A 461,373-nucleotide genomic window follows, 5' to 3' on the forward strand; every position below is an offset into this window, starting at 1 on the left:
GAAATGGAAGCTTTCTCGAGTAAATGATGCCCTGAAGCAGCTACTATTTTTAATTCTTCTTTCATAAGCGGCTCCACATGTAAAGTATCTTCTGTTTTACATTCGTCCAAAATAAATGCAAGATCGACTTTTCCCTCCATCAATTGTTCCTTCGCATCTTTATTGGAATGCGCTGGTTTAAATATAAGCTTTATTTGAGGAAATTGTGCTTTAAACCTCTTTAATATAGAAGGAAGTCTATATGTACATTGACTCTCTTGCGCACCGATTATTAACGTACCTGCTATTTCTTCATCATCTTTCACAGCCATTTTTGCTTCGTTGCTGAGCGCAATCATCTTGTCGGCATATAGTTGAAACTTCCTACCTGCTTCAGTTAAGAAAAGGCGTTTTCCTAATCTTTCAAATAACGGCGTACCTAACTCAGCTTCTAACGTTTTAATTTGCGCTGTCACACTCGATTGAGCAAAGTTTAATTTCTTCGCAGTTTGTGTAAAATTCAAAGTATCCGCCGCTACTTTAAATGTAATTAATTGTTTTATCTCCATTTATCGTCCCTCTTTTCAATCGATATTCCCGATTGATTTCATCGAAATAATCCTCTTTGTCTATTGATATTTGTATTGTATGATAAAGAGCATCTACAAACAATAAAAATGGAGGTATTCCATATGAAAGCACTTTGTTTCGAACAGTTCGGAAATCCGGATGTACTACAATATAAAGAACTAAATGATCCAATCATAAATCCAAATGAAATTATTGTCCGCACGAAAGCAATCGGTTTAAATTTCGCCGACATTTATAGACGCCGCGGTGATTATCATCTCGCTGGTACCCCGCCTTTTATATTAGGTTATGAAGGGGCTGGCATTGTTGAAAAAGTAGGAGCTGACGTTACGAATATTAATCCTGGAGATCGTATTGCATTTGCTGATGTCCCATTTGCAAATGCAGAGCTAGTTGCTGTTCCGTCTGAGAAAGCAATTAAGCTTTTAGATTCTATCTCTTTTGAAACAGCCGCTTCTGTCTTATTGCAAGGTCTAACCGCACATTATTTAACGAAAGATAGCTATGAGATAAAACAAGGTGATATAGCTTTAGTACACGCTGCAGCTGGTGGTGTTGGGCAACTTCTTATTCAAATAATTAAACTACTAGGCGGAAAAGTAATCGGCCTAACGTCATCAAAAGAAAAAGCAAAGATAGCTACATTAGCTGGTGCTGATCACGTTTTTTTATATACGGAAGCATGGCATACAAAAGTAGTTGAAATAACAAATGGTGATGGAGTAAATGTTGTATATGAATCAGTAGGTTCTACATTAGAGGAGAGTTTTAATGCTACTAAAACTGGCGGTACTGTCGTATTTTACGGAATGGCCGGCGGTAATCCTGCGCCAGTTGATCCACGTATGCTTATGGATACTTCGAAAACTTTAACTGGCGGAGACCTTTGGAACGTGCTTACATCTTATGAAGAGAGAATAGAACGCTCCTCTCAATTATTCGAATGGATTGCGACCGAAAAATTAAAGATCGCAAGTTCTACTACATTCTCTTTACAAGATGGTGCCCGTGCTCATGAATTATTAGAGAGCCGAAAAAGCACAGGGAAGATTTTATTGATCCCATAATCGTTCCAATAAAAAAGGAAGCTAGAATGTATTTCTTTGCTTCCTTTTTTAACGTTATTTATGTTCAATTGTAAAGTGATAATAAAGTTATTTAATTCTGATCTAAAAATATAAGAGCCTGGCTACAAATCATATTGTAGTAAAGCTCTTTAAAGTTGTTTAATTTCTAACCATTTAAATGTGCTTGTAGACAAAAATTAATAATAAAGTTGTTTAAATCTTGTTCAACTAAAGCACCCGTTAGTTCAATAAGAAAAAATTATCTATTATTATTAAAGTGGCCCCCCTTCAAAACCAATAGGCCATCCATCGTTTTTAAATTTTACTTTATACTGAAACTCAAAGTGACCATCATAAATAAAAGCTAAACTAAACCCAGAAAATATATAATCGTCAAAATTAACCATCTTTCCAAAAAATATTGTGGATAGATAGTAGTTCTTCATTTCTTGATTAGGGAAGAATTTCTGTAAATATTTTAATGCACAGCTTATATGTAGATGGAGTTCATCGAATGTTTTTTCTGCCATTTCGATAATCTCCATATCGGGATTTTCATTATTCCCCTGAATAATAATCTCCACATCTTCCCATTCTCCGATATTAATACTATAAAACCACCGTTTTTGAATGAGATACTTCTCTTTTTCGTATACAGGGGGATTAACTAGTTTTAATTTTTTTACCTCATCTTTAGTTAACGGTTTATCAAGAATAAGCTTTTTATGCAAAATTTCTTTGATATTAGAGACAATATATTTAGATTTGTTTAATTCTAAAGAGTCCATTTTCCACCTCATAAACTATAAAATAAAGTAAATTCCCCCTTAAGTATATCATCATCCTTATTCAACTATCCTGCACCGTTAATTCAATAAGAATTAAACAACTTTATTATTTTCAAAGGACTTTATTGTAAATTAAACAACTTTATTATCTCTTAACATCAATCTCGCTTCTTTTCAATAACCCTGTTATTTATATTTTTTCTCTACGCTTCTCTTTCTAGGCCCCTCATTTTTAAGTTTATATAATAAATGAATCTAAATATTAAAGGAAAGAACAAACCTCCTGATATCAACGATCCAATAAATACAGTATCAATAAAAGAAAGAATCCCAAATAATAGCATTCCAAAAAAATAAAATACAACTGCACTCCAATAAATAAAACGTGGAAACTTAGTTTGGAACGAATCACCTTTTTCACACGGTTTCCCAAATAACAAATGAACGAATTTAATCAACATAATCACTTCTCCATATAATTGTTAATATTCTTTTCTTCTTAGAATTGAACATAAATCACATACCATGTACCACCCATATTCACACATTCCTTACTTTGTTTTATCCCACTTTAATGGGCAGTAAGACCCCCACCTCAAAATGCAGCGAAAGCAAAGAAGTTAGGTGGGGGTCGGGCTGCCCATTAAAGTCCGATTGGTGAGGGCTGATAATCAGTGGGGGATGAAGAAAACCCCACTGATTAAAGTTTCACTTTATTTCTCGTATACTTACTTTAGATTCCGAGATGAAATGTAAGGCTAATGTCCCTCCAATACACTGCAAACTAATTTGTTGTTCCTACTCTCTAATTATACCATTACAATAATTTTCATAGTTCATTTTTAACGGAATATTCCGATTCGAATTAATAAATGATATATAAAAAAATAAAAAGGAAGCTAGAGTTCTCTACCTTCCTTTTCTTATTTTTATATTTCCACACTTTCTTTCCCTTTTGCAACGTAACTCATATCTCCAACAGACTCGACTGTGTATGTTCCATCTTGATATACAATCTTCGTCACGCTAGCATTTTCCACTCCAAGTTTTGTTTTGCTACTGTCTAACATTTCTATTAAGGTAGTAATCAAAAGCCCATGAACGACAACTAAAACGTTACCGCCACCATTTGCAGCAGATTCTTCACTAATTTTATCTATCTCTGTTTTTATACGAGTAGAAAACAATTCCCAATCTTCCGCCTGTTTTGTCGGATCTGCTACTCTAATAAGATTAATCACTTCTTGAATAGAAAGCTTCAAGAGTTCTTCTGGTGATGCAACGCCTGCAGCTTTTCCAACCACATCCCACATATTCTCAAGTTTTTCACCTTCAAAAATACCGAAATTTAATTCTCGCAAATCTTTTCTTTGCTCAAGTTTTACTTTTGATTGCTCACTATATTTTAATACTAAATTAGCAGTTTCAATTGCGCGGCCGCTATCACTACTATATGCGTTCATAAAATGAATATCTTTTAATCCTGTTCCTAAATTTGTGGCAACTTCAACACCTTTTTCTACTAAAGGAGAATCTGCCCAACCTTGCGCGCGATGATTCGTATTTAATATTGTTTTACCGTGTCTTGTAACATATAACGTCACTACATTCTCATTGCTATCTGTTTCTCGCTTATTCATTTCATTCTCTCCCTTTACGTTTCTATATCAATTTTACCACCTCAATTATTCATTGAGCAAAATATACGTCAGTAGATCCGCTTAATAAAAAAAGCTATCTTTCTGTATATCCATACAAAAAGATAGCATCTTTTATGATTACATTTCTTAACCGGTACTCCTACTCAGCAAAAGCACTCGAATATTGTACAATTCCTTCTACACCTCGAAGAGCATTTTCTGTTAATTCCTTTATCATAAATACCTCTTCAGGCACTTCAAACGGTGCTTTTACATTCCACTCACTTGCTTTCTTAAAACCAAATTTCGGGTAGTACTCTGGATGTCCTAATACTACAACTGATCCGTATCCAAGTTCTTTCGCTTTTTCTAAAGCAGCCGTGATCAGTTTTCCACCAATTCCTTTCTTCTGATGACCCCTAGCAACTGAAACTGGTGCAAGTGCTAACGATTCTACAGAAGTTCCACCTTGTTCTATTGTAATTTTCGATAACATAATGTGACCAACTATATCTTCATCTACCGCAACAATTGATAACTCCGGAACAAATGCTTCACATTCTCTAATACGTTTTACAAGTTCATGTTCTGTTTTATCACTAAATTCTTCAAGTGAAAATACTTCTTTTACGACTTCTTCTGTTTTTCTATAATCATTTTTTTGTTCTTGTCTAATCGTTACCATTTTAACTTATCCTCTATTCTTTCTTATTTCTTTTTGAATTTTACGCAGTGCTTTTTTCGATCCGCGCTCAATATCATGTTGCATTTTTCTCTCTTTATAATCGACAAATAGTGTATTTAAATCGTATCCCTCTGGGTATAATTCCTTCGCTGCTACCTCTAAATTCATACGTTTTACATTTACTTCAACGAATTCACCGTTATAATATACAACAACGTTATAAAAATTATCTTTTTCCTTATAGATGATACCAAAATCATCATAATCTAATAAATTCACACGATCGCCGATTTTGTACTCATAATGAAATTCTCTTTTTTCTTGTACAAATTTCGGTTTTCTAATTTTACTTTCATTCACTTTTTCTAAGGCGTACTCTTTATTTCCCATGTACTCTTTCGCTCTTTTCAGCACATGTTCTTTTACGCTCATTTTATTCGCAATCCAAAGTGCATTACTTTCTCCTGATTTTCCGATAACTAATTTATAAAGCGGCTCTAGCGTTTCACTATTAAACTGCATCGCTGCATTCATAAAGTCATCGTGCATTTCTGAGAATCGTTTAATTTCTCCGTAATGCGTACTCGCAACGGTAATACATCCCGCAAGGTACAACTCTTCTAAAATAGAAATTGCAAGTGCTGCTCCTTCATTCGGTTCAGTCCCGCTTCCTATTTCATCAAATAATAACAACGTATTATTATTTGACATCCTCATAATCTCAGAAAGATTTTTCATATGAGATGAAAATGTACTTAGTGCATTTTCGATACTTTGATTATCACCAATATCTACAAATACATTTTCAAAAATAGCGATTTCTGTACCTTTATCTCCTGCAATATGAAGACCTGACATTGTAGCTAATGTTAACAATCCAATCGTTTTTAACACAATTGTCTTTCCGCCCGCATTCGGCCCTGTAATAATTAAACTACGATACTCTTGACCAATTTCAAAATTTAAGGGTACAACTTGCCCTGTTAAAAGCGGATGCTTACAATTCACTAAATGAATGTAGCCATGATCATTTAACTTCGGCTCTATTCCATCAATTGATTTACTAAACTTCGCTTTTGCAAATACCATATCATACTGACTAATTAGCTCCATGTTAATCTTTATACTATAAATGTTTTCTAACACCATTCCTGATAAAGTCGCTAAAATTTGATATTCTTCAACCGCTTCTTCTGCTTTCAAACCCGCTAGTTCCGCATTCAATTTCGTAACCGTATGCGGTTCTATAAATACAGTAGAACCTTTTGCCGAGGCTTCAATAATACTTCCAGCAACTTGGTTTTTATAGGAAGATTTAATTGGAATCGTATAACGGTCATCCTTTTTACTAATAAAGAATTCCTGAATGAATTTCTTATTTGCACTACTATTTAAAAACTTCGTTAAACGTTCTTTTATTTTCCCATCTACAGAATCGATATTATTTCGAATTCGTTTTAACTCTTTACTTGCAGCTGCATCAATACTATTTCCTTTAATTGAAAAGTTAATTTCCTCTTCAATACTTTTATATTCAGTCATTGAATTTGCATAAGAAGCTAATACTGGTGCAAAAAATTCTTTATCTAACATAAACTTTTTAATCTTTCTACATCCGCGTAAAAAGTCTGAAACACTGACTAATTCTTCTGGATCTAAAATCATCCCTTTTTCTAATTTTTGAATTGTACTAGCAATATTAGAAATGCCGAAGAAAGGAACATGCCCTTCTGCATCTAATATAGCTCGTGCTTCTGTCGTTTCATTCAACCGATTTCTCACTACTTTTATACTCGTACTCGGCTCTAATTTGTTTAATAATTCCTTACCTAATCCACTTACACAATAAGATTTCACTATATCCTTTAATTCGTTATATTGTAGCTTTTCAAAAGTCATCGTATTCATTTTGTTTCTCCTCACTATGATTGATTTTTATCATAAATGAAGATACCTACTCATTAGATTCCAATGAGTCATATATAAAATCCCATAATTATACAATAAAAACATATACAAAAAAGCTGCGGGGATACCGCAGCTTTTACATTTACAAGGCATTTGTAATAACATATGAGGAAATAAGCCATAAAAAAATAGATGGCAGTCCCTTATTACACGCTTTATAAAGTATTGTAGGTATCTTCATAGGTTTTGAAATAAATGCATGACAAAATTAGGGGTATGATGTACATAAAAATCCCCTGGTCTTATCCGATTTATTTCATTAAATTTTTCCTATTTAGTACCTACCGCACTCACAAAAAGCACCTCTCATTAATTTATATTATAGTCATTGAAATCTAATTTATTGAAATCATCATACTATATGTTACGTGAGAAGTAAAGGTGTCATACTTTTATAACTATACAGAATGTAAAAAGGAAGAGGAAAACTTATATTTCAGTCTACCTCTTCTTTTTCATCACCAAATTACTGCTGAACATATATGGAAACTGATCCTCCACTTACTTGGAACTGCCCCCATCCGTCCTTATTAATTGTTACAGTATTTGTTTGATTACCCGTAATATCGTACCATACTTCCCCTGCGTTATTCTTTCCAACATCCATCCACTTTGCCCCTCCTGGTCCATCAGAGATTAATGTTGCTAAACCAGAATTAGCATGTACACTATCACCTTCTCTTGTCCAGCCAATCACATCTGGATGATCAAAATAATCACGCTGCGTACCATATGCAAAGTTTTTTCGTGCCGTCAAAATCGGATCAATTTTGTCCTTTAACGCTGGAATTTCATAGTTACTATTTCCTTTTGTACCATAGTAATCACCATAGAAAACAGAAGGATACCCCTCTGCACGCGTTAAAATAAATGCATATGCCAGCGGCTTGAACCAAGGGCTCACTACAGATTCCAATGACTGACCAGGCTGTGAATCATGATTTTCAACTAGAGTAACCGCAAGTGTAGGATGATTCGCAACTACCGTTCCTTTTAAAATATTTCTCATATCATAATTTCCATTTCCTGTTGAAGCATAATGAAAATTATAATGAAGTGGTGCATCGAACACAGATTGATTATAATTAACCTTCGCTAAATAATTATTTAAAGTCTGGATATCATTTTGCCAATATTCAGCTACTGTAAACATTTCTTTCCCTGTTTGCTGTCTAACGTGATTTACCCAATCGAGCAAATATTCATGATCAATATGTTTAACAGCATCTAAACGAAAACCATCTAAATTTAATTCATTCGCATACCACGTTCCCCATTTTTTCATTTCATTCGCAACATCTGGATGACCAAAATCAAGATCCGCATACATCAAATAATCATAATTCCCATTCTCGCTAGACACTTCCCAGTCCCATGCTTTACCTATGCCCCTAAATTTATAAATTCGGTTTAATTTCCTTCTTTCATCCCAATCCGTTCCGTCAAAATGATACCATTTCCATTTGAAATTAGAATAAGAATCTCCACGCCCTGGAAAGTTAAATCCCGTCCACGCACTAATTTCATAATCACCTGATACTTCAATATTCCGATTGCTCGGGTCTACCTCAACTGCTGTAACAGTTTCTGTATAATCAGCCCCACCTTTATGATTCATAACTACATCACCGTATACATCGATGTTTTTCTTATGTAAAGCGTCAATTGCAAATTTCAATTGTGCTTTCGTCCCATATTTCGTCCGCACTGTGCCCTTTTGATTGAATTCCCCCAGATCATATAAATCATATGCTCCATATCCTACGTCATTTTGCGTAGTTCCTTTATATGCAGGTGGTATCCAAACAGATGTAATTCCTTTTTCCGCTAAATTTTCAGCATCAGTACGCAAACGATTCCAATGATTCCCATCATTCGGAGCATACCACTCAAAATACTGCATTAACGTTCCATTGTTAACTGTGTCTGCATATGCTTTACTCCCCTCATATATACTAGATAAAAACATAAAAACTGACAATCCGACTATTGTTATTCTTTTAAACATCTGTACACCATCCCCTTCCAAGAAAGCGTTTGCATAGTTTATCAGAATTATTATAATATTCGTCCCACCGTTAGTAAAGTAGCAATCTCTCACTCTCCCATATTATTTTTAGTCTAATTTCAAATATTCAACGTAGTTTTAATTTCACATCCTATTCAAGATTGTTTACAATTTACCTATAAAAGCATAACGGAGGGGTTTCGATGACAGACTTTCAAAAACAATTTTTCGCACGATTACATATAGAAGAAAAAGACACAGTTTCATTTGAAGATTTATCTAACATTATGTACGCAATGGCACAAACTGTTCCTTTTGAAAACTTAAATATTCTCGAAAAGAATTTTAAAGAAATATCAAAAGAAAATTTGAAAGAGAAAATTTTAGTAAATAACCGTGGCGGTCTTTGTTATGAACTCAATCCTACTATGTATTACTTCCTGAAAGATTCTGGATTCGATGTTCATCTCGTTTCAGGAACAGTTTATAACGCTGCAAACTCCATATGGGCTGTTGATTCTGGCCATATCGCAATCGTTTTAACACATCATAATGAACTTTATTTAATTGAAGTAGGATTCGGATCATACTTACCTCTTGCCCCTGTCCCTTTCTCAGGTGAAGTCATTCACTCTGTTACAGGAGATTATCGTATTCGTAAAGAAATGACCGAAAAGGGAAACTACATTTTAGAGATGCGGAAAAACAATGAGTTCTTGGATCAATCTTCTGCTGATGATTGGACGTTAGGCTATGCATTTTATATAGAAGAAGTGGATGAAGAAAAAGCAAATACAGCACAAAAAATTATCGTTGAACATGAAGGATCACCCTTTAATAAAGTACCTCTTATTGTAAAACTAACTGAAGATGGGCATGCCTCTTTAACGAAAGATAGCCTTACAGTAGCGAAAAATGGTAAAAAAACGAAAGAAACCGTTACAAACATGCAATATACAAACCTTTTACATTCAAAATTCGGAATTACACTCTAAGTAAGTAAGCCTTGTTATTTTAGCAGGGCTTTTCAATTTTCAGCAGGGATTTTTTGCAATTTGTTGTATTTCATAGTTATATAGAAATATAACTACATGTTTAGAAAGGAAATGATTATGACAGAACTTAAAGATCGATTACAAGTAGCTGATATAGAAAAATGGGATTTAACAGACATTTACCATACAATTGAAGATTGGGAAAGTGATTTTCATAAAATTGAAGTATTAACGAAGGAATTACACGAGTTTAATGGAAATATTCACGACGGCAATAGTTTATTAGCTTATTTAACGAAGAGTGAAGAAATTTCTAGCATAATATCTTTAATGTTCGCTTATGCACGATTACAATCTGACCTTGATACACGCGATACTGACGCGCAATCTCTTGTCGATAAAGTATCACAATTACACGTGAAAGTAAGTGCAGCGAAATCTTTCTTTTCCCCCTTCTTACTTAGCATAGACGAAAACACATTACATTCTTACATAGAAGAAACAGAAGGCTTACAATATTATAAAGAAGACTTATTTGAATTATACCGTTATAAAAAACACGTATTAAATAAGGACCAAGAAGAAATTTTATCACAAATGGGTGAAGCTCTTTCTTCTCCACAGCACACATTTGGTATGTTAAATAATGCAGATATATTATTTGGTGAAGTGACGACTGACGATGGAGAAAAAGTGAACTTAACACGCGGAATGTATGCAAAGTTAATAGAAGATACGAATCGTGAAAAGCGTAAAGAAGCTTATAAAGCATATTACAAACCATATGTTCAGTTAAAGAATTCCATCGCATCTACTTTATCCGCTGCTATTAAAAATAATGTTACTGTTTCGAAATTAAGAAACTATCCATCAGCGCTAGAGAAATCATTATTTGGCGATATGGTTCCAAAAGAAGTATATGAAAACCTAATTGATACAACGAAAAAAAACATTCAAACATTACATACATACAATGAAATTCGAAAAGAAAAATTAAACGTAGATGAACTAAGACAATACGACTTAGGCGTCGATTTAGTAGAAGGTGCAAAACAAGACATCCCATATAGTGAAGCATTTGACATTATGATTGCATCACTAGCTCCTTTAGGAGAAGAATATATTGAGACATTAAAAAGTTTTAAAGATAAAAGATATATAGACGTAAGAGAAACACCAGGGAAACGTTCTGGTGCTTATAACTTTGGTGTATACGGCGTTCATCCTTTCATTCTTTTAAATCATCACGATGATTTAAACAGCCTGTTCACTCTTACTCATGAATGCGGTCACGGTATGCATACGCACTATTCACATGGATACCAACCAAGAATTTCTGCACATTATTCTATCTTTGTCGCAGAAGTCGCTTCTACAGTAAATGAAGTGTTATTAATTCACTATTTATTAAAAGAAGCAAAAGATACGAACGTGCGTAACCATTTAGTTAACCATTTTATTGAGAAATTTAAAGGTACTTTCTTTACACAAATTATGTTTGCAGAATTTGAAAAAATCACACATGAAATGGCTGAACAAGGTAAACCATTACATGCACAAGTCTTCAGTGAAATTTATGAAAAGCTATTTAAAGAATATAACGGTGATTCACTTGTATTTGATGAAGAAGTAAAATACGGATGGGCTAGAATCCCTCATTTCTATCGCCCGTTTTACGTATACAAATATGCAACTGGATTCGCATCTGCCATTCAAATCGCTGATAAACTATTAAGCCGTGATCCGGATGCTCAGAAAAATTATATTGAATTCCTTAAAGGCGGAAGTTCAGACTACCCATTAAACTTATTGAAAAAAGCTGGCGTCGATTTAACAACGCCAGAACCGATTGAAAGTGCATTAAAACAATTCACTCAACTTGTTGAGGAGTTTTCAACATTATAAAAAGCATGCAGAGTATATACTCTGCATGCTTTTTATTTGAATTACTCTATTCTATATGCTGCTGCGTCACACAATGAATCATACCACCGTATGCATACAATTCGTTAACATATATACCGACAATTCTTCTCCCTGGAAATTGACCTTCAATGATTTGAAGCCCTAATTTATCATGTTCATCACCGTATATAGGTACCAATACAACTTCATTACCAATGTAAAAATTTAAGTACGATCCTTTACAATCTGCTTCTTTTACCACTTTTCTTGTTACTGGTACTGGAATGAGCTGAAATGGCTTTCCATCTATATTTTTCGCTTGCCGTAATTCTTGATAATGCTTTTCATACGCCTCCAAAAGGTATGGCTCTCCTTCATCGAAAGGATCATATTCATACAGTATCGTATTTTCATTTACAAACCGTGCCGCGCCATCAATATGATAATCCGTATCTTCATCATAATTATCTTCTCCGCGTATACCAGTTATCCATATAAAATTTGTTACTCCTAAATATTTCGTTAACTCCATTTCAATTTCTTTCTGACTTAGTGTGGGATTTCGATTTTCATTTATAATAGACGTTTTCGCCGCCATTAAGGTCCCGTTTCCGTTTATCTCAATTCCCCCACCCTCTAGACAGACACTAGATTCAACTTTTGGAATACGATACATTTCACTTATTTTATTCGGAATATTAGCGTCTTTTTGGTACGGATATTTATTTCCCCAACCATTAAATATCCAGTGCGTTAGGCAGCGATTCCCTTCCTTATCCGTTACAAAGATTGGTCCGTTATCTCGTATCCAAATATCATCAGTTTCTTGAATTAAGAAATCAATTTTATCCATATTTACATTAGCTTCAATTAACTTCGATTGGACATGTATTTTCTCTTCTTCATCACATACAACAATATGGACATTTTCTCCATAGTGAAGCTCCTTTGCCATCGATATCCAAATATCATCTAACTTAGCTCTGTAGCCTTCACCTCTATGTGCTTTATCATGTGGCCATTGGAGCCATGTACCTTCATGTTTCTCCCATTCCGCAGGCATATAAAACAAACTATTCTCTATATTTCTCATACGTGTTCACCCCTTATATGAATGTACGTACAGTCTATACTTTGACATCGTGTTAAGGTCAACAGGAATATCTTCATTTACTTGTAGCAACTTTATAAGGTGATTCTTTACTTCTCCTTTTTATTATGATAAATTGCTTTCATACATAGAATAAGGATTGACATAATGTTAATGTCAATCCTTATTCTCATTCTATTTTCGTAACTAAAAAACAAATTTGTGTCACATACTCTTCTGCTAAACAATCACATTCAGGTCCCTTTATATAAACTTCATATGGCGAATTAATTATTACATACCCATTTCTTTCAATCCATTCTTCTAACGCTATATAAGCGTAACCTATATAGTCGTAACTTCCATAATGCATAGTAGTAACGATATGATGTGGACTTAGTTGTTTCATTTCATACTCTTGTGCTACGTCTTCATCATTCCCCTGCATAACCGGAATTCTTAACTCAATATCACTGTTACTTGGAATATATTCTTCATCATAAAAGACTGCAGATGGAGAACCAGCTATTTGAAAGTTATTTTTTTGTACCTCTTCATATAAGTCATAAAAATAATCATCCATATCATCTATATCTATTTTTACTCTTTGAGTAATTAACGTTACTTCGTTCCTCATTCCCATTAATATATCGTAACTTCTATGGCGAGCAATATTTAGACTACTATTCACCATTACCATTTCATTCATTTCTGAAATAACCTGTAAGTTTTGCTTCACTTCCTGAGACAACTCGATAATTTGTGATTGTATATGCTGAACAAACGAATCTTGATCCGATGACTGCAAAACAATTTTAATTTTTGGAAGAGGAAATTTATACTCCCTTAGCTTTTTTATTTTCAATGCTACTTCCAGCTGCTCTTGTTCATAATACCTATACCCATTAACCGGATTCACATATGCCGGTTTTAATATCTCCTCTTTGTCATAATGTCTTAACATCCGCGTACTCATTTTACAAATCCGAGAAAACTCAGCGATGGTATACATATCAATACTCCTTGAATATATTTTCTTTTCATTACTTATTTATTAAAACCAATCAAAAATCTTCTTCATTGAAAAATTTTCATTCTGATTTTTCAATCTTCTCATTTTCGAAGGTAACAAATGACTTGGACAATACCACGTTAAACAATTCATCGCGCCTCCCATTGTTGATATTTCTCCTACATGAATTTGAATAACTTGTTTCTCCGTATACTGTTGAATATATCGTAAAACTTCCTCATCTTTAGCTAGCCCAAACTTAGGAACATAAAGAGCATCACATGATTCTAACATATTTATATACAACCCTTTTGCCGATGCTATCTCTTGATCATATTGTCCTTTCTCTGTATATGATGAAGGAACAACTATAAATTCAGCTTCTGGCATTTGTTCTTTAATAATCTCTTGAACACTATATCTAAATTCATGATCTCCTAAAAAATCACTAATAAACATTGTATGTTCATCAATAAATTTAACCATTCCGTCTGCGTGTGCTAGTACATCCCCTTCCTCAGCAGGAATAATAATAACTCGGCTCACATCTAAATCCCATTCTAACTGCTCAATAATTTCCTCTTCTATCCAATCATCGTTATCATCAAATATGCGTTCTGTTAATATTACAGTATCTTTTTTATTCCAAATAAGATTACCACCATCTAATATTAATGGGGATTTTACATATTCAAAGTCATTCTTTTTCAACCATTTATTAAATTGTTGATCTAAATATCGCCCTTGATCATTTGGCAAATAATTTGGTCGATATTTAAATTTAACTAGATGATTTGTGACAACCGGTGCAACATCTCTTAGCCAAATATCATCATACTCAAAACAGCTCGTATGAAAGTCTTGTTCTTCAACAGATAAAGATATAAGTTGATCCGCAATTGATTTCTTTTCATTTAAACATTCATTAAAGTAAATCAAGTCTTCATAAAATGGTTGATAATATTCATTTAATTCGTCTGGTATTGCAGTAAAAATAATGCCATTATGTTTTTGTTCCATATTATTTACCTCGCTTTTTAATAGTAGTTACATAACTGATTTTACAAAGCCAACTATTCCTAAATTTATGTCTTTTTTCGTTACAACTCATGCAACATGTACATTTTATGAATGGATTATAGCATGGAGAAATATTATATATTTATATAAAAAATATAAGGCTGACGTTAAGCCTTATATTGACTCTTGACAAGTTTTTTAAATACCATATTTTAAAACAACAATAAATGATTAAATGATAACTCGATTCATTACCATCCAATTTCAGTTCTTGTATAAACTGAATGACTTCTTTCATAAGAAACACACTTAGAATAACCCCTAAGCAAATTAAAGCTAGATTTAAAATGTACTGTAAAACGATAGGGAAATACGAAAACACTATTTTAAAATTCTTTAACACAAACATTTTTCTCCTTTACCATATAAAACGAAAAGCGAATATACACTATAATCAATTTATCATTATATTAAATTTTATTATTATAAATAATAAGGAACGACAAAATAGGTAATAAGATTCCACCTATTTTGTCTATATAGCAGAACAACGAAATTACAATCAATTACTTCAATGCAATGGGTTGTTGTTGTGTCACACAATGAATCATACCGCCGTTTTTATACAACTCTCTCACATCAATACCGACTACTTTATGACCTGGGTATAACTTCTGAATCGTATCGTTTGCGATTTTATCATTCGGATCATTATAATTAGGCACTAATACAACTGTATTTCCGATATAATAATTGATATATGCCCCCTTATAATCGAGAGTTTTTCCATTTTCTAAAGCAACCTTTTCTTTACTAAGCGGTAAGTATTCATACTTATATTTCTGTCCTGAAGCATTTTTTGCATCTAACAATGTATCCATATCTTTATTAGATAAACCCCATTCGGCTAGGTCATCTTCTTTCATCGTTACAATGGTAGATTTATTATGGAATTTAGCAAATCCATCAATATGAAAGTCCGTAATATCTAAATTAGGTACTCCGTCTAACCAAATAAAGTTTGATACCCCAAGGTCACTTATATATTTTTCAATTTCCTTTTCTGATAAATCAGGATTTCTATTTTTATTCGTTACTGCACTTCGAGTTAATAAAGCAGTCCCATTGCTGTCTAATTCAATTGCGCCGCCTTCAAGGACAAATTCCCCCCAATCAACTCTTTCAATTCCTGATTGTTTACTGACATTCTTACGTATTTGAGCATCATTTTTATAAGGTGTTTTCTTCCCCCAACCATTAAATGCTGGATCTAATATTTTGAGATTTTTATTGCTGTCATAAACAAAAATTGGTCCACTGTCCCTTGCCCATACATCATCAGTAGGCGCGATAAAGAAATCAATCTTCTCCATATTTAGCCCTTCATCTGTTAAAAGGTTATTGATTCTTTCTTTTTCTTCCTGGTCATATGCAACAATGTGGACTTTCTCACCCTCAGTTAAAGCACTTGCCATCTTAACCCAAATAGGTTCAACTTCCTTCTTATACTCTTCACCATATGTGTATTCATGTGGCCATTGCAGCCATGTACCTTCATGTTTATCTTTTTCATCTGGCATCGTATATTTCCCAGCATTTTTCTGTGCCTCTACTTTTTCCCCTTCTTTCCCTTTAACATTTTCATTGTTACCCTCAAAAGAGCACCCACTAATAATCGTTGTAGATAATGTAGCTATTAAACAAAACTTTATTGCTTTTTTCATTTTTTCAACCTCCTGTTCTTGTCTTCAATAATGTAAAGCTTCACATAGTGTGAAGCTCAAGCTTTTTTATCAATGTAAAAATTACCAATTTTTCTTTGCATTACTTAGCATTTAACTATCTATTTAGATTTATTCATATACAAATCACCTTTCTTACCTATTTATCCCGCTATTTATGGGCAGTAAGACCCCCACCTCAAAATTCAGCGGAAGCAAAGAAGTTAGGTGGGGGCCCTGTTGCCCGTAAAAGCCAGATTGATGAGGGCTTCTACTCAGTGGGGGATGAACAAAGCCCCTCCACTGAGTAAATTTTCACTTTATTCAGTAAGTAAAACTTTACAAAATAAAAAAATCGGTATTGATAATTACATATCAATACCGATTTTTTATAATTATTTTCCTTCTATTAAATCATTCGCCATTTTCCTAAATTCTTGATTAAATGCATCATTCATACCATTTTGGACGTTAGAAAATAATATGACAAACGTTCGTTTATCCCAGTTAAAATTATTAAAAGTGTTCCAGCCAGCTAATACACCGTGGTTATGATAATAATCTGGATAAATATAGAAACTAAATCCATATTTTCTTGCAGGTGATGCAGAAAACATATCTGATACACTTTGTTTAGAAAGTAGTTTACCATCCATAATAGCTTCATCTAACTTTTTCATATCTTCAACAGTCGTATACATTTCACCACAACCATACAGCCAGTTCATTTTTAAGCGAGGTGTGGCTATTAACTTATTATCTTTTTTCGTATACCCTTCTGCTAAGAAAATATCTTCTGGGAGTGTTGCGCCCATTCCAGATTCATTCATTCCAACAGGAGTCAAAATATTTTCTTTCACATATTCAGCAAGTGGTTTATTTGATATTTTTTCTACAATATATGCAAGCACCATATAATTATAATCTGTATATTTCCATCCTGTCCCTGCTGGAAATTGTAACGTTTGTGCCCCAATCCACGTTACTAATTTTAACCGTGATGCTGCGTCAACACTACCTTGTCCCTGTTCTGGTAATCCAGACGTATGTGTTAACAAGTTTCGTAACGTAATGTTTTTATCTGCTGGAAACGATGGGATATATTTATTTACATTGTCTTCAATGTTCAACTTCCCTTTTTCTTTTAGTTGCATAATAGATATTGCAACAACTGTTTTCGTAATAGAGCCAATGCGATATTTCGTTCTTGGCGTTGTTAATACTTGATCTTTCACATTCGCATAACCGTAGCCTTTTCGTAAAATGACATGACCTTTACTTGCTACAAGAACACTCCCATTAAATCCTTTATCTTTTAAGTACTGATCTAGTTTTCCAGCTGCAATTTCATAACGCTTTTTCTCATTCGCATCAATTTCCTGCTTAACATCTTTTTGCTTACTATTTACATTAGAAAATGCCTTTGCATCATATTTTTTTCCTTTATTTGCATGTATTAGTGTAACAACACTTCCACAAAAAACAGCAAAAATAAAGAAAATGATTAACCATTTCTTTAACATACTAGGAACCCTCTTTTATCTAGTTTCACTTAACGTATATCCATTCTATTTTATATCTTTTAATTATCAAGTATATTATAATATTATTTAATATTCACTCTGTTAAAACTAGATTCCTTTTTCTCATTTTCAATTTTGACTACTCTCTATTGTATTTCTTTCTTGCAAAATTTCCAACATACAATCGGATGCATTACACTATAATTTCAAATTCTTTTGTAACATTTGTTACATACTAAAAAGAATGGAGATGTACTATGAAAAACACCGATAAACGCAATCGTTTAGATGATAAGATGTTTCATTATCGGATAACAAAAAATAACATGTTATTAATTGAATATTACGGAAAATAGATTGTGATATTAAAAGGAAATGATGCTGAAAAATTTTTAAATAAAATAAATCATGCAAATAACGATAAAGAAAAACAGGTAATTATGGCTAAAATTACAGGTAATTTCAAAAGAGGCAATGAACGAAATTGAAAACGAATCTCATTTACATTTTGATTATACAACAAATAAAAAAAGAAATGTCGCTCATTCAACATTTCTTTAGACTTTCTTCATAAAAAATTTACATTGCTACCATTCCTTCATTTTCTATACTTCCTATATAAGCTGACCGCTGAAATAGTTAGTAATACAACTATGCATAACCACGCATACGTATATCCCTTCTTATCTACAATATAACCAAATAAAGCAGGCGCAACAATAATGGCAATTTGATTTAATGTAAGTGCAAAACTCACTGTCATCCCTACTGATTCTTCACTTGCTGATTCCGCAACTTCAGCTATATAAAGACTAAACCATCCAATTGAAAAGAAACCTAACAATGCACTTACACCATACAATACATTCGTTATTGTATGTATGCTCATTACTAATATTAGAATGAAGAAAATAGAAATACAAACAGTTATAAATAAGGGGATACGCCGATTTCCCTTATAAAACAAATCACTAGTAGCTGCTAATATAACCCTACCAACCATTCCAGAAAAGAACATAACGGAAAATACTTTTCCAGCTAAAATTGGCGTGATTGATTGTTTCAATACTAAAAATTTTATAAAGTGTGCAACTAACACCATTTGCAATGAAATCATACAAATGCCAGTTATATAAATTGCATACAACTCTTTTTTACACATCACTTCTTTTAACTGCATCCAAAAAGAAAGTTTACTACGTTCTTGTTTAACTTTCTCTTGAATATATGGTTCCTTATAAAATATAAAAAATAAAAACCCTCCAATTATACAAATACATGCAATGCTATTTACCGCGTAAGCCATATTATATTTTATTGTAAGAAACGGGATCAACACTCCCGCTAATGTACCACCAATCGGTATACCGGCTTGTCTAATTCCCATCGCTAACCCGCGATTTTCTTTTGAGAACCACTTCATTATCACCTTACTTCCTCCTGGCTGCGAAACACTATAAAACGTTCCTACTAATAAAAGTACAAAAAGTAACCCATTAAATCCATTGACCATATTAGTCAGTAAAAACGAACCTCCTAATAAAAATGAACTTATCGAAATTAACAACTTTTCATTGTATTGATCAAGTAGCCGCCCGACAAAAAGCATACAAAATAGCGGCCCTATATTTACAACACTTACTAACAATCCGATCTCCGTATTCGTAAGTGCATATTCTTCTTTCCAAAATAAAGCAAACGCTCCAACACCATACGTTATAAGTGTTGCTGTTGTTTGAGCAACCGTCGCAAAAATTAACATAACCCACTTATAAGTACTATTCACCCTTTCTTCCATTAACACAATGATCCCTCCATCCCCTTCCATTGTATGAAAGTTCTGATATTATATAAAATAAAGATTTATCATGTAATCCATCAAAAAAAATGATACCTTTTCTGGAGGGATGATACTTGGATATAAAAGATTTAACTGTATTTTTCGAAGTTGCGAAAGAAAAAAACATATCTCACGCAGCTCAAAATTTAAACTATGTACAGTCTGGCGTAACAATGCGTATGAAACAACTAGAAAACGAATTAGGTGTGCCTTTATTTTACCGAAACGGAAAAGGTGTAACTTTAACTTCTAACGGTGAGATTTTATTAACATACGCCAAACAAATTATCCACTTAATGGATCAATCTGTTAAAGCAGTTCAAAGTAATGGGATTGAACCAAGAGGCACTTTAAAAATTGGATGTACAGAATCTACAACCGCTGTAAGACTTCCATCTATATTAACGGCCTATTATGAAAAATATCCAAAAATCGAATTGATTTTAGAATCAAATACGACAGAACAATTGATTAGGCTTGTACTAGAACGAAAACTGGATGGAGCGTTTATAGCTGGCTCTACTCAGCATGCCGAACTTCATACAAATATATTTCGTGAAGAAGAATTAGTTCTCATTAGCAAAAAGCCTTTATCTTCCTTTAAAGACATAGGAGACATGAATTTACTTGCATTTAGTCACGGGTGCTATTATAGAAATTTATTAGAAGATTGGCTTCAAGAAGAAGGAATTTCACCTAAGCGAGTATTTGAGTTTGGAACAATTGAAGCGATACTCGCATGTGTAAAATCAGGTATGGGCATAGCAATTATGATGAAGTCTATTTTAAATGGTCATCAACATGACGTATCATTCAACCCTTTACCAAATAGCTTCAAAAAAGTTCCTACTACTTTTATTACTAGAAAAGATATATATCACTCTGCTGCATTACAAAAATTTATGGAGATGACTCACAATGCGTGAAAAGAAAATACGTGGTATGAAACGAAAAACAAACACTATGATAAAGCGAATTGAGGAACATACAAAAACGTTCCCTTCTACTTTCTATAACGATGAATATTGGAATATGCTATTGCCAGTTTCGCAAGCTTTTATTGACTCTCGTAAAACACCTAGAAAAGTAAAACGGTTATGTATTCAAACCTTATTAAATCAAGCAAATCATTTAATAAATATGAAACCAAGCGATACACATACATATCGAGTTGTTGTTTTAATTTCTATAAATAATTTGTGGGATTCGCAAATCATTATATTTAAAAATGAGGACTACTTTCATAATTTCTTTAATAGAAATAGTGAATTTCAAAAATGGATTCTTCTTTCAAATGAAATTGATTTTTGGGAGACATGGGAAATGTCAGTTTGTCATTCCTTCAAAACGCTTCACTTTCAAGAAATTATTTATGATGTAGATGAATGCTATGAAAAAGAGATTACATTTATCGGGGAGTTAAATTAAAAAGGGTATACCTAAAACACTGGTATACCCTTTTCCACTTATTTTCCCTTCAATACACTATGTAATCGATCCGGATAATTTGTAAACATTCCTGTAGCACCCCATTTGATTAACAGTCTCATATCGGGTTTCTCATTAATTGTATAAGGGTGAATTAACAGTCCATTTTTCCTAGCCATTTTCATATATGACTCATCAATAATTAGTTCTCCGTTATCATTACGTAAGTTTGGTCCAATACCAGCTGCATACTTTTTAATTTCTTGAAAATCATCATTTGTTACACTTTTCGGTTCATGTGTAATACCAGACCATTCAACAATTTCATTGTTTTCATTTGGATAATACCAAAGCAATTGAACTAACGGAATATTTTCATTCATACTATGAATCTTTTTCAAACTATCTTTACTAAATGATTGAATCATAACACGGCTAGAAGACATGTTTTGGCCTACTAAATTATATTTTTGTAACAACGCCAACAATTTCTCTTCCATTCCTGGATACACATCTGGTGATTTTGTTTCAATATAATACTTCATACTTCTTCCATACTTTTGGAAGATTTCTTCAAGAGTTGGAACCTTTTGCCCAACATACTCTTGCTTAGCCTTTTCTGGATACGCTTTATTAAACCATGATCCAGCATCTAAACTCTTTATTTCGCTTAACGTTTTATCTCGTACTTCGCCTGTTCCATTTGTAGTGCGATCAACTGCTGTATCATGCATTGCAATTAATTGGCCATCCTTTGTTAATTGAATATCTAACTCTAAATAATCCGCTTTCATTTTTTTCACTAGATCATAAGAAGCAAAAGTATGCTCAGGTGCATGTCCACTTGCTCCGCGATGTGCAATATTTAAAAACTTATTCGTATTCCATTCATGCTTTCCTTCTGCTTTCGCATGAACAGCTCCCCCAGCAAAGATGCTTCCTGTCATAAAGAAAATAACTAAAACGCTAATAATCTTTCTCATCCTTCAAACCCTTCCTACGTTGCAAATTTCAACAAGCTAATGAGATTTACACGAAATAGAAGACACACTTTCATTATTTTTATAAACCTATATTAAAATTCCAATCTTACAAATGTTTTCTATATTATTAATATAGAAAACTAGTATTATCCTATTTAATTTCTATAGCCCTCCTTTTCACATGTAACTCCCTATTTTGTACGGTTCATTCAATAAAAAAAGCCATAAATTATTTAGAATACACTCCTGTATCCCTAAATAAATTTATGGCTTTTCTCAAATATCTCCGGCCTCTATTAACTTGTCGAATTTAATCATATCAAACCTATTGAAATTTGTGAATATTTTTTTCAGTACAGTGAAGTACATAAAACAATATTTCTGTAGTTACTTAAAAATCACATAATAAATTTCTCATTACCTCTTCCAATACTATATCTGGATTTACTACCGTTTTTTCCGAACGCCATCCGATAAAGCCATCTGGTCTAATTAATACAGCACCTCCATTCTCTATACCATATAATTTGCTAAAAATATCTTCTGGAACAATAAAGTCTCCACTTAAGCCAACACGATACCCTTTTAGATGTATTCCTAATTTAGCTGAAACAGCATGTGCTGCCTCAGCCCAAGAACTATTTTCTACTCCTGTAAGTAATACAAAACTGTTACCGAATAAGTCTAATGTAGAAACTTTCTTCCCCTCATACGTTCCCCATAAATGTGGCGCTCGCGTTCCAGGTCTTCCGTTCAACTCTATGCTATCCATTCTATGCGGAGTGACTGAATCATCTATAATCGCCTCTGAACAATACTGATATCCAACTGTAACAGCTAAACCATCCATATTATTCAAACTGCCTTCCTCTCTATTCGCAGCACGAAACAGTAAACTACTTGCATAAGCTGTCGTTAATTTTGCAACAGAGTGTCTCTCCTCATGATATGTTTCTAACAATTTTGGTTTTGCCTTCCCTTTTATAACAGCCGCTAATTTCCAAGCTAGATTGTGCGCATCTTGTATTCCTGTATTTGAACCAAATCCTCCTGTTGGCGGCATAATATGTGCAGAATCGCCAACTAAAAAGGTTCGATTTCCTTGAAATTTCACCGCTGTACTTTCAGCGGCTTCCCACGGTAAAACACTTAATATTTTTGATTCAACATTTGTACTTCCAATTGCTATTTGAATAATTTGTTTACAACGTTCTATAGTGAAGTCCTCTAGCCCCTCTCCTTTTAATGGATCGTAGGCTACATGATAAATCCATTTTTTTACGTTATCAACCGGGATAAGTGCACCAAGAACCTCCGGATGAAGTACCATCGAAAAACCGAATGCATCTCCTTGTATAAACTCACTTAAATCAGCTTCAAAATAAATATTCATATAATAGCCACCAATGGTTCCACGACCCTCAGTTTTAATCCCTAACTGCTCACGTATTTTACTTTTCGCTCCATCCGCTGCAATTAAATAGTCACAATGTATGACACTTTCTTTTTCTGTTTCACGATTTCGAATCGTTGCTTTTACCCCGTTTTCATTTTGTTCAAATGAAACTAATTCATGATAAAAAGATAGTTGCTCGCCTAATGTTTTCGCTTCTTGTAACATCATCTCTTCTAAAATAATTTGATAACACGCAGTTTGTTTTGATGGACTAATCTTTTCTATTTTTTGAAGTAACTCTTCATCGTTTCCGTATTGCGTCGCTCTCATTTGTTCCAATTCTTCTTTATTCGCCTCAGTTATTGTATGAACCGCTATTCTTCCTCTGCAGTTCTCTAATGCTTTACCTGCCAATTTAATTCTTTTTTCCAAACCTAATTCTCGAAATAACTCCATTGTACGTAAAGTAAGACCGCCTGCTTTCGGATGAATGGCAGTAGACGGATGCCTTTCAATAAGTAAGTACTCAATATTATGTTTTGCAAGAAATAACGCAGACGCTAACCCAGATAATCCCCCTCCAACAATTAAAACTGGTACATAATTCGATTTCATATATTTACCCTCCACATCATTGTTCTGAGCTCAGTGACATAAATATAATCAAAAAAAACATTAAAATATAGACTTATATTTCATTTTGAATTATCATATAGATAGATTACGCCCCAAAATTCCTTTTACCTTTTCATACATCTATAATCCACCTGAATTGTGTCTGTATGAAAGTGTAAAACAAAAGAATGTACTTTACGTTGAACCATGTTCTATCGTAAAAATCAAAAATAATACAAACATTATAAGCGGTCGTAACCTTATGGATTATACAAGGTTACGACCGCTTATTTTATTGTTACATCATTTTTTGTTTTTAAAACTTCATCTATTGTGTTATGTAATCCTTCCAATCCCTTTTCTATCTCCCTATAATTTTCAACAATAAAAAATTCATTCGTCTCGATTTTCTTTCTCAATATTGCACCTCATACAACAATCATGTAGCATTACCGTATCGAAGTAATGGTTCATCATCTTAAACCTTTCGACTAATTACCTGGAGGCAAAGTGATTGAAATGAATAAACAAGAACAATTAAATATTATAAAAAAAGATTTTATTGATTCTCAAAAAGTATTATTGGCAATTGGTGATGAAACACGTCAAGCTATTTTATTAGTGCTAATGGAAACGGAATGTCAAACAGGATTACGTGTAGGAGAAATTACGAAGCAAACACACCTTTCCCGTCCAGCAGTATCACATCACCTTAAGATTTTACGAGAAGCTGGCATTATTTTAATGAGAAAAGAAGGTACAAAGAATTTTTATTATATTGATATACGTACAAAATTAGGTTTATTAAAAAATCTTGTATTAGATATTGAGAAGCTATTGCAAAACTTTTATTAAAACTTGGAGGTATAAGAAATGAAAGCAATGATAATTGATAGATATGGAAAAGTCCCAATGCGTATGGCAGAGGTACCTACTCCTGAAATTAATGGGTATGAAGTGCTCGCAGAAATTCATGCAGCTAGTATTAACCCAATTGATTTTAAAATACGTGATGGAAAAGTAAAGATGTTACTGAAATATGAAATGCCTCTAATCCTTGGTAATGACTTTTCCGGTGTCATCGTTAAGGTTGGATCGCAAGTAACTCGTTTTAAAGTCGGCGATGCAATATATGCACGTCCAAGAAAAAATAAGATCGGTACTTTCGCGGAATATATAGCCATTCATGAGGATGATATAGCTTTAAAACCAAAAAATTTAAGTTTTGAGGAAGCGGCGTCGATTCCACTCGTTGGCTTAACATCCTATCAAGCACTACATGATATTATGCATTTACAAAAAGGACAAAAAATATTAATTCACGCTGGGTCCGGTGGTGTTGGTACTTTCGCAATTCAGTTAGCAAAAATAATGGGTGCTACTGTTACAACGACTGCTAGTGAAGCTGGTACAAATTTAGTAACGTCTCTTGGCGCAGATCAAATTATTAATTACAAAACAGAAAAATTTGAAGAAATACTCAAAAATTATGATGCAGTATTTGATACAATCGGCGGAACAACACTTGAAAAATCATTCAATATTATAAAAAGCGGAGGAAACATTGTTTCAGTTTCAGGTATGCCGAATGCTCGCTTCGGTAAAGAATTTGGTTCAGGCTTCTTTAAAACTCTCTTATTTTCATTAGCCAGCAAAAAACTTACTGCACTTGAAAAAAAGCATAATGCTCAATATTCATTTTTATTTATGAAGCCAAGCGGGGATCAATTACGTACTATTGCAAACTATATTGAAGCCGGAAAAATCAAACCGGTAATCGATCGAGTTTTCCCTTTTGAAGATGCTCAAAAAGCAATGGAATATTCAGAGTCTGGAAGAGCAAAAGGAAAAATAATTGTAAAAATTAAATAATAATAAAAACCTCCATTTTCTTAAAATGGAGGTTTTAAATTTGCTGTTAAATAGACATAGTGCAATGAAGTCCTTACAATAGATTGCAAGGGGAAATATTATATTATACTTTTAGTTAACTTTACAAAGAATACATACGTACAAATACATAACTTAAAATACAAAAAGGAGGAGATACAATGACTAAAAATAATGAAACAGGTTGGAATTTAGATAATAGTTATACGACTTTACCACAATCATTTTATACAGAAATCCCCCCTACTCCCGTAAGTTCACCGGAGTTAGTTAAACTAAACCATTCATTAGCGATATCTCTTGGCTTGACCCCTGAAGAACTGAAAAAGGAAGCTGAAATTGCTATTTTCGCTGGTAATGCACTCCCAGAAGGAGCTCATCCATTAGCTCAAGCATATGCTGGCCATCAATTCGGACATTTTAATATGTTAGGCGACGGTCGTGCTCTTTTAATTGGCGAACAAATTACTCCTTCAGGTGAGCGTTTCGATATTCAACTGAAAGGTTCTGGCCCTACTCCCTATTCACGCCGAGGAGATGGCCGTGCTGCACTCGGTCCGATGCTACGTGAATATATCATTAGTGAGGCAATGTATGCACTTGATATTCCGACTACTCGTAGTTTAGCAGTTGTCACAACTGGTGAAGCAACATATCGTGAAACAAAGTTACCTGGAGCAATTTTAACTAGAGTAGCTAGTAGCCATATACGCGTCGGTACATTTCAATATGCTGCAGCTCGTGGTTCAATAGAGGACCTGAAATCACTAGCTGACTATACGATAAAAAGGCATTACCCAGAAATTGAATCCCATGAAAACCGATATACTGCATTACTACAAGCAGTCATTAAAAGACAAGCTAGTCTTATCGCAAAATGGCAACTTGTTGGATTTATTCACGGTGTAATGAACACTGACAATATAACGATTAGTGGCGAAACAATTGATTACGGTCCTTGTGCATTTATGGACAATTACGATCAAGGAACCGTATTTAGCTCTATTGACACACAAGGCCGTTATGCATATGGAAATCAACCATATATGGCCGCATGGGACCTCGCTCGATTAGCAGAATCTTTAATACCAATTCTGCACGAAGATGAAGAAGAAGCATTAAAAATCGCCCAAGACGAAATTTCGAAATTTAGCGTACAGTATGAAAACCAATGGTTCCTTGGAATGAAAAAGAAATTAGGACTATTTAGTAACGAAGAACAAGATCAATCACTTATTGAGCAACTTTTAAAAATGATGGAGAAATATAAAGCGGATTACACAAATACATTCCGTTCATTAACTCTTGATGCTATCGAAAATACAGCTCTATTTGAAAGTCCTGAATATAAAGATTGGTACAAACTGTGGCAATCTCGATTAAAAAGACAAGAACAATCGAAAGAAAACGCCTACGAAATGATGAAAAATAATAACCCATCAATCATCCCGAGGAACCATCGTGTAGAAGAAGCACTAGAAGCAGCTGTTACAAATGGAGACTATAGCGTAATGGAGAAACTTCTTGAAGCTTTATCAAACCCTTATGCGTATTCTACAGATCAAGAAGAATACTGCATTCCGCCTGCACCGACGAATCGCCCTTATCGTACTTTTTGTGGGACTTGATTGTTTAATATGTAAAAAGGTGCGTTCATATAAATTGTGTGAACGCACCCTTTTTATATCCCCCCACTCAACTAAAACTTTAAAATGCACATCCCCCGATGCCATTTCTTTAATCCAAAACAAATTCTACACTATTCCAATAGACTTACTCGTAAGCTTGTTAAACAAATATTGAGAAATATAAAACATCATTTCTAAATATTTTTATTTTTGATACTATATTTTATAAGAATATTCAAAAAGTGAGGGGATTTCATGAACGTTCAACTACAAGGTAATGAACAAATTACAAAATTATTTAATGACTGGTATAGAGCTATGTTACAGCATCAAACTACCCATGCAACAAAAATAAAAAAAGATATTGAAAATATCATCTCTAATTCAGAAGAAGATACAAACCTACAATTGTATTATTCACTTTTTAATTTCAGATACAAAATTTTAACAGATGGTTTAAATATTAATAAAGATGATTTTAATAAAATTGATTCTTTCCCACTTCCAGAGAATGGGCTATTTTCTTATTATTATCATTTTTTTAAGGCTATTCACAATACAATTATTGGAAAATACAATACAGCAAAACACCTTTTCGAGAACGCTAAAAAGCTGCTAATACACGTATCTGACGAACTAGAGAATGCTGAATTTAACTACCGCTTAGCTTCCTATTATTATCAAACATATCAACCATTAGTAGCAATCCAATCTGCAAATGAAGCTAAAGCGATTTTTTCAAAACATATAAACTGTGAAATTAATGTTGCTTTGTGTGATAACATCTTTGGTTTATCTTGTATTGATTTAAAACAGTTTGAACAAGCTGAAATTAGACTTGATTCAGCATTAAATATTCTACAGAAGTATTCAGAGGAGACTTTATCATTAAGAGTACGACATAATTTAGCTTGGCTATATGCAAGTCAAAACCTTTCAGAGTTAGCAATGCGTCATATTTCAGAGGTTACAACTAAGCAACCAAATCACTTTAAAGCACTTTTTGTTGAAGCACGTGAATACTACAAGCTTGGAGAATATACTCAGGCTAAAGAACTTATAAAAAAAGGATTAAACATTTCAAATAAACTAGAAAACAAAGAGTTTCAATATCGTTTCATGATTTTAAGAGAACTAAATAATAAAACTTCTATAAATGATTTAGAAATGATAATTTTGGAAGGAATTTCTTACTTTAAAACAGAAAACCTTTGGGAATGTATACAAGAGTACACTGATGTTCTAGCAAATATGTTTTATGAAAAAGAAGACCATATAAAAGCTAGTCAATACTTTTACATGGCCAATCAAGCAAGAAAAAAACATGAAGAAAAGGGAGCTTTGATATAATGAAAAAGATTAAATTGAGCATCATTGGCTTAGCTGTTATTAGCATCACAACTCTTGGATTAAGCTTCACCTCAGAAACACCGAAAACACAGTTAGGATATGTAGCATTAAACATTGGGGACACCCCTGCACCACAAAGACCTGACCTTGTTCAATCCGTTGACGTAAGTAAAGACTACAACTCAACAACAACTGAAAAAGCACTTTAAAAAACGGAAGACCTTCAATTAAGAAGGTCTTTTTAAATACGCTTATTTAGAATATTTCCCTTTCATGTAGGCTTTATTTTCTCATCAACTCCGCAATCCTCTTACTCTCCTCACTACCAACTTTCTCAAGTTTCTCCACAACTAAATTCTGTCTCTCTACAGAATGATTTTGACTTAACTTCGCTTTTCCTTCTATTTTATTTATCTTTATTTTGAATCCAACTATTCCCTTACTTAATCCTCCCATATAATTCGGATCTACATCATTAAGTGAGTAGGTGCTCTCTGGATCTTCATATTTATTTACTAAATCTTGAAGAGAATCTACTAATGTCTTCTCATCTTCAACAATTTCTAATTCACCATATACATGCACTGCAACGTAATTCCATGTTGGTACTGCATTGTTTGTTTCATACCATGACGGAGAGATGTAACTATGTGGTCCTTGAAATATAGCTAGTACTTGCTGAGTCCCAATATCTTTCCACTGTTCATTCGGCCGTGCGAAGTGACCATGTAAAGTAAGGGTCTCCCTATTTAATAACAACGGCAAGTGCGTTGCATATGGTTCTCCGTTATGTTGAGAAAATAATGTCGCAAAGCTATTTTGTTCCATTATTTCGTACTTCATCTCTTCATCTTGTATTGCGAAATATTTTGGTATGTACATAAGCTCCCTCTTTTCCGCTCTTTTCTATTTTATTTCCTATTATATTTAGTAACCGCATCAATCAACAGGGCCAGTTTGTATTTGTTTTATAATGGCAGCTTTCTATTTCAAAACAATAGGCAGCATGTATTCCATGCTGCTTTAGTTTATTTTTTCTAATATATTTGTAATAAATACGGTCTTACCCTCAATATAACTAGATCGATTTTTCGACTCTCTTGCTAACTCTTCCTTCAAGTTTCCATACTCATTAGCTACTTCAGTATGTTCACGAAGGTAATCTCGAAACACTATATGCCTTCTCAACTCTTCACTATTTTTATCACACACATATAAATGATGTTCCATCCAAACTGTATTTCCCTCGTTCCATGGAACGAACGTATCCTTTCTTCCAAACGCCTCTCTTCCTTTAAAGCTCCATTCTAACTGATGATAGTACCCTATCTTCTCAAGTTTTTTTACTACCTCATGAAAAATTTCGTACTCTTCTATTACAACATCAATATCTAGTATTGGTTTTGATGCAAGCCCTTTAACAGATGTACTCCCAACATGTTCAATAGATACAATACTGTCTTCCATCACATCGTTAATGAGAGTTTGTAGCTTATTAAATTCACTTTCCCATTTGACATTATATTCTTCGATAGCAATTCTCTGCTTCAACGTACCCCTCTTCTCAAAACAAATTATAACCTCTGAATATGAGTATCCTTAAAATCCGTCTCATATTTCAATCCATATCCAAACATTCGATCCATTCCAATATGTGCTGTCCATATTAAGCCAATCATTATAACGGTATCTATCTTAAAATAGACACCTATTAGAACAATTAATATGGATATGATATATGTGTGACATACATTATATATTTTCGCACCAACGTGATTATTAATCCCATATGCTAACATTGATAGATCCGGCGCTAAAAGGAATACAAAAAATATAATCCAACTAAACTCATATATCGAATACATATAAATCGTGGCTAAAAATACAACCATTCCTTCAAAATGTACAATACGTTTTTGCATTATTTATCATTCCTATTTTTCTATATTTATTGATACATTTTCATCGCTGAAAGTATTCTTTGTATTTTTTGACCAGATGGTTGCTAATATTGGCCCTGCAATGTTATGCCATACTGCCGCTAATACACTTGGGAGTGCAGCAACCGGTCCAAAATGTGCTGTCGCCAGCGCAACACCTAAACCTGAATTTTGCATTCCTACTTCTATTGAAATAGCCCTTCTTGTCCCTTCGTCTAGTCCAAGTACGAACGCAGTTATATATCCGAGCAAAAAACCGAAAGCATTATGGAGCATCACCGCAATAAAGATAAGAAGTCCTGAAGAAGTAATGCTACTTACATTTGCTGAAACAACTGCAGAAACAATTATGATAATTGCTACAACTGATATTAAAGGAATAACAGTCATTCCTTTATTAACGATATGAGGGAAAAACTTTTTCACTACTAGTCCTAAAATAATAGGCACAATAATGACTTGTACGATAGAAAGAAACATGGACATAGCATTTACTGGCATCCATTGCCCTGCAAGTAATAGTAGAATGAGCGGTGTAGCAATTGGTGCTAGTAACGTTGATACTGAAGTCATTGCAATAGACAACGCTAAGTTCCCTTTTGCTAAATAAACCATAACATTTGATGCAGTGCCACCCGGTACTGAACCGAGCAACACTAACCCAGCTGCTAATTCCGCTGGCAGATTCATAACGTAGGCTAGTACGTATGCGACAAGTGGCATAATAATAAACTGAGCACATACACCGATAATAACTGGTAATGGTTTTGTAGCTATGATTTTGAAATCAACAGCCTTCAATGTTAATCCCATCCCAAACATGACAACCCCAAGTAAAATCGTTATGTAACTAGTTAACCCGAGAAATGGCGCGGGAATGAAATATGCAATAGCTGCAATACAAATAACCCAAAATGCAAAATACTTTCCAGCTATATTACTTATCGCTTCTAGTACTTTCATCCACTCAGCCCCTATCTTTTAATTGAAACACCTTTTTCGGATTCAAAATATTTTGCGGATCAAGAACTTTCTTTATTTTCTCCATTACAAATAATGCCGCCCCATGTTCTTCTTCTTGATACTTTCGTTTTCCGATTCCAACGCCATGTTCTCCTGTACACGTTCCTCCTCGTTTAAGAGCATACTGAACGATACTTTCATTTATTTCGTCTGCCTTCTTCACTTCCTCCTTATCATTTGTGTCAATCATTAAGAGTACATGGAAATTCCCATCCCCAACATGACCGAGAATACCGCCAATAAGCCCTACTTTATGTAATACCTCTTTCGCATGTTGAATCGCTCCAGCTAATTCCGAAATTGGTACACATACGTCTGTACTCATTAGCTTTTTACCAGGATAACTATGCACGTAAGAGTACGCTAAGTTATGTCTTGCATCCCACAGCTTATTTCTCGCTGCTGTTTCCGTCTCAAACGCAATTTCTATACATTTATGATCAAGAACGATTTCTTTCGTAAATTCAATATCTTGCTTTAACCCTGCTTCATTGCCGTGAAACTCTAAAAACAGTGTCGGTTCTTCTCTGTAACTTGTTTCATTGTAATAATTTACTTGTTTCATAGATAATTCATCAACGAGTTCAATTCTCGCGATTGGAATACCTGCTTGTAATATGTTAATTACAGCTTCTACTGCATCATTTATAGTTGGAAACGATGCCCTCGCAGCCATAACATGTTCTGGTATACCGTATACTTTTAAAGTTAACTCCGTGAAACATCCAAGTGTTCCTTCTGAGCCTATGAAAATACCATTTAAATGATAACCTGATGATGACTTCGCCGCTAAATTCCCGGTATGTATTACTCCTCCATCAGCAAGAACGACTTCTAAATCTCGAACTTGATCACGCATTACCCCATACTTTACCGCTGTCGTTCCGCTCGCATTTGTAGCAGCCATTCCTCCTAACGTTGCATCAGCTCCTGGGTCTACACTAAAAAATAATCCATACTTTTTCAATTCTTTATTAAGCTGAGAGCGCGTCACCCCTGGCTGTACTCTCACAAGAAAATCCTTTTCTCTTATTTCAAGTATTTTGTTCATAAGAGAAAAGTCCATTGTAATTCCTTTTTCGTAAGGAATTACATGTCCCTCTAAACTGGACCCTACTCCAAATGGAACGACAGCTGTTCCGTGCTGAATCGCTATTTTCATTATCGCGCTAACTTCTTCGGTCGTTTTTGGAAAAACAACTACATCAGGCAAACTACTACTATGGTAAGATTCATCTTTACTATGTAACTCTCGTACTGTCATATTTATTACTACTCGATCTTCAGGAAGTATGCCTTTTAATTCATTTACTACATGTTCAATTGTTATTTCCATAATCAACTCTCCTTTTTAATTTTAAAACAAGTATACCATCTTTATACGAAATAATTAGAAAAATAAGATTATTAAACCTGAACATACAAAAAAGAACCTGCAGCACACGCTACAAGTTCTTTTTCACTACATTTTAAACGATTTCTTTATTAACAACATAAACCAAATTAAAGTAACTGCCATCAACGAATGAGAAAATCCTACAATATAAGTTAACCCTTTAAAGTCAGCTCCATTTAACTGAAGAAGCCCTCTCGCTGCTAGCGAACCTAACATTAATGTTAATGCAATATTATGTAAAACAAACCACTTATTAAACCCTTGCACTTCATGAAACGCGAATACTTTTGCTAATCCTAAAGCAATTAAAAAGAAGAAAAAGCCAAGTACAAGTGTATGCGTATGCAAAAGATTTAACAAAGTAGATCCTAAAATCCCTTTATACTTACCATACTCCCTAGCGAAAATCCCTGATAATAAACCGATAATCAAATACGTAAACGATGCATTATATAATTTCTTCATTATGTACCTCCTTGAGTAGAATGTATAGTGTGTCATATTTAGTAATAATGATAGTTATATAGTAAAAACTCCTAGTCACCTAGGAGTCATTGTATAAGCATCTCACTCTTTACAATCAATCCTAATTATAAGATATCTCTCTATACAAAACAAACGAACTTTATGTGAACAAACACCCCCATTAAAATATGTTGCACTTTTGTTTTACACAATCCATACTAATTGTTATAACTTTTTAAAGGTGGTGTAATTATTGATAGTTCTTGAAACTGAACGTCTTAATCTTCGCTGGTTTGATATAAAAGACGCTCCTTTTATTCTTGAGTTAGTAAACGATCCTGCATGGATTCAGTTTATCGGTGACAAAGGAGTTAGTAACTTAGAAGATGCAAAAAATTATATTGTAAACGGTCCCATCGATATGTATAACAAACTTGGATTCGGCCTTTACTTAGTAGAACGAAAAAAAGATCTCACTCCACTTGGTATGTGTGGCCTTATTAAAAGAGATTCATTAGAAGACGTTGATATCGGGTTTGCCTTTTTAGAGACATTCCGTTCAAAAGGATATGGCTACGAGTCAGCTTCTGCGATAATCGAATACGGTGTACAAAAGCTCGGCATGAAACGAATTGTAGCAATTACTTCTGTAGATAACATCGCCTCAGGAAAGCTTTTAGAAAAAGTAGGATTACGATTTGAGAAAATCATTTCAGATTCAGGAGAAGATTTAAAATTATTTGGGTATAACGCATAGTAAAGAAGGTCGCCGTGAATGGTGACCTTCTTTACTATTTTACTGATCTCGTCATAATACTTTTAGTTCCATTTATAGTTTTGCAGTAATTCTTGTGATTACTACTATGCCTTTCATATCACATTTTTTGGAAATTCATAGAAATAAAACTTTCACATTTAAATAAATTATATTAATATATCAAATAAAGGAAGTGAGAATAAATGGAACAACCGCTATTTTTATTAGTTCTTCAATTCATTGCATTCATATTAATCATTTGTATCGTATATGGAATGTTGTACAATACCGTATTAAATTTAAATATGCCTAAATGGACTGCACATATAGTAGCTACGGTCTTTTCCCTTGGTATTACCTATCAAGCTTTTATAAATTTTATTTGAAAAACTTTTGTAGCAATTACTTCTATTGTTGATGCAGTAAAGCTTTTAGAAAAAGCAGGATTGCAATTTGAGAGGGTTATTTCAAGATCAGAAAACGTAACCATTTTTTATAAAGTCTTTCCAGCGCAAAATAGTGAAGAAGTTAGTTCCGCTGAAAGTGTGTTTGCATAAAAAGAAATGAATTTAATTGATGCTACAAAAATTTTATTTTAATTCTGGTTCTATTGTTTGGAATCGTTCTAGGGTACCATTTGTGTGGACTTTAAAAATTTTCATTTGCGCACCAAAATGTTGCGTTAAGTAAAATGTATCACCAGTTATTAAATTTCCAATCTTCCAATCAGGTTGATATGTACTTTCCATGGAACTTTCTAAATCCCCATTCATTATTAAATTGATATATAATGAAGATGAACTACTCAACATTTTCGTTAAAGATAGTCTATCAACCTCTAACTACCTAATGAACTCAAGTAAACACATCTTCAGTCATTTTAAGAGGTACAAAAGGCACCCTTTCGGGTGATTTTTGTATAAAAATTCTTTTTTTATATTCGATACCAACCACGAACCTTTTTAAAATAATAGTATCATTATGTCTCCTTTTTAGAGATTATTTTTAATTACCTTTAATTTTTTGCACCAGAACCGGAAAATCCCTGACTACTCGAAATATCAACTATCAGGTGCTAATATTCAATAACGCGTACTGAAAATGATTAAACATTTTTATAAACCCGTGGAACATTTAAGAAATCAATTTTTCTCTTATCGAAATTTAATTAGCTTACAGTAATACAGTGGTCATATATTTTTAAGAATAACGGAAGAATATATAGAAATTGCTACAGAAATGTGAAGTTTAATTAATTTAGGAGGAACAAACTTGTTTAATCAGCTTGTAAAAGTTATACCGAATTTATTTACGATTGGAAATTTATTGTGCGGTGTTTTCTCAATCACCTTGAATATGAGTGAATATTTAGGAACAGCCTCCATTCTCATTTTCTTTTCAGCTGTTTTAGATTTTCTTGATGGAAGAATTGCGAGAAAATTAAAAGTGAACAGTGAGTTTGGCGTAGAATTGGATTCCTTAGCTGATATTGTTAGTTTCGGCGTCGCTCCTGCGCTTTTATTTCATACGATAGCAACACCTTCTATTTTAACTTCTTTGGCATTTATCCTATTCCCAACAATGGGTGCTTTAAGATTAGCTAAATTTAGTATTAAACCAACTATTGGATATTTTAAGGGATTACCTATTCCAGCTGCAGGATTATCATTGGCTGGTATGGCATTGTTTTCATATAGTAATGCATGGATTACTTTAATCCTCGCCCTCTTAATGGTAAGTCCCATTAGGTTTAAAAAATTTTAATGAAGGTCACGCCCAACGCCATTAAGGAGCATTTCAAATGGATTTAACGCGTCAATACGTATAAAAAAGCGGGACAATAATATTAAATTAGGTGCCCTTCGTAAAAATTAAAACCTTGTATTTATGGCTATTGGGTTAATCCATCGATATGTTATTCTGAAACGTCAGTCCACTTTTAACAGGAGCTCCCTTTATCAAGAGAGCTCCTGTTCTTATTTCTTCTTCTTTTCTGTCGGTTGGCTTTGTTTAGCAAAATTAGATGAATCATCAAAATTCGGTTGCTTTTTACCAGCATTATTACTTCTACCTTTTCCCATATGTAATGCACCTCCCCTCCCCCTTACTATTCCCAATAAAAAAATTCTCTTGCATCCAAGAGAATTTTAAATTGGGTTCTTATTGATAATACCTAAGTACTTCCAACACTGCCATTCCATAAAAGATGGATCCAATGTTAAATTATTTAATGCTAAAACAAATATTACATTTTCATATTTAACTGGATAATCAATTAATAATCCTAATGTATTTCCTGAATCTGCGACAATTATGATTCCCTTTTCTAACACGTCATCTATAACTTCTTTTAATTATTCTTACCTAGCATATAATATTTTCCTACACATTGAGATTGCATGTTGTATAAGGAAGCCCTTCTTCTTTCCATGCAAGAAATCCTCCCTTTAAATTCACTACTTCCTTTATACCAGCTCTTTGTAAAATACTAGCTGCTATAGCGGAACGTAATCCGGTTCGACATTGCAAAACTATTGGAAAATCTTTCGGTATATAATCTAGTTGTTCAAATAGATTACCTAAAGTGATATGTATTGCATCATGAAGGTGTCCTTCCTCCCACTCTTTTTTACTACGCACATCGATAACCTTAACGCTTCCAACTTTTATATGCGGATATAATTCAATCGATGTTTTTTCTTTGTAACTTTCAAATCTATCAAGTCTTTGTATTACTTTTAAGGGTGCAAAAGCAATAATATTATCTAACCCAATAGATTCAAATTCTCTAATAACCGCCTCTACTTTAACCTTTTCCTCATCTAGAATTATTAAAGTTTCTTTTTTATAATCTAATAACCATCCACACCAAGTTGTGAAAGAATTGTTATAAGGTATGTTAATTGACTTCTCGATATGACCTGCAGCAAAACTCTCTACATCCCTTATATCAACTATTTGATGAACGCTCTTCAAAATTTCTTGAAGTTCTTCTACTGTATTAATAGCAGTACTTTTTCTCTTCTTACGAATTGGCGGACCATACTTATTTAAATTCTTCATTAATGAAAAATACTTTGGAGGCTCTGGCTGTCCTGTCAATAAAGTCGATATAAAATCACTTTCTTCATTACACTGAAATGCCCAATTGAACATCTTTTCATAACCTAATGTAGAAGTTGGAATTGCTCCTAATGCTTTTCCACATGCGCTTCCCGCACCATGTGATGGCCATATTTGCAAATAATCAGGAAGTATTTTTATTTTTTGTATAGAATCAAATAATTGTTTCGCTCCTATTTTTGCAGTATCTTTCATACCGACAGCAGTTTCTAATAAATCCGGCCTTCCTATATCTCCTACAAATATAAAATCACCTGTGAATATCCCTATCGGCTTATCATTCGTATAATTATTTTGACTTGTATCCGTTACTAAAAAAGAAATACTTTCAGGCGTATGCCCTGGGGTGTGAATTACATTAAATTTTATATGACCTACTTTAAACTCTGTGCCCTCTCTAACCAATTTGTATCGACCTTCGTTAAGATGTTGATATTTCCAATCACAATCTCCTTCATCAGATACATATAAATTTGCATGGTAAAGATTAGAAAGTTCTCTAGACCCAGAAAGAAAATCAGCATGAATATGAGTCTCAGCCGCAGCAATTACTTCCATCCCCTCTTTCTTAGCAAATTCTATATATTGTTCTATATAGCGACTGGGATCAATAACGATTGCTACGCCTTCTTTCTGACAACCGACTAAATAGGAAGCATGTGCTAATTTTTCATCATAAAAATATTTTAAAAGCATAGCTATTCCCTCCAATTAGTTATTTCAAATTAATTTTCAATTTTTGTAACCACTTTTTATCTTCTCCTATAGAATCCCTTTCAACATTAAATTCCAATACATATATGGCAACATATATCTTTTAAGTAAAAACATACTATACCGTTCTTTCGCTTGATTAAATGGAAACGTTTCTTGAGGCTCATGTTCATAGTTAAATTCAGCAAGTATAAGACTTTTATATCCTGTAACAATCGGACATGATGTATATCCATCATATTTAGCCTGTAAATCTCTTCCGCTAAGTACGTCCATAATATTTTGTTTTAAGACGGGTATTTGTTTTCGAATTGCTGCTCCAGTTTTAGAGGTAGGTAAATTGGTACAATCTCCAAGTCCAAAAATATTTTTATATTGCACATGCTGCAAAGTATAAGGGCTTATATCTACCCACCCCTGATGATCACTTATCTCACTCTCTTTAATAAAATTAGGTGGCCCCATTGGCGGAACAACATGTATCATACTATATGGTACGGTTTCTCTTTTTAGTGTTTGCGTATCTTCAAAAATTGCCTCTCTCTTTTCGGCGATAATTTCCACTAGATTTTTATTATAATTCGTTATAATTTGCTTTCTTTCTAGTACTTGTTCTAAAGTATTTGCATATCGTGGAACCTGAAATATGTTATTGTTTGCAGAATAAAATATTACTTTACTTCTGTTTCTTACACCACTATTACAAAAATACTCCTCTGCTAAGTACATAATTTTTTGTGGAGCACCACCGCATTTAATAGGAGTATTAGGGTGGGTAAAAAGCGCATTTCCTCCTTTAAATTTTTCGATTTCTCTCCAAGTGGAATCAACATATGTATAAGAATAATTGCTACATACCCCATTAGTGCCAATAGACTCTTTTAAGCCTTTAATACTGTCCCAATTTATTTGTATACCAGCTGCTACAATAAGAATTTCATACTCAAGTAGCAGTCCGTCATCTAAAAGTATCTTATTTTCAGATGGAAATAACTTAACAACACTTTTAGGGATCCACGTTGCCCCTTTTGGAATAAGCGATTCCTGATTACGCATCGTACTTTCCTTTGAAACAATTCCTCCCCCCACTAAACTCCATAGTGGCTGAAAGTAATGTTTTTTTGATGGATCAATAATTGCTATACTTTCTTTCAATAGGGGTACATTTCGTAATAAATGTGCAGTAGAAGATAGTCCTGCTGTCCCAGCACCAATTACAATAATTTTATAACTATCTCTGGTCTTCATTATCCTCTTCCTATCTAAAATTGATTTTTAAATTAACTAATTAGTAGCCATTTTTTCATCGTAGTAACATTATTATAAGTTAAAAACATCATAGTTTTATCTGATTCAAATGAAAATTTTGTTAATTTTACCATTAACATTACTATATGCGTGAATCCCCTATGTTACTTCCATATTTTAGTTTTAATATTAAAACTAAATATTGTTATATAAAATAATACATTAAAATACTTTTCATGAATCCGGATAAGTAATGTTTAAAAAACAACAATTTTACTACAGTAATCAAGAACAGTTTTCTAAATTAAGTTACTGCAGAAAATATAACTCTGGCGCAATATCCCTACCAGCTTTCATTCCAATAGTAACTCCATGATATAACATCAAAGATGAAATCCCTCAACTTAGGGATTTGACTTTTTAAATTTATACAAATGTCTTAGCTCTATGTACTGTGATATATAGGTCCACATCAATATGTTATTGCATCATATACTGAACAGATAATTTAAATTACTTTTATAAAGGATGATGAGGATGAACCTAGAAGATATACAAAAATCCTATGGCGTAATTGTAAGTTTAGGAGGATTGTGTCAAGTCACCAACCAAATCAAAAGACACAATTTAAGAACATTTTCTGGACCTTTAGATTGGTTTTATTATCCATCACTTTCAGATGTAAACAGATTACTTCAAAATCGATTTAAAAAATTTATGAAGTTGGAAAATATGATTATAGAAGGTTCAGAAAGTTACGGTCTTATTGAATCAGAATTTGATAATCAAATTAAATGGGCAGAACGAATTACCTACTGTATAAAGGACACTTATTATAATTGTTTTTCAATGCATGATTTTCCTATTAATTCAGAAAAGGATTTGAAATCAACCTATCCTTCTTTTAAAGCTAAATTAGACACTAGAATTAATCAATTCCTTGAAAAAATAAATAGTAGTGAATCCATTTTATTCATTAGAATTTGGGGAAATCGAGATGAAGCGGTTGAATTACAAAACGTATTATCTAAAATTACAAATAAGGATTTTAATATCCTTATTGTTAATTTCAAGGAGGGTATATCTAATATTGTTGAACAAAATTGGGGAATATCGCGGGTTTGTTCAATTGAACTCCCACGTTATCAGGATAGATGGGAAGGTGATGATTCCGATTGGGATGTTATTTTAAACAAAATAACATTAACTTAATAATTTTCTTCTTACTTTTAACATGATTTGGCCCGTAAAATCAAATAGGTGTAGAGAAATAAAATTCCTGTCTAATTGATACACACTTAATTAACAAAACGTTCATATAATAATTCGTAAGTCCTTCTTTATTGAATAAATAGTTCTTTACAAAATTAGTTCTATCACTAGAGCACCTTTATGCGGTGCTCTTTTTTGAATTTATAAAATGTAAAAATAGTTGTTCCATTTTCCTTCAAATGGCTAATTCCCTTTGTTATTCTTCTGTTGATTTCTGTATAATCATTTATGCGATCAGCATATTCTGCTTATGTAGTGCATTCACGACTACTTACTTCCATACTTTATCTTATATTTTGTCTTCTTGGATATTTCATTATAAGCTTCTTCAATTCCCTTGATTTCCTTCCCCTTCTTTTATCTTAAGAACAAGCAATTTCTTTCATTAATATTAAATAAACTAAAGCATAGATTTTAAAAGAACCTAATTTACATATAATTAATGATAAACTACAATGTGTATTCTCCACGTTTAATCAGCATCTGAATTATAAATCTAACATATTTTTTTTAGTTGATTGTCATTATGGTACAACCGTGTATACATTTACCAAACAAATTACATAGTTTAAATTAGTAAAATATATAGAGAGGAAGGAAATAAATCTATGAAAGTCATAATTTTGTGTGGCGGAAAAGGGCTTCGGATGCAAGGAATTTTAGAGGACATTCCCAAACCATTAGTTCGAGTTCAAGGAAAGCCTCTCCTCTTGCATATAATGAATTGGTATAGAAAATATGGACATTCTGATTTCATTTTGCCCTTAGGATATAAAGGTGAGAAAATTAAGGAATATTTTATGGACTTTAGCTGGAAAGAGAATGACTTTAGTTTGAATTTTAAAACCAGTCAATATACGCTACTTCAGAAATTAGAAAATTGGAATATACACTTTATAGATACAGGAATTGATACAATGACCGGGGCAAGACTAAAAAAACTTGAATCCTTTGTACAGGGTGAAACCTTTTTATTAACTTATGGTGACGGATTAGCCAATATAGATATTGATCAACTAATAGCATTCCATAAAGAAAAAGGAAAAATTGCTACATTAACTGGAATTAAAAAAAATAGTCAATACGGCCTATTGGCGGTCGAAGATGGAATTGCTATTGATTTTAAAGAAAAACCATTACTTGATGAAGTAATTAATGGCGGTTTTTTTGTATTTAACAAAGAAATATTCGATTATTTAAGTAATAATGATGATTGTGTTCTAGAAGAAGATCCTCTTCGAAATTTAATAAAAGACAATGAGCTCGCAGTCTATGAACACAATGACTTTTGGGCTAGTGTCGATACACCTAAAGATTTAAAAACTGTAAATGAAAGTTGGAATCCAAATAAATTTTAGTGGAGAGGACTGAATAAGCATTGAACTCTAATGATAAAAAAATAAGTTTACCTCGATTGTATATCCCCTCTAATGAGAAAATAGTTAACCCACTTTCAACAGGAATTAAAGCTTCAAATCTCTCCAAAAAAAATACTCAAAAAAGAATTGATCCCCAATTCTATAATCAACAACATGATCTAAATAATCATTTCTGCGTCATTGTAGGTAGTGAGTATGTCTTGAAAATTATTGCTTTACAGCAATCATTAATGCAGTACTCAGAAAAATTCACATTGTGGATTTGTTGTATAGATCCTTTTGTATATTCACTATTAAAAGAAATGAGTTTAATTAATGTAAACCTTTTACAAGTTGAAGAATTGGAAGATCGTGAATTAAAAGCAATTAAGAGAAAAAGAAAAGTAAATGAATATTGTTGGACTTTAAAATCTGTCTTGATAGAATATTTATTGGTCAATTATGATTTACCATCTATTCTATATTGTGATGGTGATTTATGCTTTTTCTCTGACCCTAATATTATTTTTGAGGAATGGGGTGACCATTCTATTTTCCTAACCCCCCAAAGAGATCGTGATTGGGTAGAAAAAATGTATGGAAAATATCAGGCTGGTCTAATTGGATTTAAGAATGATCTCTATGGACTAAAAAGTGTAAGATGGTGGAAAAATAAATGTATAGATTGGTGCAGTGCCGAGGCTGAGGAGGGGAAATTTGGAGACCAAAAGTATTTAGATTATATCCCTATATATTTTCCAAAAGTAAAAATTTCAAATAACTTAGGTATAAATGCTGCGCCTTGGAACTGTATATATAATAACGATTATAAAATTGACAAGACTAAAAACGATATATTTATTGAAAACGACAAACTAGTTGTTTACCATTTTGCATGTATTACTATCTTTACTGAAAATGATTTTGATCTTTGGTCTTTGGGAGAAATTTCAATACCCAATAATATATTAAACCATATTTACACTCCATATTTAGAGAGAATTCAATTTGTTTTAAAGCAATTAAAGGATAAATTCCATAAAGATACTAAACAATTTTTAAGTAAAAAAGATATAAATAAAGCTCAAACTTTATATAAAGATTCACAATTAAGAAGAAAAATGAATCAATCCAATCATTTTATGAACTTTTCCATGATTATAAGTAAAGAACGATTAATTCAAGGATTGACCTCTTATTATTCCTTAGAAAATTTCAACGCTAAATTTACTGTATGGATCTGTTGTATGGATGATTTAACTTATCAAATATTAGAGAAATTAAAATTAAAGCACGCCATACTAATTCCGGTAAAAGAAATTGAAAATCATGAACTCCTCAGTATAAAAAATGATAGAAGTTTACAAGAGTATTGTTGGACATTAAAAGCGCCCCTATGTCTACATGTCCTTAGTCTTTATCCGGAAGTTGATCACATTATATATTGTGATGCTGATATGTATTTCTTTACAGCACCTAATATCATTCTTGATGAATGGTGGAAGTACTCTGTATTTCTTTGCCCTCAAAGAAGCTCTACTGAAATTGAAAGCATACACGGTATATACCAAGCTGGTTTAGTAGGCTTCAAAAATGATCAAAATAGTAAAGAAATTTTAACATGGTGGAAAGATAAATGCCTAGAATATTGCAATAATCAATATGATGTTGAAATGAATAGATGGGGTGACCAAAAATATTTAAATCACATTCCTAACATCTTTTCTAATATAAAAATCATGACTCATAAAGGTATTGATGCAGCACCTTGGAATGTCATTTTAAATAGCAGTTCTATATCCAAAACAGATAATAAAGTTTTTATTGATCAAGATGAATTAATAGCTTTTCATTTTGGAAGTATGCAAATTATTAATCCAAATGAGTTCGATTTATGGAAACAAGAAACTTTAGAATTACCTCCAGCAGTTTTAGATTATATATACATTCCTTATATTGAACAATTGAACAAGACATGTCATACCCTTCATAATACTTTTCAAAAATCTCCCTCCTCTTTATTTGCTGACCAAATTGATACAACAACAATAAAAAATTATTTTAAATACCCCTCCCCTCATCACAATTAAGACTGATACTTTCCTTATTTAAAAATAAATCTATTTATTTCAGCAACTAAAAATACATCTTAATAAAGGATAGATTATCACTATGATTGCTTCATTTAAAAATAAAACTTTCCTTATTACTGGTGGATACGGTTTTATTGGTTCTCACTTGGCACGAAGACTTTTAAATTTACAAGCAAAAATTGTTCTTTTCATAAGAACACCATCAAATTCTTGGAGACTAAAGGATATTCTAAAATATATTGAAACCTATGAAATAGATATACGAGATAAAAAACAAGTACAAGATGCAATAAAGAAAATTAATCCCGATTATATCTTTCACCTGGCAGCCTATGGTGTAAATTCTGCCCATACAGATTACATCCATGCTATAGAAACAAATGTTATAGGGACTTGTAACATTATTCAAGCAGCAAAATTGGTGAATTGTAAAAAAATCATCAATTTTGGGAGTAGTTCTGAATACGGTAACAAGATGGAACCTATTCATGAAAATATGTTACTAACTCCTGTGGACATCTATGGAAGTACCAAAGCTGCTGCTACTATACTCGCCCATCAAATTGCTAGCGAAAACAATATTAATCTTATAACATTAAGACCTTTTGGCATATTCGGAGAAGGCGAAGAGCCGCATAAAATTTTTAGCTATATAATCTTGCGAGTATTACAAAACAAAGATGTAAATTTAACTTTATGTAATCAATTAAGAGATTATTGTTATATAGAAAATGTAATAGATGCCTGTATCCTAGCAGTAGAAAATACTACTGTACAAAATGAAATCTTTAATATTGGGAGCGGCACTATTCACCCCTTGAAACATTATGTAGAATTATTATTCAAACATTTGAAAACCAATTCCAGACCAAATTACGGTGCAATTTCCTCTAGAACAAATGAAAGATGGGTTCCTGAAGCAGATGTGCAAAAAATAAAAAACTCTCTTTCCTGGGAACCTAGAATTAATATTGAAGAAGGAATTATAAAAACTATTAATTGGTATAAAAATAATAAACATTTATACCTAACCCCCTAAAAATAGGGTACTAAAGGAGGTGGACTAATTGTTAAACCGAAACTTTAATAATGCTTTTTACGGAAAAAGAATTTTAATTACTGGACATACTGGTTTTAAAGGTTCTTGGTTATCCCTATGGTTGAATGAATTAGGTGCTGCTGTAATCGGATATTCATTAGATCCTAAAAATAAAAATGATAACTTTAACATTACTAACCTTCAAAATAATATAATTGATATTCGTGGAGACATTAGAGATTTTAATAAATTAAATAAGGTTTTTACAGATTATAAACCTGAAATTGTATTCCATTTAGCTGCCCAACCTCTAGTTAAGTATTCATATGAATATCCTAGAGAAACATACGAGGTAAACGTTGTAGGAACTATGAATGTACTAGAGGCAATTCGATTACATGAATCAGCTAAAATAGGAATTATGGTGACAAGTGACAAGTGCTATGAGAATAAAGAATGGCCTTGGGGTTATCGTGAAATTGACCCTATGGGCGGCCATGACATATATAGCTCAAGCAAAGGATGCTGCGAACTTTTAATTTCTTCCTATCGTAATTCTTACTTTTCAGAAGAAAAATTTTCTCAACACAAGAAAATAATTGCAAGTGTTCGAGCTGGTAATGTAATTGGTGGTGGTGATTGGTCAATAGATAGAATTATTCCCGATTGTATACGAGCATTAGAATCAAACAAAAAGATTATTATTAGAAATCCTACTGCTATTAGACCCTGGCAACATGTACTAGAACCTTTAAGCGGGTATTTACTCCTTACAGAAAAAATTATAAATAATGGTATCCTTTTTTCAGGAGCATGGAACTTCGGGCCATCCCTAAGCAATATTGTTTCAGTAGAAAAATTAGTGACCAGTTTACTAGATATTTGGAGCTGCGGGGATTGGACAGCAGAAAATATAGATCCAATAAATTTTCATGAAGCAAATTTACTAAACCTTGACATTAGCAAAGCAAAATTCAATCTTAATTGGCAGCCAAAATGGTCCCTACAACAGACTTTAGAAAATACAATAGAATGGTATAAACATTATAATTCTTACACCAGTTCTGAGATGAGAAATCTATGTATTAGCCAAATCAAACAATATTGCATGCTTTGAACTACTCCCACTTACCCATACTTGCTGTGAGTTCCTTATGGAGGGAGTCTTCTTGGTTAAAATAATAAAAGATACATTAATTTTTATAGTCTAAATTATAAACCTACTATACCTAAAATTATGTGATTGTCCATTAACAAAAATTTTATTTCTTCGGTTATTTCAAATCAACTATTGACATTATATTGAAGAATAAAGGAATCACGTATTTTTCTAGTGATTCCCTTGTTCTGAGAAAATAATGTCTTGCTTTAACGACAATACAGTATATGTGATTATTAATTTATTTGTTCTAGTTATGAAAAAATCTATTCCTGTCAAAAGAGCTTTCTTCAAAGAAAAACTTCCTTTTTTTCTACTTATCCTACTCGAAAAGTAAATAATGTTATTTTTCAGATGATTACATCTACTATTTATAGAATTACACTGAGCTTTAACAAGTTTATGCTTATATATTGATTCTCTTATTTATTATCACCAATGTTGATGAATTTATGCATAGCTTATTCTATACACAAATAGCTTTTTGAATTATCTTTTCAGAATAAATAAAGGAGACTTTCTCTTTTATGCACTTTCCCCTTACCATTCTTAAATTTCCCTTTAATCAACAATAAGAACAAATCTTCAATATAGTACATCTTCTTTGAACTACCCCCACTTTCACTTCGTTTAGAAGTGAGGGATTCCTAAGTAAAGAGTTCTATCGAACTCTAATTGATTAGGCTAACCCCGCAGTCCTTGCGGTTAGAAGCCTTATCGCTTCACTCTTTAGATTGATACTTGCGTTAATATCCCTATCATGGTGTGTACGACAAGAAGGACAGTCCCATTCACGTAGGTTTAGATTTTTAACGTCTTTATTTTGATATCCACAACAAGAACATAATTGGCTGGAAGCAAATGTTTTCGATACGACAATGACTTGTTTGCCATACCATTTTGCTTTGTATTCTAACATTGATCGAAATTGCAACCAAGATACCTCACTAATTGCTTTTGCTAACTTATGATTCTTTAACATATTCGATACTTGCAAATCCTCTATACCGATAACATCGTGGTTTTTGATGATTTCAGTTGAAATTTTGTCCAAGTAATCTTTTCTAGTATTTGATATGTATTCATGAATTCTAGCTACCTTTACTCGTTGTTTATTCCAGCGAGAAGATCCTTTCATTCTTCTAGAAAGAACACGCTGTGCTTTCGCCAACTTATCTTCTAATGATCGGAAAAATTTCGGATTTTCATAGTGTGTTCCATCTGACAAAATAGCGAAATCTTTTAGTCCTACATCTATTCCAATGTAAGAATGTGTTTTCGGAAGTTCTTGTACTTCTGTTTCAACTAATAGTGACACAAAATATCTACCAGAAGGGTTCTGTCTAACTGTAGCATTTACAATACGCCCCTCTACTTCGCGACTTTTGGCAAATCGAACAAGGCCTAGTTTCGGCAACTTTATTTTGTTCCCTACAACGGCAATGTTTTCATTTGTTTGTTTTGTGGTATAAGATTGTACGTTGTTCTTCTTAGATTTAAAGCGCGGTGCGCTGTTTTGTTTTTTGAAAAAGCGCGTATAAGCATCCGCAAGGTTGCGAACAGACGACTGAATCGCAATACTATCCACTTCTTTTAGCCAAACAAGCTCTTTCTTCATGGCAGGTAGTTTGGCAGAGCATATACCATAGGTCAAGCCTTTTCCTGTCTCTTTGTATGCGTGATCCCATAAGGATAGAAAATGATTGAATACAAAGCGAGAACACCCAATCGTTTTGTTGATTAGAATTGCTTGTGCTTGATTTGGATAGATACGAAACTTATAGGCTTTATTAATCATTATTTGATTCACCTCCATTTCGGTATATGACTATTATACACCAAACATACATTCGATAGATAGTAGAGTAATACTTTCTATATGTCGAACAATTAAGATGGCTTCCTGCCATCTCTTGTTCGAGGCCAATTCATCTCCCGCCTACTCACTGGACTGTGACCCTTCACGCTCCTTGAGGAAGGAGTCTTCTTGGCTAAAATGATAAAATAAAACAAAACCATACATAAGATAATTTTACTATTACAAATAATGACATAGTCTGTTTCACCTTTTACATTATCTAAAAAAGAACTTGTAGGAATTCTTACAAGTTCTTTTTTATTTCCTTTATTCTCTTCTTATTTACATACGCAAGATTTATACATTTGGTGGTGATACATACTATATTTATCCGATAAAATAATCTAAAAATTAACACATAATTGATCGTTTTAAGAAAAAGAGATTTCATAAATCTTCAATCACAGTTTCTTAGTTCACCTAATAGAACGTATAAAGACTCATATCATCTTTTGATTATTTTTGGATGTTTTATTCTACGTATATTCGACACAAATTGATTGTTTTTTATGAATTTTCTTGAAAAATATTGTAATATCACTCCATTTTTTCTTCTATTTTGTTATGATGTTTATAATTAAATTGGATTAGGATTTTTTTAGAAAATGGGGGCGTATATTATGAGTGTCTCAGTAAAAGGAAATGAGCAATTAACCTCTCTATTGAACGACTGGTATCGATCTATGCTATCTCAGCAAGTTATAAAAGCTACTAATCTAAAAAAGAAAATTGATGAAAAAATTAATAAGTTAAGCATTGAACCGAATCAAGAGCATCAGGATCAAAATTTGTTACTATACTATTCACTACTCGAATTTCGTTACAAGGTCTTAACAGATAGCCTTGGTATTCAACAAAATAGTTTTGATACTATTAGCGATTATGATATGCCTACAGATCAATTTCTACAATTCTATTATCATTTTTTCAAATCCATTCATTCCACTTTTATATCAAATTATACTGAGGCAGAGGAACATTATAAACTAGCAGAAAAAATATTGGTAGCTATACCAGATGAAATTGAACACGCCGAATTTTACTATAGAATTGCTACTTTCTATCACCATACCTATAACAATCTCGCTTCTATCGAATACGCAAATAAATCGAGAGCAATCTTTTCAAAGTATGAAGGTTATGAAGTAAAAACAGCCTTTTGTAATAGTTTGCTAGGTGGTTGCTGCATCTATTTAAAACAGTACGAACAAGCAGAAGAATATCTACATTGTGCAATTGATTTACTACAAAAAAATAGGGAAGAAGATTCCTTGTTATACGTAAAAAATACTATGGGGTGGCTGTATTCTGATCAAAGTATGTCTACTTTAGCTATTCGTCACCTTTCAGAAGTAACAGAGAAAATCCCTACACACTTCAAGGCCATCTTCCTACAAGCTAAGGAACATTATAAGTTAGGAGAACAATCAACGGCCAGCCAACTCATTGATAAGGGTCTACAGATTTGCAGAGAAATTCATAACGAAGAATACACACACCACTTCTCTATTTTAAAAAAATTAAACGAAAATATTCCATTGGAAGAATTAGAAAAAATCATTCAAGAAGGAATCTTATACTTTGAGGAAGAAGAATTATGGGAATATGTTGTCGAATACGCCGAATTATTTGCCACAAAATGTAGACAATTAGAGAACCACCAAAAAGTAAGTGACTATTTCCATATTTGTTATCAAGCAAGACAAAAATCAATCGCAAAAGGAGTGTTAAAATAATGAAAAAAATTAGCTTATTATTATCAGGCATTGCTTTTATTGGGGTATTAACGGTGGGAATTTTTCAGTTTTCTAAAACAGATCAGCTTGCTACTCATGGGCATTATCCTGCTCCTTCATATAGTGTTGGCGATTATAGTGGTGCACCACCACAAATTTAATGTAAATGTATTTAAAAACCCTCCAAATGGAGGGTTTTTAAATGGCTTATCTGCCTGTTCAATACGCATAGAGAGTACATATTATACTTATTTACTATGTTATAAGATTTTTCATTTCCACTCTGTAACAAGATTCTAGCATTCTCTCCTAGAATCTCAACTTAAATCTTAAATCCACCAATTAACTCTTGAAGTTCTTCCGCCATCTGTGCTAATTGTATTGCTGAAGAATTTATCTCTTCCATAGAAGCATGTTGTTCCTCAGATGAACCAGCTATCGTTTGCATACTTGAAGAATTTTCTTTTACAGCCATAGCTATTTGATCAATCGATGTATCAACTTTCATTGCATCAGTTGTCATTTTATTTGATAGTTCTACCATACCATGCACTTTTGATACAATATCATTTGCAGATTTTGAAATCTCATAAAAACTTTGTTTTGTATCATTCGCAACCTTAATTCCCGACTGTACTTCTACGCCTACTTCATTCATAGCTTTTACAGTCTCATGTACGTCTGCTTGTATTTCCTTAATTAAACTTCCAATTTCCATTGAAGATTCGGATGATTGCTCCGCCAACTTTCTAACTTCATCAGCAACAATTGCAAACCCTCTCCCCTGTTCCCCAGCTCTAGCTGCTTCAATCGCTGCATTCAATGCTAATAAATTTGTTTGTTCCGCAATATTTTGAATCGCTTCTAATATACTGCCAATTTGCTGTGATTTCTTATCTAATAATTTTATGACATTATCGGATTGAGAAACAGAGTGATGGATAGACTGCATTTGTGTTACAGTTTGTTCTACTAATTGTTCACCTTCATTGGCTTTTTGTTTAGTGTATATGGATGAAGCCGATACTTCAGAAGCATTCTCAGCTACGTATTGAATATTTCGTGTTACCTCACCAATTAATTCAGCTCCAGACTCAACTTCATTATTTTGAACCTCTGCACTGTTCGAGATTTCTTCCATCTCTTTTGTAATTTGTTCTGTCGCAACACTTGCTTGCTCTACACTAGCAGTTAGTTCCTCAGAAGACGCAGCTACATGTCCTGCAGATGTGTTAATTTGAGAAATAATATTACGTAACGACTCTGCCATTGTATTGAAACTACCACCTAATTGACCAAGTTCATCCTTTGAACGAATATCTATTTTCTCGGTTAAATCTCCTTGACTAATTCTTTGAGCTGAAATGACTAATTGTCTTAGTGGAGTAATTATAGATTTGAGTATGAATAGAATTACAATTCCACCTAACAATAATGAAGCACCTATTATAGTGAGCGTTTTATAAAAAATAGGATTGGTAGCTTCTTCAATTTCTTTCGTAGGCATTACGCCAGCTATTTTCCAACCTGTTTTTTTATTTGTCTTAAAGCTTATGTTTCGATCTTCACCATTGAGGCTATAAGTAATTACTCCATCTTCTGTCTTGTACAATTCATCCACTAAAGTTTTATCTAATTTCTCTCCAGGTTTTAGTGATGGATGAACAACTATAGTTTTATCTTGACTAACTATAGATACAAATCCTTGCTTCCCAATTTTTATCATTTTGGATGTTTTTACGATATCTTTAATATTCAAATCTACGCCAATGACACCACTTTTATCTGCATTCTGCTTTGCAATTGCAATTACCATATTTCCTGTAGACTTTGATTTATAGGGAGATGAAACAATAATCTCTCCATTTGCTTTTACTGCATCCTTATACCAACTACTTTCTAACGGATTAAACCCTTCTGGTATTTTTCCAACAGGTGCATGAATAAATTGATTGTTACTGGATGCCGTATAAATCGTTTCTATCTCTGGATGTAACTGTATATATTGATCAAATTTATTCTGTACATTTTGCGATTGTTCAGGATTATAATCCCCTTGTGTGAGTACCTTTGCAAAATGAGTGATATCTGTATGCTTATTTTCTAATTCATCATCAACAATCTTATCTAAAATACTTATATTATCTTTTGCAGATTGTAGAATTGTTTCATTAAGATCTGTTTTTGCTTTATTATAAGATGATACTCCTACGATAAGGCTTGGTATAATTAATATTGCTATAAATGCCATAGACAACTTCGTTTTAAGCTTTATTTGCCCCAATCTTTCTTTTATATTAAACACTAGCTACTTCTCCTTTTCATTTTTACTACTTATATAGTTTATTTAAATTTTTCTCCTTTACTTTTCCACATTCATTTATGGTACCATTCGAAATGAAACCACAATTACATCCTATTATCCATACTTTATAATTTAAAGATTTAATTTTCACAGACAGAGTTTTATCTGTTCTCCTTTCGAATATGTTATTTTTCTAGATTCAGCAATTATTAGACTACGAATTATTCCAAATAAACTTGATGCAACAAATACTTCATTTAAAAAATAATTATTGGATTTGTTTGGATAAAAATCTAGTTTAGCGCTAATCCAATCGGATGAAATTCTTACCATAATACATTCACTAAACATAAATAAGTAAATTTATTTCTTTTAATACTTATATTTAACTGCCTTTTAACCATTCTAACTGTATTATTTCATCGTTTTATCTATTTATTACAACCACTTTTGTTTTATTAAATCACTAAACTATAAATTCTAAATAGGAGAATAAAATAAATTAGAGAATTACATTGTAACATATATATATAAGTTGTTAATATTAAAATTTAAAACTTTACTATTTTTCATATGCAATATTACATGCGAAAAGCCATAATTTTTTTGTTATACTATGCATGTGGATTTTTCATCCAAAATCCACCCAAACGCATATTTATGTATATGCCACCCTAATTGATGAAAGTGAGAAGAGTGTTTATCATTTTTCTCACTTTTTTATTTAGGCTCTGTTAATATTGATTATTGATAAAAAGTATTAAATAAGGGAAGACACCTTAGAGTTGGTGCTTCCCTTATTTGTTGATTATTCAAATCTAAAATAGGTATTTTCTAAACCTATTCTTTGCTTTAATGTTCTGCCCAAAGCATAATTATTTGGTAATTCTTTTTCAATGACACAAATAATATAACCTGCTTTTCCTGTTGTTAAATTAGTTAGTTGTAAGTAGTTAGTGTTGTCGTAGATATAAGAAATAATATATTCATAGAAATTATTTTCTTTATCTTCTCTATTCATACCAACATTGTACAACCTAACTCTTGCTCCTACCCAAATTTCCTCATCATCATCAACATTACTTAAAGGCATCCATTTCGAGTTATCCAATATTTCACCCTTTTCTTAATTCATTCGTTTATACACGAATGTTGCTAGACACAAACTATCATAAGCATCCGTCATTTCATTGATTAGACGACCACCGACAGAGAAAAAAGACTCAACATAGCTTTTTACCCATTGAAACACTTGCTCTTTTAGTTATTTTTACATTTTGAATCTAAGAAAATGAATTCCCTTATAAAAACTCTAACAGAGAATCTTCCTTCCAAATTTCACCTAGGGAATTATTTGTTTTCCAAAAAAACTACCAACATCTTTATCAACTCATTTTAGAATATTTAAACAATAATTCCATATACATTACCTGCATAAATTATTCATTTTCTTTTATATAAGACCTACCTTTTTACTTTTAATAGATTATTAGACATTGGATTATTATACATAAATCCCAAAAACATGCGGTATTTTGTAGAATTTTGTCTATCAATATGTATGTACACCCTTTTGTAGTGGATATAGACTGTGAGGTGTAAGGAGATACCTTACAAAATAATAAAAAGGAGATTATAGAATGAGTAGATTAACAAAATTCTCAAAGTTAGTATTTGCAACTTTAATCGCGGGAAGTAGTCTAAGCACCTTTGTTTCGTCACACAGTGTACAAGCTGACACCTTAGATCCTAATTACCAAGACAATATAAAATTCATACCACCTTCTAGTGCTAGGCCAAAATTGGAACAAAAAAACACTATTGTTCCAGAAGCAAAAGTTGTTAAAGACCATTATGTAAAGTACTCTAAAGCACATTTCCAAACTAAAGAAAGTATACCAAAAGAGATTTATTATTCTTCAGAAGGCTTTAAGGGCTATATACAGGCAAGTACCGTTTGGGATATGGGAGATCATTTCGCAACACTATATTCCGGAACCGTTATTCGATGTTAGACTTTTAATCCATTCTCCCCTAATGCTTAAAATGGTTAATAACTCACTGCCAATACTGTAATATCTATTGTTCATAAAATAAACCACAAAATCTTTCGATTTCATGGTTTATCAAATATAAAGATAATGCTAAACGAATACTCTAACATTACCTTCCCCAAAGTTAATTATAGAGTATTTTCAAAAAAAAGACACTCTTGTAGTGTCTTTTTTATAGTATTTTAAAAAGAATTCCACCTACTAACACCTTTTTGTTGCGCCTATTCGTTTATTTCAATATGATACTTTTCCATCTCGTATATGCAATAGACAATGATAGCTAAACTCCAACTGACACTATAATAATTATGTGTGTAGAAGTCATAGCCCGCTTTAATACCTTTCTCTATTACAACTAATGTAAATCCTAAAGCCACCCATCTGTTAATTTTCATCTTTATAAACGTTAAAGAGATAATTATTAAAAATAAAATATTTGTAAGATGATTTATCATTAGCTCATATTTTTGAATGTATACTGCCATTATACAAGCAACGATATTAGTCGCAATGCCAAAGGCAATCACCGCTCCCCAAACCCTGTCCGAAAGTCCCACTCCTGAGTCAGTCCCTTCCTAAACAAATATCCCTTTCTTTAATTCGTTCCTACACCCTATTCAAGATATGCTAAATTATCCTTGTCTGATGAATATCTATTTATCTTTTCATATAGAGCAAACAAAATCTTTACTCATAATTTTTTCTTTATTAGACAAACTATGTCTAAGCCGTTTGAACTAGCGGCTTCACTCTTCTGGTAATGGGATAGCACAATTTATTGAATTGACTAACTCATTCAACCCACTGGCACCGGCAGGCAACAAAATAGTTGTCTGCCATTTTCATGTATACTTTTTCTAATTTCATTTCAAACCAAGTGTGTGCTGTACTGATTTCAAAAGGACAGAATTTCATTTTTTAAAATGTAAAAAGATGAGGTCCTGTCTACTTTTGGTATAGGACTTTTTCTTTTCACACATACTATTTTTGAACCTGTTTACCAATACGTGTCCTAATGGTGTCTTGAATTCCTCCTAAAAAGGGCTGCAGATACGACTGCATGCCCTTTTATTTACGTTGTTTCTCTATATTGAATAAAATAATTAAAAACTAAAAATGTAATATTACATATTTTTTCTGTTCAGATTATGTTAGGATTTACTTCGTAGTCGAATTATGGTTTCGTATCTAATTCAGCAATATGTGAACTGTTTACCTAAAGAAAAGACACCCAAAAGGTGTCTTTTCTTCTTTTAATCTAAAAAATATTTTTTCTTTTCAGTAAGATCCAATTATCCCTCTAACCTAGACCTCATAATTAAAGGCAATTTAATCATGGTACTCAAGAGTTTTCATCCATTTCAATATACCTATAGCTTAATTTAAAATCACATTTCCAGCACTATATTTGCTTTCCTACAGATTTTCTGTCTTGTTCTTAATTCTGTCAAAATCCTCATGTAGCTATACAAAGAATATATGCTACTATGATATTAAGAAACTATGCGTTCCCTTAACCCTGTATCCGGCCCTGTATTTATTACAGGGTCTTTGTTTATTTTATTTACTTTTATTGGCTTATAAGGGTTAATACACAACCAATTTCAATTAAAACCGTTTAAATGTTAGTTAAAATTTGAAATAATATATCTATTAACTTTTTTAACAAATGTAATCTAATATTAAATTTCTAAATCTATACTGTACTATACACCAGTTAACACTATATAAATAGTATTAACTATCTTAATTGAATATTAGTAATAGTAAGTATAAACATTATCAATTTACTACATCTTACATTTATGTAAAAATAAATACATGTTAAGCTTTTTCAAAATCTTTCCCCTAATAAAGATTTGAAGTAGCATTTCATGATTCTCCTTACTGTTAATATGCCTTGAAAAAGAACCCTATAGGGTTCTTTTTCTTCTCATTATAACCTCAGTAAGTCCATGCAAAAAGGACTGCTAATTATTTGCAGCCCTTTTACACGTTAATATACACTTGTATTACATGCTTAAAACTTTATTGTATTAGGTATTTATACCAACTAAACATGCCATTATCATTTAGATATATAACACTTCAAAGTTTAGAAGTATACAATAACAAATCTTTCCCAACTTCCAGCTACATAACTAGTAGCTGTTAATTCTCTACCACCATTTGCTGATATATATCTACCATTACTTAGTGCTTGTAATACATATATCCTATTGTCTCCACCATTATATAAGATAAACTTTTCCAGAAATATCTGGTTTATCCTCAAATAGAAAATCTTTATCTTTTGCCCATTTATCAGGTGCTAAACGTACATATTCAATATTAGCTTCTTTTGCACTTTTATAGTTTTCAGGTAATGACGTACTATTCATGAAATTAGTACCCTTTCTTTTCGAATCCCAAAAACTAATTTTTGAATCGCCCTTGTGGTATGTATCAGCTCTTACATTCATTTCCTGTACTCCAAAACTCATCATGCCTAATAACGCAACAATTGGCAAAACTTTTTTCACAACTTTTCCTTCTTTCTCTTTATATTTAACACACATAACATACCTTTGTTTTGTTACAGGAATATGGCAATTTTCCAAAAATACCTTTTAAATTTATACATTGGTAGTTCATTCATAAAAAAAGAAAGAGATAATTAGAACGTTGCTTCATTTTAAAAGAAACAAAAAAGGAATCCTTTACGGATTCCTTTTTGCAATGCACTCTTTTTCAAATGGTACATTTTGCACCTACTTTTAGTATAACTTATAATTCCTATAAAATAAATAAGATTAATTGAAATTCAATTCAAATTATGATAAAAAACATAATTAAGAAGCGCAGATAACTAAATATTATCCCTTTTATTAAATAAAAAAGATTAAATAATTCCCCCGCCAAACTAGGACCCCTTTACACTTTTTACGAATATTGTTATAATTAGATAAATCAAAGCATTACCCCATTAACAAAGGGACTCCATAATTGGAATCCCTTTGTTAATTAGCTATTAAAAATGATAGCATGTGATTATTGTATAATTTCTTCCTTTTTTAGATCTGCATATTCTTCTACGAAATCCCATAAACCTTGCTTTTCGAAGTAAGAAATACTTTTTCACTTCTTCCAAGAGTTTAATTGCTTCATCTTCATTAAGAGAACGTAAAATATTGAAATGATATACATACTCTTCATTTCCTAATTCCATACAAACTGCTAATCCTTTTTCAATAAGTTCTTTTACAATATTTGTTTTTCTTAGCTTATAATGTTCACGCGCTTGTAAGAACAATGCTTTAAAATGGGCAATATTCTTCTCTGTCACTTCTGATAAATGACGAATTGCTAATTTAGATAAGTTTTGAGTTGCATATAATAGTCCTAAATTATGCCTTACTATTAAAATCAATTTGTCTTCATTATGTTTTTGCAAAAGGTCAATGGAACGATTGAAATGTTCTTCCGCTTTTTCAAATTGCTTTAAGAATATACGAGCTGTCCCTAATGCGGTTTCACAAGAAGCAACTTTCACCTCATATCCCATTAGCCCTAAATACAAGGAATATAGATACTTATTTTACTTTCAAAGGCTGAAACCTTGCTGCATAACTACTGAAAATAAACATAAGAAAGACGTTCAAATCCATATGGATAGAACGTCTTTTCACTTTATTTCATACATATACTGATTTTTCACTTATTCATTTTGTATTGTACTTAAAAAACCAATGAATTCATCATCATTTACAGGTTTACTGTAGTAATAGCCTTGAATTAGATAGCATGCATTACGCTGTAATACCGTTAATTGTTCCTTCGTTTCTACCCCTTCTGCTATCACTTTCATGTTTAAAGTATGAGCAAGTGAAATAATGGTTTGTATAATTTCATCTCCATCAGTAGAAGTTCCAATCCTATTAACAAATTCTCTTGGAATTTTCAAAGTATCAATTGGATAAAGAGGCAGATACGCTAATGAAGAATAACCTGTACCAAAATCGTCAATTGATAAATGTACACCATATGATTTTAATGCTTTTAACTTCGATAAGGTTTCCTTTTCATCTACCATTGCTATTCGCTCTGTTAATTCCAAATCAATCGAATTAGCAGGTACTCCTATCTCTTCTATGGTAGATATAATGGTTTGAACAAAATCTTTCTGTTCAAACTCTATAGCTGATAAATTTATCCCCATCTTTAGATTTGAAAAGCCCGTAGAATGCCATTCTTTCAGTTGTTGACACGCTTTCTGTAACGTCCACTTCCCAATTGAAATAATCTGCGCCGTTTCTTCTGCGATAGGTATAAACTCAAAAGGAGAAATCAGCCCAAGCTCTGGATGTTGCCAACGTATTAAAGCCTCTGCACCAATAACCTTACCTGCCTTACTATCAATTTGTGGTTGATACAATAAAAACAACTCATTATTTTCAATTGCATTTGGTAAATCCTGTTCTAATTGTAATCGACGAGTTACTTTTTGAGATAATGTCTCGTCATACATACAAACAGCATTGTTACCTTTTTCCTTTGCGCTATACATAGCGATATCAGCGTGTTGTAAAAGTGTAGTAGTATTTATTCCTCCAAATGGATACACTGCTATTCCTATACTAAGAGATAAGTAAAAACTATGCTGATTTACTACAAATGGTTCTTCAGTTATACGAAATAGAGTTTTACACAAATCCAATAGCTGTTGCTCTGTTTGGTTATGGACAATGATCGCAAACTCATCACCACCTATTCTTGCTAGAGAAATAGTCGGTGACAGACATGTCCTAAAACGTTTGGCAACTTCTTTTAAAACCTTGTCACCAATCGAATGACCCAATGTATCATTAATAGTCTTAAAGCGATTTAAATCAATATACAGGAGCCCAAACTTATCCTGTGTTTTTTGTGCACGCTTAATAGATCTATCTAATTCTTGTTGGAAGAATATACGATTTCCAATCTCCGTCACCGTATCATGGAATGCAAGGTAATTTATCTCTTCCTGTTGTTGTTTCATCCTTGTTATGTCTTTTACCATTACATAGCTCCCAAAGGTTTGTCCTTCTATCATAATAGGAACTATAGTGACATACCAAAAGAGTATATCCTTCTCATTGTTATTTTTCACACGTAACTGTAGTGAAGATGAACTACATCGTTTCCCTTTCTTTATAGCTGCTTCCAATTCAGATTTATCTTCATCTAAAAAAATAGAGAAGCACTCTTTCCCTATCAATGCAGCACTTTCTTTTCCTAGTAACATACTTCCAGCCTGGTTTATATTTAATACGATACCGTTTGAATCAATCGTTAAAATAGGATCCGGATGATACTCATATAATGACTTAAATCTCTCTTGATTTTTTACTAAATCATTAGATTTATTTATTAAATCCCTTGTTCTTTGAGATACTGTTTGTTCTAATTGATTATTAAACACTTTTAATGTTTTAGTTAACTCTTTGTTTTGCATTCGTACGATTGTATGACGAATCAGTACAAATACAAAAGCAATACAATTTCCCGTAATTAATGTAGCTGAAGAAGTTTGCTCTTTCAAAGTAAAGCCAATTAAGACTGCAACTGCAAGATAAGGGAATATACCAAGAAGTTTCTCTCCAAATGTCGGATTAATAATAAAATAATTTCTTTTAGAAGAAGTATTCTTTGGGATTGTAGCAGCAATAGCGATAAATAATAGGAAAACTCTATACAAACACCTTAAAAATATAACTGAACGCTCTGACAAATCACCTTGTAAGTAAAAATACAAATAGTCCGTAATAGCCAATCCAGTTAATACTAGGATAAAAATAAACAATTTACTTTTTGCATTGAAAATAGCAGGTCGAAAGATCAGTGTAACTCCAAGTAATAGAAGCAATAAATCTATAATCGGAAAAATAAATGAGAGAAAAACATCTCCAATTGATAAGAATAAAATATTTGCAGATGGTTTATTAAATAGGTACCACTCTAATGTAAAAATAGCAGTAACAACAATGCATAAATCACAAAGTAAATACGTTTTCTCCCATTTGTTACATTCCATCATAATTTTATAAAAGAACGCAAAAAGAAAGAAGAATAAGAAAAACAGTAGAAATACATCAGAAATATTAAAATTTTGTATTGGTAATTCTACATTAAGTACTTGAAAAGCGGATATGAAATTCCCTATCAAAAAACACCCTATTGCAATAGTAATGCAAACCCAGAATACTCCTAACTTAATTTTTTGGGATAATATAGAATACAGTAATGAGATAAATACAGTAGTTTCAACGACTAAAGATGATAGTCGGATATTAAAATCTGATACGAAATAATGATTCGGAAAAACAAATAAAAATATAAAGCAAAAGCTTATATAAGTTATTAAAGCCAATATCAATACATAAAATTGCACATATGCATGCTTACGCAATGGACTCACCTTCTTGAGTTTTTCTATACTTTTATTAAAAAATGGCTTGATGGTAGCACAAGTCCTACTAATTAAAATGTGTGCTACCTATTATCCATATTATGACCTTTTTAAAAGATTTCTTTCTACACACAACAATCTTATTAACTTTTTGTAGATGTTTACAATTACCAATACTGAGGATTCTAAAAAGGATAAGCTGAAAAATGTAATTTTTTAAGTATTTGCGCGTCGTAAATTTGGCGGGTACAACTTATCTACTCTTTACATATGAGATAGAATCTACTCCTCTATTGGATTATAGTTGCTATCTGTCACACTTAAAAAGGAATGAAAATATACTATCATTAAAATAGAAATTCAAATTAGTTTACGAAACCAACTGTAACTATTATAGTTACACAAAAAGTTGATGTCAATTTCATATCCTCCCTTTTTAACGGACAAAAGACATGACCTATTGAACAAAAATGTGATGTTTATAAAAAGGGCGGTAAAGTTTTATCTCCTTACTCAAAGAATTATAAATGATTTAGTATTAGATGAAATTGAAGCTAATATTGCATCTCCCTAAAAAGAATGTTACTCTAAAAATAGAATTATGAAAGGAATGATGGATGAATAATGATTAACTAATTTATATTTTAAGTTGAATTTTATAACTTCAAACTACAAAATATAGGGTTAGTCTATCCATTTTTAAAATTCAGTTCATACTTTATTTGTCATGATTCAAATGATTAATAAGTACTTATTAAGTATAGACGAAAGACTAATCCTTCCGATTACAAATTGGGGGATTTTTTTATTCCTGTTTGTCTTAGTTGAAACTTACTAATTGTTAAATGTACTTCACAAATAAAGGAGCGAGAAAAATGAGTACTTCAGATACTATTGTTACACATGTAATGCTCTATATAAGTCGTTAATATCCATCAAACTTATATAGAGGAATTAAAAAATGGATGGATGTTCCGACTTTATATGAAACGTTTCGATATATAAAGGAGGAATTATTATGTCAATGATAAAGGTCCAAGACTTAACTTTTTCATACCCAGGTAGCTTTGATAATATTTTTGAAAGTGTAAACTTCCAAATAGATACGGATTGGAAGCTGGGATTTATCGGTAGAAACGGACGAGGTAAAACGACATTCTTTAATTTATTGTTAGGGAATTATGAGTATAGCGGGAAAATCCTTGCTTCAGTAGAATTCAATTACTTCCCCTACTCTGTTTCAGATAAGAACAAATTCACTCATGAAATCCTTGAAGAAATTTGTCCCCAAGCCGCAGATTGGGAACTTCTACGTGAGATATCCTATTTAAATGTTGATGCTGAGGTCATGTACAGACCATTTAAAACATTATCAAATGGGGAACAAACAAAAGTGTTGCTTGCTGCATTGTTTTTAAATGCGGGTCAATTTCTATTAATTGATGAACCAACAAATCACTTAGATACAGATGCACGAAAGATAGTCTCCGATTATCTAAGGAAGAAAAAAGGATTTATTTTAATTTCACATGACAGAATCTTTTTAGATGGGTGCGTTGACCATATCCTATCTATTAATAGAGCAAATATTGAAGTTCAAAGTGGTAACTATTCTTCTTGGAAGTTAAATTTTGATAGACAGCAAGAACACGAGAAGGCTACAAATGAGCGTCTACAAAAAGACATAGGGCGATTAAAACAGTCTTCCAAACGTTCAGCAAGTTGGTCTCATGACGTGGAAGCTTCAAAAAATGGAACGAGGAATTCAGGCTCTAAGTTGGATAAGGGGTTTGTAGGACATAAAGCAGCGAAGATGATGAAAAGAGCAAAAAACCTTGAATCAAGGCAACAAAAAGCTATTGAGGAAAAATCAAAATTACTAAAAAATGTGGAAAAAACTGAGTCATTAAAATTGGAACAATTGCAATTTAAATCAAATGAATTGGTTACTTTAGTTGACGTGTCCGTTAAGTACAATGATCAAATTGTGAATGAGCCGATTAGCTTCATAGTTGAACAAGGTGACCGAATTGTACTTGATGGAACGAATGGGAGCGGAAAAAGTAGTATCCTAAAACTAATTCTAGGACATCCGATACAGCATACAGGCTTAGTTACTTTAGGTACAGGACTCATCATTTCCTATGTCCAACAAGATACTTCTCATTTGAAGGGATCACTATCAGGCTTTATTGAAGAGCACAAGATTGATGAAACCTTATTTAAGTCCATCCTAAGTAAGATGGACTTTGACCGAATTCAATTTGAAAAAGATATATCTCATTATTCTGGTGGACAAAAGAAAAAACTGCTTATCGCTAAAAGTTTATGTGAAAAAGCTCATATATATATATGGGACGAACCACTAAATTTTATAGATATCTATTCCCGCATGCAGATTGAAGAACTTATTCAACAATTTAATCCCACAATGGTTATTGTTGAGCATGATAAAATATTTCAACAAACAGTTGCAACGAAAACTATATCTATGTAGCTCAAAACGAATACTTGAAAATATAATCATTAACTTGAGTCCTTGAATTATAAAAACTTTAATGAATTGATAAAAAAAGCCTAATTTCTCTACAATACATTGAGAAATTAGGCTTTAAATAGTAATAATAGAATTCATAAACACTGAATAATTTACACATTAAGTTTATCTGTTAATGCAGTAACAATCCTGTCCACTAAGTCTTCGGGTAATCCATATTCCTTATTAACTACAGCCTGTATACTAGCAAAAGAACTTTCATTGTATTTTGATTGCCTTTTTCCTCTACTATCTTTCTCTTTATTTATGAAGTTTTCACGAGATTCATAGTTCATCTTATCTGATTCTTTACCAATAGATTGATTGGTGTAAATTATAAAGATACCTAACATCATAATTACACAAATGAAAATCCCTACTAATTTAAGTCTCATTATTCATTTCCTTCCTGCAACTCTTACTGTTTCTCGTTCATAATATCTCAACCATATCAAATTCATATTAATTTGAAGTAAAATTTTGTTCTTAACATATTTCTTAATAGAAAGACTGTATATCCTTCTATTTGTTTGACATCATTAAGATGCTCACAAATAGAAATAAATTCTATTCCTATATATAGATAAATAATCTAAAAATTTATATAATAAGATTAGAAGTGTAGCATATTATTATTATTGAAAGGTCTTGGTATAATGCTAGGCATTAATGTAAAAAAAACAAATGAAGAGTTAATTATTTCATGGCAATTGGCGGAGATTACAATTCCATTACGTGATGTGATTGAGGTTACCGAAGATGCTACCTATGCTGGTGTTGAAGAAGTAGATGTAATACGTATTGGAACAGCTTATGGGACAACAGACCGTATTTTAATTAAAACAGTAAAACAAAATTATGTATTGTTTACTACAAATAAAGTTGCTATTTTAAATGCCATTCACGCTTAAATATAGGAGTCTTCTTGGCTAAAATGATAAAAATAAGCACATCTTGTTATAAAAACAGATGTGCTTATTTTTTAGTTTTTATGCGTTTTTACGTTTTAAGAAAATAACTCCACCAGCAATTAACAGTAATGCTCCTGCAGCCATAGAAATCCAACTTGTAAGATTAGTACCTGTTTGCGGTAACCATCCAATTTTAGATTGAATTTCTTTCTTAAGTTGTGGTTGTTCTTTTACTTGCTCGTTAGGTTGCTCTGGTGTTGGCGTATTTTCATCTGAATTTGGCTGTTCTGGTTTAGGTTGTTCCGATTTTCCCTCTTTAAATTTCACTGTTTGTCCCTTATCTTCAATTTCAGCGTGAATAGCTACTAATATATTATCTTGATACAGTTCTTCAAATACTACTACTTCTTTACCTTGTAATGCAGAAGCATTAAATGTGAAATCTAGTGTGATAGAACCATTTTTCTCTTTAGCAGTAAACTTAGATTCTACTGTTACTTCTTTACCATCAACTAATAATGGTTTGTTGGTTGCTTTATCCATTAGTTTGCCTTTTACTACGTATTCTTTACCCACGATTAAGTCTTTGTATTCCACTTTATCTTGGATTGTTACAGATTTAGAAGCATCTAACTCTTTAGAACCATCAGCTTTATTTGTTGCTGTCGTTTTAATAGAAGGTTCTACAAATCGAACTGTTTGACCTACATCGTTAATGTCAGCATGAGTTGCAATTACTTGACCTTCATGTAATAAATCTTCAAACACGACTACTTCTCTTCCTTGCTGTTCAGCACCAACAAAAGTAAAGTCTAATGTTACAAACCCATTCTTTTCTTTTGCAGTAAACTTCGTTTCAGCTGTTACTTCTTTACCATCAATTAATAATGGTTTGTTAATAGCTTTGTTCATTAGTTTACCTTTTACAGTGTACTCTTTACCTACAACTAAGTTAGTATACTCCACTTTGTCTTGAATAGTGATAGAATCCTTTGAATGAATCTCTTTTCCACCATCAGCTTTATTTGTTGCTGTCGTTTTTACTGATGGCTTAACGAACTTAACTGTTTGACCTTTATCATTGATATCAGCATGTGTCGTAACAACTTTTCCGTCTTTCAGTAACTCTTCAAATACTACTACTTCTTTTTCTTCTAAACCAGTTGCATCAAATGTGAAGTCTAATGTAATAGAACCATTTGCTTCTTTTGGTGTAAACTTCGTTTCAGCTGTTACTTCTTTACCATTTACAACGAATGATTTATTAGTCTTTTTATCCATTAATTTACCTTTTAAAGTGTACTCTTTACCTACTTGTAGGTCTTTGAATTCCACTTTATCTTGGATTGTTACAGACTTAGAAGTGTGCATTTCTTTTGTACCATCTTTTTTATCAGATGCTGTTGTTTTAATTGAAGGAATCTTCTCATCTTTGACAACGTGTTTAATGATTTGACCATTCTCTTTAATTTCAAAAGAAAACGTCTCTTCATTTAAGATATAACCGTTTGGTGCAACAGTTTCTTTATATGTGTATTTTCCAAATGGTAGCTTTTCAAATTTAGCGATACCTTTATCATCTGTTTTACCTTTTACTACTTCTTTTCCTGCTTCGTTATAAATTGTAAATTCTGCATTTGGAAGCTTGTTATTTCCATCAGCCACATCTACCTTTGTAATTTCTAGATCACCTTTGATAAGATGATTAACTGCCAATAACTCAATAATCTTTCCATGTTCCTTTATTTCGAACGTAATCGGTTCTTTAACAAGAACGTAACCATTTGGAGAAGCCTTTTCTACAAATGAATATTTACCATACGCTAAATCTTTGACGTTAATCTCACCATTTTTATCTGTCTTATATTCCCCAACTACTTTTCCACTTGCATCTTTTAGCTCGAATGCTGCACCTTCTAATTTTTTACTAATATCTTCATTATCTACTTTTAGTAATTTTACACTACCTTTCACTTCGGTATTTTCCACTGTAAAAGTAAGTGTTTTATTGTGCTCTTTAATTTCAAAAGGATACTTTGTTTTATTTCCAATATATCCATTAGGTGTTTTTGTCTCTAAGAAATAATATTTACCATACGTAAGATCTTCAACGTTTGCAATTCCATTTTCTTTTGTTACTACTTTTTTCACTTCTTTTCCATCTTCAGTGAAGACTGTGAATTCAACATTTGGTAAAATCTTTCCTGAATCACTAAGCTTTTTAATTTCGATGTTACCTTTTACTTTGTTATTTACTATTTGGACAGCTCCTGTTTCCCCTGTCTTAACTTCAATAGTTTGTGGTTTATCATCTGAAACATAGCCTGTTGGTGCTTTAATTTCTTTTAATGTGTAAGTACCAATTGGTAAGTTGTTTAATTCTGCCATACCATCAGCACCAGTCGTGATTTTTCCGACTGATTCATTATTTGCATTAAAGACCTCAAATACTGCACCAGCTAAAACTTCTCCATTTTCTCCAACTTTTTTAATTTTTAAAGAACCAGCTGCTTCCCAATTTACTGCAAGATCACTACTAAGCTTTTCTTCATTTCTTTCTAATAGTACTGTAGCATTCTGAACAGTATCCGTACCACGGTAAGCAATTGCTTGAACTTTAGTTAAATTAGCAGCAACACTTAAATTAAATTCACCCGTTTTTGTATTTTTAGGAATTTGGATACGAAATTTTTCTCCAACTGAAAGCTGATCTTTCACTTCTCCATTTTCACTAACAATTCTAACTCCATTAGGTGCATTTTTCGCTACTACTTTATAAGAACCACTCTTAGCATTTGTTTGTACTGTATATAGATTCGTTTCGAAGAATTCACCTTTTAATTCTGCTTTTTGTTTTTCAGCTGGGATAACATTCATATAAATATCTTGCGTATCCCCACTATTATTAGCAGCATTAATAATTGTCTTAGCTGCTTTTTCAACATTTTTATTCTCATGTTTTAATTCATTTACATTGAGTTGACCTAATGCATTCCAAACCGCAAGTTGCGTTGCATAATGCGCTTCATTTTTATTAGCTACTCCCAGCTGTTCAGCACTTTTTTGCGGGAAACCATTTAATAAGACTCTATATACTACATTATCTGTTTTCCCCATTTCAGGAAGATCTTCACCATTTGGTGATTTTAATCCAAGGGTTAAGCAATAAGCAATTTGACCACTTGAATTTTTAATCATTTCAGTGCGAATGTACTTACCTAGACTATTACTATAACTCCAGTCCATTGAATATTTCTCATGCGTCATAACCTCTGCACTAGCCCTAGGTAAAAATACATTAAGGAATAATGCCAGTACTGATAATAATGTAAAAACTCTTATAATGACTCTCTTACCCAATTTTGTAACCTCCCTAGAATAAATTAATCCGAGTATATATCGCAATATCTAAAACATTCACGATCGACCCAATTATCATTATAAAACAATAAATTACAAATATTAAATAATTTTAATAAAATAGTCAAAAAATTTACACATTTTATTATTTATCAAGTTTTTTAACGAATTTACTATATACAAATTCTAAAACACGCCTACAATTTAAAAGACAAATATGTATGTTAAATATATAAATAGCAATTCCTTTACTCCAGTTATTAAGCTTTCCCCTATTAAAAATAGCCTTTTCATTTTCTTGTTAACCTGAGTAATTTATACACCTCTTTTAATCTATTACACTCCTCCATTTAAATATAAAGGTGACTTCTCGTTCAAATAATAAAGTGAAACTTTAATTCGCCCGATTCCCACCTAACTTCTTTGCTTTCATTGAATTTTTGGGCGGGAGTCTTACTGCCCAAAAATAACGGGATATATTATGCAATATTGCATTTGATAATCATTTTCATTGTAACTATAATGATTACAGAATTACTATTAATCTAATATTCTACATGGAGGTTTTATTATGTTTAAAAAAATTATTGTATCTTCTATGGCGCTTACTATGTTCGGTGGAGCTGCAACTATGCTAGAGGCACCTACTGCTCAAGCAGCTTCTTATAACTCAACGTCATCCTCTTACTTTGATGTCACTCCTGAAGAGGCCGTGGCTTTCTATCAATCTCAAGACTATAAAAAATTAAAAGTATTTTTGGATGACTTTGAAGCTAGAAACCCTTATACTCCAGGTGGAGGCTACGCTCAAGGGAGTGTACGTATGCAAAAATTCAACGATGCTCTTAGAGATGCCAAATTAACAAATGTCTACCAAGAATTTATTAGAATCTCATACTACAATCATTATCCAGAACCAAAATAATAACAACGGATTAAATGTTTATTATTTCTATAACTTAGCCTAATTTTAAATGTATAACCTAAAAATAATTACTAAAAACCACTCATATAAGGGTGGTTTTTCTATTTCCCCATATAATTTAGCGGAATGTTACATCATCTTTATTTTAATATCTTTTATAGTAGCCATTCTCTCGTTGACACAATCTAGTAGGTTAGCAATGGGGATATCAAAATATATTTATAATTATTTTCTGTTTAATAGCAAAAAACGAACACCCTCTCACAATTAGATAAGGTGCTCGTTTTCATTTTTATCGGTAATTCTCAATTCATTTTAGCTTCTTTCCAATAAGCAAAGATTAAATTAACTTAAAAACAAAGCGTTTTAAATTTAATTCATAGATCTTACTGAAACTTGGAATTGCCCCTTAGAACCATCATCATTTGAAACGTAAATTTTATATGTTCCATTCGGTAATGGAGATAAAGCATTCCGTACATTTGTAACATTAATTTGTTGTTCTCCAGGTTTTATATAACCACCAACAATTAGCTCTGTATTTGGACCTTTTACACTATATCCCATTGTATTTTGACCATTATTTTTCATAGAAAAGCTTAAGTCAGTACTCCCATCATATACGAAAGAAGTTACAGCCTCGCCACTATAATCCATTGTTTGGGTTAATAATAAGTCTGCAGAAACATGTTCAACTACATGAATTGGATCATTCGTTTTGTGTACTTCTTCAGCATAAGTATTATTCCCTAACACACCAAGTGTTAATGCTGAAACTACTCCACAACTAAGCGCTAGTTTATTTAACTTCATTTTAAGTTCCCCCTTGATGTTTGTATTCTATTACCATCATACATCCTTTTCCAAGTGCGTTTTTATGTAATAATTCATATCTATAAACCTATATATCTTAACTTTTCAACTTAATAGTTATTGAGAAAGCCACATAGATAAAGTTACAATATTGCACTTCATAAAAAACATGTGAATTTTAAAGTCTTTTTCTAACAAAGTTTTATACGAGTAAGTACCAAAATACTCAAATGAATAGCATTTCTATTTCAGATAAAATGTACTAATAAAATTTTTCTAAAATTTCACTTTGTAATTTGATATATTCCATGTTAATATAACGAAGGCTACAAAACAGGAGTCACCACGCATATCATTTTCACAGAATATTCATACTTAAAAAGACTTATTTTATCAGTAACTCAATCCAAATTTCACCTATACAAAAGTTAGTTTATAATTTCATATGTACATAAATTTAAATAGATTTTTTATCTATTATTTTTTCTATTTTCCTTATCAATTTTAATACGAGTAATATGACAGCACTTTTCAAGTACCCTTCTTTTTTTAGATAAAAAGTCTACTAATACTAAACATCTATGTCCAACTCATACATAATTCTACTTACAAACTATCGGAGATGCAAAACTATGGGAATTTCTACTCTTTTATTAAATACCTTTATTATAATAATTTGTATCCTTAGCTATCACGTATTTTGGCTAGAGTTTAAAGAAAAAATAACATGTAATAATATGTTATTTTCTATCCTTTCCTCCATTGCTATTATTTTTTGTATGACTTTTCCTTTTCATTTACATGTGGGATTTATTTATGATTTACGTTTTATTCCTATAATATTAGTTTTTCTATATGGAAATACAAAAAACATTGTTTTTATAGGAATTTTATATCTTTCTTACCGGTTTTACTTAGGCGGAAATGGCGTTCTTCCATCATTTATTATCTTTACTATCATTTCTGTTATAACAATGCTCTCTCGTTACTTATTACCTATGTATTTTAAAGAAAAAAAGATATTATTAAGCTTACTTCTTATTTTAGTATGTACAGCTTCCCTTTCTATTTGCGGTATTGTAACTCAAATAAATACAGGAGGTAAAATAGACTCTACTCTCATAGAATTTTTATTAAATTATATAGTCATTAATATTTTCACAGTATTATTATCAGTTTATTTTATAGAGGAAATGATTGAGAAATATAAAATGAAAGAAAAACTGCAACGGGCTGAAAAATTTTATATAGCTAGCGAACTAGCAGCGTCAATTGCACACGAAATCCACAATCCACTAACCACGGTACATGGATTCACTCAATTATTAAATGAAAAACATGCCTCTAAGCTATCTCAGGATCAATACTTAGAAATCATGTTAATTGAAATGCAGCAAATACAATCTACTATTAATAACTATTTATCTTTAACCAAACCACAGAACACCCTAAAAGAAAAAATAGATATTAATCACATTTTAAATCAGGTGAAAGATACTATTTCACCACTCGCTCTATCATACAAAGTTGAAATCAAACAAAATAGTACAGATTCCTTTTATATAAATGGGGACCCCGAAAAATTCAAACTCTGTCTAAACAACATCATCCAAAACGGAATTGAGGCTATGAAAAATGGTGGATTATTACAAATAAATATACAAAAAGTAAAAGGAAATATCATAATTGATATTATTGATTCAGGAATTGGGATGTCATCTCAACAAATAAAACGAATTGCTTTGCCATTCTATTCAACAACAGAAAAAGGAACTGGGCTTGGTACTATGATTGCTTATAGTATTATTAGAGAATTAAACGGAGATATAGAAATAGAGAGTGAATTAGGTAAAGGGACACGCTTTTCTATTAGTATCCCTTGCTAATGTGATAACAATTTTCTGTTTAGTTAATTACATAAATGAATTTTAAGAATCCCGCTAGCTAGCTTATTTATTAATTATCTTAAATTCATATGCGTTAATTAAATATAATAAGGATCAGAGCCTATCTATTGTTACAGATACACTCTGATCCTTTAGTTTAATTCAATTAAAAACACTTAATATTTATAACTTTTCTTACATCGTGATGAAATACTAGTTCATCAATTTTATCTTATTTACTGATTAGATTGGTTTAATATAAATATAACATCTCGCGACACTTAATTTGTTATTATCATTAGAGACATTGCCTGCAGTTGTTTTTTCATTAAAGTACAGACCTTTTTCCATTCATTGAACAAGACAACTCCCCTTTTACTACTTCACTTCCACCGTATAATTCCCTGTCCCCCCGCCATACTGATACACATGTAAATAATACTTCCCTGGATACGTATAGTAACTACCTACTAGTTTACTCCCTTGTTGCTGAGCATACGTAACATAATTATTTAAATCTGCTTCAGAATAAAGTACCCAGTTCATTCCGATATTATTTTCATTCGTTACGTTAATTTGAAGGTTTTTAGCAGTCTCCACATTAATTTCAAAGAAATCACTTGTATCGCCATTTCCTAAACTAGCACGTAAAACTTGATTTAACTGCAATTTGTTTGCTGTTTGGAATGAGTTATTCGGTTCTTTTTCTACACTGTTATCTTCTTTCTTTTGAACAGTTACAGTCGCTGTAGCAGTATTAGTTGCTCCTTTATCGTCTGTTACCGTTAATTTCGTCGTATACGTTCCTTCTTTTGTATATACGTGAGTTGGATTTTGCTCATTACTTACTGCTCCATCACCAAACTCCCATTTATACGAAGTAATTTTCCCGTCTTCATCTTTTGATCCGTCGCTTGTAAATGAAATTGCTTCATTTACATTTCCGCTATACGGACCGTTTATAACTGCAACTGGTGCTTTATTCTCTGCACCTTCTTCTGTATTAATACCGTGGAACACAACATCATATTCAAATTGTCCTGATGTATTCACGCGATAATTTACGAAGTATGCTGTTACTGTTTTATAGCCTGTCCATTCCTTTGCACTTAAACGTTTTAACGTATCATTAACGTTTTGTGTAATTGTTTTCCAATGTTCATATTCTCCTTTTGCTGCAGTTCCTGTATATGTTCCTTGTAGTGTGAATGTATTAAAGAACTGTGATTTATTTTTCTTCACTGATACATTTTTCAATTTTGCTTCCGCTGTTATTTCTGCTGCAATATCTGAAACTGGCTTCGATGCATGATTCGCTAAATAATCGTCTGATACTAATGGCACATTATATTTCTCACGATTATCAACTAGCATTTGCATATAGTCTTGATATTCTTTATTTAAATTCGCATCTTTACTTAATGTAGAGCGATATGCATCATATGCTGTTACATCATTTTTCCTAATAAGATCATGTATTTTATCGAACATATCATATCTCTTATTGTACATATATGATTGTAAAGCAAAGGAATAATTATAGAAATCCCACGTTCCATACTTTGCATTTAACGTTCGCTCTGCCGTATAACGCTCTGCTGGATTTGAAGATAATCCTCCTATAATACTCTTTCTCGGTACAACATTATCCGTTCTCGTTGCCCCTGCAAAAAATTCAGCATTTCCTTCTTCAAACCAAGATAATCTTTCATTTTCATATATTTTCCCTTGTCCCCATAACCCTGGTACTTCATATCTACCTTGTAAATAATGCGTGAACTCGTGTCTGAATAATTCTTCTAAACTATAAATACTTTCTTCTGGCGTACGCTCATAAGTAAAGAACGTACCTGTTCCTTCTATATAAAGACCACCGTTATTCGTTTCATAACCGTACAATTGACGATTAAATTGATATTCTGCTGGGCTATTATAAATAACCATCGTTAATACATCATCAGGATTTCCTTTTTCTAAAGGTTGATCACTTTCAACCGTACGATGGAATTGTGCCTTTACTTCTTTTGCCGCCCAATATAAACGTTTTACTTTTTCTTCTGTCACTTTATCTCCAGCTTTTAAAACAATTGCCCCATCATCAAACGTATACGTTTTTGGCAAATATTTTTTCTTTCCATCTTCTCTTATTTGATCTAAATTCACCACTTTACCATTTGCATCTTTTCCGCCATAATTTGTTGCAATTTGCTCAGCAGCTACGAAATATTGCTCCCCTAAATACGGATACATTTTCATCGCATCTGTTACAACTTGTAACCCTTTCGTTCCTGTACTATGGAACGTACCGAGTCTACCTGTATAATAAATGCCATTATTAATAAGCCAACCGTTTTTTGCTGTAATCGTTCCCATTAATGCAAAACGACTTAATTCATTAATATAACTATCTATTTTCTGATACCATACTGTATCTTTCGGTGCTTTCCTCGTATCGTACAAATACGATTGAATGTCGTAATCAACACCTTGCATAATATCGTAAATAGCATTTCCAGCTGAAAGATTATCTGCTAATGTAGAAAAATTATCATTATATTGTTTAAAAATCTTTGCAGCCGATGTTATCGTTTCCACATCGCTCGAAGCGTTTCCTATTAACTTTCCGTATGATGATACCACTCTATTTTGCTCTAATGTACCCAGCTTGAAATTTGAATTGTTAGCCATCGCTTTTAATGCAGGTAAGCATTTATCATGATAACTCCGTTCATTTAATTTACTAAGTTCCGAATTATAAAATCCTAAATAAAATCCTGAACGTAATACCTCTACTAATGTCTCAATCCCTTTTGAATCATCCTTCGTATAGGCTTGTCCTTGCTGCTTCAATTTATCAATAATCGCCTGCACCCTACTATCATTTTGATAGAATGCTAGACTGTCTGTATTAAACTGAAATAGCCCCGTAATTTGCTCCCAATCAATTGTTACAAGTAAATCTACTAACTGCTGATTGCTTAATTGATTTAATTCAGCAATTGTATAAGTTTTCGCTACAGCTAATTGCTTACTTTCTTTTTTCACCTCAGGTGGTCTTTGTGATAAATCGGCAAATTGTAACCTTTTCTCAAAAGACTTGCTTTCGAGCACTTTCGATGAATGAGCTAATTCTTGTACTGGTAGTTGTACACCGACTGGCTCCATTTTTAGCACATTTCGATAAGAAACTTGCTCTCCCTTAGTATCTTCTGCCAAACTTACCCCTTGAAAACTCCCTAACATTAAACTAGCAAAACTTACCCCTACTAACATTTTCTTTGAATAGCCTTTCATGCTCTCCCCTACCTTACATTTTTAGTGTCCCGCTCCATTATTTTACTATTTTTACTTTTTGTCCTGTATTGAGAAAAAAACAAGGTAACGTTCACACATGTATCCATTCCCTGTAAAATTAACGCTTGACTTTCCGTGCATTTTATATCAAAAAAAGATAGATAATAGCAAAATTTCTGCTACATCTATCCTCGTTTTCAACACTATGATTTTAACTTTATAAACGTAACTTCCGGTAATGTTTGCATATGCTGAATAAACTCATTCTTTTCTTCTGACGATATATTTTTCAGTTGCATCCCTACCTTATAAACAGTTTCTGTACTTTGCTGTGAAGCTTCCACCTCATATGAGAGTATTGGGATGTCTTTCACTTGTAGTGTTTCTAATATTTGTTGTACCGCTTCATGTTTATTTACAAACATTTGCACTGTTATATTTTGTGGAAATAAAAATTGCACCTTAAAAATACGACTTACAATTTCTAAACCAATTAAAACGAGAATCGTCGCTCCAATGCCTACTACATACATTCCCGCTCCAATTGCTAATCCTATACCGGCAGTAGCCCATAAACCAGCCGCGGTCGTTAATCCTTTCACCGCCTGCTTTTGAATAATAATTGTGCCTGCACCTAAAAAACCAACTCCACTAACGACTTGTGCTGCAATACGACTTGGGTCTAGAGACATATGCTCCTCAAACACAATATCTGAAAAGGCATATTTCGAAACAACCATTATTAACGCACTTCCTACCGCTACGAGGAAATGAGTCTTTAATCCAGCTTCTTTCGATCGAATTTCTCTTTCAATACCAATCATTGCTCCTAACAAGCCAGCAACACCGATTCGTATAATAAAATCAAAATCTACACTCACGGGCACTTCCCCCTTTCATTCATTATAGATAGATAAAACAAAAATTATCACAAATATCCATTTATCAACATGAAGGAATACTACTAAAATACACTTAATACTCCGACTGTTTTATGTTAATATTTAAAATATTAACATAAAATAAATAACTTCTAATTTTAAACCTCCACTAATTTTCTAAAAAAACAAAGATGGATTACATGAAATTAGGTTGAGAAACTTCAGAAAACGCTTTCATTTTGTATCATAATTTTTTATAAATACTACATAAACAAAGGAGCTTACTAACAATGAACGTCTCATTACTTACGCCTACTACTGATTTACAAGAAGAATACTTAGATTTCTATAACGAATGGAAAGATAGCGGTGAAACAATGATCCCGTGGGTTATCTCAAAAAATTCTGCCAACTTCCCAGCTATGGTTCAAGAACTTCTCGATGCGCATAAAGGAATAAATATCCCTAAAAATTGGGTACCAGACTCTACATATTGGCTTGTTACAGATGAAAATAAAATTGTCGGAGCTGTTAATATACGTCATAGTTTAACCAAACATTTATTTAACGCTGGCGGTCATATCGGTTATGGCATTCGCCCTTCTGAAAGAAGAAAAGGTTATGCTACGAAATTACTAGCATTATCATTAGAAAAAACGAAGGAATTAGACATCACGAAAGTACTTGTCGTTTGCGACGCAGTGAATACCGCTTCTGAAAAAACGATTTTACATAACGGCGGACTTCGTGATGATGATTTCACTGAGGAAGATGGGAATGTAGTAAGAAGATATTGGATTGAGCTATGAATGATCACAAATAAGCGAGAAAGTGATTATACACTTTCTCGCTTATTTTACACTGCTTCTATTTCAAACTGCACTGTAATACCACTTGGATCTACCACCACAAACCCATTTGTAGTTTCATTTATTTCATGTTGTTTTTCTATTAATCTTTCTTTCACTTCATCTAACGCTTCTTTATACGGTAGTACAATCGTATACACTTTTAGCCCAGTTGCATGTACTGGTGGGTGTGGGTTGTTTACTCCGTTCCACGTATTTGCACCAATATGGTGATGATATTCCCCTGCTGAAATAAATAAGCAATCCTCTTCACGCTGTTGTACTTCAAAACCTACTGTTTCCACATAAAATTCATGTGATTTCTCTACATCAGCTATTCGTAAATGTACGTGCCCAACGACAGTATTAGCAGGCAAACCATCAAACTCATAATCAACGAGTGTTGCCAATTCTTTTAAATCAAGTGGTGTACTTCCTCCTGGCCCTTCTCCCCATTGATCGTGCGGACGGTCTGCATAAATTTCAATACCATTCCCCTCTAAATCTTGCAAATAAAAAGCTTCGCTATATGTATGATCACTTGCACTATTAAACCTTGAAATTGGTAAAATTTCATTTGAATATGTATAACGCCCTTCTTGCTCATCCGGGCTGTCAATTACATTTTTATTACGAAGAACCCCAAATAGCGCAGAAGCAAAAGCTTCACGAGTCGGAACTAAAAAGGCTACATGATATATACCAGTCGTACGCGGTTCTTGCAGTACCCCGTCCTCTAACTTTTCAAGAACAAGTAACGCGTTCTTTCCACCTTTTCCAGATAAATATGCTTTATTCCCCTCTTGCTTAATTACCTCTAATCCTACAACATTTTCATAAAAAGCAATTTGACGCTCTAAATCTTTCACTTTAAATTCAATATGACCAATACGTGTTTTCGGATGAATTTGTACCATGAATAACTCCATCTCCTTATCCCTATATTTTTCCATTACATATAACCGTTACTATGAAGGATACAACTAAAATCATCCTATGTAAATAAGAAAAGTCAGAATTTACATACATTTTTATTTTCATAATAAAAAAGCCACCTTTTCTAAATTTCAGAAAAGGTGGCTTTATAACTCTTATCTCATTTTATGTACTTCAGCAACTAGTTTTCCACCCTGAATGCCCATATAAAGCTTCACAGGTGCATCATTCGTATTTTCAAATACTAAATCTAAATATGGATATGCAATTGTAGCATCTCTTCCTTGTGGAACATAACCTACCGTTTTAGAATGTGTAGTTCTCTCCACCATTTTCAGGCCAGCTTGATCTGCTGCATTGTATAAAGTTGAAGATGTTTGACAAACACCACCACCATATCCATCTACTAATTTACCATCAACTATTTCTTTCCCTAATTGATATCCTTTATCTGGTGTTGTATCACCGATTAATGAATTAAAAGAGAAACGGTCTCCTTTTGCTAACACAACTCCATTTATGCTCGCTGCTGACAAACGAATATTCTCAATACGGCCACCTGTTGAACCACCTAAGTTCGTTTCATATCTACCAATTACCGTACCATTTCCTTGCGCATCACTTAATGTTGCGACTGGTTTTTTCTCCACGATCGGCAACTGATACGTAGCATCCCACATACCAACGTTTAACAATTTATCTACTAATTCTTTTTCCATTAATTCATAAGAAGGTTTTCCTTCTTGCCAACTTCCATCAGGTGCTATACGTGAAGGAACCATTTTTTTGTCGACGCTTTTTCCAACCTCACCAACAACCTTTGTTACAGACTTTTTAAATTTCGCTTCATCTTCAAAATAGCCTAAACCAGATAAATCTAATTTTTTCACTTCAGTACCAGTTCGACCATCAACTAAACTAATAGTATCCTGTACTTCTGCTTTAGCCTCTACAGTGTGCCCACCAATATCACTTACCAATGCAACATCACTTACTTTTGCACCACAGCCACTCATTATAGCTACACATAACACCCCAACTAATATACCCTTTACTTTACGGAACAATATACTCTCTCCCTTTCCCCAACATCACTATTATGTATTTATTTCATTTTTATGTATGTTTTGTTACAATCATTTTACAATATGTTTATAAAATGTTACAAGTTATTTTTCACTCTATATAAATTACTCTTTTCTTTTATAAATGTCTATACATATTTACATAAAAGTTTGAGTTTGATAGAATTGTAACTTTTATGTAAACTCCCCCTTTTATCCAGTATATACCATTAAACAAAAGAAATACAAATCAAAAACCCTCAAGCTATTTTTTATAAAGTGAAATTGTAATCAGTGGGGGTTTTACGGGCATCCCGACCTTCTTTGTTTCTGCTGAATTTTGACATGGGGGTCTTATTGCCCAGCAAATAGCGGGATAAAGAGAAATCCCGTCAACATAAATAGGTATTTGCCGTGCCACCGCTCCGCTTTTGCACATACATTATGGTGTATTCAACCTATTTTAAAGAAATGGAGGATGTTATTATGTATCCCTACAATCCATATGATCCATATAATCAATATGCGTACCAACAACCACAGTATGACTTACAAACACAATATCAATCTTATATAGATCAAGCAGAGCACACGAATCCATACGACCAAAATAGACAATTCCAACTTCCAATCTCTTTTCCTGGCACTGGAAATCGTCAATTAGAAAGACGCGTAAATGAGCTTGAACAAAGAGTACGTCAACTAGAAAATACAGTTGAGCGCCATACACGTAGACTCAACCGCTTAAACCAACGTTTACGCACAGTAGAAAACAGACTAAATATTCCTTTCGCAGCATTAGAAGACGGATTTTAATTGAAAAAATAAAAATTATATAAGGAAGGGGCTCCCCCTTCCTTATATAAATTGACGAAAGTTTTTTCCATCTCTATACTGATAAGAGTTAATGAAATGAAACAAGGTGATAAATATGGATTTTGAAATAAATTATCTTTCCTTTTATGTTGTACAAGTAGAAGGAAAAGGTGAAGCAGTTGATAAACGCTACAAACATTTTCAAACTTTAGACGCTGAAGAATATGAAGATAGCTCCTTAAAAGAATTTTTGAATGGTGAGTTATTAAAAATATCGAAGCGAAAAGTAGAACGTCATGCAAAAACAGAACAAGCCCCAACAAAAATTGGTCGCTTTATTGTAGAAGAAGGGCACGAACTTGATTCAAACCCTCATTACAACCTTTTTAATCGTATTCGCTTTGCAGAAACAAAAGAAAACTTTAAAGATATGAGCGAACCTCTCGTTTATACATATCTTGACACAAGCGCTGTACGTGGTGGTGTATTTTTAATTGCTCAGGCAAAACTACGCAAATACTTTGATGATCCATTCGTATTCGTAATGAAATGCGACTTTGAACCAAAGGTTGCTTCTATTTCTGATGAATCAACACTGATTCGTAACGTTGAAATGGCCATCACAACAAAGAATATGAAATCTATCCAATATCCGTACATGCCTGAAGAAGGGATGGTTGAAGTAGGCGAACTAAAAATTCATCAAGCATCACACGCCCGTTATTTTGAAGACTTCTTAAAATTCGTCGAGTATGAACGCTCTATGCCTGAAATTATGAAAACACAAGTAATGGACATGGTATATGACCAAATTGAAGATGTATTTGAAGAAGGTACGGAAGAACGCGAACAATTCGACCAAGCAATGGAAGTATGGGCTGCCAGTCCGAAACGCGAAATTATGGAACAATTTTCAACCGAAGAAGTAATGGAAGCTACCGCTCAAATCGTTGAGCATGCTCCTGAAGTGGAATTAAAACTAAAAGCCGATCATATCTCTGTGAAGGCGTTGCTTGCGGATTTCGGGGATCAAATACATATTGCGAAGGTAAATGATCGATATGTACTTATGATTGAAGCAGACACACTTACATTTGAAAAAGGCTTCTCTCCTATTGAGTTTCTGAAGCCGGATGAGCTGCAAGATGTGATTGAGCGGATTGAGAATAAGCAGCAGTATTCGTTTGATCCGAGCGGTATTGAATAAAGTGAAACTTTAATCAGTGGGGTTTTGTTCATCCCCCACTAATTATTAACCCTCACCAATCGGGCTTTTACGGGATAAATACTTCCATATAACTGTTGTTACTGGGCGCTTTTAATAAGCGCTCTTTTATTTATATTAAAAACCGACTCTACTAAGAATCGATTTTTCTGCTTTATAATAAAACATGTTTATTTTCAAATTTTTTTGATGCAAGATGACATTTGTTGCAGAATCAAATACATCCCTTCCTTGTTATACAAGCTTATTTCCATTAGAAATATCTACTTCAATATTTCTAGTTGACCAAGTCCTTCTATAAGTTGTTAAGATGCAAAATTCACTTTACTACTTCAAATTTATTGTACTCGTAAAAAGATAATTGAAAACGATATTCCGGATGTTCTCTCACCCAATCGTAGGCTTCTTCTAAAATTTCCATTTTGTTTTGCAAGTCATTAAGTTCACTACATTCGTCCCTTTTCTGTTTGCACAGAGGGCAGAATCCATTCACTATTTCCGCACTCGTCGCCCTAATAGTTTTACTTTCTAAATCAACTACTAGACGAAGAATAACAGAATGCTCTTCTTTTGTAGTCACCTTCATTTCAGCAATCCGATCCTCATTCCAAAAGACACCGTTTAATTCCATCTTTACTGTGACATCTTTAATATCCAAGTCTACCACTATCACACCTCCCTTGTACAAAACTCAATCTTACTCTTCTATTTTAAACTTTAATACACCACAACTTAAAGAGATATTAAGTTTTTTCCAATCCTTCTTTACTATGAAAGAAAGTGTAGTTAATGCTAATTGTGTGGTAAATATTATCCAAAAAACTAAAACAGTTAAAATGTTAAAGATTGTTTCCATTAAACTACACTCTTTTCTTTATATATATTTTTATTTTATTAATACGGTTTAAAACTCTTATTACGTCTTAACACTCCCAAAGCAATTATAATGCACCATCACAACAACAAGTTGATGCCTATTTAATATCAATACGCTGTTATTACATGTATGTAGTTAGAGATGGAGGAGAAATTCATTTAACCTCTGTATTCTCCTCCATCTCAGCCAAATACCTAATCTGCCGTTCCGCTTTTCTCACTGCTGTACGAAAATGTTTTTTCAGGAGTTCTACTGTATTTTCACTTATATAATATCTTTCCGTTATACTTTCCCACGTGTCACTACTTTCAAATGTACTCCATTCAAATGGGCGTTCTGTATTTTTCTTTAGTTCTTTAAACACCCATTTTCGCATCTTTTTTTTCGCTTTTTCTGTTAGTTTTCCGTTTTTTACAAGTTCAAGTTCACCATGTCTTTTGTATCGCTTATTAATATCTCTCTCGCTATACACTTTAAGAAGTATATTTGCTGTATTTTCAGCATCTGCTAAAGCACGGTGCTGTTTTCCTTCCCACGTTAAAGCGAGCTGTTCTACCGCAAATTGTAAACTTGGCGTATGTTCAAACAATTCCTCATATGCTTGGAAAACAAATTTTTGCAAATCAATTCTATTTTCTTTTTCTATACTTGGGCATTCAACACCATATAATGTACAATCATGAGATAGAAAGCGATAATCTTCTTTTCCCCATGAAACAAATATAGAACCTTCGCCGATGAACTGAATAAATTTCTCTATAATTCGAGGGAATTTTTCTACACCCATTAAATCTTTTTTCGTAATACCGGTTAATTTTGTTGTATGACGAGTTAATCGTGCACTTGGTTTTACTAACTCCGAAAATTCTTCAATTATCTTCATCGTACCTATTTCTATTTTTACAGCTCCGATATCAACTATTTCTGACGGATCTTCTGATTTATACGGTCTGAAATTCCTCTCAATATCAAACACAATAAAATGTGTAGCGTTTTTCAATTTATTTACCTCTTTCTAAATTCCTTTTCACACAAACACTTTATTTTCAGTATTTATTTATTCATGTACTTTATACAAAAATACTCCGAATAAATAAATGAAAATTCAGTCTCGTTATGATATGTAAGTAGGAGGACATCTATAAAAATGCAAAAAAAAAGAAGGGCGAGCCCTTCTTTTTTCAAAAATTACTTCTTGTTTACGTTAGTAGCTTGAGGTCCACGGTTACCTTGTTCTACTTCGAAAGTAACTTCTTGACCTTCTTCTAAAGTTTTGAAGCCTTCGCCTTGGATAGCTGAGAAATGAACGAATACGTCTTCTCCGCCTTCAACTTCGATGAAACCGAAACCTTTTTCTGAGTTAAACCATTTTACTTTACCGTTTTGCATGAAAAAAATCCTCCTACAATGTACCTATATGTACATATTCATTTTCAACCACCTTACAATAATAAGCCAGATATTAAAAAACTGCAACCCCTGAGGAGATTTAACATTGCTATCCTCCTCGGAAGTTACAGCTCATTTAAATCTCTATATTATTAAAAGTAAAATGGTTTAAATACACTATATCATATCAATATAATAAAAGTAAAGTTTTTTTCTTAAATTATTTTTTGTTCCCACTGCATTGCTTTTAATTCACCTGATCCGGCTACTACATAACCATCTTTTTGATTAACAATGCGCCATCCGTGCCCTTTAACTGAATCACATACTGTAACAATACCTTCTTCAAGAAGCACACGGCACACACTACTAATACCCGCCTTATTTTGCGTTGAAGTTGTATATAAAACATGTTGATCTACACTTAAGTCTAAATAACTACTTGCTTTCTGCTCACTTTGACATGTGTGCCAATATATTTTTTCACTTGCAATACTTTCATCTATTTTACAATAAGAAATATTCCCGCTAACTCCCTTGCACGATCCACTTGCCGCTACTAAATAAGAATTGTGTAAAGTCAACGCGGAGATCATTTGATTCATCGCAATTTTAATCCTCTTTAATTTACGTGTCTTCAAATCAAAGAGCCAAACACCACCATATTTAGCATGTATTTTCGTACCAATAAATAAGTAATGTTTATATAAAAATAACGATCGAATAGACGGTGCCGCACTGCCATACTCAAGAAACGGATGAATAGTTTCCCATGTCGAACCGAAATTATTAGAAAGATACAGCATTTTTTCTCCATGAGCAACAACAGTTCCTTGTACATTGCTACATACATTCCAACTCGTTGCTTTTGTTGGAAAACGCTGAATTGTCCAGTTCTCTCCACCATTCATACTACGAATAAAAATCCCTTCGTCACCTACACCATAAACTACATTATCTTCGCTATGTAAATCCCTAATTCGTTTTTGAAAACCATTTAAAATTCGTTTCCATTCTCCGTCTTGTTCAACAAATAAGCCATTATATGTAGTAGCTAACAACAGTTTTCCATCTCTTAACTTTGTAATAGCAGTTGCACTTAACATTGTCTCCACGTTGACACTCCCATTCTTAGAACTTCTCAGCAAATGCAATTGCAAAATTACTGCATTTTTCAACATCCTCTTCATCTTCTGGAGCTAATTCAATTTTCAGCCCTTCTTGTACAAGCTCTGCACCGCGTTCCACAAGACGTTCTTCAAATATCGTTACCGCTTCACAAAACAGTTCATACGCCGTATCACCCGATCCGAATACCGCTACCTTTTTCCCAGCTAAATCTATATTTTCTAAGTCATCATGAAAATCTTCCGCTTCAAATGGTAATTCACCATCGCCCCACGTATAAGATCCTAAAATGATTCCATCATAAGCTAATAATTCTTCAGCATCCATGCCTTCCATTTCTTGCAATACTACTTCATGATCAAAAGCATCTAAACTAACTTTAATTAAATCAGCAATACTCTCTGTATTTCCTGACATACTTGCATAAGCTATTAAAATTTTTGCCACTTTGGCATCCCCCTCTAACAATAAATGATTCTCATTCTCATTATATTAATAATGAGAATCAATTTCAATTTATTTTTTCTACTTTTATTTACATTTCACATTACTTATTTCAAATAAAGTGAAACTTTAATCAGCGGGGTATTCATCCCCCACCTAACTTCTTTGTTTCCGCTGAATTTTGAGGCGGGGGTCTTACTGCCCGGCAAATAGCGGGATAAAGTGAAAGTTTAATGAGTCCTCACCAATCAAGCTTTTTCAGACAGCCCACAAAGAGCGGAATAAATAAAAAAGCACAGATGACTATACAATCATCTGTGCTTTTTTATTACTTTTTAAAAATACCAAACGGCTTTCCAACTGGTAAAACAACTTTTCCGAAGTGTGTGTTTAACACTGCTGCTGCTGAACCGTAGAAAGATAACAATGAAATAAGAAGTTCAGAATATGCTGCTAAATTATGCATTGCGTGCGGCATAACACCTAAAGTACTTAATGAAAGACCAATAAATAAGAAATCAATAAGGACGAAGATCATAAATAATACTTTATGTGTTTCCATTGCACCAATCGTCATAAAGATTGTGAAAATCAAATATCCGATAAAGGCTACACCAAGCTGTTTTGAATCTGCAGCTTGTGCTAATTTTTCGCCAAATACTCCAAGTTGAATTAACCAAGTCATTCCAACACCTAACCAAAATAGGCCGTACGCACCAAATGCTGTCGTACCGAATGTATTGTTATGCTTTGCATCGTGAATGCAAGCAAAGATTTGTGCGAATCCTCCTAAAAAGATTGCCCATGGTAATACAAGTGAAACGCCATCTGTTAAGCCTAACTTTTGAGATGATGCTACAAGTGTTACCATCGCTAATCCAAATAGACCAATTCCAGATGGATCCGCTGTTGTCATTTTCACATGATGTGTAGTAGTTTGATTGCTCATATAAACCTCCTGATTATAAACATACTCGAATACAATACTTAAATCAGAAGCCTATGTCAATGGTTTTTTTTGTATGTTGTCAGACGTTATATTTTATAATGACTAAATATATTTTCGACCACTTCATAAGGTTTTATATTCACTTTTTCCAACTCGTTTATCGGTAGCCATAACGGAATATAACTTCCTCTATCTTCCCACTGAAATTCCTCAGCTGTTCCGCTTCCGAACACTCCGCCTGTAATATAGGCAGCATAATAATATTCATTTCCTTTATATTTTACCTTTGCAATAAGGTGCTCCACTTTTATATGTACCCCTAATTCTTCGTATACCTCTCTTTTCATTGCTTCTTCAGGCGTTTCACCTTCCTCAATCCCTCCGCCCGGAAAAACATAATATGTTTCCTCTTCTCGAATACGTTTTATAAGAGCGATTTTTCCTTCCTGTACAATGATAGCCGCCCCGCGATTTCTTATCATTTTATTACCTCAATACAAATCGCAACTGTTCCCCACTCTTTTTCTTGTTCTTTCGTATATATTTTGTATGTACTTTCTAACATTTCCTCTAAACTATCATTTTCACAATCCAATAATTTTTTATCGATTTGTTCATACATAGCTTTAAAGCTCTCGTATCGCTTTATTTCCGTTACTTTTACCGTCATCATTTCTTTTGTCGTAAGATTCGTAAATACGATTTCATCACCTTTGTTTATTAGTTGACGTTTTTCATCGTATAGGCGTACTTCATATACTTTTTTTCCTGATTGAATTGACTGAAACGGTTTATTATATAAACCCATTTCGTATCGCATACATCCCACTTCCTTTTGTTCATTTCACCTATTAATACAGTTCACATTACTACATCTTGCATATAATATTCCATACGTATCACTTAATTGAGAAAGGAGGCTGAAGAAGCATGTTATATTTAAATCAAAAACCTGAATATAATAAATATGATATTGGTGATTATACTTATAGTAAAGTAGGGCCAACCATTTTTTCTTGGAACGATGAAACAAAATTAAAAATAGGTAAGTTTTGTTCATTAGCAGAAGAAGTCGTTTTCATACTTGGCGGTGAACATCGCGCAGACTGGATAACAACTTATCCATTTAATGCACTTTTTGATGAAGGAGCACATATTACTGGTCACCCTTCTTCAAAAGGTGATATCGTAGTCGGCAATGATGTATGGATTGGTTATCAATCCTGCATTTTATCTGGGGTTACAATTGGTAACGGGGCCATTATCGGCGCCAGGAGCATTGTTACAAAAGATGTACCCCCGTATGCAATTGTAGCTGGTAATCCTGCAAAATTTGTTCGATATCGTTTCCCGCAAGAAACGATTGACAAACTAGAGAATCTCGCATGGTGGGACTGGGACATTTCTGTTATAAAAGGAGCCATTCCATTACTACTCTCCGACAAAATCGACGAATTTTTCACCTCACCCGAAAAAGAATCTACATGATCAATACAGAAAGAGCATCCTTTTTTCCGGATGCTCTTTCTGTATTTATTTTTTATTTATTTGCAAATGATTACACGGAGAACATTGAAAAGGAATTTTCCTTAAGCAATTAAGATTCGTTTCACAAATTTGTTCTATCGTTGGAACAAATGGAATGACAACTATGTTACTTTCTACCATTTGTGTAACAGGTGGCAATACTGTGCCTACTTGATGTTCGAAACGAATACTCGCTTGATTTATATAATTTCCTGAACCATTTGGCGCGCTCTGCACTACTACTTGGAACGAAACTGTCCGTGCTTCACCTGGATTTAAATTTCCTATAATAAAACCTGATACTGGGTTTACATTTGGCACTAGCGTATTATCAATCGTTACAGTTCCAAGGACAAATTGAACACTACTATCTAACATATCTTGAAAACGAATATTTTGTATTGCTGTATCCCCCGTATTTGTAATAACTGTCGTAAACGTAATAACATCGCCAATTGTTGCTGCCTGTAAATTTGCCGTTTTTACGACTGTCGTTGAGACATTTTGAGGAATAAACGGGATAACAACTGTATTGCTATCACCTTCAACTACTACTGGCGGCTCATTCGGATTTACAGTTGCGAGCCCATTTGCTATAGCAGTATTTGTAACTAAATTATTTATTTGTCCTCCTGTTATTACAACTTGGAAATTAATAATTGCTGCATCATTTGGCTGAAAATCACCTAACGGAATACCAGTATTCGGGTTAGCGAATGGAAAAGGTACATCATTTACCGTTACCGTGCCATTTATAAATAGCGTATTCGGATCAATGATATCTGTTAACACAATGTTGGTCACAGGGACTGTACTATCATTTATAACAGCGATTCCGTAAGTGACAACATCCCCTATCATTGCTACTTCAAAGTTTGCTCCTTTTGCAACAAATAAGATTGCAGTATTTACCGTCACTATAACTGTATTGCTCGTATCCATCACTGTAACTGGCGGCTCCCCTGGTACTAAAATATATTCTGCTAACGCCCCAGCAACGTTCACTACTGTACCACCATCTGGAAAGCTCGTAATCGTAGCTTCATATGTTACAATCGCCGTCTCACCGACTGGAATGTCTACAATCGTAAATCCAACCTGCGGATTTACTCCCGGACGAGCTACTCCATTTACAGTTACACTATTTGGTACAAAAACAGCTTCCGGAGATAGGACATCAATAAATTGAATATTCATCGCATCAGCAGTACCAGTATTTAATATTCGAACCGTATACTTTACTGTTTCTCCTACTCCAACAATTGAATGATCTACTTCTTTTTGCATATCTAAACTGCCTCTATTTACTGGTGTGACTGTCGTATTACTTGAATTCGTAATTGTAAACGGAGGTTCTCCTGGAATTAATTCAAAATCACCCGTTACTCTTGCTGTATTCATAATGCTACTAGAAGGCGGAACTGCGATTACATTTACTTCAAATGTAATTAATACGCTATCCCCTACTGCAAGATTAGGCAATACAAAGCCTACAAATGGATCTAAACCTACTTGCGGAATCCCATTTATTTGTACACTTCCAGGAACGAATTCTAAACTAGGTGATGGAACATCGCTAAACTGAACATTCGTTGCTGTTACCGTTCCCGTATTTGTAACTTGCACACTATACGTTAACGTATCTCCTAATCGTGTCGCTTCTTTATTTACAGATTTTATAACGCTGAATCGTCCTCTATTCACTCTAGTTATCGTCGTATTACTCAGCTCTGTTACTACAACCGGTGGCTCTCCTGGCACTAAAGTAAAGCTTCCTGATATATTTGCAACGTTCGTAATTGTTCCTGATGACGGGATGTTTGTAACTGTCGCTTGAAACGTCACTATAACTGTTTCACCTACCGGTATATCTCCAACTCCAAATCCAGTAATCGGATTTAAGTTTGGTTGCGGGGCTCCATTTATCGTTACACTATTTGATACAAATGACGCACCTGTTGAAATCGTATCAATAAACTGAACATTGTTAGCTGTTACTGTTCCTGTATTCGTTATTTGGACCGTATACGTTAATATATCTCCAACGAGAGTAGCAACCCTATTTACTTGTTTAATAACATTAAATTGCCCTCTATTTACAGTTGTAAGTGTTGTATTGCTCGATTGGTTTACTATAACTGGTGGTTCTCCTGGTACTAATACAAAACTTCCCGTTACATTTGCCGTATTGGCAATTGTTCCGTTTGTCGGCACACTAACAACAGTTACTTGGAATGTGACTTCTACACTTTCACCTGGATTTATATCTGGAAGCGGGAATCCATTATTCGGATTGAATCCAGGTTGTAACACACCGTCTATCATTACACTGTTCGGCACGAATGCTATAGAGGAAGGTAATACATCACTATATTGAACATTTGTCGCTATCACTGTTCCTGTATTTTGAACTACTGTTGTATATGTGATTGTATCGTCTACTGCAACAACCGGCTGACTTACTGATTTTAAAACATTCAAACCAGATTCATTGATTTCTGTTAATGTCGTATTACTTGTCGTTGTTTCCGTAATAGGCGGTTCTGTTTCACTTACAGCAAATGTAGCTGTAACGTCTACAAAATTAACAATCGTTCCACCTTCTGGTATGCTTGTAACCACTTCCTGATATGTGACAAGTACAAAATCATCGACAGGTATATCTGGAACTGTAAAACCAATGAAAGGATCTAATCCTGGTGCTGGTACCCCGTTTATGCTCACACTTCCTGGTACAAATGCTACACCCGCGGAAGTAGTATCGATAAATTGAACATTCGTCGCTGGCACTGTTCCGAAATTAAAAATCAATACATCATACGTTAATATTTCTCCTACCGTCGCTACTTCTTTATCTACTAGTTTCAATGGAAAAATAAACGCTATATTAATTGTCGTAACGACTAAATTTGTTAATATCGTTTCCGTAATCGGTGGTTCCTGCGGATTTGGTTGTGAAGTAAATGTAACATCTGCATCATTTAATATGACTTCATTATCTGGAATTTCTGTAATCGTCACTTGGAATGTGACCTCAATACTTCCACCAGCGATTAATAATGGAGTAACTGTAAATCCTATTTCTGGATTTAATCCTGGTTGCTGCACTCCACCTATCGTTACACTATTGTCAACAAACGTCGTCCCTTCTGGAATGACATCTTGGAAGAGTACATCTGTAACAGGGATAATTCCTACATTCGTTATTAGCACTGTATACGTTAATACATCCCCGACAGCCCCAGTTGCAACATCAACTGTTTTTGTTGCTGTTACTTCACCAGGAGGAGGTAACGGTATTGTAACTACCGTTGTATTACTTGAATTCGTTGTTGTTACAGGTGGTTGTAAAGGATTTAATAAGAAAGTGGCTGTAGCAGATGCTGTATTTAATACTGCTCCACGTGTAGACGTTGCAACTACCGTAACTTGGAACGTTACTGTCAATGCTGTTCCAGCTGCAATATTAGGAAGCTGGAAACCAACATTTGGGTCAAATCCAGGTTGTGGCGTTCCATTTATCGTTACACTATTTGCTACAAATGTTGTTTCTGGAGAAACTGGATCAAGGAAAGAGACATTCGTTGCTGTTACTGTACCGTTATTTCGAATGACAACAGAATACGTGTAAGTTTCTCCAAGTGCTGCTTGTTGTACAGATGAAGATTTTTGTATATTTAACTGCGCTGTGTTTACTTGCGTCACTACAAAATTACTATTTGTAACAGTCGTTATTGGAGGGTTTGCTGGATTTATAAGAAAACTTGCAGTAACGTTCGATTGGTTTCTTATATTTCCACCGCTCGGAACACTCGTCACTGTAACTTGAAACGTAATCGTAGCCGTTTGTCCGACCGGAATATTTGGTACCGGGAAACCTGCCATAGGATCCGCGCCTTGCTGTACGACTCCATTTATCGTCACACTATTTGCTACAAAGGCAGTACCAGACGGAATTGGATCTTGAAAAACAATATTCGTTGCAGGAACAGTTCCTGTATTTTGAATAAGAATCGTATACGTTAACGTATCTCCTACACCAGCTTGTGGTGTATTTACACTCTTCATTACATTAAGTGATCCTACATTCACTCGCGTCACAACAATATTACTAATCGTTACAATTGTAATTGGTGGCTGGAGAGGACTTACTTGGAAATCAGCAGTGACATTCGCATTATTCGGAAGAACTCTATTTAGTGGTACACTCGTGATTGTCACTTGAAAAGTGACCGTCACCATACCTCCTACCGGAATATTAGCAAGTGGAAATCCAGTTGTCGGGTTTAAACCTGGTTGAGGTGTCCCGTTTATTGTTACACTATTCGCTACAAAAGTGGTTCCAACCGGAATCGGATCAAGGAATGATACATTTGTCGCTGCCACCGTTCCACTATTTTGTATACGAACTGTATACGTTAACGTATCTCCTACACCGGCTTCAGTAGCACTTACACTTTTCATTACATTTAACCCTGAAGAATTCACGATCGTCATAACAGTATTACTTGGTACTGTTACAGTAATCGGTGGCTCTGTTGGATTTACAAGGAAATCTCCAGTTACATTCGCATTATTTACAACATTATTTCCTTGGGGAATTTCATCAATTAATACTTCAAATGTAACAATAACACTGGCGCCAGTAGGCAAATTATTTAATGGGAATCCAAGTTCTGGATCTGCCCCTTCTTGTAAAACACCATTCACAACTACACTATTTTCAATAAATAATGTCCCTTGTGGAATTGAATCTTGGAAAAATACATTTGTAGCTGGTACACTACCTGCATTTATAACTTCGATTGTATATACTAAAACATCTCCTACCGTTGCAACATCCGTATTCACTGCTTTCACAACTTCAAAGTTTCCTGATTGTACTGTCGTATTCACAACATTACTCGGTACATTGATTGTTACTGGTGGTTCATTCGGATTCACTTGAAAGCTTGCTGTTACATTTGCTTGATTTAAAATATCTTCATTTTCTGGATTCTGTACAATTACTACGTCAAATGTGACTACAACTGTTTGAGCCGCAGGAATATTCGGAAGAGAGAATCCTGTATTCGGATTTAGTCCACTTTGCTGTACTCCATTAATTGTTACAGAATTTGCAACAAATGAAACAGCAGAAGAAATAGGGTCTTGGAAAAATACATTTGTTAACGGAACGTTCCCTGTATTTTGGACGGCAATTGTGTATGTTAAAGTATCCCCTACCGCCGCTTGCGTTGTATTCACTTCTTTTATTACATTCAAACCACCTGTATTAACTTGTGTCACAACTGTATTCGTTAGTCTATTAATCGTTATCGGCGGCTGATTTGGAATAACGACAAAATTAGCAGACACATTTCCGCGATTCGGAATCGTACCTCCTGACGGCGTAGATGTTACTCGTACTTGAAATGTAACAGTCCTACTTCCGCCAGGAGATATATTAGCTACCGTAAACCCACTCGCTGGATTTGCCCCAGGTTGTGAAACCCCATCCACAGTCACACTATTTGCGATAAAAGTCGTTCCAATTGGGATCGGATCTTGAAAAATAACGTTCGTCGCAAGTACATTTCCTGTATTTTCAATTGTAATAGTGTACGTAAGAACGTCATTCACTGTCGCAAAAGCTCTATCTACTGTTTTTCTCGTTCTTATATCAGCTATGTTAATGGTAGTAACTACAGTGTTACTTGTCGCTTGCCCTGAAACTGGTTGTTGACCAGGCACTGGAGTAAAGGTAAATGTAGCACTTGCACGATTCGGAATTGGATTGACAAGAGGATTAGATGTTACTCGAACTTGAAAGCGAACTACAGTCGTTTGCGATGCATTAATACTTCCAAGATTAATACTACTTGCTGGATTCGCTCCTGGACGCGCTACTCCATTTACTGTAACGCTATTTGCGACAAATGTTGTTCCAGCAGGGATACTATCAACAAAAATAACATTGTTCGCAGTGACGTTTCCATTATTTGTGACATTAACTGTGTACGTTAATACATCATTAAGCGTTGCCGTCTGTAAATCTACAGATTTCTGCATACTTATGGTTGCTTGATTCACTGTCGTTTGTACTGTGTTTGAAGAAGACGTACTTGTAATAGGAGGACTACCAACGAAAGGACGGAATTGATATGACACCATTGCACGATTTAAAATAGGATTGGGATTCGGGAATGATGTTATTCGAACTTGAAATGTAACAATTCTTTGCGTGTTATTTGGGATTGTACCTAAATTAATTCCATTAGCAGGGTTTGCATTCGGCTGTGTTACTCCCTCTACCGTAACACTACCTGCAACAAACGTCGTTCCGTTCGGAATACTATCACGTAATACAACGTTTTCTGCACTTCCTGTTCCTGTATTTGGGACCGTAATCGTATAAGTGAGAGTATCCCCTACCCCTGCGACTGTTCTATTAACTGATTTAACAGGATTAATAATTGGACCTGTTGCATCAATTTGAACACCAAAACCAGCTGCAGCGTATCCATCTCCATTTGTAACGAAGCGAACAGTTGCTGACGTTTGATTATTTACTAATGATGCAGAGGCATTTACATTCGTAATATCCCACCCTTGTCTTCGGATCGCTAAAGCTATCCCTAACGGCTGATTCAAATTTCCAAATGTCCCGGTTGTATCTAACTCTCCAATGTCATTACAAATTTGAGACTGGAAGAAATTATTCGCAGGGTTTCTCGGTCCGAATAATGCAACTGTAGCATTTGCATTCGGTCCAAAGCGAAGTTGATCTCCAACAATGTTAGAATCGCCTTCTTGAGCAGTTACGAGCACTCTTCCTGTAACAGCTCCTGTTGCCGGCGTAGCAAATCCTGAAATAGTAGCATCAACTGGTGGTGATGAAGCATCAATAATTTCTTGGCCTGCATATACTGACAAATTTCGAAGTGGTAAACTTGCATTTTGATACACAACCTCAAGCGTCCATCCAGCTGAACGACTGATTGTCGGGTCGGCTGAAGTTCTGGCAGCAGGCACAGCACCCGTTGTATATGTGCCTGCCCCACCTGCACTAACAAGATTCGTTACATTGGCAGAGCGAGCATAATAAAACTGATTTCCTACTGAACCTTGCTGCGCGGTAGCAGGATCTGGCGTAACAGAAAACGTCCCTGCTGGCGTTGTAAATGTAATGTTATCATTTAAAAATGGTAAAACATCTTCCGTATCAGTCCGGAAAGTACCAGCCCAAACTAATTCTGCATATAACACACTGCTTCCCGCTGGAAGATTTAAAATTGCACTTGAAGAATTCAATTGCCATTCATCTGTTGTCCCTGCTGGGAATCCTGGTACTTGCAATGCTGTATTTACTGTCGTAAACACAGCAAGTGTACCAAAAATATTACCTGGTGCAGGTGATGTAGGGCTAAGTCCCAGCGTATTCCCAGTAAACGTGACGGCACCAGGTACCGTTGTCGTAAAACGATTTATAAAAGGCACACAATCATCTCATTTCATTTATAGTAAAAAGTGCTCTATACTATAAAATGTAGACAACCTATGTGATGTACGTTGTCCAACAAAATTCCGCACATATGAGAGGAGTTTATAAAACTATGCGCTACGTTATCATAACAGGAACTTCACAAGGTTTAGGTGAGGCAATCGCTACGCAATTATTAGAAGAAAGTACAACTGTCATCTCTATTTCTAGAAGAGAAAATAAAGAGCTTACTAAACTTGCAGAGCAATATAATAGCAATTGTGTTTTCCACTCCTTAGATCTTCAAGATGTACATAATTTAGAAACGAACTTTAACAAAATCATTTCATCTATTCAAGAAGACAGTGTATCTTCTATTCATTTAATTAATAATGCGGGTACAGTTGCTCCTATGAAGCCAATTGAAAAAGCAGAAAGCGAACAATTCATTACGAACGTTCACATTAATTTACTTGCTCCTATAATTCTTACATCTACGTTTATGAAACATACGAAAGACTGGAAAGTAGATAAACGCGTTATTAACATTTCATCTGGTGCAGGAAAAAACCCTTACTTTGGCTGGGGCGCTTATTGTACAACGAAAGCTGGTGTAAATATGTTTACACAGTGCGTAGCAACTGAAGAAGTGGAAAAAGAATATCCAGTAAAAATCGTCGCTTTTGCACCTGGCGTTGTTGATACAAATATGCAATCACAAATTCGTGAAACAAATAAAGAAGATTTCATAAATTTGGACCGCTTCATTGCATTAAAAGAAGAAGGAAAACTATTATCACCTGAATATGTTGCGAAAGCTATTCGTAACTTACTAGAAACTGAGGACTTTCCTCAAGGCGAGGTTATTAGAATTGATGAATAACAAAAAGGCGTGCTATTTTAACACGCCTTTTTGTTCTACTTCTCTAAAAATATAAGCATAGACTCCGCAATTTGCTCATAACCAATTTCTTGATAAATTTTATTCGATGTCGGATTCGCTAAATCAGTATATAACGTAGTCGTCTTGTACCCTTCATCTAACATACGTTGACTAAGTGCCGCTACACACTTAGATGCGTATCCCTTTTTCCTTGCTTCTTTCAGCGTATATACGAAATTAACTGTTATATTATTTTTAGTTGGTCTCGTTTTTGCAGCTACAGAAACGAGTTTCCCATCCACTTCCAAACCAAACAGTCGATTTGTAGTTATTAATGTATGCGCAGTTTGTTTTGCTTCTTCTTTCGTAGTAGGAAGCTTTACGTCTTCACAAAATTGATATATCCACTGTTCTATTAATGGTAATTCATCATTATTTACCGCCCGGAAAAGTCCATCCGCATTACACTTCTTCTTTACTCTGTTGAGCTCATACACACCTTGTTCCATTGTAATATTCGTTTTCTTATTTTCTAATACCGCAATCTCTTCCGCTAATTTCTGTACAATTTTCTTATTACCGATCAATCCAGGAATATCCGGGTATACTTTCGTTAACTCTTTTGCAAGTTCCTCAATAGCTACTCCCGAAATTTCAGAAGTTGCAACAATGATTTGTTTCTTCTCTTCTGTTTGTAGAAATACAACCGCAATTTCTTCTCCTTGTTTCGCTATCCCCATAAATATCGGTTCTTGGACCATTTGTAATACACCTAATATGAGATTGTTTTCCTGCTCATTCTTTTCTAGAAATGGTGTAACATCTTCTTTAAAATGAAAAATCTCTTCATATACATGTAATTGAATCATCGACAATCTCTTCTCTCTATTTATATTTTAATTAAGTATTGGCGATTAATTCATTAAATCCTTCTTTTACAATTCTATAATATTAGAAACTAATATATTTAAATCATTTTCAGTTTGTAAAATCCTCTGTTTTTCCTTTTCAAATACATCTTCTTCTTTTCGAAATGACTCTTTTCGATTTTGAATCATACGATTCATTTCTTTTTTACTCGGTCCACCGTATACATTTCTTTTTTGAATAAAAGCTTCTGGCGATATGACTTCTTTCCACTCTTTTTCTAATAAATTTATTTTAAAATGTTCTTGCAAGTATATATTTACATCTTTGAAATGTAATTCATGTAGCTCCTTTTTCTGCCCCAATGACATATTTGCAATAACACTTGCTGCATGATGAGCATGCCGAAATGGAATTTCATAATTTTTTGTTAAAACATCGGCGAAATCCGTTATCGTTATTGCATGTTTATAGGAACGACTTTTTAACGTTTCTTCTTCTACTTTCATCGTTCGGATCACTGCATTCATCATACAAAAAACACGAATTGCCTTTTCAATCCCTTTATATAAATATGGCTGCAAGTCATCTTCCGTATCGACAATATCACCAAATGGTGTATTATGAATCATTTGAAATACTGTAAATGCTTCTCCTAAAGCACTACTCGTAATCGCACGAGCGTGTTCAATTGAAACCGGATTTCGTTTTTGCGGCATAATACTACTGATTTGTACATATGGCTTTGCAACAGTAATACCGTCATATTCTTTCGTTGCTAACAACAAAAAGTCATGAATCCATCTACTCGTATTCGTCATCATTACCATAAGTAGCGAACTAACTTCTAATAAATAATCCGCTCCGGCAACAGCATCATATGAGTTCTCAATTACATTTGTAAATCCAAGTAGATGAGCAACTCGTTCTCGTTTAATCGGGAAACTTGTTGTAGAGAGTGCAGCCGCCCCCATTGGAGACTGATTTAAAAGCTGGTACGTTTTTTTCATTCTTTCTAAATCTCTTTGCATCGTATCATAGATTGCTAACGTATAATGACCAAATGTTGTTGGCTGTGCCGGTTGTGTATGTGTATAAGCTGGCATGATTGTTTCCTTATAATCAGCAGCAAGTTGTAGTACACTTTCTTGCAATAACAAATGCTGTTCCATTAATCGTAATACATATCGCCTTAAACTCATGCGATACATCGTTACACCCATATCATTTCTACTTCTACCAATATGCATATTACTTACAAAATCGCATTTCGCTTCTTGAGAAATTAAATGTTCGACTAAAAAAAGAGATCTTCATGCTGCTCTGTATAGAGCAATTGCTCTTCTGGAATTCCCTCTACCTTTTTTAATGCGTGTAATATAACTTTAGCTTCTTCCTTTTTCATTAAATTTTCTTCCGTTAGCATCGCAATATGTGCTTTATGCACTTGAAACATATCTTTCAATAAATAATTTCGTTGAAAATCAAATACATGCTGTAATACACAATCCACATATGTTTTTCCAGGGAAATCAGCGCCTTCACTCTTTATAAACTCTTCTTTACTCTGTTTCATCACCTTTTCCCCTCTCACCTAAGTATTACTACCCATCATACCCAGAGATAGAAAAAAAGTGCTTGTACATAAAAATAAACTCGGTGCTCTCTGCACCGAGTTTATTTAATAAAAGTCGCATCATACTTATCACTTTGCAACACTTGGAAATGTAAGTTTGCTAAATGTTTCCGTATTTCTGCACTATCGTCTTCATTTAAATTATTCGCCAAAAACACAATCTCCGTACAGTTTCCACGTTTATCCATAGCGTAAACTGCTTTTGTAACCGTCCATGGTGTGTAACCATTCTTTTGCCCAGCATGTCTGAATGTTTTACGGTATTTCTTGGCACTCATGTCTGTTTCAACGATATTTGCCCACACTTTTTCTTCAGCCTCTGTCAAGCCACCTTTATGGTTTGCCTTTTGAAGTAATACCATATAATCATTTGCAGAAGCTGCTGGTAATCTATCTGACCAAATTTTGTCGTAACGTTCCTCTAAATAAAGCGGAATTTCCTTCTGTAATAATGGTCCCTTCTTCTTTAAGCGTTCATGAATAACCATCGCATATTCACGATATTGCTCTTGAGACATTTCTTTTAACTTTTTCTCTATTTTATATTTTGGAACATGTAATTCTTTATGCAAATATCCCGGGATATACAAAGATGAAACGATTGGAAATAGTGGTTGATGTGCAGGAAGTGATAAACTTTGTAAATTTCGATTGATGTTATCTAATCCTAACAATTCCATTAAGTATTCAGCATTTGCATTCGAACTAAACTTAACCATTCCTTTTGCCACTTCTTCTAAAGAAACCGCTCCTTCAGTTATCTTGCCCGTCTTCTCCAAATACCTTTGCCATCTATCTTGTGCACCACCATCTGTATTCGGTACATAATAGCGATTCACATCATTAATCGATACGAAACTAGACGAATCAATTTTCCCTTCAGTAACTTGTTTCGTATATTCAAGCGCCACAATTAATTTCATCGTACTAGCAACTGGCAATACAACATTTGGGTTTACAGAATAGACAACTTTATCATTTCTCTTTACTAGAAGCGCACTATTTTTTTCATCTTTGTGTTCTTCAATAAAAGATGCAATATACTGTGCATCATCATTATTTGAACTCCACACTTTTTTCACTAAAAAGTTACCCGATATTAGCAAAACGAAAATACCCACAACCACTGCGCATACTATAGTTTTTTTCAAGTAAAATTCCTCTCCTATTGTGTAACTCTTCTCTCTATCTTTAAAAAACAAAATAATGGAGATGGTTATTTAAATAACCATCTCCATTATTTTAACTTGTATACTCCTATTATGTCTACGTCATGATTTTCACAAAATCCTCAAGGAATTTTTTATAATGTAATGACCAACCAATTCGCATCCAATTTTTTAATGCTTTTGCATCAGGTTGAGGACGGAAATCTGCAATACTTTCTCCTTTTGCTATTCCCACTGTATCTACATCGACACGGCGATACACATAATCCAATATTGAAGGATTTGCGGCAACCATCATTGTAACGACGTCATGTACTGGACTTCCTTTTATTTTCGGATTTAATTTTCTATAAGCTTTATAATAATACGTAAAAATCGGTTCAATTAATTTATTAAAACTTGTTTTAGAATGTTTCGTAATATACTTTACCATTTCTGGCGTAATAATAGCTTCAGATGTAACATTGAGCGGCACCAGTGTCACATTCTTGGCATTTTGCATAACTAATTGCGACGCAATCGGATCACCATGAAAATTCGCCTCTGCGACTGGTGTAACATTGCCTGGCATTAAGAAAGCACCCCCCATTATATAATATTCTTTCACATACTTCATCATTGGCTTTTCTAAAATAAATGCTGTCGCTAATGTTGTTGATCTACCAGCATCGACTATTATTAATTCTCCTTTATATTTTTCAAGAATGTCAAAAAACTCACAAAAAGGCTTTATATTTGGAGAAAGATTTTTCGGTGGTCGAATTGGTCCTAAACCTTCCGCCCCATGAATTTCTGGATAATACGTTGTAATATCTCCAGATAAAGGGATTTTCGCACCATTAATAACAGGTATATCTTCCCTACCTGCTAACTGTAATAAATATGCCGCATTACTTGTCGCCTTTTCTTGCGTTACATTTCCATATCCTGTAACTACACCAACAATATCAATATCAGGATGCAACAATCCATACATAATTGCTAAAGAGTCATCAATTCCTGGGTCTCCTAAAAATAATACTTTTTTCATCGACCTCAACTCCATCCCCTCAGTTGTTATTAATTTATGAATAACCGTGGATATACAGAATAAAAAATGAACAAATTCACACAAAAAAACGCAGTCTTATAAGGACTACGTTCTTCAGCTAACCTATACTGTTTTTTTTACAGCACTCATACTTCCAATGATGTAAGCGATAAACGCAAAACAAATCGGGAAGACAACTGTATGTATACCGAACGGATTTGGATAGAAAAGATGAATACACATATATGAGCCTACCCCAACTAAAATAGACGCAAGCGCTCCTGTAGCATTTCCTTTCCTCCAATATAACCCTAATACGATTGGCCAAATGAATGCAGCTTCTAATCCACCGAAAGAAAATAAATTTAGCCATATTAAAAAATCTGGTGGTTTAATTGCCGCTGCATAAACGAGTAGTCCTACAATACCAGTAATCCACAAACTTCCTTTTTTTATCGTACTGTCTGCTGCATCTTTATTTATGTAATTTACGTATATATCTTTAATAATTGACGAGCTTACAAGTAATAATAAAGAATTTACTGTAGACATAATCGCTGCCATCGGTGCAGCTAAGAAAACTCCAGCTAACCAAGGTGGCAACACTTCCATCGCAAGTAGCGGCATTACTTTATCTGGTACCATTATACCTGGAAGTACTACTCTTGCAAATACACCCGTTAAATGCATACCAATCATAATTGTACCCACAACAATCGTCCCAATTATTAACGCTTGATGCATCGCTTTTGAATTTTTATAAGACATGGCACGCACGCTAATTTGCGGTAAACCGACAACGCCAATTCCAATTAAAATCCAAAATGATGTAACATATGATTTCGTTAAACTGCCATCTGCTCCGAATGGTGTAATTAACTTTGGATTAATTTGAACAAGTTCCTGCATAATCTTTTCAATTCCACCACCAGCAATGACAGTAGCAATTAAAATGATTGTTGTTCCAACTAACATAATGATTCCTAATAATGTATCTGATAGAGCAACTGCACGAAATCCACCAATTAATACGTACACAAGTACAGAAAAAGTAAATAAAAATAGTGCTGTTGTATACGATAGCCCCGTTAGTGACTCGATTAATCGTCCACCACCGACCCACTGGGCTACTGTCGCTGAAAATAAAAAGATAATAATACATAACGCAGAAAGTATAACAACTGCTTTATTATTGTATCTCCCTTTTAAATAATCGATAAGAGTAATTGCTTCCATCTTCCTAGCGATAATTGCAAACTTTTTACCGATAACCGTTAAAACGATATACCCTGTTACAACTTGAATCGCAGATAACAGTACCCATCCAAGACCCATATTGTAAGCAATACCAGGGCCACCAATAAAGCTACTTGCACTACCGTACGTAGCAATCATTGTCATCGCTAATAATAAACCGCCTAGCTCACGCCCACCAAGAAAATATTCTTGCAAAAATTTATTATGAGCAGTTGCTTGCACGCGTCTTGAAGCATATACACCAATTAAAAATACAACGATAAACGAAATTATCATTGGAATGATTACATACCAATTCATCTATTATTCCTCACTTTTTTCTTCCTCATCGAGTGAAATATCTTGAAATACAAAACGAACAACTAAACTAAGTAAAATAACCATAACGATAAATCCAACGATACAGCTATAAAAAAACCATGCGGGAAAACCTAATACATATGTATATTCATTCGGATTTTTACTACCAAGCCCATAAGCAAATCCGTACCAAATTATAAAATTAATAATAGCAAGTCCAAGACCAATTAACGCTTCTCTATGGGCTATTCGAAAGCGTGGATCATCATGATAATCTTTCATTTTTACCCCTCCTCTCACGATGTATTATTGTACCATTGTTCTTCTAGTTTTTCCTACTAGAAAGCAAAAACAAGCAGGATTTTTTTATAATCATATAGAAGATTCTCTTACATTACATATTTTTTACAATTGTAACACAAATGAAATTTGAATTTTCAGTATTTCTTAATTATGATTTTAATTAGAGGCTTTCCATCTAGTTTCCACATCCTTGATTTCGGAATAAGCGCCGTCTCGTACTGCGTTTACATTATATTTTCAAGGGGGTTATACAATGAGTCAACTAGCTGTAAATCTTCATGAAAAGGTAGAGAAGTTTCTTCAAGGTACAAAAAAGTTATATGTGAATGGATCTTTCATTGAAAGCGCTTCCGGTAAAACATTTAAAACACCTAACCCAGCAACTGGTGAAACACTTGCCGTCGTTTCTGAAGCTGGTCGCGAAGATATTCATAAAGCTGTAGTCGCAGCTCGTATGGCTTTTGACGAAGGTCCTTGGTCTCGTATGAGCACTGCTGAGCGAAGCCGTCTCATGTACAAGTTAGCTGATTTAATGGAAGAACATAAAGAAGAGCTTGCACAGCTCGAAACATTAGATAACGGAAAGCCAATCCGTGAAACAATGGCAGCAGACATCCCACTTGCAATTGAGCATATGCGCTATTACGCTGGCTGGGCTACGAAAATCGTTGGTCAAACAATTCCTGTTTCCGGTGATTACTTTAACTATACACGCCATGAAGCTGTTGGTGTCGTTGGTCAAATTATTCCTTGGAACTTCCCGCTTCTTATGGCAATGTGGAAAATGGGAGCAGCGCTTGCTACAGGATGTACAATCGTTTTAAAACCTGCAGAACAAACTCCACTATCTGCTTTATACTTAGCTGAATTAATTGAAGAAGCTGGATTCCCGAAAGGTGTTATTAATATCGTACCTGGATTCGGTGAATCAGCTGGACAAGCTCTCGTTAATCATCCACTCGTTGATAAAATTGCATTTACCGGTTCTACTCCTGTCGGTAAACAAATTATGCGACAAGCATCCGAATCATTAAAACGCGTTACACTTGAGTTAGGCGGTAAATCACCAAATATCATCTTGCCGGATGCTGATTTATCTCGCGCGATTCCTGGTGCACTTTCTGGTGTTATGTTTAACCAAGGACAAGTATGCTCTGCTGGATCACGCTTATTTGTTCCGAAGAAAATGTATGATAATGTCATGGCTGATCTCGTCCTCTATTCTAAAAAACTAAATCAAGGTGTCGGTCTTAACCCTGAAACGACAATTGGTCCTCTCGTTTCTGAAGAACAACAAAAACGTGTAATGGGCTACATTGAAAAAGGGATTGAAGAAGGCGCTGAAGTACTTTGCGGAGGAAGTAATCCATTCAATCAAGGCTACTTCGTTTCTCCTACAGTATTCGCTGACGTAAATGATGAAATGACGATCGCAAAAGAAGAAATTTTCGGTCCAGTTATTTCTGCAATACCATTTAACGATATTGATGAAGTAATTGAACGTGCAAATAAATCACAATTCGGCTTAGCGGCTGGTGTGTGGACAGAAAATGTTAAAACAGCACACTATGTTGCAAGTAAAGTACGTGCAGGTACAGTGTGGGTAAACTGTTATAACGTGTTTGATGCAGCATCTCCATTTGGAGGATTTAAACAATCTGGTCTTGGCCGTGAAATGGGATCTTATGCATTAAATAACTATACAGAAGTAAAGAGCGTTTGGCTTAACTTAAATTAATGAGAAAGAACCTGACCTATCCGGTCAGGTTCTTTTCATTATGTATTCCTTTAAACTTGCAGTCCTCCGCTCACATTTAATACTTCACCTGTAATATAAGATGCGTATTCTGATGCTAAAAAGGCTGCTGCGTTCGCAATATCTTCTGGCGTTCCAATTCTACCAACTGGAATAGCGCCAACCATCTTTTCTTTCACTTTATCTGGTATCGTTTTGGTCATATCTGTATCCATAAACCCCGGACAAATCGCATTACAAGTAATACCGAAACTTCCAACTTCTTTCGCTGCTGTTTTTGTTAATCCTACAACTCCAGCTTTCGTTGCAGCATAATTTGCCTGTCCAATATTCCCCTCTCTACTTATAGAAGAAATATTAATAATTCTTCCATATCCTTGTTGTCTCATATAAAGAAGTGCTGGTTGCATACAATAAAAAACACCAGTTAAATTCACTTGTAATACTTGTTCCCAAGCAGATTTCTCCATTTTATGTAACATTGCGTCTCTTGTAATTCCAGCATTATTCACCAAAATATGTAATGTACCAAATTTTTGAACTGCATATTCAATTAACGACTTTGCTTCATTTTGATTACTCACATCACATCGATATGAGCACACTTTATATCCTTCATCTGATAACTCACGTGTCGTTTTTTGTAGCTTCTCTTCATTTACATCGCTAATTAATACTTTCGCCCCTAGCTTTGCATAAACCTTTGCAATCTCTTTTCCAATTCCCTGTGCAGCTCCTGTTACAACAGCTGTTTTCCCATTTAAAAACTCCATTCCTATCCCCCATTTCTATTACTTATACTGTATATTTCGGCTTTTTACTTTCCAACTCCTCTTTGTATAAAAAAGTCTATTTGTGTCAAACTAACTTTGCAACGTCGCATAAAGTGAAACTTTAATTAGTGGGAAGTTTGTTCATCCCCCACTGATTATCAGCCCTCACCAATCGGGCATTTACGGACAGTTAATCTCCCACCTAGCTTCTTTGTTCCATCTGAGTTTTAAGGTGGGGGTTTTACTACCCGTTATGCGGGATAAAGTGCAAGGAGATTGTGTCGAATGAATAAAAAGAATTTCAAACAAAGCAAAGCAACTGATGGCATTGATGTTGAGTTCTCTCGCGAACTCGCTGACCACAATGACTTAGAAGCAAACGCACGTGCAAATGCCGCTGATGCACGTCAAAAGCGCCAACCAACCGAAAAATAAGGTACATCACAACCTTATTCTTTTCAAAAGGGACCTACTACCCAACAAAATAAACCGAGAGACATCTCTCGGTTTATTTTCTATATTTTTTTGCATAATGAGCCAAAGTAAGCAACGGATATATATGAGCATAACTATGATAACGAATATAAAACCCACCTGGTAAACCTGTTCCAGTAGGATATTTTTCATTTATATAAGGGTTGGAGAGCAAATATGAAATACCTTTTCGAATAACTGACGTTTCTTTATCATAGTAAGAAATGAGGGCATCTAAAGCCCATGCTGTTTGGGATGGTGTACTAAATGGTAAAGTAACGAACCTTTTCTCCACACTACTGTGGCAAGATTCTCCCCAGCCACCATCTTCATGCTGTATATGTTCAAGCCATAAAGCTGCTCGTTTCAATGATGGATCGCTAGATGGTATTCCTAGTGACCGTAAACCAGTCAACACTGCCCACGTACCATATATATAACAAATTCCCCATTTCCCATACCACGATCCATTTTCCTCTTGTGCATTCATTAACCAATTTATCGCACTTTGTTTTTGTTTCTCAGGCAATTCGTTTTGTGCATACGTCCCGAAAAACTCTAGCACTCTCCCTGTAATATCTGGTGTAGAAGGATCTGTAATCATATCACTTGCATTTTCGATTGGTAAATTTGCTAATATACGGCTCGTTACCCCTTTTTCAAAAGCCCCCCAACCACCATCATTATTTTGCAATCCTTTAACCCAATTAACCGCTCGCTTCCAAGCATTATCTACATTTTCGTTCCCTCTACTTCGCGCCAACGCTCTTAACACAGCAGTTGTATCATCAATATCTGGAATCGTCGTATTCACATCCGAAAAGCCCCAACCACCCGGAAAGAGATCCGGTGCATGTACACTCCAATCTACTTTCTTCGTTTGCTGTTTTCTTAGTAAATATGCTGATGCATTGTGAATCACTTTACTTGCTTTCGGAACTTGAGCTTCTTGCAAAGCATAACTGAGTAAAGCTGTATCCCATATAGTTGAGGGAGAGTTTTGCAAATGGCTCCCTCTCTCCATCTTCCATATATAAGATGTAATTCCCATTATAGCCTTCTCAATAATTGGTGATTGAATAGAATGTCCTAATGCAAGTAAAGCATAAATCATATAAAACGAGGCAGTTGCGTAGCTATATAATGTTCCATTTTCATCAATACGCTCTTTCATAAAACGTTCTACTTCCTCATATCCTTTATGATGCAAAGAAAGTGGATACGTTATAATTTTCTTCACGTCACTTACTAACGTTTGAAAAACTGGAGACCGATCCTCTCGAAACCATTCTCCGCCCCCGCCTGCAATGTGATTTAAATTTGGCAATAACTTTTTCCCTACTCGAAATCTTTTATTTAAACACAACATCATCGGAATTAAATGAATACGTGCTGAGCTACTCAATTCAAATATACTGAGAGGGGAATCATTCTGCAGAAACATAATTGGTGTTGGCAAATGAAAAAGAGAAGGATATTCATATTCTCCATGAATCGCTAATAAAAACTTCGTCATAAAATGAGCACGTGCTACCCCACCGCGCTCATTTATAAACATTTCCGCTCGCTTCATATTCGCATCTTCTTTTGTATATTTTTCCGATGCAAGTAAGGCAGCATAAGATTGAATTGTAGCAGATAAATTACCACCCACTTCATCTTCATACAATTTCCATGTTCCTTCATTTGTTTGGAGTGATGCTAATCTTTTTACAAACGGTTCTATCTCTTTATCTCTACCTAATAATTTTAATAAAAAAATCATATGACAATCTGTTAGTGGCGCTCCTTCAAAACAAAACCGCCACGTACCATCTTGCCGTTGCATTGTTTGAAGTGCAGTTGTTCTTCTCACTATTTCTTTATGCACTTTTTCATATAATAACAAGTTACTCACCCACCCTTTCGAAATCCGTATAACGATATTCAAAAAGGTAGCTGAATATGTATAAAAACAAAGAAAAGCAGAACATATAAAATGTTCTGCTCATAAACAATACCCTACTCCGACAATAATTCCTAATAAAGCACCGACTACTACTTCATACGGTGTATGCCCAACAAGTTCATTTAACTTCTTATATTCTGTTTCTCTACCGTGAAAAAAGTCATTCAATATTTTTGCTTGTTTACTTACTGCAAGCCTTACTCCTGAAGCATCATACATAACAATAATGGCAAAAATAGTAGTAACCGCAAACATCGAGCTTTCCACACCTTCCACTACTCCAACTCCTGTAGCAAGCGCTGTAACTGTTGAAGCATGAGAACTTGGCATCCCACCTGAAGCAAAAAACTTTGCAAAATCAAATTCACCTGTTTTAACTAATTTAAAGACTACTTTCGTTAATTGTGCTAAAAACCATGAAATTACAGCTGCCATAAGCGGATCATTATGTAAAATTGTTTCCATGTTCTCAGCTCCTTACTAGCTATAATGGAAATCCTATATAGTATCAGTATAAAGAAAAATGCGTAGAAAATACTACGCATTATGATACTTTTGCTGATTTATTTTTTATAAATTTCGGTTGTTTCTGCACTAAAAACTTAGTCTTCGCTACCGAGAATACAAATAATGCAACCCATATACAGAAAAATGCAATCATATGAGTAGATGTGAAATGTTCACCAAATACGAATACACCTAAAATTAAGCTAATTGTTGGTGCAATATATTGTAAAAAACCTACCATATAAAGCGGAATAAGTTGGGCTCCTTTTGCAAAATAAAAAAGTGGTAGAGCTGTAACAATACCCGCTCCTATTAATAGTAATGTCGATAACATTGAGATAGAGCCAAATGAGCCGAAACCATGTACTCCTGTCATTACTAGATAAATAATCGCAAACGGCGTCACTAACATCGTTTCCATCGTAAGTCCAATTGTCGCATCATAGTTTAACAATTTTTTCGTTAATCCATATAATCCAAATGAAAAGGCAAGTGAAAGAGAAACCCACGGAATAGATCCGAAACGTACTGTTAAAATGATAACCCCCACTCCAGCTAAACCAACTGCAACATATTGCCAGAAGTTTAACTTTTCCTTTAAAACGACTGTACCAAGTAAAATACTAATAAGCGGATTAATATAATAGCCAAGACTCGCTTCAATAACATGATTATGATTAACGGCCCATATGTAAACAAACCAGTTTCCGCTAATCAAGACTGAAGCTATTGTTAATGACATTAATAATTTAGGTCGTTTAAAAAGATTCACAAATTCCCCAATAAACTGGCGAAACCTCTTCGTAACACCTAATACGAGTAACATAAAAACAAACGCCCAAACGATGCGGTGTGCTAATATTTCATCTGCTGGAACTTCCTCAACCCATTTCCAATAGATTGGTAGTATTCCCCACATCGTGTAAGCACCAGCCGCATATAGTATCCCTTTTTTTTGCTCTGCTGATTGACTCCCCATCTTCCTTTTTCTCCTCTTCTCATTTTTTCTCCATTATACAGTCTCACATGCTCACTTTACCAATAATCAATCTGCATTTCTTTCGACATTTCTCATACAACGAATAATAAACATACCGTTATCACAACAAGTAACGGTATGCCGAAAACAAATTTCTTTTTATGAGTTTTATGATGAAACATATACATTCCGATCCAAGCTCCAACTGCTCCCCCAGCTGTCGCCGATAAAAACAACGTACTTTCTGGCGTTCTCCACTGTTTCTTCTTTGCTTTTCGTTTATCAAGCCCCATAAGGCTAAAAGCTATAACGTTAATAATAAGAAAATAAATCCATTTCATCGCTTTCTCTCCTTATGAAAAATTCGATTAATAGTAACACGAAAAAACGACGGAAACAACTGAAGAACTCTTTTTATCCAACTAGTTTCATTCCTTTTTCTTAATTAGTTACCTTCATATTTACATAACCAACTAAAATCGCAGTTAAAGCATTTAATATTGAAAAATGTTATGTGCAGAATCTTATATTTCATTACATTCATCCACTACCATATCATCGAAAAAACTTCCCTCAATCTCCTTCTCATCAAAATGAAGAACCATAATTAACCCTACATATAAAGAAACGAAATTTAAAAACCATTCCCCATTCTCATCTTTCTTAGCTAAGCATTTAAATATCTCTTGAAATTGCATACGCTCATCTGTCGCAACAACCGGTCGTACGCCAAAATATTTCAATACAAGATGTAGGTTGAGCTGCACGGATAATGATAAAATATACTTTAATAACTCGGTATAATGAGCAACATTTTTTTGACTATATAACTTCACAAGCTCTTGATGTAAAGTAGAAATTGATAATTCTTCTTTAGTCACTTTTGTTGCTTCTATCATTTCAATCATCTTTTTCATATCCATTCCATTTACCCCTTCAGTTACAAAACAAAAGCCAAAGTATACTTATTTTATAATCAACAATAATTGAGTATCTCTCGTCTCTCTTTCTTCTTCACTTACTAAGTCATACTTTTTTAAAAGATGAAATACATCATTTAATATTTCTTGTGAGTGATTACCTTGTAAAAAATTTTTTACCCCTTTAAAAATCTCTTCAGGTAAAAAACTCTTTTGACTTTCAAGCTTATTCATCACATCTTCAATAGAATGATCAATGTTACATGCCATACTAAACTTCCCCCTCTATCCTCTATAAATAATATCCTCAGCTAACGATGTAAACACTTCTCCAACAAGAGAATCTTCATCATATACAGATGAACCATTATTTTCTTCACGTTTCGCAAAAGGTATTTGGGCAATTACTTCTGTTTGCAATTGTTCTGCAAGCATTTCGCCACCGCCTTTTCCGAAGAGATAATTTTTCGATCCATCTTGTTCTTCATAATAAGCCATATTTTCCACAATACCTAAAATCTCATGCTTCGTATGTTTTGCCATTACACCGACTCTTGAAGCAACGAATGAAGCTACATTGTGCGGAGTTGTAACAATTATTTCTTTCGCTTGCGGAATCATCGCTGCAACATCGATCGCAACATCTCCTGTACCTGGTGGTAAATCAAGTAATAAATAATCTAATTCTCCCCAGTGCGTATTCGCAAGGAAATTTTGAATCCATTTATTTAGCATCGGTCCGCGCCACATAACTAGGTTATTTCCTTCTGTAAAAAATCCCATCGACATGATTTTAACACCGTGACTAATGACTGGAATTGCCGTTTGATCAATCATCGTTGGTTTCTTAATCGTTTCCATCATAGCTGGAATACTAAAACCATATATATCTGCATCTAATATCCCCACCTTTTTGCCCATACGTGCTAGTGCAGTTGCAAGATTAATTGTCACCGTTGATTTTCCAACTCCGCCTTTTCCGCTCGTTACAGTAATAAAACGTACTCCTGAATCCGGGAGAAGCATGCTCGGCATACCAGTTTCTGTTCTAGTATTTTTCTTTAATTTCTCTGTTAAAGCTGTACGTTCTTCTTGTGTCATAGAACCAAATGTTACCTCCACTTTAGAGGCACCAATTGCGTGAAGTGATTCTTCAATATCTTGTTGAATTTTTGCTTTTAACGGACAACCTTGGATTGTTAGTACTACTTCAAGTTTAACCTCTGTTCCGTTCATTTGTATATTTCTAACCATATTTAATTCTACAACACTTTTGTGTAACTCTGGATCCTCTACATGTTTTAATGCATTCATTATTTGTTCTTGAGTAAGCATAGAACTCATCCCTTCTCTTATTCTAATTTATATACAACATTTTCTTGGCGCTTCATCTGGTGAAAAAGCTTATCATCCACCGCTAACAGGCGGGATTAATGCGACTATATCTCCAGCTTTTATCATCTCTTCATTCATTACAAACTCTTCGTTAACAGCGACCATCACTTTCTCCAACGATTGTAAACAATAGCTGGCTTTGAGCCATTCTTTTAATTGTTGCACTGTCATTTCTTGCTTTTCTGAAATCACTAATCGATCCGATCCAACTTCCTCACGCAAATTTGCAAACAATAAAATTATAATCATTTTCTCATTCTTCCTTCTTTGGTTTTCCTTCTGGATATGGTGTATTTTCAAGTTGATCTCCAATCCACATCGTTCCATCTTCCCAAAATTCTTTTTTCCAAATTGGAACAATTCGTTTTATACGTTCAATCGCGTACTCATTCGCTTCATAAGCTACTTTACGATGCGGTGATGAAACTGCAATGACTACCGCAATATCCATTATTTCTAGCCGCCCTACACGGTGCGTAATTGCTACTTTTGTATCCGGCCATCTTTCACTAATTTCTTCTCCAATTCTCATAAGTTGTTTTACTGCCATCGGTTTATATGCTTCATACTCTAAATGTAGCGTTCGTTTTCCTTTTGTTAATTCTCTCACCGTACCAATAAATGTTGTAATCGCACCTGCTTCTCTTCTTGCGACTTTATTCGTTACTTCTTCAACTAAAATCGGATTATCTACAATCTCAAATAGCACTTGTTCCATTAAAACCACCTCTCACTTTATGAAATGTCCAAGGCCATTCACTACCTTCGTTATCTTCTAATAAAAGAACATCGACAAACATATCTTTTTTATATCCTCTTGTCCCGCCCGGCAATACGATAAACGCGTTGGATTCTGCCAATGAAGAAACTGAGCTAGATTTATCAAACCCTGATGGATAAGCGATTAATTTCCCCTCATCATATTGCAATTTTGCTCGTACAAATCTTATAAATGGATTCGGTTTTAGAAAATCTTCTCCTAATAACGCTTTTTCTCTTTTTAAATGTACTTTTTCACTAAACATATACGTCCGAATACACGGTCTTACGAATAATTCAAACCCTACGTAACAAGCTGATGGATTTCCTGATAAACCAAATAATAACTTGCCATTTAATTGTGCTACAGTCGTAACACTTCCTGGTCGCATTGCAACTTTATTAAAAAGAACAGATGCACCTAACTTTTCGTAAATAGCTGGTAAATAATCATAATCTCCTACTGATACACCGCCCGTTGTAATTAACATATCTACTTGGCCAAGCGCTTCTTTCACAGCTGTAAAACACGTATTAAAATCATCACTAAACTTCCCAAAATATTTTACTCTTCCGCCCGCTCTTCGAATTTGAGACAATATCATGTACGTATTACTGTTTCGGATTTTCCCTGGCTGTAATGAATCATTAACATCCAGTAATTCACTCCCAGTCGCTAACAGTCCAATTACAGGCTTTCTCGCAACTGGTACTTCACTATAACCGAATGTAGCAAGAAGAGCTGAAATACCTGGATTAATGTACGATCCTTTCTTTGCAAGAACCGTTCCTTTACGAGCATCTTCACCTTGAAAAGAAATATTGTCGCCCTTTTTGAATGATCGCTTCACTTCCATATAATTGTTGCCATTCTTCTCATATTGACGAGTCAGCTCTAACATAACAACCGCATCACACCCATTCGGAATTTGTGCTCCCGTCATAATTCGAACTGCTTGAAACGGAACTACTTTCTCATGGAATAGCGATCCTGCACCAATTTCACCCACTACTTCAAATACAATTGGCGTTTCATAACTTGCTAAATTAGTATCTTCTGCTCGAATAGCAAATCCGTCATACGGCGAACGATTAAATGACGGTACATCATGGTCAGCTACTAAATTCTCCGCTAATATACGTCCATAAGCTAATTCAATTGGTAATAGCTCCTTTAAGCCTTTATCAGCAAATCCCATCACTTTACGAACAGCTTCTTCAACCGTAATTGGCACTCTTCTTTCCATTGTTGACACCCTCTCTATTAACCGAATACGCGATAATATAGTTGTTTCGCTTTCGAAATATCATTTGTACCATGAATAAAAACACGACCATCTCGAAAAACAACCACGCGGTAATCCTCGAATTGGCAAGATAGTAAATACGGATTCCGATCTACTTTTCCCAGTTTTTGTAATACTTTTTCTATATCATCAAAATTGTATTTCCTATTGTCTACTGTTCTAATTTGAACTGTATTTCTTCCGCATAAAACAGCTGCTTTCGTTTGATTTTCGTATGATAAATAAGGATAAGTTCGATTCAAACCGCATGAGAGACAAGTGTCTGTTTTTATTTTCCCTAATTTTATAAAATGATTTTGATTACTCCATATATCAAACATGAAAAATGTTTTTCTAATTGCTGAGAAATCTTCCACTAAAATTTTGAGTGCTTCTGCCACTTGATATGCTGCGACGATTTGAACAGTCGGGCTAATAATTCCAGCGGTATCACATGTCACACCTGTAACAGGAATATTTTTCAGCATACAATGTAAACACGGTGTCTCTTGCGGAATAATTGTATAACTCATACCATACGATCCAACGCAAGAACCATATACCCACGGAATATTATGTTTTTGTGATAAATCATTTATTACAAATCGAATATCAAAATTATCTGTTGCATCAATGATTACATCTACATTTTTTAATAGACCTTCCATATTTTCTGAAGTTGCATCCATTACGAAAGCATGTATTTGTACTTCCGAATTAATTTGTTCTAACCGATTTTTTGCAGCAATTGCTTTCGGCATTTTCTCTCTCGCATCTTGTTCAGAGTACAATTGTTGCCTTTGTAAATTACTCCATTCAACGTAGTCACGATCAATAATCGTCAACTTGCCAACACCTGCACGTACGAAACTTTCGGCACTTGCACTTCCTAATGCGCCTGCCCCTACAATTAACACATGTTTATTTCGAATTTTTTCTTGTCCTTTACTCCCAACTGGTTTGAACAACTGTTGTCGTGAATACCGATCAGCCATTACATCCCCTTCCTCTCAAGAACTCTATTTCATATTAGAATGTTGTTTCTGATAACAAGCAAAGTAAGCAAAACCAACAAACCCAGCTCCTCCAATTACATTTCCGATAAAAACAGGAACAAAATTTTTAGCCAGATCCATCCACGTTAGATGACCAGCAAAAATAACAGCGGAAATGACAAACATATTTGCTACTACTTGCTGAAATCCAATCACTACAAATGCCATAATTGGAATCCAAATTCCGATGATTTTTCCGACAAAATCACTCGTCCCGTAAGCAAGCCAAAGAGCAAGACAGACGAGCCAATTACAACCAATTGCTAAAATCAAAGTTCTCCCAAATGATTCATGTAACTTCCCTTCCGCTATCGCTACCGTTTTATTTAAATACTCTCCCTCTGTTAATCCGCCAAGATGTCCAAAGCAATACGCAACGAAAATTGCCCCAATAAAATTCATAAGAGTAATCCAAACCCAGTTATTCAGTACACTTATCAATGTAATTTTCTTTGCATAAAGCGCCATAGACAGTGACATCATATTTCCCGTAATTAATTCTCCTCCTGCTAATACTACGAGCATGAGTCCAACAGGAAATACTGCTCCTCCTAAAACATTCACTAGACTTCCCCAGCGCTCAGGTAAATTCCCTAAAACTCGAATGTTAAGTAAAAAACCTATCGCAATAAACGCTCCTCCTAAAAAACCGAGAATAAGCATCGCTGGCAATGTCTGTCTTACTTTTTGAACACCGGCCTCAATGACAAGCTCAGCAATTTGTTCCGGCTTATGAAATGCCATTACCCATTCCTCCATTTTCTCCAAATAAAAAAGCAGCTTCAAAAAACCTCCTCAAAATAAAGGTTTTTGAATGCTGCTTAATTTCTCTGCACATCTTTTACAGAGATATCAATCATCACTTTTACTATAAAATAGAAAATCCACAACTCTTGTAAATTTTCCATTTTTCACTATGAAGCTAGCTTTATATATTAACCACCGATATGTGACATTTCAATTTTAGGCATTGTTTTCTTATTTGTATGATTTAAGCGTTCATCTGAATAACGATCTTCCCTATTATTCCATATATCGCGTACTACATCTGTAATGTCCTCATCTGTATGTTCAGAACGAAGCAATTCTCTTAAATCATTTCCTTTAGAAGCAAATAAGCAAGTATATAATTTTCCTTCTGCAGAAATACGAGCTCTCGTACATGATGAGCAAAAAGAATCTGTTACTGATGAAATAATACCTATTTCCTCATCGCTTCCTATATAACGATACCTAGTAGCCACTTCACCAGAATAATTTGCTTCTATCCGTTCTAACGGCATAACTTGATGAATCGTATCTACTATTTCTTGTTTAGAGACGACCTCTTTTAAATCCCAACCATTATAATTTCCAACATCCATATACTCAATAAAACGAAGAATATGCTTATTTTCCTTAAAATATTGCGCCATCTGCAAAATGTCCTGTTCGTTTTTTCCCTTTTGAACGACCATGTTTATTTTAATTTTCATTCCAACTTCAGCTGCAGCCTGTATTCCTTCCAGAACCCTTTGCACTTTGCTCCTATTACCATTTAAATAGAAAAACCGCTCTTCTTCTAAGGAATCTAAGCTAACTGTTACACGTGATAGTCCCGCCTTATATAAATCAGGAGCAAACTTTTTGAGTAACGATCCATTGGTTGTTAAACCGATATCTTCTACACCATCAATTTTATTAAGGCGCTCAATAAGCTTTGGAAGCCCTCTTCGAAGTAACGGTTCTCCGCCCGTAATCCGTAATTTTCTCACACCTAAAGAAACGAAAATACGTGTTATCCTTTCAATTTCATCAAAAGATAAAATTTTATCATTAGACAAAAACGAGTAATCAGGACCAAATATTTCTTCTGGCATACAATATCGACAGCGAAAATTACAGCGATCAGTAACTGAAATACGTAAATCCTTTAACGGACGTTGCAACTTGTCTAATGTAACTGATTTCATCTTCATTGCCTCACTTTTATTTTATATTTAAAACACGTTCTGGATGGGTATATACATTTAAGGAGTGATTACGAATAAATCCTATTGTCGTAATACCTAAATCTTCCGCTAGTTGCAAAGCTAACTCAGTTGGAGCTGATTTTGATAGTATAATTTCACAACCGATTTTTGCAACTTTCAATAATATTTCCGAAGAAATACGACCACTAAAAACAATGATTTTATCTTTTATAGAAATAGCGTTTCTTAAACAATAACCGTAAATTTTGTCTAATGCATTATGCCTACCAATATCCATTCGACTTAAAATAATACCATTCACATCACATAAAGCTGCATTATGAACCCCACCAGTATGATGAAACGTATCCGCAGATTGCTGCATTTCTTTCATTAACCGAAAACAATCCTCTGCAGCAACCTGTACATGGACACCCTTCATTTTTTTTGCACTTAGTGCATCATTTGCAAAAACAAACCCTTGCCTACTCATACCACAACAAGACGTAATATAGCGTTTATTTTGCATTTGTTCATAATACGGATTTACTTTTGTCGTTGTTACATGCACAAATCCTTCTTTCTCCTGCACCCATACACTATCAATATCTTCATACTTCCGAATGATTCCTTCAGACGCTAAGAAGCCTATTACCATATCTTCTATATATTCTGGAGTACTAACCATTGTAACAAACTCCTGTCCGTTCATTTTAATGGTGACAGGAAACTCTGTTACAATGCTGTCCTCTATATGTTTAAATGCTCCTTGTTCATAACGAAAGATTTCTCTTTCTACCTGTATCGGTTTCACGATCAGTATCCTTCTCTCACGTTATATTTTTATCAAAAACAAATACAGAAACTGCAATATCTTCTTCTACTTTCATATCCGAAAACAAATTCACTAATTTCGCTCCAACAAGTTCCTCCAAATGTTCACGTGAATTCACAGCATACACTTCTTGAATCATTTTCGTTCTAGCCATATGAACCATTTCCGCACCGTCCATCGTACTTGAAATAAATTTTTCAGTAGGTGTTAAGTTTCCATAAAGAGTCGCTATAGCCATATTTTCCGCAAAAACAGTATGAATTCGTTCTGGTCCTTTTCCGAAAAGTTCCTTTCGAAGTTTTCGTATCATATCATTAAATTCATGTACTTTTTTTGACATACAATTATACCTCCCAAAAGCCTCATTTTACTTTATTATATATTTTACCAAAATGAGCCTTCCGCCCAAACTATTTCGTACAAATATTTGGGCAGAAAGGTTCACTTCATGAAGTTTATTCGTCTTTTAACCCTTTCCCCATACCTTTTAAGAAATGAAGCCCAAACCCGATAGCACGGTTAATATCTGGGTCTTTCAATACTTTCATAAGATCGAATACCCCTACTTTTTTATTACTTTCTAGATGTTCATTACCTTCTTCTAGTCCGACTAATAAACTACCTATAAGCTTTTTCGTAAGTTCTGGGTCAAGTTCAGTTAACGCACCTGCAGCACCCATCATATTATTAATTAAATTTGTAACAGGCTCACGAGTTACTTGACCTAGAACAATTTTCGCAATTGGTTCTTTCGCTTTTAGCATTGAATTTGCAGCTTCTAGCATTCCAATGTCTTTTAATTCTCCTACTATATTAAACATCTGATTTAGAGCTTCCTCATTATTAGTTAGAAGCTCTTTTAAATCATCTAACTTTTGCTGTTTTATTTCTTCCTCAGTTAATTCTTGTTTTTGAATCATTTTTATAGGTGCAGCCATAGTTTTCTCCTCCTACTTATCCGTTAAATGCACATACCCTGGACGTGCCCACTTACGATGTACCTCAATGCCAGCTTGAGGGTGACGTTTTTTATTGCGTGGGTTCGCTTTTGGCATCGGATTTTCGCCGTCAACTTCTAACACTTCCATACGTACTTTCGTTTGTTTATACGCAGGTGTATTCGTACGTACATCCACAGCAGGACCTGTTAAGAAATTAATTGCTGTTTCGTTATCTGTAGAGTTCATCGGTAAATATAACTCATTCGCTTTTACACGATCTGTAACGAGTGCACGTAATTTTAATGCTCCAAAAGGAGAGACAAGACGAACTAACGAACCTGTTTTTACGCCACGTTCTTTTGCAAGGTCTGGAGAGATTTCAACGAAAACACCAGGTACTTTCGTTTGAATACCTGTTGATTTATTTGTCATATTCCCTTCATGGAAATGCTCAAGCATACGACCGTTGTTAATGTGAAGGTCAAACTCGGCTGGAAATTCAGCTGGACGTACCCAGCCAGCAATCGCAAAACGAGCTTTTTTATCTGGGAAGTTAAATCCATCTTGGAACAGAAGTGGTGTATTTGTTCCATCAAAACTTCCCCAATGGAAACTGTTCCACCCTTCAAGCACTTCATAGCTCGCTTGCGAGAACAATGGTGATAAACTTGCCATTTCAGCAAAGATTTCACTTGGGTGGCTATAATTCCAGTTTGCACCTAGTTTATTCGCAACTTCCTGGACGATCCACCAGTCTGGTTTCGCATCTCCTAGCGTAGGAAGAACTTGATATAATCTTTGGACACGGCGCTCTGTATTTGTGAAAGTACCTTCTTTCTCAAGAGATGGCGCTGCTGGTAATACAACATCTGCATATTGAGCAGTTTTAGAAAGGAAAACATCTTGCACAACGAAGAAATCAAGGCTCGATAACACTTCATGTACATGATTTGCATTAGAATCTACAAGAGCCATATCTTCTCCGACAAGATACATTGCTTTCATTTTTCCTTCGTCAATTGCGTGAAGCATTTCAATATTATTAAGACCTGGTTCACTATCAATTTTCACTCCGTAAGCAGTTTCAAATTTCGCACGTTCCATTTCGTTAGTAACGTGCTGATATCCTGGAAGCCATCCTGGTAAAGTCCCCATATCACAAGCACCTTGTACGTTATTGTGACCTCGAAGTGGGTATGCACCTGCTCCTGGACGACGATAGTTCCCTGTTGCAAGAAGTAAGTTTGAAATTGCAGCGGAAGTATCAGAACCACCTGTATTTTGCGTTACCCCCATACCCCAAAGGATACATGTACCATCTGCATCACGAATCATTTCAGCCATTTGAATAAGTGTTTCTTTTGAAATACCTGTTACTTCTTCTGCATATTCAAGTGTATATTCTTCTAGGCTTTCTTTGAAATCTTCAAAGAAGTTTACATTCTCATTAATAAATTCCTGATCATGCCAACCTTGATCGATCATATATTTCGTAACAGCCATTAACCAAACTTGATCTGTTCCTTGTTTTGGACTAATAAAGACATCTGATCGCTCTGCCATTTCGGTTTTACGAAGATCAGCTACAATTAACTTTTGTCCGTGTAATTTATGTGCACGTTTAATACGTGTAGCTAGAACAGGATGCCCTTCTGTCGGATTACATCCTACAATAATAACAAGACCAGATTGCGCAATATCTTTAATCGTTCCGGCATCACCGCCCATACCAATTGTACGGAACAAACCATCCGTTGCTGGTGATTGGCAATAACGTGAGCAGTTATCAATATTATTCGTTCCAAATACTTGTCGAGCTAATTTTTGAATTACATAATTGTCTTCATTTGTAATTTTAGAGGAAGAAATAAATCCGATAGAACCTTTACCGTACTCTTCTTTAATAGCACCTAATTTATTTGCAACTACATTCAGTGCTTCTTCCCATGTAGATTCAACAAACGTTCCATTTTTACGAATTAAAGGTTTTGTTATTCGTTCTTTAGAATTTACGAAATCCCAACCAAATTTCCCTTTTACACAAGTGGAAATTGCGTTAACTGGTGCATCTGAAGATGGCTGTACTTTAAGGATTTTACGCCCCTTCGTCCACACTTCAAACGAACAACCTACACCACAAAATGTACATACTGTTTTCGTTTTCTTCGTACGAGTATCACGCATGGCCGCTTCCACTTCTGATACCGCAAAAATACCGCTATATCCAGGCTCAACTTCTTTAATTAAATCTACCATCGGTTCAAGAATATCTGGTTTCAATCCCGTCATAAATCCAGCTTCACCGAGCATCGTTTTCTCCATTAAAGCGTTACAAGGACAAATCGTTACACATTGACCACAGCTAACGCATGAAGAATCATTAATATTTACTCCTTCATCCCAAATAACTCGTGGGCGTTCCGCTTCCCAGTCTATCGATAACGTTTCATTTACTTGTAAGTTTTGACACACCTCAACGCATTGACCGCATGCAATACATTGATTAGGATCATAGCGATAAAACGGATGCGTCATATCAACTTCACTTACATCTACTTTCGGTTCATACGGATATTTTTGATGTTCAATTTCCATTAATTCTGCTGTATTATGCAGTTTACAGTTCCCATTGTTGTTGTCACATACTGTACAGTATAATAAATGATTTTCTAGTAACCGATCCATCGCCTCTGTTTGTGCTTCTTTTGCGCGAACAGAAGCACGTTCAATGCTCATACCTTCCGTTGCTATCGTCGAACAAGAACGCATTAACTTTCCGTCAACTTCTACAATACAAGTGTCACATGTTTGAATAGGATCTACCTCTGGCACATAACAAATTTGCGGATGTTCAATCCCGTTCTCATTAATAACACCCAATATCGTTGAACCGGGCTCCGCTGTATACTTTTTTCCGTCAATTGTAATATGAACCATGTTGTTATTCATGGTCTTTCCCCCTTTTTGAGAATAAAAAAACTCCACCACGAAAATATACGCACCACATTTCGGCACGTTATTATCATGGTGGAGTAGTTTATTAGCACATCTTGCTAAAATACCAATCCATTTATTCATAAATAAAACGATAGAGTCATAACAGGTCATATCACGATTCCATCTTTAACACTATAATTATAGCGTTAAAGTTAAAAATATACAATATAAAATTTAAACTACGCATATGTCAGCTTGTAACTATCCATAATAACCCATATAAAACATAACAAGGAGTAAGCGAACAAATGGGGTCTTTTAATAAATGGATTCGTGGTGAAAAATCTTTTTCTACCCAAGAGCAAGCTGATTACGCATTAAATAAATCTATCTCTTCTTCCCTTTCCCTTAATTTAAAGCACTTGTCCAAACTGTTTAGCGATATTCCAGAATTAATAACACGCACTTTTCCATTAAAAAACGGACAGGAAGCTGCACTTATATATATGGAAGGACTTGTAGACAAAACTGTTATTAACGTAAACATTCTTCGTCCTCTCTTATTTAAAGAGTGGAATGAAGACGATTTTTGGGAAGCTTCTGTTTCTATCGGAAATATAAAAAAAGTTCAACAGTGGACAGACATTGAACAATCTCTTTTACACGGCAAAAGTATTTTATTTATAAACGGGCAACTATCCGCTTTAGAGCTTGATACGCAAGCGGCACCAAAAAGGAGTATTGAAGAACCTACAACAGAGAGCTCCATAAAAAGCTCACACGAAGGATTTAATGAAGTAGCGAGCGACAGCCTTGCACTTATTCGTCGATATATTCCAAATCGCGAATTGAAAGTGAAGGAATTCACTGTTGGTGAACGAGCTACTTCAAAGGTTTTTTTGCTTTATCTAGCAGATGTTGCGAACGAAAATGTCGTAAAAGAAATGGCATCCCGTATCGAGTCAGTAAAAGTTGATGCGATTCTTACTACTGGTGAATTAGAGGGGTTTGTTGAAGATAATTCCTTTACTCTCTTTCCGCAATTATCAATAACTGAACGTCCTGACACAACAGCACATCATATTCTAGATGGGCGAATTGCCGTTATTGTAGATCGCTCACCAGGCGTATTAATAGGACCTATGACCTTTTCATCCTTTTTCCAGACGATAGATGATTACAGCTTCAGACCTATGATTCCATCTTTTATACGACTCCTTCGTTTCACTGGGCTATTTATTGCAATATTTGCTCCTGCTCTTTATATTGCTATGATTTCCTTCCATTATGAAGTGATTCCGCTCAAATTGTTGTTAACGATTGGAGAATCTCGAGCCAAAATTCCTTTCCCCCCCATATTAGAAGCTTTATTAATGGAATTAGTTCTCGAAATGCTCCGAGAAGCAGCGATTCGGCTCCCTGGACCTGTTGGACAAACAATCGGCGTCGTAGGAGGAATTGTAATTGGACAAGCTGCGGTTCAAGCTGGGATTGTTAGTAACGTTATGGTTATCGTCGTATCAATTACTGCGGTTGCCTCTTTCATTATTCCCAACTTAGAAATGTCAGCAGGAATTCGGCTTCTTCGATTCCCAATGATGATAGCCGCCTCTTTATTTGGCGTCATTGGAATTATGGTTGGAATGGCAATTATTATCATCCATATTCTTTCTATGGAATCACTTGGTGTGCCATATGGTAGTCCTTTTTCTCCGTCATATGCTTCGGATTTAAAAGATACCCTTGTACGTTTCCCATGGAAAATTATGAAGAAACGGCCACTATCTCTACAATTAAAACAAGATAACCGGCAAAGAGAGGTTGAGGAAAAGGAGGAGAATAAGTGACAAAACGTGCAAAGAGGGAGATCACTTTATTTCAATACATTTTAACTATTAGTGGTGTTCAAGTTGGGTTCGGCGTACTTACACTTCCGCGTGAAGTTGCACAAGGAGCGAATACAGATGGCTGGATGTCTATTATTATCGGATGTATCATTACCACTTTAGTCAGTCTATGTATTGTAAAAATCATGGAAAAACATCCAGGATATACTTTACTTGATGTGCTGATACGTTATCTTGGAAAATGGCTAGGAAGAGTAGTAATGATTTTTTGGATTTTATATGCTGTACTCGCAGCTGTTTCCTTAATTTTTTCCCTCTTATACGTTATTCATATTTGGATTTTACCTAGATCTCCTATGTCTTTAATTATGATTTTGTTATCCATTCCAATGCTTATGCTTGCATGTAAAGGGGCACTTATTATTAGTCGCTTTGCTGTTTTTACTGTCATCTTTACACTTTGGATGCCATTATTATTATTTATTCCTCTTAAAGATGGGCATTTTATATATCTTCTTCCTCTCATCAAGGAAGGATGGCTACCAATTCTAAACACCGTGAAATCAACTATCATTGCGTTTCTCGGATTCGAGTTTGCATTTGTCCTTTATCCTTATTTAACTAACAAAGCATCTGCAAAAAAAGGAATTATTATTGCGAATTTGATTACGTTATTTATTTATCTTCAAATCACGTTCGTTTCTTTTATTTATTTTAGTCCAGATGGTATAACAAAGTTTTTATGGCCGACTCTTTCTCTTGTTACACCGTTTCACTTCTCATTTCTTGAGCGATTTGAAATTATCTTTTTATCATTTTATCTCTTTATTATTTTTGATTCCTGTATTCCTTATATTTTCACTGCTTCAGATGGAATTAATCAATTACTTAACAAAAAAGGGAGTTCATTACCTATTTATTTTTTATTATTCGGGTGTATTTTCATCTTATTCTTTTATATCCCTTCTTCTTATCAGATAAGTGCGTTGCGGGAATTTTGGGGAACTGCTAGTTATTTTATTGTTTTTCTATTCCCGATTGTATTTCTCTTATACATGACACTTTATCAGCATTGGAAAAGGAGAAAAGTTTAAATGAGACGCTTTATTCGTTTTATTATATTTTATTTTCTCATAATTTTTTTAGCAGGTTGTGAAGATCGGCTTGATTTAGAAAAACAATCCATCTCATTAATTTACGGTTTTGACGCAAAAGCAAAAGGAAAATTAATTGTGTATCACGTAAATCCTATTTTTAATGAAGATGTAGAGAAAAAGTACGAAATTCATGAAGCGAAAGTACATACACCCCGAGAAGCAAAAGATACGTTTAACAGTTCAAGCAGCGGTTTAGTGTCCACAGAAAAGTTACAGCTCATATTGTTTAGCACGAATTTTTTAAAACAAGAAGGAGCTATGCCTTATCTGGATGTTTGGTATCGCGATCCTAAAAATACAGGAAATATGCGCATGGTGGCAGTAGATGGCCCCGTTTCTTCTGTTATATATAATAATTTCAAAGATAAGCCTGCTCTTCCTGAATATTTAACAGATTTAATTAATACGAACAAACTATACAATCGGACCGTGTTTACGACATTCCATGAATTTCATAGACAAACTTTTAATAAAGGGGTAACTCCTGCTATTTCAGAAATAAAAAAAGGGAAGAAAGATGTTATTGTTACTGGTTCGGCACTATTAACCTCTCGTGGAGCTTATAAGATGTCTTTAAATCGCTATGAAAGTGCCCTTCTTCTTATGGTGCAAAAGAAAGCTAATATACCCGTTTCACTTACAATGAAAATCCCCTCTAATTTAGTTGAAAGTAATAGCCATCTAAAAGATACAAAGGGCAACGATTTTATAACAATAAACGTTCTTAGTATGAATCATGATATCGGTACAGACTATAGCGATAACCGATTCAAATTTAATATTAAAATGGATTTAAAAATTGCCGTATCTGAACTTACATTCAACATGGATATGGATAGTGATAGAAAAAAATTAACTTCTCTTATTACAAAACAACTAAACAAAGATTTAAACGAATTAATTCACAAAATTCAAAAACAGCAACTCGATCCATTCGGATTTGGTGATTATGCGAGAGCATTTCGCTATAAAGAATGGAAACAAGTTGAAGATGATTGGCCAAGTGCCTTTTCAAAAGCTAATGTGAAAGTGGCACCAACTATTAAAATTTTAGAAAATGGGATTATTAAATAGAAAAAACACGCTGCTTGCTCTCATACGTCTAAAGAGCAAGTAGCGTGTTATCATTTTTATTTTGAAGCTTCCTATACAGTTATACTTCTGTTTCTGGTTCTTCGTTTTCCGCTTGTTCCAATCCTTGCTGCTCTGCAAGTTCAGCTGAAATCATTCCATAATAAATTTCTGGATACAATCCAAATATTTGATATACACTTCCTAAAAACGGCATCAGAATCCCTCTTTTCTAAAGTTGTATTGCCACTTTTAAGGATTCCCTTTTCATTCATTATACATTCGTTTTTGGCGTTTCTTCTTCATCTTGAACACTTAATAAATTTTGCCATTTTTTATACGGAGCGCTATTTGGATCTACATATCCTTTTGCATGCGAGCGATCCCACAATTGTTTAATAAACATTTCTTTCTCTTTCTTTGCCACCATATCGGCACCTGTACCGTAATAGTTCTGGAAATACAACTCGATTTCATCGAGGAATAGTCTTAATAATTCATCTGATGTTTCTTCTAATGTCGGATCATACTTTGCTTCACGGTCATACATTAAAATCATATCTAAAAGATTGTGGACATGTTCTTTTCTAAGCCATCTTACATCTTGGGCTCCTAATACGAACGGATGTGTATATAAATGTCCACCTTGTATCATCGCCTTTTCTTGCTCTTCTTCAAATCGTGACAAGATGTTTTCATAAATAAACGGATTATGAAGCAATGCTCTGTGTAATTTATAACTTTCGCTTGAAATATTTTTCCCCATCGACTGAATTAAAAAGCTACGTCCTACACCGTTATATTGATACACAAATTGTCCATCAACAGCAACTAAACTAATCCAGCGATACATATATGCGTATAGTAATGCACGATTACATTTATCATAATCTAATTTTGTTTGAGTCGCGTTTAAATCTGGCATAAAGGCTGGTAAGTGCCAATACTTATCTAAATGCGGCGTTAAACTAGATTTTTTACTATTTAATTTATTTACACGGCGATAATACGATTGGAAATAGTCACCTTTATCATTCATAAATCCGTTTGAAATATGTCCTGATGATAATTTAGGAAAATCTTGCAGCGATAAGCCGTAATGCGCTCGATAACAGATTACTTCAAATGGCGAAAAGGCTTCATGTACTGTATCTTTTTCTTTAAACATTTCTTGAATTAATTCCTCTTGCAGCTCTTTCTTTAAAGAAGGATGTATACCCCAATATTGTAATTCCCTATGATGAGCAACTTTCGGAACGAATGGACTCGCTAAATGGAACAGGTCTTCAATTTTTTCACGAACGTATTCATCGCGATCACGTTTCTTATAATCTGCTTCTTTTCGCAACGCTTCAATGATATTCAGTTCTAATTTATCACGATAGCGTACTTGCAGTTCGTCATAACAATAGCTCAGTATATGTTCTCGGTAGAAATCCTCTACCTTTTTCGACTGAATCTCTTCTGTTTTCGCATCACGACAATATTCACCGTACAAACTCATATAAATTTCCGCTGATATATCTTTCGGTAGTACACCTAAATTTAAATGTTGCTGCATATCTTGCCATATCTTTTCTTGCAGCTGTTCCTCAGCTAATACATATACATTCGTCGGGTTTGTTTTCCCTTCAAATTCCTTACTGCGCTTTTGGATCTCAAACAGTAAATTTTCACGTGTTTCATGTAAATTATCAAAAAATCTTTCCCAATATTGAATCATTTTATTAACTGCTTGATATAGCGATTGATATACAAGTTCTAATAGCATTTCTTTTCGATATTCATTTAATTTGTGTACATATTGCGTTACGATGTCTTCAAATTCTCTTTTGAATAAACGTTGCTGATTATTAATCATTTTTCCGAACCAGCCTTGTTGTTGAGCAATTTCTACTCGGCGTACAGCCGTTATCGTTCCATCGATATTACCCACATTAAATTTTTTATCGTAGTTTTGAATTACATTACGCTTTTGTTCATTATTTTCATGTAGTCGATTCATTTTTTCCACTAACTGCTTTCGAATTTCATATAACATAAAACGTGCTGCTACTGGGTGAACTGGATCTGTTTTCTTTAAAAACCATGTATTTAATTGATAGGACTGCCCTTCAGAACCACTTGGTGAAAAGCGGTCTGATTCAATCATGTCATATAAAAGTGTCGTTACATGTTCATGTACACGGCTCGGAATTGCATACGCATATAAACGAACCGCATGATCCACTCTTGCCACTTCACCTTTCATTTGTTCCATCATTTTCAGTTTCGCAGCTGAAATTTTACACTCATGTTGCAGACGATTTAATTCCTCATCTTTTTGCACCGTTCGTTGTACATAACTTTCTACAGCTTCTAAAAACAGTTTTGATTTCGCAACTCCGATCTTACCACCCTCTGCTCCTTCACGTGTTTCATTGTACATTTGTCTATAGAAAATATGAGCTTGCTCTGGACGGGTAGCAAGATGCTCCAAGTCCTCTAAATAACTTTTACCTCTCTCCGGCTTTTCACGTTGCATCCCACGTTTTACATCTTGATCGTATCTTTGCTTCTTCTCTTGAAACAGTTGATCTAAATGAAGCCACGATTCATCTAAACCTTGCACCGCCCATTTTAAAGCACAATATTTTAACACATGTTCATATGGATAAATGAGTTTTGCCGTTCCTGCCCCGCAATATCGCCCTTTTCCGCTTGATTCTGCTAATTGCTGAATTTGATTGTCTTCCTGTGCAAAATGACTTGTGGACATCGGGCTAAATAACTGTAAATAAATTGTATTTGCCATCTGTTCCATATAATCTGATAAATTGTGTAAATGGTGTCCATGTAGGTTTTCATAATCGTATAAGAAACAATAATTGTACGGTAAATGATGTTGTTTAATTGTATGATTCGTTCTTCCGTCTTCATCTACTTGATCAGGGCGATACTCTAATTCAATTGTTACACCGCCGCGTTTTGATAATTCTCCAGTAGAACCGAGCGTAATAGCATGTAATTCTTTTAACGATGCATAGCCGTTCGCTTGCACCGTTTCAAACTCTTTCGCACTAACTGTTCTCGTCTTTACTAAAACATCCGGCATTAAAAACGCACCGCGTATTAAAATGTTATGATGCTGCAATTTTTTCCGAAGCATTTCACGTAAATATAATGCAATTTGCAGAAACATCCCCGAACCTGTTCCGCCTGCTAGTGATGTTACTATAATGACACGCACACCATATTCTGTTTGATCACTTGTAACCGGAAAAATTTTCTCAATTTCTTGCCAAAAGGACGTTAATTTATCTTCTTTCATCGCAGCACGTAACGCTAAACGTGAAATGACGCGTAACTGTCCTGCTCCTTCTGTTAATGGTTTATCAAGTATAGTCGGATCCATCGGAAACCACTCTGGGATTGTTGGATCTCCTGCAATATACTCCCTGGGCGTTTTACTAGAACTCGTTTGTGTCTTAAACTTTCGAATATGATCAAATTTACTCAATGTATTCACATCTGTATCAAATACGTGCATTGCTACCTTTTTCCGGCGCTCTTCAGGTAATTTTTCATATATTTGATGCGTCACAGTACTACCGATTCCACCTAAACCAATTAATATTGTTGGAACTTGTAATGTCATGTGAACCACCTTCCTATTCTTGCTTGTTTGAAAAAAGGGAAAGAGAATCCATACTCCATCCCCTTCTTATCCCTACCTACTATTCACATTCGTACTTGTAAATCTCTTTACCATATCCTCTATCAATTAGTAAAAGTTCATTTGGATATAGTGTCTTATGTTCCATTCCTACTTCATCCTCTGTTATAAACATTCCATCAATAATCATTCCAACTACTTGTGATTCTTTCGCTACAAAGACAGATTTCGAACCTTTCTTCGCTATAAACGTAACGGATTGCACTGTTTTTCTTTCTGCTCTAAATGGGATACCAAAATAATGGTTCCACCATTTATTTCGAAGTAATTCTGGTTCAGATTGATATAGCCAATCTTTCGCTACCTCTTGATCCCATTCATAATACAGTAGTGCTTTCCGGTGAAATCTTGGCCGAACAATCCATCCTAAAACAATGATTCCTACTACTAGTAGTAATAAAGTGATAGGAATGACAAACTTAAAAATAAGCGCATATTTTTCATAAAACGGAGCATCTTGAATATGGAATGTTATGTTTTTCTTTACTTCTTGTAATTTTGAATCCTGCATTACGATGGTAGCTTCTACGGTGCCGGTATCTGTAAAATTAAATGTGTCGGAGTAATAGGGACGAGGATAAACATAGATTTGATTTCCATGTTGCTTTATTTCATAATTGATTGATTGTTTAGATGTGACACCAGTAGATTTTAATAGTTTTTTTACAGCTTCTTCTGTCATTGACTTGCCATCTAACTGTGGTTGTAAAACAAATGGTTTACTATTCTCTAAATTTGTCACTTTTTCTTCATAATCTTTTGTAACAGTTTGAAGTGATAATTTCGGTTTCTCAGCTGTTTCAATTTTAAATTCTTTCGTCTGTCTATAAAACCCCTTTATATTCATATGAACTTTCCCGCGTACTAACCCTTTACCAAGCTTCGTTTCGTAATAAAACACATGCCTCTTATCATCCCACTTCATTGCATATTGTTTTCCGTCTATTTCTACTTCTGCCTGAAAGTAAGAAGACTGAACTGGCAACTCCGTAGGCTTTGCTTCAATAACAGCAGTAACACCTTCGTACATTTTCTCTACATTTTTTTGACTACTATCATCTTTGTCATAAGTAGAAACCGTATAATTAAGCGCTGGTTCAACTAGTACTTGTAGTCCTTCTTTCTCAATGTCCTGGTCCACTTCTATCGTATAAGTTCCTGGTTTAATAACTTCCTCATTTTCCGTACTTATATGAACTATATTTCCGAACAATTTTGCTTCTCCTGGTGCATGTATGGAAAAAGAAGATTGCAATTGTAATGGTTTAGAAATTTGTGTGACCTGATAATCGGGCAGAGAAGGCGATTGTCGTACAAGCGTCATACGCTTTAATGGAAACGGTGTTGTAATCTCTACTCTTTTCCCCACTACTTTCGTTTTTACAATCGATTCAACAGAGGAGAATGGATCACGATTTGCAACTAATGCTGCCACTTGATTTACACTTTTTACAATGCCATCTTCTCCGCTTGACGGCATCGTAACACCATTTATCTCTTTCTTCCATATTTCCTTGAACGTATTTAGTTGTTCTTTTTCTTGTTGTCCTAAATCTTCTTCCATCGTAATTAAGACTGGATGTAACGATATCTTTTTTGCATCCATTTCTTTCTTAAACTGGGCTAATTTCTGCAAAATTTGTTCTTTTCCGCCAACCTTATCTTTCTCTAAATCATTAAATGCCCCGTCAGTTAATACAATAAGCCAAAATTCACGTTTTCCATCTATATCTGCTTCCTTTTTTATAGATTGCATCGCCGTTTCTACCGCGCTAAATGGAGTATTTAAATACGTTTTCCATGCTCCAATTCCCTCAATTTCTGTTTGCCTTTTATCCTTCGTTAACGAAATGTTTAATGGCTCATTCGGCTTACTCATTGGAACGTAAGAAAATTTATCTTTTTCATCCAATAGCGCAACTAAACTTTGCAAAGCATAATTGGCATATTTCCAGCGATCGTTATTTCTCATGCTGCCCGAATCGTCATATACAAGTGAAACGACCCTTTCCTTTGCCTCCTCTCCTTTTGCAAAAGCTGATAAAGGTAAACATATAAATAGAAACAACATGAACGTGGCACAAATTCGGATTTTCATGATGAGGCTTCGCCACCTTTGTAGACAAATTCCTATGTTTAAATTTATGAGAGGAAACAAGATATATGACTTGTATTTTAGGACAACGAACCCAGCATAATTTTATTATGTAAACAGTTATAAGAACTGAATATTATTCCTTCTAGCGTTTTCTATCCGATACTATAAGTAAAAAAGCCTGTTTAAGCTCCACACTTAAAACAGACTTTTCCTACTTTTTATTTTAAAAACACATAACAAAAAGTTTGATTTTTGACTTAACACATCACTTCTATTGTAAATCCACCAGGTGCTTCAACGTAAAACGTATACGCATGGACATGCTTAGGAGGCTCGACCAAAAATCCATCTTCCTTCAATCTTTGATTTATCTTATCTACTTGTTCTTCACTTTCTTGTGGAAATCCTACGTGAAATGTTCTTGGATACTGAACTTCTTTTCCTTTCATTAAAGTTAGTATAAATCCATCATTATCATGCATAACTGCAAAGCCATTTCCCCTTGTTCCACTACAAATTAGACCAAAATACTTCTCTAAAAACTCTCTAGCTGCTGTTACATCTGTAACTGTTAAATTAAGATGTTTAATTCCCAATCCTTCACCTTCTTTCTTAATTTTCTAACATTTTATCATACAAATAAAAAACACGCCTTCCACAGCGTGTTTCATTGCTTTACATACACTTCAACAATCGGATTCTCTTTATTATCCGCATGCAAGCGTATATTCTCTTCACTTGTATTATAAATACTAGCTAATAACATTATCGTTAACACATTAGGTGTCTTCGCATCACTTCCGTATTTTCTCTCAAGCGCTTCCTTATATTCAAAATCTAAATCCCCCTGCACATATGTATACACTTCAAAACCATCTTCTAAATTGCAAACTACTGTATCAATAATATCTGCCCCTACTTGCTTCTTCATTTCCTCTCGTAACGCTTCAATAAAATCTTCCCACGGTACTTCGTATGTCTGAAACTGATCTGTAGATTTCATGCCTTTTCCTCCTTATATATCCTCTTCTTATATTTCCCCTTTCCTATAACAATTATGATAGATAGGGCATTCGTACAAGCCGCACTTGTCCCCCTTACATATCGTATTACTGTAATGCGGAAGGAGAAAAGAATATGCATAGACAAAAATGTTATGATACATGCCAACGTTATTTCGGAAAAGTTGTTCGGATTGAAGACCGTGATGGCCGTATACATTTAGGTAAAATAATCGATGTGACACAAAACTCTGTATGGATCGAACCGGTGCAACAGCGCTCATCTTTTGATTCAGGGTTCGGATACTACGACGCTTATGCAAACGGTGGTTGTGACCTTTGTGGAGGCCTTAGCAGGTGTGATAGTTGTGGATTCGGATGCGGTGGTGGATTCAGCAGCTGCGGATGTGGTGGTCGTGGTTGTAGTAGTTGTGGTTGCGGCGGCTGGGGAGGCGGCGGTTGTGGCTGGGGTGTTGAACTCGGATTTGGTTTCATCTTCGGAATTACATTAGCTGCATTATTTTTCATTTAACATAGTAAAGAGTTGGCTACCTTTAGCCAACTCTTTTTCTTTATTTTTCACATATAAAAATACGATGCCCTAAAATGTATTGGTACATAAGCCGTACATTTTCATGCTGTATCCACGCCTCATATAACTCATTCGGAATATGTGAGGATACATTCCATTCTGGCTCTTCTACATAGCCAGAGATTGTTTCTGCAATCGTGCCACCACCAGCAATTGTAATTCTTTTAAAATTTGCTTTCTGAAATAATTGTACCCACTCCTTCTCAGTTAATAGTTCTTTCATGCCATATAATTGGGCGATTTTTTCTTCCTCACCCTTATCAATGTGCCTATCAATAATCATTTCAATGACAACAAGCTTACCGTCCTGCTGTAATACACGATAACACTCCGAGATAACCCTTTCTTTGTCTGTAAAAGCGATGATTGATTCTCCAAGTACGAACTCAAATGAGTTATTCAAACACGGTAAATGCTCTACACTTCCTTCAATTAATTGTATATCTAACCCTTCAAACAACCATCTATCTTTTGCCTTTTGAATCATAATTTCATTCTTTTCAACAGTTGTTACTTTATAACCAAATTCCCTTGTCATATATGCCGCTGTTTTTCCCGTACCGCAACCTATTTCAAGGACATTCGCTCCATATTTAAAAGGCAGTTGTGCTAACAATTGTTTTGTTAACGTAAAACCACCAGGATGAGCACTTCCTATTCCGTAATAAGCTAGGAAATCGATGTATGTGTTTCGCTTCATGGGATTCTCCCTTTTTTATTTTATATATTCGAGCACGGAAGAAAAGTGCATAGAAAAAGGGGCGTATTGTACGCCCCCCATCTTACTTATCCTCTGTAATATATGCCCATTTATAGCTGTAGTCTCCACCAACTGGATGGTGAACAATACCTTTTACTTTCTGTCTTTGAACGATAGCATCACCACGTTGATATAATGGTGCAATTGCTGCATCTTCCAATAACATTTTCTCCGCTTTCAGTAAGCTATCCCAACGCTCTTTCGTTTTCGTTAATAGCTCACCTTTACCTTTTTGTACAATTTCATCATATTTAGGATTTGAATATCCTGTTTGGTTATGAGGGCCATTTGTAACGAACATATCAATGAATGTCATTGGATCTAAGTAGTCAGGTCCCCAACCAGCGTAAGATAAATCATAATCTAGATCTGATTCTAATTTTAACTTTTGTTTAAATGGCTGGTTTTTCAAATTCACTGTTAAACCTGGTAAGTTTTTCTCAAGTTCTCCTTTTAAGAATTCTCCTACTTTTTTCGCACCATCACCATCATAGTTTAATAGTTCTACTGTAATTGCATCTTTTCCAAGTTCTTTTTTCGCTTTTTCCCAATGCTCTTTTGCTTTTTTCACATCTGTTTTTAAAATATCTCCATTTTCTTTACGGAAGTCTTTTCCATCTGGGCTCTTAGCAAATTCTTTTGGTACTAAGTAATCTGCCGGTGTAGATCCGTCATTTAAAATAACGTTCGTTAAGCCTTTTTTATCATACGCTTTTGCAATCGCTAAACGTAGATCTTTGCTCTTTAACACTGTATCTTGCCCACCACGTTTTTGGTTTAAGCGTAAGAAGTACGTTGACGGTGTTTTTTGTGTAAAGAAGTCGGGGTTTGATTTATATTTGTCAACAAATTCAGATGTAAGTCCTGAACGATCGATTTGTCCACTTTCATATAAGTTAACACGTGTACCACTATCTTTTACTACGTTAAAGTTGATTTCATCTAACTTCACTGTTTTATTATCCCAATATTGTGCATTTTTCTTTAACTTCCAACCTTCTTCATGTTTCCAGTCTGTCAATGTAAACGGTCCGTTGTATAACGTCGTATCTGATTCTAAACCGTACTTTTCACCTTTTTCTTTTACAAATTTCTCGTTTAATGGATAAAATGTTCCAAATGAAGTTAATTCTACAAAGTAAGGAACTGGATTTTCTAATTCTACTTCTAACGTATAGTCATCTACAGCTTTTACTCCTAACGTATCTAGTTCAGCTTTTCCTTCATTAATCGCTTGTGCATTTTTCAAATCAAACATAATGTATGCATATTCTGCTGCTGTATTTTTATCTACCGCACGTTTCCAAGCAAACACGAAATCTTTCGCTGTTACAGGCTCTCCATTTGACCATTTTGCATTTTTATTTAATGTAAATGTATACTTTTTACCATCATCACTCTTTTTATATGATTCAGCAACTCCTGGTGTTGCTTTATTATCTTTATCAAGTCGATATAAACCTTCCATTACGTTGTTTAAAGCTAGAAACGATACTTGGTCTGTCGCTTTAGCAGAGTCCATAGATGGAATCTCTTGAGACTCTGTTAAATTAAGCACTTGCTTCGCCGCTAGCTTTCCGCCTTCTTTTTCACCACTTTTCGGTGTTGTGCTTGCCTTCTCTTTATCTCCTGATCCAGAGCAAGCTGTTAATGCCATACTCATTACTAAAACTGGTGCTACGACCGCTGTCAATTTTTTCATCTTTTTTCTCTTCATTTTTTGTACCCTCCCCAATTATATGTACGATATTAACATTTAGAATTTCTCTACTAACTTTCGTTATCAGAAAATTCTTATTAATTAATATTCTACTATTTTTTAAAAATTTGTAAAGTATTTTTGTAAATTTTCTAAATATTTATTTTTTTATTATAGTAACTTGTTGTTTTAACTACTATATGAATTATCCCCGTCTACTTATATGTAAACATCCCTCCCCTTATTCCAATCTATTACTACGTTCTATATTTTTCTTATTAGCATGAGGTCTCTTACTATCATCTGTCTTACTACTTACTGACCTCTCTAAATTCCTCCGATAGAACCTTCCTAATTACCTACCCGATTCTCAATAGGCTAACGAGATTTATTCCCTTATACATACTAAAAAGCATTTCAAAAGCAGCTCAGCCACTTTTGAAATGCTTTCACTTTATTTTTTTCCGCCATCCTCAGTTACATACGCCCACTTAAAGCTATATTCTGGACTGATGTTATGTTTCACAATTCCTTTTACATTCGGTTTCATTACATACGATCTTCCTGTTTGATATAAAGGAACTAACCCTGCATCTTCTTCAAGGAATAATTTTTCAGCTTTCCCTAACGTTTCCCAGCGTTTTTTCGCATCACTCATTAATTCATTACCTGCTTTTCCTACCATTTCATCGTATTTTGGATTTGAATAACTCATTTGGTTGTACGGGCTCTTCGATTCAAACATATCAATAAATGTCATTGGATCCGCATAGTCTGGACTCCAACCTGCATAAGAAATTTCATAATCTTGCGCAGTTTCTAATTTTAATTTTTGTTTGAACGGCTGAATTTTCGTATTAATCGTTACACCTTTTAAATTTTTCTCAATTTGATCTTTTACATAGTCAGCAATCTTTTTCGCAGTTCCATCATCATAGCTTAGCAATTCAATTGTAACTTGATCTTTTCCAAGTTCTTTTTTCGCTTCTTCCCACGCTGCTGCTCCTTTTTTCGGATTATATTTCAGACCATTTTTAAATGTATCTTGATAATCTTTACCATCTGGCCCTGTCGCAAGTCCTTTTGGAACCAATTGATCTGTTGCTTTTGAACCATTATTTAAAATTACATTTGCCAATCCTTTTTTATCAACTGATAATGCAATTGCTTCACGAAGTTTTTTGCTCTTTAAAGGCGTATCTTGTCCGTTACGTTTTTGATTTAAACGTAAGAAGAATGTACTTGATTCCGCATACTCACCATATTCTTCTTTGTTCGATTTATATTTATCTACAAACTCTCCTGATAGTAATGTAAAATCAATTGATCCTGTATCATATAAGTTTACTTTCGTTGCAACCTCTTTTACTACACTATAGTTAATTTCTTCTAATTTCACAGTCTTTTTATCCCAGTACTTATCATTTTTCTTCAGCTGCCAACCTTGTTCATGTTTCCATGAAGACATAACGAATGGACCATTATACACAGTTGTATCTGCTTCTAAACCGTACTTATCACCTTTTTCTTTTACGAATTTTTCATTTAATGGATAGTATGATGGGAATGCTAATAAATTTAAGAAATACGGTACCGGTTTTTCTAATTCTACTTCTAGCGTGTAATCATCTACCGCCTTCGCCCCTAATTCAGTTACAGGTTTTTCTCCTTTATTAATTGCTTCTGCATTTTTAATATAGTAAGCAATAAATGCATATTCTGCCGCAGTATTCTTATCAAGTAAGCGCTTCCATGCAAAAACGAAATCTTTCGCTGTTACAGGATCACCATTTGACCATTTTGCATCTTTTCGCAGTTTAAACGTATACTTTTTACCATCTTCACTTTTCGTACTAGACTCTGCCGCAGCAGGAATTGGCTTATTATCTTTATCAAGGCGATATAGGCCTTCCATCGTGTTCCCTAAAATTTGCGAACCTAATGTATCAGTAGATTTAGAAGTATCCATCGTCGGAATTTCTTGGTTTTCCGTACGATTTAATACTTGTTTCGCTGCATATTTAATATCAGATTTTTTTTCTTCCCCACTATTTGATGTAGTAGTCGTTTTCTTTTCCCCACCTGACCCAGAACATGCTGTCAATGCAACACTCATCGCTAAAACTGGTACTACAACTGCCGTTAACTTTTTCATCTTTTTTCTCTTCATTTTTGTACCCTCCCTAATTATATGTACATTACCAACCCTTGAGAGACCCCTTACTAAAGATTATTTTTTCAGAAAATTACAACTAATGTTATTCTACTCTTTTTTTCGTATTTGTAAATAGTTTAATTTTAAATATTCTGATTTTTTTAATTTAGTAGGATTTATCCCCCATCTACTATATGTATATACTATACACCTTATTCGCCTCTATTTAACCACACTAAAAATTAGTATTTTAAGCTCACAAAAAAGCATTTAAAAGTAGCTAAGCCACTTTTAAATGCTTTTTCAACTCTATTATTTTTCAGTTACATATGCCCACTTAAAGCTAAATTCTGGACTGATATTATGTTTTACTACACCTTTTACATTTGGTTGTAAAACATAAGAATCTCCACGTTGATATAAAGGTACAATCGCTACATCTTCTTCAAGTAATGTTTTTTCAGCTTTTCCTAACTCTTCCCAACGTTTCTTTGCATCGCTCATTAATTCCGTTCCAGCTTTTTTCACCATGCCGTCATATTTAGGATCAGAGAAGCTCATTTGGTTATGAGAATGTCCAGTCTCAAACATATCTAAGAACGTCATTGGATCTGCATAATCCGGATTCCATCCGCCATACGAAATATCATATTGTTGTTCAGTTTCTAATTTTAGTTTTTGCTTAAATGGCTGAAGTTTAATGTTAACTGTTACACCTTTTAAGTTCTTCTCAATTTGGTCCTTAATATATTCTCCAACTTTTTTCGCATTACCAGTATCATAGTTTAAGAATTCAATTGTAACTTGGTCTTTACCTAGCTCTTTTTTCGCTTCTTCCCAAGCTGCAGCAGCTTTTTTAGCATTTGGTTTTAAACCATTTTTAAACGTTTCTTGGAAGTCTTTACCGTCTGGTCCAGTTGCTAAACCTTTTGGTACTAAGAAGTCAGCTTCTTTTGATCCATCATTTAAAATTACGTTTGCTAAATTCTTTTTATCAACTGATAGTGCAATTGCTTCACGTAACTTTTTACTCTTTAATGGTGTATCTTGTCCATCACGTTTTTGGTTCATACGAATGAAATACGTACTCACTTGTGAATATGTTCCGAATTCATCTTTCTTATTTCTGTATTTATCTACGAACTCTCCAGTTAATAAAGCAAAGTCAACTTGACCGCTATCATATAAATTGATAAGAGTTGCTGGTTCTTTAACAACACTGAAGTTAACTTCTTCAAGTTTTACAGTCTTTTTATCCCAATATTGATCATTTTTCTTTAATTGCCATCCTTGTTCATGCTTCCAATCTTTAAGAACGAACGGTCCATTATAAACTGTTGTATCAGACTCTATACCGAACTTCTCGCCCTTTTCTTTAACGAACTTTTCGTTTAATGGATAATATGATGGGAATGCTACTAAGTTTAAGAAGTACGGTACTGCTTGCTCTAACTCAACTTCAAGCGTAAGATCATCTACTGCTTTTACTCCTAATTCAGTTACAGGTTTTTCTCCTTTATTTACTACTTCTGCATTTTTAATCGGGAATGCGATAAATGCATACTCAGCAGCTGTTTTTGGATCTAATAGACGTTGCCAAGCATATACGAAATCTTTCGCCGTTACTGGATCTCCATTTGACCATTTTGCATCTTTACGTAGTTTAAATGTATATTTTTTACCATCTTCACTTTTCGTGCTAGATTCTGCTGCAGCTGGAATAGGCTTATTATCTTTATCAAGACGATATAATCCTTCCATCGTATTCCCTAGCATTTGTGAAGATACTGTATCTGTTGATTTAGAAGAATCCATCGTTGGAATCTCTTGGTTTACTGTTCGATTCAACACTTGTTTTGCCGCTAATTTTCCCTCTGACTTGCTATCTCCACTTGAGTTTGTGCTTGTCTTTTTATCTCCGCCTGATGTAGAACATGCTGTTAGTGCCATGCTCATTGCTAAAACCGGTACTACAACTGCTGTTAGTTTTTTCATTTGTTTCTTTTTCATTTTGTACCCTCCCTAATTCTTAACGATAGCTATTAAAGAATTTTCTGATAATTCTGTTTTTCTCTATATATTTATCAGACGATTCTTACTAATTCTTATTCTACTAATTTTTTAATTTTTGTAAAGTATTATTATTGAAAATTTTTAAAAAATTATTTTTTTACAGTAATATTCATAAAAATTCCATATGTTGTTCAAACCTTATTTCGCATTCATACACATTCGTTGTTTTAATCACTTCGATCTCATTTACCGCTTGAATACTTGTTAATTATTGCTAATAAATAATGCATATATCTAAAAACATCTTTTCTACAAAAATAAAAAAGTCAGCAAAGCTGACTTTTTACCTGGCCATTTTTTCTCGTTTCATTTCCTCTACTACTCTCGTATACTTCTCATCATCAAATTCATTTTCACTTTTTGCAACAACTACAGTTGCAATACCGTTACCAATTAAATTAACGATAGCACGTGCTTCTGACATGAAACGATCTACACCAAGTAATAACGCTAAACCTTCTAATGGGATAACATTCATTGCAGATAGAGTAGATGCTAGTACAATGAATCCCCCGCCGGTTACTGCTGCTGCTCCTTTAGATGTAACTAATAAAATAGCTATTATTGTTAATTGTTGACCTAGTGAAAGATCGACGTGGAAAACTTGTGCTAAAAATATAGTAGCCATCGATAAATAAATCGTTGTTCCATCTAAGTTAAAAGAATAGCCTGTTGGAATGACTAAACCTACTACCGGTTTCGAACACCCGAAGTCTTCCATCTTTGTCATCATTCGCGGCAGTACTGATTCTGACGATGATGTCCCGAGAACAATAAGTAATTCTTCTTTAATATGCGCTAAATATTTCCACAAACTAAATTTATACAGTTTACAAATAAAATTTAAAACAATAAAAACAAATAATGCCATTGTCGCATATACACAAATCATTAATTTGCCAAGTGGTATGAGCGTGCTTAAACCATACTTCCCAATTGTAAATGCCATCCCACCGAATGCTCCAACCGGTGCTAATTTCATTACAATTGATAAAATGTTAAAAAATACTTTCGATAATCTTTCAAAAAAATCAATAACCGGTTGTCCATTTTTCCCTAACATCGTTAATCCTGCGCCGAATAAAATGGAGAAGAATAACACTTGTAAAATATCACCTTTTGCAAATGCTTCAAACATGTTAGACGGCACAATATGTAAAAAGAAATCCATCCATTTCATTTCTTGCCCGCTTTGTACATATTGTGAAACATCTCCGCCTTTTAGTTTTGAGGGATCTAATCCATCTCCGGGACGCACAACATTTGCTACGATGATACCAATAATTAAAGCAGCTGTTGTAACAATTTCAAAATATAGTAGTGCCTTCCCACCAACACGGCCTACCTTTTTCATACTTCCCATACTTGCAATACCGAGTACAATTGTTAAAAAGATAATCGGTGCAATAACCATTTTAATCATATTGATGAATGTTTCACCAATTGGCTTCATTTGTTGTCCAACACTCGGCCAAATTGCCCCTACTGCAATACCACAAATAATGGCCACAATAACTTGGAATGTTAAATTCTTTGCAATTCTCATTTTTGCTACTCCCCTGTATTTTCATTTCTCCCAAACTATTTTAAGCAATAACATTTATTCTATATGGTAGCCCCCTTGCTACTTAACTTGAACCCTACTATTATGTTACACTATTAACTAAAATTTTAAAATAGTATATAACATTAAAAACTAAATGTCATACCATTAGACAAAAATAAAAAAGCAGACATTTCGTCTGCTTTAATTCTCCTCAATTTGCTTTTCACTTAATCCTAGATGTGTTCTAAGAGTATTACTCAAACTCTGTAGATCTTTTTTATTAGGATTATAATAATATACACGTTGCCCGTTTGGGCCATTAGGTAAGTATAAATCATCACCAGCTAATTGTATTTTTTCAACTGAACCGTTTAAACCGTATTTATAAAAAGATAAAATATCATCCATTACTAAATTTGTTTTAAAATCACCATCAACCGCCTCAACTATTTTTTCTAACTTCGCAATCGATCCTACACTTTTTAATTTACTTAAAATCGCTTCAATAACAAGTTGTTGGCGTTGTCCTCTCATTGCATCACTATCAATATGGCGCGTTCTTGCTAGTGCAAGTGCTTCTTCCCCATTTAATTTTTGTAATCCTTTTTTCAAATGAATCGCTTCAGGTTCATCTTTACTATTTTGCTCCGTAAATTCAACTGGGACATCCACTTCAATACCATCTAACCCATCAACAATTTTAGTAAAGGAACCAAAATTAAATTTCACAAAATAATCAACAGGCACCTGTAACAATTTTTCTACCGCTTCCACAGAAGCTTGCGGTCCTCCATCTTTACCATTTTTAACGAAACCACTTCCGTATGCATGGGTTATTTTATCTTTTTTCTTTTCAACTGGAACATATGTATATGTATCACGCGGTATACTCGTTAATTTCACTGTTTTATCATCTTTATTAAAAGTCGCTAACAATAATGCGTCTGTATGAAATGCACCATTATATTCCTTTTGTCGTTCTTGATTTTCATCAATTCCCATAATTAAAAGTGAAACATGATTTGCAATTGGCTTTACAGATTTCTCACGTAAATTGGATTTTTCGCCTCGTGCTAAATTCAAATTAGATTTTTGTACGAGACTAGAAGTTTTCATATATACATAGGCTCCATAGCCAATTCCACCAAATAGTAATACCGCCAGTAGTAAACTTATTATCTTTTTCTTTTTATATTTTTGCTTATTTTTCTCTTCTCTTAAAGATGAATGATTCCCCATTTACTCTCCTCCTGTTTCTATTCACCCAATATGTTTTTCATTTTTTCATATTTAGCGCTATCCTTTTGAAACATACTTTCTTTCAATCCCTTATCTATTTGTATCCATTCAGTCGTAACTGAATATTGAATCAAGCCTTCTTGAAAACTAAGAAATTTCAACATAATCCCTGTATTTTTCTCCACAACCATTTCGAATTTCCCTCTTAAATCTTCAGAGGTGCTAACAGGCATCTCTATGTTGATAACTCCTTCAATTTTGTAACAATCTAATCCAAGATATTTCGTTTCTTTATAATTCCAATCTTTATATCGAATTAACAAATCTGCGAATTCTGATTGAATACTATATTTAGCTAGCCCTACATATTCATCATCATATCTCTTTTTCTCATCTGATTTTCTCACTAACCTTTCCGTAGGATTTAATTTTAATAGTTCATTGTTTCTTTCTTTTGGGTTCCATTTTGTCTCTTTATAGGTATACTTCTCATCATCAAACTCTTTTTTCTTGCCCTCGTTATATATAATTGTTCGTTTTTTCGCTAGTTTATCTTCTTTCGAAGAGATACCTCTTTGTTTCTCCGTATCAATCGCATACTTATATGTTGTAGCAATTCTTGATGAGCTAGAATATTCCTCAAATTGTCCTGAAATATTTTTAAAATAATCAATAGAATCTAGCATTTTTTGATGAATCTTTTCTTTATCTGGATAATGTACATTCGATTTTATTTCTTCTTCATTTTCAAAATCAGAAAACGCTTTTTTCTTTACATATTCAAATACTCCACCATTTTGCGCAAAACTTTGTATAGAAAACTCAGACATAGATACCACTGAAAGTATACAAACCGCTGCACTAATTATCATCATATGAATTTTGTAACTCTTCTTTTTTACCTTAAGATTATGTAGCGTACCATTAATCTTTTCATTTAACTCTGGAGGTACTATAACATTTTCATCTTTTATTCTCTTTTTTAATTTCTCATCAAATAATTTTTCATTATCCATCCTTTACACCCCCTATTCCATCTTTAATCGTTTTTGTAGTTGTTCCCTCGCGCGTGACAATCTTGATTTCACTGTTCCTTTCGGTATTTCTAACAGCTTTGCTATACTCACTTGATTCATGTCTTCATAGTAATAAAGCACCGTAACAGCTCTTAATTCTTCATGTAACGACTGAATCGCATTACACAAATCTATATCTTCATACTGATCACACGCACTCATATTGTAATCATTCTCTTCTGTCACAATTACATTTTTATACGCTCTAATAATATTGTTACACTCATTTATTAGTATTCGAATTAACCAAGTTTGAAAAAATTCTTCTTTCTTTAATTTTTTTATATTTTCATAGGCTTTTAAAATTGTTGTCTGTATCGCATCCTCTATATTTGTCTCATCACGTAACATCGCCTTTGCTATTCGATACATCTTCACTTTTTCTGTATGTATAAGCGCTACAAAGGCTTCATGATCACCTTTTTTCGCTAAAGAAACATCCGTTTCTTCTTTTATAATCATTTTATATAAAGGGATTACTTTCACAATCGCTCCTCCTGTTTCATCCTCACTTCATCACTTCCAATTTAACTTTACATGTATTAGACGTATGAACCTAGAAAAAGGTTCACTTTTTTGAATATTTTCGTAATTAAAAAGATAAATATCCTTTATAAGTATGCAATAAACATACTAGTTTAAATTTACAAATAAAAAAAGCCCACTTTCTCAGTGGACTTTCTACTCTATAACGGTAAATCCCTCTTCCTAAATACTACAATCGCTACGATAAAAATACAAAGCGCTACAGCAGTTAAACTTATACTTACCGGCCATATATTATATGATCCTTCAGCAATTTCTTTCGGACGAAACAGCGTGAATAATGATAGGTTTTTCATCCATTCTAACTTATCACTTAACTTCCCTACCATATCTAATACGAAAAATAAGATAGTTAAACTCGCTGAATAACTTAGTGCTTTTCTTTCGTCATTACATATACAAGAAAAGAAAAATGAATAGGCACTAACGACTAAAAATATGAGTCCTCCGACTACATTTATCTTCAAAAATAATTCTTTATTTAAGTTATTATCCTCTAAAAACCATTCAGCACCTACTATACCCGCTACATACGTAACCGCTACAATAATCAGTAGTCCTAATATAAGAATAGCCGCTTGCGTAATTGCGATTCGTACTCTAGATACAGGCGTTGCTAGCAAGTATGCCATTGCTCCTTTATCTACATGACGAGCAATTAAATGTGTCGCAACTGTTACGCAAAAAATTGTTAAAATGATAATAAACAATAGACTATAGTATTCGCCCGCTAGAAAATCCATTACGTTTTGAATCGGACTTTCCATACCAACGATTTTTTTCACACTATCAGGCATGGCACCTATTAATTCATTTAGCCCTTTTGCTGATACCATTGACGGGAATATCCAAATTAATAACCACAGATATAAAGCTGCACCAGACGCATAACTCAAAATACTTTTTTGTGTTTCTTTCAAACTAGCTAAAAATAATTGCTTATTCATGCGTTATCCCTTCTTTCTTATCGTAATAATGCATAAATAAATGTTCTAAATCCATCGCTCTCGTTTGAAGTGCCGTTACATTGTAGTTTGAAAGTGTTTGTAAAACAGTTTGATAGTTTCCTTGTACAATGATAGATGCCTCTCTGCCTTTTACCGCTTCAAATTGCAAATTACACTTTGTAAGAGACTCAATCTCTTCTTGTGATGATACTGTTACATCTATCACCTGTCTTCTCATACTTTGTAAATCGTGAATATTTTCAACCGTTACGAGTCGACCATCTTTAATAATAGCTACTCTGTCACAAGTTCTCTCAATTTCAGTGAAAATATGCGAAGACATAAGAATTGTTTTTCCTCTTTGCTTTTCCTCTAATATTAAATCTATAAACACTTGCTGCATAAGTGGATCAAGTCCAGATGTTGGCTCATCTAAAATTAACACCTCTGGATCGTGCATAAATGCAGCGACTATCCCTACTTTTTGCTTCATTCCTTTAGACATTTTGCGAATCTGTGTTTTCACATCAAATTGCAGACGCTCTATTAGTTCATCTCGTCTTTTTGTATCCTTTAATCCACGCATTCCTTGCATTAATTTTAAAAACTCTAATCCGTTCATTCCTTCAATAAAAGAAATTTCACCCGGTAGATAACCAACTTCCCTTTGAATTTTCGCTGCTTCATTCCAACAATCTAATCCAAAAATTGTCGCTTTACCAGCTGTCGGTTTTATAAATCCCATTAAATTACGAATCGTCGTTGATTTTCCAGCACCATTTGGGCCTAAATAACCAAATACTTCTCCCTTTTTTACATCAAATGTAATATGAAACAAACCTTTTCCATTCGAAAACTGTTTTGTGACATCTTGAACTGAAATCATAATTCCACCTCATTTTTTGAAATATTTAATATGTGATATTTCAAAATTATTGTACTCCTCATCTTCCATATTCGCAACAACTTTTTGAAATATTTATTAGTTCATATTTCAAAATTATTGTTTTCCATTATTTTTTCTTGTATATTTTAAGTGAGGTGATTGCATTGAACGGCTTTGAAAGAGTAAAAGAAAAGAAAAAACGTGCCATTAAAGAAGCAGCATTCGTATTATTTTCAGAACGTGGATTTAATGAAGTGAAAATAGAACATATCGCAAAAGAAGCCAACGTTTCTCAAGTTACAATTTATAATCATTTCGGAAGTAAAGATGCGTTATTTAGGGAGCTTATACAAGAATTTATCATATCTGAATTTCAATATTATAAAGATCTTGCAGAAGAAAAATTACCTTTTCATGATATGATGCAAAAAATGATTGTAAGAAAAATGAATACTGGCGGGTTATTTCAACCTGATATGTTACTGCAAATGATGCAAAGAGACGAAGAACTCCGAAAGTTTATTTATAGTTATCAAAATGAAAAAATCTTGCCCTGGTATTTAGAAATATTAGAACGAGCTCAGCGCAAAAACGAAATTAATCCACACCTTACTAAAGAAATGATGTTACTTTACATTCAAATGTTTACTAAATTAGGTGATGATTTTGGGGCACAACTTCTTGAAGGAAATCGCGAAAAACATATACAAGATATAGTCACTATGTTCTTCTATGGTCTTTCTGTTCCACAAAAATAAAAAAGACACGAATTTCGTGTCTTTTTATTTTATAGAAATGACTCTACCTTTTTCACTGCTTTCAATCGCTAATTGAATCAGTTTAATAACATCTAAACCTTCTTTTGCTGTTACAGGTAGTTTCTCACCATTTAATATACTATCTCGCACACCTTTATAATAATTGTCATAACAACCGACTTCTGTTGGAATACGCTCTAAGTTTTCTTCTGTTTCTAAAGTAGCAAAATTCTCTTCATCGTCTACTCCATAACCGTTATCACCTGGCTTCATTCCATTTTTTAATTGCTCTTCCTGCGAATCCATACCGTACTTCACGATAGAACCTTTCTCTCCATGCACTATAAAATGCGGTCCAGCTTTTTTCACATAACTGCTACTACGTAAAATGACACGTTTAACTCCGTAATGAAGTACTATGTGGAAATAATCATCCACCTCTGCACCTGGTCGTTGTTTTATTACATCTGCACTTATCGCATCTGGTTTCCCGAATATTGATAACGCTTGGTCAATTAAATGCGACCCTAAATCGTATAATATACCGGAGCCTGGTAGATTTTTTTCTCTCCATCGATCACGTACATGTGGACGGAAACGATCAAAATTCGATTCATATGCGTATACATTCCCTACTCTGTTTTCTCCTAACAATTTCTTAATTGTTAAGAAATCATTATCAAAACGACGATTATGATATACGCTTAACATTACATTATGCTGCTCTGCTAATGAAATAAGCTTTTCCCCTTCTTCAATTGAGACAACAAATGGTTTTTCTACAACAACATGCTTACCGTTTAAAATTGCTTCTTTTACATATGGAAAATGAGTTGTATTAGGTGATGTAATAACAACTAAGTCAACATCAGCTCGCTTCACCAATTCATCAATTGTACTAACAACATTAGCATTTGGTAATGTTTCTTTTACTACCTCTTCTTTTGAGGATAATACAGCACGAATATCATATTCTTCTATCGTTTGTAATAGTGGGATATGAAATGTCGTACTAGAAAAACCAAATCCTACAATCCCTACACCTATTTTTTTCATGTTACCCCTCCATTTGTCCCGCTTTAACGGGCAGTAAGATTCCTAACCCAAAATTCAGCGAAAGCTAAGGAATTAGGTGAGAAATCAACTGCTTGTTAAAGCCCGATTGGTTCAACTAATAATCAGTGTGGATAAAGAAAATCCCCATTGATTAAAGTTTCACTTTATGAGAACAATTTCATTCGGTTATTATAACAAGATTATTATTATTTACATAATAAATTGCCTAGAAAAAAGCATCTTGCTATTATTCATAGCAAGATGCCCTCTTTATTCTGGTCTTTTCTTCGTCCACGTTTCTACTACTTCACCAGTATCATTAACATCTAGCACTAGGCTACCATTACTATACCGGTCTTTATTTCGATACGCTTTCGGATCAATCTCTTCTACAATGTTTTTCTCTGTCTTCATGTAAACTAATTCATCGTCCCGAACAATTTCAATACCGACAATGCGGTACGGATTACGTTTTAATTCTTTGAAAATAACAAGACCTCGTTTCGCCCTCGTTGATTTTTCAATTTCTGATGCTTTTAGACGTTTTACAGCACCGCGCTGTGTTACGAGAATAAGTTGATCTTTGTCACCATTTAACGGTTTACCAGAAGCGACATAGTCATCTTCTTTTAAATTAATTGCTTTCACGCCAGCAGCTCTTACACCGACTGGACTTACTTCATCTTCATGGAAAATAAGTGCATATGCACCGTGTGTAGCAAGAACGATATCACTCGTTCCATCTGTCGCAAATATATCGACAACTTCATCATCTTTTTTCAAGTTTACAGCAACGAATGCCCTTGAATAACGCTGAACTTTATATTGATTTAATTCTGTTTTCTTTATCATACCATTTCTTGTTACAAATACGATAAATCGTTTTTCTTCCTCAAAGTTCGGTACAACCGTTGCCCAAATGATTGTTTCATCCCGGTCGAGTGAAACGATATTAGCAACGTGCTGACCTAAATCTTTCCAACGAATATCTGGCATTTCGTATACTGGCAGATATATATAGTTTCCTTTATTCGTAAATAAGAGGACTGTCTCTGTCGTATTCGTATCGAATCGTTCAAGTAAGATGTCACCCTCTTTCATACCGAAGTCTTTGCCGTTTGAGGCATTATGTGAGCGCCATCCAGTACGTTTCACATATCCTTCTTTCGTTACAGTAACGATGACATCTTCTTGTGGGATCATCACTTCTACATCGATTTTAATTTCCTCGATTTGATCTTCAATAATCGCGCGTCGATCATCACTATATGTTTTCTTAACTCTCTTTAAATCTGTTTTAATTACTTGAAGTAATCTTTTTTCACTTTGTAAAATTGCCTGTAGCTCAATAATTTTCTTATTAAGCTCATCTGCTTCTTCTTGTAACGCCGTAATGTCTGTATTCGTTAAGCGATATAATTGCAAGGAAACAATTGCTTCTGCCTGTGCTTCTGTAAAGCCAAATTTTGCACTTAAATTATCTTTCGCGTTACGTTTATCTTTTGAAGCTCTAATTGTTTCAATTACTTGGTCTAAAATCGATAATGCTTTCTTTAAACCTTCTACAATATGTTGACGATTTTCTGCTTTTCTTAATTCATATTGCGAACGTCTCGTAATAACCTCTTTTTGATGTCCAATATAAGCATCTAAAATTTTCGGTAATGTCATAAGTGTTGGACGACGATTATTGATCGCTACCATATTAAAGTTATATGGAATTTGCAAATCTGTATTTTTATATAAATAATTTAAAATACCTTCAGCGTTTGCTTCTTTCTTTAATTCAACAACAATTCGTAAACCAGTACGATCTGTCTCATCACGCACTTCAGCAATACCATCTAACTTTTTATCTAGACGTAATTCATCCATTTTCTTTACAAGATTTGCCTTATTCACTTCGTAAGGAATTTCAGTGATTACAATTTGTTGTTTCCCACCGCGCACTGTTTCAACTTCTGCTTTTCCGCGAATAATAATTTTACCTTTACCTGTTTCATACGCCTTTTTAATACCATCAATCCCCTGAATAATACCGCCTGTTGGGAAATCTGGTCCTTTCATAACTGTTAATAAATCATCAACAGTACTATTTGGCTTATCAATACGCATCATTGTAGCATCAATAACTTCTCCAAGATGATGCGGAGGAATTTCTGTTGCATAACCAGCGGAAATCCCTGTAGATCCGTTCACTAATAAATTCGGGAACGCTGCTGGTAATACAACCGGTTCTTCACTCGTATCATCAAAGTTTGACACGAATTCAACTGTTTCTTTATCAAGATCACGTAATAATTCAGATGCGATTGGTGATAAACGAGCTTCCGTATAACGCATCGCTGCCGCTGGGTCCCCATCAACACTACCGTTATTACCATGCATTTCAACTAAAACATTTCGTACTTTCCAAGTTTGGCTTAAGCGTACCATTGCTTCATATACAGAGGAATCTCCATGTGGATGATAATTACCGATAACATTACCTACTGTTTTAGCTGATTTACGAAACGCTTTATCATGTACATTACCTTCTACATACATAGAATATAAAATACGTCTTTGTACTGGCTTTAAGCCATCACGTGCATCTGGAAGTGCACGATCTTGAATAATATATTTACTATAACGTGCAAATCGATCACCTAACACGTCTTCAAGCGGGAGGTCATGAAACTTCTCTGCTTGCATGTTATTCCACCTCCGTCTCCATAATCATTTCATTTTCTAAAATATTTCCTTCTTCTTGCATACCAAACTGTACATTACGTTCAATCCATTTACGGCGCGGTTCTACTTTATCGCCCATTAATGTTGTAACGCGACGCTCTGCTCTTGCTGCATCATCAATTTTCACGCGAATTAATGTACGCGTTTCAGGATTCATTGTTGTTTCCCATAATTGATCCGCATTCATTTCACCAAGTCCTTTATAACGTTGTAACATATAGCCTTTTCCAACTTTTTTCGTTACACCGTCTAATTCCTCATCTGACCAAGCGTATTCAATTATCTCACTCTTACCTTTTCCTTTACTTACTTTGTATAAAGGAGGAAGTGCGATAAACACTTTACCAGCTTCGATAAGTGGCTTCATATATCTGTAGAAGAACGTTAATAACAATACTTGAATATGAGCCCCATCCGTATCGGCATCGGTCATAATTACAACTTTATCGTAGTTAATATCTTCAACATCAAATTCATTTCCTACACCGCCGCCAATCGCATAAATGATTGTATTAATCTCTTCATTTTTAAAAATATCAGCAAGCTTTGCTTTTTCTGTATTAATTACTTTACCACGTAACGGTAATACGGCCTGGAAACGTCGGTCTCGCCCTTGTTTCGCAGAACCACCGGCAGAGTCACCCTCTACTAGGTACAGTTCATTTTTTTGCGGGTTACGTGATTGTGCAGGTGTTAATTTCCCGCTTAACGTACCTTCTGATTTTTTCTTTTTCTTACCACTACGCGCTTCTTCTCTTGCTTTACGGGCTGCTTCACGGGCTTGTGCTGCTTTAATTGCTTTTCTCACAAGAAGTGTAGCTACATCAGGATTTTCTTCTAAAAAGTATGCTAAATGCTCAGATACAATGGCATCAATTGAAGAACGCGCTTCACTTGTACCTAGTTTTCCTTTCGTTTGCCCTTCAAACTGAAGCACTTCTTCTGGTACACGTACCGAAACGATAGCCGCTACACCTTCACGAATATCTGTGCCTTCTAAGTTTTTATCTTTTTCTTTTAATAGTGCTACTTTACGAGCATACTCGTTAAACACACGCGTCATCGCTGTTTTAAATCCAGCTTCGTGTGTTCCACCATCTTTTGTACGTACGTTATTTACAAACGATAAAATGTTTTCTGAGTAGCCATCGTTAAATTGAAATGCTAGTTCTGCTTCAATTCCATTTTGTTCACCAGTGAAATATACAACTGGATGAATGGAATCTTTTTCTTCGTTTAAATATGAAACGAAAGCTTCAATTCCCGTTTCATAATGAAATACATCCTCTAAATCATTTCGCTCATCTTTTATCGAGATTTTCATTCCTTTTAATAAGAATGCAGATTCACGTAATCTCTCACATAATGTTTCATAATTATAATTTGTTGTGCTGAAAATCGTTGTATCTGGTTTGAAATGCATCGTAGTACCAGACTCTTTCGTCTTCCCGATTTTCTCAAGCGTCGTTACAGGAACACCGCCATTTTCAAAGCGTTGTTCGTAAATATTTCCGTCACGCTTAATCGTTACGACTAACCATTCTGATAAGGCATTTACAACCGATGCCCCAACACCGTGCAAACCACCACTCGTTTTGTAACCACCTTGACCAAACTTACCACCGGCATGAAGTACAGTTAAAATAACTTCAGGTGTAGGTTTCCCAAGTTTATGCATTCCCGTAGGCATTCCTCGCCCTTTATCTATAACGCTAATACTATTATCTTTATGTATTACGACTGAAATTTCGTCGCCAAATCCCGCTAACGCTTCGTCAACGGAGTTATCTACTATTTCATATACTAAATGATGCAATCCACGGCTGTCCGTGCTCCCGATATACATACCCGGGCGTTTTCGAACGGCTTCAAGTCCTTCTAACACTTGAATCGCATCTTCATTATATTGGAACTGATGCTTCGCCAAACTCCTTGCCCCTTTCCTAATCCAAAATCAGAACATATGTTTCTATTATAGAATAACGCCTCGACTATAGTTTTGGCAAGTTATCTTATCTCTTTTATATACCATTTTCAATAGAAAAATCCTTGTTTTCTCACAAGGATTCCTCTAGGCTACTATTTCAGAAAAATAATCGTTTGTCAACGAGAAATGGATATGTATTCCAAGATTACACATTCCAAACCTTTATTATGATCCAAATGATCAAGATCCAAAATGGGATTACAAATAACAACCCCCAAAAACAGCCTTTAAAAAATCTCATGATGAACACCTCGTTCATCGGCCCTACTTATCTATAATGAGGGCTGAATCAATCTTTCTACCTTTAAATCTATACTATTTTGTCATCGCATGTTCTACTTTAATACAACGATCCATTATTACAGTATAGTCTTTTTCTTTTAAAAATTTATATGTATCCTCATCTTGTACTCCTAATTGTGCCCAAAAAACATCTGCATCAATCTCTACGAATTCTTTTGCAACATCCATTAAAAACTCTGAGCGACGAAATACATTTACTATGTCAACGTGTTCCTTAATATCCTTTAGTGAAGAAACTGCCTTTTCTCCAAGCACCTCATCTACTGTTGGATTAACTGGAATAATGCGGTATCCAGCATCTTGCATTGCTTTTGAAACCATATACGATGTACGTTCTGGCTTATCTGATAATCCAACAACCGCAATTGTTTTGCTTTTCTTTAACACTTCACCAATTTCCGTACGAGTTGGGTTTTCAATTGTCATAATTAATCCCTCCTATTCCTTTAGTATAGCCGATAAAGAAAGTCTCTTTCAATATGAAAGAGACTTTCTTTTATTTCAATTATTGATTCTTTGTAGCTGAATTATCTGCTAAAGTAGCCGATTTCGTCATTTTTTGACCGTTACGGTAGAATGTAACTTCTACTTTCTCGCCTACTTTTTTCTTTTCATATAAATATTTACGGAATTGAAGCGCATTCTCTACTTTTTGATTATCTAATGCTACTACGATATCATATTGCTCTAAACCAGCTTTTTCAGCCGGTGATATTGGGTAAATTTTACCTAATACAACACCATTAGTTACTTCTTTCGGTACTTTCAATTGATTGACTGCATAAGCTTGCACATCTTCTAATGAAACGACACCTACTCCAAGCGCTGGACGTTTCACTACTCCGTCTTTTTCAAGTGATTCAATAACTGGCTTTGCGATATTAATTGGAATAGCAAATCCAATTCCTTCAACTTCTTGTTGTGCAATTTTACTTGAGTTAATCCCAATTATTTCACCATTTTGGTTAAATAATGCACCACCACTGTTACCAGGGTTAATCGCTGCATCTGTTTGAATAACTTGTGCTTGCCAATCTGGTCGTTTATCGCCATCAATATCAACTGGAATTTCACGTTCTTTACTACTGATTATACCTTCCGTTACACTTCCATCAAAACCTAGTGGGTTACCGATTGCAATTGCTTTTTCACCCGCGCGGATTTTACTTGAGTCACCTAAAGTTGCAACTTTATTCACATTAGCCCCGTCAATTTCAACAACAGCTAAGTCTAACCAAGGATCTTTCCCTACTAACTTTGCATCTACCTTTTTACCATCACTTAGTTTTACAGCAAGTTTATTTGCACCATCTACTACGTGGTTGTTTGTTACGATATATGCTTTATTCCCTGCTTTTTTATAAATAACACCTGATCCTGAACCAGCTTGTTGTTCTTGACCTGTCGGTTGCATTGCAAATGGATCAACACTTTGTTGCATATTAATAACACCTACAACAACATCTTTCGCCCCTTCAATCATACCAGGTAAATCAGTTTCATTTTTCGCTTTATTTACAACAGGAACTACAGTACCTTCTACTTTTGAATCCGAACTAAATGATGATACTGGCGCTCCATTATTTTGAGCCCATGGCATATATGGTGCTGCAAAACTAATCGAAACCGCTCCGACTACAGCCCCCACTAAACCTGTGAAGAAATAGCCTTTTTTACTACCTGATTTTCTCACTTCTCTCGTTTCACTATGCTCTTCATTTAAATTTGGTCCGTCGTAATATCCCATGTTTTATTTCCCCTCTCTGGTGAATTCGTATTTTCAGTATAGTCACGTTTTGTGTCCTTCTTGTGAACTCATCGTGAAATCTAATTAAAAAATACTCCTATCTAACATTGTAGACAAAAAAAGTATTTTTTGTACATTCTACCTTCAAAAGAGAGTATAAAATCGCCATTTCCCTAGGCTAAATTACACAAATCGTTCTAGATTATTCTTCAAATTTATAACCAACTCGAATAACAGTACCGATATGCTTCGCTTTATCTCCTAGCTTATTTCGAAGTTTTTTAATATGGGTATCAACCGTTCTGTCATCACCGTAATAGTCATATCCCCATAACTGATCTAATAAATGTTGACGTGATAACACGATTCCTTTGTTCTCCATTAAATACACAAGAAGTTCAAATTCTTTATGTGTCAATATAATTTCTTCTCCATCTACTAAAACAGTTCTAGATAGACGATTTACTTCTATTCCAGCTAAAGACATAGCATTTTCTTCCGCTACTCCTACCGCACCATCCGCACGTTTCAATAACGTCTTTGCGCGAGCTACTAATACTTTCGGGCTAAATGGTTTCGTTACATACTCGTCTGCACCTAATTCGAAACCTAGCAATGTATCATCCTCATCCGAACGTGCTGTCAACATAATAATTGGTACTGCTGATTCTTTTCTAATTCTTCTACAAACAGACCATCCATCTATTTCCGGTAACATAATATCTAACATAATTAAATCAATTTCATGCTCTGCAAATAACTCTAACGCTTTTTTTCCATCTTCTGCTTCGATTACTTCAAAGCCTTCATTACGAAAATAATCACTAACAATTTCACGTAATCTTCTTTCATCTTCAACAAGCAATACTGTTTTATTCATATAATCTATCCCGCCTTTTTACTCTTTCAATCGAATAATACGTTGATTGGAGCTTCCGCGAAATGGAAGTGTTAAATCTTTTTTCTCAATTTCAAACCTTCCATCGACTAAAACATCCCCATAATGTAACAACTCTATCATATCATTATTTTGAGAACTCTGTATCTCTTCTAACGTATAACCTGTATACATCCATAGGTTTTTTTTCAAATCTTTCACGATTTTTGCTACCTTTTTCACTTCAGCAGCTTGAAAAAATGGATCTCCACCTGAAAATGTTACATCAGTTAATGGATTACTTGCAATCTCTTTCACAATTTCTTCTACTGTCATTTCCGTTCCATTGCAAATATTCCACGATTTCGGATTATGGCAACCAACGCAACGATGCGGACAGCCCGCAAAAAACACGACTGTCCGCAATCCTTCTCCATCTACTACACTATCATGAATAATATTCATCACTTTCATTTATGTTTCACCCGATCTATCTCTTCACTACGTTTCGCACTATTCCACTTCGACATATCTCCTACAAGATAGCCTGTTATACGGCGAATTCTTTCTATATTAGCCTCATCTTTATTCCCGCAACTTGGACATTCATTCCCAATAACCCCGTGATAACTACAGCACTTACAACGGTCAACAGGATGATTAATTGAACCGTATCCAATGCCATGTTCTGCCATGGCTTGTACAATTTGTTTTAATGCCTTTTTGTTATGCATTGCTGCTCCATCTAGTTCAATATAAGTAATGTGTCCTCCATTACAGAGAGCATGGAACGGGCCTTCTAAACGGATTTTATTTATCGCTTGAATGTTATAATAAACTGGAATATGGAATGAATTCGTATAGTAATTATGGTTCGTTATACCGTTAATTTCACCAAATTCTTCTCTATCTTTTTTCACAAACTTCCCTGATAATCCTTCTGCTGGAGTTGCAATTACTGAGAAATTCAGTTGATGTTCTTCTGTCGCTTTATCCATTCTATCTCTCATAAAGGAAATAATTTCATACCCAAGTTTCCATGATTCTCCATCTTCCCCATGATGCTTTCCTGTTAAAGCTACTAAACATTCCGCAAGACCGATAAAACCAATACTTAACGTCCCTTGTTTTAAAATCGAGGCTACGGAGTCTTCAGGCTGCAACGTTTCTCCACCACGCCATACACCTTGTGAATATAAAAACTGAAAATCTCTTGCTCGCTTCGTACATTGATACGCATATCTTTCTAATAGCTGCTTAATTCCTAAATCTAAATAATAGTTTAGCGCTTCAAAAAACGCTTCTTTTGAACCACTAATTAACGCTAATTTCACTAAATTAATAGACGTAAATGATAAATTCCCTCTACCAATCGCTGTTTCTTCTCCATGTATATTAGACATAACACGGGTACGACATCCCATGTAACATACTTCACTTTCCGGTCTTCCATCATAATGCACTGCATTAAACGGAGCATCTAAAAATGAAAAGTTAGGGAATAATCGCTCTGCCGTTGTCTCTAATGCTAATTCAAATAAATCGTAGTTCGGATCACTTTCTTCAAAATTCACACCTTTTTTCATCTTGAAAATTTGAATCGGAAAAATCGGTGTCTCTCCTTTACCAAGTCCAGCTTGTGTCGCTTTTAAAAGTTGTTTAATTAACATTCTTCCTTCTTTTGATGTATCTGTTCCATAATTAATAGAAATAAACGGTACTTGTCCTCCGCCCCTACTATGCATACTATTCGAATTATGAACGAAAGCCTCACACGCTTGATACGTATCATTTTCCGTTTCTTTCCATGCAAATTCTTCTATTTGTTCTTTCGTAAGCGGATATGATTGTAATCGTTTTTTATGTCTCTCAATTGTTTTTCGTACATAAGGTGCTAAATCAATATCAAAGAGTGCAAACGATTGACCACCATGCTGCATATTTTGATTCGCTTGAAAAATAATAGACGAAAGAGCCAATGCACTTTTAATGTCTTGCGGTTGTCTCATATGTCCATGTCCAGTATGAAAACCGTTAGCAAGCATTTGTGCTAACGGAATTTGTGAACAAGTCGTCGTTCCTGTCGCATAAAAATCTAAATCATGTGGATATAATATATTTTCATTTATCGCTTTTTTCACTTGATCTGACAATAAATTCTCAACAGCATAATATTTTGCACTCTCAGATGCGAACGTTCCCATTACGCCCATTGGAGAGCGGCCGTCTACATTTGCATTTTCTTGCATTAAATCTTGTTCATTGCCGTGGACTATTGTCTCGAACACTTTCATTAATTCTTCTTCTCCACGTGTATTATTTTGTAACATTTATAACCCTCCACCAATATGTTGTTATCTTTTGATTAAAATGTTACTACATATAGTCTTACTGTTTCTGTGAGAAATGTAACATTACTGTGAAATTTTTTTCACGAAATAATGAATTTTTCATTTACAAAAAAGAAATGTGCTCTTTACAAATGTATGGTACAATATACGGGAAAAACTCTTTTTACCCTTTATCAACACATTTGAATAAAGGAGACTGAACTTATGGTTACTACATATCTTTTATTTATCGTTGCCTACTTACTTGGCTCGATTCCATTTGCACTAGTTGTTGGAAAAATCGGCTACGGAATCGATATTCGTGAGCACGGGAGCGGTAATCTAGGCGGAACAAACACATTCCGCACATTAGGGAAAAAAGCAGGTTTTACCGTTACAATTGCTGACATTTTAAAAGGGACATTAGCAACAAGTCTACCAATGATTTTCGGATTAGATATTCATCCACTATGGTTCGGGTTAGCGGCTGTTCTTGGACATGTCTATCCAATCTTCGCGAAATTCCGCGGTGGTAAAGCAGTTGCAACTTCTGCTGGGGTGCTATTATGCTATTCACCAGTTGTTTTTGCAATATTGGCTGTTGTATTTTTCACCCTTTTATTTACAACAAGATACGTATCACTTTCTTCTATGGTAACAGCAGTTGTTGCTGTTATTGCATCCATTGTTAGCGGGGATAAAATCTTCATTATTGCGATGTGTTTATTAGCAGGTATGGTTATTTATAAACACCGTGCAAATATCGGACGAATTATAAATAAAACTGAACCAAAAGCAAACTTTTCAAAAAAGCAAAAATAAGATCGTAACCCACATAACGCAAAAAGAAAACGTGAAGCATATTAATAGCGTCTTTTTGCGTTATTTTTTATACTAAAGAAAAAGCAACATAATTTGGAGGAACTATACATGAATCTTTCCGTAACAAAAGAAGCAGCACAATGGTATAAAAATGAATTAAACTTACAATCAAATGAAACACTACGCTTTTTCGTACAATACGGTGGTTGCAGTACTGTGCAAAAAGGACTTTCTTTAGGGATTCGTAAAGATGATCCTGCACATCCTGCTGTTCAAATTCAAGAAGAAGGTATTAACTTCTTTATTGAAGGCGATGATGAATGGTTCTTCGATGGACATAATTTATCTGTTACACTTAACGAAGGTGACGACTTCCCACAATTTAATTATGAAAAATAAAAAAACGTGGCTTCTGCCACGCTTTTTTATTTTTTCTTAATTTCCTCATATTTCGCATACCACTCAGGATATAACTTTTTAAATGATACAGGGCGGAACCCTTCTTTTTTCGCACAAATATTCGTCGTACTTGCAGTAATACAAAGTTCACCATCACCATTATATATTTCATATCCATATACAACGCGAAGTGGGCTGACAGTATCTACCCATGTTTTTACGATTGCTTTTTCTCCGTAACGCATCGCTTTACGGTATGAAATTTGTAAATCTAACACAGGAGAAATAATTCCTTCTTTCTCCATTTCAACATATGAAAAACCTAAATCTTGTATAAGTTTCGTGCGACCTAACTCAAGCCACACTAAGTAGTTTGAATGGTAAACAACACCCATTTGATCTGTTTCCGCATAACGGATTTCAACTTCATGTTCTGCTACAAACATATGTATATTCGCCTTCTTTCACTTCTGCTACCTTGCATACATTTAATCATAATACAGTGACATCAAAAATAAAATAAAAATAGTGAATCTTTTCCCGAAAGGAGCAAGCATATGATTCAAATTGTAACGGTTCGTAGCGGTGATAGCGTATATAGCTTGGCATCAAAATATGGATCAACACCTGACGAAATAGTAAAAGACAATGGACTAAATCCCGCTGAAACGCTCGTTGTTGGTCAGGCACTTATCGTTAATACGAAAGGAAATAATTATTATGTACAGCCTGGTGACAGCCTCTATCGGATTTCTCAAACATATAATGTCCCCCTCGCTAGTTTAGCTAAAGTTAATAATTTATCTTTAAAATCTATTCTCCATGTCGGACAACAATTATATGTACCAAAAGGCACAAAACGAGCTGTAGAATCCATCGCTTATTTACAACCTTCCACTATACCGATTAAAGAGAGTTTAGTTAATGCTACACGTGCCATCAATCCATTTTTAACATATTTAGCTTATTTTAGTTTTGAGGCAAAAAGAGATGGCACATTAAAAGAACCTACTGAAACAGCTAAAATTGCTAATATTGCAACGCAAGGGCAAACAATCCCTATGCTCGTTATTACAAATATTGAAAATGGTAATTTCAGTGCCGATCTAACATCGGTTATTTTACGCGACGCAACGATTCAAAACAAATTTATTACTAACATTTTGCAAACAGCTGAAAAATATGGCATGCGAGACATTCATTTCGATTTCGAGAGTATAGCACCCGAAGACCGCGAGGCGTATAATCGCTTTTTACGAAATGTAAAAACACGCTTACCTAGCGGGTACACATTAAGCACAACTCTCGTACCGAAGACAAGTTCAAATCAAAAGGGAAAGTTTTTCGAAGCCCATGATTATAAAGCGCAAGGGCAAATTGTTGATTTCGTCGTCATTATGACATATGACTGGGGTTGGCAGGGCGGGCCACCAATGGCAATCTCTCCTATCGGTCCTGTAAAAGAAGTACTTCAATACGCAAAATCTCAAATGCCTCCCCAAAAAATTATGATGGGGCAAAACTTATACGGATTCGATTGGAAACTTCCGTTCAAACAAGGGAATCCACCAGCAAAAGCAGTTAGCTCTGTCGCAGCTGTTGCACTTGCTCGTAAATATAATGTTCCTATCCGCTATGATTTCACAGCTCAAGCTCCACATTTTAATTACTTTGACGAAAATGGCGTACAACATGAAGTTTGGTTTGAAGATGCGAGGTCTATTCAAAGTAAATTCAATTTAATGAAAGAGCAGGGCATTGGCGGTATTAGTTATTGGAAGATTGGCTTGCCATTTCCACAAAATTGGCGTTTACTTGTTGAAAACTTTACGATTACGAAAAAGGGCTGACAAAAGTCAGCCCTTTTTGTACATTTTGTTAAGATTCATCTTTGATTTCACTTTTTAATGAGTCAATACTTTCTAAACGTCTTTGATTTTTTGCTTCAATAGCAGCACGATCTTTTTCATTAGAAAGTTCCGCTGTTTCTTTTGCTTCATTAAAGTTATCAACTGTATTTTGCACCATTTCTTGTAACTTTTCAGCGTTGTCACTTCGATTATCTGGATTTGGCATGTACTTCCCTCCTAATATTGTATATACACACCATCTTAAATTACCTATCTTTCCTCAAATTTATACATAAAAAAGGAGAATGTAATATTCTCCTTTTCTTTAACCATTATCAACAATCGGTTGTTTACCTGTTTGATCTTGCATTTGCTTTCCTTTATTTCCACCAGCTTTTTTTGATTGTGTTCCAATATGATTCGGTGCAAAGTCTTTTGAATTTTTTTTCGGATTACCCATTACTATCGCCTCCTTAACACTAGTATCGTACTAGTGTTAAGAATTATTCAGCTTGCTTAAAAAGTTTCATTTCATAACGTTTTTCAATGCGCTCTTCAATGCGATCAATTGCCTCACGATCGCTTAATAATTGTTGTTTATTTTCATTTACAAGTTCTTCAAACGATTTACGGCGACTTCTTCTCATGTTGTTCACCCTCTCTCCTTCGCTTTCTTATTACATAGTATGAGCAAACAAAAAACTCTTTAATCAGATTTGCAAGAAAATTTTATGTTTTAGTACTCCTAAAAAAACTCCGTGTACAATATATTGCACACGGAGTTTTTTATACCATAATATTTAAATACTCTTTCAACTTTTCATCTGCATTCATTTCATTTTCTTTATAATCATGAAGCGCCTGTAATACAAAATCATACTGCTCTAAAATATAACTTTCTAATTTCATAACATCCTCTAAGCTATTAAGCATAATTCTCGTATTACCAACTTCACTTTTTAACGCCGGTTCACATTTTAAACTTGTACATATTTCTTTCACATCTTCTTCTAATATCTCTGTTAATACATATTTCTTTCGCCCTTTTACCTTTAATCTCATAACTGGATAAAAAGCTTTTATATCTAAATAACTTCCTACGTTCATACAACGTAGCCATTCTACATTACGTTTATTACATGCAAGTATTTCTTTGACCGCTTCATATACCGCAGTTTCATCAAGCATAGCCTTATTTACTTTTCGTTTCCCTTCTTCTTCAATAGCTGCACACTTTTGATAAACAGCAGCACACGTAATGCAATCGTCAAATGCATTATGAGAGCTTAAACGAATTCCCAGCATTCGTTTTAACGTTTCAAGTTTATGATTAGGCGCATGCTTCATGTATTTCTTTGCTAAAAATACAGTATCAATTACTTTATTTTTAGGTTCAGGCAACCCAAGCATATTTACATTACTTTTCAAAAAGCGCATATCAAAAGAAGCATTATGGGCCACAATAACATTTGTATGTAAAAATGCTAAAAATAAAGGTAACACTTCTTCAATCGTCGGTGCATCTGAAACGCGATAATTAGTAATACCTGTTAAACTCGTTATTCGGTCCGGAATTGGCCGCTCTGGATTCACGTATGAAACAAATTGATCTACTAATTCATGATTACGATATTTCACTGCTGCAACTTGAATAATTTTATCATTATAAGGGTTAAATCCTGTTGTTTCAAAATCAATTACAACATAATCTAACGGTAAGGATACATTCCCCACTCCATACACTCCTTTATCTCTAAACGTTTATATTTCTTACATCATATCATGAAGTTATTACTACTTGAAAAAGAAAAGGCAGAAATGGGAACTCTCCACCTCTACCTTTTCACCATTATTTTAATTTAGCAACTCTTTTCTCCATCTCTTTTTGCGTCATCGGCCCAATAAACTTATCTTGAATGACACCTTTTGTATCTATAAAATACGAAGTTGGAATCGTAATTACTTTATACGCTGTTGTCACATCAATGTTCTTGTCCAATAAAATAGGAAAAGTAATTCCTTTTTCTTTAGCAAAATTGCTTACCTTTTCTACTCCCCCACCTTTTTCTGAAGGCGTATAATTTATTGCTAAAATTTCTACGTTCTCTTTATGTTCTTTATAGAAAGCTTCCATATCCGGCATTTCTTGCTGACATGGTCCACACCACGTTGCCCAAAAGTTTACAATCACTTTCTTTCCTTTTAAATCTGATAACTTTACATTCGTTCCATCTAAATTCGTTAATGTAAAGTCTGGTGCACTCTTCCCTATTTCAATACCATTACTTGCAATCATCTCTTTCATAGCAGCTTCACTTTTTTCTTGCTTCACTTTTACCGCCTGCTCTTTATGACCAAACTGTTCATAAGCTGCATATCCCGCTAAACAAAGTAACACTACAATAATCGTAAGCTTCCGCCACATTTTATATCACCCTAACGTATTATCTTCTTTTAACACATTCATCAAAATACTATATACCTTATTTTAGCTTATACGGACAAGCTTGGAAATATTCACAATCGAAATAATTAGAATATTCTTATTAAAAGTGCAATTTTATCATATAATTAGAAAAGCAGATGAAGTGTTGCTTATCTAATTATGGACCCATTCACCTTTTTCCTCTCATAGTTATAAACCTACAACAAAAGGGGATTGTTTATGAATTCATTCGAAAAAACAACATTATATATTCTTAGTTTTCTTTTATACCCAGTCGGTATTATTACATGGATCATTTCACTCTTTAGTAAAGATCTTGAAAAAAAGAAAATAGGACGTATTTGTCTCTACGTCTCTCTAGTCTCATTCGTCCTTTTCTTAATTCTTGGAATTGCCACTTTCCTTATGACTGCTACTTTTAACGTTGATCTAAATCACTCCGAATCTATCGAGTATCAACTAAATGACACTGAATAAAGATTAGAGCATTGCTCTTATCTTTATTCACATCTCTTAAAAAATGAATGACTATGTATTAATTTTTCTGGACCCTCACATGCAACAATATTTCCTTCTTTCATTATGACAATACGATCTGCTAGTACCACCCTCTCTACATCATGTGTTGCCACAATTCTCGTTACATCTCTTCCTATCCCTTCAATCATATTCCAAACCAGTTCTTGATTGCCCGGATCTAACCCAGCCGTCGGTTCATCTAAAATAATAAGAGTTGGATTTGATACAATCGCGCGCAATAATGCAAGACGTTTTCTTTCGCCTCCCGAAAACTCTTCACCGCTTTTATGTAGCACAGTTTGACTCCCTTCAGGTAACCCTCTAATAATCGGCGTTACATTTATAAGTTCACTATTTTTTTCTAACTGATTTTCTAAACCCTCTTCCCCGAAATACATATTCTCTGTTACCGTCGTTCGGAAAAAACGTGGTTCTTGCCACACTGTAGTCATACGAGCTTCATTACCATAATAAGCAATGCTACCGTTAGATGGTTTATACAAGCCCGTTATTAACTTTAAAAGCGTTGTTTTTCCTGCACCGCTTTCTCCCACAATCATAACGAGTTCACCAGGACGAATTTGCAAATTAATATTATGAATTCTGCATTTCTCTTCGTCATTCTCCTGAAATGAAACATTTGTTATCCTGATCCCCATCGCTCTTTCTACATTGCTATCTACTGCTCGTTTATTTAAAAAGCAAAAAGCTCTATTTGCCGAAGCGACTGCAACTTGTGTCATTATTAATAAATCGCCCACATAACGGACAGGGAAAAAGAGCATCTCAATTGTCGCTAACACTGCAATGAGTGAACCAACTTCTATTTCTCCCCTCATTATTTTTTGTGCACCTATAATGAGAACAACAATATATGCTCCTGTTTCAATCACCGTTCCAACTACTCCAATGCAATGTTGCATCATCGTCTTCTTTACTTCTGATTTATACGATTGTGCCGTTACTCTTTTAAATAAGCGAATTGCCCATTTTTCTTTTTGTAAACTCCGCAAATCTTGTATCCCCTTTACAAACTGTGACACCATCTCTACAACACTTGAGTGATTTTTTTGAGAAACGCTTGCAATATCTCTTACCTTTTCTCCCATCAGTATTGGAACAATTGTACTTAAAAATAAAAACGGAGTTACCCACAATATAAACTGTATATCTATATGTTGTAGTGCTATGAAAGCTCCAATAAATTGGGCAATAGCGTGTATATATTCTATTAATATAGAGCCATATAATCTGACCCAGTTCGGAATATCAGACACGACCAAAGTTTCTAACTCTCCTTGTTTGATTTTCTCACTCTCTTCAAACGGTAATAGGAAAAATTGGCGCAATACATCTATACGCTTCTCTCGTAATATTCGCTGACTCGCTTTTGAGCTTACATAATCAAATGAAAGATTGTTCACCCACATCAACAAACGGCTAGCTGTAAACAAAGTAATGTAAAGATACGCTCCTTTCAGCTCTCGTTGAATCAGGTTATCTACAATTAGTCCCATGAATAGTGGACGGGAGAGATTTAAAATAGCTGCAAAAAGCCCACTGCATACAGCTGCTATTACTAATATTTTTTCTTTCTGTAACGGTAACAAAATTCTTTTATATTCTTTCATGACGTTTCCTCCATTGTTTATAGTAAAAAGAAAGGGATGAAACCAAATGGTTTCATCCCTTTCCATAAAATAAGGAAGCTAACAATTGTTAGCTTCCTTATCATTCATTTCAATTATTTAGTTCGACACTTTAGACTCTTCAATTTTCTCACGAAGAACCATTTGCAGAATACCACCGTGACGGTAGTAGTCAATTTCAACTTCACTATCGAAACGAGCTACTACTTCAAATTGTTTTTCGTTGCCATCTAGATCAGTTGCAACTACTTTTACAAGATCGCGTGGTCTAACTGTTTTGTCAATTTGAATTTCAAATGACTCGTTACCAACAAGACCTAACGTTTCAGCGCTTTCGCCATCTTTAAATTGAAGTGGTAACACACCCATTAACACTAAGTTACTGCGGTGAATACGCTCGAAGCTTTCTGCGATTACTGCTTTAATACCTAATAAATTTGTACCTTTTGCAGCCCAGTCACGAGAACTTCCCATACCGTAATCTTTACCAGCCACAACTAAAAGGCCTGTGCCATCTTCTTTATATTTCATAGCAGCATCATAGATAGATGTTACTTCACCAGTTGGCCAATATGTTGTATATCCGCCTTCTGTTCCTGGTGCGATTTGGTTTTTAATACGGATGTTCGCGAATGTACCACGCATCATAACTTCATGGTTACCACGACGAGAACCGTAAGAGTTGAAGTCAACTGGTTGTACGCCGTTTTCTAATAAGTAGCGTCCAGCTGGTGTGTGCTTACCGATTGAACCTGCTGGTGAAATGTGGTCTGTCGTTACAGAATCACCAAATTTACCAACTACGCGTAAGCCTGATAACGTTTCAACTTCACCTGGCTCTTTAGATAATCCTTCAAAGAATGGTGGGTTTTGAATGTATGTTGAATCATTATCCCAAGTATATAAAGCTTCATTTGAAGTTTGGATTTCATTCCAACGCTCATTGCTATTAAATACTTGTGCATATTCTTTCTTGAACAGTTCAGATGTAACAACGCTTTGAACTACATCTTCAATTTCTTTAGCTGATGGCCAAATATCGTTGAAGTAAACAGCATTGCCATTTGCATCTTTACCAATTTCATCATTTTTCAGGTCAATATCAACAGTACCTGCAAGTGCATATGCCACAACAAGTGGTGGTGATGCTAAGTAGTTCGCTTTTACAAGCGGGTGAATACGACCTTCAAAGTTACGGTTACCAGATAAAACAGATGTTACTAGTAAATCGTTTGCTGCGATTGCTTCTTCTAATTCTGGCGCTAATGGGCCAGAGTTACCGATACAAGTCGTACAGCCGTAACCAACTGTTTGGAAACCTAATTGATCTAAATATGTTGTTAAACCTGATTTATCTAAGTACTCAGTAACAACTTTAGATCCTGGTGCTAATGATGTTTTTACGTACTCAGGTACTTTAAGTCCTTTTTCAATTGCTTTCTTCGCAACTAAACCTGCCCCAATTAATACGTATGGGTTTGATGTATTTGTACAACTTGTAATTGCAGCAATTGCAATTGCACCTGTTTTCATCGTTACTTCTTTATCTTCTAATGTAACCTTCACTTCTTTATCGAACTCTTGCTCATTAAATCCAAGTCCTTGTGTTCCAACTGGTGCTACAACAGCTTTGTGGAACGCATCTTTCATATCTGAAAGTGGAATTAAATCTTGTGGGCGTTTCGGTCCAGAAAGGTTAGATTCAATTGTATTTAAATCAATTTCAACAAGATCAGTGTAAATTGGATCTTTGCTGTCTGCTGTATAGAATAAACCGTTCGCTTTACAGTATTCTTCAACAACGCGAATTTGCTCTTCATCTCTACCTGTTAAACGTAAGTATTCTAATGAAATATCGTCGATTGGGAAGAATCCACAAGTTGCGCCGTATTCTGGTGCCATGTTTGAAATTGTTGCACGGTCAGCTAAAGGCATACTCTTTAGTCCGTTACCGAAGAACTCAACGAATTTACCAACTACACCTTTTTGACGTAATACTTGCGTTACTTTTAATGCAACGTCAGTTGCTGTAGTACCACTTGGAAGTGTACCGGTTAATTTCACACCGATTACTTCAGGTACTGGGAAGTATGAAGGCTGTCCAAGCATCCCTGCTTCTGCTTCAATACCACCAACGCCCCATCCAAGAACACCGATACCATTAATCATTGTTGTATGTGAGTCTGTTCCAACTAATGAATCTGGGTATGCAACTAAGTCACCTTCAGCATTTTTCACAGCATGAACAACTGGTGCTAAATATTCAAGGTTTACTTGGTGTACAATACCTGTAGCTGGTGGAACTGCACGATAGTTATCAAATGATTTTTGTGCCCAGCTTAAAAATTTATAACGTTCTTCATTACGTTTAAACTCTAAGTCCATGTTGAATGCAAGCGCGTCTGCCGTACCCGCTCTATCAACCTGTACAGAGTGATCAATTACAAGGTCTACAGTAATTTCCGGATTAATTTTATCAGGATCCCCACCCATGTCTGCCATTGCTTTACGAAGCGAAGCCAAATCAACAACAGCTGGAACACCAGTGAAATCTTGTAAAATTACACGAGATGGTTTAAATGGAACATCGATATCTTGCACATCTTTCGTTCCCCATTTCGCTAAATTTGTAACATGCTCTTCTGTGATTACACGTCCGTCTACTTGACGAAGTACTGATTCAAGTAAAACTTTCACGGAATATGGTAATTGAGATACGTTGCCAACCCCTGCGTTTTCAAGCGCTTTCAAATCATAATAATGATACGTTTTTCCATCTACTTCAAAAGTTGCGCGTGATTGAAATGGATTATGTTTGACCATTATGTTTCCCCCCTGTTAAACGTGACTAAGTTGTCTGAATATAAAATGTAGACAAACTTTTCAATACCTTACGATAATATCTTATTACAACTTTCTAAATAAGTAAATAATAAGAAACTTATAGATTATCATAAGTTTTCTTTATGTTTCTAAATTTGAATAGTGTTCATGTTCCTTATGAATACTATTACCATAAAGTAAAGTGCTCTATTAGCGCTTTCTTTACAGTTCATACATACTATGAACTGCTCATCATGCAACTTATAAAAAAAAGTTATAGAGGTGAAATAAAATGGGTAAAAGAAAAGCAAATCATACTATTTCAGGAATGAATGCGGCATCTGCACAAGGACAAGGCGCTGGTTATAACGAAGAGTTTGCAAATGAAAACTTAACTGCTGCAGAACGACAAAATAATAAGAAACGCAAAAAGAATCAGTAACGAAAAATCCCAAAAGGTTCATTTTCCTTTTGGGATTTTTTCTAATGTTTATAACGTAGTAATTCCGAAACCGTTACAAATCGATATCCTTGTTTTTTTAGCTCAGGTAAAATTTTTGCTAGCGCTGCTACTGTTTGACTACGATCATTTCCTCCATCATGTAACAATACGATATCGCCACTTTTAGCATTTTTTACTACATGATTTACGATAGATTCAACCCCTGGATTTGCCCAATCACGCGGGTCTTGATGCCACGACCATAGAACGGTTTGATAACCAGCTTCTTTCGCTGTTTTAAATACAGCATCGTTAATATATCCGCCAGGAGGACGGAATAGCAAAGGTTCTTTCACCCATTTTTCGAAAAATTTCTTTCCATCTAAAATATCATTTTCTAATTTTTCATCTGATGAATTACTCGCATACAAATGATTCATCGTATGATTTCCAATTTCATGTCCCTCTTTTAACACCTGTTTCACTAAATATGGATTGCGCTGCACTCGAAATCCAATCATAAAAAATGTTGCTTCTGCTTTATATTGACGTAATAAATGTAAAACTTGCGGTGTATAAGTTGGATCTGGGCCATCATCAAATGTAATGGCAATAATCTTTTCATTATTAGGTACTTCCCACGTTACATAGCCAGTTGGTTCTAGCTCTTTTCTGAGCAACATTTTCGCTTCCACTTTTTCAACTTGAAATATATGTACTGCGCATAATAAAGAAAAAACGAATAGAAAAATTTTCTGTTTTCGCATAATGTTCATTAAAGTAAGAGGTTGTCAAATACACAACAACCTCATTTACTTTTCTAATTGATCTACATGTTGCATAATATTTTGGAGATTATTTTCGTATTGCTCAAGTTGTGGGCGTTGTGTTTCCGAAGCTACTTCTAACGCATTTTGAATCTGTTCATACGCCTCCTGAACCTCTTGGCGTAACTCTTTTAAATCATGACCGTAGTTTGGATCATTTTTCACAATGTTGTTATATGCATGTTCTGCTTGTGTAACTCCTTGCTGCGCTGCTTGAAAAGCTTGCTGTTTATCTTTATGATATGGCATTATATAATCCCCTTTCCATAATAGTTAGTCCCAATTATCTTTACCTTTTTTTCTAAAAACATTCTCGTATAAATTTGCAAACTTCTCTCATTCTAAAGAGAAAGAGGAGGTGTCACATACAATGAGCAAAAACAATCGTGAAGCAAAAGAAAAAAAGGGACAACCTGAACCATTAAGCGGATCTCATAAAGTAAAAAACCGTAACCATTCACGCCAAAAACATCATGCACATCATGATATGTAAAACAAAAGGTTCACAATAGCTGCCTTTACCACATACAATGTTTATATTTTTCCATTTATTCTTCACCCCTACTTCATTCATGCATAACATAGTATGAATTGAGATTTTACGGAGGGTGTCTTACATGGGCAAGAAAAAGAAGGATTGTCTTTTTCATGTTGATGGTTTCGAAGAATGGATGGATCAGTTTTGTTCTGACTCTTGTAGTAACTTTAGTTTCCCAAATCAAATTCATATTGACCTTTGCGAAACTGAACAAGAATACATTTTGGAAACAGATGTACCAAATGCCAATGAACAAAATGTAGTCATTAAAAAGATGGAGACAGGCCTAAACATTTGCATACTTCATAAAAACATTTCTTTGCAGCGAACTATTCCTTTACCCGCTAATGTTATTTATAAGAAGATGCTAGCCTGCTTAGAGAATGGTTTTTTGGCCATTCATATTTCCAAAAATGAAGTTGCTGATAAACATGAAAAGAAAGTTCTTTTTTCAAATTAAGAGTTAATATAATACAAACATAAGCCCCAGTTGGTTACTGGGGCTTATGTTATTTCGCATGCATCTCTATATTAGAATTTCTATCATATCTTTTTTTCGATAAACCTTTTGTAACTAAAAGCACAGGAAATGCCACAGTTGAAAATATAGCTAGTGCTGAAAATACTGCAAACCCATTTTGGTACCCGTAGTAATCGAGAAGTACTCCTCCAAACCACGGACCTATTACTGCTCCAATTCCCGAAAAACCCATCGCACCGAAGTATGTTCCTTTTAGATGCGCAACAGCAATATCATCAATAAATACATCCGTCATTGAAAACATTAAGACTTCTCCAATTGTAAAAATAATTGTACAAACGGCAGCACCTAGCAGAGATTCTACTACTCCAAATCCAAATAATCCTCCGCTCACAAATAAAGTTCCCACCATAATGGATACTAACGGTGTATACTTTTTACAAATTTGAATAACAGGGTATTGAATTACGACTACAACAATCGCATTTAAAGCTAGCATATATGAAAATAATTTCACTCCATCCTGAAATATATGTGCATTTGCAAAATATTGAGATACTGTTGTCGTTAAATGAGAAAAACCACAATTACTCAAAATAATACCAACTAGTGCAACTAAAAATACGACATCCTTTCGCAAAATACGAATTGCCTTTAACATTGTGACAGGCTTTTCTGTATTTACTTTCTTTTTTTCAATCGGATACTTCTTAAATTGGAACGCTAATATAGCTGTATATAAAATGTATACTCCAGCTGCTACTAAAAATGGAATTGTTGATTTTGCGCTTCCAATCTGTAACCCGACAAGTGGGCCAATCGCTACTCCAACATTGATTGCACCGTAACGCAAATTATATACGAGTAAACGATACTCAGGTTTCGTTAAATCTGATAATAACGCTCTTGATGTTGGCTCAAAAAATGACCTACATAATCCATTCAAAGCATTTAATAAAAAGAAACTTAAAACATGATCTGCAAGTGAAAAACCAATGAATACAAAGACCCAAACGATCATGGACCATATTATAATCATATTTCGACCGAATCGATCTGATAAATTCCCTCCGATAAAACTAGCAAACACTCCAACAAGTGCACTCGTTCCGATAATAGCACCTGTCATTCCAGCTGATACACCTTTCACAGTCGTTAAATAAATTGCTAAAAAAGGAATACTCATTGACGTGGCGAACCTCGCAAATAAAGTCCCTATTATAATTGTCATTCCTAACGGATGAATATTTTGCAACTTCCCCTTCATCTTAAAAACCTACTCTCCCTGTTCTTACATAAAAAAAGAAAGCAAAGGATCTGCTTTCTTTTCCCTTTTTATACTTGCGCTGTTGATACCCGCGCTGTTCTCGTTATATCCATATCTATGCCATATGTAAACTGTAATTCTTTACAAACATCTTTAATTAATATTGCAACATTATATTTCTCATTAAATTGTAAAACGATGTTCTCCACTTCTTCATATGTATACTTATATTCGCCTGTAATGACACTTTTTAGATCAAAGCATTCGTTAATACAAAGTTGTACAAGTAGCTGGTCATATTTCTCTATTACATCTTCTTTCTTCCAAAGTAACTCTTTTACATATAACCGATCAAACTTCACACTTTCTCGATTACAATCCGTTAAAATCCGGGTCATTTCATTTAATTCTCGATACAATTCAGAAATATTTTTGCTTAAACTAAGCAGTTTATCTACGCCATTTTCATATAACATATTTATTCCACCCCCGCATTTTCTTCTTATTATAGCAAGAAAATTCTAAAAATAGTTTCTTTCTTCTGAAATATTAGGAAACTAATTTCAATTGCTTTACAATGAAACTAGTTAATGCGAGAGGAGAAAGAAAATTGGAGCACAAATTATATTACACTGACGCTTATAAGCAAGAATTTACTACTAAAATTATAAAGCAAGATTATGATAAAGACGGTAACTTATACGTTGTTTTAAACGAAACCGCATTTTATCCGACTGGTGGCGGACAACCACATGACACTGGAACTTTAAATGGTATTGCTGTACTTGATGTTGAAGAAGTCGACGAAGAAATCCGCCACTTCATTGCAGAACAATTACACACAGAAGACGTAGAAGGTAAAATCAATTGGGAGCGCCGGTTTGATCATATGCAGCAACATGCAGCTCAGCACATTTTATCTGCTGCTTTTTGGGACTATTTCAACATACCTACGATTGGATTCCATCTTGGAAAAGAAACGATAACAATTGATTTAGAAACAGAAAACCTGCATGCAGAAACGGTTGAAAAGGCAGTACAAATTGCCAATAAAATCGTTTTTGAAAACCACCCAATCCGTATAGAGTGGATGAACTTAGAAGAAGCAAAAACATTACCTCTTCGTAAAGAACCAACTATGACAGAGAATATACGTGTTGTTATTATCGAAAATTACGACTACAATGGCTGTGGTGGAACCCATCCGAAATGCACTGGTGAAGTTGGTCCTATTCAAGTACTAGGATGGGAGCGCAATAAAGGTGGTATACGCTTAACCTTTATCGCTGGTTGGCGTACACTTAAATTAATGGGGCAACAGCAACAAATTATGAAAGATGTTTCCAAACAATTAAACAGTAGCGAAACTGATATCCCAGCAAAAGTAGCACAGCTTCTTACCTCTCAAAAGGAAAACGAAAAAACAATACAAACAATGAATGAAAAATTATTATTTGCAGAGGCAAATGAATTACTGCAACAGCCCACCGAAATACATGCTGGGTTACTTATTTCTAAAGCATTTACAGATCGTTCTATGCAAGAAATTGCAAAACTATCAGCTATCATTACAGAACAACAAGAGCATGCAATTACGTATTTCGTCATCGAAAATGATGACAAACTACAATGTATTCTCGCTTGCGGAAAAACAGTAACGCTCGATATGAATGCTCTTTTAAAAGATGCTCTTCCTGCAATTGAAGGAAAAGGTGGCGGAAATAAAAAGAGTGCACGCGGCGGCGGAAAAGCGGTGATGAACGGGGACGAGTTTTTAAATCAGCTTGTCTCTTCTTTACAGTCAGCAGTGTAAAACATGTTTATGAAGGATAGCTAACGGCTATCCTTCAACTATATTTACAGGCCTATATGTTGTTTCAACCCTTGATAACTTCCTGCATTTGCAAAACCGCCACTTATAAGATTGATAAAAGTTTCCGAAAAACCATAATAACTTAATTCGTTAATCGGTACCATTTGCACATCATGAATCGGATTATGATCGAACTCGTTAGAAGGTAGTGTAATTTCACCTTCAATCCTTTCAAGCAGAAACGTAATATGTAACAAAGATGGACTAGCATCTGGTTTATCACAAACATAGAGTAGCTTCTTAATTTTAACTTCTAATCCCGTTTCTTCTCTCATTTCTCGAATCATAGCTTCTTCTAACGTTTCACCATTCTCTACCCTTCCTCCAGGTAAAGACCAATCGCGATTAGCCACTTTTTGCTTTACTAGCAATACTTTTTCATCTTCAATTAAAATTCCCGTAACACGAACTTGCATTACATTTTCCATATGTAATCTCCTCTTCCTGTTATATTTACAAATTAATCCTTCCACAAAGAGAACATACGTTTTATAATTAAAGAAAATTATGGAAGAAAGAAGTTGTTATATTCATGCGTCCACCTTTAACAAAATCTATATCACTTGAAGATTTTCAAAACTATTATTGGTTAAAAGCAGAACTGCAAACATTTTGTCGCGAGCATGGTTTGCCAGCTAGTGGCTCTAAGACCGAAATAACCGAGCGTATCTCACATTATTTAACTACGGGGAAAGTCTTAAAAAACAGCTCTGTGCAAAAAGTGAGCAAAGCTCCCCTCTCTTATAAAGACCTTTCTCTTCAAACGATTATTACTAAAAATCACCGCTGTAGCGAAGGTGTTCGTGCTTTTTTCAAAGAAAAAATCGGAACAAACTTCCGCTTTACAGTAGCTCTTCAAAAGTTTTTTAAAGAGAATGTTGGAAAAACATATGAAGATGCGATAACATTTTGGTATGAAGAAAACGAACGAAAAAAAGATCCTACTTATAAAACAACGATCAGCGCGCAATTTGAATACAATCGCTTTACTCGGGACTTTTTCGAAGATCCAAATAATAAAGGAAAAGCAAAAGCTGATGCGATTGCTGCTTGGAATGAAATAAAAACAAAACCTGGTAGCAATGCTTATGTTCCTCAAAAAGTAGAAAACTAGAGTGAATTCATTAAAAATCAAATTCTAAAACAAATTTTAAATTTACTCCTAGGACATTATATATATGTTTTAGGAGTGAATATACAATATAACTAATCATACAAATCGATTTATCCGGTGCACTATCCTTCCCTTTCTTCATTTTCTCATCACATATCTTCTCTAATACCTTAAGTCCTTTATCTTCTCCAAACTTTTTCTCCTCCAATGACGAAGAGAAGTATTTATTCTCCATTTGTATGCTCCTTATTAGCAAATACAGCTTCTAAAATTAAGGACATAATCCTATATAGCAAAAACATACAAGCATACTCATAAACAACAACATATATTTAAATATACCTTTATATGAAAGGCTGGGATATACCATGAATAAAGTTATTTGTTGCACTCCATCAGCAATAATAAAAGATAAAATTTGCATTCCTTGGTCTATCACAGGTGGAGAGATGGGAATACAGACTATATATACTAACAATTTGTTAAATCATATTTCTTCAACTGGATATATCAAATACGAGACAGGTGTTCAAGAAATAGGTGTTACTTTCTTTCAAGATACAAATGTCTTAAACTCAATCATAATTCAACCTGGAAGTACTAGTAATTTTACAATTAAAAATTTTACTAGTATCCAAATAACAACTGGATCTGGTCTACATCAAGGTGAATTTTGCATCACAGTTTCATATCAATTGTAGACAATAAAACATCCAAACCTCCTATTATTCTCTATATTTGATAAGAGGCTTTCAATGAGAATTAAAATAAGATAGATATAAATGAATACGCCTGCCCTACACTTCAAACATTCTAATTTTCTACTTTCTCAAATAATAGCGCAATCCCTATCCCGCCTCCAATTCCTAATGTAGCAATTCCATATTTCATAGACTCTCTTTGTGCCTGATAAAACAAACGTGTTACAAGCATAGCCCCAGATGCACCGTACGGATGACCGAGCGCAATTGCCCCACCATTTACATTTAATTTTTCATACGGAATTTGTAACTCTTTTGCGCAAGCAACAACTTTTGAGGCGAATGCTTCATTTATTTCAAAATAATCGATGTCCTCTATTTTTACATTCATTTCATTTAATAATTTGTTCACCGCAAATATCGGACCAGTTCCTGGAAGATTTGGATTCACTCCCACTACAGCACTACGAACGAAACGAAGGACAGGTTTATAACCTAACTTTAGGGCTTGTCCCTCTTCCATTACAAGAACAGCACATGCCCCATCATTTACACCACATGAATTACCTGCCGTCACTGTTCCATTTTGTAAAAATGCGGGTTTTGTTCTTTTAATGATTCGTTCATAATTCATTTCTAGCTTTATAGATTCATCTAATAATCCATTAAAAGAAAATATTTCATCATGTATATAGCCTTTTTCTAACGCTTGCAGTGTCCGTTTATAACTAAGACAAGCGTACTCGTCTTGCATTTCTCTCGTTATGTTATAACGCTCCGCAACATATTCAGCCGCTACTCCCATGTCAGGATCACCAATTGTTTCAGGTGAAAATCGTGCTCTTTTTTGAAAAGGTGACGTACTTGTACTCTCTACTCCTCCGGCGATATAGCACTTACCTGCCCCTCCTTGAATGAGATGACACGCAGTTCGAATTGCTTCTAAACCAGCACCACATTGCCGATCAATCGTTACACCAGGAATATGATAGCCAAGTCCTGCCGCTAAAGCAGATAGTCTCGCAACATTCCCTCCTGGCCCAACAACATTACCTAATATAACATCGTCTATCTCTCTCTCAATTCCTCTACTTAAAAACGTAAGAAGCGGCGTTGCTAATTGCTGAACTTCATACTCTTTTAACATCCCATTCTTCTTACCGATAGGTGTTCTTTTCGCCTCTACAATAACTGCTCTATTCATATATTTTCTCCCTGTTTTCAATCCTACTTTTTGCTTCCATACGAGCGATTTTCCCACTATTTGTATAAGGTATTCTATCTACAAAATGCCATTCTTTCGGTATTTTAAACGAGGATAATCGTTGTAAGCAAAAACTCTTTAATTGTTGTTTCGTAGCACTTCCTTTTACGATCGCGACGGGCTTTTCACCCCAGTAACTATCTTTCACACCAATTACAACTATTTCATCAACAGCTGGGTGTTCATGTAATACACTTTCTATTTCTTCTGGATAAATATTGATTCCTCCAAATAAAATCATATTCTTCTCTCTACCAACAATATATATAAAGCCTTCTTCATCTTCATAGCCTACATCTCGCACTGTCATCCAGCCTTCTGCATTCAACTCCTGTGTTAAAACCCCATCTATTATGTATCCCATAAAAAACTGATCACTTTTCACATAAACAGTTCCTATCTCGCCTTTTTGTACTTCTTCGCCTGCTTCATTACATATTCGAACTTGCACATTATGACAAGGTTTTCCTACTGAATTTAGCCTTCTTTCGCTTTCTGCATCGACTAGTGCTGTTACAAAACTTAACTCTGATGCACCATAAAATTCATATCTTTTCGCATAAGGAAATATATTCTTTATTTTTTCTTTCGCTTCAGCTTCCCATTTCGCTCCTGATGAAATAATTTTCATTTTATTTTCTATTAATCTATTTTCTTTATATAAAGATTCAAGCATTGTCGGAACTGTATACATAACCGATATATTTTCAGTTTCTAGCTTATCTAATACTTGATTCGGAATGAACTTTCTCATAATGTGCACCGTTTGTCCTACATATAATGCACTTATTGCCCCGTATAAGAAAAGAGAATGAACGAGCGTCCCAGCTATTAAAATTGAATCCTCCATTTTCATATGAAAATCATGTACATTACAATCAAAACTATGAACCCACGATTGCTGTGCGCGTAAAAATGCTTTTGCTTTTCCAGTTGATCCTGATGTAAATCCCATATAAAAGGGAGCATTTCGTAAACTTTCTACAGTGGAATGTGTAGGAAGATATTTCTCCATCATTCTTTTCCACTCATCAATTTCAATTACTCTTCCTTCTTCATGCGGTAAATCATTTACCTTATATCTTTCTGTCACAATCATATCCGGATTACTGATTTCAATTCTTTCTCTGAGCTCATCTTGTTTCCACTTTATATCTAACGGAACACAAACCCACCCGGCCATAGCAGCACCAGCAAATAGTTGTAAAAACTCTATATGATTTTCTAATAGGATTGCTATTGTTTTATTTTTTGATTCTGTTGCATGCAACCAGTTGGCTACTTTACAAACTGATTCGAACCACTCTTTATATGTTAAAACTCTATCATTTTCCTTTATCGCTATTTTATTTGGTTGTAAAGAGGCTTGCTTTTTGTATTTTTTTGTAACACCCATATGAGACGTCCTTTCTTTACAAAAATAATAAAAAGAAACACGCAATGTACGTGTTTCTTCCCTTTATCATCCCGCATTTGTATATTTTCCATTCTTTAAAGCGGGTGTAATAATATGTTTCAATGAACGATGTAATTTTGTTACGAGAACTGCCGCAATAATTGCTTTTATACAATCCCCTGGTAAAAACACAGCACTCACTTTCATTGTCTCCCATACAGAAACATCCATTAAAAACGCTTGTACAATAATACCAAATACATAAACTACGAAAATACCACCAATTATATTAATACATAATACTTTTATAATAGAAACTTCACGTAAACGCTCAATTAAATAACCAATAACAAACGCTCCAATGATGTAACCAAGTAAATATCCTGCACTTGGCCCAACAAATACACCAAGGCCACCGCGGCCACCAGCAAGTAATGGTGCTCCAACTCCTACAATAAGTAAGAAAATAAGCTGACTTAATGCACCAAGGCGTGACCCTAACAACCCACCCGCAAGCATAACACCGAGTGATTGCAATGTAATCGGAACTGGTGTAATAGAAAGAGCAATCGGAGGTATTAACCCTAACACTCCCATAATAGAACTAAATAAAGCGACGAAAACTAAATTTTTTGTATTCATATTTGCTTCTCCTATTTGTAAACTTAAAATTGTTTTTAGATAACATATCATAAAAATCATATTATCTTTCCACTCCTCTTTTGTCAACCGTTAACGTATTAGAGTTTACAAATAGGAGTTCACTTATTTCTCTCTATGCAAATGCTCCAGTTCTTTCCGAAGCGCCTGTTTTAAAAACTTCCCAACAGATGTTTTCGGTATTTCTTCCATAAAGACAATATCGTCTGGCAACCACCACTTCGCAAACTGTGGTTTTAAAAACTCATATATTTCTTCTTTTGTAACCGTACTATTTTTCTTTTGAACAACGCAGGCAATTGGTCGCTCTTGCCACTGAGGGTGAGGAACTGCAACGACAGCCGCTTCAAATATAGCATCATGTGCCATTAAAGTATTTTCAAGATCGACCGAAGAAATCCATTCTCCCCCGCTTTTAATAACATCCTTCGTACGGTCAACAATTTTCACGCAACCTTCCTCATCCACTGTGACAACATCACCAGTATATAACCATCCATCGCGAAAACCTTCAACAGTACGATCATCGTTATAATAGCTTTCAGCGATCCAAGGTGCTCGTAAACATAATTCTCCCATCTCAGTACCATCCCACTTCACTTCACCATTTGTACCGACTACTTTCATCTCGACACCAGGTACAAGATATCCTTGTTTGGAGCGAATTTCTAGTTGCTCTTCATACGATAATTCCGTTTCATAACTTTTTAAACGTGCAAGTGTTACGAGTGGACTCGTTTCAGTCATACCATATGCATGTATGAACGGAACATTATGTTTCTGTTCAAATGCTTTAATAACACTTTTCGGCGCCGCTGCACCTCCGCATAGTATTCTCGTCATACTAGATAAATCGTAACTATTATTTTCTAACTCTTGTAATACGCCGAGCCAAATTGTCGGCACACCCGCAGCTAACGTCACTTTTTCTGATTGAATCATTTCTAATAAAATTTTCGGAGTAAACATCGGTCCAGGAAGAACTTGTTTTGATCCAAACCAAGTAGCCGCAAAAGGAAGTCCCCAAGCGTTCACATGAAACATCGGGACGATTGCCATTGCTGCATCACTTTCCGATAAAGCAGCTGTATCAGCTAAACCGAGTGCCATACAGTGTAATACAGTACTACGATGCGTATATACAACACCTTTCGGATTTCCTGTAGTCGCTGACGTATAACACATACCAGCTGGTGTATTTTCATCAATATCTTTTACAAATTGGAAATTTGGATCGCCTTCTTCTAATAGCTTTTCATAATGATATACAGGCTTCAGCGTAGTATTTGGGAGTTCATCTTTATCAGTCATAATAATGTAAGCTTGTACAGTTGATAATTGTGATTGAATATTTTCAACAAGCGGTACGAGATCTTCATCTATAAGTAGAATTCGGTCTTCTGCGTGCTGAATAATGTATGAAATATGTTGAGGAGATAAACGAATGTTAATTGTGTGCAAAACAGAAGCAATACCTGGAATAGCAAAATACGCTTCCACATGCCGATGATGGTTCCACGCTAATGTTCCTACACGTTCACCTACTTTAATTCCAAGCCTTTTCAACGCACTGGAAAGTCTTCTCGTCCTTTCCCCTAATTGCTTATACGTTAACGTTGTAACTGTATCATGCGTCCGTGAAACAATTTCTTTCTTCGAAAACAGTTTCTCTGCTCTTTCCATCATAGAACTAATTGTTAGCGGTACATTCATCATCATATTGGTTATGTCCCCCTTTAAAACGTTTTCATTTTCCGTTTATTATAACAGACTTCTACAAATGATTACGATATTTTTCTGTATTTTCTGAATTATTTCTTTGGAAATAATTCAGAACGATAAAAAACATGTTTTGAATACATTGATTCGAAACATGTTTTTTATTTTTTATAAACTATCTACCTTTTTCCTTACTTTCTTTTTCAATTTAAAAATAAAACGATTACTGTATTCCTTATTTTCTACTAAAATCCGATACGTCTCTAACACCCCTAACACACGAACAAAAAGATAAACTCCGATAGCAATAAGTACAACACAATAAGGATAATACTGTACGAGTTCTCCTGAGGTAATTCGTTTTTTCTCAAATAAAAACGGTATCGCTCCTGCTGCAATAAAACAAAATCCAACGATCACTACTGCCGTATACTTGTTCTTAATAGTCGCATATCTTTTGGTCAATTCTTTTAGAAAGTTTTGATCAAATAGTAGTTCTTCCTTTTTCAATACATTGTATCGACTCTCTTCTATCGTTACAGATGCCATCATTGCTCCAATCCCAAGCACTGCAATGATAATGACAAGAAACGTAGACATTGTCGCATTTTCTTTAAATAATAAGTACGGTATTGTAGATAAAATAAGCAAACTAAATCCTAACGCAATATATTTAGAAATTTTTGTCCATACACTACATACCCTTCTGCCATTTCCTTACTTACATAGTAACCATTTTCCTTTTCGTTACTTTGCTCTGCAGTTTCTTTTAATAAATAGTCGAGTGATACTTCAAATACATTTCCAATCATTATTAATTTTTCAGTTTCAGGAAAACCTTGACCGTTTTCCCATTTACTAACTGCTTGCCTTGTGGTATTTAATTTTTCAGCTAATGCTTCTTGAGAAAGGCCCTTTTCCTTTCTTAATCTAAAAAGCTTTTCACCAAATCCCATATGTGTGTCCCCCTTTGTTTTCTTACCTAAATTGTATGTAAACATTGCCCTTATCTCTATCTTCCTGCGGTTGCACTTTGTCAACTTGCGGTTGCGATTGTGTTATATAGCGTTTTTTTCTATACTTAGAACGTTAATAAAAATAGCGCTTCCTAATAGTCCATTTGTTGTTATCAAAATAAAAAAACTCCTTAATTCATTTAAAGGAGTTTTCAATGTAAGATATTTCATTGATTCATATATCTTTCTCTAGATATAAAATACCTTTTTGTATCACGATTCTTACCTTTAATAAACATATCCTTCTGAATTGTATATTTGTACTCCATATTCAAACGTTTCATTAATTTTTCAGATGCTTCATTTTCTGAATCACATCCCGCTTCAATACTATTAAGATGCAATTCATGAAAACCATAGTAGAAAAAAGCTAACACAGCCTCCGTAGCTAATCCTCTTCCCCAATATTTTCGAGATAAGGCGTATGCAATTTCTGCTGTATGTGTGACCAAATCATATTTTATAAATCCACACGTGCCTATAAGTTTTTTTTCCTCTTTTAATACAATTCCAAGAGGTGCTACTTGCCCTCCATTGTACTGACCCACAATTTCTTCTATATAGTTATATGTGTCACATAACGATCGATGAGCATCCCATACAGTAAAAGTTGTCATCTCTTTATCTGTAGCATACTCATATATATGTAAACTATCACTCATATTCATTTTCCTTAACATAAGTCGTTTCGTATACAAAGTTGGATATGACCACTTCTCAATAATCATAACGGTTTCTGTTTAAACCTTTCATAATTCCTTACCTTTAATAAAAGGATATTCCCACAATCTGTACAAATATAAGCATCCACCGGCGAAGATGTGAACATCGTTTCCTTTTTCCGTATTTGTGCATATCCGACAAACTCACCTTCTCCTATATTTTGAGAACCACAATTAGAGCATGTCTGCACGGCTTTTTGTTTCATGAGAGCACCACCTTTAATCTGTTTCTACTCCCTTCGACAGTTCACTTCCATTTCCCTTCCAAAAAACCTCTTATTCTCTCACATTTCAACAGGAATCTCAAAACAAAAATCGTATATGTACTATGAAATATATTTATTAACGGAGGAATTTTATGACTACTGTTATGACACTCGATATGGCAACAGAAATTGAAAATGCAGAAATTGATATGCTCTCTTCTAAATTAGAGAGACTACAAACAATGAGCGGAAACCCAATGCAAGTGCAAATGAAAAAATTCGGTAGTGCCACTGCCTTTTCATCAAAAATAATTGCTGGTCCTGCTTTTAATACGGTAAAAGGTATTACATTTACAAATACAGATGAGTTAGATGAAATTATCTCTTATTATCAATCACTACAAATCACTTGTCGTTTTGAAATTACCCCAGCACAAGGTACAACTGAATTATTTCAATACTTATCTCAAAAAGGGTTTTATCAATCTAGCTTCCATACTGCTTTGTATAGTATACCGAGAGAGGGTTCATCACTTCTTCCTTCTAATATTACAATACGAAAACTAAAAGAAAATGATTTTGATATTTTTGCAGACATTTATGTACGTGGATTTAATATGCCATCCTTTACAACAGATGGTGTGCGCCAAAATAATGAAATTCTTTACAATGAACCAGGATGGCATTTTTTCATAGCTGAAGTTCAAAATATCCCTGCCGGTATTGGTGTACTGTATATAAATAAGGGTGTCGCATCATTAGCTGCTTCTGCTACTTTGCTAGAATTTCAACGTAACGGCTGTCATACTGCATTAATTCAAAAAAGAATAGAAAAAGCTATAGCGACAAATTGTCATTTAATAGTTGGCCAAGCCCGCTTTGGTAGCCGCAGTCAAAATAACATGGAACGGGCCCATATGAAAATTGCTTATACAAAATCAATATGGACCGCAAAAGACATATTATAATTTACTTTCTTTCTCCTTCCGTTACATTTTTAAACATTTTATGACAATTCCTTTTCTATCCTATTAATCATTTGAATATTCCAACTAGATTTGTTACGCTATTACTAGATACATCATTCAACTTGCAATATGAAAAGAGAATTCTAATCAAACTACAAGGAGGAGAAATGTATGACTAAACATGATCATGGTTTAAAAGAAAAAGTAGAAGGTGCCATTGATAAGGTAAAAGGTGAAGTAAAAGAAGTTGTCGGGAAAGTAACTGACAATAAGAAATTACAAGCTGAAGGAAAATGGGATAAGGTGAAAGGCACCTCCAAAGATACAGTTGGTAATGTGAAAGAAAAAGTACATGAATATAAGGAACATAAGAAAGAAAAATAAAAAAGAGCCCATCGGCTCTTTTTTTATTTCCCTTCATTCTTCTCTAACACGTATAAATCTTCTTCGATATTCGTTAATTTCTCACTTACAAGCTTTCTTGCATCTCCAATTGCTTGATTGTATGCAAATGGTCCAACTAATTTAATCATTTCTTCTATTAAACGCTCTGCTTGGAAACGTCCAATTTCATCTAGATCTTCTTCCATGAAAAATTGCTGAATTTGCGCTACAAGCTCTTCTTTTTTATCATTTGGTATTTTTATATTCATCATCGTTGTTACTCCTCTATATTTAAGATAATATCTTCCTTAACTCTACCATAGAAAAACGATTACCAGGACAGCTTTTTGTAACTCCTTCTAACTCCCTATGACCTAGTATATTTTTTTCCTTTATAGCAAATTGCTTCATAAACATTTTGCATAAAGAATATAATGCATTCACTTGTGCAGGAGTTGGATCGTATTTATCGAAATTTCCCGTCATACATATTCCAATTGTATAACGGTTATGGTCTTTCGCATGCGCTCCAATATGTAAACCTCGTCCTTCCACTACAGTTCCATCTTCTTCAATAAAATAATTGTAACCAATCCCGCTCCACCCCCGTACTTTTTGATGAAATTCATGCGTTTTATACACGTCCCATCCATCTTCAGCTGTATGGTGAATAATCAGTTGATTTACTTTTTCTAAAGGAACTAATTCATCTTGAAATGTTAGATTGACACATTTAATTTCCATTTGAACTGCCTCCTCTTAAAAATCAATCATAATAATCGTTTTATCATCTGGCCTTATTCTCTTTTCCGCTTCTAGCTCTTCAATGATTGCTACATATTCGTTTATACTATTCTTTCTTATATATGCAACAGTTTGTTCTAATGACCAATCTGGGTGGAATAACCCGTCTGAACAAATAAAAATTCCACTCACTTCATCTATATGTAATTCACCATGTTGTAAATAATGTATCGCTTCTTTCATTCCATTTGCAACTGAATAACCATTTGGCATATTTGCAAGATAACGATTGTATTTTAACTGTTCTCGCACATCTTGAAAAACATATTCTTCTGGTACAGATAACCCTTTTTTACGATCTTCTTCCCTCTTCCTTTTTGCTCGTTTACTAATTCCTTCAACTGTGTCTTTCGTTAATACTTGCATCGTTCCATTTTGAAAAGTTGCGACAATCATACAGTCCCCTAATTGTGCATATTCAATTTTCTCACCAACTATTTGAACTGCCGCGATACATGTGCACCACAAATGCTCTTTTTTTCCCGTGTCTACTTCATATTCTAACATTTTGCTTTGCAATGCTTCATTTGCTTTGGCAACTGCAAATTGTAAACTATGATTCTCTCGTAATGCAGTAAAATAACTTGCAAATAAATGCGAAGCGATGTATGCTCCATTATGTCCCTTTTCATCACGAAACGGGACAAGTGGTGTTGCACCGTCACATACACCATAAATCTTTTTTTCTTTATTACAAAAATAAGAATCCTCACATTCTTGCTTCAACGGGCTTTTCTGTTGATAGGTTTTTATCTTCACAACTGTATCCCCTTTCAAATGATAAAATACTCAAATTCTTTTGATTAATCTAATTTACCAAAATAAACTGTTTTTACCCAAAACTTTCAATATCATATATAATCTTGAAATAATATGAATTTTTCAGTGAAGGACGGGAAAGAAATGGTCAGATTCCTTGGTGTTATTATCGGTTCTATTATTATTGCGGTTGCCTTTAATCTTTTCCTTATCCCCCACAAAATTTTAAGTAGTGGAATTGGCGGAATTGCTATTATTTTAGGGATTGTAACCCCTGTAAACACAGGTATTATTAACTTTGTATTAAACTTACCTATCCTTATTTTAGGGTACATAGGCCTTGGAAAAAAAGTAATTTTTAACACAGTTGTCTCTGTAGTTGTATTATCTGTTGCATTATACTACGTTCCAGTAAAAGTCGTAGCAACAGATCCATTGTTATCTTCTATCTTCGGAGGTGTCATCGCCGGAGCTGGTATTGGTCTTGTTTTTAACTGTAATGGATCCACTGGTGGATTTGATATTATCGGTATGCTTTTATCCCGCAAGCGAGATATTAAACTTGGCGGATTCCTTATTGTTTTAAATGCAGTCGTTGTAATAATCGCAGGATTCTTCTTCACTTGGGATGTTGCACTTACAAGCTTACTTTCAATTTATGTAACTGGTAAAGTAATTGATGCTGTTCATACAAAACATCGTAAAGTTACACTTATGATTGTAACAAATGAAGCAGAAAAAATGAAAAAACAGCTTCTTTCAACTGTTGTACGTGGAATAACGTTACTTGATGGCGAAGGCGCTTATTCAAGCGAGAAAAAGCGTGTACTTATGACGGTCGTTTCTCGTGAAGAATTAGCAAGTATGAAACTTACAATTTCTGAAATTGACCCGAATGCATTCGTTAATATTACAGAAACTGTAGAAGTGTTAGGACTTTTCAGAAGAAGTTAAAGACTAGGTGGGAATACACCTAGTCTTTATTTTGCATAAATTCAATTCTGTTTCCAAACGGATCTGATACGTAAAATCGAATTACATCTGGTCGTGCATAATCATCAATCACTTTTACACCTTGCTCTATAAGTGTTTGCTTAAATTCATTAATTTCATTCACATAAAAAGCTGGATGAGCCTTTTTAGCTGGTGTAAAGTTCCGCTCGACACCAATATGGATTTCTTGATTTCCACATTTAAACCAACATCCACCTCGTTTTTTCAACTCTTCTGGCTTTGGAATTTCTACCATACCAACCTTATTCCCATAAAAATCACGCGCCTCTTCTTCACACCCTACAGGTGCAGCTACTTGCACGTGATCAATCCCTTGAATATAATTTTTCATTTTCTCTTCCCCTCCTCTACCCTAATGTTATACGGAAAACAGCCGTCTGTAACTTACAAAAGGGTTATAAAACAATATAAGCTCCCCTTATTACCATCCTGCATTCACTTTGCAAAAAAAATAAAAAAACAAAATTTATTCTATAACTTCCATTTTTTATAGAAATACACATCACATCTATATTATAGTTATGAATAGACAAATCTTTTTAGATGCTATTTGTACGGAGGAACTATTATGAGTCGTAAAAAATATTCACCAACTCAAAAAAAACGTCATCCGAACATTTCTAGACGTTTGCGAAACCATATACAAGATCGTTCATTAACAGAAATGTACGCATCTCTGTTCGAACATAATCCTGATAGTATTATTTCATTAAATTTAGAAGGAGTTATTCTACATATAAATCCTTCTGCCGAAAGAATATTAGGTTACACTTCTTTAGAATTAGAACAGAAAAATATTACCTCTATTTTAGGAGCCCATATTTCTGAGCAAGTATTACAAAATATAAAGAATACTGAAGCGGATAATCAACAAGAGTATATCTTATCTATTTATCATAAAAATGGATTCTTATTAGATGTTGTGACAAAACTAGTTCCTATTTTTGTTCAAAATCGTCTTACTGGTGTATACGCTATTATGAAGCCACTTGAAAAATCAGAAAGAATTGAGAATATGCTAAAAGAAAGTGAGAAGAGATTACGTACATTAGTAAACTCCATGCCTGCGTTTGTTATATTTAAAGATCATGAAGGGCGCTGGCTTGAGGCAAATGACTACGCACTTTCTTGCTTCAACTTCCATCATGTACCTTACCACGGGAAAAAAGATAGCGAACTCATTCAATATAATGAAGCATACCGAGAAGCTTTTTTACATTGTGAAGAAATCGATGAACTAGCATGGCAACAAAGACAAATTCTTCATGGCGAGGAATTTATTATACATAGAGATGATTTCGATCTAATCTTAAGTATATCAAAAGTTCCGCTTTATCATCCTGATGGTTCTCGCAAAGGTCTTATCGTGATGGGGAGAGATGTTACTGAGCTAAAAGAAACTGAAAAGTTACTACGAAAATCTGAGAAACTCGCAGTAGTTGGACAACTGACAGCTGGAATTGCCCATGAAATTCGAAATCCACTCACTTCCCTAAAGGGTTTTCTAACATTGCTCCTCCCTGAAATAAATGAGGAGCAAAAATGGTATATCGATGTTATGTTAAGTGAGATTTCACAAATGGAATCCATCACGAGTCAATTTATGGCGATGTCTAAGCCACAAGTATTATCTATCCAAACTTGTAACATACAAACTTTAATTGAAGAGGTAGTTACATTTATTTTACCGACTGCAATTATGCATAGCGTTCATATCATCATGGATCATTTTGATTACGTATATGATATTCAATGTGACGGCAACCAATTAAAACAAGTTTTTATAAACATATTAAAAAATGCGATAGAAGCGATGCCAAATGGCGGAAATATTTTCATCCAAACAAAACCATTAGAGGATAATTTCATCTTAATACGAATTATCGATGAAGGTTGTGGCATTCCAGAAGATCGTATCTCCCGTCTAGGCGAACCTTTTTATAGTTTAAAAGAAAAAGGCACAGGACTAGGATTAATGATGTGTTACAAAATAATTGAAGAACATCATGGTAAATTACACATTTCAAGCGAATTAAATAAAGGTACAATTGTTGATATTGAGCTACCACTTTCTTCATCCCATCTTGCAATCCAGTCTTAAATAAAAAAGAAGCATCTGCTAATCGTTAGCAGATGCTTCTTTTTTAAAATACTTTGTCATACCACTCTTTTGCTTTTTCTACTTCACCCATCGTTAATTGATGCCCTCGATTTTCCCAATGCATTGTTACATTCGCGTTTGCATTTTCTAATAGTATCTTCAATTCCTCTGACTCTGCTGATGAACAAATTGGATCATTTGTCCCAGCAGCAATAAACACAAATTTACCTGCTAAATTTGCTAATTGCATTCCTCTTCTTGGTACCATTGGGTGATGAAGTACAGCACCTTTCAATGCATTTTCGTAATGGAATAATAAGCTTGCTGCGATATTTGCCCCATTCGAATAACCGATAGCTACAATGTTATTTCTATCGAATTTATATTCTTTAGCCGCTTCATCTAAAAATTCATTTAATTCCTTCGTACGGAAAATTAAATCCTCTTCATCAAAAATGCCCTCTGCTAATCGGCGGAAGAAACGCGGCATCCCATTCTCTAACACATTTCCCCTAACGCTTAATACCGACGCTTCCGGATCAACTATTTCTGCAAGTGGTAGTAAATCTAATTCATTACCACCTGTACCATGAAGTAATAACAACACTGGTTTTGACGTATCTTTTCCTTTTTGAAAAACATGTTTCATCATAATCCTGTTCCCCCTTCAATCACTTTAATCTAAATTTCTCACTTCAAATGGTAAAAGCGTTTGTTCAATCTGTTTTCTATGTTGTTCATATTGTTCCGGTAACTTTAATTCCTCACCCATCGTCTCTAACGATTCATCATGAGCGAAACCAGGAGGATCTGTTGCAATTTCAAATAAGATTTCACCATGTTCTCTAAAATAAATCGCGTTAAAATAATTTCGATCTTGTACAGGAGTTACGTGATATCCAAAACGCGACACATGCTCTTTCCAGTCTAGCTGATCAGCATCGTCACTCGCTCTCCAGGCAATATGATGAACTGTGCCAACGCCCATTTGGCCACGACCGATTGTTGATAATTTCAAATCAATAATATTTCCAATGTCAGCAGAAGAACGGAATCGAACAAATTCACCCTCTTCTCCAATTTTCTCAAGACCCATAATATGTTCTAACAATTCAGCTGTTTTTTGAGGCTGTGTAGATAAAAGAACAGCACCTCCAAACCCTTTAATTGCTACTTCTGGTGTAACTTCTCCAAAACTCCAATTATTTAATTCGCCTTTTTCTCTTTCAACTAATTCTATATGCAAACCATGCGGATCATCAAATTCTAAATACTGCTCTCCAAAACGAGTCATTTTTGTATACGAAACATCGAACTTTTCTAATCTATTTTCCCAAAACTCCATTGCACCTTTTGGTACAACGTAAGACGTAATTCCTACTTGACCATCTCCAATAATACCTTGACGAGCACCTGCCCATGGGAAAAACGTAATAATTGTTCCAGGCTTTCCTCCTTCATTTCCAAAATAAAGATGGTACGTACCTGGATCATCAAAATTCACTGTTTGTTTCACTAAACGTAACCCCAATACACCAGCATAAAAATCTACATTTTCTTGTGGATGCCCTACAATCGCTGTAATATGATGGATTCCCATTGTTTTCTTTTCCATTTCTTCCACTCCTTTTTTATTTCATTATAAAAATTCTTTTACATTTAAATTCATTATTAATTTTGTCCATGCTACAAAGTAAAATCCGTCATTATAATTTTATCTCGAATTCGAGATATTAATCACAAAATTACGTATCGGTGTCTAATCTATTGAATTATCTTGAATTCAAGATAATTCGTAAAAAATATTTGTTCGATTTATAACCATAATAAATTTTTATTATGAACATTCTTTATCTCGAACTTAAGATTTATTATAAGTTACTTATTTTTTATTGTCAATAAGTCCTTACTTTCATTTTACATGTAAAAAGAGTAAACGCTATTCACCGTTTACTCTTTTTGCAAATCATTTCTTTTCTTCTTCCAGTACTGCTTCCATCTCATTAAATTCACGATGAACTGCCTTAACGGGTTCTTTCGTTAATAAACTTACAACGATAACAGTTAATAAACTACAGAAGAATCCAGGTACCATTTCATACATAATTGCTTTTAAACTTGGAATTTGTACCCATGCTATAACAACTACTGCACCAACAATCATCCCTGCAAGAACACCCCATTTGTTTGTCCTTTTCCAATATAAACTTAATAAAATGGCTGGTCCGAATGCTGAACCAAATCCAGCCCAAGCATAACCGACAAGTGTTAAAATTGTATCACTTGGATGATACGCTAAAACAACTGCGATCATAGCTACTACTAATACTGATAATCTACCGATAAATACAAGTTCTTTGTCACTTGCGTTACGACGGAAAAATGTTTTATAAAAGTCTTCCGTTACTGCACTTGAAATAACAAGTAATTGTGAGGAAATACTACTCATAATCGAAGCCAAAATAGCTGATAATAAAAATCCTGTAATATACGGATGGAATAAAATATTTGAGAATGTTACAAAGACCATTTCTGGGTCTTGTAATGTCGTATTATTTTTAGCATAATAGGCGATACCAATTAGACCAGTAAGCATTGCACCTATAATTGAAATCGTCATCCAACCGATACCGATTCTACGAGAAGTTTTTAAATCTTTAATAGAGGTAATTGCCATAAAGCGGACAATAATATGTGGTTGACCAAAATATCCAAGGCCCCATGCTAAAAATGAAATAATACCAAGTATTGTGGTTCCTTTAAACATATCTAAATGCGATGCATCGACTTGCTTAATGGTATTAAATGTTTCTGTTATACCACCGACATCCGTAAAGGCAACAATTGGCACTAGTACAAGCGCAATAAACATAATACAACCTTGCACAAAGTCCGTCCAACTTACGGCTAGAAAGCCACCAAATAGTGTATACGCAACAACGACACCGACAGTTACAAATAAACCAATTTTATAATCAAGGTTAAAAGAATTTTCAAACAAACGTCCACCCGAAACTAAACCAGCCGACGCATAAAATGTGAAAAATACTAAAATGACGACAGCGGAGACAAAACGAAGTATTTTCGTACGATCTTTAAACCGATTCTCTAAAAAGTCTGGAATCGTAATTGAATCATTTGCCACTTCTGTATACGTTCGTAAACGCGGGGCAATGATTAAATAGTTTGCATACGCACCTATTAATAAACCTATCGCAATCCATACACTTGATAATCCTGTTGCATACATCGCACCAGGTAATCCCATTAACATCCAACCACTCATGTCAGAAGCACCAGCTGATAAAGCTGTAACTGCTGGACCGAGTCCCCTCCCGCCTAACATATAATCTGATAAATCGGATGTCTTCTTATAAGACCAATAACCGATATACAACATACCTGCCATATAAATAGCAAGCGAAACCATAATCTCAATCTTCACCGAATCTCTCCCTTAGTTACATAAGCCATTCAAAATTTCGAAAAATGACTTTTTCTATTTTCTTGTTTTCGCTTATGGTTCCCTACCTTACCAAACATTTTTTGTTCTTTCAAGTGAACAAGCCCTTTTCACTACATGTGAAAACCTCTATAAACGCCTTTATCCCAGTGGATTACCCGGGTTTTAAAATAAATTAAAGTAAAAATATTCAGGAAATAAAACGTCATTTTTTCATACCTTGTTTTCATTCTTTTATCAGAAAAATTTTTTAAAGAAAAAAGCCATACGAATGTATGACTTTTAATCTATTAAACATAGCTTATTTTCTATTTACTAGTAGGAAACAATTGTGAAAGAGGAACGATCCGTCCCACCTCATCTTTAAACACAATATGCTCTCTCGTGAAATGGCGCGGACTCTTTACCCCCGCTGCTGCTGCAAGTGAGAATAAACTGTACCTCATACTAACAACATAATTCATTACGCGCCATTTCTTCTCATACGGATCTAGCGCTTTTTGATAATGCGGATTTGTCGTCGCAACTCCAGATGGACATTGCCCCGAATTACATTGAAGCGCCATAATACAGCCACTTGCCATCATAAATCCGCGTGCTGAATTTACGGCATCTGCTCCAATTGCTAAAGCAATCGCCACCTTATCTGGTGTAATTAATTTCCCTGAGGCAAACACTTTGAATTTGTCCCGAACACCATAATGATTCGCTGTATCAATACAAGTTAGTAACGCTGGAATAAGCGGCATCCCCATACTATCTGCCATCGATTTATACGTTGCTCCTGATCCACCTTCTGAACCATCAATTGTAATGAAATCTGGATAGATGTTTAACTCTTGCATCGTTTTGAATAAGTCTTCTAGCGGCTTTTGCTGTCCTATTACAATTTTCATACCGACTGGTTTACCGCCGTTTTCTTGCAAACGCTGAATAAAATAAAGTGTATCTGCTGCATTATTTAAAAATGAAAATCGATTCGGTGAATTAATTGTCTTGCCTTCTCGTACATTCCGGACAAAAGCAATCTTTGCATTTACTTTTTGTCCTTCTAGATGACCACCACGTATTTTCGCACCTTGCCCAAATTTCAATTCGAATGCTCTAATATTACTTTCTTTCGCTTTCTCCATGAATTTTCCCATTGAAAAATTACCGTCTTCATCACGGTATCCAAATAACCCTGGACCAATTTGCGCAACGATATTCGCTCCTGTATGTAAATGTTCTGGAATAACGCCACCTTCACCCGTATTAATCCACGATCCGCCTGCCATTTTTGCTCCAAAACCACTCGCTAAAATATAATTTTCTCCAATCGCACCGTAAGAAGTCGCAGATGCACCAAACATGCCATGTAGCTTCCACGGATATTTACGGTTCTCACCGACTATAATTGCATCATCTTCTTCGTACAGCCAAAGATTCGTTGTATCCGCTGTTAATTTTTCTCTTCTTGAAAATAACCCTTCTTTATGAATCACGTACTTTTTACCTTCCCGCTCTTGCGTGAGATTCACACTTAATTCCTCAGTTAATATCGGAAATAATGTATTAGCAATATAATATCCAGAAGCTTCAAAATCTCGTTTTGATCCAAAACCAAGTATTTCAGAGCGATATTTCGCTAAAAACATAACACTTTGAAAATCATAACGTGAGAAAGGCTTTCCATCCGTATCATGATCAAACCAATATTGTCGAAATTCAGGCCCTATCTTTTCCAGTAAGTAGCGCATTCTTCCTAAGTATGGATGTAATTTTAAAATAGAATGGTGTGTTCGTTTTTTTATAAAAAATGTAATGATAAAAAAGACGATTAAAAGCAACATTAAAAATAGTAATATACTAATAATAACGAGTAGCGTTTCACTCATCCCGCTTCCCCCTATGAAATTCCATAATAAAAGGAGAACACTCGATGTGCTCTCCTTTTATCTTTATTCATACTAACGTAGCAAGATGCTCTTTCACGTCATATTCAACTAAACTTTCAGCGTGTTTAATTCGATGAACAAAGTCTGGATTAGCAATTAACGGTCTTCCGAATGCCGCTACATCAATCGTTCCTTCTTGCAACGCTTCTTCGGCCTCTTTCGGATTTAAATTACCAACCCCAACAATCGTACCATCCCAATATTTTCTTACTAGTTGATGAAAATTCTTTCCATCAGCAATCTCTTGCGTATAATTCATCGTTGAAGGATGGATCATCGTTAACCCAACCTCTTTAAACATATTTATGAACGTTTCAATTGCAAACTCAGGATCTTCCCACATATAAGTAGGATTATCACCTTTGAAAGCAGAGAAACGAAGAAGTGTTTTATTAGCTCCAACAGCTTCTATTACAGCCGCCGTTACTTCTTTCATAAACGTTAACCTTTGTTTTAAATCACCGCCATATTTATCTGTTCGCTTATTCGCAAACTCATACGTAAATTGATCGATTAAATATCCGTGTGCACCGTGAATTTCTACTCCATCAAATCCAGCTTCGATCGCATTTTTCGCAGCTTGTGCGTATTGACCGATCACTTCTTGTATTTCTTCTAACGTCATTGCTGCTGGCGTATCAAACGGTTTACGAAAGCGTGGAACATTTCCCTCTGCAGCGATAGCCGATGGTGCTTGTGGCATTTGACCACCAATTATTTCATGATGACTCATACGCCCAACATGCCATATTTGAGCAATAATCGTCCCGCCTTCTTTATGTACTGCCTCTGTAACAGGTTTCCAAGAATCGATTTGTTCTTGTGTATAAATACCTGGTACTCCTGGGTTTCCTTTTGCTCTCGGACTAATGACAATTCCTTCTGTAATAATTAGTCCAATTCCATCCGCAGCACGTTTTCTGTAGTACTCCACTACATCAGCACCAACTACTCCAGTCTCATTATCTGCAAAGCATCTTGTCATCGGCGCCATCACTATACGATTACGAAGAGACCAAGCTCCAACTTGAATTGGATCAAACAACTTTGTTTCTTCAACGTTTTCAAAAAATCCCCCAGCATTTACATTTGTTCCTTCATAAATACTCGCTGCTTTATTACTTGAACTTGTCATTTTTCTTCCCCCCTAAAAAATCTTACTATAATCGCATCATACTTACTTTTAGATAGTAACGTCAATTTTTACGAATTTACAATAAAAAATTCGAATATCCAAAAAATAAAATGCTGTAAATAATATTAAAAAGGTTTCCTTAGGAGGAAACCTTTTTTGTTGACCATATATGGCTGTCAATTCGTTTATCTCTTTAGTAAAAAACACCTTATCAATAGAAGTGAAAATGGTTCAGTATTCTTCTAAAAATAATAACTTATATACCTAAAACAATGAAAGCCCTACCTCTCTTTCATCCTTACGGCTCCTCGTCCGTGCCAGTGTGAATCAGGATTGCAAAAATCAAGTAACTATTTTATCGAAGTATTCAATTAAACTTCGAACATTCATAAATGAAATTAAAAAATAAAAATGGATTTGATTGTAGTAATAACAATAGAGGTAATGCTCTAAAAGTGGTTTGAAAGAGTTGAATGTCTTTGAAATGATAAATTTTCTATAATTATGTTCCCAAAAAATTCAAGATCTTTTTTGGGATATAATACATTATTTGTAATGAACCTTAACAAAAGCTTTTTATCTGATTTTCTGTGATACCTTCAATTAATCCCAGTTCACTAATCAAAAATTCATATGCGTTATCTAACATCTTCTTTTCGCTTGCATTAAGTGCTTTTTCTTTCTGTATACGCATTAAATCACGCACAACTTCAGCACCTTCTTGCATTTTACCCGTCTTTATTTTATCAGTGTTCAATTTATACCTTTGTTTCCACGTAAGTAATCTATCTGATTCCCCATGTTGAAAAATATCCATTATGTGTGCTAATGCGGTTATATCCGTAACTGGTCGTATATTCGAATTCAATATTCTCCCTGTTGGAATCATTAGTTCCATATTACTAGCCGACATTTTTATAACATAATACTGTTGTTTTTCTCCTGAGATTTCCTTCTCTTCTATGGCTTTAATTATACCTGCTCCCTGCATTGGATAAACAATGTTATCGCCAATTTGAAACAAATAATCCACCTCCATATATGGTAACCTTATCAAGTTTAACACACTTTTAGTTTTTTGGCAAAATTTTTATTTTATCATAAAATCATTTTACGCGTCAACACTTCAGAAGCAAGAAATTAAATTTACACAATACACTATAAAAATCGCAATTCCATTAACGGTTCCACACACATTCATTCTCCTTTAACACAAAAACACATCACTACATTTCAGTAGTAATGTGTTTTTGATAAGGCATAAATAAATATCTACTTTTCCGTCTATATACTAACCTGCTTACTAACCGTTTCCCTCGCTAAAAGAAAACTCATAATCACTTGCGCTGCTACTCTACTCGTCATATCTCTGAAATCAAGAGTTGGATCAATCTCTACTATATCCATCCCTTGAACGAGCGGTTCTTTACCAAGGAATTCAATCGCATCTAGTAAAGTCGTACTATCCATTCCACCAGGCCCAATTGCTGGACAACCTGGTGCAAACGCTTGGTCTAGCACATCCATATCAAGAGAAATATAAATAGAAGTCACACCTTGATTTCTTAATACTTCAATACTTTCCGTGATAATATCTTTTATTTCTCGCTCTCGTACGTCTTTCATTGTATACACTGTTACACCATGCTCTATTGCATATTCATGGTACGCACGTGCATTAGAAAAATTACGAATTCCAATTTGAACAAGTTGTTTCCCTGCAATGACATCATTTTCTAGTAAACTACGGAATGGTGTACCATTTGACGGGCCTCCATCATCTAAATTACGTAAATCATGATGAGCATCAAATTGAATAATTCCGACCTTTCCTTTACTGTTTGCAAAACCTGTTATACTCGGAAAACTAATCGAGTGGTCACCGCCAAGAACGATTGGTATCATGTTCGGGTTTACTTTCGTTACATGCCCAACTGTTTTCGCAATTCGTTTATGACTTTCTTTTATATCCGTCACATGCATCGTAATATCGCCGCAATCATATAAGACACTTTCTTTCATATCGTGTTCTTCTGTAATTGCATATGTGCTATATGCATCTAACATCGCACGAATTGTCTTTGGAGCAAAACTTGCTCCTGAATGACTAATAGATGGTTTAGAAAGGGGTGCTCCAATTAAGGCAGCACCGAATATTTCTACGCCTTCCTCCCAATCTTTAATCATCTCACTCCATTTTGTCACTTCACGATCAATAAACTTTGCATTTTTCTTTAAATAGTGGCCGTGCTCCACGATTGTTCACCTCTTGTATATGCAATATTACCATTCTTCCATACTGTATTCACATGACTTACGCCGTAATGATACGGTACGTAAGCATAATTGTAAGCATCCCATAAAACTAAATCTGCCTTACGACCAACTCTAATTTTCCCAGCTACATCACCGCGGTTAATGGCATATGATGAGTTAACTGTTACGGCATTCCAAACTTCTTCTGGTGTCATTTTCAGTTTTAGCATCGCAATGCTCATAATAAGCTGAATATTTTCAGTTGGACAGCTACCTGGGTTAAAGTCTGTAGCTAACGCAACTGCAACACCTTCATCAATCATTTTACGACCGCGAGCAAAACTTTCTTTATTTAAATAGAAAGTTGTTCCTGGTAATAAAGTGGCTACTGTACTCGAGTTTGCAAGCATTTCAATTCCTTTATCAGAAGCGCCAACTAAATGGTCTGCTGATGCTGCACCGATTTCTGCCGCTGCTTCCGCACCACCAAGAGGGTCGATTTCATCTGCATGAATTTTCACATCAAAGCCAAGCTCTTTCGCTTTTAATAAAAACTCTTTTGACTCTTCGACAGAGAACACACCTGTTTCACAGAAAATATCAACGAACTCCGCTAATTGCTTCTCTTTCATTTCTGGTAGTAGGTCTAACATCCATTGTAAAAATTCTTTCGATTTACCTTTATACTCTTTCGGAACTGCATGAGCACCTAAAAATGTTGAAACTAAATCGATCGGATGCTCTTTTTGTAATTGTGCTGTTGCCTCTAATTGCTTCCATTCCGTCTCATCATCTAATCCGTAACCACTCTTCGCTTCTACAGTAGTAACTCCGAAAGATAGCATACGGTCTAAATGGAATTTCGCTTTTTGAACAAGTTCTTCTTTCGACGCCTGTTTCGTTGCATTTACAGTTGAAAGAATACCGCCGCCTTTTTCCAAAATTTCTAAGTACGGAACTCCTTGTAATTTTAGTGCGATTTCATTTTCACGAGATCCACCAAATACCAGATGAGTATGCGGATCAACAAGACCAGGAGAAACCATTTTCCCGCCGCAATCAATAACTTCTTTCGCCTGAAGTCCTTTCGCTTCTTCCACTGTTCCAACGAAAGTGATTACACCATTTTCAATTCCAACCGCACCGTTTTCGATAACAGGAAGCGTGTTCATCGCTTCCCGTCTTAACAAGCCATCTTCTTGATCCATTGTTAGTAATTGACCGATATTTATTAGTAAAGTGTCCAGCATGTTTTCTCCTCCTTATTTCATCATTGGAATGTTAACGCCTTTTTCTTTCGCAGTTTCCACTGCCAAGTCATATCCTGCATCCACGTGACGAACAACACCCATACCAGGGTCAGAAGTTAATACACGCTCAATACGTTTTGCTGCTGCTTCTGTTCCATCTGCAACGATAACCATTCCAGCGTGAAGTGAATATCCCATACCAACGCCGCCACCGTGGTGAACAGACACCCAGCTTGCACCGTTTACACTATTAATTAATGCATTTAAAATTGGCCAATCTGCTACTGCATCACTACCGTCTTTCATCGCTTCTGTTTCACGGTTTGGAGATGCTACTGATCCACAATCTAAATGGTCACGACCGATAACGATTGGTGCTGATAATTCACCATTTGCAACCATTTCATTAATGATGCGACCAAATTTCGCACGCTCACCGTAACCTAACCAACAAATACGTGATGGAAGTCCTTGGAACTCAACTTGTTGACGTGCCATACGAATCCAGTTACATAAATGTTCATTATCAGCGAACTCACGTAAAATTACTTCGTCTGTTTTATAAATATCTTCTGGATCACCAGAAAGTGCCACCCAGCGGAATGGTCCTTTTCCTTCACAGAATAATGGACGAATAAATGCAGGAACGAATCCTGGGAAATCGAAAGCATTTTTCAAACCTTCATCGAAAGCAACTTGGCGAATATTATTTCCATAATCAAATGTAATTGCGCCTTTTTCTTGCATCGCAAGCATTGCTTCCACATGTTTTGTCATACTTTCTTTTGATAATTGTACGTAACGTTCTGGATTTTCTTCACGAAGTTTCGCTGCTTCTTCTAACGTGTAACCTACTGGAATATAACCGTTTAATGGATCATGAGCAGATGTTTGATCCGTAACTAAATCTGGCGTAATATTACGCTTCACTAGTTCTGGTAAAATCTCTGCCGCATTTCCTAACAAGCCAATTGAAATTGGTTCTTTCTTCTCTTTATACTCGTTCGCAACAGTTAATGCTTCTTCTAATGATTCTGTGTACATGTCACAATATCTCTTTTCAATACGACGATCGATACTACGCTTATCTACATCAATAGCAATGACAACACCGCCATTCATCGTTACAGCAAGAGGTTGTGCACCACCCATACCACCTAAGCCAGCAGTAAGTGTTAATGTACCTTTTAATGAACCATCGAAATGTTGACGAGCCGCTTCACCAAATGTTTCATATGTTCCTTGTAGAATCCCTTGCGTTCCAATGTAAATCCAGCTACCAGCTGTCATTTGTCCGTACATCATAAGACCTTTTTTCTCTAGTTCTCGGAAGTGATCCCAGTTTGCCCATTTCGGTACTAAGTTTGAGTTCGCTAACAGAACGCGAGGTGCATCTTCATGTGATTTAAAAATGGCAACTGGTTTTCCTGATTGAACAAGTAACGTTTCATCACTTTCTAACGTTTTTAATGAATCTACAATCGCCTGATAGCTTTCCCAGTTACGAGCTGCACGGCCAATTCCGCCATATACAACTAATTCTTCTGGTTTTTCAGCAACTTCAGGATCTAAATTGTTCATTAACATACGAAGTGCAGCTTCTTGCACCCATCCTTTCGTTTGTAACTCTGTACCTCTTGGCGCGCGAATTGTTTGTTGTACTTTTTCCATTTCAATCTCTCCCTTTTCTCATTTTATAGTGCTGCGTTTACATCTAATCTTTCTTTTATCGAATAATTCGTTTTTAACCAATGCGCAATATTTTCAATATCTGTTGAGAATATACGGTCATTTTTAATAGATGGCACCTGCTGACGACCTTGGTGGTAGAAGCTCTTCGTCACTGTACTCATGTTTTCAATTCCGCGATATTCTGCTGCTTGCATTGCACAAATCATCTCAATAGAAAGAACACGTCTTGCATTTTGAATAATTTGATGTGCATGGCGTGAAGCAATTGTTCCCATACTTACATGATCTTCTTGGTTAGCAGAAGACGGAATTGAATCTACACTCGCCGGATGTGCTAACGTTTTATTTTCAGAAACAAGCGACGCTGCAGCATATTGCATAATCATTGCACCTGACTGTAGTCCTGGTTCTGGACTTAAAAATGGTGGTAAATCATTTAATTGCGGGTTTACTAAACGCTCAATACGGCGCTCCGAAATATTTGCAAGTTCCGCCATTCCTACTTTTAAGAAGTCCATCGCAAACGCAATCGGTTGACCATGGAAGTTACCACCTGAAATTACTTTTTCTCCGCCATCAAAAATTAGCGGATTATCTGTTGCTGCATTCATTTCAATTTCTAATTTTTCTTTTACATAATTTAAAACTTGCCAAGAAGCACCGTGTACTTGCGGGATACAACGAAGTGAATAGGCATCCTGTACACGTAATTCTCCTTGTTTTGTTGTTAATTTACTATCGTGAAGGATGTCACGAATTCTGCTCGCTACTTCCACTTGCTCTTTATAACCACGTGCTTTATGAACATTTTCATCAAATGCATCAATAATGCCTTGTAACCCTTCAATTGTCATCGAAGCAATTAGTTCAGCTTGATACGCCGTTGCTTCTGCTTCTATATAAGAAAGAACTCCTTGTGCTGTCATCGCCTGCGTACCATTAATTAACGCAAGACCTTCTTTCGCTTCAAGTTCAATTGGCTCAAGCCCTTCTTCTGTAAGAGCAACCATTGCATGAACGCGTTTCCCCTTATAGAACACTTCACCTTCGCCTAATAATACGAGCGCAAGATGAGATAAAGGTGCTAAATCGCCACTTGCACCAAGTGAGCCTTGTTGCGGAACGACTGGATGAATTTTACGGTTTACAAACTCAAGAAGCATATTTACAACGAGCGGCCTTACGCCTGATACTCCTTTAAGCATCGTGTTCGCTCGTAAAATTAACATTCCGCGTGATACTTCTTCCGGGAATGGATCACCAATCCCGCATGCATGTGACTGAATTAAATTATGTTGAAGTGCCTTTACATCATCTTTTTGGATAAGCACATCACTAAACTTTCCAAATCCAGTTGTAATACCGTAAACGACTTTTCCGTCCTCTACAATTTTCTCAACTACTTCGCGGCACTCCGCTACCTTTTGCATACTAGTTGGACAAGCTGTTACACCTTCTCCTTCCAGTAATAACTTCTTCATTTCTTCAACTGTCAATGTATGTCCTGTTAACGTAATCATCATTTTTCCTCCTTAAAAAGGCAAAAGGGGACCTTATCTTTTTAAGACAGACTTCTGTCCTAAAAAAGTAAGGCCCCCTTCTAACTAATAGACTATGGGCAAATCATATGTGATTAATTCCTAAACCAATCGCCTCATGCTCAGATCCTTTTACAGGTGCACCAATCGTTCCATATAATGCAACAGCAACCCATTCGCCTTCTTTTTTTCCGTCGTATGGTGTACCGCGCACAATCGCAAAACGAAGTCCTACTGTACGAAGAACGTCTGCTAACTGAATTTGACCTCTCGTCACTCCGTACAAAGCTTCCATAATTGCATGATAAAGTGCATGTGTTTCTCTGTAAACGTCTGTTTCAATAACTTGGTTGCTTTTAGCCGCTGTTTCCATTGCTGCGACAACCTTTTGCGAATTCATCGAACCCACTTTCCCCGTACAATACTTCCAACCTTTTGGAATGGATAATACAGGACTTTCATTCTCATCCGCAAGTGCCAACAGCATGGCCATACGACCAATTCGATGTGTTCCTTGAAGAAGCATGTGACTCTCTCATTTCTTTTGAATTATTTGAATATTACTTAATTTAAGAATATATGAAAACGTTTAAATCGTCAATAGTTTAAAATCATATTCAAACATTTTTTTCATCCCCATAATTTTGTGTACACAAATGATTTACACAAAATTTCCAAGCATGCTATAGTCTCACTAACAGATGCAAAGGGGCGAAATTTCAGTGGCAAAACGAAAAGATATTCATTTTCGAATTGAAGAGAAATTACTTAAAAGGTTTGAATCAGCACTCCATTACGAAGGTTTAAAGAAAACAGATATATTAACACATGCAATCCAACAATTTTGCACAAAGGTGGAATGTGACAAAATGAATGATGTAAAACGTCAGTATAACGTTAGCAACCATTTACAAACACGCATCGACACACATACACATTACGAAGAAAAACACGTAGATTTAGATAAGATCGTCATTGAACATTTACAACTTCAAGGGGAAGAAAATATATTAGAGGTTGGGTGCGCTAGCGGAAAATTCCTTTCCCTTTTACAAACAAATGGTCATAAAGGCACATTAACCGGGTTTGATCAATCCGAAGCTATGCTTGCTGAAGCTGCTAAAACAAATAACTTAATAGAATGGAAACGAGGGGATGCTAGTAAACTTCCTTTCGAAACAAATTGTTATGACCTAATAATTGCAAGACATATGTTATACCATGTGAAAGATGTTGAAAAAACAGTTCAAGGCTTTTATAAAGTCATTCGTCCTGGCGGAACACTTTTAGCTACAACAAATTCTAAAGTTTCATTACCTCGTATAGTTGAAATGTGTAACAACATGCTTGACGCATTTGATCTACCGAAAACATCACCAGCAGTCTCTCCATTTTGTTTAGAAAATGGTAAAGTGATAGTAGCATCTGCTTTTCCAACGGTTGAAGAAACAGTTATTCATAATGCGCTCGTTTTTCATCACGCTACCCCAATAGTAAGCTATATTTCCAGCATGTTTCCATCGCTAAATATACCCGATAATATGTATCTTCAAGCCGAGATGAAAGAATGGCTAACAAAAGAAATCAACAAGGAATTATCTCTCCATAACGGTATATGGCGCGATCCAAAAACGTTAGTAATTTATCGGTGTAAAAAAGAAAAAAGCTAGCATTTGCTAGCTTTTACACGTTTTCTCGTAAAAGTTTCTCCATTACTACATTGCCTTTACCACAATAAAAATCTGTATTATGTTCGTCTGCCACTCCAAAATAAGAGGCAATTGCTATTCCAAATGGTACAAATGCATGCCCTTGTGCTGTAATGATATTTGAGTGTTGCACAACTTCTTCATACACGAAATTTTCTACTGGAAAACAATCAAATTTTTGATAATCTATAGTCGCAGTATAAGAAATCCCTTTAAATAACCCTGCTTTTGCTAGTGCATACGGTCCAGCACAAATTGCCGCCACTAATTTTTCTTGTTCATGAAATTGACGAATGATTGGAAAAAGAGGTTTTGCATCTTCCAACTGTCCTTCTTCTCCACCTGGAATAAGTATCCCCTCATACCCATCTACACGTGCTTCACTCACTTCTATATGCGGCTGCACTTGCAATCCAGTTTCACTTATAACCAATTCTTTAGTTAAGCCCGCTGTAATGATTTCATATTTATTTTTCAGCAATGCCGTTGCTACTGTTATTTCAAACTCTGCAAATGTTGGGTATACAAATAAAAGTATTTTTTTCATAGCTCTCTCTCCTTTAACCAGTCCATAAAATATACCTCTAAATCGTCCACTGTTAATCTATTCGTGTCCACATAAGTTACAGGAAATTGTTTATACCAGTCTTTTTCAGTTTCTACTAATTTAAATTGCTCCTCAAACGTACTTCTGTTTCTTGTTCTATCATTATTTTTTCTATCATATACATTCTTTTTCGTAACATCTAAGTAAAAAATCACATCCGAACGGCATGCTCTTAATTTATATAATTCATCTTTCAATTCAGTTTCTATATCCCACTCTTCTCCTATAATCGTTGGATAAAAGAGTGTAAAAAACTCAATGTCTTCTGGTCCGCGATCAAAAATTACGACTGAATCTTTCACATTTTGAAACTCCTTTATTTTCGCTTCTCTACAATTGGATATGGATTTTCATATATAACTCGAAACCCTCTCTTTTCTAACCTTTTTGCTAATGTTGTTTTTCCGCTAGCCATCGGCCCTTGCAGTGAAATTACGTATGCCACGCCTCTCATTCCCTTACACTTTAGTACACCTATAATATACAGAATCTTGAAAACTCTCAACATTATATATATCATCTTGTTTCTTATTCTTATCTAACTTATAATGAAAAATAGAGATTATGACGGACGCATCAATAATGTAAGCTTGGAAATCCAAGCTTACATTATTTTTTGCTTTCCCTTTTCTAATAAAAAGAGTATACTAGATTAGAACGTATGTTCTTAATAATTACATACAGTAAGGAGATAGAACAATGGTATACGACACAAAAGCAATTTCTTGGAATGAATCTTTAAAACAACTTCAACGCCGCTATACAAACAAACAAGTTGACCGAAAAGAATTTGAGGATATTGAACTGATGGAATTCTTCCGCGATAACGACTACATTTCTTTACCTACACATATAAGCGGCCTATCAAAAACACGTTTTACTTCTTACTCTATTTTCACAACTGAAGATAAAGATCGTAAAGTTGGCACACTTATTATTGAGTATGTTGAAGACGATAATAATAATTTATGTGTTGAACAACTATACTTCGTTTAAACTATAACGCTTGGTCAAAATGACCAAGCGTTCTTGCTTTCTATGAATCTCACTGTATATAATATGAATAAAAGAAAACCGCTATCATTAAGGGGGGATATGCTTGCTCGAAGGATGGTTCAGTTGGTTCATTGTATTATGGACGGTTATTTTGTTAGGGCTTATGTCTATCGGTGGATACTTTATGTTCAGAAAATTCCTGAAACGATTACCAAAAGAAGACGGCATGTCCATTTTGGATTGGGAAGAACACTACATAAATAAAACGAGACATTTATGGGCTGATGAACAAAAACAATTGTTAGAAGAGCTTGTAAGTCCTGTTCCAGAACTATTTCGTGATGTTGCAAAATCAAAGATTGCTGGAAAAATCGGGGAACTTGCATTACAAGAAAATGCCTCTCAAATTACACAAGACTTAATTATTAAGGGATATATCATTGCCACACCAAAGCGTGATCATAAATTTTTAATAAAAAAACTACAAGAAAAAAAGATTGATTATTCTAACTATCGATCTTTACTCGCAAAGTAACTTCATATTATTTTCGATAAAAAAGACAGCGCCTTTGACGCTGTCTTTTTATTTGGTACATATACAGTTTTTAAGTTAGCTTCATATCTTTTTCATTATAAAAACCATCTTCTTTTTCCATTTCCTTCTGTAATTTCGTAAAGGAACGATACATTGCAATTCTCCATGACACAATCATCGCAAACGCAAGTAAGAAGAACATGCCACTAAGTTGTCCTAAATCAAGAGATTGACTTAAGTAGGTTTTAAATACAATCCGCACTACAAGTAATCCAATTAATATGAAAACAAAGGCTTTTGAACGCTTCAAATAAATCTCTTGTCCTCTAATTTCAAATTTAGATGTTTTAATAAGAAAAATAGAGAAAATCAAACCGACACCAATTGCTTCTAACATTTCTGCTGGAGTTAATCGAAATTCAGGAAAAACATACATCAATGCACCCGTACTCATAAAAAATGGTGGAAGTATAATTTTTTTCAATGTTGCAGGTTTCTTAGCTGCTTTTAAACGAATAAACATCGCACCGACAGCCATACAAACAGCAACGATACTTGATAAAAGAACTATGTTCATATTTTCTCATCCTTTTTTGTGGCTATATGCAAAATATACTTTCATTATATGCTTTTCCGTTAGTATTTCCAACATTTTCGCAGAATAATACTAAAAACCAGTAAAACCACCAAATAAACTTGAGAAATATACGATAATTTTCGTCATCCAGTTAAAGTATAGGAAGACACCCATAACAATCATAATATATCCTCCGACTTTCATGAAGGCCATACTATTTCTTTTAATCCAAGACATTTTCGTAATAAAGAATGACAGTACGAAAAACGGGATTGCAAATCCAAGTATGTAAGCAATCATATATATCATTGCTGATTCTGGATTTGTTGCTGCTAATCCAATTACAGACACTAGAATTGGTCCGGTACATGGCGTCCACCCTGCTGCAAAAGCTAATCCGATTAGTACTGATCCAAAATAGCCACTTGGACGATTTTTAAATGTAAATTTACGGTCTTGCATTAAAAATTTCGGCTTAAACACCCCGACAATAATTAAGCCGAACACGATGATAAATATACCACCTAACTGTCTGATTAAATCTTTATAGTCAGTAAAGATTCCTCCAATAAAACTTGTACCAAATCCAATTGCAATAAATATAATTGAAAATCCAAGTAAGAAAAACGCTGTATGTATCATACTTCTTTTGCGAAGCATTGCATTTTCTTCTTTCAATTCAGAAACCGACATACCTGTTATGTACGATAAAAATGCCGGATAAAGCGGTAAGCAACATGGGGAAATAAATGATAAGAACCCGGCGCCAAACGCTAAAAAAATACTAATATCTTGCATCATTCCACTCCTCTCCCTAAATATTGTAACAAAAACACATAAAAATACTATGAACAATTCGTGAAATCACTTTTACAACGTGGCAATAAGAAAAACCGCACTTCCTCACAGTTTCTAATAAAACGTTTTCATTTCCTTCTATTATATAGAAAAAAACCAAATGGATTATAAAACTCCTTTAATTGTTATTACCATAACAAAGGTAACATAGTTTCTCAAATAATTAGCACGTTACTAGTACGTCTATATACATATTGGTTTAAAAAATATTTTTTTCAAATGCTATCTCTATACAATGCAAAGTTTATTTTATAATACTTCTACTATTAAAAATTTCAAGATTATGCATAAATATCATACTTTTATTATTATTCTATAAAATGTCATACTTTTCTTTCATTTGACCCTTTATTTCTAATTTTGTATACTTCCCTCTAGTTATATATTTTCGATACGGAATAACTTCATATAGATGGGAGGAATTTTTCATGCTTCGTTATTCTCTTTTAGTTTTATTAGGAGCGTGTAGTTATGGAATTTTAGCTATTTTTGTTAAGCTTGCATATGCAGAAGGATTTTCACTTGGAGAGGTAATTGGCAGCCAATATTTGTTCGGTTGGATTATTTTGCTTGCTATTACACTTCTATTTTCTAGACATCGCGTTCCTTTAAAGCAAGCATTACTTTTATTCGTTGCAGGAACATCTGCAAGTTTTACCGGAATTTTTTATTATGCTTCATTAAAAACTGTACCAGCTTCTATTGCAATTATTCTTTTATTCCAATTCGTTTGGGTCGGAATTATCATTGAAGCAGTCGCAACAAAAACATTACCTTCAAGAGAAAAAGTTATTTCTGTTATTTTCTTACTTGTAGGGACATTTTTATCAAGTGGTTTACTTGAACAATCAGTAGGTGCTTTCGATACGACTGGGGTCATTTTAGGTTTATTATCTGCTGTTACATTCGCAACATACATTTTCGTAAGCGGAAAAGTTGCTGTTGAAGTACCTTCATTACCGCGCGGTGTTCTCTTAATGACTGGTGCTTTAACTTTAGTCATGATTGTATTCCCACCAACATTTATTTTTAATGGTGCCATTTCTCAAGGTCTTTGGAAATACGGTTTAGGATTAGGAACATTTAGTATCGTAATTCCATCTATTGCCTTTACAATCGGTATTCCAAAAATCGGTTCTGGCTTAGCAACTATTCTTGGTGCAGCGGAACTACCAGTTACAACAATTATGTCAGTATTCGTTTTAAAAGAGGCTGTACTATCTTCACAATGGTTCGGTGTATCACTTATTTTAATCGGGATTGCAATCCCGCAAATTGCATACGCAATGCGTGGACGTTATCGTAAACATCATACGCATAAAAAAGTCGCAGCATAAAGTGAAACTTTAATTAGTTGAATCAATCGGGCTTTTATGGGATAAACGAGAGAGGATTTTCATTTGAGAATCCTCTCTTTTATTGTTGTATACTTATGATAAATATTTTGCTGAAGAAAGAAGGCATACTACATGGTATCTATTTCAAATCAACTAAAAGAAAAACTTATTTCCATCCGTCGACATTTACATGAGTATCCAGAACTATCATATGAAGAGTTCGAAACAACAAAAGCAATAAAAAATTGGTTAGAAGAAAAAAACATTACTATCATTGATTCCAATTTAGAAACAGGAATTATCGCTGAAGTGTCTGGTAATAAAAACGGACCAATTGTAGCAGTTCGTGCTGATATTGATGCCCTTCCTATTCAAGAAGAAACACAATTGTCCTATGCATCTAAAGTACGAGGGAAAATGCATGCTTGTGGACACGATTTTCATACAGCTGCCATTTTAGGTACTGCTTTCTTATTAAAAGAAAGAGAATCTTCCCTAAATGGAACGGTTCGCTTCATATTCCAACCAGGTGAAGAAAGTAGTAATGGCGCTTGCAAAGTTATTGATGCTGGACATTTACGTAATGTGCAAGCGATTTTCGGCATGCATAATAAACCTGATTTACCAGTAGGTACAATTGGCATTAAAGATGGTCCACTGATGGCCGGAGTTGATCGATTTGAAATTGAAATTCACGGAGTTGGTACACACGCGGCTGTACCAGATGCTGGAGTAGATCCTATTGTCGCATCCTCTCAAATTGTGATGGCACTGCAAACAATTGTAAGCCGAAATATAAGTTCATCTCAAAATGCAGTTGTGAGTGTTACAAATATCCATGCAGGAAATACGTGGAACGTGATTCCTGAAAAAGCTACGTTAGAAGGAACGATTCGCACATTCCAAGCTGAAACACGTGAAAAGATTCCAGCACTCATGGAGCGTATTATTAAAGGTGTATCTGATGCATTAGGTGTAAAAACGAAATTCCGTTTTTATTCAGGTCCTCCTGCTGTTCACAACGATAAAGCTCTTACAGACTTATCTACTCAAGTTGCCACAAAGATGAATCTTAATATCATCTCGCCTAGTCCGTCAATGGCTGGAGAAGATTTCTCATTTTACCAACAGGAAATACCAGGTTCATTCGTCTTTATGGGAACGAGTGGTACACATGAATGGCATCATCCTGCTTTTACAATTAATGAAGAGGCACTGCCTATAAGTGCAGAATACTTTGCTTTACTAGCCGAAAGAGCACTTAAACAATTCTCATAAAAAAAGCCGTTCAAAGTGCATCTCAGCACCCTGAACGGCTTTTCTTATTAAGTTAAATCACGTTTTAAAAACACAGTATATGAAATACATAAAAATACGAACAAATAAAGTAACAACATACATGATGCAAACGGGAATGTTACTCCATCAATAAAACTTCCATTCTTTGAAATACTATATAAATCTGTGTTTGCTGGCAATAAATATTTCGCCCAGTTATATCTAGTGGCTGCTAATAGCGCAATATTGCCTGATAAAGCAAGGAATAGTGAAATACCAATTGCACCTCCACTAGATCTCGTTAACACAGAAATCATAAATGCAAACGATGCGTACACAACCGTTGGTAACCACGATAAAACATAATATTTACTTGCTTCTACAAAAATGTTTTGTTTTATTATATTTCCATCTTGGAAAATAAACTCACTCCATGCAGGCTGTTGGAATTTATAAATAACAAGTCCACATAAAGCGGAGAAGATCATATTAAATATAAATAATAAAGCTGCAAATATAACGATTGCTAAAAATTTTGCTGTTAAAATTTTAAAGCGACTCGCTGGTCGTATCGTTAAAAATTTATATGTTCCCCAGCTATATTCATTCGCAAAAATTGTACTTGCATACACGAGGATAAATGGGAGCAAAATTGGAAATACGATAAAACCTGTATCTCTCATGAAAGAAAGTGGAGAACTGCTTGCCGGTGCTGTATCCGTATCTAAATGCTTCATCTTAAGCTGGTATTCTTTTACAAGCTCATCCCCTGATTTTTCTGCTAAAATAGCTTCTTTTTTCATGCCAAGCTTTTTCTCAATTTCTACAGTTCGTTCTGTATAATCTACTTTCCATCCTTTTGTTTCCGGTTCAAAATACTTTACCGTAACCCATCCTAATCCGATTATTAATACTGCAATAACTGCAAATGGAATAATCGTTCGCTTCCGCTTAAATATTTTATACAGTTCGTTATATACTAAATTAAACAATATCTTTTCCCCCTGTTAATTCTAAAAATTGCTCTTCTAACGTTTTTCTTTCTTCATATACACGATACACTTGAATATTTTTCTCAAGCAATGTACGAATAACATTTGGGATTTCTTCATCTTTTACATTAATAAGTAATTCATTATCTTTTACTAAAACATCATGCCCTAATATTTCTGCTGCTTTATTCGCATCATCTACACGTATACGGATCGTCTCCATCTCTTCGCTTTGGCTATGCTGAATATTTTGCGTAGCCACATATTGCCCGTGCTGAATAATGATAACTCTGTCACACATTAATTCAACTTCTGAAAGTAAGTGACTTGATACAAGTACAGCTTTTCCTTGTTCATGTGCAATTTTTTTTATGTACATTCTCATTTCATGTATTCCACTAGGGTCTAATCCATTTGTCGGTTCATCTAGTATCAGCACATCTGGATCGTGAATAAGCGCCTGAGCGATTCCTAAACGTTGTCTCATGCCGAGTGAATATGCTTTTACTTTACGATCAATTACTTGTCCCATCCCTAACAATTTCACTACTTCATCGATACGTTCTTCGGTCACATTACCATTCATTCGTCCGAAATATGTTAAATTTTCATAGCCGCTTAAAAAAGGATAAAATTCAGGTGTCTCAATTACCGCTCCAATTTTCGCAGCGGTTTTTTCGAATTGCTGTTTCACAGATTGACCATCAATCCATACTTCACCTTCGGTCATACGGATCATACCAACCATCATTCTCATTAAAGTCGTTTTTCCAGCACCGTTTGGTCCGAGTAAACCGACAACCTCGCCTTTTTTCACTTCAAAACTAATATTTTGTACAAGTGTCTTTGATCCGATTCGCTTCGTTAACCGATCGACTTTTACAATTGATTGTTCATTTGTCATTCTATACAACCTTTCCTTCCCATTCTTTGTCAGGTCTTTTCACTGTAACATGATTATTTTTATGTGTAAAATAGAAAAAAGCATGATTTCTCATGCCCTTTCTTTAAACCGCAACGAATTTTCATCTTTTAAACTTCGAACAAATCGATAACATTGCATCATCGATATTAAAACGACAGTCATCATAATTATACTAATAATTACAACTGCATATATTGTAATTGGCGCACTATTTATTCCTTGTATCCCTGCGACTTTCATAAAGATAACCGTGAATAATTTCAAAAATAGCATCCCATTAATTAATCCAAAAACAAATGCTGCTCCATAAATGAATAATTGCTCCTGACATAATACACATAGTACCTCTTTTCTTTTCATATTTTCTGCTACATAAGATATAAACTCCTCCCTCCTCACATGCAAAAGGGAGTACATCATTTTATATGTAGTAAAAATACATATGAAAATTAGTACAATAAAAAGTGTGTAAAAATACATTTGAAATACAAATGCATCCCCTACTTTCAAAATAGCTCCTTCATTAAATTGTAACGATATCATAAAAAACAAAATCATAGTACTCATAGCAATCCACATAAATTGCTTCATCCTTTTGGTAGCAAATGTTCTAATATTTTTTCTCGCTAACCGACATAAAGACATAAAATTCTTCCCCTACCTTATTACATACGCATTCTATACTACTAGTGTATAAAAATATGACATTTTAAACATCGCACTACAATCGGAATTTCTTCTAAGTCTTTAGTCCTAGAAAACGAAATAATAAAAATCACATTTAGAATATAATTGTAAAAAGGAGGAGATTGCATGCGTATAAAATTACTATTAATCTTGTCTTTATTATTATTCACAAGTTGTAGCCAACTAAAAAACAATGAAGTTGCCATTGTTGAGCCATACAAATTAACAACAGAGCAGGCTTCTATTTTACAAATGACTCCTTTTCAAGAAGGAAATAGCATATTTTATAACGTTACGCTAAAAAATGAGAAAGATGAAATAAATGCTACGATTGATTATTATAACAATGGTAAAAAAACAAAAGAAATTGCTAATATAGCTACATCACATTTTTCAAAAAAGAAAGTAAAGCTTTCTTTTTTACCACCACATTTCCAATTCGATAAAGATATACAAGAAAAAAGGCAGTGGTATATGAATATTGATGGTGGTTCAACGCTTGTTCATGAAGAAGCACCACCAAGCGTAAATAGCTCCGCAACTACTACAATCCCATCTATAAAAAATTTAAAATACAATCAAAAAACAACTTTAGCTGCTGTAATCCAAACAAGTAAAGAAACTGTAAGCGTTCCTACCATTGATGAAGAAACAGGTATTGATCTACTCTTAAAAGAAAATGAACACGTTTATCTATTTAGTATCGAGCTAAAAAAAGAACAATAAAGCGGAAATGCAACTTAAGTTGCATTTCCGCTTTATTGTTTAATAAGGTGTACTTTTATGGATTTGAATTAAATCCATTTTCTGCTACTACTATTATTCATCTTCTACTTCTATTCTTTTCTTCTCTCTTGCAATTTTTAAAAACTCTAGCAACTCTGGATTACTATTCATTTTTTTATAAGCCACTGACATTTCTGCAACAAAATTAGAATCATATAACTCTTTATATACAACTTCTGTTTTATATAACTTATTTGCCGACACGGGTATTACTGTAATTCCAATCCCTGCTGCTACAAGCCCCATAACTGTTTGATACTCTGTTGCTTCTTGTACAATACGCGGACTAAATCCAACTTCTCTGCAAAGAGATAAAATTGTATCATACAAAGCTGGCCATACTGGTCTCGTAATAAATACAAACGGCTCATCTCGTAAATCTTCTATATGTATTTCATCTTTCTCTGCAAGTGGATGTGCCTTTGGTAAACATAAGGTGCAAGATAACCTTTGAATTGGCTCTAATTCTAATAATTGCGTTGGAATTGGTGGACGTAAAAAGCCAATATCGATACGGTTATCATGAAGTGCATGAACTTGATCTGGTGTTGACAATTCATGTAATGCAACAGACACTCTCGGAAATTTCTTTCTATATTCCCTAACAATTGATGGTAAAATATCATATATCGCCGCACCTACAAAACCAATTGAAAGTGATCCTACTTCTCCCCTTTGCGCACTTTGTGCAACTTCTACTGCTTTTTCAATTTGTTCAAACGCCTTTTTTACTTCTTTTAAAAACATTTCTCCTGCTTCTGTTAGTTCAACCTTTCTTTTCGTTCTTGAAAATAATGTAACTCCCATTTCTTTTTCTAATTGCTGTATTTGTTGACTAAGTGGTGGTTGTGTCATTTGTAAACGAGCAGCCGCCCGTCCAAAGTGTAACTCTTCTGCCACAACAACAAAATATTGCAAATGCCGTAATTCCATTTTTGGACACCCTTTTCACTTTCGATTAATATGTCTTATATATTAATAACATATAATTTATATATTAGACAAATATTTTGAATGAACGTATAGTAGAAATTGTTAATTCTTTTTTACAATTTTTATGTAACAAAAGAAAGAGGTGGTTACTGTATGAAATGGTGGAAGTTAAGCGGACAAATTTTATTACTATTTTGTTTCGCTTGGACAGGTGAATGGATTGCAAAACAGGCACACCTCCCAGTTCCAGGAAGTATAATCGGTATTTTCTTATTATTAATTTCATTAAAATTTAACCTAGTTAAAAAAGAATGGATACAGGACGGAGCAGATTTTTTATTAAAAGAACTTATTTTATTTTTCATCCCTTCTGCAGTCGCTGTCATACGTTACAGAGATACACTAACACAATATGGAATCGATCTCATTTTAATTATTATGATTAGCACTCTTTGCGTTACCTTAGTTACAGGACTTTTAACAGAATTGCTACTAAAGCGGAAAGGATCAACGCAATGATCGGATTTCTTTGTTTACTATTAACACTATTCACATATTGGCTATCAAAAAAAATGTATCAACGCTGGAATTGGAGTCTACTTTCTCCTCTTCTCGTCTGTCCCATTATTTTAATTGCTTTATTGCTCGGATTAGATACACCTTATGAAACATATGAATCTGGTGGTCATTGGTTAACTGAATTATTAAAACCCGCAACAGTTGCTTTTGCATGGCCAATCTATAAATACTTTGATTTATTAAAGAAACATGGAATGGCTATCTTACTTAATGTCATTGTCGGTTCGTTTTTATCAGTCATTACTTCAGCACTACTAGCAAATTATTTTCAAATTGATTCATCACTAGAACATAGTTTAGCGCCACATATCGTAACAACACCAATCGCAATGGCTATTTCAGAAATGATTGGTGGTATGTCACAATTAACTGCTGTATTTGTCGTTTTAACTGCCTTAACAGGAGCATTGCTCGGTCCTTCTCTCATACGTATTTGCCGTATTAAAACAGCAATCGCAAAAGGTATTATGTTAGGAACGAGCGCAAATGGAACCGGTACATCAAAAGCATTCGAAATCGGTCCTGTGGAAGGAACAATCGCAAGTTTATCCATGCTTTTAACAGCAGGCGCTAGTTTAGTTATCGTTCCGCTTTTCTTGTCTTGGATACATTAAAGAAGCAAGTATTTACATACTTGCTTCTTTATCTATATATCGGCACAGCAATTCATAATCCTCTGGAAAAGCTAAACACAATTGTTCAACTTCATGTATCCCTTTCCAAGCAATTTCATGTATTAACTCATCAGGATCTTGGATTTTCATATTACCGCCTATTTGTTTAACAAAATAATAATGGACATACACTGGAACACCGTATGTAATACCCTCTTTTTCATATATTTTATTTACAACTTCCACATTGTAACCTGTTTCTTCCCAAACTTCCCTGATACAACATTCTTCTAGTGTCTCTCCCTTTTCAAGTCCTCCACTTGGGACAGACCACCTTTTTTCTTCTCCCTCTTTGCCCTGCAGTACCATTAAAACTTCCTTTCTTTCATTTACACATACCGCTGCACTACCTATCCATCTCTCCATAAACATCCCTCCCCTACTAAAATTCGCCCTCTTTTTTATTTTCCCCTTGAAAAAAAGAGGAAAAAAATAAAACAATGACGAAAGATTACATCAACTTCATAGGCAATCCCTTCTTAGAAATTAAAACTGGAAGGATGAAAATATGATTTCTAATTATGTTGTGGAATGTGTCTTTTGTGAAGAAAATCGAAAGCCTCGCCAAGCTATTGTCACAGTTCCCGCGACTACTCAGCTACTAGCCCTTGAAAAAGTGCGCGCGGAATGCAAACGTCGCTTCGGAAAAACTGTATTATTGCAAACAGAAATTAAAGAAGAAATAATTTTTGAACAAAAAGAAAGCTGACCATAAATTGGTCAGCTTTCATATCCGATCATATTTTCACATGAAGATTAGGGGCATCCTCTTTAAGGATCGGGATTTTCCCATTATGTACGTTCCATAATGGTCATCGAACAATATATTTCTATACAATTAACTATTGAATAGAATAGGGCAAAACTTGTTCGCATTTTTAGAAAAGGGATAGGGATATAATTCAAGTAGTACTTCGAATACTCGAACTTTACACTCATAATATTAAAACAAATCCTTTTATATGGGAAATATGAATTACCTACATAATTCATTCGTAAAATATATTAATAGTTTGCTATATTAATTTTATCCTGCTATTTGTAAGCAGTAACCCCCTACTTATTATAATTTCACTTTATTCCATCAATAGCATACATCCAGCTAAAACCGGTGTCATAATCATCGAAAACCTCAAAAGCATTCGCGGTGCATAATTTGTAAACTTCGCGCCAATGTATGCCCCTAACATGGTCCCAATTAATACTTGCAATAACAATATATAATCTAAATATCCTTCCGAACTATATCCTAGCCCGCCTCCAATTGCAATCGGTAATATAACAAGCATTGTTGTCCCTACAGATTGCTGAATCGTTAGTCCAAATAGAACCATTAATCCAAGCTGAATAAACGGTGCAGAACCAATCCCAAATGAACCAGCCATCATTCCAGTAACTAATCCAAGGCATATACATTTCAACAAGTAGTTCATGGAAAACTCTTTATGCTTATATAAAGATGACTGTTCTTTGTTTTGGAACATAATTAATTTAATAAACATAAAAATTGCCGATAAAAATAACATCCCAGCTGTAAACCAATGAAGAAGATGTGCTGGTATAAGTGAACCAAATTTAGAACCAATATAAGAGCCAATTGCGCCAAATCCCCCAACAATCCCGCCTATAATAAATGCAACATTGCCTTCACGGTAATGACTGACAACACCTGATAATGTCGTAAATGCCATTGCAGTTAAAGATGTTGCAAGAGCAACATGAATAGGAATATGAAATACTAAAGTGAGTATCGCGATAATAAACCCAGCTCCTCCAGCTCCAACAAATCCTAATAAAATACCCATTACTAACATTGTTATAATAATTGCCACAGACTTTCCCTCCAGTAACACAATTATCCATCATATTTATCCTTACATACAAATAAAAAGCATCCTAGACGGATGCTTTTTATTTCAAAAATATGTACTTAATCTTGATTAATCAAAATAACCGCTGGACCAGCTACTACTACTCCAGCTACTTCTATTTTTTCAAATTCCTTTACTGTAATAGATATAACTCCTTCTCTTTCCATCAATTCTTTACTCAGGACATCAGTCGGGATTGCTTTCACCGTCTTACCTCCTTTTCATTTATACAATATGATAAATTGAAACTTTCATCATTGGGTTTTTGTCCGTACTTATTGATTATTAACGCTCACCAATCGGGCGAATAATCACCCAATGCATCTATATATATGCATCACCTCCGCTTTCATTCCTTATTCCACTCAAAAACCTTCTCCCCCTTCCGTGACATATTGAAAAATAAAAAAGAAGCTATAACATATAGCTTCCCTCTACGTTTCTTTAATCTTTATGCACCGTATATTCCATGACTTTACCATCTCTATCAAATTGTAAAATAAGCTGTTCGCTATCTATTGGAATAAAGCCACGTTCAGTCCCAAGATAATACAAAGTGATAACTCCTTCTTCCCCACTTCTCGTTTCCGTTGGGGCTCCTAACAATTGTGTAATTTCTTCATTTGATTTCCCTATTAATTTATATTTTTGTAATAGATCATCTACCATATGTACCCGCTTATCTGCATGATTTAACCATCTATTTTGATTAAACTTTGATGTATATTCATTTACACTTAGTTGTACAGTGCACACTATTAATGGTATGAGTGCTACTATTAAAACCCCCAACATTTGCTTCTTTTCTTCATTACGATTTTTAGAAACATATAAAATAACCCTTTGAATCATAACTAATAAAACAAATGGTATGAATACTACAAAAATGCTCCTTACACTTAAGGGTATATGGACCCTATCAATGACGAATATAAATACAATGTACATTACTATATACAAACAAAAATAGACATATAAAATGCCACGTAGCATAGCGTTCAGAAAGATCTCCCCTTTTAACTCACAATATAATTCATCAGGCTAATCATTTCTCGAATTTGTTCTAATTCTTGCTCTGTATATACTACTTTCCCTGTTAAGATTTCATTTCTAAAGAACATTACAATTTGCTCCCGATCTTTTAATCTAGGTGTTTCCTCACTAGAAAGGTCTACTATTGCTTTTCCATTTTTATTATAAAAATATACAACTGGTTTTACCTTTTCTTTTATACTATTAGCCTGCATTTCATTCAAACAATTGTATAAAATTTGAGATAGTTTCTTCGCCTTATATACTGGATTCCCTTCATTTTTCACTTGTATAGTTGATGAATCTTTACCTACTATATATTCAAATGTTTCTTCTTTATCAACTTCTTGTTGATACTTACCCATTTCATCAATCATAAATGAATATATACCAGCATTTTCTTTCGTTAAACCATGAATTAATTTCTCGTTCCATTCTTTCGTCTCCAGTAGATAAATACCAGTTTTGCACAAGATAAGATGATGGATTCGATTATCGTTTATTTCACTATTATTTTTAATAAAAACATTCGGCATGACTTGAAATTCAGCATCTAATATGATGCCTTGCTCTATGAATCCTCGCTTCATATAATGTAATGTTTCGTACGTATTCATTTCAGCACCGTTTTTAGTATATTCTCGTAAATTTGCAATTAATTTTTGAAACATATGTATTTCGTTATTATGTTTATTTTGCATTTCACTACGTTCTTTACTATGCTGCACAGCTAATTGATTTTTCATCATACGCATATTTTCAATTTCTCTATTTGCACTTACTTGTAAATCATTGTATTTTTTCTGTTCCATATTTTTTAAATTATTTTGTTGTTCTTTATGCTCTATCACCGTAGCTGCAATTTCATTTTTATACGTTTCAATCGCTTGTTTCTTTTCAAATTCTACTTGCTGACTCTCTGATTCTAACTGTTTATTTTTATAAAACAGCACAAATACTACAGCTAATAATATTAAAACCGCACCTATTAGCACATAATTCATATTTTTACCCCTTTATTTCATTTTCGATTATTTTTTATAAATATATCTACTATAGTATACTATGGTTTCGATATAGACTTTGTAAAAGTTGTATATTTTTAATAAAAGGCACCTCTGACGGGGCACCTTTTATTTTCACTCTATTGTACACCATACTGAATATAACTCGGATCGTAGTATATCCATTGATTTGTCCCTAAGCAAAGCCATCCATCTTGCTTACTCCATACTCGATACGATTCACCATGATGTAACTGTCTTATAACATTTCCATTTAATGATGGAGCATCACGCAAATTTACATTATCACCAGTAATAGTCGCCACATAATGTTTATACTGAATATAACTCGGATCATTATATACCCACTGATTTGTCCCTAAACAAAGCCATCCATCTTGTTCTCCCCAAACTTCATATGTTTCGCCACGATTCAATTGGCGAATTACACTAGACTGCAAAGATGGTCCACTTCTCAAATTCACATTATCTCCATTAATTATAGCAACCCCGTACACTGGAGTTGCATTATTAGGCGGGGAAACATTACCTCCACCACTTGCTCCATTCCCTTTTAAAGCTTCTAATGAAACTGCAGCTGATACATCACAATTTCCTACGCCTGAAATTTGTCCAGAATCTGTGTACTGCCACGCTGTCCACGCTGTCCATCCACCCGCATCAGCAGGCGGTGTACTCGAGTATTTAGCAATCCAAAGCGGTATATCACTTAATCCGCTAATTCCGAACTCATTAATATACCAAACTCCTGTATATAACATTACATCTTTTCCAGTAGCCTGTTTCACATAATTTATGAAGCTTCTTGCCCAATTCGATATAGCGTTACCAGTTAAATTACTGTTGCTCGGATCTGTTGGTGATTCTAAATCCAGAACTGGCATTAAGTCTGTCTGGTTATTTTGTAATATACTCACAAAATATTTCGCCTCTGAAATTGCATCATTTTGTTCTGGGCGTGCAAAATGGTATGCACCAATTAATACATTCGCATTTCGTGCTGCTTGTACATTCTTAGTAAAAGTAGGATCAATGTAGTTTACACCTTCTGTCGCTTTTGCATACGCTGCTGGAATTCCAGATGCCTTCACTGCATTCCAATCAATATTCCCTTCCCAATGAGACACATCAATAAACGTAACATTTGAACCTGATCTGTTTTGCATATAAAATCTCCTATCAATTTTTTTACTTCGTATACATACAATATGTACAAGTTTCATAAGAGGACACAACATTTATGCTATAGAAACAAAGAGTAAACATATTTTGTATACAAAATAAAAAAGACCTTGTATTACAAGGCCTTTTGCAAACTCACTTTATTTTGTAGCAAGTACATATTATAATACAAACCTTGCTCACTTAGTAATTCTTGATGTGTTCCTCTTTCTACTATCTCTCCATCATGCATCACAAAAATTTGATCTGCATCTTGAATTGTAGATAACCTATGCGCAATGGCTATCGTCGTTCTACCTTTTCGCATTTGTTGCAACGCTGTTTGAATAGCCTCTTCTGTTTCTGTATCGATATTAGCTGTTGCTTCATCTAATACTAATACTTTCGGATTCGTTGCTATCGTTCTAGCAAAAGCAATTAATTGTCGTTGACCGCTTGAAAATGCTGCACCTCTTTCTACTACTTCTGTTTCATACTGTTTTGGTAACTTTTCAATAAACGTATTCGCTTGCACAAATCGAGCAGCTTCTTTTACTTCTTCATCCGTAATTTCTTCATTATACATACGAATATTTTGCTTTACATTTCCAGCAAATAAAAATGCATCTTGCAATACGAGTCCTATTTTCTTTCTAATTTCTCGTTCTTCAAATTTTTCTAAATCTACACCGTCTATTACAATATTTCCTGACTTAATATTATAAAATCGCATTAACAAATTCATAATCGTACTTTTTCCGCTACCAGTATGCCCAACAAAAGCAACCGTTTGCCCTTGTTTCACGTGAAATGATACATTTTTTAAAACGTCACGCTTTCCATCATATGAAAAAGTAACATTTTTAAATTCAATATCCCCATCCACAACTTGAGGATTCTCATTGCCTTTTTGAACCGGTGCTAAATCTTTCTCGTCCATTAAATGAAATACACGTGATGACGAAACAAGTGCCTGTTGGAAAAAGGACAATTTCATCATCATCTCATTTACAGGTTGGAAAAAACGATGTATATAGTTAACAAAAGCATATAAAACTCCTACTTCAACAGGGCTCTTTAAAGCATCAATCCCAAATAAACCTAGTACTAACGCAATAGCTACAATATGCACTAAATCCGTAGCCGGTCGTAAAAGTAATGCGTCTAACTTCAAAGTACGTCGCCCTGCACTATAATGTTTATTATTCACTTCTTCAAACTCTTTTCTCATACGTTTTTCTTGTCTGAACACTTGAACAATATTCATTCCTTGTATGGACTCGTTCAATTTTGCATTTAACACGCTTAATTGATTACGTACTTCTAAATAAAAAGCTGCACTTTTCCGGCGATATAATACCATAATCGCAAACATGATCGGAATTAATACGAGAGAAAATAGCGCTAATTTTACATCTAATAAAAACATCGCTATTAAAATACCTACTAAAAAGACTACATTTTTCACAAATGTTGATAATACACTAACATAAAAATCTTTAATCGCTTCCGTATCATTCGTTATACGAGATACGAGCGTACCAATTGGCGTACGATCAAAGAAACTTAATGACAGCTTTTGAACATGTTCATATACTTCGACTCGCATATCTTGAACAATCTTAAAAGCAATGTTCTGAAAGTACAATAGATTTAAATACGTAAATAATACTTTTAATAAATGAGCAACTATGTAAATTACAAATAAAGTAACGAGCGCTGATCGTTCAAAATCCCGCGGTACTAGGTGTTCATCGAGGAATTGTTTAATTAAAAAAGGCCCCATCATTTCCGTTACTGTCGCACCAACTAAAAAGATAAATGCTAAAGATAGCAACCCTTTATATGGCTTCATATAAGAAAGCAATCTACTTAAATCACTTCGCTTCTTCTCTACCATCATACGCCTCCTTTCTCGACTAAAGCTTCTAATTGCTGGCTTTCATACATTTCCTTATACCAGCCGTTTTCCTTCATTAATTCCTCATGTGTACCTCTTTGTACAATTCTACCTTCATCAACAACAAGAATAAGATTGGCATGCTGAATTGCACTTAATCGGTGTGCAGTAATAATCGTCGTTTTCCCTGCTCTTTCCCTCTTTAAGGCACTTAAAATCGTCTCTTCTGTTTTTGCATCTACTGCTGATAAACAATCATCCAAAATTAATATTTCAGCATTTGTTAATAAAGCACGAGCAATAGAGATTCGCTGTTTTTGACCACCAGATAACGAAACACCTCTTTCCCCTACTACTGTTTCATATCCTTCTGAAAATTGGAGGATGTCATTATGAATACAAGCAATCTCTGCAGCTTGGGTAATTTCATTATATGTAGCATCCGCCTTTCCAAAGGCAATATTCTCACCAATACTTGCTGAAAATAAAAAATGATCTTGCGGCACGTATGAAATGGCAGAACGGACACCATGAAGTGTTATATCTCGAATATCTCGCTCCCCAATTTTTAATTCACCATTAAAATGATCATACTCACGGATTAAACATTTTAATAAAGTCGTTTTCCCTGCGCCTGTACGTCCTACAACTCCTAGCGTTTCACCCTTCTTCAAATCAAAGTGAATATCGTTTAAATGTAACAATTCATTTTTCTTATACGAAAATGAATCAACGGCAAACGAAACATTACCGCTCGCTATTGTATGTACAGCATTTTCGCTATTTACTACATCTGATTTTTGTGAAAGAATTTTTTCTACACGGTCATATGAAGCACGCCCACGCTCCATAATATTGAATAACCATCCAAACGCTAACATTGGCCAAACAAGGGTACCTAAATATGTCGTAAATGTAACGAGATCACCTACTGTTAATTCACCTCTTACAACTAATACCGATCCATAACATACTGCGATTAAAAAAGAAAATCCAACGATAAGAGAGATTGTCGGATCAAATAACGAATCAATACGTGCAACTAACACATTTTTATGTACAACATCTTCTGATTTTCTTCGAAACGCCTGCAAATCTTCTTTCTCTTGTCCAAGCGAGCGAATCACTTTCATTCCACTCATACTCTCTTGCACTTTATCATTGATTTCCGAAAACGATTGCTGTGCTTTATGAAACCTTTTATGTAATAAAGTTCCATAATAATTTGTCGAAATAGCTACAATCGGCATTGGAATTAAACTTAATAATGTTAACTTCCAACTAATTGTAAAACCCATCGCTACGAGTACACATCCTCCGACAGCTAATGAGTCAACAAGCGTCAAAACACCTGCTCCAGCAGTTTGCTGGATCGCTTGAATATCATTGGTCGCATGTGCCATTAAATCACCTGTTCGATTTGACTGATAGAAAGATGGACTCATCTTTGTAAAATGTTCATATAAATTTTTTCGTAATTGGCGAGCTAATTTTAATGAAGACCCGAAAATCATAATACGCCATATGTAACGTAATATGTACATCGTAATACCTACAATTACTAATAGTACAACCCATTTTAGTAACTTATCGGTCGTCAATGTTCCATCATTAATTTCATCTACAACGATTCCAATTACTTTTGGTGCTACAAGTTCTAAAAGTGCAACGCCAAACAATAAAATAATTCCAGTTATGTACGCTCGTTTTTCTTGTTTAAAAAACCACGCTAAATTCATAAACACTTTCATTTTTTTCCTCCTCCCTTAAAATGAGCGATGTTTTCAGTTTACCAAAAATACAGAATTTTTAAAAGTTTTAAAAACTATAACTAACAAAAAGAAAGACACTCTTAGCGAGTGTCTTTTAGCGCTTATTTCATTTGTTGCTTGTTCATTGCGCTCATCATTTGATTGATTTTCTTTTGGGAAGGTTTTTGTCCCATTTGCATCATCATCATTTTTAACATTTGTTCGTTAATTGGTGGATTTTTTTGTAAGTAATTCATCATATATTTGCGGGCAATGAAAAATCCTAACGCCACGCCTGCTACTAGTGCTACTACGCCCACTAGAATACCTAACCAAATTGGCATATATTTTCCTCCTTCATGTTGTCTACCTTACAGTGTACTAAAACCTTTTCAATAAGACAAGATACAATTCGACATTTTTTACACATATGTTCGTACTTGTTTTAGAGGATTCAGCCATCCGTACTTTGTATTTTCATAATCCATAGCTAAAAATGTTAATTCACACTTTCTTAACACCTCAAAGAATGTCGTTTCCATAGAGACATTTCCAGAGGTATTCATACGAATATAGTGCGGTTTCACCATTATTTCGCCGTACTCCGCTCCCGTATAAAGTGTATGTGTATGATGTGTTCTATCATATTTACCAAGAACGCGCAAAGCTTGTTCTAATTTATGATGAATTTTCATTACTTGCAATGGCATCGTTATATACATCATTTGCTTATATAACACTTTTTTCTCCGAAAGGGACCCAGATTCTGAAAATCGAGCAAATAAATCAAAAAACAAATATTCACGACCAAAATAAGCTTTCGCAATATCCTCTTGAATTAAATACAATTCATACGTTTTCATTTTTCCACTCCCAATCTGGACAACCTTTTCTCTTCATTATATATAAGAAAATTTGCAATGATTGTCTGACTGCGGAGAGATAAAAAACTTTTTCTGTCGAAAAAACTCATTTACATAGAAAAACCTCTCCATGCCGGAGAGATTTTTCTGAAATCATTAAAGCATTTCTTTTACTTTACGAACAACGTTCTCTACAGTAAATCCATACTCTTCCATAATCTTCTCACCAGGAGCAGAAGCACCGAATGTATCGATACCTAACACATCTCCTTCAAGACCTACGTAACGGTGCCATCCGAATGTAGCACCCATTTCGATTGCGAAACGTTTTGTTACTGCTTTTGGTAATACAGATTCTTTGTACTCTGCAGTTTGAGCTTCGAAGCGATCCATAGATGGCATGCTGACAACAGCTGCGTCAACGCCGTCTACTGCTAATGCTTTTTGAGCTTCAACAGCTAGGCTTACTTCAGATCCAGTTGCAAGTAAGATTACATCAGCCGTTTCTTTCTTGCTTGCAGAAACTACATATGCACCTTTTGCTACTTTTTCATACGTATCATCTTTTGCACCTTCTAATGTTGGAAGGTCTTGACGAGTTAATACTAAAGCAGTTGGTTTGTTTGTAGATTCTAAAGCTAGTCTCCAAGCTGCAACAGATTCGTTACCATCAGCAGGACGGATAACAGAAACGTTTGGCATTGCACGAAGCGCTGCTAATTGCTCGATTGGTTCATGCGTTGGACCATCTTCACCAACAGCGATACTGTCATGTGTGAATACATACGTTACTGGCAATTGCATTAATGCTGCAAGGCGAATTGCTGGGCGTAAGTAATCAGAGAATACGAAGAACGTACCACCGTAAGTTTTTAAACCGCCATGTAGTGCAATACCGTTCATTGCTGCACCCATTGCGAACTCACGTACACCGTACCAAATGTTTTTACCGCTGTAATCATCTCTTGTAAAGTCTTTTTCATTATTCATGTATGTTTTGTTAGAACCAGCAAGGTCAGCAGATCCACCGAAGAATGATGGCACAGACTCTGCAATTGCATTAATTACAGCACCAGAAGAATTACGAGTTGCTGCTTTTGATCCTAATTCATAAGTTGGTAGGTTTTGCTCCCAACCTTCCGGAAGTTGACCGTTCATTGCTGCTTGGAATTCGTTTGCTAATTCTGGGTATGCTTGTGCATATTCACCTAGCATCGTGTTCCACTCTGCTTGCGCAGTTTCACCAACATCTTGTACTGTTTTACGGAAGTTGTCATATACCTCTTCTGCTACGTGGAAGTCTTGCTCAGCAGTCCAAGCATATGCTTCTTTCGTTAATTTTGTTTCTTCTACACCAAGTGGAGAACCATGTGAAGCTGATTTTCCTGATTTGTTTGGAGAACCGAAACCAATTGTCGTTCTTACTTCAATTAGCGTTGGGCGTTTTTCGTCAGCTTTCGCTTCTTCAATTGCTTTCGCGATTGCTTCAATATCGTTTCCATCCTCAACACGGATTACTTGCCATCCGTATGCTTTGTAACGATCTTCTACACTTTCAGAGAATGAACGATTTAAATCGCCATCTAATGAAATATCGTTTGAATCATAAAGCACAACAAGACGACCTAATTGTAAATGAGCAGCTAATGAAGATGCTTCAGCAGAAACGCCCTCCATTAAATCTCCATCACCACAAATAGCGTATGTATAATGATCTACTACATTATACGCATCACGGTTATATTTAGCAGCTAAATGTCTTTCAGCCATTGCCATACCTACAGCAGTTGCAATACCTTGTCCAAGTGGACCAGTCGTTGCATCTACACCAGCTGTATGACCGTACTCAGGATGTCCTGGAGTTTTGCTTCCCCATTGACGGAAGTTCTTTAAGTCATCCATTGTTACATCATAACCAGATAGGTGAAGTAGGCTGTATAATAACATTGAACCATGACCTGCAGATAATACGAAACGATCACGGTTAAACCACGTTGGGTTATTTGGATTGTGTTTCATAAATTGAGTCCATAATGTATAAGCCATTGGTGCTGCACCCATTGGCATTCCTGGGTGACCAGAGTTTGCTTTTTCAATCGCATCGATGGATAATGTGCGAATCGTGTTGATAGAAAGTTGTTCGATTGAATGTGACATGCTATTCTTCCCTTCGCTTATATTAGTAAACGTTTTATACATTTATATGATAGCTTCCCACGCAAGATTATACAACATGTATCGACAAATATGTTGATATTTTTTTGATTTTTTATAAAAAAATCAATGTTTCCGGGAATGTATGGGCATTCAATATGACATACTTTTTCATTATTTTTATTTTAAAAAGAAAGTGAATTATCTGTATATTTATACAAATTTCTTCTATACTTACTTTTTTAAATACGTTTTTAAAAACATAAAAAAGCATCTAACTTCGATGCTTTTCAAATAAGTTAAACAATCCGTTTCCGAATCGAACTTGAAATCCAATCAATTATAATTACCATTAAAATGATACCTAATAAAATAATCCCAACACGAGACCAATTCCGTGAACTCAGCGCAAAAATTAAAGGTGTACCAATCCCTCCTGCTCCAATAACCCCTAAAATCGCAGCGGATCGTACATTAATTTCAAATCTGTATAACGTATACGATAGAAAATCCGGTAACACTTGTGGTAACACTGCATACCAAAGTATTTGAAAACGGTTTGCTCCTGTTGCTAGTAACGCTTCCGTCGGTCCTTTATCTATGTTTTCAATTCCTTCTGAATATAGTTTCCCTAACATTCCAATAGAATGTAATCCTAAGGCTAATACTCCTGCAAAAGAGCCTGGACCAACAGCTTTTATAAATAAAAGAGCCATAACTAATTCAGGAAACGTACGAACAAAACTAAGTACAAATTTCCCAGATCCTGAAGTTAATTTTCCACTCCTCATATTCGTTGCCGCCCAAAAGGCAAACGGAACAGATAAAAATGCAGAAATAAATGTACCTAATATCGCAATTGCCAACGTATCAATTAATCCATGTAATAAATCTTCACCATCTGGCAAAGATACATACGACCAGTCTGGATTCAATATCCCTGTCATAATTGCTTTCGTGATTTCACCTGCTGTGTCCTTTATCCCCTCTAATGGCACTCCTGAAAAGGCCCATGCATATACAACTGTAAGTGCTATTAAAATAATCCAGCGATATATACTCGGTTTCTTCGGTTTTTGCACAATCATCGTCGTTCTATTCATTATAGTTTCTCCCGCAACAATGTACTAATGTAGTCAATTAACAAAACAACAATAAGGGTATAAATAATTATAGAAGCAGTTTGTTTATATTGTAAAAATCCAAGTGTACGATCATAATATAATCCAATACCACCTGCTCCTACTAAACCTAGGACAGCCGCTGCACGTACATTCACCTCAAATGTATATAGTACATAGGAAACAAAGTGTGCTTTTACTTGTGGAATGACTCCATAAACAATCCATTGCACCTTATTAGCCCCTACAGCTGTCATCGCTTCTAGTGGGCCCGGGTCAATTGATTCAATTGATTCATACAACAATTTCGCCACGAGCCCAATTGAGAAAAAAGTAAGAGCTAAAATACCCGGAAGTGGTCCTATTCCAAAAATAGCTACGAAAATTGCCGCTAATAATAAATCTGGTATCGTTCGAATAAAATTTAAAATCAATCAAGCTGGACTGTATAAAAATGTACTAGTAAACACATTACTTGCCGCAAACAGTGCAAGTGGAATAGCTAAAATCGCTCCTAAAGTCGTCCCAATAATCGCCATACGTATTGTATCTAACATTGCTGTTGTAATAACTTGAAAATAACTCCAATCTGGCGGCACCATTTCTTTTAACAAATCCATCATATTAGGAAAACCAACTACTAGCTTTGAAAATGATGCGTCGACCTGTATACTACTTCCCCACAACAGTAAAATGACTAGAATAAACGTTAACATATGTTTTAACTTACTCGGCGGCTTCGGTATCGATTTCGAATATATCGTTACGTCACTCATTTAACTGCCACCTCTAACAATTCATTTTTCTGTGCTACATCTCCATAAATTTCAGCAAATTTTTCATCTGTCGCCTCTTCTACTGAACCATCAAAAACAATTTCTCCTGCATGTAATCCAATAATACGTGTCGCATATTGCCTAGCTAAATCAATAGAATGCAAATTCACAATTGTTGTAATTCCAAAATCTTCATTGATTTTTTTCAAATCATTTAATACTTGCTTTGTCGTAAGTGGATCTAACGATGCAACAGGCTCATCTGCCAATATGATTTTTGCTTCTTGTGCCAATGCTCTAGCTATTGATACACGTTGCTGTTGTCCTCCTGATAATTCATCAGCACGTGCATATGCTTTTTCTAAAATATTCACTCTTTTTAACGCTTGAAATGCGAGCTCCACATCTTCTTTCGGAAACAAACCTAACGTTGTACGTAATGTGGAATGATATCCAATACGACCAGCTAATACATTTTTTAATACTGTTGATCGCTTTACAAGATTAAAACTTTGGAAGATCATACCGATATCCCGGCGCATACGCCTTAATTCTTTTCCTTTCGCAGCAGTAATAGACTCACCTTCAATAATGATTTCTCCTTCGGTAATCTCATGAAGACGATTTACGGATCTGAGAAGTGTAGATTTTCCAGCTCCAGACAGCCCTACCATTACAACAAACTCACCTTTTTGAATTTTCAAGTTTATATTATTCAATCCTTTTGTACCATTTGGATACACTTTGGAGACATTTCGAAACTCTATCACACATCTTACCTACCTTCTATGTATTCAAAACGGCAAACTAACTGAAAACATCCCCTTTCAGCTAGCTGCCATTTTCATATGTATTATTGCGTTTTTACTTTCTTCCCATATTCACGAACGATATCAAATTTACTATCATCAGATTTAACATATCCTTCATGTGAATATACTTCTTTAATGATTTTGTGACCTTCCTCATTCTTTCCAATTTCAATGAAAGCATCTTGTAATTTCTTGCTCCACTCTGCATCTAAATCAGATCGTACAGAAATTGTATCGTTCGGAATTTTCTCAGTAAATTTCACTATTTTCGTTTGATCAAATATATTCGGATAATCTTTTTTTACAATATTACGAGCATCTTGGAATACAACAGCTGCATCTACGTCACCATTTAAAAGAGCAATAAGCGACTGATCGTGACCTTTTAATGTAACAGGTTTCACATCTTTTAACGGATCAATTCCCTCTTTTAATAGAACAGCTGCAGGCCATACATACCCTGCTGATGATGTTACATCTTGATAACCAATCTTTTTACCTTTTAAATCTTTTACACTATTTATATTAGAGTCTTTTTTAACAACAAACTCAGATTTATAATAATCTACTAAATCTTTTGTAGGAGCTCCTGTTTCATCATCTACTCCAAAACGTTGTGCTTGTAAAATTACATTTGCAGCCTTCTTTTCATGTGCTAATACGTACGCTGTTGGCGGTAAAAATCCTACATCTACTTGTTTAGATGCCATCGCTTCTACAATTGTATTGTAGTTCGTTGAAATACTAACTTTTACTGGAATATTTAACTTATCACTTAATAGCTTCTCAAGCGGTTTTGCCTTCGCCTCTAACGTATCCGCATTTTGAGAAGGAACAAATTGAACATTTAAAGTCTTCGGTACATACCCTTTTTTCGTATCTTCATTTTTACTTGCACTTGACTCTTTCGTCCCGCAGCCACTTAATAATCCCGCTGCTAGTACAACTGTTGTGCTCATTGCAAAAACTTTTTTCAACATATTAATGCCTCCATTTTTCATTGTTATAAAATAACCTTTCATAAACATGAAGAAATATATCACATATTTTTACAAATAATTGATTATTTACAGAATCTTTACACATTCTATACACTCACATTAAAATTCTCTTCACATATTTGATATGATGAATTGGAAGATAACAATAGAAAAGGTGAGTCATATTGGAACAAAATCAAACTGTAACTTTAAACATCTTATTAACAAGCGATATACATGGCACTGTTTATCCTATTCACTACCAAGATAACTCCCCAGCAGAACTTGGTTTAGCTAAAATTTCTACTCTTATAAAAAAAGAACGTTCCCAAAATAGAAACGTTCTTTTAATTGATAATGGCGACTTTATTCAAGGAACACCATTTACTTATCATTATGTTACATACGAAAAAAACAAAAAAAACCCAATGTCCTTATTAGCGAATTACTTACAGTATGACGCTGCAATTATCGGCAATCATGAATTTAATTACGGGATGGATATATTAAATAATGCTGTGACTACTGCGAACTTCCCGTACCTATCAGCAAACATTTTAGATAAAAACAGTAAAAAACCTTATTTCGGAAAACCTTATATAATCAAACAGATTGAATCCAATATAAAAATTGCTATTTTAGGGGTAACAACACATTACATCCCAAATTGGGAACAGTCCCATCACATTAAAGATTTACTATTTGAAGATGCATTAAAGACTACAAAAGAATGGGTTTCTTATATTCGCGAACATGAGAAACCAGATTTACTAGTCGTAGCGTATCACGGGGGAGTTGAACGAGATTTACAAACCGGGGTACCGACTGAAGTGTTAACAGGAGAAAACCAAGGATATGCAATGTGCCATGAAATTGAAGGCATAGATATTTTATTAACAGGCCACCAACACCGGGAAATTGCTCACACAATGGCTAACGGTGTAACAATTTTACAGACCGGATGTAATGGAAACTCAGTTGGAAAAGTAAAAATAACATTCGAAAAAACAAAACATAAATGGGTGAAAAAAGAGAGGTCTTCTGAATTATTATCTGTACAAGGAGTTGAGGCTGACCAAGATGCACTTTCATTGGTAGCCGATTACGAAGAGAAAACACAAAAGTGGCTTGATCAACCTATTGGAATCATTCAGGGAGATATGCAAATTTCAGATGCTATGCAAACTCGTTTGCATGATCATCCTTTTATCGAATTCATAAATAAAATACAGATGGATATAGCTAATGTATCAATTTCTTGTACAAGTTTGTTCCATAATACATCTCCAGGTTTCCCGGAACATGTAACAATGCGTGACATCGTTTCTAATTATATTTATCCAAACACATTAAAAGTAATTAGAATAACTGGAGCAGATATAAAAAACGCTCTTGAACTCTCTGCTTCTTATTTCACATTAAAAACAGATGGATCCATCACCGTAAGTCCTACCTATATAGAACCAAAGCCACAACATTATAATTATGATATGTGGGAAGGGATTTCATACGTATTAAACATTTCAAAACCAATTGGTGAAAGAGTAGAATCTTTACAGCATAACAGTGCTCCTCTTAATATGAATGAAGAATATGACGTTGTAATGAATAATTATCGTGCAAGTGGCGGGGGAAATTTCTTTATGTTTCAAAATAAACCAGTAGTAAAAGATATACCCACAGATATGTCTGAACTTATCGCTAATTATATATTGGAACATAAAACGATAGAAGCAACAGTTAATAACAACTGGAAAGTTATTAAATAACGATTTTTACAAATAAAAAAGATGGGCTTCGCCCATCTTTTAATTTAATTTTGCATTATCTTGCTTTTTTAAAGCTTTTAATTTCGTCGGTGTAACATCTGTACCTTCTTCGTTAACAACTTTAATACCTTTAAGTTCGTTTAACATATTTTGACGAAATCCTTTTAAATATTGTTCACGTAGCGATTGACGCTCACGTTGCTCTTCTTCAGTTAAACCTTCAGCTTTTGCTTTTTTCGCTAAGAAGTTAATGCGTTCAACGAGTTCGTGATTAATCATCTCGAATCCCCCTTCTAATCAAAACTGATTATTATCATACAATAGTTACTCTTCTTTATCAAGCAATTGCTTCGTATACTCTACATATCTACGATGTACAGTCGCCTTTGAAACATCATGACCAAATCCACGTAATGTTGCTGCAATTTCTTCAAACGTGAGTTCACTTTTTCGTAAACGTACAATTTCCTCAATTGGCACTTCTTTTTTCTCTCTTCCTACACTTAAATGACGATTTTTTAAATTATTTTCTGGACGATAACCTTTTTCTACTGCACGTTGCATACCTCGTTTAATTTTCAAATTATGAATCTTTCTTTGATATTCTTCAACAATACCAATAATATCTAATACCATCGAATCAGAATCCGACAATTGTAATTCACCATTATGTGTATGCGTATATACTTTTATGCCTTCTTTATGTAAACAATGCATTAATGCGATCTTCGCATTTCCTCTACCAAGGCGCGTTTCATCTTGTATAAGTAACACATCGATTTGTTCGTCTCGAATTGTATCCAACACCTCTAATATACCGTCACGTTCAATTATATATCCACTAGCCTGCTCTTCAATCACCTTAGTAACATTCATTTGATAGCGCTCAGCTAAATGCAATAATTCATCTTTTTGACGTAATAATGATGTTTCTTGCGCTTCTTTCGTTGTACTCACACGTGCATAAATAATTGCATTCATTTTGAACCCCTCTTTCTCCCTATTATTTCCCTATAGTGTAACATAAATCCGCCATTTGTTCGAACTTATGTTTGTAGAATGTTTTTTCACATGTTATACTTATTAATAAGAAAAATGAAAGAAAACGAGGTGTTAGAAAACATGGAAAAGTTAACGAAACGCCAGCAAGACATTCTCGACTTTATTAAGCTAAAAGTACAAGAAAAAGGATATCCACCTTCCGTACGTGAAATTGGTCAAGCAGTCGGCCTCGCTTCTAGTTCTACAGTGCACGGACATTTATCACGATTAGAAGAAAAAGGATACATTCGACGCGATCCAACAAAACCACGTGCCATTGAAATTTTAGGTGAAGACCGAATGGATACGGAAACACAATCTGTTATTCAAGTTCCAATTGTCGGAAAAGTTACTGCTGGTTTACCAATTACAGCGGTTGAAAGCGTAGAGGAACATTTCCCACTTCCAGCTAGTATTGTCGCTGGAGCAGACCAAGTGTTCATGTTACGTATTTCTGGAGATAGTATGATTGAAGCTGGTATTTTCGATGGAGATCTAGTTGTTGTTCGCCAACAACAGTCTGCATATAATGGTGAAATTGTAGTCGCTTTAACAGAAGATAATGAAGCAACTGTTAAACGTTTCTATAAAGAAAAAGACCATTTCCGTTTACAACCAGAAAATTCTTCATTAGAACCTATCATTTTAAAACAAGTGTCAGTTATCGGGAAAGTAATTGGCGTATATCGTGACTTACATTAAAAAATAATAAAAAGAAGATAATTACCTTATTTATATACGGTAATTATCTTCTTTTTTGTATTTTGATAGATTTCCATGCATTCTATTTCTTATTAACGAGTTTTAATCGTCACATCTCCAGCAGCCGTTTTACCACTAATCTTTTTACTACCATTTCCAATTGTTACGTTTTTATTTTCTTCATTAAAAATTGTTACATCTCCGGCAGCACTTTGCCCAGTAATTACCGCATCTTGTGGTTTTTCCGATAAAGTAATATCTATATCTCCCGCAGTTAAACTTGCTTCTAGATTATACTTAGAATCATGATCTTGAATATTTATTTCCCCACTTGTTGTTTTTGCGGTCACTTTCCCTAATACCTTCTTAAAATTCACCTCACCAGCTTTTGTCGATCCCTCCACATTCTTAGCCGTTATTTGTTTCAACTCTACTTCTCCAGCAAGTGTTCTAACACTTACGCTATCACTTTTCACATCACTCATTTCGATTTGTCCAGCAGATGAATTTACTTTTACATCTTGGTAAGAGCGTTCGGGCACAAGGAGAGTCAATTTAGACGTTTGAAACCTAAAATCGTAAAAAGAAAAATCAAATGAAGCACCTTTTTCTCTTTCCCCAATAACTTTTAATGTGTCACCATCTTCTGCGATACGAATCTCTTGTTTACGTACATCTCCTGATTGCTTGATATAAAAAGAAGAGTCAGGAGATTTTTGGACAATAATATCCCCGGCATCTAACTTAACTTCTATATTTTTTAATGTTTCGTTTTTAATTACATTTTCTTTATCGCCTTTTTTAGCAGTTTGTACTGCTTTTTCATATGTTTGGGAAATTCCTATTACTCCAATAATGATACAAGCAATAGCGATTAAAAATAGTTTTTTCATCATTTACTCTCCTTTTATCATTTTGAAGTTCCATATTACATATCGTACACACAATCTCTTAAACCACTTTGTACTATAAAAAGCGATAATACATAACAATAAACCTACTCCAACAAACGTTATACTAACGAAAAGATCCAACCATATAAAAGTACCCATAAATACTTTTCCAATAACGAAAAATGGTGTTACTACACTAGCAATACCACCGATCCAAAAAGAAAATATAAAAGCAATAATTGCGACTAACGGTCCTAACACAATAATAAAATTAAACAAACTAAGTCCAATCGCTGCCATAACAGCTCTTGTCACATTTGAAGTCGATGGATTTTTTTTCATTTCATCGAAGCGATACATCGCAAGTAATTCTTTCGCTATTACTTTCGGAGAACCAAGGCCTTGTATTATTTCTGATTCAGTTTTCCCCTCTTCTAGTCCAAACTGAAAGTGCTCTTCATAATCCAATAAAATATCTTGCCTCTCTTCCTCTGGTAACTTTCTAAGATAACTTGATAATTCTTTAAGAAACCCTTCTTTACTCATCCCATTCCACCCCTTCAATAATTTCTTGTACCCCTTTCGCAAAATCACACCATTCTGTTACTAACAAATGAAATTGCGTCTCCCCTTGCTCTGTTAATTGATAATATTTACGAGGTGGCCCTTCCGTAGATTCCTTTAAATACGTTTGAAAATACCCTTCTTTCGTCAAACGACGTAATAAAGGGTATACTGACCCTTCCGATATTAAAAATTTATTAGAAATTTGCTGAACAAGTTCATAACCGTAACTATCTTTACGTTTTACAAGTGCTAATACACAAAGTTCAAGCACACCTTTTTTAAACTGAACGTTCAAGTGCCATCCTCCTTCCCTATCTCAGTACTGTTCAATACACGGTACCTAATTTATCCATAATATACCACTTAGTATTATTTATTGCAAGGTACTAAGCTATATTTATTCCCTAAATTTAGAAAGCGAACTAACAAATCCCTGAATAAGACTGTGTTATAACTAAGCATTCTTCAAGGTTTCATTTCATTTACATTAAATATTAGACTTCATTCACTCTTTCCTCTTGAAGAATCCACTACAACCTTATTCACTATAGCTAATGAGAAAAAGCCCCAATACTTATCGGTATTAGGGCTTTTTCTCATTATTATATATTAATTGAATCTCTATTTGAGAACCTACATACGCGACAAATAATTTAATATCATATTTTATTTCTCATCCCCGTTTCCCAATATTTTTTGCTTAACATCTGATAAATCCTTTGACAACGAACTAAATGCTTTTGCTTGTTCTTCAATGACCTGTTGATTTTTTTCAATAACTTTTTGATATTGTTCTTCGCGCTGTTCATTCTTTTTTTGCGTAGTAAACAGCATCCACACAAATAAAGCTGCGAATGCTCCTTGTTGAATCATTGAATTGAAGATTTGTTCTTCCATCGTTCTCATCTCCTTTTCAAAAATTAAAAAGAATCACACGAGTGACCCTACTCTAATATCCTTATCTCACATTAAAATGTTCTTCTTTTACCCATGTATTTTTTCCAATATCGATATAACCATCTTTTCTTGCAAAAATCCCATATGGATAAGATCCATCTACATTTCCTTTATAATTTCCATTTGGACCATCATATGTGTTAATACCATAACCTGCTGGATATTTTGAATAAGCATGGAACCACTCTACTTCAAAGTGTTCTTCTTTTGCCCATGCTTCCCAACCTAGGCACAACATATTTTCATTCCCACCATACCAAGCAGCATCTATAATTAAATATGGCGTTTTTGTATTAATGACATGACCTGTGAACCAGGCATCTTTTCCAGGGCCACTATATAAATTGATACCCGATCCTTCTGGGTATTTAGATGTTGCGATACCTAGCCCTTTTGGTTGTAGTGGTTTATTAGAAGGATCTGTTGTACCACCACCGTCTCCTTTTCCTAAGTAATCTAATGGATTCACAGCATTACTCTTATTAACGTTCCAAGACCCTTTATGCAATTCAAAATGTAGATGTTGACCAGTAACTTCTCCCGTGCTACCCATAACTCCAATAGTTTGTCCTTGCGTAACATAATCACCTTCTTTCACCGTTCGAGAACCGCTACGCATATGAGTATATACTGTTTCCCATGTAACCCCATCAATAGTGTGCACAATCATAATACATTCACCATAACTAGATGAAACATAAGAACGACTAACTCGTCCGCTAGCCGCTGCATAAATCGGATGATAACCCGATTCAGCCAGATCTATCCCATGATGATCTGGTCTACTCCCCCTAAAACCACTTGTTACTCTCGTTGTATCGGTTGGATAAATAAATTTTGCCATAATAATCTTCCTTCCTATTTATAAGTGATATAAAAAGGCACTTATAAAAGCACCCTTTCATAACATTTTTTCTTTATATTTAAATTTAATATTTATAATCGCAGAATAAGAAACCCTTTGTTATTACCTTACATTAAAATGTTCTTCTTTTACCCATGTATTTTGTCCAATATCGATATAGCCATCTTTTCTCGCAAAAACGCCATATGGATAAGATCCATCTACATTTCCTTTATAATTTCCATTTGGACCATCATATGTGTTAATACCATAACCTGCTGGATATTTTGAATAAGCATGGAACCACTCTACTTCAAAGTGTTCTTCTTTTGCCCATGCTTCCCAACCTAGGCACAACATATTTTCATTCCCACCATACCAAGCAGCATCTATAATTAAATATGGCATTTTTGTATTAATGACATGACCTGTGAACCAAGCATCTTTTCCAGGGCCACTATATAAATTGATACCCGATCCTTCTGGGTATTTAGACGTTGCAATTCCTAGTCCTTTTGGTTGTAACGGTTTATTGTCACCACCATCAGTTCCTCCGTTAAAATCAACATATTGCTTAACAATTTCAGAGTAGAAGAAATTCCCCCCATTTTTATATCGATAACCACCATTGTAGGCAACAGCGATAGGGTGACTATATTTCACCATAGCACCAGTTGTATTTCCGAGTGATGGAGCAACAACCGTTTTAGAATACAAATCTGCTACCGGTAATGAATGCTGTTTATTGTTAGAAGCTAACCAGCGAAGGTAAGCTCGTCCAAAATTATACGATTGAACAATGGCACTTAAATCTGTAATACCATTTTTCTTTGCATCATCAAAAGCTCCCTTTAAATGCTTTACTCCGTAATAAATTGAATCCTTAGGATTTTTAATTGTATTCATTGGCCAACCTTGTGATTCACTGGACTGCATAATATCGGGGGTTGTTTCAGAGTTCCCTCCACTTTCCACCATAATAATTCCAAGTACGTAAGGAACTAACTCAGGTACTCCTTGTGCGGAACATTCGCTTTCTACCATTGATTGCCAACGTAACACTTGTTGTGGCAAATTCTTTGTTTTGACTGAAGCAGCTAATAAATTCATCATTAAACATCTCCTTATTTGCTATTATTTTCGCCTGTAAACCTACTACTTTACTAAATATAACCGGAAGCTAAATGCCCATTTATCTATAAAATCACTTCATGTTACTCACCTTCTTTCACAACAAAAAGAGCAACCATAAAAATAGTTGCCCTTTCGTCGAAATCTTATATTACTACTATAAATCACTTTTTCAATACTTTCTGTACACTGCATGTATCCTACAAAAAGGTAACACTAAAATCCATCTAAAAACTTGACAATCTTCCTTATTTCAGCGTGTTTTCGGCGTATATAGCCTGTACTATAATGTAATTCAAACGCAATTTGCTCTAAAGTCATTCCATCAACATATTTCATTTTAAGTATTTGATGATCCAGTCCTGTAAACTTATTAATCAAAAGCTTTAAATCACACTCTCCATTCATTTTATGAGCTAATTCATATTCAATTGCTTCAATACGCCCTTCTACCTTAGCCCCTTCCGATTCAGCGGTTAATCTTACATTTTGCAAATCACCGCTAATCCAACGCTTCAATTCGGCTTTTGATTTATCTAAGTTGTATTCTAAATAAGCAATTTCTTCTTCTAACTTCTTATAATCTTTGAGCCATTCGAACACTTACTGATTCACCCACTTCCGTTCTTTTTACAAAGTCTCTTAACACTAATTTAATAGAATGAATATGCTTATTAGCTTTTTCAATCTTTATTACTTGTAAATTATCTTTCATTTTATAAACACAACCCTTTCCTAACATTTTTTACCCTCTATTGATAAGTTCATTACATCTTTAGAATTCCGATATCGTAAGTAATTCCTGAATCCTTTTGAAAAAACTTCTAACAGTCCCCATAGAACCTTAAGAAAGAAACTGAAATTACAAATGGTTCATACTTGATCCAAACATTCACTACTATCTTTATAATACTGTTCACTATGCATTGGGAATCTTTAAAGAATATAATTGTATTATTATTTTATTAACATAACATATTTTAAAATAACAAAATCACCTAACATTTTTTCTTATGACTTATATTTATTTAACACTTCTTGTAATCTCTCACGCTCTTCATCAGTAGACTGCACGGTTTTTCTTTCCCCTTCTAGATTTGTTGATTCATCATCTTTATATAACCAATCGGGTACAATCTCTTTTCTATTTGAATACTTCCTACCTGTCTCGTTATATTTCTTTTTCTTGCTCATTTCGAAACGTCTATCTAGTGTAGCCACATCAACTAATGTTTTAACTTCTTGCTCCTTCCAATTCCTCAATATAGCCTTAATGTAGTTCCATCTTGGTGCATTCTCATCAACGGCTTTATTAATTGCATGCTGAATTAACTCATCACTAAACAAATTACAAAAATCCCCCAACTCTGCAATTGCAATTTCACTTAACGGAATGCCCATCCCCTTAATAAAGTTACAACTTACTTTAACCCTCTCATTGATGAATACACGAGAGTCTAATTTATCCATATCATCATAATGATTAGTATTTTGTATATTATTATTTCGTTTATTAGTAATTAGTCTATTAGTATTTATTAGTGTCTGATTTTCCACATATAGCTTTACCACATCTTGGTTTTCCACTTGTGGCATGTTCCTTTGTGGCGTTTCGTAAATTTCCGTATCCCACCTTGTAATTTTTTGGGTATTCCCATCACGAACAGGATAACGTTTTACATAACCTAATTCTTTTAATTCCTTAAAACCTGTACGGAGCGAATCTTCTCCATCCTTAGCATGTCGAGCTAATTCGCTAATATGAAAAGTCCAATCGTCTGGTAATGTAAGCGCATAGGCTAAGATTCCTTTCGCTTTCCATGACAACCTTTCATCTTTTAAACCAGTATTATTTATAACGGAATAATTACTATCTTTTTTCACTCGAATAATCCCCATACTAGCCACCTCATAAATTCTCAAAAACGGTATTCAATGTTATACTTATCTAGAGATATTTTTTCTTATAGAATCCGCTGCAACGGATTCTTTTCTTATGCATTCATTCAAAACAATCATGCTATCCATATCTATTTTCTTCTAAACCTCTCTTATTCCTCAAATTCAACATCCACTTGAATTTCGATATTCATTGGAATTTCTTGTGTTATACGAATCACATTTTGACTCATTCCTTTTTGAATAAGCTTTCTAACCTGCTCTTTTGCATCTTCTTTTGTTTTAAATTCACTGACAGTTGGTAACCCTGCTAAACTGCTAGTAATCACTAAAATCTTTCTTTGCATGTTCTTTCCTCCTACTGAATGTCTGCCATATTTATTTGTGAGTTTTTAACTGTAATTTCTTCATTTAAAACAGTTGGAATTGAATATTCTTCATTAATAATTTGTATTGCTCTATCCAAATGATGACGCTTAATAGCTTTATAACTATTCACACCAAATTCCCGATGTAACTGACTGTAAATGTCTCTATATAACTTCCTTCTAAGGCCGATATCCTGATAAGAATTTGAATTTTTACCTCCCAATAACATAACACCTAACCTTTTTACAGCCCTTGTTATTTCTTCACACTCGATAGCATAAAGCGGCGTATTTTCTCGCAATCCCCTCACCTCAGACTTAATCTCTTGTATCTCCTGAGTATGCCCTTCTAACGCAGCAAATGTTAACTTTAAACCCCCCATTGGATCCTTTGGCACATTTTGTTGATTTTGTATATACTGCTTCATTCGTTTGAACTCTTTCATAAATTTAATTTTCATTCCAACCGCTTCTCTACTGGTATATCCCATAACAAGTAACGTGAATGCTTCTTCTGTTAAATCATATTTAGAGATTCGCCTGTTCTTTGAATTAACATAAGTGGACTCGTGAAAATTTTCTCCTCCAAACTCTTCATCTACATATACAATTTGTTTTCGAACTTCCTTCAAAACGTCCAAGTGATTTTTTTTGAATATCTTCGCAATTACCAAACTATCCGTTACTACTTTGCCATCAACTTCAAATACTAATGAACTATGTACTGATGAGTCAGTTAATTGCCCCATCCTCATCTCCTCCTCACTACTAATTTTGGGCTATCTTTATTGCATTGAGATAATTTCGCACTACCCATAATTCGTTACTTTCTTTTTACAGATTAACTAGTTATCGGAATTTAAATTAAATACTTTGATATGAACCCTCTTATTAAATCATCATTCAATAATTCGATTATAGCGTTACATTTTAAGTAAATCTCCTCCGATTTCAATTCGCTTCATTTTCTTCAAATTCAAAAAGATATTCCAAACTATGTTCTGGAAAAAAAGTTTTCTTAATTTCAAAAGCTTCATCATAATAAAAACGAAATTTACCATTTATTTTGTCGCTCACTGTTGCGTGGCGAAGTTTCAGATGCGAAGAAATTTGTGTAATCATAATTCTTTTTCTCGCCATCTCTGCACGCAAATTCGGATACATTGACTCACCACCTTTTTGTACGATATTGCGTTCATTTCCATTTAAATATAAACTCAATTTCGTATTTAGTCAATAAAATAACGTATTAAAATACTCAATTTCGTATACTTTTCTATTTACTAACAAATCTAGTTAGGTTATGATATATACAGAAATACGCAATATCGTATACATTTTAATAAGAAAGATGGTGAAAGTAATGAAAAAAGCAGAGGTTGTAACACGCTTAATAAAAGAAGCTGGCTATAGCAAAAGAGCCTTCGCCGAAAAAATAGGTCTCCCCCCCACAACACTGCAATCCATGTTATCAAGAGGGATTGGCAAAGCATCTGTTGATAATGTGATAAAAGTTTGTAAGGGATTAGGAATCACTACTGATGATTTAGAAAGACTCGCAACTCAAGAGGACAATACTGTTAAAGAAGAAGTTTCTATTTATGAAACCATCCAAAACGATCAATCAAATATTATTCATATTCCTATCATTGGTTCGGTAGCCGCCGGTACACCTATATTCGCCGAAGAAAATATTGAAGGCTATTTACCAATGCTAAGTACATTTTTAAACAAGCGTAAAAAGTATTTTTATCTTACTGTAAAAGGCACTAGCATGAATCTCGAATTCCCTGATGGTTCTTATGTTTTAGTAGAGGAAACTCCTTATGTTGAAAACGGACAAATTGCCGTTGTAAAAGTCAATGGTTATGATGCTACCGTGAAAAAGATTTCAAAATCCGGAAGCATCATTACTTTAATACCATTGAGTAATGACCCTATCCACGAACCAAAAACTTACGACCTTTCAGCTGAAGATGTAAAAATAATTGGTCGCGTTGTACAGGCAGTAAAGAATTATTAAGTTATAGCACAAGTGATTTAAAAAAAGATAAAATCAATTCTTTTGAAAAAATTTTCTTAGTAACAGGATTCAAGAAACCAAAAATAATCCATTATCTAGTAGTTAATATATCCAATAAGTTCACTTAAAAAAGCCCTGATACCGTAGTATCAAGGCTTTTTTATTTCACAAATTATATAAAACTTACGTTTATCTGATAATGTTTTTCTATGATTTCACTACTTGTTATTAATTATTAGCTTTTATGTGGCTGTTTTTCATTTTGCAACCACATAAAAGTGTAATAATTGGGAATTAAAAAACCCTTGATACGAGTTGTATCAAGGGTTCAAGCCTCTTAGTATAGAGACATATATTGATCGCGTTCCCATTGGTGAACTTGTGTTCTAAATATATCCCACTCAATCTCTTTCGCTTCGATGAAGTGCTCAAGTAAGTGTTCTCCTAGTGCACCGCATACTACTTCATTAGATTGTAATGTAACTAATGCTTGCGCTAATGTTGCTGGTAAGTCAACGATACCTGCTTCTTCGCGCTCTTCTTTTGTCATTACATAGATGTTACGATCTACTGCTGCTGGTGGAGTTAATTTGTTTTTAATTCCATCAAGACCTGCAGCTAATAATGTAGCCATTACTAAATATGGGTTTGCAGCCGGGTCAACACTACGCACTTCTACGCGTGTACTAATACCACGAGATGCAGGGATACGTACTAACGGGCTACGGTTTTGTGCAGACCATGCTACGTAACAAGGCGCTTCATATCCAGGTACTAGACGTTTGTATGAGTTTACAGTTGGGTTTGCTATCGCTGTAAATGCTGGTGCATGTTTTAAAATACCTGCGATGAAGTGACGAGCATCATCACTTAATTGTAAGTCACCGTTTGCATCAAAGAATACGTTCTCACCGTTTTTAAATAATGATAAGTTACAGTGCATACCTGAACCGTTCACACCGTATAGTGGTTTTGGCATAAACGTTGCGTGTAAACCATGTTTACGAGCAATTGTTTTTACAACAAGTTTGAATGTTTGAATGTCATCACATGAGCGAATTGCATTTGCATATTTAAAGTCAATTTCGTGCTGCCCTGGAGCAACCTCATGGTGAGATGCTTCAATTTCAAATCCCATTTCTTCAAGTTCAAGAACGATATCACGACGACAGTTTTCCCCTAGATCCATCGGCGCAAGGTCGAAGTATCCACCGTTATCGTTTAGTTCTAATGTTGGATTTCCTTTTTCATCAACCTTAAATAGGAAGAATTCTGGCTCTGGTCCAAGATTGAAGTCTGAAAATCCTAAAGCTTCCATTTCTTTTAACACACGTTTTAAGTTGTTACGTGGGTCTCCATCAAATGGAGTGCCATCTGCATTGTAAATATCACAGATTAGTCGAGCTACTTTACCTTTTTCAGCTGTCCAAGGGAAAATTACCCAAGTGTCTAAATCAGGATATAAATACATATCAGATTCTTCAATACGTACGAAACCTTCAATCGAAGATCCATCAAACATCATTTTGTTATCAAGAGCTTTCGTTAATTGTCTCACTGGAATCTCTACGTTTTTAATTACCCCTAAAAGGTCCGTAAATTGTAAACGGATATACTTTACATTCTCTTCTTTCGCCAAACGGAAAATATCTTCTTTTGTGTATCTAGACATTATAAATTCCTCCTTAGTCCCTCTAATCGCCTTCAGAATCAGTTATCTTTAGTGAAAAAATCTTGAAATGTCACCTTGTCGCAATGAAGTTCGATTGAATCTACCTGTATGTTGTAGTTCGTCTCGAAGTATTTTGCGAAGCTCAGTTTTTGAAATTTCTTTCGTTTCTTCTTTTACTTTCACTGCTTCTGTTTGATTTTCTTTCATTAGTAACACTTGTTTAATACCAGCCATATTCAAGCCTTGATCTAACAAATCTTTAATTTCTAACAACTTATCTACATCGTTAAATGAAAATAATCTACGATTCCCCTTTGTACGGGTTGGAGAAACAAGATTATGCTCTTCATAGTAGCGAATTTGACGTGCAGACAATTGTGTTAAATCCATAACAATACCAATAGGAAACAGCGGGGCAGAACGTCTATCTTCTTTCATTTTTCAGTTCCTCCTTCGCCTTAACTGCTTCTCATTTTATACTATGTTATGTTTAGTGTCAATAGATGTTAGCTTTTCTTACATGATTTTTTATAAATTTTTTTATGAATTTTTTCATTCTTTTTTCTAATCGCATAAATCATTACTTTTATACGAAAAAAGCTGCCGAAATCGACAGCTTCCCTTTAAGAAATTGTTAATAAATTCTTTTCAATCAATTCGTCAATCGCAGAACAAATCGCAATTTTAACATGCGAATACGTTAAGCCACCTTGCACATACGCAACATATGGCGGTCTAATTGGACCATCAGCAGACAATTCAATACTTGCACCTTGAATAAATGTTCCCGCAGCCATAATTACATCATCTTCATAACCTGGCATATAGTTTGCATACGGAGTAAAATGCGAATTAATTGGAGATGCATATTGAATCGCTTGGCAGAAGGCAATCATACGGTCTTTATCATCAAATTGAACAGATTGAATTAAGTCTGTTCTTGGTGCATTCCACGCTGGTGACGTGTTCATTCCTAACTTTTCTAAAAACGCAGCTGTAAAAATTGCACCTTTCAGCGCTTGTCCTGCAACATGTGGCGCTAAGAAGAACCCTTGATACATTTCTTGCAGACTGTATAAAGACGCTCCAGCTTCAGCGCCAATTCCCGGAGATGTTAAACGATATGCACACGCTTCAACATACTGTTCTTTCCCGACAATATAACCACCAGTTTTAACAATTCCGCCGCCCGGGTTTTTAATAAGCGAACCCGCCATTAAATCTGCACCAACATGACATGGCTCTTGCTCTTCAATAAACTCGCCATAACAGTTATCTACAAACACAACAACATCAGGTTTAATTTCTTTAACAAACGCGATCATCTCTTTAATTTGAGAAATAGTAAACGACGGACGAGTAGCATAACCTTTCGAGCGCTGAATACCGATCATTTTCGTATTATTATGAATCGCTGCTGCAACAGCCTCAAAATCAACAAGCCCAGCTTCAGTTAGCGGAACTGCATTGTAACCGATATTATATTCTTTAAATGAACCTACACCTTTCCCACGTACACCAACAATTTCCTCTAACGTATCATACGGTTTCCCAGTGATATACAATAACTCATCTCCCGGGCGTAAAATACCAAATAAAGCTGTAGAGATAGCGTGAGTACCTGAAATAATTTGCGGACGAACAAGTCCAGCTTCCGCCCCAAATACATCAGCATACACTTTTTCTAACGTATCACGGCCAATATCATCATAACCATAACCTGTTGTCGGGATAAAATGCGAGTCACTAATTTTATGTTTACGAAAACTTTCTAATACACGAAACTGATTGCTTTCAATTACTTCATCCGCACGTTTATGTACTTCTGTAATCTGACTCTCTACTTCTTTTACGATTGGAGCAATTTTTTCTCCATTTTTCAAACGATCAAACATTTTTATTGTCTCCTTCTTCCACTAAAAATCTCTTTAATTGCACATTAAGCGATGAATGAGTAAAAATATACCCTGCACAATCATATACAAATTTATCTTCTAGAAACTCCATCTTTGCTAATAGAGTTTCCGTCTTTAAAAGCGTTAACAACTTACCTTCACTCGGAGGGATTTCCACTCGATAACAATCCATTTCTTTCTTCATCTTCGTTTCTATCGCTTCTTTTATACGCAATAAATCATTTTCTTCAAAAGCACTAGTCATTAAGAAATCACTTTTCGGAAACGGAATAAAGTTTTGATGTAATTCATCTTTTTTATTATATAACGTAATAATAGGAATATGGTTAATTTCAAGTTCTGATAATAATTGTTTTACTGTTTTTTCATGCCCTATGTAGTTAGGATCCGCGGAATCAACTACATGTAAAATGACATCTGCTTCCCCCGCTTCTTCCAGCGTTGAACGAAAAGCAGCGATTAATGAAGTGGGTAAATCTTGTATAAAACCAACAGTATCAGTTAGTAATACTGTATAACCAGAAGGTAACGGCATCTTCCTCGTCGTTGGGTCTAATGTTGCAAACAGAAGGTTTTCTTCAAACGTATCAGCTTCCGTTAATCTATTAAACAGTGTCGATTTCCCTGCATTTGTATACCCTATTAACGAAACTTGAAATACTTTATTATCTTTTCTTCTCTCACGATATCTTTTTCGATGTTCCACAACAACTGCAAGTTGTTTCTTTATTTCATCAATACGGGATCGAATATGACGACGATCCGTCTCTAATTTCGTCTCACCCGGTCCTCTCGTTCCAATACCACCACCAAGACGCGATAAGGACAATCCTTGCCCCATAAGACGCGGCATTGTATATTGCAACTGAGCTAATTCTACTTGAAGCTTACCTTCCCTCGACTTCGCACGTTGCGCAAAAATATCCAGTATTAGTTGCGTTCGATCAATTACTCTCGCATCTAATACTGAGGATAAATTCCGAATTTGACTCGGCGTTAATTCATTATTAAATACAATAACATCCGGCTCTAACTCTTCAGTTAACATTGTAAGCTCTTCTAATTTCCCTTTACCTATGTAAGTTGCCGGATGAAACTTTGGTCGTTTTTGCGTTGTTGACACTAACAATTCTGCTCGTGCAGTCTTCGCTAGTGATGCAAGCTCTTTCATGGAATGCATAAATTTCTCATCATCATCTTGTGGCAATTGACAGCCTACTAATATGACTTTTTCTTTTTCTTCCATCAAATATGTTCACTCATCCTTTTCGAAATTTAAACCTTCTAATATAATAGCAGAGGAAGCACATTTCATCTAGTTAGCGGGGGAGAAAATTCATGGCATGGGAGATTTTTAGCATCATAGGCACAATTGCTTTCGCACTAAGCGGAGCCATTGTTGCAATGGAAGAGGATTATGATATTTTCGGGGTGTATATTTTAGGAATGGCAACCGCATTTGGGGGAGGTGCCCTTCGTAATTTATTAATCGGTTATCCGATTGTCGCGTTTTGGCAACAAGACATGTTATTCCAAATCGCACTTTTATCAATGACTATTATTTTTCTTTTTCCAAATAAGTTAATTAGACATTGGAAAAAGTGGGAAAATATCACTGACGCTATCGGTTTATCAGCATTTGCTGTACAAGGAGCATTATATGCCCAAAAATTAAATTTACCAATTAGCGCCACAATTGTAGCAGCTGTTTTAACTGGTATCGGCGGCGGTATCATTCGCGATCTTTTAGCCCGCAGAAAACCTCTCGTTCTTCGAGCTGAAGTATATGCCTTTTGGACAATTTTAGCAGGTTTCTTAATTGGAGCTCAAATTATTGTTAGCGATTGGGCTCTTTACATTCTATTCATTTTAATTGTTTGCTTCCGCATGGTTTCTATTCATTACAAATGGCATTTACCGCACAGACGTATCGAAACGAAAGAACGTTCAATGCATAAATAGCAATCTAACCTCTTTACATATCGTAAAGAGGTTTTTCTTTTCTAACGATTTTTTCTTTATATAATGTTTATACTAATTTTTAAAGTGAGGTGAATACAAATGACAAACCACGTTAATAAAGGAGCTCAAAAAAGCTCAGTAAATCAATTTGGACACGATCCTAATTCAGCACACGAAAAGAGCGCTAAAATGGAACACTTCCATAAAACACACCAAGAAAAAGCAAAAAAAGAGTAAACGAACTTATACACAAAAATCGACGCACAGTTTATGTACTGTGCGTCTCCTCTTCGAGCATTAAATCCATACTCGATATTCCAATTAAATCATTTTTATCATACGCATCTTCTTGCAACAACCGCATCGCCTGTGTACGAATTGATTTTTCAACAATATTCCGTACATATCGCCCATTACTAAACGATGTAATTTGCGACGAATACTTCACCGCATGTAAATGATCCCTAAATTTCCATTCAGCTTCTTTTGATAACTGATATTCACGATCTTCATACATTCTCTTCCCAATTTCCAATAGCTGATTTACCGAGTAATCCGCAAACTCAATAATAAATGGAAAACGAGATTGAAGCCCTGGATTTAATGAAAGAAAGTGATTCATCTCTCTTGAATATCCAGCTAAAATCAATACAAAACCATGTTGTTTATCTTCCATATGTTTTACAAGCGTATCAATTGCTTCTTTTCCAAAGTCCTTCTCTCCTCCTCGAGCTAAAGAATACGCCTCATCAATAAATAAAATACCTCCCATTGCTTTTTTTATTAAATCTCTTGTTTTTTGGGCTGTATGGCCGATGTACTCTCCTACAAGGTCAGCACGTTCAGCTTCAACCAAGTGGCCTTTCGATAGAATATTCATCTCAAACAGCAATTTTCCTATCATTCTAGCAACAGTTGTCTTCCCTGTACCTGGATTCCCTTTAAACAGCATATGAAGTACTTGCTTCTCTGACTTCAATCCCTTTTCTTGTCTTTTTTTATTCACATAAATCCAAGCATATATTTCTTTTATTATCTTTTTTATATCCTCCATCCCAACAAGCTTCCCCATCTCTTCTTCAATTCTCTGCAGCATTTCATGTTTAATTGCAGTTTCATTTGAAATTACCGTTTTATTTTCTGCGGCTGGCAAAGAAATTTTCTTTCGATGGTTTAACACAATATTAATTTGATTGTTGTTTTTCTTTCGCATCGATTGTTCCATACAATCACCTCATTTTATCCACTCACCAAATATTATTATTCCTGTCCCCCTTGTAAATGCCTATTTTCAGAAAAGTTTGCTATAATATAAGAAATAATTAAGGTGGTGGGACTATGGAGACAACGGAATTCCATGATACAATACAAGCCTTTTCTATTTTTTTATTGAATAAAGGCCGAAAACCCTCAACTATTAAACGTTATGTTTATGACATTGAAGACTTCGGACATTGGTTAGAAAAAAACAAAAAGCTCCCTTCCAGTAATATATGGGCTACACTTTGTACAAAAGACTACGAAGATTACTTTTCCGATTTAAAAACGAATCGACATTACTCAGAAAAAACGATGCATCGTGTATTTATTGTACTAAATAGAATGCATCATTTTCTAAACATTCCTAATCCATTGAAGAATATGGAAATATCTATTCAACCAGACCGTACACTTCGTAACGAAGATTTCATTTCACCTGATGAAGAAAAAAGGTTAAAGTATATAGTCACTTCATTAGAAGGACTTTCAGAAAAACAACTTCCTGTGCGCCCTTTATTAATGGATCGCAATATTGCTATTTTAAATCTATTGATTGACTACGGTTTATCCTTACAGGAACTTACAGCATTAACAATGCATCACGTTCACTTTGAAACTAATACATTATCAATCCCAGCAACCGCAGGTGTAGAAAGAACAATTACATTAGCAAAAGAAGACAAAAAACAACTATATAATTATTACAAAAGCATCCCAGAACCAGTTCGTCCTAAATACCATAGTGATGATCCATTATTTGTCGCATTCGATTTTAACCGTGGAACATACAGGTGGGTATATGAAAATGATGCACCAAAGGCATTAACGGAAATTGCTATACAAAAAATGATTCGCCTCGAAGTGGCTAGAGCCAATTTACGTAAAGGAATTTCAGGACAACATTTTCGTAACACCTATATTTTAAACTTAATAAAAAAAGAAACTCCTGAATCAGAAATTATAAAACTCGCTGGATTCAAATCAAAAATTTCCTTAAAGCGATATTATCAATACGCAGAAAATAGAAAAAACGCCTTATTGTAAGGCGTTTTTTCTATTTTTTCTTTAAACAAACGATTTTACTATGACCATTTAACTAATTTCTGCATCTACTATGATGAGTTTCGTTCACATTTTCGTGAGAAAGGAGAGATTTAATGTCTCGTTATAACGACAATCAAAACAAATTCTCCAAACCATGCTTTCCAAGTAGCGCCGGACGAATCCCAAATACTCCATCAATCCCAATTACTAAAGCTCAGCTTAGAACATTTCGTGCGATTATTATTGATTTAACAAAAATAATCCCAAAACTTTTCGCAAATCCATCTCCCCAAAATATTGAAGATCTAATCGATACATTGAACCTACTAAGTAAATTTATTTGTTCACTAGATGCTACTTCCTCCCTGAAAGCACAAGGGTTAGCTATTATTAAAAACTTAATAACTATATTAAGAAATCCAACCTTTGTAGCAAGCGCTGTATTTATTGAGCTTCAAAATCTCATTAACTATTTACTATACATTACAAAATTATTCCGAATTGACCCTTGCACACTTCAAGAGCTCCTTAAATTAATAGCAGCATTACAAACTGCTCTAGTTAATTCTGCTTCGTTCATTCAAGGACCTACCGGACCTACCGGACCTACTGGACCAGCAGGCGCTACTGGTGCCACTGGGCCTCGAGGTAACACGGGCGCTACTGGCGCTACCGGTGCCACTGGGCCTCGAGGTAACACGGGCGCTACTGGCGCTACCGGTGCCACTGGACCTCGAGGTAACACGGGCGCTACTGGCGCTACTGGGCCTCGAGGTAATACGGGCGCTACCGGTGCCACTGGACCTCAAGGTAACACGGGCGCTACTGGCGCTACCGGTGCCACCGGGCCTCGAGGTAACACAGGCGCTACCGGCGCTACTGGGCCTCAAGGTAACACTGGTGTTACCGGCGCTACTGGGCCTCAAGGTAACACGGGCGCTACTGGCGCTACCGGTGCCACTGGACCTCAAGGTAACACGGGTGCTACTGGCGCTACCGGTGCCACTGGACCTCGAGGTAACACGGGCGCTACTGGCGCTACCGGTGCCACTGGACCTCAAGGTAACACGGGTGCTACTGGCGCTACCGGTGCCACTGGCGCTACCGGTGCCACTGGCGCTACCGGTGCCACTGGCGCTACTGGTATAGGAGTTACCGGACCTACTGGACCTTCTGGCGGGCCTCCTGGACCTACTGGACCTCAGGGACCTCAAGGTAACACAGGTGCTACTGGACCGCAAGGTGTTCAAGGTAACACAGGTGCTACTGGACCTCAAGGTGCTCAAGGTAACACAGGTGCTACTGGCGCTACTGGACCTCAGGGTGCTCAAGGTAACACTGGTGCTACTGGCGCTACTGGACCTCAGGGTGTTCAAGGTAACACTGGTGCTACTGGCGCTACTGGGCCTCAAGGTGTTCAAGGTAACACTGGTGCTACTGGTGCCACTGGACCTCAAGGTGCTCAAGGTAACACTGGCGCTACCGGACCTCAAGGTGTTCAAGGTAACACTGGTGCTACTGGCGCTACCGGTGCCACTGGACCTCAAGGTGCTCAAGGTAACACTGGCGCTACCGGACCTCAAGGTGCTCAAGGTAACACCGGCGCTACCGGTGCCACTGGACCTCAAGGTGTTCAAGGTAACACTGGTGCTACTGGACCTCAAGGTGCTCAAGGTAACACGGGCGCTACCGGACCTCAAGGTGTTCAAGGTAACACTGGTGCTACTGGCGCTACTGGACCTCAGGGACCTCAAGGTAACACTGGCGCTACCGGACCTCAAGGTGTTCAAGGTAACACGGGTGCTACCGGCGCTACTGGTGCCACTGGACCTCAAGGTGTTCAAGGTAACACGGGTGCTACTGGACCTCAAGGTGCTCAAGGTAACACTGGTGCTACCGGCGCTACTGGACCTCAAGGTGCTCAAGGTAACACGGGTGCTACTGGCGCTACCGGTGCCACTGGACCTCAAGGTGCTCAAGGTAACACAGGTGCTACTGGCGCTACTGGACCTCAGGGACCTCAAGGTAACACTGGCGCTACCGGACCTCAAGGCGCTCAAGGTAACACGGGTGCTACTGGCGCTACTGGCGCTACTGGACCTCAGGGACCTCAAGGTAACACGGGTGCTACTGGACCTCAAGGTGTTCAAGGTAACACTGGCGCTACCGGACCTCAAGGCATTCAAGGACCAACGGGTGCTACTGGTGCTACTGGCATAGGAGTTACTGGACCTACTGGACCTTCTGGTGGACCTACCGGACCTACTGGGCCTACTGGACCTAGCTTCCCTATAGCAACAATTGTTGTAACAAACAATATTCAGCAAACAGTACTGCAATTTAATAATTTTATTTTTAGTACTGCAATTAACGTAAACAATATTATCTTCAACGGCACAGATACAGTTACTGTTATTAATGGTGGTATTTATGTAATTAGCGTATCCATTTCTACAACTGCGCCAGGATGCGCTCCACTCGGAGTAGGAATTTCAATTAATGGAGCAGTCGCAACTGATAATTTCTCTTCAAATTTAATAGGCGACTCACTTTCATTTACTACAATAGAAACATTAGCAGCTGGTGCAAGAATTTCTGTTCAATCTACTCTTAATGAGATTACGATCCCTGCGACAGGAAATACTAACATCCGCCTTACTGTATTTAGAATCGCTTAAATTTCATCATATATTGTTTATGACAAATAAAAAAGAGCGAGGAAACTGAACTGCACCCCAATTGTTAGACACAGTCTAACAATTGGAGGTGCAGTTTTTCTATGGCTAAATTTACAGCTGATGAAAAAATACAAATCGTTCTACGTTATTTGAACGGGAATGAAAGTTATCGAGAAATGGGTAGATCGCTCGGTATAAGTGACACAATCATTTTGAATTGGGTAAACCAATATAAACAGAATGGTCTGGAAGCTTTTCTAAAACGATGTACAAATTACACACAACAATTTAAACTAGACGTACTAAACTTTATGATTGAAAACGGTATGTCCTTATTTGAGACGGCAGCTATTTTTAATATTCCTGCCCCTTCAACGATTTCTGTTTGGAAAAAACAGCTTGAAACACAAGGAATTGATGCCCTTCAATCTAAGAAAAAGGGGCGTCCATCCATGAAAAAAGATTCAAATAAACAATTAAAACAACCTTTAGCTGAAGGGTCAGTCGAAGCACTTGAAGCACGCATTAAACAGCTTGAGATGGAAAATGAGTACTTAAAAAAGTTAAATGCCTTAGTTCAAAACAAGGAAAAATCACAAAACAAGACAAAGCGCAAGTAGTCTATGAATTAAGGCATAAATATTCGGTGAAGGCACTTGTGGAGCTAGCTACTATTCCTCGAAGCACGTATTATGATTTAGTAAAGAAAATGAATCGTCCAGATGTAGATGCCGATTTGAAAGCTGAGATTAAAGCGATTTATGAGGAAAATGAAGGTCGTTATGGTTACCGTCGCATTCGTGATGAATTAACGAATCGTGGCCAGAAAGTGAACCACAAGAAGGTTCAGCGCATTATGAAAGAGCTTGGGTTAAAGTGTGTCGTGCGTATGAAGAAATATAAATCCTATAAAGGAAAAGTCGGTAGAATCGCACCTAATATTTTAGAGCGTAATTTTCATACAGATGCACCGAATCAAAAGTGGGTAACAGACATCACAGAGTTTAAATTGTTTGGAGAAAAACTGTATGTATCACCTGTATTAGATTTGTATAATGGTGAAATTATTACCTATACAATTGGTTCTAGACCGACGTATTCGCTTGTTTCAGACATGTTAGAGAAAGCATTGGAACGTTTACCTGAAACCCACCAGCTACTGATGCATTCGGATCAAGGATGGCATTATCAAATGGGACAGTACGTCCAGACACTTGAATCAAGAGCTATCGTCCAGAGTATGTCTCGAAAAGGCAACTGTTACGACAACGCAGTAATAGAAAATTTCTTTGGGATTATGAAGTCAGAGTTCCTATACATAAAAGAATTTGAAAATGTAGAGCATTTTAAAATAGAATTAAAAAAATATATAGATTATTATAATACGAAACGGATTAAGGCAAAATTAAAAATGAGTCCGGTACAATACCGGACTCACTTTTATCAAGCTGCCTAATGAAATAACCGTGTCTAACTTTTAGGGGTCACTTCAAATTCGCTCTTTTTTTGTTATGTACAATAATTCATTACTACTCTAATTCAATTGAAACATTTTTTTGTGGTACAAATGTAGAAATTGCATGTTTATAAATAAGCTGTTGCTTACCTTCTGTTTCCAGCAGGACTGTAAAATTATCAAATCCTTTAATTAGTCCACGAAGCTGGAAACCATTTAATAAGTACAGCGTAACAAACGTATTTTCTTTACGGAGTTGATTTAAAAACTGATCTTGAATATTGATTGATTGCTTCATGTCGAATCCTCCTCTTTTTCTCTACTTACTATTATTCGACTTTACTTGTAACTTTCCTTCTATGTATCGTAAAATTTCTGACGTTTTTTCACCGTTTGTAACATCAAACCACGTGACATCCATTTTATTACGGAACCACGTTAATTGACGCTTTGCATAACGACGCGAATTCGTCTTTAATTGTGATACCGCATCTTCTAAAGAGACTCGATTCTCAAAATAATCATAGATTTCTTTATATCCAATCGCTTGAATAGATTGACAATCTCGTATCCCTCTATTATACAGCCCTTCTACTTCCTCTAATAGGCCTTGTTCCATCATCAAATCCACTCGTAAGTTAATGCGATCGTATAGCATTTCTCGATCCATTGTCAAGCCAATTAATGAAACATCATAGAGTAACTCTTTTTCTTGTTTCTCAATTTGGTCACTCATTTTTTCACCCGTTGTGTGGAAAATTTCTAACGCCCGAATGACACGTCGTACATTATTTGCATGAATACGCTCCGCACTTTCTGGATCTACTTCTTGCAATTTTTTATGTACATATTCCACACCGCGTTCTAAAGCTAACTTTTCCATTTGCTCTCGGTATATCACATCACCAGCATCATCTGTAAACTGATAATCGAATAAAACAGATTGTATATAAAGACCGGTCCCACCAACTATAATTGGTAATTTACCACGTTCTGTAATTTCTCGAATATGCTTGCGAACACGTTCTTGAAATTCCGCGACAGAAAATGAATCTTCCGGATTTTTTATATCGACCATATAATGTGGAATTCCGTCCATCTCTGCTTTTGTTACCTTTGCAGTTCCAATATCCATCGCTCGATAGATCTGCATGGAATCACCACTAATAATTTCACCGTTCAACGCTTTGGCAAGATCGATACTTAACTTCGTCTTTCCAACAGCAGTTGGTCCAATGATGACAGCAACTTTTTCGCGTTGCACTTCTACCATATCATTCAACTCTCTTTATGTAATATACTCCATCTATTGATTATACCCAATCTTACCAATTTTAACGGCATGATTGCAAGTTCTTTCATTTCGGTACATGAAATTATATAGAAAAAAGAACATAGTTTGTCCAATTCTGCATATACATGATAAAAATAGTTTCGAGAGGATGAGTTAACTATGAAACAATCCACCATCAATTTTTCATCTTTGACAAAAGACCTCATTTTGGCTACTTCTACAAAAGAACAAAATTGTTCACAAGAGGAATTATACTTCGCCCTAAATTGTTTACTACGGGCTTTTCATTCTACTCTCCATGAAACAACATTGCATCCAGAAAATAAAAATACAGAATATATACAAACGCAATTTTGCAGTGCATATAAAATTATTACAGGTAAAACTATTTATCCATTTCAATAATCCATAAAAAGCGGCTGCTTACATAAATTCAAGCAACCGCTTTTTATATTAATATCGATAACCTATTGTATAACTTTCACTTTTACAGATTTGCGCCCCCAGCTATTAGCACTACCATCTGAACCGACTAATACATCAATACGGTTTCCTTTAATCGCACCACCAGTGTCTCCAGCAATCGCTTCTCCATATCCTTCTACCCATACTTTTGATCCAAGCGGAATTACTTTCGGATCAACAGCAATTACTTTCATATTTGGATTTGCTGTTAAATCATGCCCCATCGCAGTTAATACACGACCACCATACGAACCATTCTCACTCGGATCTGCTGTATATGCCGTCGCTTCTACTGTAATTTCACGACCACCAGTAGGCACACTTGTTTCAGTAGATTTTGCAACTGGTTTTGCAGCCGGTTTTTCTTTTACCACAGGTTTACTTGATTCTACATTCTTAATAGAATCGTTACTCTTAACAGACTCTTTATTCTTAACTACTGTATTATTTTTAACCGGCGTATTGGTTCTAGCTGGCGCTTCTTCTTGAGCTACAACCTCTTTCTTTTCGATTACAGGTGCCGTTCCTGTTAAATATGGCACGTGAACATATCCGACTTTTCCATTGTAGTCGAATTGTAACCATTCATTTTGAACTTGATTCGTCGTTTCAATCACATCATCTTTATTAAGTTTACCTAAAATTTCAGAATCAGTATTCGCTCCAGCACGAATATTTAATACGCCCGCCGTTACATAATATGTGCTCTTTGTAAACTCGGCACTTACAAACGCTTCCTTGCCGTTCAACTTAATTTTTGTCCATCCATTTTCTGTATTTATAACATCTAGTGTATTCCCACTTAACACTTTACCTACAAGCTTTGACTCTACATTTGGGTTTTCTCTAACATTTAATACGTCTGTTGTTACAATTGTTTCCGCTTTAGCAGAACCCACAAAAATCCCAAGACCAAAAACTGCTGCTGTTGCTATACCTAATAATTTTTTCATGAATAGCCTCCATTTGCTTTGTTTTCGTATTTTCATTATAGCAACAGATTTTTAGAAATTTTAGAAATCACACAATTACAAAGCATTCGTAATATACGATTAACGAGTTGTAACATAAATTTCCATATTAATAAAATGTATTTCTAATACAATCTCCAATGGTGTTCATATATTTTTCATATACGAGCACAAGAACTTTTTTCCAGAAAAAATTACAGTGTTACTTTTTTGTTACAAAAAATTCAGGTTTTATTACATCTTTTACCAAAAAACATTAATATTTAATTGTTAACCTATTTTTTTGTAATAAAAAGAGAGCAGCTACTAATGAAGTGACCCCTAAAAGTTAGACACGGTTATTTCATTAGGCAGCTTGATAAAAGTGAGTCCGGTATTGTACCGGGCTCATTTTTAATTTTGCCTTAATCCGTTTCGTATTATAATAATCTATATATTTTTCTAATTCTATTTTAAAGTGCTCTACATTTTCAAATTCTTTTATGTAGAGGAACTCCGACTTCATAATCCCAAAGAAATTTTCTATTACTGCGTTGTCGTAACAGTTGCCTTTTCGAGACATACTCTGGACGATAGCTCTTGATTCAAGTGTCCGGACGTACTGTCCCATTTGATAATGCCATCCTTGATCCGAATGCATCAGTAGCTGGTGGGTTTCAGGTAAACGTTCCAATGCTTTCTCTAACATGTCTGAAACAAGCGAATACGTCGGTCTAGAACCAATTGTATAGGTAATAATTTCACCATTATACAAATCTAATACAGGTGATACATACAGTTTTTCTCCAAACAATTTAAACTCTGTGATGTCTGTTACCCACTTTTGATTCGGTGCATCTGTATGAAAATTACGCTCTAAAATATTAGGTGCGATTCTACCGACTTTTCCTTTATAGGATTTATATTTCTTCATACGCACGACACACTTTAACCCAAGCTCTTTCATAATGCGCTGAACCTTCTTGTGGTTCACTTTCTGGCCACGATTCGTTAATTCATCACGAATGCGACGGTAACCATAACGACCTTCATTTTCCTCATAAATCGCTTTAATCTCAGCTTTCAAATCGGCATCTACATCTGGACGATTCATTTTCTTTACTAAATCATAATACGTGCTTCGAGGAATAGTAGCTAGCTCCACAAGTGCCTTCACCGAATATTTATGCCTTAATTCATAGACTACTTGCGCTTTGTCTTGTTTTGTGATTTTTCCTTGTTTTGAACTAAGGCATTTAACTTTTTTAAGTACTCATTTTCCATCTCAAGCTGTTTAATGCGTGCTTCAAGTGCTTCGACTGACCCTTCAGCTAAAGGTTGTTTTAATTGTTTATTTGAATCTTTTTTCATGGATGGACGCCCCTTTTTCTTAGATTGAAGGGCATCAATTCCTTGTGTTTCAAGCTGTTTTTTCCAAACAGAAATCGTTGAAGGGGCAGGAATATTAAAAATAGCTGCCGTCTCAAATAAGGACATACCGTTTTCAATCATAAAGTTTAGTACGTCTAGTTTAAATTGTTGTGTGTAATTTGTACATCGTTTTAGAAAAGCTTCCAGACCATTCTGTTTATATTGGTTTACCCAATTCAAAATGATTGTGTCACTTATACCGAGCGATCTACCCATTTCTCGATAACTTTCATTCCCGTTCAAATAACGTAGAACGATTTGTATTTTTTCATCAGCTGTAAATTTAGCCATAGAAAAACTGCACCTCCAATTGTTAGACTGTGTCTAACAATTGGGGTGCAGTTCATAAAGCTGCTCTCTTTTCACTTGTTATTGAACTTTCTTTTTCCAAACACCTAGCATAATAGCCGAGACAATCGTTCCAATTAATATAGAGAAAATATATAGTAACGGTTTATTTACTAACGCTATTACAAATAATCCACCATGCGGTGCTGGTAATGTAATTTGGAATAACATAGATAACGCACCTGCAATACTTGAACCAACAACACAACTTACGATTACTCGAACCGGATCTGCAGCTGCAAACGGAATCGCACCTTCTGTAATGAACGATGCTCCCATAATATAATTTGTTAAACCAGATTTACGTTCCGCTTCTGTAAACTTTGATTTAAAGAATGTAGTTGCAAATGCAATCGCAAGTGGCGGTACCATACCACCAGCCATAACTGCTGAGTGCACTCCAAAATTCTGTGCTTCTATTGCAGCAATACCAAACGTAAATGCCGCTTTATTAATTGGACCACCCATATCAATTGCCATCATACCACCTAAAATAAGACCTAGTAATATAGCATTCGTACCGTTTAAACCATTTAACCACCCTGTCAACATTTCATTTAATGCTACTACAGGCGGAATCACTGCTTTTTGCATTACAACTCCTGTAATCAATAATCCAAAGACTGGATATAACAAAACAGGTTTAATTCCTTCTAATTGTACTGGTAGTCCTGAAAATAATCTTTTCAACCCTAAAACAACATATCCAGCTAAGAAACCAGCAATTAATCCACCTAAAAAGCCAGCATTCGCATTCGCCGCTAAAAATCCACCTACAACACCAGGCATAAAACCAGGACGATCAGCAATAGAACTTGCAATAAATCCAGCTAAAATTGGTACAAGGAATAAAAACGCACCTGTTTTTCCCCCACCAATTGACATGAACAATTCAGCTAAAGGACCTTCCGCCTTTATACCACCAAACGAAAACGCTAGCGCTATTAAAATCCCGCCGCCAACAACGAATGGAAGCATATTACTTACGCCATTCATTAAATGCTTATAAATTCCTAATCCTTTTTCTTTTTCCGTACTTTCTGCCTTTCCATCTTCTTTTACACCTTTAAAGATTGGTGCATCTTGCTTTACAGCTCGATTAAGAAGTGTTTCCGTTTTTCTAATCCCATCAGCGACTGGTACTTGAATGACATGCTTCCCAGCAAAACGGTTCATTTCTACTTGTTTATCTGCTGCTACGATAATAGCTGTTGCTCGTTCAATGTCTTCTTTTGTTAAACCGTTTTTTATACCTGTTGATCCGTTCGTTTCAACTTTAATTGCGATTCCTAGCTCTGCTGCTTTTGCTTTCAAGCTATCTGCGGCCATATACGTGTGAGCGATTCCAGTTGGGCAAGCCGTAACTGCCAATACGTACGGTTCATTTCCTTCTGGTTTGGCGACTTCAATCTCTTCTTCTTTTTCATTCTCTTTTTCATCAAATAGTTGAAGAAGCTCACTTTCATCCTTCGCTTCTAATAGTTGCTTGCGAAACCCTTCATCCATTAATAATGTCGATAAACGAGACAACGTTTCTAAATGAGTATTATTCGCTCCTTCACTTGCAGCAATCATAAAGAATAAGTGTGCAGGCTGTCCGTCGAGCGACTCATAATTGATACCGCTTACACTTCTACCAAAACAAATCGATGGTTGTTTAACAGCCTTTGTCTTCGCATGAGGTATTGCAATACCTTCCCCTATTCCAGTCGTACTTTGGGACTCCCGCTTTAAAATAGCTTCTTTAAATTCCATTTTACTATTTAAACGATTTGCCCCATTTAATTTCTCAACTAATTCATCTATGACAGCTTCTTTATTTGAAGCTGTCAAATCCATAATGACTGTATCCCTTTTTAATAGTTCTGTAATTTTCATATGTTGCTTCCCCCTATCGCTTAGCTACAATTACTTGCGACAATAATTCTTCTACTTTTTCCTTCTTACATAAATCAGCTGAAAATGCTGTTGCACTCCCTGTTGCAACGCCGTATTGAAATGCCTTTTCAATATCTTTTGTCTGTTCATATTTGCCTACAAACCCTGCAACAAGAGAATCTCCGGCCCCAACTGAATTAATTACAACACCTTTTGGAACAGTCGCTTCATATATACCTTCTGCCGTAAATAATAAAGCTCCCTCTCCAGCCATCGATACGATAACGTGTTTTATACCTTGTTCAATTAATTTTCTCCCATAAGGTAAAACGTCCTCTACTGTTGAAAGCTCCACTCCAAACAACTCACCAAGTTCATGATGGTTTGGCTTAATTAAAAATGGCTTATTTTTAATTACATGCTGCAGTGCACTTCCGCTTGCATCGACTACTACTCGAATACCTTTTTCAGCTCCGAGCGCTGCGATTGATTCATAAAAGGTAGTTGGGATAGATGCAGGTACACTTCCAGCTAGCACAACGCAATCTCCCTGCTTCATACTTTCGATTTGTTTCATTAATTGTTCAAATTGCTCATTTGTCACATTAGGACCTTGCCCATTTAATTCTGTCTCTTCTTGCCCTTTTATTTTCACATTAATTCGGGAATCTCCGTCTACTTGGATGAAGTTTGTCATTACGCCTTCCGCCTGTAATACACCTTTAATAAATTGACCGGTGAATCCACCAGTAAATCCAAGTGCTACATTTTCCACACCTAAACGATGGAGAACGCGAGAAACATTAATCCCTTTTCCTCCAGGAAACTTCATATCTTTCTCTGCTCGATTGACTGCGCCTAAATCAAAGGAATTAACTTGTACTACATAATCAATAGATGGGTTTAAAGTAACTGTATAGATCATTGTTTATCAGCCTCAATTACATTGGTTTGTCTTTTATATTTTTCTAAATCAATTTCTAAATGGTTTGTAATAATATTTGCTTCTTCAACATTTGCAATTTTCGCAAATGCAACTTCTGAAAACTTACTTTCATCAATTAAGAAATATCCTTCGTTTGCTAATGTTAATGCCATTTGTTTTAAGAGCGCTTCTTCTGGATCTGGCGTTGTAAAGCCAAGCTGTTCATGTACACCATTTGCACCTAAAAAACATTTATCAAAACGATACTTCTGCATACTTTCCTGTGCCATAGCACCGATTAAAGCTTTCGTCCTACTCTTCATCATTCCACCTAGTAAATACGCACGAATATTATTTTCAACTAAAGCTTCAATATGCATAAGTCCATTCGTAACGACAGTCACATCTTTATTTATTAAAAATGGAATCATTTCAAATGTTGTACTTCCTGCATCTAAATAAATACAATCACCTTGTTCAATAACGCTAGCCGCATAATTAGCAATTTGTTGTTTTATTTGAATGTTTTTGGATGATTTTTCAACCATCGTTGGTTCTTGCCCTTTTCCTGTTAAAACAGCGGCACCACCATGAACTCTTTTTAATAACCTTTGCTTTTCCAATTGTGCTAAATCACGGCGAATTGTCGACTCAGAGCTTTCTGTTCTTTCAACTAATTGCTGTAATTTTACAACTTTCTGTTCTTTTACAAGTTGCAATATCATTTGATGACGTTCAGGAGTTAACATTTTATTCACCTCTTCTTTGATTACAGTATAATGAAAACGGTCACAAAAATCAACCATAAACAATCAAAAAAAATTAAAAACAATCAAAAACAACCATAAACATTTATAAACAGCAAAAAGAAACCTATTCGATTAAACAATCAAATAGGTTTCTTTTCTAAATTCACTTATAAAGAAGCTTTATATATACTTAAAACATCGTCTTTATTTAATTTTTTAAAGTTACCAAATTCACCATAAGCCATTGCTTTATCCGCCATTAAATCAATTTCATTTTCTCCAATAGCATAATCAGATAATGTTACTGGTGCCTCAATTGAAGTCCAAAATTGACGTAACGCCTGAATTCCTTCTAACGCAATTTCTCGCTCAGTCTTTCCATCTGTTTCTACATTGAATACGCGAATAGCAAACTGTTTAAAACGACTTACATTTTCATCTACGACATGCTTCATCCAGTTAGGGAATAGAATTGCTAAGCCGCCTCCATGCGGTATATCATGAACAGCAGAAACTGCATGCTCAATATTATGAGTTGCCCAGTCCCCTTTAACTCCCATCGCTAAAATGCCGTTTAACGCCATAGTACCACAATATAAAATAGTTTCTCTATGCTCATAATTTTCTAAATCACTTAAAAGCTTAGGAGCTGTCTCAATTACTGTTTTTAAAACAGATTCACAATAACGATCTTGTAGTTCTGTATTCGTTCCGTTGTGGAAATATTGCTCTAATACGTGCGACATAATATCTACCATACCGTAAATTGTTTGATCCCTCGGCACAGACGCAGTATGAACTGGATCTAAAATTGAAAACTGCGGGAAAGTAACCGGGCTACCCCATCCATACTTTTCATTCGTTTCCCAGTTTGTAATTACCGAGCCTGCATTCATTTCAGATCCTGTTGCTGCAAGAGTAAGTACAGTACCAAATGGTAATGCCTCACTAGCAAAAGCTTTTTTCGTTACAATATCCCATACATCTCCATCGTACTTACTACCAGCAGCAATTGCCTTCGTACAGTCGATTACACTTCCTCCGCCAACTGCTAAAATAAATTCAACACCATTCTCTTTACAAATTTGAATCCCTTTCTTTACAGTCGATACACGAGGATTCGGTTCAACGCCTGTCAATTCAAATACTTCTGCATTTATATCTTTTAAAATAGAAATTACATTATCATAAATACCGTTTCTTTTAATACTGCCTCCTCCGTATACGAGAAGAACTTTTTTACCGAACTGTGGAATTTCAGTTTTCAACTGTTCTAATTGCCCTTTACCGAAAATAAGTTTCGTTGGATTACGAAATACAAAATTTTGCATATTCCTTTACCATCCCTTCTATATGAAAAGTAACTATACTTTTGTATACCATATTTTTTTCATTTCACAAAAATATTTGCCTAACAAAAAAATCCCAGCCTACAGGCTGAGATTTTTTATTGATAATAAGGTGAGATCATTAAGTAAACTATAACACCAGATAAACTTACATATAACCAAATCGGCATCGTCCAACGTACAATTTTACGATGACGTGTTAATTGATTTGTAAAACCAAATACAAGTGCAAACAATGCAAGCGGTACAATAATTGCTGCCAGGATAATATGTGTAATTAAAATGATGAAATACACATATTTAATGAATCCTTCTCCGCCAAAATGTGTTGCTGGCGCTAAGTAATGATACGATAAATAAGAAACACAAAATAGCAACGTCGTTGTAAATGCTGCCAGGATGAAACCACGGTGCATTTTCACATTCTTCTTAATAATAGAGTATAGAGCTGCTAATAAGAATACGAACGTAAAGCTATTAAAAATTGCATTTAACATTGGTAAAATTGTTACATCAAAATGTAATTCTCCTTCATAGCCAACAGGTCCAAAGAACAAAAATAAAATAATCGCATTTACAATTACAGAAAGCGTTATCACAATAGGAGCATAGCTTTTCTGATTTGTTGATTGATCCACCAAAATGGTCACTCCCTCTTCCTTCAAATATGTATACGTAACCTCACTATTTTAACATACTATTCACAGTGTAAATGTGACAATAGTTTGACACAGCAAGATAAGACAAAGAAAAAAATCCTTCTTAATAAAACTTCTTAAGAAGGATTTTATCGCTTTATTATTCAAATAGCAACGAGATTAGTTTTTGTTAAAAAATGTATCGCTATATGCTTGAAAAATTTCAGACACTTGATATCCCATTAAAGAAATTGCTGTTAATGAAAAGAAACCAATCATAAGAAATCGAAACCACATATAAATCTCCTCCTTGTATTTAGCTTAAAAAACATTCGCTATATTACAAGTTGAGTGGCACTCTTCATCGTCACTTTCCTTTTTCCTTACAATTGCTGTAATAAATCGAATCATAAAGAAAATAACAAAAGGAATTTGTTCGTAATTCACATTGGCATAGTTTAGCAACGGCTCGCGCTGCATATCGAACGGGGATGAGAAGGAATAGAACATACCTTGCTCTTCCATATATACAATTACAATTTTCATGCAAAATACGATTCCTAGAAACGAAACAATATCTTGCCATTCTGTCGTATATAACAGGTTATACAGCTCTAATACGTACTCTTCCATCATCATCCCCCCTTCCTTTTTTACCATTTTGCTCGCCTTCGTATAAAAAGTCAAGAAAAAAGTTTATATTCACTATGACAATAGTAATTACTTTTTTCTATGATTATATATGATTCTTTTATAGTAATGATTAGGTGTAACTCTCTCCGAAAATAAGAAAATTAGAATCGAACGGATTCCTCATTCTTACTTTTAGGCTTCAAAATTGTGCTATTTTTATTTCTATTAAAAATAAAATAAGAAAGTATGATAAGAACAGTAACAAACATTGTTAAAAGTGCTTGTGAACGTAAAGTATCAATTGCGAACATCGCAACTAAAACTGCTATGATAGCAGCAATTGTAACATACGTTACATACGGAAAAAGCCACATTTTCACTTTCAAATTTTGTTGTTCTACTTTTCCCATTTTTTTACGCATCTTTAAATGCGAAACTGCAATAACGAGATAAACTAGTAACGCAATCCCGCCAGATGCATTCACTAAAAACAAAAAGACTTTATCTGGAGAAATATAACTAAAAACAACGCCAATATAAGCGAAGAACGTTCCGAATAAAACGGCCCGAACTGGAACACCACTACTGTTCAATTTCAAAAACGCCTTTGGAGCATCTCCTCTTTCTGCCATCGAAAAAAGCATTCTTGAGTTTGTATATAAACCCGAATTTAAACAAGAGAGTACAGCTGTTAAAACGATAAAATTCATAATTTGTGCCGCAGCTGGTATTCCTATATGTTCCAGTACAGCTACAAATGGACTTTTTAATATGTTTGCTGAATTCCATGGCAGTAGCGTAACAACTACCGCTATAGACCCAATAAAAAATACAAGAATACGCCAAATCACACTGTTTGTTGCTGTTTTTACTGCTTTTACAGGTTCTGCAGATTCACCTGCGGCTACTGCTACAATCTCTGATCCCATAAATGAAAATATAACGACAGTAATTCCAAGCAGTACCGAACTTATACCGTTTGGCATAAATCCACCTTGTCCAATTAAATTCGAAGTGCCGGGTGCTTCTGTTCCTGGAACAAATCCTAAAATAACAGCAAGACCTAGACAAAGGAACAAAACAATACTTATTACTTTAATAAAAGAAAACCAATATTCAAACTCTCCAAATGATTTCACCGAAAAAACGTTCGTCAGCGTTAATAAAATTGTTAATATTAAACTTAATAACCAAAGCGGTATTTGTGGAATCCAATATTGGATAATACCAGCACCTGCTGTGGCTTCTATTGCAATAACAATTACCCAAAAAAACCAGTATAACCAGCCTATTGTATAACCCGCCCAAGGACCAATCGCTTCTCTTGCATACGTTGCAAATGAACCACTTGTCGGATTAACAGCTGCCATTTCTCCTAGCATTCTCATGACGAAAATGACTAGAAGTCCTGCTAATGCATATGAAACGATAGAACCTGGTCCTGCCGAATGTACAACTGCACCACTTCCAACAAACAAACCAGCCCCTATTACGCCGCCAATTGAAATCATTGTAATGTGGCGTATTTTGAGGTCTTTCTTTAGATTTTTATCCAAATCTTGTACATCCCCTTCCAAACTAAATTTTGAAATTTATGTAAGAGTACTGTGCGAAAGATTTTGTCCTATACTTTAAAATATATCAAAATATTCTGAATTTAACAATTATAATTCAACCTCCTTCAAAAATTATTACATTAGGTTTAATACTTTCCCATACACAATTGTTGAGAAAATTATATTCTCCTTACAAAAGAAAGAATTTTCAGATATCATTGAATAAACAAGATTATACATCTAGACAACTTTTTGTATAGGAGTGTTGATATGTTAAACAAGTTCAAATTTTTTTGTTGTATTTTAGTAATGTTCTTACTTCTATCGCTATCCCCTTTCCAAGCACAAGCAGCAAACAATTTAGGTTCAAAATTACTCGTTGGATACTGGCATAACTTTGATAACGGTACTGGCATTATTAAATTAAAAGACGTTTCACCAAAATGGGATGTAATCAATGTATCTTTTGGTGAAACTGGTGGTGATCGTTCCACTGTTGAATTTTCTCCTGTGTATGGTACAGATGCAGAATTCAAATCAGATATTTCTTATTTAAAAAGTAAAGGAAAGAAAGTAGTTCTTTCAATAGGTGGACAAAATGGGGTCGTTTTACTTCCTGACAATGCCGCTAAGGATCGTTTTATTAATTCCATACAATCTCTGATCGATAAATACGGTTTTGACGGAATAGATATTGACCTTGAATCAGGTATTTACTTAAACGGAAATGACACTAACTTCAAAAACCCAACTACCCCTCAAATCGTAAATCTTATTTCAGCTATTCGAACAATCTCAGATCATTATGGTCCAGATTTTCTATTAAGCATGGCCCCTGAAACAGCTTATGTTCAAGGCGGATATAGCACATATGGAAGCATATGGGGTGCATATTTACCAATTATTTACGGAGTGAAAGATAAACTAACATACATTCACGTTCAACACTACAACGCTGGTAGCGGGATTGGAATGGACGGTAATAACTACAATCAAGGTACTGCAGACTACGAGGTCGCTATGGCAGATATGCTCTTACATGGTTTTCCTGTAGGTGGTAATGCAAATAACATTTTCCCAGCTCTTCGTTCAGATCAAGTCATGATTGGGCTTCCAGCAGCACCAGCGGCAGCTCCAAGTGGTGGATACATTTCGCCAACTGAAATGAAAAAAGCTTTAAATTATATCATTAAAGGAGTTCCATTCGGAGGAAAGTATAAACTTTCTAATCAGAGTGGCTATCCTGCATTCCGCGGCCTAATGTCTTGGTCTATTAATTGGGATGCAAAAAACAACTTCGAATTCTCAAATAACTATAGAACATATTTTGATAGTCTTTCCTTGCAAAAATAACAAAGTAAAACTATAATTAGCCCTCATCAATCGGACATTTATGGGCAATCCATGCAGGATAAAAACAGCAATAGGTCCCTTTATAGGTCCTATTGTTGTTTTTTATTTATGAAAATTACTTTGTCACATCTAAAGTTTTAAGAAACTGTTTTCCATCGACCAACATCGCACGTTCCTCTGAATCATATTGTTAAATATTCTAGTCACTCTTTTGCTTCAACACAAAAACTGAAAGTTCAGGTACACTACAAAATCTAACAGGCATCCTAGTAGTCCCAATGCCACGATTTACATATAAATATAACTGCTTACTCTTCCCCTCTACTTCATACATACCTTCAACATAGCTCTCAGCTAGTTTGGTAGTAATTAACGGACCTACAAAAGGGATTTGGACTTGCCCTCCGTGACTATGTCCTGACAGTTGAAGATCAACTGGGTAACGATTTATTTTGGTTACAACATCCGGCTCATGTACTAATAACATGTTGAAATCATTTTGTTTCAAGTTTTTTAAAGTTAAATCTATTTTCGGCTTCCCTAATAGAAAATCATCCAAACCTGATATTGTAATATATTTGCCGTTTTCCACTTTAATTTTCTGCACTTCATTTACTAATACAGAAAAACCAGCTTCCTCCATATATTTTTTGTAAAATAGACTACCGCCCCCGCCCCTATCATGATTCCCAAACACAGCATATTTCCCTAAGGGAGCGTGAATTTTCTGCAAAATAGCCTTCGCTTCTTCTCTTTCCGCACTATAAGACCCAAATTTATCTATTAAATCTCCGGTAAAAACTACTATATCTGGATGTAATTCATTCATCTTCTCCACTAAATGTTCAAGTTGCTTCAGTGTAAACTCTGGCCCTAAATGTACATCTGAAAACTGTAATATTTTTTTATTATTAAATTCTTTAGGAATTGCAGAAGCTTCTATTTCATTCCACGTAACTGTTACTAATTTTCTTTCTATTTCTGTCGCATAATAATACAAACTTACTGGTATCATTAATATACTTATAAAACTAATAATAAATATCTTTATGATTGATTTTTTTCGTTCTTTTTTTACATGATTCGTATTCATGTTTTCACCTCTAGAAACACTTTAAATCCTTATTGTTACATTAATGTGACAACATGAATACTATTCTTATTATGTAATTCCTTCCCTATTCACTTTGACAATTTTATACAGAAGTCATAACATATTTTTATAATACATATATTTTTGAATCTTTTTCTATTCATTCCATTATTTTATTACGGAGGGGTTATTCATGTCTGTATTTACACCAGAAGAAATTACGGAACTTGCTGCGAATTCAGGAAGGAAAAAAGCTCATTTATCATTGCTCCCTATGCTAATTCTTGGTTTTTTTGGTGGTGCTTTTATCGCATTAGGGTATTTACTCGATATTCATGTTATTGGGACAATGCCAAAATATTGGGGATCATTTTCTAGTTTTCTAGGCGCTGCTGTATTTCCTATTGGTCTTATTCTCGTTATTCTTGCAGGCGGTGAACTAGTAACCGGTAACATGATGACAGTTTCTATGGCCTGGCTCCAAAAGAAAATTACTTTATTTTATTTCATACGAAATTTAGTTATTGTTACATTTAGCAATTTCATAGGGGCTGTATTTGTAGCCTACTTTTTCGGTCATATCGTTGGCTTAACTGAGGGAGCTTTTTTAGCGAAAACTATTTCTATCGCTCAAGCGAAACTACAAGATACGCCATTGCAAGCATTTATTTCTGCAATCGGATGTAATTGGCTCGTTTGTTTAGCTGTTTGGCTCAGTATGGGAAGTAAAGAATTTATCGGAAAGATTATCGGTATTTGGTTCCCGGTTATGACTTTTGTTGCGATTGGATTTCAACACGTTGTAGCCAATATGTTTGTCATCCCAGCCGCGATTTTTGCCGGTCATTTCACTTGGGCTGAATATTTTCCAAACTTTATTTTTGTTTTCTTTGGAAATTTAGTAGGAGGTATGTTATTTGTAGCACTACCTTACTTCATATCTTATAATAAGAAACTACCTGCTCATCAAGAGAAGACTGAAATGAAGAACAAATCTCTGTCCGCTTAAATGGAATGTCTATAAAGTGCCCTAAAAAATATTACAAATTTCATTTTTTTTGCGAATATATGTACGTACACTTGTTCTCGAATGTTTTATACGTTATAATAACAACTTAAATAGCATTATTTACATATGAGGTGAAAAACATGAACAAAACAGAATTAATTAAAAACGTAGCACAAAATGCTGAGATTTCTCAAAAAGAAGCTACTGTAGTTGTACAAACTGTAGTAGAATCAATCACTAACACTTTAGCTGCTGGTGAAAAAGTACAACTTATCGGATTCGGTACATTCGAAGTTCGCGAAAGAGCTGCTCGTACAGGCCGTAACCCACAAACTGGTGAAGAAATGCAAATCGCAGCTTCTAAAGTACCTGCTTTCAAAGCTGGTAAAGAACTAAAAGAAGCTGTAAAATAATGAAAAATATCCTTCTCATTTATGAGAAGGATATTTTTTTCATAACATAATTAATAAAAATCTGACCATTATGTTGTTTCTTTTGTTCTTTTATGCAAATAAAATCTTTACTTTCAAAAAAAGGTTTTGCGGTAATGCTCGCCTCTGTATATATCTCCCTATGTCCCAAATTCACTGCTTCTTTTTCTAACTTCTGTAGTATGTATGAAGCGACTCTTTTCCCTTGATAATCTTTATGCGTAAATAAACGATCTACGTAACGATCATCGTTATAATCCCCAAACCCGACTATCACACCTTTATGATCCGCTACATAGCTAATATTCTTTTCTAAAGACTGTAACCAATTTTCTCTATCTAGTCGCTCCGGTGCCCACGCCTGTAGCTGTAACTCATTATAATCTTTTGCATTAACCTTATGAACTGTTTCATAGAACAATTGTAATACTTGATCTAAATCTTCTTTCTGGAATGTTCTAATTATAATATCTTTTAACATATATAAGTCTCCTTACGAAACTACCTCTTAACTTTTCTACTACATACGATTCTATATTTCTGCTTTATTATATCGTTTTAATTTCTATACGAACAAAAAAACAATACTTATTCAAGTATTGTTTTTTAATTCTATTCAATTACTTAATGTAGCTTTTTAAGGTTTTAATTTAACTCTTTGTAATCGTAATGCATTTAATACAACGGATACAGAACTAAATGCCATCGCTGCTCCAGCAACCCAAGGGGCTAAAAAACCTAATGCCGCAATTGGAATTCCTAACGCGTTATAAGCTAATGCCCAGAATAAATTTTGTTTAATATTTCTTATCGTCATTTTACTCATAAAGATCGCATCAGCAATACTATTTAAGTCACCGCGGATTAACGTTATATCCGCTGCTTCCATCGCTACATCCGTTCCCGTTCCAATTGCCATACCAATGTTCGCTGTAGCAAGAGCAGGAGCATCATTTATCCCGTCTCCAACCATCGCTACTTTCTTACCATTTGCTTGCAGTTTTTTCACTTCTTCTGCTTTTCCTTCTGGCAATACTTCTGCAATTACGTGATCAATACCAACTTGCTTTGCAATTGCCTGAGCAGTTTGTGTATTATCTCCTGTAATCATCACAACGTCTAGACCCATTTTTTTCAGTCTTGCGATAGCTGCTTTTGAAGTATCTTTCACAGTATCTGCAACGGCAAATATACCAGCATATTCTTTATCGATTGCAATAAGCATTGCTGTTTTTCCTTCTCGTTCTAGCGCTTCCATTGATTTAGAAACTTCTTCAATATCAATATTGAATTTCTTCATTAATCGACGTGTACCAATTAATAAGTGTTTTCCTTCTACAACTGATTCGATACCAAATCCCGGAATCGCTTCAAACGTTTCTGAACTTGGGATATCAATTTTCTTTTCTTTAATTCCTTCTACAATCGCTTCTGCAAGTGGATGTTCAGAATTTCTTTCTGCTGCCCCTACTAATCTAAGCAGTTCATTTTCATTGAATCCATCTGCTACAATTACATCTGTTAACACCGGCTTCCCATTTGTCACTGTACCCGTTTTATCTAAAATAACCGTATCTAATCTGTGCGTTGCTTCTAAATGCTCTCCACCTTTAAATAAAATACCATACTCTGCTGATCTTCCTGATCCTGCCATAATAGATGTAGGCGTTGCAAGACCTAATGCACATGGACAAGCGATAACAAGTACTGCTATCATTTTCTCAAGTGCTCCGCCAAAATCACCAGGTGTAACAAATATCATCCATACTGCAAATGTGATAATCGCAATCACAACTACAACCGGTACGAAAATACCTGAAATTTGATCTGCTACCCTTTGAATAGGAGCTTTTGAACCCTGTGCCTCTTCTACTACTTTAATAATTTGAGCTAATGCAGTATCTCTTCCTACCTTAGTTGCTTTCACTTTTAAAAATCCATTTTTATTTATTGTAGAACCTATTACTACATCCCCAATTGACTTATCAACAGGAATACTTTCACCCGTTAACATCGATTCATCAATCGCTGACTTTCCTTCGACAATCTCACCATCTACTGGTATTTTTTCACCAGGCTTTACATAGACGATATCACCAGCTACTACTTCTTCAATCAAAATTTTTATTTCTGTTCCACCTCGCACAACTGTAGCTGTCTTCGCTTGTAAACCCATCAATTTTTTAATTGCTTCTGATGAGCGCCCTTTTGCTTTCGCTTCAAATAATTTACCTAAAATAATTAATGTAATAAGTACCGCACTCGTTTCAAAATATAAATCTGTCATATGTTCCGAAGAACCAATAGATTGAATACTTAAATATACACTATAAAAATAAGCGGCCGACGTTCCAAGCGCCACGAGAACATCCATATTCGCACTTTTATTACGTAACGCTTTATAAGCCCCAACATAAAACTGCCCACCAATGATAAATTGAACAGGAGTTGCAAGTGCTAGTTGCACCCAAGGGTTCATTAACATATCTGGTAAATAAATAAACGACGTAAATGAGAAATGACTAACCATTGCCCACAATAATGGGAAAGATAAAATAAACGAAATAATAAACTTCTTCTTTTGTCTTTCAATTTCTTGTAATCGATGATCAGTTGATGCATCTTGATCATCTGGTTTCACTTCTAATTTATATCCTAGCTTCGTAATCGCGCTCTTCATTTCATTTACATTAACTTCATCATGATTAAAGTCTACTGTAGCTGATTCTAAAGCAAAATTTACTGTCGCTTTGTTCACACCATCTAACTTATTTAAACGCTTTTCAACTCTATTTGCACATGCTGCACATGTCATTCCTGAAACAGTAAATTCAGCTTTATCACTTACAATTCCATATCCTAACGATTCAACTTTTTCTTTAAATTGTTGCAGATTTGTTTTAGTTGGATCGTACATTATTTTTGTTTTTTCAAGCGCAAAATTTACATTTGCCTCATGAACACCTTCTACTTTTTTTAGACCTTTTTCAATTCTATTTGCACATGCCGCACATGTCATTCCTGATATTTGAAGATTGGCCTCTTTTTGTTCATTCATGTCTCTCACCTCTATATACCCTTATGAGGTATAATTATTAGCAAAATAAATCGTACTTCGTTTAAAGTACGATTTATTTCCATATCTAAAAATAATTACTGAACATCGTATCCTTGGTCTTCGATTACAGCAACGATATCTTTTAATGTTACGGCAGACGAGTCGATAGTAACTTCAACAGTTCCTTCTGCTAATTGAACCTTCACTTGTTCAACACCGTTTAGCTCTTTCACACTGCTTTCGATAGCATTTACACAATGTCCACAAGACATACCTTCAACTTGTAATGTTAACTGTTCCATTTAAAATCCTCCTCTTGTTTCTTCATTATTTGTTAATCACAATTACATCTTACCATACCCCCCTAAGGTAATCAATGGTTTTGTATCATGATTTTTCAATTATTTTCTAAAAGTTTATTTTACACACACTTTTTCACATCAATACCCCGAAATCTTATTATGAAGGTAAACAAAAAAAACAAGCCAGTGACATACTAGCTTGTTTTTACGCTTTTGAAAAACGTTCAAATACAGTCATTAATTCTTCAATTGCTTCGTCACCATTGCCATCTTTAATAGCACCTGAAACACAATGACTTGTATGGTTTTTTAATACACCCATTCCTACTTTTTTCATCGCTGCATTAATCGCTGAAATTTGCACTAAAATATCCACACAATAGCGATCATTTTCAATCATATTTTGAATACCGCGGACCTGTCCTTCAATCCTCTTTAATCTATTTATAATTTGTTCTTTTTCTTTTTCTGATCTATGTGTTACCGCTTCATGCTCTTTATGACCCATATTATCACCTTCTTAAAGTTTCTCTTCATCCAATAAAACAATTGCTTTTACGAGTATACCAATTATAGCATTAATTATCTATGTATGATACCCCATATGAGTATATTTCCGCTTTATGATTATTCTTAACAACTCATTAGCTTCTTAATCTCAATTTTCAGTATACCCTTTCTTTTTGTCAAAAAAATCATTATATCTCTCATCAAAGTTCAATAAAAAGAAACAAGAATAAGCGGGGATTACCCGCCCCCGCTTATTCTTTGTCTATAATATTAAAAACTTAATTTTCAGCTATTTAATCCAACAATTTTTTCTTTCCATATATGATTATTGCTGATCGCATACTTTTGTATCATTCACTACTGAAGTTCCTTCAACGGTTACCGTATGAAAACAGTCATTTACTCGAACTGTTACAACATTATCTTGCCGATCAATGATATGATATTCATTAAAATTTTTATTCAGAGCACTGCGAATTTGTTCTCCTTCATAAATTGGGATGCCATGCGATAAAACCCAAATAAGTCCAGCGATAGCAAGAATAGTTTTCATACGATCTACCTCCTTGGGAATATAGTGAACTTTTAATCCATACTTTTTCAGCTCTACAAATCATGATCGGAATAAACCAAGCCTTTTTGGAAATAAGTTCATTTCGTCTATTTTATGTTTATGCTAATTGTGACCGTTTTGTGACAACTTTTTGTCTCTTTAGACGAAAAGTTGAAACAAAACTTTCAAAAAGGACAATTCTACATATCAAAAAAGGTTATGGAATGTTTCATCCATAACCTTTTTTCCTATACGTAACTAATAAATCTCAATCCTTTACTTAAAGAAGTCGGCACAACAGATGCATGATTCTCCCCTTCAGCTTCATAAAACTTAAATTTAAGTTTATCGTGGTTTACTTGGAGAAGGCGCTCTGATAATTCATTTGCGCCTACAACCATATGCTCTCGTTCTAGTGACCCAACTGTAAGGAACACTCCTGTTTCAAACTTAGCATTGTTTAATTCATGTATAAGGTTCTCTTCTTTTTCAAGTACGGATTGGTTATTCCACCATATAGATGGACTACTAATAAAATAATTTTGAAAAGCATTTAAGTTTGTAAATAGTATATAAAGAGCAAATAGTCCACCTAAAGAATGTCCAAATAACGTTTGCTTACTTTTATCGATCTCAAAATTCTTTTCAATTTGTGGTTTCAGTTCTTCTTCAATAAAAGTAAAGAAATTATGTGCTCCTCCTGTTTTAGGCCACGGTTTACCGTCTGGTTTTAAAGGGGCATCTTTTGAAATTACGCTAGGCGTAAAATCATAACATCTTTCTTCCCCTGAAAATGCGCCTTCAATTGGATAACCCAATCCTACTATAACAGCTGGTGAAACACCGGTTTTTTCCGCTCTTACTGATTGTATTTTAACTGCTTCATGAAATGTTTGAAAAAAGGCATTGCCATCTAATACATAAATGACAGGATATCCTGAATCCGGTGCTGGTTGCCTCGGCTTTGAAATATGAATTTGATATTCCTTACCTTCTAATTTTGAATACATTTTCCACTGTTCTGTATTAGATGTTATAATCTGCTGTTTTTCAACTGTAGTATTCACCCTATCCCCCCCTTTTTAACTTGTTACATATATTTCGATTTTTTCTTCTTGAGATACAACGCTATCATAACCGAAACAAACAGGAGCCCCGTTATACGGATCTATCATGACACGTGCATCAATATGAAATACTTCTTTTAACACTTCATTTGTAATGATTTCTTCTGGGCTACCAGTTGTAACAATTTCTCCTTCCTTCATTGCAATAATTTCATCTGAAAACCTTGCTGCATGGTTAATATCATGTAATACCATAACAACCGTACAATTATGTTCTTTATTTAACTTCTCCACAATTTGTAATACATCTAATTGATGAGACATATCAAGGTATGTAGTTGGCTCATCTAATAGCAACACTTCTGTCTCTTGTGCTAATGCCATCGCTAGCCATACCTTTTGTCTTTGACCACCTGATAAATTTGCAATTTGTCTCGTTCGAAATTCAGAAGTTTTCGTTATATTTAATGCCCAATCAATCATTTCTTTATCTTTTGTCGTTAACTTATTTACGTTATTTCGATGTGGATAGCGTCCATAAGAAATTAATTCTTCCACTTTAAGTTCACCTGGTGCAATTGGAGTTTGCGGGAGTAAAGCTAACTGCTTCGCAATTTCTTTCGTTGAAATTGTATGTAAATCTTGCCCTTGTAAATATACTTTTCCGCTTTTTTGTTTTAAAATTCTTCCCATTGTTTTTAACAATGTTGATTTACCGCAACCGTTCGGACCTATAATTGTCGTTACTTTTCCTTCTTGTATTTCCACATTTAAATCGCGAAACACTGTAAGCTTTTCATAACTTGTTTCTAAATTTTTTGCACTTAAAATACTCACTTTTATTCCTCCTCTTACGCTTTCGCCTTATAAAGTAAATATAAGAAATACGGTACACCGACAATAGAAATAACGATTCCAACTGGTAACTCTACAGGTGTGAAAACTGTTTTTGCAATAAAGTCTGAGGCAACTACAAGAAACATTCCGATTACGCCGCACGTGGGAATTATATACTTATGTTGAATACCGACAAGTCTTTTCGCTATATGCGGTGCCATTAAGCCAATAAAACCGATACTCCCTGAAACAGCAACACATGCACTCACAAGCCCGATACTGCTTAATAATAAAATCGATTTCTCTCTTTCTACTGAAACACCTAAACTTGTAATACTCGTTTCTTCCAATTGAAATAAATCTAGTAAATATGCTTTCTTTTGTATAAGTGGAATTAAAATAATAAGCCATGGTAACATAGCCACAATATACTTCCAGTTCGCACTATATATGCTTCCAGAAACCCACACTGCAGCCATCTCGAAATCAGTTGACTTCATTTTGAGTGATAAGTACATAGAAAAGGCCCCAAATCCTGATCCAATTGCAATCCCTGTTAATAAAAGTCGCTGCGAATCTAATTTACCGTTTTTCCAAGAAAAAAGATAGATGATAATAGCAGCACCTAATCCGCCGACTAAACCAAACATTGGCATCATCATAATAGAAACCCAGTCTGTGCTTTTTAATTGTCCTTGAAAGAAAAACATAAAAATGACGATCGCTGTTCCCGCACCGGCATTTACTCCTAAAATACCTGGGTCTGCCAATCCATTTCTCGTAATCCCTTGAATAACGGCACCCGCAACACCAAGGCCTAATCCTACTAATCCAGCAATTACGATACGTGGAAGACGAAACTCAAAAATAACTAAATCATGTTCTGGTACTGGATCAATTCTAAAAAGTGTTTTAAACACATCTGTAATCGTAATGTCGAACGTACCATTTGTTAAACTAATATAAATAGCACATAGTATTAAAAATATAATAATCCCCATCGTCATTCCGAAACGTTGACTTGAACTTTTAAGCATGTCTCTCTCCTCCTCTTGTACGGATTAAATAAAGGAAGAAAGGAATTCCAATTAAAGATGTTACGACTCCAATTGGCGTTTCAAATGGATAATTTACAAATCTACTTAAAACATCACATAACGCTAAGAAAACCCCACCAATAACGCCTGCACATGGCAATATCCATTTATAATCTACTCCAATTATAAAGCGGGTAATGTGCGGAATAATTAAACCTACAAAACCAACTTTTCCTACTAAAGCAACTGCTGTTCCTGTTAAAAAAATTACCGATAAAATTGCCATCGCTTTAACTAGTTTTGTACGCTGTCCTAAATTAATAGAAACCTCTTCGCCTAATGAAAGAATGGTAATAGATTTTGATATTAACAATGCTAAAATTATTCCAATTATCCCAAACGGTATCGTGATTTTAATGATATTAGGATCTACTTGATCTAACTTTGCATTAAACCAAAAACTAACATTTTGAGAAATTTGGAAATACGAAGCCATGGCAGCCGATACACTGCTTAAAAATGTTCCAATAACTGTTCCGATAATTGCTAACCTAACTGGTGATAAGCCATTTTGAAGGAGCGAACCAAAACCAAACACGATACCGGCTCCGAGTGCAGAACCAATCATTGAACATACAACCATACCAATTGATGACATTCCTGGAAGAAAAATCATACAAAGTGTAATAACAAAGGCAGCACCATCCGTCACACCCATAATAGAAGGGGATGCAAGATAGTTTCTTGTCATCCCCTGCATAAGTGCTCCTGATATGGCTAGAAATGCTCCGACTAAAAGAGCTGCAACTACCCTTGGTAAACGTGAAGTAATAATAATATTATGATTTACATCACTTGAATCAAAATGAAATAATGCGTTCCACACTGTTTCAGCATCAATACTTTTCGCCCCATACAAAATCGAAAGTATAACTGTAAATAAGATGAGTATGGGTGCTATACATAATATAGTTACTGGTACTGCATTTGTTTTCTGCATATCATTCAACGCACCTTACTTATTGTATTATTTAGATAAATTTTTCACTGCTTCTTTTAAGAAGGCAGTTTTACTCCAAGCAGTACCACCTTGTGCCATTGGATCTACAACGTTTACAAATACTTTCTTTTCCTTCGCAGCATTCATACTTTGCCAAATTGGATTACTTTCAATTTCTTCTAACACTTTTGGATTTTTATTTTCACTTGCCTCATATTGTAAGAAAATATAATCTGGGTTAAGTTCAGCAAGTTTTTCAAATGAAATTTTCTCTTGTGCTTTTACAGTTTTCAATTGTTCTGGAGCAGTTAGTCCAAGATCTTTATAAATTACAGGGTTGAAGTATACTCCTTCTGGATATAGGAATAATTCATTTGCTCTTAGTCTAATGACAAGTACTTTTTTATCTTTTAACTTATCTCCTAGTTTTGCTTTTGCTTTTTCAGCGTCTGAATTGTAGTCTTTAATAATTTTTTCTGCTTTATCTTTTTTACCAGTTAATTCTCCCATTAACTTTAAGTTATCTTCCCAATTTGTTGAAACGTGTGATACCGGGAATGTAGGAGCTACTTTCGTAAACTTTTCAGCTGTTTCTGCTGGGAATTTCGTACTTGATGTAATCACATCTGGTTTTAATTGTAGTAATGTTTCGAAATTGGGTTGCATTTTCTCACCAACAGATTTCGCACCTTCTAACTCTTTTTCCAGGTACTTTGGTAGTTTACCACCTACAGTAATGGCACCAACTGGTTTAATTCCAAGTACTGCCGCATCTTCCATTGACTCTAAACTAGCTGTCGCAATTTTATCTACTTTTGCTGGCACTGTATATTCTTTACCTAAATATGTAATTTTTCGTTTTTCATCTTTTTTCGTTTCCGTAGCTTTTGTCTGTTGTTTTTGCTCGCCTGAAGTTTTATCCGCACTATTACATGCCGCTAAACCTACACTTAAAACTGTAACCATCCCTAAAGTAAATAATTTCTTGTTCATCTTTATATGTCTCCTCTCAAATTTTCAAACTATATTCTCAATAGAATTTAACTATATGAATCTTATCCCATATATATATTTCATTAGATTAATAATTTTATCCAGAACTCATTCACGTTCACTTCCCCTAGACTATAATTCTTTTACGCCTTCATCACTTGATAATCTTTTTCACTGATAATGATTATCGTTACTAAGTATATATTTAATATGAAATTATTTCAAGAATGATTTGAAAAATTTTAACAAACTGAATTAAAAAAAGAAGTATCTCCCTAATATTAGGGAGATACTTCTTTTTTTAGAAATTTATATGCAATTCAACTGGACAATGGTCTGATCCCATCACTTCACTATTAATTTTCGCTTCTGTTATTTGGTCTTTCATTCTTTCCAAAACAACAAAATAATCTAAACGCCATCCGATATTTTCACCTTTGTAATCTTGCTCTTACATTTATGAATACATACATACGCACTTTATTCAGGTTATACTAATTTCAGAGGTGATGTTCTTTGCATAATGAAGGAGTTATATTAACAAATGAGTATTGGCAAGCAATTATTCATAATGATTCTTCCTATGATAGCAAATTCTTTTATGCTGTGAAATCAACTGGAATTTTTTGCAGGCCATCATGCAAATCAAGAATACCGAATAGAAACAATGTACGAATTTTTCATCATGCAGAGCAAGCATTAAGCGAAAACTTTCGCCCGTGCAAACGTTGTAAGCCAAATGGGATCACTTTACCTAATGAAGAGTGGGTAGAACCAATTAAAGACTATATCGAAAAGCATTATGACGAATCCTTAACTCTCGACATGCTTGCGGAAATGTGTCACGGTAGCCCTTTTCATTTACAGCGTACTTTCAAAAGAATAATAGGGCTAACTCCTATAGAATATATACAACAATTCAGGGTTCTTAAAGCAACCAAATACCTTTTACACACAAATCAATCTATTAAAGAAATTAGTACTGCTGTCGGGATAGAAAACCCAGAGTATTTCGCAACTTTATTTAAAAAGAAAACCGGATTTACTCCTACTGAATATCGAAAAAAGAACGAAATGAAAGAGGGATACGATAATGAATTCCTACAAAAATAATTATATATATTGGACGCTACTTACACATAAAAATTGGCGATTTCATATTGCTGCAACTGAAAATGGACTATGTTTCATTGGATCACAAGACGAAAATTTTGAAGAATTAAATATATGGGCTAGAAAAAAACTGCCCCAACATATATTGATTCATAGTCCAGATTACTTGCAAATATATACGCAAGAAGTTATCGAGTATTTAGAAAACAAGCGAGAAACTTTTACATTTCCTATCGATGCTTATGGAACTAATTTTCAATTATCTGTTTGGAATACGGTACGTGAAATTCCTTATGGAAAGACATATTCTTATACAGAAATTGCTGAAAAAATTCAAAAACCTAAAGCTGTGCGCGCCGTTGCTTCTGCTATTGCTGCTAACCCTCTCCTTATTACTATTCCTTGTCACCGTGTTATTGGGAAGAATGGGAAACTAACCGGATTTAGGGGTGGATTAGAAATGAAGAAAAAATTGCTTACATTAGAAAAGTTATAGGTGGAATTCATATGACAGCAGAATATAATAGCGCATTATCTATAGCAGTTCCAAAAGAATTTTGTTTCCAAGAAAATTTACGTTATCTATCACGTTCTAACAATGAATGTATGTTTCATATTGAAGACAATAAAATTTATAAAGTTATCCCTGTTCAAGATGTAAATCCTTTAGTTGAAATTAGTTTGAATACTGATGGCAATATTCAAATACGTTTTTTAGGAGAGTTATATACTCATGAAAGATGGGTAAGCGATGCTGTAGCTAACTATGTAAAAGAATGGTTTGATTTAACTACTGATTTAGCTCCCTTTTATACATTAGCTAAACATGATTTACTCCTTCAAGGACCAATTGAACAATATTATGGCCTTCGTAATTTAGGTATTCCAGACTTATTTGAGGCACTTTCCTGGGGAATTATCGGTCAACAAATTAACTTAACATATGCTTATACGCTAAAAAGAAGATTAGTTGAGCAATTTGGCAGTTATGTAGAATGGGACGGTAGAAAGCATTGGATATTCCCATCACCTGAAACAATTGCAAATCTACATGTAGAAGATCTCCAACAATTAAAAATGACGACTAGAAAATGTGAATATTTAATCGGTATTGCGAAGCTTATTACAGAGAGAAAACTATCAAAAGAGGATTTACTGCAAACACAAGATGTAAAGGTTGCTGAGAAACAATTAACCGCTATCCATGGTATAGGACCATGGACTGCCAACTATGTTTTAATGCGTTGTTTAAGATTTCCTTCAGCTTTTCCAATTGATGATGTTGGTCTCCATAATGCAATTAAATTTATAACAGGTTCCGAAAATAAACCGACTAAAAATGAAATAAAAGGTTTCGCGGCAAACTGGGCTAATTGGGAGTCTTATGCGACTTTTTATTTGTGGCGAGTACTATATTAAAAAAACCAAGTAGCACATTCGTACTACTTGGTTCTTTTTTAAGCTTGCTCCTCAAAACGTCTTGCAATTTCCACAATAACTTGAACGGCTTTTTCCATAGTATCTACCGAAACATATTCAAATTTACCGTGATAATTTTCACCACCAGTGAAAATGTTCGGCGTCGGTAATCCCATATATGATAATTGTGATCCATCTGTGCCTCCGCGAATCGGATGAATATTTGGTTCAATGTCTAAACTTTTCATTGCTTCATATGCAATATCAACAATTTCTCTTACCGGTTCAATTTTTTCAAGCATGTTATAGTATTGATCGTTCATTTCTAAAACGACTGCATCTTCGCCATACTTTTCTTGCATAGTCTTCACAATATTTTTAACGTTATTTTTACGCGCCTCAAAATTTTCACGATCAAAGTCTCGAATAATATAATACGCTTTACTTTGCTCAACATCACCATTTAAAGAAAGTAAATGATAGAATCCTTCATAGCCTTCTGTATATTCTGGCGCCTCTTCTACTGGTAAATACCCGTTAAACTCCATAGCCAGTTTAGTAGCATTGCGCATTTTATTTTTCGCTGTTCCAGGATGTGTATTCGTTCCGTTAAACGTTAACTTAGCACCTGCAGCATTAAAACTTTCATACTCTAAACCACCTAATGGACCTCCATCCATCGTATAAGCGAATGATGCACCAAACGCTTCTACATCAAAATGCGCTGGCCCACGACCAATTTCTTCATCCGGTGTAAATGCTACTCTTATTTTCCCGTGCTTAATTTGCGGATTATGTATTAAATGGTTCATTGCAACCATAATTTCTGTAAGACCAGCTTTATCATCTGCTCCTAGAAGTGTTGTACCATCAGTTGTAATAATGGTATGTCCTTTATATGATGGTAATTCCGGGAACTGCTCTGGTGTTAACACAACATTTAGCTCTTCATTTAACGTAATTGCATTACCATCAAAATTTTCATGAATTTGTGGTTTGACGTTTTTCCCTGTAAAGTCTGTTGCTGTATCTAAATGGGCTAAAAATCCAATTACAGGAACATCCTTGTCCGTATTAGCTGGAAGTGTTGCCATTACATAGCCATTATCATCCATCGTTACTTCTGTTAAACCAATTTCTTTTAGCTCTTCCACTAATAACTTACCAAACTCAATTTGTCCTGGTGTTGTTGGTACTGTATGGCTTTCTTCATTTGATTGCGTATCAATTTTTACATATCTCGTAAATCTTTCAATAAGTTCTTGTTTCAAGTTCATTCACTCCCTTTTATGTTTCTCCCTCCATTATAATCCTTAAAACGAAATATTTTAACTTTTTTGACTGTGAAGATGTATATTTCATTTACATTGTTAACACTTTTAAACGCATGATAAAAAGACATAATATTTGTACATTAAGACCGTAACAGGTAACATACATAATTATAAAATATGGGAGGTTTTAAAGATGAGGCTAACTCTCTTTCGCTATTTTCTTTTTTTCTTAGGATTAATTTTCTTTGGCCTTGGAAACGCTCTCGCAGTCAAAGTTAAATTTCTCGGCTTGCACCCCTGGGAAGTTTTAAATATGGCTCTCTACCAAAAGTTTGGATGGACCATCGGTACGTGGAGTGTCATATGTGGGTTATGTCTCGTTCTAATATCTTTACTAGTAGATCGAAAATATATAAATGTGGGGACATTTTTGAATGCACTACTTATCGGTCCCATTATGGACTTTTTCTTACAATCAAACATGCTTCCAGAAGCTAGTAATTATTTATGGATAAACTTACTCATTTTATTTTCTGGTATTGCCATTACAGGTATCGGTGGAGGTATGTACGTTGCAGCTGGGATTGGCGCTGGACCCCGTGATGGATTCATGCTTACTATTTCAGACAAAACAGGACTTTCTATTAGCCGTGCTAGAATCATAGTAGAATGTATTGTACTAGTTATTGGATTTATGCTAGGAGGTCCTGTTTTCATCGTAACTTTTCTGTACACCTTTATTCAAAGTCCAATCTTTCAGCAATCATTTAAGATGTTTCAAACACTTTTACATACTTTACATGGCAAAAAGAAAATTAGTGAACATCTTTAAAGTACAGCTTAATACAAATAAATCCACCCTATTTACGACTCTCACCGTAAATAGGGTGTTTCTGTTTTTATCTCGCAATTTAAGAATATATACTACTCATTTACAATAAAAGTATATACATCATCATAAATACAGCCATTTACTTTAATCACATACTTCCCAGGTTTATTAAAACTAATTGTGTATTTATTTAACTGAATTGCTTCTTTATCTCCAGAAAGAATATCAATACTTCTGCCACTTAATACATACAATTCATTTAGATTCATCGTTACATCAATTGTATTGAAATTTTCTACTTTCACTTGCTGTGCTTCCGCAACGCTTACACTTGGTTCTAAAAACAGTAGTCCACTTAATCCAATCGTCCCCGCTAAAGCAACTCCCGCAAACTTTTTAATCTGTTTCATTACAATGACCTCCTTATAGATTTTGCGTAAAGGCAATGTCTCCCTTACACCACAAAGCCTATATGTAATGAAATGAAAAGTAAACGGGGACTGTAAGACAAAATTCTACATCTTTTTCTCCTATTGAATATAAATCCAACGTTTGGAGTTTTGACACATTTAAAATTGTTTCCCTAAACCAATTTCTCCATAATTTATTCAAAGACTGAATAATTACTTATTGATTTAACATTCTAAAAATAGTTGATAAAGATGCTTTCTATTCAAAAAAAAGACTTTGCTATAAAAGTAACTTTTACAACAAAATCCATGCAACTAATTTTATTCCTCTTTCCATAATCTCTCTACATTCATTAATTGTTCTTCTTTAAACTCCATCTTATATATATCCGGTTTTGACGTATTCATTAAAAATTCAAAACCATATTGTTTATCAAAATAGTTCATCATTAATGTCATGACAAGCCCATGTGTACCAATTACAATTTTGCATCCTTGAAAATCCATTAAGATTTCTTTTAATACTTTCACTACTCTTCTCTGGCAATCTGCATATGACTCTCCTTCCGTTCGTGCAAAGTCCGGATTAGAGAACATCTTCTGTACAAGTGGATACACCTCTTTGTCTGATATAACCTGATCCTCACTTGAAAACATACACTCTTTAAGATTTTCATATACTACTATTTCTTTTTCATGGAAATTAGCTGACTCCTCTATCGTTAGCATAGCCCGATTATAAGGACTTGAAATAAAAGTATCAATCCTCTCCGCTTTTAATATGTCAGTTACTCTACGGGCATCCATATGTCCCCTCTCAGTTAACCCGCGCATTCTTTCATTTCCTTCTAGTTTTGGTGATTCACCATGTCTAACCATATAAATATATGTGCTCATAATTTCTCCTTAAAATTTTTTATAAAGTGAAACTTTAATTAGCCCTTACTAATCGGGCTTTTACAGGAAAATAGCGAGATAAGTTAATAAATCACGTTCATTTATCCCATTTCAACACTTAGGCGTAATACTAAAATACTTTATAAACTGTGCTGATTTGTTCGTCTAATCCATTCTCCTACTAAACTCTCAAATAATTCAGGCTGCTCAATTTGCAAATTATGCCCTGCCATATCTAACACTGCTAATGTTGCCCTTGGATATTCTTCAATAATTTCTATAATATTTTGATAACCTACTGATATATCTTGTCTTCCAGTCAGTAAAAGAACGGGATTTTCATATTTTTCACGCTGAAAATCCATAGTAAGAGAGTAATTCTTTTGCAACCTTTCAATAAATTCATCATTAGCAACATCTAACCCAGGCTTAATTTCTTCTTTAAATCGCTTATATGTATATTCATTTGCTATTACAGCTAACTCACAAAATTCCTCTCTTTCTGTGGAAGTGAGCGTATTTAAAAATTCCTCATCTTGTACAATTACCTGTTTATCTGGAAGAATCCTTTTTTCTGGCTCCGCTACAACAACAGGACATACTAATAGTAATCCGCTAACTCTCTCAAACATCTTTGCAAGTATACCTTTAGCTAAATAGCCTCCATATGATTCTCCTACCAATAAAAATTTTTCAGTAGAAATGATTTCCTCAATAAATGTGATAAGCACTTCTACTATACGATCTGAACTATTTATCCAATTTGGAGCATTCGATTTTCCCATTCCAGGTAAATCAATATATATTCGCTTATAACCTTCATATTTCTGAAATACTGATTCCATACATTTCATCATTAACCTATGGTCAGGGGCGCAGCCATGTATGATAATGACCGGTTTACCCTCTCCCACAATTTCATAGTATATTTCTGCATCTTTAATTCGATATATCATAAAAAAGCCTCCCTATTTAGTGGCAATACTATTCCACTCTGTAAGAATACACGTTCTTATTTTATATCCTTTCTCAACATTTTCACAAATGTTAATTTTCAGATTAAAAAATAAAAAGCTCCCCAAAAAAGGATACTCATCATTTTATATGCAATTTTGCATCTCCACTTACAAATCACTAAAAAAACTTTACAATTCAAAGGATGACTAAATATACAATTTCTATTTAAAGTCTTGATGCAGTCTATACTATCAACCGCAATATTTTTTAAACCTTAAGAATACTTACACTCTTTAACACTTTCCTTATAAACATGATTTTTATAAGGAAATCTGATACAATTCTTAAATAATATTATTATGTATAGATATAACGAACATAGTGCATAATTAAAGAAGGTGATTTCATTGAAATTAAATAAAAATTTACAATTATGTATATTAATCGGAACATTAATATGCTATTCAATCTATTTTATATTTTTCTATCTGTTCCCTACTCATTTTTCAAATTCAGATGTACGCTTCGCTTCACTTGTCGTTGAAGCCATTACATTTGTATCACTGATTTACTCTATATATTCTAAAAAAGTCAGTTCAAATCCGTTTTGGATATGTATTACAATAGCAATTGGTAGTTTTTTATTAGGGAAAATAGTATATACATATCAAGATAGCTTCTTCGAAATTCCAATACATCGTTTTACGGTTTCTGATGTATTTTATATGTTTTTTCTATTTTTCTGTCTTATCGCTTTCTGCTATAAAATCTTAAAGGAATGCAATAAATGGGAAAAAGCGTTCTTTATTTGTGATATATGCATAGTGCTTACTTCCATATTTACATTAGAATGGTATTTATTTAATCAACCAAATTTAAATATATTCGCTCTTTCACTAGGAGATGTTTTCCTTTCATTTTTATACCCAATTGCAGATTTATTATTTCTACTACTAGGTGTTAGTCTCTTTTTCCGTCCAACAATTTTTAATTCCAAACGGAAAATTTATATCTTTATTTTTGTATTAATAAGTTCTGCAACTTTTAACTATATTTATTTTTACTTAAATAACCACTTATCAACTGAAACGATAATATTATTACGTCTTTTATATAGAATACCTATATTACTTATTGCAATAGCTGGCTCTATTTCAGAAGATCATAATAGCCATAAAAATTATTTCCTTGTAAACCCTATAATAGGAAAAAAAGCTTTAGTTGTATTTCCCTATCTTGCTGTTGCAATACTAATCGGGTTTACATTAAAAGAACAAACATCATCTTCAACTCTCATTACAGGAAATTGTATTACTTTTATTTTCGTACTCATTCGTCATTCTATCGTACGTATGCAAAACAATTCCTTAACAAAACGTTTGCAGGCATTTAATGCCCAACTAGAAGAAAAAGTTACTTTACGGACGTCTGATTTAGTTCATAAATCAGAGGCTCTTTCTCAAAAACAGCAAAAGTTTAAATCATTATATGAATATCATCCTGACCCTATCTTCACCATTGATTTAAATGGAATATTCTTAAATGTAAATAAGGCTGGGAGTGTACTACTTGGGGCACCAACAGATGAGTTACTAGGTGAAACTTGTTTTTCGATCATTTTAGATGAAGATAAGCATAAGCTAGCAATGGCATTAGAAAAAGTGAAACAACAAGAATCGGCATTCTTACAACTTAGTTCTCAATATAAAGATGGCTTTACTTATTTTTTATACGTTACAATCATTCCTATTATAATAGACGGACAAATTTCAGGAAGCTATATTATGGTGAAAGATATTACTGCACTAAAAAAACAGCAAGAAGAAATAAAATATTTAGCATTCCATGACACTGTAACGAAAATTGGGAACCGTGCCTTTTTCCATAAGAAATTAAAGAGAGTTATAAAAAATGCTAAAATAACAGAAAGCGAGTTTGCATTATTATATTTAGATTTAGATCGCTTTAAAGCAATTAACGATACACTTGGACATTCATCAGGAGATTACATATTAGAAGAAGTAGCAAAGCGATTCCAATCATGTCTTCCATCACATACTCATCTTTCAAGAATCGGTGGCGATGAATTTACAATCATAATTGAAAACTATACTGACGAAGATTACTTATTCCAATTATGTAACCAATTATTTAAATGCATGAAAAAGTCATTTATCATACATGAGCATAAATTAACTTTATCACTGAGTATCGGCATCGCTATTTATCCACATTCCGGAATCGATACCGCTACACTTCTAAAAAACGCTAATGTTGCAATGTATGATGCAAAAGCAAAAGAACTTAACTCTGTATCTATTTATGACGATGTAATCGCTAAAAAAATTGAAAGACGATTGCGATTAGAAAAAGATTTACCAAACGCACTACAAAATGAAGAATTGTTCCTTTTGTATCAACCTCAAGTTGATAGTGAATCTAATAAAATTATCGGTGCAGAAGCTTTAATTAGGTGGAATCATCCTGAATTAGGTATTATTTCTCCATACGAGTTTATTCCGATTGCAGAAGAAACACTACAAATTATTTCAATAGGTAAATGGACATTAGAGCAGGCTTGCAAGCAAATGAAACGTTGGCACGCACTCGGATATTCACATTTAAAAATAGGTGTGAATTTATCTGCTAAGGAATTTGAACAAGAGGATTTTGTAAAATCTATTTCTTCTACTTTAACAAATACAGGTTTACCAGCAAGCTCTCTTGATCTTGAATTAACAGAGCGAATTGCAATGATGGATGAGCGAGAAACATTGATAAAACTGCGTACACTAAAAAGTTTAGGGATTCACATTTCTATCGACGATTTTGGTACAGGTTATTCTTCGCTAGCCTACTTACCTTTGTATCCAATTGATACGTTAAAAATCCCGAGAGAATTTATTACAATGTCTGAAACATGTGATGATGGAATGGAAATTATTAAAACGATCATCACATTAGCAAATACATTAGGAATGTCTGTCATTGCTGAAGGTGTAGAAACGAAAGAGCACGTAAATTTCCTTCAAAAAAATAAATGTCAGTTTATTCAAGGTTATTATTACAGTAAACCTATTCATATTCATGCATTTACTGAGCTATTAGAAAATGGCATTCACCGATAGTACATAGCTAATTGGAATAAATAATAATGAATTGGAACAAATATAGTAAAAAGGAAAGAAGATACCTTCTTTCCTTTTTACTATTTACATTTCTATTACTTCACCACTTCATTTATTATATCTATTAATTGATGAATCCCCTCATCATTTGTTTTCTTATATCCATTCATGTTTTGAATATATTTATCCTTATTTGTATACAACTTATTTACTGCATGTATAAATGTATTCGTACTTACTCTGTCTTGGAGTATAACTTCCGCATATCCTTGCTGTGAAAAATATTCAGCATTTAAAACTTGATCTCCTCTACTGGAACTGTTAGTTAACGGGATAAGCAACATCGGTTTCTTCAAAAATAACAATTCAGAAATAGCAGTAGAACCCGCTCTTGAAACTACAACACTTGCCATATTTAGTATATGCGGCAACTCATCGCCTATATATTCAAATTGCATATACCCCTCCTTGCCAATAGATGGGTCTACCTTCCCTTTACCACATATATGAATAATATTAAAGTTTAATAGTATTGTATCTAAACATTCCCTTACCATATCATTTATCCACTTAGCACCTTGACTCCCACCCATAATTAATAATACTGGTTTATCTTGCTGAAATTCACAATATCTTCTTCCTCGTAATACGTTACCCTTCTCAATTTCTTCCCTTACAATTGGTCCTACATAAACCTTCTTCTCATTATTTACATTTTCTCCTGTCTGAGGAAATGTTGTGCATAGCTTTGTAGCAAAAGGTAATGCTATTTTATTGGCAAGCCCTAATGTGCTATCTGGTTCACGTATAATTATAGGCACACGATTTAACCATGCTCCTATAGCTACAGGAACTGAAACAAATCCTCCTGCTGAAAAGATAACGTCAGGCTTTGTTTTCTTAATTAAATTATAACTTTGTAAACAACCGCGTATAATTTTAAAAGGATCTTTAAAATTCTCCCAATCCCAATATCTCCTAAGCTTTCCCGTTGAAACACTATTGTATTTAACATTTTGCACTAATGATTTTTCAATTCCATTTTTAGATCCAATATACTCGACTCTCCATCCTTTCTCTATAAATTTAGGAATTAATACAATATTAATCATAACGTGTCCGGCTGTACCGCCCCCAGTAAAAAGAATCGTTTTGCTCATAACTTATACCCACCTTTATTATTAAAAATCTAGCTTTATATTTACCTTTTAAATGTAAATGAACTTATTATTTTTTATATAAATCTTTAACTCCACCTCTATATCTTTTAAAAGATCGTTAATGAGTTCATAAAAATCATTTCCATACTCACTACACTCATATTGAGCAAAGATTTGAATCACATACCTAGTTTCCGTCTCTAATGCTGACTTTATTCGATTGACCCTTTTTTCTTCTACATACGCTTGATATTTATGTATTGCCTCATAAATAAGCAATACATGCGCTTCTTCATCTCTCCAGTCCAGCGTATCAACAATTGAAAGAAATAGCGTATTTTGATTATCTATTACTTCATAACCATTCATATATTTCTTACACCCTTTTTTGTTTTTCATTGCATGCAGATGTCACTACACTTCGCATACTCAAGTACATCTTTTAATGATTGATGAAATTCAATTTCTGGGATCCAACCTAACTTTTTTATTTCCTCTGTTGCTAAACTCTCATTTGAGTCGCTCCCACTTTTCTCTGTTTCCTCTATAAAAAAATTTAGCTGTGTTAATTCTTTATATTGTTCTAGTACATCTAATAAAGATCGTTTTACTCCTGATCCGATATTATATTGTTTTCCATTTATTCCATCTCGTAATAACACATGATACGCTTTGACCGCATCACGTACATCTAGAAAATCTCTACTATCTTTCAAACTGTTTACTTCGATAATAGCCTTACTTCTACCTGATTCTATATCTATCATTTTCTTTGCGAGAATTGAACAAATACCATTCGATACCCCTGGACCAATTAAATTTGAGGGCTTTGCAATGATAATATTTGAATCCATTAATCCTCCCCAAGCCTCTGCAATAATGACTTGCATCGTTTTACTTAAACTATATGGATTCGAAATTTTTATTTCGTTCATACTATTTGCTTGCAAAGCAGATCCTATAACTAATGTTCTACAATGCGAGGCTTCTTGCTTAATTGCTTCTAATAAATATAACGTTCCTATTACATTAATCTCTATATATTCAAGGGCAGCTGTCCAAGATTCTATGACCGAATTCCTTCCTGCTAAATGCAATACGTAGTCTGGCTTTATTTGTTTCATTACCTTCATTACTTCGCTCTTATTAGTTAAATTACAAGTAATACCATTTTTAATTTTTTCTCTATGTGCACGATTTTGAAACATAGGAATTACATGAAAGCCCTGCTCTAAAAAATAGTGGCAAGCATGGCGTCCTGTGAAACCATTTGCACCAGTTATTAAAAGGATCGCATTTTTTTTCATCGCAAAAATCCTCCTTTTAATAGCATTTGTTTCACCTCATGTTTTTCAAGTAAGTCTTGTTGAGAACTAAAACTCTTCACATCCACTAGAGGATAGCTAGAATAATATTCTTGAAGTCCTTCTATAGGAATAGTCGGTAGTACCACAAAATAATTTTGATCAAAACTTATACTTGTTTTACCCTCTACCTCAGATAGAAGCATTTCACTTAATTTTTCACCCGGTCTTATCCCTACCTCTTTTACCTTAACTTTTTCTTTTCCAGAATATTCAATTAATACTTCTGCTAAATCTGTTATTTTACATGCCGGCATTTTCATAACAAAGATTTCCCCGCCTCTACCTTGAGATACGGCTTTAAATAACAATCCAACAGCATCCTCAACTGTTAAGAAAAATCTAGTCATATTCGCATCGGTAATCCCTACTTCTGAAGATTTTTTAATTTGTTGTTTAAAAAGTGGTACTACACTTCCACTCGTTCCTAAAACATTTCCACCACGAACACAAATGAATTTTGTTTTCTTCGTTTGTATATTCGCATGAACCATTAATTTTTCACCAATTGCTTTTGTCATCCCATACGTATTTGATGGATCAGCTGCTTTATCCGTTGAAACATATATAACTTTTTCAACTTGCATCTGTATAGAGGCTTCAATTACATTTTGCGTACCATGTATATTTGTTTTTATAGCTTCATAAGGATAATACTCACATACTGGAACATGTTTTAAAGCTGCCAGATGGAACACATAATGTACACCTTGGCAAGCATAGACTAGTTGATCTTTATCACGAATATCTCCAATAATAAATTTTAACCTATCATCATTTATAAACTGTTGCTGCATTTCAAACTGAACCGTTTCATTTCTTGAAAAAATTCTAATTTCTTTCGGTGATTTTTCTAATAGTTGTTTTATAAGTTCATGCCCCCACGAACCTGTCCCACCAGTAATTAAAATTATTTTATTTAACATTCTTTTTCCTCCTACGAAACATCTCAATTTAAATAATATTTATTGAATTATTTTCAATTGATTCAAATCATAATCGTCGTTTGTTACATTTAATTGACAAAATAAAAAAACAGAAACTATTAAACGTAGTTTCTGTTTTTCATTTCATCTCACAACAGTAAGATTTTCTATACGGTTTTCATGATAAATAAATTCCTTGTAAAAAACACCGCTCATTTATTTCTTATACTCGTAATAAAATAAATAGAATGATTCATAGCCAATAATCATGTTTAAATTTATGAAAAAGGGAGGTAACGGAATGGACCGAAGCAATTCAAATCATACATATAACGGACCTTCCAAAGCACTGCCTCTCTCCCTATTCGACGTAAAAAATGAATTGAAACAAAAAAGCAAACTTATTCCTTCTGGCACCATGTATAAATTAACGAAAGAAGAACAACTCATCATCAACAAAATAAAAATACAAACAGAACAGCTAAATAAAAATAATGTTACAAGAACACGCGCATACTACCAATTTTACATTCAATATCCAGAAATACATTGGGCACTGCTTGGGCATATGGTATCACGTAACGGCGGTTGGAATATGACTGATTTAAAGGGCGATTTATATACGAGAATTTTATCAGAGAAAGATCAATTCATATTTTTTTCTTTTTTAGAAAGAGGGAATTGGCTTATTTTCCAAGATGTATACCCTCAATTTTTACTTTACGAACAAAGTGTAAAGAGATCACAAAAGTTATTTCACCTTCTCCCTCACCTAAATGTTTCTACATTTATGGAAACGATGTGGAACCATTTTTGGAAAACAGGTAACAAAAAAACTTTAGCAATTGCAACTATTATTAATGAACAAAACTACTTAGAAAAAAGAGTGATTCAAAATGTACAATTTAAAAAGACTGTACTAAATAGTATTGGATTTAAACTCTTTGATTTCTTTCAGTTTAATCATATCCTTTTCCCATTCTACGAAAATGATAAGAAACAAAAAGTATTACTATTTGGTGATACAATGAAACATTTCACTTCCTTACATGAACGGATATTAATTGGAAAAAGATTGTACTCATTATTATTTCGAGATACACATGTTTTATCTCAAATAATAAGCTGGGCTCAACACCATCCACATACAGGATCTAGGAAAGATTACTGGCCCCATTTATTTTCAAGTGTAAATGAATCTTTTTCCCGTGAGTTTTATAAGCGCCGAATAAAGAAATGCCAGTTACGAAATGGCGCTTATCGCATATACAGCCCTGCACTCATCTATGCATGGCGAGATATGAAGCATGAAGCAGTTGACAGTGAAGATTGGTTTACCGATTGGCAAGTTGTAAATTACTTAGTTGATAAGGAGGAAAATATAAATGGACAAATTACAGAAGACTACTGCAAAACACTCGAAAAAATTGAACTCGCCATTCTCGCAAAGAAAAATGTCCTCCTCCGAGAAGAAGAATGAGTTTCTAGCATTAGTAGTTACAATCTTTCTCTCTTCTATTATTGGAACTTGCTTAGATGCCTTTTTTGTTCATAAACAAATATATTCTTTTCCGGCTAGGCCCTTCTCATCCACATTTTCGGTGAATATAGCTTTTACATTGTTCGTACTGCCGATTTTAACAGTTATCTTTATACACATTTCAAAAAAATTATCTAAAGTTTCTAGAATTTTATTTATTATTTCAATCGGTATTTGTGCTAGCCTTTTTGAACAGATTGCTGAAAGTTTAGGTTTATTTGTACATAGTGCGAATTGGAATCATACATATTCTTTATTTGGTTATATGATTTTTCATTCTTTTATTTGGAACGTATATAATTGGATAAAAAAATAAAGAGACCATTATAGGTCTCTTCTTAAGCATACTCTTCCGTTATTACTAATGGTGCCAATGTTTGAAGGCTTTTAGAGCGTAAACGATAGGCAACGACTTTCTTCTTATATTGCTTAATGACATCAACATGTTCCTCATAGCTATATAGCGAAAATCTAATCTCTTTATTCCCTTTCTTCGTGTTAATAACGATCGGTGTTCCTTCTCCGTGCGGCGGGAAATAATGTTTATCTAAAAACAAAGCCTCATTAAATTCATGAATAACTTGTAGTTTCATTTCTCCCTCTATATTTTTTCCATCTATCGATATAGAAGTATTTTCCACCTCAAGCTTTTGATGCAATTCAAATTTACTAATAATTGATTCTACAACAGAAGTGGGCATGCTAGAAACTAATACTTTAATAGCTCCAAAAACAAATAATGTAACTATAAACCATGTTGTCATTGTTATCATCTCCATTACATTTAAAAAATAAATTTCGTTCCATACGGTATTAGTATACTAATAAGTATTCCAGTTACAATCATCGTTACCGAACCGATAGTCGCTTCTTTCTCGCCTTCTTTCACTAAACGACTCACACCGATAATATGTGATGCACAGCCCATTCCAACTCCTTTTCCAATCGTACTTGTTATACGGAAAAACTTAAGTACTGTTGGTCCCATAATAGCGCCTGTTATTCCTGCAACAACTACAAAACTAGAAGTCATAGATGGAATACCACCAATTTGATCCGCTATTGAAAGGGCAATTGGCATTGTCGCTACCTGTGGTAAAGTAGTTAATATAAGTTCCTTATCTATATTTAAAATTCCGCCAATCACTACATTCATGCTCGTTACAGCCACTATACCTATCACTACTCCGATTAGTATCGATGAAAAATTTTTCATCAGTATCTTTCGCTCTTTAAATAGAGGTATGGCCAATGCTACAATTGCAGGGCTCAATAAGCTTGAAAGAATGTTTCCCCCATTTTCCCTATACTCATGATGAGAAATACCAAAAATCAAAAATAAACAAATCATAATTGCCGTAACTGTTAACACTGGTAACGTAAATGCAAACGTAATTTTTTTATATAGCTTTGTCGCCAAGAAATAAATTGCTACAGTAATAATAATTAAGACCATTTGAATCGTGCACCTTGTCGATTTTATTTTTTTGATGTGACTAATAATTGACTTATATACCCTGAAACAATCAAAGTTACTACAGTACTTGCAACTACTAAAAGGAATATAATACTTCCCTTACTGAAAAGAAAAGACCCGTATTCCATGAGCCCTGTTGTCGAAGGGATTAAAAATAACGGTAAAAATACGATTAACTTTTCCGAACCTAACTCAAACCATTTTAACGGTAAAACGCGAGTGGAAAGGAGCAGGAACAGTATTAACATCCCTATTAAATTCCCCGGTATTGATAGATGGAATATTTCCTGAATCCACGTACCCACTAGGCTAAATACATATAGCACGCCTACTTGAAGTAAAAGCGTCACGTACTTCATTTCTTTCCCTCATTTCACTATCACACATCCATATTATGAAATCTCATTTAGCGTGTCGGCAAACCGTTTAATTCCAAGTTGAATTTGTTCTATATTCGCTCTACCAAACGTAAATCGTATATATTCATTTTTCGAACCTAAAACACTGCCCGGAACAAATGCGACACCATTCCGTATAGATTCACCTAATAAGTGATATTCATCAAATTTTCCTGTTACTTTACACCATACATGTATTCCACCCTCTGGCACGAAACATTCAACTCGTTCTCCCAATGTTCCTTCAAGCTCTGCAATTAATTCATCTCTTCTTTGCTTCAATTGTCCACGAAGTATCGTAATATGTGTATGGAAATCCTTTGATTCTAAAAATTGATTTGCTACCCACTGCGTAAATACACTATGGCCAAAATCAACTTGTTGCTTTGCATCTGCTAAACGCTCAATTACGCGTGTAGGACCAATTATCCATCCAATACGTAATCCTGATGCAACAATTTTTGATAATGAACTTATATAAAGAACATTTCCATTTTGGTCCATTGATTTTAATGTCGGGTTCACTTCTCCATTAAAAGAAATTAAACTATACGGATCATCTTCTACAATTGGTATACCGAACTCAGAAGACAGTTCTAAAATTTTTTTACGTCTCGCTAATGAAAGCACAGTACCCGTTGGATTTTGATAATCTGGATTCAAAAACACCATACGAATGCGATGCTTTTTGTGCAAATCGATTAAGTCATCTGGATTCATTCCATCCTTATCAACAGGTAAATGAAATATGTTTAAACCGGCCGATTTAAACATTGGGAGCGAAAAACAATACGAAGGATCTTCAATCGCAATCGCATCACCAGGTTTTAATAAACATTGAACGATAAGATTAAGCGCCTGTTGTGCTCCTGACGTAATAAGAATAGAGCTTGAATCTGCTTCAATTTGTTTATATTGCTGAACATGTGCTGCAATTGTTTTTCTCAACATCTCATTTCCAAGTGGATGGTCATAACCGAGGTTTTCCATAAATGTTTTCTCCGACAAAATTGTTCGAAATCTATCACTTGGAATTAATTCTGGTGACAGTTCACCGCTTGCTAAATTAATTAAATCATCTTTTTGTGTTTCCGTTCGAATTTGTTGAACGAGTGGTACGTTAGGTAAGAACGATCCATCCTCCACGTACCTACCCCAGTTCGGTATTCGTTTATGTAAGACACCCCATATGTCCGTATTGACCCGTGTTCCGCTTCCCTTTTGTCGTTCTACTACTCCAAGTGATTTTAATTCTTCATACGCAGCTACTATTGTACTCCGGTTCACCTGTAATTCCTTTGCTAACATACGCTCAGAAGGTAACTTACTATCAGAAGGTAATTCTCCTGAAGAAATGCCTCTTTCAATATAATCCGCGATTTGTTTATATACAGGTGTCTTATCTGCACGATTTGGTTTCCATTCCATATAGTTGCTCCCTCTCAAAACAAACTAATCTCAATTTATTACTAACAGTATTTACTCTAAAAATAGTATTAATTAGTCACATCTTCTTATCCGCAAATAGATATATCCAAAATGGCTCTCTTTCTGATTACTCGATACCTTCTAAAATTCCAACTTCATACTCTCATTTCAGTTCTTTTACAAACTATCAGATCATTACCGCATACCATGTTACCCCAAGCAGTAGAACAAAAAGAAGAAGAATATAGATTGCAGATAAGTTTTTCACATTTCTTTTTGTAGACTTACCATAATTATCCTCCACGTTTCTTGCAACTAGTACAGTCCCAAATAGCGATACAATTACAATAATAACGACTAGTGAAATTGCAAAACTCATTGTCTTTTCACCTCTCTAAGCCCCATCTATTTTAATTAAAGAACTTACATAAAAACCTTCCTCTTTAAAACGTTGATAACATACTACCTTTCTTCTCTTATCATAATAGATGTTTGTAAAAAGCGGACCAACCACTTTCGTGTTTTTTTGCTCATCCACTTTAAAAATAAAAAGCAACTGATCACTTAGGATCAGTTGCTTTTTTCACACGATAATTTTTCATTTAAAATTAATTCGATTTAAAAGTTTAGTCTTTTCATAATGAAACATCGACTGAGATAACTCGAAAATTGTTCCATTTACAAGATACACTGTATTTTCAATAAGAAGCGCCGGATCACCTTCATTTAATTCTAAAAGCTGTGCATTTTCTTTATTTACTTTTTCACAACTAATAACTTTATCAGCAAAACCAATATTTAATCGTAAATCTTCAATGAAATAACTGTATACAGAGCTTAATGCTATTTCTTCGTTCAAATATGGAATAATATCCTTTTTGAAATAACTTACTTCAATAGAGAACGGCTTAGCATCTACAATTCTTAAGCGCTTCAAAAAATACAACCTAGTTCCAGCTTCGCATTGCATTCGCTTTGCTATTTCTTCGTCCGCATCTATTACTTCAAGCTCTAACACTTTCGTTTCAATATTTTGTGAAACAAGATTTTTCGTTAATCCACGTAAACTTCCTAAATTAATGTAATCTGTTACATAAGTTTCGCGTAAAAACATACCACTACCTTGTACTTGAAAAATATAACCTCTATTCACAAGCTGACTAATTACTTTACGTATCGTATTACGGCTTACTTCAAATCGATTCATCAACGCTTCTTCTGTAGGTAGTTTTTTCGTTTCATTAAAAAGCCCATCTCGAATGTTTTGCTCTAACATATCTGCAATTTGTTTATACTTTGCACTCATACACTTTCTCCTAAAATACTCTTTTATCTGTTATAACTCTTCCCCTCTCGTTTCGATCACATGTTTATACCAATGAAACGAAAGTTTCTTCTTACGTTTTAAGTTATCATTATGATCGACAAAAATAAAGCCATATTGCTTTTTATATCCATTTAACCAACTTAAAAGATCAATCACTGACCATGCATAATAACCTTTTAAATTAATTCCCTCTTCAATTGCACGCTTCATTACTTTTAAATGCGCTTCAATAAATTTAATTCTCGGAACATCTACAATTTCTCCGTCAATGATTGGATCTTCATCACCAAGTCCATTTTCCGTTACATACATCTTTATGTCACCGTAACGCGCTTTCAACATATGCAATCCCTCTAAGAAACCTTCGGGAGATATTTCCCATCCCCATTTTGTATATGTTTTATCATCCATTTTAACTGTTCGATAAAAACCATCAAAAGAAGGATTACCTGGAGCAAGCGTTGAGTTTTCTCGAGAATGTTCCTCACTCTTTATATCCATATCGTATCTTTCTACTCGTATTGGTTGATAATAATTCAAACCAATAAAATCATTTTCTTCTGCATTTTGTTTAATAATTTCTAATTCTTCAACCGTCCAATTAGGAGTCCACCCTTTTTCCTTTAATTGTTGTACAACATAAGACGGATACTCACCTTTTAAAACTGGATCATAATACCAATACGTTTCATATTCATTCGCATGATTTGCTGCTTGTATATTTTCTTTTTGGTTATCCACACTATAAGCAGGTAAGAAAACATGTGTAATCCCAATCTCACCATATTGTTTCAGCTGCTTATATACCGCAACTGTTTTCGCATGTGCATAAAATACATAATGAGTCGCTTGAAAATACTTTGGAACATCATTTTGTATTCCTGGTGGATGTGCACCTTTTAAATAACCTAGTCCACAAAACATTACTGTCTCATTAAAAGTAATCCAATGCTTAACTCTGTCACCAAATGCCTTAAAACAAGTTTCTGCATATTTTACGAAAGCCTCTGCTGTTCTTTTATTCGTCCATCCACCATCTTTTTCTAACGGTAATGGTAAATCCCAATGATATAAAGTGACAAACGGTACAATCCCGTATTTTAAACATTCATCAATTAAGTTGTTATAAAATTCAATCCCTTTTTCATTTACCTCTCCATCTCCAGTCGGCAATATTCTTGCCCAAGAAATAGAAAAACGATACGATTCTAATCCCATCTCAGCCATTAAGCGAACATCTTCCTTATATCGATGATAATGATCAACAGCTACATCACCATTTGTTCCATTGTATGTTTTGCCAGGAACTTTTGAAAACTCGTCCCAATTCGTAACACCTTTTCCATCTTCATTCCATGCACCTTCTACTTGATAAGAAGCTGAAGCAGCTCCGAATAAAAAATCATGTGGAAACTTCATAGTATATACCTCCATTTCATTACAACAAATTAAATTTAATGATACATTTATAATTTATTGGTACAAATTTTATATGTATGATTATATCTTATGTTTTTATTTTTTTCTATTATAAAAGTACAATTTATATTGTTGGTTATTGGAAAATAAAAAGAAGCGATATATTTTATCGCTTCTTACTCTCATCATCTTTATTCTTTTATTAATGACTTATTCGCTCTTATAACTTCTTGATACAATAATGGTGACCACTTTTCATTTATATAGTCTTGAATTACCCAGCCCACTCTCAAAGGATTCTTTTGTTTTATATAGTTTGCAATTTCAGGATTTATATAAGAGGCATAGTAATATGGACTATTCCATGCTGTACCACCAGAAGACAAGCTTGTAAAATTTATATATAGATGATTTAAATCCTCACTATTGTTCATCGTTTCATTCATCGTATCTTTAATAGATTTTACTTTCTCATCATAACTCACTTTATATTTATCTTGTACTGTTACATTTACATTTTGATTTACAGTTGTGGTAAACGTCTCATTATCTGGCCAATAAAAATTATTATATCCTCCAGATTCATTACTACCACTATATCTTTTTAGTAGTACAATTTTCCCACGAGCATCTCCAAGTTTTATATTTCCTTCTGTTTTTAAAAAGATAGGATCAACAAAATAATTTTTTTCAAACGTACTACTAAATGGACCTTCTGCCCCTTTCATATCCTCATACTCTTTTTTTAAAGACATAATAATCGTTTCACTCGGGTTATCTCTTAAAAATTGTTTCGCTTCGTTTATGAATTCATGCAGTGTTACATAAAGATATAATGGCCCATGATGAAGAACTATCGTATTATCATCTGTTAAACGTCCTCTTATATCAAAAATGCGAGCTCCATGGTCCATTTGATAGCGAAAATCATATTCTTGCGTCATTCCCCATACTTGCTTAATCGGATTTTGCAACTTGAACGTCCCACTATCGTGTGTTCCTGGAATTGAAATTCGTGCTAACGGGATACTATCAGGTATAGGTTGCATCCATTTTGATAAATTTTCAAGCTCATTAACAGAGCTAGCTGCAACTACTCTCTTATCATGTAAAGCAAATACAAATGTGATAAATATTGTACTACATATGAATAATTTCAAAATTAACTTCTTATTGCTCATTATTATCCCTCTCTTTTTCTGTTTTTACATCAAACTTATTGAATATAATATAAGCTAGTTCAGAAAAAATAAATAACATTTCATCAATATGAAATATTGCATAGAAGTAAAGTTAAAAAATCATTCACATATACTAAATTAGAAAAATTTAAAGGAACTTCATCTGAAGTTCCTTTTACTTATTTTATGTTCAATACGTATGAACCATCTTTATTCTCATATTTATAGACGTATAAATAATATTTACCTGGCTTTGCATTATAAGTTCCTTTAACTACATTGCCTTCATTTTCACCATATGCTACATAGTTATTTAAATCTGATTCATGATGAAGTACCCATGTCATTCCGATATTTTGTTCATTTAGTAAAGAAATATTAATATTTTCCGGCGAATCAATTTGGAAAGTAAATACATCTACTCTATCACTATTATGTAGCGTTCCTTTCACCGGTGTATGAAAGTTAACTTTATTTGCCTGTCTAGGCTCATTATTTGGTTCATTTTCTGTTACTTGTAATTCATTCCCAACGTTTGGTTTTCTTTGTTCATAGCCTAAGTTTACTAGTATAGACTTCAAATCTGGTAAAACACCAATTTTATCTGCATATGGATCTTTAGATTTTGTTCCTGTACTCTGGTTGCTTAATATTGCTCTTAGTTCACTAGGTCTATATGGTTGTCCTAAATTTTCTTTAGCAATGCTTTGTACTAAAGTCGCTGCCCCAGCAATAATTGGCGAAGCACTAGATGTTCCGCTAAAGCTTGAAGTATAAAGGTTTACAGCACTTCTACTTTGTTCAGCTGTAGTTGTATCTACATTTTCTCCCCATCCGTACACATCAATACGGCTTCCATAATTCGAAAACCACATACGTTCATGAGGGAAAGATGAAGAGCCAGCTCCTACCATAATTGCACCCGAATCTTTAAAATCTTTACTATTACGATTTAAGACTTGCTTACCCTTTCTATCTTTGAACTCATCTAAATCATTCCACCCATTTGCTCCGGCCTCTATAATTACAATCCCTTTATCTGTACCAGCACGAATTGCATCAAAGATATCTGGTTGTACTTCAACAGGTAAATATTTATCACCATATCCATCGAAAGATGCTTGCGCCTCTAACAATAAAACATCCCCAGCTTCTAACTGATTTACAGCGCTTAATATTGCATCAGCCGTATTATACTGTCCATTATCTCTTATTTGAGAGATAACCTTTGCTTTCGCTTTTGGCGCAATCCCAATATTCCCAACTTCATTGTCCTCAGAGGATACAATTCCTAGTACAGACGTCCCATGACCGACATGCTGATCTATATTTCTTCCAGACATTAACTCAATTTTTTGATGTAATAAATCCTCATGATTTAATAACCATCCGTATTCCATATCAACAAAAGTGATACCATTTCCATTACCGCCTTGAATTCCCCAGGCGAAAGGCGCATTAATACCGTATGGGGCCGCTTCAAGATAACCTTGTTTTTTAAATCTAGGATTGTTACTAGGATTAAGAGCTACACTTGATGATTGCACTTCAGGTGGCATTATTTTCTCTTGTTTCTTCATATACGCATCTTCTATTAAAGAAGATGCCTTTAACTTATCTACTATTTCTTCTTCATACCCACTATTTTGATTTTGAAGAATATAGTAGTTTAATAAACTTGTAGATACATGATTAGGTGCTTTCACTTCAAGGTTTTGTATTTGTTCCGGGCTTACAGATGTGAATAAACGAGTAAATGTTACATCTGGATATTCTTTCAAAAAATCTTTTATTACTTTATCATTCGTTTGAGATTGTATTTGTTTTTCAATACCATCTTCATATGGCAAATCCAAATCCGCTTTAAATTTTACAATGATTTGCTTATCTGTTTCTTGTTCTATCCCTGATTTAATCTGCTGTTCTATAGAATCAGCATGTACACTATTGATAGTACCCCCTGTTCCTAAAAGTGTTGTAATGATTACAGTTGACGCACACATTTTTTGAAATATTTTCATTGCATTAATCCTCCTATTAATAATTAATAATTAATCATTATATTAATCTATAATGATTTTATTTCTATAACGTATTCCCTTTCTACTAAATAGATTATAGTAATCAGAAATATGAACTTCAATGTATTTTCATATGCAATATTTCATATTCGGACTCTACACTACACGAAGATGAAACTTATAGTGATTATTTATTTTATATGTGCTAATATACTTACATTAATATATTACGCATATATACATTTCAAACTACATTACTTAATAGTTTCACCTTAATTTTTTCTTAGGAGGATTTACAATGAAATTACTAAAACTAAAACATATAATCCCTTTATCTGCAGCTGCAATTACATTCGTATGTAGTCAAAGCACAGCTGAAGCTTCTACCATTCATACAGTAAAAAAGAACGATACACTTTGGGGCATTAGTAAACAATACGGAGTTTCAATACAATCCATTAAACAGGCTAATAATAAAGGAAACGATCAAACCTTTATTGGCGAACAGTTACATATTCCAGGGTCTGTGAAATCAAATGAAATCACTGTTCCTCAAAACGCCAAGCCAGCCAACATTTCTGGACAAATTATTTATCAAGTACAACCGGGAGATTCATTAGAAACGATAGCAAGGCGTTACAATGTCACTGTCCAATCTATAAAACAAATGAACAATACAGTCGGAAACAAGCTTTATACAGGACAACATTTAAAAATCAACTCAAGCATTTCACAAAAAGAAAAAGACTTAATGGCACGCTTAGTTACCGCTGAAGCAGGTGGCGAATCCTATAAAGGAAAAGTAGCAGTAGCGAAAGTTATACTAAATCGTGTAAATGCAAAAGGTTTTCCAAATACAATAACAGGCGTTATTTATGAACCTATTAAATACGGATATGCATTTACTCCTGTTACAGATGGAAGAATTAATCAGCCTGCAAGCGCAGAAGCAAAAATGGCTGTAGAAGAGGCTATCTCCACAAATGGAGTACATTCTGACTGGCTTTATTTCTACAATCCAAAAACATCAACAGACAAGTGGATTACGACACGTCAAACAGTAGCAGTAATTGGTAACCATGTATTTGCTAAATAAGATTTAAAATCATTAACAGACCTCTTCACTTAAAAGGTCTGTTTTTTTCTATGTAAGATGTTATTAATCATATGACATAGTTATTTTTTAAACTGTTTCTTCTTTCAAATAAAAATTTTTGTATTTACTCCACCACTCGTAGAAATTAATAAAGCATCAAGTTCAAAAACTCCCACTTTATTAATAAAAGCTATTTCTTAACTTCATAAAATTGTTATACACTAGAAAAATAAAAAACAAACTATTCGTTAGCAGGTGGAAGAATATGTATGATGTTACGATTATCGGCGCTGGAGTAAGTAGCATTTTTATGGCTTATTCACTAGCTAAAAGTAACAAAAAAGTTTTAATTCTTGATAAAGGTAAAGCGCTAGAAGATCGCCATTGTCCTTTAGACGAAGGAAAAGTGTGTAATTGTACTACATGTGATAAATATTTCGGGTTTGGTGGTTTAGGAAAATCTGAAGGGAAATTTAATTATACAAACGGATTTGGCGGAGAACTTGAGAAAAAAGTCGGTAAAGAGGGTTTTATACAACTCATGGCTGAAGTAGATGAAATTCTATGTCAGTTTGGTGGAAGTTCGGTTTCAAAATATTCTACTGAAAATTCAAGTCTCACTAAGAGAGCTGAAGCGTGTGGTTTACAAATGCTAACAACAGAAGTAAGACATCTTGGTACTACACTTTCCAGTAACATTTTTCAGCAGCTCTATGAATTTTTACTGACGAAAATAAAGATCCAATTTCATATAGATGTACAACATATTCTGAAACAGGAAGATCATTTTACAATAGAGACAAATCAAGGAACAGTTCAAACTAAGCAACTTGTATTTGCAACTGGGCGCTCTGGGGCCGATTGGTTAAAAGAAATATGCAGTTCCCTAAATATTTCTCAGGAGCAAACACGTTTAGATTTAGGAATTAGAGTAGAAATGAAAGAACATCAATTACGTTCTATATTAAAAGATACTTTTGAAACAAAACTTTCTTATCAAGGTGAGCATTTCACAGCAACTACTTACTGTATGAATCCACAAGGCCGCATCATTCGAAAGTACGAAGAAGGTTTAGTTATGCCTGACGGTCAAAATTTTCGAGAGCAAGGAACTGGCACTTCTAATTTAAATTTCACTTTATTTATTCCTCGCTATTTTCCAACTCTCAAAGAAGCAAATGTATACGCAAGTTCAATTATTAAAGACATTAACCAAGGACGAGATCGGATTGTTATACAGCGCTTAGAGGACTTACTAAAGAAACAACCTACGGCGGAAAACAGCATGGAGCATAATCGTATACACCCTACACTACAGGGGGATTATGGAGATTTGAATCAAGAAATCCCTCAATTATATATTGAAGGGCTCAAAGAGTTTTTATTACGCTTAGAACAATTTATACAAGAACCGATTGATAAAGATACTTTGTTATATGGAATTGACGGAAAGTTCTATGCTCCTACGATAAAACTCAATAACTATTTTGAAACAAGTGTGCATGGGCTATTTTTAATTGGAGATTGTTCAGGCGTTACGCATTCATTATCTCAAGCAGCTGCAAGTGGTCTGTATGTTGGAAAGTACTTATCTGACATTTAATTTCTATCATTAAAATGTCAGTCAAATATTTTTAATTTCAAAACACTTTACTCATATATAGTAAAAGTATATTAATAAGCCCCCTATCCTTCCCGGCTAATGATTAACCGACAAAAAATCAGGATTTTACAAAATACATATGTAATATAACTGTATATTTAAAACGATTGGCATTCAATTCTAATAAATTGAATGTCAACAGTTTTAAAAGTCTCTATCCATTTTCACTTTTATTTGTTCGATATTTTGTAACATCATCATAGTGTTTAATATGGTAGGATGTCTATAAGTCAATTTCACTACAACTATGACTTTTTCTGCCCGTTTCTCAAAAAGAGTTATATTTATGCTACTACGCTTTAAAAATCCCCATTGTATGTATATGAATACTTCAAATTATTCCCTTTAGAAAACAAAGTCTACATGGTTCATTCCATTCTAATAGTTATAAAAACATAATATATAACTTTAGTTAAATAAATTATATAAAGAAGGTGTAAAAATGAAGAACAAAATAAATTTACAGATGCAAAATATAAGTTTTGTTATAATAATGGCTTTAGCAGTATGGTTAAAAACATATCTTATTACGCGATTCAGTTTTGATTTAAAAATTGAGTCTTCAACGCAAGAGCTTATTTTATTTATTAGCCCTCTAGCCGCATCATTAGCGTTTGTTGGATTAGCATTATTTGCAACTGGTAAAAAGCGAAATTATATAGCGCTCTGTATTAATTTCTTATTAACAATCGTACTTGTTGGAAATGTAATGTTCTATGATTTTTATAGTGATTTCGTTACATTACCAGTACTTGGACAAACCTCAAACTTTGGCCAATTAGGCGGCAGTATTATAGAAATATTAAACTACAAAATTATACTCGCATTCGTAGACATTGTTTTCTTCTTTATTTTATTAAAAAAGAAATCATTGGTCTTTAAAACAGAACGTGTAACTCATTCTACGCGCTTTTTATACTTTCTTTTAACGATTGGTGTATTCTTTGCGAATCTACATCTTGCAGAAAAAGAGCGCCCTGAATTATTAACAAGATCATTCGACCGAGTCATGCTTGTCAAAAATTTAGGCTTATATACTCACCAAGTATATGACTTAACACTGCAAGTAAAAGCTGGGTCACAAAAAGCACTTGCTGATAGTAGTAAATTACAAGAAACTGAAAACTACGTAAAAGCAAATCAAAGCGAGCCAAACCCTAATATGTTTGGTGCAGCGAAAGGAAAAAACGTAATTGTCGTCACTCTTGAATCCTTGCAAACCTTCTTAATAGGCGCATCAGTGAACGGGCAAGAAGTTACACCATTCCTAAATGAATTCATAAATGAAAGTTATTACTTTGATAACTTTTTCCATCAAACTGGTCAAGGGAAAACATCCGATTCAGAATTTCTAATCGATACGTCGTTGTATCCATTAAATCGAGGAGCTGTATTCTTCACACACGGTAACAATGATTATACTGCAACTCCAGAAATTTTACGTCAACAAGGTTATTTCACTTCTGTATTTCATGCAAATAACGCAACATTTTGGAATCGTAATATTATGTACTCCGCTCTTGGTTATGACCGTTACTATAATGAACTTGATTACAAAATCACACCAGAAACAAATTTAAATTGGGGATTAAAAGATATCGAATACTTTGATCAATCAGTAGATATATTAAAAACTGTTAATCAACCATTCTATGCTCGTTTCCTTACTTTAACAAACCATTATCCATTTACGTATGATGAAGATACAAAATTCATTGAACCATACACCTCTGGTAATGGCGTATTTGATCGTTACATCGTAACAGCACGTTACTTAGACGAATCCATTAAAAAATTTATTGAACGTCTAAAGGCCGAGGGGCTTTACGATAATTCTATTATTGTGTTATACGGTGATCATTATGGCATTTCCGAAAAACATAATCGTGCAATGGCACAGTTTTTAGAAAAAGATCAAATAACAGAATTTGATACTTTAAATTTACAACGTACACCTTTATATATTCATATTCCAGGACAAACAGAAGGTCAAACTATTTCAAAGCCTACGGGACAAATCGATATGAAACCTACTATTCTAAATTTATTAGGTGTTGATTCTACGAATGATATCCGTTTTGGCCATGATATGTTTTCAGATGAATATACTGGCTTTGTTGTTTTACGTGATGGTAGCTTCGTTACAGATAAGTATGCATACAAAAACAACACTTTCTACGACCGTATAACAGGTGAAATTGTAGATTTACCAAAAAAAGAAGCTCAAGCCCTCATTAAACGTGCACAAAATGAATTACGAATGTCTGACAAAATTATTGAAGGCGATTTATTACGTTTCTCAGAAAGCAATAAAATTAAAACTGGCGAAGTACAAACTAAAATTAAAGAAACAGAAAAATAATCTATATATGAAAAAGGAGCAACTTATTACAGTTGCTCCTTTTACTTTCTTATAACACATCAGATCGTGTATATACAAAATCTGATGTGTTTACTTTTATTCTACGCTTGTTTCTAAAGCTACATCCGTATAGGTATTATCATCACCTATATTTAAAATTACTTCACATTGACGCAATCTCAATTCAAAGAGCATGATAGAATCATGATAGATTTCAGGATTTGATTTCATCTTATGTAACATCTCTTGTTTTTCTTGTATTTCTAAATGCGTGTTTTCTACAGCCTGCTTTAAGGAGTTAAAGGGATTCCTAAAGAATATATTAATATCTCGCTCTTGTGTGTTTTCAAACAGCTCAAATTGCAAGAAAAATTTCTTCATAATAGAAGCCGTTACTTCAGTATAATCTTCATTTTCTACATACTGTTTATATTTGTTATATAGCATAGATTTATTTTTAGGAAGAACTCCAAATAATTTACCGGCACTTTTCAGTAAAAATTGTGCTGGCGTAAATCGACGTAAAATATTTACTTCATCCATTTGTATTTTAGTCGTCATCCTGTCAGTATCTCTGCGCCAGTCATCAAGCACTTTAAAGTCACATTCTAACTGTATTCTATTTTCTCCAAATAGTGAATTAAGCCCTTCACTAAGTTCTTCTAAATACGTTTGACTTTGAAGAAGCTCATTATTAGAAGTTGCAATCCAATTTTGCATAGAAAGAGCAAGATTAGGTAATACAGTTTGTTCTAAATATTTATACACTCTTTCATTCATTGCTTTATTTAGTTCCGTATCCATGTGCCCGAAATCACTTTCTTCACTAATTAAATTAGAACAGCTCTTTAATATCTTCGGAATATTTTCGGTAAGATCATTTGTAATTTCAGTCTTCATTGAACGATATGATTGTGTAATGAAATGAATTTTTTCCCTCTCAAATGCAGTAAGGTTATTAATGCTACCGTTTAGTTTCACTAGCATATCTTCATTCCAATTAATAGCATCCACCAGATTATTTTCTTTCTCAACACGTTTATCCAAAAGATATGTAATTGTTTTTCGAATGAAAAATAATAACTTTTCAGTACGTTCTGCATCGATATTTTTATGATTAAAGTTAAAATGAATAAACTCGATTAGACCATTTAATTGTTGACTACTTGTATATAACGAGGAATAAGGGAAAATTCTCGCATACGGGAAATATGTATTTATTCTCGTTGCCGTATCATGTAATACCCTTTTCACTTCTGCTTCACTGTAAATGTTATCGATTTTATTTAATAAGAAATGAATTTGTAAATTTGGCGTATGTTCTTGAATACTTAATAGAATATCACGTTCTTTATCAGTAAAAGGTGAATCCGCATTCAATACGAATAGTAATTCGTCTACAGAATTTAAATATTCGAATATCTCATCTCTAGTGTCGTTATTTCTATTAAAGCCAGGTGTCACTACAAATGTAAGTTTATTTTCATTTAAAAATCTGCATGGTAATTTAAATTCAACACACGCTCTATCTCTATATGTTTGATGGTGCTGAGACATCATATTATGGTAATCAGTGATATCTTCCGTTGTTGTAATTGCTGAGTCTGTTATAGCGTTTATTTCTATATGAGCATCATTTTTTAAAACTACTACATTTGAAATTGATTTTTCTAATATATTTTCTCCTAATATAGAGTTAATAAATGTAGTTTTTCCGTTTCCTGAAGTTCCCGTTACTAAAATACGATTTGTTCTTAAATCTGCGAGCTCGTCAACTAACCACTTAAATCGGTGACCTATTTCTATATTCTGCTTTTGTGCCCACTGTGTAATAGATTCAAAAAGGTGTAAGCTGTACTCTAAGCCATTTACATGATTAATAGAATGTGACAGTAAGTTTTCCGCATGTTCTATATTTGCTGAATCTATTTTGGAAGGGAAAATCTCATCCCATGCCAATACAGCTGCAGATGGAAATACAGCATAAGATGGATTGACTACCTTTAACCAGTTTGCTAACAGATTTGGTATGATATCGTCTAATTGTCTAAGCGTATATTGACCTTGAATTAATGCAAAGTACGTTTCTTCGTAAAGAGCAGAAACTTTGTTCCATATATCGGACGAATGTATTTCAATATGTAAGAAAAATTCATTTATTGTATTAAGCCATAATAAATAATTTGGTTCATCTTTATAACTGTTCCAAAGTGATGAAACCATTTGTGTAAATTGTACTTGATCTACATTATTTAATGTAGCTAATGCATCATAAAAATAGTCTGGTGAAATATGTTTAGTAAACCCTTTATCGATATATCCTTTTAACACCTCAAACCAAGGATACGATTCTATTCGAATTAACTCATTCACAGCAAGCTCTACTGCACTATCAAAATCTTGCTGTTCCTCATAAAAGGAACGGGCAATTTTTGTGACATTCGGATAATCAGGATTTAAAGAAACTGCTTCTTTAATAACACCGAAAGCTGAGTCAAAATTATTTTGCTCAATGTAAAGAGAAAGTAATTGTAGTCTAATTTCGGTCATCAATATTTTATTATCAGTAGTAATGGAAGTATAAATATTTTCAGCATCTGGTAATTGATTAAGTTCGAAATAAGCATCCGCAATATTTTTTTGTGCCCATGGTGCTAATTCATTACTAACCTTCTCCCATTTAAAAATAGCTGCTTCAAAATCTTGATAACGATAATAAAATTCACCTTGCGCAAAACGAATATAAGACCCATCAGAAATCTCATTTTTTTCTTCGTTTACATAAGCTTGTCCAAGTACGTCAAGAGTTGGTTTTGTTTCATTCTCCATTAGGAACGTTTCATAATACATCTTTTTTATTAATTGTTTTTCTAATCTCATCTTTTCCCCCACTATATCTTGAAAATAAATTTTTAAGATATGTCAATGCTTTTTGTATGTATGCTTTTTATCTTAACAAAGAATATCTTTTGGAAAATTTCATTTTCCTTTCATTTTTCAAGTTAGATTGAATTTTTATGAGAAAAGTTTCAGTTTTTTTTCAATTCCCTTTCAGTTATGAAACAGCATTAAATGTTCCTAATAACCTAATAACACTATAATATTCCACATTATATTATCAAGAAAACCCCATATAAACCATATTATAAAAACAATCTATATTGAATTTATATGCATAATTCACTGTACTATCAAACAAAAAAACAACAATAGGAGCCAACAGCTATTCATACCATTTCTTTCTTAAATTGTTTTCCTTTAAAATGTTTCAGTAGTTATGTAATTAAATTCCATTAACCTATATAAATAACTAGTCCAAAAAATATCTATATGCATATCATGTTATAGTAAAGAATTTAGGAGATCCTAAAAGGAGGCATTTTCATGTTTGAAGATAAATCTAAAATAAATTACCCATATGAATTTACTGAAACTACAACAGTTCCTCTAAAGAACCCCATTGACAAAAAATTCAAGAACGGTACAGATACACATAACTTCCCAATTAAGAAGCACTATAAAGAGCAAGTTCTATACACTGAAAAAATCAATAATAATCAAAATAAGTAATTGTATAGATCCTTATAACAATTAGCCAAATAAGAAGCAACATTTAACCATCCATAATTATTTGGTTAGTAATGTAGAAATCTTTATTATACAATTCATGCACCTTTTAAAAAGTGCTGTATACAGCGCTTTTTTATACATAGATAAATTTAAGCTAATGCAACCAAGAAATAAACTGTAAAATTACTTCAGCATATTCTCGTTTAACTATTAAATCTACATATTAAAAGGGAGCAACAGTAAATGTTGCTCCCTTTTGAAATGTAATCTATTCACTCTACATAACCCTCTTAAACATCTTCTCCAACTCATAAGTAGAATGATGCACAAGAATCGGTCTTCCGTGTGGGCATGTGTATGGGTTTGTTGTTGTACGAAGTTCTTCCAGTAAAGCAAATATTTGATCGTTCGTTAAATATTGATTTGCTTTAATGGATGCTTTACAGCTCATCATGATAGCTGCTTCTTCACGTAACTTCTTAATATCAACTTTTTTTAGTTTAACAACTTGCTCCATCATTTCATCGATAATTTCTGTTTCTTGTCCTTTCGGGAACCACGTTGGATGCGAGCGGACGATAAAGGATTGATGGCCGAATTGTTCTAAAAATAGCCCGACTTTTTTTAGTTCTTCTAACTGTTCTTCGACACGTAAAAATTCAGTAAGAGATAGATCAATACGGTACGGTACAAGTAACTCTTGTACTTCTTGCGCTACCCTTCCTACTTTATCACGGAAGTATTCATAATTAATACGTTCCTGCGCAGCATGCTGGTCAATCATATATAAGCCTTTATCATTTTGAGCGAAAATATATGTTCCATGCATTTGTCCAATTGGATAAAGCGGTGGTAAGTCATTCCCGTTCATTTCAATCTCTTTTATTTCCCGAACTTCTTCTTCTAATTCCTCTAGTTCAAAGTCCTCTTCATTACTGTCCCACGATTTCTCTTCTTGAATTGGTTCTTCGATTATCGGTTTAGTGGATGGTTGCCAACTTTGTTCTTCTCTCACGAGCGACTGTGGTGGTTGCCATTCTTGCTTCGGTGGTTGCCAAAGCTGCGCTGGCTGTTTCACAGTCTGCGGTTCTTCTTGTTTTGCATCCATGCCAGTCGGTAAAATGATGTCCGGCATAGATGGTTCTTTCGGCTTCGCATGCTCAAACTGGAACTGTTCTTGCACACTTTCGTCTTTTTCTTTTTTCTTCGTTGTTACACCTGCATCTGGAATAAGCTGTATTTTTTTAAATGCAGCTTGCAATGTTTCTTCGATCAGCTTTAGCAATTCTTGTTCTTTACTAAAACGAACTTCTAACTTCGCTGGATGTACGTTAACGTCAACTAGCATTGGATCCATTTCAATCGATAAGAAACCAATTGGATACCGGCCAACTGGCAGTAATGTATGGTATCCTTGCTGAATTGCTTTCATTAATACAAAGTTTCGAACGTAACGACCATTTACAATCGTTGACATATAATTACGAGATGCTCTCGTTACTTCTGGTAATGTTACATAGCCTTTAATTGTAAAGTCTAAAGATTCGGCTTCAATTGGAACAAGCTTCTTCGCAACTTGAATACTGTAAATCGATGCAAGTACTTGTCTTACATCACCGTTACCTGACGTATGAAGCAATTTCTTTTCATTATGAAACAGTTTTAACGATACCTCTGGATGTGACATTGCAATACGATACACGATATCTGTAATATTTCCGAGCTCTGTATGAATGGTTTTCATATATTTAAGACGCGCTGGTGTATTAAAGAATAAGTTTTGTACTGTAATATCTGTTCCTTTTCGGCTCGCAGTCTTCTCTTGCTTTATAATGTCTCCACCTTTAATAATAAGGTGTGTACCAGGCGCATCACCTGTGCTAGTAATTAATTCTAATTCACTAACTGAGGCAATACTTGGCAATGCCTCACCGCGGAAACCGAGTGTTCTTATGCGGAACAGATCGTTTTCATCTTTAATTTTACTCGTTGCATGGCGTTCAAAAGCGACGATACAGTCTTCTTCTGCAATACCATCACCGTTATCAATGATACGAATTTTCGATAACCCAGCTTCTTCTAAGTGGATTTCAATAGATGTACTATTCGCATCGATAGAATTTTCCACAAGTTCTTTTACGACTGAAGCAGGGCGCTCTACTACTTCCCCTGCCGCAATTAAGTTAGAGAGTTGGTCATCGAGTTTGCGAATTTTCCCCATCTACTTACTCATCCTTTCTTTAACTTTTTCTGTAAGCGATACAATTCGTTCATCGCTTCTAAAGGTGTCATATCAAGTAAATCGATTTTTTTAATTTGCGCCAGTACTGCTGTTTCTTTTTGATCTAGCAGAGGCTTTTCTTGTTTCTTCGAAGACTGTTCTCCTCCAAAGAAAGATAGTTGCGATTCTTCTTCAGTCTCTACTTTCGTTTCCTGTATTTCTGCTATTTCCTCTTTTACAACTACAGGTTCTGGAGCAGCTTCTTGTACTTTTACTTCTACTCGTTTTGGAATAATAATTTCTTCCTGTCCTTCTAGCTGTGCTAACACTTCTTTCGCACGAGCGATTAGGCTATCTGGAAGCTCCGCAAGTTGCGCAACGTGAATTCCGTAACTTTTATCAGCTGCTCCATCTTGAATTTTATGAAGGAATACTACTTTTCCATTCTCTTCAATTGCTGAAACGTGTACATTTTTCAGTTGATCTAAACTCTCTTCTAACACCGTCAATTCGTGATAATGCGTAGAGAATAACGTTTTTGCACCAATTTGGTCATGAATATGTTCAATAATCGCTTGTGCAAGTGCCATACCATCATACGTAGATGTACCGCGTCCAATTTCATCGAATAAAATTAAACTTCTTTCTGATGCGTTTGCAATTGCATTTTTCGCTTCTAACATTTCGACCATAAATGTACTTTGACCTGAAATTAAATCATCCGCTGCACCAATTCTCGTAAAGATTTGGTCAAATACAGGTAATACTGCTTCTGTTGCTGGTACGAAACAACCGATTTGCGACATAACCGTTACAAGTGCTAATTGTCTCATATACGTACTTTTACCAGACATGTTCGGACCTGTAATTAAAAAGACATCCATATTCTCTGGCATAATACAATCATTCGGTACATACAATTTCCCGTTCAATACTTTTTCAACAACAGGATGACGACCATCTTTAATAAAGATTTCGCGCTTCGTTGTCAGTACAGGTTTTACAAACTGTTCTTCTTCACTAACTGTCGCAAAACTTTGCAGTACGTCTAATTCACTAATTACTTTCGCTAAATGTTGTAATTTCGGAATAAATACTTTTACTTCTTCACGAAGTGCTGTAAATAAATCGTATTCTAGCTGTACAATTTTTTCTTCAGCTTCTAAGATTAACGTTTCTTTTTCTTTCAGTTCATCTGTAATGAAACGTTCAGCATTAGCAAGCGTCTGTTTACGCTCATAGCGACCTTCTGGAAGTGCTGCAAGATTCGCTTTCGTTACTTCAATGTAGTAACCGAAAATACGGTTGTATCCGATTTTTAATGATTTAATTCCGGTAATATCACGTTCTCTTTTTTCAAGCTCAGCAATCCACGTTTTCCCGTTTTTACTAACGTAACGATATTGATCAAGCTTGTCATTATAACCATCTTTAATAATATCTCCATCTTTAATCGAAAGCGGTGGGTTTTCTTGAATACTTCTTCCTAGTAATTCTGTTAAGCTTTCACATGGATCTGCACCTTGAATTAATCTCGATGCATAAGCGTTATCTAACAAACTAATTGCTTCTAAAATAGCTGGTACTTGCAGCAATGAACGTCTTAATTGTAATAAGTCTCTTGCATTTACGTTACCAAATGCAACTTTTCCTGCTAAGCGTTCTAAATCATATACTTCTTTTAACTTTTCTTTTAAATCTTCACGTAAGAAGTAATCATTTACAAACGTTTCAACCATTTCTAAACGCTCTTCAATTCTTTCTTTCTGTATAAGTGGACGTTCCATCCACTGTTTTAACATACGACCACCCATAGCTGTTTTCGTCTTATCCAATAACCATAATAGTGATCCTGTTTTCTCTTTCGTTCGAAGTGTTTCTGTCAGTTCTAAATTCCGCTTTGAATGTACATCAATTTTCATAAATTGATTCGTATAATAAATTTCTACTGGTTGCAAATGATCTAAAGAACGTTTTTGTGTTCTTATTACATAGTTAAATAAGCGTCCAACTGCTTTAATTAATTTTGCTTGTGAAACATTTTTCACAAGATGTTCTAATCCTTCCGGAATTGCCGTTGCATCTTCATACGAAATCGTCATTTTCAATGTTTCAGTTAACTTGTTTAGTTCATCTTTAGAAAATGAAGAATCAACAACAATTTCTTTCGAACCAGTTGCATACACTTCTAATAAAATATCTTCTACTGAACCAGTCAATAACGTTACTGTATTTTGTCCAGTCGTTAAGTCGTTACAAGCTAATGCATACGATCCATCTTCAAAATGTGTTAATGCGGCTAAGAAGTTATTTTCTTTCTCATCAATTGTACGCCCTTCCATCATCGTTCCTGGCGTAATTAATTGTACTACTTCACGACGTACTACACCTTTAGCTGTTTTCGGATCTTCTACTTGCTCACAAACAGCTACTTTATATCCTTTTTCAACAAGTTGTTCAATATAGTTTTTAGCCGCATGATACGGTACACCGCACATTGGTATACGTTCACTACTACCGCCATCTCGGCTCGTTAATGTAATTTCAAGTTCATGAGCTGCTTTTACAGCATCCTCAAAGAACATTTCATAAAAATCGCCTAAGCGAAAAAATAAAAAGGCATCTTGATAATCTGCCTTAACCTTTAAATATTGCTGTATCATAGGCGTATATTGAGTCATACTTTTCCTCCATAATTCTTACATGATAATCTATTTTCATATATGTCGCATTTCACGGACACTCTTATCTCCTATTTCAGGAGTCTTTCTTCATTATAACATATTTCATAAAGAATCATGTTCATTCAGCGCCACTTATGTAAAGTAAAAAGCTAGGAAGAACTTCTCCCTAGCTTTCTATTACTCTTCTTCTGCATCAACGATAAAGTTCGGATCTAATTCTTCAAATTCATCATCAGCAATTTGGAAATCATCATCTGATTCTACGCAGCCTTCAGGATTTACACTTACACAAATTTTCGTTTCTCCAACTACTTCTGTTACAAATTCACGTTCTACAGTTACAACAATTTTATTACCATTTGGTGATACAAGTGCTTCTAAACAATTTGGCGGCTGAATAACACGAGCAATAATTTCTAAATCGTCACCAGAAAAGTTTTTATCACGATAACCAATACTTACTTCGTCCGTATAGTTCACACGTTCTGTTACAACTTCAGTCTTTGTATTTCCATCAAATGAATACCAAGTGTTCACATCATAGAAACCTTCAATTTCCACATGTTTTCCATTCTTTCTTGCTTCGTACGAGTGGTTAATTACCCAGCACCCTAAAATACTTGTTGGCTCATTATTCGATTCACATGTATGCGTTGACTTTGTATACTTACGTCCTTTTCCAACCACTGCTTTTGTAATAATCTCTCTAAATTCGGACATTCGTAACCCTCCTCAATCACTATTCACTTAATCATATGCGTGACAATAGCGGAATGTGTCATTCTTTTTTTGAGAAGAACTTACGTTTAATCCACAAAAAAAAAGAGATGTCAATATGACATCTCTTTAACAACCACAATTTCCTTTTTTACTTTCTACCGCTGCGCCAGTTTCACCCTTTAGTACATCGCCACCAGTTGAAATTAATATTTCATCTGTTACGTTGTTAGAAATTGTACTAGCAACTAACTGTAATAAGTCATTTACGTATGTTTGTGAAGATTTAAATTGTTGTACGACTGGAATACTGTCTAACTTATCTTGCAATGCATCAATTTCAGCTTCTACCTTTTTTAAAGCTTCCCATTTCCCGTAATGTTGCAAGTTTACTGCTTGTTTTTGCAGTGCTTTAATTTCATCGATTGCGCGCTTTACATTTTCATTTTTATGAATTTGCGCCTCTGCTTTCTTAAAAAAATCAACTTCTTCTGTTTCAGAAATCATTTTTGCTAATTCTTTCGCTTGTTCAACAATGTCATCTTTCGAATATACTTTCATCTATTATTTCACCTCAATCGGCTCTTCAACTAATTCCCCGTTAAGAGACCAAGTTTTTGCTTCCGTTATTTTCACTTTCACAAGCTGACCAATTAAAGATTTTGAAGCGACGAAGTTTACAAGTTTATTCGTACGAGTATAACCTGCAAGTACTTCCGGATTATTTTTACTTTCCCCATCAACTAACACTTCTACAATTTGACCTTTGTAACGACTATTCTTTTCAATTGCCAACGTATTTACTAGTGTATTTAAGCGCTGAAGACGTTCTTTCTTTACTTCCATCGGTACATTATCTTTCATTTTTGCAGCTGGTGTACCTTCGCGAGGAGAATAAATGAATGTAAAGGCAGTATCAAACCCTACTTCACGATATAACGACATCGTTTCTTCAAATTGCTCATCTGTTTCATTTGGAAAACCAACGATAATATCTGTTGTTAATACTACATCTGGAATTGCTTCTTTAATTTTTCTTACAAGTTCTAAATAATGCTCACGCGAATATTTACGTGCCATAATTTTCAGCATATCTGTACTTCCAGATTGAACTGGTAAATGGATATGTTCTACTAGGTTGCCACCTTTTCCAAGCACTTCAATTAAGTGATCATCGAAATCACGTGGATGGCTCGTTGTAAAACGAATACGGGCAATATCAACTTTACGAAGTTCGTCCATTAAATCGCCAAGACCGTATTCTATATCTTCAAAGTCTTTACCATATGCATTTACGTTTTGTCCAAGTAAAGTAATTTCTTTATAACCATTTGCAGCTAAATGACGAATCTCTTGGATAATATCTTCTGGACGTCTACTTCGCTCTTTTCCGCGTGTATACGGTACAATACAATACGTACAGAATTTATCACAGCCATACATAATATTTACCCAAGCTTTAATATCACCACGACGTACTTTCGGAAGGTTTTCAATTACGTCACCTTCTTTTGACCATACTTCAACTACCGTCTCTTTCGAGAACATCGCATCTTTTAGAATGTACGGTAATCTATGAATATTATGCGTTCCAAATACCATATCTACATGCTGATTTTTTTGCATAATTTTATTTACAACAGATTCCTCTTGAGACATACAACCACATACACCAATTAAAAGGTCTGGATTTCTTCGTTTGAGTGACTTTAAATGGCCTAGCTCACCAAACACCTTATTTTCAGCATTTTCACGAATTGCACAAGTGTTTAATAAAACTACATCTGCATCCTCAGTTGAAAAAGTTGGTTCATATCCAAGTGCTGTGAAAATACCTGCCATTACTTCCGTATCATGCTCATTCATTTGACAACCATATGTACGAATATAGAACTTTCTTCCTGTACCAAAATTGCGAAACTCTTCAGGTAAGCCAAAATCCCGTTCAATTTTAACTTCTTCTTTCCCACGCTTTTTCGCATCCTTTAAGGAAGGTGGTTGATATACACTTTCAAAGTATTTACTATAATCTTTCTCTTCTTTTTTCGTAGAGGAATTTGCTTGTTGACTTGCTAATCGTTGTTGCTCGTTCATCGGTAATCTCCTTTCACCCTTAACTATACACACTCTATAGTCCATTTTAATGCGCTTAGACTCACCTCAAAAATGGTTAGATAGCTTGAGAGATAACTTGTCCTTTGAAACTTGAGTAATCAATCTAATCATTCATAAGAATGAAGTCTTCCCCACGCAAATAGACATTCCCTTTTTATCATTTCTTGTTGTCCTACCCAAAAGCATATTGCTTTATCCCTATAAACATTACCATAGTATGACGTGTTTCGCCAATCTTAACAATACAAAGGCCTTTTATTACCTTACATTTCATAAGCAATGAACTTGCCATTTTCATACAACGATTTATATATTATTTTATCATTCTGAATTTTCTAAGTAAATAAGGCTACCCTATATTTTGTACATAAAAAAAGGTTGCCAAATCGGCAACCTTTTTTTCTTACATTACATAAATTCAGCAACAAGCTCATCAAACATTTTCTGATCCATATTTAAATCAGATTTCACTAAAGGCTCTTCACTATAGCCTTTAACAAGTTCTTGATATGATGGTTGCTTAGTATTTTGATAAATTAACCCTGTTACTAAACCGTTATTTTCCATTAAAGTTTGCATAGCCATCATGCGATTAGATGGATCATATCCCTCTACTGTGCTTAGTTTCGTTAAGTTCTCTTTAAACCAATCGTAAGTATTTACTTTATTGTAAGTAACACATGGGCTAAATACGTTAATTAATGAAAATCCTTTATGGTTAATACCAGCTTCAATAATTTGTGTTAATTCTTTTAAATCACTCGAAAAGCTTTGCGCCACAAATGTCGCACCAGCTGTTAAAGCCATTTCCATTACATTTAGTGATGGTTCAATTGAACCTTGTGGTGTGCTTTTCGTTTTAAATCCAGCTTCACTACGTGGTGAAGTTTGCCCTTTTGTTAATCCGTAAATTTGGTTATCCATTACGATGTACGTAATGTCGATATTACGACGAATAGAATGGATTGTATGACCCATACCAATCGCAAATCCATCACCGTCACCACCTGAAGCGATAACTGTTAAATCACGATTTGCCATTTTCACACCTTGTGCAATTGGAAGGGCACGACCATGAATACTATGCACACCATATGAATTAATATAACCTGAAATACGGCCTGAACAGCCGATACCAGAAATAACAGCAAGTTCATCTGGATTTAGGCCAACGTTAGCTGCCGCACGTTGAATTGCAGCTTGCACTGAGAAGTCTCCGCAACCTGGGCACCAGTTTGGCTTTACACTGTTACGAAAGTCCTTAAATGTTGCCATTTAATACAACCCCTTTTTTGCATTCGTTGTAAATCTCTTTCGGCAAGAATGGGTTTCCATCATATTTTAAAAGACTAGAAATTTTCTCACCATTACCAAGATTCATTTTCATAATGTTAGCAAGCTGACCTGTTGCATTGTTTTCTACTACTACAACACGCTTCGCCTTTTTCACAAGTGGATCGATTTCAGCTGTTGGGAACGGGTGAATTAAACGCACATGAGCATGGTTTACTTTCATACCCTCTTGTTCTAAACGCGTCATTGCCTCTTCGATCGCACCACGAGTTGAGTTAAATCCAACAAGCAATACGTCTGCTTCTTCATGCTTAACATTTTTATAAACAGGGGTATTAAACTTCAAGTTCTCCATTTTACGGAAACGTTTGTCCATTTGATCTTTACGGTTTATTGCTGATTCCGATGGTTTTCCAGTTTCATCATGTTCTACACCTGTAACATGGTGAACACCATTTTTCATACCAGGTAAAACACGTGGTGAAACGCCGTCTTCTGTTACTTCATAACGCTTGAAGTATGCTTTATTTTCACGTTCTGGTAATTCTGCTTCTAAATCAAGCTTACCACGACGAATTTCCACTTTATCTAATTTAAGTGGTTCTACTGTTTGTTTTCCTAACGAAAGCTGTAAATCTGTTAAGAAAATAACAGGAACTTGATATTCTTCAGATAAGTTAAATGCTTCTACAATGTCATAGAAAGCTTCTTCAACTGTACTTGGCGCCATTACGATTTTGGGAATTTCACCATGCGTACCGTAAATCATCGCCATTAAGTCAGACTGTTCTTGTTTCGTTGGTAATCCTGTACTTGGGCCGCCACGTTGTGTATCAACAATTACTAATGGGGTTTCTGTAATACCTGCTAAACCGATTGCTTCCATCATTAATGAAAGACCAGGACCAGCAGATGCCGTTAATGTACGAACACCAGCATAGTTTGCACCGATTGCCATTGTACAAGCTGCGATTTCATCCTCAGTTTGGATTACTGTTCCGCCGACTTTCGGTAATTTTTTAATTAAGTATTCCATAATTTCTGATGCAGGTGTGATTGGGTATGCTGACATAAAACGAGCACCACCAGCTACCGCACCAAATGCGATTGCATCGTTTCCAATCATAAACATGCGTTTTTTACCATCAGCTTTTTCAAGCTGCATCATGTTTACTTTCTCACCTAGTAATTCTTTCATATATTGAGAGCCGCGTTTAATTGCGTCCATATTCTTTTGAACGACTTGCTCTCCTTTACGACCAAAGATTTCTTCAACAACATCTAAATAAGCTGTTTCATCTAATCCTAATACTGCACTTGATGCTCCAACAGCAACCATGTTTTTCATTAATGATGTGCCTAATTCTGAAGCAATATCTGTAAACGGTATCACATATAGATTTACATCTGTATTGTCAGGTATTGTTGGATTAAATTTCGCATCCGCAACTACAATTCCACCTGGACGTAGTTCGTGGAAATTAAAATCAATTGTTTCTTGGTCAAAAGCAATTAAAATATCTAAATCATCTGAGATCGCTCGTACTTCTGTTGTACTTACACGAATTTTATTATTTGTATGGCCGCCTTTTATACGTGATGAGAAGTGGCGGTAACCGTATAGGTAATATCCTAATCGGTTTAATGCAATACAGAAAATTTCTCCTGTACTTTCAATTCCTTCACCTTGTTGGCCTCCAACTTTCCATGAAAGTTGACTAATCATCTCCTACACCCCTTTTGGCTGCATTCATTGTAGTGTATTTTTTTACAGTAATAGTTTAGCATTTTTTATGCAAATAAACTACAACGGACGCAAATTATGCCTCTTCTGATTTCCCTGAATCTTTAGTATAAAGCTATTTTGTTTTTCATTCTAGTATTAGGTCTTAAAAAAAGCAATAAAATCACATGAATTAATTTTGATTTTTCTGAATTTTAAATCGAAATTTAAAAACTCATATGTTCTACAAAATTATCATATAAAAATCGTTCTACAGTAGATGCAGCATAGTGTTTACAAAGCTCATTCATTACATTTTCATAATCTCGATACGCTGATACATTTACAACTGTTTCTAAAATCCCATCAAAATCAGAACCAAATCCTATATTGCGCTCTCCACCTAATGAACAAATATATTCGATATGTCTTACTATATCTGCTACATTCGCTTGTTTTTCTTTTGTTAGAAACTGCGGTACAAAATTGACACCAATCATGCCATTTCGCTTTATAAGAGCTTTAAGTTGTTCATCGTTTAAATTACGTGGGTGCTCGCAAAGTTTCATACAATTTGAGTGGGAAGCAATAGGATTTTTTGCAATCTCTATAACATCCCAAAAACTTCTTTCATTCAAATGAGACACATCAGTCCATACATGTAATGCATTCAGTTCTTGTACAACATGTTTACCAAAAGTCGTTAAACCCGCCCCACGTGTCTCTAGCGCACCATCAGCTAAGAGATTGGCATAATTCCATGTTAGTCCAAAAGAACGTACTCCTAGGCGATACAACAACCGTAATTTCATTGCATCTTTTCCAATTGCTTCGCATCCTTCAATTGTTAATATCGCTCCAATCTCGTCCTGTTTTAATATGTTAATATCATCTTTTGTCTGAATAAACTTCACACCTTGTAGGGATAAAATTTCATTATAAAAAATATCTACCATTTGTAATGCTACTTCAAATCGGTTTTCATATGCCACTGTTTCTGGTACATATATAGCAAAACATTGTATACTTCCTTTTCTTCTCTTTAACTGTTCAAATGTAATATGTAATTGTGAATCATCTTTAAAATTCCTTTTCCCTTGTGCATTCCATAACTGAAGAAGCACGTCACAATGAGCATCAAAAATTTTCATTTTCATTCCTCCATTATAAAAACAACCTGTTTGCATACTGCAAACAGGTTGTTTAAACTTAACGAGGTTCTACAATTAATTTTATTGCTGTACGCTCTTCGCCATCAATCATAATATCTGTAAACGCTGGGATACAAATCAGGTCCAAACCACTAGGCGCTACAAATCCTCTTGCGATTGCTACTGCCTTTACAGCTTGGTTCAATGCACCTGCACCAATAGCTTGAATTTCTGCTGTTCCGCGTTCGCGAATAACACCTGCAAGTGCACCAGCTACAGAATTAGGGACCGACGTTGCTTTAACTTTTAATATTTCCATTCCGCGTTTCCTCCTCGTTTCTTTAAAAAGTATTAGCAATTATTTCACTTTAACTTATATTCACGAGGAATGGCGCGTATTCCTGCTAAATTTTCGTAATTTTTCTAAAAAATTAAAATATAATAACTCATCTAAAATTTAACGAAAATTTACTCAAAAAATGGTTGATCGTCATTAATTAAAATACGTTCAATTTTCTTTGCTTTTCCTGTATTTGGATCCACATCAATTAACACTGCACTTAATTGCGTTCTACCATTTGTTACTTCAAATCGTACTGGTAAGTTTGTTAAAAACTTCTTCAATACTGCTTCTCTGTCCATACCTAATATTCCGTCATACGGCCCTGTCATCCCAACATCTGTAATGTATGCCGTTCCGCTTGGTAAAATACGGTTATCCGCTGTAGGGACATGCGTATGCGTACCTACTACTGCTGTAGCACGTCCATCTACATACCAACCTAGCGCTTGTTTTTCACTTGTAGTCTCCGCATGGAAATCAACAAATATAATATTCGTACGTTTTTTCGCAATATTAATTAATTCATCCACTTTACGGAATGGACAATCAATTGGAGGAAGGAAAGTACGTCCTTGTAAATTAATAACTGCAACTTCTGTTCCATTACAGTTCACAAAGATAAGTCCTTTTCCTGGAGTTCCTTCTGGGAAGTTAGCTGGTCTTGCAAGATATTTTGCATCATCGATGAATTCAAATACTTCACGATTATCCCAAGCGTGGTTTCCAAGTGTAACTGCCTGCGCCCCACACTCTAAAAAGTTTCGATATATTTTTTCTGTAATCCCACGGCCACCTGCTGCATTTTCTCCATTAATGATTGTTACTGTAGGTGTATATTTTTTCTTTAATGCCGGTACGTATTGTTGAATCATACCTCTACCAGGAGATCCTACTACATCCCCAACAAATAATATTCTCATATGTCTTACCCTTTCTATGTACTGCATTTTTTATTGCTATAGCATCAAGTAAATTCCTTATAATATCTTTATTATAAGTTTGTTTCACTTTTATGCTATATAACTAACTGTCTTTATTTTATCCAATTCCAACACAAAAAAATAAAGTGGTGTTTCACCACTTTATTTTGCGTATTCCACTGCACGTGTTTCACGAATAACAGTTACTTTAATATGTCCTGGGTAATCCAGTTCATTTTCAATACGTTTTCGGATATCACGAGCTAAACGATGAGCTTCTAAGTCATCGATTGTATCTGGTTTTACCAAAATACGAACTTCACGTCCTGCTTGAATTGCAAATGATTTTTCAACGCCTTCATAAGACTCTGAAATCTCTTCTAACTTTTCAAGACGACGAATATAGTTTTCAAGTGTTTCACTACGAGCTCCCGGTCTTGCAGCTGATAAAGCATCTGCTGCTGCAACTAAAACTGCAATGATAGAAGTTGGTTCTGTGTCACCATGGTGAGATGCGATACTGTTTATAACTACAGGATGCTCTTTATATTTCGTTGCGAGTTCAACACCAATTTCAACGTGGCTACCTTCTACTTCATGGTCAATCGCTTTTCCGATATCATGTAATAGACCAGCACGTCTTGCTAGTTTTTCATCCTCGCCAAGCTCTGCTGCCATAAGTCCAGTTAAATATGCAACTTCCATAGAGTGTTTTAAGACGTTTTGACCATAACTTGTACGGTATTTTAAACGACCTAAAATTTTAATTAAATCTGGGTGTAATCCGTGAACACCCACTTCAAACGTTGTTTGCTCTCCGACTTCGCGAATATACTCGTCCACTTCACGTCTTGATTTTTCGACCATCTCTTCAATACGCGCTGGGTGAATACGTCCGTCCTGTACTAATTTATCAAGAGCGATACGAGCTGTTTCACGACGAATTGGGTCGAATCCAGAAAGGATTACCGCCTCTGGTGTATCATCGATAATTAAGTCAATACCCGTTAACGTTTCTAACGTACGAATATTACGACCTTCACGCCCGATAATACGTCCCTTCATTTCGTCATTTGGAAGATTTACAACCGAAACGGTTGTTTCAGCAACATGATCAGCTGCACATCTTTGCATTGCAAGAGATAAAATCTCTTTTGCTTTCTTATCCGCTTCTTCTTTCGCGCGAACTTCACTTTCTTTTACCATAACAGCGATTTCATGAGAAACTTCACTTTCTACTTTACCAAGAATAATTGCTTTCGCTTGTTCGCGTGTCAGATTGGAAATGCGCTCTAATTCTGTTTGTTGCTTTTGAACTAACTCTCCCACTTTGCTTTCCAACTCTTCAATCTGTTGTTGTCTCGCTACAAGAGATTCCTCTTTCTTCTCTAACTGTTGCTCGCGTTTATCGAGCGTTTCGTCTTTACGATCAAGGTTCTCTTCTTTTTGCATTAAACGATTTTCTTGTTTTTGTAATTCGCTTCTACGGTCACGAATTTCTAATTCAGCTTCTGTACGAAGTGTATGAATTTCATCCTTTGCTTCTAAAAGCGCTTCTTTCTTAAGTGCTTCAGCATCACGATTCGCTTCGTCTAAAATACGTCTCGCTTCATTAGCCGCACCATTAATCTTCGCTTCAGCAATAGACTTTCGAACAAAAAAGCCAACAACTGCACCGACTGTTGCAAGCAAAATGGAGATGAGTATCCAAACTGTACTCGTCATGATTTCACCTCCCCTTGCTATGAATGAAAAAAGACTGTCGGCATGTACATTGAATTACAACATACAGCAAAGACCGTCGTCCCGCTTTTTTAAGGGACTTTCTTCATTTCACAATTAAAATGTCATATTATTATTTCGGTAAGATTTAAACCTTACTCCGAATATTACTTCTCTTCTTGAGAAGAGTATATTGTATATAAGAAAAAATATACATTCTCATTGTATCTATCGTAATTTTCATTGTCAAGCGTTGTCTACTTTTACTTTCTTTACCTTCAGCCTTGAATGTGACCTAAATTTAAAAAGTAAGGAGCCTACTATACTGGAAAACCTTAGTAATTCCTATTTCTTTTCCTTAAAATATTAAAATATCCCTCTTTACACAACCCATTTGAAGTAAAAAAATATTTTTATCTATAGTATTATGCTCCTTAATAGTAGATAAAAAAATAAAAGACACGAGGCCGTGTCTTTTATTTTTTTAATCAAGAAGAGTTGAATCTTCTGCGCCCTCAGCACCAGAATCTTCACTAATTCCGTGATGCTCACGAATAAAGAAGGCAATTTCTTCTCTTAAATCTGTATTTTCTTTTAAGAACTGCTTCGAATTTTCACGACCTTGTCCTAGGCGTTCTTCATTATAAGAATACCAAGCACCGCTCTTTTGAACAATATCAAGCTCAGAAGCCATATCCAAGATTTCACCTTCTCTTGAAATACCTTCTCCGTACATAATATCAACTTCCGCAACACGGAATGGTGGTGCTACTTTATTTTTTACTACTTTTACTTTTGTTTTATTACCAACGATGTCGTTACCTTGCTTTAATTGCTCCGCACGACGCACTTCAAGACGGACAGTTGAATAGAATTTCAACGCACGACCACCTGGAGTTGTTTCTGGCACTATCTATAGATTTTCCATCTCTATAGTCCGGACTATCTCTTCATCTCTTTACAGAGAGCCTTGCACTTCCAGCAGTAGCCTATCATCTGCCGTACCCTACTCAGTTAACTAAAAGTCCTTTTCGGTAGTCTCTACACCTTCCCCATATCACTATGGAGCTTGGCACGGTATTACCCTAAATAATGGTGGGCTTCACCGTTAGCAACTATATGGATAGTTACACCCTTAGGCAATAAGGTTCACAAGGTTTTTTAACATGCTATCACTAGCAAGGGAAACCCATGGTAAACTCCTTAATCTTTTCGATTAAGCAACTTGTAGTTGATTTCCGAACATAACCCCAACTTTTTCACGAATTTGGTTAATAAAGATTGCAATTGTTTTTGATTTGTTGATTGCTCCTGAAAGCTTACGAAGTGCTTGTGACATTAAACGTGCTTGTAAACCTACGTGTGAGTCACCCATGTCGCCTTCAATCTCTGCTTTCGGTACAAGAGCTGCTACAGAGTCAATTACGATAATGTCAACCGCACCACTTCGTACAAGTGCTTCCGCGATTTCTAATCCTTGTTCCCCTGTATCAGGCTGTGATAATAGTAATTCATCTATGTTAACGCCTAATTTTTGTGCATATACAGGATCCATTGCGTGCTCCGCATCGATGAATGCTGCTTGTCCACCTTGACGTTGTACTTCTGCAATTGCATGTAATGAAACTGTCGTTTTACCTGAACTTTCAGGTCCGTAAATTTCGATAATACGGCCACGTGGATATCCGCCTACTCCTAGTGCCACATCAAGTGCTAAAGAACCACTAGAAACCGTAGAAACTCTACGCTCTGCTTGTTCTCCTAATTTCATAATTGAACCTTTACCGAATTGCTTCTCTATTTGTTTTAACGCCATATCTAACGCCGCTTGACGATCACTCATTCAAAATTCCTCCTTAACTGAATTGCTAATCTTATTATACCTATTTTCAATTCAATTTGCCAACAAAAATCGAACATTTATTCGATTTTTTTATTTTCTATCAAATAATATCTAAATTTAACCGTAAAAAAAACTAGAAGAAACTTATATCTCTTCTAGCTTTTTATATAAATGATAAAATCCATATTTTGCTGTTCGTTCTCTAATTTGTTGACGACTTCCGCTTAAATTAAGAGGAAAGACTACAGTTGGTTCATCCTTAATCGAAAGCCCAACAAATACTGTTCCTGGTTCTTTCTGTTCTGAAGCATCTGGCCCTGCTACCCCAGTGAAACTAATTCCGATATCCGCTTTTAGTACATCCTTAACATTTTCAGCAAGATAACGAGCACATTCTTTACTAACTGCACCATCAGTATGCAATACTTCTTCAGGCACACGTAAAACATGTTGCTTCACATCATTATGATAACAAATGACACCGCCTTTAAATACAGAAGAAACACCAGCGTTTTCAGTTACTTGATTTCCAAAAAGACCACCTGTTAAACTTTCTGCACACGCTAAAGTTAACCCTTTTCTCTTCAATAACTCGATTGCCTTATAATGCAAAAATTCTTGGTCATATCCGTAGAAAAATTCTCCTACTCTTTCTAAAATCAAATCTTCCACATGTTGAATTAGTTTCTCCGCTTCCCTAACATTTTCATGCTTAGCGGTTAAACGTAATGTCACTTCTCCATCATTTGCTAATGGGGCAATTGTTGGGTTTGTTTGTCCATCAATTAAATCTTGCACTTTCACCTCTAATTGGGACTCCCCAATACCAAAGAAACGAAGCACACGAGAATAAATGTTTTCTCCTGTTGTAAAATTACGTAAAAAAGGCTCTACATAACTTACATACATTGGTTTCATTTCTTTTGGCGGCCCTGGTAATAAAATATAAACTTTTCCGTTCTTATTTACCCCCATACCTGGCGCCATACCGTGGTTATTTGCAAATACTGTTGCTCCATTTAAAACGAGCGCTTGCTTTTTATTATTCTCCGTAAATTCACGGCCTGTACGCTTAAAGTAATTACTTATTAAGGCTAATGCCTTTTCATCATACACAAGCTCTTCATCTAAACTAGCAGCTATCGTTTCTTTCGTTAAATCATCTTTTGTCGGTCCTAATCCACCTGTAAAAATAAGTATATCAGCACGTTCTTCCGCAGCTGCAATCGCCTTTTGCAGTCGCTTATTATTATCACCAACAACAGTATGATAGTACACGTTAATTCCGATTGAAGCTAACTTTTCAGATAAAAACTGGGCGTTTGTATTTGCAATTTGTCCAAGTAATAATTCAGTTCCAACCGCAATAATCTCAGCATTCATCCCAATTCCCCCATAAACTTCTATTTTGAGTTTACAAAAGCAGCTCTATTTTTCCAGAAATAATCCCATCCTGAAATAACAGTAAAGATTAATGCAATCCATATGAAGATATCCGCAACTGGAATATGGATTAAATTTAAAGGTACATCGTGTAATAAATATGCTGCAATCGCAATAATTTGTGTCCATGTCTTAATTTTTCCTAGCTGATTTGCTGCAACTACTTCCCCTGTTCCAGCAAGTACAAGACGTAAACCTGTTACAGCAAACTCACGACTGATAATTACAATAACAATCCAAGCCGGTACATATTGCATCTCTACCAATGTAATAAGTGCTGCCGAAACAAGCAATTTATCAGCTAACGGGTCAAGAAACTTCCCTAAATTCGTTACAAGATTATACTTTCTTGCGTAATGTCCATCAATCCAATCTGTAGCTGAAGCAATGATAAAGATAAGTGCCCCCACTAAATGTTGAATTGGCAAATCAACATCACCAATTTTGTATGAACCCCAATCAAAGGGCGCTAACATAATTACCATAAAAATTGGAATTAAGAAGATTCTAGATATTGTAATTTTATTTGGTAAATTCACAGCTATTCCTCCATCATATCAAAAACATTTGTTCATCGAAAAAAAGTCATCGAAGCGATGACTGTTATTGTGCTGGTTGCTCTATCCCTTGGTTTTTAATCACCAATCTTTGGTGATATTCTTTTTGTGGATCTAACGGGAAAGCAAGCACTTGGCCATTCAGTTTAATTTCAACATTCGGTGCACTTCCAATATTAAGTCGTACTTCTTTTAATGTTGATACATCGCGTTTCTCTGTTTGACCGCTTTGTACTGTAGTGTTTAGAATTTCGTTACCCGCATCATCCTTAACATCTACATAACTTGTACCCTTAGCTGAAATTTCCAGTTCTAATGTTTTATTATTATGAATTTCCAAAGTAGATACCTTTCCAGTTGTTCCAACTACTTTCACTTCTTGCTGTCCAATTGGTTGTGCTGGTTGCTCCTCTTTCTTTGGTTCTTCTTTCTTTGGTTCTTCTTTCTTTGGTTCCTCTTTTTTTGGCTCTTCCGCTTTCACTTCATCTTTCTTCGTATCTAACGGAGAATCTTTCGCTTTTTGAACTTCAATTTTCTCACTTTGAGCGCTTGGAACTTTTTCATCATCTTTTCCAGTTAACGCTTGAAACACAAACCAGATTACCACTCCAACTGCGATAACTAACAGCGCAACTAAGATTTTCGGCATGTGATCTGCAATTGGCCATGATGAAGATTTTTGCATTGTTTCTTGTGTTTTTTGTCCCGTTGATACTTGTGGAACTTCACGCTTTTCAGATTGTGGTATCGTACTCTGATGTTCTACAAGCAGTTCCTCTCCATTTAATCCAACCGCATCTGCGTATTGTTTAATGAATGCACGCGCATAAAAAGCTCCTGGCAATACATCATAATTGCCTTCTTCAATTGCCACTAAATGGCGTTTTTGAATTTTTGTAATCTCATGCAGCTGATCAATAGACAAGCCTTTCGCTTCTCTTGCTTCTTTCAGCTTTTGTCCCAATTCCGTCACTACTAACACCTCAATATTTCTTTAAAAGTCAAACATAGAGAAATTATTTTGCGTACCTTGCTCAATTTCATCTACTAAATTATATTGAATTTCTTCATCATAATCGTTACGCAACTCGATAATATAATCAAAATCATCCAATGTGTATTCTGACTGACTCACAAATACATCAGGATGTTCCACAACTTTCGTTGCAGGCAATCTCATAATTTCACGAACGAGCTGCCAATGTCTTTCGTTAGCACGCTTCGTTGACACAATTCCATCTAGGATGAAAATATTGTCATCGCTATACTCATCTTCAATTAATTGACTGCGAACAGTTTGCTTAATAAGAGTAGATGATACAAATAACCACCTTTTATTTGCACAAACACTTGCAGCAACAATGGATTCTGTTTTTCCGACACGAGGCATTCCGCGTATCCCAATTAGTTTATGGCCTTCTTTTTTCATGATTTCTGCCATAAAGTCTACAAGTAAGCCTAATTCATCACGCACAAATCGAAATGTTTTCTTATCATCTGCATCTCGTTGTATATACCTACCATGCCTAACCGCTAGCTTATCTCTTAGCTTGGGCGGACGATATTTCGTTACCGTTATGTTATCCATCGTATTTAAAATTGATTCAAGTCTAGAGATTTGCTCTTGATTATCACACATGAGGAGTAACCCACGTCGTGCATTATCTACACCATTAATTGTGACAATATTAATGCCGAGCATACCGATTAACGAAGAAACGTCACCAAGCAAGCCAGGTCGGTTTTTATGTATTTCATATTCAAAATACCATTCAATCATCCAAGATCACTCCCCTTGCTTACTTTACACCTACGTACTATATTATATGATTTCACCCTAATAGGGAAGCTAAATGTATAATCTATCCTGTGTAATTATTATACAAAAAAAGTAGAGAGGAGAATCTCCTCTCTACTTTTACTTATGTTGTACGAACTTAACCATTAAATTTGCAATTGTATGTTGCTCCTGTTCATCAGCAACTTTCCAAAGCTCAGCTAATAATTTCTCTTGGTCATTGCGTCCTTCTACTTCATTAGCAAGATAGTCGCCAACACGAAATGCCATATCTGATACCGCACCGCCATCTAAACCTTTGTCTTGCGCTTGCTCTAAACGTTCTCCTAAAAAGCTCTTCCACTGATCAAAATTATCTAATACTGACATAATTAAGCACCTCACTATTGAGTAATAAAATCATCCTTAATTTGTGCAACTATTCATTTTTTATGTAAGAATTTTTTAGCAGTGCCAACCGCCATTCACTCCGATAATTTGTCCAGTTATGTAAGACGCTCCTGGTGATACGAGAAATGAAACTGTTTTCGCTACTTCTTCTGGTAATCCTATTCTACCTAATGGTATATCTTCAGCAATTCCCATTTTATCTTCTTCAGAAAAAACACTTAACATTTCCGTTTCAATTGCTCCTGGTGCTACTGCATTCACACGTAATCCACTTAAAGAAACTTCTTTCGCTAAAGCTTTCACATATGAATTTTGCGCCCCTTTTACCATTGAATAAAGTACTTCACAAGAAGCCCCTATTTGTCCCCATATAGATGAAACAATTACAATATTACCACTTCTTCTCCCGATCATAGGCGGAAGTGCCATAGAAAGTAATTTATATACGTTCTTCACTTGAAGTTCTACCATATAATCCAATTCATCGTTTGTTACATCTGTTACTAATCCAAAAATACTCTTCCCCGCTGCGTATACAATAACATCAATAGGATGTTCAATTTGTCCCCACAATCGTTCTGCTCCATCACTAGAAGCTAAATTAGCTTGAACAGGGATAACTTCTCCCCATGCCTTCTGCAATTCCAATACCTTTTCTTCACTGTTATTGTAATGAACATAAACTGTATATCCATCTTGAATTAATTGTTTCGAAATAGCAGAGCCAATCCCTCCGCTCCCTCCAGTTACTAACGCATACTTTTTCATAAATTCCCTCTCTTATCTCTACAACTTCAATTTTCACACAACTAAATAATACCCTCATCTTACAATTTTTCAATGATAAGATGAGGGTATCTTTAAAATTTTATTTTTTCGGTAACACCTGACAAACACTCATTTTTTCTTCTGATAACAATAATCCCGCTACTTCTTGTAAGTCTTGAACGGTTAGTCCTTCTAATACAGTCAATGCATCAAATAGGCTAGATTCATTAAACGCGTATCGTGTAAATTGATTTGCAATATATTCTGGTGAATTTAAAGAGCGTAAAAAACCACCAATTTTCTTTTTCTTCACTCGTTCTAATGCCGCCGCATCTAATTGATCATAATCTGTTTTTAATAAAATATCTTTTAAACGATCTGCCAATTCATCAGGTTGTTTCGTATCACCACCAACCATTGCAAAACCGAAGTTATTTTCTTCTGTATAGTCATACGAGAATGAATCATCAATAAGTCCTTCATTATATAAAGCTTCGTAATGAACCGAACTTTTTCCAAATAAATAATCTAAAAGTAACGTAAGCGCAATTTCTTGTTTTAAAAGCGCTTGCCCCTTTTCTTTTAAATTAGTCGCTTTAATACCAACTAAACATTTCGGCGTTTGCACAGGCATTGAAATAATTTTTTTCTTTTCATTTACCTCATTTGGTTCTTCTTCAAATGAACGCACAATTTCTGGCTGGTTTTTATAATCTTTTTTCGCTTGATTTTCACGTACTAAATCCATTGTTTTCTCTGGATCAATTGCACCCACAACAAATAATAACATATTGCTCGGATGATAAAATGTTTCATAACATTCATATAATAAATCTTTCGTAATTTTACTAATAGATTCGATTGTCCCCGCAATATCAATTTTAATTGGGTGTTTTACAAATAAGCTATCAATTAACCCAAAGTACAAACGCCAATCTGGGTTATCTTGATACATTTGAATTTCTTGCCCAATAATCCCCTTCTCTTTTTCAACCGTTTTTTCAGAGAAATAGGGCTCTTGTACGAAGTTTAGCAATGTATTTAAATTTTGTTCTACGTTTGAAGTACCTGAAAAAAGGTAAGCTGTTCGTGTGAAGGATGTAAAAGCATTTGCCGATGCTCCTTGTTTACTAAACAATTGGAAAGCATCGTGATCTTCTTTTTCAAATAATTTATGCTCAAGAAAATGTGCAATCCCATCTGGCACACGAATCATTTCTTCTTTCCCTAATGGTACAAATGTATTATCTACAGAACCATATTTCGTCGTAAACGTCGCAAATGTTTTATTAAATCCTTGTTTCGGTAAAACATATACATCTAATCCGTTAGGAAGTTTTTCATAATAGAGTGTTTCTTTTAATTGCTCATAAACAATTTTCTCCATTTACTCTCCCTCCGTTCCTTGTAAAAAGTAAATTGTATCTAGTTCAATATTTTTAGCAACTTTTACAATTTCTTCTTTTGTCACACTTTCTATACCTGTAAGCCATTCTTCAACTGGACGTGTACGATCTGAAATAATACCATGATATAGCATTTCTACAAAGCCACGTGGTGTATCAATTGCCTCTAATATTTGATTTTGGATGACACTTTTTGTTTGATGTATTTCTTCTTCAGAAAACTCTCCGTTTTGCATCGCAAGCATTTGTTCTTTAATAATCTCAACTGCTTTTTCATAATTTTTCGCTTCAATTCCTGACATAACAAATAATAAACCTTTATGACTTTCAAAGCGCGATGCTGCATAGTACGCTAAACTATTTTTTTCACGCACATTTACGAATAACTTCGAATGAGAAAAGCCACCAAACAATCCATTGAACAATTGCAATGCAAAATAATCTTCATCTTTATATGTGACAAATGTACGATAACCGATGTGTAATTTACTTTGTTTTAATTCTTGTTTTTCAACAACTTCTTTTTCTTCATTATTTCGTCTATGAAGGAGTACATTTCTTTCTCTCACTGGACGAGCTGAAATAGAAAAATACTTACTTACAAGATCAACGGCGTTTTCTGAAATATCACCAATAATATATAGATCCATTTCATCTTCCGCTAACACCTTTTGATAATATTGATACAGACTTTCATTTGTAATAGACATAACACTCTCTTTTTTTCCATTTGCACTTAAACGATACGGTTCTACTTTGCACATTTCTTCAATTAAACGCTCGTTTGCATAACGCATTTTATCGTCATAAGTAGCTTCAATTCTCTGTAACAGTGCTCTTTTTTCACTTTCTACGATAGAAGATAGGAAACCGTTGCCCTCCGTTGCTGGATGTAACACAATATCTGACAACATAGAAAGCGCTTTTTCAAATAACGGTGGTGCATCATGTAAGTAAAATTCATTTGCAATGTCTACATAAATGGAGATAATATGGTCTTCCCCTTTTTTACTTACATCTACCGCTAAAGAAGATCCGTATAATTCTTCTAAATATTGACGAAGACGAATTACAGAAGGTAATTTTTCTGTCGCACTTTGCAATACGTATGGCAATAGGGCACGCTCTGTCACCGTCTCCTCATTTAAAGGCGCTTTAAAACGAAATACAAAGGTATTCGTTTTATATTTATCAGTCGGAATAATATGTACGCGCAAACCATCTAACTCATGTAGTTGTTGTTCCATTAGTTTCATTTATAGCCCTCCTTTACGTATATAGGAATATTCCTCTTCAATATACAGTTTTTAGAAATAAAAAATCAACTTTTCTCCCTTATTATGCTTACATATGATTCTTTCTAAAAACTTTAATATGTAAGGAACATAGTAAAATTCCGTATTAAATATATTCTATGTAAAAAAGCCCACACTAATGTGCGAGCTTTTTTATACTTATAAAATACTTATCGTTTTCCTTTTTCATAAGGAGTTCCTAATGCTTTCGGAGCTTCAGAACGACCTACAAAACCAACAAGCGCTAATATTGTGAATACATATGGTAATATCGTTAATAAAACACTTGGAATTTGATCTAATACAGGAATTGTTCCGCCCGTTACACTTAGAGATTGCGCAAAACCAAAGAATAGAGCTGCACCTAATGCGCCTAGTGGATTCCACTTCCCAAAAATCATAGCAGCTAAAGCTAAGAAACCTTGTCCTGTAATAGTTGCCCCTGAGAAGTTATTAGAAATTGACATTGCAAAAATCGCTCCACCAATTCCAGCAAACACTCCTGAAATACAGACTCCAATATAACGCATTTTATATACATTAATCCCCATCGTATCCGCTGCCATTGGGTGTTCACCAACAGCACGTAGACGAAGACCGAACGGTGTTTTATAAATAACATACCAAACAACGAATGCTAAAATAATGGCAATATACGACGTTATTGGTACGTTCGAGAAAAATATTTTCCCTAAAACCGGAATATCCGAAAGGCCTGGAATATCAATCTTTTCAATACGATACTGAATAAAGTCAGTCTGCCCTTTATCAAAAATCTTCTTAATTGCAAATACTGTTAAACCAAGAGATAAGAAGTTAATGGCTACACCACTTACAACTTGATCTGCTCGGAATGTAATAGAAGCTACCGCATGAAGTAATGCAAATAATCCACTACCAATTGCCGCAAATAATAACGCAATCCATGGAGTCATCGTTCCCCAAGTATCACCCATCAATAAGTTTGTAACAACTCCAATAAATGCACCAAATAGCATTAGTCCTTCTAATCCGATATTTACAACACCCGATCGTTCACTAAATACACCACCTAGTGCTGTGAAAATGATAGGTGCCGATGTATATAACGTACCCGTCACAAGAATGGCTAATATATCTAAAAAGCTCATTTATTTCCCCTCCTTGCTCATGCGTGTAAGCGCCCATCTTAACACATAACTACATGCAACAAAGAAGATGATACATGCAATAATTACATTAATAAGCTCTGACGGTACATCTGCCTCAAAGTTCATTTGAGGGGAAGCACTTTTCAAACCACCAAATAATAAAGCTGAAAGGATTATACCAAACGGATTATTCCCTCCAAGTAATGCTACGGCAATCCCATCAAATCCTACTCCTGTAAACGAAGACATCGCTGTCATACTCTGGAATGTCCCTAATCCTTCCATCGCTCCACCAATCCCCGCAAATGCACCAGCAATTGTCATAGAGAATACTACATTACGAGAAACTTTCATACCTGCATATTGAGAAGCATGCTGATTAAATCCTACAGACTTTAATTCGTAACCTAAAGTTGTTCGATCTAATAAGAACCACATTAAAATAGCGATTAAAATTGCTATAATAATTCCCCAGTGTAGACGTGAACCATCAGTAATAGAAGCAAGCCAGTCTGAAGATAGTGACGCACTCTCTTTAATATCATACGTTTTGTCATTACCCGCATGTAAGAAACGCTTAATGATGTCATACGTTACATACAACGCAATATAGTTCATCATAATAGTTACAATAACTTCATTCACTTGAAACTTCCCTTTTAAATATCCCGGAATGAAGCCCCAAATTCCGCCCACCAATGCGGCAAATAAAATCGATAATGGAATATGAAGGAACGCTGGTAGTGAGACTGCATAACCGAACCAAACCGCTGCAAGCCAACCAACTAACAATTGACCCTCTACCCCGATATTAAATAAACCTGTACGAAATGCAAACGCCACCGATAAGCCAGCAAGAATAAGCGGTATCATTGTACGGAGCGTTTCACCAATCGCACTTGCGCTGCCGAACATTCCTGTCCAAAGTGCACTATAACCAACAATTGGATCATAGCCACTAACTAGCATTACAATCGCTCCTACAAGTAAGCCGAAAATAACGGATAGTACTGGGACTAAAATATTTATCGTTCGTTCTGTTAAAAGCTTTTTAGCCATTTGTACCCACCTGCTCCTTCTTTGTTCCTCCAGCCATTAACAATCCAAGCTGTTGTTCATTCGTTTCTTTCGCATCAACTATTGCTACAATTTCCCCTTCATAAATAACAGCAATTCGATCGCTAACATTTAAGATTTCATCTAACTCTAATGATAAAAGTAATACACCTTTTCCTTTATCCCTTTGCTCTATTAATCTCTTATGAATAAATTCAATTGCTCCTACATCTAAACCACGTGTTGGCTGTGCCGCAATTAATAAATCTGGATTTCGGTCTACTTCACGTGCAATAATTGCTTTTTGTTGATTCCCCCCAGATAGAGCGCGTGCTAACGTTTGCTCACTAGGTGTACGTACATCAAACTGTTCAATAAGAGCCTTTGCTTTTTCTGTAATTTTGCTGAAATTTAAAATCCCTTTCTTTGAAAACGGATTTTTATAGTACGTTTGAAGAACTATATTATCTCTAACAGAAAAATCAAGAACGAGTCCGTGTTTATGACGATCTTCTGGAATATGACCAATTCCTTCTTCTGTTATTCTTCTAACAGGCCAATTTGTTATTTCTTTTCCTTTAATTGCAATAGAACCTGACTCAACTTTTCGTAAACCAGTAATCGCTTCTATTAATTCACTTTGTCCGTTTCCATCAATCCCTGCAATCCCAACAATTTCCCCCGCACGAACAGTTAAGTCAAGGCCTTTTACAGCAGGTAGTTGACGTGCATCGTGAACAACAAGGTTTGCAATTGAAAGTACCTCTTCTTTTGGCTTCGCGTCTATTTTTTCTGTTTTAAAATTCACTTGACGTCCGACCATTAATTCTGCAAGTTTATTTTCATCCGTATTTGCAACGTCAACCGTTCCAATCCCTTTTCCTTTACGAATAATCGTACAACGATCGCAAACTTCCATAATTTCTTTCAACTTATGTGTAATAAGAACAATAGATTTTCCTTCTTGTACAAGCTTTTTCATAATTTGAATTAGCTCATGAATTTCTTGTGGTGTTAACACAGCTGTCGGTTCATCAAATATTAAAATTTCTGCACCGCGGTAAAGAGTTTTCAAAATCTCAACACGCTGTTGCATACCAACTGAAATATCCTGTATTTTCGCATATGGATCTACAGCCAAACCATATTGTTCAGACAGTTTTTGAATTTCTTTAGCAGCATCCTCAACAGCAATTTTCCCTTTTTTCTTCGGTTCATTTCCGAGAATAATATTCTCTGTAACTGTAAAATTATGAACAAGCATAAAGTGTTGATGGACCATTCCAATACCAAGGTCATTTGCTATATTCGGATTTGTGATTTTTACAGGTTTACCTTTAATTTTAATTTCACCCTGCTCTGGTTGGTACAAACCAAATAGTACATTCATCAATGTGGATTTCCCTGCACCATTTTCTCCAAGTAAAGCATGTATCTCACCCTGCTTTACTTGCAGCGTAATATCATCATTCGCTACAATGCCTGGGAATACTTTCGTAATGTTATTCATCTCAATTACGTATTCCATTGTGTTCCTCCTTTTAACAGGGAACATTCCCTATTACACTATTAACTTATTAAGCAATTCGGAAGTTTTATACATACAAAGGTTAGTTCTATGAACTAACCTTTGCTATTTCTCTATTTATTTTTTTAGAGAAGCTTCGTATTCTTTATACTCTTTATCTGTAGCTGGCACTTTAATTTCACCGGCTGTAATTTTCTTTTCAAGCTCTTCTACTTTTGTTAAAATTTCAGGGTTAACTTTTTTCACGTTATCAGTTGTTTTTGAAATACCAATACCGTCATCTTTTAAGCCAAACTCTTCAATTTTCCCACCTTTTAAATTCCCATCTTTTGCTTCTTTAGCTACTTTTTCTACTGCTACATCAACACGTTTAATCATTGAAGTTAATGTTACATTTTCAGGCATACCTTCTTGATGTTGGTCACGGTCAACACCGATTACCCAAACATTTTCACCTTTTTTCTTACGGTTTTTCGCTTCTGTGAACACACCGTTACCTGTACCACCAGCAGCATGATAAATTACGTCTACGCCTTGACCATACATTGCTGAAGCAAGAACTGTACCTTTTTCAGGCTTATCGAATGCTTCTGCATATTCAGATACGATTTCAATGTTTGGATTTACTGCCTTTGCACCAGCTTTAAATCCATTTTCAAATTTACTAATTAAATCACTTTTCATTCCACCAACAAATCCTACTTTATTTGATTTTGTTGACATAGCTGCTACCGCACCTACAAGGAATGATCCTTCATGATCTTTAAACGTAATGCTCGTTACGTTCGGTGCATCTACAACAGTATCTACGATTGCAAATTGTTGTTTTGACGATTCTTTTGCTACTTCTTTAATTGCACCCTCTAATTTATAACCAATTCCGAATGTTAAATCATATTTATCTTTCGAGAATTTTTTTAAATTTGGAATATAATCAGCTTCTTTTTCAGACTGAAGGTAACGATAATTTGTCTTTTCTTTTAAACCATTATCTTTACCAAACTTTTGTAACCCTTCCCAAGAAGATTGGTTAAATGACTTATCATCAACGCCCCCAACATCCGTTACGAGACCAACCTTGAAGTCTTTATTGTCTTTCGTGTCTTTCTTGTCACTGCTCGCCTTATCCGAGTTACCACATGCACCTAAAACTGTACTTGCTGCTAATGTTAATGATAATAAAAGGCCTGCTTTTTTCTTCATACTAGAAACCCCTCCAAAAATGATATATATTTATTCTTACGCTGCTGTTCCTTACTTCTTGCTGTCACCTCCCTAAAAAGGAATTTACCTACATACGCTTTCTTAATACGTGGAAGCTAAATTTATCAGCTCTAAAGTAATTGATAGAATATAAGATTGGCTCATCATTTTGATCATAGTGCATTTGTTTTAATACAAGCAGTGCTGTTTCAGGCTCACATTCTAAAATCGGTGAAATTTTAGGGTGATAGCCAATTGGCTCAATGTGAGCAACCGCATATGTTATGCGCTTATGTGTGTTATTATGTATCACCGTTAATAATGATTCCTCATTGTAACCCGATAAATCTGGCAATATTTCTTTTGCAAGTTTATCGATACAATACACAACAGGTTCCCCATCTGCTGTACGCACGCGTTCAATCATCACTGCATTAAAACCATCTTCACTATTAAACTTCTCTTTTTCCTCTTCTGTTAAAGTTGTAGTAGATGATGATAAAAAGATTGTTCCTGGTGTTTTCCCCACACTAGAAATCATATCTGTAATACTAGAAAGTTGTTCTATTCCAGAAGAAAATAATGGCTTTGCATTTACAAATGTCCCTACACCATGTCTACGAATGACAACATTTTCTTCTTCTAAAATACGCAACGCTTCCCTTAAAGTCGCTCTACTTACGCCAAGTTCTTTCGCTAAATCAAACTCTGATGGTAACTTTTGTCGTTCTTTATACGCCCCATCTTTAATTTTTTCTTTGATGTGATCAATCACCCGTAGATATAGGTGACGACTATCGGATTTTACTGACATAAGACTCCCCCGCATTTCAATTATTCGACCTCTGATGTAAGACTTCTTTTCTCTTTTTTCAACTTACAACATAGTACAAATGACTATCCACCAAAATAAGTATAATTGTCGAATAAATAATAATAATTTTTTTAAATAAAATTTTCACTCTTTATTGCATAAAAAAAACTTTGCACCATAAACATTCCTCATTTCGAGAAAAAGTTCGGCACAAAGATCCTTTACATCCTTTGTTACACACTTTTCCCCTCATAGTCTAGCAATTCATGGTTGCCAGGTAGAAACTTATGGACCTTATCTCCAAGATTATATGAGGCAGTGATTCTTTTCGAAGTAATCTTACCACTTGCTCTCATACGTGTCAACAAAATCTAACATTTTTCTGCATTAAATATCGAACATTTACATAAAACATACTCAAAGTATTCGTATTCTAAAGAGCGACCCTAAATGTAAGCCCTTTCTTTATTACTGAGTATAGTATATAACAAAAACACTATATAAAAAAGCCTAATTGTAAAAACAATTAGGCTTTTTTTAAGAACTTTTTTCTTGTACATCATTAATGAGCACTTCTCTCGGTTTACTACCTTCATACGGACCTACTACACCATTCATTTCCATTGCATCAATTAGGCGAGCAGCTCGCGTATAACCTACTCTAAACCTACGTTGTAACATAGAAACAGATGCTGTTTGCATTTCCACTACAAGTTGAACCGCTTCATCATATAATTCATCTTCTACTTCCTGCTTCGTATCAGGAACATCTTGCGGAATCATATCTTCTTGATATTGTGCTTTTTGCTGTCCAATAACATATTCTACAACTCTCTCAACTTCATCATCTGATAAAAATGCGCCTTGTACACGTACAGGTTTCGATGCACCAATTGGTATAAACAGCATGTCTCCACGACCTAGTAGCTTCTCTGCACCACCACCGTCAAGAATTGTACGAGAATCTGTTTGAGAAGATACAGCGAATGCAATACGTGATGGAATATTTGCTTTAATAACACCCGTAATAACGTCAACTGACGGACGTTGCGTTGCAATAATTAAATGAATACCAGCAGCACGAGCCATTTGCGCTAGACGCATAATCGCATCCTCTACATCAGACGAAGCAACCATCATTAAATCTGCTAACTCGTCCACAATTACTACAATATAAGGTAATTCGGGTTGTTTCGCTTCTGATTGACTATTATGCTCTTTTATATAATCGTTGTATCCTTCAATGTTACGTGTACCACTATGAGCAAACAATTCATAACGACGTTCCATTTCACTCACAACTTTTTTCAATGCTTGCGATGCTTTTTTCGGATCAGTTACAACTGGCGTTAACAAATGAGGCACACCGTTATATACATTTAACTCTACCATTTTCGGGTCAATCATCATTAATTTTACTTCATGTGGTTTTGCACGCATTAAAATACTAACAATAATACCGTTAATACATACACTTTTCCCGCTACCTGTCGCACCAGCTACGAGTAAATGGGGCATTTTATTTAGACGGGCTAATACAGCTTCACCTGTAATATCTCGGCCAAGACCAATTAACAACTTCTCTTCCGGATGGTTATTAGCCTTAGAATCAAGAACTTCCCTCAGTGTTACCATCGAAACTTCTGAGTTCGGAACTTCGATCCCTACAGCTGATTTCCCGGGAATTGGCGCTTCAATACGAATGTCCTTTGCAGCTAAAGCAAGGGCTAAATCATCACTTAAACTGACAATTTTGCTTACCTTTACCCCCATATCAGGATACACTTCATATTTTGTAACTGCAGGACCTCTATGTACTTTTGTTACTTTCGCTTTCACTCCGAAACTTTGGAATGTACGTTCTAATTTACGAGCATTCTCATAAATTTCCGCATTTTCATTTGTAACTTGCTTATTCTTTGGAAATTTTAATATATCAAGTGAAGGAAGCTTGTAATCTTTATTTTCTACATTTGAAAATTGCATAGGAGGTGCTTGCGCTTCACTCTCTAACGATTCAACAATTTTTTCTCCACGCTTTTTCTTTGGTTCTTCAATTGGCGGAGTCTCTTCAATAAACGGTGAAGTGATCAAATCTTCTTCCTCTACTTCGATTCGTTTATCCTCTTCTTCATTTACAGGATAATTCTCAGTGAAATTCGAAATAATCGGAGGATCAATTGAGATTTCTTCCATCGGTTCAATAATTTCTTCTTGTTCTGCAGCACGTTTGCTTCTTGTGCTTCTTGTTGTTTTTTTCTTTTCTGTTTGTTCAGCCGTTCTTTTAGCTCTCCAATCTTTATAATCCCCTTGCATCACTTGAAACTGACTTCTAAGAATTCTACCAACTGGAGCTAACACTTCTCCAATATGCTTATTTGTTATACAAAGTATACCGAGAATAACTAGAATAATACCAATGATATAAGCTCCTACTTCGTCAAATAAGAAGTAACATGTTGCGAACATAAGCGCACCAAACATACCACCACCTAAATGAACGCTATCTGGCCCCTTTTTCATTTCAAGAAAGAAGTTATCTTTCGTACTCACAATAACAGAAGTATTTTGCACTGCTCCATCTTTTGTAAGAAGGTTAAATAATGTAATATGACTAAACATTAATATCGCCAATACAATTAAATAAAATCCAATTAATCGTTTATTTAAAAGGTTCGGCCATCCGCGTTTTATAACAAAGGAAACCGATAAAGCTATTACACCTAACACACCAATTATGTACCACTCACCAAAGAAGAAGCGAAAAAATAACACAAACGATTTTCCTACAACGCCTAGCTGTAAAATCGTAATGATTGAAAGTGCAAAAAGAGTTAAACCGACGATTTCATAATACAAAGTTGGCTTTATCGTACGTCTTGCCTTTGCCTTCGTCCCTCTTTGCTTTTGTTTTGCCATTTCTTCACCTCGTGTTCTACATATAAGTAAAGCTCCCCTCAAAATGCTCTATTTATATGTCTGTTTTCTCTATTTTTCAGGTCTTTATATCTTCTATTTTTACACTTCTTGTAAAATGCTAAATAAACAGAAGAAAGCAGCCTACTCATGGCTGCTCAACCGTCTTGTTTTTTATATTATACCATAGCTTCTAAACAAAATCCTTCTTTTTGCTAAAAGGTTATTTTCTGACCGGGCTCAAACTCTAAATAGTGAAGTGGGTCCGTACTTAGCACACGTACAATAGAATAACATCCATGTTCCTCTTCAGAAACCATTAATTCCACACCATTTATATTTACAACTTTTTGACTTTCACATTGTGAATAATCGGCCGGATACACAAGTTGCTCTGGCATAATTGTATATAAAATCATTGTAGCATTGTCCCTTCTGTACTATCTTCCGCGCGAACATCTATTAATTCGTTTAATTTTCGAATCGCATTTCCAATACCGCCAACATCATCTATAAGACCGTACTTTACTGCATCCCCACCAATTACATTCGTCCCAATATCTCGCGTTAAATTCCCTTTCGCAAACATAAGCTCTTTAAAACGATCTTCTGTTACTTTTGAGTGCTTCGTCACAAAACGAATGACTCTTTCTTGCATCTTATCCAAATACTCAAATGTTTGTGGCACACCTATGACAAGACCTGTTAAACGAATTGGATGAATTGTCATCGTCGCAGTTTCCGCAATAAACGAATAGTCAGTAGAAACAGCAATCGGTACACCGATGGAATGCCCCCCACCTAAAACTAGAGATACTGTTGGTTTTGAAAGTGAAGCTACCATTTCAGAAATTGCTAGCCCAGCTTCAACGTCACCTCCAACCGTATTTAATATTAAAAGCAAACCTTCAATTTTCGGATTTTGTTCAATCGCAACAATTTGCGGAATGATATGCTCGTATTTTGTTGTTTTATTTTGCGGTGGTAATTGAACATGACCTTCCACTTGTCCGATAATCGTTAAACAATGAATACGTGATTCATTCATCTGTGGTACATTTGTCTGTCCAAGCTGTTGAATTTTTTCGACTATTGAAGCCTCTTTTCCAGCTTCTTTTGGCTCAGCTTCTTTTTCTTCATTTGTATATCGATCACGTTCTGTCATTTCGCATCCCCTTTCACTCGTATATAACTATTATTTCTTAAGTTATAAATTTCATTCGATAGGGTTAAAAAGAAAAAAAATCACCCATAAGGGTGATCTTTTTTATACTTCCATAATAATCGGTAAAATCATAGGTTTTCTCTTTGTCTCTTCGTACAAGAACTGTCCTAATAATTCACGAATATTTTGTTTTAACATTGACCATTCAATTGAATATTCTTTAATTGACTGCTCAACAATCATACGTACAATCTCTGTAGAACGTTCAATTAACGCTTCTGATTCACGAACATATACGAAACCACGTGAAATGATTTCTGGACCAGAGATAATTTTCTTTTCATCTTTACCAAGCGTTACAACAACTACTAGTATTCCATCTTGAGATAACATCTTTCTATCTCGAAGAACGATATTACCAACGTCACCTACACCTAATCCATCAATTAAAACATTACCAGCTTGTACTTTACCGACTAAGTTCGCTTCATCGTCACCAAAAGCAATTACATCGCCTTTTTCTACGATAAAGATATTTTCTCTTGTAATACCTACATCTTCAGCTAAATATGCATGTGCTTTTTGCATACGGAACTCACCATGTACGGGTACAAAGTACTTTGGTTTCATTAAATTTAACATTAATTTTAATTCTTCTTGGCTACCGTGACCTGAAACGTGAACTTTTCTTTCGCCGTAATAAACAACTTCAGCTCCAGCTCTAAATAACAAATCAATAATTTTTGATACAGATATTTCATTACCCGGAATTGGCGAAGCAGCAATGATAACAGTATCACCTTTACGAATTGAAATTTGTTTATGTGCTTGTTTTGCCATTCTTGATAGAGCAGCCATCGGTTCACCTTGACTACCTGTCGTTAAAATAGCTACCTTTTTCTCTGGAAAGTTGTCTACTTCTTGTAATGAAATAACCATACCTTCTGGAACATCTAAATAACCAAGACGTCTTGCAATGTCTACTACTTTCACCATACTACGTCCTACTACCGCTACTTTTCGCCCTGTTTCAGCAGCTGCATCAAATACTTGTTGAATACGATGTACATTCGATGCAAATGAAGCAACGATAATACGACCTTCTGCGCCGTAGAACACTTTAGAGATTTCTACACCAACTTCTTTTTCTGAACCTGTATAACCTGGGCGCTCTGCGTTTGTACTATCAGATAATAAGCAAAGTACGCCTTCATTTCCGATTTGCGCCATTTTCCCAAGGTCTGCTCCACTATTTCCAATTGGAGTTTGATCGAATTTAAAGTCTCCCGTATATACGACTGCACCTTTTGATGTATGGAAACAAACGCCAACAGAATCCGGAATACTATGTGTCGTTCCGAAGAATGACACCGTTGTAGTGTTAAATTCTACTGTTGAATTTGAATCGATTGTTTTTAGGTCTACACGGCCTAACATGCCCGCTTCACCAAGTTTTTCTTGTATAAGTCCTACTGTTAATTTCGTTGCATAGACTGGAATAGATAATTTACGAAGTACATACACAATTCCACCAATATGATCTTCATGACCGTGAGTAATAAATAAACCTTTTACTCGCTCTTGATTTTCCACTAAATATGTAATATCAGGAATAACGATATCAATTCCAAACATTTCATCTCCCGGGAACATTAACCCTGCATCTACGATAAAGATTTCAGAATCAATTTCAACACAGTACATGTTTTTCCCGATTTCACCTACTCCACCAAGAGCAAATACTTTAACAGACTCATTCTCTTTTCTCTTCATGTTGTTGCCTGGTTTAAAAATCTTGCAAACACTGATTTCACTAAAATTGCAGAGACACCAGGGGAAACTCTACAACCACCATATTTTCACCGTCCAAGACGAATGTCCTTACCGTTATGCGATATCATGTCCTTGTTTATTTTTTAAACCAGGTTTCACCTCTCTTTCATTATATAAATCAAATATCTTATTCGATATGATATGAAAATTTAATTAAATTATAATTTTTCCCAATTTTGCTAAGCATACCCGTACTAAGCTACTTAGCCATATTATACCTGATACAAGAAATAGAACACAAGTTAAATCGTGCGAAAGAAAGAGTAAAAGAACGGAATGACAACAAAAGTATCGAACGTATTTCCTTTATATTTACTTCGATTTTATACTCCATATTATTTTGAAGAACTAGCCATACATACGCTAAATTCATTTCATAATAGGGAGTTTCAAGATTTATTTTTCTAGAATCCAACAAAAACACTCACAAAATGGAGTTTTTTTATGAATTACGTCACATTTGAGGGGATTTCTCTAAAAACAGACACCGTAGTTTATTGCGTTTATTCCATAATATCTATCATTTTTTGACTCGGTTAAAGGGGTACGATTATTTTCTTATACACATAATGAAGAAGCGATTAATGTTCTTATAAAAACACATATAGGTGAGAAAAAGAGGAAAAGATTTGCATATAATAAAAAATGACCTAGTTCTACACTAGGTCATTTTTTATTAACGAGGGATAGATTGCATTACAGATTGTAACGTTACTCTTTCTTCTTCTTTTAATGGAAGAAGTGGTAAACGTACAGAGCCCACATCTAATCCAACCATTTGTAACGCTGTTTTTACTGGAGTTGGACTTGGCGCCATAAATAATGAATCAGTTACTCTTACAAGTAATTGATGTAATTTTTGTGCCTTCTTAAATTCTCCTGCTTGAAATGCTGTAATCATTTCTTGCATTTCGTTTCCGATAACATGAGATGCTACCGAAACGATACCTTTCGCTCCAACTGCCATAGCTGGTAACGTTAAACCGTCATCACCGCTGTATACCGCAAAGTCGTCCGCTGTTTTTTCAATGATTTCTGTCATTGTTAACACATCGCCGCCGGCATCTTTAATAGCAACAATGTTTTCTATTTCTGATAAACGAACAACTGTATCAACGGAGATTTGTACAATAGATCGTCCTGGAACGTTATATAGCATAACCGGAAGCGGCGTACTTTCAGCAATTGCTTTAAAATGCTGATACATTCCTTCTTGACTCGGTTTGTTATAATACGGTGCTACTAGCATTACTGCATCCACACCAACTTCTGTTGCCTTTTTAGTTAAGTCAATAGAAGCATGCGTATTATTGCTACCTGTTCCAGCGATTACGGGCACTCTTTTATCGACAACAGATACGACATGGCGATATAACGCTACTTTCTCTTCTGAAGTTAATGTAGGAGATTCTCCTGTCGTTCCTCCTACCACGATTGCTGTTGTACCGTTATCAATTAAATAATTTACCAATTTCGTTGTCTTTGCAAAATCGATATTCCCGTTTATATCAAACGGTGTTACCATCGCGGTTGCAATTGTCCCAAAATCTATCATGGTCTCACTCCTTATTGTTCCAGTTGCTTTTCTTTTGAAAGCTCAAACGCACTATGTAATGCATTTACAGCCTCCACTAAATCAGTTTCTTTTACAAGAACCCAAATTGTTGTATGACTATCTGCCGATTGCAGGATTTGAATACCTTTTTCCGCTAAAGCTGTAACGATTTTTGCAGTAACCCCTGGGATGCCTGCCATTCCAGCTCCAACGATAGATACTTTCGCACAATGTTCTGTCACAATTGGCTCATATCCAAGGTTTTGTAATAATTTAACTGCATGACTTGATACATTATCACTCACCGTATATGCTACGCCAGTAGGTGAAATATTAATTAAATCAACACTTATTCCTTCGTTCGCCATCTCTTTAAACACATGTTGTTGCAAATCATATGCCGTTTCTTTTGCAAGCACTTTAATTTGCGTTACGTTTGATACGTGAGCAATGCCCGTAACAGGACGTTCTTCTACATCACGCCCTCTTGTAGCACCGTCATATGCTGAAATAAGCGTGCCTTCACTATCAGAATACGTAGAACGTACACGAAGTGGCACTTTTGCATGCATCGCAATTTCAACTGCACGTGGATGAACGACTTTCGCACCTTGATAAGCCATGTTACAAATTTCGTTATACGTTACAGTTTGAAGATGACGTGCATCTTTTACAATACGAGGATCTGCAGTCATAACACCTTCTACATCAGTGAATATATCGATGTATTCAGCATGAAGTGCAACACCTAATGCTGAAGCTGAAGTATCACTACCTCCGCGTCCAAGTGTTGTCGTATCACCTTTTTTCGTTTGCCCTTGAAATCCTGTAACGACGATTACATCTACATTTTCTAACTCTTCATGTATACGATCGCAATTCATTTCAATAATCTTTGCATTCGTAAAGTCATCATTCGTTACAAAACCAGCTTGTGCACCATTTAATGCTGCTGCTTTTATACCGTTCTCATTCAACATATTAGAGAAAACAATTGCAGAGATTAACTCTCCGCATGATAATAATAAATCTTGCTCACGTTTAGAAATAGTAGATTCCTCTTGATTTACAAGACTTAATAACGTATCCGTTGCATATGGTTCACCTTTACGGCCCATAGCAGATACGACAGTAACTACTTTATAACCAGCAGCTAATGATTTTTTTATATGATGAAGCGCATGCTTACGTCCATTGTCATCACGTACTGATGTGCCACCAAATTTTTGAACAATTATTTTCATATTTTGCACCTTCTCTTAGCCGTTTACACTAATTGTAATTTTACTAAGCGCTCTGCAATTTGAACAGAATTCCATGCAGCGCCTTTTAATAAGTTATCAGATACGACCCAAAGATGGAATCCTTTATCGTTATTTAAATCTTTACGGATTCTTCCAACGAATACTTCGTTTTTACCTACTGCAGTAGCTGGCATTGGATATAACTGCTCTTCTGGATTATCTTGCAGAACAATACCTTCCGCATTTGCAAGTAAGCTCTTTAATTCTGCTACTGTTACGCCTTCTTTTTCTACTTCGATGTAAACAGACTCAGAGTGTCCTGATACAACTGGTAAACGTACACATGTTGCCGCTACTTCTAATTCAGGCATATGCATAATTTTTTTCGTTTCGTTAATCATTTTCATTTCTTCAAACGTAAATCCATTATCTTGGAATTTATCAATCTGTGGAATCGCATTAAAAGCAATTGGGAAATGCTTCTTATCACCTGATACAGGAAGAACATTTGCCTTAACTTCTTCGCCATTTAAGATTGCTTGTGATTGTTCATGCAGTTCTTCAATAGCTGCCGCACCAGCACCTGATACAGCTTGATATGTGGAAACGATTACTCGTTTTAAACCATATTGCTGACGAACTGGCTCAAGAGCTACTACCATTTGAATTGTAGAACAGTTTGGATTTGCAATAATACCATTATGTTCTTTTAAGTCGTTTTCATTTACTTCAGGTACAACAAGTGGCACGTTTTCTGCCATACGGAATGCACTTGTATTATCAACAACAATCGCACCGCGTTTTGCTGCTTCTGGCGCTAATTGTTTCGATACAGATCCACCAGCACTAAATAGTGCGATATCTACTCCTTCAAAGCTTTCAGGAGTTGCCTCTTGAACTGTAAATTCTTCGCCTTTAAATACAAGTTTCTTACCTGCAGATCGTTTAGATGAAAGTAACGTTAATTTCCCGATTGGAAATTCTCGTTTCTCTAAAGTATTTAACATTTGTTCACCAACTGCGCCGGTTGCTCCAACTACAGCGACATGAAAAGTTTTTTGCTTTTCCATCACTATGCCCCTTTCTAGATACCAATCCTTCTATAACTTAGAATCAGAAGGAGTATACAATACCCCTTCTGATCTTAATAACGTTAATTTTATCATATTCTACAGTAAGAATGATGGTTTCATCAAAAATTGTCCGTTTTTTTTCGTTTTTTAATTCATATATCTGAATTTTTCTACGACCACCGGTTGCAATTGCTTCCCTTGCAGCGCTTCTAACACTGTATCTTCCAGCAGCTCCATGCGAGCTACCATTGAGTTCGGTTTTTTCTCTGGTGCATCTTGGCCGAATGGGACGAAGTAGATGTTTTTTGTTGCCATTAGGCGCATGAGGTTGACGCCAACAGGGTGATGACAATATAAATATTTCTTTTTTCTTCTATTATATATCCATTTCGCAGACTGTAAATTTATTTTCATTTCCATACATGTCTATCATGCTCTTCATTAATACAATAACTCATCCAAAGGGATTGCAAATAGCTTGATGGACAAGTTTTTTGAATGTGGGTTTATGTGAGCTTAAGAAAGTATAAATTAGATTTTTTACAATAATTATGTAACTCAACCATTTATTCCTGTTATAATTATATTTTGATTTACATATATAAGGAGGTTTTTATTTGTTTACTGCATTAATGTTTTTGTTTTTATTAGCGTCAATACTATCGGTAATTGCACTAATTATAGGTCTAATCAAACCAGGAAAGGTCGTTCGTTTTGGCAACACAAAAACAAGAGGTCGAGTTATATTAATTTTCTTGCCGGTATTATTCATTTCGTTTATTTTAGCAAGTTTGTTTGCTAGCAAGTCGATAACTCCAGAAGAACGAGTTGCAATTGATAAAAAAAGAGCTGAAGAAAAAGTATTAAAAGAAAACCAAGAAAAAGAAAAAGTTGAAAAGGAAAAAGAGAAGAAAGCTAACGAGCAAGAGAAAAAAGCACAGGAAAAAGAAGAACAAGAAAAAGCTAAACAAGCTAAAGAAGAGAAAAAGGCAGCTGAAGAAAAACGCAAACAGGATGAAGCACACCAGAAAGCTGAAAAAGAAGCTAAAGAAAAAGCCGAAGCTGCAGAAAAAGAGAAACAACAAAAAGAAAAGAAAGAATCTATACCAGATAAAGACAAACAATTACCAGCGACACAATCAAATAAAATTTCTGTTAAAGCTGGTCTAGGTGATACAGAAGAAAACTTTGTAAAAGAATACGGTTCAAATAAAGGGTCCGCTTCAATCGCTAGATTTGCAAACGATTATATTTTAGCAATGTTTTTAGAAGGTAGAGCAAATAATATCACCCTTCAATTTTCCCAATCAGGAAAACAAAGCCATTCATTATCCGATGTCATGACAGAAGTGAAAAATATACTTCCAGTCGATGCTATAGAAAAAGAGCGTTATACAGATACTCAAGATCCAGAAAGAGAAATCATTACATTCACTAGTGAAATATTGAAAAATAGCGTTCCTGAAACAGCATTCTTAGGTGATGAGTCTGGGACATGTATGGCTATAATTCGAAAAGGATTAAATGAAGAATATATTTCTGCGGTTATCGCTTTAGGTAATAGTAATCCATAAAATGGAGACTATGCGTAAAGGTGTTGAATCGACATTATCAAAAGTAGACACCTTACATGAGTTGGCTTAAGTAATGAAGAGAGCCCTCACTAGAGAAACAAATAATATCACAAGGAGAATACACTAAAATGAAAGCAATGAAATTGGTATTTTTAGCACTCCCACTTATGTTATTAGGGGTAGGTTGTGGGATATCAAAAGACCATCCGAAAGAGTCAGCTTCACAAGAAACTGTATCGGAGACTTCTACGGAGTCATCAAGACATAAGACTTTAAATGATAAGTCCTTTACATATACGAATTCCTTATTTGACCTAGGTAATGAATTAAACGAAGCTACGAGTGCTGTATATGATGCAGTTGGTGATGATAATTACAAGATTGCACTTAACGATTTAAAGAAAGTAACTCTTAAATTCGAAGACTTAGAGCCTAGTGATGATTACAAAGATATTCATGAGAAAGTACTTCAATCAATGAAAACGAGAAGAGAAGGTATAGAGTTACTATTATCAAACATAGATGATAAAACAACCAGTGATTCCTTGAGAGGGTCATATCTTCTAGGGGAAGCAATTGATTCTTATATAGATGTAATAGGTGAAATAGCACATAAAAACAAAGGGTAAAACTTTATGAAAAAGTAACACGACAAGGAGTGTGCAAAGATGAAAGTAAAAAGACTTATAACATTAGCTTTACCTATCATTTTATTATCTGCTTGTACAACAGAAACATACGGACTTACTCAATCAGAGTTTAAACAGGTAGACAAAGAGTTTAAAGCAGATAAAATGATAGAAGATATGAAAAAAATGCATTATAGTGATGAAGAGATTGAAAAACAACTAAGAGGTGCATTAGCAACTATTACGGCTAAGCAAGAAGAAACGAAAAAGAAGTCTACACCGAAAAAGGACATACAATTAGACTCATACAGTAAAGAAACGAAAACAGATACAGACAAACAATCCTCTGATAAAGACGATACAGAAGGTTTTCCTACAGATAATATAGATAAGAAAGAAAAGAGTACAAATAAACTATCCGAAAAAGAATATGTCAATCGTGCATTTGAGTTACGTTTAGACTTACAACAAGAAATAGATAGTATAAAAGCAAAAGCTAAATCAATGATGGAAGATGGTGAATCAATTACAAAGCCTACAATAGATGCCATTACGGATACGAGACTTGTATTGGATGATTTAGAAAGCATGAATGCACCGAAAAAGTATGAAGAGCAGCAGGAGTACCTCATTAAAGAAGCTGTAACAAAGAGTAGAGAAGGATTAAATAGAGTAGAAGAAGATATTAGAAAGTTCGGCGACGGTAGAATTGGTACTGTAAGACTAAAAGAAGTACTAGAAAAAGGTATGAATGATGTAAACTACGGACCTCGTTTGTTGGAAACCTTATTCGAAGATTTTGAAGTAGATTATCCTGGGGCAAAACAGAAAGCAATGGATAAGAAACAGAAAGAAAAGAAAGACTCTGATGAAGGGACTGTTAATATCTCTGCAAACGGTAAAGAGTTAGTAGCTGATTGGGGTACATATCGAAATGGTGAATTTAATCTAGGTTTTGACTTAAAGAAAGATGGTTCTTTCCTCATGTATGAGAGTGAAAACAAGGAAGAGCGTAATCAAACTCATATGATAGGTGAATGGAAGTATGACGGGATTAAGAAAGAAATTACCTTCAAGTATAAGAAGTTTATAGAGCATGGCTCAGAGAAAGAAGGTATAGACTTACCACCATATGCGGAATTCAAGGTATTATCCTTTAACGGTGATACATTTGAAATGATGGAATTAGAAAGTGAAGTAGTAATGAAAGCAAGGAAACGCTAAAGAAGCAAGTAAGCTGTATAAAAACGTAAACAATAGAGTATAAAGGGAATCTACAAAATAGGAAGTAAAGGGGTAGGAGAAATGAAAAACAAGAAACTAATATGTTTAGCACTTCCAATCATGTTATCAGCGATAGGTTGTTCAAATAATGACATAGAAAAAGAAAAGAAAACTGATAACTTACAAGTAGCAGAGTCAGAAAAGAAAACTGAAACAAGATCTGATAAGGATGTTATAAAATCGTTAAATGAAGAAGTAGATAAACTACATAAAGAAAAGGACGAGTTAGAAAAGAAGATACAAGATGAAAAAGCTAGTAAAGAAAAAATAAGTAAAGAGAAAGACGAGTTAGAGAAGAAAATACAAGATGAAGAAGCTAGTAAAAAAGAAGTAAGCAAAGAGAAAGATGTAATTAAAAAGGAAGACAAGATAGAAGACAATACGAGATTCAGTACTATAAAAGAGTATCAAGAGACAGTGTATAAACTTGCTAATAAGTTTGAATCTGAATTACGCGCAACGAAACCAATAATTGAAAAAGATAAAACACTATTGACAAATAAAGACGAATTAAAAGCGCAGTATGATAAAGTACAAGTACAAGCTGACAAGATAAAATCTCTTCACCCACCTAAGGAGTACACAGATTTACAAATCGGACTGATAGATTCCTTAACAATATATCAAAAGGCAGTAGCCGGCATGTTTTCAGGCTTAGACGAAAGGGATAAAGAAAAGGTTAAAGGGTATGAACAATCTGTAATGGATGGTTTGGCATACTTTGAAGATTCACTAAACGCAATAAAAGAAATAAAGGAATAAGATATGTCCTTTAATTTAAGGGGAGCATCTTCATGAAAGTTGTACGCTCTATATTTAAAGGCTTTCGTTTAATAGGTTTAATTGTAAAGCCAGTACTTAAAGCATTATCTAAAAGTAAATTTTAAATCTCATAAAAATTAAGATCCCCTTCTGCATATGAGTGCATCAGGGGATCTTTTTCAAATTATTCTATTCGTTCTACAGACAGTACTCATAGATAAATAAGAAACGGTGTATATTTACCCTAACATTTATAAAGATGAAAATCAATATATAATTATCTACATATAGAACCAGATAATAATTTTGTTCATAAAACTATTCTTTTCTATGAAATATTTAGTCTATGCATAGACTTCACTTGCCGTTACATAGTATCCCTTTGCTATTGTGTAATTTATATGTGGCCTCATTATTAATATGCAACATTGCATATTAATACAATATATATAAATGTTGTAATTTACATTTAACCCCTGTAAAATTTAGGGTGTAAAAACCATTATAGGAGATGTGATTATGAAGAAAATTTTAACTTCACTTATGCTAATTGGATTAGTAGTATTTGGCTTTATTTTACCAAGCAATAATGCAAGTGCAGCTGAAAACACGCCACTTGTCGACAAAGTGCAAATTACTAACATCGGAAACAATGAGTATATCGACTATGGGCAAGGTAAAAAGTATCGAGTTTATGCATATAAAAACACAACATTCAAAGGATATGCATATGACGCAAATGGACAAGCAGTACCTGCTGGTACAACTTTTTACATTTACTTCGATGGCGCACTAAATTTTGCTAAAAAAGATATTTTATGTACTGTAGGAGCAAATGGCGCATTTGAAGGTTCAGTGGAAATGCCTAGTGGTAAGGGGAATTATTCTTTCTGGGCTTCAAGATCAACACACTACTACGATATTGTGACTCTTGGTTATTACAATGGTCCTAACAAAACTAATCCGATTTCAAAAGCAAATGAAAAAACAGTTTATCATTACGCTCAGGGAGTATATCATCCATAAAAAAGAGCCAGCCTATAAGCTGGCCTTTTTTTATTTTATAGAAATATAGACGTTATAAGTCGTAATGTAGTAAGTTTTTCCTTTTAAATCGTGTTCTTTATATTGCACGGATGCTTTCGGTTTAACTACTGATACGTTGTAATGCTCAATACCGTGCAATTCGCTAATAAAGAAGTGTGTCAACGCACTAATCAATCCGTTTTTACCAGCACCCCTTGCCATCATCCAGAAGTGTTGATCAAAATAAACATCCTCATATTCATCAAACAAAAACACAAATGCTATTAAAAATTTCTGAAAGGAATTTAATTTGAAATGCCACTTTTCTATGAAAGTTACACATTTATGAATTAAATCCACATCAAAATGTAAATCATTACGGGTTAATATATCTTGCTTTAAATAATGAATAAGCATGATACGTTCCTTATTTAATACTACTGTTCCTGTTTCATATAATTCTATATATTCACTTACATACTTATGGGAAATCATATTAAATCACTTGCCGAATACTTCTTAATTTCTTTTTTATTACTTCCTTCTGGCAATAAATCTGTTAGTTGTTTAATGACTCTTTGATATGATTGATCGCGGGTATTATATAATCGGGCAACAGGTCGCTCTCTTTCATACGGCTCTGTTTTATCAGATTGTGAGAACATTTCATAGTCACCATTCTCAGATATATCTATCCACATCTCATTTAATAAAACTCGTAGTCTTGCTGCCTGAATAATTAACCCCTCAACCACTTTCAACTTACTAGGTGGGATGTCTTTAAATAATCTTTTTAAACGATTTTTTTCTTTGTTAACTAGCACCTCACGTTCATCTATGTCCGCCATAATATCACCTCGATTCAATCATATTTTTATGTTGGGTAGGGGTCCTATGCGATACTGCTCAAAAATCTGGAAAAACGACCCCCTCCTCCGGTGCCCCTTAGAGCAATTTTTGATGAAATATTTTAAGGGGGGGTGTTATTACCGAATCATTTTTACCACTTTTCATCGTTTTCCCATTTGTTTATCTTTTTTACAAATACTCTGCCATGTTCTTTATTATGACAATCCACACAGACTGTTTCTAAGTTATCTATTTCTAATGCAAGTTCTGGATGATGTTCAAGCTCTTTGATATGATGGACAACCAACTGTATCTTCTTACGCTTTGCACTCTCACTGTATTCATTGGTGTCTGTTTGTAATCGACCGTTTCGTTTACATTCCTGGCACTCATAGTTATCACGCTTCTTTACTTGCTCACGTATACTCTTCCACTCACCACTGTCATAGAACTTACGCTTCTGTTGTTTGGTTTTATATTCTTTCATCATTCATCCGTTACTAAGAACTCCTCCATTGTTTTATCGAGCAAACTAATCATCGCTTCTCTTCTTTGCTTTAGCATTGTGTTGTCTTCCATTGTACTAAAGACTGGAATTACACTCTTTATTTTCTTTTTATCAATTCGTTCACAATATCCTGCCCGACCATCATCATAAATGCACCAATTACAAACACTCGTTCCCGTTCAGTTAATTTGGTTAGATCCATCCTTCATCCTCCTTCAAAATTAGAAAAAGCACCCGAATGGATGCTTTTTCTAATTTTGACCATAGAGCATTCTCTTAATTGATTCATTACGAAGTTTATCTTGATCATTGGAAATGTTACCGTTTAGCTGAATATTTTCTCCTAATAAAAGAGGATTAATAAGTCCCTCTGTTTTTTTCTTATTTTCTTGAATTTTATTCAGTTTTGCTTCAATATCTTCAATTTTACGTTGAAGTTCATCCTTATTTTCTTTTGGATTTTTCTCTGTTGTTCCTTTAAAATCTATCACTATATTTTCTAGTTCTTCAGTTGAATTATTAATCCATTCTGACTGTTCTTCAAGAATACTTCTTAATGAAGAAATTTCATCCTTAATTGTCACTAATTCAATAATTTTCCCATCAATTTTTTCTAAGCTACTGTTTACTTGGAGACTTTGCTGTGATGATTCTTTTGCCTGAAAAAACGCATAAACCATAGCCATTATTGCTAATAATATCGAAGCAAGGCTAGAAGCGAAAGAAATCTGATCAATAAGTACTTTCCCATTAGTCGTATATCCTGTAACAAAAATAGCTATCATTCCCATTAAAAGTAACAATAATATTATTATTCCATTCCCCATAATAACCTTTTGTATGAAATTACTCTTCTCTAATTCACTCATATCATTAAATTCCCTCTCTCTTTATAAGTCTATATTAAGATTATAAGAAATGACTATTTATTTCAATATATCATCTCTCCACTAAACCTCAACTTAACGAGAAACTCACACACTATAGCTTTATAAATTAAAGTGATATTTTCATCTTTAATTACTTCTCCAAACTAAAAAAGCAACTATATGTTTGCTTTTTTAATAAGTATTAATTTATAACTCAATTACGATACATGAAGTTTTATTCTTCTTCCAATCCCCTAACGCTACATCAATCTACTTGCTCATTATTAAGTAACTAGAAGAAGAGCAAAAGCTCTCCTTAATAACAGTAACATTCAATCAGTACCATCTGCTGGTTTCGGATTTTATGTGCCGTCATTATAAAACCGTTTAGACAACATAAAGAATATAAAAGGAATTTTTATGAGTTGTGTTTTCCGCCACTTCTCACAATACAAATATATCACGCTGATTCCAAAACAATCGGCACATTTCCTGCCAAAAAACGGTCACAACTCTGCCACTCTATTTGAGTCAAACGACTTTAATATCAGAGCAGATTTAAGTAGTTGAAACAATTTAAGTACCTCTGTCTTAGTAATAGAATCGTAATCATGATACCCATGTGCAATTGAATTACGATTAAGATTTCGACATAAGTCATCTGGTATTCTAACAAATGTGTTTTTATACGTCCTAAGTACAGATAGTGCAAAAATTGTATTCAATTCTTCTTTTTCTACATCATTATCATCGTTATAATTTTCAGGTTTTATTTTATGATATAGTCTCTTCACGTTTGGTTTATGATTAACTGATACCTCATCCTTTTTTATTTTCCCCATGTACCACAATGTAAAAATGTGCTCAAATGCTGCAAAAAGCGGCATTGTGCATAATTTATAAAATCCACCTTTATACACTTCATAAGTTTCTTCAATTAAAGTTGCATGAAGTTCATATATAGGATCTTGAACTATTTCTGCTATATACGATTCAAGATTTGCATCTATATATTCCGTTAAATCCTCAGTTGTTATTTCGCCATCCAATATATTAGACATAATATCTATATCTAAGCACCAAAAATTCTTTTCATGTTCAATTAGTATGCTTTCTATTTCTTTGATTTGCTCTGCTATTGCCTCACGTATAGAATCCCAATCAATATTGTTATACACTTCTATAATTGGTTGAATTTGCTCAGCCAACTTCCTTTGTGCTTCTAGCACTGGTCTTATTTGTTCATAAGCTTTTTTTTGCGATTCTGCTATTGCATTAGCCATTCCATACAATTCTGGTTGTATCTGTTCATACATGTTTTGTCTTGCTTCTAACACTGGTCTTATTTGTTCATAAGCTTTTTTTTGTGATTCTGCTATTGCATCAGCCATTCCATACAATTCTGGTTGTATCTGTTCATACATTTTCTGACTTGCTTCTAGCACTGGTCTTATTTGTTCATAAACGTTTTTTTGTAATTCTGCTATTACATTAGCTAATTCAGAGCCTTCAAGTGTTTTAGATAAATCAAAATCTTGATTTTTTGCTTTCTTTACACCATCTTCTTCATCAGATTTCTTTTCCTCTACAAGCTCTTTTTCACTAGTTTCTAATTCGTCACTACTTGCTTTCTCTGTATCCTTCTCTTCATCAGATTTCTTTTTCTCTTCCATTAACTAACACCTCTATTTATCTAAATATTCTATCATCAAAACAATAAAGATAATACTATCTCTATTAAGTTACCCATATCTTATATTGTGTGTAACTGACCTCTTCGCTGAATCCCTTGGTATCATTGATTTCATTTAATTTTCTCTTTTGAGTTACATAGTACGAAAATTATGAGTAACTGTATAGGGATACCACCAGCATTTTGCAAAATAACCTACGCTATGCGGAAAAATAAAATAAGCTGCCCATATGGACAGCTTATTTACATAATTATCGTTATCAAAAGTAAAATTCAACTCGAAAATAGCTAATTTTATCAGTTGTTGAATGTTTGAAAAAAATTAAACCAATGATATAGTTGAGATCCTTTGGCAATTTCTTGCTGTGATGACTATCATAGTGACTTTTTCTCCAGCAACAACTATTAGTAGCTAATTACTATAAGAACTTATTTTTGAAATTTGCTATTTTTTAGAAAGTGTGTTAATTTAAGAAAGACCTATTTTTGTTTGACTTGAGATTAAGAATAGATTTTGTTTTTCGTCTAAGGTATTTGAGCAAGGGTAGTAACATATGTGTGGGTATCCACACTAGGAGGCAACAATTATGGAACAAGGTAAAGTAAAATGGTTTAATGCAGAAAAAGGTTTTGGATTCATCGAGCGTGAAGGTGGAGAAGACGTATTCGTACATTTCTCAGCTATCCAAATCGACGGTTTCAAATCTTTAGACGAAGGACAACGTGTAACGTTTGAAGTAGAAAAAGGACAACGTGGCCTACAAGCTACTAATGTTCAAAAAGCTTAATATTAGCTGATGAAAGACCCTCTTGTAGGGTCTTTTTTTATTTTATTACAATATTCCGGATACAACTTTTTCAAGGGGATTTTGGGTGCTTAACTTTTAATAAAAAAGAAGATGTTAGAAATCATAGTTTTAGCATTATGGGCTTTTTCTTTTAGTTATCTTGCAATTATATTAGGAATACCCAAAAACAGATTATATATCGTTGTAGGATTTTCAATCTTATTTGTTGGTGGAATTTTGATTGTGCATCTATTTCAAAATAAAAATAAAAATGGAAAATAATTTTGTTTGATTGTATATCTCATACATGTCTCATTATTGGTAGTTAATACATCTAGAAGTCTACAAAAATATCCTCCAGTCAATTACTCTGGAGGATATTCATATTTACATACTCACTCTTAAAAGAAGCCACACAAAATGAAACCTCTTTAGCTCCCAAAAGGCTTACTCTTATCTATTAATAACTGTACATCGTCTTGCTCCTCTACAGATTAAACGCTCGGCTTCTCTTAATGAAATTGGAACAAGTACAGCTTCATCAACATCGTCTTCTACATCAAAAACCGCAAATGCTTCCCCACCCACGATTAAAACACAAATGAATTCTACTTCTAAATCATCATGAGACCTAGGAATACAATTAGAAATAGTACAACGTTGAATACCCCCTGCTAACAATGTTCTAGCTTCTTGCTCAGATATTCGAATAAAAACAAATTCCTCTATGGCTACATTTCCAAATTCCACTTCAATTTCTACTAGAAGAAAGAATCTGTTTCTAATTCTCACTATACAATTTGCCCCAATTGAAATAATATCTTCATTCATTCTTTTCACCTCCTTTAATACTATATAATTCATAAAGAGGTGAAATGGTGTGGACAAGCAAACAAAAGAGTTGTTTTTTTTGAAATGTGAGACATCAGTTAACAACTATCATCAAAAAAACAGAAAAAACAACCTACACAACAGGAAGTTTTTTCTGTTTTTAGTCTGTATACGATATTCAAATTTAGTTAACATAACGTCTCATTATTGGTAGCAAGAAACCTTCTTTTTTTGTTCTATGGATCTATGCATTTTTTATACATTCCTATCCTAGCGAGGTTTTAGGGTTCCTATTTGTTACTGGAACTGTATAAAATCTTGCACACTCTTAACGTAGTTTTTTTCCAAAATGCTGTGATACCCCTAGACTAAAAAAGAAATAAGCAATGATTAGATTTTAAACCTAGTCATTTCTTTATCCATTGCATCTTGGTTAACACCTATATAACGTAACGTGACCTTCTCTGAAGAGTGATTGAATATCTCCATGAGTAATGCTATGTTTTTCGTTTGCATGTACATGTGATACCCATATGTTTTTCTTAACGTATGTGTTCCTATTTCATCTAACCCGAACTCTGCCGCTGCTCCGCTTAATATCTTATATGCCATGCTACGACCAATTGGACGATTATTACCTTGTCTGCTTTGCAATAAATACTCATTGTCTTGTCTTTCTATAATAAACCATTTAAGTTCTCTTTTCAGTGCTGCAGTAATTTGTATTCGTTTCTGTTTCCCTGTTTTCTTTTCCCGCATAGATATATGACTGCCTTTAACATCCCCTACTTTCGATTTCAAAATATCTGAGATTCTAAGACCTGTATTAATACCCATAATGAAGAGAATGTAATTACGTAAGCTCTTTTCCTTAAAATACTCTTTTAACTGCTGTATTTGCTCTGGATTACGTATTGGTTGAACAAAATTCATTATTCATTACCTCCATTTTCTTCTGCCTCATATACTTCTAATCTAAGAGCAAAAGCTAAATTATAAAACGCTCTAGACTTCCAACGGCGATAAGTGCGTTCAGCCATTCCAATTTCGTTATAAATCATATAATCACACACATCTTCTTCTAAATAACGCTTATTAATAATATCCCTTTGAATCTTTCCCGATCGACCATTACCTAAACGAATTAAAAACTGATTGATACGGAATGACATATCTTTTAGGTACTGTTCGCGTTCGCTACGCTTTAAATTTTCTAAAGCTACATCTTCTAATCGATTTACTACCGTATTTGTAGGACCATGATATCGCACCTCATATGAAGGTGTTACTTTCATTTCTTCCCGAACCATACCAAACTGTTTATAAATCCTTACTTCTTCAAGTAATCGTTCTAGTTTTGATTGAGTAGCTGCACGATCTATTTTAGATAAGAAAGTTAATTGATCCATATATACAAACGCTCCTTGTCTATTTTTCAAATAAAAAAGCGGACACTAAACTACAGAGCAATCTCATTAATGCTCTTTGCAGTTCAGTGTCCGCTGGTTCTTCCAGTAGGACAAAATGTGTAATTGGGATTATGATATTATCTTTTCATATTTTAGTAACTTTTTATTAACAAAGGATTATTTTGTTTAAATTCTCATAAAACACTTTTTAAATTCCTCAACATTGGTAATAGCTATATAATAAAAAAGATTAAATGTTAGGAGTGCTATAAATGTCTGATATAATTAAGCTCTGTATTGTAATAGTCGTTGCCTTATTTTTAATGTTTTCCATAATATCAGAGTTTAAAAAACCTCAAAAAGATATGTTTTGGTTCTCGATTGACGTAATGTTTCTTCTTGTAGCTTTTTTATTAATAAAAGACTATATCGTCAAACATGTAACGTAATTACCTGAATAAAAATCAATATTTCGTCAATCCTATAAATACAGTTTCTTATTCCCTTCATATCCGAGGGTTTGGCTGTTAGCTTTTGTTAGCTGCTCTTTTTATGTTTTACACGAATAAAATTCTAAGTATTTTCCGATACTATGGAAGAATTTAAAAGGTAGTTTTAAATTCTTCCACTCTTGCTCTCTTGGTCGAGAGGCGAGCAGTTAGCTTTTGTGCTAGCTGCTCTTTTGTTTCGTCCCTCCTCCTTTTTCTTAAAGACATCTTTACTCCTTCTAGAATAAAGTCAATAATTCAGCATATAATATCTATGCATCTAGATCATTACCTTTGTGTCGAGTAGTTAGACTGGGCTAGCTACTCTTTTATTTGTGACAAAATGAAAGTTTTTTAAATCATTATTATCTCCACATAATACTGTTAATTCTGCTTATACTATAGCTGTAACTTAAAGTTACATATCATTTACTTGTAGGGCCTAATTTTCTTTTGTACAACAAGTAGTTAGTTAACAAAACTAACTGCTTTGTTGTGTAAAATGTAGTTTTTATATAAAGTTTTCTCAATATCTATATTATGGAAATGAATTACCTTTTATGGTAGCGTATTGGTAATCCCATAGAGTTCTATTGTTCCATTAAAAAGGACCCATACCCCTTTTCGGGTCCTTTTTTAATGTTTTCTAATAAAATAGCGTTTTTATTAGAAATGTTTCACACTCATAAAAACATCACATATAATACCCTGTACCCCTTACCAACAAGAGGGATAGGCATTTTACCCAGAGCACTTCTATAAGTGCTCTTTTTATTTCACGATTAAATAACGATTTTATTTAAACTTGCACACACACACTAAAAACATACATACGATATAATCGTGGTCATCTTTTCAATCAATTCTTGGTCGTTGAGCGTCTTTCTTCCAAGGCGCTCTGTTTATATTCAGGATGTTATTGAGCTCACTTTACATCATTCTTTATCTCTTTCAGTTGCTCCATTTCTTTCTTTACCGATTCATCTATCATTCTTTTTTGCATGTCAGCTTTTTTGCTTTCTTCAGATCTAAACCCCAAATAGAATAAGCCCACAAGTAATAACCGAACCTACAACGCATCCTAATAAGCCCCTCCAAACGGACTGATAAATACTCCTTAATACGAGGAATTTTAAAATCTTGCTCTTTTTCTAATTGCAAACAGGTTTCATAGAAATCAACTAGAAAATCCTGGTCCTTCACAGATTGAATCTCTTTTAAAACACACTTTTCAATGTTTACATTTTTAATTGGATTGAATTTCAACTAGTTGATTAAGAACAATTCTTTTGTTTTTTGGTTGTAATTAATTTTTCCATACTCAGCAAAACGTTCTAATAGCTTCATAACAGTTTCACGGTTATATCCTGTATCAGTTTCAATGATACGAAGTGGAAGCTCATAGATTCCTGATTGAGACGTCTTACTGTTTGTCATCAAATATAAGTAGAAATACTTCTCCTCCGGTGTAAGATCTAAAACAAATGAATCCTGCCAAAATGAAACGTGTACTGGTCTATAAACTGCCATATTATTCATCCTCCCGTTTACATATCGCGAATCCGTCCTCTACACGTAATAAGCGATAATTCTTGTATCCTATTTTGAGATATTGTTTTACTAAGTAAATTAGGTGTTGCTCTGATGTTGCTTTTTGAAACACTTCAGGATTCAGCAACACTCTATGTAATGATTTGTCTAAAAGCATGTAGCACACTCCGTTGTTATACGAATGCTAATTTGATATAATTAATCCTAAGATCTTTGCAAGACCGTTTGTCTATCACTCTGCCAAGTGATAGATCTTTTTTATTTTCTACGTGTTACTAACGAAGCGTTAACTTCTCTTGCTCTTAAATCTTTAATTACTACACGATAACTCATAGACGCCTCATGTTCCTCTTTTGTATCACGAAGCATTTTAAATTCCCTTATACATCGCTCCAGCTCTTCTTCCCAGTGATTTGATTCTTCGGTTGATTCTGCATTAAACATGTTATAAATACATTCACTCATACAGTTACGAAGTTTATTAGCGAATGAGAAATCTCCTGGAAGAACTAGATCATGAAGATAATTGTTTTTATCATTCATAAATTACATCTCCTTTCTAATTAAATTAATGCTGTACGCATCGTTATAACCAGAAAGGAACATTGTAGAGGTATGGGAGGAACAATCCCTTTCTGGTCATAACGACAAGCACAGTGGCTTGTCCAAATGATTTATATAATGTTATAATTGCTTTACGATATTTTTCAGAGCTACTGTTGTCTAGACGGTAGCTTTTTTATTTACCCATTTATGCTTCAAAATAAATGATGCCTCTATAATTTTGATTCGAATCCCCAATAATTTCTTCTCTTGCTTTAACTCAACTGTTTTTGAATCTTCATTAAGTAATTCTGCTATTTTAATTTCACCAGTTAGTTTTGCATCATAACGAATTAATTCCTTATATTCTTTTAAACTAGGTTTCTTATAATCTACTGTCATTTTCCTTCCCCCTTTACAGCACCTTTGTTAAATTCATTAAGCTATCCACCGATTGAATAATAACGTTCTCCGCCATAGCCTTTTGCAACCAACTTCTTTGTATTTGTTCCATAATGCCAAAATGAACTTGTTCAAGAGCTTGAACTACACATTGAGTAGCTTGGATTGTATCGAAGATTTCTTTTGCATGAACTGCATATTCATGTTTCTTTTTTTCATCATGCTTCCATGACCTTGTTGTAACTTGTAAGTTCATGATTTCCTTTGCTGCCGCAATCCCCTCTTCGGCCTGTTTAATGTAGTTCATCAATTGTAGATTTAAATCTTGAGTTAAGCGTGGATCTGTAGGAGGTAACCCAACACCATAAATATGTTTGATTGCTTGTTGATTCAACTTTGCCCCTGTTGCATGGCACCAATCCATCGCAAGTTCAAATTCTGGTTTAGAAAGTCCAGATTCAATACGGGTTAATCTTTCATGTGTAATACCAAGGTACTTAGATAGCCCTTTCTTCGTTTTCAGCTGAACATTGTCACAACATTCTCTGGCATTCTGTAATAATTCTCCTATCGCTGAATTGCAGTATGTGCTTGTTCCCATATCTGTTCGCCTCCATATTTAGTTTTCAAATGGTTACAATGAACTTAGTACATATGTAACTTGTCTACTTTTCGTATAAAAAGAGAGGAACTATTCCTCAACGTTTGCTTTTACTTGTATCTCTTTGATGATGGCCCAACCAGCCTTGTAATATGCTTGACGGATTTTATCAATATCCTTTTGTGATTTTGGCTCAGGAGCCACAACATGGACTTTCGTTTTTCCAAATTCATAAGTCGCCGCATATTCTTCTTGTTGGCTCATGGTGTCACCTCTTGAAGTGCTTTCTATATTTGTATGCCACTAATTTGTTAGTACTGCCATATTAGTTGCTAACCATTTCAAAGCAGACCAATCATCGAAATATTAAAGCATCGGAAAACGACGAAGAATCTTAAATGCTTTCTTAAATCAAACATGTCATGACTTTCGCTACCTCAAATAGCCGTTTCTACTTCTTATATATACATTTCTCGTATATGAATTAACTATATAAGGAGGTCTAACCATGAAAACCGCAATCTACCTACGTAAGTCCCGTGCCGATCTCGAAGCTGAAGCTCGCGGCGAAGGCGAAACATTAGCAAAACACCGCACTACCCTGCTGAAAATAGCAAAGGAAATGAACTTAAATGTTCTAGCCGTCCGTGAGGAAATTGTTTCTGGTGAGAGCTTAGTGAAACGACCTGAGATGTTAGCATTGCTTGAAGAAATTGAAGATAACAAATATGATGTTGTTCTTTGTATGGATATGGACCGTTTAGGTCGTGGTGGTATGAAAGAGCAAGGAATCATTTTAGAGACGTTTAAACGCTCGAATACGAAGATTATGACACCTAGGAAGACTTATGACCTTAATGATGAGTGGGATGAAGAATATAGCGAATTTGAAGCGTTTATGGCTCGTAAGGAGTTAAAGATTATTACACGACGTATGCAACGAGGTCGTGTCGCCAGTGTAGAGGCTGGGAATTATCTAGGTACACATGCACCATTCGGATATGATATCCATCGCTTAAATAAGCGTGAACGTACTTTAACGATTAATCCAGAAGAAGCTTCAGTTGTAAGAATGATATTTGATTGGTATGCAAACGAGGATATGGGCGCTAACGCAATCCGAAGCAAATTAAATGATCTTGGCTACAAAAGTAAGCTAGGTAATGAATGGAACCCCTACAGCATCTTGGATATATTAAAAAACAATGTGTACATCGGAAAAGTGACTTGGCAAAAGAGAAAAGAAGTAAAACAGCCTGATGCCGTAAAAAGAAGTTGTGCTCGTCAAGATAAATCAGATTGGATTATTGCTGATGGCAAACATGAGCCAATCATACCGGAAAGTTTATTTGAACAAGTACAAGAAAAATTAAACTCAAGATATCACGTTCCTTACAATACGAACGGAATTAAAAATCCTCTAGCTGGCATTATTAAATGTAGTAAATGTGGTTATAGCATGGTCCAACGTTATCCGAAGAACCGAAAAGAAACGATGGATTGTAAACACCGTGGCTGTGAAAACAAATCAAGTTACACTGAATTAATTGAGAAGCGTTTACTCGAGGCATTAAAAGAATGGTACATCAATTATAAAGCTGATTTTGAAAAACATAAGCAAGATGACAAATTAAAAGAAACACAAGTTATTCAAATGAATGAAGCTGCATTACGCAAGCTTGAAAAAGAATTAGTGGATGTCCAGAAACAAAAAAATAATTTACATGATTTATTAGAACGTGGCGTTTACACAGTCGATATGTTTTTAGAACGCTCGAATGTAGTTTCTGACCGTATAACTGAAATTACTTCCACTATGGAAAACTTAAAGAAAGAAATTAAAACCGAAATTAAGAAGGAAAAAGTCAAGAAAGATACAATACCTCAAGTGGAGCATGTTCTTGATTTGTACTTTAAAACAGATGATCCCAAAAAGAAAAACAGCCTCCTAAAGTCGGTTTTAGAAAAGGCTGTTTATAAAAAGGAAAAGTGGCAAAGGCTCGATGATTTCGAACTTGTGCTTTACCCTAAGCTCCCTCAAGATGGCGACATATAAGCGTTTATGCTTTGTCGTCACCTTGTTGGTGTAATTAGATTTACTCCATTAAGCCCTAGAGCATCATTCGTCGAAACAGCCAATACGACAGGCTTGCCATTTCTTAACGTCGCTTTCGCTGCCATTAATACTGGAGAGTCTGTCATTGCATTTGCAAATTTACTCATAGAATTCCCTGTTAGTGGTGCAATTACCATACAATCTAGTGGAATTTTAGGTCCTAGTGGTTCTGCACCAACGATTGAATTAATTGCTTTAAAACCTGTTATTTCTTCAATCTTCTTAATCCACTCTGCTCCCTCTCCAAATCTAGTATTTGTTGATTGAACAGTGTAAGAAACAACAGGACGTACTTCTGCTCCCTCAGCAATTAATTTTTCTAAATGAGGCATTACTTCTTCGTACGTACAATGTGAACCTGTAAATCCGAAACCAATTCGTTTCCCCTTCAAACTCATTTCTTTTCCTCCTCCTTTGCAATTGCATCTGCTGCTAATAACTGAGAAAGAACATTTGCTAAAATTTGCCCAGCCGTTTTTGGGGCAACAATACCTGGTAATCCAGGTGCTAGCAATGCTTTGACTCCTCTTTTTTCCGCATATCTAAAGTCAGTACCGCCTGGTTTAGAAGCTAAATCAATCACTAACGTATGAGCTGGCATTTTTGCAATAACATTCGCTGTTACAACGAGATGCGGAATCGTATTAATTACAATATCGATATTTCCTACTTCTTTCTCTATGTCTTGCATATGAAAAGGAGAAAACATCATTTCTGTAATACGTGCAATATGTTCAGATCGTCTTGCTCCAACTTTGACATGGGCTCCTAATGATTGAAATGCTCTCGCAACACTCATTCCTGTTCTCCCAAATCCTAGAACCATTACATTGGACCCATGAATTGTATAGTCGGTATGTTGAATTACCATCATTAATGTACCTTCTACCGTTGGAATAGAATTGTATATTGCTACATCATCACGATCAAATAATTTAACAAGTTTTCGATTCGTAGTAGATACGAGATTTTCCAAGTAAGGTGTACCAATACCTGAATATATAGTAAAGTGTTCTGGTGTATTTTCAATTTGTTCTTTCGTTATTGAAACTTTTTCATTTGAAAAAATAGTATCTACTTCTCCTTTGGCATTTGTACCGGCAACCGGCAAAATAATTGCGTCTACAGAAGTGAAATCTAAATTTTGTATACTTTCTTTTGCTGCCCCTGTGAAACCATGATCTAACTGATCAAAACCTATCAAAGAAAGTTTCGCATCTAATTCAACTAGCTTACGAATTACTTCTAGCTGCCTTGCATCTCCTCCTATGACAGCAATATGCATCTCAGTCAACATTCCCTAATTCACCTTCTTTTTCTGTCATTTATAAGAAAAGTGCCTACTTTTTCTTTTTCCTCCACATCATATGTAATGTACGAGTTTATGGTGATTGAAAATCCAAATGCACATATGATTTATCAGGTTTCTATGTAGATACAAAAAAAGATGACCAAAATGGCCATCCTTCACTCCGAATTTGAACGATCTATACTATCACAAAGAAGCATATCGTGTCCGACTTTCTTTATTTGACTCCATGCCACTCTTACTTCTTGTGGTTCCTTTTTAAAACCTCCCCACTTCCCTACAGGTATTATAAGTGTTTGTATTTGTCCGTCTTTCTCATTAATCTCTAAATCCATATAACCTAAGGCTCCCATTTTTTCCGCTTTTTCTATATCTACAACCTCTTTACCGCTTAATTCACTTAATCGCATACTCACTCCACTCCCCTACTAAATTTTTCATTTGCATTGTCTATAATTAGTACCTATTCTATATGTATAAAAAAAATAACCTTCTCTCATTTAAAAAGAGAGAAGGTTATTTTCAGATACATCGTAAAAGTTGATTATAGTTTTATTCCTTTTGGAAGTTTTCCATCTGGACTAATTAATGCTGCAGAGAATTCATCTGTAAACATGTTACGAATTAACCCATCTACATTTTCTTTTGTTACAGTGTTTACACTTTCGATAATCTCATCAAGTGAACGATGCTTACGAAGTAGCAATTCATTTTTACCATTACGGCTCATACGACTATTCGTACTTTCTAAACTTAACATTAAGTTTCCTTTTAATTGCTCTTTACTATTAATAAGCTCTTTTTCTGTAATACCTGTATTTTTCAATGTTTCTAATGTTTCTTGCATTGTTTCATACAGTGTATCTAATTGTTGACTACCTGTTCCACCATACAGTGTTAACATACCTGTATCTTCATAAGAAGAATGGTAAGAAAATACTGAGTAAGCTAACCCACGTTGCTCACGTACTTCTTGGAATAAACGGCTACTCATACTACCGCCTAAAACGTTATTTAATACAATTAAGTTATAAATATCTTCGTGTCCCATTTGTAAGCCTTTATATCCTAAACATAAATGAGCTTGTTCTGTTTCCTTTTTACGTGCTACTTTGTTAAAATGGAAAATTGGACTATGTACTTGTTCACGGTTTGTTGTTCCTTCATAACTACCGAAATATTGCTCTACCGTTTGTAAGAAGGCTTCATCAATATTTCCTGCAACTGAAACAACTACATTTTCAGGTGTATAATGATCCTTAATATATTGGCGTAGCGTATCACCTGTAAACGTATCAAGTGTTTCTTCTGTTCCTAAAATAGGATATCCAAGCGGATGCGTTTCATATGTTGCTTTCGTTAACATATCATGCACAATATCGTCTGGAGCATCTTCGTACATTTTAATTTCTTCACATACGACATTCTTCTCTTTTTTCAATTCTTCTTCATCAAATGTTGAATTAAAGAACATGTCAGCTAATACATCTAAAGCATATTTAGCATGTTCATCTAGCACTTTTGCATAGTAACAAGTGTACTCTTTTGAAGTAAAAGCATTCACTTGCCCACCAATACTATCAAATGATTCTGCAATTTCGCGTGCACTACGTGTTTCTGTCCCTTTAAAGAACATATGCTCTAAAAAGTGAGAAATCCCGTTATTTTTTTCATTTTCATTTCTTGATCCCGCATGGATCCAAATACCAATCGCAACCGATCTTACAGTTGGTATATTCTCCATAACTATTCTTACACCATTTTTACAAGTATATTTTTTAATCAAAAACTTTCCTCCTACTGCCAGTTTCTCTAAATAAGTGCTATTATTTAATGATAACAAGTTTAAGGATGAATGTCATGCAAATGTATTTAATCCACACGTTTTTCATCCAGTAATTCTGTTATATTCCCTACTTTATATCCTTGTTCCTTCAATTTTTTAATCATTGTATCTAATGCTTCTGCCGTTGACGAAGTAGGATGCATTAATACGATAGCACCTGGGTGTATTTTTCTCATTACTCTCTGCAATAGTACATCTGGCTCAGGTCGCTTCCAATCGATTGTATCGACAGTCCACATAATCGTTCCCATTTGGAAATCATCAGCGATTTTCACGACTTCATCCCGAAAACTTCCACTCGGCGGGGCAAACCATCTCACCTTTTGATTCGTAGCAGCTTCAATCATTCGATTTGTTTTTTGTAACTGCTCTCGTATTTCATCAGACGATAGCGTTTTCATATTAGGGTGCGTATAAGAATGATTTCCGACTTCTTGATTTGCATCGACAATCATTTTTGCAAATCGTAAATTTTCTTTCACCCAACGTCCTTCTAAAAAGAAAGTCGCCTTCACATCATGCTTTTTCAATATTTCTAATATACGAGGCAAATACTCGTTTCCCCATGCCACATTTATTGTTAATCCCACCATCTTTTTATTCGGATGCCCCCTATAAATTGGAGCAGGTGATAAATCTTCTAAGTGGACACTCGGTGATACTTCCTTAAATTCAAGGTGTTTTTGATCAAATTCCTTTAGCTTCTTCATATTGTTATAGGATGCTTCCATATCAACTTGTCTTCCATTATATCCTGGTGTTGCTTTCCATATCTTATCAATCATCGCATTTTGAGGTGCAATCTCATATTGTTTTGCATGCTTTTGAATTTCTTCATATAAGTTATCCTGTGCAAAAACAGAATAAGAGCCTAAACTGACATATAAAGAAAATATACATATGTATGCCAATATACGAACTTTCATATAAACCCTCCCAAATTAACTATATAAAAAAACATTTTTCTTCTTATCTTTGTTAATTTGAGCGTTATAATGAAAACTATACCTATACTGACATAAAAATATATATAAATCATATTTTTACATAACAAAAAAAGCCAGTTAAACTGGCTTTCGCTTATTGCTGCTCTTGTTTGTTTTCTTCTTTAGCAGCTTCTTTTTCTTGCTCTTCTTTTAGCAATACTTTTCTAGATAGATTAACACGACCTTGCTTGTCAATCTCGATAACTTTAACCGTAATTACGTCACCGATTTTTACAACGTCTTCTACTTTACCTACACGCTCAAGTGCAAGTTCAGAAATGTGAACTAATCCATCTTTACCGCTGAATAATTCAACGAAAGCACCGAATTTCTCAACACGTTTCACTTTTCCTTCGTAGATTTCACCTACTTGTACTTCGCGAACGATATCTTCGATAATTTTCTTAGCTTTGTCGTTCATTTCTTGGTTTATTGAAGAAATGAATACTGTGCCATCTTGCTCGATGTCAATTTTAACGCCAGTTTCTTCAATAATTTTATTGATTTGTTTACCGCTCGGTCCGATAACGTCACGGATTTTATCTGGATTAATTGTCATTGTAATAATCTTTGGAGCGTACGCTGATAATTCAGTGCGTGGCTCTGGAATAACAGATAACATATGATTTAGAATGTGCACACGACCAACTTTCGCTTGTTGTAATGCCTCTTCTAAAATCTCACGAGATAGACCATCGATTTTAATGTCCATTTGTAGTGCAGTTACACCTTGTGCTGTACCTGCTACTTTAAAGTCCATATCACCTAAATGATCTTCCATACCTTGAATATCAGATAAAATTGTGTAATGCTCACCAGTTTTAACTAGACCCATTGCAATACCTGCAACTGGAGCTTTAAGTGGAACACCAGCATCCATCATTGCTAAAGTACTACCACAAATACTTGCTTGTGAAGTAGAACCATTTGATTCTAAAACTTCAGATACAAGACGTACTGTGTATGGGAAATCTTTTTCAGATGGAATTACAGGCTCAAGTGCGCGTTCTCCTAGTGCACCGTGACCGATTTCACGACGACCTGGTCCACGCATTGGTCTAGTTTCACCAACACTAAATGATGGGAAATTGTAATGGTGCATAAAGCGTTTTGATTCTTCTACACCAAGACCATCTAAAATTTGCACATCGCCTAATGCACCTAATGTACAAATACTTAATGCTTGTGTTTGTCCACGAGTGAACAAACCAGAACCGTGTGTACGAGATAAAATGCCAACCTCTGATGCTAATGGACGGATTTCGTCACCTTTACGGCCATCTGGGCGGATTTTTTCAACTGTAATAAGACGACGTACTTCTTCTTTTACAATTTTATATAAAATCTCATTTACTTGTCCTAATGTATCAGCGTCAGCTTCCTGCGCTTCGTAATGCTCAATAACACGCTTTTTCACTTCGTTAATTGCATCTTCACGTGCATGTTTCTCATGTACTTGAATTGCTGAATGCATATCTTCTTCAGCCATTTCACGTACAGCTTGGTTAAGATCAGCGTCAACTTCATAAAGTTTCACTTCTGATTTCTCTTTACCTACAGCTTGTACAATCTCTTCTTGGAATGCAATTAGACGTTTAATTTCGTCATGACCAAACATAATTGCTTCTAACATTGTTTCCTCAGGCACTTGATCTGCTCCTGCTTCAACCATGTTAATTGCATCTTTCGTACCAGCTACAACAAGGTGAATATCACTTTGTTCTTGCTGTTCTACTGTTGGGTTGATAACGAATTCGCCGTTAATACGACCAACTGTTGCACCCGCGATTGGACCTTCAAATGGAATATCTGAAATCGATAACGCTAATGAAGAACCAAGCATAGCTGCCATTTCAGAAGAACAATCTTGATCAACACTCATTACGATGCTGACAACTTGTACTTCGTTACGGAAACCATCTGCGAAAAGTGGACGGATTGGACGGTCGATTAAACGACTTGCCAAAATTGCTTTTTCACTTGGACGACCTTCACGTTTAATGAAACCGCCAGGAATTTTTCCGACTGCATATAAACGCTCTTCATAGTTTACTGTAAGTGGGAAGAAATCTACATTTTTTGCTTCTTTTGATGCAGTTGCTGTAGATAGAACCGCTGTATCGCCATATCTTACTAATACTGCTCCGTTCGCTTGTTTTGCAAGCTGACCAGTTTCAACTGTTAGCTGGCGACCAGCTAAATCTATCGAGAAGACTTGCTTTTCTTGACTCATTTAAGTACCCCTCTCAATTTAAAGTATTCAATTCTTCTATGTAAATGGATAGTATATCACAATATTCTACCTCTAGTATTGCCTAAAATTAAGTAAGCTATAAAGCGTAGAAGATATATTTTTACCTAACAAAAAAGCGGGAATATTCCCGCTTCTTTGACTATCGACGTAAGCCAAGCTTTGTGATTAATTCACGGTAACGTGTGATATCGCTATTACGAAGGTAAGTTAGTAAGTTACGACGTTTACCAACCATCTTTAATAGACCACGACGTGAATGATGATCTTTCTTGTGAGTACGTAAGTGCTCGTTTAGAGTGTTAATTTGCTCCGTTAGGACAGCAATTTGAACCTCTGGAGAACCAGTATCAGTCTCATGAGTTCTAAATTGTGCAATGATTTCATTTTTACGCTCTTGTGTTAAAGCCATCCTATTTCACCTCCTATTAATTAAACCCCCAATTACCTAGCAAGCGTCGGTGAGTCGCAATGCCAAGCAATGGTTGTCATAAAGTACATAACATAGAATACTACTTTTCATTTGAAAAAGCAAGTATATTCTTTTCGCTCACAAAATATTCTTGGGCTGTTTTCTTATCTTTTGCGATTTGTTCAACTAACTCATCAATACCGTTGAATTTCTTTTCTGCTCTTATACGCATATGCCACTCTACTGTAACATTTTGATCGTATATATCTTTGTTAAATTCAAATAAATGCACTTCAATTGATAATTGACGCTCATCTTCTTTAAAAGTCGGTTTATATCCAATATTACATACACCATCGTACCATTCATCGTGAACTTTTAATCTCACTGCATAAACACCTACAGGTGGCAATAAATACTCATCACTTAAACCTACATTAGCTGTTGGAAAACCAATTTGACGTCCACGTTTGTCGCCGTGTATAACTGTTCCCGCTACAGTATAGGCTCTACCTAAAATAGATGGAATTTGCTCCATTTCGCCATTTCGAATTAACTTTCGTAATGCTGTAGAACTTACTTTCTCTTCTTGAAATTCAACTTTTTCAATCACAGTCTGTGTAAACTCCCCTCTTGCATGAAATGGTAAAGTCTCCATCTTTCCTTTTCCTAAACGTCCATATGAATAATCAAACCCTGCTACTACATGCTTTACATTTAAACCAATAATATAATCATCTACAAATTGTTGCGGTAATAACCCTGCAAATGATTCATCAAATTTAATTACATATAATATATCGATCCCTAAGCTTTCGACTATTTTTTCTTTATCGCGCATCGGTGTAATATACTCCACATGCGCATCCTTTTTTCCTAAAACAACAGATGGATGAGGATGAAATGTCATAACTGCACTTTTATATCCTCGGTCGTCCGCTATTTTTTTCGCAGTTCGAATTACACATTGATGTCCTAAATGAATGCCATCAAAAAATCCTAATGCCATTACAGTAGGTGGTAATTCTAATTTATTTTGTTCATGTGGATGAGTTAAATGAATAAGTTTCACGCTTGAATTCACCTTTTTCTGTAATAATCCTTCCAATAATTCATTATAGCTTTAGTTCTTGATTATTCACAAGTACTTTCATCGGCTTTAACATACCAGGATGTTTCGGATGATGTTCATAAATTGCTAAGCAACGATCATTTTTATCAAACACTGTAATAAATGGTGCTGTTATTTCTAATTCATTTTTTAAGAACATACCATTCTTTATTTTCTCTGCTTGCTTTTCATCTACAACCATTTTTGGAAACTTACTTAATGCTTCATCAATTGAAATGAAGATAGACTCTACTGTTCCATTTTGCACGTTTTCTTCAATTTCTTCAAATGATATGCAATCTTCTAATAAAAATTCACCAGATGCCGTTCTTATAAGGTGCGACATATGTGATGGGAAACCAAGTTTTTCCCCGATCATTACAGCTAACGTTCTTACATATGTTCCTTTACTACACGTTACACGGAAACGGAATGAAATATTTTCTCCTTCAAAAACTTCACGATCATCAAGTAATATGAATTCATGAATTGTAATTGTACGAACTGGACGTTCCACCTCTTGCCCTGCTCTTGCATATTCGTATAATTTTTTCCCGTTTACTTTTACAGCCGAGAACATTGGTGGCATTTGTTCAATCGTGCCTGTTAATTCCGCAAGGACTTTCTCTACTTCCTTACGAGTAATAGTACGATCTACATTTTTCGTTTCAACAACCTCACCAGAAGCATCTTCAGTTGTCGTTGAAAACCCTAATGTTACTTCACCTTCATATGTTTTCGTTTCACTTGTTAAAAATTGTGCAATTTTCGTTGCTCTTCCAACGCAAATTGGTAATACTCCTGTTACATCAGGGTCTAATGTTCCCGTATGACCAATTCTCTTTTCTCGCAATATCTTTCTTAATTTAAATACACAATCATGTGATGTCATGCCTTTTGGCTTATGTAATAATACTACACCTTCCATATATGTTCACCTCATCATAATTCTCTCGTAGTAAATATCCAAAACTTATTTTGCATTGAAAAAATGGATAGACAAATGTCTATCCATTATTCTTCACGTTTACCGTCTTTATTAATTTCATGTAAAAGTGTATCAATTCGATGACCATATCCGATAGACTCATCAAACTCAAAGGTAATTTCTGGTGTTTTACGAAGACGAATACGTTGGCCAATTTCTGAACGAATAAAGCCTTTTGCCTTCGCTAAACCTTTTAAAGTATTTTCTTTCTGTTCTTCATCACCTAAAACAGAAATATATACTTTAGCAATTTGTAAATCACCACTCACTTGTACATCAGTTACTGTAACAAATCCAATACGTGGGTCTTTAATTTTACGACTGATAATGTCGCCTAATTCTTTTTTCATTTGCTCGCCCACACGGTTCGCACGTAATTTCATAACTCTTCACCTCATTCAATACCATTCCAAATGTGTTATTGTACGTTCAATTTCAGGAAATGAATCGATGTACTCAAGTACACGATTCATTTCTTTCTCACAGATAACACGATTTGAGGATACGGAAACAATTGCAATTTCTGTACGTTGCCATACATCTTGGTGCCCAACTTCAGAAACAGCTACATTATAGCGCTGTTTTACACGAGTTAACACACGTTGTAAAATTGCACGTTTCTCTTTTAAAGAATGCACATCGTAAATCATACACTCGAATGAGAGTGAAGCGATAATCATCGCTTCACTTCTTCCATAATGTACGCTTCAATGATGTCCCCTTCTTTAAGATCATTATATCTCTCAATTGTAATACCACACTCATAGTTTTGTGCAACTTCTTTTACGTCGTCTTTGAAACGTTTTAACGTATCAAGTTGTCCTTCGAAAATTACTACGCCGTCACGGATAATACGTACGCCACTATCACGCGTAATTTTACCGTCTGTTACGTAACAACCTGCGATTGTTCCAACTTTTGTTACTTTAAACGTTTGACGAACTTCTGCTTGACCGATTACTTTTTCTTCGAATTCTGGATCAAGCATACCTTGCATAGCTGCTTCAATCTCTTCGATTACTTTATAAATAATACGGTGTAAACGAATATCAACGTTCTCTAATTCAGCTGTACGCTTCGCGTTCACATCTGGACGTACGTTAAATCCAATTACAATTGCATTAGATGCAGAAGCTAAAATGATATCAGATTCTGTAATCGCACCTACACCAGTGTGAATGATTTTAACTTTTACGCCTTCAACATCAATTTTACGAAGTGATGCTGCCATCGCTTCAACAGAACCTTGTACGTCTGCTTTTACGATTAAGTTAATTTCTTTTACATCGCCCTCTTGGATTTGTTGGAATAAATCTTCAAGGCTTAATTTAGATTTCTCACCACGTTGTGCAACTAACGCTTCTTGTGCACGTGATTCACCAATTTGACGAGCTTTCTTCTCATCAGCAAATGCCATGAAACGATCTCCAGCCTGTGGTACTTCGTTTAAACCAGTAATTTCAACAGGAGTTGATGGACCAGCAACTTTTACACGACGACCAATATCACTTACCATTGCACGAACACGTCCGAATGAAGTTCCAACAACGATTGGATCTCCAACTCGAAGCGTACCATTTTGAACAAGTAATGTCGCGATAGTTCCTTTACCTTTATCAAGCTGTGCTTCGATTACTGTACCAGTTGCATAGCGGTTTGGATTTGCTTTATATTCTTCTACTTCACTTACAAGAAGGATCATTTCTAGTAAGTTGTCAATGCCTTCGCCTTGAATTGCAGAAATTGGTACGAAAATAGTATCTCCGCCCCAAGCTTCTGGAACTAATTCATATTCAGTTAGTTCTTGCATTACGCGATCAGGGTTTGCAGCTGGTTTATCCATTTTATTCACAGCAACAATAATTGGTACTCCTGCTGCCTTCGCATGGTTAATTGCTTCAACCGTTTGTGGCATAACACCGTCATCCGCTGCAACAACAAGGATTGTAATATCCGTTACTTGTGCCCCACGAGCACGCATCGTTGTAAATGCTGCGTGACCAGGTGTATCTAAGAATGTAATCTTCTTATCGTTTACTTCAACTTGATATGCACCGATATGCTGAGTAATTCCACCCGCTTCGCCTGCAGTTACTTTTGAGTTACGAATAGAATCCAGTAATGTTGTTTTACCATGGTCAACGTGTCCCATGATTGTAACTACAGCTGGACGTTCTTTTAAGTTCTCTTCATCATCTTGCTCATCAATGAATGTTTCAAACTCAGTCTCGCTTACAATTACTTCTTCTTCTACTTCAATACCGTAGTCGTTAGCAATTAACTCAATTGTATCTTTATCCAAGTCTTGGTTAATTGTTGCCATAATTCCAAGCATGAAGAGCTTCTTAATAATTTCAGATGGCTCTTTGCTTAATTTTTTAGCAAGATCTCCTACTGTAAGGCTTCCAGAGAAAGTAATTTTATCTGGTGTTTCTACAATTTGAGTTTGTTGTCTACCAGCAAAGTTCTCTTGACGTTTGTCTTCGTTTCCTTTGCCTTTTTTCTTTTTCTTATTGCTGTTCTTTTTACTGCGAACAACTTTTTCTTCTACTTCAAACTCATCTGCAACAGAAGGTTTTTCAGTTTGATATTCATTATCTAATTTATTTACTACTTCATCGTCTAACATTGTCATATGATTCGAAACCTCGATATTCATTTCTTTTAGTTTTGTCATAAGATCTTTACTTGAGATATTATGTTTTTTTGCATATTCATGCACTCGAATTTTACTCATACCTTCACCCCCGGTAATTTGTATCGAGCATGCTACGCAGCTTTTTCGCAAAGCCTACATCTAACACAGCTACAACGACTCGCTCATCTCTCCCAATCGCATGCCCTAATTGTTGTCGATTTTCGACCTTTCTCATTGGTACGTTGTAGTACGTAGTTTTATCTGTGATGCGTTTTGTAGTATTTACTGACGCATCTTCAGATAGCAATACAAGTTTTGCTTTGCCACTTCGTACTTCTTTTAAAACGAGTTCTTCACCCGAAATAATTTTCCGAGCCCGGTTTGCTAGTCCTAAAAACGATTTCCAATCGGACACTTATTTCGACTCCTTCTCAACAAGCTCAAGAAGCTCTTCATATAAAGAACCGTCGATTTTCGCTTTTAGATGATGTTCCAAAACATTTTTCTTTTGAGCTTGAAGAATGCTCTCCTTGTCCTTCGACAAGTAAGCACCTCGTCCTGATTTTTTCCCAGTTAAATCAATGGACACTTCTCCCTCTTTGGAACGAACAATGCGAACGAGCTCTCGTTTTGATTTCATTTCTTGCGTTGCAACACATTTTCGTAACGGAACTTTTCGATTGCTCATACTCATCACCTCTATTCGATTTCGTCTTCCACTGAATCGAATCCAAATGCGATTACGCTATCTTCTTCTGTTACAATACCAAGTTGTTTCGCATCAGACTCACTCTTAATATCAATTTTCCAGCCTGTTAATTTAGCTGCAAGACGTGCATTTTGTCCACGCTTACCGATAGCTAATGATAACTGGTGGTCTGGAACAACTACTGTTGTCGCTTTTTCTTCTTCATCTACAAGTACTTTAACAACTTGTGATGGGCTTAATGCATTTGCAACATATTCAACTGGATCATTTGACCAGCGGACGATGTCAATTTTTTCACCTTTTAATTCGTCTACAATGCGTTGTACACGTTGCCCTTTTGGTCCTACACAAGAACCAACTGGATCAACATCAGTGTTCTCTGCATATACAGAGATCTTAGAGCGATCGCCAGCTTCACGTGCTACAGAACGAATTTCTACAGTTCCATCATAGATTTCAGGAACTTCCATTTCGAATAAACGTTTTAAAAGACCAGGATGTGTACGTGATACGTAAATTTGTGGTCCTTTTGTCGTTTTTTCTACTTTCGTAATGAATACGCGAATACGATCATGTGGTTTGTATTGCTCATTAGGCATTTGCTCACTTACAGGTAATAAAGCTTCTACTTTTCCTAAGCTTACATAGATGAAACGAGCATCTTGACGTTGTACAATACCTACCATAATATCTTCTTCACGGTCACTAAACTCAGAGTAAATAACACCGCGCTCTGCTTCACGCACTCGTTGTGTGACAACTTGTTTTGCAGTTTGTGCTGCAATACGACCAAAGTCTTTTGGTGTTACTTCAATTTCTAGTACGTCACCATCTTGGTAGTTTGGATTAATTTGTCTTGCTTCCTCTACAGAAATTTCAAGACGTGGATCAAACACATTGTCTACTACGTCTTTACGTGCTAAAACTTGAATTGTTCCCACTTCTGGGTTAAAGCTCACACGAACGTTTTGTGCTTGATTAAAATTGCGCTTATAAGCAGAGATTAAAGCTGCTTCAATCGCATCAATAATAATGTCTTTGCTAATGCCTTTTTCAGATTCTAATACGAGCAAAGCATCTAATAACTCAGTGCTCATGAAGATCCCCCTTCTAACTAAAACGTAACAGCAAGTCGCGCATTTGCGACTTTATCCATCGAAATTTGGATTTCTTTTTTACGTGTTTTAATTGTTAATAATAATGTTATTGTTGTACCATCGTAAGAAAGCAGTTTTCCTTCAAACATCTTTTCACCATCAATCGGCTCATATGTTTTAATTGCCACTTGTTTTCCTACCGCTTGCTGGAAGTCTTTTTCTTTCTTTAATGGGCGTTCCGCTCCAGGAGATGATACATCCAAAAAGTAAAGATGAGGAATTGGATCCTCTTTATCTAAAGCTTCGCTTAAACGTTCACTTACCGCACCGCATTCTTCAATGTCGACTCCCTTTTCAGAATCGATGAATACGCGTAAGAACCAGTCTTGTCCTTCTTTCACATACTCTACATCTACAAGTTCAAGATTTAACTCTTCAACGATCGGCTGCGCAAATGCTTCTACAACTTCTGTGACTTTCTTATCCATAAACAGCCTCCTTCCTGCCGTCATGTACCATTTAAAAGAAGAAGACCCCGCCACTTTAAAAACGGTCTATCTTATTCTTTCTCGTTAGCTAACAAAAGCCCCTGCTGTTCAGCAGGGATTATCTGTCTTAGTATTACCAAATTTAAGAAGTAAAACTTGTAACAAAATATGTATATACGACAGAAATCTTTTACCTATCTACGTAGAGAAAACATAGATAGTAACACGAAAGAGTGGGTTTCCCCACTCTTTTCTTTACACAATATACATGACATGGTTATCTCGGTTAATAGTATATCATAGGAAATGTTGATTTGCAAAGACTTTTCCTACCTACTAGAACAGTGATAACTGGTTTTGATCCGGTAAATCTCCTAAACAACCTTGACTATCTAAATACTCAATAATTGTTTTCGAGACCTTACTACGCTGCTGCAAGTCCTCTTTTGATAAGAAGTCTCCATTTTTACGTGCTTCCACAATACTTAAAGCTGCGTTTGTACCAAGACCAGGTACCGCATTAAATGGAGGAATTAATGTGTCTCCATCAATAATAAATTCTGTTGCATGTGAGCGGTATAAATCCACCTTTTGGAATGAGTATCCTCGCTCACACATTTCAAGTGTCATTTCTAGTACTGTTAATAAACTTTTCTCTTTCGGCGCTGCATCCAATCCTTTTTGAGCAATTTCATCAATTCTTGCACGTATAGATGCTGAACCTTTCGCCATTGCCTCTACATCAAAATCATCTGCACGAACTGTAAAATATGCGGCATAGAATAACAGTGCAAAATGTACTTTAAAATATGCGATACGTACAGCCATAAGTACGTAAGCAGCCGCATGGGCTTTAGGGAACATGTATTTAATCTTCTTACATGAATCAATATACCAACCTGGTACATTATTATTTTTCATGTCTTCTTCCCATTCTTCCGGTACACCTTTACCTTTACGAACCGACTCCATGATTTTGAAGGCTAATGATGGATCTAGACCTTGATAGATTAAATATACCATGATGTCATCACGACAACCGATAACTTCGCTCAGCGTACATGTACCGTTATAAATTAACTCGTTTGCATTACCAAGCCATACGTCAGTACCATGTGATAGTCCAGAAATTTGGACTAACTCTGAGAATGTCGTCGGTTTTGTCTCTTCTAACATCTGTCTTACGAATTTTGTACCAAACTCTGGTATACCAAGTGTACCTGTTTTACAGTTAATTTGCTCTTCCGTTACCCCTAACGATTCTGGACCAGAGAAAATTTTCATTACTTCTGGATCATCCGTTGGGATTGTTTTCGGATCAATACCACTTAAATCTTGTAACATACGAATAACGGTCGGATCATCGTGTCCTAGTATATCAAGTTTTAATAAATTATCATGAATCGAGTGGAAATCAAAATGCGTTGTTCTCCATTCAGCACCAATTGAATCAGCTGGGTACTGTATTGGTGAGAAATCAAAGATATCCATGTAATCTGGCACAACGATAATACCGCCTGGATGCTGTCCTGTTGTACGTTTTACACCGGTACACCCTGCTACTAAGCGATCAATCTCTGCATTTCGAATCGTTAAGTTATGATCATTTGCATAACCTTTTACATATCCGTAAGCAGTTTTTTCCGCAACTGTACCAATCGTTCCTGCACGATATACATAGTCTTCACCGAACAGTACTTTCGTATAGTTATGGGCACGTGGTTGGTATTCCCCGGAGAAGTTCAAATCGATATCGGGCACCTTATCTCCTTTAAATCCAAGGAACGTTTCGAAAGGAATGTCATGTCCATCTTTTACATATGGAATATTACAAGCAGGACATTCTTTATCTGGTAAGTCAAAACCAGAACCTACAGAACCATCATTAAAGAATTCTGATTGCTTACACTTCGGACATACATAGTGTGGTGGTAATGGGTTTACTTCTGTAATTTCCATCATCGTTGCAACAAATGATGACCCTACCGATCCACGCGAACCTACTAGATATCCGTCTACTAACGATTTTTTCACAAGCTTATGTGAAATTAAATAAATTACGGCGAATCCATGCCCAATAATACTTTTTAATTCTTTTTCTAAACGTGCTTCTACAATTTCCGGTAGCTCTTCACCATAAATGCTACGCGCCATTTTATAACTCATATCACGCGTTTCATCATCAGCACCTTCAATTTTCGGTGTGTATAGATCGTCTTTTACTGGATGCACATCACCAATTAATGACGCAATCTTTTGTGTATTTGTTACAACAACTTCTTTCGCTTTGTCTTCACCTAAGAATGAAAAACATTCTAACATTTCATCAGTTGTACGGAAATGTACTGGCGGTAATGAATGTCGATTTAACGGATTGGCTCCGCCCTGCGAACTGACTAAAATTTTACGATACATCGCATCCTCAGGGTCTAAATAATGCACGTTTCCTGTAGCAACAACTGGTTTATCTAACGTCTCACCTAGTTTTACTAAGTTAGAAATAATTGTTTTTAATTGACCTTCGTCTCGAACAAGCTCACGTTCTACTAAATGACGCAACACCTCTGGAGGCATTACTTCAATGTAATCATAGAACTGGGCGATTTCTTCTACCTCTTCAGGTGCCTTTTGCATCATTGCCTCGAACACTTCACCTTTATCACAAGCCGTTCCTACTAAAATCCCTTCACGATATTTTTTTAATAGTGATCTCGGCACACGTGGTACACGGTAAAAGTAATTAAGGTGAGAATATGAAACAAGTTTATATAAATTTTTCAATCCAACATCTGATGTGGCAAGTAACGTCATATGACTTGGACGGCCACGCTTATACGCATCCCCTTGTCCCATGCTATCATTTAATTGATCGTGATATTCAAATCCCTTTTCAATTACGTCTTTCAACATTTTCACAAGTAAATATCCCGTCGCTTCTGTATCATAAATCGCACGGTGATGTTGTGTTAATTCAATATCAAGTTTTTTACACATCGTATTTAATCGATGATTTTTCATTTCTGGGAATAAAAATCGTGCAAGTTCTAACGTATCAATAACTGGATTATTCGTTTTTTCTAGTCCAGCCTTTTTAAAACCTACGTTAATAAAGCCCATATCAAAGCTCGCGTTATGGGCAACAAGTGTATGGTCGCCCATCCATTCCTCAAACTTTTTAAACACTTCGTCCACTTCAGGTGCATCAGTTAACATATCATCCGTAATACCTGTCAATTCAATAATCGTCGCTGATAATGGTTGATGTGGATTTGCGAAAGATTCAAAGCGATCAATAATTTCGCCACCCTTTACTTTTACGGCAGCCAACTCAATGACTGTATCGTATACAGCTGATAAACCTGTCGTCTCAACGTCGAAAACAACATACGTTTCCTCTGCAAGTAAACGATGCGCTTCGTTATACGCTATCGGTACACCATCATTAACTAGATTTGCTTCTACACCATATATAACTTTAACACCAGCCTTCTTCCCTGCAGAATACGCCTCTGGGAAGGACTGAGCCACGGCATGATCTGTAACCGCAATAGCCTCATGTCCCCATTTACCAGCTTGAGCAACAAGCTTAGAAACTGGAGTGACAGCGTCCATTTGACTCATCGGAGTATGGAGATGCAGCTCTACTCGTTTTTCGCCTTCTGGTGCTTTATCTTTACGAGACGGTCCTGTTATTTCATTAATATCATTTGCAATCATTACTAAATCTCGAACGAATGTATCATTTTGAACAGAACCACGCGCTTTCACCCACATTCCTTTTTTCAAGGATTGCAGCATTGGAATATCTTCTTTGTCACGTGAGAACATTTTGATCATAATAGAATCCGTATAATCCGTTATTTTTAAAGTTAATAACGTACGCCCACTACGAAGCTCTTTTGTTTCTACATGGAAGACATATCCTTGAACCGTTTTTCTTCTTTCTTCATCTTGAATTTCTCGCATCGGTGTAATCTCTTCATCTGGCTTAATAAGATACCCGAGTGTAATCGGTCCTTCATACACAACGCTGCTTTCTTCAGCTTGCTTCTTCGCCATTTCTTCCATAGCTTGTATAACACGCTCACGGTCTTCTTGCTGCGTTTGTTCACGAAACTTTTGCATTTCTTCTGTATTTTGCTGTATATGTGTGTCTAACTGAAAACGCGGGAATCCAAAAACTTCGTATTGATCCCCTACTGGTTTCGCAACGTTTTTCTTTAAAGCCGTAGACTCCAGCTCGTTATTTACATTTATTAGCAACTTCACTCCATTCACCTGTGGAAGCTGCTTCTTTAAGTATGCGAACATAGGTGAAAATGTAATTCGTTCCGTACAAAGCGGCCAATACGCCCTCACTTCTTCTTCTGTAAATTGTTTATTCTCTGTTTCTAATGCAAATGTTGTTCTTGCAATATGAGAAAATGATTGCTTAAGCTTTGTTTCTAGCAATTCATATAATTCTGTAGGCAAAATACGTGGCACTTGTAAATCAAAATGCCAACTTTTATTCGCTTTATCAATAACGAGCCTTTCAATACCACCGCCTTGTAAATATTGATTTATAAGGTCGTCTGGTATTTGCAACTGCTGGAGCAAAATTTGAAATCGCTCTTGTTGTTCATTTGTTAAAGACATAAGCACTCTCCTTCCATTTGCTATTATAAATTGAAACGTACCACAAAGAAAGATTTCTCACCTCTTCTTTTACAAAATACGTTTACAAAGAAAGAGAAGGTACCCCATTACGAGGTACCTCTTCTTATTTTAAAATATTTGCAATATATGTTTGAAGTTCTTCTACTTTTACTTCTTCAGACTCACCTGTAGCACGTACTTTCACTTCTACAATACCTTCGTCTGCTTTTTTACCAACTGTAACACGAACTGGAAGACCGAATAAATCTGCATCTGCAAATTTAACACCTGCACGTTCTGCACGATCGTCTAATAACACTTCATAGCCTTGTTCTTGTAATGAGTTGTAGATATTTTCACCCATTTCACGTTGTGTATCAGATTTCATATTTACTGGAATTACATGCACATGGAACGGTGCTACCGCTTTTGGCCAAACTAAGCCGTTCTCATCGTTAAATTGCTCTGCAATTGCTGCTACTGTACGAGATACACCGATACCGTAACAACCCATAATAAGTGGTTGTGTTTTTCCATTTTCATCTAGGAATGTTGCGTTCATTGCTTCACTATAACGAGTTCCTAATTTGAATACATGACCAACTTCAATTCCGCGTGCGAAAAGAATTGTTCCGTTTCCATCTGGAGATTGGTCTCCTTCTTGAATAAAGCGTAAATCTGTATATTGACTTACTTTAAAGTCACGTTCTGGATTTACATTTACATAATGGAACCCTTCTTCATTCGCTCCTGAACATCCGTTAACAATTGATGCTACAGCGTGATCAGCAATAATTTCGATATCACCTGTTACATTAATCGGTCCTAATGAACCAACTTCACAATTTAATAATGCTTTTACTTCTTCATGAGAAGCAAGCTCAACAACTGAAGCGCCGTATACATTTTTCACTTTCACATCGTTTACTTCGTGATCACCACGAACAAGTACAACTACTAATTTCTCATCTACTTTAAACACCATAGACTTAATGCACTTGTCAGCTGCAATGTTTAAGAATGCAGATACTTCTTCAATTGCTTTTTGGTCTGGTGTTGCTACTTTTTCAAGTGCTTTTTCTGCTTCGTCACTCTTCGTATACGTAGCTACAACAGGAGCCATTTCGATGTTTGCTGCATAATCAGATGTGTCAGAGTATGCAATTGTATCTTCACCAACATCAGATAATACCATAAATTCATGTGTATCTTTTCCGCCCATTGCTCCAGAATCAGCAATAACTGCACGGAAATTCAAGCCACAGCGAGCAAAAATGTTAGAGTATGCTTTATATAAGCGATCGTATACTTCATCTAAGCTCTCTTGTGTAGCATGGAAAGAGTATGCATCTTTCATTAGAAACTCTCTTCCACGTAATAAGCCGAAACGAGGTCTTTGCTCATCACGGAATTTTGTTTGAATTTGGTATAATGTTAACGGTAATTTTTTATATGATTTCACTTCATCACGCACAAGATCCGTAATTACTTCCTCATGTGTCGCTCCTAATGCGAATTCACGAGCGTTACGATCTTTCATACGCATTAATTCAGATCCGTAAGAATACCAACGACCTGATTCTTGCCATAATTCTGCAGCTTGCATAGCTGGCATTAATAATTCTACAGCTCCTGCGCGCTCCATTTCTTCTCGAACGATACGTTCTACTTTGTGTAATACTTTTAATCCAAATGGTAGAAAGCTATAAATACCAGAAGCATTTTGACGCATAAAACCTGCACGAAGTAATAGCTGATGACTCTTAATTTCAGCATCAGCTGGAACTTCACGTAATGTAGGACTGAATACCATACTTTGTTTCATTTATTTGCACCTCTTCATTTTACTCTTACACGCAGTAAAACCCCTCACCTCGAGTTAGGTGAGGGATTTTATTCTACGAGCTCTATTTCATTATAAGTTTCACTTTATTTTACAAGAAAAACTTACGAATGTCATTCCAAGTTACAACTAACATAAGTAACATTAATAATGCAAAACCAATAAAGTGAACCATTCCTTCTTTTTGGCGATCAATTGGTTTCCCTCGTAACGCTTCAATTAAGAAGAAGAATAAACGGCCACCATCTAAAGCAGGAACTGGTAATAAATTAAATAAACCAAGATTAATGCTTAGAACTGCAGCTAAACTTAGTACACGCGTAAACCCATAATCTACAACTTGATCTGTTAGATTATAAATTCCTACTGGACCTGACAACTCATTAATAGAAAATTGACCAGTTACTAATTTCACAAGAGACTCAAAAATTAGTTTCGTCCATTGGTACGTTTGTTCAAAACCTGATTTAATAGAACCCATCACTGTTTTCTCTACAGGAGAATAAACACCGATCCTACCAACTTCGTCTTTTCCTTCTTTATCGAGTGTTGGCGTTACGTTCACATTAAACTGTTCATTATCACGCTTTACTTGTAACGTAATTTCTTTATTTGGGTTTTCACGTACAATAGTAACAACATCTTTCCATGTACTTGTGTTTTTCCCATCAATAGCTTGAATTGTATCATTCTCTTTCAATCCAGCTTGCTGTGCTGCACTGTTATCCATCACTTTTCCGACCATTGGTTTGTCAATAGGGACCCCTTGTACAAATCCAAGAATCACAAAAATAACAAATGCTAAAATGAAGTTCATTGCAGGACCCGCAAAGATTGTTAAAGCGCGTTGCCCTAGTTTTTTCGAGCCAAATTGTCTATTATACGGGGCAATTTGAATTTCTTCCCCCGCAGTAATAATACGAGCCTTTTCATTCACTCGGAATGTTTGAAGCTCTTCCTCGTACTCTTCATAGCCCGAAATTGTTAAATTATGCTCCAAATCAGCTTGTTCGACTTCAATAACACGAACATTTGGATACTTTTCATATCCATCAAAAACTAATTTCACAACTTCGTCTTTTTCATTTAATACAAGGCCAACCTTTTTCCCAGGCTTTAACTCAACTGTGTCCGCATCCTCGCCAGCCATTCTTACATAGCCACCAAGGGGCAGTAATCGAATCGTATACACCGTTTCATTCTTTTCAAATGAGAATATTTTCGGACCAAAACCAATCGCAAACTCGCGGCATAAAATACCTGCTCTTTTTGCGAAATATAGATGCCCTAGCTCATGGAAAAATACGAGTGCACCGAAAATTAATATAAAGGCAATCGCTGTATTCAATTCCATAACCACCTTTGCTAAATTTGTTCCATCACAAACCGTCTTGTGGCCGCATCAATTTCCAAAATTTCCTCTAAGCTCGGTCGTGCAATGACATTGTGATGGTTCATTGCTTTTTCAATGAGGTCTTCCACTGTTAAGAAATCAATTCTCTTTTGTAAAAAGGCTTCAACAGCTACTTCATTCGCTGCGTTCATTACAGCTGGCATACTTCCACCTGCTTTTCCAGCTTCATACGCAAAACGTAAACAACGGAATCGTTCTTGGTCCATTTTCTCAAAATGCAACGCCCCTATTTCCCATAAGTTTAACTGTTTTGTGTCTGAAAGAGGCAATCTATCAGGATATGTAAGTGCGTATTGAATTGGTACTCGCATATCAGGTGAACCAAGCTGCGCCATTACACTACGATCTTCAAATTCAACCATAGAATGGATAATACTTTCTTTATGTAAAACAACATCGATTTGCTCATAAGGGATACCAAAAAGCCAATGTGCTTCAATTACTTCTAGTCCCTTATTCATCATTGTAGCAGAATCAATTGTAATTTTCGAACCCATTGACCAGTTTGGATGTCGAAGCGCATCTTCTACGGTCACACGATGCAATTCATCCCTCGTTTTATCGCGGAAACTTCCACCAGAAGCCGTTATAATAAGACGAGAAATTCTTTTTTCATTTTCACCATTCAAGCATTGAAAAATAGCCGAATGTTCACTATCAACTGGAAGTAACGAAACATTATGTTTTCGTGCTGCTTCCATTACAAGATGTCCTGCAGTTACTAACGTTTCTTTATTTGCAATTCCAATTGTTTTTTTCGCCTCAATTGCACGAAGTGTTGGTAACAACCCTACGCTACCTACAACAGCATTTACTACAATCTCCGCATCTGGATGTAATGCTACTTCTAAAAGTCCTTCACTACCATATACAATTTTTGTATTACCAGAAACAGATTGTAATTTTAAAACATCTTCCTCTCTTTGCACAGAGACGATTTGCGGAGAAAATTCTTGAATTACCTTTACTGCGTAGTCAATATTTTTCCCTACAGAAAAAGCAACGAGACGGAATTGGTCTGGGTGCGAGCGTAATACATCTAAAGTTTGTGTACCAATTGATCCGCTTGCACCTAATAAACTAATGTTTTTCATGACTCCAACCCCTCGTTCATTTATTAATTGTATTGTAATAAGAAGTAGAGAATTGGTAAAACGAATAACCAACTATCTGTTCGGTCTAATATACCACCATGCCCAGGTAAAATTGTACCTGAATCCTTTACGCCATAATGACGTTTAAAAGCAGATTGTACTAAATCACCAATTTGTCCAAAAATAGAAATGATAATTGTCAGCACAATTAAAATTACTACATTCGATTCGACTGGGAAGAACACGTTGTAAACAAGTGCCACAATAATTCCACAAACGATGCCCCCTAATGAACCTTCAATCGTTTTATTTGGACTGATTTCTGGCCACAATTTTCTCTTGCCCAATGCTTTTCCTACGAAATATGCGCCTGAATCAGTAGCCCATATAACAAATAATGCGCAAAATACATATTTAATTCCTAATATTCTCGTTTCATTTAAATATAAGAATCCCATTGCCACATATGTCGTTGCCATCAGTAAAAATGAAGCATTATCAAAAGTAAATGTATTCTTAGAAAGGACTGTATATGATAAAAGTAATAAAACAATCACAAATGTGATTTCCAATTTACCTAATCCAATCCATGTAAACAGTTCTGATGCACTACTTGGAATTAAAAGAATCCACAATAATACTGCAGCTAAAACTGTCGGTACTGAAATAAGCGTAAGCTTATTCATACGAATTAATTCATATAAACCTATAGAAGCAAGTGCATACACTAAAACCGTAAAAGGCACGCCACCGTATATTACGATGGGAATGAATAGCGCGGCAGCAACCACTCCAGTAATAATTCTCTGTTTCACTACCAAACCCTCTCTTTCTACACGCCTCCGAATCTGCGCCCTCTATGTTGAAAGTCAGTAATCGCATTTAGCAAATGTTCTTCTTTGAAGTCTGGCCAATACACGTCTGTAAACCAAAACTCCGAATATGCAATTTGCCATAACATGAAATTACTAATACGTAGCTCTCCGCTTGTTCGGATTAACAACTCTGGATCAGGTAAAGAACTCGTCATTAAGTAGGAGGAAAGCATTTCTTCACTTACCTCTTCAGAACGAATTTTTCCTTCCTCATTATCTTTCATCATATGTTGCACAGCAGAAACGATTTCATCTCGACTTCCATAGTTTAACGCGAAATTAAGAATTAATCCCGTATTCTCTTTCGTATCTTCCATGGCTTTCTCCATCGCTCTGCGTGTATGCGTAGGAAGACGATCTTTTTGCCCTATTACTCGGACTTGTACGTTTTCTTCAATCAATTCTGGTAAAAATGTACCTAGAAATTCTTCTGGAAGCTTCATTAAATAATCAACTTCCTTTTTCGGTCTTTTCCAGTTCTCAGTTGAAAAAGCATAAAGAGTTAACACTTTCACATTAAGTTTACTTGCAAATTTTGTAATTTTCTTTACAACTTGCATACCTTCATGATGTCCCGCAATACGAGGCATTGCTCTCCTCTTTGCCCATCTTCCATTCCCATCCATAATGATGGCAATATGTTCTGGGATATATCCTTTTTTCACTTCTTCAACGAGATGATCAAACGATGTGTCCTTTTTACCTTTAAAAAAAGGAAAGTTTTTAAACATCATTCATACCCTCCAGCAAGCAGACGTATGCCTAAAAGTGTAAAAAGACCCCCTTAAGAAGAGGGTCATAATTGCGAAGTTATCGCTATTACACTTCCATGATTTCTTTTTCTTTGTTTTTTGCGATTTCGTCAACTTTTGCAATATATTTATCTGTTTCTTTTTGGATATCTTCAGTATATCCTCTTAAATCATCTTCTGTAATCTCGCCAGCTTTTTCAAGCTTCTTAAGATCATCATTTCCGTCACGACGTACGTTACGAACAGCAACTTTAGCTTCTTCAGCATATTTTTTCACAACTTTTACAAGATCACGACGACGTTCTTCTGTTAATGCAGGGAATGCAATACGAATTACAGTTCCATCATTAGAAGGATTTAAGCCTAAATCTGCTTTTAAAATTGCTTTTTCAATATCACCGATAGAAGTTTTATCATAAGGTTGAATTACTAGTAAACGCGCTTCTGGAACTGTAATGTTCGCTAATTGCACAACTGGTGTTGGTGCACCATAGTAATCAACTTGTACCTTATCTAATACAGACGCGTTTGCACGGCCAGCACGAACTGTTGCTAATTCACGAGAATAAGCAGCAACTGCTTTTTCCATTTTTTCATTTGAAGACTTCAATACTTGTTGTCCCATATTTATTTCCCCCTTACCACTGTTCCGATATTTTCGCCTAAAACGGCACGTTTAATATTACCTTTTTCCATAACTGAGAATACAATTAATGGAATATCATTATCCATACATAGAGAAGAAGCTGTAGAATCCATTACACCTAAACCTTCTTTTAATACGTCTAAGTAAGTAAGCGTTTCATATTTCGTAGCTGTTGGATCAATAGATGGATCCGCATTATATACACCATCTACATTGTTTTTCGCCATTAAAATTACATCTGCTTCAATTTCTGCCGCACGTAATGCTGCTGTTGTATCTGTAGAGAAGTATGGGTTACCTGTACCTGCTGCAAAGATAACAACACGTTTTTTCTCTAAGTGACGAACTGCTTTACGACGAATGTAAGGTTCTGCAACTTGACGCATCTCAATTGAAGTTTGTACACGAGTTTGAATTCCGATATTCTCCAAGCTATCTTGAAGAGCTAATGAATTCATAACTGTCGCTAACATGCCCATGTAATCTGCCCCTGCACGATCCATGCCCATTTCACTTCCAATTTTCCCACGCCAAATGTTACCGCCACCAACAACAACAGCAACCTCTACATCAAGTTCTGCAATTTCTTTTACTTGTTCCGCAACTGACTTAATAACAGTTGGGTTAATTCCAAATCCTTGCTCTCCAGCTAAAGCTTCTCCACTTAGCTTTAAAACGACACGATTATATTTCGGTTTACTCATAATGAACCTCCAATTGCTTACATCTTTATTTTAAAAAAGGGAACACAATGTGTTCCCTAATCTGTATTAGTTGCTACCTTTTACTTGGTTCATTACTTCTTCAGCAAAGTTGTCTTCGCGTTTTTCGATACCTTCACCAACAGCGTAGCGAACGAATCCTTTTAATGTTCCGCCTTTAGACTCAACGAACTGACGAACTTTCATATCAGGGTTTTTAACGAATGCTTGGTCAAGTAAGCAAATCTCTTCGAAGAATTTGCCTAAACGGCCTTCAACCATTTTTGCAACGATTTTCTCAGGCTTGCCTTCGTTTAATGCTTGTTGTGTTAATACTTGACGCTCATGCTCAACTTCTTCAGCTGTTACAGCATCGCGGTCGATGTATTTAGGGTTAACTGCAGCGATGTGCATTGCAACATCTTTAGCAGCAGCTTCATCAGTAGAACCTTCAAGAACTGTTAATACACCAATGCGTCCACCCATGTGTAGGTAAGCGCCGAATGCATCTGCATCAGTTTTTGATACGATTTCGAAACGACGAAGTGTAAGTTTTTCACCAATTTTAGCGATTGCTTCGTTGATGTGCTCTTCAACTTTTTTACCGTTTTCCATTGTTTGAGCCATAGCTTCTTCAACGTTAGCTGGTTTGTTAGTTAATAAGTGAGCAGCTAATTCTTTAATTAGTGTTTGGAAACCTTCGTTTTTCGCAACGAAATCAGTTTCAGAGTTTAATTCTAAGATTAAAGCGTCGTTACCGTTTGTTTCGATGAAAGTTAAACCTTCAGCAGCAATGCGGTCAGCTTTTTTAGCAGCTTTCGCAATACCTTTTTCACGTAAGAAGTCAATTGCCTTCTCCATGTCGCCGTTAGTTTCTGTTAAAGCTTTTTTGCAGTCCATCATACCTGCGCCAGTTTTTTCACGTAATTCTTTTACCATTTGAGCAGTGATTGCCATACTTTTCATCCTCCTAAAATATGTATTTATACCTTTTATAAAGGTGTTTATACCTTAAAAAAGGTGATAAAAGGCCGAACCCCTTATCACCTTTCCAACTTTGTTACGCAGTAACAGTTTCTTCACCTTGTTTTGCTTCAAGGATCGCGTCTGCCATTTTAGATGTAAGAAGTTTTACAGCACGAATTGCATCATCGTTTGCTGGGATAACGTGATCGATTTCGTCTGGATCACAGTTTGTATCAACGATACCGATGATTGGAATGTGTAATTTGCGTGCTTCAGCAACTGCAATACGCTCTTTACGAGGGTCTACTACGAATAATGCACTTGGAAGACCTTTCATATCTTTAATACCGCCTAAGAATTTCTCAAGACGCTCTAACTCTTTTTTAAGTTGAACAACTTCTTTCTTAGGAAGTACTTCGAAAGTACCATCTTCTTGCATTCTTTCGATGTCTTTAAGACGCTTGATACGCTTTTGGATTGTTTGGAAGTTTGTTAAAGTTCCGCCTAACCAACGTTGGTTAACGAAGTACATACCAGCACGAGTTGCTTCTTCTTTAATAGCTTCTTGTGCTTGTTTTTTAGTACCTACGAATAAGATGTCTCCGCCTTCAGCAGCGATGTCGCGCATCGTTCTGTAAGCTTCCTCAACTTTTTTCACAGTTTTTTGTAAGTCGATGATGTAGATACCGTTACGCTCTGTGAAAATGTAACGCTTCATTTTTGGGTTCCAACGACGAGTTTGATGTCCGAAATGAACACCAGCTTCAAGCAATTGCTTCATAGAAATTACTGACATAATATAGTTCCTCCTAAATGGTTTTTGATATCCTCCGTTTACTTCATCTCTAAGCGAAACTACAAACGTAGCACCAACACTTAAATCAGTAAACGTGTGTACTTTGTACTGACACCACTGCTTACTATATCATACTGAAATATTACAATCAAGTCGAAAATGCGAACAATGTAAAACTTTCTTTGTTCATACTCGAATTCTAGTATTACCAACCTTCATTTCTTTTAAGCAAAAAAATAAATACAATTAATAGTTTTCTCAGAAAACACGCTTATGACACTTTTCACAAGCACCATCTATCCATTGCACATAAAAAACTCTCCTCGATTGAGGAGAGTTTTTTACAAATTAGTTTGTTTTTAATTTAGCAAGTTCCTGTAGAAACTTGTCGTTTAGCACTTTAATGTATGTTCCTTTCATACCTAAAGAACGAGACTCAATAACACCAGCACTTTCTAATTTACGTAGTGCATTTACGATTACAGAACGAGTAATTCCTACGCGATCAGCAATTTTACTTGCAACAAGTAAACCTTCTGTTCCATTTAATTCTTCGAAGATGTGCTCAATCGCTTCTAACTCACTGTAAGATAATGAGCTGATCGCCATTTGAACAACAGCTTTACTACGTGCTTCCTCTTCGATTTCTTCTGCTTTTTCACGTAAGATTTCCATACCTACAACAGTTGAGCTGTACTCAGCAAGGATTAAATCATCATCTAAGAACTCTTGACCAAGACGAGCTAATACTAATGTCCCTAGACGCTCACCGCCACCAACGATTGGTACGATTGTAGTTAAACCTTGACCAAATAATTCTCTGTTTTCTACTGGGAATGCTGTGTAAGCACTGTTCACATCTAAGTTTGAAGATGTTTCTGTAATGTTGAATAAGCTTTGTGTATATTCTTCTGGGAATTGACGTTCTGCAAGCATTTGCTTCATGCGTTCGTTTTCGATTTGTTGGTGAATTGCATAACCTAGTAATTTACCACGACGGCTAACTACGAATACGTTTGCTTCGATTACTTCACACATTGTGTCAGACATTTCTCTAAAGTTTACAGGCTTCCCTGCTGCGCTCTGTAATAACGCATTTAATTTTCTCGTTTTTGCTAATAATTCCATTTCAAAAGTTCCTCCTACATGTTACTCACATATTTTTTCATCACTTGGAAACTAGGGCGAGTCACCTGATGACACTATTACAAAATAAACTGGCTCACATCTTTATTTTTAGCAATTGTTGCTAATTTCTCCTCAACGTATTGAGGTGTTATCGTTATTTTCTCTAACGTAATTTCAGATGCTTCAAACGATAAATCTTCAAGGAGCTTCTCCATAATTGTATGAAGTCTTCTTGCTCCAATATTATCTGTATCCTGATTAACTTGATAAGCAATCTCAGCAATCTTACGAATAGCTTCGTCTGAAAATTCAATTTCTATACCTTCAGTCGCTAATAATGCCATATATTGTTTAATTAACGCATTGTCAGGCTCGATTAGTATTTTAACAAAATCGTCTGTCGATAATTTTGTTAATTCTACTCGAATCGGAAATCTCCCTTGCAATTCCGGAATTAAATCCGACGGTTTAGACATATGGAACGCTCCAGCTGCAACGAATAAAATATAATCCGTTTTTACTGATCCGTATTTTGTCGCAACATTCGACCCTTCTACAATCGGCAAAATGTCACGTTGCACACCTTCACGTGATACATCTACGCTATTCGACTGCTTACCAGCAATTTTGTCAATTTCATCGATAAAAATAATCCCGAGCTGTTCAGCACGATAAACAGCCTCTTGTGTAACTTCATCCATATCAATTAAGCGCTGTGCCTCTTCATTTGTCAAGAGTTTTCTTGCTTCTTTTACAGAAAGTTTACGTTTTTTCGTTTTTTTCGGCATAAAACTTCCTAGCGCATCTTGGAAATTCATTCCCATTTGCTCCATGCCAGTTCCTTGTAACATATCAAACATGGAAGACTGTTGTTCAGTCACTTCAATCGATACAATTTCGTCTTCAAGAAGCCCTGCAGCAAGCTTTCTCTCCACATCATGACGCTTCTTTTCGATTTCAACATCTTCTTGTGTATCAGACGTTTGATTCGAATTTTGAGTACCTCCAAAAAGCATCTCTAATGGATTTTTGAATCCAGATTGTTTCTCTGGACTCGGTACTAAAATTTCAACAAGACGTTGATTCGCTTGCTCTTCGGCTTTATCTTGAACTTTCACTACCATTTCTTCTTTTACGATACGAACCGATGTTTCCACCAGGTCACGTACCATTGACTCTACATCTCTACCCACATATCCAACTTCTGTGAATTTTGTAGCCTCAACCTTAATAAAAGGTGCTCCAACGAGTTTCGCCATTCGTCGTGCTACCTCTGTTTTCCCAACACCTGTCGGTCCAATCATTAAGATATTTTTAGGTGCAATTTCGTCACGTAAATTTTCAGCTAATTTACTGCGACGATATCGATTTCTCAACGCTACAGCAACCGCTTTCTTTGCGTCTTTTTGACCGATGATGTATTGATCTAATTTTTCCACAATTTGGCGCGGAGTAAAATGTAAATGCATATAAAATGCCTCCCTTACGATTCTACAATTCTTCAACAATTATGTTGTGATTCGTATAAACACAAATATCGCCAGCAATCTCTAAACTCGCTTTCGCAATTTGCTTCGCTGTTAAGTGTTCACTTGCATATTGCTTTAAAGCACGACCTGCAGAAAGTGCATAATTCCCACCAGATCCAATTGCTAAAATACCATCATCCGGTTCAATCACTTCTCCTGTACCTGAAACAAGGAGCATAGTTGTTTTATCCATGACAATGAGCATTGCTTCTAGCTGACGTAACATTTTATCGCCACGCCATTGTTTAGCCATTTCAACAGCAGCACGCTGCAAGTTGCCATTATACTCTTCTAATTTCCCTTCAAACATTTCAAAAAGAGTAAATGCGTCAGCAACTGATCCTGCGAAACCAGCTAAAACTTTACCTTGGAAAAGTTTACGAACTTTACGAGCTGTATGTTTCATTACAACAGCATTTCCCATTGTCACTTGGCCATCTCCAGCCATTGCACATTCTCCATTATGATGAACTGCAAATATCGTTGTAGCGTGGAAATTTCCCATAGAAAAAACTCCTTTATTTGTTTTTATAGCTTTTAAAGCAATTTATGCCCGCGGGTGATGCTTCATGTAAACAGAACGCAATCTTTCTTTAGAGACATGCGTATAAATTTGTGTCGTCGACAAATTTTCATGGCCTAATAACTCCTGTACAGTACGTAAATCCGCCCCTTCATCTAGCATATGTGTAGCAAATGTATGCCTTAACATATGGGGACTTATCCGCATTGTCAGCGAAGCCTTTTTAATGAGTTCATTTAAAACATAACGAACTCCACGACTTGTTAGCGGTTTACCTTTCGCATTTAAAAATACCATATGAGAGTCTTCGTCAGTCTTATTAACTAACTGTTTTCTCCCATTCTCTATATAAGTAATTAAAGAATCTTGCGCATAGCTTCCGAACGGAATATACCTTTGTTTTTTTCCTTTTCCCATTACTAAAATTGTTCCCACCGCAAAGTCAATATCGGTAAGTTGTAAATTGACACATTCACTCACACGGATCCCAGTCGCATACATCAACTCTAACAAAGCTTGATTCCTTTGACCTAATGGTGTTTCCGTGTCAGAAACTTCAAATAATTCCTCTAACTCTTCAGCATATAAAAACTTTGGGATTGACAATTCTTTTTTGGGGAGTGACGCAAGTGCAAACGGATTATCCTTTCGATAACCTTCACGCATCAAAAAACGATATAAACTTCGTAAGCTTGATACTTTTCTTGCGACAGATTTACGGGCTAACTTCTCATCGTGCAACGTCGTTAAGTACAAACGAACATCCGCGTATGTAACGTCTAAAAAAGAGGATATGCCTTCTCGTTCCATAAATTGCACAAAATGTTCTAAATCATTTTGATAACTTGCAATTGTATATTTTGAATAATTTCTTTCAATTTGTAAATATCCAACGAATAATTGTAACAATTTCTTCACATTCACACAACTCACCTCAATAAAGGCTACTAAATCGTATCACAACTTAGTAGCCTTTGCAAGAAATTTAACTAAATATTTACAAAATTTCGAATCGTTTCTAAAGCGCGTGCTGCGTACGCTTCATTTCGTTCTGCTTTCTTTTTAATCTTCTTCTCTAACGGTGCAAATAGACCGAAGTTCGCATTCATCGGTTGGAAGTTTTTAGCGTTCGTTGCCGTAATGTAATTTGCCATGCTACCCATCGCAGTTACTGGCGGTAATACAACTGGCTCTTCACCTTGCACAAGACGCGCAGCATTAATTCCTGCTAATAATCCTGATGCTGCTGATTCAACATATCCCTCTACTCCAGTCATTTGACCAGCGAAGAATAAATCATCCCGTTGTTTATATTGATATGTTGGACGAAGCAAATTAGGTGAATTAATAAACGTATTACGATGCATTACACCATAACGTACAATCTCTGCATTTTCCAATCCTGGAATTAACTGTAGCACTTCTTTTTGCGGTCCCCACTTTAAATGTGTTTGGAAACCTACGATATTGTATAAAGTTCCCGCTGCATCATCTTGACGTAACTGAACAACAGCATATGGCGTTTTCCCTGTTTTTGGATCTTCCAATCCAACAGGTTTCATAGGTCCAAATACTAACGTCTGTCTCCCTCTACTTGCCATAACCTCTACTGGCATACAACCTTCAAAGAAAATTTCTTTTTCAAACTCTTTTAAAGGCACTGTCTCAGCAGCAATTAGAGCCTCATAAAAACGATCAAACTCTTCTTCTGTCATTGGGCAATTTAAATATGCAGCTTCACCTTTGTCATAACGCGATTTTAAATATACTTTATTCATGTCAATGCTGTCTTTTTCTACGATTGGGGCTGCAGCATCATAGAAGTAGAAATAATCTTCTCCTGTTAATTCTTTCAATTTTGCAGAAAGATCAGGAGATGTTAATGGACCTGTAGCAATAATTGTCGGTCCCTCTGGAATATCTGTAATTTCTTCATTCATTACAGTTACATTTGGATGGTTCTTTACGTATTCTGTTACTTTAGCTGCGAACTCATGACGGTCTACAGCTAAAGCGCCTCCAGCTGGTACAGAGCACTCATCCGCCGCACGAATAATTACAGAATCCATTAAGCGCATTTCCTCTTTAATAACTCCAACCGCATTTGTTAAAGTGTTTGCACGAAGTGAGTTACTACATACTAATTCAGCGAATTTATCTGTGTGATGAGCTGGCGTTTGCCTTACCGGTCTCATTTCATATAATCTAACTTGGACACCACGTTTTGCAATTTGGTAAGCTGCTTCACTTCCTGCAAGACCTGCGCCAATGACGTTTACTACTTGTGTTGTCATTTATATCACCTTTCCTTTTCTTCCCGAAAAAAATGTGAGCAGTTACGCTCACATTTGTTGTTCTTCTTCATAATCGCACGAAATACATTGTACTTGCACGCCTTTTTTCAACTTTTTCTCTACAAGCATGCCTTCGCACTTCGGACACTTACGACCAATTGGCTTATCCCAAGATACAAAGTCGCATTCCGGATACGTACCGCACCCATAGAAAAGACGTTTCTTTTTATTACTACGGCGTTCAATAATTTGACCCTTATCACACTTTGGACAAGTAACACCGATTTCTTTCACAATCGGCTTTGTATTACGACAATCTGGGAAATTCGAGCAAGCCATAAATTTCCCGTATTTACCCATTTTAAAGACCATTGGGTGATTACATAGTTCACAATCTTCCCCAGCTGGTTCATCTTTAATTTCCACTTCACGCATTTCTTTTTCCGCTTTTTCTAAACGCGGTTCAAAACCTACGTAGAAATCATCAACAATTTTTACCCAATTCGCATTTCCTTCTTCTACTTCATCAAGGCTTTGCTCCATATTGGCAGTAAATTCAATGTTAATAATTTCTGGGAAAAACTCTAAAATAAGTTCAATTACTATTTCACCAAGTTCAGTCGGAACGAAGCGTTTATTATCCAAGCCTACATACCCACGCTTTTGAATCGTTTCAAGTGTAGGTACATATGTCGACGGTCTTCCAATTCCAAGTTCTTCAAGTGTTCTTACTAGGCGAGCCTCTGTATAGCGCGGAGGAGGTTGTGTAAAATGTTGCTTTGGTTCTAAATCCTTTGAAAATACAGTTTCCCCTACTTCTAAAGGCGGCAACATCTTATCCTTTTCTTCAGCACCATCATCTTTTGACTCTACATACACTTTCATAAATCCTGGGAACTTTACAACCGATCCACTTGCACGGAACTGAACATTGTTATTAATGAGTCTCGCTGTCACAGTATCCATTATAGCAGACGCCATTTGACTTGCAACAAATCGCTCCCAAATCAATTTATATAATCGAAGTTGATCACGACCTAAGAAACTTTTTAGTTCCTCTGGCTTTCTCATTACCGAAGTAGGACGAATTGCCTCATGCGCATCTTGTGCATTTGACTTTTTCGTTTCTTTCTTCTTTTCTGTTCCTATGTATTCCGTACCATACGCTTCAGTGATGTAAGTACGAGCCTCTGTTTGAGCTGTTTCTGAGATACGTGTTGAATCAGTTCTCATATACGTAATAAGACCTACAGTTCCTTGTTTTCCAAGATCTATCCCTTCATACAATTGCTGTGCAAGCATCATTGTTTTCTTTGCTCGCATGTTTAACTTACGGGCTGCTTCTTGTTGCAAGGAAGATGTTGTAAACGGTAATGCAGGGTTACGTTTTCGCTCTTTGCGCGTTACATTTTCAACTGAAAACGCATTCTCTTTCATCTGTTCAATTATTTCATTCACTTGCGTTTCATTTGTTAATTGAACTTTTTCACCATCTACACCGTAAAAGCTTGCTTCAAATGTGTCTTTTCCTTTTACAAATTCTGTTTTAATTGTCCAGAATTCTTCAGGTTCAAAGTTTTGAATTTCCCTTTCACGCTCGATGATTAAACGAACTGCTACAGATTGTACACGTCCTGCACTTAATCCTTTTTTTACTTTCTTCCATAATAAAGGACTAATATTGTAACCAACAAGACGATCAAGTATACGTCTTGCTTGTTGTGCATCCACTAAATCCATATTGATTGCACGAGGATGTTTAAATGATTCTTTGATTGCATCTTTCGTAATCTCATTAAACACAACCCGACAATCTGATTCAACGTCCACATTTAACGTATTCGCTAAATGCCAAGCAATCGCTTCCCCTTCACGGTCTGGATCGGCCGCGAGATAGACTTTCTTTGCTTTTTTGGCCGCTGATTTTAAATCTTTTAAGACGGGACCTTTACCACGAATGGTAATATACTTCGGGGTGAAGTTGTTCTTTACTTCTATCCCCATTTGACTTTTTGGCAAATCGCGAACATGTCCCATAGACGCGACAACTTTGTATTTTTTCCCTAAATATTTCTCAATGGTCTTCGCCTTAGAAGGCGACTCCACGATTACGAGGTAATCTGACATGCTAGTGCCTCCTTAAGAGGTGGATTCAAGTCTTCATTAATCTTATTGATTTCTCTTGTTTTTGTCAATCAAGAATGAATATACCATACAGTGCCAATCTACCATTTGTCAATAATTGTTTAATAAAAACATAAAAATATAAGGTTAATTTAAAATCTCTTCCAAGATATCTTCTGCATTTCTTACTAGTTTTGCTCCTTGCTGAATAAGATGATTCGTTCCCGATGCCCCCTCTATAAATATAGGTCCAGGAAGCGCAAATACCTCTCTACTTTGCTCTAACGCAAGGTCCGCAGTAATAAGTGTTCCACTTCTCGATTTCGCTTCTACAACTAAAACACCTTTACTTATACCACTAATAATCCGGTTTCTTTTTGGAAAATACCATTTTTTCGGTGCATAGTGCGGCGGATACTCTGTCAATAACAATATATATTCCTTCCACATTTCATATAAAGGTCTATTTTCTTTCGGATACATAAAAGACAATCCATGCCCTAATATCGCAATAGTCGGGCAATGATGCCTTACTGTAATCTCATGAGACATTGTATCTATCCCTTTTGCAAACCCACTGACAATAAGCCACTCTCTTTCTAATAAAGGGTGTAAAATAAACTTCAAACTCTCATGACCATATAATGATGGTTCTCTCGTTCCAACAACTGCTAATTTATTTACTTTATTCAGGAAATCTTTCTCTCCTTTTCCATATAAAACGAAGGGAGGATCTTGTATTTCACGTAATAATTGCGGATAATTTTCATCCCATATCGTTATATAAAAAATACGATTTTTCTCTAAATAAGATATATATTGCGGAAGATTTGAACTTTGAAGAAATTTTACTAGTTCTGAAGATTTTTTCGAGGATATTCCAGTGTAGTGTTCCATTTGTTTTTCGTTAAAATTATATATGTTCTCTAATTCTGGATCGACATATAGTAGCCTCTCCATCGCTTTCCAATAATCTGCTAGCAAGTAATGAAGATGTAATAATCTCTCTCTTTTCATCTTGATTCTCCTTACCCATAATTTTTATTATGTAAACAGAAAAAGTCTAAAAAGACACCCTCAAGTAAGAAGGTGTCTTTCAACAGATTAATAGTTTTTACAAGTCTCAAATAAACCTTTTTCTTTTAAAACAGAGATTAGCGTTTCTCCCATAACTGCTGGAGTTTCAGCTACTTTAATGCCACAAGCTTCCATTGTTTTAATCTTTTCAGCAGCAGTTCCTTTACCGCCAGAAATGATTGCACCAGCATGGCCCATACGTTTGCCAGCAGGCGCTGTTTGACCACCAATGAAGCCTACAACAGGTTTTGTCATATTAGCTTTTACCCATTCAGCTGCCTCTTCTTCTGCTGTACCGCCGATTTCACCAATCATAATTACAGCATGTGTTTCTTCATCTTCATTAAATGCTTTTAAAGCATCAATAAAGTCTGTACCGTTAACAGGGTCTCCGCCGATACCTACAGCAGTAGATTGGCCAATACCTTCTTGTGTTAACTGATGTACAGCTTCATACGTTAATGTACCAGAGCGAGATACGATACCAACATGACCTTTTTTATGAATATATCCTGGCATAATACCAATCTTACATTCATCCGGTGTGATTACACCTGGGCAGTTTGGTCCAAGTAAACGTGTATGTTTACCCGCCATATATCTCTTTACGTTTACCATATCTAATACAGGAATCCCTTCAGTAATACATACTACTAAATCAATTTCTGCATCAACAGCTTCCATAATTGCATCTGCCGCAAAAGCGGGTGGAACGTATACAACTGAAGCGTTTGCCCCTGTTGCTTTCACTGCATCTTCTACTGTATCAAATACTGGTACACCTTCAATATCAGTGCCGCCCTTACCTGGTGTTACACCACCGACAATTTTCGTACCGTATTCAATCATTTGTTTTGTATGGAATAAACCTTGAGAACCTGTAATACCTTGAACAATAACTTTTGTATCTTTATTAACTAATACGCTCATTTTTCTCCCCCGCTTTCTATTAGCCCACTAGTGAAACAATTTTTTGTGCACCGTCTGCCATAGATTCTGCTGCAACAATATTTAAGCCAGACTCATTTAAAATTTTCTTACCTAGTTCTACGTTTGTACCTTCAAGACGTACAACTAAAGGTAACTCAAGACCTACTTGTTTCGTTGCTTCAATAACACCTTCTGCAATAACATCACACTTCATAATGCCACCAAAAATGTTAACGAAGATACCTTTTACATTTTTGTCAGAAAGGATAATTTTGAATGCTTCTGTAACTTTTTCTGCAGTTGCACCGCCACCAACATCTAAGAAGTTAGCTGGGTCACCGTGGTAATGTTTAATGATATCCATTGTAGCCATCGCTAAACCTGCACCATTAACCATACAACCGATATTTCCATCTAAAGGAATGTAGTTTAAGTCGTATTTTGAAGCTTCAATTTCTTTTGAATCCTCTTCATCAAGATCACGAAGCTCTAAAATGTCTTTATGGCGATATAATGCATTAGAATCAAAGTTTAATTTTGCATCTAATGCCATAACTTTACCTTCACCTGTTGTAACAAGTGGGTTAATCTCAGCGATAGAGCAATCTTTTTCGATAAACGCACGGTATAAGCCCATCATAAACTTCACAGCTTGTCCTACAAGCTCTTTTGGAATATTGATGTTAAATGCGATTCGGCGCGCTTGGAAACCTTGTAAGCCTACTGCTGGATCAATATATTCTTTAAAGATTTTTTCAGGTGTTTTTTCTGCTACTTCTTCAATTTCTGTTCCGCCTTCTTCAGACGCCATTAAAACAACTTGAGAAGTTGCACGATCTAAAACTAGACCTACATAATATTCTTTTTTAATATCGCAACCTTCTTCGATAAGTAAGCGTTTTACTTCCTTACCTTCAGGACCTGTTTGATGTGTCACAAGTGTAGTTCCTAAAATGCTTTCTGCATATGTACGAACTTCATCTAAATTTTTTGCAACTTTTACTCCGCCAGCTTTGCCGCGTCCACCAGCGTGAATTTGTGCTTTCACTACACATACATCTGTTCCTAATTCTTTCGCCGCTTCTACAGCTTCTTCTACTGTAAATGCAACCTTCCCGTTCGGAACGCTAACCCCATAGCTTCTAAGGACTGCCTTACCTTGGTACTCATGGATATTCATGGTCCCATCCTCCCCTGTTTTCCTGTTTTACTCGAAAAGTTTTTTAATGTTTAAAAAACATTACATTGCCATTGTATAAGATGATTGGCACGCTGTCTACAATAAAGTGTCAGAAAACTGAAATCGCTTTATTCTTTTTCGGAAATAGTAATGTTTATATGCCAAAATAAAAAAATAAGCTGTATATTTACAGCTTATTTTTGAATCATATCTTTAATTGGCGCGAATGACTTTCGGTGTTCATCTAATACTCCATGCACTTGAATTGCCTCTAAATGTTGCTTTGTGCCATATCCCATATGTTGCTCAAATCCATATTGAGGATACTTCTCTCCCAGTTCTTTCATCATACGATCTCTCGTTACTTTTGCGATAATGGATGCGGCTGAAATCGAAACACTTTTCGCATCACCTTTAATAATTGATGTTTGCGGAATTGGTGTAGGAAGTTTCATCGCATCAATTAATAAATGTTGGGGTGTACAAGATAAATTCGCAACTGCATCTAACATCGCTTGTTTCGTTGCTTGGTAAATATTAATGTCATCAATAACTTCTGGTGATACAATTCCTACTCCAATTGCAATTGCTTGTACTTTTATTTCATCATAAAAACGCTCACGTTTCGCTTCACTCAACTTTTTCGAATCATTTAACCCTGGAATATAAAAATCCTCAGGAAGAACGACAGCTGCCGTCACAACAGGCCCAGCCAATGGCCCGCGCCCTACTTCATCAATACCCGCGATATATGTGACCCCTTTTTCACGCAAAGCATTTTCATACTTGGACATTTCAAAAAACTTCTCTTTTTCTTTCTGTTCTAACTCTTTTTGTTTATACCACTTCAAAACGAGCTTTTGAACACCTTTTCGATCATCTTTCATTAACAGTTGAAAGCGATCATCTTCTTCATTCATAATTTCTTTCAATACATTTTCCGCTTCTTTTATCGTCATAGTTTGCATTTATACAAGCTCCTTTTTAAACATATCCAAAAAGAAAAGACGCACAAACGCACGTCTTATACTTCTTCTATTTTTTCCACATCTTCTACTTGCTCTGCAAACTCTTCCGGTGTTTCAAACGTCATTTTTCCAAGTTTGCCACCACGAAGCTCACGAAGCACAAGCTCAGATGTCTTATCATAATCAATCATTCCGCCGCCCATTAAGCAGCCTCTATTTTTTCCAATTGCATCGAATAATTCCACAATATCTTCTGGAATCTCATTTAAATTATAGCGTTCTTTCAAGCGTTCTGGATAATGTTTCTCCATAAAACGTAATGCGTAAACAGCTACATCTTGTAAATTTAAAATTGAATCTTTAATTGCACCCGTTGTCGCTAAGCGAAGACCCACTAATTGATCTTCAAATTTAGGCCACAGAATACCTGGTGTATCTAACAATTCCATTTCCTTCCCAACTTTAATCCATTGTTGAGCTGTTGTCACACCTGGACGATCTCCTGTTTTAGCAATATTTTTCTTTGCCAATTTATTAATCAATGTAGATTTACCAACATTTGGTATACCTACAATTAATGCACGAATCGCTCTCGGTCTAATACCTTTTGCAACCATTTTATCAAATTTTTCTTTAACAAGCACTTTACAAGCTGCTGCAATTTCCTTCATACCTTGTCCAGCTTGCGCGTTAATCGAAATTGCCATATGGCCTTTTTCTTTAAAATATGCGATCCATTGTTTTGTTAAACGATCATCCGCCATATCCGCTTTATTTAAAACAACAAGCCTTGGCTTATGTGTAATGATTTCATCAATCATTGGGTTTCGAGATGATAATGGTAATCGAGCATCTACAAGTTCAATTACAACATCAATTAATTTTAATTTCTCCGTTACTTGGCGTCTAGCCTTCGCCATATGCCCTGGAAACCATTGAATTACCATGTTGCCACCTTCTTTTTCATTTATTTCACAATACGTGCGTCTTCTAACGGCCAATATAACATATTAGCTTTACCAATTACTTGATCCATTGAAATCGTACCGATTGAACGGCTATCTTTACTAAAACGACGATTATCACCTAAAACAAATAATTGATCTTTTGGAACGGTTTTCTTGCCTGTCATTTCTTCAAGATTAAAATCATATGTAAGCGGTCCGTCAGCAATTTGCTTTTTCTGCTTGTCTAAATACGGCTCCTCATAAGCCTTTCCGTTAACATACAGTTTATCATTACGATACTCTATTTCATCGCCTGGCAGGCCTATAATGCGCTTAATGTAATCTTTATCTTCTGTTGCTCGAAATACGATAATATCAAAGCGTTTTGGATCTCCAATGTGATAACCAATTTTATTCACAATCATTCGATCACGATCATGTAAAGTAGGTGCCATCGATACCCCGTCTACGAGAATTGGCGCAAAGAAAAACTGTCTAATAACACCAGCTAATACAACAGCAATCAAAATTGCTTTAATCCATTCCCAAAGTGAACTCTTCTCTTTTTTCATGCATTTCCCCTCCACGGTTATGTAAACTGCTCGTATTATACCAAAATTTCATATAGATTGGAAAAAGGGAGCTTGTGCATTTACAAGCTCCCATACATGTCTTATCGAATTTCTTTAATACGTGCTTTTTTACCGCGAAGGTTACGTAAGTAGTATAACTTAGCACGACGTACTTTACCACGGCGAAGTACTTCGATTTTCGCGATTCTTGGCGTGTGAACTGGGAATGTACGCTCAACACCTACACCGTAAGAAATCTTACGAACTGTGAATGTTTCACTGATTCCGCCACCACGACGTTTAATTACAACACCTTCGAAAAGCTGAATTCTTTCACGAGTTCCCTCAACAACTTTTACGTGTACACGTAAAGTGTCACCAGGACGGAATGAAGGAAGGTCAGTTTTTAATTGGCCTTTTGTAATTTCTGCGATTAATTGTTGCATATTAAATTCTCTCCTTTAAACAGATGCTCTTATAAAGTCTTAATAAATTACAGCGGAACATCGTTAATACGGCTACTGATTTCAGTAGCACAAATGTTATAATAGCATATTACTAGGCCTGTTGCAATAGCAAATATATGAAGTTATTACTGCTCTCGCTTTATTTCCTCAAGCCATTTTTTCTCTTGTTTAGATAACTCTCTCTCATCTAATAAATCAGGTCTACGCGTATACGTTCGGCGCAAAGATTCCTTATGTCGCCATTCATCAATGTTTTTATGATTCCCTGACATTAATACATCCGGTACCTTCATACCACGAAAATCAGCTGGACGTGTATAATGAGGATGCTCTAATAAACCTGTACTAAACGAATCCTCTACTTGTGAAGCATGATTTCCTAGCACCCCTGGCAAGAGACGTACCACACTATCAGTAATAACCATAGAGGCTAATTCTCCGCCCGTTAATACATAGTCACCAATAGAAATCTCATCCGTTACGAGATGCTCACGAATTCGTTCGTCATATCCTTCATAATGCCCACATACGAAGATTAAATGTTCTTCCCCTGCAAGCTCTTCCGCTTTCTTCTGCGTAAATCTTTCGCCCTGCGGACACATTAAGACAACTCTCGGCTTACGCTCTGTCTCTTTCGTCAAATCTTCTACAGCATCAAAAATAGGCTGAGGAGTAAGCACCATACCAGCTCCTCCGCCGTAAGGATAATCGTCTACGCTATTATGCTTACTTGTTGTATAATCACGAAAGTTAACAACACGAAGGTTTACCGCTTCTTTTTCTTGCGCCTTCTTTAATATAGAAGATCCAAATACACCGGTAAACATGTCTGGGAACAACGTTAAAATATCAATTTTCATTATAGCAGCCCTTCCATTACATGAATGGTTACTAATTTATTTTCAATATTAACTTGAAGTACAACGTCATCGATATAAGGAATTAAGAGATCTTGACCCTTCGGGCGTTTAATTACCCAAACATCATTTGCACCAGGAGATAGAATCTCTTTGATTGTCCCTAGCGCTTCTCCTTCTTCCGTTACAACACTGCAACCAATAATTTCATGATAGTAGTATTCACCTTCAGCAAGTTCACCTAACTGCTCTTCTGGTACTTTTATTAAAGAACCTTTAAACTTCTCTACTTCATCTACATTGTTATATCCTTCAAATGTTAATAAATCGAATGTCTTATGTTGGCGATGAGAAGTTACCTTTACCGGAAGATAGTCTGTGCCTTTCTCATTCGATATGTATAGCGTGTTTCCTACTTTATATCGCTCTTCTGGAAAATCAGTACGAGAAATAACACGGATTTCTCCTCTTACGCCATGAGTATTTACAATTTTTCCTACATTAAACCATTTTGTCATAAATAGTATGTCACCCCTGGTTTCTATATAAATTAAGCATCTCCATTTCACAGATGGAACATGCAATCTCTATTTAAATGTTAAAAAAGGGAGAGGAATAACTCCTCGCCCTTTTTACGTTTATTGAATTTCCAGTGTTACTTTTTCATCATTATGATGTCCCACTGAATACAAGAGCATTCGAATCGCTTTCGCAACTCTCCCTTGCTTTCCAATGACTTTTCCAACATCCTCAGGATGTACAGTTAATCGATACTTTATCTCTCCGTTGCAAAGTTCCTGTGTAACTTTTACATCTTCAGGATAATCGACAAGAGGCTTGACAATCGTCTCGACTAACTTCTTCATAGTCATTGCCTCAATTACTTACCTTGTTTAGATAAGTGGAATTTCTCCATGATACCTTGGTTAGAGAATAAGTTACGAACTGTATCAGATGGTTTAGCACCATTTCCTAACCATTTTAATGCTGCTTCTTCGTTGATCTTAACTTCAGCTGGTTGAGCAACTGGATTGTAAGTTCCGATTTCCTCAATGAAACGTCCGTCACGAGGAGAACGAGAATCTGCAACAACTACACGATAGAAAGGAGTTTTTTTAGCTCCCATACGTTTTAAACGAATTTTAACTGCCATTTATAAAGCACCTCCGAATTTATTTCACACAGATAATTATATTAGCAAAAAGACTATTGCTTTGTAAAGTATTTTTTCTTAACAGAGCCATCTTTTTTTCCTTACATGAATGGAAACTTCAATCCACCTAGTCCTTTTTTCTTACCTTTTTGCATTCCCGTCATCGTCTTCATCATTTTTTTCATGTCATCGAATTGCTTAATTAGACGATTGATTTCTTGTACAGTTGTACCGCTACCTTTGGCAATGCGCTTTTTGCGACTAGCATTGATTATTTCCGGTTGTTCTCGTTCTAATTTAGTCATAGAACGAATAATTGCCTCAATATGCCCAATTTGTTTTTCATCAACTTGCGCATTTTTCAGCCCTTTAATTTTATTTGCACCAGGAAGCATTCCTAACAATTCATCAAGCGGCCCAAGTTGGCGCACTTGTCCAAGTTGTTCTAGGAAATCGTCAAGCGTAAACGAAAGCGTACGCATTTTTTGCTCAAGTTCTTTTGCTTTCTCTTCATCAACTGTAGCTTGCGCTTTTTCAATCAATGTTAAGACATCGCCCATCCCTAAAATACGGGATGCCATACGCTCTGGATGGAACGCTTCAATTGCATCTAGTTTTTCACCCATACCAGCAAATTTAATCGGCGTGTTTGTTACAGCCTTAATAGATAATGCAGCACCACCGCGCGTATCACCATCTAATTTCGTTAATACAACACCTGTTAAACCTAACTGTTCATGGAAACTTTGTGCAACATTTACCGCGTCTTGCCCCGTCATCGCATCGACAACAAGGAAAATTTCATCCGGTTTCGCAACTTCTTTCACTTTCGCTAATTCATCCATTAATTCTTCATCAATATGCAGGCGACCCGCTGTATCGATTAAAACATAATCGTGATGATCTTCTTTTGCTTTTGCAATCGCTTGTTTCGCAATTTCAACAGGACTTACTTGATCTCCTAAAGAAAATACAGGCATGTCCAATTGCTTCCCTAATGTTTCAAGCTGTTTAATCGCTGCTGGACGGTAAATATCCGCTGCAACAAGCATCGGTTTACGATTATGCTTTTTACGAAGCAAATTCGCAAGCTTACCTGTCGTCGTTGTTTTACCCGCACCTTGCAGACCAACCATCATAATAACAGTCGGTGGCTTATTAGCAACAGCAATTTTGCTTTGCTCTCCGCCCATAAGTTCTGTAAGTTCTTCCTGTACAACTTTAATTACTTGTTGTCCAGGTGTCAAACTTTTCATTACATCTTGTCCGACAGCACGTTCAGACACACGCTTCACAAAATCTTTTACTACTTTAAAGTTAACATCCGCTTCTAAAAGAGCTAGACGAACTTCTCTCATCATTTCTTTCACATCGGCTTCAGAAACTTTTCCTTTGCCGCGGATTTTTTGCATTGTCTGTTGAAGTCGGTCGGCTAATCCTTCAAATGCCATATTGCCGCCCTCCTAATCTAATTTTTCGATAGCTTCAACAACTTGTTTCATTTCTTCATTCACATGCTCTTCTTCGCTGATTAGCTGTTTTAGCTTTGCAACAAGTCGCTGTCGCTCTTGAAACTTTTGAAGTAATACTAATTTTTCTTCATATTCTTCAAGCATCGCTTCAGTCCGTTTAATGTTATCATACACGGCTTGGCGACTTACATCAAATTCTTCCGCAATTTCACCAAGAGATAAATCATCTAGATAATAAAGCGACATATAACTTCTTTGTTTTTGCGTTAACAACGATTGATAAAAATCAAATAAATAGTTCATTCTCGTTGTTTTTTCGAGCATGTTGGATCATCCTTTGTTAAGTGATTTCCCTTTACATGAATTAGTTTACATGTAGTCCAAAAGAGTGTCAAGTTTTTTTCTTAACATCATATATTTTTTATAGAAAAAGAAGCGGAAATACCGCTTCTTTCGCTTATACTTCTTCTGTTTCTACTAAGTTCGCAAATAAACCATACACATATTGTTCTGGATCAAACTGCTGCAAGTCATCCATTTGCTCTCCTAATCCAACAAACTTCACCGGTACATCCATTTCGTTACGAATCGCTAATACAATACCACCTTTAGCAGTTCCATCTAACTTCGTTAAAACAATACCAGTTACATTCGTTGCTTCACGGAATGTTTTCGCTTGGCTTAAACCGTTTTGTCCCGTTGTTGCATCAATAACAAGCAATACTTCATGAGGAGCACCTGGTACTTCACGCTCAATTACACGCTTCACCTTCTCTAACTCTTTCATTAAGTTCACTTTATTTTGCAAGCGTCCTGCTGTGTCACATAGTAATACATCTACCTTACGTGCTTTCGCTGCTTGTACAGCGTCATACATAACCGCCGCTGGATCAGATCCAGATCCTTGTTTAATCACTTCTACACCAACGCGATCGCCCCATACTTCTAATTGTTCAATCGCTCCAGCACGGAATGTATCTCCTGCCGCCAATAGGACTGACTTACCTTCTGATTTAAACTTATGCGCCAGTTTACCAATTGTCGTCGTTTTTCCTACACCATTAACACCAACAAATAAAACGACCGTTAATTGGTCCTCTTGCATATTAATTTCGTTACTAAAATCGCTGTCACCTTTGTAAATTCCTACTAGTTTTTCTGAAATAACAGCTTGTACTTCTTTTGGATCTTGAATGTTACGACGTTGTACTTCTTCTTTCAATTGGTCAATTAATTCCATTACCGTCGCAACGCCAACGTCTGCACCGATTAAAATTTCTTCTAACTCTTCGAAGAAATCTTCGTCCACTTTACGGTAACGATACACTAAATCATTCACTTTATCCGCAAATGAATTTCTCGTTTTTTCTAATCCTTGTTTAAATTTCTCTGTAACTGTATCCGTTTGTTTTGAAATTTTTTCTTTTAGTTTTTTAAAAAAACTCATACTTTCCCATCCTTCCTATTCACTTGCAATAAGTTCTTCTCCGGCGTCTAAACGAACCGAAACAAGTTTAGATACCCCTGATTCTTGCATTGTTACACCGTACAACACATCAGACTCTTCCATTGTACCTTTTCTATGTGTAATTACAATAAACTGCGTCTCATCACTGAATTTCTTTAAATACTGTGCAAAACGAGCTACATTCGCCTCATCAAGGGCTGCCTCTACCTCATCTAGTACACAGAACGGTACTGGGCGTACTTTTAAAATACCAAATAAAAGCGCAATTGCTGTTAAAGCACGCTCTCCACCTGAAAGTAAACCTAAGTTCTGCAGTTTCTTCCCTGGCGGTTGTGCTACAATATCAATACCCGTATTTAGTAAATCCTCTGGATTAGTCATTACTAAATCTGCTCTACCGCCTCCAAATAATTCAGAGAATACCGATTGAAACTCCATTCTAATGCCTTCAAACGTAGTAGAAAAGCGTTTTTTCATTTCTTCATCCATTTCGGTAATAAGCTGGTGCAATGTCGCTTTCGCTTCTTCTAGGTCGTCTCTCTGCTCTAGTAAGAATGTATGACGCTCCGCTACACGTTCATATTCATCAATTGCCCCTAGGTTCACTGTACCTAACTCTTCTATGGATAATTTGATTAATTTTACTTTCTTACGCGCATCTTCTGCAGGCATTGTCATTGTATATTTTAGTTTTGCCGCTTCAAATGAAATCGTATATGTTTCACGTAAATGTTGTAATCTATTTTCCAACTCTACATCAAGTCGATTTATTCTCACTTCTTGATCTTTCAACATTTCAAGAATATATTTATGTTTACCTGTCGTTTCTTTCAAATGGTGCTCTAAATGTTCTACTCTCTCTTGCAACGATACACGTTGTTCACGACGAGAGCGAATTAATTCTGAAGTTTGATTACGATCATATGCTTTCTTCTCAATCATATTCGTAATTTGCTCTTCACCACTTGAATTAGATGTCATTTCTTGTTTTAAGAACGCTAAATCCTCTTTCGTTTTTACAAGTGTCGCATCCGTTTCTTCTTTTTCCTTCGTCAATCGTTCAACTTTTTCTTTTTGATTAGATAAGCGTTGTTGCTTTTCAGCTGCCAGCACTTTTAACTCAGTCATTTCTTTTTGAACTTTTTCTTTCGAAGAATGTTGCTCACTTTTTTGTTTTGTTAAAGCTACAATTTTACTATCTAACTTAGTGATTTCAGCTTGAAGATTCGTTAAAACCCCTTCTAACTCCTCTTTACGCCCTTGCATTTTTACTCGATCTTGTAAAAAACCTTCAATCTCTAAATCATAAATAGACAACCGATCATTAATACGATGTTCTTCTAATTCTAAACGATTAATCTCTTCTCTTAATTTCTGCTCATCTACACGATCTGCTTCTACAGTTTGCCTTAGTTCGCGTATTTTCACTTCTTTTTCTTGAATCTCTTGTTTTACTGCTTTAACAAAGTTTTCTAACTTCGTTGTTTTTTCTTCCATATCAGTTAACTTGCGAGTCCACTCTTCCAGTTCACGTTGGCGTCCTAATAAAGAAGATTTCGCTTGCTTTACCGCCCCACCAGTCATAGAACCTCCAGGATTCACTACGTCACCTTCGATTGTTACAATACGATAACGGTATTGCAGTTGTTTCGCCAACTCATTTGCTCCACGTAAATCTTTCGCAACAATAACAGTACCTAATAAATTTGAAACTACATTTTCATATTTATTGTTGTACTGCACAAGTTCTGCCGCCACACCTACAAACGATGGGTGTTGATTTGCAATGCGTAATTGCTCAAATGATAACGATCTGCTTTTAATAACAGCTTGCGGTAAAAACGTTGCACGTCCCTGTTTATTTTGCTTTAAAAATGCAATCGCATTACGAGCATGTTCCTCTGTTTGTACAACAATATGCTGCATCGCTGCACCTAGAGCGATTTCCATTGCAACTTCGTATTCTTTCGGTACCGTTAACAGTTCCGCAACAGCACCCTCGATACCTTGCAACCTATTTTCTCTAGCTTTCAATACTTCACGTACACCTTGATAGAATCCAGAATAATCTTCTTGCATCTCTTCAAGCATTTCTTTTCGAGAACGTGCCTGTTGCACAAATTGATATGCTTGATACAGTTTTGTTTCATTTTCACTATACTGCGTCTTACATTTCCCAAGCGCCGCCTCTGTCTTCTGTATGTTTGAGAGAATGCCAGCTACTTTTTCTTTCGCTTGTTCGTAACTTTCTACAAGTTTCGTCTTTTTCGCTGTAATTTCCATACGCATTTCTACATATTTCGCATTCTCTTCATCTAGACGCTCGTTTTTAGACGTTTGCTGTTTCGATTGTTCTTCAATCATAGATAATTCATTACGATGACTAGCTTGTTGATTTAAAAGCTCAATATAGTCACCTTTTAAATTCTCAATCTGTTCCTCTAAATTGTCAGCAAAAGTAGCAAGCAGTTGCTCATTATCATGCAATTTTTGCTCCAACTCTTTTACTTCATTCACAAATTGCATTAAAGCTTCTGTACTTGACTCAATCTCACCATCGTAACTTTTAGCTTTCTCTGTTAATTCAACAATTAACTGCTCAAGTTGCGCACAATGCGTCGTAGCATTTTGCTTTCTCTCTTTTAACAACTCTCGCTGCCCTTCTAGTTTTTCTAGCTCTTTACTAGAAAGAAGAAGTACTTCTTGTAACGAATCTACAGACTCATCTACCGCCTGTAATTGTCCTCGTAATTCCTCAAGCTCTTCTTCACTTTTTTGTAAATTCGTTGACATTTTAGCTTCTTCGTTTTTATTATGCCCAAACTGATTTCGAAGCGCTTCCCATTTCTCATGCAGTTCTTCAATTTCATGGACAATAAGCGCAGCTTCTACTTTCTCTAATTCTTCTTTATTCTCAAGATAATCTTTCGCAATAGAAGCTTGTCTTTCTAAAGGTTCTACTTGACTACTTAATTCATGAATTATATCTTGTACACGATTTAAGTTTTCTTGTGTTTCTGCTAATTTTCCTTCAGCTTTCTTTTTGCGAAGTTTGTATTTTAATACGCCTGCCGCTTCTTCAAATACACCTCGACGCTCTTCTGACTTACTACTTAAAATCTCTTCCACTTTCCCCTGGCTAATAATTGAAAAAGCTTCTCTTCCCATACCAGAGTCCATAAATAAATCGATAATATCTTTCAATCTACATGATTGTTTATTAATATAAAAATCACTATCACCTGAACGAGATACACGACGTGTTACACACACCTCATTGTATTCAATTGGTAAACGTTGATTTTCATTATTTAAAGTTATTGTTACTTCAGCAACATTAACCGCTCTCCTCGTATCACTGCCTGCAAAAATAATATCCTCCATCTTTGCACCACGTAATGATTTTGCAGATTGTTCACCAAGTACCCAGCGAATTGCATCAGTAATATTACTTTTCCCGCTTCCATTAGGTCCTACTACAGAAGTTACACCTGGGACAAAATCAACAGATACATGCTCAGCAAAAGACTTAAACCCTGCTATTTCTAATCTTTTTAAAAACACGAAAGGCCTTCCTCCTATTCTCCGTCGTTATAAATGTTCTCTATATAAAAACAAGTATTATACGGATTTACCTTCTTTTTCTTTATAAACAAAAAGAAAGTTTCATTCTATGCATAAGGAATCCCCCTCATTCAAAGGGGGATTCCTTATAGTTGTTCTTTTAATTTTTTCAATGCTTCTGCAGCAGCTTGTTGCTCTGCTTCTTTTTTCGACTTACCACTACCAAGACCTAAAGCTACGTTATTTAACGTAACACGTGACACAAATTCTCGATTGTGAGCTGGTCCTTTTTCTTGCAAAATTTGATACTCAACATTGCCACTGCCATCACGCTGAATCAATTCTTGCAACTGACTCTTATAATCCATCACATGAGAAAAAGCACCCTCATTAATTTTCGGATATACAATTTCTTTTAAGAATTCCCAAACTGTTTCTAGCCCTTGATCAAGATAAAGGGCACCAATAAACGCTTCAAAGACATCCGCTAATAAAGCTGGTCGTTCACGTCCACCTGTCATTTCTTCACCTTTTCCTAATAAAACAAGGCTGCCAAATGACAATTCGTTCGCAAAACGAACAAGAGATGGCTCACATACAATAGCTGCACGTAGTTTTGTTAACTCTCCTTCGCTCATTGTCGGATATTTTTGAAACAGATACTGTGATACAGTCAGTTCCAATACTGCATCTCCAAGAAATTCAAGACGCTCATTATCTTCATGCGGTTTTTTTCGATGCTCATTCACATACGATGAATGCGTAAATGCTTGAATCAATAATTTTTCATCTGTAAACGTAATACCTATCTTTTCTTGAAACACTTTAAATGCTTCACGATATTTTGTTTCGTATTTTTTTTCTCTATATTTTCGGTACGGCATAGGTCCCTCCAGATATAAGCCAGAAAGCCCCGCTAAAAAACGGGACTTCACTTAAGCATTATAGATGACTCTCTATGTAAGTCACAGCATCACCAACAGTAGCAATCTTTTCAGCATCTTCATCAGAAATTTCCATTTCGAATTCATCTTCTAATTGCATTACAAGTTCTACTACATCTAGGGAGTCTGCTCCTAAATCTTCCTTGAAGCTTGCAGCTGGTACTACCTCAGTCTCTTCTACTCCTAAACGATCAACGATGATTTTTGTTACGCGCTCTAAAACATCTGCCATTCCATTCACCTCCCCTCAAATATTATATTAAATATTGACCAAAAAAACTAGGTGAAATCGATTCTTTTATTACATTACCATACCGCCATCAACATTTAACGTTTGACCTGTAACATATTTGCTTTGATCAGAAGCAAAAAACGTTACAGCATTCGCGATATCTTGCGCTTCACCAAATTGAGCAGCTGGAATAACTTTTAACATTTCAGCTTTAATATTCTCATCTAGTACATCCGTCATATCAGTCGCAATAAAGCCCGGCGCAATTGCATTCACTGTAATATTTCGACTTGCTAACTCTTTTGCAGATGTTTTTGTTAATCCAATAACACCCGCTTTAGCAGCAACATAATTAGCTTGTCCTGGGTTTCCTATGACACCAACAACAGAAGCGATATTTATAATTCTACCGTGACGTTGACGCATCATATAACGAGATACTGCTTTTGTACATAAGAATACACCTTTTAAGTTTGTATTAATAACTGTATCCCATTCTTCTTCTTTCATACGCATTAATAAATTATCTTTCGTTACACCAGCATTATTTACAAGAATATCAACTTGTCCAAATGTATCTACTGTTTGTTTCACCATATTTGTAACATCATCAGCATTTGCAACATCTGCTCTTACCGCAATTGCATCAGAACCTAATTTTTTAATTTCATCTACTACTTCATTTGCTTTTTGTTCATTGCCAGCATAATTTACTACTACATTTGCCCCTTGTTTCGCTAAATCGATCGCAATCGCGCGACCAATTCCACGTGAAGCGCCAGTTACTAATGCTACCTTCCCTTTTAACATCAGTTTTCTCCTCTCAAATTTGAAATGGTATCTTTTAATGTCTCTTCATCGTATATCGCATATGCTTTTACTGATGAATCAATTGACTTCATAAGTCCAGCAAGTACTTTTCCAGGTCCAATTTCAATAAATGTATCTACTCCCTGCTTCACCATATATTCAATAGACGGGTACCATAATACAGGCGAATAAAGCTGTTCGATTAACTTTTCTTGAATGTCTGCACCACGTGTAATAACTTCCGCCGTAACATTTGCAATAACAGGAATATTCGTGTCATGAATTGTAATTTCATTTAAAACACTTTGGAACTTCTCAGCTGCCGGCTTCATAAGTGAAGAATGGAATGGCCCACTTACTTTTAGTGGAATCGCTCTCTTTGCACCATTTTCTTTCGCTCTTTGAGAGGCAACCTCTACGCCTTGCTTCGTTCCAGAAATTACAATTTGCTTCGTACTATTCATATTAGCGATTTGCACTGCATATCCTTCACTTGTTACTTCTTCTGTAACTTGTTTCAGCATATGTGGGTCAGCACCTAATATAGCTGCCATTGCGCCTTCCCCTCCCGGAACAGCTTCTTCCATATATTCCCCGCGTTTCCTTACAGCATATACAGCATCTTCAAAAGTTAATGCACCAGCTGCTACAAGAGCGCTATATTCACCTAAACTATGACCAGCGACAAAGTCAGGTGTAATGTCATACTCTTTCAAAGCTGTCAAAATAGCAAAACTCGTTGTTAATAATGCAGGCTGCGCATTTGTTGTTAATGTAAGCTTTTCCTGCGGTCCTTCAAAAATCACTTCTGAAAGTGAATCTTGCAACACCTCATCTGCTTTTGCAAACACTTTTGCAACCTCTTTATTATTCTCTGCTAATTGTTTACCCATTCCAACTGCCTGTGAACCTTGGCCCGGAAAAAGAAATGCTATTTTTCCCATTTCAAATCCTCCTCTTATTGGAGTGACTCTTTCTCCATTACGCTTGAAATCGTAGGAATTACTTCTTTCGCTACCATTTCTCTCGTTTGACGAATCGCACTAAATACCGACTGGTCATTAGAAGAACCGTGAGCCTTAATGACAGGTGCTTTCAATCCAAATAATGCAGCTCCGCCATACTCCGAATAATCCATTTTATCTTTTAATACCATAAGTTTTGGCTTTAATACCGCCGCTGCTAATTTGCTCGTAAATGAACTCATTAATTGTTCTTTCAACATAGAGAATAGCGCAAGTGCTGTTCCCTCTAATGATTTCAACGCTACATTCCCTGTAAAACCATCACATACAACAACATCTGCTACACCTTGCAATAAATCTCTTGATTCAACGTTCCCAACGAAATTAATTGGCGCATCTTTAAGCATTGCAAATACTTGCTTTGAAAGCTCGTTTCCTTTTCCATCCTCTGTTCCAACGTTTAATAGTCCAACGCGAGGATTTTCAATTCCTCTTACCTTCTCAGCATAAACAGATCCCATTACTGCATATTGATATAAATGAATTGGTTTTGCATCAACATTTGCTCCAACATCTAACATAACAAAACCTTTTCCATCTACAGTCGGCATTGTAGGCGATAAAGCTGGTCGCTCAATTCCTTCCATACGACCGACAACAAATAATCCAGCTGCCATTAAAGCTCCTGTACTACCTGCGGATATACAAGCGTCTGCTTCTCCATCCTTTACTTGTTGTGCCGCAAGCACCATTGAAGCTTGTTTTTTTCGACGAACCGCTCTTACTGGTTCCTCCGTTGATTCTATTTTTTCGTCTGTATGAAGAATAGTAATTCGTTCATCACTCGTTAAGTATTGACGAATTTCCTCTTCTTTCCCTACTAACGTAATATGCAAATCAGAATATTCCTTAATAGCTTTCATTGCCCCTAATACTACAGCCTTTGGAGCGTGATCTCCGCCCATTGCATCTATTGCGATTTTCATAAGTTGTTACCTTCCTCACTATAATTACTAGATCGATACATTTCAAAAGTGCCTGTAAAAACAAGTTCTTCTCCAACGAAGCTACGCACTTTGACAACCGTCCGTCCCTTATCATTCTCTACATCTTCAACGCGCGCTTTTGCAACAACACGCTCTCCTAATTTTACAGGGCGAATGTATCGAATGGTAGACTTTGCAGTTAAAGCTAATTCTTCATCAATAACCGCAACAGCTAGTGAGTTTGCTTGTGCAAACAGATGATGCCCACGGGCAATTTGATTTCTTTTAAATACATGTTCTACCTTTACTTCAAAGATAGAGATTGCATGTCTATCTAATTCAATATCAATAATTTCTCCAACAACCTCTTCTAACGGTAAAGATTTCACATCTTCTTCATGTTGCTTTGTAGCTACATGTTTAATTCTCTCTCTTAATTCAGGAATAGACAATTCCATACGATCAAGTCGTACTGTTTGTATACTCACTTGAAATTTTTCCGCTAAATCTTCATCCGTAATAAAAGGATTTGATTCGATTGTTTGTTGTAATAACTCTTGTCTTTCTTTTTTACTTCTTCTTTTTTTCATACCGCACCATCCATTTTTATGACTAGGTACTAACAGTAGTATATAATCATTAAAAGTAGAATGCAACAAAAACTTTTGTTGACTCCCTTTAATCGAGCTTCTCTCCTTGGAACACACCTGTCCCATCAAGATACGTACGCAAGGCAGCGTACTGATCATTGTGCCAAAACGCTTCTGAATCTACTAGTATCGCCGCATCTTGCCTTGCTGTTTCTAACGCTCGATAATCATGTACCATGTCAGCAACCTTAAATTCTGGTAAGCCACTTTGCTTACTCCCAAAGAAATCTCCAGGACCTCGTAATTCTAAATCTTTTTCTGACAATACAAATCCATCATTTGTTTCAGTCATTATGCGCATTCTTTCTTTCCCTGTTTCTGATTTAGGGTCTGCTATTAATAAACAATATGATTGTTCACTACCACGGCCGACACGCCCTCTAAGCTGATGAAGCTGCGATAAACCGAAACGTTCTGCATCATAAATAACCATTACAGTCGCATTCGGTACGTTCACACCTACTTCAACAACTGTTGTCGATACAAGAATTTGCACTTTATTTTCACTAAACTGTCCCATTATCTCTTCTTTTTCCTGAGACGATAATCTCCCATGCATCAATCCAACATGGCATTTCCCTTGGTAATGATGCGTCAGCATACTATGTAAGTCGATAGCATTTTGCACATCAAGTTTCTCAGATTCTTCAATTAGAGGACAAATAACGTATGCCTGTCTTCCTTTTTTTATCTCCTTTTCAACAAAACCGAGAACGCGATCTAACATATCATGTTTTGCCCAATATGTTTCAATCACCTTTCTACCTGCTGGCATCTCATCGATTATCGAAACATCCATCTCTCCAAATGCAGTAATTGCAAGCGTACGCGGAATTGGTGTCGCTGTCATAAATAATACATCTGGACTTTCACCTTTCTCCCGTAAAACTCGGCGCTGCGCTACACCAAATCGATGCTGTTCATCTGTAATAACGAGACCCAACCTATGAAATATAACTTCATCTTGAATTAAGGCATGCGTTCCAACAAGAATATCTATTTCTCCTTGTTCTAACTTCGCTAAAATTTCTCGACGTCTCGCACCTTTAACAGAACTTGTTAACAGTTCCACCTTCATACCAAAATGCGAAAACGTTTCAGCAAGCGACTGATAATGTTGCTCAGCTAAAATTTCTGTAGGAACCATTAAAGCACCTTGATAATGAGCTAATTTCGATGCATAAAGGCCAATCGCAGCAACAACTGTTTTCCCAGAACCAACGTCACCTTGCAATAGTCGGTTCATCCGATAAGGAGATGTCATATCTTTCAAAATTTCATCTACAACTCGGCGCTGCGCACCCGTTAATGGAAACGGCAGTGCATCGATAAATTCTTGTAATTCTACTGAGGGAATCTCTTTCTTCGTCCCTTTTGAATTTTCCCTCTCCATTTTCCGGAGCGTTTGCATTTTCAGCTGAAATAAGAAAAATTCTTCATATACAAAACGGCGACGCGCTTGCTTCAAATCTTCCTGTCCTACCGGAAAATGCAATGCCCTAAGCGCTTCATATCTTGGTAATAATTTATATCGCCCTAACAAACCATCCGGTAACACTTCGACTATAGAATCTCCATATTCCTTTAACGCTTGAGCAATAAAACGACGCATCTGTTTTACTGTAAGTTTCCCCTTTACTGAATAAACAGGTTCCACTTCTTGTTGACGTACAACCGGCCCAAAATGAAGTTCTGATACAGCAATTGTTTGACGATGTTGATCCCATTTACCAGTAATCGTTACCGTTTCATCTAACTTTAATTTTTGCTTATAGTAAGGCCTATTAAAACATACCGCCGTAATTAAATAACGACCGACGAGAACACGAACTGTTAAACGCGATTTCTTCTTACCATAATATTGCAGCAAAGGAGCACTATGAATCTTCCCTTCAACCGTTACACGTTCATCATGCTTTACTTCAGCAAGATCTTTCATCGCATAATCTTCATAACGGTATGGAAAATGTTCTAATAGATGAGAAACTGTGTAAATACCCATCTCATGTAGTAACTCAGATGTTTCTCCTCCGATCCCCTTTACATCCGTAACAGGAACTTGTACAACATCATTCAAGATTCTCACACCCCGTCACATTATTTTCTTTATTGCATTTTATTTGAGTACCAATTAGCATCTGTAATCGCTCTCTTTCACCTTATATATTCTATCATAGGCATTCTAAGAGAAACTACTCAAATCCCTTATATAAAACAAGTAAAAAAGAGCCTCACTATTAGCAGCAAGGCTCTTTTCTCTCTTCAATATGCTAGCCTTTTGAATAAAAACTAGTAATAAACTTCATATTACTACTTCTTATCCATTAGCAAGTAAGTAATCCATTTATTTTCAAAACGAATCTTATCTTATTCTACAGAGAAGATGAAAGAATACACTGGTTGGTTTCCAGCATGCACTTCTACTTCTGCATCTTCAAATTTCTCTTCTACAAATTCAACTAACTCCGCTACTTCTTCGTCAGTTGCATCCTCACCTTGTAGAATCGTTACGATTTCAGAATCTTCATCAATAAGCGCTTCTAGTAATTGCTTCGCAGCTCCTACTTTTTCAGCATTTGTAGATACAATTTTCCCATCTGCAATACACATGAAGTCATCTTTTTGAATTGCTACACCATCAATTTCCGTATCACGTACAGCATACGTAATTTGACCTGTTTTCACATGAGATAAAGCTTCTTGCATGTTTTCTTCATTCTCTTCTAACGTTCCAACTGGGTTAAATGCTAACATTGCTGCCATACCTTGAGGAACTGTTTTCGAACGAACAACAATAACTTCTTGATCTACAACTGATGCCGCTTGTTCTGCTGCCATTACAATATTTCCGTTATTCGGTAAAATAATGATTTTTTCAGCATTTGCTTCTTCAATTGCCTTCACGATATCCTCCGTACTTGGATTCATCGTTTGACCACCTTCGATAACTTTCGTTGCGCCGATGCTCTCAAATAAAGTTTTAATACCAGACCCCATAGCTACAGTTACGATACCATATGGTTGTTTTTCTTTCGATTGAGCTGGTTGTTCAGGAACCATAGTAGGTTCATCTAATAAAGCAGTATGCTGTTCACGCATATTTTCTACTTTAATCTTAATTAAACTACCGTATTTTTGCCCGTAGTTCATAGCGTCTCCAGGATGTTCTGCATGGATATGAACTTTTACAATTTCATCATCAGACACAACTAGTAGCGAATCACCATATACACTAATATCTTCACGGAATTTTTGTTCAGAGAAATTATGCTCTTTCACCTTTTCAGCCTCTAATTTCACCATGAACTCCGTACAATATCCATACTTAATATCTTCTGTACTCAATTGGCTTTGTACACTACGGTGATGTTCTGCGCGTACCATTTCATTCATAGATGGTTGCGTCGGTGCATCAGAAGAAATCGTTTCTCCTTTTAAGTCAGCTAAAAATCCTTCGTATACCACTACAAGACCTTTACCACCGCTATCTACAACGCCAACTTGTTTTAATACAGGTAATAAATCTGGCGTACGATTTAACGATGCGTTTGCTTCTTTCACAACGTCTTCCATAAACAAAACAAAGTCGCGCTGTTTTTTCGCAACTGTTACTGCATATTTACCCGTTTCTCTTGCAACCGTTAAAATCGTTCCTTCAATCGGTTTCATAACCGCTTTATAAGCCGCCTCTACTCCAGCTTCTAGTGCTGCAGCAAAATCAACTGTTGTTAATTCTTCTTTTTGTTCAATGGATTTAGAGAAACCACGGAACAACTGAGATAAAATAACTCCAGAGTTACCACGAGCTCCCATTAATAATCCTTTGGCTAAACTTACGCCGACTTTACCAGCATGCTGTGAAGGGTTTGCTTTCACTTCACGCGCACCTGAAGTCATAGATAAGTTCATGTTTGTACCGGTATCGCCATCTGGAACTGGAAATACGTTTAATGCATCAACAAGCTGAACATTGTTTGTTAAATTATTCGCTCCTTGCATGATCATTTGTGATAAACGTTTTCCATCAATTTTTTGAATTGACACAGATTTTCCTCCTTAATGCACATTACAAGTTTATTACTTTAACTCCTTGTACGTAGATGTTTACAGAATCTACTGCTAGTCCTACAGTTTGATCTAATGTATATTTCACTTTCGTCTGCACATTATGTGCCACTTCTGAAATTTTCGTACCATAGCTCACAATAATATACATATCAATATGTACTTCATCTTCATCTTTACGAACAATAACACCTCTAGTGAAGTTTTCTTTTCGTAAAATGTCTGTTAATCCATCTTTTAACTGATTTTTTGATGCCATACCTACGATACCGTAGCAATCTACCGCGGCACCTCCAGCAATTGTTGCAATTACATCTGTACTAATATCAATTTGACCGTACTTCGTTTTAATTTCAATTGACATCTCGTTTCCCCCTTCATAAATGGTGAAAGTGAGCTAGACTACTTTAGTTACTATCATATAATCTTTTTAAAGAAAATTCCATCGTTCTTTCTTTTCACTCTCATATTTTATGTTTTAAATTACACTTTTTTATGATGAGCAAAATAGTCCATTGTTATTATACAACATGTACCACTATAATATGTCAAGCAATTTTTATGGATTTCAACTTTTCTTCATTGACATATAGTGTCAAGTAAATTTTCTTGATTTCTTTTTTCTACGGTGTTGCATTCTCTTTTTAGTTGTGTTAAATTATAGTAGTGTTTTTAGCATCGCATAAAAGACTAACATTGAAAAATTACGTATGGTAAGGTATCAAGGGAGGGAAATATAAATGGCTCGTGTTTGTGCTATTACTGGAAGAAAAGCTCGTTCTGGTAACTCTCGTTCTCACGCAATGAACGCTACAAAACGTAAGTGGGGCGCTAACCTTCAAAAAGTTCGCGTACGCATCGACGGAAAAGTTCAACGTGTTTACGTTTCTGCTAGAGCATTAAAATCTGGCAAAATCGAACGTGTTTAATAATAAAAAAAAGAGCCGATAGGCTCTTTTTTTACTATAACAATGGAAAAAGCACCGGTGATAGGTGCTTTTTTTAATCTTTTTTGAAGGTATTTAACATTGCACGAACTATTCCACCAAGAAATTTAGGTAACTTAATTGTATAAAATCTCATGGTTTCCCTCCTAATCCCCATTACTCCACTTGGTCACTATATGATGTAAGGAGCAAAATTGTTTCTTCAATCAGTGCTTCTTATCAACATTAATATGCCAGAAGTAAATGAAAAAGTACCTTTTTCCTCAACGAGTTCGTTACTAATACAAAGTGTTGATCCCCACTCTATTGTTTTATTAGTAAGAGGGTACTTAAAACCAAACAATGTAATCCCTTCCACTATTTCAGTAACTGGTACAAAAGATACATAAGGAAAATTTTTATTTTCTTCAATTATATGTGTACCCATTTTTTTAACTGTTATTTCATTTTTATTGTCCACAATACACATTTCTATCTCTACTTCTAACCCTTTTAAAAGCATCTGTATATTTGCCAAACCGTGATCAAGCCTTCCACCAGTAGCACCAAAAATACGAATTAGTGCCGGCTTCTGTTCTAATGCCCAGTTGATTGCAATTTCTAAATCCGTTTGATCTTTTTCCCGCGGAACAATATGTAATTCGTTCGTTTGCTGTCCCATCCATACTAATTCTTCTTCAGTAACTGAATCGTAATCTCCAAACGCAACAGCCGGGATAATCCCTTTCTTTAATAGACGGTATACTCCCCTATCAACCGCTGCCCACACTACTTCCTCATTCTCGTATCGAGCAAAATCTGCGCAATATTCCGAAGGTCCTCCTGCCAAAATATGAATAATCATTTTTTCTTCTCCTTCCATTGTAAAAAGGCAATCTGCCATTCGGTAGATTGCCTTTTTACATATTTTTATCCTATCCTATAAATACCTTACTAGGATAAAAGTTCATCACTACCCACGAATTACGCGAATTGCTTCACCGCGGTCTTTTTGATTGTATACTGCTGACCCAGCTACAAGTACATTTGCTCCTGCTTCCACACAAAGTCTTGCTGTTTCAGCATTTACACCACCATCAACTTCAATTTCTACTTCTAGATTGCGCTCTTTCACCATGTCTGCAACTTGTTTAATTTTCGGTAATACAGAATGGATAAACTTCTGTCCACCAAATCCAGGGTTTACTGTCATAAGTAATACCATATCTATATCTTCTAATACATGCTCAATCACTGAAACTGGCGTATGTGGATTTAATACAACGCCCGCTTTAATACCATGAGATTTAATTAACTGAATTGTACGATGTAGATGCGGACACGCCTCTACGTGAACAGTAATAATATCCGCTCCCGCTTGTGCGAAAGTCGGGATATAGTTATCAGGATTTTCAATCATTAAATGTACATCTAATGGTAATGATGTAATCGGACGGATTGCTTCTACAATTAACGGTCCAATCGTAATATTTGGTACGAAATGTCCATCCATTACGTCAACGTGAATGTAATCCGCTCCGCCCTTTTCTACATCTTTAATCTCTTCCCCTAATTTTGAAAAATCTGCTGATAAAATCGATGGTGCAATTTTAATCATAACTAATACCTCGGCTTTCTCTCTCTAATTTCTTCTACGAATTGTTTATAGTTCTTATAGCGATATTCTGTAATCTTCCCTTCTTCAACCGCAGCTTTCACCGCACATTTCGGTTCAGAAAGATGTGTACACCCTCTAAATTTACAGTATTGGCTCGCTTCTTTCAACTCTGGAAAACAATATGTAAGATCTTCTACTTCTATATCAATGAAATCTAGTGAACTAAAACCCGGTGTATCTGCTACTAGTCCACTCCCAATTGCAATTAATTCTACGTGTCTTGTCGTATGCTTCCCGCGTCCTAAATGGGAGGAAATATCATTTGTTTTCAGCTCTAATTCTGGACGTAGCACATTAAGCATTGAAGATTTCCCAACACCAGATTGACCCGCAACGACAGAAACACAATTTTCTAAGTATGGTTTTAATATATCAATACTTTCTGACGTATTAATAGAAGTAAATAAAACATCATAACCCATCTCACGATAATCATTCGCATAAGCTTCAACAGTTGCTTTCATCTTTTCATCTACTAAATCCATCTTGCTAATACAAATAATTGGCTTAATGTTATGATATTCAATCAGCACTAAAAATCGATCTAACAGTCCAGGATTAAAATCTGGTTCTACTGCAGAGAACACAAGGATCGCTTGATCGACATTAGCAATAGGAGGTCTAACAAGTTCATTTTTTCGATCAAACACTTCAAGCACATAACCTTCAGTTGGATTATCTGCCTGAAAAACAACTTGGTCTCCTACAAGTGGTGTAATTTTATTTTTTCTAAATACACCTCGCCCACGACATTGCGTAACCCCTTCTTCATGCTGCACGTAATAAAACCCACTTAAAGCTTTTATAATTTTTCCTTCTGGCATAGAATTCTCCTTTTTTTGTATAAGGTGATGCTGAATTTAAAAATGAATGGATTTAAATTTTCCAAATAACGATTTCAAAACCTACCATATATACTTTCGCTAATATACATTGAATTTCCCATTAAATGCAAAAAAATATTTACAGCTGCATCACTTTACTAGCTTTTTGAATCATATATTTTTGCCTGCTATACCGTCCACTTTGTAGACAGCATAACAGGCAATAATAATAAGTAGACTTTCACTATTATTGAGTTGGATATGGTACTTCTTTATCAATAATCGTTACTCCATCCCGTACAATTTTATAGTGTCCCTTTGAACCTTCTTGAATTACAAATTCTAAAGAAATAGTCGCTGATTCAGTAATTGTTCTCGTTTCAACCGGTCTATCCATTTTTTGCTGCATGTCTTCTTTATAAATTTCTATTGTTTGCGGCTTTTTTTCACCTGTTACAGCAGGCTCATATGGGATAGAGATATTGTCCACTTTTACCGTTTTAGTCACTTTAGGCTTTTGACCATCAGAGATAATAATAGTTACTTTATCTCCCTCTTTTAATGGTGTACCTGGTTTTGGAAATTGCGAAATTACAAGTCCTTTTTCGACTGTATCTGAATACTCTCGTTTTATATCTGACGTTAGTTTTCTCTCATTCAAATAACCAGTTACACTATTTTCAGTCCACCCCGAAAAGTCACCTGGTCTAATTTGATAAGGCCCTTTACTTACCCAGATTTTCAGTTCTTGCTCCGCTTCTATAACCATCTGATCAGGCGTCGGAATTTGTTCTACAATTTCACCTTTCGGCTTATCATTTTCAATATAATTTACCGTAACTTGTTTATATTTTTCTTCTAACTCAGCTTTTACACTCTCAAAGTTTTGACCTGTGAAATTTGCCATCTTACTTTTCTTTTTTCCACCTGATTGATAGATAGTAATTTTAGCGTTTTCTTTTACGACTCTTCCTGCTACAGGGTCCGTTTTTATTACATCCCCAACTTCAACATCATCTGTATATACAATATTAGGCTCCGTCACCTCAAAGCCCTTTTCTACTAATGTATTTACAGCTGTCGTGTATTTCATACCAGCCACATCAGGAACTTTCACATCTTTCGGAATAAATAATCCTGGAATAACCGTAAGTGCTAATGTTATTCCTATTGCTAAAAATAAAAATGTTGAAATTAAAACTTTAAGCCACTTGTTACTCCGTTTTTTCTTCTTATCTAACTCAGCTGCTTCTGCTCTTATCGGTTCTTCCACCTTACTCCCTTTTAAAACAATCGTTTCATCACTTACATTTTCAAATAATTGTTCTTGTTGAATAATCGGAATCGCTTTCGTCGCTTCCATATCTTCCGGTATGTAAAATGGTTGCTCATTTATCCTCTCTGGATATAGCGCAGTTTCAATATCTCGCTTCATCGCATTGGCAGATTGATATCGGTGAAACGGATCTTTTGCAGTTGCCTTTAATATAATATTTTCAACACTTTGCGGAATATTTTCATTCCATCTTTTTGGTGATGGGATTTCACTTTGTAAATGTTTTAAAGCTATGGCAACAGCAGATTCGCCAGAAAACGGTTGTCTTCCTGTTAACAATTCAAACATAACTATCCCAAGAGAATAGATATCTGATTGTTTATTTGCTATCCCGCCACGTGCCTGTTCTGGTGATAAATAATGGACTGAACCGAGCACTGAATTTGTATGTGTAATTGTTGTTGCACTTGTAGCTGTCGCAATTCCAAAATCTGTTACTTTTATTATTCCATCAGCTCGAATTAAAATATTGTGCGGCTTTATATCACGATGCACAATTTCAAAATGATGGGCATGTGCCATAGCGGATGTTAACTGCTCCATAATATCAAGAGCTTCTCCTATAGGTAACATCCCTCGCTCAATTATGTATTGCTTCAATGTTTGCCCTGGTACATATTCCATAACAAGATAGTATATACCATCTTCTTCTCCGACATCATACATATTCACAATATTTGGATGCGACAACGTTGTAACAGACTGCGCTTCTCGATGGAAACGTTTAATAAACTCTTCGTTATTTGAGTAGTCGAGTCTTAATATTTTTACCGCTACATCTCGGCCAAGTATATCATCATGAGCTAAATATACATTGGCCATTCCGCCACCACCAATCATTTTCAGCAGCTTATAACGGTCATTTAAGCGTTTTCCAATCAGCACGTTGCACTTCACCTACTTTCGTTTGTCGAACCCGCATAATCAATAAGAACAAGTGTGATATTATCTTCTCCACCGCGATCATTTGCCAATTGAATGAGACACTGCCCTTTACCTTCAAGCTGTTCATTTAACTGTAAAATTTGTCGCATATCATCAATAGAAACTTTGTTTGATAACCCATCAGAGCAAAGAAGTAATTGATCATCTTCCTCAATCACCAACGTTTTAACATCTAACCCAACTTTTTCTTCTGTTCCTAATGCTCTTAATAACACATTCTTTTTCGGATGATACTCTGCGTCTTCCTTTGAAATTTCACCATGTTTCACAAGCTCATTTACAAGCGAATGATCTTCCGTTACTAGCGTCATTTCTCCTTCTGATACCATATAGCAACGACTATCTCCTATATGCCCTATTGTCACAAAGCTTGGTGTACAAACAGCTATTATAAGCGTTGTTCCCATACCATTACATTCTGCATTTTGCTGAGCGTATTCATATATACGCTCATTAATAATCCCAACACTAGTATGTAACCATTGTTCTACTTTTTTCGGCTCATTCATATTATGTGTTTGCTTCCAATAATCATGGAATAATTGAATGGCCATCGAGCTAGCTACATCACCAGCTCGATGACCTCCCATTCCATCTGCTACTACCGCTAATACATTTCCATCTAAATTGTGAAAAACTCCTGCACTATCTTCATTATGTTGACGAACTTTTCCTTTATCCGATAGAAATACGGCTTTCATCTCGTCACCTCGTCTCTTCTTTGCGCTCCTTCGCACGCAACTGACCGCAGGCTGCATCAATATCATGACCTTGTTCACGGCGAATCGTTACATTTACTCCACGATCTTTTAACGTTTTCTCGAACAAGAAAATTTGTTCACGTGGCGTACGTACATAATCACGTTCAGGTACGTAGTTTACCGGAATCAAGTTCACATGACATTTTACACCTTTTAAGAGCGCAGCAAGCTCTTCAGCATGCTCTACTTGGTCATTTTCTCCTCCAAATAATCCATATTCAAAAGTAATACGACGCCCTGTTCTATTTACATAGTATTTAATAGCTTCCATTAAATCTGGTAATTTATAAGCACGGTTAATCGGCATTAATTTTGAACGTAATTCTGAGTTTGGAGCATGCAATGAAATCGCAAAATTAATTTGTAGATCTTCTTCAGCAAACTTATAAATTTTCGGGATAATTCCACTCGTCGAAACAGTCATATGTCTCGCACCAATATGAAGTCCTTTTTCATGGTTAATGATGCGTAAAAATCCCATTAAATTATCATAGTTATCAAATGGTTCTCCAATCCCCATAACAACAAGAGAACTTACACGTTCTTCTGTTTCATCAAGCGCGCGCTGAACTTCTACTACTTGCGCTACGATTTCTCCAGCTTCTAGGTTTCGCTTTAATCCACCAAGTGTCGAAGCACAGAACGTACACCCAATACGACAACCAACTTGCGTTGTTACACAAATGGAATTTCCATATTCGTGTCGCATTAATACCGTTTCAATAGAATATCCGTCATATAATTGGAATAAGAATTTAATTGTTCCATCCGAAGACGTTTGTTTTACTAACGTGTTTAAAGTAGTAATATCAAAGGAATTCGACAATTTATCACGCAATCCTTTAGAAAGGTTTGACATATCCTCATAATTTTTTACACGTTTTTTATATAACCAATCAAAAATTTGTCCAGCACGGAACTTCGGTTCTCCTTGTTCCTTTAACCAATCTTGCATTTCATGAAGTTGTAAAGAGTAAATTGATGGTTTCTTCGTTTCTAAATTTTTCTTTTGTTTTCTTACAGTCGTTTCCATGATGCTACACCTTCTTCCTTAAACAAGCAATATAAAAGCCATCCGTCGCAAAATAATGCGGTAAAATTTGTACTTGACCTTCATCAATATACGGAGTTAATTTTTCTGGCATACGCTCTTTAAGCGTAGTATCCCATTCAAATTCAGGATGTTCTTGTAAAAATTTCTCTATTACTTGTTCATTTTCTATTTTCTCAATTGTGCACGTACTATAAACAAGACGACCGCCTTGTTTTAATAATGGTGCTATTTTTTCTAGTATTGCAATTTGAATCGTCGATAATCTTTCACTATCGCCTTTATCTTTTCCTAACTTAATATCAGGTTTACGTCTAATTACACCAAATCCAGAACACGGTGCATCTACCAATATTTTATCAAACGTTTCATTCGCAAAGTGTTCTTGCACTTTTCTAGCATCTAGCGCTTTAGTTTCGACATTTTCTAGACCAAGTCGCTCTGCTTGCTGTTTAATTAAACGTACTTTGTGTGCATGTAAATCAAGGGACATGACCTTACCAGTTCCCTTTAATCGTTCCGCGATATGCGTTGTTTTTCCGCCTGGAGCAGCACAACTATCAAGAACTGCATCTCCCGTATTCGGTTCTAAAGCGCGTGCTACAAGCATAGAACTTTCATCTTGAATAGAAAGAAATCCTTTTTTAAACGCTTCTGTATGCGCTACATTTCCTCTTTCAATCTGAATTGCATCATCTGATAAGTCACCACGTTTTGCTTCTATACCTTCACTTGCCAACAACTCAATCGCTTCTTCTACCGTTACCTTATCAACATTCACACGCGCTGTTGGTACAGGTGGTAACATGTTTACTTCGCACATTTTTTCTGCAGTTTCTAAACCGTATTCTGAAGTCCACTCTTGGACAAGCCAAACTGGATGACTTGTTGTAATTGCAAGACGTTCTACTGGATCCTTGATTTCATCTACAGAAGGTACACCTTCTCTCTGAATCGAACGTAATACACCGTTCACCATACCAGCAATTCCTTTATGCCCGCGACGCTTTGCAATCTCAACCGCTTCATGAATAGCCGCTCTTTCTGGCACTCGGTCTAAATAAATCATTTGATATAAAGATAAGCGAAGCAATACTCTTACCCACGCCTCAACCTTCTTTTTTAGAAAAGGCTGTAAATAATAATCTAATGTGTCACGACGTTGAATCGTTCCATATACAATTTCAGTTAATAAACCAATATCTTTTCTATCAATTGCACTTTTTTCAATTAGATTATTTAAAAGTAAGTTGCTATATGCACCACTTTTTTCCACTTGAATTAAACCATCAAGAGCTAATTCACGAACATTTTGTCTCATGCATTTTCTCCTAACTTCGTTCCAATTTCAGGTTTTGTTCCACGTAAAAATTGTGAACAACTCATACGCTTTTTACCAGAAGGTTGCAATTCAGTAATTTTAACACCTGTTTCATTACTCGTTGCTACAACAAAACCATCTTCTTCGATTGCAACAATTGTACCTGCTTCAGCCGGTTCAGTTATAGGCACTTTTTCTCCCCACCATACTTTAACAACTTGTCCTGCTAAAGTTGTATAAGCAACTGGCCATGGATTCAATCCGCGAATGTGATTGTATACTTCTTCACCTGTTTTTGTCCAATCAATTTTCTCTTGCTCACGTTTTATATTGTACGCAAACGTTACTTCTTCTTCGTTTTGTTTAATCGGTTCTAACTTACCTTGGATTAATAAAGGTACTGTTTTAGATAGAAGGTGTGCTCCTGCTTCACTTAATTTATCAAATAATGAGCCTGTCGTTTCACGCTCTTCAATTTCAACTTCCACTTGCGTTAAGATATCACCAGCATCCAATTTTTCTACCATATACATAATTGTAATACCTGTTTTTTCTTTACCTTCCATAATTGCATAATGAATTGGTGCACCACCACGAAGTTGAGGAAGTAAAGAAGCGTGAACATTAATACATCCATACTTCGGTGCTTCTAAAATTTCATTTGGTACAATCTGCCCAAATGCAGCTGTTACAATTAAATCTGGCTCTAATGCCAATACTTTTTCATATTCATCTTTTTCACGAATTTTTAACGGCTGTAACACAGGGATACCATGTTTTTCCGCTTCAACTTTAACAGGTGTAGGTGTTAATACTTTTTTTCTACCTACTGGACGATCAGGTTGCGTCACAACACCTACTACCTCATAGCCATCTTCAATAAGACGACGAAGCACCGGCACTGAAAAGTCCGGTGTTCCCATAAACACTACTTTTATCATTTAAAAACCGCTCCTTTTAACACCTATTCTAGTTCGTTTTCTTCATAATATCTTGTCACTTTCGATGTAAATAAAACACCGTGTAAATGATCGATTTCATGTTGAATTGCACGCGCTAAAAATCCTTCCGCTTCTAATAAGAATACTTTCCCACGGCGATTTTGTGCTCTTACTTTAATATAATCGGCACGTTCTACTTCACCATAAAGTCCCGGGAAGCTTAAACAGCCTTCGGGACCTACTTGTTCACCACGTTTTTCTAATATTGATGGATTGATTAACTCGATTTTCCCAGTATCATCATCGACATCAACAACCGCTACTTGCAAGCTTACACCTACTTGAGGCGCAGCTAAACCGACTCCGTCCGCAATTAACATTGTTTCATGCATATCTTTCAACAATTTCACTAACTTTTTATCAAAGTTAATTACTCTTTCGCATGGTGTTTCTAACACTTCATTTGGATGCTTTATTATTTCTAAAACTGCCATATTTCCCTCCGCTACATTAACATTGTTGGATTAAAATCAATTGAGATTTGTAGCTCTTTTTGCATTTCTGCTTGATAATGTTCATTTACCATTTTGAGCACGTTCTTTAAGTTTGGTTCCCGTTTGTATTTTATCATGCATTGATAACGATATCTATCTTTTATCCTTGGAATCGCTGAAGCAACTGGTCCTAGCACCATTGTTTGCTGTGAGCAATGCGTTCGTAAATACGAGGCAATTTTTTCCGTCACTTGTACCGCTTTTAATAATTCAGGATGAGATACAGTTACGAGTACAACATAGTAATATGGGGGATATTGTCTTGTTCGTCTCATTTGCATTTCTTGGTCAAAAAACACATCATATTGTTGGTTCTTCGCTAACTCTATACTGTAATGTTCTGGCGTATACGTTTGAATCACAACTTCCCCTGGCAATTCATGTCTACCTGCTCGTCCACTTACTTGCGTCAATAGCTGATATGTCTTTTCACTCGCCCGAAAATCAGGTAAGTGAAGCATCGTATCTGCAGTTAAAACCCCAACGAGCGTTACTTTCGGAAAATCTAATCCTTTAGCAATCATTTGTGTTCCGAGTAATATATCTGCTTTTTCTTCCCCGAACGCCTTTAATAATTTTTCATGCATTCCTTTTCGACTTGTCGTATCTACATCCATTCGAATGACTCGTGCCTCTGGAAATAGTTTTGTAATTTCTTCTTCTACCTTTTGTGTACCTGTACCAAAGAAACGAATGTATGTACTTTGACAAGCTGGACACTCAGTTGGCATATTCTCTTCGTAACTACAATAATGACATTTTAAACGATGATTCATTTTATGATATGTCAATGAAATATCACAATGCGGACATTGAACAACATACCCACAATCACGGCACATAACAAATGTAGAATGACCTCTTCTATTTAAAAAGAGTACCATTTGTTCTTTCTTTTCTAATCGATCTGCTATTTTTTCATGCAGCGCCTTAGAAAACATTGATCGATTCCCGTCACGAAGTTCTTCTCGCATGTCAACAATCTCTACCGTTGGTAAAGCTTGTTCATTCATACGTTTTTCCATTGTTAATAGTTCATAAACACCTTTTTTCGCCCTTGCAAACGATTCAAGTGTTGGTGTCGCACTACCAAGAACGATAGGACATTTATGATATTGTCCTCTCCAGACAGCTACATCTCTTGCATGATACCTCGGATTATCTTCTTGTTTGTAACTTGATTCATGCTCTTCATCAATAATAATAATCCCTAAATTCTCAAAAGGCGCAAAAACAGCTGAACGCGCACCAACTACAACTTTCACTTCTTTTCTTAAAATCTTACGCCACTCGTCATACTTTTCTCCAACAGACAACGCACTATGAAGAACTGCAACTTGTGAGCCAAACCTACCTTTAAAACGATCCACCATTTGGGGCGTTAGTGCAATTTCAGGAACAAGAACGATAGCTTCTTTTCCTTTCTTGAGCACTGCTGCTATAGATTGTAAATATACTTCTGTCTTTCCACTTCCTGTAACACCATATAGTAAAAATGGATTATAAGTTTCATTTGTAATTGATGATAAAATCGGTGTAATAACTTGTTTTTGTTCCTCCGTAAGTGGAAATGGTTTTGTTTGTTCAAAATCATCATCGTCATACGGATTTCGGTATACTTCCACATACTTTTCTGAAATGAATCCCTTTTTAACAAGTGCTTTTATTGGAGCATCTGTTATTTGTAACTCTTCTGTAATTACTTTCAACGGTGCACTTTTATAATTTTCCACAAAATAATAAAGTACATCTTGTTGTTTTTTACTTTTCAGTTCAAATGCCGCTAATTCCAATTTATCTTCTGGCAACTCCGGCTGAACCACTCTTTGCTTCTTCTTTTGTACTTTATCTTTCACTTGATAAACGACTTCAACCGTACCATTTTTAATTTCTTGTTGAATAGCTCGGTATAAATGTGGCTGTTGCTCGATTACTTCAAAATCAATTGCTTCTTTATCCTGAAATAAATATAGTATTTCAGGTGCTATTTCTTCCTGTTTACAAAGTTGTAGACGTTTTTTATACGTTGCTTTTATCGCAGTTGGAAGCATCACTTGAAAAGCTGAAATCATGTAGCATAACGTTTCACTTGTAAGCCAATATCCAAGCTTTAATAATTCATCATTTAAAACCGGTGTTACATCTAATATTTCATGGATTGTCTTTAACTTCTTACTTTCTACATCCACCGAATCTTTAATCCCAATAATAAAACCTTGCAATTTTCTTGGGCCAAACGGAACTACTACACGCATTCCTGTCTGTACAATATCTTCCCATTTTTTAGGGATAATGTAATCAAATGGTCGATCTGTCTGACGGGCAGGTACATCAACAATGACACTTGCAAATTTCATAAACGATCATCTTCTAACATCATTTCAATTTGCTTCAATATTTCACGAGCTACCTCTTTTTTCATTAAAAGTGGCAACTCAATAACTTTTCCATCTTTTCTATACATTGTTACAATATTCGTATCCGTGCCAAATCCAGCTCCTTGCGCTTTTACATCATTCGCGACAATCATATCTGCATTTTTCTCACGTAGTTTTTTCGTTGCATATTCCTCTACATTTGTCGTTTCAGCAGCAAAACCGATAAGTAACTGTTTATCCTTTTTCTGACCTAACGTTTTTAAAATATCCACCGTTCTTTCAAGTTCAATGACAGCATCACCATTTTGCTTTTTCATTTTATTCTCATGAACATATTTCGGACGATAATCTGCAACTGCTGCTGTTTTAATGACAACGTCTACGTTTTGATAATGTTGAAGAACCACTTCTAACATATCTTGTGCAGATTCCACTTGCACTGTCGTTACATGTAACGGTGGATTTAATGCTGTCGGTCCTGAAACGAGTATAACATCAGCGCCTAAATTCGCTGCCACTTCCGCAATCGCATACCCCATTTTTCCAGAAGAAAAATTTGTCATAAAACGAACTGGATCAACCTTTTCACGTGTTGGGCCAGCAGTTATTAATATTCTTTTGCCCTGCAATGGTTTGTGTTCTGAGAAAGCTTCCTCTAACCGTGCGATAATTGCTTCAGGTTCTTCTAGTCGTCCCTTCGCTACATATCCACATGCTAAAAAGCCTTCCCCAGGCTCAATAAATGTATATCCTAGCGTTTTCAATGTCATCATATTTTTTTGAACTATTTTATTTTCATACATATGCACATTCATAGCAGGCGCAATCCATACCGGAGCTGTAGTAGCTAACAAAGTAGTTGTAATCATATCATCTGCAATACCACCAGCTAACTTTCCAATACAATTGGCAGTAGCAGGTGCGACAAGTACAACATCCGCCCAATCTGCTACATCAATATGAGCAATAACAGCTGAGTCTTTCTCATCAAATGTATCCGTATATACATCATGGCGAGAAAGCGCTTGGAATGTAAGAGGCGTAACAAACTTCATTGCCGACTCACTCATCATTACTTTTACAATCGCGCCAGATTGTGTCAATTTACTCGTTAACGCAGCTGCTTTAAAAACCGCAATGCCTCCTGTTACACATAGAAGTATCTTTTTCCCTTTTAGCATATGACTCGTCCTCTTTCTTTTTCAAACTTATAATACTGAAATAGAATTCTCAGCTCGTCAGTACCAATATTTCATTCCTTTCGTAAAAAAATAACAACCTACTTGTAAATAGGTTGTTACCGTTACATAGAAAATTATAAAGTCTATGTTTTATTTTGTCGAAGGCAAAGGCTTATTCAGCTACTTTATCTTCACTTGGTACGTAGCTTAATGCTTCTGCATCGATTTCTTCTAATGCTTTACCTACACATTTATGAGAAACAGGTTTTTCTACAACACAGTTATTAGCAAGTTGCATTTCACGCGCGCGTTTTGCAGCTACTGTTACTAATGTGTACTTAGAATCGATTTTTTGTAGTAATGAGTCAATTGATGGATTTAACATAATTATAGACCCTCCGTCATTTCTTTATAATATTTTGCTACCCTTTCGCGGCGGCAATGTTCGCCAACCACAATTGCTTTAATTCTATCACAAGCTAATTCAACTTGATCGTTTTCTACTACATAGTCGTAAGCGTCCATCATCTCGATTTCTTCTTTCGCTACAGTTAAACGATTTTCAATAACATCTTCAGTCTCTGTACCACGTCCGACAATACGGCTTTTTAGTTCAGATAAACTTGGAGGTGCTAAGAAAATAAATACACCTTCTGGGAAAGCTTTCTTAACTTGAATTGCTCCTTGCACTTCAATTTCTAAGAATACATCTTTTCCTTCTTGTAATGTTTTTTCAACATAGTCAATCGGTGTTCCGTAATAATTACCTACGAACTCAGCCCACTCAAGTAATTTTTCATTACGAATCATTTCCTCGAATTCTTCTCTTTCTTTAAAGAAATAATCCACACCATCTACTTCACCTTCACGCGGCTTACGTGTCGTTACTGAAATAGAGTACTGAAAACGTGTATCCTCATGGCTAAACAGCTCTTTACGAACCGTCCCTTTTCCAACCCCAGAAGGCCCTGAAAGAACGATGAGCAATCCTCTTCTACTTCTCATAAATATGTAAAACCTACCCTTCCTCACTTAAATCTTCTTTATTATTCAAACGATGTGCAATCGTCTCTGGTTGAATTGGACTTAATACAACATGCCCATCATCCATAACAATAACCGCCCTTGTTTTTCTCCCATACGTAGCATCAAGCAAAGCATTATGTTCGCGTGCTTCTTGTACTGTTCGTTTAATAGGAGCTGACTCCGGACTTACAATAGCAATAATTCGATGAGCAGATACAATATTTCCGTATCCAATATTTAAAAACCGCATGGCCATAGTTTGCGCCTCCTAGTAAGTCTATCCGATTTCTCCACCACGTATAACTTTATATATTTTTTGAAAGCTACTCAATATTTTGTACTTGTTCACGAATTTTTTCAAGGTTATTTTTCATTTCTACAACATATTTTGAAATTGTTAAGTCATTTGCCTTAGAACCAATCGTATTAATTTCTCTATGCATCTCTTGCACGATGAAATCCATTTTCCTTCCAACAGGCTCTTCAATCTGCAATGTTTCACGAAATTGCTCTAAATGACTTTGCAAACGAACTAACTCTTCATGAATATCACAACGCTCTGCAAAGATTGCGACTTCTGTTAGCAATCTTTGTTCATCTAGATCTTGATTATGTAATTCTTTTAAGCGATTTTCTAATCGTTCACGATATTTTTGTGTAACAATTGGTGCATGTGGAATAATTGCATTTACACAATTGCTAATCTCTTGTAAACGATACGCTATATCTTTATGTAATCGTTCTCCTTCGCCATCTCTCATCGTTTTCAACATATGAGCAGCTTGACGAACAGCCTCATATAAACTGTTCTCAAAATGTTCATTTACATTTTCTATTTCTTCAATTGCTGTTACTTCTGGCATTGCCATTAATTGCTGAAGTGTAATAGAATCTTGTAATTGAAATTTCCCTTTTATATCTTCCATCATCGATTGGTACTGCTCAAGAAGTGACCAATTCACACTTAATTTTCTTTCAACAAGTCCTTCACCCGCTATACTAATAGACACTTCAATGCGTCCACGTCGAACTTGCTGTGCAATTATTTTACGAATTTTGTCCTCAAATACCATCATTTGCTTAGGAAGTCGAATACTCATCTCTAAAAAACGGTGGTTCACCGATTTCATTTCTACTGTAATTTGAAAAGTATCACTTTCTACTTTCGATCTTCCAAACCCTGTCATACTAGAAATCATTTTTATCACATCCAAGCCATAAAATAACTCAATGAAAAAGGTAATAGAGACAAGGCTCTACTACCTTCTGTAAATTATATCACATTTTCATAACATTGACTATTTCAAGTTTAATCCCTTCTTATATAATATCGGCTTTTTCTTCTTAGCCTTTTTCCCTGTTAATAAAGAACCTACTAGTAAGAAAGTCGGAATTGATGACAAACCTCCAATTAATAACCAATCTCTTGCTTGTATCGGCATTGTGCTAAAGATTGGTTGTAACGGTGGATAATATATAACCACTAGCATGAGTAGTAACGAAATAATAACCGCCCCTACTAAATACACGTTCCCAAATGGATTACGGTGAAAGACAGAATGCTCACTACGACAATCAAATACATGAATAAGCTGAGCAAGTACCAACGTCGCGAACGCTACAGTTTGTGCATATTTCAGTTCATTTGGATGTTGGTTATACGCAATAATAAACGCCACTAACGTCACTGCCCCAATTAAAAACCCTCGACTTATTATTTTCCACGCAAGCCCTCTAGCGAATACCCCTTCTTTCGGGTGACGCGGTGTTCTCTTCATCACATCTCCTTCAGCCTTATCCAAACCTAATGCCATCGCTGGTAAACCATCAGTAACTAAGTTCACCCATAAAATTTGAATAGGAACCATCGGCAGTGGTAATGCAAGTAACATCGCAAATAACATAACTAAAATTTCTCCAACATTTGACGCCAATAAGTAGCGAATGAACTTACGTATGTTCTCATATATATTTCTTCCTTCTTTAATTGCTGATTTAATTGTAGCAAAATTATCGTCTAGTAAAACAAGTGAAGAGGCTTCTTTCGCAACATCTGTCCCTGTAATTCCCATCGCTATCCCAATATCCGCTGTTTTTATCGCTGGAGCATCGTTCACTCCATCACCTGTCATCGCTACTATATGTCCTTGATTTTGCAGTGCCTTAACAATTTTCAATTTATGCTCAGGTGATACACGAGCGAATACATACGTATCTTCTACAACATTTTCTAATTCCTCCACATCCATATTCGCGAGTTCTACTCCTTCAACAACGCGTCCATCTGGTGGTAAAACTCCTAATTGTTCAGCAATCGCCATTGCTGTCACTTTATGATCACCTGTAATCATTACTGTTCGAATACCAGCTTCTTTACACTCTTTTACCGCCTGCGCCACTTCTGGCCTTGGCGGGTCAATCATACCTTGTATTCCAACCAACATAAAATCTTTTTCAACGTCTCTTTCATGTTCAATAGAATCCGTGACTTTTAAAGGTTTAAACGCAACTGCAATTGTTCGAAGCGCTTGACTACCTAAGCTATGAATAGCCGCCTGTACTTCTTTTCTATATAGCTCACTTAACGGCTGCTGCTTATCCCCCCATAAGATTGTTTGACTCAGTTGCAAAAGAACATCCGGTGCTCCTTTCGTAACAATAAACTTTTTCCCCTCTCGATCTCGTACAATAACACTCATCATTTTTCGAGTTGAATCAAAGGGGAATTCACGAATAATTTCAAATTTCCCTTTTAATGCCTCACGTGTTATCCCGGCTTTCATTGCTGCAGCTACAAGCGCTCCCTCTGTCGGATCTCCATCTAATACGTACGCCTTTTTCTTTTGAATAATATTTGCATTGTTACATAGTGAACCAAATGTAAGTAGCTGATAAAGTGATTTTGTCTTAGCTGGATTCACTTCTTTTTCACCTTTCATAAAAGAGCCATTAGGTTCATATCCTTGCCCTGTCACTTTCCACAATTCTCCGCCTGACCACATATGTGTTACCATCATTTTGTTTTGCGTCATTGTTCCCGTTTTATCAGAGCATATAACAGAAGCGCAGCCTAACGTTTCTACGGCCGGTAACTTCCTTACAATTGCTCTCTTTTTTATCATACGCTGTACACCAAGTGATAAAGCTACTGTAACAATTGCTGGCAATCCTTCTGGAATAGCCGCAACAGCTAGCGATACGCCAGCTAAAAACATATGATATACTTCATTCCCTTGATACACACCAGCCAATACAACGAGCGCTGTCAAAATAAGAGCTACAATAATTAATATTTTTCCGAGCTGTTCTAACCTTCTTTGCAGTGGCGTTTCCATTTGCTCTGCATTTTGCAACATATTTGCAATTTGCCCCATCGCTGTATTCATACCAGTTGCTACAACAACTCCTGTACCAGATCCTCGCGTAATCATTGTCCCCATAAAAGCCATATTTTTTTGATCCCCAATTGCAACATCTTGCCCTTGCAATGCTTCTACCTTCTTTTGTACAGGTACGGACTCCCCTGTCAAAGCAGACTCTTCAATATATAAACTTGATGCCTCAACAAGACGCACATCAGCCCCAATACGATCACCACTGGAAAACTTAATAATATCCCCTAAAACAAGTGCTTTAGATGGTGCTTTTACCCACTTTCCATTCCGCATTACAGTAACTTGCGGAGCGGCTAGTTCCTTTAAAGCTTCCAATGATTTTTCAGCTTTTCTTTCTTGAAAAAAGCCGAGAATACCATTGATAATAACAATGGCAACAATAGCAATAGAATCAATGTATTCACCTAAAAACGCAGAAACAATTGTTGCTCCAAACAAAACGAGTACCATGAAATCTTTAAACTGTGCTAAAAATACCATTAGTGCAGAAGGCCTTTTTGCTTCTTCTAATTCATTAGTACCAAATTTCTTTACTCGCCCTTCTGCTTCTTTCTCTGTAAGTCCAACCTTTACATTCGTATTCGTTCTTTCTTCCACTTCATGTGCTCGCATTCCATACCAGTTCATCCTGCTATCGACCTCCTGATTCCAGACATACTCTATTGAAAGCTTATTCAGCCTCGTCCAAAAAAATGCTATAATTAACATTTAGTTAGAAAGGAGTGTTCATTTATGGCATTCGATGGATTATTTACAAGAGCGATTACACATGAAATTGAAAATTCTCTTTACACAGGAAGAATTTCCAAAATATATCAACCTTCAAAATACGAGATTTTATTACATATTCGAGCGAATGGAAAGAACCAAAAACTAATTCTTTCATCTCATCCTACATATGCGCGTATGCACTTAACGAATCAAAACTACGATTCGCCAGCAATACCGCCGATGTTCTGTATGCTTCTTCGCAAACATTTAGAAGGTGGATTTATTGAAAAAATTGAACAAATCGACTTAGAACGCATTATTCAAATTACAGTTCGCAGTCGTAATGAAATCGGAGACGAATCATTAAAAACATTAGTAATTGAAATAATGGGACGACATAGTAACATTATCTTATTAGATACGAAAACAAACGTGATTTTAGATAGCTTAAAACACGTTTCATTAGCCGTAAACCGTCACCGAACTGTATATGCTGGTGCTGAGTACGTCGCGCCACCAGCCCAACATAAAATCAATCCTCTGCAAATTGAAACTGCAGATGATTTTATTAGACCGCTAGACTTTCTATCTGGAAATATGGATAAACAACTCGTCGGTGCTTTCATGGGAATATCCCCATTATTTGCAAAAGAAGTAGTAAAGAAAGCCGGTATGGTAAACGAGAAAGCATTATCAGAAGCATTTTTCTCTATACAAACACCATTACTATCTCATGCATATACACCTACAATGATTACTGCAAAGGGAAAAGAATTCTTTTATCTTTTCCCTCTTACACACTTGCAAGGAGAAGAAAAAACATTCTCATCAGTGAGCGAATTGTTAGATCGTTTCTTCTTTGGCAAAGCAGAACGTGATCGTGTAAAACAACAAGCTCATGATTTAGAACGCTTTATGCAAAACGAAAAAAATAAAAACGAGAAAAAACTCATTAAACTCGAAAAAACACTGCAAGATGCTGGAAAAGCAGATAAATATCAACTATTTGGAGAGCTACTTACAGCCAATATGTACGCTTTAAAAAAGGGCGATAAAGATATTGAGGTCGTTAATTATTACGATGAGAATGGTGGAACTGTAAAAATTACATTAGATCCTTTAAAAACACCATCTGAAAATGCACAACGCTATTTCCAAAAGTATCAAAAAGCAAAAAATTCAGTTGTTGTTGTAGAAGAACAAATCGAAAAAACAAATGAAGAAATTCTTTATTTTGATAGCTTACTTCAACAAATGGAAGCTGCTTCTTCAAAAGATATTGAAGAAATTCGTGAGGAATTAGCTGAAGAAGGTTATGTGCGCAATCGTAAAACGAAAAACGCAAAGAAAAAGCCTACTAAACCAGTATTAGATAAATATGTAGCAAGTGATGGCACAGAGATTTTCGTTGGTAAAAACAATAAACAAAATGATTATTTAACAACGAAGTTTGCCCGCCGTGATGAAATTTGGTTACATACGAAAGACATACCTGGCTCTCACGTTGTCATTCGTTCTTTAGAGCCTGCTGAAGAAACTTTACTAGAAGCTGCCAAAATTGCTGCCTATTACAGTAAAGCGAAAGAGTCTAGCTCTGTACCTGTTGATTTCACCAAAATACGCCATGTCAAAAAACCGAGTGGTGCAAAACTTGGTTTTGTTACGTACGACAATCAGCAAACCGTATATGTAACACCAGATGTTGATATTGTAATGAAATTAAAAGCGTAAATAAAAAAATGCGTTGCTTATAAGCAACGCATTTTTTTATATTCGTTCACACTAATTCATATACCCATTTACTAATTCATAACACCTTGCTTTTGTCATCTTATATTTCTCTTCTGAGGCTTCGATACGCCTCATCGTTCCGTTATTTGTATCAGTACCAATTGCTTTAACTTTACTTTCTTTTTCTTTAACCCACGCAATTTGTTTCGTTTTTAACGACTGGAACGCATCAGCTGACATCGTACTTTTTAATGTACTGTAAATTTCATTTAGTTTATTATCCCACAGTTCATAATTTCCTTCTATTTCATTTACTATATCATTGGTTGACATAGCATTCGTATGTTTTTCTTGTTTATCTATAGCAGCTAATTCGCTTAAAACATTTGCTCTATCTATCTTTGAAGAAGATTCTTTTTGCGATTGTTTCTCGTCTTTTGAGCCTGTATACGCACTGGAATCCTTTCTCTGTACTTGTTCTGTTTCTTGAATATTTCTTTCTTTCGTTACTTTTTCATACCTATTTTCATCTACATTGTATGAAATAAGAGATGTTTTCGCATTTACAGTAATTAATCCGTTACTATCTTTGAATATATATTTCTTATCGCCACTATTTTCTTCACTTACAAATGACACATTCTTATCGTCTGGCATTTGTAAAATTCTATTTGCTTCTTCTTTTGTAAGTTTTAAATCTTCAGGAAAAACGAATGACCATTTATCCATTAACCATTCCCCTTCTTTATACACCAAATGAAATTCCCATTCTTGGGCCGCATGACCTATTTCATCTTCTAAACTTAATGTATGTACCGTTAAATTTTCTTTATCTTGTGAAGAAGAAAATCTTATTTCAGATTGAAAATAATTTGGGAATGGTAACATATCAGTCTCTCTCGATCTATTAAAGTTATTAAGCAATTCAGGAAGCTGATTCTCTACAAACTTTTCTGAAACTAATCCCTTAACTCCTTTTTTAACTGTCTCTAAATCCCCAGGATTATTTCGGCTCCATCCATTTTCTTTTTCCATCTCACTAAACGCGTTTGCTATTCCATCTACATTCTTTCTTACAATCTTTTTTGCTTCTTTTTCTGTCACTTCTGGCGCTTCATCAAGCTGGTCAATCATTTTATTCACTTGAACTTTGTTTTCACTTGTTTCACACCCCGTTATAACAAGCATACTAGCGGCCAAACAAAATGACATTACTTTACTTAATTTCTTCATACATTCACATTCCTTAACCCAATTTTTTCGTTACATCTCTTTACCTACAAAAAAACGTAACAATCCCTTATTATACCAATTTTTTTAATTTATTTATACAAAAAATATAATATTTAAATTAAAAAGATTTTGTTTGCAAGTTTACATTATTGTTCATTCACATAAAAACTTACTGTAAAAATTTTATATATATTTATTTTACATCCGTCTAGTTTTTTTGACACACAGCTACCCTCTTCTCTTTTATTCTAAATAAATATATTGGCACAATTCTTGCTTTATTAATGTAAAAAGGAGGAATTAAAATGAATATAAGAATAACTAACATCCAAAAACAACTACATAATTACGGAATCGACGGGTTACTTATTACAAAGAAAGAAAACCGTCAATACGCAACAAGCTTTACAGGTAGCGCAGGCGTTGTCTTAATTTCTGCGCATAAAGCTATTTTTATTACCGATTTCCGTTACGTAGATCAAGCAAAAACGGAAATAAAAGCAGCAGAAATTATTATGGATAAAGGAAATTTAGAAGAAGAAGTTGCAAATCAAGTATCAAAATTAAACATTCAAAAACTTGGTATAGAAGACAATAATATGACTTTGCAACAATTTAAGAAACTACAAAAATATATACATACAGAAATGGTTCCAGTATGTGAGATCATTGAAAATATTCGCCTTATTAAAGACACATCTGAAATAGAAACAATGAAAATCGCAGCTACGATCGCTGATCAAGCATTTCACCATATTGTTACATTTCTAAAGCCTGGAATAAGCGAGACTGACGTTCGAGATGAATTAGAATTTTTCATGCGAAAAAAAGGGGCTACATCTTCTTCCTTCCAAATCATTGTAGCTTCAGGCGTTCGTTCTTCACTTCCCCATGGAGTTGCATCAAATAAAATAATCGAACGAGGCGATATCGTTACATTAGACTTCGGTGCACTTTACGACGGATATTGTTCCGATATAACACGTACTGTAGCAATCGGGGAACCATCGGAAGAATTCAAAAAAATATACAATGTTGTACGAGAAGCGTTAAAACGTGGGACTGAAGCGATTAAGCCTGGAGAAACTGCGAAAAGTATCGATGATATAACGAGAGATTACATTACTGAGCATGGATATGGTCAATATTTTGGACACTCTACTGGTCATGGTCTTGGGTTAGAAATACATGAACCTCTTCGCTTATCCCAAGAAAGTAAAGCTACTTTAGAAGAAGGTATGGTCGTTACCGTTGAACCTGGTATTTACATACCAAACTGGGGCGGCTGTAGAATTGAAGATGATATCGTTATCACGAAAGACGGATATGAAGTTATTACAAAATCAAATCGGGAACTAATTGTTATTCCTTGTTGAAATCATAGAAAAAAATGCCACCGAATAAGGTGGCATTTCCTTTTATTCATTAACGAATAGCTTTTCGTTTACTATTTTAGTGACTACCACTACCAACATTAAAATGCATATTAAATATAGCATTTTCGCAATAAACAACCACCCTTGAAACATTACAATTCCATCTATTATCTCATTTCCTTTCCATTCCATAACAAAAACGGAATTGTGCTGATTATAATGACAAATTCGATGCTGAAAACCATTTTCTTTTTTCGACTATATGCTTTCCATTCATTCCAGCGATACATAGGAGCAAAAATCAATACTCCTATACATAATATAACTGGTACCCATTCACTGTTAAGAAATTGTCCTGAAATAACTGATAATAGTAAACAAACTAGCACACCATAATATCCTATTTTTTCTCTCATTCGTACTTCCCCATTCCCCTTCTCCTCAAATCCCATTTTTAGGATTAATTGTATTGTATCATCCATTTTTTATTCTTATCATTACAGTACATGAAATTTCACTTTTTTCTTTTTCCTATACTCACATACTTTCACTGCTTTCATACAATAAACTACACGAATGCCTAAAGGATGTGAATGTTATGGGAGTTGAATTAACGCTATTACACGCTCTCTACATTATTTGTTTACTCACTATTATTACCTTTTTTATTCTCCGAAAAGATACGACTATCATTTGTATCGTTTTTATCTTTTTATTAGCATTAACTGCAACAAGTTCTATCCCTCTTGCCATTAGTGGGATTTTTCAAAGTTTCATTTACGCCATTACTGAGCTATTACCAACTATATTAATCATCTCCATTATCGTATCAATGAGCAATTTACTCGTTCATACTGGCATAAATGATACGATGATTTCACCATTTACAAAAATGATTCGTACACCTACACTCGCCTACTGGATTATCGGCCTTTTAATGATGACCATTTCTTTCTTCTTTTGGCCTTCTCCAGCTGTCGCCTTAATGGGAGCTATTTTATTACCGGTTGCTGTACGTGTCGGCCTTCCTCCAATTGGGGTTGCAATTGCTATGAACTTATTTGGACACGGCATTGCCTTATCTGGTGACTTCGTTATTCAAGGTGCATCGAAATTAACTGCAGACGCGGCTGGTCTCCCTGTTTCCAGCGTCGTATCTGCAAGTATTCCACTCGTTATCGTTATGGGCATTGTAACAACTTCCGTCGCTTTTTTCTTCTTACGAAGAGAATTTCATACAGGCTTATCTATACAAGAATCTATTCCATCAACTGAGTCTTCTAAAACGCTCACTTCATTATCTCCTCGCACAAAGAAATGGCTCGCTATATGTATCCCTATCGTATATATCATTGATATCCTTTGCATGATTCAATTTAAACTACAAGGAAGCGACGCAACTGCACTTATCGGCGGAACAACTGTTATTATGATTATCATCATTTCACTCATCGCCTACAAAGGAACTGGGCTGACTAAAACGACCGATTATTTTATAGAAGGGCTCCAATTTGGATTTAAAATTTTCGGCCCAGTTATTCCAATTGCTGCACTCTTTTATTTAGGAGATAGCGGCTTTGTAAAAATTATCGGAGACTATTTACCGAAAGGTTCACATGGAATCATTAACGACTTAGGGATTGCCTTATCTCAAACGGTTCCTTTAAACCAATATGTATCGGCGGGAACATTAACTATCGTTGGTGTCATAACAGGCTTAGATGGATCTGGTTTTTCCGGTATATCGCTTGCTGGTTCCATTGCAAACCTTTTCGGAACAGCTTTAGGTCATGGAACAGCTACATTAACAGCACTCGGACAAATTGCGGCTATATGGACCGGGGGCGGGACGTTAATTCCTTGGGCACTTATTCCTGCTGCTGCGATTTGTAAAGTCGATCCATTTGAACTTGCACGCCGAAACTTTTTACCGGTTGTTATCGGTTTAATTGTCACCACGATCGTTGCGATGTTTATCCTATAACGTAAGCAAGTGTTCTCTTGCTTACGTTTTTTGCTTGTAAAATTCATCATGAATTATCAGTTTTCAAGAGGGATTCGTTATTACTTAGCGAAATTATATTAGGAGAGTAATTATTTCAAAACGTTTACGAGAAACAGATTACTGCAATTAGAAAAGGGGACATACCTATGAATGAATTGATTTTCGTCTTATTAATTTGTCCATTACTTATCTTTATCGTTTCTGTTATTGGAACGCGCAAGACGAAAACGTATTACGTAATGCCGATTGTAACGTTTGCTAGTTTTTTAATAATAGGTGTTATCGCCTTTACTCCAAAATTTTTCTTTTGGGTTGGCATGTACAGCATCTTCTCATTTATTGTTTCTTATATGACTTTATTGTTTGTAAGAGGATATGAGCTTGCAGAAAGCGCTAAGTAATTAAGGAGATTGTAATATGATTTTCTTTGATATTGATGGAACTTTACTTGAAGTTTTAACAATGATATAAAAGACGACCGCGTTCCCCCGCGGTCGTCTTTTTTCGTGTTACGCTGTGATCCAAGCTTCGTTAGCTGGATTTTTACGCCACTCTTGTAATTTCTTCGTTTCAGCTTGTCCAATCATACCTTTTTCTGCTGCAACTTCAGTTAATGCACTGTAATCACTTAAAGAATATGATGCTACGTTCGCTGCTTCTAACTTTTCTTTTCCTGCTTCTAGCTCGTATGTGAAGATTGATACGATCCCTAATACTTCACAGCCAGCTTCGCGAAGTGCTTCTACACATGTAATTGCACTACCGCCAGTTGAAATTAGGTCCTCTACTACTACTACTTTTTGACCTTTTTCAGCTTTTCCTTCGATTTGGTTCCCTTTACCGTGACCTTTTGCTTTACTACGTACGTAGCACATTGGTAAATCCATACGATCGCTTACCCATGCAGCGTGCGCAATACCAGCAGTTGCTGTTCCTGCAATAACTTCTACAGTTGGGAAGTGCTCTTTAATTAACTCTTCTAATCCAGCTGCAATCGCTTGACGTACTTTTGGATAAGATAAAGTTAAACGGTTATCACAATAAATTGGTGATTTCATACCTGAAGACCATGTGAATGGATCGTTCGGTTGTAAAAATACTGCTCCAATTTCTAATAAATGCGATGCGATTTCTTTTTTCATACTGTTACACCTTCCCACTGTTGTTTTACTGTTTTATACGCTTCAAGCGGATTTTCTGCTTTTGTAATACTACGTCCAACTACGATGTAGCTTGAGCCAAGTTCCCTCGCACGTTTCGGTGTTGCTACGCGCACCTGGTCATTTACATCATCGCTTGCAAGACGAATCCCCGGTGTTACTGTTACAAATTCATTTCCGCATACTTCACGTAATTTTGGAACTTCAAGTGTTGAACAAACAACGCCATCAAGTCCACTTTCTTTCGTTAGTTTTGCATAATGAGCAACCGCTTCTTCTAACGTTTTCTCAATGCCGATCTCTTTTTTCATCATAGCTTCCGAAGTGCTTGTTAGTTGTGTAACTGCAATACAAATCGGTCTCTCTTTTCCTTCTTGCTTACCTTCCTCTAATCCCTCAATCGCAGCTTTCATCATACTGCTTCCCCCAGCAGCATGAACATTTACCATATCAACATCTAGACTAGCTAGGCTACGCATAGCGCTTTTTACTGTATTCGGAATATCATGAAGTTTTAAATCTAGAAAAATCTTATGTCCTTTTTCTTTTAAGTACGTAATAATCGCAGGGCCTTCTTTGTAAAATAACTCCATACCAACTTTGACAAATAACTTTTCCCCTTCAAAGTGGCGCAAGAATTGTTCTACATCTTGTTTCCCTGGAAAATCTAATGCAACGATTAACGACTGTGACATGTTTGCTTCCAGCTCCTTCCTTGACATTCCGAAATGTGATCAAATCCTAATTCATCTAGTAATGCTGGTAACTCTTCAATAATTGTCGGACATACGAACGGATCAATAAAGTTCGCTGTACCTACTGCAACTGCGCTTGCGCCAGCGTAGAAGAATTCAATTACATCTTCCGCTGTCTCAATACCACCCATTCCGATAATCGGAATGTTTACCGCTTGGCTTACTTCATGTACCATACGAATTGCTACTGGCTTAATCGCAGGACCTGATAATCCACCTGTACGGTTTGCTAAAATTGGTTTAGCTGTTTTTAAATCTAGACGCATACCAAGCAATGTATTAATCATCGTTAAACCATCTGCACCTGCATTTTCAATCGCTTTTGCAATTTCCACAATGTTTGCCACGTTCGGTGACAACTTCACGTATACAGGTACTTCAGAAACCTCTTTTACTCGCTTCGTTAAATCAGCAGCAATTTCAGGATTTGTACCAAAGGCGATACCACCTGTTTTTACGTTCGGACAAGAAATGTTTAATTCTAGTGCATGGACATTAGGCGCTTTAGAAATTTCCTTCGCAACCGCTACGTAATCCTCAGCTTGTGAGCCTGCAACGTTCGCAATAATTGGAAGGTCAAATTGTTCTAACCATGGTAATTCCGAATTCATTACTTTGTCTAATCCCGGGTTTTGAAGTCCGATTGCATTTAGCATGCCGCCTGGTGTTTCAGCAACACGAGGCGTTGGATTTCCATAACGTGGTTGTTCTGTCGTCGCTTTAATCATGATTGATCCTAGTACACTTAAATCGTAAAACTGTGCATATTCACGACCAAACCCAAAGCATCCAGATGCCGGTATAATTGGATTTTTTAACGATAATCCTGGTAATTCAACTTGCAATCTGTTCATAGTACAACCTCCCCGATTGGAAATACTGGTCCGTCGCTACACACCTTCTTGTAAGAATGTCCACTTGGATCTTCTTGTAAGTGGCATACACATGCGAAACAAGCTCCAATACCACAGCCCATACGTTCTTCTAATGAAATATAGGCTTTTTTCTCTTTGTAACGTCCTTCTAATGCACGAAGCATCGCTAACGGACCACATGAATAAAGAATATCAAAGTCAATTCCGTAATTATCAATTACATCTGTGACAAATCCTTTTGTACCGTGTGTACCGTCTACTGTTGCAACGTACGTATCACCAAGTTCTGCAAATTTTTCTTCATAGAAAACTACATCTTTCGTTTGAAAACCTAGGATGTGAATTACGCGTACCCCTTTTGCAACGAGGCGCTGTGATAATTCATAAAGTGGTGGTACACCAATTCCCCCGCCTACTAGTAAAGCTGTTTGACCAGCTTCTGCTTCTTCTACAGGAAAACCATGTCCTAGCGGTCCTAGTACGTCTACCATTTCACCTTGTTTTCTAGTTGCTAATGTTTTTGTCCCTTGTCCTTCTGCACGATATAGCATTGTAAATTCGTTCTTCTCTTGATTTACATTACAAATACTAATCGGGCGGCGCAGAAGGGGCGCAATGCCCTCTGCTACCTTAATGTGTACAAACTGCCCTGGTTCGTTCATTTGCTGTACTAACGTTCCTTGAAGCACTAATTCGTAAATGTTTTTTGCGATTTCTTTTTGGTTAACGACAATCATATTTTGCTTTTGCATCATGCATGTACCACCTCGTGACGCTTTGTTTGCGTAATTTCTTTCATTGAATGAGCTGAGAATGTCATAGATTCTAGTACTCGTAAGATTGCTCTCGTTGTATCAAGTGATGTTAAGCAAGCCACACCATTTTCTACTGATTCACGGCGAATGCGGAAACCATCACGCGCTGGTTGTTTGCCTTTCGTTAGCGTATTGATTACAAACTGTGCTTTTCCTTGACGGATAATATCTAGTAAGTTGTAGTCTTCAGAATCAATTTTGTTTACAACTTGCACTGGAATATTTTGCTCAGCTAACGACTGTGCTGTTCCAGCTGTTGCTAATAAGTTATAACCGATTTCGTGGAAACGTTTTGCAATTTCCATTGCCTCTTCTTTATCTTTATCCGCTACAGTAATGATTACTGATCCGTGCGTTGGGATGTTAATTCCAGAAGCAACTAATCCTTTGTATAATGCTTTTTCAAGCGTTAAGTCTTTACCCATTACTTCCCCTGTTGATTTCATTTCAGGTCCTAATGTTGTATCAACTGAGCGTAGTTTTGCGAATGAGAATACCGGAGCCTTTACATATACTTCTTTCTCTTCTGGGTGATAACCAGTTCCGTATCCTTGCTCTACTAGGTCTTGCCCTAAAATAACTTTCGTTGCAACATTCGCCATCGGTACGCCTGTAATTTTACTTAAGAATGGTACTGTACGGCTCGCACGTGGATTTACTTCGATTACATACACTTCATCTTTGAATACTACAAACTGAATGTTTAGTAATCCAACAATGTTTAAACCTTTTCCAAGTGCAATTGTATGTTCAATAATTTGTTCTTTTAGTTTTGCAGATAAGCTTTGCGGTGGATATACTCCGATTGAGTCACCAGAGTGAACTCCAGCGCGTTCAATATGTTCCATAATACCCGGAATGAATACATTCTCACCATCTGAAATTGCATCTACTTCAATTTCTTTACCAACCATGTAACGATCGATTAATACTGGGTGATCTGCGTGAACTTTAACCGCATTTTTCATGTAGTGCAGCAGTTCTTCTTGACGATATACGATTTCCATCGCGCGTCCACCTAGTACGTAAGATGGTCTTACTAATACTGGGTAACCAATTTTGTCAGCGATTGCTACTGCTTGCTCTACAGTCGTTGCTGTTTTACCAACTGGTTGCGGGATACCAAGTTGTGTTAGCGCTGCTTCAAACTTATCACGATCTTCTGCGCGGTCTAAATCTTCAAGTGATGTTCCTAAGATTTTCACACCGTGAGCTTCTAATTTAGCAGCTAAGTTAATTGCCGTTTGTCCACCGAACTGAACGATAACACCTTCTGGTTTTTCTAAATCGATAATGTGCATTACATCTTCAATCGTTAATGGTTCAAAGTATAATTTGTCAGAAATACTGAAGTCTGTTGAAACTGTTTCTGGGTTGTTATTAACAATGATTGCCTCATATCCAGCTTCTTTAATTGCCCATACTGAGTGAACTGTTGCGTAGTCAAACTCAACACCTTGACCAATGCGGATCGGACCAGATCCTAGAACTACTACACTCTTACGATCTGTTACAATCGATTCATTTTCGTCCGCATATGTGCTGTAGTAATATGGCGTTGCAGATTCAAACTCTGCCGCACAAGTATCTACCATTTTGAATACTGGCATCATATTATTTTCTTTACGCATATCGTAAATTTCGCGCTCCGTTTTGTTCCAAGCTGCTGCAATGTAGTGATCGCTGAAGCCCATTTCTTTTGCAGTTTGTAGTACTTCCATATTTCCTACGTTCGCTTTTACTTCACGTTCCATATTTACGATGTTTTCAACTTTTTGTAAGAAGAAGAAGTCCATTTCACACCATTCATTGATTTCTTCTTTCGTTACACCTTGGCGAATTGCTTCTGCTACAATAAACAGTCGTTCATCATCCGCTTTAATGATACGTTTTTTCATCGTTTCTTTATCAAGTTCTTTTAAGTGCTCTAATTCTAAGTGATAAATGCCAAGCTCTAAAGAACGAACTGCTTTTAGTAATGATTCTTCTAAGTTACGTCCGATTGACATAACTTCACCAGTTGCTTTCATTTGTGTTCCAAGCGTTCTGTTCGCTGATTCAAACTTATCAAACGGCCAACGTGGAATTTTTGAAACAACATAGTCTAACGCTGGCTCGAAACAAGCGTAAGTTTTTTGTGTTACTGGGTTTACGATTTCATCTAACGTTAAGCCGACTGCAATTTTTGCTGCTAATTTCGCAATTGGATATCCAGTTGCTTTAGATGCTAGTGCAGATGAACGACTTACACGTGGATTTACTTCAATTACATAGTATTGGAAGCTATATGGATCAAGCGCAAGCTGAACGTTACATCCGCCTTCAATTCCTAGTGCACGAATAATTCGTAATGAAGTGTTACGTAACATTTGATATTCACGGTCGCTTAGCGTTTGGCTCGGTGCTACTACAATCGAATCACCTGTGTGAACACCAACTGGATCGATGTTTTCCATGTTACATACTACAATCGCGTTATCATTTGAATCACGCATTACTTCATATTCAATTTCCTTACAGCCAGCAATACTTTTCTCTAATAAACATTGTGTTACTGGACTATGTTTTAAACCACTTGTTACGATTTCAATTAGCTCTTCTTCGTTATGGCAAATTCCGCCGCCCGTTCCTCCTAATGTGAACGCTGGTCGAACGATTACTGGATAACCAATTTCGTTTACAAATCCATATGCTTCATCAAGGTTATGAATAATTTCACTTGGTGGTGTTGGTTCATTTAAATCTTGCATTAATGTACGGAATAAATCACGATCTTCCGCTTGCTCGATTGCTGATAATTTTGTTCCTAAAATTTCAACTCCGCACTCGTCGAGTACGCCTGATTTTGCAAGTTCAACAGCCATGTTTAAACCTGTTTGACCACCTAATGTTGGTAGGATTGCATCAGGACGTTCTTTACGAATAATACGGCTTACGAATTCTAATGTTAATGGCTCGATGTATACTTTATCTGCTGTTGCAGTATCCGTCATAATTGTTGCTGGGTTAGAGTTAACAAGGATTACTTTGTAACCTTCCTCTTTAAGAGATTGACAAGCTTGTGTACCAGAGTAGTCAAACTCCGCTGCTTGCCCAATTACAATTGGTCCTGATCCGATTACTAAAATTGTGTTAATGTCTAGGCGTTTTGGCATAACTCTTCCCCTTCTTTCTTGAAGTTTTCAATCATTGTTAAGAAATCTTCGAATAAATCATTTGCATCTTCTGGTCCCGCTGAAGCTTCTGGATGGTATTGTACTGTAAATGCTGGGAACTTCTTATGACGAAGACCTTCTACCGTTCCATCGTTTAAAGCAACATGTGTAATTTCAAGATCTGTATTTTCAACTGATTCTTCTTCTACTGCGTATCCGTGGTTTTGAGATGTAATTGCTACTTTTCCAGTTGCAAGATTTTTTACTGGATGGTTTAAACCACGGTGACCAAATTTCAACTTACTTGTATTTGCACCTGATGCTAGAGCGAACAATTGATGTCCTAGGCAAATTCCGAATAAAGGAACTTTACCGATAATGTCTTTTAACATTTCAATTGCTTCTGGTACATCTTTCGGATCTCCAGGTCCATTACTTAACATAATTCCATCTGGGCTAAGGCGTAAAATTTCTTCTGCTGTTGTGTTGTAAGGAACTACAATTACATCACAGTCACGCTTATTTAATTCTCGTAAAATACCATGTTTCATACCGAAGTCTACTAGTACAACTCGGTGACCACGACCTGGGCTTGGGTATGGATCTTTCGTTGATACGCGTTTTACATGATCTGTAAATACTGTCGCTTTTAATTGACTTACAATGTACTCTACATCTGCATCCATATTACAAAGGCGTCCGCGTAATGTACCGTATTGACGAATTTTTCTCGTTAATTTTCTCGTATCAATCCCTGCTAATCCTGGGATATTTCTTTCGTTCAAGTAATCATTTAACGAAATTTCATTACGGAAGTTTGATGGATGATCACAAATTTCGTTTACGATTAAACCATTTACAGATGGGT

At 35.2% G+C, this 461,373-nt stretch carries 425 protein-coding genes, 17 pseudogenes and 1 riboswitch (2 of these 443 running past the window's edge); of the genes and pseudogenes, 96 read left to right on the top strand and 346 right to left on the bottom strand.

All coding sequences use genetic code 11. The features are described from left to right. Window positions 1-548, bottom strand: partial view of a LysR family transcriptional regulator gene (locus MKY21_RS17375; protein WP_044795229.1) — the 5' portion only. Its footprint begins 346 nt before the window's first position; the window shows 548 of its 894 coding nt (coding positions 1-548); it begins with the start codon at window positions 546-548; its stop codon lies beyond the left edge, outside the window. 123 nt (window positions 549-671) lie between these two features. Between MKY21_RS17375 and MKY21_RS17380 the strand changes: the two genes are divergently transcribed. After that, window positions 672-1,637 (top strand): quinone oxidoreductase family protein, encoded by a 966-nt coding sequence (locus tag MKY21_RS17380; protein ID WP_000645241.1) that lies wholly within the window; start codon window positions 672-674, stop codon window positions 1,635-1,637. Window positions 1,638-1,909: 272 nt separating this feature from the next. Here MKY21_RS17380 and MKY21_RS17385 read toward each other — a convergent pair whose 3' ends face one another. From MKY21_RS17385 to amyS, 6 genes are all read right to left on the bottom strand, one after another. Then, window positions 1,910-2,425, bottom strand: a complete 516-nt coding sequence (locus MKY21_RS17385) for a hypothetical protein (protein ID WP_030026782.1) — start codon at window positions 2,423-2,425, stop codon at window positions 1,910-1,912. A 203-nt stretch (window positions 2,426-2,628) separates the two neighbouring features. Next, window positions 2,629-2,886 (bottom strand): hypothetical protein, encoded by a 258-nt coding sequence (locus tag MKY21_RS17390; protein ID WP_000905655.1) that lies wholly within the window; start codon window positions 2,884-2,886, stop codon window positions 2,629-2,631. A gap of 468 nt (window positions 2,887-3,354) precedes the next feature. Continuing rightward, a complete protein-coding gene (locus MKY21_RS17395; protein WP_001042052.1) occupies window positions 3,355-4,065 on the bottom strand; it encodes a histidine phosphatase family protein in 711 nt (236 codons plus the stop codon). A gap of 160 nt (window positions 4,066-4,225) precedes the next feature. Continuing rightward, window positions 4,226-4,750: a GNAT family N-acetyltransferase gene (locus MKY21_RS17400; RefSeq protein WP_000256479.1), complete on the bottom strand. Its 525-nt coding sequence runs from the start codon at window positions 4,748-4,750 to the stop codon at window positions 4,226-4,228. A 6-nt stretch (window positions 4,751-4,756) separates the two neighbouring features. Next, window positions 4,757-6,658 (bottom strand): endonuclease MutS2, encoded by a 1,902-nt coding sequence (locus MKY21_RS17405; RefSeq protein ID WP_033693031.1) that lies wholly within the window; start codon window positions 6,656-6,658, stop codon window positions 4,757-4,759. 526 nt (window positions 6,659-7,184) lie between these two features. Further along, window positions 7,185-8,726 (bottom strand): alpha-amylase, encoded by a 1,542-nt coding sequence (gene amyS, locus MKY21_RS17410; protein ID WP_341077010.1) that lies wholly within the window; start codon window positions 8,724-8,726, stop codon window positions 7,185-7,187. Between the two features lie 203 nt (window positions 8,727-8,929). Between amyS and MKY21_RS17415 the strand changes: the two genes are divergently transcribed. Both MKY21_RS17415 and pepF read left to right on the top strand, forming a co-directional pair. Continuing rightward, entirely contained in the window at window positions 8,930-9,721 is a 792-nt protein-coding gene (locus tag MKY21_RS17415; protein ID WP_016118393.1) for an arylamine N-acetyltransferase family protein, read from the top strand. Window positions 9,722-9,838: 117 nt separating this feature from the next. Beyond that, on the top strand, window positions 9,839-11,626 hold the full coding sequence (gene pepF / locus MKY21_RS17420) for an oligoendopeptidase F (RefSeq protein WP_341077012.1): 1,788 nt from the start codon (window positions 9,839-9,841) through the stop codon (window positions 11,624-11,626). A gap of 46 nt (window positions 11,627-11,672) precedes the next feature. Here pepF and MKY21_RS17425 read toward each other — a convergent pair whose 3' ends face one another. The 5 genes from MKY21_RS17425 to MKY21_RS17445 all read right to left on the bottom strand — a co-directional run bounded on the left by MKY21_RS17425 (window position 11,673) and on the right by MKY21_RS17445 (window position 17,992). After that, window positions 11,673-12,719, bottom strand: coding sequence for an agmatine deiminase family protein (locus MKY21_RS17425; RefSeq protein ID WP_341077014.1), 1,047 nt, complete (start codon window positions 12,717-12,719; stop codon window positions 11,673-11,675). 187 nt (window positions 12,720-12,906) lie between these two features. After that, the gene (locus tag MKY21_RS17430; protein ID WP_086391364.1) at window positions 12,907-13,728 is read right to left on the bottom strand and encodes a MerR family transcriptional regulator; all 822 of its coding nucleotides are present in this window, start codon (window positions 13,726-13,728) and stop codon (window positions 12,907-12,909) included. Between the two features lie 42 nt (window positions 13,729-13,770). Next, window positions 13,771-14,748, bottom strand: coding sequence for an agmatine deiminase family protein (locus MKY21_RS17435; protein ID WP_098617189.1), 978 nt, complete (start codon window positions 14,746-14,748; stop codon window positions 13,771-13,773). A gap of 566 nt (window positions 14,749-15,314) precedes the next feature. Further along, window positions 15,315-16,472 (bottom strand): agmatine deiminase family protein, encoded by a 1,158-nt coding sequence (locus MKY21_RS17440; protein ID WP_016118397.1) that lies wholly within the window; start codon window positions 16,470-16,472, stop codon window positions 15,315-15,317. A gap of 392 nt (window positions 16,473-16,864) precedes the next feature. Continuing rightward, window positions 16,865-17,992, bottom strand: a complete 1,128-nt coding sequence (locus MKY21_RS17445; protein WP_016118398.1) for a serine hydrolase domain-containing protein — start codon at window positions 17,990-17,992, stop codon at window positions 16,865-16,867. A 356-nt stretch (window positions 17,993-18,348) separates the two neighbouring features. Between MKY21_RS17445 and MKY21_RS17450 the strand changes: the two genes are divergently transcribed. Continuing rightward, window positions 18,349-18,480 (top strand): ABC transporter ATP-binding protein, encoded by a 132-nt coding sequence (locus MKY21_RS17450; RefSeq protein ID WP_307863089.1) that lies wholly within the window; start codon window positions 18,349-18,351, stop codon window positions 18,478-18,480. Between the two features lie 110 nt (window positions 18,481-18,590). On the opposite strand, the gene MKY21_RS17455 is transcribed toward MKY21_RS17450, so the two are convergent. Continuing rightward, the gene (locus tag MKY21_RS17455) at window positions 18,591-19,820 is read right to left on the bottom strand and encodes an MFS transporter (protein ID WP_033694186.1); all 1,230 of its coding nucleotides are present in this window, start codon (window positions 19,818-19,820) and stop codon (window positions 18,591-18,593) included. 86 nt (window positions 19,821-19,906) lie between these two features. On the opposite strand from MKY21_RS17455, the gene MKY21_RS17460 reads away from it, so the two are divergent. Together MKY21_RS17460 and MKY21_RS17465 are read left to right on the top strand one after the other, a co-directional pair. After that, entirely contained in the window at window positions 19,907-20,758 is an 852-nt protein-coding gene (locus MKY21_RS17460; RefSeq protein WP_016118402.1) for a LysR family transcriptional regulator, read from the top strand. Beyond that, window positions 20,751-21,260: a DUF3916 domain-containing protein gene (locus tag MKY21_RS17465; protein ID WP_016118403.1), complete on the top strand. Its 510-nt coding sequence runs from the start codon at window positions 20,751-20,753 to the stop codon at window positions 21,258-21,260. The genes MKY21_RS17460 and MKY21_RS17465 overlap by 8 nt, the downstream gene beginning before the upstream one ends. A 38-nt stretch (window positions 21,261-21,298) precedes the next feature. Here the strand turns inward: MKY21_RS17465 and MKY21_RS17470 are convergent, their stop codons facing one another. The 3 genes from MKY21_RS17470 to MKY21_RS17480 all read right to left on the bottom strand — a co-directional run bounded on the left by MKY21_RS17470 (window position 21,299) and on the right by MKY21_RS17480 (window position 24,673). Continuing rightward, on the bottom strand, window positions 21,299-22,243 hold the full coding sequence (locus MKY21_RS17470; RefSeq protein WP_086423477.1) for a glycerophosphodiester phosphodiesterase: 945 nt from the start codon (window positions 22,241-22,243) through the stop codon (window positions 21,299-21,301). Between the two features lie 391 nt (window positions 22,244-22,634). Then, window positions 22,635-24,254: an FAD-dependent oxidoreductase gene (locus MKY21_RS17475; RefSeq protein ID WP_341077018.1), complete on the bottom strand. Its 1,620-nt coding sequence runs from the start codon at window positions 24,252-24,254 to the stop codon at window positions 22,635-22,637. A gap of 287 nt (window positions 24,255-24,541) precedes the next feature. After that, window positions 24,542-24,673 (bottom strand): hypothetical protein, encoded by a 132-nt coding sequence (locus MKY21_RS17480; protein WP_001227549.1) that lies wholly within the window; start codon window positions 24,671-24,673, stop codon window positions 24,542-24,544. A gap of 91 nt (window positions 24,674-24,764) precedes the next feature. Here MKY21_RS17480 and MKY21_RS17485 point away from each other — a divergent pair, with 91 nt between their 5' ends. The 5 genes from MKY21_RS17485 (at window position 24,765) to MKY21_RS17505 (ending at window position 29,331) form a co-directional block, all read left to right on the top strand. Further along, window positions 24,765-25,109 carry an ArsR/SmtB family transcription factor gene (locus MKY21_RS17485; RefSeq protein WP_000571870.1) on the top strand — a complete coding sequence of 115 codons (345 nt, stop codon included), beginning with the start codon at window positions 24,765-24,767 and terminating at the stop codon, window positions 25,107-25,109. 18 nt (window positions 25,110-25,127) lie between these two features. Further along, window positions 25,128-26,126 (top strand): NADP-dependent oxidoreductase, encoded by a 999-nt coding sequence (locus tag MKY21_RS17490; protein WP_000646447.1) that lies wholly within the window; start codon window positions 25,128-25,130, stop codon window positions 26,124-26,126. A gap of 179 nt (window positions 26,127-26,305) precedes the next feature. Beyond that, the gene (locus MKY21_RS17495) at window positions 26,306-27,772 is read left to right on the top strand and encodes a protein adenylyltransferase SelO (protein WP_016118407.1); all 1,467 of its coding nucleotides are present in this window, start codon (window positions 26,306-26,308) and stop codon (window positions 27,770-27,772) included. Window positions 27,773-28,027: 255 nt separating this feature from the next. Beyond that, complete coding sequence (locus MKY21_RS17500) at window positions 28,028-29,122, top strand: response regulator aspartate phosphatase (protein ID WP_016118408.1); 1,095 nt, start codon at window positions 28,028-28,030, stop codon at window positions 29,120-29,122. Then, window positions 29,122-29,331, top strand: coding sequence for a hypothetical protein (locus tag MKY21_RS17505; protein WP_000721431.1), 210 nt, complete (start codon window positions 29,122-29,124; stop codon window positions 29,329-29,331). Before MKY21_RS17500 ends, MKY21_RS17505 begins: the two co-directional genes overlap by 1 nt. A 73-nt stretch (window positions 29,332-29,404) precedes the next feature. Here the strand turns inward: MKY21_RS17505 and MKY21_RS17510 are convergent, their stop codons facing one another. From MKY21_RS17510 to MKY21_RS17535, 6 genes are all read right to left on the bottom strand, one after another. Continuing rightward, window positions 29,405-30,004, bottom strand: a complete 600-nt coding sequence (locus tag MKY21_RS17510) for an FMN-binding negative transcriptional regulator (RefSeq protein WP_000275795.1) — start codon at window positions 30,002-30,004, stop codon at window positions 29,405-29,407. Window positions 30,005-30,145: 141 nt separating this feature from the next. Then, a complete protein-coding gene (locus MKY21_RS17515) occupies window positions 30,146-30,673 on the bottom strand; it encodes a GrpB family protein (protein ID WP_016118409.1) in 528 nt (175 codons plus the stop codon). Window positions 30,674-30,696: 23 nt separating this feature from the next. Then, on the bottom strand, window positions 30,697-31,044 hold the full coding sequence (locus tag MKY21_RS17520; protein WP_001172063.1) for a DUF4260 domain-containing protein: 348 nt from the start codon (window positions 31,042-31,044) through the stop codon (window positions 30,697-30,699). Window positions 31,045-31,056: 12 nt separating this feature from the next. Next, window positions 31,057-32,025: a bile acid:sodium symporter family protein gene (locus MKY21_RS17525; RefSeq protein WP_000865826.1), complete on the bottom strand. Its 969-nt coding sequence runs from the start codon at window positions 32,023-32,025 to the stop codon at window positions 31,057-31,059. Between the two features lie 4 nt (window positions 32,026-32,029). Continuing rightward, entirely contained in the window at window positions 32,030-33,421 is a 1,392-nt protein-coding gene (locus tag MKY21_RS17530) for an FAD-binding oxidoreductase (protein ID WP_044795245.1), read from the bottom strand. A gap of 126 nt (window positions 33,422-33,547) precedes the next feature. Continuing rightward, window positions 33,548-33,946, bottom strand: a complete 399-nt coding sequence (locus MKY21_RS17535) for a DUF2871 family protein (protein WP_000737896.1) — start codon at window positions 33,944-33,946, stop codon at window positions 33,548-33,550. A 253-nt stretch (window positions 33,947-34,199) separates the two neighbouring features. Here MKY21_RS17535 and MKY21_RS17540 point away from each other — a divergent pair, with 253 nt between their 5' ends. Together MKY21_RS17540 and MKY21_RS17545 are read left to right on the top strand one after the other, a co-directional pair. After that, window positions 34,200-34,703 (top strand): GNAT family N-acetyltransferase, encoded by a 504-nt coding sequence (locus MKY21_RS17540; RefSeq protein ID WP_000636208.1) that lies wholly within the window; start codon window positions 34,200-34,202, stop codon window positions 34,701-34,703. A 203-nt stretch (window positions 34,704-34,906) separates the two neighbouring features. Continuing rightward, entirely contained in the window at window positions 34,907-35,089 is a 183-nt protein-coding gene (locus MKY21_RS17545) for a hypothetical protein (RefSeq protein WP_000437513.1), read from the top strand. 204 nt (window positions 35,090-35,293) lie between these two features. Here MKY21_RS17545 and MKY21_RS17550 read toward each other — a convergent pair whose 3' ends face one another. Further along, window positions 35,294-35,476 (bottom strand): DUF5065 family protein, encoded by a 183-nt coding sequence (locus tag MKY21_RS17550; protein WP_044795318.1) that lies wholly within the window; start codon window positions 35,474-35,476, stop codon window positions 35,294-35,296. Window positions 35,477-35,975: 499 nt separating this feature from the next. Here MKY21_RS17550 and pssA point away from each other — a divergent pair, with 499 nt between their 5' ends. Beyond that, a complete protein-coding gene (pssA, locus tag MKY21_RS17555; RefSeq protein WP_000483083.1) occupies window positions 35,976-36,467 on the top strand; it encodes a CDP-diacylglycerol--serine O-phosphatidyltransferase in 492 nt (163 codons plus the stop codon). A gap of 618 nt (window positions 36,468-37,085) precedes the next feature. On the opposite strand, the gene MKY21_RS17560 is transcribed toward pssA, so the two are convergent. Further along, the gene (locus MKY21_RS17560; protein WP_341077023.1) at window positions 37,086-38,522 is read right to left on the bottom strand and encodes an MBL fold metallo-hydrolase; all 1,437 of its coding nucleotides are present in this window, start codon (window positions 38,520-38,522) and stop codon (window positions 37,086-37,088) included. A gap of 66 nt (window positions 38,523-38,588) precedes the next feature. Beyond that, window positions 38,589-39,788, bottom strand: a complete 1,200-nt coding sequence (locus tag MKY21_RS17565) for an FAD/NAD(P)-binding oxidoreductase (RefSeq protein ID WP_000857316.1) — start codon at window positions 39,786-39,788, stop codon at window positions 38,589-38,591. Between the two features lie 537 nt (window positions 39,789-40,325). Between MKY21_RS17565 and MKY21_RS17570 the strand changes: the two genes are divergently transcribed. The 5 genes from MKY21_RS17570 (at window position 40,326) to rfbG (ending at window position 46,667) form a co-directional block, all read left to right on the top strand. Further along, complete coding sequence (locus MKY21_RS17570) at window positions 40,326-41,000, top strand: papain-like cysteine peptidase (protein WP_001047148.1); 675 nt, start codon at window positions 40,326-40,328, stop codon at window positions 40,998-41,000. Between the two features lie 668 nt (window positions 41,001-41,668). Further along, complete coding sequence (locus MKY21_RS17575; protein WP_000864432.1) at window positions 41,669-42,418, top strand: sugar phosphate nucleotidyltransferase; 750 nt, start codon at window positions 41,669-41,671, stop codon at window positions 42,416-42,418. A gap of 20 nt (window positions 42,419-42,438) precedes the next feature. After that, window positions 42,439-44,508 (top strand): glycosyl transferase, encoded by a 2,070-nt coding sequence (locus MKY21_RS17580; protein ID WP_341077027.1) that lies wholly within the window; start codon window positions 42,439-42,441, stop codon window positions 44,506-44,508. 82 nt (window positions 44,509-44,590) lie between these two features. Then, window positions 44,591-45,550, top strand: coding sequence for an NAD-dependent epimerase/dehydratase family protein (locus MKY21_RS17585; protein ID WP_000561951.1), 960 nt, complete (start codon window positions 44,591-44,593; stop codon window positions 45,548-45,550). A 28-nt stretch (window positions 45,551-45,578) separates the two neighbouring features. After that, complete coding sequence (gene rfbG, locus MKY21_RS17590) at window positions 45,579-46,667, top strand: CDP-glucose 4,6-dehydratase (protein WP_283502449.1); 1,089 nt, start codon at window positions 45,579-45,581, stop codon at window positions 46,665-46,667. A gap of 721 nt (window positions 46,668-47,388) precedes the next feature. On the opposite strand, the gene tnpB is transcribed toward rfbG, so the two are convergent. Next, window positions 47,389-48,507, bottom strand: a complete 1,119-nt coding sequence (gene tnpB, locus MKY21_RS17595; protein WP_006922732.1) for an IS200/IS605 family element RNA-guided endonuclease TnpB — start codon at window positions 48,505-48,507, stop codon at window positions 47,389-47,391. Between the two features lie 680 nt (window positions 48,508-49,187). Between tnpB and MKY21_RS17600 the strand changes: the two genes are divergently transcribed. Together MKY21_RS17600 and MKY21_RS17605 are read left to right on the top strand one after the other, a co-directional pair. Next, window positions 49,188-50,303, top strand: a complete 1,116-nt coding sequence (locus MKY21_RS17600) for a Rap family tetratricopeptide repeat protein (RefSeq protein WP_000116962.1) — start codon at window positions 49,188-49,190, stop codon at window positions 50,301-50,303. Continuing rightward, window positions 50,303-50,464, top strand: a complete 162-nt coding sequence (locus MKY21_RS17605; RefSeq protein ID WP_000724109.1) for a hypothetical protein — start codon at window positions 50,303-50,305, stop codon at window positions 50,462-50,464. The genes MKY21_RS17600 and MKY21_RS17605 overlap by 1 nt, the downstream gene beginning before the upstream one ends. Window positions 50,465-50,625: 161 nt before the next feature. Here MKY21_RS17605 and MKY21_RS17610 read toward each other — a convergent pair whose 3' ends face one another. Together MKY21_RS17610 and MKY21_RS17615 are read right to left on the bottom strand one after the other, a co-directional pair. Then, the gene (locus MKY21_RS17610) at window positions 50,626-52,608 is read right to left on the bottom strand and encodes a methyl-accepting chemotaxis protein (RefSeq protein ID WP_000481860.1); all 1,983 of its coding nucleotides are present in this window, start codon (window positions 52,606-52,608) and stop codon (window positions 50,626-50,628) included. Window positions 52,609-53,416: 808 nt separating this feature from the next. Continuing rightward, the gene (locus MKY21_RS17615; protein ID WP_002024558.1) at window positions 53,417-53,701 is read right to left on the bottom strand and encodes a hypothetical protein; all 285 of its coding nucleotides are present in this window, start codon (window positions 53,699-53,701) and stop codon (window positions 53,417-53,419) included. A gap of 547 nt (window positions 53,702-54,248) precedes the next feature. On the opposite strand from MKY21_RS17615, the gene MKY21_RS17620 reads away from it, so the two are divergent. Further along, the gene (locus MKY21_RS17620) at window positions 54,249-54,623 is read left to right on the top strand and encodes a hypothetical protein (protein WP_044795252.1); all 375 of its coding nucleotides are present in this window, start codon (window positions 54,249-54,251) and stop codon (window positions 54,621-54,623) included. Between the two features lie 260 nt (window positions 54,624-54,883). Here MKY21_RS17620 and MKY21_RS17625 read toward each other — a convergent pair whose 3' ends face one another. The 5 genes and pseudogenes from MKY21_RS17625 to MKY21_RS17640 all read right to left on the bottom strand — a co-directional run bounded on the left by MKY21_RS17625 (window position 54,884) and on the right by MKY21_RS17640 (window position 61,089). Beyond that, entirely contained in the window at window positions 54,884-55,219 is a 336-nt protein-coding gene (locus MKY21_RS17625; protein ID WP_000524431.1) for a hypothetical protein, read from the bottom strand. A gap of 1,538 nt (window positions 55,220-56,757) precedes the next feature. Continuing rightward, window positions 56,758-56,913, bottom strand: a pseudogene (locus tag MKY21_RS31210) (fascin domain-containing protein); the annotation flags it as partial. Beyond that, window positions 56,897-57,220: pseudogene (locus MKY21_RS17630) on the bottom strand (cellulase); the annotation flags it as partial. The pseudogenes MKY21_RS17630 and MKY21_RS31210, both read right to left, overlap by 17 nt. Before the next feature lie 496 nt (window positions 57,221-57,716). After that, window positions 57,717-58,203 (bottom strand): annotated as a pseudogene (locus tag MKY21_RS17635) (tetratricopeptide repeat protein); the annotation flags it as partial. Window positions 58,204-58,359: 156 nt separating this feature from the next. Then, on the bottom strand, window positions 58,360-61,089 hold the full coding sequence (locus MKY21_RS17640; RefSeq protein WP_341077044.1) for a sensor domain-containing protein: 2,730 nt from the start codon (window positions 61,087-61,089) through the stop codon (window positions 58,360-58,362). A 1,018-nt stretch (window positions 61,090-62,107) separates the two neighbouring features. Here MKY21_RS17640 and MKY21_RS17645 point away from each other — a divergent pair. Next, window positions 62,108-63,586: an Lsa family ABC-F type ribosomal protection protein gene (locus tag MKY21_RS17645; RefSeq protein WP_000061795.1), complete on the top strand. Its 1,479-nt coding sequence runs from the start codon at window positions 62,108-62,110 to the stop codon at window positions 63,584-63,586. A gap of 200 nt (window positions 63,587-63,786) precedes the next feature. On the opposite strand, the pseudogene MKY21_RS17650 reads toward MKY21_RS17645, so the two are convergent. Next, window positions 63,787-64,020, bottom strand: a pseudogene (locus MKY21_RS17650) (hypothetical protein); the annotation flags it as partial. 261 nt (window positions 64,021-64,281) lie between these two features. Between MKY21_RS17650 and MKY21_RS17655 the strand changes: the two are divergent. Next, entirely contained in the window at window positions 64,282-64,536 is a 255-nt protein-coding gene (locus MKY21_RS17655) for a SunI/YnzG family protein (protein ID WP_000900695.1), read from the top strand. A gap of 78 nt (window positions 64,537-64,614) precedes the next feature. Here the strand turns inward: MKY21_RS17655 and MKY21_RS17660 are convergent, their stop codons facing one another. Beyond that, entirely contained in the window at window positions 64,615-67,896 is a 3,282-nt protein-coding gene (locus tag MKY21_RS17660) for a VaFE repeat-containing surface-anchored protein (protein ID WP_044795256.1), read from the bottom strand. A 571-nt stretch (window positions 67,897-68,467) separates the two neighbouring features. On the opposite strand from MKY21_RS17660, the gene MKY21_RS17665 reads away from it, so the two are divergent. Then, the gene (locus MKY21_RS17665) at window positions 68,468-68,821 is read left to right on the top strand and encodes a hypothetical protein (protein ID WP_000473483.1); all 354 of its coding nucleotides are present in this window, start codon (window positions 68,468-68,470) and stop codon (window positions 68,819-68,821) included. Window positions 68,822-69,193: 372 nt separating this feature from the next. Here MKY21_RS17665 and MKY21_RS17670 read toward each other — a convergent pair whose 3' ends face one another. Continuing rightward, entirely contained in the window at window positions 69,194-69,634 is a 441-nt protein-coding gene (locus tag MKY21_RS17670; protein ID WP_000773471.1) for a hypothetical protein, read from the bottom strand. A 632-nt stretch (window positions 69,635-70,266) separates the two neighbouring features. Here MKY21_RS17670 and MKY21_RS17675 point away from each other — a divergent pair. Then, entirely contained in the window at window positions 70,267-71,520 is a 1,254-nt protein-coding gene (locus tag MKY21_RS17675) for a sensor histidine kinase (protein ID WP_000513019.1), read from the top strand. Window positions 71,521-71,898: 378 nt separating this feature from the next. Here MKY21_RS17675 and colA read toward each other — a convergent pair whose 3' ends face one another. Then, entirely contained in the window at window positions 71,899-74,814 is a 2,916-nt protein-coding gene (colA, locus tag MKY21_RS17680) for a collagenase ColA (protein WP_000679528.1), read from the bottom strand. Window positions 74,815-75,017: 203 nt separating this feature from the next. Beyond that, window positions 75,018-75,695, bottom strand: coding sequence for an MgtC/SapB family protein (locus MKY21_RS17685; protein ID WP_044795257.1), 678 nt, complete (start codon window positions 75,693-75,695; stop codon window positions 75,018-75,020). A gap of 290 nt (window positions 75,696-75,985) precedes the next feature. Between MKY21_RS17685 and MKY21_RS17690 the strand changes: the two genes are divergently transcribed. Continuing rightward, entirely contained in the window at window positions 75,986-76,504 is a 519-nt protein-coding gene (locus tag MKY21_RS17690) for a GNAT family N-acetyltransferase (RefSeq protein WP_341077050.1), read from the top strand. A 47-nt stretch (window positions 76,505-76,551) separates the two neighbouring features. On the opposite strand, the gene MKY21_RS17695 is transcribed toward MKY21_RS17690, so the two are convergent. Beyond that, window positions 76,552-77,460, bottom strand: coding sequence for a VOC family protein (locus MKY21_RS17695; protein ID WP_341077053.1), 909 nt, complete (start codon window positions 77,458-77,460; stop codon window positions 76,552-76,554). 174 nt (window positions 77,461-77,634) lie between these two features. Further along, window positions 77,635-78,546: a VanW family protein gene (locus MKY21_RS17700; protein WP_000488971.1), complete on the bottom strand. Its 912-nt coding sequence runs from the start codon at window positions 78,544-78,546 to the stop codon at window positions 77,635-77,637. Between the two features lie 483 nt (window positions 78,547-79,029). Between MKY21_RS17700 and MKY21_RS17705 the strand changes: the two genes are divergently transcribed. Both MKY21_RS17705 and MKY21_RS17710 read left to right on the top strand, forming a co-directional pair. Next, window positions 79,030-79,359, top strand: coding sequence for a hypothetical protein (locus tag MKY21_RS17705; protein ID WP_000283715.1), 330 nt, complete (start codon window positions 79,030-79,032; stop codon window positions 79,357-79,359). Window positions 79,360-79,474: 115 nt separating this feature from the next. After that, window positions 79,475-80,566 carry a DUF3900 domain-containing protein gene (locus tag MKY21_RS17710; RefSeq protein WP_000345046.1) on the top strand — a complete coding sequence of 364 codons (1,092 nt, stop codon included), beginning with the start codon at window positions 79,475-79,477 and terminating at the stop codon, window positions 80,564-80,566. A gap of 337 nt (window positions 80,567-80,903) precedes the next feature. On the opposite strand, the gene MKY21_RS17715 is transcribed toward MKY21_RS17710, so the two are convergent. The 8 genes from MKY21_RS17715 to MKY21_RS17750 form a co-directional block, all read right to left on the bottom strand. After that, window positions 80,904-81,251, bottom strand: a complete 348-nt coding sequence (locus MKY21_RS17715) for a hypothetical protein (protein ID WP_000227983.1) — start codon at window positions 81,249-81,251, stop codon at window positions 80,904-80,906. A gap of 364 nt (window positions 81,252-81,615) precedes the next feature. Then, a complete protein-coding gene (locus MKY21_RS17720; RefSeq protein WP_000786421.1) occupies window positions 81,616-82,461 on the bottom strand; it encodes an exonuclease in 846 nt (281 codons plus the stop codon). 188 nt (window positions 82,462-82,649) lie between these two features. After that, window positions 82,650-82,850 carry a cold shock-like protein CspB gene (gene cspB, locus MKY21_RS17725; RefSeq protein WP_001179150.1) on the bottom strand — a complete coding sequence of 67 codons (201 nt, stop codon included), beginning with the start codon at window positions 82,848-82,850 and terminating at the stop codon, window positions 82,650-82,652. Between the two features lie 215 nt (window positions 82,851-83,065). Beyond that, complete coding sequence (locus MKY21_RS17730; protein ID WP_000449494.1) at window positions 83,066-83,965, bottom strand: WD40/YVTN/BNR-like repeat-containing protein; 900 nt, start codon at window positions 83,963-83,965, stop codon at window positions 83,066-83,068. Between the two features lie 16 nt (window positions 83,966-83,981). Next, window positions 83,982-84,425, bottom strand: coding sequence for a flavodoxin (locus MKY21_RS17735; protein WP_001062752.1), 444 nt, complete (start codon window positions 84,423-84,425; stop codon window positions 83,982-83,984). Between the two features lie 325 nt (window positions 84,426-84,750). After that, window positions 84,751-85,371 (bottom strand): acetate uptake transporter, encoded by a 621-nt coding sequence (locus tag MKY21_RS17740; protein ID WP_000070938.1) that lies wholly within the window; start codon window positions 85,369-85,371, stop codon window positions 84,751-84,753. A gap of 86 nt (window positions 85,372-85,457) precedes the next feature. Then, window positions 85,458-85,853 (bottom strand): NUDIX hydrolase, encoded by a 396-nt coding sequence (locus MKY21_RS17745; RefSeq protein WP_000620826.1) that lies wholly within the window; start codon window positions 85,851-85,853, stop codon window positions 85,458-85,460. Next, entirely contained in the window at window positions 85,850-86,191 is a 342-nt protein-coding gene (locus tag MKY21_RS17750) for an ASCH domain-containing protein (protein ID WP_001268347.1), read from the bottom strand. Before MKY21_RS17750 ends, MKY21_RS17745 begins: the two co-directional genes overlap by 4 nt. 110 nt (window positions 86,192-86,301) lie before the next feature. On the opposite strand from MKY21_RS17750, the gene MKY21_RS17755 reads away from it, so the two are divergent. Then, the gene (locus tag MKY21_RS17755; protein ID WP_000966305.1) at window positions 86,302-86,859 is read left to right on the top strand and encodes a CatB-related O-acetyltransferase; all 558 of its coding nucleotides are present in this window, start codon (window positions 86,302-86,304) and stop codon (window positions 86,857-86,859) included. A 45-nt stretch (window positions 86,860-86,904) separates the two neighbouring features. On the opposite strand, the gene MKY21_RS17760 is transcribed toward MKY21_RS17755, so the two are convergent. Then, the gene (locus MKY21_RS17760) at window positions 86,905-94,377 is read right to left on the bottom strand and encodes a DUF7507 domain-containing protein (protein WP_341077057.1); all 7,473 of its coding nucleotides are present in this window, start codon (window positions 94,375-94,377) and stop codon (window positions 86,905-86,907) included. A 116-nt stretch (window positions 94,378-94,493) separates the two neighbouring features. Between MKY21_RS17760 and MKY21_RS17765 the strand changes: the two genes are divergently transcribed. Continuing rightward, on the top strand, window positions 94,494-95,243 hold the full coding sequence (locus MKY21_RS17765) for a (S)-benzoin forming benzil reductase (RefSeq protein ID WP_341077058.1): 750 nt from the start codon (window positions 94,494-94,496) through the stop codon (window positions 95,241-95,243). A 35-nt stretch (window positions 95,244-95,278) separates the two neighbouring features. On the opposite strand, the gene MKY21_RS17770 is transcribed toward MKY21_RS17765, so the two are convergent. The 6 genes and pseudogenes from MKY21_RS17770 to MKY21_RS17795 all read right to left on the bottom strand — a co-directional run bounded on the left by MKY21_RS17770 (window position 95,279) and on the right by MKY21_RS17795 (window position 101,784). Beyond that, window positions 95,279-96,112, bottom strand: coding sequence for a GNAT family N-acetyltransferase (locus MKY21_RS17770; RefSeq protein ID WP_044795265.1), 834 nt, complete (start codon window positions 96,110-96,112; stop codon window positions 95,279-95,281). A 66-nt stretch (window positions 96,113-96,178) separates the two neighbouring features. After that, a pseudogene (gene argH, locus MKY21_RS17775) lies at window positions 96,179-97,686 on the bottom strand (argininosuccinate lyase). 101 nt (window positions 97,687-97,787) lie between these two features. After that, window positions 97,788-98,897, bottom strand: coding sequence for a serine hydrolase (locus tag MKY21_RS17780; protein ID WP_000751377.1), 1,110 nt, complete (start codon window positions 98,895-98,897; stop codon window positions 97,788-97,790). 115 nt (window positions 98,898-99,012) lie between these two features. Next, on the bottom strand, window positions 99,013-99,960 hold the full coding sequence (locus tag MKY21_RS17785) for a nucleoside hydrolase (RefSeq protein WP_103572790.1): 948 nt from the start codon (window positions 99,958-99,960) through the stop codon (window positions 99,013-99,015). A gap of 108 nt (window positions 99,961-100,068) precedes the next feature. Further along, window positions 100,069-101,502 (bottom strand): sodium/pantothenate symporter, encoded by a 1,434-nt coding sequence (panF, locus tag MKY21_RS17790; RefSeq protein WP_341077062.1) that lies wholly within the window; start codon window positions 101,500-101,502, stop codon window positions 100,069-100,071. A gap of 3 nt (window positions 101,503-101,505) precedes the next feature. Then, window positions 101,506-101,784 carry a YhdT family protein gene (locus MKY21_RS17795; RefSeq protein WP_000656239.1) on the bottom strand — a complete coding sequence of 93 codons (279 nt, stop codon included), beginning with the start codon at window positions 101,782-101,784 and terminating at the stop codon, window positions 101,506-101,508. A 274-nt stretch (window positions 101,785-102,058) separates the two neighbouring features. On the opposite strand from MKY21_RS17795, the gene dhaS reads away from it, so the two are divergent. Continuing rightward, entirely contained in the window at window positions 102,059-103,543 is a 1,485-nt protein-coding gene (gene dhaS, locus MKY21_RS17800) for an aldehyde dehydrogenase DhaS (RefSeq protein ID WP_341077064.1), read from the top strand. A gap of 50 nt (window positions 103,544-103,593) precedes the next feature. Here the strand turns inward: dhaS and fabG (MKY21_RS17805) are convergent, their stop codons facing one another. Next, window positions 103,594-104,334 (bottom strand): 3-oxoacyl-ACP reductase FabG, encoded by a 741-nt coding sequence (fabG, locus tag MKY21_RS17805; RefSeq protein WP_206905088.1) that lies wholly within the window; start codon window positions 104,332-104,334, stop codon window positions 103,594-103,596. Between the two features lie 285 nt (window positions 104,335-104,619). On the opposite strand from fabG (MKY21_RS17805), the gene MKY21_RS17810 reads away from it, so the two are divergent. Next, on the top strand, window positions 104,620-104,769 hold the full coding sequence (locus tag MKY21_RS17810) for a YfhD family protein (protein ID WP_001035813.1): 150 nt from the start codon (window positions 104,620-104,622) through the stop codon (window positions 104,767-104,769). 73 nt (window positions 104,770-104,842) lie between these two features. Here MKY21_RS17810 and MKY21_RS17815 read toward each other — a convergent pair whose 3' ends face one another. From MKY21_RS17815 to fdhF, 17 genes are all read right to left on the bottom strand, one after another. Continuing rightward, window positions 104,843-106,696 (bottom strand): terpene cyclase/mutase family protein, encoded by a 1,854-nt coding sequence (locus MKY21_RS17815; RefSeq protein ID WP_341077069.1) that lies wholly within the window; start codon window positions 106,694-106,696, stop codon window positions 104,843-104,845. 99 nt (window positions 106,697-106,795) lie between these two features. Beyond that, a complete protein-coding gene (locus MKY21_RS17820; RefSeq protein ID WP_341077072.1) occupies window positions 106,796-107,221 on the bottom strand; it encodes a divergent PAP2 family protein in 426 nt (141 codons plus the stop codon). 79 nt (window positions 107,222-107,300) lie between these two features. After that, window positions 107,301-108,242, bottom strand: a complete 942-nt coding sequence (rarD, locus tag MKY21_RS17825) for an EamA family transporter RarD (RefSeq protein ID WP_000535538.1) — start codon at window positions 108,240-108,242, stop codon at window positions 107,301-107,303. Between the two features lie 92 nt (window positions 108,243-108,334). Next, complete coding sequence (locus MKY21_RS17830; RefSeq protein ID WP_000871352.1) at window positions 108,335-108,583, bottom strand: DUF1294 domain-containing protein; 249 nt, start codon at window positions 108,581-108,583, stop codon at window positions 108,335-108,337. 183 nt (window positions 108,584-108,766) lie between these two features. After that, entirely contained in the window at window positions 108,767-109,165 is a 399-nt protein-coding gene (locus tag MKY21_RS17835) for a hypothetical protein (protein ID WP_000367288.1), read from the bottom strand. Between the two features lie 42 nt (window positions 109,166-109,207). Next, the gene (locus tag MKY21_RS17840; protein ID WP_000752379.1) at window positions 109,208-109,432 is read right to left on the bottom strand and encodes a hypothetical protein; all 225 of its coding nucleotides are present in this window, start codon (window positions 109,430-109,432) and stop codon (window positions 109,208-109,210) included. Between the two features lie 15 nt (window positions 109,433-109,447). Beyond that, window positions 109,448-110,497 carry a P-loop NTPase gene (locus MKY21_RS17845; protein ID WP_341077076.1) on the bottom strand — a complete coding sequence of 350 codons (1,050 nt, stop codon included), beginning with the start codon at window positions 110,495-110,497 and terminating at the stop codon, window positions 109,448-109,450. Window positions 110,498-110,569: 72 nt separating this feature from the next. Beyond that, window positions 110,570-110,806, bottom strand: coding sequence for a molybdopterin converting factor subunit 1 (gene moaD, locus MKY21_RS17850; protein WP_341077078.1), 237 nt, complete (start codon window positions 110,804-110,806; stop codon window positions 110,570-110,572). Between the two features lie 4 nt (window positions 110,807-110,810). Next, window positions 110,811-111,275 (bottom strand): molybdopterin synthase catalytic subunit MoaE, encoded by a 465-nt coding sequence (gene moaE / locus MKY21_RS17855; protein WP_000438665.1) that lies wholly within the window; start codon window positions 111,273-111,275, stop codon window positions 110,811-110,813. Further along, window positions 111,256-112,563, bottom strand: a complete 1,308-nt coding sequence (locus MKY21_RS17860) for a molybdopterin molybdotransferase MoeA (protein WP_341077080.1) — start codon at window positions 112,561-112,563, stop codon at window positions 111,256-111,258. Before MKY21_RS17860 ends, moaE begins: the two co-directional genes overlap by 20 nt. Window positions 112,564-112,580: 17 nt before the next feature. Continuing rightward, window positions 112,581-113,597 (bottom strand): molybdopterin-synthase adenylyltransferase MoeB, encoded by a 1,017-nt coding sequence (locus tag MKY21_RS17865; protein ID WP_341077082.1) that lies wholly within the window; start codon window positions 113,595-113,597, stop codon window positions 112,581-112,583. Window positions 113,598-113,621: 24 nt separating this feature from the next. Then, window positions 113,622-114,401: a formate/nitrite transporter family protein gene (locus MKY21_RS17870; protein ID WP_000863998.1), complete on the bottom strand. Its 780-nt coding sequence runs from the start codon at window positions 114,399-114,401 to the stop codon at window positions 113,622-113,624. Between the two features lie 191 nt (window positions 114,402-114,592). After that, entirely contained in the window at window positions 114,593-115,609 is a 1,017-nt protein-coding gene (moaA, locus tag MKY21_RS17875; RefSeq protein WP_137074635.1) for a GTP 3',8-cyclase MoaA, read from the bottom strand. A gap of 16 nt (window positions 115,610-115,625) precedes the next feature. Further along, on the bottom strand, window positions 115,626-116,423 hold the full coding sequence (gene fdhD, locus MKY21_RS17880) for a formate dehydrogenase accessory sulfurtransferase FdhD (RefSeq protein ID WP_341077087.1): 798 nt from the start codon (window positions 116,421-116,423) through the stop codon (window positions 115,626-115,628). Between the two features lie 16 nt (window positions 116,424-116,439). Further along, the gene (locus tag MKY21_RS17885; protein WP_000039583.1) at window positions 116,440-116,784 is read right to left on the bottom strand and encodes a DUF2294 domain-containing protein; all 345 of its coding nucleotides are present in this window, start codon (window positions 116,782-116,784) and stop codon (window positions 116,440-116,442) included. A 115-nt stretch (window positions 116,785-116,899) separates the two neighbouring features. Continuing rightward, window positions 116,900-117,382: a DUF1641 domain-containing protein gene (locus MKY21_RS17890; RefSeq protein WP_137074637.1), complete on the bottom strand. Its 483-nt coding sequence runs from the start codon at window positions 117,380-117,382 to the stop codon at window positions 116,900-116,902. A 12-nt stretch (window positions 117,383-117,394) separates the two neighbouring features. Further along, window positions 117,395-120,334 carry a formate dehydrogenase subunit alpha gene (gene fdhF, locus MKY21_RS17895; RefSeq protein WP_242319239.1) on the bottom strand — a complete coding sequence of 980 codons (2,940 nt, stop codon included), beginning with the start codon at window positions 120,332-120,334 and terminating at the stop codon, window positions 117,395-117,397. A 296-nt stretch (window positions 120,335-120,630) separates the two neighbouring features. On the opposite strand from fdhF, the gene MKY21_RS17900 reads away from it, so the two are divergent. From MKY21_RS17900 to MKY21_RS17910, 3 genes are read left to right on the top strand one after another with little or no spacing between them, the layout of a single operon-like run. After that, window positions 120,631-122,169 carry a spore germination protein gene (locus MKY21_RS17900; protein WP_016118449.1) on the top strand — a complete coding sequence of 513 codons (1,539 nt, stop codon included), beginning with the start codon at window positions 120,631-120,633 and terminating at the stop codon, window positions 122,167-122,169. Next, a complete protein-coding gene (locus MKY21_RS17905; RefSeq protein WP_086391347.1) occupies window positions 122,166-123,263 on the top strand; it encodes an endospore germination permease in 1,098 nt (365 codons plus the stop codon). The genes MKY21_RS17900 and MKY21_RS17905 overlap by 4 nt, the downstream gene beginning before the upstream one ends. Then, window positions 123,264-124,400, top strand: a complete 1,137-nt coding sequence (locus tag MKY21_RS17910) for a Ger(x)C family spore germination protein (protein WP_137070270.1) — start codon at window positions 123,264-123,266, stop codon at window positions 124,398-124,400. Between the two features lie 79 nt (window positions 124,401-124,479). On the opposite strand, the gene MKY21_RS17915 is transcribed toward MKY21_RS17910, so the two are convergent. The 5 genes from MKY21_RS17915 to MKY21_RS17935 all read right to left on the bottom strand — a co-directional run bounded on the left by MKY21_RS17915 (window position 124,480) and on the right by MKY21_RS17935 (window position 131,213). After that, the gene (locus MKY21_RS17915; protein WP_001116174.1) at window positions 124,480-124,614 is read right to left on the bottom strand and encodes a hypothetical protein; all 135 of its coding nucleotides are present in this window, start codon (window positions 124,612-124,614) and stop codon (window positions 124,480-124,482) included. Window positions 124,615-124,671: 57 nt separating this feature from the next. Then, on the bottom strand, window positions 124,672-128,034 hold the full coding sequence (locus MKY21_RS17920) for a tubulin-like doman-containing protein (RefSeq protein ID WP_137074742.1): 3,363 nt from the start codon (window positions 128,032-128,034) through the stop codon (window positions 124,672-124,674). Window positions 128,035-128,113: 79 nt separating this feature from the next. Beyond that, window positions 128,114-130,210 (bottom strand): vWA domain-containing protein, encoded by a 2,097-nt coding sequence (locus MKY21_RS17925; RefSeq protein ID WP_074624864.1) that lies wholly within the window; start codon window positions 130,208-130,210, stop codon window positions 128,114-128,116. 257 nt (window positions 130,211-130,467) lie between these two features. Next, the gene (locus tag MKY21_RS17930; RefSeq protein ID WP_109140469.1) at window positions 130,468-130,806 is read right to left on the bottom strand and encodes a VOC family protein; all 339 of its coding nucleotides are present in this window, start codon (window positions 130,804-130,806) and stop codon (window positions 130,468-130,470) included. A gap of 71 nt (window positions 130,807-130,877) precedes the next feature. Further along, the gene (locus MKY21_RS17935) at window positions 130,878-131,213 is read right to left on the bottom strand and encodes a hypothetical protein (RefSeq protein ID WP_000842885.1); all 336 of its coding nucleotides are present in this window, start codon (window positions 131,211-131,213) and stop codon (window positions 130,878-130,880) included. A gap of 134 nt (window positions 131,214-131,347) precedes the next feature. On the opposite strand from MKY21_RS17935, the gene MKY21_RS17940 reads away from it, so the two are divergent. Continuing rightward, window positions 131,348-131,743, top strand: a complete 396-nt coding sequence (locus MKY21_RS17940) for a hypothetical protein (RefSeq protein WP_000554977.1) — start codon at window positions 131,348-131,350, stop codon at window positions 131,741-131,743. Between the two features lie 40 nt (window positions 131,744-131,783). On the opposite strand, the gene MKY21_RS17945 is transcribed toward MKY21_RS17940, so the two are convergent. The 10 genes from MKY21_RS17945 to MKY21_RS17990 form a co-directional block, all read right to left on the bottom strand. Further along, window positions 131,784-132,503: a class I SAM-dependent methyltransferase gene (locus MKY21_RS17945; protein ID WP_137074744.1), complete on the bottom strand. Its 720-nt coding sequence runs from the start codon at window positions 132,501-132,503 to the stop codon at window positions 131,784-131,786. An 82-nt stretch (window positions 132,504-132,585) separates the two neighbouring features. Then, the gene (locus MKY21_RS17950) at window positions 132,586-134,280 is read right to left on the bottom strand and encodes a peptide ABC transporter substrate-binding protein (RefSeq protein WP_000823447.1); all 1,695 of its coding nucleotides are present in this window, start codon (window positions 134,278-134,280) and stop codon (window positions 132,586-132,588) included. Between the two features lie 436 nt (window positions 134,281-134,716). Beyond that, window positions 134,717-136,432 carry a peptide ABC transporter substrate-binding protein gene (locus tag MKY21_RS17955; RefSeq protein ID WP_000823472.1) on the bottom strand — a complete coding sequence of 572 codons (1,716 nt, stop codon included), beginning with the start codon at window positions 136,430-136,432 and terminating at the stop codon, window positions 134,717-134,719. Window positions 136,433-136,729: 297 nt separating this feature from the next. Then, window positions 136,730-138,427, bottom strand: a complete 1,698-nt coding sequence (locus tag MKY21_RS17960) for a peptide ABC transporter substrate-binding protein (RefSeq protein ID WP_086391345.1) — start codon at window positions 138,425-138,427, stop codon at window positions 136,730-136,732. A 346-nt stretch (window positions 138,428-138,773) separates the two neighbouring features. Then, the gene (locus tag MKY21_RS17965; protein WP_001216971.1) at window positions 138,774-140,036 is read right to left on the bottom strand and encodes a dicarboxylate/amino acid:cation symporter; all 1,263 of its coding nucleotides are present in this window, start codon (window positions 140,034-140,036) and stop codon (window positions 138,774-138,776) included. 201 nt (window positions 140,037-140,237) lie between these two features. Then, complete coding sequence (locus MKY21_RS17970) at window positions 140,238-141,275, bottom strand: LCP family protein (RefSeq protein ID WP_016118453.1); 1,038 nt, start codon at window positions 141,273-141,275, stop codon at window positions 140,238-140,240. Between the two features lie 17 nt (window positions 141,276-141,292). Next, window positions 141,293-142,291 (bottom strand): hypothetical protein, encoded by a 999-nt coding sequence (locus MKY21_RS17975; protein WP_000368240.1) that lies wholly within the window; start codon window positions 142,289-142,291, stop codon window positions 141,293-141,295. 12 nt (window positions 142,292-142,303) lie between these two features. Then, on the bottom strand, window positions 142,304-142,837 hold the full coding sequence (locus MKY21_RS17980; RefSeq protein WP_000864726.1) for a sigma-70 family RNA polymerase sigma factor: 534 nt from the start codon (window positions 142,835-142,837) through the stop codon (window positions 142,304-142,306). 200 nt (window positions 142,838-143,037) lie between these two features. Beyond that, complete coding sequence (locus MKY21_RS17985; protein ID WP_001041436.1) at window positions 143,038-143,844, bottom strand: ABC transporter permease subunit; 807 nt, start codon at window positions 143,842-143,844, stop codon at window positions 143,038-143,040. After that, the gene (locus MKY21_RS17990) at window positions 143,837-144,730 is read right to left on the bottom strand and encodes an ABC transporter ATP-binding protein (RefSeq protein WP_000626582.1); all 894 of its coding nucleotides are present in this window, start codon (window positions 144,728-144,730) and stop codon (window positions 143,837-143,839) included. The genes MKY21_RS17985 and MKY21_RS17990 overlap by 8 nt, the downstream gene beginning before the upstream one ends. A gap of 155 nt (window positions 144,731-144,885) precedes the next feature. Here MKY21_RS17990 and MKY21_RS17995 point away from each other — a divergent pair, with 155 nt between their 5' ends. Then, window positions 144,886-145,488 (top strand): TetR/AcrR family transcriptional regulator, encoded by a 603-nt coding sequence (locus tag MKY21_RS17995; RefSeq protein WP_118043338.1) that lies wholly within the window; start codon window positions 144,886-144,888, stop codon window positions 145,486-145,488. 24 nt (window positions 145,489-145,512) lie between these two features. On the opposite strand, the gene MKY21_RS18000 is transcribed toward MKY21_RS17995, so the two are convergent. The 8 genes from MKY21_RS18000 to MKY21_RS18035 all read right to left on the bottom strand — a co-directional run bounded on the left by MKY21_RS18000 (window position 145,513) and on the right by MKY21_RS18035 (window position 156,521). Beyond that, complete coding sequence (locus tag MKY21_RS18000; protein WP_000719773.1) at window positions 145,513-146,544, bottom strand: oxidoreductase; 1,032 nt, start codon at window positions 146,542-146,544, stop codon at window positions 145,513-145,515. 270 nt (window positions 146,545-146,814) lie between these two features. Further along, the gene (gene parC, locus MKY21_RS18005; protein ID WP_001147463.1) at window positions 146,815-149,238 is read right to left on the bottom strand and encodes a DNA topoisomerase IV subunit A; all 2,424 of its coding nucleotides are present in this window, start codon (window positions 149,236-149,238) and stop codon (window positions 146,815-146,817) included. 1 nt (window position 149,239) lies between these two features. Continuing rightward, a complete protein-coding gene (parE, locus tag MKY21_RS18010) occupies window positions 149,240-151,204 on the bottom strand; it encodes a DNA topoisomerase IV subunit B (RefSeq protein WP_001062201.1) in 1,965 nt (654 codons plus the stop codon). Window positions 151,205-151,579: 375 nt separating this feature from the next. Next, complete coding sequence (locus MKY21_RS18015; RefSeq protein ID WP_000151387.1) at window positions 151,580-151,993, bottom strand: CoA-binding protein; 414 nt, start codon at window positions 151,991-151,993, stop codon at window positions 151,580-151,582. 79 nt (window positions 151,994-152,072) lie between these two features. Beyond that, window positions 152,073-153,314, bottom strand: coding sequence for a S1C family serine protease (locus MKY21_RS18020; protein ID WP_000542641.1), 1,242 nt, complete (start codon window positions 153,312-153,314; stop codon window positions 152,073-152,075). A 202-nt stretch (window positions 153,315-153,516) separates the two neighbouring features. Next, the gene (locus MKY21_RS18025) at window positions 153,517-154,194 is read right to left on the bottom strand and encodes a response regulator transcription factor (protein ID WP_001044679.1); all 678 of its coding nucleotides are present in this window, start codon (window positions 154,192-154,194) and stop codon (window positions 153,517-153,519) included. An 18-nt stretch (window positions 154,195-154,212) separates the two neighbouring features. After that, the gene (gene nrdG, locus MKY21_RS18030) at window positions 154,213-154,665 is read right to left on the bottom strand and encodes an anaerobic ribonucleoside-triphosphate reductase activating protein (protein ID WP_000867078.1); all 453 of its coding nucleotides are present in this window, start codon (window positions 154,663-154,665) and stop codon (window positions 154,213-154,215) included. Then, window positions 154,662-156,521, bottom strand: coding sequence for an anaerobic ribonucleoside triphosphate reductase (locus MKY21_RS18035; RefSeq protein WP_098293793.1), 1,860 nt, complete (start codon window positions 156,519-156,521; stop codon window positions 154,662-154,664). Before MKY21_RS18035 ends, nrdG begins: the two co-directional genes overlap by 4 nt. 225 nt (window positions 156,522-156,746) lie before the next feature. Between MKY21_RS18035 and plsY the strand changes: the two genes are divergently transcribed. Together plsY and MKY21_RS18045 are read left to right on the top strand one after the other, a co-directional pair. After that, window positions 156,747-157,343, top strand: coding sequence for a glycerol-3-phosphate 1-O-acyltransferase PlsY (gene plsY, locus MKY21_RS18040; protein ID WP_000258974.1), 597 nt, complete (start codon window positions 156,747-156,749; stop codon window positions 157,341-157,343). Window positions 157,344-157,451: 108 nt separating this feature from the next. Beyond that, entirely contained in the window at window positions 157,452-157,742 is a 291-nt protein-coding gene (locus tag MKY21_RS18045) for a HesB/YadR/YfhF family protein (RefSeq protein ID WP_001054453.1), read from the top strand. 26 nt (window positions 157,743-157,768) lie between these two features. Here the strand turns inward: MKY21_RS18045 and MKY21_RS18050 are convergent, their stop codons facing one another. Beyond that, a complete protein-coding gene (locus MKY21_RS18050) occupies window positions 157,769-158,188 on the bottom strand; it encodes an acyl-CoA thioesterase (protein ID WP_000495812.1) in 420 nt (139 codons plus the stop codon). A gap of 111 nt (window positions 158,189-158,299) precedes the next feature. On the opposite strand from MKY21_RS18050, the gene MKY21_RS18055 reads away from it, so the two are divergent. Next, window positions 158,300-159,592 (top strand): glycosyl hydrolase family 18 protein, encoded by a 1,293-nt coding sequence (locus MKY21_RS18055; RefSeq protein WP_000614861.1) that lies wholly within the window; start codon window positions 158,300-158,302, stop codon window positions 159,590-159,592. A 28-nt stretch (window positions 159,593-159,620) separates the two neighbouring features. Here MKY21_RS18055 and tlp read toward each other — a convergent pair whose 3' ends face one another. From tlp to MKY21_RS18080, 5 genes are all read right to left on the bottom strand, one after another. Next, window positions 159,621-159,818 carry a small acid-soluble spore protein Tlp gene (tlp, locus tag MKY21_RS18060; protein WP_001133511.1) on the bottom strand — a complete coding sequence of 66 codons (198 nt, stop codon included), beginning with the start codon at window positions 159,816-159,818 and terminating at the stop codon, window positions 159,621-159,623. A 99-nt stretch (window positions 159,819-159,917) separates the two neighbouring features. After that, complete coding sequence (gene sspN, locus MKY21_RS18065; RefSeq protein WP_000527987.1) at window positions 159,918-160,052, bottom strand: acid-soluble spore protein SspN; 135 nt, start codon at window positions 160,050-160,052, stop codon at window positions 159,918-159,920. A gap of 43 nt (window positions 160,053-160,095) precedes the next feature. Beyond that, the gene (locus MKY21_RS18070; protein ID WP_001254703.1) at window positions 160,096-160,239 is read right to left on the bottom strand and encodes an FbpB family small basic protein; all 144 of its coding nucleotides are present in this window, start codon (window positions 160,237-160,239) and stop codon (window positions 160,096-160,098) included. Between the two features lie 139 nt (window positions 160,240-160,378). Continuing rightward, window positions 160,379-161,326: a 3'-5' exonuclease gene (locus MKY21_RS18075; RefSeq protein ID WP_000528755.1), complete on the bottom strand. Its 948-nt coding sequence runs from the start codon at window positions 161,324-161,326 to the stop codon at window positions 160,379-160,381. A 115-nt stretch (window positions 161,327-161,441) separates the two neighbouring features. Further along, window positions 161,442-162,017 carry a peroxiredoxin family protein gene (locus MKY21_RS18080; RefSeq protein WP_000269055.1) on the bottom strand — a complete coding sequence of 192 codons (576 nt, stop codon included), beginning with the start codon at window positions 162,015-162,017 and terminating at the stop codon, window positions 161,442-161,444. A gap of 240 nt (window positions 162,018-162,257) precedes the next feature. On the opposite strand from MKY21_RS18080, the gene MKY21_RS18085 reads away from it, so the two are divergent. Beyond that, window positions 162,258-162,515, top strand: coding sequence for a hypothetical protein (locus MKY21_RS18085; RefSeq protein WP_001083887.1), 258 nt, complete (start codon window positions 162,258-162,260; stop codon window positions 162,513-162,515). A gap of 23 nt (window positions 162,516-162,538) precedes the next feature. On the opposite strand, the gene MKY21_RS18090 is transcribed toward MKY21_RS18085, so the two are convergent. Then, on the bottom strand, window positions 162,539-164,188 hold the full coding sequence (locus MKY21_RS18090) for an ABC transporter ATP-binding protein (RefSeq protein WP_000666369.1): 1,650 nt from the start codon (window positions 164,186-164,188) through the stop codon (window positions 162,539-162,541). A gap of 117 nt (window positions 164,189-164,305) precedes the next feature. After that, window positions 164,306-167,029 (bottom strand): aconitate hydratase AcnA, encoded by a 2,724-nt coding sequence (gene acnA, locus MKY21_RS18095; RefSeq protein WP_000238561.1) that lies wholly within the window; start codon window positions 167,027-167,029, stop codon window positions 164,306-164,308. Window positions 167,030-167,321: 292 nt separating this feature from the next. On the opposite strand from acnA, the gene sspO reads away from it, so the two are divergent. After that, window positions 167,322-167,471 carry an acid-soluble spore protein SspO gene (gene sspO / locus MKY21_RS18100; RefSeq protein WP_000518051.1) on the top strand — a complete coding sequence of 50 codons (150 nt, stop codon included), beginning with the start codon at window positions 167,322-167,324 and terminating at the stop codon, window positions 167,469-167,471. Window positions 167,472-167,512: 41 nt separating this feature from the next. Here the strand turns inward: sspO and pdaB are convergent, their stop codons facing one another. Together pdaB and MKY21_RS18110 are read right to left on the bottom strand one after the other, a co-directional pair. Next, the gene (pdaB, locus tag MKY21_RS18105) at window positions 167,513-168,238 is read right to left on the bottom strand and encodes a polysaccharide deacetylase family sporulation protein PdaB (RefSeq protein ID WP_030027157.1); all 726 of its coding nucleotides are present in this window, start codon (window positions 168,236-168,238) and stop codon (window positions 167,513-167,515) included. 45 nt (window positions 168,239-168,283) lie between these two features. Then, window positions 168,284-168,547 carry a hypothetical protein gene (locus MKY21_RS18110; RefSeq protein WP_001146293.1) on the bottom strand — a complete coding sequence of 88 codons (264 nt, stop codon included), beginning with the start codon at window positions 168,545-168,547 and terminating at the stop codon, window positions 168,284-168,286. Window positions 168,548-168,668: 121 nt separating this feature from the next. On the opposite strand from MKY21_RS18110, the gene MKY21_RS18115 reads away from it, so the two are divergent. Both MKY21_RS18115 and MKY21_RS18120 read left to right on the top strand, forming a co-directional pair. Next, window positions 168,669-168,791: a small acid-soluble spore protein P gene (locus MKY21_RS18115; protein WP_000042141.1), complete on the top strand. Its 123-nt coding sequence runs from the start codon at window positions 168,669-168,671 to the stop codon at window positions 168,789-168,791. Window positions 168,792-168,915: 124 nt separating this feature from the next. Next, entirely contained in the window at window positions 168,916-169,296 is a 381-nt protein-coding gene (locus MKY21_RS18120; RefSeq protein WP_000516730.1) for an Hsp20/alpha crystallin family protein, read from the top strand. Between the two features lie 49 nt (window positions 169,297-169,345). On the opposite strand, the gene MKY21_RS18125 is transcribed toward MKY21_RS18120, so the two are convergent. Beyond that, a complete protein-coding gene (locus MKY21_RS18125; RefSeq protein ID WP_000676829.1) occupies window positions 169,346-170,584 on the bottom strand; it encodes an MDR family MFS transporter in 1,239 nt (412 codons plus the stop codon). Window positions 170,585-170,652: 68 nt separating this feature from the next. After that, on the bottom strand, window positions 170,653-171,060 hold the full coding sequence (locus tag MKY21_RS18130) for a hypothetical protein (RefSeq protein WP_000965133.1): 408 nt from the start codon (window positions 171,058-171,060) through the stop codon (window positions 170,653-170,655). A gap of 134 nt (window positions 171,061-171,194) precedes the next feature. On the opposite strand from MKY21_RS18130, the gene MKY21_RS18135 reads away from it, so the two are divergent. Further along, window positions 171,195-172,397: a serine-tRNA(Ala) deacylase AlaX gene (locus MKY21_RS18135; RefSeq protein ID WP_000400387.1), complete on the top strand. Its 1,203-nt coding sequence runs from the start codon at window positions 171,195-171,197 to the stop codon at window positions 172,395-172,397. 44 nt (window positions 172,398-172,441) lie between these two features. Here the strand turns inward: MKY21_RS18135 and MKY21_RS18140 are convergent, their stop codons facing one another. Then, window positions 172,442-172,885, bottom strand: a complete 444-nt coding sequence (locus tag MKY21_RS18140; protein WP_000432562.1) for an NUDIX hydrolase — start codon at window positions 172,883-172,885, stop codon at window positions 172,442-172,444. 104 nt (window positions 172,886-172,989) lie between these two features. Here MKY21_RS18140 and MKY21_RS18145 point away from each other — a divergent pair, with 104 nt between their 5' ends. Continuing rightward, window positions 172,990-173,571 carry a DUF6434 domain-containing protein gene (locus MKY21_RS18145; protein WP_001247745.1) on the top strand — a complete coding sequence of 194 codons (582 nt, stop codon included), beginning with the start codon at window positions 172,990-172,992 and terminating at the stop codon, window positions 173,569-173,571. 10 nt (window positions 173,572-173,581) lie between these two features. Here MKY21_RS18145 and MKY21_RS18150 read toward each other — a convergent pair whose 3' ends face one another. Then, the gene (locus MKY21_RS18150) at window positions 173,582-173,806 is read right to left on the bottom strand and encodes a hypothetical protein (RefSeq protein WP_000428982.1); all 225 of its coding nucleotides are present in this window, start codon (window positions 173,804-173,806) and stop codon (window positions 173,582-173,584) included. A gap of 133 nt (window positions 173,807-173,939) precedes the next feature. Between MKY21_RS18150 and MKY21_RS18155 the strand changes: the two genes are divergently transcribed. Further along, window positions 173,940-174,272, top strand: coding sequence for a DUF3992 domain-containing protein (locus MKY21_RS18155; RefSeq protein ID WP_080451558.1), 333 nt, complete (start codon window positions 173,940-173,942; stop codon window positions 174,270-174,272). A 112-nt stretch (window positions 174,273-174,384) separates the two neighbouring features. Here the strand turns inward: MKY21_RS18155 and MKY21_RS18160 are convergent, their stop codons facing one another. The 7 genes and pseudogenes from MKY21_RS18160 to MKY21_RS18190 all read right to left on the bottom strand — a co-directional run bounded on the left by MKY21_RS18160 (window position 174,385) and on the right by MKY21_RS18190 (window position 181,255). Continuing rightward, a complete protein-coding gene (locus MKY21_RS18160) occupies window positions 174,385-175,476 on the bottom strand; it encodes an acetyl-CoA C-acyltransferase (RefSeq protein WP_001078002.1) in 1,092 nt (363 codons plus the stop codon). Further along, a complete protein-coding gene (locus MKY21_RS18165; RefSeq protein WP_341077103.1) occupies window positions 175,469-176,932 on the bottom strand; it encodes an acyl-CoA synthetase in 1,464 nt (487 codons plus the stop codon). Before MKY21_RS18165 ends, MKY21_RS18160 begins: the two co-directional genes overlap by 8 nt. Before the next feature lie 66 nt (window positions 176,933-176,998). Then, window positions 176,999-177,574 carry a biotin transporter BioY gene (locus MKY21_RS18170; RefSeq protein WP_001093332.1) on the bottom strand — a complete coding sequence of 192 codons (576 nt, stop codon included), beginning with the start codon at window positions 177,572-177,574 and terminating at the stop codon, window positions 176,999-177,001. Window positions 177,575-177,697: 123 nt separating this feature from the next. Beyond that, a complete protein-coding gene (locus MKY21_RS18175) occupies window positions 177,698-179,311 on the bottom strand; it encodes a long-chain fatty acid--CoA ligase (RefSeq protein WP_044795292.1) in 1,614 nt (537 codons plus the stop codon). Window positions 179,312-179,479: 168 nt separating this feature from the next. After that, window positions 179,480-180,267, bottom strand: a pseudogene (locus MKY21_RS18180) (helix-turn-helix domain-containing protein). Between the two features lie 227 nt (window positions 180,268-180,494). After that, complete coding sequence (locus MKY21_RS18185; protein WP_000582841.1) at window positions 180,495-181,055, bottom strand: GNAT family N-acetyltransferase; 561 nt, start codon at window positions 181,053-181,055, stop codon at window positions 180,495-180,497. Further along, window positions 181,052-181,255, bottom strand: a complete 204-nt coding sequence (locus MKY21_RS18190) for a hypothetical protein (RefSeq protein ID WP_000810193.1) — start codon at window positions 181,253-181,255, stop codon at window positions 181,052-181,054. The genes MKY21_RS18185 and MKY21_RS18190 overlap by 4 nt, the downstream gene beginning before the upstream one ends. Window positions 181,256-181,407: 152 nt before the next feature. Between MKY21_RS18190 and MKY21_RS18195 the strand changes: the two genes are divergently transcribed. After that, on the top strand, window positions 181,408-182,223 hold the full coding sequence (locus MKY21_RS18195) for a GNAT family N-acetyltransferase (RefSeq protein ID WP_341077106.1): 816 nt from the start codon (window positions 181,408-181,410) through the stop codon (window positions 182,221-182,223). A gap of 171 nt (window positions 182,224-182,394) precedes the next feature. Continuing rightward, window positions 182,395-182,607: a CsbD family protein gene (locus MKY21_RS18200; protein ID WP_000160416.1), complete on the top strand. Its 213-nt coding sequence runs from the start codon at window positions 182,395-182,397 to the stop codon at window positions 182,605-182,607. Between the two features lie 23 nt (window positions 182,608-182,630). On the opposite strand, the gene MKY21_RS18205 is transcribed toward MKY21_RS18200, so the two are convergent. From MKY21_RS18205 to MKY21_RS18215, 3 genes are read right to left on the bottom strand one after another with little or no spacing between them, the layout of a single operon-like run. Beyond that, on the bottom strand, window positions 182,631-182,879 hold the full coding sequence (locus MKY21_RS18205; RefSeq protein WP_000981064.1) for a DUF2164 domain-containing protein: 249 nt from the start codon (window positions 182,877-182,879) through the stop codon (window positions 182,631-182,633). A 19-nt stretch (window positions 182,880-182,898) separates the two neighbouring features. Further along, window positions 182,899-183,351 (bottom strand): peptidoglycan recognition protein family protein, encoded by a 453-nt coding sequence (locus MKY21_RS18210; protein WP_000402976.1) that lies wholly within the window; start codon window positions 183,349-183,351, stop codon window positions 182,899-182,901. A 15-nt stretch (window positions 183,352-183,366) separates the two neighbouring features. Continuing rightward, window positions 183,367-184,188 (bottom strand): protein phosphatase 2C domain-containing protein, encoded by an 822-nt coding sequence (locus tag MKY21_RS18215; protein ID WP_002000458.1) that lies wholly within the window; start codon window positions 184,186-184,188, stop codon window positions 183,367-183,369. Window positions 184,189-184,314: 126 nt separating this feature from the next. Here MKY21_RS18215 and MKY21_RS18220 point away from each other — a divergent pair, with 126 nt between their 5' ends. Beyond that, window positions 184,315-185,124 (top strand): YitT family protein, encoded by an 810-nt coding sequence (locus MKY21_RS18220; protein WP_000251347.1) that lies wholly within the window; start codon window positions 184,315-184,317, stop codon window positions 185,122-185,124. A gap of 19 nt (window positions 185,125-185,143) precedes the next feature. Here the strand turns inward: MKY21_RS18220 and MKY21_RS18225 are convergent, their stop codons facing one another. Continuing rightward, window positions 185,144-185,515, bottom strand: coding sequence for a VOC family protein (locus MKY21_RS18225; RefSeq protein ID WP_000800770.1), 372 nt, complete (start codon window positions 185,513-185,515; stop codon window positions 185,144-185,146). A 237-nt stretch (window positions 185,516-185,752) separates the two neighbouring features. Between MKY21_RS18225 and MKY21_RS18230 the strand changes: the two genes are divergently transcribed. Continuing rightward, a complete protein-coding gene (locus tag MKY21_RS18230) occupies window positions 185,753-187,285 on the top strand; it encodes a BA3702 family sensor histidine kinase (protein ID WP_000087656.1) in 1,533 nt (510 codons plus the stop codon). A 43-nt stretch (window positions 187,286-187,328) separates the two neighbouring features. Here MKY21_RS18230 and MKY21_RS18235 read toward each other — a convergent pair whose 3' ends face one another. The 11 genes from MKY21_RS18235 to hutP all read right to left on the bottom strand — a co-directional run bounded on the left by MKY21_RS18235 (window position 187,329) and on the right by hutP (window position 201,082). Beyond that, a complete protein-coding gene (locus MKY21_RS18235; protein ID WP_000975483.1) occupies window positions 187,329-187,937 on the bottom strand; it encodes an alpha/beta hydrolase in 609 nt (202 codons plus the stop codon). Window positions 187,938-187,961: 24 nt separating this feature from the next. After that, a complete protein-coding gene (locus MKY21_RS18240) occupies window positions 187,962-188,900 on the bottom strand; it encodes a ring-cleaving dioxygenase (protein WP_000412731.1) in 939 nt (312 codons plus the stop codon). A gap of 351 nt (window positions 188,901-189,251) precedes the next feature. Further along, window positions 189,252-190,730, bottom strand: a complete 1,479-nt coding sequence (putP, locus tag MKY21_RS18245) for a sodium/proline symporter PutP (RefSeq protein ID WP_000687597.1) — start codon at window positions 190,728-190,730, stop codon at window positions 189,252-189,254. A 326-nt stretch (window positions 190,731-191,056) separates the two neighbouring features. Next, entirely contained in the window at window positions 191,057-192,625 is a 1,569-nt protein-coding gene (locus MKY21_RS18250; RefSeq protein ID WP_000005160.1) for an FMN-binding glutamate synthase family protein, read from the bottom strand. Window positions 192,626-192,692: 67 nt separating this feature from the next. Next, on the bottom strand, window positions 192,693-193,820 hold the full coding sequence (locus MKY21_RS18255; protein WP_000204587.1) for an alkene reductase: 1,128 nt from the start codon (window positions 193,818-193,820) through the stop codon (window positions 192,693-192,695). Between the two features lie 562 nt (window positions 193,821-194,382). Beyond that, complete coding sequence (locus MKY21_RS18260; RefSeq protein ID WP_000486328.1) at window positions 194,383-194,844, bottom strand: CarD family transcriptional regulator; 462 nt, start codon at window positions 194,842-194,844, stop codon at window positions 194,383-194,385. A 260-nt stretch (window positions 194,845-195,104) separates the two neighbouring features. Further along, a complete protein-coding gene (hutG, locus tag MKY21_RS18265) occupies window positions 195,105-196,076 on the bottom strand; it encodes a formimidoylglutamase (protein ID WP_000399826.1) in 972 nt (323 codons plus the stop codon). After that, window positions 196,055-197,326, bottom strand: a complete 1,272-nt coding sequence (gene hutI / locus MKY21_RS18270; RefSeq protein WP_016118465.1) for an imidazolonepropionase — start codon at window positions 197,324-197,326, stop codon at window positions 196,055-196,057. Before hutI ends, hutG begins: the two co-directional genes overlap by 22 nt. A gap of 12 nt (window positions 197,327-197,338) precedes the next feature. Next, a complete protein-coding gene (hutU, locus tag MKY21_RS18275) occupies window positions 197,339-198,997 on the bottom strand; it encodes a urocanate hydratase (protein WP_053512829.1) in 1,659 nt (552 codons plus the stop codon). 23 nt (window positions 198,998-199,020) lie between these two features. Then, window positions 199,021-200,538, bottom strand: a complete 1,518-nt coding sequence (gene hutH / locus MKY21_RS18280) for a histidine ammonia-lyase (protein WP_030027194.1) — start codon at window positions 200,536-200,538, stop codon at window positions 199,021-199,023. 103 nt (window positions 200,539-200,641) lie between these two features. Then, entirely contained in the window at window positions 200,642-201,082 is a 441-nt protein-coding gene (hutP, locus tag MKY21_RS18285) for a hut operon transcriptional regulator HutP (RefSeq protein WP_000926516.1), read from the bottom strand. A 196-nt stretch (window positions 201,083-201,278) separates the two neighbouring features. On the opposite strand from hutP, the gene MKY21_RS18290 reads away from it, so the two are divergent. Beyond that, entirely contained in the window at window positions 201,279-202,226 is a 948-nt protein-coding gene (locus MKY21_RS18290; protein WP_103572849.1) for a class I SAM-dependent methyltransferase, read from the top strand. Window positions 202,227-202,239: 13 nt separating this feature from the next. Here the strand turns inward: MKY21_RS18290 and MKY21_RS18295 are convergent, their stop codons facing one another. Beyond that, complete coding sequence (locus tag MKY21_RS18295; RefSeq protein ID WP_086392624.1) at window positions 202,240-202,812, bottom strand: DJ-1/PfpI family protein; 573 nt, start codon at window positions 202,810-202,812, stop codon at window positions 202,240-202,242. Continuing rightward, window positions 202,809-203,326 (bottom strand): annotated as a pseudogene (locus MKY21_RS18300) (ATP-binding protein). The gene MKY21_RS18295 and the pseudogene MKY21_RS18300 overlap by 4 nt, the downstream one beginning before the upstream one ends. A gap of 245 nt (window positions 203,327-203,571) precedes the next feature. Between MKY21_RS18300 and MKY21_RS18305 the strand changes: the two are divergent. Beyond that, window positions 203,572-203,868: a hypothetical protein gene (locus MKY21_RS18305; RefSeq protein WP_000262400.1), complete on the top strand. Its 297-nt coding sequence runs from the start codon at window positions 203,572-203,574 to the stop codon at window positions 203,866-203,868. A gap of 103 nt (window positions 203,869-203,971) precedes the next feature. Beyond that, complete coding sequence (locus tag MKY21_RS18310; RefSeq protein WP_000889373.1) at window positions 203,972-204,403, top strand: DUF2621 domain-containing protein; 432 nt, start codon at window positions 203,972-203,974, stop codon at window positions 204,401-204,403. Between the two features lie 70 nt (window positions 204,404-204,473). On the opposite strand, the gene MKY21_RS18315 is transcribed toward MKY21_RS18310, so the two are convergent. The 3 genes from MKY21_RS18315 to MKY21_RS18325 all read right to left on the bottom strand — a co-directional run bounded on the left by MKY21_RS18315 (window position 204,474) and on the right by MKY21_RS18325 (window position 205,944). Continuing rightward, the gene (locus MKY21_RS18315; RefSeq protein WP_001028440.1) at window positions 204,474-204,980 is read right to left on the bottom strand and encodes a CcdC family protein; all 507 of its coding nucleotides are present in this window, start codon (window positions 204,978-204,980) and stop codon (window positions 204,474-204,476) included. A 90-nt stretch (window positions 204,981-205,070) separates the two neighbouring features. After that, entirely contained in the window at window positions 205,071-205,778 is a 708-nt protein-coding gene (ccdA, locus tag MKY21_RS18320) for a cytochrome c-type biogenesis protein CcdA (RefSeq protein WP_001152676.1), read from the bottom strand. 16 nt (window positions 205,779-205,794) lie between these two features. Beyond that, window positions 205,795-205,944, bottom strand: coding sequence for a peptidase T (locus tag MKY21_RS18325; RefSeq protein ID WP_080008939.1), 150 nt, complete (start codon window positions 205,942-205,944; stop codon window positions 205,795-205,797). A 322-nt stretch (window positions 205,945-206,266) separates the two neighbouring features. Between MKY21_RS18325 and MKY21_RS18330 the strand changes: the two genes are divergently transcribed. Continuing rightward, complete coding sequence (locus MKY21_RS18330; RefSeq protein WP_000947046.1) at window positions 206,267-207,175, top strand: EamA family transporter; 909 nt, start codon at window positions 206,267-206,269, stop codon at window positions 207,173-207,175. 132 nt (window positions 207,176-207,307) lie between these two features. Then, window positions 207,308-208,453 (top strand): M20 peptidase aminoacylase family protein, encoded by a 1,146-nt coding sequence (locus tag MKY21_RS18335; protein WP_044795302.1) that lies wholly within the window; start codon window positions 207,308-207,310, stop codon window positions 208,451-208,453. Window positions 208,454-208,500: 47 nt separating this feature from the next. On the opposite strand, the gene MKY21_RS18340 is transcribed toward MKY21_RS18335, so the two are convergent. The 3 genes from MKY21_RS18340 to MKY21_RS18350 form a co-directional block, all read right to left on the bottom strand. Beyond that, on the bottom strand, window positions 208,501-209,445 hold the full coding sequence (locus MKY21_RS18340) for an ABC transporter permease (RefSeq protein ID WP_000482759.1): 945 nt from the start codon (window positions 209,443-209,445) through the stop codon (window positions 208,501-208,503). Then, a complete protein-coding gene (locus tag MKY21_RS18345) occupies window positions 209,438-210,349 on the bottom strand; it encodes an ABC transporter ATP-binding protein (RefSeq protein WP_000180623.1) in 912 nt (303 codons plus the stop codon). Before MKY21_RS18345 ends, MKY21_RS18340 begins: the two co-directional genes overlap by 8 nt. Window positions 210,350-210,439: 90 nt before the next feature. After that, on the bottom strand, window positions 210,440-211,015 hold the full coding sequence (locus MKY21_RS18350) for an FtsX-like permease family protein (RefSeq protein WP_000050624.1): 576 nt from the start codon (window positions 211,013-211,015) through the stop codon (window positions 210,440-210,442). Window positions 211,016-211,183: 168 nt separating this feature from the next. On the opposite strand from MKY21_RS18350, the gene MKY21_RS18355 reads away from it, so the two are divergent. Further along, window positions 211,184-211,783, top strand: coding sequence for a hypothetical protein (locus MKY21_RS18355; protein ID WP_044795305.1), 600 nt, complete (start codon window positions 211,184-211,186; stop codon window positions 211,781-211,783). A 93-nt stretch (window positions 211,784-211,876) separates the two neighbouring features. Here the strand turns inward: MKY21_RS18355 and alsR are convergent, their stop codons facing one another. Continuing rightward, entirely contained in the window at window positions 211,877-212,776 is a 900-nt protein-coding gene (alsR, locus tag MKY21_RS18360; protein ID WP_000423234.1) for an acetoin biosynthesis transcriptional regulator AlsR, read from the bottom strand. A gap of 153 nt (window positions 212,777-212,929) precedes the next feature. On the opposite strand from alsR, the gene MKY21_RS18365 reads away from it, so the two are divergent. After that, window positions 212,930-213,295, top strand: coding sequence for a CidA/LrgA family holin-like protein (locus tag MKY21_RS18365; RefSeq protein WP_000872365.1), 366 nt, complete (start codon window positions 212,930-212,932; stop codon window positions 213,293-213,295). Next, window positions 213,292-213,969, top strand: coding sequence for an LrgB family protein (locus tag MKY21_RS18370; protein WP_000578965.1), 678 nt, complete (start codon window positions 213,292-213,294; stop codon window positions 213,967-213,969). The genes MKY21_RS18365 and MKY21_RS18370 overlap by 4 nt, the downstream gene beginning before the upstream one ends. A 12-nt stretch (window positions 213,970-213,981) precedes the next feature. On the opposite strand, the gene MKY21_RS18375 is transcribed toward MKY21_RS18370, so the two are convergent. Then, on the bottom strand, window positions 213,982-214,395 hold the full coding sequence (locus MKY21_RS18375; RefSeq protein WP_000442979.1) for an NUDIX hydrolase: 414 nt from the start codon (window positions 214,393-214,395) through the stop codon (window positions 213,982-213,984). A 142-nt stretch (window positions 214,396-214,537) separates the two neighbouring features. Here MKY21_RS18375 and MKY21_RS18380 point away from each other — a divergent pair, with 142 nt between their 5' ends. Next, window positions 214,538-214,738 carry a DUF3903 domain-containing protein gene (locus MKY21_RS18380; RefSeq protein WP_000625226.1) on the top strand — a complete coding sequence of 67 codons (201 nt, stop codon included), beginning with the start codon at window positions 214,538-214,540 and terminating at the stop codon, window positions 214,736-214,738. A gap of 367 nt (window positions 214,739-215,105) precedes the next feature. Here MKY21_RS18380 and MKY21_RS18385 read toward each other — a convergent pair whose 3' ends face one another. From MKY21_RS18385 to MKY21_RS18450, 14 genes and pseudogenes are all read right to left on the bottom strand, one after another. Beyond that, complete coding sequence (locus tag MKY21_RS18385; RefSeq protein WP_000974652.1) at window positions 215,106-215,861, bottom strand: sulfite exporter TauE/SafE family protein; 756 nt, start codon at window positions 215,859-215,861, stop codon at window positions 215,106-215,108. 98 nt (window positions 215,862-215,959) lie between these two features. Continuing rightward, window positions 215,960-216,106 (bottom strand): BC1881 family protein, encoded by a 147-nt coding sequence (locus tag MKY21_RS18390; protein WP_000644411.1) that lies wholly within the window; start codon window positions 216,104-216,106, stop codon window positions 215,960-215,962. A gap of 238 nt (window positions 216,107-216,344) precedes the next feature. Then, entirely contained in the window at window positions 216,345-216,893 is a 549-nt protein-coding gene (locus tag MKY21_RS18395) for a hypothetical protein (protein ID WP_000943758.1), read from the bottom strand. A gap of 23 nt (window positions 216,894-216,916) precedes the next feature. Beyond that, window positions 216,917-217,936 carry an NERD domain-containing protein gene (locus MKY21_RS18400; protein ID WP_001110277.1) on the bottom strand — a complete coding sequence of 340 codons (1,020 nt, stop codon included), beginning with the start codon at window positions 217,934-217,936 and terminating at the stop codon, window positions 216,917-216,919. Window positions 217,937-218,076: 140 nt separating this feature from the next. Further along, window positions 218,077-219,123 carry a GH25 family lysozyme gene (locus MKY21_RS18405; RefSeq protein ID WP_001181384.1) on the bottom strand — a complete coding sequence of 349 codons (1,047 nt, stop codon included), beginning with the start codon at window positions 219,121-219,123 and terminating at the stop codon, window positions 218,077-218,079. Window positions 219,124-219,254: 131 nt separating this feature from the next. Further along, on the bottom strand, window positions 219,255-221,018 hold the full coding sequence (locus tag MKY21_RS18410) for an ABC transporter ATP-binding protein (protein WP_000229517.1): 1,764 nt from the start codon (window positions 221,016-221,018) through the stop codon (window positions 219,255-219,257). Further along, window positions 221,018-222,769, bottom strand: coding sequence for an ABC transporter ATP-binding protein (locus MKY21_RS18415; protein ID WP_000862455.1), 1,752 nt, complete (start codon window positions 222,767-222,769; stop codon window positions 221,018-221,020). The genes MKY21_RS18410 and MKY21_RS18415 overlap by 1 nt, the downstream gene beginning before the upstream one ends. A gap of 122 nt (window positions 222,770-222,891) precedes the next feature. Next, on the bottom strand, window positions 222,892-223,113 hold the full coding sequence (locus MKY21_RS18420; RefSeq protein ID WP_001123317.1) for a YneF family protein: 222 nt from the start codon (window positions 223,111-223,113) through the stop codon (window positions 222,892-222,894). A 78-nt stretch (window positions 223,114-223,191) separates the two neighbouring features. Beyond that, the gene (gene sirA, locus MKY21_RS18425) at window positions 223,192-223,632 is read right to left on the bottom strand and encodes a sporulation inhibitor of replication protein SirA (RefSeq protein WP_000860645.1); all 441 of its coding nucleotides are present in this window, start codon (window positions 223,630-223,632) and stop codon (window positions 223,192-223,194) included. A gap of 156 nt (window positions 223,633-223,788) precedes the next feature. Then, window positions 223,789-225,789 (bottom strand): transketolase, encoded by a 2,001-nt coding sequence (gene tkt, locus MKY21_RS18430; RefSeq protein ID WP_000019766.1) that lies wholly within the window; start codon window positions 225,787-225,789, stop codon window positions 223,789-223,791. Between the two features lie 296 nt (window positions 225,790-226,085). Beyond that, a complete protein-coding gene (gene phnE / locus MKY21_RS18435) occupies window positions 226,086-226,889 on the bottom strand; it encodes a phosphonate ABC transporter, permease protein PhnE (protein ID WP_001082392.1) in 804 nt (267 codons plus the stop codon). Next, window positions 226,889-227,683, bottom strand: a pseudogene (phnE, locus tag MKY21_RS18440) (phosphonate ABC transporter, permease protein PhnE). Before phnE (MKY21_RS18440) ends, phnE (MKY21_RS18435) begins: the two are co-directional and overlap by 1 nt. Next, window positions 227,680-228,453: a phosphonate ABC transporter ATP-binding protein gene (gene phnC / locus MKY21_RS18445; RefSeq protein WP_000569246.1), complete on the bottom strand. Its 774-nt coding sequence runs from the start codon at window positions 228,451-228,453 to the stop codon at window positions 227,680-227,682. Before phnC ends, phnE (MKY21_RS18440) begins: the two are co-directional and overlap by 4 nt. Before the next feature lie 83 nt (window positions 228,454-228,536). After that, window positions 228,537-229,475: a phosphate/phosphite/phosphonate ABC transporter substrate-binding protein gene (locus tag MKY21_RS18450; RefSeq protein WP_000915058.1), complete on the bottom strand. Its 939-nt coding sequence runs from the start codon at window positions 229,473-229,475 to the stop codon at window positions 228,537-228,539. A 185-nt stretch (window positions 229,476-229,660) separates the two neighbouring features. On the opposite strand from MKY21_RS18450, the gene MKY21_RS18455 reads away from it, so the two are divergent. Beyond that, window positions 229,661-231,244 (top strand): bifunctional metallophosphatase/5'-nucleotidase, encoded by a 1,584-nt coding sequence (locus MKY21_RS18455; protein ID WP_000437442.1) that lies wholly within the window; start codon window positions 229,661-229,663, stop codon window positions 231,242-231,244. 39 nt (window positions 231,245-231,283) lie between these two features. Here MKY21_RS18455 and MKY21_RS18460 read toward each other — a convergent pair whose 3' ends face one another. Together MKY21_RS18460 and MKY21_RS18465 are read right to left on the bottom strand one after the other, a co-directional pair. After that, entirely contained in the window at window positions 231,284-231,523 is a 240-nt protein-coding gene (locus tag MKY21_RS18460) for a DUF896 domain-containing protein (protein WP_000607015.1), read from the bottom strand. 45 nt (window positions 231,524-231,568) lie between these two features. Next, window positions 231,569-232,225, bottom strand: a complete 657-nt coding sequence (locus MKY21_RS18465) for a YneB family resolvase-like protein (RefSeq protein ID WP_341077120.1) — start codon at window positions 232,223-232,225, stop codon at window positions 231,569-231,571. A gap of 141 nt (window positions 232,226-232,366) precedes the next feature. Here MKY21_RS18465 and lexA point away from each other — a divergent pair, with 141 nt between their 5' ends. Beyond that, the gene (gene lexA / locus MKY21_RS18470; RefSeq protein ID WP_000413738.1) at window positions 232,367-232,987 is read left to right on the top strand and encodes a transcriptional repressor LexA; all 621 of its coding nucleotides are present in this window, start codon (window positions 232,367-232,369) and stop codon (window positions 232,985-232,987) included. Window positions 232,988-233,079: 92 nt separating this feature from the next. Here the strand turns inward: lexA and MKY21_RS18475 are convergent, their stop codons facing one another. The 12 genes from MKY21_RS18475 to MKY21_RS18530 form a co-directional block, all read right to left on the bottom strand. Continuing rightward, window positions 233,080-233,883 carry a DUF4097 family beta strand repeat-containing protein gene (locus tag MKY21_RS18475; protein WP_341077123.1) on the bottom strand — a complete coding sequence of 268 codons (804 nt, stop codon included), beginning with the start codon at window positions 233,881-233,883 and terminating at the stop codon, window positions 233,080-233,082. Continuing rightward, window positions 233,884-234,426, bottom strand: a complete 543-nt coding sequence (locus tag MKY21_RS18480; protein ID WP_000031383.1) for a DUF1700 domain-containing protein — start codon at window positions 234,424-234,426, stop codon at window positions 233,884-233,886. It abuts the gene before it with no gap. Next, window positions 234,419-234,742 carry a PadR family transcriptional regulator gene (locus MKY21_RS18485; RefSeq protein WP_001102627.1) on the bottom strand — a complete coding sequence of 108 codons (324 nt, stop codon included), beginning with the start codon at window positions 234,740-234,742 and terminating at the stop codon, window positions 234,419-234,421. The genes MKY21_RS18480 and MKY21_RS18485 overlap by 8 nt, the downstream gene beginning before the upstream one ends. A gap of 371 nt (window positions 234,743-235,113) precedes the next feature. Further along, a complete protein-coding gene (locus tag MKY21_RS18490) occupies window positions 235,114-235,344 on the bottom strand; it encodes a BhlA/UviB family holin-like peptide (RefSeq protein WP_000392443.1) in 231 nt (76 codons plus the stop codon). A 61-nt stretch (window positions 235,345-235,405) separates the two neighbouring features. Then, window positions 235,406-236,248, bottom strand: a complete 843-nt coding sequence (locus MKY21_RS18495; RefSeq protein ID WP_086392623.1) for a M23 family metallopeptidase — start codon at window positions 236,246-236,248, stop codon at window positions 235,406-235,408. A 123-nt stretch (window positions 236,249-236,371) separates the two neighbouring features. Further along, window positions 236,372-237,358 carry a lysozyme family protein gene (locus MKY21_RS18500; protein ID WP_033668930.1) on the bottom strand — a complete coding sequence of 329 codons (987 nt, stop codon included), beginning with the start codon at window positions 237,356-237,358 and terminating at the stop codon, window positions 236,372-236,374. Between the two features lie 237 nt (window positions 237,359-237,595). Beyond that, complete coding sequence (locus MKY21_RS18505) at window positions 237,596-237,982, bottom strand: hypothetical protein (RefSeq protein WP_086392622.1); 387 nt, start codon at window positions 237,980-237,982, stop codon at window positions 237,596-237,598. Further along, window positions 237,957-238,121 (bottom strand): hypothetical protein, encoded by a 165-nt coding sequence (locus MKY21_RS18510; protein ID WP_000900736.1) that lies wholly within the window; start codon window positions 238,119-238,121, stop codon window positions 237,957-237,959. Before MKY21_RS18510 ends, MKY21_RS18505 begins: the two co-directional genes overlap by 26 nt. A 269-nt stretch (window positions 238,122-238,390) precedes the next feature. Next, complete coding sequence (locus tag MKY21_RS18515) at window positions 238,391-239,278, bottom strand: DnaD domain protein (RefSeq protein ID WP_086392621.1); 888 nt, start codon at window positions 239,276-239,278, stop codon at window positions 238,391-238,393. A 152-nt stretch (window positions 239,279-239,430) separates the two neighbouring features. Beyond that, window positions 239,431-239,625, bottom strand: coding sequence for a hypothetical protein (locus MKY21_RS18520; RefSeq protein WP_001189064.1), 195 nt, complete (start codon window positions 239,623-239,625; stop codon window positions 239,431-239,433). Window positions 239,626-239,636: 11 nt separating this feature from the next. Next, entirely contained in the window at window positions 239,637-240,395 is a 759-nt protein-coding gene (locus MKY21_RS18525; protein ID WP_000531296.1) for an ORF6C domain-containing protein, read from the bottom strand. A gap of 202 nt (window positions 240,396-240,597) precedes the next feature. After that, complete coding sequence (locus tag MKY21_RS18530) at window positions 240,598-240,810, bottom strand: hypothetical protein (protein WP_000283431.1); 213 nt, start codon at window positions 240,808-240,810, stop codon at window positions 240,598-240,600. A gap of 199 nt (window positions 240,811-241,009) precedes the next feature. Between MKY21_RS18530 and MKY21_RS18535 the strand changes: the two genes are divergently transcribed. Continuing rightward, window positions 241,010-241,669: a LexA family protein gene (locus tag MKY21_RS18535; protein ID WP_033683142.1), complete on the top strand. Its 660-nt coding sequence runs from the start codon at window positions 241,010-241,012 to the stop codon at window positions 241,667-241,669. 337 nt (window positions 241,670-242,006) lie between these two features. Here the strand turns inward: MKY21_RS18535 and glnA are convergent, their stop codons facing one another. The 4 genes from glnA to hflX all read right to left on the bottom strand — a co-directional run bounded on the left by glnA (window position 242,007) and on the right by hflX (window position 246,503). After that, window positions 242,007-243,341 carry a type I glutamate--ammonia ligase gene (glnA, locus tag MKY21_RS18540; protein WP_000092763.1) on the bottom strand — a complete coding sequence of 445 codons (1,335 nt, stop codon included), beginning with the start codon at window positions 243,339-243,341 and terminating at the stop codon, window positions 242,007-242,009. 48 nt (window positions 243,342-243,389) lie between these two features. After that, window positions 243,390-243,779: a transcriptional repressor GlnR gene (gene glnR, locus MKY21_RS18545; RefSeq protein ID WP_000656783.1), complete on the bottom strand. Its 390-nt coding sequence runs from the start codon at window positions 243,777-243,779 to the stop codon at window positions 243,390-243,392. Window positions 243,780-243,964: 185 nt separating this feature from the next. Beyond that, window positions 243,965-245,236 carry a methionine gamma-lyase family protein gene (locus MKY21_RS18550; protein WP_000460290.1) on the bottom strand — a complete coding sequence of 424 codons (1,272 nt, stop codon included), beginning with the start codon at window positions 245,234-245,236 and terminating at the stop codon, window positions 243,965-243,967. After that, window positions 245,229-246,503, bottom strand: a complete 1,275-nt coding sequence (gene hflX, locus MKY21_RS18555; protein ID WP_016118491.1) for a GTPase HflX — start codon at window positions 246,501-246,503, stop codon at window positions 245,229-245,231. The genes MKY21_RS18550 and hflX overlap by 8 nt, the downstream gene beginning before the upstream one ends. Window positions 246,504-246,595: 92 nt before the next feature. On the opposite strand from hflX, the gene MKY21_RS18560 reads away from it, so the two are divergent. Further along, window positions 246,596-247,219, top strand: a complete 624-nt coding sequence (locus tag MKY21_RS18560; protein ID WP_000312267.1) for a trimeric intracellular cation channel family protein — start codon at window positions 246,596-246,598, stop codon at window positions 247,217-247,219. A 99-nt stretch (window positions 247,220-247,318) separates the two neighbouring features. Next, entirely contained in the window at window positions 247,319-247,456 is a 138-nt protein-coding gene (locus tag MKY21_RS18565; protein WP_000181501.1) for a hypothetical protein, read from the top strand. Between the two features lie 31 nt (window positions 247,457-247,487). Here MKY21_RS18565 and spoVK read toward each other — a convergent pair whose 3' ends face one another. Beyond that, window positions 247,488-248,444 carry a stage V sporulation protein K gene (gene spoVK, locus MKY21_RS18570; protein ID WP_000438175.1) on the bottom strand — a complete coding sequence of 319 codons (957 nt, stop codon included), beginning with the start codon at window positions 248,442-248,444 and terminating at the stop codon, window positions 247,488-247,490. A 113-nt stretch (window positions 248,445-248,557) separates the two neighbouring features. Between spoVK and MKY21_RS18575 the strand changes: the two genes are divergently transcribed. The 3 genes from MKY21_RS18575 (at window position 248,558) to MKY21_RS18585 (ending at window position 253,657) form a co-directional block, all read left to right on the top strand. Next, window positions 248,558-249,523, top strand: coding sequence for a tyrosine-type recombinase/integrase (locus tag MKY21_RS18575; RefSeq protein WP_000450319.1), 966 nt, complete (start codon window positions 248,558-248,560; stop codon window positions 249,521-249,523). 113 nt (window positions 249,524-249,636) lie between these two features. Further along, window positions 249,637-252,201 carry a Gly-Xaa-Xaa repeat protein gene (locus tag MKY21_RS18580; protein WP_341077130.1) on the top strand — a complete coding sequence of 855 codons (2,565 nt, stop codon included), beginning with the start codon at window positions 249,637-249,639 and terminating at the stop codon, window positions 252,199-252,201. A 101-nt stretch (window positions 252,202-252,302) separates the two neighbouring features. Next, window positions 252,303-253,657, top strand: a protein-coding gene (locus tag MKY21_RS18585; RefSeq protein WP_341077133.1) for an IS3 family transposase whose coding sequence is annotated in 2 segments (ribosomal slippage) — window positions 252,303-252,756 and window positions 252,756-253,657 — 1,356 coding nt in all. Because the reading frame shifts where the segments join, the coding sequence is not laid out codon by codon here. Between the two features lie 73 nt (window positions 253,658-253,730). Here MKY21_RS18585 and hfq read toward each other — a convergent pair. Both hfq and miaA read right to left on the bottom strand, forming a co-directional pair. After that, window positions 253,731-253,955, bottom strand: a complete 225-nt coding sequence (gene hfq, locus MKY21_RS18590) for an RNA chaperone Hfq (RefSeq protein WP_000813896.1) — start codon at window positions 253,953-253,955, stop codon at window positions 253,731-253,733. Window positions 253,956-253,976: 21 nt separating this feature from the next. Then, window positions 253,977-254,930: a tRNA (adenosine(37)-N6)-dimethylallyltransferase MiaA gene (gene miaA / locus MKY21_RS18595; RefSeq protein WP_000230557.1), complete on the bottom strand. Its 954-nt coding sequence runs from the start codon at window positions 254,928-254,930 to the stop codon at window positions 253,977-253,979. Between the two features lie 180 nt (window positions 254,931-255,110). Here miaA and MKY21_RS18600 point away from each other — a divergent pair, with 180 nt between their 5' ends. Next, a complete protein-coding gene (locus MKY21_RS18600) occupies window positions 255,111-255,356 on the top strand; it encodes a hypothetical protein (RefSeq protein WP_000814429.1) in 246 nt (81 codons plus the stop codon). Between the two features lie 62 nt (window positions 255,357-255,418). On the opposite strand, the gene entD is transcribed toward MKY21_RS18600, so the two are convergent. The 9 genes from entD to gabP form a co-directional block, all read right to left on the bottom strand. Further along, complete coding sequence (gene entD / locus MKY21_RS18605; RefSeq protein ID WP_086392618.1) at window positions 255,419-256,369, bottom strand: cell wall-binding protein EntD; 951 nt, start codon at window positions 256,367-256,369, stop codon at window positions 255,419-255,421. 364 nt (window positions 256,370-256,733) lie between these two features. Continuing rightward, window positions 256,734-258,088 (bottom strand): IS3 family transposase gene (locus MKY21_RS18610; RefSeq protein ID WP_325764816.1). Its coding sequence is split into 2 segments (ribosomal slippage): window positions 256,734-257,635 and window positions 257,635-258,088, totalling 1,356 coding nucleotides; the frame shifts between segments, so codons are not numbered across the junction. Between the two features lie 78 nt (window positions 258,089-258,166). Then, the gene (locus MKY21_RS18615; RefSeq protein ID WP_000704595.1) at window positions 258,167-260,023 is read right to left on the bottom strand and encodes a PTS fructose transporter subunit IIABC; all 1,857 of its coding nucleotides are present in this window, start codon (window positions 260,021-260,023) and stop codon (window positions 258,167-258,169) included. Between the two features lie 13 nt (window positions 260,024-260,036). Next, window positions 260,037-260,948: a 1-phosphofructokinase gene (gene pfkB, locus MKY21_RS18620; protein ID WP_000640834.1), complete on the bottom strand. Its 912-nt coding sequence runs from the start codon at window positions 260,946-260,948 to the stop codon at window positions 260,037-260,039. Then, window positions 260,945-261,697, bottom strand: coding sequence for a DeoR/GlpR family DNA-binding transcription regulator (locus MKY21_RS18625; RefSeq protein ID WP_000957286.1), 753 nt, complete (start codon window positions 261,695-261,697; stop codon window positions 260,945-260,947). The genes pfkB and MKY21_RS18625 overlap by 4 nt, the downstream gene beginning before the upstream one ends. Before the next feature lie 167 nt (window positions 261,698-261,864). Further along, window positions 261,865-263,028, bottom strand: a complete 1,164-nt coding sequence (locus tag MKY21_RS18630) for an iron-containing alcohol dehydrogenase (protein WP_001179088.1) — start codon at window positions 263,026-263,028, stop codon at window positions 261,865-261,867. Window positions 263,029-263,144: 116 nt separating this feature from the next. Then, a complete protein-coding gene (locus MKY21_RS18635; protein ID WP_000228314.1) occupies window positions 263,145-263,687 on the bottom strand; it encodes a DUF420 domain-containing protein in 543 nt (180 codons plus the stop codon). A gap of 318 nt (window positions 263,688-264,005) precedes the next feature. Continuing rightward, complete coding sequence (locus tag MKY21_RS18640) at window positions 264,006-264,344, bottom strand: hypothetical protein (RefSeq protein ID WP_002000550.1); 339 nt, start codon at window positions 264,342-264,344, stop codon at window positions 264,006-264,008. A 134-nt stretch (window positions 264,345-264,478) separates the two neighbouring features. After that, window positions 264,479-265,873, bottom strand: coding sequence for a GABA permease (gabP, locus tag MKY21_RS18645; protein ID WP_000360107.1), 1,395 nt, complete (start codon window positions 265,871-265,873; stop codon window positions 264,479-264,481). A 270-nt stretch (window positions 265,874-266,143) separates the two neighbouring features. On the opposite strand from gabP, the gene MKY21_RS18650 reads away from it, so the two are divergent. Continuing rightward, window positions 266,144-267,226: a chitinase gene (locus MKY21_RS18650; RefSeq protein ID WP_061664184.1), complete on the top strand. Its 1,083-nt coding sequence runs from the start codon at window positions 266,144-266,146 to the stop codon at window positions 267,224-267,226. 199 nt (window positions 267,227-267,425) lie between these two features. On the opposite strand, the gene MKY21_RS18655 is transcribed toward MKY21_RS18650, so the two are convergent. Beyond that, window positions 267,426-268,319, bottom strand: coding sequence for a metallophosphoesterase (locus MKY21_RS18655; RefSeq protein WP_061664182.1), 894 nt, complete (start codon window positions 268,317-268,319; stop codon window positions 267,426-267,428). A 193-nt stretch (window positions 268,320-268,512) separates the two neighbouring features. Between MKY21_RS18655 and MKY21_RS18660 the strand changes: the two genes are divergently transcribed. Continuing rightward, on the top strand, window positions 268,513-269,328 hold the full coding sequence (locus MKY21_RS18660; protein ID WP_000110537.1) for a formate/nitrite transporter family protein: 816 nt from the start codon (window positions 268,513-268,515) through the stop codon (window positions 269,326-269,328). A gap of 140 nt (window positions 269,329-269,468) precedes the next feature. Continuing rightward, entirely contained in the window at window positions 269,469-269,741 is a 273-nt protein-coding gene (locus tag MKY21_RS18665; RefSeq protein ID WP_001043904.1) for an HU family DNA-binding protein, read from the top strand. A 19-nt stretch (window positions 269,742-269,760) separates the two neighbouring features. Here MKY21_RS18665 and MKY21_RS18670 read toward each other — a convergent pair whose 3' ends face one another. The 11 genes and pseudogenes from MKY21_RS18670 to MKY21_RS18720 all read right to left on the bottom strand — a co-directional run. Further along, window positions 269,761-270,240 carry a GNAT family N-acetyltransferase gene (locus tag MKY21_RS18670; RefSeq protein ID WP_341077139.1) on the bottom strand — a complete coding sequence of 160 codons (480 nt, stop codon included), beginning with the start codon at window positions 270,238-270,240 and terminating at the stop codon, window positions 269,761-269,763. A gap of 156 nt (window positions 270,241-270,396) precedes the next feature. Further along, window positions 270,397-272,817, bottom strand: coding sequence for a heavy metal translocating P-type ATPase (locus MKY21_RS18675; RefSeq protein ID WP_001005323.1), 2,421 nt, complete (start codon window positions 272,815-272,817; stop codon window positions 270,397-270,399). A 95-nt stretch (window positions 272,818-272,912) separates the two neighbouring features. Next, window positions 272,913-273,119, bottom strand: coding sequence for a copper chaperone CopZ (copZ, locus tag MKY21_RS18680; protein ID WP_000436973.1), 207 nt, complete (start codon window positions 273,117-273,119; stop codon window positions 272,913-272,915). Window positions 273,120-273,324: 205 nt separating this feature from the next. Next, window positions 273,325-273,627, bottom strand: a complete 303-nt coding sequence (locus MKY21_RS18685; protein WP_000509876.1) for a metal-sensing transcriptional repressor — start codon at window positions 273,625-273,627, stop codon at window positions 273,325-273,327. 327 nt (window positions 273,628-273,954) lie between these two features. Beyond that, window positions 273,955-274,182, bottom strand: coding sequence for a hypothetical protein (locus MKY21_RS18690; protein WP_000849103.1), 228 nt, complete (start codon window positions 274,180-274,182; stop codon window positions 273,955-273,957). 248 nt (window positions 274,183-274,430) lie between these two features. Beyond that, the gene (locus MKY21_RS18695; protein WP_001098703.1) at window positions 274,431-275,249 is read right to left on the bottom strand and encodes an alpha/beta hydrolase; all 819 of its coding nucleotides are present in this window, start codon (window positions 275,247-275,249) and stop codon (window positions 274,431-274,433) included. Between the two features lie 15 nt (window positions 275,250-275,264). Then, on the bottom strand, window positions 275,265-276,086 hold the full coding sequence (locus MKY21_RS18700) for an ABC transporter ATP-binding protein (RefSeq protein ID WP_000025773.1): 822 nt from the start codon (window positions 276,084-276,086) through the stop codon (window positions 275,265-275,267). Window positions 276,087-276,100: 14 nt separating this feature from the next. Beyond that, entirely contained in the window at window positions 276,101-277,123 is a 1,023-nt protein-coding gene (locus MKY21_RS18705) for a FecCD family ABC transporter permease (protein WP_000920451.1), read from the bottom strand. Further along, the gene (locus MKY21_RS18710) at window positions 277,116-278,123 is read right to left on the bottom strand and encodes a FecCD family ABC transporter permease (protein WP_001173058.1); all 1,008 of its coding nucleotides are present in this window, start codon (window positions 278,121-278,123) and stop codon (window positions 277,116-277,118) included. Before MKY21_RS18710 ends, MKY21_RS18705 begins: the two co-directional genes overlap by 8 nt. Window positions 278,124-278,150: 27 nt before the next feature. After that, window positions 278,151-279,116, bottom strand: coding sequence for an iron-hydroxamate ABC transporter substrate-binding protein (locus MKY21_RS18715; RefSeq protein ID WP_001035506.1), 966 nt, complete (start codon window positions 279,114-279,116; stop codon window positions 278,151-278,153). A 301-nt stretch (window positions 279,117-279,417) separates the two neighbouring features. Next, window positions 279,418-279,555, bottom strand: a pseudogene (locus MKY21_RS18720) (exodeoxyribonuclease III); the annotation flags it as partial. Window positions 279,556-279,632: 77 nt separating this feature from the next. Here MKY21_RS18720 and MKY21_RS18725 point away from each other — a divergent pair. From MKY21_RS18725 to MKY21_RS18735, 3 genes are read left to right on the top strand one after another with little or no spacing between them, the layout of a single operon-like run. Then, window positions 279,633-280,229, top strand: a complete 597-nt coding sequence (locus tag MKY21_RS18725) for a bifunctional transcriptional activator/DNA repair enzyme AdaA (protein WP_341077144.1) — start codon at window positions 279,633-279,635, stop codon at window positions 280,227-280,229. Next, window positions 280,210-280,725, top strand: coding sequence for a methylated-DNA--[protein]-cysteine S-methyltransferase (locus MKY21_RS18730; protein ID WP_001089837.1), 516 nt, complete (start codon window positions 280,210-280,212; stop codon window positions 280,723-280,725). The genes MKY21_RS18725 and MKY21_RS18730 overlap by 20 nt, the downstream gene beginning before the upstream one ends. A gap of 11 nt (window positions 280,726-280,736) precedes the next feature. Then, the gene (locus tag MKY21_RS18735; protein WP_000123499.1) at window positions 280,737-281,648 is read left to right on the top strand and encodes a DNA-3-methyladenine glycosylase 2; all 912 of its coding nucleotides are present in this window, start codon (window positions 280,737-280,739) and stop codon (window positions 281,646-281,648) included. 38 nt (window positions 281,649-281,686) lie between these two features. Here MKY21_RS18735 and pepT read toward each other — a convergent pair whose 3' ends face one another. Continuing rightward, window positions 281,687-282,919: a peptidase T gene (pepT, locus tag MKY21_RS18740; protein ID WP_000807014.1), complete on the bottom strand. Its 1,233-nt coding sequence runs from the start codon at window positions 282,917-282,919 to the stop codon at window positions 281,687-281,689. A 196-nt stretch (window positions 282,920-283,115) separates the two neighbouring features. On the opposite strand from pepT, the gene MKY21_RS18745 reads away from it, so the two are divergent. Beyond that, the gene (locus tag MKY21_RS18745; protein ID WP_001241259.1) at window positions 283,116-283,754 is read left to right on the top strand and encodes a YczE/YyaS/YitT family protein; all 639 of its coding nucleotides are present in this window, start codon (window positions 283,116-283,118) and stop codon (window positions 283,752-283,754) included. Window positions 283,755-283,846: 92 nt separating this feature from the next. Here the strand turns inward: MKY21_RS18745 and MKY21_RS18750 are convergent, their stop codons facing one another. From MKY21_RS18750 to MKY21_RS18760, 3 genes are all read right to left on the bottom strand, one after another. Next, window positions 283,847-284,164 carry a hypothetical protein gene (locus tag MKY21_RS18750; protein WP_000809495.1) on the bottom strand — a complete coding sequence of 106 codons (318 nt, stop codon included), beginning with the start codon at window positions 284,162-284,164 and terminating at the stop codon, window positions 283,847-283,849. Window positions 284,165-284,485: 321 nt separating this feature from the next. Further along, the gene (locus MKY21_RS18755) at window positions 284,486-285,061 is read right to left on the bottom strand and encodes a histidine phosphatase family protein (RefSeq protein WP_000109178.1); all 576 of its coding nucleotides are present in this window, start codon (window positions 285,059-285,061) and stop codon (window positions 284,486-284,488) included. Window positions 285,062-285,201: 140 nt separating this feature from the next. Then, window positions 285,202-286,017, bottom strand: a complete 816-nt coding sequence (locus tag MKY21_RS18760; RefSeq protein ID WP_000640332.1) for an alpha/beta fold hydrolase — start codon at window positions 286,015-286,017, stop codon at window positions 285,202-285,204. Between the two features lie 408 nt (window positions 286,018-286,425). On the opposite strand from MKY21_RS18760, the gene MKY21_RS18765 reads away from it, so the two are divergent. Next, the gene (locus MKY21_RS18765; RefSeq protein ID WP_000773536.1) at window positions 286,426-289,146 is read left to right on the top strand and encodes a bifunctional diguanylate cyclase/phosphodiesterase; all 2,721 of its coding nucleotides are present in this window, start codon (window positions 286,426-286,428) and stop codon (window positions 289,144-289,146) included. A gap of 95 nt (window positions 289,147-289,241) precedes the next feature. On the opposite strand, the gene MKY21_RS18770 is transcribed toward MKY21_RS18765, so the two are convergent. Genes MKY21_RS18770 through MKY21_RS18785 form a run of 4 tightly spaced genes read right to left on the bottom strand, consistent with a single transcriptional unit; the run spans window position 289,242 to window position 292,596 of the window. Beyond that, complete coding sequence (locus MKY21_RS18770) at window positions 289,242-290,306, bottom strand: undecaprenyldiphospho-muramoylpentapeptide beta-N-acetylglucosaminyltransferase (RefSeq protein WP_000047558.1); 1,065 nt, start codon at window positions 290,304-290,306, stop codon at window positions 289,242-289,244. A gap of 48 nt (window positions 290,307-290,354) precedes the next feature. Continuing rightward, a complete protein-coding gene (locus MKY21_RS18775) occupies window positions 290,355-290,705 on the bottom strand; it encodes a DUF6572 domain-containing protein (RefSeq protein WP_002098140.1) in 351 nt (116 codons plus the stop codon). After that, the gene (locus MKY21_RS18780) at window positions 290,702-291,613 is read right to left on the bottom strand and encodes an NAD-dependent epimerase/dehydratase family protein (RefSeq protein WP_000739017.1); all 912 of its coding nucleotides are present in this window, start codon (window positions 291,611-291,613) and stop codon (window positions 290,702-290,704) included. The genes MKY21_RS18775 and MKY21_RS18780 overlap by 4 nt, the downstream gene beginning before the upstream one ends. Further along, complete coding sequence (locus MKY21_RS18785; RefSeq protein ID WP_341077150.1) at window positions 291,610-292,596, bottom strand: UDP-N-acetylglucosamine 4,6-dehydratase family protein; 987 nt, start codon at window positions 292,594-292,596, stop codon at window positions 291,610-291,612. The genes MKY21_RS18780 and MKY21_RS18785 overlap by 4 nt, the downstream gene beginning before the upstream one ends. 301 nt (window positions 292,597-292,897) lie before the next feature. Here MKY21_RS18785 and MKY21_RS18790 point away from each other — a divergent pair, with 301 nt between their 5' ends. Continuing rightward, on the top strand, window positions 292,898-294,076 hold the full coding sequence (locus MKY21_RS18790) for a DUF2515 domain-containing protein (protein WP_016118506.1): 1,179 nt from the start codon (window positions 292,898-292,900) through the stop codon (window positions 294,074-294,076). After that, a complete protein-coding gene (locus MKY21_RS18795) occupies window positions 294,051-294,452 on the top strand; it encodes a CBO0543 family protein (protein WP_033683151.1) in 402 nt (133 codons plus the stop codon). Before MKY21_RS18790 ends, MKY21_RS18795 begins: the two co-directional genes overlap by 26 nt. Before the next feature lie 22 nt (window positions 294,453-294,474). Here MKY21_RS18795 and MKY21_RS18800 read toward each other — a convergent pair whose 3' ends face one another. The 9 genes from MKY21_RS18800 to MKY21_RS18840 all read right to left on the bottom strand — a co-directional run bounded on the left by MKY21_RS18800 (window position 294,475) and on the right by MKY21_RS18840 (window position 303,387). After that, complete coding sequence (locus tag MKY21_RS18800; RefSeq protein ID WP_044796957.1) at window positions 294,475-294,900, bottom strand: YfmQ family protein; 426 nt, start codon at window positions 294,898-294,900, stop codon at window positions 294,475-294,477. Between the two features lie 20 nt (window positions 294,901-294,920). Continuing rightward, entirely contained in the window at window positions 294,921-295,592 is a 672-nt protein-coding gene (locus MKY21_RS18805) for an LrgB family protein (RefSeq protein WP_044796956.1), read from the bottom strand. A 23-nt stretch (window positions 295,593-295,615) separates the two neighbouring features. Further along, window positions 295,616-295,972 (bottom strand): CidA/LrgA family holin-like protein, encoded by a 357-nt coding sequence (locus MKY21_RS18810; protein WP_000878485.1) that lies wholly within the window; start codon window positions 295,970-295,972, stop codon window positions 295,616-295,618. 33 nt (window positions 295,973-296,005) lie between these two features. After that, window positions 296,006-297,439: a MocR-like pyridoxine biosynthesis transcription factor PdxR gene (pdxR, locus tag MKY21_RS18815; protein WP_044796952.1), complete on the bottom strand. Its 1,434-nt coding sequence runs from the start codon at window positions 297,437-297,439 to the stop codon at window positions 296,006-296,008. 187 nt (window positions 297,440-297,626) lie between these two features. Beyond that, the gene (locus MKY21_RS18820) at window positions 297,627-297,818 is read right to left on the bottom strand and encodes a hypothetical protein (RefSeq protein ID WP_000006452.1); all 192 of its coding nucleotides are present in this window, start codon (window positions 297,816-297,818) and stop codon (window positions 297,627-297,629) included. Between the two features lie 219 nt (window positions 297,819-298,037). After that, a complete protein-coding gene (locus MKY21_RS18825) occupies window positions 298,038-298,745 on the bottom strand; it encodes a GntR family transcriptional regulator (protein ID WP_086392614.1) in 708 nt (235 codons plus the stop codon). Window positions 298,746-298,775: 30 nt separating this feature from the next. Continuing rightward, window positions 298,776-300,185 carry a glycoside hydrolase family 1 protein gene (locus MKY21_RS18830; protein ID WP_000671637.1) on the bottom strand — a complete coding sequence of 470 codons (1,410 nt, stop codon included), beginning with the start codon at window positions 300,183-300,185 and terminating at the stop codon, window positions 298,776-298,778. Between the two features lie 191 nt (window positions 300,186-300,376). Next, complete coding sequence (gene plcA / locus MKY21_RS18835; RefSeq protein ID WP_000066294.1) at window positions 300,377-301,366, bottom strand: phosphatidylinositol diacylglycerol-lyase; 990 nt, start codon at window positions 301,364-301,366, stop codon at window positions 300,377-300,379. A gap of 179 nt (window positions 301,367-301,545) precedes the next feature. Beyond that, complete coding sequence (locus MKY21_RS18840) at window positions 301,546-303,387, bottom strand: S8 family peptidase (protein WP_000689189.1); 1,842 nt, start codon at window positions 303,385-303,387, stop codon at window positions 301,546-301,548. A 298-nt stretch (window positions 303,388-303,685) separates the two neighbouring features. Here MKY21_RS18840 and MKY21_RS18845 point away from each other — a divergent pair, with 298 nt between their 5' ends. The 3 genes from MKY21_RS18845 to MKY21_RS18855 all read left to right on the top strand — a co-directional run bounded on the left by MKY21_RS18845 (window position 303,686) and on the right by MKY21_RS18855 (window position 308,508). After that, entirely contained in the window at window positions 303,686-304,483 is a 798-nt protein-coding gene (locus tag MKY21_RS18845; protein WP_000771175.1) for a cell wall hydrolase, read from the top strand. A gap of 265 nt (window positions 304,484-304,748) precedes the next feature. Further along, entirely contained in the window at window positions 304,749-306,086 is a 1,338-nt protein-coding gene (locus MKY21_RS18850) for an NAD(P)/FAD-dependent oxidoreductase (protein ID WP_000272400.1), read from the top strand. A 502-nt stretch (window positions 306,087-306,588) separates the two neighbouring features. Next, the gene (locus MKY21_RS18855) at window positions 306,589-308,508 is read left to right on the top strand and encodes an LTA synthase family protein (protein WP_000791037.1); all 1,920 of its coding nucleotides are present in this window, start codon (window positions 306,589-306,591) and stop codon (window positions 308,506-308,508) included. 96 nt (window positions 308,509-308,604) lie between these two features. Here the strand turns inward: MKY21_RS18855 and MKY21_RS18860 are convergent, their stop codons facing one another. After that, window positions 308,605-311,388, bottom strand: coding sequence for a dynamin family protein (locus MKY21_RS18860; protein ID WP_341077152.1), 2,784 nt, complete (start codon window positions 311,386-311,388; stop codon window positions 308,605-308,607). 504 nt (window positions 311,389-311,892) lie between these two features. Between MKY21_RS18860 and MKY21_RS18865 the strand changes: the two genes are divergently transcribed. Next, window positions 311,893-312,078, top strand: coding sequence for a hypothetical protein (locus MKY21_RS18865; protein ID WP_000461136.1), 186 nt, complete (start codon window positions 311,893-311,895; stop codon window positions 312,076-312,078). Between the two features lie 277 nt (window positions 312,079-312,355). Here the strand turns inward: MKY21_RS18865 and mutL are convergent, their stop codons facing one another. From mutL to spoVFB, 34 genes and pseudogenes are all read right to left on the bottom strand, one after another. Then, complete coding sequence (gene mutL / locus MKY21_RS18870; RefSeq protein ID WP_000516456.1) at window positions 312,356-314,299, bottom strand: DNA mismatch repair endonuclease MutL; 1,944 nt, start codon at window positions 314,297-314,299, stop codon at window positions 312,356-312,358. Window positions 314,300-314,307: 8 nt separating this feature from the next. Then, window positions 314,308-316,980, bottom strand: a complete 2,673-nt coding sequence (gene mutS / locus MKY21_RS18875) for a DNA mismatch repair protein MutS (protein ID WP_000196027.1) — start codon at window positions 316,978-316,980, stop codon at window positions 314,308-314,310. 180 nt (window positions 316,981-317,160) lie between these two features. Beyond that, window positions 317,161-317,703 carry an outer spore coat protein CotE gene (gene cotE / locus MKY21_RS18880; protein ID WP_001288799.1) on the bottom strand — a complete coding sequence of 181 codons (543 nt, stop codon included), beginning with the start codon at window positions 317,701-317,703 and terminating at the stop codon, window positions 317,161-317,163. A gap of 126 nt (window positions 317,704-317,829) precedes the next feature. Beyond that, a complete protein-coding gene (locus MKY21_RS18885; protein WP_000870461.1) occupies window positions 317,830-318,261 on the bottom strand; it encodes a RicAFT regulatory complex protein RicA family protein in 432 nt (143 codons plus the stop codon). A 3-nt stretch (window positions 318,262-318,264) separates the two neighbouring features. Next, complete coding sequence (miaB, locus tag MKY21_RS18890) at window positions 318,265-319,794, bottom strand: tRNA (N6-isopentenyl adenosine(37)-C2)-methylthiotransferase MiaB (protein WP_001005388.1); 1,530 nt, start codon at window positions 319,792-319,794, stop codon at window positions 318,265-318,267. 429 nt (window positions 319,795-320,223) lie between these two features. Further along, window positions 320,224-321,090, bottom strand: a complete 867-nt coding sequence (locus MKY21_RS18895; protein WP_000190155.1) for a 2-oxoacid:ferredoxin oxidoreductase subunit beta — start codon at window positions 321,088-321,090, stop codon at window positions 320,224-320,226. Continuing rightward, window positions 321,077-322,834 (bottom strand): 2-oxoacid:acceptor oxidoreductase subunit alpha, encoded by a 1,758-nt coding sequence (locus MKY21_RS18900; RefSeq protein ID WP_000625417.1) that lies wholly within the window; start codon window positions 322,832-322,834, stop codon window positions 321,077-321,079. The genes MKY21_RS18895 and MKY21_RS18900 overlap by 14 nt, the downstream gene beginning before the upstream one ends. Before the next feature lie 224 nt (window positions 322,835-323,058). Further along, complete coding sequence (locus MKY21_RS18905; RefSeq protein WP_242319448.1) at window positions 323,059-323,982, bottom strand: dipeptidase; 924 nt, start codon at window positions 323,980-323,982, stop codon at window positions 323,059-323,061. Between the two features lie 58 nt (window positions 323,983-324,040). After that, on the bottom strand, window positions 324,041-324,301 hold the full coding sequence (gene spoVS, locus MKY21_RS18910; RefSeq protein ID WP_000404341.1) for a stage V sporulation protein SpoVS: 261 nt from the start codon (window positions 324,299-324,301) through the stop codon (window positions 324,041-324,043). A gap of 149 nt (window positions 324,302-324,450) precedes the next feature. Next, window positions 324,451-325,245, bottom strand: coding sequence for a TIGR00282 family metallophosphoesterase (locus MKY21_RS18915; protein WP_001221095.1), 795 nt, complete (start codon window positions 325,243-325,245; stop codon window positions 324,451-324,453). Between the two features lie 162 nt (window positions 325,246-325,407). Beyond that, complete coding sequence (rny, locus tag MKY21_RS18920) at window positions 325,408-326,970, bottom strand: ribonuclease Y (protein ID WP_000204911.1); 1,563 nt, start codon at window positions 326,968-326,970, stop codon at window positions 325,408-325,410. Window positions 326,971-327,451: 481 nt separating this feature from the next. Further along, a pseudogene (locus MKY21_RS18925) lies at window positions 327,452-327,874 on the bottom strand (recombinase RecA); the annotation flags it as partial. A gap of 327 nt (window positions 327,875-328,201) precedes the next feature. After that, window positions 328,202-328,810 (bottom strand): annotated as a pseudogene (gene recA / locus MKY21_RS18930) (recombinase RecA); the annotation flags it as partial. Window positions 328,811-328,954: 144 nt separating this feature from the next. After that, the gene (locus MKY21_RS18935) at window positions 328,955-330,193 is read right to left on the bottom strand and encodes a competence/damage-inducible protein A (RefSeq protein WP_016118518.1); all 1,239 of its coding nucleotides are present in this window, start codon (window positions 330,191-330,193) and stop codon (window positions 328,955-328,957) included. Window positions 330,194-330,213: 20 nt separating this feature from the next. After that, complete coding sequence (gene pgsA, locus MKY21_RS18940) at window positions 330,214-330,792, bottom strand: CDP-diacylglycerol--glycerol-3-phosphate 3-phosphatidyltransferase (RefSeq protein WP_001052967.1); 579 nt, start codon at window positions 330,790-330,792, stop codon at window positions 330,214-330,216. Window positions 330,793-330,856: 64 nt separating this feature from the next. Then, window positions 330,857-331,783, bottom strand: coding sequence for a helix-turn-helix domain-containing protein (locus tag MKY21_RS18945; protein ID WP_341077162.1), 927 nt, complete (start codon window positions 331,781-331,783; stop codon window positions 330,857-330,859). 21 nt (window positions 331,784-331,804) lie between these two features. Beyond that, window positions 331,805-332,590 carry a DUF3388 domain-containing protein gene (locus tag MKY21_RS18950; RefSeq protein ID WP_000574107.1) on the bottom strand — a complete coding sequence of 262 codons (786 nt, stop codon included), beginning with the start codon at window positions 332,588-332,590 and terminating at the stop codon, window positions 331,805-331,807. Window positions 332,591-332,728: 138 nt separating this feature from the next. Beyond that, a complete protein-coding gene (locus MKY21_RS18955) occupies window positions 332,729-332,977 on the bottom strand; it encodes a DUF3243 domain-containing protein (RefSeq protein WP_000114450.1) in 249 nt (82 codons plus the stop codon). Between the two features lie 75 nt (window positions 332,978-333,052). Beyond that, window positions 333,053-333,766, bottom strand: coding sequence for an elongation factor P 5-aminopentanone reductase (gene ymfI, locus MKY21_RS18960; protein ID WP_000759607.1), 714 nt, complete (start codon window positions 333,764-333,766; stop codon window positions 333,053-333,055). Window positions 333,767-333,866: 100 nt separating this feature from the next. Beyond that, a complete protein-coding gene (gene yfmH / locus MKY21_RS18965) occupies window positions 333,867-335,153 on the bottom strand; it encodes an EF-P 5-aminopentanol modification-associated protein YfmH (RefSeq protein ID WP_000411983.1) in 1,287 nt (428 codons plus the stop codon). Then, on the bottom strand, window positions 335,154-336,428 hold the full coding sequence (gene yfmF, locus MKY21_RS18970) for an EF-P 5-aminopentanol modification-associated protein YfmF (protein WP_000772404.1): 1,275 nt from the start codon (window positions 336,426-336,428) through the stop codon (window positions 335,154-335,156). A 209-nt stretch (window positions 336,429-336,637) separates the two neighbouring features. After that, complete coding sequence (locus MKY21_RS18975; protein ID WP_000008857.1) at window positions 336,638-337,597, bottom strand: ABC transporter permease; 960 nt, start codon at window positions 337,595-337,597, stop codon at window positions 336,638-336,640. After that, window positions 337,598-338,656, bottom strand: coding sequence for an ABC transporter permease (locus tag MKY21_RS18980; protein WP_086392607.1), 1,059 nt, complete (start codon window positions 338,654-338,656; stop codon window positions 337,598-337,600). It abuts the gene before it with no gap. Then, a complete protein-coding gene (locus tag MKY21_RS18985) occupies window positions 338,649-340,181 on the bottom strand; it encodes an ABC transporter ATP-binding protein (protein WP_000456907.1) in 1,533 nt (510 codons plus the stop codon). Before MKY21_RS18985 ends, MKY21_RS18980 begins: the two co-directional genes overlap by 8 nt. A gap of 117 nt (window positions 340,182-340,298) precedes the next feature. Then, entirely contained in the window at window positions 340,299-341,384 is a 1,086-nt protein-coding gene (locus MKY21_RS18990; RefSeq protein ID WP_000725771.1) for a BMP family lipoprotein, read from the bottom strand. A gap of 88 nt (window positions 341,385-341,472) precedes the next feature. After that, window positions 341,473-342,198 carry a GntR family transcriptional regulator gene (locus MKY21_RS18995; protein WP_000114182.1) on the bottom strand — a complete coding sequence of 242 codons (726 nt, stop codon included), beginning with the start codon at window positions 342,196-342,198 and terminating at the stop codon, window positions 341,473-341,475. Window positions 342,199-342,430: 232 nt separating this feature from the next. Beyond that, window positions 342,431-342,532, bottom strand: a riboswitch (purine riboswitch). A gap of 203 nt (window positions 342,533-342,735) precedes the next feature. Continuing rightward, entirely contained in the window at window positions 342,736-345,117 is a 2,382-nt protein-coding gene (locus MKY21_RS19000) for a DNA translocase FtsK (protein ID WP_001118776.1), read from the bottom strand. A 212-nt stretch (window positions 345,118-345,329) separates the two neighbouring features. Next, window positions 345,330-345,533 carry a YlzJ-like family protein gene (locus tag MKY21_RS19005; protein WP_000605020.1) on the bottom strand — a complete coding sequence of 68 codons (204 nt, stop codon included), beginning with the start codon at window positions 345,531-345,533 and terminating at the stop codon, window positions 345,330-345,332. Continuing rightward, window positions 345,530-346,279, bottom strand: a complete 750-nt coding sequence (gene tepA, locus MKY21_RS19010) for a translocation-enhancing protein TepA (protein WP_000139806.1) — start codon at window positions 346,277-346,279, stop codon at window positions 345,530-345,532. The genes MKY21_RS19005 and tepA overlap by 4 nt, the downstream gene beginning before the upstream one ends. Before the next feature lie 102 nt (window positions 346,280-346,381). Beyond that, a complete protein-coding gene (locus tag MKY21_RS19015; RefSeq protein ID WP_000823096.1) occupies window positions 346,382-348,052 on the bottom strand; it encodes a ribonuclease J in 1,671 nt (556 codons plus the stop codon). A 736-nt stretch (window positions 348,053-348,788) separates the two neighbouring features. Next, the gene (gene dapA, locus MKY21_RS19020) at window positions 348,789-349,667 is read right to left on the bottom strand and encodes a 4-hydroxy-tetrahydrodipicolinate synthase (protein WP_341077167.1); all 879 of its coding nucleotides are present in this window, start codon (window positions 349,665-349,667) and stop codon (window positions 348,789-348,791) included. 11 nt (window positions 349,668-349,678) lie between these two features. After that, a complete protein-coding gene (gene dapG / locus MKY21_RS19025) occupies window positions 349,679-350,911 on the bottom strand; it encodes an aspartate kinase (protein ID WP_086392606.1) in 1,233 nt (410 codons plus the stop codon). Window positions 350,912-350,934: 23 nt separating this feature from the next. Next, window positions 350,935-351,981: an aspartate-semialdehyde dehydrogenase gene (gene asd / locus MKY21_RS19030; protein WP_086392605.1), complete on the bottom strand. Its 1,047-nt coding sequence runs from the start codon at window positions 351,979-351,981 to the stop codon at window positions 350,935-350,937. A 150-nt stretch (window positions 351,982-352,131) separates the two neighbouring features. Further along, window positions 352,132-352,320 (bottom strand): annotated as a pseudogene (gene spoVFB, locus MKY21_RS19035) (dipicolinate synthase subunit B); the annotation flags it as partial. A 281-nt stretch (window positions 352,321-352,601) separates the two neighbouring features. On the opposite strand from spoVFB, the gene MKY21_RS19040 reads away from it, so the two are divergent. From MKY21_RS19040 to MKY21_RS19060, 5 genes are all read left to right on the top strand, one after another. Continuing rightward, window positions 352,602-353,558 (top strand): hypothetical protein, encoded by a 957-nt coding sequence (locus MKY21_RS19040; protein WP_241675127.1) that lies wholly within the window; start codon window positions 352,602-352,604, stop codon window positions 353,556-353,558. 128 nt (window positions 353,559-353,686) lie between these two features. After that, window positions 353,687-354,187, top strand: a complete 501-nt coding sequence (locus MKY21_RS19045) for a DUF6376 family protein (protein ID WP_086392603.1) — start codon at window positions 353,687-353,689, stop codon at window positions 354,185-354,187. 39 nt (window positions 354,188-354,226) lie between these two features. Then, the gene (locus MKY21_RS19050; RefSeq protein WP_086392602.1) at window positions 354,227-355,411 is read left to right on the top strand and encodes a DUF3994 domain-containing protein; all 1,185 of its coding nucleotides are present in this window, start codon (window positions 354,227-354,229) and stop codon (window positions 355,409-355,411) included. An 81-nt stretch (window positions 355,412-355,492) separates the two neighbouring features. Continuing rightward, the gene (locus MKY21_RS19055) at window positions 355,493-356,233 is read left to right on the top strand and encodes a DUF7018 domain-containing (lipo)protein (protein ID WP_137074088.1); all 741 of its coding nucleotides are present in this window, start codon (window positions 355,493-355,495) and stop codon (window positions 356,231-356,233) included. 519 nt (window positions 356,234-356,752) lie between these two features. Beyond that, complete coding sequence (locus tag MKY21_RS19060; RefSeq protein WP_016118526.1) at window positions 356,753-357,259, top strand: hypothetical protein; 507 nt, start codon at window positions 356,753-356,755, stop codon at window positions 357,257-357,259. 123 nt (window positions 357,260-357,382) lie between these two features. Here MKY21_RS19060 and MKY21_RS19065 read toward each other — a convergent pair. The 6 genes and pseudogenes from MKY21_RS19065 to MKY21_RS19090 all read right to left on the bottom strand — a co-directional run. Further along, a pseudogene (locus tag MKY21_RS19065) lies at window positions 357,383-357,754 on the bottom strand (terminase large subunit); the annotation flags it as partial. Beyond that, window positions 357,751-358,107 carry a hypothetical protein gene (locus tag MKY21_RS19070; RefSeq protein ID WP_000763335.1) on the bottom strand — a complete coding sequence of 119 codons (357 nt, stop codon included), beginning with the start codon at window positions 358,105-358,107 and terminating at the stop codon, window positions 357,751-357,753. The pseudogene MKY21_RS19065 and the gene MKY21_RS19070, both read right to left, overlap by 4 nt. A gap of 152 nt (window positions 358,108-358,259) precedes the next feature. Next, the gene (locus tag MKY21_RS19075) at window positions 358,260-358,595 is read right to left on the bottom strand and encodes an HNH endonuclease (RefSeq protein ID WP_016118528.1); all 336 of its coding nucleotides are present in this window, start codon (window positions 358,593-358,595) and stop codon (window positions 358,260-358,262) included. Continuing rightward, window positions 358,595-358,818, bottom strand: a pseudogene (locus MKY21_RS19080) (hypothetical protein). The gene MKY21_RS19075 and the pseudogene MKY21_RS19080 overlap by 1 nt, the downstream one beginning before the upstream one ends. Window positions 358,819-358,867: 49 nt before the next feature. Continuing rightward, entirely contained in the window at window positions 358,868-359,485 is a 618-nt protein-coding gene (locus MKY21_RS19085) for a hypothetical protein (RefSeq protein WP_016118529.1), read from the bottom strand. Window positions 359,486-359,991: 506 nt separating this feature from the next. Beyond that, entirely contained in the window at window positions 359,992-361,158 is a 1,167-nt protein-coding gene (locus MKY21_RS19090; protein WP_326049555.1) for a hypothetical protein, read from the bottom strand. Window positions 361,159-361,765: 607 nt separating this feature from the next. Here MKY21_RS19090 and MKY21_RS19095 point away from each other — a divergent pair. Continuing rightward, window positions 361,766-361,966 (top strand): cold-shock protein, encoded by a 201-nt coding sequence (locus tag MKY21_RS19095; protein ID WP_016118531.1) that lies wholly within the window; start codon window positions 361,766-361,768, stop codon window positions 361,964-361,966. A 453-nt stretch (window positions 361,967-362,419) separates the two neighbouring features. On the opposite strand, the gene MKY21_RS19100 is transcribed toward MKY21_RS19095, so the two are convergent. The 9 genes and pseudogenes from MKY21_RS19100 to MKY21_RS19140 all read right to left on the bottom strand — a co-directional run bounded on the left by MKY21_RS19100 (window position 362,420) and on the right by MKY21_RS19140 (window position 368,055). Further along, complete coding sequence (locus tag MKY21_RS19100; RefSeq protein ID WP_001001282.1) at window positions 362,420-362,797, bottom strand: hypothetical protein; 378 nt, start codon at window positions 362,795-362,797, stop codon at window positions 362,420-362,422. 390 nt (window positions 362,798-363,187) lie between these two features. Continuing rightward, window positions 363,188-363,730, bottom strand: a complete 543-nt coding sequence (locus MKY21_RS19105) for a site-specific integrase (protein WP_016118532.1) — start codon at window positions 363,728-363,730, stop codon at window positions 363,188-363,190. Further along, window positions 363,730-364,206 carry an ArpU family phage packaging/lysis transcriptional regulator gene (locus MKY21_RS19110; RefSeq protein ID WP_086391718.1) on the bottom strand — a complete coding sequence of 159 codons (477 nt, stop codon included), beginning with the start codon at window positions 364,204-364,206 and terminating at the stop codon, window positions 363,730-363,732. Before MKY21_RS19110 ends, MKY21_RS19105 begins: the two co-directional genes overlap by 1 nt. A gap of 1,568 nt (window positions 364,207-365,774) precedes the next feature. Beyond that, a pseudogene (locus MKY21_RS19115) lies at window positions 365,775-366,224 on the bottom strand (DnaD domain-containing protein); the annotation flags it as partial. Window position 366,225: 1 nt separating this feature from the next. Continuing rightward, window positions 366,226-366,402 carry a hypothetical protein gene (locus tag MKY21_RS19120; protein ID WP_170964273.1) on the bottom strand — a complete coding sequence of 59 codons (177 nt, stop codon included), beginning with the start codon at window positions 366,400-366,402 and terminating at the stop codon, window positions 366,226-366,228. Between the two features lie 101 nt (window positions 366,403-366,503). Next, window positions 366,504-366,788 carry a hypothetical protein gene (locus MKY21_RS19125; protein WP_016118537.1) on the bottom strand — a complete coding sequence of 95 codons (285 nt, stop codon included), beginning with the start codon at window positions 366,786-366,788 and terminating at the stop codon, window positions 366,504-366,506. 180 nt (window positions 366,789-366,968) lie between these two features. Next, window positions 366,969-367,190 (bottom strand): hypothetical protein, encoded by a 222-nt coding sequence (locus MKY21_RS19130; RefSeq protein WP_016118538.1) that lies wholly within the window; start codon window positions 367,188-367,190, stop codon window positions 366,969-366,971. A gap of 13 nt (window positions 367,191-367,203) precedes the next feature. Further along, entirely contained in the window at window positions 367,204-367,791 is a 588-nt protein-coding gene (locus MKY21_RS19135; protein ID WP_016118539.1) for a hypothetical protein, read from the bottom strand. Window positions 367,792-367,881: 90 nt separating this feature from the next. Continuing rightward, window positions 367,882-368,055 (bottom strand): hypothetical protein, encoded by a 174-nt coding sequence (locus MKY21_RS19140; protein WP_000082592.1) that lies wholly within the window; start codon window positions 368,053-368,055, stop codon window positions 367,882-367,884. Window positions 368,056-368,299: 244 nt separating this feature from the next. Between MKY21_RS19140 and MKY21_RS19145 the strand changes: the two genes are divergently transcribed. Continuing rightward, a complete protein-coding gene (locus MKY21_RS19145) occupies window positions 368,300-369,847 on the top strand; it encodes a recombinase family protein (protein ID WP_016118540.1) in 1,548 nt (515 codons plus the stop codon). 32 nt (window positions 369,848-369,879) lie between these two features. Here MKY21_RS19145 and dpaB read toward each other — a convergent pair. The 56 genes and pseudogenes from dpaB to MKY21_RS19425 all read right to left on the bottom strand — a co-directional run. Continuing rightward, window positions 369,880-370,305 (bottom strand): annotated as a pseudogene (dpaB, locus tag MKY21_RS19150) (dipicolinate synthase subunit B); the annotation flags it as partial. After that, window positions 370,302-371,204 (bottom strand): dipicolinic acid synthetase subunit A, encoded by a 903-nt coding sequence (gene dpaA / locus MKY21_RS19155; RefSeq protein WP_000954735.1) that lies wholly within the window; start codon window positions 371,202-371,204, stop codon window positions 370,302-370,304. The pseudogene dpaB and the gene dpaA, both read right to left, overlap by 4 nt. Window positions 371,205-371,374: 170 nt before the next feature. Further along, window positions 371,375-371,626, bottom strand: coding sequence for a YlmC/YmxH family sporulation protein (locus MKY21_RS19160; protein ID WP_001239756.1), 252 nt, complete (start codon window positions 371,624-371,626; stop codon window positions 371,375-371,377). A gap of 134 nt (window positions 371,627-371,760) precedes the next feature. Further along, window positions 371,761-373,002 (bottom strand): M16 family metallopeptidase, encoded by a 1,242-nt coding sequence (locus MKY21_RS19165; protein ID WP_000592989.1) that lies wholly within the window; start codon window positions 373,000-373,002, stop codon window positions 371,761-371,763. 86 nt (window positions 373,003-373,088) lie between these two features. Then, window positions 373,089-373,988 carry a polysaccharide deacetylase family protein gene (locus tag MKY21_RS19170; protein WP_000868232.1) on the bottom strand — a complete coding sequence of 300 codons (900 nt, stop codon included), beginning with the start codon at window positions 373,986-373,988 and terminating at the stop codon, window positions 373,089-373,091. A 154-nt stretch (window positions 373,989-374,142) separates the two neighbouring features. Then, window positions 374,143-376,281: a polyribonucleotide nucleotidyltransferase gene (pnp, locus tag MKY21_RS19175; protein WP_000076737.1), complete on the bottom strand. Its 2,139-nt coding sequence runs from the start codon at window positions 376,279-376,281 to the stop codon at window positions 374,143-374,145. Between the two features lie 160 nt (window positions 376,282-376,441). Then, window positions 376,442-376,711, bottom strand: a complete 270-nt coding sequence (rpsO, locus tag MKY21_RS19180) for a 30S ribosomal protein S15 (protein WP_001229392.1) — start codon at window positions 376,709-376,711, stop codon at window positions 376,442-376,444. A gap of 100 nt (window positions 376,712-376,811) precedes the next feature. Then, window positions 376,812-377,783: a bifunctional riboflavin kinase/FAD synthetase gene (ribF, locus tag MKY21_RS19185; RefSeq protein ID WP_000766702.1), complete on the bottom strand. Its 972-nt coding sequence runs from the start codon at window positions 377,781-377,783 to the stop codon at window positions 376,812-376,814. A gap of 43 nt (window positions 377,784-377,826) precedes the next feature. After that, window positions 377,827-378,750: a tRNA pseudouridine(55) synthase TruB gene (gene truB / locus MKY21_RS19190; RefSeq protein WP_000399348.1), complete on the bottom strand. Its 924-nt coding sequence runs from the start codon at window positions 378,748-378,750 to the stop codon at window positions 377,827-377,829. A gap of 86 nt (window positions 378,751-378,836) precedes the next feature. Beyond that, entirely contained in the window at window positions 378,837-379,193 is a 357-nt protein-coding gene (rbfA, locus tag MKY21_RS19195; protein ID WP_000776437.1) for a 30S ribosome-binding factor RbfA, read from the bottom strand. Window positions 379,194-379,208: 15 nt separating this feature from the next. After that, window positions 379,209-379,490 carry a DUF503 domain-containing protein gene (locus MKY21_RS19200; protein ID WP_000582363.1) on the bottom strand — a complete coding sequence of 94 codons (282 nt, stop codon included), beginning with the start codon at window positions 379,488-379,490 and terminating at the stop codon, window positions 379,209-379,211. Further along, on the bottom strand, window positions 379,487-381,547 hold the full coding sequence (gene infB / locus MKY21_RS19205) for a translation initiation factor IF-2 (RefSeq protein ID WP_000036343.1): 2,061 nt from the start codon (window positions 381,545-381,547) through the stop codon (window positions 379,487-379,489). Before infB ends, MKY21_RS19200 begins: the two co-directional genes overlap by 4 nt. A gap of 4 nt (window positions 381,548-381,551) precedes the next feature. Continuing rightward, window positions 381,552-381,863: a YlxQ family RNA-binding protein gene (locus MKY21_RS19210; protein ID WP_001286524.1), complete on the bottom strand. Its 312-nt coding sequence runs from the start codon at window positions 381,861-381,863 to the stop codon at window positions 381,552-381,554. Beyond that, window positions 381,864-382,136 carry an RNase P modulator RnpM gene (rnpM, locus tag MKY21_RS19215; RefSeq protein WP_000071127.1) on the bottom strand — a complete coding sequence of 91 codons (273 nt, stop codon included), beginning with the start codon at window positions 382,134-382,136 and terminating at the stop codon, window positions 381,864-381,866. Between the two features lie 11 nt (window positions 382,137-382,147). Next, window positions 382,148-383,254: a transcription termination factor NusA gene (gene nusA / locus MKY21_RS19220; RefSeq protein WP_000102604.1), complete on the bottom strand. Its 1,107-nt coding sequence runs from the start codon at window positions 383,252-383,254 to the stop codon at window positions 382,148-382,150. 17 nt (window positions 383,255-383,271) lie between these two features. Then, window positions 383,272-383,742, bottom strand: coding sequence for a ribosome maturation factor RimP (rimP, locus tag MKY21_RS19225; RefSeq protein WP_000359096.1), 471 nt, complete (start codon window positions 383,740-383,742; stop codon window positions 383,272-383,274). A gap of 336 nt (window positions 383,743-384,078) precedes the next feature. Then, the gene (locus MKY21_RS19230; RefSeq protein WP_000060005.1) at window positions 384,079-388,380 is read right to left on the bottom strand and encodes a PolC-type DNA polymerase III; all 4,302 of its coding nucleotides are present in this window, start codon (window positions 388,378-388,380) and stop codon (window positions 384,079-384,081) included. A gap of 124 nt (window positions 388,381-388,504) precedes the next feature. Further along, a complete protein-coding gene (locus MKY21_RS19235; protein ID WP_341077190.1) occupies window positions 388,505-390,205 on the bottom strand; it encodes a proline--tRNA ligase in 1,701 nt (566 codons plus the stop codon). A 109-nt stretch (window positions 390,206-390,314) separates the two neighbouring features. Then, a complete protein-coding gene (gene rseP, locus MKY21_RS19240; RefSeq protein ID WP_341077193.1) occupies window positions 390,315-391,571 on the bottom strand; it encodes an RIP metalloprotease RseP in 1,257 nt (418 codons plus the stop codon). A gap of 17 nt (window positions 391,572-391,588) precedes the next feature. Then, window positions 391,589-392,731, bottom strand: a complete 1,143-nt coding sequence (gene dxr / locus MKY21_RS19245; protein ID WP_000790374.1) for a 1-deoxy-D-xylulose-5-phosphate reductoisomerase — start codon at window positions 392,729-392,731, stop codon at window positions 391,589-391,591. A gap of 23 nt (window positions 392,732-392,754) precedes the next feature. Next, window positions 392,755-393,546: a phosphatidate cytidylyltransferase gene (cdsA, locus tag MKY21_RS19250; protein WP_000813592.1), complete on the bottom strand. Its 792-nt coding sequence runs from the start codon at window positions 393,544-393,546 to the stop codon at window positions 392,755-392,757. A gap of 17 nt (window positions 393,547-393,563) precedes the next feature. Continuing rightward, entirely contained in the window at window positions 393,564-394,340 is a 777-nt protein-coding gene (gene uppS, locus MKY21_RS19255; protein WP_000971296.1) for an isoprenyl transferase, read from the bottom strand. A gap of 85 nt (window positions 394,341-394,425) precedes the next feature. Beyond that, entirely contained in the window at window positions 394,426-394,983 is a 558-nt protein-coding gene (gene frr / locus MKY21_RS19260) for a ribosome recycling factor (protein WP_000531501.1), read from the bottom strand. A gap of 2 nt (window positions 394,984-394,985) precedes the next feature. Continuing rightward, entirely contained in the window at window positions 394,986-395,708 is a 723-nt protein-coding gene (pyrH, locus tag MKY21_RS19265; RefSeq protein ID WP_000042668.1) for a UMP kinase, read from the bottom strand. 66 nt (window positions 395,709-395,774) lie between these two features. Next, entirely contained in the window at window positions 395,775-396,662 is an 888-nt protein-coding gene (gene tsf, locus MKY21_RS19270) for a translation elongation factor Ts (protein ID WP_001018578.1), read from the bottom strand. Window positions 396,663-396,765: 103 nt separating this feature from the next. After that, entirely contained in the window at window positions 396,766-397,467 is a 702-nt protein-coding gene (gene rpsB / locus MKY21_RS19275; protein ID WP_000111485.1) for a 30S ribosomal protein S2, read from the bottom strand. Window positions 397,468-397,815: 348 nt separating this feature from the next. Then, window positions 397,816-398,595 carry a GTP-sensing pleiotropic transcriptional regulator CodY gene (gene codY, locus MKY21_RS19280; protein ID WP_000421290.1) on the bottom strand — a complete coding sequence of 260 codons (780 nt, stop codon included), beginning with the start codon at window positions 398,593-398,595 and terminating at the stop codon, window positions 397,816-397,818. A gap of 77 nt (window positions 398,596-398,672) precedes the next feature. Next, window positions 398,673-400,064: an ATP-dependent protease ATPase subunit HslU gene (gene hslU / locus MKY21_RS19285; protein WP_016118541.1), complete on the bottom strand. Its 1,392-nt coding sequence runs from the start codon at window positions 400,062-400,064 to the stop codon at window positions 398,673-398,675. Window positions 400,065-400,086: 22 nt separating this feature from the next. Continuing rightward, on the bottom strand, window positions 400,087-400,629 hold the full coding sequence (gene hslV / locus MKY21_RS19290) for an ATP-dependent protease proteolytic subunit HslV (protein WP_000526272.1): 543 nt from the start codon (window positions 400,627-400,629) through the stop codon (window positions 400,087-400,089). 42 nt (window positions 400,630-400,671) lie between these two features. Next, window positions 400,672-401,571, bottom strand: coding sequence for a tyrosine recombinase XerC (gene xerC, locus MKY21_RS19295; protein ID WP_001101241.1), 900 nt, complete (start codon window positions 401,569-401,571; stop codon window positions 400,672-400,674). A gap of 65 nt (window positions 401,572-401,636) precedes the next feature. Next, on the bottom strand, window positions 401,637-402,941 hold the full coding sequence (gene trmFO / locus MKY21_RS19300; protein WP_000213002.1) for an FADH(2)-oxidizing methylenetetrahydrofolate--tRNA-(uracil(54)-C(5))-methyltransferase TrmFO: 1,305 nt from the start codon (window positions 402,939-402,941) through the stop codon (window positions 401,637-401,639). Window positions 402,942-402,989: 48 nt separating this feature from the next. After that, window positions 402,990-405,068 carry a type I DNA topoisomerase gene (topA, locus tag MKY21_RS19305; RefSeq protein ID WP_001286964.1) on the bottom strand — a complete coding sequence of 693 codons (2,079 nt, stop codon included), beginning with the start codon at window positions 405,066-405,068 and terminating at the stop codon, window positions 402,990-402,992. 144 nt (window positions 405,069-405,212) lie between these two features. After that, window positions 405,213-406,082 carry a DNA-processing protein DprA gene (gene dprA, locus MKY21_RS19310; protein WP_000818039.1) on the bottom strand — a complete coding sequence of 290 codons (870 nt, stop codon included), beginning with the start codon at window positions 406,080-406,082 and terminating at the stop codon, window positions 405,213-405,215. A gap of 87 nt (window positions 406,083-406,169) precedes the next feature. Then, window positions 406,170-407,072 carry a succinate--CoA ligase subunit alpha gene (gene sucD / locus MKY21_RS19315; protein WP_000115178.1) on the bottom strand — a complete coding sequence of 301 codons (903 nt, stop codon included), beginning with the start codon at window positions 407,070-407,072 and terminating at the stop codon, window positions 406,170-406,172. 19 nt (window positions 407,073-407,091) lie between these two features. After that, a complete protein-coding gene (sucC, locus tag MKY21_RS19320; RefSeq protein WP_001020791.1) occupies window positions 407,092-408,252 on the bottom strand; it encodes an ADP-forming succinate--CoA ligase subunit beta in 1,161 nt (386 codons plus the stop codon). 194 nt (window positions 408,253-408,446) lie between these two features. Beyond that, a complete protein-coding gene (locus MKY21_RS19325) occupies window positions 408,447-409,220 on the bottom strand; it encodes a ribonuclease HII (protein ID WP_001194262.1) in 774 nt (257 codons plus the stop codon). Window positions 409,221-409,276: 56 nt separating this feature from the next. Then, the gene (ylqF, locus tag MKY21_RS19330) at window positions 409,277-410,167 is read right to left on the bottom strand and encodes a ribosome biogenesis GTPase YlqF (RefSeq protein WP_000236702.1); all 891 of its coding nucleotides are present in this window, start codon (window positions 410,165-410,167) and stop codon (window positions 409,277-409,279) included. Between the two features lie 20 nt (window positions 410,168-410,187). After that, window positions 410,188-410,739 (bottom strand): signal peptidase I, encoded by a 552-nt coding sequence (gene lepB / locus MKY21_RS19335; protein WP_000711853.1) that lies wholly within the window; start codon window positions 410,737-410,739, stop codon window positions 410,188-410,190. A gap of 101 nt (window positions 410,740-410,840) precedes the next feature. Next, complete coding sequence (rplS, locus tag MKY21_RS19340; RefSeq protein ID WP_001186516.1) at window positions 410,841-411,185, bottom strand: 50S ribosomal protein L19; 345 nt, start codon at window positions 411,183-411,185, stop codon at window positions 410,841-410,843. 146 nt (window positions 411,186-411,331) lie between these two features. Further along, the gene (gene trmD, locus MKY21_RS19345; protein WP_000686903.1) at window positions 411,332-412,066 is read right to left on the bottom strand and encodes a tRNA (guanosine(37)-N1)-methyltransferase TrmD; all 735 of its coding nucleotides are present in this window, start codon (window positions 412,064-412,066) and stop codon (window positions 411,332-411,334) included. Next, window positions 412,066-412,581 carry a ribosome maturation factor RimM gene (rimM, locus tag MKY21_RS19350; RefSeq protein WP_000170278.1) on the bottom strand — a complete coding sequence of 172 codons (516 nt, stop codon included), beginning with the start codon at window positions 412,579-412,581 and terminating at the stop codon, window positions 412,066-412,068. Before rimM ends, trmD begins: the two co-directional genes overlap by 1 nt. Window positions 412,582-412,701: 120 nt before the next feature. Continuing rightward, on the bottom strand, window positions 412,702-412,929 hold the full coding sequence (locus tag MKY21_RS19355; RefSeq protein ID WP_000737401.1) for a KH domain-containing protein: 228 nt from the start codon (window positions 412,927-412,929) through the stop codon (window positions 412,702-412,704). A gap of 14 nt (window positions 412,930-412,943) precedes the next feature. Then, a complete protein-coding gene (gene rpsP / locus MKY21_RS19360; protein WP_000268750.1) occupies window positions 412,944-413,216 on the bottom strand; it encodes a 30S ribosomal protein S16 in 273 nt (90 codons plus the stop codon). Between the two features lie 101 nt (window positions 413,217-413,317). After that, entirely contained in the window at window positions 413,318-414,667 is a 1,350-nt protein-coding gene (gene ffh / locus MKY21_RS19365; RefSeq protein ID WP_000863460.1) for a signal recognition particle protein, read from the bottom strand. A gap of 12 nt (window positions 414,668-414,679) precedes the next feature. Continuing rightward, complete coding sequence (locus MKY21_RS19370; RefSeq protein WP_000891062.1) at window positions 414,680-415,012, bottom strand: putative DNA-binding protein; 333 nt, start codon at window positions 415,010-415,012, stop codon at window positions 414,680-414,682. Window positions 415,013-415,145: 133 nt separating this feature from the next. Then, on the bottom strand, window positions 415,146-416,135 hold the full coding sequence (gene ftsY / locus MKY21_RS19375) for a signal recognition particle-docking protein FtsY (RefSeq protein WP_000007655.1): 990 nt from the start codon (window positions 416,133-416,135) through the stop codon (window positions 415,146-415,148). A gap of 15 nt (window positions 416,136-416,150) precedes the next feature. Next, complete coding sequence (smc, locus tag MKY21_RS19380) at window positions 416,151-419,720, bottom strand: chromosome segregation protein SMC (RefSeq protein WP_341077198.1); 3,570 nt, start codon at window positions 419,718-419,720, stop codon at window positions 416,151-416,153. Between the two features lie 146 nt (window positions 419,721-419,866). Then, a complete protein-coding gene (rncS, locus tag MKY21_RS19385; protein ID WP_001146875.1) occupies window positions 419,867-420,604 on the bottom strand; it encodes a ribonuclease III in 738 nt (245 codons plus the stop codon). Between the two features lie 58 nt (window positions 420,605-420,662). Next, entirely contained in the window at window positions 420,663-420,896 is a 234-nt protein-coding gene (gene acpP / locus MKY21_RS19390) for an acyl carrier protein (protein ID WP_000786062.1), read from the bottom strand. A 69-nt stretch (window positions 420,897-420,965) separates the two neighbouring features. Continuing rightward, window positions 420,966-421,706: a 3-oxoacyl-[acyl-carrier-protein] reductase gene (gene fabG, locus MKY21_RS19395; protein ID WP_000911774.1), complete on the bottom strand. Its 741-nt coding sequence runs from the start codon at window positions 421,704-421,706 to the stop codon at window positions 420,966-420,968. Beyond that, window positions 421,706-422,650 carry an ACP S-malonyltransferase gene (gene fabD / locus MKY21_RS19400; RefSeq protein ID WP_016118545.1) on the bottom strand — a complete coding sequence of 315 codons (945 nt, stop codon included), beginning with the start codon at window positions 422,648-422,650 and terminating at the stop codon, window positions 421,706-421,708. Before fabD ends, fabG (MKY21_RS19395) begins: the two co-directional genes overlap by 1 nt. 14 nt (window positions 422,651-422,664) lie before the next feature. Next, window positions 422,665-423,657, bottom strand: coding sequence for a phosphate acyltransferase PlsX (gene plsX / locus MKY21_RS19405; protein WP_000684101.1), 993 nt, complete (start codon window positions 423,655-423,657; stop codon window positions 422,665-422,667). After that, a complete protein-coding gene (gene fapR, locus MKY21_RS19410) occupies window positions 423,654-424,247 on the bottom strand; it encodes a transcription factor FapR (protein WP_000747349.1) in 594 nt (197 codons plus the stop codon). Before fapR ends, plsX begins: the two co-directional genes overlap by 4 nt. An 88-nt stretch (window positions 424,248-424,335) precedes the next feature. Then, entirely contained in the window at window positions 424,336-426,384 is a 2,049-nt protein-coding gene (gene recG, locus MKY21_RS19415; protein WP_341077200.1) for an ATP-dependent DNA helicase RecG, read from the bottom strand. A gap of 290 nt (window positions 426,385-426,674) precedes the next feature. Then, window positions 426,675-428,351 carry a DAK2 domain-containing protein gene (locus tag MKY21_RS19420; RefSeq protein WP_000027129.1) on the bottom strand — a complete coding sequence of 559 codons (1,677 nt, stop codon included), beginning with the start codon at window positions 428,349-428,351 and terminating at the stop codon, window positions 426,675-426,677. Between the two features lie 22 nt (window positions 428,352-428,373). After that, a complete protein-coding gene (locus tag MKY21_RS19425; protein WP_000021109.1) occupies window positions 428,374-428,736 on the bottom strand; it encodes an Asp23/Gls24 family envelope stress response protein in 363 nt (120 codons plus the stop codon). Window positions 428,737-429,112: 376 nt separating this feature from the next. Here MKY21_RS19425 and rpmB point away from each other — a divergent pair, with 376 nt between their 5' ends. Beyond that, a complete protein-coding gene (gene rpmB / locus MKY21_RS19430) occupies window positions 429,113-429,301 on the top strand; it encodes a 50S ribosomal protein L28 (protein ID WP_000124776.1) in 189 nt (62 codons plus the stop codon). A gap of 73 nt (window positions 429,302-429,374) precedes the next feature. On the opposite strand, the gene spoVM is transcribed toward rpmB, so the two are convergent. From spoVM to MKY21_RS19515, 17 genes are all read right to left on the bottom strand, one after another. Beyond that, entirely contained in the window at window positions 429,375-429,455 is an 81-nt protein-coding gene (gene spoVM / locus MKY21_RS19435; protein ID WP_001213599.1) for a stage V sporulation protein SpoVM, read from the bottom strand. A 66-nt stretch (window positions 429,456-429,521) separates the two neighbouring features. After that, window positions 429,522-430,202 carry a thiamine diphosphokinase gene (locus MKY21_RS19440; RefSeq protein ID WP_033683160.1) on the bottom strand — a complete coding sequence of 227 codons (681 nt, stop codon included), beginning with the start codon at window positions 430,200-430,202 and terminating at the stop codon, window positions 429,522-429,524. Window positions 430,203-430,271: 69 nt separating this feature from the next. Further along, window positions 430,272-430,916: a ribulose-phosphate 3-epimerase gene (rpe, locus tag MKY21_RS19445; RefSeq protein WP_000589974.1), complete on the bottom strand. Its 645-nt coding sequence runs from the start codon at window positions 430,914-430,916 to the stop codon at window positions 430,272-430,274. A 2-nt stretch (window positions 430,917-430,918) separates the two neighbouring features. Continuing rightward, a complete protein-coding gene (rsgA, locus tag MKY21_RS19450; RefSeq protein WP_001113932.1) occupies window positions 430,919-431,800 on the bottom strand; it encodes a ribosome small subunit-dependent GTPase A in 882 nt (293 codons plus the stop codon). A 247-nt stretch (window positions 431,801-432,047) separates the two neighbouring features. Next, window positions 432,048-434,021 (bottom strand): Stk1 family PASTA domain-containing Ser/Thr kinase, encoded by a 1,974-nt coding sequence (pknB, locus tag MKY21_RS19455; protein WP_000904748.1) that lies wholly within the window; start codon window positions 434,019-434,021, stop codon window positions 432,048-432,050. A gap of 8 nt (window positions 434,022-434,029) precedes the next feature. Next, window positions 434,030-434,782: a Stp1/IreP family PP2C-type Ser/Thr phosphatase gene (locus MKY21_RS19460; RefSeq protein WP_000648703.1), complete on the bottom strand. Its 753-nt coding sequence runs from the start codon at window positions 434,780-434,782 to the stop codon at window positions 434,030-434,032. Window positions 434,783-434,786: 4 nt separating this feature from the next. Beyond that, window positions 434,787-435,875 carry a 23S rRNA (adenine(2503)-C(2))-methyltransferase RlmN gene (gene rlmN / locus MKY21_RS19465; protein ID WP_000450541.1) on the bottom strand — a complete coding sequence of 363 codons (1,089 nt, stop codon included), beginning with the start codon at window positions 435,873-435,875 and terminating at the stop codon, window positions 434,787-434,789. Between the two features lie 4 nt (window positions 435,876-435,879). Continuing rightward, window positions 435,880-437,214 carry a 16S rRNA (cytosine(967)-C(5))-methyltransferase RsmB gene (gene rsmB, locus MKY21_RS19470; RefSeq protein WP_001249666.1) on the bottom strand — a complete coding sequence of 445 codons (1,335 nt, stop codon included), beginning with the start codon at window positions 437,212-437,214 and terminating at the stop codon, window positions 435,880-435,882. After that, entirely contained in the window at window positions 437,211-438,155 is a 945-nt protein-coding gene (gene fmt / locus MKY21_RS19475; RefSeq protein WP_341077202.1) for a methionyl-tRNA formyltransferase, read from the bottom strand. The genes rsmB and fmt overlap by 4 nt, the downstream gene beginning before the upstream one ends. Before the next feature lie 23 nt (window positions 438,156-438,178). After that, the gene (def, locus tag MKY21_RS19480; protein ID WP_000279455.1) at window positions 438,179-438,649 is read right to left on the bottom strand and encodes a peptide deformylase; all 471 of its coding nucleotides are present in this window, start codon (window positions 438,647-438,649) and stop codon (window positions 438,179-438,181) included. 11 nt (window positions 438,650-438,660) lie between these two features. Beyond that, complete coding sequence (gene priA / locus MKY21_RS19485) at window positions 438,661-441,066, bottom strand: primosomal protein N' (RefSeq protein ID WP_016118548.1); 2,406 nt, start codon at window positions 441,064-441,066, stop codon at window positions 438,661-438,663. Beyond that, complete coding sequence (coaBC, locus tag MKY21_RS19490; protein WP_000911761.1) at window positions 441,063-442,268, bottom strand: bifunctional phosphopantothenoylcysteine decarboxylase/phosphopantothenate--cysteine ligase CoaBC; 1,206 nt, start codon at window positions 442,266-442,268, stop codon at window positions 441,063-441,065. The genes priA and coaBC overlap by 4 nt, the downstream gene beginning before the upstream one ends. Window positions 442,269-442,440: 172 nt before the next feature. Further along, the gene (gene rpoZ / locus MKY21_RS19495; RefSeq protein WP_000933960.1) at window positions 442,441-442,653 is read right to left on the bottom strand and encodes a DNA-directed RNA polymerase subunit omega; all 213 of its coding nucleotides are present in this window, start codon (window positions 442,651-442,653) and stop codon (window positions 442,441-442,443) included. Between the two features lie 2 nt (window positions 442,654-442,655). After that, window positions 442,656-443,273, bottom strand: coding sequence for a guanylate kinase (gmk, locus tag MKY21_RS19500; protein ID WP_001257741.1), 618 nt, complete (start codon window positions 443,271-443,273; stop codon window positions 442,656-442,658). Between the two features lie 13 nt (window positions 443,274-443,286). Further along, window positions 443,287-443,550 (bottom strand): extracellular matrix/biofilm regulator RemA, encoded by a 264-nt coding sequence (gene remA / locus MKY21_RS19505; protein WP_001251456.1) that lies wholly within the window; start codon window positions 443,548-443,550, stop codon window positions 443,287-443,289. Between the two features lie 67 nt (window positions 443,551-443,617). Continuing rightward, window positions 443,618-444,493, bottom strand: coding sequence for a YicC/YloC family endoribonuclease (locus MKY21_RS19510; RefSeq protein WP_000625869.1), 876 nt, complete (start codon window positions 444,491-444,493; stop codon window positions 443,618-443,620). Window positions 444,494-444,592: 99 nt separating this feature from the next. Then, window positions 444,593-447,316, bottom strand: a complete 2,724-nt coding sequence (locus MKY21_RS19515) for a calcium-translocating P-type ATPase, SERCA-type (RefSeq protein ID WP_001104775.1) — start codon at window positions 447,314-447,316, stop codon at window positions 444,593-444,595. Between the two features lie 105 nt (window positions 447,317-447,421). Here MKY21_RS19515 and MKY21_RS19520 point away from each other — a divergent pair, with 105 nt between their 5' ends. After that, window positions 447,422-449,131 (top strand): Rqc2 family fibronectin-binding protein, encoded by a 1,710-nt coding sequence (locus MKY21_RS19520; RefSeq protein WP_061663123.1) that lies wholly within the window; start codon window positions 447,422-447,424, stop codon window positions 449,129-449,131. Window positions 449,132-449,182: 51 nt separating this feature from the next. Here the strand turns inward: MKY21_RS19520 and MKY21_RS19525 are convergent, their stop codons facing one another. Then, the gene (locus MKY21_RS19525; protein ID WP_000736523.1) at window positions 449,183-450,364 is read right to left on the bottom strand and encodes a lysozyme inhibitor LprI family protein; all 1,182 of its coding nucleotides are present in this window, start codon (window positions 450,362-450,364) and stop codon (window positions 449,183-449,185) included. A 305-nt stretch (window positions 450,365-450,669) separates the two neighbouring features. Here MKY21_RS19525 and MKY21_RS19530 point away from each other — a divergent pair, with 305 nt between their 5' ends. Continuing rightward, window positions 450,670-451,740 carry a M24 family metallopeptidase gene (locus MKY21_RS19530; RefSeq protein WP_044795365.1) on the top strand — a complete coding sequence of 357 codons (1,071 nt, stop codon included), beginning with the start codon at window positions 450,670-450,672 and terminating at the stop codon, window positions 451,738-451,740. 42 nt (window positions 451,741-451,782) lie between these two features. Here the strand turns inward: MKY21_RS19530 and MKY21_RS19535 are convergent. Further along, window positions 451,783-452,156 (bottom strand): annotated as a pseudogene (locus tag MKY21_RS19535) (YoqO family protein). Window positions 452,157-452,338: 182 nt separating this feature from the next. Here MKY21_RS19535 and MKY21_RS19540 point away from each other — a divergent pair. Together MKY21_RS19540 and MKY21_RS19545 are read left to right on the top strand one after the other, a co-directional pair. Beyond that, entirely contained in the window at window positions 452,339-453,724 is a 1,386-nt protein-coding gene (locus MKY21_RS19540; protein ID WP_044795367.1) for a membrane protein, read from the top strand. Window positions 453,725-453,891: 167 nt separating this feature from the next. Continuing rightward, window positions 453,892-454,146 (top strand): YbeF family protein, encoded by a 255-nt coding sequence (locus MKY21_RS19545; protein WP_001003933.1) that lies wholly within the window; start codon window positions 453,892-453,894, stop codon window positions 454,144-454,146. A 108-nt stretch (window positions 454,147-454,254) separates the two neighbouring features. Here MKY21_RS19545 and pyrE read toward each other — a convergent pair whose 3' ends face one another. The 6 genes in view from pyrE to MKY21_RS19575 are tightly spaced (each overlapping or abutting the next) and all read right to left on the bottom strand, a layout consistent with a single transcriptional unit that may run on beyond the window. After that, on the bottom strand, window positions 454,255-454,887 hold the full coding sequence (gene pyrE / locus MKY21_RS19550) for an orotate phosphoribosyltransferase (protein WP_000711449.1): 633 nt from the start codon (window positions 454,885-454,887) through the stop codon (window positions 454,255-454,257). Next, window positions 454,884-455,600 (bottom strand): orotidine-5'-phosphate decarboxylase, encoded by a 717-nt coding sequence (pyrF, locus tag MKY21_RS19555; RefSeq protein WP_000083505.1) that lies wholly within the window; start codon window positions 455,598-455,600, stop codon window positions 454,884-454,886. The genes pyrE and pyrF overlap by 4 nt, the downstream gene beginning before the upstream one ends. Next, window positions 455,585-456,514, bottom strand: a complete 930-nt coding sequence (pyrD, locus tag MKY21_RS19560; RefSeq protein ID WP_001081049.1) for a dihydroorotate oxidase B catalytic subunit — start codon at window positions 456,512-456,514, stop codon at window positions 455,585-455,587. Before pyrD ends, pyrF begins: the two co-directional genes overlap by 16 nt. Then, window positions 456,511-457,290 (bottom strand): dihydroorotate oxidase B electron transfer subunit, encoded by a 780-nt coding sequence (pyrK, locus tag MKY21_RS19565; protein WP_000983368.1) that lies wholly within the window; start codon window positions 457,288-457,290, stop codon window positions 456,511-456,513. The genes pyrD and pyrK overlap by 4 nt, the downstream gene beginning before the upstream one ends. Next, window positions 457,287-460,505, bottom strand: coding sequence for a carbamoyl-phosphate synthase large subunit (gene carB / locus MKY21_RS19570; RefSeq protein WP_001126104.1), 3,219 nt, complete (start codon window positions 460,503-460,505; stop codon window positions 457,287-457,289). Before carB ends, pyrK begins: the two co-directional genes overlap by 4 nt. Beyond that, window positions 460,490-461,373: the 3' portion of a carbamoyl phosphate synthase small subunit gene (locus tag MKY21_RS19575; protein WP_000828685.1), read on the bottom strand. Its footprint extends 214 nt past the window's final position; 884 of the gene's 1,098 nt are visible here — the last part of the coding sequence; its start codon lies off the right edge, out of view; it ends in the stop codon at window positions 460,490-460,492. The genes carB and MKY21_RS19575 overlap by 16 nt, the downstream gene beginning before the upstream one ends.

It is taken from the genome of Bacillus sp. FSL R9-9497, assembly GCF_038005805.1.
GTDB lineage: Bacteria > Bacillota > Bacilli > Bacillales > Bacillaceae_G > Bacillus_A > Bacillus_A cereus.

Coding starts and splice junctions, on each gene's coding strand:
- MKY21_RS18450 (WP_000915058.1), bottom strand. CDS start 229,475: ATGTTGAAAAAAGTTTTTGCAATGAGCACAACAGTTGTACTAGCAGCG.
- hutP (WP_000926516.1), bottom strand. CDS start 201,082: ATGCTTCTTCAAGGAACACATCGAATTGGTCGTATGGCCATGCTGTTG.
- acpP (WP_000786062.1), bottom strand. CDS start 420,896: ATGGCAGATGTTTTAGAGCGCGTAACAAAAATCATCGTTGATCGTTTA.
- MKY21_RS18755 (WP_000109178.1), bottom strand. CDS start 285,061: ATGAGCACATATATTTATATGGTTAGACATGGTGAATCACCAAAACTA.
- MKY21_RS17525 (WP_000865826.1), bottom strand. CDS start 32,025: ATGAAAGTACTAGAAGCGATAAGTAATATAGCTGGAAAGTATTTTGCA.
- MKY21_RS18495 (WP_086392623.1), bottom strand. CDS start 236,248: ATGGCAAAATTTATTTATCCAACCGATACAACGAGAGTAACAAGTGGT.
- MKY21_RS19045 (WP_086392603.1), top strand. CDS start 353,687: ATGAAAGCAATGAAATTGGTATTTTTAGCACTCCCACTTATGTTATTA.
- rncS (WP_001146875.1), bottom strand. CDS start 420,604: ATGCCGTACCGAAAATATAGAGAAAAAAAATACGAAACAAAATATCGT.
- MKY21_RS18480 (WP_000031383.1), bottom strand. CDS start 234,426: ATGAGTAAAGAAGGGTTTCTTAAAGAATTATCAAGTTATCTTAGAAAG.
- MKY21_RS17890 (WP_137074637.1), bottom strand. CDS start 117,382: ATGGCTGCACCTATAAAAATGATTCAAAAACAAGAATTAACTGAGGAA.
- truB (WP_000399348.1), bottom strand. CDS start 378,750: ATGGAAGGTGTAGTATTATTACATAAGCCAAAAGGCATGACATCACAT.
- dapA (WP_341077167.1), bottom strand. CDS start 349,667: ATGATAGATTTTGGGACAATTGCAACCGCGATGGTAACACCGTTTGAT.
- coaBC (WP_000911761.1), bottom strand. CDS start 442,268: ATGCTAAAAGGGAAAAAGATACTTCTATGTGTAACAGGAGGCATTGCG.
- carB (WP_001126104.1), bottom strand. CDS start 460,505: ATGCCAAAACGCCTAGACATTAACACAATTTTAGTAATCGGATCAGGA.
- MKY21_RS17495 (WP_016118407.1), top strand. CDS start 26,306: ATGACTAAAAATAATGAAACAGGTTGGAATTTAGATAATAGTTATACG.
- codY (WP_000421290.1), bottom strand. CDS start 398,595: ATGGAATTATTAGCAAAAACGAGAAAATTAAATGCGTTATTACAGAGC.
- colA (WP_000679528.1), bottom strand. CDS start 74,814: ATGAAAGGCTATTCAAAGAAAATGTTAGTAGGGGTAAGTTTTGCTAGT.
- pepF (WP_341077012.1), top strand. CDS start 9,839: ATGACAGAACTTAAAGATCGATTACAAGTAGCTGATATAGAAAAATGG.
- MKY21_RS19425 (WP_000021109.1), bottom strand. CDS start 428,736: ATGTCAATTGAAATTAAAACGAAGTACGGTCAAATTGATATTAGTACA.
- MKY21_RS17585 (WP_000561951.1), top strand. CDS start 44,591: ATGATTGCTTCATTTAAAAATAAAACTTTCCTTATTACTGGTGGATAC.
- MKY21_RS18985 (WP_000456907.1), bottom strand. CDS start 340,181: ATGGAATACGTAATTGAGATGAATAACATTACGAAAGTATTCCCAGGC.
- MKY21_RS18200 (WP_000160416.1), top strand. CDS start 182,395: ATGACTAAACATGATCATGGTTTAAAAGAAAAAGTAGAAGGTGCCATT.
- MKY21_RS18795 (WP_033683151.1), top strand. CDS start 294,051: ATGTCCTCCTCCGAGAAGAAGAATGAGTTTCTAGCATTAGTAGTTACA.
- MKY21_RS17860 (WP_341077080.1), bottom strand. CDS start 112,563: ATGGAAAGAAGAGTGCCAATTACGGTTGAAGAAGCTGTTCGTAAAGTG.
- MKY21_RS17820 (WP_341077072.1), bottom strand. CDS start 107,221: ATGGAAACAATTTTACATAATGATCCGCTTATGGCAGCTGTAATTTCA.
- MKY21_RS17690 (WP_341077050.1), top strand. CDS start 75,986: ATGAACGTCTCATTACTTACGCCTACTACTGATTTACAAGAAGAATAC.
- MKY21_RS19100 (WP_001001282.1), bottom strand. CDS start 362,797: ATGAATGAAGATATTATTTCAATTGGGGCAAATTGTATAGTGAGAATT.
- MKY21_RS18025 (WP_001044679.1), bottom strand. CDS start 154,194: ATGAATAAAACAGTATTGCTTGTTGAAGATGAAAGAAGATTACGTGAA.
- MKY21_RS17465 (WP_016118403.1), top strand. CDS start 20,751: ATGCGTGAAAAGAAAATACGTGGTATGAAACGAAAAACAAACACTATG.
- moaD (WP_341077078.1), bottom strand. CDS start 110,806: ATGATTATAATTTTATTGTTTGCAAATTTGCGTGAGGAAGTTGGATCG.
- rarD (WP_000535538.1), bottom strand. CDS start 108,242: ATGGGGAGTCAATCAGCAGAGCAAAAAAAAGGGATACTATATGCGGCT.
- MKY21_RS18625 (WP_000957286.1), bottom strand. CDS start 261,697: ATGTTAACTCCTGAACGTCATCAAATGATATTGCAACTTGTAAAAGAA.
- MKY21_RS18825 (WP_086392614.1), bottom strand. CDS start 298,745: ATGAGTGCAAAGTATAAACAAATTGCAGATATGTTAGAGCAAAACATT.
- MKY21_RS17430 (WP_086391364.1), bottom strand. CDS start 13,728: ATGTATACCATCGCTGAGTTTTCTCGGATTTGTAAAATGAGTACGCGG.
- MKY21_RS18770 (WP_000047558.1), bottom strand. CDS start 290,306: ATGAGCAAAACGATTCTTTTTACTGGGGGCGGTACAGCCGGACACGTT.
- MKY21_RS18475 (WP_341077123.1), bottom strand. CDS start 233,883: ATGATGAAAAAACTATTTTTAATCGCTATTGCTTGTATCATTATTGGA.
- rpsP (WP_000268750.1), bottom strand. CDS start 413,216: ATGGCAGTTAAAATTCGTTTAAAACGTATGGGAGCTAAAAAAACTCCT.
- phnE (WP_001082392.1), bottom strand. CDS start 226,889: ATGAATAGAACGACGATGATTGTGCAAAAACCGAAGAAACCGAGTATA.
- MKY21_RS17945 (WP_137074744.1), bottom strand. CDS start 132,503: ATGAAGCGAAACACATACATCGATTTCCTAGCTTATTACGGAATAGGA.
- MKY21_RS18665 (WP_001043904.1), top strand. CDS start 269,469: ATGAACAAAACAGAATTAATTAAAAACGTAGCACAAAATGCTGAGATT.
- MKY21_RS18355 (WP_044795305.1), top strand. CDS start 211,184: ATGCGTATAAAATTACTATTAATCTTGTCTTTATTATTATTCACAAGT.
- ffh (WP_000863460.1), bottom strand. CDS start 414,667: ATGGCATTTGAAGGATTAGCCGACCGACTTCAACAGACAATGCAAAAA.
- rpe (WP_000589974.1), bottom strand. CDS start 430,916: ATGATTAAAATTGCACCATCGATTTTATCAGCAGATTTTTCAAAATTA.
- tnpB (WP_006922732.1), bottom strand. CDS start 48,507: ATGATTAATAAAGCCTATAAGTTTCGTATCTATCCAAATCAAGCACAA.
- MKY21_RS17935 (WP_000842885.1), bottom strand. CDS start 131,213: ATGAAATCTACAGATCAGTTTCAGACATACGAAGTACCGTGGGAAGAT.
- MKY21_RS17600 (WP_000116962.1), top strand. CDS start 49,188: ATGAGTGTCTCAGTAAAAGGAAATGAGCAATTAACCTCTCTATTGAAC.
- MKY21_RS19050 (WP_086392602.1), top strand. CDS start 354,227: ATGAAAGTAAAAAGACTTATAACATTAGCTTTACCTATCATTTTATTA.
- pyrK (WP_000983368.1), bottom strand. CDS start 457,290: ATGATGCAAAAGCAAAATATGATTGTCGTTAACCAAAAAGAAATCGCA.
- glnA (WP_000092763.1), bottom strand. CDS start 243,341: ATGTCTAGATACACAAAAGAAGATATTTTCCGTTTGGCGAAAGAAGAG.
- MKY21_RS19120 (WP_170964273.1), bottom strand. CDS start 366,402: ATGCTTTTAGACAAATCATTACATAGAGTGTTGCTGAATCCTGAAGTG.
- pyrH (WP_000042668.1), bottom strand. CDS start 395,708: ATGAGTAAACCGAAATATAATCGTGTCGTTTTAAAGCTAAGTGGAGAA.
- sspN (WP_000527987.1), bottom strand. CDS start 160,052: ATGGGTAATCCGAAAAAAAATTCAAAAGACTTTGCACCGAATCATATT.
- MKY21_RS17615 (WP_002024558.1), bottom strand. CDS start 53,701: ATGCCTTTAAGTAATGTTGATGATGATGAGGAAATTTGGGTAGGAGCA.
- MKY21_RS18295 (WP_086392624.1), bottom strand. CDS start 202,812: ATGAAAAAAATACTTTTATTTGTATACCCAACATTTGCAGAGTTTGAA.
- nrdG (WP_000867078.1), bottom strand. CDS start 154,665: ATGAAAGTGATGAATATTATTCATGATAGTGTAGTAGATGGAGAAGGA.
- MKY21_RS18690 (WP_000849103.1), bottom strand. CDS start 274,182: ATGAAAACTATTCTTGCTATCGCTGGACTTATTTGGGTTTTATCGCAT.
- MKY21_RS19440 (WP_033683160.1), bottom strand. CDS start 430,202: ATGGCAGATTGCCTTTTTACAATGGAAGGAGAAGAAAAAATGATTATT.
- MKY21_RS18315 (WP_001028440.1), bottom strand. CDS start 204,980: ATGAACATAGTTCTTTTATCAAGTATCGTTGCTGTTTGTATGGCTGTC.
- rsmB (WP_001249666.1), bottom strand. CDS start 437,214: ATGAGACAAAATGTTCGTGAATTAGCTCTTGATGGTTTAATTCAAGTG.
- remA (WP_001251456.1), bottom strand. CDS start 443,550: ATGGCCATGCGGTTTTTAAATATTGGATACGGAAATATTGTATCTGCT.
- rnpM (WP_000071127.1), bottom strand. CDS start 382,136: ATGAGCAATCGAAAAGTTCCGTTACGAAAATGTGTTGCAACGCAAGAA.
- MKY21_RS18090 (WP_000666369.1), bottom strand. CDS start 164,188: ATGAAAGAATATAAAAGAATTTTGTTACCGTTACAGAAAGAAAAAATA.
- plcA (WP_000066294.1), bottom strand. CDS start 301,366: ATGAGCAATAAGAAGTTAATTTTGAAATTATTCATATGTAGTACAATA.
- MKY21_RS17530 (WP_044795245.1), bottom strand. CDS start 33,421: ATGGAAATAACAATTGAACATGTAGTAAATGAATTAAAAGGCATACTT.
- MKY21_RS18990 (WP_000725771.1), bottom strand. CDS start 341,384: ATGAAGAAAAAAGCAGGCCTTTTATTATCATTAACATTAGCAGCAAGT.
- MKY21_RS17955 (WP_000823472.1), bottom strand. CDS start 136,432: ATGAAGAGAAAAAAGATGAAAAAGTTAACGGCAGTTGTAGTACCAGTT.
- MKY21_RS19005 (WP_000605020.1), bottom strand. CDS start 345,533: ATGATTTTATATACAATTATGCCAGAGCAACTTGTGTATCCGGCCGAT.
- MKY21_RS17785 (WP_103572790.1), bottom strand. CDS start 99,960: ATGGAGTTGAGGTCGATGAAAAAAGTATTATTTTTAGGAGACCCAGGA.
- MKY21_RS18515 (WP_086392621.1), bottom strand. CDS start 239,278: ATGGGGATTATTCGAGTGAAAAAAGATAGTAATTATTCCGTTATAAAT.
- MKY21_RS17570 (WP_001047148.1), top strand. CDS start 40,326: ATGAACCTAGAAGATATACAAAAATCCTATGGCGTAATTGTAAGTTTA.
- MKY21_RS17960 (WP_086391345.1), bottom strand. CDS start 138,427: ATGAAAAAGAAACAAATGAAAAAACTAACAGCAGTTGTAGTACCGGTT.
- MKY21_RS18380 (WP_000625226.1), top strand. CDS start 214,538: ATGATTTCTAATTATGTTGTGGAATGTGTCTTTTGTGAAGAAAATCGA.
- rsgA (WP_001113932.1), bottom strand. CDS start 431,800: ATGCCAGAAGGAAAAATTATAAAAGCTTTAAGTGGGTTTTATTACGTG.
- MKY21_RS18175 (WP_044795292.1), bottom strand. CDS start 179,311: ATGATGATGAATGTACCGCTAACAATTAGTTCTATGATGGAAAGAGCA.
- MKY21_RS18120 (WP_000516730.1), top strand. CDS start 168,916: ATGGGCAAGAAAAAGAAGGATTGTCTTTTTCATGTTGATGGTTTCGAA.
- MKY21_RS18500 (WP_033668930.1), bottom strand. CDS start 237,358: ATGAATTTATTAGCTGCTTCAGTCAAAACAAAGAATTTGCCACAACAA.
- MKY21_RS18580 (WP_341077130.1), top strand. CDS start 249,637: ATGTCTCGTTATAACGACAATCAAAACAAATTCTCCAAACCATGCTTT.
- cotE (WP_001288799.1), bottom strand. CDS start 317,703: ATGTCCGAATTTAGAGAGATTATTACAAAAGCAGTGGTTGGAAAAGGA.
- MKY21_RS18730 (WP_001089837.1), top strand. CDS start 280,210: ATGAATTCCTACAAAAATAATTATATATATTGGACGCTACTTACACAT.
- entD (WP_086392618.1), bottom strand. CDS start 256,369: ATGAAAAAATTATTAGGTATAGCAACAGCAGCAGTTTTTGGTCTTGGG.
- panF (WP_341077062.1), bottom strand. CDS start 101,502: ATGAATTGGTATGTAATCATTCCAATGATAATTTCGTTTATCGTTGTA.
- MKY21_RS17440 (WP_016118397.1), bottom strand. CDS start 16,472: ATGAAAAAAGCAATAAAGTTTTGTTTAATAGCTACATTATCTACAACG.
- MKY21_RS19090 (WP_326049555.1), bottom strand. CDS start 361,158: ATGGAAGAGAAAAAGAAATCTGATGAAGAGAAGGATACAGAGAAAGCA.
- fdhF (WP_242319239.1), bottom strand. CDS start 120,334: ATGAATAACAACATGGTTCATATTACAATTGACGGAAAAAAGTATACA.
- pyrF (WP_000083505.1), bottom strand. CDS start 455,600: ATGTCACAGTCGTTAATCGTTGCATTAGATTTTCCAGGGAAACAAGAT.
- MKY21_RS17475 (WP_341077018.1), bottom strand. CDS start 24,254: ATGAAATCGAATTATGTACCAGTTTTAATTGTTGGAGGGGGATTATCT.
- MKY21_RS18370 (WP_000578965.1), top strand. CDS start 213,292: ATGATCGGATTTCTTTGTTTACTATTAACACTATTCACATATTGGCTA.
- MKY21_RS17970 (WP_016118453.1), bottom strand. CDS start 141,275: ATGGGGAATCATTCATCTTTAAGAGAAGAGAAAAATAAGCAAAAATAT.
- MKY21_RS17925 (WP_074624864.1), bottom strand. CDS start 130,210: ATGAAAATCCGAATTTGTGCCACGTTCATGTTGTTTCTATTTATATGT.
- MKY21_RS18330 (WP_000947046.1), top strand. CDS start 206,267: ATGCTTCGTTATTCTCTTTTAGTTTTATTAGGAGCGTGTAGTTATGGA.
- MKY21_RS17535 (WP_000737896.1), bottom strand. CDS start 33,946: ATGAAGAAATTATATAATGCATCGTTTACGTATTTGATTATCGGTTTA.
- MKY21_RS17385 (WP_030026782.1), bottom strand. CDS start 2,425: ATGGACTCTTTAGAATTAAACAAATCTAAATATATTGTCTCTAATATC.
- MKY21_RS19355 (WP_000737401.1), bottom strand. CDS start 412,929: ATGAAGAAGTTAGTCGAGACGATTGTCAAGCCTCTTGTCGATTATCCT.
- trmFO (WP_000213002.1), bottom strand. CDS start 402,941: ATGACAACACAAGTAGTAAACGTCATTGGCGCAGGTCTTGCAGGAAGT.
- MKY21_RS18420 (WP_001123317.1), bottom strand. CDS start 223,113: ATGCCAATTTGGTTAGGTATTCTAGTGGGCGTAGTAGCACTAGTAGCA.
- MKY21_RS18640 (WP_002000550.1), bottom strand. CDS start 264,344: ATGGTAAAAAAGGAAGGGGGGATGATGATGGAAGAGTACGTATTAGAG.
- acnA (WP_000238561.1), bottom strand. CDS start 167,029: ATGGTCAAACATAATCCATTTCAATCACGCGCAACTTTTGAAGTAGAT.
- hutH (WP_030027194.1), bottom strand. CDS start 200,538: ATGATTACGTTAACAGGACATACATTGACAGTTGAAGAAATGAAGAAG.
- hslU (WP_016118541.1), bottom strand. CDS start 400,064: ATGCATTTACATTTTACTCCGCGCCAAATTGTGGAAAAATTAGATCAA.
- rplS (WP_001186516.1), bottom strand. CDS start 411,185: ATGCAACAATTAATCGCAGAAATTACAAAAGGCCAATTAAAAACTGAC.
- MKY21_RS17975 (WP_000368240.1), bottom strand. CDS start 142,291: ATGGATAATGAAAAATTATTTGATGAGAAATTAAAAAAGAGAATAAAA.
- MKY21_RS17575 (WP_000864432.1), top strand. CDS start 41,669: ATGAAAGTCATAATTTTGTGTGGCGGAAAAGGGCTTCGGATGCAAGGA.
- miaA (WP_000230557.1), bottom strand. CDS start 254,930: ATGGTAGAAGTGCAACGCGAAAAAGTTGCTGTCATCATTGGACCAACT.
- MKY21_RS18255 (WP_000204587.1), bottom strand. CDS start 193,820: ATGACAAGTTCAAGTAATAAAGCAGCGAGTATTTATGAAGGAACAAAT.
- MKY21_RS18195 (WP_341077106.1), top strand. CDS start 181,408: ATGACTACTGTTATGACACTCGATATGGCAACAGAAATTGAAAATGCA.
- MKY21_RS18250 (WP_000005160.1), bottom strand. CDS start 192,625: ATGAGTGAAACGCTACTCGTTATTATTAGTATATTACTATTTTTAATG.
- MKY21_RS18405 (WP_001181384.1), bottom strand. CDS start 219,123: ATGCAAAACAGATCAGGTTCAAATGTTACGTTTATTGATGTGTCTCAT.
- MKY21_RS18155 (WP_080451558.1), top strand. CDS start 173,940: ATGAATAAAGTTATTTGTTGCACTCCATCAGCAATAATAAAAGATAAA.
- MKY21_RS18185 (WP_000582841.1), bottom strand. CDS start 181,055: ATGATTATTGAGAAGTGGTCATATCCAACTTTGTATACGAAACGACTT.
- MKY21_RS18510 (WP_000900736.1), bottom strand. CDS start 238,121: ATGTTAGGAAAGGGTTGTGTTTATAAAATGAAAGATAATTTACAAGTA.
- cspB (WP_001179150.1), bottom strand. CDS start 82,850: ATGCAAAACGGTAAAGTAAAATGGTTTAACTCAGAAAAAGGTTTCGGT.
- priA (WP_016118548.1), bottom strand. CDS start 441,066: ATGAAATTTGCAAGTGTCATTGTTGATGTACCTGCCCGTCAGACAGAT.
- MKY21_RS19520 (WP_061663123.1), top strand. CDS start 447,422: ATGGCATTCGATGGATTATTTACAAGAGCGATTACACATGAAATTGAA.
- MKY21_RS17675 (WP_000513019.1), top strand. CDS start 70,267: ATGGGAATTTCTACTCTTTTATTAAATACCTTTATTATAATAATTTGT.
- MKY21_RS19055 (WP_137074088.1), top strand. CDS start 355,493: ATGAAAAACAAGAAACTAATATGTTTAGCACTTCCAATCATGTTATCA.
- mutL (WP_000516456.1), bottom strand. CDS start 314,299: ATGGGGAAAATTCGCAAACTCGATGACCAACTCTCTAACTTAATTGCG.
- pdaB (WP_030027157.1), bottom strand. CDS start 168,238: ATGCGAAAACAGAAAATTTTTCTATTCGTTTTTTCTTTATTATGCGCA.
- rpsO (WP_001229392.1), bottom strand. CDS start 376,711: ATGGCTTTAACACAAGAGCGTAAAAATGAAATCATTGCACAATTTAGA.
- miaB (WP_001005388.1), bottom strand. CDS start 319,794: ATGAACGAGCAACAACGATTAGCAAGTCAACAAGCAAATTCCTCTACG.
- plsX (WP_000684101.1), bottom strand. CDS start 423,657: ATGAAAATCGCAATAGATGCAATGGGCGGAGATCACGCTCCAAAGGCT.
- MKY21_RS18550 (WP_000460290.1), bottom strand. CDS start 245,236: ATGTTTGATCGTTTGAAAAATGGAGAAAAAATTGCTCCAATCGTAAAA.
- MKY21_RS18575 (WP_000450319.1), top strand. CDS start 248,558: ATGGAGACAACGGAATTCCATGATACAATACAAGCCTTTTCTATTTTT.
- lexA (WP_000413738.1), top strand. CDS start 232,367: ATGGAAAAGTTAACGAAACGCCAGCAAGACATTCTCGACTTTATTAAG.
- MKY21_RS18240 (WP_000412731.1), bottom strand. CDS start 188,900: ATGGAAAAGAAAACAATGGGAATCCATCATATTACAGCGATTGTAGGG.
- sucC (WP_001020791.1), bottom strand. CDS start 408,252: ATGAATATCCATGAGTACCAAGGTAAGGCAGTCCTTAGAAGCTATGGG.
- MKY21_RS18050 (WP_000495812.1), bottom strand. CDS start 158,188: ATGTTTGTAGCAGAACATGAAGTTGAAATCCGTTATGCGGAAACAGAT.
- MKY21_RS18230 (WP_000087656.1), top strand. CDS start 185,753: ATGAGTCGTAAAAAATATTCACCAACTCAAAAAAAACGTCATCCGAAC.
- ymfI (WP_000759607.1), bottom strand. CDS start 333,766: ATGAAAAAGTATGCGTTAGTAACTGGAGGGAGCGGAGGGATTGGCTCT.
- MKY21_RS18900 (WP_000625417.1), bottom strand. CDS start 322,834: ATGATTAGTCAACTTTCATGGAAAGTTGGAGGCCAACAAGGTGAAGGA.
- MKY21_RS17965 (WP_001216971.1), bottom strand. CDS start 140,036: ATGAGAATTGCAAAGAATTTAACATTCCAAGTTATTGTGGCCATTATT.
- MKY21_RS17705 (WP_000283715.1), top strand. CDS start 79,030: ATGTATCCCTACAATCCATATGATCCATATAATCAATATGCGTACCAA.
- MKY21_RS18460 (WP_000607015.1), bottom strand. CDS start 231,523: ATGATTAATCACGAACTCGTTGAACGCATTAACTTCTTAGCGAAAAAA.
- MKY21_RS17560 (WP_341077023.1), bottom strand. CDS start 38,522: ATGCTTTTAAAATATTTTTATGATGAAAAATTAGCACATGCTTCCTAT.
- MKY21_RS19135 (WP_016118539.1), bottom strand. CDS start 367,791: ATGGGAACAAGCACATACTGCAATTCAGCGATAGGAGAATTATTACAG.
- MKY21_RS18170 (WP_001093332.1), bottom strand. CDS start 177,574: ATGAATACAAAAAATTTAGTTTTCGTCGCTTTATTTAGTTCTATTATG.
- hutU (WP_053512829.1), bottom strand. CDS start 198,997: ATGGAAAAAGTACAACAAACAATTCGCGCGCCAAGAGGTACAGAGTTA.
- moaA (WP_137074635.1), bottom strand. CDS start 115,609: ATGAAATCAGTTACATTAGACAAGTTGCAACGTCCGTTAAAGGATTTA.
- MKY21_RS18520 (WP_001189064.1), bottom strand. CDS start 239,625: ATGCAAAGAAAGATTTTAGTGATTACTAGCAGTTTAGCAGGGTTACCA.
- MKY21_RS17900 (WP_016118449.1), top strand. CDS start 120,631: ATGGGGTCTTTTAATAAATGGATTCGTGGTGAAAAATCTTTTTCTACC.
- MKY21_RS17840 (WP_000752379.1), bottom strand. CDS start 109,432: ATGGCATGTAACATTGATCATTCTATTGAAGATGTGATGAATAAGCTT.
- MKY21_RS17490 (WP_000646447.1), top strand. CDS start 25,128: ATGAAAGCAATGATAATTGATAGATATGGAAAAGTCCCAATGCGTATG.
- tepA (WP_000139806.1), bottom strand. CDS start 346,279: ATGACAGAACGTGATCGATATACAAATGAAGAAAAAGAAGCTGAGCCA.
- MKY21_RS18895 (WP_000190155.1), bottom strand. CDS start 321,090: ATGGCAACATTTAAGGACTTTCGTAACAGTGTAAAGCCAAACTGGTGC.
- MKY21_RS18980 (WP_086392607.1), bottom strand. CDS start 338,656: ATGGCTAAAAAGCTTTTAACAGAACGAACGATAAATATTTTAGTCCCA.
- moaE (WP_000438665.1), bottom strand. CDS start 111,275: ATGGAACAAGTGCTATTTGAGATTGTAGATAATCCGATTTTAGTTGAA.
- MKY21_RS17990 (WP_000626582.1), bottom strand. CDS start 144,730: ATGATTTCAGTTCAAGATGTCACAAAACAGTTTTCGAATGGAAAAGGT.
- MKY21_RS18935 (WP_016118518.1), bottom strand. CDS start 330,193: ATGAATGCTGAGATTATTGCGGTTGGAACTGAATTATTACTTGGACAA.
- hutI (WP_016118465.1), bottom strand. CDS start 197,326: ATGCTGGACACTTTACTAATAAATATCGGTCAATTACTAACAATGGAT.
- tkt (WP_000019766.1), bottom strand. CDS start 225,789: ATGTCACATTCAATCGAACAACTTTCTATCAACACGATTCGCACATTA.
- MKY21_RS19325 (WP_001194262.1), bottom strand. CDS start 409,220: ATGCAAACTATGACGATAAAAGAAGCGGAAAATGTATTGAAAGAAATT.
- dprA (WP_000818039.1), bottom strand. CDS start 406,082: ATGAAAAGAGAGAGATTATTACATCTTCATTACTTGCTAGCAGATTAT.
- rny (WP_000204911.1), bottom strand. CDS start 326,970: ATGACGAGTACAGTTTGGATACTCATCTCCATTTTGCTTGCAACAGTC.
- MKY21_RS18045 (WP_001054453.1), top strand. CDS start 157,452: ATGAATCTTTCCGTAACAAAAGAAGCAGCACAATGGTATAAAAATGAA.
- MKY21_RS18655 (WP_061664182.1), bottom strand. CDS start 268,319: ATGAATACGAATCATGTAAAAAAAGAACGAAAAAAATCAATCATAAAG.
- MKY21_RS19130 (WP_016118538.1), bottom strand. CDS start 367,190: ATGACAGTAGATTATAAGAAACCTAGTTTAAAAGAATATAAGGAATTA.
- MKY21_RS17645 (WP_000061795.1), top strand. CDS start 62,108: ATGTCAATGATAAAGGTCCAAGACTTAACTTTTTCATACCCAGGTAGC.
- fabG (WP_000911774.1), bottom strand. CDS start 421,706: ATGTTAAAAGGGAAGGTAGCATTAGTAACTGGCGCTTCACGTGGAATT.
- MKY21_RS18130 (WP_000965133.1), bottom strand. CDS start 171,060: ATGTTATATGAAAATGGCGTAGATAAACTGCTTAGTTTAAGCAAAAAT.
- dapG (WP_086392606.1), bottom strand. CDS start 350,911: ATGAAAATAATTGTTCAAAAATTTGGTGGCACATCAGTACGTGATGAC.
- MKY21_RS18885 (WP_000870461.1), bottom strand. CDS start 318,261: ATGAAAGTATATTCGAAAGATGACATTGTTGAACAAGCGAAAGAATTA.
- MKY21_RS17670 (WP_000773471.1), bottom strand. CDS start 69,634: ATGAAGTTAAATAAACTAGCGCTTAGTTGTGGAGTAGTTTCAGCATTA.
- infB (WP_000036343.1), bottom strand. CDS start 381,547: ATGAGTAAAATTCGAGTGCATGAATATGCAAAAAAACATAATATCTCA.
- MKY21_RS17865 (WP_341077082.1), bottom strand. CDS start 113,597: ATGGCTGATCGGTATTCACGACAACAGTTGTTCAAACCAGTTGGGAGT.
- fmt (WP_341077202.1), bottom strand. CDS start 438,155: ATGATAAAAGTAGTGTTTATGGGAACACCGGACTTTTCAGTGCCGGTG.
- sucD (WP_000115178.1), bottom strand. CDS start 407,072: ATGAGCGTATTAGTTAATAAAGATACAAAAGTTATTGTTCAAGGTATT.
- hfq (WP_000813896.1), bottom strand. CDS start 253,955: ATGAAGCAATCAATCAATATTCAAGATCAGTTTTTAAATCAACTCCGT.
- gmk (WP_001257741.1), bottom strand. CDS start 443,273: ATGAGAAGTAGAAGAGGATTGCTCATCGTTCTTTCAGGGCCTTCTGGG.
- MKY21_RS18685 (WP_000509876.1), bottom strand. CDS start 273,627: ATGGGTCATAAAGAGCATGAAGCGGTAACACATAGATCAGAAAAAGAA.
- rimP (WP_000359096.1), bottom strand. CDS start 383,742: ATGGATAAGAAAGTCACAGAAGTTGTAGAAGCATTTGCGCAGCCGATC.
- MKY21_RS18905 (WP_242319448.1), bottom strand. CDS start 323,982: ATGAAAATTTTTGATGCTCATTGTGACGTGCTTCTTCAGTTATGGAAT.
- MKY21_RS17445 (WP_016118398.1), bottom strand. CDS start 17,992: ATGTTAAAGAAATGGTTAATCATTTTCTTTATTTTTGCTGTTTTTTGT.
- MKY21_RS18145 (WP_001247745.1), top strand. CDS start 172,990: ATGCGTCCACCTTTAACAAAATCTATATCACTTGAAGATTTTCAAAAC.
- MKY21_RS18210 (WP_000402976.1), bottom strand. CDS start 183,351: ATGGAAATTAAATGTGTCAATCTAACATTTCAAGATGAATTAGTTCCT.
- MKY21_RS19235 (WP_341077190.1), bottom strand. CDS start 390,205: ATGAAACAAAGTATGGTATTCAGTCCTACATTACGTGAAGTTCCAGCT.
- MKY21_RS19085 (WP_016118529.1), bottom strand. CDS start 359,485: ATGAGTGAATTAGAGAAGAGTAATTTCATACAAAAGGTTATTATGGGG.
- MKY21_RS18800 (WP_044796957.1), bottom strand. CDS start 294,900: ATGACAACATGGTTTATAGTTACATTATTTGTTTTTGGAGCTATTAAA.
- MKY21_RS17750 (WP_001268347.1), bottom strand. CDS start 86,191: ATGCGATACGAAATGGGTTTATATAATAAACCGTTTCAGTCAATTCAA.
- MKY21_RS18055 (WP_000614861.1), top strand. CDS start 158,300: ATGATTCAAATTGTAACGGTTCGTAGCGGTGATAGCGTATATAGCTTG.
- MKY21_RS17765 (WP_341077058.1), top strand. CDS start 94,494: ATGCGCTACGTTATCATAACAGGAACTTCACAAGGTTTAGGTGAGGCA.
- sirA (WP_000860645.1), bottom strand. CDS start 223,632: ATGAAAACGTATGAATTGTATTTAATTCAAGAGGATATTGCGAAAGCT.
- spoVM (WP_001213599.1), bottom strand. CDS start 429,455: ATGAGATTTTATACAATTAAGTTACCTAAATTTCTTGGTGGAATAGTT.
- MKY21_RS18820 (WP_000006452.1), bottom strand. CDS start 297,818: ATGAGTTTTGCAATTTCACTAGTCGTTATTATTGTAATTGTATCGCTA.
- MKY21_RS18805 (WP_044796956.1), bottom strand. CDS start 295,592: ATGGTCTTAATTATTATTACTGTAGCAATTTATTTCTTGGCGACAAAG.
- glnR (WP_000656783.1), bottom strand. CDS start 243,779: ATGAAAGAAGATAGACGTTCTGCCCCGCTGTTTCCTATTGGTATTGTT.
- MKY21_RS18955 (WP_000114450.1), bottom strand. CDS start 332,977: ATGTCAGTATTAGATAATTTTGATCAGTGGAAGAGCTTTTTAGGAGAA.
- sspO (WP_000518051.1), top strand. CDS start 167,322: ATGGGTAAAAGAAAAGCAAATCATACTATTTCAGGAATGAATGCGGCA.
- MKY21_RS17835 (WP_000367288.1), bottom strand. CDS start 109,165: ATGGATATGAAAAAGATGATTGAAATGATAGAAGCAACAAAAGTGACT.
- alsR (WP_000423234.1), bottom strand. CDS start 212,776: ATGGAATTACGGCATTTGCAATATTTTGTTGTTGTGGCAGAAGAGTTA.
- MKY21_RS19095 (WP_016118531.1), top strand. CDS start 361,766: ATGGAACAAGGTAAAGTAAAATGGTTTAATGCAGAAAAAGGTTTTGGA.
- ftsY (WP_000007655.1), bottom strand. CDS start 416,135: ATGAGTTTTTTTAAAAAACTAAAAGAAAAAATTTCAAAACAAACGGAT.
- MKY21_RS18710 (WP_001173058.1), bottom strand. CDS start 278,123: ATGCAGAAAACAAATGCAGTACCAGTAACTATATTATGTATAGCACCC.
- MKY21_RS18650 (WP_061664184.1), top strand. CDS start 266,144: ATGTTAAACAAGTTCAAATTTTTTTGTTGTATTTTAGTAATGTTCTTA.
- MKY21_RS18745 (WP_001241259.1), top strand. CDS start 283,116: ATGAGGCTAACTCTCTTTCGCTATTTTCTTTTTTTCTTAGGATTAATT.
- MKY21_RS17435 (WP_098617189.1), bottom strand. CDS start 14,748: ATGGAACAAAAACATAATGGCATTATTTTTACTGCAATACCAGACGAA.
- MKY21_RS17740 (WP_000070938.1), bottom strand. CDS start 85,371: ATGAGCAATCAAACTACTACACATCATGTGAAAATGACAACAGCGGAT.
- MKY21_RS18860 (WP_341077152.1), bottom strand. CDS start 311,388: ATGAGATTAGAAAAACAATTAATAAAAAAGATGTATTATGAAACGTTC.
- MKY21_RS18530 (WP_000283431.1), bottom strand. CDS start 240,810: ATGTATCCGAATTTGCGTGCAGAGATGGCGAGAAAAAGAATTATGATT.
- MKY21_RS18375 (WP_000442979.1), bottom strand. CDS start 214,395: ATGGAGAGATGGATAGGTAGTGCAGCGGTATGTGTAAATGAAAGAAAG.
- MKY21_RS18790 (WP_016118506.1), top strand. CDS start 292,898: ATGGACCGAAGCAATTCAAATCATACATATAACGGACCTTCCAAAGCA.
- MKY21_RS19540 (WP_044795367.1), top strand. CDS start 452,339: ATGGGAGTTGAATTAACGCTATTACACGCTCTCTACATTATTTGTTTA.
- MKY21_RS17500 (WP_016118408.1), top strand. CDS start 28,028: ATGAACGTTCAACTACAAGGTAATGAACAAATTACAAAATTATTTAAT.
- plsY (WP_000258974.1), top strand. CDS start 156,747: ATGGTTACTACATATCTTTTATTTATCGTTGCCTACTTACTTGGCTCG.
- MKY21_RS18840 (WP_000689189.1), bottom strand. CDS start 303,387: ATGAAAATATTTCAAAAAATGTGTGCGTCAACTGTAATCATTACAACA.
- MKY21_RS19515 (WP_001104775.1), bottom strand. CDS start 447,316: ATGAACTGGTATGGAATGCGAGCACATGAAGTGGAAGAAAGAACGAAT.
- MKY21_RS19460 (WP_000648703.1), bottom strand. CDS start 434,782: ATGAAAGCCGTATTTCTATCGGATAAAGGAAAAGTTCGTCAACATAAT.
- MKY21_RS19145 (WP_016118540.1), top strand. CDS start 368,300: ATGAAAACCGCAATCTACCTACGTAAGTCCCGTGCCGATCTCGAAGCT.
- MKY21_RS17425 (WP_341077014.1), bottom strand. CDS start 12,719: ATGAGAAATATAGAGAATAGTTTGTTTTATATGCCTGCGGAATGGGAG.
- frr (WP_000531501.1), bottom strand. CDS start 394,983: ATGGGACAACAAGTATTGAAGTCTTCAAATGAAAAAATGGAAAAAGCA.
- pyrD (WP_001081049.1), bottom strand. CDS start 456,514: ATGAACAGATTGCAAGTTGAATTACCAGGATTATCGTTAAAAAATCCA.
- MKY21_RS18670 (WP_341077139.1), bottom strand. CDS start 270,240: ATGTTAAAAGATATTATAATTAGAACATTCCAGAAAGAAGATTTAGAT.
- MKY21_RS18220 (WP_000251347.1), top strand. CDS start 184,315: ATGGTCAGATTCCTTGGTGTTATTATCGGTTCTATTATTATTGCGGTT.
- MKY21_RS18865 (WP_000461136.1), top strand. CDS start 311,893: ATGTTTGAAGATAAATCTAAAATAAATTACCCATATGAATTTACTGAA.
- MKY21_RS17545 (WP_000437513.1), top strand. CDS start 34,907: ATGGAACAACCGCTATTTTTATTAGTTCTTCAATTCATTGCATTCATA.
- MKY21_RS17470 (WP_086423477.1), bottom strand. CDS start 22,243: ATGAGAAAGATTATTAGCGTTTTAGTTATTTTCTTTATGACAGGAAGC.
- MKY21_RS19110 (WP_086391718.1), bottom strand. CDS start 364,206: ATGGATCAATTAACTTTCTTATCTAAAATAGATCGTGCAGCTACTCAA.
- MKY21_RS17455 (WP_033694186.1), bottom strand. CDS start 19,820: ATGGAAGGGGATGGAGGGATCATTGTGTTAATGGAAGAAAGGGTGAAT.
- MKY21_RS17695 (WP_341077053.1), bottom strand. CDS start 77,460: ATGGTACAAATTCATCCGAAAACACGTATTGGTCATATTGAATTTAAA.
- MKY21_RS18950 (WP_000574107.1), bottom strand. CDS start 332,590: ATGATTGAATGGTATTTTGAATATGAAATACATAAAAACCGACCTGGC.
- MKY21_RS17940 (WP_000554977.1), top strand. CDS start 131,348: ATGCATAGACAAAAATGTTATGATACATGCCAACGTTATTTCGGAAAA.
- MKY21_RS18160 (WP_001078002.1), bottom strand. CDS start 175,476: ATGAATAGAGCAGTTATTGTAGAGGCGAAAAGAACACCTATCGGTAAG.
- MKY21_RS18020 (WP_000542641.1), bottom strand. CDS start 153,314: ATGGGATATTACGACGGACCAAATTTAAATGAAGAGCATAGTGAAACG.
- MKY21_RS18080 (WP_000269055.1), bottom strand. CDS start 162,017: ATGTGGCGGAAGCTTACGATTATTGTAGTGTTACTTTGTTTAGCGGGA.
- MKY21_RS17915 (WP_001116174.1), bottom strand. CDS start 124,614: ATGCCGTTTTTAGGAAGTGTATATCAAATATTTGGATTGTATCCAGAA.
- MKY21_RS18705 (WP_000920451.1), bottom strand. CDS start 277,123: ATGCTTAAAAGTTCAAGTCAACGTTTCGGAATGACGATGGGGATTATT.
- dxr (WP_000790374.1), bottom strand. CDS start 392,731: ATGAAAAACATTAGTTTATTAGGTGCAAGCGGATCAATTGGTACACAA.
- hflX (WP_016118491.1), bottom strand. CDS start 246,503: ATGGAAGAAAAAGAAAAAGTCATATTAGTAGGCTGTCAATTGCCACAA.
- MKY21_RS18735 (WP_000123499.1), top strand. CDS start 280,737: ATGACAGCAGAATATAATAGCGCATTATCTATAGCAGTTCCAAAAGAA.
- MKY21_RS17400 (WP_000256479.1), bottom strand. CDS start 4,750: ATGGTAACGATTAGACAAGAACAAAAAAATGATTATAGAAAAACAGAA.
- MKY21_RS18365 (WP_000872365.1), top strand. CDS start 212,930: ATGAAATGGTGGAAGTTAAGCGGACAAATTTTATTACTATTTTGTTTC.
- MKY21_RS18345 (WP_000180623.1), bottom strand. CDS start 210,349: ATGACAAATGAACAATCAATTGTAAAAGTCGATCGGTTAACGAAGCGA.
- MKY21_RS19015 (WP_000823096.1), bottom strand. CDS start 348,052: ATGAAGAGAAAAGAGAATGAGTCTGTTAAAGTATTTGCTCTTGGTGGA.
- MKY21_RS17950 (WP_000823447.1), bottom strand. CDS start 134,280: ATGAAGAGAAAAAAGATGAAAAAATTGACAGCGGTCGTAGCACCAGTT.
- MKY21_RS18915 (WP_001221095.1), bottom strand. CDS start 325,245: ATGAGAATATTATTTGTTGGGGATGTAGTAGGATCTCCTGGTAGAGGT.
- topA (WP_001286964.1), bottom strand. CDS start 405,068: ATGTCAGATTACCTCGTAATCGTGGAGTCGCCTTCTAAGGCGAAGACC.
- ccdA (WP_001152676.1), bottom strand. CDS start 205,778: ATGCAAGATATTAGTATTTTTTTAGCGTTTGGCGCCGGGTTCTTATCA.
- tsf (WP_001018578.1), bottom strand. CDS start 396,662: ATGGCAATCACTGCTCAAATGGTAAAAGAATTACGTGAAAAAACTGGC.
- MKY21_RS18760 (WP_000640332.1), bottom strand. CDS start 286,017: ATGATATATCGAATTAAAGATGCAGAAATATACTATGAAATTGTGGGA.
- MKY21_RS17770 (WP_044795265.1), bottom strand. CDS start 96,112: ATGATTCAATTACATGTATATGAAGAGATTTTTCATTTTAAAGAAGAT.
- MKY21_RS17665 (WP_000473483.1), top strand. CDS start 68,468: ATGTTTAAAAAAATTATTGTATCTTCTATGGCGCTTACTATGTTCGGT.
- MKY21_RS18600 (WP_000814429.1), top strand. CDS start 255,111: ATGAAACAATCCACCATCAATTTTTCATCTTTGACAAAAGACCTCATT.
- pdxR (WP_044796952.1), bottom strand. CDS start 297,439: ATGGAATGGAAACCAAATCGTGCAGATAAGACACCTGTATATAAACAA.
- trmD (WP_000686903.1), bottom strand. CDS start 412,066: ATGAAAATTGATATTTTAACGTTGTTCCCAGACATGTTTACCGGTGTA.
- MKY21_RS18140 (WP_000432562.1), bottom strand. CDS start 172,885: ATGGAAAATGTAATGCAAGTTCGTGTTACGGGAATTTTAATTGAAGAT.
- MKY21_RS18395 (WP_000943758.1), bottom strand. CDS start 216,893: ATGCTACGTGGCATTTTATATGTCTATTTTTGTTTGTATATAGTAATG.
- MKY21_RS17505 (WP_000721431.1), top strand. CDS start 29,122: ATGAAAAAGATTAAATTGAGCATCATTGGCTTAGCTGTTATTAGCATC.
- asd (WP_086392605.1), bottom strand. CDS start 351,981: ATGGAAAAGCAAAAAACTTTTCATGTCGCTGTAGTTGGAGCAACCGGC.
- hslV (WP_000526272.1), bottom strand. CDS start 400,629: ATGGGAAATTTCCACGCTACAACGATATTTGCAGTTCATCATAATGGA.
- MKY21_RS17920 (WP_137074742.1), bottom strand. CDS start 128,034: ATGACATTACAAGTTCCAACAATATTAATTGGTTTAGGTGGAATCGGT.
- MKY21_RS17885 (WP_000039583.1), bottom strand. CDS start 116,784: ATGTCAAAAAAAGTACATGAATTTAATGATATGATACGAAAACTTCGA.
- MKY21_RS18335 (WP_044795302.1), top strand. CDS start 207,308: ATGGTATCTATTTCAAATCAACTAAAAGAAAAACTTATTTCCATCCGT.
- MKY21_RS17710 (WP_000345046.1), top strand. CDS start 79,475: ATGGATTTTGAAATAAATTATCTTTCCTTTTATGTTGTACAAGTAGAA.
- fabG (WP_206905088.1), bottom strand. CDS start 104,334: ATGGAGTTTTTAAATGGGAAAACAGCTGTTGTAACAGGAGCTGCACAG.
- MKY21_RS18110 (WP_001146293.1), bottom strand. CDS start 168,547: ATGCCATATCATAAAGATAAACAGCAAGCTTTTCAAGCAGCGCAGCAA.
- MKY21_RS18565 (WP_000181501.1), top strand. CDS start 247,319: ATGACAAACCACGTTAATAAAGGAGCTCAAAAAAGCTCAGTAAATCAA.
- MKY21_RS18125 (WP_000676829.1), bottom strand. CDS start 170,584: ATGAAGGGGAAGTTGCAAAATATTCATCCGTTAGGAATGACAATTATA.
- MKY21_RS19170 (WP_000868232.1), bottom strand. CDS start 373,988: ATGAAAGTTCGTATATTGGCATACATATGTATATTTTCTTTATATGTC.
- pfkB (WP_000640834.1), bottom strand. CDS start 260,948: ATGATCTATACAGTTACTTTAAACCCATCTATTGATTATGTAGTACAA.
- MKY21_RS18190 (WP_000810193.1), bottom strand. CDS start 181,255: ATGAAACAAAAAGCCGTGCAGACATGCTCTAATTGTGGTTCTCAAAAT.
- MKY21_RS18465 (WP_341077120.1), bottom strand. CDS start 232,225: ATGAATGCAATTATTTATGCACGTGTGAGTACAACGAAAGAAGCGCAA.
- MKY21_RS18525 (WP_000531296.1), bottom strand. CDS start 240,395: ATGGGGCAATTAACTGACTCATCAGTACATAGTTCATTAGTATTTGAA.
- rlmN (WP_000450541.1), bottom strand. CDS start 435,875: ATGGAAACGACTGTAAGAAAACAAAAGAAAAATTTAGAAACGAAGAAA.
- MKY21_RS18780 (WP_000739017.1), bottom strand. CDS start 291,613: ATGAAAAAAAATGCGATCCTTTTAATAACTGGTGCAAATGGTTTCACA.
- lepB (WP_000711853.1), bottom strand. CDS start 410,739: ATGAAAAAAGAGAAGAGTTCACTTTGGGAATGGATTAAAGCAATTTTG.
- MKY21_RS17845 (WP_341077076.1), bottom strand. CDS start 110,497: ATGCTTACTCAAGAACAAATAATGAATGCATTAAAACATGTAGAGGAT.
- MKY21_RS18150 (WP_000428982.1), bottom strand. CDS start 173,806: ATGGAGAATAAATACTTCTCTTCGTCATTGGAGGAGAAAAAGTTTGGA.
- tlp (WP_001133511.1), bottom strand. CDS start 159,818: ATGCCAAATCCAGATAATCGAAGTGACAACGCTGAAAAGTTACAAGAA.
- yfmH (WP_000411983.1), bottom strand. CDS start 335,153: ATGGAGAAAATTGTTTATGAGCAATTAAAAGAAACACTCTATTATGAA.
- MKY21_RS17395 (WP_001042052.1), bottom strand. CDS start 4,065: ATGAATAAGCGAGAAACAGATAGCAATGAGAATGTAGTGACGTTATAT.
- MKY21_RS18850 (WP_000272400.1), top strand. CDS start 304,749: ATGTATGATGTTACGATTATCGGCGCTGGAGTAAGTAGCATTTTTATG.
- uppS (WP_000971296.1), bottom strand. CDS start 394,340: ATGATGTTTAAAAACTTTCCTTTTTTTAAAGGTAAAAAGGACACATCG.
- MKY21_RS17550 (WP_044795318.1), bottom strand. CDS start 35,476: ATGAATGGGGATTTAGAAAGTTCCATGGAAAGTACATATCAACCTGAT.
- MKY21_RS19200 (WP_000582363.1), bottom strand. CDS start 379,490: ATGATTATCGCTTCACTCTCATTCGAGTGTATGATTTACGATGTGCAT.
- MKY21_RS18415 (WP_000862455.1), bottom strand. CDS start 222,769: ATGAAAGTGTTTATGAATTTAGCGTGGTTTTTTAAACAAGAAAAACGA.
- MKY21_RS17415 (WP_016118393.1), top strand. CDS start 8,930: ATGACAGACTTTCAAAAACAATTTTTCGCACGATTACATATAGAAGAA.
- MKY21_RS17755 (WP_000966305.1), top strand. CDS start 86,302: ATGTTATATTTAAATCAAAAACCTGAATATAATAAATATGATATTGGT.
- MKY21_RS17795 (WP_000656239.1), bottom strand. CDS start 101,784: ATGAAAGATTATCATGATGATCCACGCTTTCGAATAGCCCATAGAGAA.
- MKY21_RS18975 (WP_000008857.1), bottom strand. CDS start 337,597: ATGAGCTTTTTAGATATATTAGCCATTCTTGTGACGGGTACGTTATAT.
- MKY21_RS18225 (WP_000800770.1), bottom strand. CDS start 185,515: ATGAAAAATTATATTCAAGGGATTGATCACGTGCAAGTAGCTGCACCT.
- MKY21_RS18305 (WP_000262400.1), top strand. CDS start 203,572: ATGGTATACGACACAAAAGCAATTTCTTGGAATGAATCTTTAAAACAA.
- fapR (WP_000747349.1), bottom strand. CDS start 424,247: ATGAAAAAAAGAAGAAGTAAAAAAGAAAGACAAGAGTTATTACAACAA.
- spoVS (WP_000404341.1), bottom strand. CDS start 324,301: ATGGAAATATTAAAAGTTAAAGCAACGTCGGTCCCTAATTCTGTAGCT.
- MKY21_RS18015 (WP_000151387.1), bottom strand. CDS start 151,993: ATGACAATTGAAAACCCAACTCGTACGGAAATTGGTGAAGTGTTAAAG.
- MKY21_RS17745 (WP_000620826.1), bottom strand. CDS start 85,853: ATGATAAGAAATCGCGGGGCGGCTATCATTGTACAGGAAGGAAAAATC.
- MKY21_RS17620 (WP_044795252.1), top strand. CDS start 54,249: ATGAGTAGATTAACAAAATTCTCAAAGTTAGTATTTGCAACTTTAATC.
- MKY21_RS17520 (WP_001172063.1), bottom strand. CDS start 31,044: ATGCAAAAACGTATTGTACATTTTGAAGGAATGGTTGTATTTTTAGCC.
- MKY21_RS17405 (WP_033693031.1), bottom strand. CDS start 6,658: ATGAATACGATGACTTTTGAAAAGCTACAATATAACGAATTAAAGGAT.
- MKY21_RS18830 (WP_000671637.1), bottom strand. CDS start 300,185: ATGAAGTTTCCACATGATTTTTTATTCGGAGCTGCTTCAGCTTCTTAT.
- spoVK (WP_000438175.1), bottom strand. CDS start 248,444: ATGGAACAATCGATGCGAAAGAAAAACAACAATCAAATTAATATTGTG.
- MKY21_RS17810 (WP_001035813.1), top strand. CDS start 104,620: ATGAATAAAAAGAATTTCAAACAAAGCAAAGCAACTGATGGCATTGAT.
- ylqF (WP_000236702.1), bottom strand. CDS start 410,167: ATGGTAATTCAATGGTTTCCAGGGCATATGGCGAAGGCTAGACGCCAA.
- MKY21_RS17830 (WP_000871352.1), bottom strand. CDS start 108,583: ATGAAATGGATTTATTTTCTTATTATTAACGTTATAGCTTTTAGCCTT.
- MKY21_RS19525 (WP_000736523.1), bottom strand. CDS start 450,364: ATGAAGAAATTAAGTAAAGTAATGTCATTTTGTTTGGCCGCTAGTATG.
- MKY21_RS18410 (WP_000229517.1), bottom strand. CDS start 221,018: ATGGTAGAGAAGAAGCGAAGTGATTTAAGTAGATTGCTTTCTTATATG.
- parC (WP_001147463.1), bottom strand. CDS start 149,238: ATGCAAGCAGAGAAGTTTCATGACCTCCCGCTTGAAGACGTGTTAGGT.
- mutS (WP_000196027.1), bottom strand. CDS start 316,980: ATGACTCAATATACGCCTATGATACAGCAATATTTAAAGGTTAAGGCA.
- MKY21_RS19105 (WP_016118532.1), bottom strand. CDS start 363,730: ATGAATTTTGTTCAACCAATACGTAATCCAGAGCAAATACAGCAGTTA.
- dhaS (WP_341077064.1), top strand. CDS start 102,059: ATGAGTCAACTAGCTGTAAATCTTCATGAAAAGGTAGAGAAGTTTCTT.
- MKY21_RS18535 (WP_033683142.1), top strand. CDS start 241,010: ATGAAAAAAGCAGAGGTTGTAACACGCTTAATAAAAGAAGCTGGCTAT.
- MKY21_RS19530 (WP_044795365.1), top strand. CDS start 450,670: ATGAATATAAGAATAACTAACATCCAAAAACAACTACATAATTACGGA.
- MKY21_RS18560 (WP_000312267.1), top strand. CDS start 246,596: ATGGCATGGGAGATTTTTAGCATCATAGGCACAATTGCTTTCGCACTA.
- MKY21_RS18675 (WP_001005323.1), bottom strand. CDS start 272,817: ATGAATGAACAAAAAGAGGCCAATCTTCAAATATCAGGAATGACATGT.
- MKY21_RS18715 (WP_001035506.1), bottom strand. CDS start 279,116: ATGAACAAGAAATTATTTACTTTAGGGATGGTTACAGTTTTAAGTGTA.
- MKY21_RS17380 (WP_000645241.1), top strand. CDS start 672: ATGAAAGCACTTTGTTTCGAACAGTTCGGAAATCCGGATGTACTACAA.
- MKY21_RS18205 (WP_000981064.1), bottom strand. CDS start 182,879: ATGATGAATATAAAAATACCAAATGATAAAAAAGAAGAGCTTGTAGCG.
- MKY21_RS18400 (WP_001110277.1), bottom strand. CDS start 217,936: ATGAATTATGTGCTAATAGGTGCGGTTTTAATATTATTAGCTGTAGTA.
- MKY21_RS19000 (WP_001118776.1), bottom strand. CDS start 345,117: ATGGCAAAACAAAAGCAAAGAGGGACGAAGGCAAAGGCAAGACGTACG.
- MKY21_RS18070 (WP_001254703.1), bottom strand. CDS start 160,239: ATGAGAAGAAGTCGCCGTAAATCGTTTGAAGAACTTGTAAATGAAAAT.
- MKY21_RS18165 (WP_341077103.1), bottom strand. CDS start 176,932: ATGGGTGTTACAAAAAAATACAAAAAGCAAGCCTCTTTACAACCAAAT.
- MKY21_RS17605 (WP_000724109.1), top strand. CDS start 50,303: ATGAAAAAAATTAGCTTATTATTATCAGGCATTGCTTTTATTGGGGTA.
- MKY21_RS18615 (WP_000704595.1), bottom strand. CDS start 260,023: ATGAAAATTACAGAACTATTAAAAAGGGATACAGTCATTATGGATTTG.
- rbfA (WP_000776437.1), bottom strand. CDS start 379,193: ATGAAATTACGTGCGAACCGTGTGGGCGAGCAAATGAAAAAAGAATTA.
- rpmB (WP_000124776.1), top strand. CDS start 429,113: ATGGCTCGTGTTTGTGCTATTACTGGAAGAAAAGCTCGTTCTGGTAAC.
- MKY21_RS17655 (WP_000900695.1), top strand. CDS start 64,282: ATGCTAGGCATTAATGTAAAAAAAACAAATGAAGAGTTAATTATTTCA.
- MKY21_RS19370 (WP_000891062.1), bottom strand. CDS start 415,012: ATGCTCGAAAAAACAACGAGAATGAACTATTTATTTGATTTTTATCAA.
- rpsB (WP_000111485.1), bottom strand. CDS start 397,467: ATGTCAGTAATTTCTATGAAGCAATTGCTTGAAGCTGGTGTTCATTTC.
- MKY21_RS18995 (WP_000114182.1), bottom strand. CDS start 342,198: ATGTCAGTAAAATCCGATAGTCGTCACCTATATCTACGGGTGATTGAT.
- pnp (WP_000076737.1), bottom strand. CDS start 376,281: ATGAGTCAAGAAAAGCAAGTCTTCTCGATAGATTTAGCTGGTCGCCAG.
- MKY21_RS18660 (WP_000110537.1), top strand. CDS start 268,513: ATGTCTGTATTTACACCAGAAGAAATTACGGAACTTGCTGCGAATTCA.
- MKY21_RS19545 (WP_001003933.1), top strand. CDS start 453,892: ATGAATGAATTGATTTTCGTCTTATTAATTTGTCCATTACTTATCTTT.
- rimM (WP_000170278.1), bottom strand. CDS start 412,581: ATGACAAAATGGTTTAATGTAGGAAAAATTGTAAATACTCATGGCGTA.
- copZ (WP_000436973.1), bottom strand. CDS start 273,119: ATGGAACAGTTAACATTACAAGTTGAAGGTATGTCTTGTGGACATTGT.
- MKY21_RS18630 (WP_001179088.1), bottom strand. CDS start 263,028: ATGCAAAATTTTGTATTTCGTAATCCAACGAAACTTATTTTCGGTAAA.
- fabD (WP_016118545.1), bottom strand. CDS start 422,650: ATGGGAAAAATAGCATTTCTTTTTCCGGGCCAAGGTTCACAGGCAGTT.
- MKY21_RS19140 (WP_000082592.1), bottom strand. CDS start 368,055: ATGAGCCAACAAGAAGAATATGCGGCGACTTATGAATTTGGAAAAACG.
- MKY21_RS18775 (WP_002098140.1), bottom strand. CDS start 290,705: ATGAAAAACAAAAAAGGGTGTAAGAAATATATGAATGGTTATGAAGTA.
- MKY21_RS19510 (WP_000625869.1), bottom strand. CDS start 444,493: ATGATTTCTAGTATGACAGGGTTTGGAAGATCGAAAGTAGAAAGTGAT.
- amyS (WP_341077010.1), bottom strand. CDS start 8,726: ATGTTTAAAAGAATAACAATAGTCGGATTGTCAGTTTTTATGTTTTTA.
- MKY21_RS17510 (WP_000275795.1), bottom strand. CDS start 30,004: ATGTACATACCAAAATATTTCGCAATACAAGATGAAGAGATGAAGTAC.
- MKY21_RS18490 (WP_000392443.1), bottom strand. CDS start 235,344: ATGGAAGAACAAATCTTCAATTCAATGATTCAACAAGGAGCATTCGCA.
- MKY21_RS18855 (WP_000791037.1), top strand. CDS start 306,589: ATGAAGAACAAAATAAATTTACAGATGCAAAATATAAGTTTTGTTATA.
- MKY21_RS18235 (WP_000975483.1), bottom strand. CDS start 187,937: ATGATGAAACATGTTTTTCAAAAAGGAAAAGATACGTCAAAACCAGTG.
- rpoZ (WP_000933960.1), bottom strand. CDS start 442,653: ATGTTAAATCCATCAATTGACTCATTACTACAAAAAATCGATTCTAAG.
- MKY21_RS19060 (WP_016118526.1), top strand. CDS start 356,753: ATGAAGAAAATTTTAACTTCACTTATGCTAATTGGATTAGTAGTATTT.
- MKY21_RS18785 (WP_341077150.1), bottom strand. CDS start 292,596: ATGTTAAATAAAATAATTTTAATTACTGGTGGGACAGGTTCGTGGGGG.
- MKY21_RS19075 (WP_016118528.1), bottom strand. CDS start 358,595: ATGAAAGAATATAAAACCAAACAACAGAAGCGTAAGTTCTATGACAGT.
- MKY21_RS19070 (WP_000763335.1), bottom strand. CDS start 358,107: ATGGCGGACATAGATGAACGTGAGGTGCTAGTTAACAAAGAAAAAAAT.
- MKY21_RS18350 (WP_000050624.1), bottom strand. CDS start 211,015: ATGTCTTTATGTCGGTTAGCGAGAAAAAATATTAGAACATTTGCTACC.
- MKY21_RS18750 (WP_000809495.1), bottom strand. CDS start 284,164: ATGAAACAGATTAAAAAGTTTGCGGGAGTTGCTTTAGCGGGGACGATT.
- MKY21_RS18845 (WP_000771175.1), top strand. CDS start 303,686: ATGAAATTACTAAAACTAAAACATATAATCCCTTTATCTGCAGCTGCA.
- MKY21_RS18000 (WP_000719773.1), bottom strand. CDS start 146,544: ATGAAAAAAATAGGTGTAGGGATTGTAGGATTTGGTTTTTCTAGTACG.
- dpaA (WP_000954735.1), bottom strand. CDS start 371,204: ATGTTGACTGAGATGCATATTGCTGTCATAGGAGGAGATGCAAGGCAG.
- MKY21_RS19230 (WP_000060005.1), bottom strand. CDS start 388,380: ATGTCTTTAACAAATGAACAACAAGAGCGATTTCAAATTTTGCTCCAG.
- MKY21_RS18035 (WP_098293793.1), bottom strand. CDS start 156,521: ATGTTACAAAATAATACACGTGGAGAAGAAGAATTAATGAAAGTGTTC.
- MKY21_RS17390 (WP_000905655.1), bottom strand. CDS start 2,886: ATGTTGATTAAATTCGTTCATTTGTTATTTGGGAAACCGTGTGAAAAA.
- MKY21_RS19160 (WP_001239756.1), bottom strand. CDS start 371,626: ATGCGATTAAGTGAATTAAGCGGTAAAGAGGTTGTAGATATAGAAAAA.
- MKY21_RS17565 (WP_000857316.1), bottom strand. CDS start 39,788: ATGAAGACCAGAGATAGTTATAAAATTATTGTAATTGGTGCTGGGACA.
- nusA (WP_000102604.1), bottom strand. CDS start 383,254: ATGAGCACTGAGTTATTAGATGCTTTGCTCGTATTAGAATCTGAAAAA.
- MKY21_RS18085 (WP_001083887.1), top strand. CDS start 162,258: ATGAATTCATTCGAAAAAACAACATTATATATTCTTAGTTTTCTTTTA.
- MKY21_RS17910 (WP_137070270.1), top strand. CDS start 123,264: ATGAGACGCTTTATTCGTTTTATTATATTTTATTTTCTCATAATTTTT.
- MKY21_RS19125 (WP_016118537.1), bottom strand. CDS start 366,788: ATGAATGATAAAAACAATTATCTTCATGATCTAGTTCTTCCAGGAGAT.
- MKY21_RS17870 (WP_000863998.1), bottom strand. CDS start 114,401: ATGGCATTTCATAAGCCGGAACAAATTGCTGAGCTTGTCATTGAGGCC.
- def (WP_000279455.1), bottom strand. CDS start 438,649: ATGGCAGTTTTAGAAATAATAAAGCATCCAAATGAAGTGTTAGAAACA.
- MKY21_RS17985 (WP_001041436.1), bottom strand. CDS start 143,844: ATGAATAAGCAATTATTTTTAGCTAGTTTGAAAGAAACACAAAAAAGT.
- pyrE (WP_000711449.1), bottom strand. CDS start 454,887: ATGAAAAAAGAAATCGCATCGCATTTATTAGAAATTGGAGCAGTATTT.
- yfmF (WP_000772404.1), bottom strand. CDS start 336,428: ATGAAACTAATGGAACAACAACTACATGAGTTAGATGGTTTGCGCGTA.
- MKY21_RS18115 (WP_000042141.1), top strand. CDS start 168,669: ATGAGCAAAAACAATCGTGAAGCAAAAGAAAAAAAGGGACAACCTGAA.
- MKY21_RS18810 (WP_000878485.1), bottom strand. CDS start 295,972: ATGAAGTACGTGACGCTTTTACTTCAAGTAGGCGTGCTATATGTATTT.